This is a genomic window from Roseibium sp. ROS1 (genome assembly GCF_054658215.1).
Genome location: NZ_BAAGIG010000002.1, coordinates 770,225 through 1,231,597, shown reverse-complemented (window position 1 = coordinate 1,231,597; position 461,373 = coordinate 770,225). Strand labels below are relative to the sequence as shown.

General features: G+C 57.4%; 384 protein-coding genes, 5 tRNA genes, 1 pseudogene and 2 riboswitches (2 of these 392 only partly in view). Of the genes and pseudogenes, 186 read left to right on the top strand and 204 right to left on the bottom strand.

Features of this window, described 5'->3' with window-relative positions; all coding sequences use genetic code 11:
* Nucleotides 1–334, top strand: partial view of a hypothetical protein gene (locus ACYQ6M_RS13695; protein WP_055654213.1) — the 3' portion only. It extends 167 nt beyond the left edge of the window; the window shows 334 of its 501 coding nt (coding positions 168–501); the start codon falls outside the window, past its left edge; its stop codon occupies nucleotides 332–334.
* A gap of 216 nt (nucleotides 335–550) precedes the next feature.
* On the opposite strand, the gene ACYQ6M_RS13690 is transcribed toward ACYQ6M_RS13695, so the two are convergent.
* From ACYQ6M_RS13690 to doeA, 3 genes are read right to left on the bottom strand one after another with little or no spacing between them, the layout of a single operon-like run.
* A complete protein-coding gene (locus tag ACYQ6M_RS13690; protein WP_460074323.1) occupies nucleotides 551–1,279 on the bottom strand; it encodes a GntR family transcriptional regulator in 729 nt (242 codons plus the stop codon).
* Entirely contained in the window at nucleotides 1,276–2,451 is a 1,176-nt protein-coding gene (gene argE, locus ACYQ6M_RS13685) for an acetylornithine deacetylase (protein ID WP_460074322.1), read from the bottom strand. Before argE ends, ACYQ6M_RS13690 begins: the two co-directional genes overlap by 4 nt.
* A gap of 7 nt (nucleotides 2,452–2,458) precedes the next feature.
* Nucleotides 2,459–3,643 carry an ectoine hydrolase DoeA gene (doeA, locus tag ACYQ6M_RS13680; protein ID WP_022998683.1) on the bottom strand — a complete coding sequence of 395 codons (1,185 nt, stop codon included), beginning with the start codon at nucleotides 3,641–3,643 and terminating at the stop codon, nucleotides 2,459–2,461.
* Between the two features lie 175 nt (nucleotides 3,644–3,818).
* Between doeA and eutB the strand changes: the two genes are divergently transcribed.
* The 5 genes from eutB to ACYQ6M_RS13655 all read left to right on the top strand — a co-directional run bounded on the left by eutB (nucleotide 3,819) and on the right by ACYQ6M_RS13655 (nucleotide 9,331).
* Complete coding sequence (eutB, locus tag ACYQ6M_RS13675) at nucleotides 3,819–4,826, top strand: hydroxyectoine utilization dehydratase EutB (RefSeq protein ID WP_460074321.1); 1,008 nt, start codon at nucleotides 3,819–3,821, stop codon at nucleotides 4,824–4,826.
* The gene (locus ACYQ6M_RS13670) at nucleotides 4,816–5,811 is read left to right on the top strand and encodes a cyclodeaminase (RefSeq protein ID WP_460074319.1); all 996 of its coding nucleotides are present in this window, start codon (nucleotides 4,816–4,818) and stop codon (nucleotides 5,809–5,811) included. The genes eutB and ACYQ6M_RS13670 overlap by 11 nt, the downstream gene beginning before the upstream one ends.
* Nucleotides 5,812–5,828: 17 nt before the next feature.
* Complete coding sequence (locus tag ACYQ6M_RS13665) at nucleotides 5,829–6,344, top strand: Lrp/AsnC family transcriptional regulator (protein WP_229003888.1); 516 nt, start codon at nucleotides 5,829–5,831, stop codon at nucleotides 6,342–6,344.
* Nucleotides 6,345–6,434: 90 nt separating this feature from the next.
* Nucleotides 6,435–7,931, top strand: coding sequence for an NAD-dependent succinate-semialdehyde dehydrogenase (locus tag ACYQ6M_RS13660; RefSeq protein WP_460074317.1), 1,497 nt, complete (start codon nucleotides 6,435–6,437; stop codon nucleotides 7,929–7,931).
* 32 nt (nucleotides 7,932–7,963) lie between these two features.
* Complete coding sequence (locus tag ACYQ6M_RS13655; RefSeq protein ID WP_460074315.1) at nucleotides 7,964–9,331, top strand: aminotransferase; 1,368 nt, start codon at nucleotides 7,964–7,966, stop codon at nucleotides 9,329–9,331.
* Between the two features lie 76 nt (nucleotides 9,332–9,407).
* Here ACYQ6M_RS13655 and ACYQ6M_RS13650 read toward each other — a convergent pair whose 3' ends face one another.
* Both ACYQ6M_RS13650 and ACYQ6M_RS13645 read right to left on the bottom strand, forming a co-directional pair.
* Nucleotides 9,408–11,624 (bottom strand): peptidase domain-containing ABC transporter, encoded by a 2,217-nt coding sequence (locus tag ACYQ6M_RS13650; RefSeq protein WP_460074314.1) that lies wholly within the window; start codon nucleotides 11,622–11,624, stop codon nucleotides 9,408–9,410.
* On the bottom strand, nucleotides 11,621–13,354 hold the full coding sequence (locus ACYQ6M_RS13645) for a peptidase domain-containing ABC transporter (RefSeq protein WP_460074313.1): 1,734 nt from the start codon (nucleotides 13,352–13,354) through the stop codon (nucleotides 11,621–11,623). The genes ACYQ6M_RS13650 and ACYQ6M_RS13645 overlap by 4 nt, the downstream gene beginning before the upstream one ends.
* Nucleotides 13,355–13,541: 187 nt before the next feature.
* Between ACYQ6M_RS13645 and ACYQ6M_RS13640 the strand changes: the two genes are divergently transcribed.
* On the top strand, nucleotides 13,542–23,723 hold the full coding sequence (locus ACYQ6M_RS13640; protein WP_460074312.1) for a cadherin domain-containing protein: 10,182 nt from the start codon (nucleotides 13,542–13,544) through the stop codon (nucleotides 23,721–23,723).
* Between the two features lie 112 nt (nucleotides 23,724–23,835).
* Here ACYQ6M_RS13640 and ACYQ6M_RS13635 read toward each other — a convergent pair whose 3' ends face one another.
* Nucleotides 23,836–25,155, bottom strand: a complete 1,320-nt coding sequence (locus ACYQ6M_RS13635) for an HlyD family type I secretion periplasmic adaptor subunit (RefSeq protein WP_152510827.1) — start codon at nucleotides 25,153–25,155, stop codon at nucleotides 23,836–23,838.
* Between the two features lie 256 nt (nucleotides 25,156–25,411).
* On the opposite strand from ACYQ6M_RS13635, the gene paaG reads away from it, so the two are divergent.
* Genes paaG through paaK form a run of 3 tightly spaced genes read left to right on the top strand, consistent with a single transcriptional unit; the run spans nucleotide 25,412 to nucleotide 27,993 of the window.
* On the top strand, nucleotides 25,412–26,206 hold the full coding sequence (gene paaG, locus ACYQ6M_RS13630) for a 2-(1,2-epoxy-1,2-dihydrophenyl)acetyl-CoA isomerase PaaG (RefSeq protein WP_460074311.1): 795 nt from the start codon (nucleotides 25,412–25,414) through the stop codon (nucleotides 26,204–26,206).
* Nucleotides 26,207–26,218: 12 nt separating this feature from the next.
* Nucleotides 26,219–26,644: a hydroxyphenylacetyl-CoA thioesterase PaaI gene (gene paaI / locus ACYQ6M_RS13625; RefSeq protein ID WP_152510828.1), complete on the top strand. Its 426-nt coding sequence runs from the start codon at nucleotides 26,219–26,221 to the stop codon at nucleotides 26,642–26,644.
* Nucleotides 26,645–26,682: 38 nt separating this feature from the next.
* On the top strand, nucleotides 26,683–27,993 hold the full coding sequence (gene paaK, locus ACYQ6M_RS13620) for a phenylacetate--CoA ligase PaaK (protein WP_460074310.1): 1,311 nt from the start codon (nucleotides 26,683–26,685) through the stop codon (nucleotides 27,991–27,993).
* A 132-nt stretch (nucleotides 27,994–28,125) separates the two neighbouring features.
* Here the strand turns inward: paaK and paaZ are convergent, their stop codons facing one another.
* The 8 genes from paaZ to ACYQ6M_RS13580 form a co-directional block, all read right to left on the bottom strand.
* Nucleotides 28,126–30,174, bottom strand: coding sequence for a phenylacetic acid degradation bifunctional protein PaaZ (gene paaZ / locus ACYQ6M_RS13615; protein WP_460074309.1), 2,049 nt, complete (start codon nucleotides 30,172–30,174; stop codon nucleotides 28,126–28,128).
* Nucleotides 30,175–30,205: 31 nt separating this feature from the next.
* On the bottom strand, nucleotides 30,206–31,279 hold the full coding sequence (paaE, locus tag ACYQ6M_RS13610) for a 1,2-phenylacetyl-CoA epoxidase subunit PaaE (protein ID WP_077292895.1): 1,074 nt from the start codon (nucleotides 31,277–31,279) through the stop codon (nucleotides 30,206–30,208).
* Between the two features lie 127 nt (nucleotides 31,280–31,406).
* The gene (gene paaD, locus ACYQ6M_RS13605; RefSeq protein ID WP_460074308.1) at nucleotides 31,407–31,919 is read right to left on the bottom strand and encodes a 1,2-phenylacetyl-CoA epoxidase subunit PaaD; all 513 of its coding nucleotides are present in this window, start codon (nucleotides 31,917–31,919) and stop codon (nucleotides 31,407–31,409) included.
* 4 nt (nucleotides 31,920–31,923) lie between these two features.
* Nucleotides 31,924–32,700 (bottom strand): 1,2-phenylacetyl-CoA epoxidase subunit PaaC, encoded by a 777-nt coding sequence (paaC, locus tag ACYQ6M_RS13600; protein WP_460074307.1) that lies wholly within the window; start codon nucleotides 32,698–32,700, stop codon nucleotides 31,924–31,926.
* Nucleotides 32,700–32,984 (bottom strand): 1,2-phenylacetyl-CoA epoxidase subunit PaaB, encoded by a 285-nt coding sequence (gene paaB, locus ACYQ6M_RS13595; protein ID WP_006933303.1) that lies wholly within the window; start codon nucleotides 32,982–32,984, stop codon nucleotides 32,700–32,702. Before paaB ends, paaC begins: the two co-directional genes overlap by 1 nt.
* 16 nt (nucleotides 32,985–33,000) lie before the next feature.
* Entirely contained in the window at nucleotides 33,001–33,483 is a 483-nt protein-coding gene (locus ACYQ6M_RS13590) for a DUF3291 domain-containing protein (RefSeq protein WP_460074306.1), read from the bottom strand.
* 5 nt (nucleotides 33,484–33,488) lie between these two features.
* Nucleotides 33,489–34,481 (bottom strand): 1,2-phenylacetyl-CoA epoxidase subunit PaaA, encoded by a 993-nt coding sequence (gene paaA, locus ACYQ6M_RS13585; protein WP_460074631.1) that lies wholly within the window; start codon nucleotides 34,479–34,481, stop codon nucleotides 33,489–33,491.
* 129 nt (nucleotides 34,482–34,610) lie between these two features.
* Entirely contained in the window at nucleotides 34,611–35,471 is an 861-nt protein-coding gene (locus ACYQ6M_RS13580; protein WP_460074305.1) for a PaaX family transcriptional regulator C-terminal domain-containing protein, read from the bottom strand.
* Nucleotides 35,472–35,627: 156 nt separating this feature from the next.
* Between ACYQ6M_RS13580 and ACYQ6M_RS13575 the strand changes: the two genes are divergently transcribed.
* Nucleotides 35,628–36,773: a zinc ABC transporter substrate-binding protein gene (locus ACYQ6M_RS13575; RefSeq protein ID WP_460074304.1), complete on the top strand. Its 1,146-nt coding sequence runs from the start codon at nucleotides 35,628–35,630 to the stop codon at nucleotides 36,771–36,773.
* 80 nt (nucleotides 36,774–36,853) lie between these two features.
* On the opposite strand, the gene ACYQ6M_RS13570 is transcribed toward ACYQ6M_RS13575, so the two are convergent.
* Nucleotides 36,854–38,743, bottom strand: a complete 1,890-nt coding sequence (locus ACYQ6M_RS13570) for a L,D-transpeptidase family protein (protein WP_460074303.1) — start codon at nucleotides 38,741–38,743, stop codon at nucleotides 36,854–36,856.
* Nucleotides 38,744–39,274: 531 nt separating this feature from the next.
* On the opposite strand from ACYQ6M_RS13570, the gene ACYQ6M_RS13565 reads away from it, so the two are divergent.
* Nucleotides 39,275–39,751 (top strand): hypothetical protein, encoded by a 477-nt coding sequence (locus ACYQ6M_RS13565; RefSeq protein WP_460074302.1) that lies wholly within the window; start codon nucleotides 39,275–39,277, stop codon nucleotides 39,749–39,751.
* Nucleotides 39,752–39,812: 61 nt separating this feature from the next.
* Here the strand turns inward: ACYQ6M_RS13565 and ACYQ6M_RS13560 are convergent, their stop codons facing one another.
* On the bottom strand, nucleotides 39,813–40,379 hold the full coding sequence (locus ACYQ6M_RS13560; RefSeq protein ID WP_460074301.1) for a single-stranded DNA-binding protein: 567 nt from the start codon (nucleotides 40,377–40,379) through the stop codon (nucleotides 39,813–39,815).
* Between the two features lie 584 nt (nucleotides 40,380–40,963).
* Here ACYQ6M_RS13560 and uvrA point away from each other — a divergent pair.
* From uvrA to trmFO, 4 genes are all read left to right on the top strand, one after another.
* On the top strand, nucleotides 40,964–43,894 hold the full coding sequence (uvrA, locus tag ACYQ6M_RS13555; RefSeq protein WP_022998707.1) for an excinuclease ABC subunit UvrA: 2,931 nt from the start codon (nucleotides 40,964–40,966) through the stop codon (nucleotides 43,892–43,894).
* 244 nt (nucleotides 43,895–44,138) lie between these two features.
* A complete protein-coding gene (locus tag ACYQ6M_RS13550) occupies nucleotides 44,139–44,288 on the top strand; it encodes a DUF1127 domain-containing protein (RefSeq protein ID WP_006933294.1) in 150 nt (49 codons plus the stop codon).
* Between the two features lie 831 nt (nucleotides 44,289–45,119).
* Nucleotides 45,120–45,269 carry a DUF1127 domain-containing protein gene (locus ACYQ6M_RS13545; RefSeq protein ID WP_006933293.1) on the top strand — a complete coding sequence of 50 codons (150 nt, stop codon included), beginning with the start codon at nucleotides 45,120–45,122 and terminating at the stop codon, nucleotides 45,267–45,269.
* Between the two features lie 293 nt (nucleotides 45,270–45,562).
* Nucleotides 45,563–46,981 (top strand): methylenetetrahydrofolate--tRNA-(uracil(54)-C(5))-methyltransferase (FADH(2)-oxidizing) TrmFO, encoded by a 1,419-nt coding sequence (gene trmFO / locus ACYQ6M_RS13540; RefSeq protein ID WP_460074300.1) that lies wholly within the window; start codon nucleotides 45,563–45,565, stop codon nucleotides 46,979–46,981.
* Nucleotides 46,982–47,110: 129 nt separating this feature from the next.
* Here trmFO and ACYQ6M_RS13535 read toward each other — a convergent pair whose 3' ends face one another.
* The 5 genes from ACYQ6M_RS13535 to yajC all read right to left on the bottom strand — a co-directional run bounded on the left by ACYQ6M_RS13535 (nucleotide 47,111) and on the right by yajC (nucleotide 51,360).
* A complete protein-coding gene (locus ACYQ6M_RS13535; protein WP_460074299.1) occupies nucleotides 47,111–47,962 on the bottom strand; it encodes a phytoene/squalene synthase family protein in 852 nt (283 codons plus the stop codon).
* Between the two features lie 25 nt (nucleotides 47,963–47,987).
* Nucleotides 47,988–48,365 (bottom strand): Mth938-like domain-containing protein, encoded by a 378-nt coding sequence (locus ACYQ6M_RS13530; protein ID WP_201030402.1) that lies wholly within the window; start codon nucleotides 48,363–48,365, stop codon nucleotides 47,988–47,990.
* Nucleotides 48,366–48,375: 10 nt separating this feature from the next.
* Nucleotides 48,376–49,326, bottom strand: coding sequence for a protein translocase subunit SecF (secF, locus tag ACYQ6M_RS13525; RefSeq protein ID WP_062488805.1), 951 nt, complete (start codon nucleotides 49,324–49,326; stop codon nucleotides 48,376–48,378).
* 16 nt (nucleotides 49,327–49,342) lie between these two features.
* Nucleotides 49,343–50,953 carry a protein translocase subunit SecD gene (gene secD / locus ACYQ6M_RS13520; RefSeq protein ID WP_022998713.1) on the bottom strand — a complete coding sequence of 537 codons (1,611 nt, stop codon included), beginning with the start codon at nucleotides 50,951–50,953 and terminating at the stop codon, nucleotides 49,343–49,345.
* Between the two features lie 71 nt (nucleotides 50,954–51,024).
* Complete coding sequence (gene yajC / locus ACYQ6M_RS13515; protein WP_022998714.1) at nucleotides 51,025–51,360, bottom strand: preprotein translocase subunit YajC; 336 nt, start codon at nucleotides 51,358–51,360, stop codon at nucleotides 51,025–51,027.
* A gap of 243 nt (nucleotides 51,361–51,603) precedes the next feature.
* Between yajC and ACYQ6M_RS13510 the strand changes: the two genes are divergently transcribed.
* Nucleotides 51,604–52,476 (top strand): ATP-binding protein, encoded by an 873-nt coding sequence (locus ACYQ6M_RS13510; protein WP_022998715.1) that lies wholly within the window; start codon nucleotides 51,604–51,606, stop codon nucleotides 52,474–52,476.
* A 119-nt stretch (nucleotides 52,477–52,595) separates the two neighbouring features.
* Here ACYQ6M_RS13510 and ACYQ6M_RS13505 read toward each other — a convergent pair whose 3' ends face one another.
* The 11 genes from ACYQ6M_RS13505 to nagZ all read right to left on the bottom strand — a co-directional run bounded on the left by ACYQ6M_RS13505 (nucleotide 52,596) and on the right by nagZ (nucleotide 62,591).
* The gene (locus ACYQ6M_RS13505) at nucleotides 52,596–54,026 is read right to left on the bottom strand and encodes a peptidoglycan DD-metalloendopeptidase family protein (RefSeq protein ID WP_460074298.1); all 1,431 of its coding nucleotides are present in this window, start codon (nucleotides 54,024–54,026) and stop codon (nucleotides 52,596–52,598) included.
* 227 nt (nucleotides 54,027–54,253) lie between these two features.
* Nucleotides 54,254–54,946, bottom strand: coding sequence for a protein-L-isoaspartate(D-aspartate) O-methyltransferase (locus ACYQ6M_RS13500; protein ID WP_460074297.1), 693 nt, complete (start codon nucleotides 54,944–54,946; stop codon nucleotides 54,254–54,256).
* Between the two features lie 20 nt (nucleotides 54,947–54,966).
* On the bottom strand, nucleotides 54,967–55,725 hold the full coding sequence (gene surE / locus ACYQ6M_RS13495) for a 5'/3'-nucleotidase SurE (protein WP_460074296.1): 759 nt from the start codon (nucleotides 55,723–55,725) through the stop codon (nucleotides 54,967–54,969).
* Between the two features lie 189 nt (nucleotides 55,726–55,914).
* Complete coding sequence (gene serS, locus ACYQ6M_RS13490) at nucleotides 55,915–57,195, bottom strand: serine--tRNA ligase (protein WP_460074295.1); 1,281 nt, start codon at nucleotides 57,193–57,195, stop codon at nucleotides 55,915–55,917.
* Between the two features lie 71 nt (nucleotides 57,196–57,266).
* A complete protein-coding gene (gene tatC, locus ACYQ6M_RS13485; protein WP_022998720.1) occupies nucleotides 57,267–58,067 on the bottom strand; it encodes a twin-arginine translocase subunit TatC in 801 nt (266 codons plus the stop codon).
* Nucleotides 58,064–58,492, bottom strand: coding sequence for a Sec-independent protein translocase protein TatB (gene tatB, locus ACYQ6M_RS13480; protein ID WP_460074294.1), 429 nt, complete (start codon nucleotides 58,490–58,492; stop codon nucleotides 58,064–58,066). Before tatB ends, tatC begins: the two co-directional genes overlap by 4 nt.
* Before the next feature lie 41 nt (nucleotides 58,493–58,533).
* Nucleotides 58,534–58,758, bottom strand: coding sequence for a twin-arginine translocase TatA/TatE family subunit (locus ACYQ6M_RS13475; protein ID WP_460074293.1), 225 nt, complete (start codon nucleotides 58,756–58,758; stop codon nucleotides 58,534–58,536).
* Nucleotides 58,759–58,884: 126 nt separating this feature from the next.
* Entirely contained in the window at nucleotides 58,885–60,024 is a 1,140-nt protein-coding gene (locus ACYQ6M_RS13470; protein ID WP_055654167.1) for an ABC transporter ATP-binding protein, read from the bottom strand.
* Nucleotides 60,024–60,731, bottom strand: a complete 708-nt coding sequence (gene scpB / locus ACYQ6M_RS13465) for an SMC-Scp complex subunit ScpB (protein ID WP_460074292.1) — start codon at nucleotides 60,729–60,731, stop codon at nucleotides 60,024–60,026. The genes ACYQ6M_RS13470 and scpB overlap by 1 nt, the downstream gene beginning before the upstream one ends.
* On the bottom strand, nucleotides 60,721–61,560 hold the full coding sequence (locus ACYQ6M_RS13460) for a segregation and condensation protein A (RefSeq protein WP_022998725.1): 840 nt from the start codon (nucleotides 61,558–61,560) through the stop codon (nucleotides 60,721–60,723). The genes scpB and ACYQ6M_RS13460 overlap by 11 nt, the downstream gene beginning before the upstream one ends.
* 11 nt (nucleotides 61,561–61,571) lie before the next feature.
* Nucleotides 61,572–62,591, bottom strand: coding sequence for a beta-N-acetylhexosaminidase (nagZ, locus tag ACYQ6M_RS13455; protein WP_152506586.1), 1,020 nt, complete (start codon nucleotides 62,589–62,591; stop codon nucleotides 61,572–61,574).
* A gap of 117 nt (nucleotides 62,592–62,708) precedes the next feature.
* Between nagZ and ACYQ6M_RS13450 the strand changes: the two genes are divergently transcribed.
* Nucleotides 62,709–63,722: an alpha/beta hydrolase gene (locus ACYQ6M_RS13450; RefSeq protein WP_152506587.1), complete on the top strand. Its 1,014-nt coding sequence runs from the start codon at nucleotides 62,709–62,711 to the stop codon at nucleotides 63,720–63,722.
* An 18-nt stretch (nucleotides 63,723–63,740) separates the two neighbouring features.
* Here the strand turns inward: ACYQ6M_RS13450 and ACYQ6M_RS13445 are convergent, their stop codons facing one another.
* A complete protein-coding gene (locus tag ACYQ6M_RS13445; protein WP_152506588.1) occupies nucleotides 63,741–64,664 on the bottom strand; it encodes a DMT family transporter in 924 nt (307 codons plus the stop codon).
* Between the two features lie 132 nt (nucleotides 64,665–64,796).
* Between ACYQ6M_RS13445 and ACYQ6M_RS13440 the strand changes: the two genes are divergently transcribed.
* The gene (locus ACYQ6M_RS13440; protein ID WP_460074291.1) at nucleotides 64,797–65,714 is read left to right on the top strand and encodes a LysR family transcriptional regulator; all 918 of its coding nucleotides are present in this window, start codon (nucleotides 64,797–64,799) and stop codon (nucleotides 65,712–65,714) included.
* Between the two features lie 56 nt (nucleotides 65,715–65,770).
* Here the strand turns inward: ACYQ6M_RS13440 and ACYQ6M_RS13435 are convergent, their stop codons facing one another.
* The 3 genes from ACYQ6M_RS13435 to ACYQ6M_RS13425 form a co-directional block, all read right to left on the bottom strand.
* Nucleotides 65,771–68,167 (bottom strand): SPOR domain-containing protein, encoded by a 2,397-nt coding sequence (locus tag ACYQ6M_RS13435; protein ID WP_460074290.1) that lies wholly within the window; start codon nucleotides 68,165–68,167, stop codon nucleotides 65,771–65,773.
* 208 nt (nucleotides 68,168–68,375) lie between these two features.
* A complete protein-coding gene (gene argS, locus ACYQ6M_RS13430) occupies nucleotides 68,376–70,145 on the bottom strand; it encodes an arginine--tRNA ligase (RefSeq protein ID WP_460074289.1) in 1,770 nt (589 codons plus the stop codon).
* 97 nt (nucleotides 70,146–70,242) lie between these two features.
* Entirely contained in the window at nucleotides 70,243–71,460 is a 1,218-nt protein-coding gene (locus ACYQ6M_RS13425) for a deoxyguanosinetriphosphate triphosphohydrolase (RefSeq protein ID WP_228868234.1), read from the bottom strand.
* A gap of 154 nt (nucleotides 71,461–71,614) precedes the next feature.
* Here ACYQ6M_RS13425 and erpA point away from each other — a divergent pair, with 154 nt between their 5' ends.
* Together erpA and xth are read left to right on the top strand one after the other, a co-directional pair.
* Entirely contained in the window at nucleotides 71,615–71,956 is a 342-nt protein-coding gene (gene erpA / locus ACYQ6M_RS13420; RefSeq protein WP_022998733.1) for an iron-sulfur cluster insertion protein ErpA, read from the top strand.
* 67 nt (nucleotides 71,957–72,023) lie between these two features.
* Nucleotides 72,024–72,806: an exodeoxyribonuclease III gene (gene xth, locus ACYQ6M_RS13415; protein ID WP_460074288.1), complete on the top strand. Its 783-nt coding sequence runs from the start codon at nucleotides 72,024–72,026 to the stop codon at nucleotides 72,804–72,806.
* A 654-nt stretch (nucleotides 72,807–73,460) separates the two neighbouring features.
* On the opposite strand, the gene ACYQ6M_RS13410 is transcribed toward xth, so the two are convergent.
* Complete coding sequence (locus tag ACYQ6M_RS13410; RefSeq protein ID WP_173013998.1) at nucleotides 73,461–74,318, bottom strand: tetratricopeptide repeat protein; 858 nt, start codon at nucleotides 74,316–74,318, stop codon at nucleotides 73,461–73,463.
* A 587-nt stretch (nucleotides 74,319–74,905) separates the two neighbouring features.
* Between ACYQ6M_RS13410 and parE the strand changes: the two genes are divergently transcribed.
* The 4 genes from parE to ACYQ6M_RS13390 all read left to right on the top strand — a co-directional run bounded on the left by parE (nucleotide 74,906) and on the right by ACYQ6M_RS13390 (nucleotide 80,712).
* Nucleotides 74,906–76,951, top strand: coding sequence for a DNA topoisomerase IV subunit B (gene parE, locus ACYQ6M_RS13405; protein ID WP_055654149.1), 2,046 nt, complete (start codon nucleotides 74,906–74,908; stop codon nucleotides 76,949–76,951).
* A 99-nt stretch (nucleotides 76,952–77,050) separates the two neighbouring features.
* Nucleotides 77,051–77,779, top strand: coding sequence for a sulfotransferase family 2 domain-containing protein (locus ACYQ6M_RS13400; RefSeq protein WP_139314249.1), 729 nt, complete (start codon nucleotides 77,051–77,053; stop codon nucleotides 77,777–77,779).
* Between the two features lie 299 nt (nucleotides 77,780–78,078).
* Nucleotides 78,079–79,527, top strand: a complete 1,449-nt coding sequence (locus tag ACYQ6M_RS13395; protein WP_055654145.1) for a DEAD/DEAH box helicase — start codon at nucleotides 78,079–78,081, stop codon at nucleotides 79,525–79,527.
* A gap of 123 nt (nucleotides 79,528–79,650) precedes the next feature.
* Nucleotides 79,651–80,712 (top strand): GGDEF domain-containing protein, encoded by a 1,062-nt coding sequence (locus ACYQ6M_RS13390; RefSeq protein ID WP_022998740.1) that lies wholly within the window; start codon nucleotides 79,651–79,653, stop codon nucleotides 80,710–80,712.
* 75 nt (nucleotides 80,713–80,787) lie between these two features.
* Here the strand turns inward: ACYQ6M_RS13390 and tenA are convergent, their stop codons facing one another.
* The 8 genes from tenA to ACYQ6M_RS13350 all read right to left on the bottom strand — a co-directional run bounded on the left by tenA (nucleotide 80,788) and on the right by ACYQ6M_RS13350 (nucleotide 88,534).
* On the bottom strand, nucleotides 80,788–81,450 hold the full coding sequence (gene tenA, locus ACYQ6M_RS13385; protein WP_447238041.1) for a thiaminase II: 663 nt from the start codon (nucleotides 81,448–81,450) through the stop codon (nucleotides 80,788–80,790).
* A 32-nt stretch (nucleotides 81,451–81,482) separates the two neighbouring features.
* On the bottom strand, nucleotides 81,483–81,860 hold the full coding sequence (gene sufA / locus ACYQ6M_RS13380) for a Fe-S cluster assembly scaffold SufA (protein ID WP_022998742.1): 378 nt from the start codon (nucleotides 81,858–81,860) through the stop codon (nucleotides 81,483–81,485).
* Between the two features lie 73 nt (nucleotides 81,861–81,933).
* Nucleotides 81,934–82,329: an SUF system Fe-S cluster assembly protein gene (locus ACYQ6M_RS13375; protein WP_006933232.1), complete on the bottom strand. Its 396-nt coding sequence runs from the start codon at nucleotides 82,327–82,329 to the stop codon at nucleotides 81,934–81,936.
* A gap of 11 nt (nucleotides 82,330–82,340) precedes the next feature.
* On the bottom strand, nucleotides 82,341–83,597 hold the full coding sequence (locus ACYQ6M_RS13370) for a cysteine desulfurase (protein WP_447238040.1): 1,257 nt from the start codon (nucleotides 83,595–83,597) through the stop codon (nucleotides 82,341–82,343).
* Between the two features lie 35 nt (nucleotides 83,598–83,632).
* Entirely contained in the window at nucleotides 83,633–84,952 is a 1,320-nt protein-coding gene (locus tag ACYQ6M_RS13365; RefSeq protein ID WP_460074287.1) for a SufB/SufD family protein, read from the bottom strand.
* Between the two features lie 14 nt (nucleotides 84,953–84,966).
* Nucleotides 84,967–85,722, bottom strand: coding sequence for a Fe-S cluster assembly ATPase SufC (sufC, locus tag ACYQ6M_RS13360; RefSeq protein ID WP_460074286.1), 756 nt, complete (start codon nucleotides 85,720–85,722; stop codon nucleotides 84,967–84,969).
* Between the two features lie 66 nt (nucleotides 85,723–85,788).
* Nucleotides 85,789–87,261 carry a Fe-S cluster assembly protein SufB gene (gene sufB, locus ACYQ6M_RS13355; RefSeq protein ID WP_031268546.1) on the bottom strand — a complete coding sequence of 491 codons (1,473 nt, stop codon included), beginning with the start codon at nucleotides 87,259–87,261 and terminating at the stop codon, nucleotides 85,789–85,791.
* A gap of 103 nt (nucleotides 87,262–87,364) precedes the next feature.
* Nucleotides 87,365–88,534: a cysteine desulfurase family protein gene (locus ACYQ6M_RS13350; RefSeq protein WP_460074285.1), complete on the bottom strand. Its 1,170-nt coding sequence runs from the start codon at nucleotides 88,532–88,534 to the stop codon at nucleotides 87,365–87,367.
* 300 nt (nucleotides 88,535–88,834) lie between these two features.
* Here ACYQ6M_RS13350 and ACYQ6M_RS13345 point away from each other — a divergent pair, with 300 nt between their 5' ends.
* From ACYQ6M_RS13345 to ACYQ6M_RS13335, 3 genes are all read left to right on the top strand, one after another.
* Nucleotides 88,835–89,503 carry an alpha/beta hydrolase gene (locus ACYQ6M_RS13345; RefSeq protein WP_022998747.1) on the top strand — a complete coding sequence of 223 codons (669 nt, stop codon included), beginning with the start codon at nucleotides 88,835–88,837 and terminating at the stop codon, nucleotides 89,501–89,503.
* Between the two features lie 60 nt (nucleotides 89,504–89,563).
* Nucleotides 89,564–90,040 (top strand): N-acetyltransferase family protein, encoded by a 477-nt coding sequence (locus tag ACYQ6M_RS13340; RefSeq protein WP_460074284.1) that lies wholly within the window; start codon nucleotides 89,564–89,566, stop codon nucleotides 90,038–90,040.
* Between the two features lie 97 nt (nucleotides 90,041–90,137).
* Nucleotides 90,138–90,929 (top strand): GNAT family N-acetyltransferase, encoded by a 792-nt coding sequence (locus ACYQ6M_RS13335; protein WP_460074282.1) that lies wholly within the window; start codon nucleotides 90,138–90,140, stop codon nucleotides 90,927–90,929.
* Between the two features lie 27 nt (nucleotides 90,930–90,956).
* Here the strand turns inward: ACYQ6M_RS13335 and ACYQ6M_RS13330 are convergent, their stop codons facing one another.
* Together ACYQ6M_RS13330 and ACYQ6M_RS13325 are read right to left on the bottom strand one after the other, a co-directional pair.
* A complete protein-coding gene (locus tag ACYQ6M_RS13330) occupies nucleotides 90,957–91,505 on the bottom strand; it encodes a DUF2155 domain-containing protein (protein ID WP_022998750.1) in 549 nt (182 codons plus the stop codon).
* A gap of 111 nt (nucleotides 91,506–91,616) precedes the next feature.
* On the bottom strand, nucleotides 91,617–94,547 hold the full coding sequence (locus tag ACYQ6M_RS13325; protein ID WP_460074281.1) for a valine--tRNA ligase: 2,931 nt from the start codon (nucleotides 94,545–94,547) through the stop codon (nucleotides 91,617–91,619).
* Between the two features lie 183 nt (nucleotides 94,548–94,730).
* Between ACYQ6M_RS13325 and ACYQ6M_RS13320 the strand changes: the two genes are divergently transcribed.
* Nucleotides 94,731–95,159, top strand: coding sequence for a DUF1284 domain-containing protein (locus ACYQ6M_RS13320; RefSeq protein ID WP_460074280.1), 429 nt, complete (start codon nucleotides 94,731–94,733; stop codon nucleotides 95,157–95,159).
* A gap of 20 nt (nucleotides 95,160–95,179) precedes the next feature.
* On the opposite strand, the gene ACYQ6M_RS13315 is transcribed toward ACYQ6M_RS13320, so the two are convergent.
* The 3 genes from ACYQ6M_RS13315 to ACYQ6M_RS13305 form a co-directional block, all read right to left on the bottom strand.
* On the bottom strand, nucleotides 95,180–95,923 hold the full coding sequence (locus ACYQ6M_RS13315) for a PopZ family protein (protein WP_022998753.1): 744 nt from the start codon (nucleotides 95,921–95,923) through the stop codon (nucleotides 95,180–95,182).
* Between the two features lie 284 nt (nucleotides 95,924–96,207).
* Entirely contained in the window at nucleotides 96,208–97,599 is a 1,392-nt protein-coding gene (locus ACYQ6M_RS13310) for a TolC family outer membrane protein (RefSeq protein WP_228148040.1), read from the bottom strand.
* Nucleotides 97,600–97,809: 210 nt separating this feature from the next.
* Nucleotides 97,810–98,472, bottom strand: coding sequence for a protein-L-isoaspartate O-methyltransferase family protein (locus tag ACYQ6M_RS13305; protein ID WP_460074279.1), 663 nt, complete (start codon nucleotides 98,470–98,472; stop codon nucleotides 97,810–97,812).
* Between the two features lie 250 nt (nucleotides 98,473–98,722).
* Here ACYQ6M_RS13305 and ACYQ6M_RS13300 point away from each other — a divergent pair.
* The 3 genes from ACYQ6M_RS13300 to ACYQ6M_RS13290 all read left to right on the top strand — a co-directional run bounded on the left by ACYQ6M_RS13300 (nucleotide 98,723) and on the right by ACYQ6M_RS13290 (nucleotide 100,578).
* Nucleotides 98,723–98,796: transfer RNA gene (locus tag ACYQ6M_RS13300), tRNA-Cys, on the top strand.
* Between the two features lie 187 nt (nucleotides 98,797–98,983).
* Nucleotides 98,984–99,349 carry a hypothetical protein gene (locus tag ACYQ6M_RS13295; protein ID WP_022998757.1) on the top strand — a complete coding sequence of 122 codons (366 nt, stop codon included), beginning with the start codon at nucleotides 98,984–98,986 and terminating at the stop codon, nucleotides 99,347–99,349.
* A 98-nt stretch (nucleotides 99,350–99,447) separates the two neighbouring features.
* Nucleotides 99,448–100,578 carry a carboxylate-amine ligase gene (locus tag ACYQ6M_RS13290; RefSeq protein WP_460074278.1) on the top strand — a complete coding sequence of 377 codons (1,131 nt, stop codon included), beginning with the start codon at nucleotides 99,448–99,450 and terminating at the stop codon, nucleotides 100,576–100,578.
* A 32-nt stretch (nucleotides 100,579–100,610) separates the two neighbouring features.
* On the opposite strand, the gene ACYQ6M_RS13285 is transcribed toward ACYQ6M_RS13290, so the two are convergent.
* Nucleotides 100,611–100,853 carry a hypothetical protein gene (locus ACYQ6M_RS13285; protein ID WP_031268556.1) on the bottom strand — a complete coding sequence of 81 codons (243 nt, stop codon included), beginning with the start codon at nucleotides 100,851–100,853 and terminating at the stop codon, nucleotides 100,611–100,613.
* A 325-nt stretch (nucleotides 100,854–101,178) separates the two neighbouring features.
* Between ACYQ6M_RS13285 and cobD the strand changes: the two genes are divergently transcribed.
* Both cobD and cbiB read left to right on the top strand, forming a co-directional pair.
* Nucleotides 101,179–102,180 carry a threonine-phosphate decarboxylase CobD gene (gene cobD / locus ACYQ6M_RS13280; protein ID WP_022998760.1) on the top strand — a complete coding sequence of 334 codons (1,002 nt, stop codon included), beginning with the start codon at nucleotides 101,179–101,181 and terminating at the stop codon, nucleotides 102,178–102,180.
* A gap of 9 nt (nucleotides 102,181–102,189) precedes the next feature.
* Complete coding sequence (gene cbiB, locus ACYQ6M_RS13275; RefSeq protein WP_075283009.1) at nucleotides 102,190–103,167, top strand: adenosylcobinamide-phosphate synthase CbiB; 978 nt, start codon at nucleotides 102,190–102,192, stop codon at nucleotides 103,165–103,167.
* 10 nt (nucleotides 103,168–103,177) lie between these two features.
* On the opposite strand, the gene ACYQ6M_RS13270 is transcribed toward cbiB, so the two are convergent.
* From ACYQ6M_RS13270 to cobU, 6 genes are read right to left on the bottom strand one after another with little or no spacing between them, the layout of a single operon-like run.
* On the bottom strand, nucleotides 103,178–104,659 hold the full coding sequence (locus ACYQ6M_RS13270) for a cobyric acid synthase (protein ID WP_460074277.1): 1,482 nt from the start codon (nucleotides 104,657–104,659) through the stop codon (nucleotides 103,178–103,180).
* A 6-nt stretch (nucleotides 104,660–104,665) separates the two neighbouring features.
* A complete protein-coding gene (locus ACYQ6M_RS13265) occupies nucleotides 104,666–104,965 on the bottom strand; it encodes a YrhK family protein (protein ID WP_460074276.1) in 300 nt (99 codons plus the stop codon).
* 50 nt (nucleotides 104,966–105,015) lie between these two features.
* On the bottom strand, nucleotides 105,016–105,654 hold the full coding sequence (gene cobO, locus ACYQ6M_RS13260) for a cob(I)yrinic acid a,c-diamide adenosyltransferase (protein WP_353653750.1): 639 nt from the start codon (nucleotides 105,652–105,654) through the stop codon (nucleotides 105,016–105,018).
* Entirely contained in the window at nucleotides 105,651–109,409 is a 3,759-nt protein-coding gene (gene cobN, locus ACYQ6M_RS13255) for a cobaltochelatase subunit CobN (protein ID WP_460074275.1), read from the bottom strand. The genes cobO and cobN overlap by 4 nt, the downstream gene beginning before the upstream one ends.
* Before the next feature lie 34 nt (nucleotides 109,410–109,443).
* Nucleotides 109,444–110,556, bottom strand: a complete 1,113-nt coding sequence (gene cobW, locus ACYQ6M_RS13250; RefSeq protein ID WP_460074274.1) for a cobalamin biosynthesis protein CobW — start codon at nucleotides 110,554–110,556, stop codon at nucleotides 109,444–109,446.
* On the bottom strand, nucleotides 110,553–111,104 hold the full coding sequence (gene cobU, locus ACYQ6M_RS13245) for a bifunctional adenosylcobinamide kinase/adenosylcobinamide-phosphate guanylyltransferase (RefSeq protein WP_460074273.1): 552 nt from the start codon (nucleotides 111,102–111,104) through the stop codon (nucleotides 110,553–110,555). Before cobU ends, cobW begins: the two co-directional genes overlap by 4 nt.
* A 33-nt stretch (nucleotides 111,105–111,137) precedes the next feature.
* Nucleotides 111,138–111,355, bottom strand: a riboswitch (cobalamin riboswitch).
* Nucleotides 111,356–111,689: 334 nt separating this feature from the next.
* On the opposite strand from cobU, the gene ACYQ6M_RS13240 reads away from it, so the two are divergent.
* Nucleotides 111,690–111,765 (top strand) — tRNA-Asn (locus tag ACYQ6M_RS13240).
* 365 nt (nucleotides 111,766–112,130) lie between these two features.
* Nucleotides 112,131–113,039: a cupin-like domain-containing protein gene (locus ACYQ6M_RS13235; RefSeq protein WP_460074272.1), complete on the top strand. Its 909-nt coding sequence runs from the start codon at nucleotides 112,131–112,133 to the stop codon at nucleotides 113,037–113,039.
* 66 nt (nucleotides 113,040–113,105) lie between these two features.
* On the opposite strand, the gene nagA is transcribed toward ACYQ6M_RS13235, so the two are convergent.
* The 3 genes from nagA to ACYQ6M_RS13220 are packed head-to-tail and all read right to left on the bottom strand — an operon-like array spanning nucleotide 113,106 to nucleotide 116,064.
* Entirely contained in the window at nucleotides 113,106–114,260 is a 1,155-nt protein-coding gene (nagA, locus tag ACYQ6M_RS13230) for an N-acetylglucosamine-6-phosphate deacetylase (protein ID WP_370197813.1), read from the bottom strand.
* Nucleotides 114,257–115,297, bottom strand: coding sequence for an SIS domain-containing protein (locus tag ACYQ6M_RS13225; RefSeq protein ID WP_460074270.1), 1,041 nt, complete (start codon nucleotides 115,295–115,297; stop codon nucleotides 114,257–114,259). The genes nagA and ACYQ6M_RS13225 overlap by 4 nt, the downstream gene beginning before the upstream one ends.
* Before the next feature lie 5 nt (nucleotides 115,298–115,302).
* Nucleotides 115,303–116,064, bottom strand: coding sequence for a GntR family transcriptional regulator (locus tag ACYQ6M_RS13220; RefSeq protein WP_075283015.1), 762 nt, complete (start codon nucleotides 116,062–116,064; stop codon nucleotides 115,303–115,305).
* A gap of 205 nt (nucleotides 116,065–116,269) precedes the next feature.
* Between ACYQ6M_RS13220 and ACYQ6M_RS13215 the strand changes: the two genes are divergently transcribed.
* The 8 genes from ACYQ6M_RS13215 (at nucleotide 116,270) to ACYQ6M_RS13180 (ending at nucleotide 124,410) form a co-directional block, all read left to right on the top strand.
* On the top strand, nucleotides 116,270–117,151 hold the full coding sequence (locus ACYQ6M_RS13215) for an N-acetylmuramic acid 6-phosphate etherase (RefSeq protein WP_228868266.1): 882 nt from the start codon (nucleotides 116,270–116,272) through the stop codon (nucleotides 117,149–117,151).
* A 254-nt stretch (nucleotides 117,152–117,405) separates the two neighbouring features.
* Nucleotides 117,406–118,317 carry an ROK family protein gene (locus ACYQ6M_RS13210; protein WP_460074267.1) on the top strand — a complete coding sequence of 304 codons (912 nt, stop codon included), beginning with the start codon at nucleotides 117,406–117,408 and terminating at the stop codon, nucleotides 118,315–118,317.
* On the top strand, nucleotides 118,314–119,060 hold the full coding sequence (locus tag ACYQ6M_RS13205; RefSeq protein ID WP_460074265.1) for a copper homeostasis protein CutC: 747 nt from the start codon (nucleotides 118,314–118,316) through the stop codon (nucleotides 119,058–119,060). Before ACYQ6M_RS13210 ends, ACYQ6M_RS13205 begins: the two co-directional genes overlap by 4 nt.
* The gene (locus ACYQ6M_RS13200) at nucleotides 119,057–120,226 is read left to right on the top strand and encodes a Gfo/Idh/MocA family protein (RefSeq protein ID WP_055654106.1); all 1,170 of its coding nucleotides are present in this window, start codon (nucleotides 119,057–119,059) and stop codon (nucleotides 120,224–120,226) included. The genes ACYQ6M_RS13205 and ACYQ6M_RS13200 overlap by 4 nt, the downstream gene beginning before the upstream one ends.
* Nucleotides 120,227–120,234: 8 nt before the next feature.
* The gene (locus ACYQ6M_RS13195) at nucleotides 120,235–121,131 is read left to right on the top strand and encodes a carbohydrate ABC transporter permease (protein WP_460074263.1); all 897 of its coding nucleotides are present in this window, start codon (nucleotides 120,235–120,237) and stop codon (nucleotides 121,129–121,131) included.
* On the top strand, nucleotides 121,121–121,963 hold the full coding sequence (locus ACYQ6M_RS13190) for a carbohydrate ABC transporter permease (RefSeq protein ID WP_022998786.1): 843 nt from the start codon (nucleotides 121,121–121,123) through the stop codon (nucleotides 121,961–121,963). Before ACYQ6M_RS13195 ends, ACYQ6M_RS13190 begins: the two co-directional genes overlap by 11 nt.
* 35 nt (nucleotides 121,964–121,998) lie before the next feature.
* Entirely contained in the window at nucleotides 121,999–123,210 is a 1,212-nt protein-coding gene (locus tag ACYQ6M_RS13185; RefSeq protein WP_031268566.1) for an ABC transporter substrate-binding protein, read from the top strand.
* 72 nt (nucleotides 123,211–123,282) lie between these two features.
* Nucleotides 123,283–124,410 (top strand): ABC transporter ATP-binding protein, encoded by a 1,128-nt coding sequence (locus tag ACYQ6M_RS13180; protein ID WP_460074260.1) that lies wholly within the window; start codon nucleotides 123,283–123,285, stop codon nucleotides 124,408–124,410.
* A 91-nt stretch (nucleotides 124,411–124,501) separates the two neighbouring features.
* Here ACYQ6M_RS13180 and ACYQ6M_RS13175 read toward each other — a convergent pair whose 3' ends face one another.
* The 3 genes from ACYQ6M_RS13175 to ACYQ6M_RS13165 are packed head-to-tail and all read right to left on the bottom strand — an operon-like array spanning nucleotide 124,502 to nucleotide 127,614.
* On the bottom strand, nucleotides 124,502–125,569 hold the full coding sequence (locus ACYQ6M_RS13175) for a D-TA family PLP-dependent enzyme (protein WP_460074258.1): 1,068 nt from the start codon (nucleotides 125,567–125,569) through the stop codon (nucleotides 124,502–124,504).
* Nucleotides 125,570–125,572: 3 nt separating this feature from the next.
* Nucleotides 125,573–127,090: a M81 family metallopeptidase gene (locus ACYQ6M_RS13170; protein WP_460074256.1), complete on the bottom strand. Its 1,518-nt coding sequence runs from the start codon at nucleotides 127,088–127,090 to the stop codon at nucleotides 125,573–125,575.
* Nucleotides 127,091–127,092: 2 nt separating this feature from the next.
* Nucleotides 127,093–127,614 carry a hypothetical protein gene (locus ACYQ6M_RS13165; RefSeq protein WP_460074254.1) on the bottom strand — a complete coding sequence of 174 codons (522 nt, stop codon included), beginning with the start codon at nucleotides 127,612–127,614 and terminating at the stop codon, nucleotides 127,093–127,095.
* Nucleotides 127,615–127,701: 87 nt separating this feature from the next.
* On the opposite strand from ACYQ6M_RS13165, the gene ACYQ6M_RS13160 reads away from it, so the two are divergent.
* The 9 genes from ACYQ6M_RS13160 (at nucleotide 127,702) to ACYQ6M_RS13120 (ending at nucleotide 138,324) form a co-directional block, all read left to right on the top strand.
* On the top strand, nucleotides 127,702–128,088 hold the full coding sequence (locus ACYQ6M_RS13160) for a RidA family protein (protein WP_460074253.1): 387 nt from the start codon (nucleotides 127,702–127,704) through the stop codon (nucleotides 128,086–128,088).
* A gap of 4 nt (nucleotides 128,089–128,092) precedes the next feature.
* Nucleotides 128,093–128,959 (top strand): MurR/RpiR family transcriptional regulator, encoded by an 867-nt coding sequence (locus ACYQ6M_RS13155; protein WP_022998793.1) that lies wholly within the window; start codon nucleotides 128,093–128,095, stop codon nucleotides 128,957–128,959.
* Nucleotides 128,952–129,752, top strand: coding sequence for an SDR family oxidoreductase (locus tag ACYQ6M_RS13150; RefSeq protein WP_031268572.1), 801 nt, complete (start codon nucleotides 128,952–128,954; stop codon nucleotides 129,750–129,752). Before ACYQ6M_RS13155 ends, ACYQ6M_RS13150 begins: the two co-directional genes overlap by 8 nt.
* 3 nt (nucleotides 129,753–129,755) lie before the next feature.
* On the top strand, nucleotides 129,756–131,666 hold the full coding sequence (locus ACYQ6M_RS13145) for a beta-N-acetylhexosaminidase (RefSeq protein ID WP_460074251.1): 1,911 nt from the start codon (nucleotides 129,756–129,758) through the stop codon (nucleotides 131,664–131,666).
* Between the two features lie 20 nt (nucleotides 131,667–131,686).
* Nucleotides 131,687–133,123, top strand: coding sequence for a M81 family metallopeptidase (locus tag ACYQ6M_RS13140; protein WP_460074250.1), 1,437 nt, complete (start codon nucleotides 131,687–131,689; stop codon nucleotides 133,121–133,123).
* A gap of 911 nt (nucleotides 133,124–134,034) precedes the next feature.
* On the top strand, nucleotides 134,035–134,634 hold the full coding sequence (locus tag ACYQ6M_RS13135; RefSeq protein ID WP_022998797.1) for a hypothetical protein: 600 nt from the start codon (nucleotides 134,035–134,037) through the stop codon (nucleotides 134,632–134,634).
* A gap of 294 nt (nucleotides 134,635–134,928) precedes the next feature.
* Entirely contained in the window at nucleotides 134,929–136,227 is a 1,299-nt protein-coding gene (locus ACYQ6M_RS13130) for an NAD(P)/FAD-dependent oxidoreductase (RefSeq protein WP_075283021.1), read from the top strand.
* Nucleotides 136,224–137,075 (top strand): DUF1365 domain-containing protein, encoded by an 852-nt coding sequence (locus ACYQ6M_RS13125; RefSeq protein WP_460074248.1) that lies wholly within the window; start codon nucleotides 136,224–136,226, stop codon nucleotides 137,073–137,075. Before ACYQ6M_RS13130 ends, ACYQ6M_RS13125 begins: the two co-directional genes overlap by 4 nt.
* 19 nt (nucleotides 137,076–137,094) lie before the next feature.
* Nucleotides 137,095–138,324, top strand: a complete 1,230-nt coding sequence (locus tag ACYQ6M_RS13120) for an SAM-dependent methyltransferase (protein ID WP_022998800.1) — start codon at nucleotides 137,095–137,097, stop codon at nucleotides 138,322–138,324.
* 39 nt (nucleotides 138,325–138,363) lie between these two features.
* Here ACYQ6M_RS13120 and ACYQ6M_RS13115 read toward each other — a convergent pair whose 3' ends face one another.
* The gene (locus ACYQ6M_RS13115; protein WP_370197825.1) at nucleotides 138,364–139,170 is read right to left on the bottom strand and encodes an SDR family NAD(P)-dependent oxidoreductase; all 807 of its coding nucleotides are present in this window, start codon (nucleotides 139,168–139,170) and stop codon (nucleotides 138,364–138,366) included.
* A gap of 58 nt (nucleotides 139,171–139,228) precedes the next feature.
* A complete protein-coding gene (locus ACYQ6M_RS13110) occupies nucleotides 139,229–139,885 on the bottom strand; it encodes a ChrR family anti-sigma-E factor (protein ID WP_062488847.1) in 657 nt (218 codons plus the stop codon).
* A 314-nt stretch (nucleotides 139,886–140,199) separates the two neighbouring features.
* Here ACYQ6M_RS13110 and ACYQ6M_RS13105 point away from each other — a divergent pair, with 314 nt between their 5' ends.
* From ACYQ6M_RS13105 to ACYQ6M_RS13095, 3 genes are all read left to right on the top strand, one after another.
* A complete protein-coding gene (locus ACYQ6M_RS13105) occupies nucleotides 140,200–141,234 on the top strand; it encodes a cysteine synthase A (RefSeq protein ID WP_062488848.1) in 1,035 nt (344 codons plus the stop codon).
* 24 nt (nucleotides 141,235–141,258) lie between these two features.
* Nucleotides 141,259–142,773: a cardiolipin synthase gene (cls, locus tag ACYQ6M_RS13100; protein ID WP_168686917.1), complete on the top strand. Its 1,515-nt coding sequence runs from the start codon at nucleotides 141,259–141,261 to the stop codon at nucleotides 142,771–142,773.
* 183 nt (nucleotides 142,774–142,956) lie between these two features.
* A complete protein-coding gene (locus ACYQ6M_RS13095) occupies nucleotides 142,957–143,601 on the top strand; it encodes a LysE family translocator (RefSeq protein WP_075283025.1) in 645 nt (214 codons plus the stop codon).
* 53 nt (nucleotides 143,602–143,654) lie between these two features.
* Here the strand turns inward: ACYQ6M_RS13095 and ACYQ6M_RS13090 are convergent, their stop codons facing one another.
* Complete coding sequence (locus ACYQ6M_RS13090; protein ID WP_460074244.1) at nucleotides 143,655–144,716, bottom strand: helix-turn-helix domain-containing protein; 1,062 nt, start codon at nucleotides 144,714–144,716, stop codon at nucleotides 143,655–143,657.
* A 92-nt stretch (nucleotides 144,717–144,808) separates the two neighbouring features.
* Between ACYQ6M_RS13090 and ACYQ6M_RS13085 the strand changes: the two genes are divergently transcribed.
* From ACYQ6M_RS13085 to sseA, 4 genes are all read left to right on the top strand, one after another.
* Nucleotides 144,809–145,234: a hypothetical protein gene (locus ACYQ6M_RS13085; RefSeq protein WP_139314165.1), complete on the top strand. Its 426-nt coding sequence runs from the start codon at nucleotides 144,809–144,811 to the stop codon at nucleotides 145,232–145,234.
* A 145-nt stretch (nucleotides 145,235–145,379) separates the two neighbouring features.
* Nucleotides 145,380–146,096, top strand: a complete 717-nt coding sequence (locus ACYQ6M_RS13080; protein ID WP_460074242.1) for an alanyl-tRNA editing protein — start codon at nucleotides 145,380–145,382, stop codon at nucleotides 146,094–146,096.
* A 22-nt stretch (nucleotides 146,097–146,118) separates the two neighbouring features.
* Nucleotides 146,119–146,592, top strand: coding sequence for a GFA family protein (locus tag ACYQ6M_RS13075; RefSeq protein WP_460074241.1), 474 nt, complete (start codon nucleotides 146,119–146,121; stop codon nucleotides 146,590–146,592).
* A gap of 9 nt (nucleotides 146,593–146,601) precedes the next feature.
* Nucleotides 146,602–147,447 carry a 3-mercaptopyruvate sulfurtransferase gene (gene sseA, locus ACYQ6M_RS13070; RefSeq protein WP_062488852.1) on the top strand — a complete coding sequence of 282 codons (846 nt, stop codon included), beginning with the start codon at nucleotides 146,602–146,604 and terminating at the stop codon, nucleotides 147,445–147,447.
* A gap of 20 nt (nucleotides 147,448–147,467) precedes the next feature.
* Here the strand turns inward: sseA and ACYQ6M_RS13065 are convergent, their stop codons facing one another.
* Nucleotides 147,468–148,808 carry a globin-coupled sensor protein gene (locus tag ACYQ6M_RS13065; RefSeq protein WP_206906437.1) on the bottom strand — a complete coding sequence of 447 codons (1,341 nt, stop codon included), beginning with the start codon at nucleotides 148,806–148,808 and terminating at the stop codon, nucleotides 147,468–147,470.
* Nucleotides 148,809–149,074: 266 nt separating this feature from the next.
* Complete coding sequence (locus ACYQ6M_RS13060; RefSeq protein WP_460074239.1) at nucleotides 149,075–149,974, bottom strand: HD domain-containing protein; 900 nt, start codon at nucleotides 149,972–149,974, stop codon at nucleotides 149,075–149,077.
* Here ACYQ6M_RS13060 and ACYQ6M_RS13055 point away from each other — a divergent pair.
* The gene (locus ACYQ6M_RS13055; RefSeq protein ID WP_152506697.1) at nucleotides 149,958–150,590 is read left to right on the top strand and encodes a TetR/AcrR family transcriptional regulator; all 633 of its coding nucleotides are present in this window, start codon (nucleotides 149,958–149,960) and stop codon (nucleotides 150,588–150,590) included. The genes ACYQ6M_RS13060 and ACYQ6M_RS13055 overlap by 17 nt on opposite strands.
* On the opposite strand, the gene ACYQ6M_RS13050 is transcribed toward ACYQ6M_RS13055, so the two are convergent.
* The 5 genes from ACYQ6M_RS13050 to ACYQ6M_RS13030 all read right to left on the bottom strand — a co-directional run bounded on the left by ACYQ6M_RS13050 (nucleotide 150,573) and on the right by ACYQ6M_RS13030 (nucleotide 155,792).
* Entirely contained in the window at nucleotides 150,573–151,274 is a 702-nt protein-coding gene (locus tag ACYQ6M_RS13050) for a TIGR02117 family protein (protein ID WP_460074630.1), read from the bottom strand. The genes ACYQ6M_RS13055 and ACYQ6M_RS13050 overlap by 18 nt on opposite strands.
* A 20-nt stretch (nucleotides 151,275–151,294) precedes the next feature.
* Nucleotides 151,295–152,098 (bottom strand): amino acid ABC transporter ATP-binding protein, encoded by an 804-nt coding sequence (locus ACYQ6M_RS13045; protein ID WP_022998815.1) that lies wholly within the window; start codon nucleotides 152,096–152,098, stop codon nucleotides 151,295–151,297.
* A gap of 69 nt (nucleotides 152,099–152,167) precedes the next feature.
* The gene (locus tag ACYQ6M_RS13040; protein WP_031268584.1) at nucleotides 152,168–153,319 is read right to left on the bottom strand and encodes an amino acid ABC transporter permease; all 1,152 of its coding nucleotides are present in this window, start codon (nucleotides 153,317–153,319) and stop codon (nucleotides 152,168–152,170) included.
* Nucleotides 153,320–153,329: 10 nt separating this feature from the next.
* A complete protein-coding gene (locus ACYQ6M_RS13035; RefSeq protein ID WP_022998817.1) occupies nucleotides 153,330–154,535 on the bottom strand; it encodes an amino acid ABC transporter permease in 1,206 nt (401 codons plus the stop codon).
* 237 nt (nucleotides 154,536–154,772) lie between these two features.
* On the bottom strand, nucleotides 154,773–155,792 hold the full coding sequence (locus ACYQ6M_RS13030) for an amino acid ABC transporter substrate-binding protein (protein ID WP_031268586.1): 1,020 nt from the start codon (nucleotides 155,790–155,792) through the stop codon (nucleotides 154,773–154,775).
* A 468-nt stretch (nucleotides 155,793–156,260) separates the two neighbouring features.
* Between ACYQ6M_RS13030 and metC the strand changes: the two genes are divergently transcribed.
* Nucleotides 156,261–157,439, top strand: a complete 1,179-nt coding sequence (metC, locus tag ACYQ6M_RS13025; RefSeq protein ID WP_460074236.1) for a cystathionine beta-lyase — start codon at nucleotides 156,261–156,263, stop codon at nucleotides 157,437–157,439.
* Nucleotides 157,440–157,467: 28 nt separating this feature from the next.
* Here the strand turns inward: metC and ACYQ6M_RS13020 are convergent, their stop codons facing one another.
* From ACYQ6M_RS13020 to ACYQ6M_RS13005, 4 genes are all read right to left on the bottom strand, one after another.
* Nucleotides 157,468–157,782: a lipid-A-disaccharide synthase N-terminal domain-containing protein gene (locus tag ACYQ6M_RS13020; protein WP_022998819.1), complete on the bottom strand. Its 315-nt coding sequence runs from the start codon at nucleotides 157,780–157,782 to the stop codon at nucleotides 157,468–157,470.
* 64 nt (nucleotides 157,783–157,846) lie between these two features.
* Nucleotides 157,847–158,608, bottom strand: coding sequence for a glycosyltransferase family 2 protein (locus tag ACYQ6M_RS13015; protein ID WP_460074233.1), 762 nt, complete (start codon nucleotides 158,606–158,608; stop codon nucleotides 157,847–157,849).
* A complete protein-coding gene (locus ACYQ6M_RS13010) occupies nucleotides 158,605–159,516 on the bottom strand; it encodes a phosphatase PAP2 family protein (RefSeq protein WP_062488857.1) in 912 nt (303 codons plus the stop codon). Before ACYQ6M_RS13010 ends, ACYQ6M_RS13015 begins: the two co-directional genes overlap by 4 nt.
* Entirely contained in the window at nucleotides 159,500–161,317 is a 1,818-nt protein-coding gene (locus ACYQ6M_RS13005; RefSeq protein ID WP_460074232.1) for an ArnT family glycosyltransferase, read from the bottom strand. Before ACYQ6M_RS13005 ends, ACYQ6M_RS13010 begins: the two co-directional genes overlap by 17 nt.
* Nucleotides 161,318–161,511: 194 nt before the next feature.
* Between ACYQ6M_RS13005 and ACYQ6M_RS13000 the strand changes: the two genes are divergently transcribed.
* Together ACYQ6M_RS13000 and ACYQ6M_RS12995 are read left to right on the top strand one after the other, a co-directional pair.
* Complete coding sequence (locus tag ACYQ6M_RS13000; protein WP_460074231.1) at nucleotides 161,512–162,348, top strand: phosphodiesterase; 837 nt, start codon at nucleotides 161,512–161,514, stop codon at nucleotides 162,346–162,348.
* Nucleotides 162,348–162,896, top strand: coding sequence for a CAP domain-containing protein (locus ACYQ6M_RS12995; protein ID WP_022998824.1), 549 nt, complete (start codon nucleotides 162,348–162,350; stop codon nucleotides 162,894–162,896). Before ACYQ6M_RS13000 ends, ACYQ6M_RS12995 begins: the two co-directional genes overlap by 1 nt.
* A 151-nt stretch (nucleotides 162,897–163,047) precedes the next feature.
* Here ACYQ6M_RS12995 and ACYQ6M_RS12990 read toward each other — a convergent pair whose 3' ends face one another.
* Nucleotides 163,048–164,421 (bottom strand): YcaO-like family protein, encoded by a 1,374-nt coding sequence (locus ACYQ6M_RS12990; RefSeq protein ID WP_460074229.1) that lies wholly within the window; start codon nucleotides 164,419–164,421, stop codon nucleotides 163,048–163,050.
* A 284-nt stretch (nucleotides 164,422–164,705) separates the two neighbouring features.
* Here ACYQ6M_RS12990 and ACYQ6M_RS12985 point away from each other — a divergent pair, with 284 nt between their 5' ends.
* Nucleotides 164,706–164,996 (top strand): hypothetical protein, encoded by a 291-nt coding sequence (locus ACYQ6M_RS12985; RefSeq protein WP_460074228.1) that lies wholly within the window; start codon nucleotides 164,706–164,708, stop codon nucleotides 164,994–164,996.
* A 189-nt stretch (nucleotides 164,997–165,185) separates the two neighbouring features.
* Nucleotides 165,186–165,467 (top strand): hypothetical protein, encoded by a 282-nt coding sequence (locus ACYQ6M_RS12980; protein WP_460074227.1) that lies wholly within the window; start codon nucleotides 165,186–165,188, stop codon nucleotides 165,465–165,467.
* Between the two features lie 1,330 nt (nucleotides 165,468–166,797).
* Here ACYQ6M_RS12980 and ACYQ6M_RS12975 read toward each other — a convergent pair.
* A pseudogene (locus ACYQ6M_RS12975) lies at nucleotides 166,798–167,139 on the bottom strand (AfsR/SARP family transcriptional regulator); the annotation flags it as partial.
* 498 nt (nucleotides 167,140–167,637) lie between these two features.
* Between ACYQ6M_RS12975 and ACYQ6M_RS12970 the strand changes: the two are divergent.
* Nucleotides 167,638–167,892 (top strand): hypothetical protein, encoded by a 255-nt coding sequence (locus tag ACYQ6M_RS12970; RefSeq protein WP_022998829.1) that lies wholly within the window; start codon nucleotides 167,638–167,640, stop codon nucleotides 167,890–167,892.
* Nucleotides 167,893–168,085: 193 nt separating this feature from the next.
* Here the strand turns inward: ACYQ6M_RS12970 and ACYQ6M_RS12965 are convergent.
* Nucleotides 168,086–168,162: transfer RNA gene (locus ACYQ6M_RS12965), tRNA-Arg, on the bottom strand.
* 236 nt (nucleotides 168,163–168,398) lie between these two features.
* Nucleotides 168,399–168,704 carry an ETC complex I subunit gene (locus ACYQ6M_RS12960; RefSeq protein ID WP_022998830.1) on the bottom strand — a complete coding sequence of 102 codons (306 nt, stop codon included), beginning with the start codon at nucleotides 168,702–168,704 and terminating at the stop codon, nucleotides 168,399–168,401.
* Between the two features lie 348 nt (nucleotides 168,705–169,052).
* On the opposite strand from ACYQ6M_RS12960, the gene ACYQ6M_RS12955 reads away from it, so the two are divergent.
* Both ACYQ6M_RS12955 and ACYQ6M_RS12950 read left to right on the top strand, forming a co-directional pair.
* On the top strand, nucleotides 169,053–169,301 hold the full coding sequence (locus ACYQ6M_RS12955; protein ID WP_055654038.1) for a hypothetical protein: 249 nt from the start codon (nucleotides 169,053–169,055) through the stop codon (nucleotides 169,299–169,301).
* An 87-nt stretch (nucleotides 169,302–169,388) separates the two neighbouring features.
* Nucleotides 169,389–169,895, top strand: a complete 507-nt coding sequence (locus ACYQ6M_RS12950) for a hypothetical protein (protein ID WP_460074226.1) — start codon at nucleotides 169,389–169,391, stop codon at nucleotides 169,893–169,895.
* Here ACYQ6M_RS12950 and ACYQ6M_RS12945 read toward each other — a convergent pair.
* Nucleotides 169,867–170,577, bottom strand: a complete 711-nt coding sequence (locus tag ACYQ6M_RS12945; RefSeq protein WP_055656487.1) for a hypothetical protein — start codon at nucleotides 170,575–170,577, stop codon at nucleotides 169,867–169,869. The genes ACYQ6M_RS12950 and ACYQ6M_RS12945 overlap by 29 nt on opposite strands.
* A 231-nt stretch (nucleotides 170,578–170,808) precedes the next feature.
* A tRNA-Pro gene (locus ACYQ6M_RS12940) sits at nucleotides 170,809–170,885 on the bottom strand.
* Between the two features lie 363 nt (nucleotides 170,886–171,248).
* Here ACYQ6M_RS12940 and ACYQ6M_RS12935 point away from each other — a divergent pair.
* Nucleotides 171,249–171,776: a hypothetical protein gene (locus tag ACYQ6M_RS12935; protein ID WP_206906376.1), complete on the top strand. Its 528-nt coding sequence runs from the start codon at nucleotides 171,249–171,251 to the stop codon at nucleotides 171,774–171,776.
* A 36-nt stretch (nucleotides 171,777–171,812) separates the two neighbouring features.
* Here ACYQ6M_RS12935 and ACYQ6M_RS12930 read toward each other — a convergent pair whose 3' ends face one another.
* The 3 genes from ACYQ6M_RS12930 to ACYQ6M_RS12920 all read right to left on the bottom strand — a co-directional run bounded on the left by ACYQ6M_RS12930 (nucleotide 171,813) and on the right by ACYQ6M_RS12920 (nucleotide 173,965).
* A complete protein-coding gene (locus ACYQ6M_RS12930; protein ID WP_228868425.1) occupies nucleotides 171,813–172,298 on the bottom strand; it encodes a DUF192 domain-containing protein in 486 nt (161 codons plus the stop codon).
* 169 nt (nucleotides 172,299–172,467) lie between these two features.
* Entirely contained in the window at nucleotides 172,468–173,049 is a 582-nt protein-coding gene (locus ACYQ6M_RS12925; RefSeq protein ID WP_022999344.1) for a cold-shock protein, read from the bottom strand.
* 154 nt (nucleotides 173,050–173,203) lie between these two features.
* Nucleotides 173,204–173,965 (bottom strand): SIR2 family NAD-dependent protein deacylase, encoded by a 762-nt coding sequence (locus tag ACYQ6M_RS12920; protein ID WP_460074223.1) that lies wholly within the window; start codon nucleotides 173,963–173,965, stop codon nucleotides 173,204–173,206.
* Nucleotides 173,966–174,019: 54 nt separating this feature from the next.
* On the opposite strand from ACYQ6M_RS12920, the gene ACYQ6M_RS12915 reads away from it, so the two are divergent.
* Together ACYQ6M_RS12915 and ACYQ6M_RS12910 are read left to right on the top strand one after the other, a co-directional pair.
* On the top strand, nucleotides 174,020–174,460 hold the full coding sequence (locus tag ACYQ6M_RS12915) for a VOC family protein (RefSeq protein ID WP_022999346.1): 441 nt from the start codon (nucleotides 174,020–174,022) through the stop codon (nucleotides 174,458–174,460).
* A gap of 125 nt (nucleotides 174,461–174,585) precedes the next feature.
* A tRNA-Glu gene (locus ACYQ6M_RS12910) sits at nucleotides 174,586–174,661 on the top strand.
* A gap of 54 nt (nucleotides 174,662–174,715) precedes the next feature.
* Here the strand turns inward: ACYQ6M_RS12910 and ACYQ6M_RS12905 are convergent.
* On the bottom strand, nucleotides 174,716–175,600 hold the full coding sequence (locus ACYQ6M_RS12905; protein ID WP_460074221.1) for a hypothetical protein: 885 nt from the start codon (nucleotides 175,598–175,600) through the stop codon (nucleotides 174,716–174,718).
* 446 nt (nucleotides 175,601–176,046) lie between these two features.
* Here ACYQ6M_RS12905 and ACYQ6M_RS12900 point away from each other — a divergent pair, with 446 nt between their 5' ends.
* Nucleotides 176,047–177,612 (top strand): caspase family protein, encoded by a 1,566-nt coding sequence (locus ACYQ6M_RS12900; protein ID WP_055654023.1) that lies wholly within the window; start codon nucleotides 176,047–176,049, stop codon nucleotides 177,610–177,612.
* Between the two features lie 129 nt (nucleotides 177,613–177,741).
* Here the strand turns inward: ACYQ6M_RS12900 and ACYQ6M_RS12895 are convergent, their stop codons facing one another.
* The gene (locus ACYQ6M_RS12895; protein WP_055654021.1) at nucleotides 177,742–178,167 is read right to left on the bottom strand and encodes an ExbD/TolR family protein; all 426 of its coding nucleotides are present in this window, start codon (nucleotides 178,165–178,167) and stop codon (nucleotides 177,742–177,744) included.
* Nucleotides 178,168–178,312: 145 nt separating this feature from the next.
* Between ACYQ6M_RS12895 and ACYQ6M_RS12890 the strand changes: the two genes are divergently transcribed.
* The 3 genes from ACYQ6M_RS12890 to ACYQ6M_RS12880 all read left to right on the top strand — a co-directional run bounded on the left by ACYQ6M_RS12890 (nucleotide 178,313) and on the right by ACYQ6M_RS12880 (nucleotide 179,976).
* Nucleotides 178,313–178,771: a DUF1036 domain-containing protein gene (locus ACYQ6M_RS12890; RefSeq protein WP_082444406.1), complete on the top strand. Its 459-nt coding sequence runs from the start codon at nucleotides 178,313–178,315 to the stop codon at nucleotides 178,769–178,771.
* 141 nt (nucleotides 178,772–178,912) lie between these two features.
* Nucleotides 178,913–179,269: a hypothetical protein gene (locus ACYQ6M_RS12885; RefSeq protein ID WP_022999351.1), complete on the top strand. Its 357-nt coding sequence runs from the start codon at nucleotides 178,913–178,915 to the stop codon at nucleotides 179,267–179,269.
* A gap of 35 nt (nucleotides 179,270–179,304) precedes the next feature.
* Complete coding sequence (locus tag ACYQ6M_RS12880; RefSeq protein WP_022999352.1) at nucleotides 179,305–179,976, top strand: MotA/TolQ/ExbB proton channel family protein; 672 nt, start codon at nucleotides 179,305–179,307, stop codon at nucleotides 179,974–179,976.
* Here ACYQ6M_RS12880 and ACYQ6M_RS12875 read toward each other — a convergent pair.
* The 11 genes from ACYQ6M_RS12875 to ACYQ6M_RS12825 are packed head-to-tail and all read right to left on the bottom strand — an operon-like array spanning nucleotide 179,968 to nucleotide 196,528.
* A complete protein-coding gene (locus ACYQ6M_RS12875; RefSeq protein WP_460074217.1) occupies nucleotides 179,968–181,701 on the bottom strand; it encodes a hypothetical protein in 1,734 nt (577 codons plus the stop codon). The two genes, ACYQ6M_RS12880 and ACYQ6M_RS12875, sit on opposite strands and share 9 nt — an antisense overlap.
* Nucleotides 181,698–182,120 (bottom strand): ExbD/TolR family protein, encoded by a 423-nt coding sequence (locus tag ACYQ6M_RS12870; RefSeq protein ID WP_055654016.1) that lies wholly within the window; start codon nucleotides 182,118–182,120, stop codon nucleotides 181,698–181,700. The genes ACYQ6M_RS12875 and ACYQ6M_RS12870 overlap by 4 nt, the downstream gene beginning before the upstream one ends.
* A gap of 39 nt (nucleotides 182,121–182,159) precedes the next feature.
* Nucleotides 182,160–184,139, bottom strand: coding sequence for a serine/threonine protein kinase (locus ACYQ6M_RS12865; protein ID WP_460074215.1), 1,980 nt, complete (start codon nucleotides 184,137–184,139; stop codon nucleotides 182,160–182,162).
* On the bottom strand, nucleotides 184,139–184,903 hold the full coding sequence (locus ACYQ6M_RS12860; protein WP_022999356.1) for a PP2C family protein-serine/threonine phosphatase: 765 nt from the start codon (nucleotides 184,901–184,903) through the stop codon (nucleotides 184,139–184,141). The genes ACYQ6M_RS12865 and ACYQ6M_RS12860 overlap by 1 nt, the downstream gene beginning before the upstream one ends.
* Nucleotides 184,900–185,574, bottom strand: a complete 675-nt coding sequence (gene tagF / locus ACYQ6M_RS12855; protein ID WP_460074212.1) for a type VI secretion system-associated protein TagF — start codon at nucleotides 185,572–185,574, stop codon at nucleotides 184,900–184,902. Before tagF ends, ACYQ6M_RS12860 begins: the two co-directional genes overlap by 4 nt.
* Nucleotide 185,575: 1 nt before the next feature.
* Complete coding sequence (gene tssM, locus ACYQ6M_RS12850) at nucleotides 185,576–189,229, bottom strand: type VI secretion system membrane subunit TssM (protein ID WP_460074210.1); 3,654 nt, start codon at nucleotides 189,227–189,229, stop codon at nucleotides 185,576–185,578.
* 33 nt (nucleotides 189,230–189,262) lie between these two features.
* Complete coding sequence (icmH, locus tag ACYQ6M_RS12845; protein ID WP_460074209.1) at nucleotides 189,263–190,882, bottom strand: type IVB secretion system protein IcmH/DotU; 1,620 nt, start codon at nucleotides 190,880–190,882, stop codon at nucleotides 189,263–189,265.
* Nucleotides 190,882–192,216 (bottom strand): type VI secretion system baseplate subunit TssK, encoded by a 1,335-nt coding sequence (tssK, locus tag ACYQ6M_RS12840; RefSeq protein WP_022999360.1) that lies wholly within the window; start codon nucleotides 192,214–192,216, stop codon nucleotides 190,882–190,884. Before tssK ends, icmH begins: the two co-directional genes overlap by 1 nt.
* Nucleotides 192,217–192,274: 58 nt before the next feature.
* On the bottom strand, nucleotides 192,275–193,996 hold the full coding sequence (gene tagH, locus ACYQ6M_RS12835) for a type VI secretion system-associated FHA domain protein TagH (protein ID WP_460074206.1): 1,722 nt from the start codon (nucleotides 193,994–193,996) through the stop codon (nucleotides 192,275–192,277).
* 21 nt (nucleotides 193,997–194,017) lie between these two features.
* Nucleotides 194,018–194,614, bottom strand: a complete 597-nt coding sequence (locus tag ACYQ6M_RS12830; protein ID WP_145903418.1) for a DUF6931 family protein — start codon at nucleotides 194,612–194,614, stop codon at nucleotides 194,018–194,020.
* Nucleotides 194,615–194,665: 51 nt separating this feature from the next.
* A complete protein-coding gene (locus ACYQ6M_RS12825; protein ID WP_145903415.1) occupies nucleotides 194,666–196,528 on the bottom strand; it encodes a type VI secretion system Vgr family protein in 1,863 nt (620 codons plus the stop codon).
* A gap of 361 nt (nucleotides 196,529–196,889) precedes the next feature.
* Between ACYQ6M_RS12825 and ACYQ6M_RS12820 the strand changes: the two genes are divergently transcribed.
* The 9 genes from ACYQ6M_RS12820 (at nucleotide 196,890) to tssH (ending at nucleotide 209,131) form a co-directional block, all read left to right on the top strand.
* Nucleotides 196,890–197,594 carry an OmpA family protein gene (locus ACYQ6M_RS12820; RefSeq protein WP_209169173.1) on the top strand — a complete coding sequence of 235 codons (705 nt, stop codon included), beginning with the start codon at nucleotides 196,890–196,892 and terminating at the stop codon, nucleotides 197,592–197,594.
* A gap of 116 nt (nucleotides 197,595–197,710) precedes the next feature.
* The gene (locus ACYQ6M_RS12815; protein ID WP_055653998.1) at nucleotides 197,711–198,994 is read left to right on the top strand and encodes a type VI secretion system protein TssA; all 1,284 of its coding nucleotides are present in this window, start codon (nucleotides 197,711–197,713) and stop codon (nucleotides 198,992–198,994) included.
* A gap of 271 nt (nucleotides 198,995–199,265) precedes the next feature.
* Nucleotides 199,266–199,820, top strand: a complete 555-nt coding sequence (gene tssB, locus ACYQ6M_RS12810; protein WP_022999366.1) for a type VI secretion system contractile sheath small subunit — start codon at nucleotides 199,266–199,268, stop codon at nucleotides 199,818–199,820.
* Complete coding sequence (gene tssC, locus ACYQ6M_RS12805; protein ID WP_022999367.1) at nucleotides 199,821–201,344, top strand: type VI secretion system contractile sheath large subunit; 1,524 nt, start codon at nucleotides 199,821–199,823, stop codon at nucleotides 201,342–201,344.
* 204 nt (nucleotides 201,345–201,548) lie between these two features.
* Entirely contained in the window at nucleotides 201,549–202,034 is a 486-nt protein-coding gene (locus tag ACYQ6M_RS12800) for an Hcp family type VI secretion system effector (RefSeq protein WP_022999368.1), read from the top strand.
* Nucleotides 202,035–202,178: 144 nt separating this feature from the next.
* The gene (gene tssE / locus ACYQ6M_RS12795; protein ID WP_022999369.1) at nucleotides 202,179–202,730 is read left to right on the top strand and encodes a type VI secretion system baseplate subunit TssE; all 552 of its coding nucleotides are present in this window, start codon (nucleotides 202,179–202,181) and stop codon (nucleotides 202,728–202,730) included.
* Nucleotides 202,727–204,724, top strand: a complete 1,998-nt coding sequence (gene tssF, locus ACYQ6M_RS12790; RefSeq protein ID WP_022999370.1) for a type VI secretion system baseplate subunit TssF — start codon at nucleotides 202,727–202,729, stop codon at nucleotides 204,722–204,724. Before tssE ends, tssF begins: the two co-directional genes overlap by 4 nt.
* Nucleotides 204,721–206,298: a type VI secretion system baseplate subunit TssG gene (tssG, locus tag ACYQ6M_RS12785; protein ID WP_460074201.1), complete on the top strand. Its 1,578-nt coding sequence runs from the start codon at nucleotides 204,721–204,723 to the stop codon at nucleotides 206,296–206,298. The genes tssF and tssG overlap by 4 nt, the downstream gene beginning before the upstream one ends.
* A gap of 25 nt (nucleotides 206,299–206,323) precedes the next feature.
* Nucleotides 206,324–209,131 (top strand): type VI secretion system ATPase TssH, encoded by a 2,808-nt coding sequence (tssH, locus tag ACYQ6M_RS12780; RefSeq protein ID WP_460074199.1) that lies wholly within the window; start codon nucleotides 206,324–206,326, stop codon nucleotides 209,129–209,131.
* A 91-nt stretch (nucleotides 209,132–209,222) separates the two neighbouring features.
* Here tssH and ACYQ6M_RS12775 read toward each other — a convergent pair whose 3' ends face one another.
* The 7 genes from ACYQ6M_RS12775 to ACYQ6M_RS12745 form a co-directional block, all read right to left on the bottom strand.
* On the bottom strand, nucleotides 209,223–209,519 hold the full coding sequence (locus ACYQ6M_RS12775) for a PAAR domain-containing protein (protein ID WP_031268781.1): 297 nt from the start codon (nucleotides 209,517–209,519) through the stop codon (nucleotides 209,223–209,225).
* Between the two features lie 107 nt (nucleotides 209,520–209,626).
* Nucleotides 209,627–211,444, bottom strand: a complete 1,818-nt coding sequence (locus ACYQ6M_RS12770; RefSeq protein WP_460074198.1) for a M23 family metallopeptidase — start codon at nucleotides 211,442–211,444, stop codon at nucleotides 209,627–209,629.
* A 280-nt stretch (nucleotides 211,445–211,724) separates the two neighbouring features.
* The gene (locus tag ACYQ6M_RS12765; RefSeq protein ID WP_460074197.1) at nucleotides 211,725–213,608 is read right to left on the bottom strand and encodes an adenylate/guanylate cyclase domain-containing protein; all 1,884 of its coding nucleotides are present in this window, start codon (nucleotides 213,606–213,608) and stop codon (nucleotides 211,725–211,727) included.
* Nucleotides 213,609–213,658: 50 nt separating this feature from the next.
* Nucleotides 213,659–214,339 (bottom strand): hypothetical protein, encoded by a 681-nt coding sequence (locus ACYQ6M_RS12760; protein WP_460074196.1) that lies wholly within the window; start codon nucleotides 214,337–214,339, stop codon nucleotides 213,659–213,661.
* Between the two features lie 161 nt (nucleotides 214,340–214,500).
* On the bottom strand, nucleotides 214,501–216,126 hold the full coding sequence (locus ACYQ6M_RS12755) for a caspase family protein (RefSeq protein ID WP_460074195.1): 1,626 nt from the start codon (nucleotides 216,124–216,126) through the stop codon (nucleotides 214,501–214,503).
* 5 nt (nucleotides 216,127–216,131) lie between these two features.
* The gene (locus tag ACYQ6M_RS12750; RefSeq protein WP_460074193.1) at nucleotides 216,132–216,314 is read right to left on the bottom strand and encodes a hypothetical protein; all 183 of its coding nucleotides are present in this window, start codon (nucleotides 216,312–216,314) and stop codon (nucleotides 216,132–216,134) included.
* A gap of 168 nt (nucleotides 216,315–216,482) precedes the next feature.
* Nucleotides 216,483–219,107, bottom strand: a complete 2,625-nt coding sequence (locus ACYQ6M_RS12745; protein ID WP_460074192.1) for a caspase family protein — start codon at nucleotides 219,105–219,107, stop codon at nucleotides 216,483–216,485.
* A 382-nt stretch (nucleotides 219,108–219,489) separates the two neighbouring features.
* On the opposite strand from ACYQ6M_RS12745, the gene ACYQ6M_RS12740 reads away from it, so the two are divergent.
* Nucleotides 219,490–220,341, top strand: a complete 852-nt coding sequence (locus ACYQ6M_RS12740) for a GNAT family N-acetyltransferase (protein ID WP_228868458.1) — start codon at nucleotides 219,490–219,492, stop codon at nucleotides 220,339–220,341.
* Nucleotides 220,342–220,376: 35 nt separating this feature from the next.
* Here ACYQ6M_RS12740 and lhpI read toward each other — a convergent pair whose 3' ends face one another.
* From lhpI to ACYQ6M_RS12705, 7 genes are all read right to left on the bottom strand, one after another.
* Entirely contained in the window at nucleotides 220,377–221,321 is a 945-nt protein-coding gene (gene lhpI, locus ACYQ6M_RS12735; protein WP_460074189.1) for a bifunctional Delta(1)-pyrroline-2-carboxylate/Delta(1)-piperideine-2-carboxylate reductase, read from the bottom strand.
* 102 nt (nucleotides 221,322–221,423) lie between these two features.
* Entirely contained in the window at nucleotides 221,424–222,524 is a 1,101-nt protein-coding gene (locus ACYQ6M_RS12730) for a calcium:cation antiporter (protein WP_228148041.1), read from the bottom strand.
* Between the two features lie 130 nt (nucleotides 222,525–222,654).
* Nucleotides 222,655–223,434: an ABC transporter ATP-binding protein gene (locus ACYQ6M_RS12725; RefSeq protein ID WP_022999384.1), complete on the bottom strand. Its 780-nt coding sequence runs from the start codon at nucleotides 223,432–223,434 to the stop codon at nucleotides 222,655–222,657.
* Nucleotides 223,431–224,186: an ABC transporter ATP-binding protein gene (locus tag ACYQ6M_RS12720; protein ID WP_022999385.1), complete on the bottom strand. Its 756-nt coding sequence runs from the start codon at nucleotides 224,184–224,186 to the stop codon at nucleotides 223,431–223,433. Before ACYQ6M_RS12720 ends, ACYQ6M_RS12725 begins: the two co-directional genes overlap by 4 nt.
* 11 nt (nucleotides 224,187–224,197) lie before the next feature.
* Nucleotides 224,198–225,334, bottom strand: coding sequence for a branched-chain amino acid ABC transporter permease (locus ACYQ6M_RS12715; protein ID WP_075282584.1), 1,137 nt, complete (start codon nucleotides 225,332–225,334; stop codon nucleotides 224,198–224,200).
* 4 nt (nucleotides 225,335–225,338) lie between these two features.
* Nucleotides 225,339–226,367: a branched-chain amino acid ABC transporter permease gene (locus ACYQ6M_RS12710; protein WP_022999387.1), complete on the bottom strand. Its 1,029-nt coding sequence runs from the start codon at nucleotides 226,365–226,367 to the stop codon at nucleotides 225,339–225,341.
* Between the two features lie 89 nt (nucleotides 226,368–226,456).
* Nucleotides 226,457–227,803: a substrate-binding protein gene (locus tag ACYQ6M_RS12705; protein ID WP_168686954.1), complete on the bottom strand. Its 1,347-nt coding sequence runs from the start codon at nucleotides 227,801–227,803 to the stop codon at nucleotides 226,457–226,459.
* 484 nt (nucleotides 227,804–228,287) lie between these two features.
* On the opposite strand from ACYQ6M_RS12705, the gene ACYQ6M_RS12700 reads away from it, so the two are divergent.
* The 5 genes from ACYQ6M_RS12700 (at nucleotide 228,288) to ACYQ6M_RS12680 (ending at nucleotide 234,182) form a co-directional block, all read left to right on the top strand.
* The gene (locus ACYQ6M_RS12700; protein WP_460074184.1) at nucleotides 228,288–228,896 is read left to right on the top strand and encodes a pyridoxamine 5'-phosphate oxidase family protein; all 609 of its coding nucleotides are present in this window, start codon (nucleotides 228,288–228,290) and stop codon (nucleotides 228,894–228,896) included.
* A gap of 225 nt (nucleotides 228,897–229,121) precedes the next feature.
* Nucleotides 229,122–231,164, top strand: a complete 2,043-nt coding sequence (locus ACYQ6M_RS12695; RefSeq protein WP_460074182.1) for a M3 family metallopeptidase — start codon at nucleotides 229,122–229,124, stop codon at nucleotides 231,162–231,164.
* A gap of 63 nt (nucleotides 231,165–231,227) precedes the next feature.
* Nucleotides 231,228–231,623, top strand: coding sequence for a DUF423 domain-containing protein (locus tag ACYQ6M_RS12690; protein ID WP_031268787.1), 396 nt, complete (start codon nucleotides 231,228–231,230; stop codon nucleotides 231,621–231,623).
* A gap of 58 nt (nucleotides 231,624–231,681) precedes the next feature.
* Nucleotides 231,682–233,112 carry a cytochrome P450 gene (locus ACYQ6M_RS12685; protein ID WP_022999392.1) on the top strand — a complete coding sequence of 477 codons (1,431 nt, stop codon included), beginning with the start codon at nucleotides 231,682–231,684 and terminating at the stop codon, nucleotides 233,110–233,112.
* A complete protein-coding gene (locus tag ACYQ6M_RS12680; protein ID WP_460074178.1) occupies nucleotides 233,109–234,182 on the top strand; it encodes a lysophospholipid acyltransferase family protein in 1,074 nt (357 codons plus the stop codon). Before ACYQ6M_RS12685 ends, ACYQ6M_RS12680 begins: the two co-directional genes overlap by 4 nt.
* A gap of 1 nt (nucleotide 234,183) precedes the next feature.
* On the opposite strand, the gene fghA is transcribed toward ACYQ6M_RS12680, so the two are convergent.
* Nucleotides 234,184–235,011, bottom strand: a complete 828-nt coding sequence (gene fghA / locus ACYQ6M_RS12675) for an S-formylglutathione hydrolase (protein WP_152506730.1) — start codon at nucleotides 235,009–235,011, stop codon at nucleotides 234,184–234,186.
* A gap of 151 nt (nucleotides 235,012–235,162) precedes the next feature.
* Nucleotides 235,163–236,275, bottom strand: a complete 1,113-nt coding sequence (locus tag ACYQ6M_RS12670) for an S-(hydroxymethyl)glutathione dehydrogenase/class III alcohol dehydrogenase (RefSeq protein WP_460074175.1) — start codon at nucleotides 236,273–236,275, stop codon at nucleotides 235,163–235,165.
* Between the two features lie 392 nt (nucleotides 236,276–236,667).
* On the opposite strand from ACYQ6M_RS12670, the gene ACYQ6M_RS12665 reads away from it, so the two are divergent.
* The 6 genes from ACYQ6M_RS12665 to ACYQ6M_RS12640 all read left to right on the top strand — a co-directional run bounded on the left by ACYQ6M_RS12665 (nucleotide 236,668) and on the right by ACYQ6M_RS12640 (nucleotide 244,038).
* Nucleotides 236,668–237,921: a sarcosine oxidase subunit beta family protein gene (locus tag ACYQ6M_RS12665; RefSeq protein WP_031268788.1), complete on the top strand. Its 1,254-nt coding sequence runs from the start codon at nucleotides 236,668–236,670 to the stop codon at nucleotides 237,919–237,921.
* Nucleotides 237,922–237,935: 14 nt separating this feature from the next.
* Nucleotides 237,936–238,241: a sarcosine oxidase subunit delta gene (locus ACYQ6M_RS12660; RefSeq protein ID WP_022999397.1), complete on the top strand. Its 306-nt coding sequence runs from the start codon at nucleotides 237,936–237,938 to the stop codon at nucleotides 238,239–238,241.
* Entirely contained in the window at nucleotides 238,238–241,240 is a 3,003-nt protein-coding gene (locus ACYQ6M_RS12655; protein ID WP_460074173.1) for a sarcosine oxidase subunit alpha family protein, read from the top strand. Before ACYQ6M_RS12660 ends, ACYQ6M_RS12655 begins: the two co-directional genes overlap by 4 nt.
* Nucleotides 241,233–241,808, top strand: coding sequence for a sarcosine oxidase subunit gamma (locus tag ACYQ6M_RS12650; protein WP_460074171.1), 576 nt, complete (start codon nucleotides 241,233–241,235; stop codon nucleotides 241,806–241,808). The genes ACYQ6M_RS12655 and ACYQ6M_RS12650 overlap by 8 nt, the downstream gene beginning before the upstream one ends.
* A 79-nt stretch (nucleotides 241,809–241,887) precedes the next feature.
* Nucleotides 241,888–243,249, top strand: a complete 1,362-nt coding sequence (locus ACYQ6M_RS12645) for an HD-GYP domain-containing protein (protein ID WP_460074169.1) — start codon at nucleotides 241,888–241,890, stop codon at nucleotides 243,247–243,249.
* Between the two features lie 72 nt (nucleotides 243,250–243,321).
* Nucleotides 243,322–244,038 carry an endonuclease/exonuclease/phosphatase family protein gene (locus tag ACYQ6M_RS12640; RefSeq protein ID WP_055653958.1) on the top strand — a complete coding sequence of 239 codons (717 nt, stop codon included), beginning with the start codon at nucleotides 243,322–243,324 and terminating at the stop codon, nucleotides 244,036–244,038.
* Between the two features lie 12 nt (nucleotides 244,039–244,050).
* On the opposite strand, the gene ACYQ6M_RS12635 is transcribed toward ACYQ6M_RS12640, so the two are convergent.
* From ACYQ6M_RS12635 to ACYQ6M_RS12580, 12 genes are all read right to left on the bottom strand, one after another.
* Nucleotides 244,051–245,541, bottom strand: a complete 1,491-nt coding sequence (locus tag ACYQ6M_RS12635; protein WP_460074167.1) for an inorganic phosphate transporter — start codon at nucleotides 245,539–245,541, stop codon at nucleotides 244,051–244,053.
* Nucleotides 245,542–245,661: 120 nt separating this feature from the next.
* Nucleotides 245,662–246,147 carry an NUDIX hydrolase gene (locus tag ACYQ6M_RS12630; RefSeq protein ID WP_022999403.1) on the bottom strand — a complete coding sequence of 162 codons (486 nt, stop codon included), beginning with the start codon at nucleotides 246,145–246,147 and terminating at the stop codon, nucleotides 245,662–245,664.
* Between the two features lie 121 nt (nucleotides 246,148–246,268).
* Nucleotides 246,269–247,777 carry an inorganic phosphate transporter gene (locus ACYQ6M_RS12625; protein WP_055653955.1) on the bottom strand — a complete coding sequence of 503 codons (1,509 nt, stop codon included), beginning with the start codon at nucleotides 247,775–247,777 and terminating at the stop codon, nucleotides 246,269–246,271.
* A gap of 32 nt (nucleotides 247,778–247,809) precedes the next feature.
* Nucleotides 247,810–248,295 carry an NUDIX hydrolase gene (locus tag ACYQ6M_RS12620; RefSeq protein WP_022999405.1) on the bottom strand — a complete coding sequence of 162 codons (486 nt, stop codon included), beginning with the start codon at nucleotides 248,293–248,295 and terminating at the stop codon, nucleotides 247,810–247,812.
* A 113-nt stretch (nucleotides 248,296–248,408) separates the two neighbouring features.
* On the bottom strand, nucleotides 248,409–249,299 hold the full coding sequence (locus tag ACYQ6M_RS12615; RefSeq protein ID WP_152510957.1) for a nitrilase-related carbon-nitrogen hydrolase: 891 nt from the start codon (nucleotides 249,297–249,299) through the stop codon (nucleotides 248,409–248,411).
* 118 nt (nucleotides 249,300–249,417) lie between these two features.
* Nucleotides 249,418–249,609 (bottom strand): hypothetical protein, encoded by a 192-nt coding sequence (locus ACYQ6M_RS12610; RefSeq protein ID WP_022999407.1) that lies wholly within the window; start codon nucleotides 249,607–249,609, stop codon nucleotides 249,418–249,420.
* Nucleotides 249,610–249,694: 85 nt separating this feature from the next.
* Nucleotides 249,695–251,512 (bottom strand): single-stranded-DNA-specific exonuclease RecJ, encoded by a 1,818-nt coding sequence (gene recJ / locus ACYQ6M_RS12605; RefSeq protein ID WP_460074163.1) that lies wholly within the window; start codon nucleotides 251,510–251,512, stop codon nucleotides 249,695–249,697.
* A 10-nt stretch (nucleotides 251,513–251,522) separates the two neighbouring features.
* The gene (glpX, locus tag ACYQ6M_RS12600) at nucleotides 251,523–252,518 is read right to left on the bottom strand and encodes a class II fructose-bisphosphatase (protein ID WP_460074161.1); all 996 of its coding nucleotides are present in this window, start codon (nucleotides 252,516–252,518) and stop codon (nucleotides 251,523–251,525) included.
* Nucleotides 252,519–252,569: 51 nt separating this feature from the next.
* Nucleotides 252,570–253,892 carry a homoserine dehydrogenase gene (locus ACYQ6M_RS12595; protein WP_460074159.1) on the bottom strand — a complete coding sequence of 441 codons (1,323 nt, stop codon included), beginning with the start codon at nucleotides 253,890–253,892 and terminating at the stop codon, nucleotides 252,570–252,572.
* Between the two features lie 22 nt (nucleotides 253,893–253,914).
* The gene (locus tag ACYQ6M_RS12590; protein ID WP_022999411.1) at nucleotides 253,915–255,132 is read right to left on the bottom strand and encodes an LL-diaminopimelate aminotransferase; all 1,218 of its coding nucleotides are present in this window, start codon (nucleotides 255,130–255,132) and stop codon (nucleotides 253,915–253,917) included.
* 342 nt (nucleotides 255,133–255,474) lie between these two features.
* Entirely contained in the window at nucleotides 255,475–256,710 is a 1,236-nt protein-coding gene (locus ACYQ6M_RS12585; RefSeq protein WP_460074157.1) for a GGDEF domain-containing protein, read from the bottom strand.
* Between the two features lie 141 nt (nucleotides 256,711–256,851).
* Nucleotides 256,852–257,103 carry a hypothetical protein gene (locus ACYQ6M_RS12580; protein ID WP_152506738.1) on the bottom strand — a complete coding sequence of 84 codons (252 nt, stop codon included), beginning with the start codon at nucleotides 257,101–257,103 and terminating at the stop codon, nucleotides 256,852–256,854.
* 233 nt (nucleotides 257,104–257,336) lie between these two features.
* Here ACYQ6M_RS12580 and ACYQ6M_RS12575 point away from each other — a divergent pair, with 233 nt between their 5' ends.
* Nucleotides 257,337–259,142, top strand: coding sequence for a PHA/PHB synthase family protein (locus ACYQ6M_RS12575; RefSeq protein ID WP_055653945.1), 1,806 nt, complete (start codon nucleotides 257,337–257,339; stop codon nucleotides 259,140–259,142).
* 75 nt (nucleotides 259,143–259,217) lie between these two features.
* Here the strand turns inward: ACYQ6M_RS12575 and ACYQ6M_RS12570 are convergent, their stop codons facing one another.
* Nucleotides 259,218–261,539 carry a sensor domain-containing protein gene (locus ACYQ6M_RS12570; RefSeq protein WP_460074154.1) on the bottom strand — a complete coding sequence of 774 codons (2,322 nt, stop codon included), beginning with the start codon at nucleotides 261,537–261,539 and terminating at the stop codon, nucleotides 259,218–259,220.
* A 327-nt stretch (nucleotides 261,540–261,866) separates the two neighbouring features.
* On the opposite strand from ACYQ6M_RS12570, the gene ACYQ6M_RS12565 reads away from it, so the two are divergent.
* The gene (locus ACYQ6M_RS12565; RefSeq protein WP_152506741.1) at nucleotides 261,867–262,472 is read left to right on the top strand and encodes a DUF6653 family protein; all 606 of its coding nucleotides are present in this window, start codon (nucleotides 261,867–261,869) and stop codon (nucleotides 262,470–262,472) included.
* 35 nt (nucleotides 262,473–262,507) lie between these two features.
* On the opposite strand, the gene ACYQ6M_RS12560 is transcribed toward ACYQ6M_RS12565, so the two are convergent.
* Nucleotides 262,508–263,152 (bottom strand): hypothetical protein, encoded by a 645-nt coding sequence (locus ACYQ6M_RS12560; RefSeq protein ID WP_460074152.1) that lies wholly within the window; start codon nucleotides 263,150–263,152, stop codon nucleotides 262,508–262,510.
* Between the two features lie 18 nt (nucleotides 263,153–263,170).
* Complete coding sequence (gene speB / locus ACYQ6M_RS12555; RefSeq protein ID WP_460074150.1) at nucleotides 263,171–264,133, bottom strand: agmatinase; 963 nt, start codon at nucleotides 264,131–264,133, stop codon at nucleotides 263,171–263,173.
* 286 nt (nucleotides 264,134–264,419) lie between these two features.
* Here speB and ACYQ6M_RS12550 point away from each other — a divergent pair, with 286 nt between their 5' ends.
* The 3 genes from ACYQ6M_RS12550 (at nucleotide 264,420) to guaD (ending at nucleotide 267,134) form a co-directional block, all read left to right on the top strand.
* Complete coding sequence (locus ACYQ6M_RS12550) at nucleotides 264,420–265,367, top strand: cation diffusion facilitator family transporter (protein WP_460074148.1); 948 nt, start codon at nucleotides 264,420–264,422, stop codon at nucleotides 265,365–265,367.
* Between the two features lie 103 nt (nucleotides 265,368–265,470).
* Entirely contained in the window at nucleotides 265,471–265,656 is a 186-nt protein-coding gene (locus ACYQ6M_RS12545) for a hypothetical protein (protein ID WP_077293015.1), read from the top strand.
* 182 nt (nucleotides 265,657–265,838) lie between these two features.
* Entirely contained in the window at nucleotides 265,839–267,134 is a 1,296-nt protein-coding gene (guaD, locus tag ACYQ6M_RS12540) for a guanine deaminase (protein ID WP_460074629.1), read from the top strand.
* 44 nt (nucleotides 267,135–267,178) lie between these two features.
* Here the strand turns inward: guaD and ACYQ6M_RS12535 are convergent, their stop codons facing one another.
* A complete protein-coding gene (locus ACYQ6M_RS12535) occupies nucleotides 267,179–268,402 on the bottom strand; it encodes an MFS transporter (RefSeq protein ID WP_460074146.1) in 1,224 nt (407 codons plus the stop codon).
* A 70-nt stretch (nucleotides 268,403–268,472) separates the two neighbouring features.
* Here ACYQ6M_RS12535 and ACYQ6M_RS12530 point away from each other — a divergent pair, with 70 nt between their 5' ends.
* Nucleotides 268,473–268,919 (top strand): helix-turn-helix domain-containing protein, encoded by a 447-nt coding sequence (locus tag ACYQ6M_RS12530; protein WP_460074144.1) that lies wholly within the window; start codon nucleotides 268,473–268,475, stop codon nucleotides 268,917–268,919.
* An 8-nt stretch (nucleotides 268,920–268,927) separates the two neighbouring features.
* Here ACYQ6M_RS12530 and ACYQ6M_RS12525 read toward each other — a convergent pair whose 3' ends face one another.
* The 3 genes from ACYQ6M_RS12525 to rplM form a co-directional block, all read right to left on the bottom strand.
* Nucleotides 268,928–270,343, bottom strand: coding sequence for an MATE family efflux transporter (locus tag ACYQ6M_RS12525; RefSeq protein WP_460074142.1), 1,416 nt, complete (start codon nucleotides 270,341–270,343; stop codon nucleotides 268,928–268,930).
* Between the two features lie 135 nt (nucleotides 270,344–270,478).
* Nucleotides 270,479–270,955 carry a 30S ribosomal protein S9 gene (rpsI, locus tag ACYQ6M_RS12520; RefSeq protein WP_022999426.1) on the bottom strand — a complete coding sequence of 159 codons (477 nt, stop codon included), beginning with the start codon at nucleotides 270,953–270,955 and terminating at the stop codon, nucleotides 270,479–270,481.
* A gap of 2 nt (nucleotides 270,956–270,957) precedes the next feature.
* Complete coding sequence (gene rplM, locus ACYQ6M_RS12515) at nucleotides 270,958–271,425, bottom strand: 50S ribosomal protein L13 (protein WP_006935155.1); 468 nt, start codon at nucleotides 271,423–271,425, stop codon at nucleotides 270,958–270,960.
* A gap of 326 nt (nucleotides 271,426–271,751) precedes the next feature.
* On the opposite strand from rplM, the gene ACYQ6M_RS12510 reads away from it, so the two are divergent.
* Nucleotides 271,752–272,960 carry a GGDEF domain-containing protein gene (locus tag ACYQ6M_RS12510; RefSeq protein WP_161633222.1) on the top strand — a complete coding sequence of 403 codons (1,209 nt, stop codon included), beginning with the start codon at nucleotides 271,752–271,754 and terminating at the stop codon, nucleotides 272,958–272,960.
* 26 nt (nucleotides 272,961–272,986) lie between these two features.
* Here the strand turns inward: ACYQ6M_RS12510 and ACYQ6M_RS12505 are convergent, their stop codons facing one another.
* Nucleotides 272,987–273,412, bottom strand: a complete 426-nt coding sequence (locus ACYQ6M_RS12505; protein ID WP_022999428.1) for a PaaI family thioesterase — start codon at nucleotides 273,410–273,412, stop codon at nucleotides 272,987–272,989.
* 155 nt (nucleotides 273,413–273,567) lie between these two features.
* Between ACYQ6M_RS12505 and ACYQ6M_RS12500 the strand changes: the two genes are divergently transcribed.
* Nucleotides 273,568–274,566, top strand: coding sequence for a hypothetical protein (locus tag ACYQ6M_RS12500; RefSeq protein ID WP_460074138.1), 999 nt, complete (start codon nucleotides 273,568–273,570; stop codon nucleotides 274,564–274,566).
* A gap of 40 nt (nucleotides 274,567–274,606) precedes the next feature.
* On the opposite strand, the gene ACYQ6M_RS12495 is transcribed toward ACYQ6M_RS12500, so the two are convergent.
* A complete protein-coding gene (locus tag ACYQ6M_RS12495) occupies nucleotides 274,607–275,950 on the bottom strand; it encodes a ferredoxin reductase family protein (RefSeq protein ID WP_460074136.1) in 1,344 nt (447 codons plus the stop codon).
* 230 nt (nucleotides 275,951–276,180) lie between these two features.
* Nucleotides 276,181–277,209, bottom strand: coding sequence for a betaine--homocysteine S-methyltransferase (gene bmt, locus ACYQ6M_RS12490; protein ID WP_460074134.1), 1,029 nt, complete (start codon nucleotides 277,207–277,209; stop codon nucleotides 276,181–276,183).
* 348 nt (nucleotides 277,210–277,557) lie between these two features.
* Here bmt and ACYQ6M_RS12485 point away from each other — a divergent pair, with 348 nt between their 5' ends.
* The 3 genes from ACYQ6M_RS12485 (at nucleotide 277,558) to ACYQ6M_RS12475 (ending at nucleotide 288,460) form a co-directional block, all read left to right on the top strand.
* On the top strand, nucleotides 277,558–279,096 hold the full coding sequence (locus ACYQ6M_RS12485; protein ID WP_022999432.1) for a trimethylamine methyltransferase family protein: 1,539 nt from the start codon (nucleotides 277,558–277,560) through the stop codon (nucleotides 279,094–279,096).
* Nucleotides 279,097–279,467: 371 nt separating this feature from the next.
* A complete protein-coding gene (locus ACYQ6M_RS12480; protein WP_460074132.1) occupies nucleotides 279,468–287,075 on the top strand; it encodes an SDR family NAD(P)-dependent oxidoreductase in 7,608 nt (2,535 codons plus the stop codon).
* Between the two features lie 26 nt (nucleotides 287,076–287,101).
* Complete coding sequence (locus tag ACYQ6M_RS12475) at nucleotides 287,102–288,460, top strand: aminotransferase class I/II-fold pyridoxal phosphate-dependent enzyme (RefSeq protein ID WP_055653918.1); 1,359 nt, start codon at nucleotides 287,102–287,104, stop codon at nucleotides 288,458–288,460.
* A gap of 70 nt (nucleotides 288,461–288,530) precedes the next feature.
* Here ACYQ6M_RS12475 and ACYQ6M_RS12470 read toward each other — a convergent pair whose 3' ends face one another.
* The 5 genes from ACYQ6M_RS12470 to ACYQ6M_RS12450 form a co-directional block, all read right to left on the bottom strand.
* Nucleotides 288,531–289,340, bottom strand: a complete 810-nt coding sequence (locus ACYQ6M_RS12470; RefSeq protein WP_460074130.1) for an SDR family NAD(P)-dependent oxidoreductase — start codon at nucleotides 289,338–289,340, stop codon at nucleotides 288,531–288,533.
* A 20-nt stretch (nucleotides 289,341–289,360) separates the two neighbouring features.
* A complete protein-coding gene (locus ACYQ6M_RS12465) occupies nucleotides 289,361–290,806 on the bottom strand; it encodes a capsular polysaccharide export protein, LipB/KpsS family (RefSeq protein ID WP_460074128.1) in 1,446 nt (481 codons plus the stop codon).
* 290 nt (nucleotides 290,807–291,096) lie between these two features.
* On the bottom strand, nucleotides 291,097–292,419 hold the full coding sequence (locus ACYQ6M_RS12460) for a capsule biosynthesis protein (RefSeq protein WP_460074126.1): 1,323 nt from the start codon (nucleotides 292,417–292,419) through the stop codon (nucleotides 291,097–291,099).
* On the bottom strand, nucleotides 292,403–293,752 hold the full coding sequence (locus tag ACYQ6M_RS12455; protein ID WP_370200754.1) for a capsule biosynthesis protein: 1,350 nt from the start codon (nucleotides 293,750–293,752) through the stop codon (nucleotides 292,403–292,405). Before ACYQ6M_RS12455 ends, ACYQ6M_RS12460 begins: the two co-directional genes overlap by 17 nt.
* Nucleotides 293,753–293,825: 73 nt before the next feature.
* The gene (locus ACYQ6M_RS12450; protein WP_055653909.1) at nucleotides 293,826–294,956 is read right to left on the bottom strand and encodes an SLBB domain-containing protein; all 1,131 of its coding nucleotides are present in this window, start codon (nucleotides 294,954–294,956) and stop codon (nucleotides 293,826–293,828) included.
* Nucleotides 294,957–295,277: 321 nt separating this feature from the next.
* Between ACYQ6M_RS12450 and ACYQ6M_RS12445 the strand changes: the two genes are divergently transcribed.
* From ACYQ6M_RS12445 to ACYQ6M_RS12420, 6 genes are all read left to right on the top strand, one after another.
* Complete coding sequence (locus ACYQ6M_RS12445) at nucleotides 295,278–296,378, top strand: AGE family epimerase/isomerase (protein WP_460074123.1); 1,101 nt, start codon at nucleotides 295,278–295,280, stop codon at nucleotides 296,376–296,378.
* A 136-nt stretch (nucleotides 296,379–296,514) separates the two neighbouring features.
* Nucleotides 296,515–297,426, top strand: coding sequence for a bifunctional methylenetetrahydrofolate dehydrogenase/methenyltetrahydrofolate cyclohydrolase FolD (folD, locus tag ACYQ6M_RS12440; RefSeq protein WP_460074121.1), 912 nt, complete (start codon nucleotides 296,515–296,517; stop codon nucleotides 297,424–297,426).
* 240 nt (nucleotides 297,427–297,666) lie between these two features.
* On the top strand, nucleotides 297,667–299,649 hold the full coding sequence (locus ACYQ6M_RS12435; protein ID WP_460074119.1) for an autotransporter assembly complex protein TamA: 1,983 nt from the start codon (nucleotides 297,667–297,669) through the stop codon (nucleotides 299,647–299,649).
* A 5-nt stretch (nucleotides 299,650–299,654) separates the two neighbouring features.
* Nucleotides 299,655–304,001 (top strand): translocation/assembly module TamB domain-containing protein, encoded by a 4,347-nt coding sequence (locus ACYQ6M_RS12430; RefSeq protein WP_460074116.1) that lies wholly within the window; start codon nucleotides 299,655–299,657, stop codon nucleotides 303,999–304,001.
* A 197-nt stretch (nucleotides 304,002–304,198) separates the two neighbouring features.
* The gene (locus ACYQ6M_RS12425; RefSeq protein ID WP_228148044.1) at nucleotides 304,199–304,570 is read left to right on the top strand and encodes a helix-turn-helix domain-containing protein; all 372 of its coding nucleotides are present in this window, start codon (nucleotides 304,199–304,201) and stop codon (nucleotides 304,568–304,570) included.
* A 426-nt stretch (nucleotides 304,571–304,996) separates the two neighbouring features.
* Nucleotides 304,997–306,454, top strand: a complete 1,458-nt coding sequence (locus ACYQ6M_RS12420) for an NAD-dependent succinate-semialdehyde dehydrogenase (RefSeq protein ID WP_460074113.1) — start codon at nucleotides 304,997–304,999, stop codon at nucleotides 306,452–306,454.
* A gap of 33 nt (nucleotides 306,455–306,487) precedes the next feature.
* Here the strand turns inward: ACYQ6M_RS12420 and ACYQ6M_RS12415 are convergent, their stop codons facing one another.
* The 4 genes from ACYQ6M_RS12415 to ACYQ6M_RS12400 form a co-directional block, all read right to left on the bottom strand.
* Nucleotides 306,488–309,253 carry an EAL domain-containing protein gene (locus tag ACYQ6M_RS12415; protein ID WP_209014805.1) on the bottom strand — a complete coding sequence of 922 codons (2,766 nt, stop codon included), beginning with the start codon at nucleotides 309,251–309,253 and terminating at the stop codon, nucleotides 306,488–306,490.
* Between the two features lie 76 nt (nucleotides 309,254–309,329).
* A complete protein-coding gene (locus ACYQ6M_RS12410; RefSeq protein ID WP_460074111.1) occupies nucleotides 309,330–310,403 on the bottom strand; it encodes a FecR domain-containing protein in 1,074 nt (357 codons plus the stop codon).
* Between the two features lie 336 nt (nucleotides 310,404–310,739).
* A complete protein-coding gene (locus ACYQ6M_RS12405; RefSeq protein WP_460074109.1) occupies nucleotides 310,740–311,843 on the bottom strand; it encodes a FecR domain-containing protein in 1,104 nt (367 codons plus the stop codon).
* Nucleotides 311,844–312,253: 410 nt separating this feature from the next.
* Nucleotides 312,254–312,973 carry a glycerophosphodiester phosphodiesterase family protein gene (locus tag ACYQ6M_RS12400; protein ID WP_062488933.1) on the bottom strand — a complete coding sequence of 240 codons (720 nt, stop codon included), beginning with the start codon at nucleotides 312,971–312,973 and terminating at the stop codon, nucleotides 312,254–312,256.
* 423 nt (nucleotides 312,974–313,396) lie between these two features.
* Here ACYQ6M_RS12400 and ACYQ6M_RS12395 point away from each other — a divergent pair, with 423 nt between their 5' ends.
* The 5 genes from ACYQ6M_RS12395 (at nucleotide 313,397) to ACYQ6M_RS12375 (ending at nucleotide 318,003) form a co-directional block, all read left to right on the top strand.
* Nucleotides 313,397–313,981 carry a YceI family protein gene (locus tag ACYQ6M_RS12395; RefSeq protein ID WP_022999451.1) on the top strand — a complete coding sequence of 195 codons (585 nt, stop codon included), beginning with the start codon at nucleotides 313,397–313,399 and terminating at the stop codon, nucleotides 313,979–313,981.
* A 52-nt stretch (nucleotides 313,982–314,033) separates the two neighbouring features.
* Nucleotides 314,034–314,618: a cytochrome b gene (locus tag ACYQ6M_RS12390; RefSeq protein WP_077293030.1), complete on the top strand. Its 585-nt coding sequence runs from the start codon at nucleotides 314,034–314,036 to the stop codon at nucleotides 314,616–314,618.
* A 23-nt stretch (nucleotides 314,619–314,641) separates the two neighbouring features.
* The gene (locus tag ACYQ6M_RS12385; protein WP_022999453.1) at nucleotides 314,642–315,199 is read left to right on the top strand and encodes a YceI family protein; all 558 of its coding nucleotides are present in this window, start codon (nucleotides 314,642–314,644) and stop codon (nucleotides 315,197–315,199) included.
* A 151-nt stretch (nucleotides 315,200–315,350) separates the two neighbouring features.
* Complete coding sequence (locus ACYQ6M_RS12380) at nucleotides 315,351–316,988, top strand: fumarate hydratase (RefSeq protein ID WP_075283804.1); 1,638 nt, start codon at nucleotides 315,351–315,353, stop codon at nucleotides 316,986–316,988.
* A gap of 421 nt (nucleotides 316,989–317,409) precedes the next feature.
* Nucleotides 317,410–318,003, top strand: a complete 594-nt coding sequence (locus tag ACYQ6M_RS12375; RefSeq protein WP_031268808.1) for a L,D-transpeptidase — start codon at nucleotides 317,410–317,412, stop codon at nucleotides 318,001–318,003.
* A gap of 82 nt (nucleotides 318,004–318,085) precedes the next feature.
* On the opposite strand, the gene ACYQ6M_RS12370 is transcribed toward ACYQ6M_RS12375, so the two are convergent.
* Nucleotides 318,086–318,655 carry a TetR/AcrR family transcriptional regulator gene (locus tag ACYQ6M_RS12370; RefSeq protein WP_460074105.1) on the bottom strand — a complete coding sequence of 190 codons (570 nt, stop codon included), beginning with the start codon at nucleotides 318,653–318,655 and terminating at the stop codon, nucleotides 318,086–318,088.
* Between the two features lie 392 nt (nucleotides 318,656–319,047).
* Here ACYQ6M_RS12370 and ACYQ6M_RS12365 point away from each other — a divergent pair, with 392 nt between their 5' ends.
* Entirely contained in the window at nucleotides 319,048–319,518 is a 471-nt protein-coding gene (locus ACYQ6M_RS12365) for a nuclear transport factor 2 family protein (RefSeq protein ID WP_077293034.1), read from the top strand.
* A 116-nt stretch (nucleotides 319,519–319,634) separates the two neighbouring features.
* Here ACYQ6M_RS12365 and ACYQ6M_RS12360 read toward each other — a convergent pair whose 3' ends face one another.
* The 3 genes from ACYQ6M_RS12360 to ACYQ6M_RS12350 all read right to left on the bottom strand — a co-directional run bounded on the left by ACYQ6M_RS12360 (nucleotide 319,635) and on the right by ACYQ6M_RS12350 (nucleotide 322,413).
* Nucleotides 319,635–320,345 (bottom strand): DNA helicase, encoded by a 711-nt coding sequence (locus ACYQ6M_RS12360; RefSeq protein WP_460074102.1) that lies wholly within the window; start codon nucleotides 320,343–320,345, stop codon nucleotides 319,635–319,637.
* A gap of 187 nt (nucleotides 320,346–320,532) precedes the next feature.
* Nucleotides 320,533–320,901 (bottom strand): gamma-butyrobetaine hydroxylase family protein, encoded by a 369-nt coding sequence (locus ACYQ6M_RS12355; RefSeq protein WP_055656473.1) that lies wholly within the window; start codon nucleotides 320,899–320,901, stop codon nucleotides 320,533–320,535.
* A gap of 75 nt (nucleotides 320,902–320,976) precedes the next feature.
* The gene (locus ACYQ6M_RS12350; protein WP_209169133.1) at nucleotides 320,977–322,413 is read right to left on the bottom strand and encodes a cryptochrome/photolyase family protein; all 1,437 of its coding nucleotides are present in this window, start codon (nucleotides 322,411–322,413) and stop codon (nucleotides 320,977–320,979) included.
* A gap of 402 nt (nucleotides 322,414–322,815) precedes the next feature.
* Here ACYQ6M_RS12350 and moaA point away from each other — a divergent pair, with 402 nt between their 5' ends.
* Nucleotides 322,816–323,805 carry a GTP 3',8-cyclase MoaA gene (gene moaA, locus ACYQ6M_RS12345; protein ID WP_228872803.1) on the top strand — a complete coding sequence of 330 codons (990 nt, stop codon included), beginning with the start codon at nucleotides 322,816–322,818 and terminating at the stop codon, nucleotides 323,803–323,805.
* A 61-nt stretch (nucleotides 323,806–323,866) separates the two neighbouring features.
* Here the strand turns inward: moaA and ACYQ6M_RS12340 are convergent, their stop codons facing one another.
* Both ACYQ6M_RS12340 and ACYQ6M_RS12335 read right to left on the bottom strand, forming a co-directional pair.
* Nucleotides 323,867–325,105: a multidrug effflux MFS transporter gene (locus ACYQ6M_RS12340; protein WP_022999463.1), complete on the bottom strand. Its 1,239-nt coding sequence runs from the start codon at nucleotides 325,103–325,105 to the stop codon at nucleotides 323,867–323,869.
* 356 nt (nucleotides 325,106–325,461) lie between these two features.
* Complete coding sequence (locus tag ACYQ6M_RS12335; protein WP_460074099.1) at nucleotides 325,462–326,616, bottom strand: Mrp/NBP35 family ATP-binding protein; 1,155 nt, start codon at nucleotides 326,614–326,616, stop codon at nucleotides 325,462–325,464.
* Between the two features lie 354 nt (nucleotides 326,617–326,970).
* On the opposite strand from ACYQ6M_RS12335, the gene ACYQ6M_RS12330 reads away from it, so the two are divergent.
* The 8 genes from ACYQ6M_RS12330 (at nucleotide 326,971) to ACYQ6M_RS12295 (ending at nucleotide 333,626) form a co-directional block, all read left to right on the top strand.
* The gene (locus ACYQ6M_RS12330) at nucleotides 326,971–327,651 is read left to right on the top strand and encodes an SDR family oxidoreductase (RefSeq protein WP_370200650.1); all 681 of its coding nucleotides are present in this window, start codon (nucleotides 326,971–326,973) and stop codon (nucleotides 327,649–327,651) included.
* A 26-nt stretch (nucleotides 327,652–327,677) separates the two neighbouring features.
* Complete coding sequence (locus ACYQ6M_RS12325) at nucleotides 327,678–328,268, top strand: GNAT family N-acetyltransferase (protein ID WP_460074097.1); 591 nt, start codon at nucleotides 327,678–327,680, stop codon at nucleotides 328,266–328,268.
* Nucleotides 328,269–328,472: 204 nt separating this feature from the next.
* Nucleotides 328,473–328,931, top strand: coding sequence for a BLUF domain-containing protein (locus ACYQ6M_RS12320; protein WP_152506763.1), 459 nt, complete (start codon nucleotides 328,473–328,475; stop codon nucleotides 328,929–328,931).
* A 137-nt stretch (nucleotides 328,932–329,068) separates the two neighbouring features.
* A complete protein-coding gene (locus ACYQ6M_RS12315; RefSeq protein ID WP_460074094.1) occupies nucleotides 329,069–330,238 on the top strand; it encodes a benzoate/H(+) symporter BenE family transporter in 1,170 nt (389 codons plus the stop codon).
* 67 nt (nucleotides 330,239–330,305) lie between these two features.
* Nucleotides 330,306–331,184 carry a formate dehydrogenase accessory sulfurtransferase FdhD gene (gene fdhD, locus ACYQ6M_RS12310; protein ID WP_228868518.1) on the top strand — a complete coding sequence of 293 codons (879 nt, stop codon included), beginning with the start codon at nucleotides 330,306–330,308 and terminating at the stop codon, nucleotides 331,182–331,184.
* Nucleotides 331,181–331,834, top strand: coding sequence for a molybdenum cofactor guanylyltransferase MobA (gene mobA, locus ACYQ6M_RS12305; RefSeq protein WP_055653869.1), 654 nt, complete (start codon nucleotides 331,181–331,183; stop codon nucleotides 331,832–331,834). Before fdhD ends, mobA begins: the two co-directional genes overlap by 4 nt.
* Complete coding sequence (gene mobB / locus ACYQ6M_RS12300; RefSeq protein WP_022999471.1) at nucleotides 331,831–332,352, top strand: molybdopterin-guanine dinucleotide biosynthesis protein B; 522 nt, start codon at nucleotides 331,831–331,833, stop codon at nucleotides 332,350–332,352. Before mobA ends, mobB begins: the two co-directional genes overlap by 4 nt.
* Nucleotides 332,349–333,626 carry a molybdopterin molybdotransferase MoeA gene (locus tag ACYQ6M_RS12295; RefSeq protein ID WP_460074091.1) on the top strand — a complete coding sequence of 426 codons (1,278 nt, stop codon included), beginning with the start codon at nucleotides 332,349–332,351 and terminating at the stop codon, nucleotides 333,624–333,626. The genes mobB and ACYQ6M_RS12295 overlap by 4 nt, the downstream gene beginning before the upstream one ends.
* A 36-nt stretch (nucleotides 333,627–333,662) precedes the next feature.
* Here ACYQ6M_RS12295 and ACYQ6M_RS12290 read toward each other — a convergent pair whose 3' ends face one another.
* A complete protein-coding gene (locus ACYQ6M_RS12290) occupies nucleotides 333,663–334,658 on the bottom strand; it encodes an MBL fold metallo-hydrolase (protein WP_075283816.1) in 996 nt (331 codons plus the stop codon).
* Nucleotides 334,659–334,835: 177 nt separating this feature from the next.
* Between ACYQ6M_RS12290 and ACYQ6M_RS12285 the strand changes: the two genes are divergently transcribed.
* Nucleotides 334,836–335,738, top strand: a complete 903-nt coding sequence (locus ACYQ6M_RS12285) for a LysR family transcriptional regulator (protein ID WP_460074089.1) — start codon at nucleotides 334,836–334,838, stop codon at nucleotides 335,736–335,738.
* A gap of 118 nt (nucleotides 335,739–335,856) precedes the next feature.
* Here ACYQ6M_RS12285 and ACYQ6M_RS12280 read toward each other — a convergent pair whose 3' ends face one another.
* Nucleotides 335,857–336,498, bottom strand: coding sequence for a glutathione S-transferase family protein (locus tag ACYQ6M_RS12280; protein ID WP_460074087.1), 642 nt, complete (start codon nucleotides 336,496–336,498; stop codon nucleotides 335,857–335,859).
* 186 nt (nucleotides 336,499–336,684) lie between these two features.
* On the opposite strand from ACYQ6M_RS12280, the gene ACYQ6M_RS12275 reads away from it, so the two are divergent.
* From ACYQ6M_RS12275 to ACYQ6M_RS12255, 5 genes are all read left to right on the top strand, one after another.
* The gene (locus ACYQ6M_RS12275; protein WP_460074085.1) at nucleotides 336,685–337,098 is read left to right on the top strand and encodes a hypothetical protein; all 414 of its coding nucleotides are present in this window, start codon (nucleotides 336,685–336,687) and stop codon (nucleotides 337,096–337,098) included.
* Nucleotides 337,099–337,362: 264 nt separating this feature from the next.
* A complete protein-coding gene (locus ACYQ6M_RS12270; RefSeq protein WP_031268815.1) occupies nucleotides 337,363–338,139 on the top strand; it encodes an ABC transporter substrate-binding protein in 777 nt (258 codons plus the stop codon).
* A gap of 129 nt (nucleotides 338,140–338,268) precedes the next feature.
* A complete protein-coding gene (locus ACYQ6M_RS12265; RefSeq protein ID WP_031268816.1) occupies nucleotides 338,269–338,982 on the top strand; it encodes an ABC transporter permease in 714 nt (237 codons plus the stop codon).
* Nucleotides 338,979–339,806, top strand: a complete 828-nt coding sequence (locus ACYQ6M_RS12260) for an ABC transporter permease (RefSeq protein WP_022999479.1) — start codon at nucleotides 338,979–338,981, stop codon at nucleotides 339,804–339,806. Before ACYQ6M_RS12265 ends, ACYQ6M_RS12260 begins: the two co-directional genes overlap by 4 nt.
* A gap of 196 nt (nucleotides 339,807–340,002) precedes the next feature.
* Nucleotides 340,003–341,169, top strand: coding sequence for a trans-sulfuration enzyme family protein (locus ACYQ6M_RS12255; protein ID WP_460074082.1), 1,167 nt, complete (start codon nucleotides 340,003–340,005; stop codon nucleotides 341,167–341,169).
* 12 nt (nucleotides 341,170–341,181) lie between these two features.
* Here ACYQ6M_RS12255 and ACYQ6M_RS12250 read toward each other — a convergent pair whose 3' ends face one another.
* The gene (locus tag ACYQ6M_RS12250; RefSeq protein WP_460074080.1) at nucleotides 341,182–342,072 is read right to left on the bottom strand and encodes a LysR substrate-binding domain-containing protein; all 891 of its coding nucleotides are present in this window, start codon (nucleotides 342,070–342,072) and stop codon (nucleotides 341,182–341,184) included.
* A gap of 100 nt (nucleotides 342,073–342,172) precedes the next feature.
* On the opposite strand from ACYQ6M_RS12250, the gene ACYQ6M_RS12245 reads away from it, so the two are divergent.
* The 3 genes from ACYQ6M_RS12245 to ACYQ6M_RS12235 all read left to right on the top strand — a co-directional run bounded on the left by ACYQ6M_RS12245 (nucleotide 342,173) and on the right by ACYQ6M_RS12235 (nucleotide 344,027).
* Nucleotides 342,173–342,325, top strand: coding sequence for a hypothetical protein (locus tag ACYQ6M_RS12245; protein WP_022999482.1), 153 nt, complete (start codon nucleotides 342,173–342,175; stop codon nucleotides 342,323–342,325).
* Between the two features lie 97 nt (nucleotides 342,326–342,422).
* A complete protein-coding gene (locus ACYQ6M_RS12240; RefSeq protein ID WP_022999483.1) occupies nucleotides 342,423–343,304 on the top strand; it encodes an NAD(P)-dependent oxidoreductase in 882 nt (293 codons plus the stop codon).
* Between the two features lie 12 nt (nucleotides 343,305–343,316).
* Nucleotides 343,317–344,027 carry a DNA alkylation repair protein gene (locus tag ACYQ6M_RS12235; RefSeq protein ID WP_460074078.1) on the top strand — a complete coding sequence of 237 codons (711 nt, stop codon included), beginning with the start codon at nucleotides 343,317–343,319 and terminating at the stop codon, nucleotides 344,025–344,027.
* Between the two features lie 35 nt (nucleotides 344,028–344,062).
* Here the strand turns inward: ACYQ6M_RS12235 and ACYQ6M_RS12230 are convergent, their stop codons facing one another.
* The 4 genes from ACYQ6M_RS12230 to ACYQ6M_RS12215 form a co-directional block, all read right to left on the bottom strand.
* The gene (locus ACYQ6M_RS12230; protein ID WP_460074076.1) at nucleotides 344,063–344,563 is read right to left on the bottom strand and encodes a DUF302 domain-containing protein; all 501 of its coding nucleotides are present in this window, start codon (nucleotides 344,561–344,563) and stop codon (nucleotides 344,063–344,065) included.
* Between the two features lie 99 nt (nucleotides 344,564–344,662).
* Nucleotides 344,663–345,736 carry an FAD-binding oxidoreductase gene (locus ACYQ6M_RS12225; protein ID WP_022999486.1) on the bottom strand — a complete coding sequence of 358 codons (1,074 nt, stop codon included), beginning with the start codon at nucleotides 345,734–345,736 and terminating at the stop codon, nucleotides 344,663–344,665.
* A gap of 4 nt (nucleotides 345,737–345,740) precedes the next feature.
* Entirely contained in the window at nucleotides 345,741–346,976 is a 1,236-nt protein-coding gene (locus ACYQ6M_RS12220; protein WP_031268817.1) for an aromatic ring-hydroxylating oxygenase subunit alpha, read from the bottom strand.
* Nucleotides 346,977–347,124: 148 nt separating this feature from the next.
* Nucleotides 347,125–349,161 (bottom strand): oxidoreductase, encoded by a 2,037-nt coding sequence (locus ACYQ6M_RS12215; RefSeq protein ID WP_460074073.1) that lies wholly within the window; start codon nucleotides 349,159–349,161, stop codon nucleotides 347,125–347,127.
* A gap of 169 nt (nucleotides 349,162–349,330) precedes the next feature.
* Between ACYQ6M_RS12215 and ACYQ6M_RS12210 the strand changes: the two genes are divergently transcribed.
* The 3 genes from ACYQ6M_RS12210 (at nucleotide 349,331) to ACYQ6M_RS12200 (ending at nucleotide 351,379) form a co-directional block, all read left to right on the top strand.
* Complete coding sequence (locus tag ACYQ6M_RS12210; RefSeq protein ID WP_022999489.1) at nucleotides 349,331–349,984, top strand: TetR/AcrR family transcriptional regulator; 654 nt, start codon at nucleotides 349,331–349,333, stop codon at nucleotides 349,982–349,984.
* A 54-nt stretch (nucleotides 349,985–350,038) separates the two neighbouring features.
* Nucleotides 350,039–350,902 (top strand): helix-turn-helix domain-containing protein, encoded by an 864-nt coding sequence (locus ACYQ6M_RS12205; RefSeq protein ID WP_055653846.1) that lies wholly within the window; start codon nucleotides 350,039–350,041, stop codon nucleotides 350,900–350,902.
* A 66-nt stretch (nucleotides 350,903–350,968) separates the two neighbouring features.
* Complete coding sequence (locus tag ACYQ6M_RS12200; protein WP_460074070.1) at nucleotides 350,969–351,379, top strand: VOC family protein; 411 nt, start codon at nucleotides 350,969–350,971, stop codon at nucleotides 351,377–351,379.
* Nucleotides 351,380–351,445: 66 nt separating this feature from the next.
* Here ACYQ6M_RS12200 and ACYQ6M_RS12195 read toward each other — a convergent pair whose 3' ends face one another.
* Both ACYQ6M_RS12195 and ACYQ6M_RS12190 read right to left on the bottom strand, forming a co-directional pair.
* Nucleotides 351,446–351,937, bottom strand: coding sequence for an Lrp/AsnC family transcriptional regulator (locus ACYQ6M_RS12195; protein ID WP_031268819.1), 492 nt, complete (start codon nucleotides 351,935–351,937; stop codon nucleotides 351,446–351,448).
* A gap of 158 nt (nucleotides 351,938–352,095) precedes the next feature.
* A complete protein-coding gene (locus ACYQ6M_RS12190; protein ID WP_460074068.1) occupies nucleotides 352,096–352,740 on the bottom strand; it encodes a uracil-DNA glycosylase family protein in 645 nt (214 codons plus the stop codon).
* Between the two features lie 130 nt (nucleotides 352,741–352,870).
* Between ACYQ6M_RS12190 and ACYQ6M_RS12185 the strand changes: the two genes are divergently transcribed.
* Nucleotides 352,871–354,427: a sensor histidine kinase gene (locus ACYQ6M_RS12185; RefSeq protein WP_460074066.1), complete on the top strand. Its 1,557-nt coding sequence runs from the start codon at nucleotides 352,871–352,873 to the stop codon at nucleotides 354,425–354,427.
* 43 nt (nucleotides 354,428–354,470) lie between these two features.
* Here ACYQ6M_RS12185 and cobT read toward each other — a convergent pair whose 3' ends face one another.
* Complete coding sequence (gene cobT, locus ACYQ6M_RS12180) at nucleotides 354,471–355,496, bottom strand: nicotinate-nucleotide--dimethylbenzimidazole phosphoribosyltransferase (RefSeq protein ID WP_077293057.1); 1,026 nt, start codon at nucleotides 355,494–355,496, stop codon at nucleotides 354,471–354,473.
* A gap of 106 nt (nucleotides 355,497–355,602) precedes the next feature.
* Between cobT and ACYQ6M_RS12175 the strand changes: the two genes are divergently transcribed.
* From ACYQ6M_RS12175 to ACYQ6M_RS12160, 4 genes are all read left to right on the top strand, one after another.
* Nucleotides 355,603–356,475: an adenosylcobinamide-GDP ribazoletransferase gene (locus tag ACYQ6M_RS12175; protein ID WP_460074064.1), complete on the top strand. Its 873-nt coding sequence runs from the start codon at nucleotides 355,603–355,605 to the stop codon at nucleotides 356,473–356,475.
* 79 nt (nucleotides 356,476–356,554) lie between these two features.
* Nucleotides 356,555–357,709 carry an alpha/beta hydrolase gene (locus tag ACYQ6M_RS12170; RefSeq protein ID WP_208992404.1) on the top strand — a complete coding sequence of 385 codons (1,155 nt, stop codon included), beginning with the start codon at nucleotides 356,555–356,557 and terminating at the stop codon, nucleotides 357,707–357,709.
* A gap of 63 nt (nucleotides 357,710–357,772) precedes the next feature.
* On the top strand, nucleotides 357,773–357,964 hold the full coding sequence (locus ACYQ6M_RS12165; RefSeq protein ID WP_081713301.1) for a DUF1289 domain-containing protein: 192 nt from the start codon (nucleotides 357,773–357,775) through the stop codon (nucleotides 357,962–357,964).
* Nucleotides 357,961–358,674 (top strand): retropepsin-like aspartic protease family protein, encoded by a 714-nt coding sequence (locus ACYQ6M_RS12160; RefSeq protein ID WP_062488963.1) that lies wholly within the window; start codon nucleotides 357,961–357,963, stop codon nucleotides 358,672–358,674. The genes ACYQ6M_RS12165 and ACYQ6M_RS12160 overlap by 4 nt, the downstream gene beginning before the upstream one ends.
* Nucleotides 358,675–358,699: 25 nt before the next feature.
* On the opposite strand, the gene dusA is transcribed toward ACYQ6M_RS12160, so the two are convergent.
* The 8 genes from dusA to ACYQ6M_RS12120 form a co-directional block, all read right to left on the bottom strand.
* Nucleotides 358,700–359,701, bottom strand: a complete 1,002-nt coding sequence (gene dusA, locus ACYQ6M_RS12155; RefSeq protein ID WP_460074061.1) for a tRNA dihydrouridine(20/20a) synthase DusA — start codon at nucleotides 359,699–359,701, stop codon at nucleotides 358,700–358,702.
* A 132-nt stretch (nucleotides 359,702–359,833) separates the two neighbouring features.
* Nucleotides 359,834–360,535: a 4'-phosphopantetheinyl transferase family protein gene (locus ACYQ6M_RS12150; protein WP_460074059.1), complete on the bottom strand. Its 702-nt coding sequence runs from the start codon at nucleotides 360,533–360,535 to the stop codon at nucleotides 359,834–359,836.
* A gap of 111 nt (nucleotides 360,536–360,646) precedes the next feature.
* Nucleotides 360,647–362,287, bottom strand: a complete 1,641-nt coding sequence (locus ACYQ6M_RS12145) for a cyclic peptide export ABC transporter (protein WP_460074057.1) — start codon at nucleotides 362,285–362,287, stop codon at nucleotides 360,647–360,649.
* Between the two features lie 46 nt (nucleotides 362,288–362,333).
* A complete protein-coding gene (locus ACYQ6M_RS12140; protein ID WP_022999502.1) occupies nucleotides 362,334–362,543 on the bottom strand; it encodes an MbtH family protein in 210 nt (69 codons plus the stop codon).
* 24 nt (nucleotides 362,544–362,567) lie between these two features.
* A complete protein-coding gene (locus tag ACYQ6M_RS12135; protein WP_055653823.1) occupies nucleotides 362,568–364,118 on the bottom strand; it encodes a 4-hydroxyphenylacetate 3-hydroxylase N-terminal domain-containing protein in 1,551 nt (516 codons plus the stop codon).
* Nucleotides 364,108–377,850 (bottom strand): non-ribosomal peptide synthetase, encoded by a 13,743-nt coding sequence (locus ACYQ6M_RS12130; RefSeq protein ID WP_460074053.1) that lies wholly within the window; start codon nucleotides 377,848–377,850, stop codon nucleotides 364,108–364,110. Before ACYQ6M_RS12130 ends, ACYQ6M_RS12135 begins: the two co-directional genes overlap by 11 nt.
* Nucleotides 377,851–377,920: 70 nt before the next feature.
* Entirely contained in the window at nucleotides 377,921–379,291 is a 1,371-nt protein-coding gene (locus ACYQ6M_RS12125) for an NtaA/DmoA family FMN-dependent monooxygenase (protein WP_460074051.1), read from the bottom strand.
* A 173-nt stretch (nucleotides 379,292–379,464) separates the two neighbouring features.
* Nucleotides 379,465–380,136, bottom strand: a complete 672-nt coding sequence (locus tag ACYQ6M_RS12120; RefSeq protein WP_460074049.1) for a class I SAM-dependent methyltransferase — start codon at nucleotides 380,134–380,136, stop codon at nucleotides 379,465–379,467.
* Between the two features lie 281 nt (nucleotides 380,137–380,417).
* Here ACYQ6M_RS12120 and ACYQ6M_RS12115 point away from each other — a divergent pair, with 281 nt between their 5' ends.
* From ACYQ6M_RS12115 to ACYQ6M_RS12105, 3 genes are all read left to right on the top strand, one after another.
* The gene (locus ACYQ6M_RS12115; protein ID WP_055653814.1) at nucleotides 380,418–381,548 is read left to right on the top strand and encodes a prohibitin family protein; all 1,131 of its coding nucleotides are present in this window, start codon (nucleotides 380,418–380,420) and stop codon (nucleotides 381,546–381,548) included.
* Nucleotides 381,549–381,648: 100 nt separating this feature from the next.
* Nucleotides 381,649–382,227 (top strand): YcjF family protein, encoded by a 579-nt coding sequence (locus ACYQ6M_RS12110; protein ID WP_023004114.1) that lies wholly within the window; start codon nucleotides 381,649–381,651, stop codon nucleotides 382,225–382,227.
* Complete coding sequence (locus tag ACYQ6M_RS12105) at nucleotides 382,227–382,403, top strand: hypothetical protein (RefSeq protein WP_023004113.1); 177 nt, start codon at nucleotides 382,227–382,229, stop codon at nucleotides 382,401–382,403. Before ACYQ6M_RS12110 ends, ACYQ6M_RS12105 begins: the two co-directional genes overlap by 1 nt.
* Before the next feature lie 226 nt (nucleotides 382,404–382,629).
* Here the strand turns inward: ACYQ6M_RS12105 and ACYQ6M_RS12100 are convergent, their stop codons facing one another.
* Together ACYQ6M_RS12100 and ACYQ6M_RS12095 are read right to left on the bottom strand one after the other, a co-directional pair.
* Complete coding sequence (locus tag ACYQ6M_RS12100; RefSeq protein ID WP_460074045.1) at nucleotides 382,630–382,983, bottom strand: cupin domain-containing protein; 354 nt, start codon at nucleotides 382,981–382,983, stop codon at nucleotides 382,630–382,632.
* Between the two features lie 98 nt (nucleotides 382,984–383,081).
* Entirely contained in the window at nucleotides 383,082–383,912 is an 831-nt protein-coding gene (locus ACYQ6M_RS12095; protein WP_460074042.1) for a peptidoglycan-binding domain-containing protein, read from the bottom strand.
* A gap of 222 nt (nucleotides 383,913–384,134) precedes the next feature.
* On the opposite strand from ACYQ6M_RS12095, the gene ACYQ6M_RS12090 reads away from it, so the two are divergent.
* Nucleotides 384,135–385,016, top strand: coding sequence for a DMT family transporter (locus ACYQ6M_RS12090; RefSeq protein WP_062488972.1), 882 nt, complete (start codon nucleotides 384,135–384,137; stop codon nucleotides 385,014–385,016).
* A 42-nt stretch (nucleotides 385,017–385,058) separates the two neighbouring features.
* On the opposite strand, the gene ACYQ6M_RS12085 is transcribed toward ACYQ6M_RS12090, so the two are convergent.
* The 3 genes from ACYQ6M_RS12085 to ACYQ6M_RS12075 are packed head-to-tail and all read right to left on the bottom strand — an operon-like array spanning nucleotide 385,059 to nucleotide 388,179.
* Nucleotides 385,059–386,123 carry a TRAP transporter substrate-binding protein gene (locus ACYQ6M_RS12085; RefSeq protein WP_460074039.1) on the bottom strand — a complete coding sequence of 355 codons (1,065 nt, stop codon included), beginning with the start codon at nucleotides 386,121–386,123 and terminating at the stop codon, nucleotides 385,059–385,061.
* A gap of 20 nt (nucleotides 386,124–386,143) precedes the next feature.
* Complete coding sequence (locus ACYQ6M_RS12080) at nucleotides 386,144–387,709, bottom strand: TRAP transporter large permease (protein WP_460074036.1); 1,566 nt, start codon at nucleotides 387,707–387,709, stop codon at nucleotides 386,144–386,146.
* Nucleotides 387,706–388,179, bottom strand: a complete 474-nt coding sequence (locus ACYQ6M_RS12075; protein ID WP_208984142.1) for a TRAP transporter small permease subunit — start codon at nucleotides 388,177–388,179, stop codon at nucleotides 387,706–387,708. Before ACYQ6M_RS12075 ends, ACYQ6M_RS12080 begins: the two co-directional genes overlap by 4 nt.
* Before the next feature lie 433 nt (nucleotides 388,180–388,612).
* Between ACYQ6M_RS12075 and ACYQ6M_RS12070 the strand changes: the two genes are divergently transcribed.
* Nucleotides 388,613–389,155, top strand: coding sequence for a peroxiredoxin (locus tag ACYQ6M_RS12070; protein WP_055653804.1), 543 nt, complete (start codon nucleotides 388,613–388,615; stop codon nucleotides 389,153–389,155).
* 84 nt (nucleotides 389,156–389,239) lie between these two features.
* On the opposite strand, the gene cydX is transcribed toward ACYQ6M_RS12070, so the two are convergent.
* The 8 genes from cydX to ACYQ6M_RS12030 form a co-directional block, all read right to left on the bottom strand.
* Complete coding sequence (gene cydX, locus ACYQ6M_RS12065; RefSeq protein WP_031270783.1) at nucleotides 389,240–389,359, bottom strand: cytochrome bd-I oxidase subunit CydX; 120 nt, start codon at nucleotides 389,357–389,359, stop codon at nucleotides 389,240–389,242.
* 12 nt (nucleotides 389,360–389,371) lie between these two features.
* Complete coding sequence (gene cydB, locus ACYQ6M_RS12060; protein WP_296600638.1) at nucleotides 389,372–390,529, bottom strand: cytochrome d ubiquinol oxidase subunit II; 1,158 nt, start codon at nucleotides 390,527–390,529, stop codon at nucleotides 389,372–389,374.
* Between the two features lie 6 nt (nucleotides 390,530–390,535).
* Nucleotides 390,536–392,140 (bottom strand): cytochrome ubiquinol oxidase subunit I, encoded by a 1,605-nt coding sequence (locus tag ACYQ6M_RS12055; protein WP_055653799.1) that lies wholly within the window; start codon nucleotides 392,138–392,140, stop codon nucleotides 390,536–390,538.
* 346 nt (nucleotides 392,141–392,486) lie between these two features.
* Nucleotides 392,487–394,193, bottom strand: coding sequence for a thiol reductant ABC exporter subunit CydC (gene cydC / locus ACYQ6M_RS12050; RefSeq protein ID WP_460074030.1), 1,707 nt, complete (start codon nucleotides 394,191–394,193; stop codon nucleotides 392,487–392,489).
* Nucleotides 394,190–395,998 (bottom strand): thiol reductant ABC exporter subunit CydD, encoded by a 1,809-nt coding sequence (gene cydD / locus ACYQ6M_RS12045; protein WP_460074027.1) that lies wholly within the window; start codon nucleotides 395,996–395,998, stop codon nucleotides 394,190–394,192. The genes cydC and cydD overlap by 4 nt, the downstream gene beginning before the upstream one ends.
* 304 nt (nucleotides 395,999–396,302) lie before the next feature.
* A complete protein-coding gene (locus ACYQ6M_RS12040; protein WP_460074024.1) occupies nucleotides 396,303–396,893 on the bottom strand; it encodes a TetR/AcrR family transcriptional regulator in 591 nt (196 codons plus the stop codon).
* 2 nt (nucleotides 396,894–396,895) lie between these two features.
* Complete coding sequence (locus ACYQ6M_RS12035) at nucleotides 396,896–397,339, bottom strand: methyltransferase family protein (RefSeq protein WP_460074022.1); 444 nt, start codon at nucleotides 397,337–397,339, stop codon at nucleotides 396,896–396,898.
* A gap of 122 nt (nucleotides 397,340–397,461) precedes the next feature.
* On the bottom strand, nucleotides 397,462–398,961 hold the full coding sequence (locus tag ACYQ6M_RS12030; RefSeq protein ID WP_077293079.1) for a CoA-acylating methylmalonate-semialdehyde dehydrogenase: 1,500 nt from the start codon (nucleotides 398,959–398,961) through the stop codon (nucleotides 397,462–397,464).
* 340 nt (nucleotides 398,962–399,301) lie between these two features.
* On the opposite strand from ACYQ6M_RS12030, the gene ACYQ6M_RS12025 reads away from it, so the two are divergent.
* Nucleotides 399,302–400,183, top strand: a complete 882-nt coding sequence (locus tag ACYQ6M_RS12025; protein WP_460074019.1) for a LysR family transcriptional regulator — start codon at nucleotides 399,302–399,304, stop codon at nucleotides 400,181–400,183.
* A 27-nt stretch (nucleotides 400,184–400,210) separates the two neighbouring features.
* On the opposite strand, the gene ACYQ6M_RS12020 is transcribed toward ACYQ6M_RS12025, so the two are convergent.
* From ACYQ6M_RS12020 to ACYQ6M_RS12000, 5 genes are all read right to left on the bottom strand, one after another.
* The gene (locus ACYQ6M_RS12020) at nucleotides 400,211–400,816 is read right to left on the bottom strand and encodes a thiamine phosphate synthase (protein WP_460074016.1); all 606 of its coding nucleotides are present in this window, start codon (nucleotides 400,814–400,816) and stop codon (nucleotides 400,211–400,213) included.
* Entirely contained in the window at nucleotides 400,813–401,586 is a 774-nt protein-coding gene (locus ACYQ6M_RS12015) for a thiazole synthase (protein ID WP_460074013.1), read from the bottom strand. Before ACYQ6M_RS12015 ends, ACYQ6M_RS12020 begins: the two co-directional genes overlap by 4 nt.
* Before the next feature lie 5 nt (nucleotides 401,587–401,591).
* Nucleotides 401,592–401,789 carry a sulfur carrier protein ThiS gene (thiS, locus tag ACYQ6M_RS12010; protein ID WP_055653784.1) on the bottom strand — a complete coding sequence of 66 codons (198 nt, stop codon included), beginning with the start codon at nucleotides 401,787–401,789 and terminating at the stop codon, nucleotides 401,592–401,594.
* Nucleotides 401,773–402,750: a glycine oxidase ThiO gene (gene thiO / locus ACYQ6M_RS12005; RefSeq protein ID WP_460074010.1), complete on the bottom strand. Its 978-nt coding sequence runs from the start codon at nucleotides 402,748–402,750 to the stop codon at nucleotides 401,773–401,775. Before thiO ends, thiS begins: the two co-directional genes overlap by 17 nt.
* A gap of 161 nt (nucleotides 402,751–402,911) precedes the next feature.
* Nucleotides 402,912–403,032: riboswitch (TPP riboswitch) on the bottom strand.
* A gap of 47 nt (nucleotides 403,033–403,079) precedes the next feature.
* On the bottom strand, nucleotides 403,080–403,604 hold the full coding sequence (locus ACYQ6M_RS12000) for a P-loop NTPase family protein (RefSeq protein ID WP_460074007.1): 525 nt from the start codon (nucleotides 403,602–403,604) through the stop codon (nucleotides 403,080–403,082).
* A gap of 146 nt (nucleotides 403,605–403,750) precedes the next feature.
* Between ACYQ6M_RS12000 and ACYQ6M_RS11995 the strand changes: the two genes are divergently transcribed.
* Complete coding sequence (locus tag ACYQ6M_RS11995; protein ID WP_460074004.1) at nucleotides 403,751–404,686, top strand: pirin family protein; 936 nt, start codon at nucleotides 403,751–403,753, stop codon at nucleotides 404,684–404,686.
* Here the strand turns inward: ACYQ6M_RS11995 and ACYQ6M_RS11990 are convergent.
* Nucleotides 404,655–405,497: a DUF6030 family protein gene (locus ACYQ6M_RS11990; RefSeq protein WP_296600660.1), complete on the bottom strand. Its 843-nt coding sequence runs from the start codon at nucleotides 405,495–405,497 to the stop codon at nucleotides 404,655–404,657. The two genes, ACYQ6M_RS11995 and ACYQ6M_RS11990, sit on opposite strands and share 32 nt — an antisense overlap.
* Nucleotides 405,498–405,797: 300 nt before the next feature.
* Between ACYQ6M_RS11990 and ACYQ6M_RS11985 the strand changes: the two genes are divergently transcribed.
* Both ACYQ6M_RS11985 and ACYQ6M_RS11980 read left to right on the top strand, forming a co-directional pair.
* Nucleotides 405,798–406,505, top strand: coding sequence for a class II aldolase/adducin family protein (locus ACYQ6M_RS11985; protein ID WP_023004089.1), 708 nt, complete (start codon nucleotides 405,798–405,800; stop codon nucleotides 406,503–406,505).
* A 2-nt stretch (nucleotides 406,506–406,507) separates the two neighbouring features.
* Nucleotides 406,508–407,401: an ROK family protein gene (locus ACYQ6M_RS11980; protein ID WP_023004088.1), complete on the top strand. Its 894-nt coding sequence runs from the start codon at nucleotides 406,508–406,510 to the stop codon at nucleotides 407,399–407,401.
* A gap of 74 nt (nucleotides 407,402–407,475) precedes the next feature.
* Here the strand turns inward: ACYQ6M_RS11980 and ACYQ6M_RS11975 are convergent, their stop codons facing one another.
* A complete protein-coding gene (locus ACYQ6M_RS11975; protein ID WP_460074000.1) occupies nucleotides 407,476–408,477 on the bottom strand; it encodes a DMT family transporter in 1,002 nt (333 codons plus the stop codon).
* 244 nt (nucleotides 408,478–408,721) lie between these two features.
* Here ACYQ6M_RS11975 and ACYQ6M_RS11970 point away from each other — a divergent pair, with 244 nt between their 5' ends.
* Entirely contained in the window at nucleotides 408,722–409,300 is a 579-nt protein-coding gene (locus ACYQ6M_RS11970) for a MarR family winged helix-turn-helix transcriptional regulator (protein WP_460073997.1), read from the top strand.
* 150 nt (nucleotides 409,301–409,450) lie between these two features.
* On the top strand, nucleotides 409,451–410,221 hold the full coding sequence (locus tag ACYQ6M_RS11965) for an FKBP-type peptidyl-prolyl cis-trans isomerase (RefSeq protein ID WP_229003706.1): 771 nt from the start codon (nucleotides 409,451–409,453) through the stop codon (nucleotides 410,219–410,221).
* A gap of 67 nt (nucleotides 410,222–410,288) precedes the next feature.
* On the opposite strand, the gene sthA is transcribed toward ACYQ6M_RS11965, so the two are convergent.
* Nucleotides 410,289–411,689, bottom strand: a complete 1,401-nt coding sequence (sthA, locus tag ACYQ6M_RS11960; protein WP_023004084.1) for a Si-specific NAD(P)(+) transhydrogenase — start codon at nucleotides 411,687–411,689, stop codon at nucleotides 410,289–410,291.
* Between the two features lie 413 nt (nucleotides 411,690–412,102).
* On the opposite strand from sthA, the gene ACYQ6M_RS11955 reads away from it, so the two are divergent.
* From ACYQ6M_RS11955 to ACYQ6M_RS11935, 5 genes are all read left to right on the top strand, one after another.
* On the top strand, nucleotides 412,103–412,954 hold the full coding sequence (locus ACYQ6M_RS11955) for a substrate-binding periplasmic protein (protein WP_460073994.1): 852 nt from the start codon (nucleotides 412,103–412,105) through the stop codon (nucleotides 412,952–412,954).
* Nucleotides 412,955–413,188: 234 nt separating this feature from the next.
* Nucleotides 413,189–415,375 carry an anthranilate synthase component I gene (locus ACYQ6M_RS11950; protein ID WP_075281616.1) on the top strand — a complete coding sequence of 729 codons (2,187 nt, stop codon included), beginning with the start codon at nucleotides 413,189–413,191 and terminating at the stop codon, nucleotides 415,373–415,375.
* Nucleotides 415,376–415,681: 306 nt separating this feature from the next.
* Nucleotides 415,682–416,020, top strand: coding sequence for a hypothetical protein (locus tag ACYQ6M_RS11945; protein ID WP_023004080.1), 339 nt, complete (start codon nucleotides 415,682–415,684; stop codon nucleotides 416,018–416,020).
* Between the two features lie 138 nt (nucleotides 416,021–416,158).
* Nucleotides 416,159–416,683 (top strand): TerB family tellurite resistance protein, encoded by a 525-nt coding sequence (locus ACYQ6M_RS11940; RefSeq protein WP_023004079.1) that lies wholly within the window; start codon nucleotides 416,159–416,161, stop codon nucleotides 416,681–416,683.
* Nucleotides 416,684–416,900: 217 nt separating this feature from the next.
* Nucleotides 416,901–417,836 carry a hypothetical protein gene (locus tag ACYQ6M_RS11935; RefSeq protein ID WP_208992155.1) on the top strand — a complete coding sequence of 312 codons (936 nt, stop codon included), beginning with the start codon at nucleotides 416,901–416,903 and terminating at the stop codon, nucleotides 417,834–417,836.
* A gap of 9 nt (nucleotides 417,837–417,845) precedes the next feature.
* Here ACYQ6M_RS11935 and amt read toward each other — a convergent pair whose 3' ends face one another.
* The 4 genes from amt to ACYQ6M_RS11915 form a co-directional block, all read right to left on the bottom strand.
* The gene (amt, locus tag ACYQ6M_RS11930; protein WP_460073989.1) at nucleotides 417,846–421,040 is read right to left on the bottom strand and encodes an ammonium transporter; all 3,195 of its coding nucleotides are present in this window, start codon (nucleotides 421,038–421,040) and stop codon (nucleotides 417,846–417,848) included.
* A 361-nt stretch (nucleotides 421,041–421,401) separates the two neighbouring features.
* Complete coding sequence (locus ACYQ6M_RS11925; RefSeq protein ID WP_460073986.1) at nucleotides 421,402–422,493, bottom strand: metal-dependent hydrolase; 1,092 nt, start codon at nucleotides 422,491–422,493, stop codon at nucleotides 421,402–421,404.
* 221 nt (nucleotides 422,494–422,714) lie between these two features.
* Nucleotides 422,715–424,559: a dihydroxy-acid dehydratase gene (gene ilvD / locus ACYQ6M_RS11920; RefSeq protein WP_031270774.1), complete on the bottom strand. Its 1,845-nt coding sequence runs from the start codon at nucleotides 424,557–424,559 to the stop codon at nucleotides 422,715–422,717.
* A 201-nt stretch (nucleotides 424,560–424,760) separates the two neighbouring features.
* Nucleotides 424,761–425,732, bottom strand: a complete 972-nt coding sequence (locus ACYQ6M_RS11915; RefSeq protein WP_460073983.1) for an AraC family transcriptional regulator — start codon at nucleotides 425,730–425,732, stop codon at nucleotides 424,761–424,763.
* 137 nt (nucleotides 425,733–425,869) lie between these two features.
* Between ACYQ6M_RS11915 and ACYQ6M_RS11910 the strand changes: the two genes are divergently transcribed.
* Nucleotides 425,870–426,274: a DUF4345 domain-containing protein gene (locus ACYQ6M_RS11910; protein ID WP_023004072.1), complete on the top strand. Its 405-nt coding sequence runs from the start codon at nucleotides 425,870–425,872 to the stop codon at nucleotides 426,272–426,274.
* Nucleotides 426,275–426,366: 92 nt separating this feature from the next.
* On the opposite strand, the gene ACYQ6M_RS11905 is transcribed toward ACYQ6M_RS11910, so the two are convergent.
* The 3 genes from ACYQ6M_RS11905 to ACYQ6M_RS11895 form a co-directional block, all read right to left on the bottom strand.
* Nucleotides 426,367–427,473: an alkene reductase gene (locus tag ACYQ6M_RS11905; protein WP_055653755.1), complete on the bottom strand. Its 1,107-nt coding sequence runs from the start codon at nucleotides 427,471–427,473 to the stop codon at nucleotides 426,367–426,369.
* Between the two features lie 112 nt (nucleotides 427,474–427,585).
* Nucleotides 427,586–428,185 carry a TetR/AcrR family transcriptional regulator gene (locus tag ACYQ6M_RS11900; protein WP_023004070.1) on the bottom strand — a complete coding sequence of 200 codons (600 nt, stop codon included), beginning with the start codon at nucleotides 428,183–428,185 and terminating at the stop codon, nucleotides 427,586–427,588.
* A 103-nt stretch (nucleotides 428,186–428,288) separates the two neighbouring features.
* Nucleotides 428,289–429,488 (bottom strand): ABC transporter substrate-binding protein, encoded by a 1,200-nt coding sequence (locus ACYQ6M_RS11895; protein ID WP_055653752.1) that lies wholly within the window; start codon nucleotides 429,486–429,488, stop codon nucleotides 428,289–428,291.
* A 294-nt stretch (nucleotides 429,489–429,782) separates the two neighbouring features.
* On the opposite strand from ACYQ6M_RS11895, the gene ACYQ6M_RS11890 reads away from it, so the two are divergent.
* From ACYQ6M_RS11890 to ACYQ6M_RS11880, 3 genes are all read left to right on the top strand, one after another.
* Nucleotides 429,783–430,967, top strand: coding sequence for an SH3 domain-containing protein (locus tag ACYQ6M_RS11890; protein ID WP_460073978.1), 1,185 nt, complete (start codon nucleotides 429,783–429,785; stop codon nucleotides 430,965–430,967).
* A 227-nt stretch (nucleotides 430,968–431,194) separates the two neighbouring features.
* Nucleotides 431,195–431,671, top strand: a complete 477-nt coding sequence (locus ACYQ6M_RS11885) for a hypothetical protein (RefSeq protein ID WP_460073975.1) — start codon at nucleotides 431,195–431,197, stop codon at nucleotides 431,669–431,671.
* 143 nt (nucleotides 431,672–431,814) lie between these two features.
* Nucleotides 431,815–433,005 (top strand): lytic murein transglycosylase, encoded by a 1,191-nt coding sequence (locus ACYQ6M_RS11880; RefSeq protein ID WP_077290062.1) that lies wholly within the window; start codon nucleotides 431,815–431,817, stop codon nucleotides 433,003–433,005.
* Nucleotides 433,006–433,122: 117 nt separating this feature from the next.
* Here ACYQ6M_RS11880 and ACYQ6M_RS11875 read toward each other — a convergent pair whose 3' ends face one another.
* The 4 genes from ACYQ6M_RS11875 to ACYQ6M_RS11860 form a co-directional block, all read right to left on the bottom strand.
* Complete coding sequence (locus ACYQ6M_RS11875) at nucleotides 433,123–434,724, bottom strand: arylsulfatase (RefSeq protein WP_460073972.1); 1,602 nt, start codon at nucleotides 434,722–434,724, stop codon at nucleotides 433,123–433,125.
* 221 nt (nucleotides 434,725–434,945) lie between these two features.
* A complete protein-coding gene (locus ACYQ6M_RS11870; RefSeq protein ID WP_460073969.1) occupies nucleotides 434,946–435,494 on the bottom strand; it encodes a cupin domain-containing protein in 549 nt (182 codons plus the stop codon).
* A gap of 130 nt (nucleotides 435,495–435,624) precedes the next feature.
* Complete coding sequence (mdlC, locus tag ACYQ6M_RS11865; protein ID WP_460073967.1) at nucleotides 435,625–437,229, bottom strand: benzoylformate decarboxylase; 1,605 nt, start codon at nucleotides 437,227–437,229, stop codon at nucleotides 435,625–435,627.
* A gap of 144 nt (nucleotides 437,230–437,373) precedes the next feature.
* Entirely contained in the window at nucleotides 437,374–438,078 is a 705-nt protein-coding gene (locus ACYQ6M_RS11860) for a metal-dependent hydrolase (protein ID WP_152506898.1), read from the bottom strand.
* 235 nt (nucleotides 438,079–438,313) lie between these two features.
* On the opposite strand from ACYQ6M_RS11860, the gene ACYQ6M_RS11855 reads away from it, so the two are divergent.
* From ACYQ6M_RS11855 to rpmG, 14 genes are all read left to right on the top strand, one after another.
* A complete protein-coding gene (locus tag ACYQ6M_RS11855) occupies nucleotides 438,314–440,059 on the top strand; it encodes an autotransporter outer membrane beta-barrel domain-containing protein (protein WP_460073963.1) in 1,746 nt (581 codons plus the stop codon).
* Between the two features lie 48 nt (nucleotides 440,060–440,107).
* Entirely contained in the window at nucleotides 440,108–440,596 is a 489-nt protein-coding gene (ruvX, locus tag ACYQ6M_RS11850) for a Holliday junction resolvase RuvX (protein WP_023004059.1), read from the top strand.
* A gap of 61 nt (nucleotides 440,597–440,657) precedes the next feature.
* Nucleotides 440,658–441,584, top strand: a complete 927-nt coding sequence (locus ACYQ6M_RS11845) for an AEC family transporter (RefSeq protein ID WP_023004058.1) — start codon at nucleotides 440,658–440,660, stop codon at nucleotides 441,582–441,584.
* Nucleotides 441,585–442,021: 437 nt separating this feature from the next.
* Nucleotides 442,022–442,978, top strand: a complete 957-nt coding sequence (locus tag ACYQ6M_RS11840) for an aspartate carbamoyltransferase catalytic subunit (RefSeq protein WP_055656461.1) — start codon at nucleotides 442,022–442,024, stop codon at nucleotides 442,976–442,978.
* Between the two features lie 17 nt (nucleotides 442,979–442,995).
* A complete protein-coding gene (locus ACYQ6M_RS11835) occupies nucleotides 442,996–444,297 on the top strand; it encodes a dihydroorotase (protein ID WP_031270764.1) in 1,302 nt (433 codons plus the stop codon).
* Between the two features lie 92 nt (nucleotides 444,298–444,389).
* Nucleotides 444,390–445,169 (top strand): DUF3108 domain-containing protein, encoded by a 780-nt coding sequence (locus ACYQ6M_RS11830; protein ID WP_460073957.1) that lies wholly within the window; start codon nucleotides 444,390–444,392, stop codon nucleotides 445,167–445,169.
* A gap of 114 nt (nucleotides 445,170–445,283) precedes the next feature.
* A complete protein-coding gene (gene plsY, locus ACYQ6M_RS11825) occupies nucleotides 445,284–445,949 on the top strand; it encodes a glycerol-3-phosphate 1-O-acyltransferase PlsY (protein WP_031270763.1) in 666 nt (221 codons plus the stop codon).
* Nucleotides 445,946–447,085, top strand: a complete 1,140-nt coding sequence (dprA, locus tag ACYQ6M_RS11820) for a DNA-processing protein DprA (RefSeq protein WP_077290068.1) — start codon at nucleotides 445,946–445,948, stop codon at nucleotides 447,083–447,085. The genes plsY and dprA overlap by 4 nt, the downstream gene beginning before the upstream one ends.
* Nucleotides 447,086–447,273: 188 nt before the next feature.
* Complete coding sequence (topA, locus tag ACYQ6M_RS11815) at nucleotides 447,274–449,952, top strand: type I DNA topoisomerase (protein WP_460073953.1); 2,679 nt, start codon at nucleotides 447,274–447,276, stop codon at nucleotides 449,950–449,952.
* Nucleotides 449,953–450,014: 62 nt separating this feature from the next.
* Nucleotides 450,015–452,267, top strand: a complete 2,253-nt coding sequence (gene rnr, locus ACYQ6M_RS11810; protein WP_062489011.1) for a ribonuclease R — start codon at nucleotides 450,015–450,017, stop codon at nucleotides 452,265–452,267.
* The gene (locus ACYQ6M_RS11805; RefSeq protein WP_173017394.1) at nucleotides 452,264–452,734 is read left to right on the top strand and encodes a DUF983 domain-containing protein; all 471 of its coding nucleotides are present in this window, start codon (nucleotides 452,264–452,266) and stop codon (nucleotides 452,732–452,734) included. The genes rnr and ACYQ6M_RS11805 overlap by 4 nt, the downstream gene beginning before the upstream one ends.
* Nucleotides 452,731–453,477 (top strand): NUDIX hydrolase, encoded by a 747-nt coding sequence (locus ACYQ6M_RS11800; RefSeq protein ID WP_023004049.1) that lies wholly within the window; start codon nucleotides 452,731–452,733, stop codon nucleotides 453,475–453,477. The genes ACYQ6M_RS11805 and ACYQ6M_RS11800 overlap by 4 nt, the downstream gene beginning before the upstream one ends.
* Before the next feature lie 59 nt (nucleotides 453,478–453,536).
* Nucleotides 453,537–454,058, top strand: coding sequence for an AAA family ATPase (locus ACYQ6M_RS11795; RefSeq protein WP_460073949.1), 522 nt, complete (start codon nucleotides 453,537–453,539; stop codon nucleotides 454,056–454,058).
* A gap of 156 nt (nucleotides 454,059–454,214) precedes the next feature.
* Nucleotides 454,215–454,382, top strand: coding sequence for a 50S ribosomal protein L33 (gene rpmG / locus ACYQ6M_RS11790; protein ID WP_023004047.1), 168 nt, complete (start codon nucleotides 454,215–454,217; stop codon nucleotides 454,380–454,382).
* Between the two features lie 601 nt (nucleotides 454,383–454,983).
* On the opposite strand, the gene ACYQ6M_RS11785 is transcribed toward rpmG, so the two are convergent.
* Nucleotides 454,984–455,355, bottom strand: coding sequence for a response regulator (locus ACYQ6M_RS11785; protein ID WP_006934912.1), 372 nt, complete (start codon nucleotides 455,353–455,355; stop codon nucleotides 454,984–454,986).
* 137 nt (nucleotides 455,356–455,492) lie between these two features.
* Here ACYQ6M_RS11785 and ACYQ6M_RS11780 point away from each other — a divergent pair, with 137 nt between their 5' ends.
* From ACYQ6M_RS11780 to ACYQ6M_RS11770, 3 genes are read left to right on the top strand one after another with little or no spacing between them, the layout of a single operon-like run.
* Nucleotides 455,493–455,792: a DUF3572 domain-containing protein gene (locus ACYQ6M_RS11780; protein ID WP_023004046.1), complete on the top strand. Its 300-nt coding sequence runs from the start codon at nucleotides 455,493–455,495 to the stop codon at nucleotides 455,790–455,792.
* The gene (locus ACYQ6M_RS11775) at nucleotides 455,785–456,477 is read left to right on the top strand and encodes an HAD family hydrolase (protein ID WP_023004045.1); all 693 of its coding nucleotides are present in this window, start codon (nucleotides 455,785–455,787) and stop codon (nucleotides 456,475–456,477) included. The genes ACYQ6M_RS11780 and ACYQ6M_RS11775 overlap by 8 nt, the downstream gene beginning before the upstream one ends.
* 34 nt (nucleotides 456,478–456,511) lie before the next feature.
* Nucleotides 456,512–457,825: a DNA polymerase IV gene (locus ACYQ6M_RS11770; protein WP_460073944.1), complete on the top strand. Its 1,314-nt coding sequence runs from the start codon at nucleotides 456,512–456,514 to the stop codon at nucleotides 457,823–457,825.
* A 42-nt stretch (nucleotides 457,826–457,867) separates the two neighbouring features.
* On the opposite strand, the gene ACYQ6M_RS11765 is transcribed toward ACYQ6M_RS11770, so the two are convergent.
* Entirely contained in the window at nucleotides 457,868–458,740 is an 873-nt protein-coding gene (locus tag ACYQ6M_RS11765) for a cell envelope integrity EipB family protein (protein ID WP_460073941.1), read from the bottom strand.
* A gap of 276 nt (nucleotides 458,741–459,016) precedes the next feature.
* On the opposite strand from ACYQ6M_RS11765, the gene ACYQ6M_RS11760 reads away from it, so the two are divergent.
* From ACYQ6M_RS11760 to ACYQ6M_RS11750, 3 genes are all read left to right on the top strand, one after another.
* Nucleotides 459,017–459,484 carry a RidA family protein gene (locus ACYQ6M_RS11760; RefSeq protein ID WP_023004042.1) on the top strand — a complete coding sequence of 156 codons (468 nt, stop codon included), beginning with the start codon at nucleotides 459,017–459,019 and terminating at the stop codon, nucleotides 459,482–459,484.
* 88 nt (nucleotides 459,485–459,572) lie between these two features.
* A complete protein-coding gene (locus ACYQ6M_RS11755; RefSeq protein ID WP_023004041.1) occupies nucleotides 459,573–460,352 on the top strand; it encodes a glycerophosphodiester phosphodiesterase family protein in 780 nt (259 codons plus the stop codon).
* A 91-nt stretch (nucleotides 460,353–460,443) separates the two neighbouring features.
* Nucleotides 460,444–461,373, top strand: partial view of a GNAT family N-acetyltransferase gene (locus ACYQ6M_RS11750; RefSeq protein WP_023004040.1) — the 5' portion only. 396 nt of this gene lie beyond the right edge of the window; only the first 930 of its 1,326 coding nucleotides appear in the window; the start codon lies at nucleotides 460,444–460,446; its stop codon lies off the right edge, out of view.

The following is a 461,373-nucleotide window of genomic DNA, read 5'->3' as shown; positions in this document are numbered from 1 at the left end:
CTGGCTTGGTGCGGGAGAGCCGACGAAAGACGACGAAGACAATCTGGATCTCGTTTTCAAAATGCCTGAAAGCGACGGGGGCAATTTTTTCGAAATCGTCCTCAGGTCGAACGGTGGCACTTCTTATGGTGGCTGGGCCTGGGGTCAAGATCTGGAAGTAACCGACACAGTGGTTTCCGGTCACAGAGTGCTTGTCGCTCATGCAAACGAACTTAGTGTATTTCTCGAATATTCTCTCGAAAAAGGAAAATACGTTCAACGAAACGTAGAATCCGATTGCAAGATCACGACTTCAACGGTCAGAAAACTGACGAAAATGGCAAAGAGACACTGATTTTTTTAGGAATAACTAGGCACACCGAGCGTATTTGAGGTGAAAACGCCACTTTTGTTTGAGGCTATTGAAAGGATTACCCATTCAAAGAAGTTCGTTCATCTTCTTTGAAAGCCCGGGCCGCTCCCGGAAGCAACTGATTGTATCCCACCACAATCGCTTCCGGGGGCGGTCTTATTCGTTCAACCAACCCCAAAAGCTCCAAGAAGCTCTTGGCTAACCGGCCTTCCGGTCGGTGCTTTGTCGTGTTGCGGTTTTCAGTCGGTTGAACCCCATGGAGAGATGTGCTCGCCTAATCAAGGCTGCGGCCTGAAAGTCTCCAAGGTGCACAGCATTCGAAATTTCCGCGATTTCGCCGCAAAAGATGGCGACCTCTGTTGGCAGGTCCTTCTCATCTATCAAAGTCAGCCAGATGCGACAGGTCTTGTAGAACAGCTTTTCAGAAACTTCGCGCAGCGGCATGTTCAGTGTGAGCTGCAAAAAGGCCTGAAAGAAATCGATATTGAGTCGGGCAAAAACCGCACGATCCGGCGTTGAACTCAATCGCTCCGCCCGAATTTTGAGACTGTTGAATGTGGCTTCCAGTTCAGAATCGAGAGACCGCGGTGCCAACCTGCCGGTCAATTCATTCAGCTCAAGCCTGAGTTCATAGACCTGCGCCAGTTCTTCCAGATCCACTTCAGTCACCAGTGTGCCTACGCCCTGCTGCGACAACAGCAGCCCGTCTGCTTCGAGTATCTGCAGTGCCTTGCGCAATGGCGAGCGACTGACACCGAATTCCGATGCCAATGCCTCTTCACTCAGTTGCGTTCCAGGCGGATAGACAAGCATGCAGATCCGATCTCTCAGAACGGAATACATGATCTGAAACCGTTCCTGAGCGCTTGCAGCCTGGTTCAACAGTTCTGCAACGTCGGCCGTCGCTGTTATGTCCTGATCGGTCATGAGGCCTGTAACAAGGTCCTTTCCAGTCCCGTGAGCATGTCGAGACATTTTTCGAGCTGGTCAACGGCCAGATATTCATCGGGCTTGTGCGCCTGTGCGATGGAGCCCGGGCCACAAACCACAACGGAAAGCCCCAGGGCCTGAAACAACCCGGCCTCGGTGCCAAATGAAACGACATCACACAGGTTCGCGCCAGTGAGCGATGTAACGATGTCCCTTGCTTCGTTTTCCGGCATCACGGCCAGTCCGGCGACTTCTCCTATTATTTCGGTGACAATCTCAGCGTCGGGGTAGACGGACGTCATTTGAGGCAACAGCACGTCCTGGCAATAGGCTTCCAGGGCAGACTTTATCTCGAGTGCGTCCTGCATCCGAACCGGGCGCATTTCCCACTCCACCGCGCAATGCCGAGCAATGACATTGCGTGCAGAGCCGCCGTCTATCCGGCCAACCTGAAGTGTGGTCCATGGCGGTGAGTAGCGCTCGCTGTCCGGACCTGACTTGTCCTTCATGGTTTCTGCCAGTTCCATCATCCTGGTGATGAAAGCGGCGGCGACGTGGATAGCGTTGACCCCCTTGTCCGGTTCGGAGGCATGCCCATCGGTGCCGTGGAACGCTGTCGTATATTCGTAACACCCCTTGTGCCCCTCAATGACCCGCATTTCCGTCGGCTCACCGATAATCGCGATGGAGGGACGAATATCACTGCGCTTCAGTTCCTCAACCAGATGCCTTGCGCCAAAGCAGCCGACTTCCTCATCATAGGTCAAGGCGACATGCAGCGGCCGTTTCAGGTCGAGTAGCGCATAATCCTGCGATTTCGCGAGGACCGCGGCGATATAGCCTTTCATGTCGCAACTGCCTCGCCCGTACAGCAAGCCGCCTTCTTCGCGCATCTGATACGGGTTGCAGGTCCATTCCACGGGATCTGCCGGGACGACGTCCGTGTGCCCTGACAAGACAATTCCGCCGGAGACATTTGGGCCAATTGTTGCGAATAGGTTGGCTTTCTTGCCGGTCGCATCCTTGGAAACCGTCACTTGAGCACCAGCTTCACGAAGCAGGGTCGCGGCAAAGCTGATCAATTCAAGATTGCTGTCTGCCGAAACTGTCGGAAAACCGATCAGGCGATCCAGTATGGAAATCGTCCGGGTCAACAAGTCCGAGCGCATATTCACCTCAGGACTTCACGAACAATCTGCGGGGCCTGTTGCAAAGGCATTCTGCAGGCCCGTTTTCCTTGATGAGGATGCTCTCGGTGATTTCCAGTCCCCAGCCATCCATCCAAAGCCCCGGCATGAAGTGAAAGGTCATGCCGGGCTTCAGAACGGTGTTGTCTTCTTCGCGAATGGAAATCGTGCGTTCGCCCCAATCAGGTGGATAGGAAATGCCGATCGGGTACCCTGCCCGCGCGCCGCGCTCGATCCCCGCTGCCTCAAGAGGCTTCGCCAATGCACGTGCGATGTCACCCGCGGTATTGCCGGCCCTTGCGGTGTCCAGGCCGGCTTCGAGCCCCTCGACCAACGCCTTCTCGGCATCAAGCAGGTACTGTTCCGGCTTGCCAAGGAAAACGGTGCGGCACAACGGGGCATGATAGCGGCGGAAACAGCCGGAAAGTTCGAAAAATGTCGCCTCCCCTTCCTGCATGAAACGTCCGTCCCACGTCAGGTGCGGAGCGGACGCATCCGCGCCACTGGGAAGCAGCGGTACGATAGCCGGGTAGTCCCCCCAGGCGTCGTCCAATCCTCGGATGGCGTCGGCGTAGATCTCTGCAACAAGGTCGGCCTTGCGCATACCCGGCACAACACGCTCCAGGACGCCGTCCATGATTTTCTCGGAAATCCTGGCTGCCTTGCGCATGAACACGAGTTCTTCGTCGGATTTGACCGCCCTCAACCAGTTGACCATGCTTGTGGCGTCGATGAATTCAGCGTTCGGCAACTCACTCTGCAACGTCAGGAACGCCTTGGCCGAGAAGTAGTAGTTCTCAAGTTCAACGCCAATCTTCTTGTTCGCGTACCCCCTCAATTCCAGCAGCCTGGCGAGGTCCTGCATGGGGTGGCGTTCAGACGACTGAATGAAATGATCGGCGTAGGAAGCGACGCGTGCGTCGTCCATCCAGACGGTTCGACGGGCACCATTGGCATCCTGCCTGCGTCCCCACCAGATCGGTTCTTCGTCCAGAAAGACAACGACCCCCTGATGCACATAGAAAGACCATCCGTCATAGCCTGTGGTCCAGGCCATATTGGAAGGGTCCTCGAGAAACAGGACATCTATTCCCCGTTTGGACATGTCGGTACGGACAAGATCGAGACGGCGTTGATACTCGGCACTGCTGAAAGGAAGGTCGTGACCTGGCATGATTGGGCCTCGTCGTTTATTTGTACACAAATAAGAACTCAGCCATTTCAAAAATCAAGAAAATAAACACATCCGAATATCATCGCTTGCACTTTTTGGGTCATTTGTACACAAATGAGAATGTTCCCCCTTGCAGGATCTTCATGATGACCACGAGCGATACCGGAAACAGTCCATGCAACTGACGCTTACGGATATTTTCGAAGCGCGAAGAGCCATCGCCGGGCGAGTGGTAAGGACACCCCTCCTGCCCTCGCGATTCATGACAGAACAAACCGGACAGCCATTTTTCCTGAAGATGGAGACGATGCAGCCAACAGGCGCCTTCAAGTTGCGCGGTGCAACGAATGCGGCCCGCAATTCGCCCGAAGGCACCACGACGCTCACATGCTGTTCGACCGGAAATCATGGCCGCGGTGTTGCCTATGCGGCACGGGAACTTGGATTGAAGGCCGTGATCTGCATGTCATCCCTGGTTCCGCAGACCAAGCTGGATGGCATCAGAGCCCTTGGGGCTGAAACTCGGATCGTCGGCAACAGCCAGGACGATGCCCTTGCCGAGTGCCGTAAGCTGGGTCAGGCAACTGGCGTCTTTGAAATCTCACCGTTCGACGATCCATACGTGATTGCAGGCCAAGGCACCATCGGGCTTGAGATTCTGGAAGATGTTCCAAACCTCGACACCCTTTTGGTTCCCCTGTCGGGAGGCGGGCTTGCCGCGGGTGTCGCGCTTGCCGCAAAATCCATTAACCCACAGGTCCGTGTTGTCGGACTGACCATGGACAGAGGCGCGGCGATGAAGACATCGATCGACGCCGGCCGGCCAGTGGAGGTGCCAGAGGTGGCAAGCCTCGCGGATTCGCTTGGAGGCGGCATAGGCCTCGATAACCGGCTTTCGTTCGCAATGTGCCGGGATCTTCTGGACGAAATCATTCTGGTAACTGAAGGCGAAATCTACCGGGCCATGCAGGCTCTTTATTACGAGGATAGTCATGTCGCGGAAGGCGCTTGCGTAGTTGGCATTGCAGCAATCCTGGCCGGAAAGCTGACCGCGCCAGAAGGTCCGGTCGCAACGATCATTACGGGTCGAAATGTCGACATGGTTCAATTCACAAAGGTCATGACCGGTCAGGACGTTATGCTTGGGGACTATCTGTTGGAGGGAAAACGCTATGGCGCATGAAATCAGGCTGGTGAACGAGGCCGATCTGCGCCGGGCTGTTCATCTTGATCTTGAAGTCATCGACTGCATTGAAAAAGCGTTTGCAAAGCTGGCAACCGGAACAGTCGTGATGCCTCCCGTGCTGTCCATGGCCCTGCCGGAGGTGAATGCGGAAGTTGATGTTAAAACCGCCTACGTGCCAGGTCTCGACGGTTTCGCGATCAAGGTATCTCCCGGCTTTTTCAATAACCCTGCTCTCGGACTTTCAAGTCTCAACGGGTTGATGGTGCTTTTTTCGGCGCAAACCGGTCTGGTTCAGGCTGTCTATCTGGACAATGGTTATCTGACCGACATCCGCACGGCTGCAGCCGGAGCGGTTGCGGCACGCCACCTTGCACCTGCTGTTGTTTCAACGATCGGCATTCTGGGAACCGGCGTTCAGGCCAGGTTGCAGCTGATTGCGGCGGCAAAGGTACGGCCTGCAGAAAGGGCGCTGGTCTGGGGACGAGACCGTGACAAGGCCAGAGCCCTGGCAAAGGATATGTCTGCAGCGCTCGGGATAGACGTGGTCGCAACAGAGGATCGGCAGCAACTGGTAGCCGACAGCCAACTTGTCGTCACCACGACCCCTGCGAAGGAGGCTATCCTGGGCGCGGATTGTCTGCATCCCGGCTTGCATATCACTGCAATGGGATCTGATCAGGAGGACAAGAATGAACTTGCCCCGGAGATCCTGGCTAAGGCCGATGTCCTGGTCTGCGATCGGATAAGCCAATGCGAAAAACTCGGAGAGCTGCGTTCCGCCCTTGCGAACCGCACCTTGCCGAATGTGAGCCGTGTACGTGAACTCGGTGAGATTGTTTCAGGCAAGGCGCAAGGCAGGACTGGTGATGCTGATATCACCGTCTGCGATTTGACCGGCACCGGCGTTCAGGATACGGCCATTGCCACGCTGTCTCTTGGCAAGGTCAAGAAGGCAAATGCGGGCACGATGCTCGTTTCCTGAACCGGCAAGAGACATTGATGCTGAAACTGGACAATCGAGATCTGGAAATCCTGAAGGTACTTGCCGAGGAAGGACGCATTTCCAAAGCGGATCTCGCAAAGCGTATAAATCTTAGCCCGAGCCCATGCTGGAAGCGCCTTGAGAGGCTTGAGGCTGCTGGTATCATCGAGGGATACGGCGCGCGTTTCTCGCTCAAGAATCTCGCGCCTCATGTCACCGTTTTCGTGACGCTTGAATTGGAACATCACCGCGCCGAATATTTTCAGGCCTTTGAGCGGGCAATCCGCAATTGCGATGAAGTCGTTGCCTGCTGGGCGATCGGTGGCGGGCTCGATTATCTGATGCAGACCGTCACGCGTGACATCGACAGCTATCAGCGGTTCATGGATGCCCTGCTGGACCGCGGCCTTGGCGTCGTTCGCTACTTCACTTATGTGGTGACTAAACCGGTGAAACAGAGCGCTGCACCAGCACTCGATATGTTGCTGGCCGGGATGCTTGGAACAGAAACGACTGCTGAAAACTCCGAATAAGAACGAAACTGCTGCCAAGCTTGTCAAGAAAAGGCGTTTCGTTCCCGGGTGCCATTCTAGGCTCTGCTCACCACTTTGGAGAGCAACGCCATGCAGTCCCGAATCCTTGCCGAGACATCCCTTGAAAGCTCGCTTTTTCACCTGATCGACAACCGTCACCTGGTAAAGCACTTCGCCTATGTCGGTGGACGTTGGGCAGCGGCACGTGATGGTGCCGTGTTTCGAGTAACCGATCCGGCGGATGGAAGTCTTCTTGGGGAAGTGACATCTCTTTCCAGCGCCCAATCCGCCGAAGCTATCGATGCCGCCAATGACGCCTTTTCAAGTTGGTCCACCTTGCTGCCTCAGGAAAGGGCATCCTTTCTGTTGGCCTGGCACGACTTGATCTTGGAAAACCGGGAAGATCTCGCTCGTCTGATGACGCGTGAGCAAGGAAAACCACTTTCGGAATCCCGCGGCGAGATCGATTATGCAGCCTCCTTCGTATCGTTTTACGCCGAAGAGGCCAAACGGCCGAATATCGAGAGCATCACTTCCCACTTGCCTGACGCAGAGATGGAAGTCTGGCGGGAACCTGTTGGCGTTGCCGCATTGATCACGCCGTGGAACTTTCCATGCGCGATGATCACGCGAAAAGCAGCTGCCGCACTCGCTGCCGGCTGTACCGTTGTCGTGCACCCTTCACAGGAAACGCCGTATTCCGCACTCGCCCTAGCTGAACTTGCTGACCAGGCAGGGCTTCCGGCAGGTGTTTTCAACGTGCTTCCCGGGAACGCGGAAGACATCGTGAAACCGTGGATGTCAGACCCGCGCGTCAGGGCGGTTTCGTTCACCGGATCGACGGGTATAGGACGGCTTCTTTACTCGCAGGGTGCTCAGACTGTAAAACGACTTGTGCTGGAACTCGGGGGGCACGCCCCCTTCCTCGTGTTTGCAGATGCTGATCTTGACCATGCCGTCGATCAGGCAATCGCCGCAAAATTCGCAACATCCGGTCAGGATTGCCTCGCGGCAAATCGAATTCTGGTTGAAAGACCGGTCTACCAGGCGTTTTGCGAAGCCTTCACCAACCGTGTTGAAGCCTTGTCTGTCGGACCTGGGCTTGAAGATCCTGACATCGGACCGCTGATGCATGAGCGAGCGGTTGCCAAGCAGGAGGAACATGTTCGAGATGCACTGGCACGAGGCGCGCGCCTCCTCACCGGTGGCCACCGTCATGCGGCCGGCCCATTGTTTTATCAGCCGACCGTTCTGGCGGACACTCCCGCTGATGCATCGATTTTCCGGGAAGAAACATTTGGTCCGGTGGCAGCCTTGGCAGCCTTCGATAAGGAGGAGGACGCCATCGCACGGGCAAACGACACCGAATACGGCCTTATCGCCTATCTCCACACGCAGGACCCGCGCCGCATCTACCGTGCAAGCCGCGCGCTTCAATACGGCATGGTTGCCGTCAATCGCACAAAAGTGACCGGCTATCCGATCCCCTTTGGAGGCGTGAAACAATCCGGCCTTGGCCGCGAAGGTGCCCGCTACGGACTGGAGGCCTTCACCGAAATCAAATACGTCTGCCGGGACTGGAGCTGACCTGGCCCAACCAACACTAGAAGGACTTGAATATGCTCAAGAACGACCAACTGGATGCCTGGGACAGAGAGAACTTCTTCCATCCCTCGACCCATCTTGCCCAACATGCGCGCGGAGAGAGCCTTAACCGGATCGTCACCGGTGGCAGCGGCGTCTATATCGAAGACCGTGACGGCACCAAGCTATTGGACGCATTCGCCGGACTTTATTGCGTCAACGTCGGCTATGGCCGTTCCGAAATTGCTGACGCCATTGCGGAGCAGGCTCGTGAACTGGCCTATTACCACGCATACGTCGGCCACGGCACCGAAGCCTCCATCACGCTTGCACAAATGGTGATGGAGCGAGCGCCCGACCACATGTCCAAGGTCTATTTCGGACTGGGCGGATCGGATGCGAACGAAACCAACATCAAGCTGGTCTGGTACTACAACAACATTCTCGGCCGCCCGGAGAAGAAGAAGATCATCTCGCGCTGGCGCGGCTATCACGGCTCGGGCCTGATGACCGGTTCTCTGACGGGCCTCGAGTTGTTTCACAAGAAGTTCGACCTGCCGCTTTCACAGGTTCTGCACACGGTCGCGCCCGACTATTTCCGCAGGGAAGACCTTTCCCAGTCCGAAGCAGAATTTGTTGCCTATTGCGTTGCTGACCTGGAAGCCCTGATCGAACGCGAAGGCGCTGACACCATTGCAGCCTTCATTGGCGAGCCGGCCCTTGGTACGGGCGGGATCGTACCGCCCCCAAGCGGGTACTGGGAGGCCATTCAGGCCGTGCTCAAGAAACACGACATTCTGCTGATCGCAGATGAAGTTGTTTCAGGCTTTGGACGTCTCGGCACGATGTTCGGGTCAGACCACTACGGTATTCAGCCGGATTTCATCACCATCGCTAAAGGCCTGACATCGGCATATGCTCCCCTGTCCGGCTCCATCGTTTCCGACAAGGTCTGGAAGGTGCTGGAGGACGGTACCGACGAATTTGGTCCGATCGGCCATGGGTGGACCTATTCCGCACACCCGATCGGTGCCGCAGCCGGCGTTGCGAACCTCAAGCTTATCGACAGTCTCGGCCTGGTGGCGAATGCCGGATCCGCAGGTAGCTACTTCAAGAATGCACTTACGAATGCGCTCGGAGATCACGCCAACGTTGGCGACATCCGCGGCGAGGGCCTGCTTTGCGCGATCGAATTTGTATCGGACAAGGCCAGCAGAACCTATCTCGATCCGGCAAGCAAAACCGGCCCACAGGTTGCAGCAGCCCTGTTGAAGGAAGGCGTCATCGGCCGGGCGATGCCGCAGGGCGACATCCTGGGGTTCGCCCCTCCCCTGTGCATTTCTGAAGCTGAAATCGACAAGGTTGTTGATGCAACCGTGAAAGCGGTAAAATCCGTCTTCTAAGAAGCGGCACCACCAAATAACAAAGCCCGTCGGAGCAACCCGGCGGGCTTTTTGGTATCTTCGGTAAGAAAGCTGCCTATCCGGCTTTCGCGGTCTGTCCCATGAGTGCCGGTACTACTTGTTCCGGTGGCCCCATCATCGCAATCTGGCCACCTCTGAGCACGACTACCCGGTTGGCCATTTTCATGTGGCTAGGACGCTGGGTGTTGATGAGGATGGTCGCCTTGCCCTTGAGTTCCTCGATCATCGCCATGAATTTCTTGTCGCCCTCGAAATCGAGATGCGTTCCCGGATTGTCGAACAAATAGAGCGGTGCCGCCTTCACGAAGGCACGGGCCAAAACGATGCGTTGCTTCATGTTGTCCGGGATCTGCTTCAGGACCTCGCCATTGAGGCGCGTTTCAAGTCCGTTGAAGTTCTCCTCCAGGTAGGACAGCAAGCCAAGTTTACCGGTAACCTCGATCAGACGTTCGTCGGTAGCGCCCGGATCCGACATCAGCAGGTTCTGTTTTACCGTGCCGTAAAAGAAGTCGAGATCGTCGGGTGCATAGCCAATGGAGGAGCGCCACTCTGCGGTATCCAGCTGGCGCACATCCAGACCATCGAACAGGATGGAACCCACCTGGGGCTGAAACAAGCCGATGACAGCCTGGAACAATGCGGTCTTGCCCGAGCCGCTCGGGCCCGTGATGGCAACGGTTTCGCCTTCCTTCACCGTCAGCTCAAGGCCCTTCAGCGAGGCTTCCGTTGCCCCTGGATACCTTAGGACAAGTGAGGACACTTTCAGATCACCGCGAATGTCACGTGTGATTTTCGGCAAATGCCCCGGCTCGCGCTCGAGCTGCACCTTCATGAGGTTGTTGATCTGTTCGATCACCGTGCGGCTTTGCGCGAGCTGCGTGATGCTGAGGAAAGCCTGGTTCATCGGGTTCAGAACCCGCCAGCTGAGGGCCATTGTGGCAATCAGGGCGCCCAGGCTCATTTCTCCTTCCATGACACGCATTGCCCCGATCCCCAGAACCAGGACACCGCAAATGGTCATCAGCGTCTGCGACAGTGTCTGCAGCACATGCGTGATATGACGTGCATGGATGTTGAGTTTGTTGAAGTTGGTGGAAAGCGCCGAAAATCGCTCCAGCCAGGTATCTTCTACAGAAAGGTTCCTGAGAGCCCGCTGGTTGCGAAAGGTCTCGATCATGAAACTGTTGAGTTTCGATTTCTGCTCGCCAACGGCAGCGACTTCGCGTTGGACCTTCGGCAGGACATAAACGGCCAGCAGCGTGTAGATGGTCAGCAGTGCGAGCGGCGGCAGCGCAACAGGTCCGCCGATCAGGAAGATCGCGACAATGAAGATCAGCGTGAAGGGAATATCGACGATCGCGTTGAACAGCGAACTCTGGAAGATGTCGCGCACGCTGTCGAAATAGCGCAGCCGCATGACCTGAGTGCCGATCGGCGCTTCGGACAGCATCGCATATGGAAGATGCAGGATGCGCTCAAAGGTCTTGTTGCCAACAATCGCATCAACCCGTCCGCCGAGATAGGATTGTAGCCATGTCTTCATTCTGCGCAGCGCAACTTCGCACAGAAGAATGATTCCAACGCCGACCGCCATGGTCAGAAGCACTTCAGTCGATTTTGCTCCCATTGCCTTGTCGTAGATCGCCATGATGAACAACGGCGGTGCAAGAGCGAGAATGTTGAGAACAAAACCGAGGGCCAGAATAGAGATGATACTGGTCCGGAACCGTTTGGATACGGTCGAGAACCAGCTTCTGTTGTTTTGAACCTGCCCCTGTTCCTCTGTGTCTTCGTCGGCGAGATAGATCTCGTTTTTCAGAATATCCGCGGCAGGAACTGAAATTGCCTCTCCCTGACGGCCGGAATAGGCGCGAAACTCACCCGTTCCGGTTTTTCCAACGAGAACCTGAACGTCGTCCCTGGTTACACGCAGACATGGCATCTGTGCATGGGTCAGTTCCCCGGCACTTCCATGAAAAGGTGTCGTCTTGACTGTCAAGCGGCTGAGAACGGTCCGCAAAACCTGGAAAGTTTCAATCCGGTCGAAGTGCGGCAATGCCTCGAACAGAAGCCGGTCATTGCCCTGCCAGCGCATCTCCCGCAAAAGCGGGATCAGGCACCTTTCGGCGGGAGCCGCACCGTCATCAGGAAGTCCTAACCGACTTGTGGCGGTCCCATCGGCTGCCAGTTCGGCCGACAGATCGCGCCACTGGCGGTGTACGGCGTTGTCGGCAGCGTGGACGTCTTCAAGGTTGAATAGCGGTCTGCTCACGCCGGCATCCCCATTTTCTGAGGTGTACCGGTTACGTTCATCGTGCCGAGGTCATGCACGCTGCCGTCCCTGAGTTCGTATTGGTGATCCGCGACTGCCAGCATGGAAGGACGGTGGCTGATGATGATAACCGTCAGATAGCCCTTCAGACGGATCAGCGCATCGACAAGCGCCTTTTCTGCCTGTTGGTCCAGTTGCGCATTAGCCTCGTCCAGGATCAGAATCTTCGGCTCGCCTGCCAATGCCCTTGCAATGCAGATACGCTGCAAGGTAGCTGCGGGAACCTTCCCGCCCAGGTCTGACCCCAGCTGCGTTTCATAACCGCGCGGCAAGAGATGGATTTCCTTTTCAAGCCCGATCAGCTTTGCCGCCATACGCGCATGAGCGATGTCGGATACGGCACCGAACATCGTGATGTTTTCAAGGATCGTGCCGTTGAAGATAGCAGACTGGTTATCGACATAGGCAACGGTCTTGCGTAGCGCATGCTGGTGGAGGCCATCATAATCCTGCCCGCCGATCATGACCTTGCCGGTCGTCGGCGTCATTTCACCGGTCAGCAATTTCATGAGTGTGGACTTGCCGCTGCCGTCCGCACCGCGGAAACCGACGAATTGTCCAGCTTCGATTGTCAGGTTGATGTCCTCGAACACCCGGCGCTGGCTTTCGCCCAATTCGACTGACACGTTGATCAGGTGAATGGAACCGTCGGTATCGACCGTCAAAGGCTCCTGTTGCGCTACCTCCGGCAGCTTGAAGAGCGAATTGACCTGAGCGTAGTCGTGCTTCAGTCGTTGCATGTCTGTCAGTTGGTTGATCGCGCGAAGGAAAGGCTGCACGAACTGACCGGACAAGAGTGTGCTGGCAGCGACACCGCCGACGCTGAAATTGCCATAGATGGCCATCAACGCGCCGCAGATGACCACAAAGATAGTCGTGAGGGTTCCGAAAAGTGCGGACGCATCCCTCGCCTGGCCGGACAAGCGCATATATCTGGAGCTGAGCTCTGCCGTTGCCCGCTGCAATCGCTCGAAGCGGCGCATGATCAGTGCTTCCATCGCCTGGGACTTCACGGTCTTGGCGCCGGACAGTACCTCCAGGATGAAATCGGATTTGCGATCGTCCTGATCTGCCCGGTCGGCGACAACCTGCTGCAGCACCTTGTTTCTGTTGAGGGCAAACAGCATGAAGATGCCCAGCAAGGTGATCGGCACCAGAGCCAGCGGCCCTGCGATGAAGATGAGCGCTGCCAGGAAGATACCCCCCGCAGGCAGGTCGATGGCGAGAAGGCGGTTCTGGTCGCCATAGTGATCTGCAACCGATTGCAACGACCGAAGCTGGTGTACCTGGACGGAAACAGGCGTTTTGGCAAACTGGGAAGGCTCGGCATCAAGCACCCGGCGGAAAAGTTCGGTGTGCGCCTGATGATTGAACCCTGCCCCGAGCCTGCCGACAACCGCGGTACGGGAGACCTTGATGACGGCATCAGCAATTAGAACGACAGTCACCCCGAGGATGAGCACAAGCAGCGTGTCGGTGGAAGCATTTGGCAGAACGCGGTCATAAACCTGAAGAATGGCCAGCGGCATCGCCAGCCCCATGATATTTGCAAAAACGGAAGCAACTACAACGTCGCGCGGCAATCCGGGCGAAGAAATCCAGCGTCCGGACGGAGAATGCCGGATCCTCAGACGAGGCAAAAAGAAAGATGAAAATACCGATTTCAGCATATGCGGGCCAGAGTCGTGTAGCTACTCGCTCAAACTGTGCTGATCGGGTTTAAAAAGCGTTTACCCTACGCCGTGTTTCCCGAATTTTATTAGAACTAAACTTCAGATTCCAAGAGGAATTTTGCGCTTTGTTAAGGACGCCGACGTTCATTGGCATTATCGGAAATTGTGCGGACGTGCGACCGAAATGGCAAGCGACACTCAGAATCGAGACACCCAGGAAAACACCTCGCCAGAGGGTAATACTACGGAAACCAGGACGACCCTGAATTCCGATAGCATCCTGCATTCGGGGCTTCTCGATAATCGAGATGAGCATCTCGACAAGGCGCACGACTATCATCTCGACCAGGACATGGGCGAATCCATGGAACAGGTCAACGCCAACCTGCACCTTGGAAGCGACGAGGAAGAACAACGCTACGTCGAACAGGAAGACCCATCGTCCGGCGCGCAAGGTATCGGGTTTGAGGATGATGGCACGGAGCTTTCTGCGCTTGAAGACAGCGATGCAGTCAATGCATACGCTGAGCAATCTTCCGACAATTCAACTGGCACACAGGACTTTTCAGGGTCGAACAGCGACGATTTGCCGTTGGGTGGCGGTACGTCCGCAAGCATAGCTTCTGCTCTGGATGATGGATCGAACCAGACCTATTCGAATGGCTCTGCAACCAACCCGGGCGACGGCACCTTCAGTAGCCAGAATGGCCGAGTGCAGTCAGGCGCAGGTTTCGATGACGGCAACGACGACCTTGCTGCGGGCATCGTCGCTTCCGATTTGTCTGCGGTCACCGATATCGATGCAACTGAAAACGCCGTTGATGAAAATTCAGCAGTCGGATCTGCAACCGGCATTCGGGCAAGCGCAACCGCCGCAGAAGGGGCCAGCGTAACCTACAGCCTCCTGGACGATGCGGGTGGTCTGTTCTCCATTGATCCCGAGACGGGCATCGTTACGGTAGCCGGTTCGCTCGATGCCGAAACGGCTGGAAGTCACCAGATCATCGTGCTTGCCACCGGATCCGACGGAGCGACGCAAACAGAAACCTTCACGATCAATATCCGTGACGTGAACGAATACGACGTCAGCCCGATCAGCACGGTCGGCGCTGTTGCGAACACAATTTCCGAAGGTGTAGACGGCGGCAGTCAGGCTGGCATCACTGTTGTTGCGACCGACCGGGACGTGAGCGACAGTGTCTCCTACTCCATAGACGACCCGCGCTTCGTCATCGATGACCAGGGTGTGGTCAGCATTGCCGAAGACGCCGTGTTTGACGCTGAAACCGAAGCGACTGTCTCCTTCACTGTGACCGCCACCTCCACCGACGGCTCGCAGTCCACGCAAAGCTTCACATTAAAGGTCGAAGACGAAAACGAATACGCTACGTCTGCAATTCAGGACACAGACACTTCCGCCAACACCATCGCGGAAGATGCTGCGGCTGGTACGCAGGTGGGCGTCACTGCATTCGCCGAAGACAAAGATGTAACGGACACCGTCTCCTACACCGTCGATGATCCCCGTTTCACGGTTGATGAGAATGGCGTCGTTCGAGTTGCGGATGGCGCGAGCTTCGATGCCGAAACCGAAGGTTCCATCGATATCATCGTGACAGCAACCTCGACCGACGGTTCGACCTCGGAAGAGACATTCACGATCGCGGTATCTGACGTCGATGAGTATGACGTCACCGCTGTTACCGATACGGATTCTTCGGCCAACACCATCGCGGAAGATGCGAGCGCGGGCACCCAGGTTGGCGTAACTGCACTGGCGACTGATGCAGATGCCACAGACACTGTCTCCTACTCCGTCGACGACACACGTTTCACTATCGATGAGAACGGCGTGGTTCGGGTTGCTGACGGTGCTAGCTTCGATGCCGAAACCGAAGGTTCCATTGACATCACTGTCACGGCGACCTCTACCGACGGTTCGACCTCGGAAGAGACCTTTACGATATCGGTGTCCGACGTCGATGAATATGATGTCACCGCCGTAACCGACACAGATACATCTGCCAATACAATTGCAGAAGATGCTGCAGCTGGCACGCAGGTGGGCGTCACTGCATTCGCCGAAGACCAGGACATCACCGACACGGTTTCTTATTCGGTTGATAATGCCCGCTTCACGGTTGATGAGAACGGTGTCGTTCGGGTTGCCGACGGCGCGAGCTTCGACGCGGAGACCGAAGGGTCCATCGACATCACTGTTACCGCAACCTCTACCGATGGATCAACTTCGGAAGAGACCTTCACGGTCTCCGTTTCAGACGTTGATGAATATGATATCACCGCAGTGACCGACACAGACACTTCCGCCAACACCATCGCGGAAGATGCTGCGGCTGGTACGCAGGTGGGCGTCACTGCATTTGCCGAAGACAAAGATGTAACGGACACCGTCTCCTATTCCGTGAACGACGCCCGTTTCACCGTTGACGAAACCGGCGTGGTTCGGGTTGCAGACGGCGCAAGCTTCGATGCCGAAACCGAAGGGTCCATCGACATCATTGTGACGGCGACCTCGACCGATGGTTCGACCTCGGAAGAAACCTTCACGATTGCGGTTTCCGACGTCAACGAAAGCGCCGTTTCCGCTGTCACCGACACGGATTCCTCAACCAACACCATCGCCGAAGATGCGAGCGCTGGTACGCAGGTTGGCGTGACTGCCCTGGCAACTGATGCAGACGCCACCGACACGGTTTCTTATTCGATCAACGACACCCGTTTCACCGTTGACGACAATGGTGTGGTTCGGGTTGCGGATGGTGCGAGCTTCGATGCCGAAACCGAAGGCTCCATCGATATCATCGTGACGGCGACCTCCACCGATGGATCAACTTCGGAAGAGACCTTCACGATCTCCGTTTCAGACGTTGATGAATATGATGTCACGGCTGTCACCGACACAGACGCATCTGCCAACACCATTGCAGAAGATGCTGTCGCAGGTACACAGGTTGGTGTCACCGCATTCGCCGAAGACAAGGACATCTCCGACACGGTCTCCTACACCGTCAACGACGCCCGTTTCACGGTGGACGAACACGGCGTGGTTCGGGTTGCCGATGGCGCGAGCTTCGACGCGGAAACCGAAGGGTCCATCAACATCATCGTAACGGCGAGTTCGACTGACGGTTCAACTTCAGAAGAAACCTTCACGATTGCAGTTTCCGACGTCAACGAAAGCGCCGTGTCTGATGTTACCGACACGGATTCTTCGGCCAACACCATCGCGGAAGATGCAAGCGCAGGCACCCAGGTCGGCGTGACTGCACTGGCAACGGATTCAGACGCCACCGACACTGTCTCCTACTCCGTCGACGACGCACGATTCACTATCGATGAAAACGGCGTGGTTCGGGTTGCTGACGGCGCAAGCTTCGATGCCGAAACTGAAGGGTCCATCGACATCATCGTGACGGCGACCTCCACCGACGGCTCGACCTCGGAAGAGACCTTCACGATTGCGGTTTCCGACGTCAACGAAAGCGCCGTGTCCGCTATTACCGATACCGATTCTTCCGACAACACCATCGCGGAAGATGCAAGCGCGGGCACTCAGGTCGGCGTGACCGCCCTGGCAACTGATTCAGACGCCACCGATACCGTCTCTTATGCTGTAAACGACAGCCGCTTTACCATCGACGAAAACGGTGTGGTTCGAGTTGCGGATGGCGCAAGCTTCGACGCCGAAACCGAGGGCTCCATCGACATCATCGTGACGGCGACCTCCACCGATGGATCAACTTCGGAAGAGACCTTCACGATCTCCGTTTCTGACGTTGATGAGTATGACGTCACCGCCGTGACCGACACAGACGCATCTGCCAATTCCATTGCAGAAGATGCTGTCGCTGGCACACAGGTTGGTGTCACCGCATTCGCCGAAGACAAGGACATCACCGACACGGTCTCCTACACCGTCAACGACGCCCGTTTCACGGTGGACGAAAACGGTGTGGTTCGGGTTGCAGATGGCGCGAGCTTCGACGCCGAAACCGAGGGCTCCATCGATATCATCGTCACGGCGACTTCGACTGACGGTTCGACTTCGGAAGAGACCTTCACGATTTCCGTTTCAGACGTCAACGAAAGCGCAGTCTCCGCTGTCACCGACACGGATTCTTCCGACAACACAATTGCAGAAGATGCAAGCGCAGGCACCCAGGTTGGCGTGACGGCCCTGGCAACGGATGCTGACGCCACCGACACTGTCTCCTACTCCGTCGACGACGCACGATTCACTATCGATGAGAACGGCGTGGTTCGGGTTGCTGACGGCGCAAGCTTCGATGCCGAAACTGAAGGGTCCATCGACATCATCGTGACGGCGACCTCGACCGACGGCTCGACCTCGGAAGAGACCTTCACCATCGCGGTGTCTGATGTTGATGAGTTTGACATTTCAGCTGTTACCGATGCCGACACTTCTGCGAACACCGTAGCGGAAGATGCTGTGGCAGGTACCCAGGTTGGTGTGACCGCATTTGCCGAAGACAAGGACGTCACAGATACTGTCTCATACTCGGTGAACGATACGCGCTTCACTGTTGATGACAACGGTGTCGTCCGTGTGGCTGAGGGGGCGAGCTTCGATGCAGAAACCGAAGGTTCTATCGCCATTATCGTGACGGCGACCTCAAGCGATGGATCGAGCTCTAAAGAGACCTTCACAATCGCTGTTTCCGATATCAATGAAAGTGCCATTACTCCCGTAACTGATACGGACGCAGCGGCAAATTCGATTACCGAAGATGCCGCTGCCGGAACGCAGGTTGGTATCACGGTTCTTGCGACCGACAGCGACATCACTGACACGGTATCCTACTCGGTAGACGATAACCGGTTCACGGTGGACGAAAACGGCGTAGTCCGCGTTGCAGATGGTGCTTCTTTCGACTTTGAAAGCGAACCCAACATCACTCTGACGGTGACCGCGACGTCTTCAGACGGCTCCACGTCTTCGGATGCATTCTCGGTTTCAGTAACCGACGTTGCTGAAGACTATCAGCTCGAAGACGGCGGCCAGACCTTCACCGATGTTTCTGTCGCTGAAACCAGCATCACCGGCGGCTCCGGTGACGATACCATTGTGGCACACGCCGACGGTGGCAACGTCGATGGCGCAGATGGCAACGACACGATTTCCGGAAACAATGCTGCCGATACTCTTGCAGGTGGTGCGGGTGACGACACGATCGAAGGTGGCGCCGGGAATGACACGATCTATGGTGAAAATGCACCTGTGTCCGGCACCTGGCACTACCAGGTTTATGACCACAACTTCAGTGGCGATGCCGGCCAGACTGTCGACATCTCCTCAGGCACGCTGATCGACGAGGGAACGACGGATGCGTTCGACCTGGACACAATTGTCCAGGGTGCACGCGGGTCGACTGATAACCCTGAAGATTTTGGTGTCATTCTGACGTCCAACTTCACTGCCACAGATGGCGGCACCTATCGTTTCTCCACCCGCTCGGACGATGGATCCACTATCGAGATCTTCGATGCATATGGCAACCGACTGACGTTCACCAACCAGAACGGTACGCAGACCGACTATCTCGACAATGATTACCACCAATCAGCGACCACCCGCTGGGCGGACGTTGATCTGGAACCAGGTGAGATCTACACCATTGTCGTCAAGGTCTGGGAGAACCAGGGAGAAGAGGTTCTCGATGCAACGGTAACGCCTCCAGGCGGAACGTCAGTAGACCTGTTCACCTCCGATTTTGTCAGTGCGGCCGCGGTTATCCCGGGGGACGACACGCTGACGGGTGGTGCCGGCGACGATATGATCGACGGTGGGCTGGGTACTGACACAGCGGTCTACAGCGGCAATTTCGCTGACTACACCATTACCGAGAACGAAGGCATCTTCACCGTTACGGACAATCGTCCAGGTTCTCCCGATGGTACCGACACCGTCGTGAATGTTGAAAACTTCCGGTTTGCCGATGGCGATGTTCTTTCGGGCGATTTGATCGCGCAGGATATTTCTGCAGTTACCGACAATGACAGCAGCGCAAACACGGTTGCGGAAGACGCTACTGCAGGAACGGCTGTCGGCGTCACCGCGTTCGCTGAAGATGGAAACACGTCTGATACTGTGTCCTACACCGTAGATGACGATCGCTTTGTCGTGGACGAAAACGGCGTTGTCCGGGTTGCGGAAGGGGCCAGCTTCGACGCGGAAACCGAAGGTTCCATCGACATCGTTGTAACCGCCACGTCTTCCGATGGCTCGGCTTCCGAAGAAACATTCACGATTGCCGTGTCCGACGTTAACGAATACGACGTCTCAGCCGTTTCCGACACCGACGCCGCGACGAACACGATTTCCGAAGACGCATCTGCCGGGACACAGGTTGGCATTACAGCACACGCGAGTGACGCGGATATCACCGCGTCTGTGGGCTATTCCGTCGATGACAGCCGCTTTACTGTCGATGCGAATGGCGTCGTCCGTGTTGCCGATGGCGCCAGCTTCGATGCAGAAACCGAAGGATCCATCGACATTGTCGTGACTGCCACCTCCTCTGACGGTTCCACGTCGCAGGAGACCTTCTCGATTGCCGTTTCCGACGTCAACGAGGGCGCCGTTTCAAACGTCACCGATACGGACACCTCTGATAACACGATATCGGAAGCAGCAACTGCCGGCACTCAGGTTGGCATCACGGCCCTGGCAACAGATGCAGATGCCTCTGACACGGTTTCTTACGCCGTTGATGACACGCGCTTCACAATCGATGAAAACGGTGTGGTTCGTGTTGCAGATGGTGCCAGCTTCGACGCAGAGACCGAAGGGTCCATCAACGTTACCGTGACCGCGACGTCTTCTGACGGCTCGACTTCAACGGAAACCTTTACCGTAGCGGTGTCTGATGTCGACGAATTCGACGTTTCCAGCGTGTCTGACGCAGACATCTCGGCAAACACAATCGCAGAAGATGCGGCCGCAGGTACACAGGTTGGTATCACGGCGTCGGCAAGCGATGCCGATGTCTCGGATACGGTTTCCTATGCTGTCAACGACAGCCGCTTCACCGTGGACGAAAACGGCGTGGTTCGGGTAGCGGAAGGTGCGAGCTTTGATGCGGAAACCGAAGGGTCAATCGACATCATCGTGACGGCAACTTCAACCGATGGCTCAACCTCGGAAGAAACCTTCACGATCGCTGTTTCCGACGTCAATGAAGTTGCCGTATCCGCGGTGACCGACATCGATGCGACGGCCAATGGCTTCGCGGAAAATGCCGGAGAAGGCACCACAGTCGGTATTACTGTTCAGGCAACGGACAGTGATGTGACCGACACGGTAACCTATACGGTGTCCGATAACCGGTTCACCGTTGGCGACGATGGCCTGGTAACGGTAGCCGCCGGAGCAACGTTTGACTACGAGAGCGAACCGACCATCAACCTGACGGTGACCGCGACCTCTTCTGACGGCTCCACGTCTCAGGAAACCTTTGCTCTTTCGGTTGCCGACGTCGCTGAAGCCTATCAGATGGCCGAAGGTCAAACGACCTTCACCGACACCGGCGTCGCCGAAACATCCATCACCGGCAACGACAGTGCCGACACGATTACCGCTCATGACGACGGCAGCACCATCTACAGCGGTGCGGGCGACGACACGATCTATGGCGGCGCAGGCAATGACACCATCATGTTCGGCGAAGGCAACGACGTCGTTTACGGCGGTGCGGGCGACGATTTCATCGATGATGAGCGCGGCACCCAGCCGAACACCGGTGACAACTACCTGGATGGCGGCGAAGGTAACGACACCATCTTTGGCGGCAGCGGGAACGACACACTGATCGGCGGCGCAGGCAACGATAGCCTGTCCGGCGAAAATGACGACGATACCCTTCAGGGCGGCTCAGGCAGCGACAAGCTGTACGGCGGCGCCGGAAACGACACGCTCGAAGGTGGGGCTGGCAACGATTATATCGACGGCGGAAGCGGTACAGACACCGCAATCTATTCCGGTAACCGTTCCGACTATACCGTTACCGAAAACGCGAACGGCACCTACACGGTAGTCGACAACCGCTCCGGCTCGCCGGACGGAACCGACACTGTCGTCGGAGTTGAGAACTTCCGCTTCGCGGATGGCGACATTCTTGCGGGCGATCTTGTCGCGAAAGATATTTCTGCGGTTTCGGATACGGACGGTTCTTCCAACAGCATCGCTGAGAATGCAGGCGCTGGCAGCACTGTTGGCGTAACAGCCTTTGCCGACGACTCGAACACCTCAGACAGTGTGACCTATACTGTCGATGACGACCGTTTCACGGTTGACGAAAACGGTGTGGTCACCGTCGCGAGCGGTGCGAGTTTCAACTACGAAACCGAGACGGAAATCACGATCACCGTTACGGCGACTTCCACAGACGGATCGACATCGCAGGATTCCTTCACGCTGGATGTCATGGATGTGGCAGAAGACCTGCAGCTTGCAGACGGCGGCGCCACCTTCACTGACACCGGTGTGTCTGAAACATCGATCAGCGGCGGGTCTGGCAACGACACGATCACGGCCCATGACGACGGTGGCAACCTTTATGGTGGCGCAGGTGATGACACGCTGATTGGTGGCTCAGGCAACGATACGCTGTCCGGTGGAGCGGGTTCCGATACGCTTCAGGGCGGCGATGGCGATGACACGTTGATTGCCGGCGACGGCGCTGCCCCAACAAACGGTGGAACCAATGCGGTTGGCGCCACCTACTCTCTCATCCACCTGGGAACCATGGCGGATGTCGACACGGATGAGAACAACGGCGTCAGCGAGAATGCCTCCAGCCTTCTGGGATCTTATGGCGATGCAGGTACCCCCCTCTACACACAGACGGTGAGAGCAACCGCAAACGACACCAATGGTGACGGAGTACTGGCGGACAACGATTTCAACGGCACGGCAGAGACCCTGACAATCGGTGGCACGAACTATGCTCTCGATTCCCTGCAGACCTTTGATGCGACCGTCACGTTCACGGACGGAACCACCGGAACCATCTCGGCGGTCGTCATTCAGCTCGACAATGGTGATGTCTATCTGGCTCCGGAATACATGTCGAATGCGGATTCCGACCTGCTTTCCAGCAAACCTATCGTTGGAATTTCACTTGATACGCTGACCATCAACGACGCTAGCATGTACGCCAACAGGCTTGACACCGAGTACCAGGTTCCGGGCGACACGCTCGAAGGCGGTGCAGGCAACGATACACTGATTGGCGGTGACGGCGCGGACATGCTTGAAGGCGGCTCCGGCAACGATACCATCGACGGCGGCAAGGGCGCGGATACCGCCATCTATTCCGGTAACTGGGAAGACTACAACATCGTCCAGAACGAAGATGGCAGCTACACGATTTCCGATCTTCGCTCCGGCGCTCCTGACGGTATCGATACGGTGTCCAACGTCGAGAACTTCAGGTTTGCCGACGGAGAAATCCAATCGGAACATCTGATCGATCGCCCAATTAGTGATGTGACCGATTCCAACGCGTCCGCCAACACAATCCACGAACTGGATGGTGCCGGCACACAGGTTGGGATCACCGCCTTTGCCGACGACCCGAACGGCGATGCAGTTACCTACACTCTGAGTGACGACCGCTTCGAGATCGATGCCGACGGCAATGTCACAATTGCAGACCATGCGTTCTTCGACAGCGAGATTGAAAATTCGATCGATCTGACGATCACCGCCACTTCCGCGGATGGATCCCAGTCGAGTGAATCTTTCTCGATTGCCGTTACCGGCGAATATGACGTCACCTACAACGATACTGACGAAAGCAATACCGGCAGCGGTGCAGGCTACGACTATACGTACCACCTTGACGGCGCCGGTGGTGATGACGTTATCGAAGGCGGTTCAAACAACGACAGGATCGAAGGCGGCACCGGCAACGACAACATTTCGGCAGGTGACGGCCGCGACCTTATCTTCGGTGGCGACGGGCACGACAACATCAGTGGTGGCGCTGGAGATGATGTGATCATCGGTGGTCTTGGCAACGACAACCTGAGCGGTGGTGACGGTTCCGACCTGTTCATGTACGGCCTGGGCGACGGCAGTGACACCATCAACGCAGGCATGGGGGCCGGTTGGACTGACGTTATCGATCTGGGTGGTGGTCCAGGGATCACTGCCGCCGGCGAATACGGTACGGACTGGACAGTGACGATCACCAACGGCTCGATCGAGACAACAGATCTTGAAGGCGGCAGGCTCGACCTTTCGCAGGATGCCGACGGCTACATCGACTTTGCAGATGGCAGCCGCGTCAACTTCAACGATGTTGAGGAAATCCGCTGGTAGCTGATGTCACCGGACAGCGGTAACTGACGAAAAGCCCCGCCGGAAACGGCGGGGCTTTTCATTTATCTGCCAGCGACAGAATTCGGAAAATGGGATCTGGAAATGAACCGGCTCAACGTTCGCTGAGCGGATCTCCGATTGCGCGGGTGACCGGCTTCAACATGTACTGGAGCACGGACTTGGACCCTGTGACGATCTTTGCGTCAACGACCATGCCTGGCGAGATTGTTTCAGCGCGCGCACCCTGCCCGATCGTGTTGGTTTTCAGCGGGATCATGGCCTTGAAATAGTAGTTGCCGTATTCGTCCCTGAAACTTGACGCCGAGATGACGGAAACTTCCCCCTTCAAGGTACCTTCGATATTCGGGTCGAAGGTCGTAACGGCGATTTCTGCTTCGTCACCGACATCCACATGGCCTATATCGCGCGGTGAAACACGAACCTCGGCAACAAGATCGCTATCGCTCGGCACAATTTCGGCAACCACATCGCCAGGTGCCAGTACACTGCCCGGACCTTTGAGATAAAGCGCCTTGATGTGCCCGCTAACCGGAGCTCGCACGAACAGTCGGTCGTACCGGTCTTTCTGTTTATCGGCTTCGAAAGTCAGCTCACTGCGCTCCTGCGCAACTCGGCTGCGTTCTACGGCCTGCTCCTCTTCGGCTACGGCAATCGAACGTTCCAGGCTGGCGGTTGCCTCCGTCAACTGTGCTCGAACGCTGCCGCTCATACCGTTCAGTTCGCTCAAAAGGCTCTGGGCATTCTGAAGAGACGACTTGGCTTCCAGAAAGCGCCGCTTGGATGTGTAACCCTGTTCGAAGAGGTTTTCCTGGATCTTGTACTGTTCCTGCTGGATCTCGATCTGGGTTTCCTGCAGGGCTATCCGTTCAAGAATACTGGCTAGCTCCGCCTGCTTTTCGCTCACCCTCGCCTTCAAGGCCTGCTGTTCTTTTTCCAGTGCCAGGCGTTGCGCGTCATAGGCAGCCTGTTGCGCTTCGCTGAAGCCTGCATCGGCGCCTAGTCTCAGACCATTGGCGGCACTGCCAAGACCCGGATTTCCGAGCCTCTGCTCTTCGGTCGCCAGAAACTTCAAGCGGGTCTGGACCTTCTCGAGATCACTCGACGCCGCGGTTTCCTGCAACCGAACGATTGGAGTGCCTATTTCAACCAGTTGGCCTTCCTGAACCAACACTTCTGCAACGATGCCACCTTCCAGGTGACCGACCGTCTGCACCTTGCCTGCCGGAACAATTTCCCCTGTCGCACTGGCGACTTCACGCACCTGTCCGATTGCCGCCCACGCCAGAAAAGCCGCCGCAGTCAGCGATAAAACCTGCAGAACGCGCCGGTACGCGACTGGCGGCGGGCCTTCCTCGAGTTCCAGAGGAATGTCCAACGAAAAATTGTCAGCGGTGGTTTTACGGATAAACATGTTGCCCTAGCGCTGGCCGAAACTGGGCTAACTATTGACGATTAAAGTAAATATCAGCTGAATCGGGCTGACCATATTTTAAGCGCCTTTTCTCACAAGAGTTAAAATCCGGACGTGTTGCCAGTGGCGAACCGACCAAAGTGATTTGGCGTACCGGAAAACTGCATTCTGCCTTTGACCCGAACGGTTCGTCGTGCATTAATGTCACAACATTATCGATTTTCATGCAAAAGGTGTGATGCTTTGGGAGGGGCGCATGACAGACCGTGATACTGTGCTCGCTGAACAGCGGGATGGCTGTCTTTTTCTAACACTCAACAGACCGGACCGGCTCAATGCCTTCAACGAAGCCATGCATCATGCGCTTCGCAAGCATTTGACCACCGCAACGGAAGACAGCTCAATCAGGGCAGTGCTGCTGACCGGGGCCGGCCGCGCTTTCTGCGCTGGTCAGGACCTTTCCGATCGCGACATGCGCGGAGGTGGCGAGGCACCTGATCTCGGCGTAACACTCGAGACACTTTACAATCCCCTGGTTCGGCAAATCAGGGCTCTCAGAAAGCCTGTCATCTGTGCGGTCAACGGCGTTGCCGCGGGTGCAGGCGCCAATGTAGCGCTTGCCTGCGATATCGTCCTCGCCGCCCAGTCTGCCCGTTTCATCCAGGCTTTCTCCAAGATCGGCCTGGTTCCCGATTCGGGCGGCACATGGTTGCTGCCACGCCTGATTGGAGAAGCCCGTGCGAAGGCACTCGCCATGACGGGCGAACCGTTGGGAGCCGAGACAGCTGCCTCCTGGGGCCTCATCTGGAAGGCAGTTCCGGATACGGCCCTCATGACGGAGGCCGGAACGCTGGCAACGCAGCTGGCCGCGGGGGCAACCACCGGCCTTGCGCTTACCAAGGAACTGATACAATCGGCAGCAGACCAGTCACTCGATCGGCAACTGGACGCCGAGCGCGATAGCCAACGTCAGGCAGGACGCACGAATGATTATCGGGAGGGCGTCACCGCTTTCCTTGAAAAGCGGTCCGCCCGATTTACCGGCACTTGAATGAGGCACAGAATGACACCGGATGAATTTGCGCGCGCCTGCGCCGATCGCATGTGGTCGCAGGATACGGCGACACAGCACCTGGATATGAAACTTGAAGATGTACGTGCCGGACATTCGTCGATGGCGATGACGGTTACGAAGGCCATGACCAACGGCCACGGCATTTGCCACGGCGGCTATATCTTCACGCTTGCCGACAGTGCCTTCGCTTTTGCCTGCAACACATACAACCAGGTTACGGTTGCGCAGCATTGCGACATCACGTTTCTGGCACCGGCCCATCTCGGAGACCGCTTGACGGCTACGGCCAGCGAGAAATCGCGTACCGGCCGATCCGGCCTCTACGACGTGACGGTGGCCAACCAGAATGGCACTGTCATTGCCGAATTCCGCGGCAATTCCAGAACGACCAAAGGTACAATCTTGCCGGAATGACGGCGAGCGGCCAGACGGGCTGCTCAAGGGAGGAAAATATGGAAAATCTGGCTCCGCGACCGGGAGATCTTGAGCCTATTGAAACAGCCAGCCGGGACGAATTGTCGGCCCTGCAGCTGAAGAGACTGCAATGGTCCCTCACCCATTCGTATGAAAACGTTCCGCTTTTCAAACAACGCTTCGACGAGAAAGGCGTACACCCTTCCGACCTGAAGACCCTCTCGGACCTGTCGAAATTTCCGTTTACGACCAAGAGCGATCTCCGGGACAATTATCCGTTCGGTTTGTTCGCTGTCCCGCGCGACAAGATCGCACGCGTACACGCCTCCTCGGGCACGACCGGCAAACCGACGGTGGTTGGCTACACAGCCAACGATATCGACATGTGGGCCGGTCTCGTCGCCCGCTCCATTCGAGCCTCTGGCGGCCGATCGGGTGACATCATCCATGTTGCTTATGGCTACGGTCTCTTCACCGGCGGACTGGGTGCCCATTACGGCGCAGAAAAACTAGGCTGCACGGTTGTACCGGTCTCCGGTGGCATGACGGAACGCCAGGTGACACTTATCCAGGACTTCAAACCGCGCATCATCATGGTGACGCCGTCCTACCTGCTGTCCATTCTGGATGAATTCCGGCGGCAAGGCATCGATCCTCGGGAAACGTCGCTTGCGACGGGGATCTTTGGCGCCGAACCCTGGACCAACGCAATGCGCAAGGAAATCGAAGACGCGTTCGACATGCATGCCGTCGACATCTACGGCTTGTCGGAAGTGCTTGGACCAGGCGTTGCCAACGAATGCGTTGAGACGAAGGACGGTCTCCACATCTGGGAAGACCACTTCTACCCGGAAATCATTGATCCGATGACCGGCGACGTTCTGCCGGACGGCGAAATTGGAGAGCTGGTCTTCACCACGCTTACCAAGGAAGGCCTGCCAATGGTCCGCTACCGCACGCGCGACCTGACCAGGCTGCTGCCCGGCACGGCCCGGTCCATGCGGCGAATGGAAAAGATCACCGGCCGATCTGACGACATGATCATTCTGCGCGGCGTCAACGTATTCCCGACTCAGATCGAAGAACAGATCCTGAAATGCGAAGGCCTGTCGCCGCATTTCCAGATAGAGCTCTCCCGTTCCGACCGCCTGGACGTCATGACAGTGCACGTCGAAGCCCTGCCGACAGCAGCAACAAGTGCCGCACGTCAGGCATCTGCGAAGGAACTCTCGCATCACATCAAGAGCGTGGTCGGCGTATCCGCAAGGATCGATGTTGCCGAGCCCGGCAAAGTGGAACGTTCCGCCGGCAAGGCAAAGCGGGTCGTCGACAACAGACCCAAGGAATAAGGGAACACGCAGGCCAGGCGTTCGGAGGACGTTTCTCCAAGACATCAAAATCAGCCGGTCCTTTCCAGACCTTTCGCCAAAGAAAAAGGCCACCTGATCAGGTGGCCTTTTTCATTTGGATATGTGGTCGGCTTACGCAGACATCGGCCATTCCTTGGCGACCAATGTCAGAACGTCGTACTGGGCAACAGCTTCATCATTCTGGTTGGTCACAAGACAATCCCACCGCACTTCGCCATAGTCTGCTGAAATACGCGGCGAAATCTCCTTGGCGGTCAACTGAACCTTGAGTGCATCACCTGCGTTCACCGGCGTCATGAAACGCAGATTATCAACGCCGTAATTCGCCAGCACCGGACCTTCATCAGGATCGACGAACAGACCGGCGGCGAAGGAAACAATCAGATAGCCATGTGCCACGCGGCCTTCGAAGAACGGGTTCCGTTTCGCAGCGGCTTCATCCATATGCGCATAGAAGGTGTCGCCGGTGAACTTGGCAAAATGCTCGATATCTTCCAGGGAAACTTCCCGTGCCCCGGTGTTCAGCTGATCGCCGATCTTGAGGTCGGCCAATGACTTGCGGAACGGGTGCCGGCTGTCTTCCTGACCTGGTGCACCGGAAATCCAGCGGCCGGTCACTGCGCCCAGCAAGGCGGGCGTTCCCTGGACCGCCGTTCGTTGCATGTAATGTTTGACCGAGCGCAGGCCGCCAAGTTCTTCGCCGCCACCTGCCCGGCCCGGTCCGCCGTGCACAAGCATGGGCAAGGGAGAACCATGTCCGGTTGAAGACTTTGCACTCTTCCGATTGCCGATCATGACGCGTCCATGGAAAGGCGCCATGCCGAGAACGGCTTCCTCGGCAACCAAGGGGTCGTTTGTAAACAGCGAGGCAACAAGAGAACCCTTGCCCTTGTGGGTGAGTTCGACCGCTTCCTCCAGCTCGTCGTAGGGCATCAATGTCGCAACCGGTCCGAACGCTTCGACCGAGTGAACGGCTTCTGCGCTCATCGGGTTGGCGCAATGCAAAAGTACAGGAGCCGCGAACGCGCCCGTTGCGGGGCTTGAGCCGTCAAGATCGGAAACGATCTCAGCTTCCACCTTCAGATCACTTACGCGCGCAAGAACTTCCTCCCGCTGACCGGCTGAAGCGAGTGGCCCCATCGACACCGCTTCGTCTCGCGGATCTCCGATCACGGCCTTCCCAAGCCTCTTGCCGAGCGCATCAACAACCGCATCGGACAATTTACGCGGCACGATGACCCGGCGGATCGCAGTGCACTTCTGCCCTGCCTTCACGGTCATTTCCCGGGCAACTTCCTTGACGAAGAGGTCAAATTCGGGATCTTCAGGGCTGACATCGGGCCCCAGAACTGCAGAATTGAGGCTGTCGGCCTCCATGGAGAAGCGAACGGAATTCTGCACGATTGCCGGGTTCCGACGCAGCATTTGTCCGGTGGCGGCGGATCCGGTGAAGGTAACAACATCCTGTCCCGTGACATGGTCGATCAGATCTCCGGCCGACCCGCAAAGAAGCTGAAGCGAGCCTTCAGGTAGAATGCCGGTCGCCAGAATGTGGCGAACCATCAGCTCGGTCAGATAAGCAGTCTGGCTGGCAGGCTTGACCAGGCAAGGTACGCCCGCGATCAGGGCGGGGGCGATCTTTTCCAGCATTCCCCAGCAGGGGAAGTTGAAGGCGTTGATATGAACGGCAATACCGCGCAGTGGTGTCAGCACATGCTGCCCTGAAAAACTATTGTCCCGCGACAGTGGCTCCACTGCACCTTCGACGAACACCCGGGTGTTCGGCATCTCGCGACGGGCCTTGGAGGAATAGGCGAACATGGTGCCAATGCCGCCTTCAATATCGATCCAGCTGTCCTTGCGCGTTGCCCCGGTGGCAAAACTCTCCTGGTAGAAGATTTCCTTTTGCTCGGTCAGCGCCTGCGCCAGGGTTTTCAGCATCAAGGCGCGCTCGTGGTAGGTCATCTTGCGCAAGGCCTTGCCACCGGTGTCACGCCCCCAGGCAAGGGCCTCGCCAAGGTCCAGACCGGATGCGTCAATCGCGGCGACAGGCGCACCGGTTGCGGCGTCAAGCAGCGGCTTTCCCTCGGCCTTGCCTTGCCTCCAGCTGCCAGCGAGATAGCTTTCCAAAACGCGGACTTTTTGCGGATGAACGGTCATATCGAATTCCAGTTCTTGAAACGGAATGGTCTCAGGCGTCGTAAGTCACGACGAGGCGTTTGCTCAGCGGCCGCGACTGGCATGTCAGAACGTAGCCATCCCGAATTTCGTCGTCTTCCAGAGCATGATTGGCCGCCATTTCGACCTCACCTTCCAGCACCTTGCCGCGACATGTGGAACACACGCCTGCACAGCAGGAATATGGTGCATCGATGTTGTGACGATGCGCTGCTTCCAGAATGGTCTCGCCCGGTTCCATGTGGATTTCCCGCGTGGTGCCGTCGATGGTCAACCGAAGATCGGCCTCCTTCGCTGAACCATCGATGACCTCCGGCCGCAGCCGGGCCGGCAAACGCCCCGGCTGGTCGGACTTGAACAGTTCCTGCCGTATCTTGTCCGCCGCGACACCGCGCGCTTCCAGGCTGCCACGAACGGTTTCCATCATTCCGTGAGGGCCGCAAAGAAAAGCAATATCAATGTCCTGAGGATCTATCAGCGTATCGAAGAGATCGTTCAGCTTCTGCTCATCGACGCGGCCGGAAAACAGCTCGGTGTCCTGCGCATCGCTTTTGAGAATGTGGATCACTTGCAGGCGACCGAGATACCGGTTTTTCAGATCCTCCAGTTCCTCTCGGAACATGATCGAGGATATCTGCCGGTTGGCATAGACCAGTGTGAATTGAGAATTCGGCTCGCGGGCCAGTACTGTCTTCAGGATCGACAGGATCGGCGTGATGCCAGACCCGCCGGCGAAACCGACATAAAAACGCGCGAGATCCGGTTCGATCGGGGCGTTGAAGCTGCCGAGTGGCGGCATGGCCTCGACCATGTCTCCCGGCCGCATGCTTTCATGCGCCCAGCAGGAAAAAGCCCCTCCGTCGACGCGCTTGATCCCGACCTTCAGGGCACCGTCTTCGGTCCCGGCGCAGATTGAGTAGCAACGACGCACCTCGTGTCCGTCGAAGTCACGCCGGAAGGTCAGATATTGCCCCTGCTCGAAACGGAACAGATCCTGTTCCTCCGATTGCGGCTGAAGGGTCACAACGACCGAATCTCTCGTATCCGGCGTTACGTCAGTCACTGTCAGCGCATGAAACCGCGACATGCATGTCCTCCCGAAACATGATCTACTGCACCCTGCCTATATCGGCAAAAACGGATGCCAAAAAACTCAGGACGGCCAATGGAAGCATTTCACCTTCCCTGGCGACCCGACTAATTGCAGTGCCCTCTCAGTGGCACTTGAAGTAATCGAATGGCTCCAGGCACGACCGGCAGCGATAAGCCGCCTTGCAGGGCGTAGAGCCAAACTGGCTGACCTTTTCCGTGTTTTCCGAACCACAGCGAGGGCAAGCGACCTGAAAGCTCCCCTGACCTGTCAGCCGCGCGACCCTTCCGGCTGCCGAACCGTCCGAGCGGGTTCCGTCTACCGGCGGTGCAATGCCGTAGGCACGCAATTTCGCCCGGCCCTCCTGCGTCAGCCAATCGGTCGTCCACGGCGGGCTGAGCTGCTGCTCAAGACGCACATTGGAAACGCCGCATTCCAACAACTTGGTTTCGATGTCCAGATTGATCACCGCAGTTGCCGGGCAGCCGCTGTAGGTCGGCGTGACGGTTACAACGAGCGTTTCGTCTTGCCAGGAGACATCACGAATGACGCCCAGGTCCGTCAGGGACAGAACCGGAATTTCCGGATCAGGGATCTCGGAAAGCCATTGCCAGACCGTGTCCATGGAAACTGGCATTGGATCACCAGGTTGCGCCGGGATAGGCCCGCTGCAGGAACTGCATTTCTGCCAGCATGTGCCCCAGGTGTTCGGAATGACGACCAGTCAAGCCGCCCATATGAGCGAAGTCGCTTTCCGGAAGGGTAAGCGTAGCCTCATCCAGAACAGCTTCGACTGTTTCTTTCCATTCCGATTTCAGGGAGGCGGCATCTGGAACAAGCCCAGCTTCCGCCATCGCGGTGTCGATGGCATCACTGGCGAACATTTCACCAGTGTAGGACCACAACGCATCAAGAGCCTGCTGCATGCGGCGATGGCTCTCTTCAGTACCATCTCCTAGACGGATCACGAGGTCTGCGGATCTGTCGAGATGGTAGGCAACCTCCTTGCCAGCCTTCGCTGCAATGGCAGCGATCCGCTCGTCCTTCGAGCTTTTCAGGGCCTCGAGCAACGGCACCTGATAGGCATCGATCAGGAACTGTCTCATCAACGTCTGGCCAAAATCACCATTTGGCTGCTCGGCCAGCAGGAAGTTGCGAAAGTCCCAGGCGTCCCGAAGGTAAGCCAGCTCATTTTCGCCGCGTCCCTTACCTTCAATTTCGCCGGCAAGCCCCAGCCACATGCGCGCCTGTCCAATTAGATCGAGCGCGACATTGGCGAGTGCGATATCTTCTTCCAGAACAGGAGAATGTCCGCACCATTCCGAAACGCGGTGCCCCAGAACAAGCGCGGTATCGCCTCTGCGCAGCAGCCATTCGAAGAGAGTGTCGCGTGCGACTAGTTCGTCTTTTCTGGTCATCACATTTTTCCGACTTCATCCGGAATGTCGTAAAAACTTGGATGACGATAGATCTTGTCCATCGACGGCTCGAACAAGGCATCCTTCGCGCCCGGATCAGAAGCAGTGATCTGTGCCGACGGCACGACCCAGATCGAAACGCCTTCCTTGCGGCGCGTATAGACGTCGCGCGCATTCTTGATTGCCATTTCAGCGTCCGGTGCATGCAGTGACCCTACATGGCGATGATTGAGACCATGCTGGCCGCGAATAAAGACCTCCCAGAGGGGCCATTCCTTTTTCATGATTTCCTCCGAAATGTCAGGCTGCAGAACTTGAGCATCGTGCCGACCGCCACAGATTGGCGTCTTTCACATGCTCCCAGCCGAAGGCAAGATCCGTTGACCCGTGCTCATTCAGATAGTCTAGCTTCTGCCAGGCCTCTTCGAGCGTTGGCACATGGCCAGCGGCGACCGGCCACATGACAAAATGCATTCGCTCCATCACTTCAAACCATTCCGCCCTTCGGTCGTAGATGCGTTTGTGAACGGTCTTGAACACGAAGTTTTCCAGAGACCCGACGTCCGTCCATAGCGAAAGGTTCGGGATGACCAACGGGTCGCTTTCGCGCGTCATGGAAACCGCGTTGCCGGCCTCATCCTTCAAGCGCCAGACAAAACCGTTGCTGCGTTCGGCGGCGGCGTTTACCCGGTTCAGATTGTTGACGAAATCGGCAATCCGCGGATCGTTGATATCGTAACGGAGCCGAGCCACATTCAATTCGGCCAGATGAGTTTCGGTCATGGCGCTTACTCGGCCGCGGTTCTGGCAGCGACCCGCTTGTCAGCATGCGCCATCAACCCGTCACGCACCCAGGCACCATCTTCCCATGCCGTCACCCGGGCTTCCATGCGTTCCCGGTTGCATGGACCATTGCCCTTGAGAACTTCGAAAAACTCGCTCCAGTCCGGTTCGGAAAAATCGTAACCGCCCTTTTCCTCGTTCCACCTGAGGTTCTCGTCAGGCACTGTCAGCCCGAGATACTCAGCCTGGGGAACGGTCTGATCGACAAACTTCTGACGCAGCTCGTCGTTGGTGTTGATCTTGATCTTCCAGGCCATCGACTGGGCGGAATGGACAGAGTCCTTGTCGGACGGACCGAACATCATCAACGACGGATACCAGAACCTGTTCAAGGCATCCTGCGCCATGCGGCGCTGCGCTTCCGACCCCTTCGCCATCTTCATCATGATGTCGTAGCCTTGGCGCTGGTGGAAGCTTTCTTCCTTGCAGATACGGATCATCGCCCGCGAGTACGGGCCGAAGGACGTCCGCTGCAACGGCACCTGGTTCATGATTGCCGCGCCGTCCACCAACCATCCGACAGCACCGATATCGGCCCACGTCAGGGTTGGGTAATTGAAGATCGAGGAATATTTCATTTTGCCGGCATGGAGCAGCTCGATCAACTCGTCCCGGCTGACGCCGAGGGTTTCAGCCGCACAGTAGAGGTAAAGGCCATGGCCTGCCTCATCCTGAACCTTGGCGAGCAGGATCGCCTTGCGCTCAAGTGTAGGCGCACGAGTTATCCAATTGCCTTCCGGCAACTGGCCGACAATTTCCGAATGAGCATGCTGACCGATCTGACGGATCAGGGTCTTGCGATAGCCTTCCGGCATCCAGTCCGTGGGTTCGATTTTCTCACCACGGTCAATGCGTTCCTGAAAGGCTCTTTCCTCGTCCGTCATCTCCGCGAGAGAGAGAACTTTGGTCGAGTCGGCTTTTACCATCTGGGCATACATGACGCCTCCTTTCGTCATGTTGAATTTCCAAAAGGATACCTCACAACACATCACAGAAAAAGCATGAAATTAATTATTTTTGTGATGTTTTGTCGCCTGTTTCAGATGATTGCCGAAACTTCCTATAATTCAATCTGTTAGGGAAAGTGACCGCATGCGTTCCTGCACCGCATCCGGTGTGGCCGGTAGTGGACCGTCCTGATTCAACAGGTTCCGACCGATGTAACTGTCGGCTGCCGGAGAAAGGCCAGCGTAGAGCGCGGCGAACAACGAACGCGCTTCGTATCCGGCCCAGTCTGTCGGCAGGACCGAGCGTGGCAGGCGGGGATCCCGCAGGCGAATGCCGCGATAGGCATGCACCAATGCCAGTCGGAACAACAGTGCTGAGGCGGGTGCAACACCATCTGCGATCAGGTTCTGCATGGGTTTGAAGTGGGAGACAAAGCCTGTGTAGTCCCGAGCCAGCAGCTCCAGTCCGAAGGAGGAAGCAGCTATTTTTTCCAGTTCACCTGATTTCAGGTTCAAAGCCGACGCGCGAAACGCGGTGCCAAGGATGGGGCGTCCCGGTCTGTCGGCGCCGATGTAGACATTCCCCTCAAGTGACGCGAAACCAAACCGCATCAGAACGGCCTGATCCGCGGCTTCCGTACAACGGGTCAACAGCCAGCCACAATCCGGATCCTCGGGGCCATAGAACAAGTCTGCCGCCAGGTGATATTCCTCCCGGGCATCCGGTGTCAGGGCATAAAAGCTTCGCCTGCCTTCCCGCTCACCTTTCAACTGACCTTTTGAAACCAGACGAGACACCGCTGTCCTGACAAGCGATTCATTAACGCTGAAGCCGGCGCAAAGGCTGATCAGGTCTCCCATCCAAAGCACACCGCCACGCGGTTCAACGATGTCGCCGTAGATGGTCACGATCAGCTGCGCAGCCTTGGGCGGAAAGGGCCGCAGGAAAATGTCAGCAAGTATTTCGGTTCCGGTATGCATGAAGCTTCTGATCCGTCAGCATTTTTCTAAAGCTTATCTGTACGGCGGCTGCAAACCAAGATGTTCACGGATGCTCTCGACAACATTCCGGCGAAAGCGGACTTGAAAACCTGATTTTTGAACGTTATAAAATTACATCATCCTGAAGGCCTACCTATGCCCCTCACCTTCTCCGCCATCAAGAACAGCGCCTGCAGGTCACTTTATCTGACGGCTCCCGCCGCAGCAGCACTAGTGACCCTGACAGTGAATGCGCACGCCGACGCCCCCAGTGTCGTCACGTCCATCAAACCGATCCATTCCATCGCGTCGGCTGTTATGGAAGGTGTCGGGACGCCCTATGTCCTTGTCGACGGCGCCTCCTCTCCTCATGGCTACGCGCTGAAACCGTCGCAGGCGTTTCTACTTCAGGGAGCCGATGTGGTGTTCTGGGTTGGGCCAGAACTGGCTCCCTCGCTCAAGAAGCCGATCGAAACCATGGCCAAGAATGCTGTAACGGTCGAACTGATCGATGCGTCTGGGATTCATCAACTCGACATCCGCGAAGGTGCCAGCTTCGACGCCCATGATCACGATCACGACGATGGGCACAGTGGTGAAGAGCATGCGCATGATCATGCAGAAGAAGATGACCACGACCACGCTGGCGGCGAACATGAGCACGAAGAGGGCGAACATGAACATGCTGGCCACGAACATGATGACGACAACAGCCACGCCGAAGCCCATGACCACTCGGGTCACGACCACGACGCAGAGCATCAGCACGCGGCACACGGGGCTGTCGATCCGCATATCTGGCTGAACCCGGAAAATGGCATAGAGATCGCAAAAATCATGGCAGATACCCTGGCGAAACAGGATCCTGCCAACGCCGAAATCTATAAAAAGAATGCAGCGGCTTTTTCCAAGCGGATCGCGTCACTCGATCAGGACATTTCCGCTGAACTGGCTCCGTTTGCAGACAAAAAGTTCATCGTCTTCCACGATGCCTATCATCATTTCGAACATCACTATGAAATCGAGGCCAGTGGATCGGTTACCGTTTCTCCGGAAGCTCTGGCGAGTGCAGACCGAATTCAGGAAATCCAGGGCAAGATCAGGGACCTCGGCGTAAGCTGCGTTTTTCAGGAACCGCAATTTGACGCAAAGCTTGTTTCGGTTGTTCTGGAAGGCAGCAGCGCTCGGTCAGGTACGCTTGACCCGCTGGGCACCGATCTTGAAAATGGCCCGGACCTTTATCCGCAACTTCTGAAGGGGCTCTCAAGCTCTCTGAAGGATTGCCTCGGCGGCGCCTCCTGATATTGCCTCTTCGAGAGGGAAAACAAAAAAGCCGCCGGAGGTCACCCCTTCGGCGGCTTTTGTTGTTCTGCTATCCCAGATCAGGACGTTCTGACTTTTTCCCGCTCTGCTTCGGTTTTCTCGATGGCCTTCAACAGATGCATGTCCCTGTCGTAGACGTCGGTATAGAAGGCAACCGTCCCGTCCAGCTCAGGCCATGCCGTGAAATAGGACACATAAACCGGAATATCACCGGTCACCTGTTCTTGCTGGTTCTGACCGCCCGAAATACGCGAGCTCACGTAATCCTTGGATTTGCCGAGAACCGCAGCGGCCATGGCCTTGGGATCCTGCAGACGGATGCAGCCATGGCTGTATGCTCGCATATCCTTGTTGAAGAGGTTCTTTGACGGCGTATCGTGCATGTAGATGTGATGCCTGTTCGGGAACAGGATCTTGACTTCGCCAAGCGCGTTCGAGCTGCCCGGATACTGGCGGACGTTGACCGATTGCTGTTTGGAAGCAACCGCGTACCAGTCGACTGCAGAAGACGAAACCTGCCGGCCGCCTGGTGTCGTTACTTCATAACCGGCGCGGTCGAGATAGCTCGGGTCGTTTGCCAGTTTCGGCAGCATTTCATTGACAATGATCGAATACGGCACGCCCCAATAGGGATTGTATTCAACGATTTCGATCTTGTCGTAGAAGAAGTTGGTCTGATTGGACTTCTTGCCGACAACCACCCGCATGCTCAATGGAGCTTCGTCAGGCGCGGTATAGGTCGCGGTGAAGGCAGCCTGGTTGATGAAAACCTTGCGTTCGCCGAGCTCTTCGGGAAGCCAGCGGCTGCGCTCCATGGCCAGTTCGACTTTGGCGATTTTCGCCGCGTTGGTTTCGCCGACCATCGCGTTGATGGTGTTCTTGCCGATGATACCATCCGGCGTGAGCTTGGCTTCCTTCTGGAAAGCCTTCACCAGCTCAACGAGTTCCGGAGAATAAAGTTCAGCGCCATCATAGGCAGTCAGCGTCTCTTCATGAGCCGACTTGAGTTCCTCCGAGCCGTTCTTGGCGATCGCGGCGACGATGTTCTTCATTTCCGGGCTGGATTTGCCAGCCTTCAGGAGTGTGCCGGGCGCGATGACGATCTGGTCGGCGTCTTCATCTTCTGCTCGCAAGCGGGCTAACTCTTCGGTCAGCTTGCGAAAATGTTCACTCTGAGGCTGCGCTTTGGCAACTGCTGTTTCGGCATTGGCCGCTGCCTTGAATCCTTCCAGGGCTGCAACGAGATCGACTTCATGCCTCGGCAGATCGTGATATTCGGAAATCCGGTTCGGATCGACACGTCCGCGCCTGGAATCCAGAACATATGTCAGAACGGCTGCACTCATCTCCATCTCGAACCGCATCGTGGCGGCATCGAGTGCCTCACCTTCAAGACCTTCAGTTACGGGAAGATCGACGACATAGTCTTCCGGATTCAGCGCAAATTTGCCTGTTTCAGCGAGACTACTGCGGACCGCGATTGCCTTTTCTGTCGGCTTACCGTCTTTCACCCAGACGAAATCGGGATGCTCACGATAGAATGAAATGACTGCAGAACCCACTTCCGGAAGGACGGTGAGCGACATGTCTTTCAATGCCGGACGCGCCGTGTCGAATGCGGTCAGAACGACCGGAGCCTGTGGCAGGCTATCGCTTTCGGTGCTCGGGGCATCCGTCGTTTCAACGGGCTGGACATCAGGCTTCACCTCGGCAGACTTGATCTCCGACAGTTCAGCCAGCGAAACCTTCTTCCAGCTGTCGGCCGAGTAATTGAGGTAGCGCGGCGCAGAGACCTTTGCGGTAACGACCTTCTTGCTAAGATCCTTTTGGCGCTCACGCTCCTGCTGCCGGCGATGCGCTTCCGGATTGAACAGACGCTGGAACAACCCCTGCGCGGAAGCAGGCTCAACCGAGACCAGGTTAAAACCGGAAAAAAGCACCGTCGCCATCAAGCCAGCCCTGAGGGACGTCCCCAGGACGGAACGTTTCGGTTTTTTCCTGGTACATTCGCTCAGTGCCATTGCATTCGCTCGCATTGTCTAAACCCGCTTATTTTAAATCTTTTCGAACCTGACGCCTTGCCCAAGTCACCAGGGTTTTATTGCTTCCCTGCAAGGATCGAAGGCTGTTCGGCATATCCGCCGTGGATGTTCTACATCCGAGCGTGATATGGCAACGCAGTTACCGTGCAACCGGGCCCCGCGACCCGATTCCCGGAAACTGCGCCCGTAAACCGTTTGATACTATAACAGGGTTCATCAGATGGTTAAGGGGCGCCGTCCTACACAGGTTTGAAATCAGCCGACTGTGACGATTTTGCCTCGTTGCTGACAGTACAGCTGCCCACCATCACGGTGCCAGAAACGGCAGAACTGCGGCTGTTTGGAAAAACAACCTGGCGTGATTGGCATCACGCCGCCTTCTTCGTCAAAGGGGTATCTACGGCTTCACGAGTACGTGAGACATTACCGGAGAGCCAAATGCCGTTTCAATTCAATGTTGGTGACCATTCGTCACCGATCTGGAAATACACAAGTTTCAACTCTTCCCAGTATTCAAAGCTGAAATGGGCCAGAAACAAGCTTTTCAAGATGGTCAAGAACAACCCGGGATGTAATGCCTATTTCCGGACGCTGCCCAAGGGGCGAAGCTTGTCGGACATGATCAACGACAGCTCGATTTGGGTGAATTACGGACCGACCATTTCGCCGCTACATGGGGAAATCCACGTTCCTTCAGGGGAAATCGCGGTTGGTGACCGGGCCTTTAAAATGGGCAGGTGGATGGTGCTGGCCACCATCATTCATGAATTCGCGCATCACAACGGCGCCCCGATTACGGGTGGCGACACACGCGCAGAAGAAGCCGTCTATCACTGCGGTCTCGGCAGTGCGAAGGAATATTACGACGGCGTTGATGACCCGACCACGCCTTACGACCCGAACGTCGGCGGTTGATCAACATAACCTGGTGCGCGGCCCCAAAGCATGGGACCGCACCCGGTAGGGCAGAAAAAGATCAGAACGGAATTTCGTCGTCCATAGGGCCGCCACCGCCACCGGACGGACCGCCGTAACCGCCACCGCTGCTGGAACCGCCGCCATAGCCACCACCGAAATTCCCGCCGGAACCGGAACCGGAACTGGAACCGCCGCCGCCGAAGCCACCTCCGCCGCCGCCTTGTGAGTCATTTCCGTAATCGGGAAGACCGCCGGATGCACCGCCACCTTCGCCGCGGCCGTCAAGCATGGTCAGGTTGGAGTTGAAGCCCTGCAGCACGATCTCGGTGGAGTACCGGTCCTGACCGGACTGATCCTGCCATTTGCGGGTCTGAAGCTGGCCTTCGAGATAAACCTTTGATCCCTTGCGCAGATATTGTTCCGCAACTTTGCAAAGACCGTCGTTGAAGATCACGACGCGGTGCCACTCCGTCTTTTCACGACGCTCACCGGTGTTGCGGTCGCGCCAGGATTCCGACGTCGCAATCCGGAGATTGGCGATCGGGCGGCCATCCTGCGTACGGCGGATTTCCGGGTCTGCTCCCAGATTGCCGACCAAAATTACTTTGTTGACGCTGCCCGCCATACTGAACTCCTGTTTGTTTTTCGTTGACCCCGCCGACGATGTTCGTGTGCTTCTCCGGCACGTGTCGATAAACGGTCAACGTTGCAAGCTTTGCTGCTAGAAACCAGAACCCTAACGGCACGCCAACAGCTTCGCCGCTATTTTCGCCAGGCTTCACTCATTTTCCACAAGGCAACTCACAAACTGCTGCCTGGTTCATCCGCCTAAAATTCGAGCAAAGTCGACAGACACAATCCTTGATTGCACCAAGTTACAATTTGCTCCACTTTTGTTCCAATCAAGCCCCGATTTTTCTGTCAGGACATTATCTCATGAACTGCGAGGTTTCGGTCACCTATTTCTGCTCGGTTCCTGACGCGGCAATCGTTAATGTACTTGTTTTGTTCTTATCATTTCTGTAAAAGCGATTCAATCAGGCATCGCATCGACGAGTGCCTCTGGCACGATAATGAAAATGCCTCACTGGAAGCTCCGCCCGAAACTGCTATATCGGGGCAAACAGACATCATCGGCAATGGACCATCTTAGCGTATGCGAGAGCAACAATCGTCTTTGGGCGACGCATGCGGTCAGGAAGAACGACAATGAAGACAGCCAAGGGATCGCAGTCGGAAGAAGCCTGGAAGGCGGACCCAACACGGGTCATCAGCATCCGTGGCGCACGAGAGCATAATCTCAAGGGCGTCGACCTGGACCTGCCCCGCGACAAGTTGATTGTCATGACCGGCCTGTCTGGCTCAGGCAAGTCGTCACTCGCCTTCGACACCATATATGCAGAAGGACAGCGGCGGTACGTGGAAAGCCTGTCCGCCTACGCGCGTCAGTTCCTGGAAATGATGCAGAAACCGGACGTCGACCAGATCGACGGACTGTCGCCGGCAATCTCCATCGAACAGAAGACCACGTCCCGCAATCCGCGCTCCACAGTTGGAACGGTTACGGAAATCTACGATTACATGCGCCTTTTGTTTGCGCGTGTCGGCGTTCCCTATTCCCCTGCTACCGGTCTGCCGATCGAAAGCCAGACCGTCAGCCAGATGGTCGATCGCATTCTTGAGCTGGAAGAAGGTGCCCGCCTCTACCTGCTCGCGCCGATGGTTCGCGGCCGCAAGGGCGAGTACCGCAAGGAACTTGCCGAGCTGATGAAGAAGGGTTTCCAGCGCGTCAAGATCGACGGAACCTTCCATGAGATTTCCGAGGCCCCTGCCCTCGACAAGAAATTCAAGCACGATATCGACGTCGTCGTAGACCGTATCGTCGTGCGTGACGATATCTCCGGTCGGCTTGCCGATTCACTGGAAACGGCGCTGAAACTTGCCGATGGCATTGCAATTGCCGAATTTGCCGACAAGACCGACGAGAACGGCAACCCGGAACGGCTGATCTTTTCCGAAAAATTTGCCTGCCCTGTATCCGGCTTCACCATTCCGGAGATCGAGCCGCGTCTGTTCTCGTTCAACAATCCCTTCGGTGCCTGCCCCACTTGTGATGGCCTTGGAACGACACTCGCTTTTGAAGAAGACCTGGTTGTTCCTGACCACTCGCTATCCTTGCGCGAAGGAGCTGTCCTGCCGTGGGCGAAGACAGGGTCGACATCACCTTATTATGCCCAGACGCTGGAAGCACTCTGCAGTCATTTCAAGGTGTCCATGGCAACGCCCTGGAAGGATCTTCCTTCGGAAGTGCGCGAGGCAATCCTTCATGGAACTGGCAATGCGAAGATTGAATTCGTCTATGATGACGGCGTCCGCAGCTACCGGACAGAGAAGACCTTTGAAGGTGTAATCGGCAATATCGAACGGCGGTGGCGCGAGACGGAATCCACCTGGGTTCGCGAGGAACTGGCAAGGTTTCAATCCGATCATGCCTGCCCGGCTTGCAGCGGGTTCCGTCTGAAGCCGGAAGCGCTTGCCGTCAAGATCGCCGGCAGGCATATCGGTCAGATCACCGAACATTCCATTCGCGATGCAAGCCTCTGGTTTGAAGCCCTGCCGGAGCAACTGAACGACAAACAGAGCGAAATCGCAGGCCGCATCCTGAAGGAAATTCGCGAGCGGCTGAAGTTCCTGAATGACGTTGGCCTTGAATATCTCACCTTGTCCCGCTCTTCCGGAACACTGTCAGGTGGCGAAAGCCAGCGTATCCGCCTCGCCTCGCAGATCGGCTCGGGGCTGACAGGAGTTCTCTATGTACTGGATGAGCCGTCCATCGGCCTTCATCAGCGCGACAACGCCCGTCTTCTGGAAACGCTGAAACACCTGCGCGATCTCGGCAATACGGTGATTGTGGTCGAGCATGATGAAGACGCGGTGCTGACTGCCGATTACGTTGTCGACGTCGGACCTGGAGCAGGCGTCCATGGTGGGCAGATCGTCGCCAAGGGCACTCCCTCCGAAATCATGGCCAATCCCAATTCGTTGACGGGGCAGTACCTGTCTGGATCCATGATGGTTTCGCGCAACGACGAGCGCAGAAAAATCAACAAGAAGCGGAAGATCTCCGTTCGCGGCGCCCGCGGCAACAATCTGAAGGACATTGACGTCGACGTGCCGCTCAGCACGTTTACCTGTGTCACCGGTGTGTCGGGTGGCGGCAAGTCCACGTTCCTGATCGATACGCTCTACAAGGCCGCAGCTCGTCGCCTCAATGGCGCGCGGGACAACCCTGCCCCGCACGATCGCATCGAAGGCCTGGAAGTGCTCGACAAGGTCATCGACATCGATCAGTCACCGATCGGCCGGACCCCCAGATCCAACCCGGCGACCTACACCGGTGCCTTTACCCCGATCCGTGAATGGTTCGCCGGCATGCCTGAAGCCAAGGCCAGAGGCTATCAGCCCGGCCGGTTCTCCTTCAACGTCAAGGGAGGCCGCTGCGAAGCCTGTCAGGGCGACGGCGTCATAAAGATCGAAATGCACTTTCTGCCGGATGTGTACGTCACTTGCGACGTATGCAAAGGCAAACGGTACAATCGGGAAACGCTCGAGGTCGAGTTCAAGGGCAAGTCGATTGCCGACGTGCTCGACATGACCGTGGATGAAGCCGCCGTGTTCTTCTCCGCAGTACCCGCCGTGCGCGACAAGATGGAGACTCTGGCGCGTGTCGGTCTCGGCTACATCAAGGTCGGCCAGCAGGCGACCACGCTCTCAGGTGGTGAAGCGCAGCGCGTAAAGCTTGCGAAGGAACTCTCCAAGCGCTCGACGGGGCGTACGCTGTACATTCTGGACGAACCCACGACAGGCCTGCATTTTCACGATGTCGCAAAACTGCTGGAAGTGCTTCACGAACTGGTCGACCAGGGCAACACCGTACTGGTGATCGAGCACAATCTTGAAGTCATCAAGACGGCAGACTGGATTATCGATCTGGGACCGGAAGGAGGCGACGGTGGCGGCACGGTGGTTGCTACCGGGCGGCCTGAAGACGTTGCCGAGGTTTCGGAAAGCTACACGGGTCAATTCCTGCAGGAACTGCTGCAGCGACGTCCGCAACGGGCACACGACGCTGCGGAATAGGTCTTAACCAGTCTCCAGTTACGTGACGACAGGCATGTGTGCACCGCACACATGCCTTTTTCATTTGTATTTCCGCATGTTCCACGAATCATCTCGAATCTGCCTGCGCAGGCTTTGCTGCATTGCATCAAACGCATGTCAGGCATGCAGAGATGGCACTTCTTTTATTTCGAGTGGTGAAATATATCATTGGACAACAACGGCGCGGAACGCACACGCGTTTCGATAATTAAGGAATAAGAAGATGTTTGACACCGTGCGCCAAAAGTACAGCAACTGGGTGAGCTACCGCCGTGCGGTTGACGAATTGTCCCGCCTTTCGGCTCGTGAGCTTGCCGACCTCGGCATCTGCCGCAGCGACATCAAATTTGTCGCACGTCGTCAGATTGGCTGAATGAAATAAAGAGATCGCGTCCCTAGGCATCCTCCTCCCAGCCGACGGGCGTGTGACACGCAGGGCATCCTCCTCCCAGCCCTGTCACGTCGAAACGTCGCCCGCCAGCACCTCCTCCCGCTGGCGGGCGTTCGTTTTTCTGGCGTCCTGATTTCCTCCCATCCCTGTCTGGTCAGGCAAGAGATCCCTCAAAATTCTGACACTCCAACGCCAAGTGCGATATCTGGATGTGCTCAACTGTCTCCAGGTCGATGTCTCTGCTCTTGCGGCGACAGCTCGCTCATTCCTCCAAGCGAAGCGCTCCCTGTGAGAACGCCCAAGCGATGCGAGTCAGCACAAAATAGGTATTCACAAGCTGGGTCGTTACCCGGGCCGGGGACGCATTCGGATAATTTGATGTCTTCGCTTGTTGCGATGCCATGTTTTCGATTGGGCTGGTAGATCGACAACCTGTCTTGTGAACTCAACCGTCTTCACCGTCTATCGCCGCCTGCCTTCCGTCATCGCAGATCACCCGTGCGTACCAGGTCAGTCTAAAGTTTTCAGGCGATACCAAATGACGGGCTGATCCGTAGAAAGGAACCCTCCCGACTGCATTTTCATTTCGCACCTGCGAACACTCAAATCATGACAGCTATGCGAAGCATGCGGGTCGTTTTGCCATTTCAACCCCATTAAGGCTTTTTTAATCTGCATTTTTTGCATATCAGCTTCGCGATTTCCCCTCTACCTCGCACTGCACAAAACACCTATCTTCCAGCCTGTAAGAGATGAACGGGCCAGACGCCGATCCGCGGTGCCATGGCCATGAGATAGCGAAAGGCCTAAACCATGATCGATACTGTTGTTCGCAAATTCAATAACTGGAAACGCTTCCGTCAGACCTATGACGAGCTGTCCAACCTGTCCAACCGCGAACTGGACGACCTGGGCATTGCCCGCTCCGACATCGCTCGCTACGCGCGCATGTCTGCGAAATAACAAAGCTTCGCGGTCAGAAGGTATCCTCCTCCCAACCTGATGACCGCATCTTCCGCGCTCCATGCGTGGAACTCCAAAAGCGCCTGCCGGTACCTCCTCCCACCGGCGGGCGTTTTTTTGTTTTGTCGGCAATCATATCGTTGCCCGACATCAGACCATTCCGTCACATCGATATGGCGCACATTGCGGTTGCCCGACTTTGCCTGTAATCAGGGCGGCAAAGCAATTGTCCGGATCCACCTTGCCGCAAGTCGGTGACGAAAGGCGGCCGGAACAAGTCCCAGGGACACAAAATGACCCCCATCCATATCATCGGCGGCGGCCTTGCCGGTTCAGAGGCTGCCTGGCAAATCGCACAAGCCGGATTGCCCGTCGTCCTCCACGAAATGCGCCCCGTCCGCAAAACGGATGCTCATCAGACCGAAGGTCTTGCCGAACTGGTCTGCTCGAACTCTTTTCGTTCTGACGATTCCGAGCAAAACGCCGTTGGCCTGATACATCATGAACTGCGTCAGCTCGGTTCGCTCATCATGTCTTGCGCTGACGCTCATCAGGTACCTGCCGGCAGTGCACTTGCCGTGGATCGGGACGGATTCTCCAACGCTGTAACGACCGCACTTCAAAATCATCCAAATGTGACGATCTCGCGTGAGGAAGTCGCAGGTCTGCCCCCCTCTGACTGGGAAAAGGTCATCATTGCAACGGGACCGCTGACGTCACCGGCTCTCTCGGCGGCAATCCTGGAAAAAAGCGGGGAAGATGCTCTTGCATTCTTCGACGCTATTGCACCGATCGTCCACTTCGAAAGTGTTGATCTTTCCAAGGCCTGGTTCCAGTCCCGCTATGACAAGGTGGGGCCTGGCGGCACTGGCAAGGACTATCTCAACTGCCCGCTGGACAAGGTGCAATACGAAGCATTTATCGATGCGCTTCTTGAAGGTGAAACAGCGGACTTCAAGGAATGGGAAGAAAACACGCCCTACTTTGATGGCTGCCTGCCAATTGAAGTCATGGCTGCCCGCGGCCGCGAAACACTTCGGCATGGCCCGATGAAGCCCATGGGACTGACCAACGCGCATAATCCGCAAGTGAAGGCCTACGCGGTTGTGCAACTGCGTCAGGACAATGCACTCGGCACGCTCTACAACATGGTCGGTTTCCAGACAAAGCTGAAATACGGTGCCCAGGCCGACATTTTCCGCATGATTCCAGGCCTTGAAAACGCACAATTTGCCCGTCTTGGCGGACTTCACCGCAATACCTTCCTGAACTCTCCTAAGGTTCTAGATGGAACCTTACGGCTCAAAGCCGATCCTCGGCTGCGGTTTGCCGGTCAGATCACCGGCTGTGAAGGCTATGTGGAATCGGCGAGCGTCGGCTGCCTTGCCGGACTGTTTGCAGTCCTTGAAGCCCGCGGTCAGGAGATCGTCCCACCACCTGCGACGACTGCCATGGGTGCGCTGCACGGTCATATTACCGGCGGACACATCACACGGGACGACGGTGCCGGCAAACCGGGCTCCTTTCAGCCGATGAATGTCAATTTCGGCCTGTTCCCCGAAGTGGACGCACCAAACAAGGATGAAAACGGCAAGCGACTGAAAGGCAAGGACAAGACCCGTGCCAAGAAACTTGCGATGACCAATCGGGCGAAGACCGACTTCTCGGACTGGCAGGCCAAGTTGGACCTTGTGAAACAGGCTGCAGAGTAATCAGTACCGATTGGCCCAATGATCAGGCATGTGCGGCCGGATCGAATGCATTTTTCATGATTTTTAAACAGGTGCTTTTTCTCGCGGGAAAGCGCCTGTTTGCGTGTCTGGAAATCAGCCCATACGGGATCAGATGGCCTTCAGTACATTCCCGGACGCTCGCCAGAGTATCCATTGCCGCCTGAGTTGAGACATCTCCGCGACCTGCTTCAACGGGTCCAGGTCTTCCCGTTCCAGTTTTTTCAGGAATGGCTCCACAAGAACCAGTGGCAGGTAGGCTGTCTGACAGGCGGTTGGTACATCCTTCGACGCCTGACGCACACGGCCGAGGTGATGGCGGACATGGCCGCGCATTTCAGCAAGCACTGCCCGAAGTTCAGCCGTCGTTTCGCCTCGAAACACTGACTGGACATCAAGGTTGTGCCGGTCACAGACGTCCTTCGGCAAATACATCTGCTGCCGCGATGCATGCCATGGAAGTGCGCGCATCAAACCGGTCAGCGCATACGCCACGCCGGCGTGCCCTGCGGCCGTTGCCGTGCTTGCCTCCTTGCCATCATTCAAGACAAGGCAAGCCAGCTGGATCACACCAGAAACGGTTTCACCAGCGTAACCTTCCAGATCGTTGAGACTTGGCATCTGGTCGTTGTAGAGGTCAAAGACCCTTGCCTCCGCCATTGCCACAAGGCTTTCTTTCGGCAATTCGTATCGGTCGATCGTCTGCAACAAGGCATTGGCAACCGGATTGGACGCAACAGCTCCATGTTCCGTGCCTTCGAGCAGGTCTCGCCACCATTGAAGCCGAACTTCACCAGGAAGCGGTTCCGACACCAGTTCTCGAATGCGGGAAATCTCGGCGCTGTAGGCATAGAGCGCCATCAGGCCATTGCGATGGGTTTCTGGTGCCAACAACGCACTGAGATAGCGGTCCTTGTCAAATTGACGAACCACATCGGCAGCATGGTCAAAATCGGTCGTCATAGAGCCCGATAGCCTTTGAGGTGCTTCAGTCGACAGCGATCAGTGCAGCTGCGACAGCCCGGTCTTCCGACAGAAGCACGTTGAAGGTCCGAAGCGCGGCACCTGTCGACATCGGGTCGGACAATATGCCCGCCTCCCGAAACAGCGTTTTCAGCTCTGCCGGCAAAGGTCGAAGTTCCTTGCCGGTTCCGACCAGAAGCACTTCAATGTCCGCCTGTTCCTCCAGAACCTTCTGAAAGGCTTCAGGAGTAAAGGCGGACGCATCGGTAACGTCCCAGCCGTAGATTCCGCTCGGAACGCATAACAAGGATCCGCGATGAGACATCCCGGCAAACCGGAAGCCGCCGTTGCCATAAGCTTCGAGCGGCGCCCGACCGGGAAAATGCGCATCGCGGATTTCCATCGTACCGTCCCTAAGCCGACGCTTTCGCCTTTGGATCCTTTTCGCCATCGTCGTCCTTCGGAGACATGGCCTCCGCACGAAGATTGAACAGGATCAGGAAAGGTGCCGCCAGGAAGATCGACGAATAGGTGCCGATCACGATACCGAAGATCATTGCCAGGGTGAACGACTGGATGACCTCACCGCCGAAGATGTAAAGCGCGAAAAGCGCCAGCAGCGTCGTGAGAGACGTCATGGTCGTACGAGACAGCGTCTCGTTGATCGACATGTCGAGCACTTCCGTCAATGGCCGCTTCTTGTATTTGCGCAGGTTCTCGCGAATACGGTCATAAACGACCACGGTATCGTTGAGTGAGTAACCGATGATGGTCAGAACGGCCGCGATACTGGACAACGAGAAATCAAGCTGCAGCAGGACGAACAGGCCAATGGTTATGACCACGTCGTTGGCCGTTGTCAGAATGGCCCCAACCGCAAACTGCCACTCGAAGCGGAACCAGATGTAGAACAGGATCGCCAGCAACGAGGCGGCAACCGCGATTGCCCCTGCCTGAGCCAGCTCACCCGAAACACGCGGGCCCACAACTTCGACGCGGCGGAAATCCACTTCCTGACCTTCGAAAATGGTTCGCACCTTGCCGATAACGGCCTGCTGAGCAAGCTCGCCACCAGGCTGTTCTTCAACACGGATCAAAATGTCGTCCGACCCGCCGAATTCCTGTACCTGGACATCCCCAAGGTTCAGGGAAGACAGATCGGAACGGATCGAGGCGACATCGGCCGGACCATCGGTCTTGATTTCGATGATGGTACCGCCCTTGAAGTCGATGCCGTAGTTTAGCCCAACGGTGAAGAAGGCGGCAATGGAGGCGATCACCAGTACGATTGACAGCGGAAAGCTGACTTTCCGCAGCCACATGAATTTGATTTTGGTGTTGTCCGGAACAATTCTCAGCAACATTTGAAAGTCTCCCGGATCAAATCGGCAATTTCGACGGACGGCGGTGGCGGAGCCAAAGGGCTACCAGCAACCGGCTGAACGTGAATGCCGAGAACACTGTGGTGAAGATACCGATGGCCAATGTCACGGCGAAGCCCTTGACCGGACCCGAGCCGAGCTGGAACAGGATCACGGCGGCGATCAGGGTCGTGATGTTGGCATCCAGGATCGTACCGAGGGCACGGCTGAAGCCTGCATCCACCGCAGAAATGACAGATCTCCCTGCCCTTGCTTCTTCGCGAATACGCTCGAAGATCAGAACGTTCGCATCCACCGCCATACCGATCGTCAAAACGATACCTGCAATGCCAGGCAAGGTCAGTGTTGCCTGCAACATTGTCAGAGCACCGAAGATCAGGAAGATGTTCACCATCAGAGCAAGGTCGGCAATGATGCCGAAGCGGCCATAGGCCAGGATCATGAAGACGATCACCAGACCGCCGCCGATGATAGACGCCAACTTGCCTGCTTCAATGGAGTCAGCGCCGAGGCCTGGGCCGATAGAGCGTTCCTCGATGACGGTCAGCTTGGCCGGCAATGCACCGGCGCGTAACAGCACGGCAAGATCGTTGGCGCCCTCCAGCGTGAAGCTGCCGGAAATCTGACCTGAACCACCGGTGATCGGCTCGCGGATAACCGGCGCGGAAATGACTTCATTGTCAAGCACGATTGCGAACGGACGGTTGACGTTCTGCTGCGTGATCTGGGCGAACTTGCGCGCGCCGGACTGATTGAAGCGGAAGTTCACAACCGGCTCGTTGTTGCGCTGGTCGAAACTGACCTGAGCATCGACAAGGTCTTCGCCCGACAGGAGCGGCGCTTCCTCGAGAAGATAAGGAATGGGCGGATCATCAACCGAAGTCATGATGACGGTGCCCGCAGGCGGACGGTTCTGAAGCGCCTGTTCGCCGGACATGGACGTATCGACCATGTGGAAAGTGAGCTGCGCCGTCTGGCCGACAAGATCTTTCAAGCGTTCCGGATCATCTTCACCCGGCGCTTCGACCAGAATCCGGTCGGCGCCCTGGCGCTGGATGCTGGGTTCCGTAGTCCCCAGTTCATCAACACGACGCCGGATGACCTCGATGGATTGCTGGACGATATTCGTCATGCGATCCTCAAGGCCACGCTCGGAATAGGAAAATCGAACCAGACCGTCTTCCGTCACGGTCATGTCAAACTCATTGACCGCCTGACCGCCAAAAACACTGGAGGCCAGCGGGTTGACGAGTGGTTGCAGACGCTCTTCCGCATCGGCCAACCGGGTCAGATCGCGAATACGAACCTGAGCGGCGTCTCCCTGAACTCCGAGCCCCGTATACCCGATGCGCGGATCTTCGCGCAGGGTTGACCGGATATCGCCGACCAGCGCCTTCATGCGCTTCTGGACGTAATCCTGCTTGTCGATTTCATAAAGCAGATAAGCACCGCCCTGAAGGTCGAGACCGAGAACCATCTGGTTCTTCGGCAGGAAGTCCGGCCAGCTTTCAAGTTGTTTTTGGGAGAAGAAATTCGGCAGCGTGGTCAGGATGCCAGCGGCAACCACAAGCACGATCAGCGCGATTTTCCAGCGTGCGAAATAGAGCATGGTCAAGCCTTAAATGCAGCCAGGCCGATCTGAACCGGCCCGGCGGTATCATCGAAGCGGCGGGGATCGCGTTACGCGTTTTCCTTGGCCGGTTCGGTTTTGGAGCGCACTTCCTGCACCATGGAACGTACGAGACGAACCTTGACGCCCTCGGAAAGTTCGACCTGCACTTCACCGTCGTCTACGACTTTGGAAACCTTGCCGATCAGGCCACCGGTGGTCACGATGGTGTCACCACGGCGAAGGTTGGCAACCATGTCCTGATGCTTCTTCATGCGCTGACGCTGCGGGCGGATGATCAGGAAATACATGATTGCGAAGATCGCCACGAAAGGCAGGATCTGGATCAAGAAACCGGAAGCGCCTGCCGGACCGGCTGCCTGCGCGTAGGCTGGGGTGATAAACATTCACTTCTCCTAAGTGGCGTTTTTGATGACCACCGACCCCGCTGTCGGGTCTTCGGCAAAAACGCTCTCATTCTGGTGGCGCGGACTATAACTGCGGCGCGCCTCATTTCAAGCTTTGCAAGCAGTTTCCAGCGTACCGGTATGGGAATAACTGACGTTTTCGTGTTTCCCGCACCGTGTTAATCCTGCCATCACTTAATTCAGGGCCTGACATGGGCCTTTTTGACAGGGCTTGCAAGAAGAATGAACGCTGAAAACGACCTCACCGCATTAAATGCAAAACTCGATTCCCTGATCGACCTTATCGCACGTGCGGTGCCGGCCCGTCCCGGCCGCCCGGATTTTTCGGTTGCTGACGCTTTCGTCTGGGCGCCTGATCCAGGTGAATTGCTACCGGTTCAAAAGGTCAATCGCGTCGATATCACGTTGCTTTGTGCGGTTTCCCATGTGCGTGATCTTCTTCTCGACAATACGCGCCGGTTTGCGAAGGGATTACCTGCAAACAACGCATTGCTGTGGGGCGCCAGAGGCATGGGCAAATCCTCACTGGTCAAGGCTGCCCATGCAGCGATCGCCGTCGAGAACGCTTCCGCCGGCTTGAAACTCATTGAAATTCATCGAGAAGACATCGAGTCGCTGCCCAAACTCATGAACCTCATCCGGGACGTTTCCTGCAGGTTCATCGTCTTTTGCGACGACCTGAGTTTCGACAATGACGACACCTCGTACAAGTCGCTCAAAGCCGTTCTTGAGGGCGGGATCGAAGGTCGGCCTGACAACGTCATTTTCTATGCCACTTCGAACCGCCGTCACCTTCTGCCAAGGGACATGATCGAGAACGAACGCTCGACAGCAATAAACCCCGCAGAAGCCGTTGAAGAAAAGGTTTCGCTGTCGGACCGGTTCGGGCTTTGGCTCGGGTTTCACAAGTGCAGCCAGGACGACTACCTGGATATGGTGCGCGGGTATGCCGCACACTTTGACCTGAAGATCGAAGCCGACGAATTGCGGGCAAAAGCGCTGGAATGGGCGACGACGCGCGGCAGCCGGTCGGGCCGTGTCGCCTTTCAGTTCATTCAGGATCTGGCCGGCAGGCTCGGCAAGACGATTTCCTGAAATGACAAAGCCCGGCGCAAGGGCCGGGCTGATTGACAAGATTCACGGTTTTTGGCCACGGATTGCCTTTTCTCATCCGGCGGATCGCAAGGTCCCACCGGATACGAGAATTGTCAGCGTCAGCGTCGCGGCAGGTATTTCAGCGGATCGACGGGCTTGTTGCCCTGGCGCAGTTCGAAATGGAGCTGCGGCTGGTTGACTGACCCAGTCGCGCCCGCTAGCGCAACCACGTCGCCGCGGCGGATCGTATCTCCCCGCTTGACCTTCAACTCGCTGTTATGTGCATAGGCAGAGACCCAGCCGTCATTGTGACGAACGAGGATCAGGTTACCGTAGCCCTTCAGTTCGTTACCTGAATAGATCACAGAGCCGTCGTCAGCAGCATGAACAGGTGTTCCTTCAGGAACAGCAAGATTCACACCCTCGTTCTTGCCACCACCCGGCTTCGCGCCGAAGTCGGAGATGATACGGCCACGAACAGGCCACCGGAACTTGGCATCCGCGCTATCGTCTTCCTGAACCTTGGCAACGACAGTTGGCGTCTTGATCGGTTCTGTGGGCCGGGCTTCCTGCGTGAGAGCGGGCTGTGGCAGCTTGGTTTTCTCTACCGTTCCCGACGGTGCCGCAGCAACGGGCTGCGAAGCGGCGGATGAAGTCTCTGGCTGACGGCGCGGTGTTGGCACGCTCGAGGAAGACGATCCGGACGAAATGGAAGCTGTCGTCAGAGTTTGATCGGATCCACCGGGTTTGCGCCTCGGCAAGGTGCTGACGCGGACAACGTCGACCTTGCCCTGGCTGATATCAGCAAATGTCGGCTGCTGACCGTTCTTCTGATCAGGCCTCGGCATCGTCCCGACAGACGTCGGCACGGAGCCAGTGACAACATTATCGCTTCGTCCAGCTGACGGCAGTTTGACCTTGCCGCTTTCGCCTTCAGTCGTGCTCGTTGAACCGTTTCGTTCAGCGTAAACGTAAGTCGGGATGATGACGCTCTGGCCCGGCTGTACCTTTGCCGGGTCGTCGATGCCATTGACAGCAACAATAGCCTGGATCGGAACGCCATACCGGCGTGCCATGGAATTGATGGAATCACCCTGACGCATTTGCACCCGGGTTCCGCCGGCAGATGTCCACCCTTTCCAGCTCCTCACATTCCCGGCCGATGCCACAGCTTCCGGTGCGGGCTGTGTCGCAACTGGTGCTGTGCGGACAGGTGCAGGACGCTGAGCCGTCGTCACCGGCGCCGGCAACGGCGCAGACTGGACAGATGGTGTTCTGTTCGGGATGGACCCCGTCGTCACCGGCTGGGACGAACTCTGTGGAAGCCCTGCGGCGGTCCCTCCAGGCCCATTCACGATATCCTGGTATGTCGGCTGCTTCTGGCCGCCGTTGAGAATATCCCGCTGATTCTGGGTATTGCCCGTATAATAGGGTGGTTCACCAAATCGCTCGACCGCGCTGGAACATCCCGCGAGAGCAACAGCAACCAGCGACACTGTCGCTACCTTGCCCATCAGATCCCTGCGGAGGGTACGCTTCCGCTTCATCATCGCCTTAACTCTAACCGCTGACTGTGGCTGTTATGGTTAAGAGTAGACGGTAGTAAGGTTTATAAAGGCTAAAGACGGTTGACGCTTTCGCTGAAAAACAACGATTTCTCAGTATTGAAGCAAACCAGAAAGCCAGCAATCGCGCCGATTATAGTAAATTTGAACAGGCAAGTGGTCGAGTAAGCTCAACGAATGCATGGGCCCAAGAATCGGCATGAAACACCGTTCTAGAGCTTCTTGGCGATTCCCGGCTGCAACATGACCGTCCGCACCATCATCAGCGTTTCCGCAGTCACAACACTCTCGGTTTTCTGGAACTTGATCAACGGCTGGGCCTTTTTTGCCTGACCGACCGGCGCGATCAGGATGCCTCCCGGTTTCAGCTGCTGCAGCCAAGGGTCTGGCACTTCTTCCACTGCCGCGTTGACGACAATCCTGTCGTAGGGGCCTTTCTGGCGAAACTCACTCAAACCGTCGGCCTGCCGGGCTTTCACGTTCGTCAGTTTGAGCGCCTCAAAACGTCGTGTTGCCAGATCCGTCAAGGTGGCGAACCTGTCGAGCGTTTCCACCTGGGCGGCCAGATGGGACATAACGGCTGCCTGATAGCCGGAACCGGTCCCTATCTCCAGAACCACGTGACTGGAGTCGATTGCTAGCGCCTGTACCGTGAAGGCAACGATTGAAGGTGCTGAAACGATCTGCCCACATTCGATCGGCAGCATTGCGTCTTCATAGGCAAGACTGTGATGGCGTGCAGACAGGAAAAGGCGCCGGGGGACGCGTTCAATTGCAGCCAGTACGTCCCTCGCCCCGACACCGCGCCGTCGCAGTGCCAGAACCAATGCAGCGCGGGCTTCCGCTTCATCCGGCAAAGCGGACGCCATCGTCCTGTTTTCCTTGCCGGGCAATTGACCGGCCATGAACCGTTCCCCCTCAGGGTTTACCCCAAAGCCTCCGCCAAGTATGTCACCAGGTCGTGGGCTGTCAGATCTATGCGTAGCGGCGAAACGGAAACATATCCATCCGCAATTGCCTGCAGATCGGAATTATCAAGTACGGATTTGCCGCGATCCTGAAAACGCAGCCAGTAATAGGGATAACCACGCCCGTCCGAACGCTCGTCGATGGACAGTCCGCTTTGTTCATGGTGCCCCTGTACGGTAACCTTGATCCCCTTCACGTCCTTGGCGTCACAGGCCGGAAAGTTGACATTCAACAACGTATATTGCGGAAGTTCGAAATCGATAAGCCTGCGGAAGAGCGCTGGTGCGTGGGCTTCAGCGGTCGAATAGTCCGGCTCGGCACGCACATCCCAGTTGTAAGCCTGGGAAACGGCGATCGACCTGATCCCGAGGATGGCTCCTTCCATCGCTCCGGCAACGGTTCCGGAATAGGTCACGTCTTCAGCGAGGTTCTGGCCCCTGTTAATTCCCGACAGCACAAGATCCGGCAAACCGGGAAGCACCTTGCGCACGCCCATGATCACGCAATCGGTTGGCGTCCCTTTCAAGGCGTAGTGCCGGTCATCGAGCTTACGAAGGCGCAGCGGGTCGCTCAGTGTCAGTGAATGGGCAACACCACTCTGGTCGGTTTCAGGAGCGATTACCCAGACATCGTCGGAAAGTGTCCTGGCAATGTTTTCCAGAACCGTCAGCCCGGGAGACTGAATTCCGTCGTCATTGGTGATGAGGATACGCATCTCGATCTTTGCTCCGTTTTCCCAAAAGCTCTTCTGACTTCAGGTCCGAAGAGCCCCAAATGAAGATGGACGGCAAACTTGCGCGGTTGCCGTCCATTGCAATCAAAATTCCGGCGGTATGCTGCGACTGAACGCCGGCGCTCACGATCCAGGCAATGCCGATCAGGCCGCCCTTCCCGCCGGTCCCGCTCAGCCGATCTTTTCCAGACCACCCATGTAAGGTCGCAGAACGTCGGGAACGGTGATCGTGCCATCGCCATTTTGATAGTTTTCCAAAACGGCAATCAATGCCCGCCCAACTGCGATACCCGATCCGTTGAGGGTGTGCACGTGGAGCGGTTGCTTGGAGTCAGTGGGCCGGAACCTTGCATTCATGCGGCGCGCCTGAAAGTCACCGCAAACGGAACAGGACGAAATCTCGCGGTAGGTATCCTGCCCGGGCAGCCAGACCTCGATGTCGTAGGTCTTGCGTGCACCAAAGCCCATGTCGCCGCTGCACAAGGTCATCACCCGGTAATGCAGGCCGAGTTTCTGCAGAACTTTCTCCGCGCAGCCCAACATGCGTTCCAGCTCGTCGAGCGAGTCTTCCGGCTTGGTAACGGAAACGAGTTCGCATTTCTGGAACTGATGCTGGCGCAGCATTCCACGCGTATCACGCCCGGCAGACCCGGCCTCGGAGCGGAAACAATAGGTGAGCGCAGTCACACGAAGCGGCAGTTGATCTTCTGGGAGAATCTCACCGGCAACCAGATTGGTCAGCGGTATTTCGGCCGTCGGGATCAGGTAGTGATCCGTGGTGGTCTTGAAGAGATCTTCCTCGAATTTCGGCAGCTGACCGGTCCCGTAGAGCGGATCGCTATGAACCAGAAGCGGCGGCGAAACCTCGGTGTAGCCGTTTTCCTGGGTGTGCAGGTCAATCATGAACTGGCCAAGAGCGCGTTCCAGCCGGGCAATCTGACCCTTGAGGATCACGAAGCGCGAACCAGACAGCTTGGCCGCAGCGGCAAAGTCCATGCCGCCGAGGTCTTCGCCCAGCTCATAGTGTTCTTTCGGAGCTTCATTGAACGTGAAGACCGGTTTTTCACCGTGCGTCTTCAGAAGCACGTTGCCGGCTTCATCCTCGCCCACAGGAACATCGTCATGCGGCAGATTGGGGATGACGGCCATGGCCGCTTCCAGATCGGCAATGAGCTTACGCTCTTGTTCTTCACCCGACTGAATGAAAGCCTTGATCTGTGCGACTTCGTCAATCAGCTCCTGCGCACGCGCGTCATCGCCCGAGCCCTTGGCCTTGCCGATTTCCTTGGAGGCGGCGTTACGCCGTTCCTGGGCTTCCTGAAGTTTGGTGATATGGGAGCGGCGGGAATCGTCCAGTGCGATCAGCTTGGCTGCGGAAGCTTCATAACCCCGTTTAGCCAAAGCCTGGTCAAAGGTGACTGCGTTTTCCCGTATCCATCTAATATCAAACATCTTCGCTTCCCGAACGACGGTCGTTTCAATCAATTCCGTCTGTCAATCCGGGAAGCGCAGCGTTCAAAGCATCAAGCGGCCGCATCCTCGGCTTCGCGTTGAGCCTCCCTTTCGGCACGCTGGCGTTCCACCAGTTTGACGGACAGAATGGAGACTTCGTAGAGAAGCAGCGTAGGCAGCGCAAGACCGATCTGCGAGATCGGGTCGGGTGGTGTCAAAATTGCAGCAGCAGCAAAGGCACCAACAATCGCATATTTGCGTTTTTGGCGAAGCGTATCGGAGCTCACCAAGCCAGCCCTGCCGAGCAAGGTCAGCACCACCGGCAACTGGAACACCAGGCCGAAGGCGAAGATCAGGATCATGATCAGGCCCAGGTATTCACTCACCTTGGCAAGATGCTGAATAGCAACCTTACCTGTGGCCGCAGCCTGTTCCTGAGACAGGAAGAAGCCCATGGCCATGGGCATGACCAGGAAATAGACGAGACAGGCGCCGATCAGGAACAGAACAGGCGTTGCGACCAGAAACGGCAGGAACGCGCCACGCTCATGCTTGTAGAGCCCGGGCGCCACGAACATGTAGATCTGGCTGGCCACGACAGGAAAAGCCAGAAAGAGCGCGCCGAAAAGCGCGAGCTTCAACTGGGTGAAAAACCATTCCTGCGGCGCGGTGAAGATCATCTCCACCGGGTGGCCCTCTCCTGCAGCACGCAGGTAAGGCACAGTCAGGATGTTGTAGATATCCGTGGCGAAATAGAAGCAGATAACGAACATCACGAGGATCGCACCGATCGACCACATAAGTCGTTGGCGCAGTTCGATCAGATGTTCGATCAGTGGCGCCTTCGAGGCGTCGATTTCGTCCTGGCTCATGCCTTTACATCTTCCGTCACCGGCGCGGTTTTCGACTTTGCCTCGGTTTCAGCCTGGGCTGTTTCCGCAGGAGGCACCTTGTCCGCATTTGCGCTGTCTGCCGGCGGCGACGCCGGTTCGCTGGCTGCCACTTTTGGCTTGTCGGCTTTCTTGGTCGCGTCTTCTTCGATGGATTTTTTCAAATCACCCAACGGATTGAAGTTGGCGGCCGATTCGACCTGCTTCTTCATGTCAGCGATATCGGCCTGTTGTTCGGCCTCACGCAGCGCGTCGTTGAAGGTCGACTGGAACTCACGCGAAAGCTTTCGCATCTTCCCAATCGTCTGGCCAAGTGTGCGCAGCATGCGCGGCAAATCCTTTGGCCCCACGACGATGATCGCCACACAGGCGATCACCAATAGTTCGGTCCACCCGATATCGAACATGAGATGTATCGTCCCTTAAGGAGACGCGATGCAGATTGAGATCAGCTCGCTTTGGTCTGATCTTCGGCGTTCACGGACGATGCCGCTTCGCTGCTCTTGTGGTCGATGGTCTTCGGAGAGTCGGCCACGTCGTCTTCGGCCATGCCCTTCTTGAAGCTTTTGATTCCCTTTGCAACATCACCCATGAGATCGGAAATCTTGCCACGTCCGAACAGCAGAACAACGACCACTGCGATGATCAAGATCTGCCAAATACTAATGCCCATACGCCAAACTCCTGATAATCGGCTTTAAAAGCCCTTAGGCCCTTCTTACAAAAACGGCCCACTCCCTGCAACATGCCAGTCTATTTGATTTCGATCACTTAGACGGAATGATAAGTTGCCCTCCCCTTAGACTTGGGAAGGTGAACGCGGAAAAACAAGCACGTCTTTCGGATCAGTCGTGACGGCGACGTCCATTCCACGCTCCCAGGGACTGCCCGCACGAACCCTTGCCTGAAGGGGATGATTGAGCCCGTCTATTGCAATAGACAACAAATCGACCTCGCCGACGAATCGTTTCGAACGAATTCTGCCGGGAACACCGCACAATCCGGCATTGTTTAAAACAACGCCTTGTGGCCGAACGCAAACATCAACCTTCTGCCCCGGCGACAAACCCTCCGATGACAAGACGCCGACCGGCGTTTCGACACCTGCCGGGGTCACAACACCTTCCAACTGGTTCAGTTCCGAAAAGAACCTGGCGGCAAACAGGTCGACGGGCGCCTTGTAGAGGTCTGCAGCCGTGCCGTGCTGAACCAGGCGGCCCTGGCGCATCAGCGCGATCTTGTCGCCCATGCGCATGGCTTCTTCCGGATCGTGGGTCACAATGATGCAGGTGGCGCGCGTTTCGCGAATAACCGCGAGCGTTTCATCGCGCACATTGTCACGGAGACGTTTGTCGAGCCCCGAGAATGGTTCGTCCATCAGGAGAATGCCGGGCCTGGGAACCAGTGCACGGGCCAGCGCGACACGCTGCTGTTCACCACCGGAAAGCGCGTGAGGATAGTCGGCTGCATAGTCCGCCAGACCGACGCGGCCGAGAGCACTCAGGGCGGCGGTCTGGGCTTCCCGTCTTGGCATGTTGGTCAGGCCGAACATTACATTCGCCAGAATGCTCATATGCGGAAAAAGCGCGTAATCCTGGAACATCAGGCCGACACCGCGCTTTTCGGGAGGCTGAAACAGTTCATCGCCGGCAATTTCCCGGCCGTTGATCAGCACCCTGCCCTTGCTCTGACGCTCAACGCCTGCGGCAATACGCATCAATGTGGTCTTGCCGCAGCCGGAATGACCAAGCAGACAAAGGATCTCGCCCGGTGCGATGGACAGGCTCAGGTCCTGAACCGATGTCACGCCATCATAATCGTGAGACACATTCTCAAAGACCAGACCTGCGGCGATGGTTGCGCCGGCTGTTCCGGGCGCACCCCAGCTCAGCGTATGGCCATTGCCATTGGTTGAAGTCGGCTTTTTGCGATCGGGCATCAGGATCCGGCGGTCTCGTCCGCGTCATCATCGTCAAACAGAGACCCGTCTTCTAGTGGATCCTCATCTTCCGTCAATGCGATATCGTCATTGGGTGTCGGCACAAGGAACGAGGCCGGCACGGCGCTGTCCAGAAGCCCAGCCCCCTTCAGCTCCTCAAGTCCCGGCAAGTCTCGGACATTCTCCAGACCGAAGTGGATCAGGAAATGATCGGTGGTTCCGTAGGTGACCGGACGGCCGGGAGTTCTGCGGCGTCCACGCATTCGTATCCATGTCGTTTCAAGCAGAACATCAAGCGTTCCCTTGGAGGTGGAAACGCCTCGAATTTCTTCAATCTCGGCGCGTGTGACCGGCTGGTGATAGGCGATGATCGCAAGCGTCTCGAGTGCTGCGCGCGACAATTTGCGCTGCTCTTCGACGTTCCGGTGCATCAGATAGGCGAGATCCTCAGCCGTTCGGAAGCACCATTTCCCCGCGACCCTCACCAGATTGACGCCTCTCGAGGCGTAGGTGTTCTGCAACTGCTCGAGAAGGCTCAACACATCCGTGCCTTCAGGCAGACGTAGTGTCAGCTCTTCAAGCGACAGCGGCTCTGACGAGGCGAACAGCAACGCTTCGACCATGCGAAGGCCGGCCGGATCCAGGGGCTTTGATGGAGCGGTTTCCTCGTCGTTTTCCAACTCCAGAAGATCGAAATCAGACGCCATGATCCGGCTCCTTCATGACGGCACGGATATAGACCGGGGAAAAAGGTTCGCCCTGCCGGATTTCGACCTGACCTTCGCGCACCATCTCGAGACTGGCGCTGAAGGTGCTTGCGACAATCGTCGCCCAATCCTTGTTGTCGTAGAGATAATCGCGCAGATAGGCATTCATCGGGGCCCATTCACCAACCCGGCCAACCAGTTTGGTGAGCAGTTCGCGCGCTTCCTGCAGCGACCATACCGTCCTGCGCAACACACGGACGGAGGTTACGGATTGCCTTTGGCGCTGCGTGGCATACGCAGACAGCAGATCATAGATGGAAGCGTCCCAGATGCTCTTGTGTTGCACCGACATGGTTTCAGGTTCACCACGATGGAACACGTCCCGTCCCTGTCTGTTCCGGGTCAGGAGTTTTTCGGAAACCTCCCGCATAGCCTCCAGACGCCGCAAACGGAATGCGAGAGCCGCGGCAAGTTCCTCACCTGTCGGTTCGTCCTCATTCTTCTGCTCAGGCAGCAACAATTTGGACTTCAGGAAGGCAAGCCATGCAGCCATGACCAGATAGTCCGCGGCCAGCTCCAGCCTCATCCTGCGGGCTTCGGCCACGAATTCCAGGTATTGTTCGACGAGTTCGAGAATGGAAATACGCGCAAGATCTACCTTTTGCGTTCGCGCCAGGCCTAACAGGAGGTCGAGCGGGCCTTCGAAACCTTCCACATCGACAACAAGTTGCGGATCGGAACTCGCACGCTCCTCGGGAGTGCTGACAGAACTGAGAAGATCATAGGAACCATCCTGCTGTCTCTTCGAGCTGTTTTCCATTTCCGCCATTGCCGCTCCGGTCAAACGCCCTGCCAGCCGGTCAAGGAGTGAAATTCATCAAAGGCCGCAAGCCTGTCAAATTCCGGATCGGGAACCTGGAAACCGCTCAAGGCCGTCTCGCAACGCCGCCTGGCTTCACCCGAAAGCTCGGGCACCACCTTCGCGACTGCAATCATTTCATCCATATCACCATTGCAGTGCAAAACGATGTCGCACCCTGCCTCAATGATCTTGCCGGACCGATCCTCAAAACTGCCTCCGAGCGCCTTCATGGAAATATCGTCGCTCATCAGACAGCCGTCGAAGCCGATTTCACCCCTGATGATTTCCTGAATGACTTTCGCGCTTTGCGTCCCAGCTGTATTCGGATCGATCCCCTCGTACACAATATGGGCTGTCATCCCCAATGACACGTGAGAAAGGGCCTTGAAGGGCCGGAAATCCACGCTTTCCAAAGAAGAAATGGCCGCATTGACACGCGGCAGCTCAAAATGACTGTCGACACGTGCGCGTCCGTGGCCCGGAATATGTTTGATCACGGGCAACACGCCACCTGCCAAAGCACCTTCCGCCATCGCCTTGCCGAGTATTGCAACGACTTCCGGATCCTGTGAAATCGCCCTGTCTCCGATAGCATCGACAGTTTCAGGGAACCTGACATCCAGACAAGGCAGGCAATCGACCGTTATGCCAACCTGGTTGAGATCATCTGCAATCAGCCGCCCGGCAAGCCAGGCAACTCTTTGTCCTGCTGCAGCGTCCCGGTCGTACAGATCACCGTATGCCTTCGGTGCAGGATACTTTGGCCAATGAGGTGGCTTCAACCGTTGCACCCGGCCACCTTCCTGATCCACCAGAACGGGTGCATCGCTCCGACCTACAGCTTCCCGAAAAGCCGACGTGAGTATCCTGACCTGTTCCGGCGTTTCGATGTTGCGCGCGAACAGGATCAGTCCCCAAGGGTCTTCCTGTTGGAAAAAGTCGATTTCGGAACTTGTCAGGGTCGGTCCGGCACACCCGGATACAAAGGCTTTGGTCATTGATCCGGCTTAGCCGCAGCGCCGGGAGCCGTCAAGAAATGCAAGTGCTGCCTCTTGCACCCTTGTCACTATCTTGCAATCTAGACGACCTTCGTCCCAGATCTGATTGGAGCCCCCATGCGCGCGCGTCTCGACATTCCTGCCGGCACCCTGCACCGTTTTTCCCATAGATCTGAAATCCTTGGACGAAACCGGCTGGGAGATACGGCAACGCGCGAGATCCACGTCTATACCCCGCATGGTCATGACGGCAGCGGCTTGCCGCTTCTGGTGGATATCGTCGGATTTACCGCCGGCGGCCCGGCTCACACAAACTGGAAGAATTTCGGAGAGAACGTACCGGAGCGGCTCGACCGGCTCATCCATGACGGTGCCATGCCACCTGTTGCAGTCGCCTTTCCCGACTGTTTCACGCGTCTTGGCGGGAACCAGTACATAGACAGCGACGCAATGGGCCCCTGGGCAACCTGGCTGACAACCGAAATGCTGGAAGATGTTGAAAATCGCTTCAAGTGCGGCGGCACCGGCAAGCGCGGTATCTTCGGAAAATCCTCAGGCGGCTACGGCGCGATCATTCACGCGATGAAACACTCAGACGTCTGGTCTGCCGCCGCCTGCCATTCCGGTGACATGGCGTTTGATCTTTGTTACCTGCCCGAAATGCCAAGCGCATTGAGGGCAATTGCAAAAGCGGGCTCAATCGAAGCTTTCGTCCGGGATTTTGAAAAGGGTCCGAAATATCCGGGCAACTCACTTCATGACCTGATGACCTTTGCCATGGCTGCGACCTACGATCCGGATCCCGATCCGGAGGTCTTTTGCGGCATCCGGCTGCCTGTCGATCCGGAAACATGCGAACTCATTGAAGAACGCTGGAATGCCTGGCTGAAGTGGGACCCTGTGCATATCGTAGGTCATCACATCGATGCGCTGAAATCCTTGAAGGGGCTATGGATCGAATGCGGCGACGTCGATCAATACAACCTGGTCTATGGTGCGCGCCGCCTGCACAGGAAACTGAGCGAAGCCAGCGTTGACCACGTCTATCAGGAATTCAGCGATAATCATTCCTCAGTGGACTACCGGCTGGATGAGAGCCTGCCGTTTCTGGCAGAAAAGCTCAGTCATTGACCTTCGGCGCCAGGCATCTCAGGAAGCCTGGCGGAACTTTCTGAAAGGGTTCGGCAGGGTCAGAATAGCACCTCCTGCCACAATCAGAACGGCCCCAAAGACAGCAACGCGAGTGGGAATTTCTCCCCAGACTGCAAAACCGAAAACAGCCGACATCACCACTGTGCCGTAATACACGGGGGCAAGTGTTGCCGCCCCTGCTCTTCTGTAGGCGGAAATATTCATGGACTGGCCGACAATTGCCAGTGGACCCATCCAGGCAAAAATCAGCAGATCGCTCCAGGAAACTCCCTCTTTGACGATCAGCCAAAGGACCGGCCCACTCAACAGCACCGCGGCAAAGACATTGACATATGCCAGGATGGTGATGGTGTCCTCGCGCTGGGCAATATAGCGCATGATCAGGGCTTCACAGGCCATGAACACGGCGCCCATGAGCGCTGACATGACGCCAGCCAGTGCAAGCTCGTCATAACCCGCAGCACTTTCCGCAGACCGGACCACGAGATACGCCCCTGCAGCGCACAACACACCTGCGACCCAATGGCGACCGGTGATCACCTCCTTGAGGACAAGACCAGCCAACACGATGGCGATGATACCTTTTGTGAGGCCGATCGCGGTTGCGTCCGCCAAGGGCAGAACACTTGCGGCGTAGATGGAGCAGGCAAGTCCGCCAACACCACAAAACGCTCGCATGAGGTGCAGTTTCCAGAGCGGGCTGACACGTGTGAACACCGGAACACGCTTGACGGCCGCAACACTCACGATCGTTGCAGCTCCCCCAATGAAACGAAGCCAAACCAGCACAGCAACCGGCAACAAACCTCCAGACAGTTTGCCTGCGGCAAATATCGGTGTGAAAGCAGCCATACCGGCAAGTGCAAGCAACAGGGCGAGCAACGTGTTATCCGGGCGGTGATAGACGGAGTTCTGTGACATTCAACGGTTCCAGGTAATTTCAAGAGAGTCTTATCACTGCTCCGGCAGCCAAATCAGTCGTGAAAACCCCATAACGGGTATGCGTATACGCATCACGTTGCTCCTCGCCTTGTATATTGGTATAACCCGCCCATGAACTGGGATGATCTGAAACTGGTTGATGCGGCTGCCCGCATGCGCTCTCTCTCCGGGGCGGCAAAGGCACTGGACATCAGCCAACCGCAACTGAGCCGCCGCCTGAAGAGCTTTGAAGACCGGATAGGCGCAAGACTGTTCGACCGCACGCCGACAGGACTGAAACCGACGGATGCCGGGCTGCGGCTGATCCCACTGGCAGATGACATGCGCAAGAAGGCGGAGGCGGCCGCACGGATCCTGCCCGATCTGTCCGGATCGGCACTGAAGGTTGTTCGTGTCGCCGTGGACGAAGTCCGTGCGCGGGTTCTGACTGACCGGTTTGAACTGCTGACGGGCCTGCTCGACGGTGTTGAGCTTGAACTGATATCAAGCCACCAGCATGTCAATCACCAGTCACGCAGTATTGAGCTGCAGATCCGCAATTGCCTTCCGGAAACCGACACGTTGATTGCACGGAAAATCGGTGAATTGGCCTACGCGGTTTACGGTTCGGCCGATTACGTCGCAGAACACCCTGCCGCCAGAACACCGGACCGTTACAAACTTTGTACGTGGCTTGGCTTTGCTCCAGACGACCTCTGGTATCCCTCGCAGATGCGCTGGCTGGAAACCCGGCTGGCTCAGATGCCGAAACTGCGTTCCAATACCATGACGACTCTCATGAACATGACCGCATCGGGAGCCGGATTGTGTCTCTTGCCGGTTTTCATGGGCGACAGTAATCGTGAGCTCGTCAGACTGACTGAGCCGCTTGCGGAACTCACGAACGTCGAACACATCATCGTTCACCGGGACTTGCGCCGCGAACCCGCCGTGCGTCAGGCCATGGATGCCATCGCCGAGGTCTTCCGTCACATGGGACCGCAGTTGCGCGGCGCCTCTTTGAACGAGCCCGTCGCAGCAGCAGAATAAAACGGCCGGGATTTCCCGACCGTCTCACTTACGCTTTTAAATTTTGTAGTCCGTCGTCATGGCTGTCTGCGAACGAAGCAGTCGCCACCGGCTGCCTGGAGGCTTTCGCACAAGCTTATTGCTTCATCGCGCGACCCGGTCGGGATCCGCGCCCTGTAGAACACACCCCTGTCTTCAACAGTCGCTGCAACGATCACTGCGTTCCGGTTACCCAATACAGCCGGGAACCGCCGTTGCAGTCCAGAGTATGCGTCGCTTGCAGCAGCTTCAGAACGTTGCGACGTTACCTGAACGATATAGGTTCCAGACGGGATGCTGCCGCCGGAGGTGCTGGCAACTGGCGCCGGAGCTGCGGGCGCAGTTGTTGCCGGGGCGGCAGGCTGTTGCGTCAGGTTAAGAGGACTATCGTTCTGCTGCGCCTGCACCGGCGTCGTGACGGCGGCTGGGGCACTGGCAACCTGAACAGGAGCATCCGGCTTCTTGCGAGGCACAACAGACGGCACCGGTGCAGCAGGTTCACTTGCAGTCGGTTCCGGCGCTACGTCAGCACCGGTTACGATTGCCGGTGTATCGGGCTGAGCCGGTTCCGGTGCAGTGGCTGACGGAACTGCAGGCGCGACATCCGCACCGGTCACGACGGGCGACGTGGAAACCACCCGCGAACCGTTTTCGCCGGAAGCCGCATCAGGCTGCGCCGGTGCCGCCGGTTCAGGCTTCGCCGGTGTCGCTACAGCAGGTTCTTCACCTTCAGGAATGATGGTTCCGTCCGGTCGCACGACCACAGTCCTTACCCGTTTCGGAGTTCCGGGAACGAGATCGGCGTCGCCATTGGTGCCTGCAGGTGCCGGCGGCAACTCTGCGGGTTGCGGAGATTCTGTCGGGATAAGCCTGTCTGGTCCGGCTACACCAGTGCCGTCGACCCGATCATAAATAAGCTTGCCGGCCTGATCGTTTGCCGAAGCCTGGCTCTGCTCCGGATATACCTTGAGCGGCTCCTGCAGACCGCTGATGACCGGTGGCGGACCACTGGGTACAGGAACGGCGTCGCTATCGAACAGAAAGAAGCTTGCGCCGCCCAGGACAGCAACGCCAAGCACTCCAGCTGCAACGAACAAGCCTTTCCGGGATTTTTCGCCCGCATGCGGTATCGCGTTGCGTTCGGCTGCCGAGTGGGGCGGCAGGACACCAGCACCGGTAAGGCTTGGATCGCTTTCCTGCATTGCCCGTGCAACCGCATCAAGATCATAGCCTTCCGGCGGTGGCGGCGTTTCGTCGTCTTCCGATTGAGGAACCGCTGCAGCTGCAGCAGGCCAAGCCATATCGTCCAGGTCCGGCTCTGTTGATGGAGTGTCCTGCGACGATGGGTCGATCGAGCCACCAACAGGCTTCCGAGACGTTGGAGCCGGGAAGTCAAGATCGGCAAAAAGGGCGTCAATGCCGGCAGGATCTCCTGCCTGTTCCGGCGCGGCTTCCACCTTTTGCGCCGCCGGTTCGGACTGAACCGGGTTCAGCGCAGCAAAGAAGTCATTCTCGTCAATCTGCGGACGTTGCCCGGTTACCGGCTGCTGGTAGCTGGAGGTTTCGAATACCTCCTCATCTCCAGCAACTGCCTCAACCGGTTCATCGTGTTGCACGCCACCAATCCGGTAGTCGTCCGAGGGACGCGGCGCATCAATTGGCTTCGAAATGCTGGACGCTGCGGTCCCAATGGCGGGAGACACGGACGGCGCGCTCGGTACCTGGGTTGCGCGGGTCAAGCTGTCAGAAACGGCAAAATCCGTTTTGTCGCGGGAGTATGAAGATGCCGTTGGCATCACAGGAATTGAGGGAGTTTGAGGAGCAGCCTCTTCCACCTCGTCTGCATATCCCATATCAGGCGCGCTTGCCGGATGTGTCTCGTCAACGGACTGACGCAAGGCGCCGATCAACTCGTCTTCCAATTCTGCCGTAAGATTCTGTTCGAGATCCATGGCAACGGAAGGTGCGAGATAAGACTTGTCGTTTGCGCCCTCTGGCTCAGCCTGCACTGGGGCAGCCTGCGGCGTGCGAAACTGCACGACATGATCCACCGGAGCATGTGACACGCCAACCGGGGGAGCGACTGGTTGTACAGGTTCCGCGGCCTGCTCCGGCTCGCTCGGCCAAAGCGAAGAAACGTGTGAAGAAGGCGTCACAGGGGCTGTTTGAACCGGCTCTTCCAGCTGGAAAGACTGCTCGAAGCTGGACGGCGGTGTCGCCGCATAGAAATCATTCCTGGAGGCGCTGTATGTTCCTTCAGGTTCTTCCGCAAAGTCCGCGCCAGCAGTGGCTTCAGGCGTATTCGACACCGGACGTAGATTTGAAAACGAAGGTTCGATGCGCGACGGCGCCGGGGTGGATTGTGCAGGCGCATCGCCTGCCACATCGTCCAGCCCCGCAAAATAATCTGTACTACCAACGCGGCCGCTGCTCACATTTGCCCCCGATTGCTTGTTCTTGTGGACAATCCGGGCCAATTCAACCAGCGGATCCTCCGCGGCCGGCCGTTCGCCGCCCGCCTCGTTTTGCGAGGCGCGCAAATCTGATCGCTTTGTTTCGTAGTCTTGTGACATGAGCTTTACGAAAACCGGTCCACTTCAAGTCGCTGGCGAGCCATTTAGTCGTTCCCAGCGGCCATTAAAACTAGCGCATTTCTTCAGGAGCATTCACGCCGAGAATCGTTAGACCTGAAGCGAGCACCAAAGATACTGCACGAACCAAAGCAAGACGCGCTAGGGTTAATTTCAAGTTACCGGCCTGAATAAAACGTAAATGAGGCAATTCGTAGCCTTTATTCCAGTGGCCATGCAAAGAACTAGCGAGTTCATGTAGATAAAACGCAATTCTGTGCGGCTCATGTGTTTCTGCAGCTGCTTCGACCACTTTCGGCCATTCCGCCATCTTGGCGATAAGCTCCTGCTCGCCGATATCATCCAGCAAGGTGAAATCGGCCCCGGCAAGATCATCAACCGCATAGCCGGCTTCCTTGAGTTCATCGGCCGCCTGCCGCAACACCGAACAGCAACGCGCATGGCCGTATTGAACATAGAAGACCGGATTGTCTTTCGATTGTTCCGTAACCTTTTTGAAGTCAAAGTCCAGCGGTGCATCATTCTTGCGGAACAGCATCATGAAGCGAACCGGGTCCGGCCCGACTTCATCCACGACATCGCGCAGTGTGATGAAATCACCGGAGCGTTTGGACATCTTGACCGGTTCGCCGTCACGCATCAGCTTCACAAGCTGGCAGAACCGGACGATAACTTCCGTCTTGCCGTCGGAAATCGCCTTCCCGACTGCCTGAAGGCGTTTGGCGTAACCGCCGTGATCGGCACCAAGCACGTAGATCGTTTCGGAAAAACCCCGTTCGAACTTGTCCTGGAAATAGGCGACGTCGGCAGCGAAATACGTGTAGGAGCCATCGGATTTCTTGAGAGCCCGGTCGGTATCGTCACCAAAGTCGCTTGCGCGAAACAGTGTTTGCTCGCGGTCTTCCCAGTCATCAGGAACCTGACCCTTGGGTGGCGGAAGCGTGCCTTCGTAAATCAGACCCTTGTTCCGGAGAGTTTCGAGCATGTGATCGATCTTCGAACCGTTGCCTGAGCCGCGATCATGCAAGGTTCTTTCGGAATAGAACACCTCGTGTTCCACGCCGAGCGCTGCCAGGTCCTGCCGGATCAACTCGAGCATGGCGGCAATCGCGCGTTCCTTTACCAGCGGCAGCCAGTCGCTTTCTTCCTTGCTTACCAGCGACGGACCGAACTCCGCTTTCAGTTTTTCACCGACAGGCTTCAGGTAGTCTCCCGGATAAAGGCCAGCCGGAATGTCGCCGATGTCCTCGCCAAGTGCCTCGCGGTAACGCAGAAAGGCGCTACGAGCCAGCGTATCGATCTGCGAGCCAGCATCGTTGATGTAATATTCCTTGACCACGTCATTGCCGGCAAATGCCAGAATGTTCGCCAGAGCATCACCCACGACCGCGCCACGGATATGACCGACGTGCATCGGACCTGTCGGGTTCGCGGAAACGTATTCGACATTGACCTTCGGAGCAGGAGAACGTTCCTGGGCTCCGAAGCGGATACCCTGATCCAATACGCTGGCCAGAACCTTGTGCCAGACCCCCTGGGCGACACGCAGGTTGATGAAACCAGGGCCGGCGATCGTCGTCTCGGTAATTTCAGGGTCGGAGTTGAGCTTGGCAACAAGCTGCTCGGCAAGATCGCGCGGCTTCATGCCGAGTGGTTTTGCAAGCACCATTGCAGCATTGGTGGCAAGATCGCCATGTGCCGGATCACGCGGCGCTTCCACGACGACTCGCGAAAGATCCGGCGCCTCTCCATTTGCATCTTTTAAATCAAGGCTTTGGAGAGCGTCTTTGACGCGTAGCGTGAAGTCCGCGAAGATATTCATAGAACACCGGTCTGGTTTTGGTTTTCAAACACAAAGCCCCCGCGCGCTGCGAAGGAAAAGCCTTCGGCGCCACGGGGCTGTAAAGTCGCCTCTGCGCCTACCCCAAATCAGGAGTGTCGTCAAACAGTCTGCGGTGCTCTTCGATGGCGTATCGGTCGGTCATTCCGGCGATATAGTCGCAAACCAGTCGCGCGACTTCCGCTTCACCCAGATTGCCAAGACCACTATTCCATGGTTTCGGCATGAGGTCCGGCTCCGCAAGGAACCTTGTGAACAGGTCCCGCACAACCCGGGCAACCAGCTTTCGAACTGCAAGAACATCTTCATGCCGGTAGACCCGGGCGAACAGGAACCGTTTCACTTCCTTTTCCGCAGCCGTCATGTCCGCAGAGAAACCCACGAGACAACGCCCCGCCATGCGAATCTCCTGGACGCTTTTCGGAGCAACGTCATTCAGATTGCGCACCGCTTCGCGAATGACATCCTCGACCATGCGCGTGATCGATCGCCTGACGATCTCGTGGATACGTCGGCTCTCTTCGAGACCCGGATATTTGCCATCGACCTCGGCAAGGATGTCGGCCAGGAACGGCACATCGCGCATGTCTTCGATCGCGAACAGCCCTGCCCTCAATCCGTCATCGAGATCATGCGCGTCATAGGCAATATCATCGGCGATGGCAGCGGCCTGTGCCTCTGCACCAGGCCAGGTGTGCAACAGGAGGTCCTGTTTCCTGGCATAGTCGCGGATCGCAAACGGCAACTGGCTGTCCTTGAACTTTCCAAGCGGCGCACCGCTGGCATCAATCAGGGGGCCGTTGTGCTTGACCAACCCTTCCAGAGTTTCCCAGGCGAGGTTCAGACCGTCGAATTCGGCATAGCGCTGCTCCAGATGGGTCACGACCCTCAGTGATTGCGCGTTGTGATCGAACCCGCCGAAGGGTGCCATGCACTCATGCATGACGTCTTCGCCTTCATGCCCAAACGGCGTGTGACCGAGATCATGTGACAAGGCCAGGCATTCCGCCAGATCTTCATCAAGCCGCAAAGCGCGCGCCAGCGAGCGCGCGATTTGCGATACCTCGATGGTGTGGGTCAACCGTGTGCGAAAATGGTCACCTTCGTGATAGACGAAAACCTGCGTCTTGTGCTTGAGCCTGCGAAACGCGGAAGAATGAATAATCCTGTCCCGATCCCGCTGGAAGGGTGTCCGCGTCGGGCTGTCAGGCTCGGGGAAAAGCCTTCCCCGGCTTTCCAGAGGGTTTTCCGCGTAGATTGCGCGGGATTGTCCCCCAAATCCGATATCCGCTTTCATCAGTTTCCAGCCATCCTTCACAGAAGCGGTCCGCGTTTGCTGTTGCTCGGGCCGCGGGCAACACATTGACGCGGGCGGTCGCAAAACATACTTATCTGAACAAATCAGGTTTAACGTTCCCGCACATTGCCGGAACTAAGCGAGTCGGTGAAAGATGACCGAAACACTTGAAATTGGCGTAACAGTCAGCGACCGCGCTGCCAAGCGCATTGCATCGATTTTGTCCAAGGAACCGGGCGGCAGCATGCTGCGTGTCAGCGTGGAAGGTGGCGGCTGTTCCGGACTGCAGTACAAATATGACGTGGTCGACAGCCGCGAAGACGACGACCTGGTGATCGAAAAGCCGGGGGCAACGGTTCTGATCGATTCCATTTCCCTTCAATATATGAGCGGATCGGAAATCGATTTCGTCGATGATCTGATTGGCCAGTCTTTTCAGATCAACAACCCGAATGCGGTCGCCGGTTGTGGCTGCGGAACCAGTTTCACGATCTGACACTGTTGCGATACCGCATTGACGCCGGTTGCCCCGGCAGTTTCGAACAATTGAGGCAACCGCGCTCATGAAAATTGCGACCTGGAACATAAACGGCGTCAAGGCACGTATCGACACTGTCCTTGAGTGGCTCAAGGAAGCGTCTCCGGATGTCGCCTGCCTTCAGGAAATCAAGTCCGTCGACGAGAACTTTCCCCGTCAACCGTTTGAAGACCTCGGTTACGTGGTCGAAACGCACGGCCAAAAGGGTTTCAACGGCGTGGCGCTTCTGTCCAAGACGCCGCTGACTGATATTCAGCGCGGCTTGCCGGGAAACGATGCGGACGAACAGGCCCGTTATATTGAAGGCAGTCTGTCGACGGAAAGCGGCCAGGTTCGAATCGGCTGCCTCTATCTTCCCAACGGCAATCCGCTGGGAACAGAAAAGTTTCCGTACAAGCTCGAGTGGATGGACCGCTTGATTGCGCATGCTCAAATGCGTCTTTCAGAGGAAACGCCATTCCTGCTGCTGGGAGACTACAATGTGATCCCCGATCCCGTGGATGCCAAGAACCCGCAGAACTGGCTGGAAGACGCTCTCTTTCAGCCTGAGAGCCGGCAACGCTTCCGTGCCCTCACCCACCTCGGCTTGACCGAAGCAGTCCGGTCCTGCAGCGAAGCGCCGGAAACCTTCACGTTCTGGGACTATCAGGCAGGTGCCTGGCAAAAGAACAATGGCATTCGGATCGATCATATTCTGATGTCGCCGCAGGCGACAGACCGGTTCTCAGGCTGCGGTATAGACAAGCACGTGCGCGGTTGGGAAAAGCCGTCGGATCATGTACCCGTCTGGGTAAAGCTGGCCGCTTGAGACTGAAACTGCCTCCAAAAATCCGACTCCATCGCTGATGCAGACGTGAAGCGCGGTGCGTGCCCGGAAACCGGGCTTGCAGTCGGCTGACGTCATGGTAAGCTTTTTCCATCATGGGATGACGCTCAGCCGACCAACATCCGCGACGGCGACATGCGGAACAGACACACCGGTAACGACTTCGATTGCCGGGCGTTCGGTTTTTACGGTCACCGCCTTGTTGTTTTCCGGACTGATTTTGGGTCTGGTTCTTGGGACAGGCAGCACAGCTCGGGCGCAGGACGTCTCGTGTACCTGCCGATACAAGGGCGTGAAATACGGCGTAGGTGAATCTATCTGCCTGAAGAGCCCATCCGGGCTGCGAATGGCGACATGTGAAATGGTGCTGAACAACACGTCCTGGCAGATCAGCAACGCGCCTTGCCCACTGACCCAAATTCAAAGCCCTGCGATCGATAAATTCACGACCAGTCGTCCGACGACACCAACTCATCCGTCAGGTTGAAGACCCACTCGCAAGATAAAGCTGATTTTCTGCAGCCTTGGCACGCTCCTGCTTCGAACCCGAGCAGAGCTGGCACGGCTTGTGCGAAAGCCATCGAAGACGCACGATCACACCCACATAGTGCTCAGATCGGGCTCTCGAGCTTGAGGTTATTGTGCGGGCAACTGCTGTGCTGTGAGCACGTCCGGGCGATTTTGCTTCAACCATCCGTCAGCCATTGATCTGGCCATCTGCCTGACAGGCTCGGGCGAAACCGCGAAATACTGCTCGTGCATGGAATGGATCCAGCTGGCATCCGTTCCCTTGGCCTGTTCCCGGGCAACGGTCATCCACATCAGGCCGCGAGCTTTTTTCTTGTCCGACGTACCGAGTGCATAGAGCGTTTCACCAAGGCGTGCCTGGGCGCCCACATGACCCTTGAGCGCGGCAAGATTGTACCAACGAACAGCCATGCGGCTGTTGTTTTCCTGGTACATGCGGCCAAGTTCATACTGGGCATCGGCATCGCCGAAATAGGACGCGGCATGCGTGAAGATCTGACGGGCACGTGATTCATTCTTGGGCACAGCGCCGTCGATGCCGTTCAGATAGTAGGAACCGAGCGCAACGAAGGCGCTTGAGACGAAGGGAGCATCCGGTGCATCGGGACGATCTTCACCGTGCTCACGAACGATCTGGCTGTAATATTCGAAGGCTTTGAGGTCGTCTTCCTTGACGCCGTCGCCGGAGGCATACATTTCACCCAGCTTCCAGGCGGCCATGGGCTGACCGTTTTCGGCGGCATACTGCAGCGAACCAAGCGCAGCGGCCTTGTCGCCGGAATAATATTGGCGGGCACCGGCCCGCAGTGCTTCAGACGGGGACAGATCGTTCGGACCGATCGCCCGTGCAGGCGCCGGCTGACCGTCAAAGGCGGCCACAGGCCCTGTCAGGCCGATCAGGATCAACGCACCGAGCACGGTTCCGGCTCTTCCCATGCGTTGAAGCTTTGTGCTGTTCTTAGGCATCCCAGTCACACTATTATCCGTCGGCAACGAAACAGATCCCCGACGGACTTTCTTGTTTTTTGTCCGCGCCAAGCGCATTTTCTGTCTCTTCGGCCCCAAAGCATATGCCAGCAGGACCCACTGTTTCGGAGTGGCCTAAATTGGCCGATCATTTCGTCTTAAGTTGGGCCATACGACGCCGAAATAAGACCATTTCCTGACACTTTTGTCCGGACTGTGAACCACTTCAGGTGTTGAACCCGATCTGGTCGTCCCAGACATTAGCGTAACGGGTGACGGGCAAACATGGCCGAACAGGGGCAACGGTGGCAAACCGGGGCCCTGCAAATGACTCTGTCAGTAACTGTTGCGGAATTGGCACATATTGTGACCGCCCCTCTCCCATTCAAGACCCTTATTTCAACACAGGCGGGTTGATGATGTGTTTCCAGGTCGGATTTTTGGGCCCCTGGCTGTTGAAAACGGGGGCTTTTGGCCAATTACCTTTGCCGTTCTATCTTTGTCCTTCAAACTGAGACATGATTCGGTGTAGGTAACAGCGCTGAGTTTGTAGAAACTGTGACCCAAGACCCATCAGGCGATACGGAATGAGCGCAAAAGACGATCTGTTTGCAGGCAACGCGGCGGTCTCTGCCCCAATGACACAAGATGAGCCCGCCCCAGCTCCGCAAAAGCCGCGTCCCGTTGCGCCTGTCGCGGTCAGCGACGATTATTCAGCGGCCGACATCGAGGTTCTCGAAGGGCTCGAGCCGGTTCGGCGCCGGCCAGGCATGTATATCGGCGGCACTGACGAAAAGGCGTTGCATCACCTCTTTGCCGAAGTGATCGACAACTCCATGGATGAAGCGGTTGCCGGCCATGCGACGTGGATCGACGTTTCGCTTTCCGGTGATGGCTATCTGACGATCACAGACAACGGCCGCGGCATTCCTGTCGACCCTCACCCGAAGTTCAAGGACAAGTCCGCACTCGAAGTGATCATGACGACGCTGCATGCGGGCGGCAAGTTCGACAGCAAGGTCTATGAGACCTCTGGCGGTCTGCACGGTGTCGGCATTTCCGTGGTCAATGCGCTGTCAGAGGAACTGATTGTAGAGGTCGCACGCAGCCGCAAGCTCTATCGCCAGATTTTCCGCCGCGGTCACGCCCAGGGACCTCTCGAGCTGGTTGGCGACACCCAGAACAGACGCGGGACCCAGGTCAGCTTCAAACCAGACGATCAAATCTTCGGCAAAGGCGCCAAATTTGTCCCGGCGCGCCTTTTGAAGATGGCACGGTCCAAGGCCTATCTCTTTGGCGGTGTCGAGATCCGCTGGCACTGCGCACCTGAATTACTGTCTGAAAAGGACGAGACACCGGCCGAGGCCGTGTTTCACTTCCCCGGCGGTCTTCGCGACTTTCTCAACGAGAGACTGACCAAGGAACGCCGTGTCGTCGACGACGTGTTCTTCGGCCGCACCGACAACGCCGGCAAACACGGATCCGTGGAATGGGCAGTGAGCTGGTTTGCCGGCGATGGCTTTGTCAGTTCCTACTGCAACACCGTGCCGACACCGGAAGGCGGAACTCACGAAGCGGGTTTTCGATATGCCCTGCTGCGCGGCCTCAAGGCATATGGCGAACTGACAAACAACAAGAAGGCATCCATCATCACCGGCGATGATGTGATGACATCAGCCGGCGGAATGCTGTCCGTCTTCATCCGTGAGCCCGAATTCGTCGGCCAGACCAAAGACAAACTGGCGACCAACGAAGCCACGCGCATTGCGGAGACGGCTGTCCGAGATGCATTTGACCATTGGCTGACGGCCTCCCCCAACCAGGCAAACAAGCTTCTGGAGTGGGTGATCGATCGCGCGGATGAGCGCTTGCGCCGTCGCCAGGAAAAAGACGTCGCCCGCAAGACAGCCGTGCGCAAGCTGCGCCTTCCGGGCAAACTTGCCGACTGCTCGGCAAACCAGTCCGATGGCACCGAACTCTTCATCGTGGAGGGTGACTCGGCAGGTGGCTCGGCCAAACAGGCGCGCAACCGTTCCAACCAGGCCGTCTTGCCGTTGCGCGGCAAGATCCTGAACGTCGCAAACGCCGGCCGCGACAAACTCGTTGCCAACCAGCAGCTCGCCGATCTCATCCAGGCCCTTGGCTGCGGCACGCGCTCCCAATACCGGGAAAGTGACCTGCGGTACGAGAAGATCGTCATCATGACGGATGCAGACGTCGACGGCGCCCACATTGCATCACTTTTGATTACTTTCTTTTACCGCGAAATGCCGGAGCTAATCCGTGGCGGCCATCTCTTCCTGGCCGTGCCACCACTCTATCGTCTCAGCCAGGGGGGGAAGACCCTCTATGCACGCGACGATGCCCATAAAGACGAATTGATGGACACCGTCTTCAAGGGTAAATCCAAGGTGGAAATCGGCCGTTTCAAGGGTTTGGGTGAAATGTTGCCGGCTCAGTTGAAGGAAACGACGATGGATCCGTCCAAGCGGACCATGCTGAAGGTCGTTGTAGAAGAAGAAGCTGTAACAGACACCAACGACACCGTTGAACGGCTGATGGGCAACAAGCCGGAAGCGCGCTTCCGGTTCATTCAGGACAACGCTGAATTCGCTGAGGATCTTGATATTTAGCCGCAACAGCAGGTATTTTGATCTATATCTTTTTTTGAAGAGGTTGGGCGGGCGTATATTTTTGCCCGTACTGCCTATTTGACCGGTCGGAAACGTAGCATGTTAAACCGGATGTATTCGATACTGGACAGACGGCTTCGCCCCTTGCGAAATCATGTCTTCCTGGCTTTTCCCAAGCACAAGATCGCCTTTGCCCGTATCGCAGAACCTGCTTTTCAACTTCTGCGCCCGGTTCTTCATTGCCTTGCCGGTACCGACAAGCTCAAGGCCCTTTCCGGTTTTGATCTTCGGACCGCCGCCACGGAACGGCTGCTCTTCCACGGGAATGTGGAGTTACTGACAGCACGCGAACTCAAGCGGCGGCATCCCGAAATGAAAGTCGCGGCCTGGGTCCAGGATCCGATGCATCGGTTGGCCTACTGTTATGAGAAAGTCATCCTGAGTGCCGATCCGCTTCCGGCCTATTATGAAGAGCGCCAGTTCAATCAGGACATGACACCTCAGGAGTTCGTGTCACACGTTGCATCGATCTCGGACCTGGAAGCAGACAATCTGTTTCGCAGCCAGACAGCTGCCCTCACCTACAAAGGTATGTTGACGGCCGATCTGATCTTGCAGCTTGAAGATTTCGACCAGTCATTCGCAACTTTTCTTTCGGAAAGCTCTCTCAGGTTCCGCACGAAATCTCCTGTCGCGTATCACGTGGACAATTTTGTCGGCAGGGACACGTTGCTTTCCTTTACCGAAGACAGCCTGGTTCAGCAGCTGCGGCGGCGCTACAAGTCAGACTACGACCTGTTCTACAAACCGGCGGCTCTTTCTGCCTGACGCTGCGCAATTTTACGTAACGAATACCGGCTGAAGCGATACTTTCGGAAACACATACCTTCGTTTGCGCCTGCATTTTGGGCAACGCATACTGATTTTCCAGCCGATTTCATGAACCAACTTGGCTGCACTATTAACTGAGATGGCAAATCGTACTCAGAATTACTCGATTTTCTTGAGATTTTACCTCTCAAGCGCATTGACACCTGAGCGCATGAATGTAGGGTGTGCGCACATTGGCACCGGCGGTTCCCACGGCGCCGCCGATCAACAATCACAACATTCGGGCAAAGCGCTCCATGGCATTTAATACTCTCGGTCTTAGCGAGAAGGTCCTCGCTGCAGTTGAAGCAGCAGGTTATAAGGAACCCACGGCGATCCAGTCGGGAGCCATTCCGCAGGTGCTTGAGCGCCGCGACATCCTTGGCATTGCCCAGACCGGAACCGGCAAGACCGCAAGTTTCACACTGCCCATGCTGACGCTGCTCGAAAAAGGCCGCGCTCGTGCGCGGATGCCGCGTACGCTCATCCTGGAACCGACGCGCGAACTCGCTGCGCAGGTTGAAGAGAATTTCGCCAAATACGGCACCAACCATAAACTCAATGTCGCCCTGCTGATCGGCGGCGTCTCCTTTTCCGACCAGGACAAGAAGCTCGACCGTGGCACAGATGTTCTGATTGCGACGCCTGGCCGTCTGCTTGATCACTTCGAGCGCGGCAAGCTGTTGTTGCAGGGCGTTGAAATCCTCGTCATCGACGAAGCCGATCGTATGCTCGACATGGGCTTCATTCCGGATATCGAGCGGATCTGCAAACTGATCCCGTTCACTCGTCAGACTCTTTTCTTCTCGGCGACGATGCCACCGGAAATCCAGCGTCTGACAGAAACTTTCCTGCAGAACCCGGCCCGTATCGAAGTCGCCCCGACCTCGTCGACGGCTGAAAACGTCGCTCAGTTTCTGAAGGCAGCCGAGTCCAAGGACTACGAAAAGCGCGCAGCCCTGCGCGAACTGCTGGAAGGTGCTGAAGACCTCAAGAATGCGATTGTCTTCTGCAACCGCAAACGGGACGTGACGACGCTATACCGGTCTCTGGAGCGTCATGAATACAACGTCGGCGCTCTCCATGGCGACATGGACCAGCGTACACGCATGATGATGCTGGACAATTTCCGGAAGGGAACGATCAAGCTCCTCGTCGCAAGTGACGTTGCCGCGCGTGGCCTCGATATTCCCGAGGTCAGCCACGTCTTCAACTTCGATGTTCCGAGCAATGCCGAAGACTATGTCCACCGGATCGGCCGGACGGGCCGCGCCGGACGCAAGGGCACAGCCTTCACGCTCGTAACCGGTGAAGACCAGAAATACCTCGATGCCATTCAGACATTGATCAAGAAGGACATCGACTGGCTGGGCGATGCGATCGACTTCGAAGCTGCAGCACAGGAACGCAAGGCACGCCGCAAGGCCGGCAAGCCTTCCAGGAACGCACGGTCGAGCAACGACAACGAGGCTGCAGAACAACCCAAGCCTTCTAATCGTCGCCGGTCGCAGAGCAAGCCACGCGAAGTCGTGGAAGAGCAGATGGAGGAACTCCCGGAAATGCTGAACCCGACACCGGTCTCAAACCTGCCGCAACGGCAGACTGGCAAGCGCTCCAGAAACGATAAACTGGAACCTGCCTTCGGTGCTGGCGTTCACATTCCTGCGTTTCTCCTGCGTGAGCCGCGGCCTAAAAAGGCCTCGTAACGCCGAATTCTCTCCAGGTTTTGCTTTAAGCTTAACGGCTCCTTAAACCTTCCAGCCGAGTTTAAAACCTAGTTCTTGTGTCCGTGTGGGGCGGATTCGCAAGGCATGGGTGAGAGAAACTTGATGGCGGATGAAGACGACCATAAGCGGACTATCCAGTATGGAGAGTCCGCAATCAGTTACATCAAGAAGAATGTGCTGCCAGCCTACCCTCGTTCCTACGAGCTTTGGTACACTTACGCGGCTGGATACAATCAAGGCCTGAACAGGGCCGTCAATGAATCCATAAAATCCAACGGCAGGATCAGCACCGACGAGATGCTGACCCTTTATGGCCGTTTCCTGTCGCCGACACGGCTCGGTGATCGTCTGGATGAAGTTGGCTCCAAGGTTTCCCGGGAAGTTGAAGAACTGGTCGACACGCTAAAGCTGAGTGCCGACGCCACGTCCGATTATGGCACCGCGCTCGAGCAGGCTGGCGAAAAGATCAGGTCGGTTTCCGATCCGGAGAAACTACAGAACTATGTCACACATCTGGTGAAATCGACCCAGAATGCAGTTGCGTCCAACCGCAAGCTGGAGAGCCAGCTGCTTGAGTCCAAGAAACACATTGAGAACCTGCAGTCGTCACTGGAAGCGATCCGCTACGAATCCCTGACGGACGAGCTGACGACACTCAACAATCGCAAGCACTTCGAGAACTCGATTGAACGTGTCATCGATCAATCAAAGGAGAGCGGTCGTGGCTTCTCCTTGCTGATGACCGATATCGATCACTTCAAGAAGTTCAACGACACCTATGGCCACCAGACTGGCGACCAGGTTCTGCGACTTGTCGCACTTGCGGTTAAACAGAACATCAAGGCACAGGACATCGCCTGCCGGTATGGCGGTGAGGAATTTGCGATCATTCTGCCACATGTCGGGCTCGAAGATGCCGCCGAAATTGGCGAGAACATCCGAAATGCGGTGATGTCCAAAGAACTCGTGAAACGTTCAACGGGAGAAAATCTCGGCCGTGTGACCATCTCTGTCGGCATCGCAACCTACGAGAACATCGATACGGTCCATTCCATCGTTTCGCGCGCGGACGAAGCGCTCTACCTTGCAAAAGATGCCGGTCGAAACCTTGTGAAGACTGAAAAGGATCTTGCAGGAGTGGATCAGCGGGAAGACGTTGCCTGATCCAAGGCATCGTCCCCGATCAAGTATCGGGTCTCAAAATCCATCGGAAAAACAGGGGCTGAGCAGAAAACTGTCTCAGTCTTTTGCATTCAGCCCCATCTGCCAGAAATCACTTTCCAGGCGGCAGGCCTTCTCAAATATGGACAGGACCCGCGGATAGCGGTGCTCCGTCAACGTCTGGCCTGCAGTTCCGTCGAGCCAGGCGATAAAGCCCTTTGCGAGTTCCTGATAACCTTCGCTGGCGTATTCCCGGATCCAGCGTGCGTAGGGATTGCCATCGGTGTCGCAACCTTCCGCTGCCAGCCTGGCTCCAATTTCCGCATAACCAATTACGCAAGGTGCAAGAGCTGCCTGGAGGTCCAGGAGATCACCAGCCATACCGGCATCGAGCACAAAGCGCGTGTAAGCCATTGTGGGCGTGTCTTCTGGTGCCTGCTCGATCATGTCACGCTCCATGCCCCAACTGCGGCACATCTCGACATGCAGATCGAGTTCATCATCCAGAATCGCCTTTACCCCGTCCAGTGACTGACGCATGTCGGCGACTGACGGGCTTTTGTAGACGCCAAGCGCATAAGCGCGGGCGAACTGGATGAGAAACAGATAGTCCTGAACCAGGTAGTGCTTGAAACAAGATAGCGGCAGCGTTCCCGCGCCAAGCTGCTGAACAAATGCGTGACGGGTGTAGTCGGACCATTGCGGACCGGCGTCGGCCTTCAGCCGCTCGAAAAGGCTCATGAAAATCTCATCGAATAGATAGAAAGGCGCGATCAGCGTGCCAGGGCATTCAGGTCCGCAGCCTGAAGCGAAACGGATTCCCCACAGCCACAGGCGGACACTTCATTCGGGTTCTTGAAGATGAAGCCTGAACGGAACTTGGTCACTTCGAAGTCCATTTCCGTGCCGAGCAGAAAGAGCACGGCAGAAGGATCCACGAAGAGTTTCGCCCCCTTGTCTTCAACGGCATCATCACCTGGCCGCGCCGCATCCACCATTTCCATGGTGTATTCCATACCGGCACAGCCGCCCTTCTTGATACCGACACGCAAGCCGATCGCATTCTTGTCGGAGTTCTCGACAAGTTCCTTCACGCGCTCGGCGGCGGCGTCAGTCAGGGTCATCACCTGGAATTTAGCGGCGGAAGCCATATGATCCTCGTTCAGTGCAGCAAATGCTAAACCTGATATGGGGTTTCAGCTTATCCGATTAAAGGCTTGAAGCTCAATACCAGTTGAGCGCAACCTTCGCTTCGTCAGACATGCGATCGGGTGTCCAGGGAGGATCGAAGACCATATCGACGTTGACCGGCCCCACCCCGGCGACAGCAGAAACGGCATTTTCCACCCAGCCCGGCATTTCACCTGCCACAGGGCAGCCAGGGGCCGTCAGGGTCATGTCGATGTTGATCGACCTGTCGTCCTCGATATCGACCTTGTAGATCAGGCCAAGCTCATAGATGTCACACGGAATTTCCGGATCGTAGACCGTCTTCAGAGCACCGATGATATCGGTGGTCAGCTGGTCGAGTTCATTTGCCGGAATGGCGCTCTTGGCCGAGACTTCCGTCTGCAACTCTTCGCCGTCCGCGCCGGTATCGATTGTGGTAGCGTTTTCCATGGGGTCCGTCCTTACCCGAAAAAGCTCTGAGCCTTCAACAGGGCTTCATACAGCGCGTCCACTTCCGCACGCGTGTTGTAAAGCCCGAAGCTTGCCCGACATGTAGAGGTCACACCATATCTTGCCAAGAGCGGCTGTGCACAATGGGTCCCTGCCCGCACGGCGACCCCTGCACGGTCGATGATCGTGGCAACGTCGTGTGCGTGGGCGCCCTGCAGTTCGAACGAAACAATTGCGCCCTTGTCCGGCGCATCCCCGAAAATCCGCAGCGAATTGATCTCGCGCAGCTTCCGGTGGGCATAATCCTTCAGATCAGCTTCGTGGCGTGCAATGTTTTCACGGCCTATCGCATCCATATAGTCGAGAGCCGCGCCAAGACCGATTGCCTGCACGATCGGTGGCGTACCGGCCTCAAATCTGTGCGGCGGTTCATTATAGGTAACGAGGTCCTCGGTCACGTCGAGGATCATCTCGCCGCCACCGTTGAAGGGACGCAAGGCTTTCAACCGATCCGGCTTGCCCCACAAGACCCCGATGCCCGACGGCCCATAGACCTTGTGTCCCGTGAAGACATAGTAATCGCAGTCGATGTCCTGAACGTCGACAGGAAGATGTACGGCCGCCTGGCTTCCGTCCACAAGCACCGGGATGCCCCGTTCATGCGCGATCCGGCAAACTTCCTTCACCGGAACGACCGTGCCCAGAACATTCGACATGTGCGTGAGCGCAACCAGTCTTGTCTTGTCCGTCAAGGTATCAGCAAAGGCATCGAGATCGAACGAGCCATCCTCGCGAACATAGACCCATTTCAACTTCGCACCGTGACGCTCCCGATGGAAATGCCAAGGCACGATGTTGGAGTGGTGCTCCATGATCGACAGAACGATTTCACCGCCATCGGCAAAATAGTCGGGCCCGAGGCCATATGACACCAGGTTGATCGCTTCGGTCGTGGACTTGGTGAAAACCACCTCATCGACGGATCCGGCATTCAGGAAACGGCGCACTTTCTCGCGCGCGGCTTCATAATTGTCCGTTGCGGTATTCGACAGGAAATGCAGGCCACGATGAACGTTGGCGTACTCCTCCGAGTAAGCCTTGGTCACCGCATCTATCACCTGCTGGGGTTTCTGGGCGGAAGCACCGTTATCCAGATAGACCAGCGGCTTGCCGTAAACCTCCCGCGACAGGATCGGAAAATCCCGACGGATGGTTTCGACGTCGTAACCGGTGTTGCCGGCTGTTTCTTCTGCGGTCGCGACCGTCATGCGGCGCTGCTCCTTATTCCCGTTCGCTTCAGATGTCAGTGATTGGCAAGCCAGTCACGCACGCGCGCTTCCAGGCCTTCGGTCACATCGTCCTCGCCGTATTCTTCAATCGCTTCGGACAGGAAAGCGAGTACCAGAAGGGTCTTTGCCTCGTCTTCCGGAATGCCACGGGCACGAAGGTAGAAGAGCAGGTCTTCATCTATCTGTCCGCTGGTCGCACCATGAGCACACAATACGTCGTCCGCAAAAATCTCCAGCTCTGGCTTGTTCGCCATTTCCGCATCCTCGGAGAGGAGCAGAGCCTGGGTCATCATCTCGCCATCGGTTTTCTGCGCATGCTGGGCGACGTTGATGCGGCCCTGGTAGACCCCCCTGGCCTCGCCGTCCAGCACGGTCTTGAAGAACTCGCGGCTGTTGCAGTGTGGCACAGCATGATCGACGATCAGCGTCTGATCAGCCAGCGATTTACCGCCAGCCATGGTCACGCCGTAGATTTTCGCTTCCGAATTTTCGCCGGTAAAGTTGATGAATTGCTGGTTGCGCGTGAACTGCGGTCCAGCGATGAAGCCAAGCGATTTCAGCTCGGTTTCAGCGCCAAGCGTTGCGATTGTCGTAAACAGCTGCGCGGCGTCCGTCTTGCCGACGATCAATCGCGTGGCAGCAAGCGCTGCCTTGTCGGCGAGATCGTAGTCAAACACCGTGTTCAGTTCCCCTTCACCGGTATCTCCGACAAAGGTTTCCAGAAGACGTAATTTTGCGCCTTCGCCAAGTTCGATGCGGTTGCGGACGGCCTGCGCGCCCGTGGAAGTCGCCACCTGAACCAGCTCGACCGGCTTGGACACTTCCACGCCCGCCGCGACTGTCATGACGACGCCGCCTTGGAGGAAGGCAGTGTTCAAGGCAACGACACCGTCGGACGGTCCCGTCTTTGGCGACGCAATCAACTGGGTGCCTGTTTCGCCGGCAAGGGCTTCGGCAACACTTGTCAGGGTTACACCTTCGCTGGCGAGGGCTTCGACGTCGGAAAGCGCGGCAAGATAGGAACCGTTGGCGACGACGATACGGTAGCGGTCGAGATCTCCGAAACCGTCCTGTGTCTCGATCAGGCTTCTGGCCGCAGCTTCATCAGCCGATCCTGCGAGCGGGGCTGCTGACTTCATGTAGGCGCGCAGGTCGGAATACTTGTATTCCTCTACACGGCGATGCGGCAGTCCCCGGTCCCGAATCTGGCCGAGCGCCGCTTCGCGCAGAGCCTTGACGGCAACCGAGCCGGCCAAACCGTCTTTCGCGTTGTCGAAACGCTCCAGCAGGTCGCTTTCCGCCTGGGTGTGTTTGATGGGTGCGCTGGCGTTCATATCGCTTTGCTCCCTCAGGCGGCCGTGTCGACGTAGTCGGCGTAACCGTTCTTTTCCAGCTCCAGCGCCAAGTCCTTGTCGCCGGTCTTGACGATGCGGCCCTTGGACAGAACGTGGACGACATCCGGAACGATGTGGTCAAGCAGACGCTGATAGTGGGTGATCACCACCATGGCACGATCCGGACCGCGCAGTTTGTTCACGCCTTCGGAAACGATCCTGAGTGCGTCGATGTCGAGGCCGGAATCGGTCTCGTCGAGCACGCACAGCTTCGGTTCAAGCAAGGACATCTGCAGAATTTCCGCACGCTTCTTCTCGCCACCGGAGAAGCCCACATTAAGCGGGCGCTTCAGCATGTCCATGGACACGTTCAGGTGGCCGGCAGCCTCCTTGACGCGCTTCATGAAGTCCGGGATCGACAGCGTGTCCTCACCGCGTGCCTTGCGCTGTGCGTTCATCGCCGTCTTGAGAAATTCCATGGTGGCAACACCTGGAATCTCGATCGGGTACTGGAACGCCAGGAACAGGCCCGCAGCAGCGCGCTCATCCGGCTCCATCTCAAGGAGGTTTTCTCCGTTGAACAGGATCTCGCCTTCGGTAACCTCGTAGTCGTCCTTGCCGGCCAGGATGTAGGACAGCGTCGACTTGCCGGAACCGTTCGGGCCCATGATGGCGTGTACTTCGCCTGCATTGATGGTCAGATCGATGCCGCGCAGGATCTCTGTTTCGTCTTCCGCAATGCGGGCATGCAGGTTTTTGATCTCAAGCATTGAGATTGTTCCTCGTATTTCGGCGGGCATTCAAGGCCCAAATCAATTCGTAACTTTGCAGGCCCTCTAGCCCACGGATCCTTCCAGGCTGATCGAGATCAGCTTCTGTGCCTCGACGGCGAATTCCATCGGCAGCTGCTGGATGACGTCCTTGACGAAACCGTTGACGATCAGCGCCACGGCTTCTTCTTCGGAAAGGCCGCGCTGCAGGCAATAGAACATCTGGTCGTCCGAGATCTTCGAGGTGGTCGCCTCGTGTTCGAACTGGGCCGAGGCATTCTTGCTCTCGATGTAAGGCACGGTGTGAGCACCGCAGTCCTGGCCAATCAAGAGCGAGTCACACTGGGTGAAGTTGCGCGCATTCGAGGCCTTCCGGTGAGCGGAGACCAGGCCACGATAAGTGTTCTGGGACTTACCTGCGGAAATGCCCTTGGAAATGATCCGGCTGGAAGAGTTCTTGCCCAGATGGATCATCTTGGTGCCGCTGTCGACCTGCTGGTAGCCGTTGGAAACCGCGATCGAATAGAACTCACCACGCGAATTTTCGCCGCGCAGGATGCAGGACGGGTATTTCCAGGTAATCGCTGATCCGGTCTCGACCTGCGTCCAGGAGATCTTGGAATTCTTGCCGCGGCAGTCGCCACGCTTCGTGACGAAATTATAGATGCCGCCCTTGCCGTCCTTGTCGCCCGGGAACCAGTTCTGGACGGTGGAGTATTTGATCTCCGCATCATCCAGGGCCACCAGTTCAACGACAGCGGCATGAAGCTGGTTCTCGTCACGCTGAGGTGCCGTACAGCCTTCCAGGTAGGAGACGTAGGCGCCCTTCTCCGCGATGATCAGCGTACGTTCGAACTGTCCGGTGTTCTGTTCGTTGATACGGAAATAGGTCGACAGTTCCATTGGGCAGCGAACGCCTTCAGGCACATAGACAAAGGATCCGTCCGAAAAGACAGCCGAGTTCAGGGTCGCGTAGTAGTTGTCGGTCACCGGAACGACGGAACCGAGATACTTCTTCACCAGATCCGGATATTCGCGCAGTGCTTCGGAAATGGAGCAGAAGATGACGCCGGCTTTCTTCAGCTCTTCCTTGAACGTGGTCACGACGGAAACGGAATCGAACACAGCGTCGACCGCAACCCGGTTCTTCGGCTCGACACCGGCCAGGATTTCCTGCTCGCGCAGCGGAATACCGAGCTTTTCGTAGGTCGCCAGCAGTTCCGGATCGACTTCGTCCAGGCTTTTCGGGCCTTCGACGGATTTCGGGGACGCCCAGTAATAGAGGTCGTCGAGATCAATCTTCGGGTAGGAAACGCGCGCCCAGGTCGGCTCTTCCATCTGCTGAAAGCGGCGGAGCGCATCAAGGCGCCATTCCGTCATCCATTCCGGCTCGTTCTTTTTAGCCGACAGAAAGCGAACGGTTTCCTCGGATAGGCCTTTGGCGCCTTTTTCCGACTCGATATCGGTCACAAAGCCGTATTTATACTGGTCGACATCGATGGCTTTCACCGTATCGATGGTTTCCTGTACAGCTGGCATGTCTTGCCTCCATTCAACAGGCCTCGTGCCTGCTTTTGTTATTTCCTGCAGGGACCTTGTCACCTGCGCCATGTCTGGCAGCGAAGCTGCCTAAATCTTGTCGTCAAGCCGCCTGATGACGTGCTTGCGGATTGAGCCTGCCGACGATTTTCGGCCACAGCTCAAGGAACCTGTCGATATCGGCGCCGCTGGTATTCCACCCCATGCTGATACGCAAGGCGCAGCGGGCAAGATCTTCCGGAACGCCCATGGCTGTCAGCACATGAGACACGGACACCTTGCCGGAAGAACAGGCTGAACCGGATGAAACCGAGATATGGTCGAGATCGAAGGCGATCAGCGCGGTTTCTGCCGGAATGCCAGGAACGGCAAAGCAACAGGTGTTGGACAGTCTTTCAGCCTTGTCGCCAAAAATAACTGTCGAAGGACAAATCGCGCACAGCCCGGCTTCGAGCTTCGCCTTCATATCGCTCAAATGGCGCGTATCGGCGGATTCTTCAAGAGCGGCCTTGCTGGCAATACCGAAGCCGGCGATTGCCGAAACGTTTTCCGTGCCGCCACGGCGCCAGTTTTCCTGTCCACCACCAACCATCAAAGGCGCAGGAACCCGGGCTGTTGAGCGCACCACAACCGCGCCGATGCCTTGCGGACCACCGAACTTGTGAGCAGACACCGTCAGGACATCTGCCTTCCAGCTTTCCAGATCGATCGGCATCCGGCCGGCAGCCTGAACCGCGTCGACGTGAAAGAAGTGGCCGTGTCTTTCGGCAATGGCACCGATTTCGGCAAGAGGCTGGATGACACCGGTTTCATTGTTGGCGGCCATCACGGAAATGAGGCTTGGCCCGGCGTCCTTGACAGCCAGTTCGAGGGCACCGAGCTCAACACGGCCATCGCTGTCGACAGGTATGACCACCTGATCGGAAACCGCAAAGCGTCCGCCAGTCATCACGGAAGGATGCTCGATAGCGCTCCTGAACAACTTGTCGAGGTAAACGGGCGCTCCCTGGTCCTGCCAGGCCGGTGAAAGCGCCGTCATGTTCGCTTCCGTTCCGCCGGACACAAATGTCACAGCACGGTTCCTGGCGTTGCAAAGACGGGCGACCTGTTCGCGCGCAGTTTCAATGCGTCCACGCGCCTTGCGGCCGTGAGCGTGAACGGAGGATGCGTTGCCTGCATCATTCAGCACCTCGATCATGACCTCACGCGCGGTTTCGCGCAGAGGCGCGCCGGCGTTGTGGTCCAGATAGATCGGGGCTGACTGCTGCTGCATAGCGCCTCTTACGCTTGAACTCGAGTTTCGCAAAGAATCGAATTTCCGCTTTATTATCAGTCACATGTGCGAAAAACCTTGAATTTTTCCGCCATGATGACGATAACTGCCCCCAACCGGTCGAACCGAGCATCGTCTGCCTGTTGAGGGATGGTGCGAACTTTCGAATAATTCTAAACAGGGTTCTAGAAACTCGGAGACAAAGAGTCAAGTTTAGACTTACGGGAAACCACGTATCGTGAGCCCAAATTACCGCGCGATCTTCTTCTGCGCGACAAAATGACAAGGACATAGCGTTTCATGCCTGAGGTGATCTTCAACGGTCCCGCCGGCCGGCTTGAGGGCCGGTTCCATCCCGCCAGAAAACGCAACGCGCCCATTGCTCTGGTTCTGCATCTGCATCCGCAATTCGGCGGCACGATGAACAACCAGATCGTCTACCAGATGTACTACATGTTCGCCCGGCGCGGATTTGCAGTGCTGCGTTTCAACTTCCGCGGCGTCGGCCGTTCGCAAGGCTCCTTCGACCATGGCCAGGGCGAACTGTCCGATGCAGCGGCGGCTCTCGACTGGGTGCAGACCGTTCATACAGACGCCCGCGCCTGCTGGATTGCCGGTTTCTCGTTCGGTGCCTGGATCGGCATGCAGTTGCTGATGCGCCGCCCTGAAGTGGAAGGCTTCATCTCGGTCGCCCCACCAGCAAACCTGCACGACTTCTCTTTCCTGGCCCCCTGCCCGTCCTCCGGCCTGATCATTCATGGTGATAACGACAAGGTCGTTCCGCAGAAGGATGTGCAGACGCTGGTCGACAAGCTGAAAACCCAGAAAGGCATCGTGATCGATCACGAGACCATTCCGGGAGCCAACCATTTCTTCGAAAACGATATGGACGAGCTCATGCAGCGTTGCGGCACATATGTGGATGGGCGGCTTGGGCTGACGCCATCCGATTACGTCGACATCGACTGACACGACACCGAAGCCCGCCACCCGGCGGGCTTTTCATTTGTCCGAACGCCTGCGGTTCTCATGCCCGCCTCAACAGACAGTCTCGTCATCCGCTCGGCAAAGTCCGAAGATTTCCAGGGACTTTGCGCGCTCTATGCCCAACTGATTTCCAACGACATTGCCGCTGATGATGATTTTCGCCTCGAAACTTTTCACCAGATCCTGACGCAACAAGGTGTCGATTTGCTTGTCGGAGAACTGGCAGGCACATTGGTTGCGACCTGCATGCTGATTGTCGTGCCTAATCTGACGCGTGGCTGCGCACCATTCGCCCTTGTTGAAAATGTCGTTACACATGCCGACTGGCGGGGGAGCGGAATTGGAAAGGCACTACTTCGTGCTGCCACCGACAAGGCGTTTTCGGCCGGATGTTTCAAGGTGATGTTGCTGTCGGGTTCAGCCAACAAGGACGCTCATCGGTTCTACGAGAACCTCGGGTTCACCACCTCCAAGACTGGCTTTGAATTACGCGCTCCAGGGTACCCTGCACGCAATTGAGAGCAACCGCCAAGTCCCTGTAACAATTAGCAGACTGGACAGACCGGTATTTGCCTGCCTTGATTTCCCAGATTGAGAACCGGGAGGCGTGAACACGATGGCCGGCTACTTCGGGACGGAACAGCAAATTAAGCTCCAGCAGCGAGCGGAAGAACGTTACGGCTGGACCATGAAGACGCCCGGAGCCTGCTGCAATGTACGCACGCTCGGTACGGACGACCCTGATGCCCTGGGGCTCGACACCATTTTCGAAGTACTGGCAGAAGATGGCGTGTTCGGATTTCGCCTGCTTGAGAAAGCCCGTCAGCCCGACCTGGAAAACGCTCTGACAGAAAACGGCTACCGGCTGGACACTTGGGATGTCTTCGTGGGCGACACAAATGCGATCCGCGACGCAACAAGGCCGACCCTTTCAACCGCCCTTCCAGGCGGCATTCGCGCATTTTCAGAGCTTGACGGCGCAGAGGGTCCGCTGACGCGTTCGTTCCAGGAATTCATGGCAACGGCTGGAATCGCTCCGTTCTCAGGATCGTTCCTGAATGGCGATCATGGTGCGGTTGTTTCCGTCGGCTTGATGGATGACGCAGGTTGCCTTGCTGCTTGTGCCCACGCCTATCTGCCACACAATCATCACAGCCCCTATTACAATTATGCTTGGGGTGGTCTCGTTGCCGTTGCGCCTGAACATCGCGGTAAAGGGCTCGGCACTTACGTCAATGCGCTGATGGCGGACGCAGCACTGACACGACTTTCAGCGACACATGTCTATGAACTGGTAGCGGCAACGAACACAACATCACGCCGAATGGTCGAAGGTTGCGGGCTGTCTTTGTCGCAAGAACTCTATTCCGGGCTCGCGACCAGGGGAGCAGAACGGTTTACGCGATAAGACCCAAAGCCGTTTTCCGACTTTGGCCTACCCCTGGAAGGGTTTCGGACGCGGCACGCCCGGACCAGTATCCAGACCGTCGTCAGGTCCAGCCAATGGGTCTTCGCCCTCTGCAACGGTGCCTTTAATCGGAGGGCCGGCATAATCTTCTGGCGGCGGAACGCTTGAGGCAAGTTTACAATCGGTCAGCCAGATATCGTACACGGGGTGCTCAACCGCGTGGAGGCCCGGGCTGGCTGCAAACATCCAGCCGGAATAGATCCGCCGTACTTCGTTGTTGAGCGTGATTTCATCGACCTGAACAAAACCGGTCGTGAGAGGCGATTCTGTCTGAGGGCGCGTGTGACAGACCCTTGGTGTGACCTGCAGCGCACCGAACTGGACCGTTTCACCAATGTAAACATCGAAGGAGATGATACGTCCGGTGATCTTGTCGAGGCCCGAAAAGACGGCGACCGGGTTTTCGATCTTTTGAGCGTTTGCAGAAACCAGGGGCATGACCATCGCCATCGCCGCGATTCCAAGGCCTGCGCCCAGGCGCTTTACCGCTTTCATCGTGTCAAACTGGTCCGCCATCAGCTTCAATTCGATTCCTCAGGTGCTAAGCATACGTGTGTTCTTTTATGCGGCGCTAGCACCGAATTGCGGCCCGGAAAAGACAAAGCTCGTTCCGGGCCGAGAAATGATCTAGCCGATTTCCGCCAGACGACCGAGCGCCGTCTGGACCTTCTCCAGCTTTTCCTTGGATTCGGCAACTTTTTCGCGTTCGCCGTCAACAACCTCTTCGGGGGCCTTGGCAACGAATGCCGGGTTGGAAAGCTTCTTCTCGATCTTCGAGATCTCTCCTTCCAGCTTGCCGGCTTCCTTCTGAAGTCGGGTCTTTTCTGCACCAAGGTCGATGACCCCGGCGAGTGGCAGACAGACCGTGGCTTCGCCAACAATAATCTGGGCCGCTCCGGAGGGAGCTGCATCAGCCAGGGAAACGGTCTCTGCCCTTGCCAGACGAAGAATGGCAGATTCGTGGGTCTTGAGCCGAGCCTTGGTCTGTTCACTGGCCCCTGTGACGACCACGGAGACCTTCGCACCTGCCGGAATGTTCATTTCCGCGCGAACCGATCTGATTTCGGAAATCAGATCCACGAGCCAGTTGATCTCACCTGCCGCAGCCTCATCGGAAACCTTGGGCTCCGGCCAGGCAGTCAGCATCAGCAAGCCATCATGCGCGTTGCCTTCGTCTCCGAGACGCTCCCACAGTTCTTCCGTAAGGAACGGCATGATCGGATGCAGGACCTTCAGGATTTCGTCCAACGCCCATGCTGCCGTTGCCCGGGTTTCAGCCTTGGCAGCTTCATCATCACCGTTGAAGATCGGCTTTGCGAGTTCCAGGTACCAGTCGCAGAACGTGTTCCAGGTGAACCGATAGGCAGCACCGGATGCATCGTTGAACCGGAAGTCCTCGAGTGCCGCGGTCACCTCGGCGATACAGCGGCTTGCTTCCGTTGCGATCCAACGGTTGAGCGTGTGCTTGGTTGCTGCCGGGTCGAACCCTTCCATCCGGGCACAGCCGTTCATTTCGGCGAACCGGGCAGCGTTCCAGAGTTTGGTGGCAAAGCGCTGACCGCCTTCGGCTGCCTGGTCGGACATCCGAAGCATTCTGCGGGCCTGAACCTCCTGGCTCGCAAGCGCAAACCGGGTGGCATCGGCGCCGAAACGGCCGATCAGATCGAGAGGATCGATCACGTTGCCTGTCGACTTGGACATTTTCTTGCCCTTGCCGTCAACAACGATCGAGTTGAAGTAAACCGTGTGGAACGGCACTTCGTCCATGAAATGAATGCCCTGCATCATCATCCGGGCAACCCAGAAGAAGATGATGTCGAGACCCGTGATGAGCACATCCGTCTTGTAGTAGCGCTCGAGTTCCGGCGTCTTGTGTGGCCAACCAAGCGTCGAAAACGGCCAGAGCGCAGAGGAGAACCACGTGTCCAGGACGTCCTCGTCGCGCGTCAGCGCCTTGCCGCCTGCCATTGCAACGGCCTCTTCCTCGGAATGCGCGCAGTATTCCTTGCCATCTTCATCGTACCAGACAGGGATCTGATGGCCCCACCAGAGCTGGCGGGAAATACACCAGGGCTGAATGTCGTTGAGCCAGTTGAAATAGACCTTGTCGGCGTTGCCGGGAATGAGCTTGGTCGTGCCGTCCTGAACGGCTTTCAGGGCGGGAGCCGCCAGTGTCTTGGCATCGACAAACCATTGGTCCGTCAGCATAGGCTCAATGACGACCTTGGAGCGGTCTCCGAACGGCTGCATGATCTTCTTGGATTCAACCAGCGGCAACCGCTCCGGTGCTTCCGCGCCTTCCTCCAGCGGACGAACGACGGCCCGGCCAAGCGTGTTCCATTCAGGGGCCTGCCCCTTCATCCAGGCAACGTCCGGATGATCCGCCGGCGCCGTAACTGCCAGACCTTCCGCCGTGATCTGTTCAATAACGCGTTTGCGCGCCTCGAACCGGTCAAGTCCGCGCAGATCGTCCGGAACGATGTTGATGAGATCGACCTCTTGAATGGTCATCTCTGCACCATCGATGATTGCCTGGGCCTTGGCAGCCTCTTCGACATAAGGCGCACCATCGGCGCGCATCGCACCCTTGGTGTCCATCAGGCGGTACATCGGGATCTTGTTGCGCTGAGCGACACCATAGTCGTTGAAATCATGTGCACCGGTGATCTTGACCGCCCCCGAGCCGAAATCCGGATCCGGATATTCGTCGGTGATGATCGGGATCAGACGGCGATGTTCCTTCGGCCCGACCGGGATTTCGCAGAGTTTGCCGACAATTGGCTTGTAACGCTCATCGTCCGGATGAACGGCAACGGCACCGTCACCCAGCATGGTTTCCGGCCGCGTCGTGGCAATCGAAATATAGTCACGGGTCTCGCGAAGGGTGATGTTCCCCTCTTCGTCTTTCTCGACGTATTCATAGGTCGCGCCACCGGCCAGCGGGTAGCGGAAGTGCCACATGTGTCCGTCGGTTTCGATGTTCTCGACCTCGAGATCCGAAATGGCTGTCTCCATCTTCGGATCCCAGTTGACGAGCCGCTTGGACTTGTAGATCAGGCCCTCGTTGTAGAGGTCGACAAAAACCTTGCGGACGGCCTCCGACAGGCCTTCGTCCATGGTGAATCGCTCACGTGACCAATCGCATGATGCGCCCAGACGCTTGAGCTGAGCGATAATCGCGCTGCCGACTTCTCCCTTGTAGCGCCACGCACGCTGCACGAATGCCTCGCGGCCGATCTCTGTGCGGCTCGGCTCGTTGCGTTCGGCCATCTGTCTTTCGACAGCGATCTGAAGCGCGATCCCCGCATGGTCGGTGCCCGGCTGCCAAAGGGTGTCAAAGCCCTGCATGCGCTTCCAGCGGATCAGGATGTCCTGAAGCGTGTTGTTGAGAGCATGCCCCATGTGCAGCGAACCGTTTACGTTCGGCGGCGGAATTACGATGGAAAAGGAGGCTGCGCCCTCTTTGGCACCAGCTCCGGCCTTGAAGGCCTCCGCCTTTTCCCAGGTTTCGTAAATCCGCGGCTCAACGCTGGCCGCATCGTAGGTCTTATCCAGCATCAGGGTCACTCAATGGGAGAATGAATTTCGATTTTCGTGAAGCACCGTGTAAATCGGATGCGCTGCCGCAAGTCAACCGCCTATGCGGGGCAAACCTGCTGCTCGGTAGCGCTTTTGATAGGTGAAGTACCGGTCTGCCGATCAGAACTTGGGTTGAATGACGTTTGCTGCGATAAGCGGGTCATGACCGTTTCAATCCGTCCGCACCACCTGCTTTGCATGCTGACCTATCTGGGCAAAGGTTATACGCCGGCCTTTGTCCAAAATTACAGCACAATCGTTCAGCGCCTGAATGAAGGTGAACCCATTGAGCTGGTAGAAGGTCCAGACACCTTGTGCCAGCCAATGTTGGACGAACCGGGGTGCCATTGTCGAAATGAAAGCGTTCGCAACAGGGACCGGACAGCGGCCGCTGATATTGCACTGGTGCTCGGACGCCCTCTTGAAAAGGGCAATTCCATCATTTTGGACCGACAGACCCTGTCTTTTCTGAGGGATGCGTTCTCAAACGGTTCAATCCGCAAGGCTTGCCAAGGCTGCGAATGGCAGAATATGTGCTCAGCGATTGCCAGAAACGAATTCAGGGGATGCCATCTGACACCCCCTGACTGAAATCTTCGGACAAATCCGGCCTAGCGCCGGCGCGTCACGCGCTGAATTTCCTTTTGAACCATCTGCTCGACCATGCCAGGCAGGTTCTGGTCCAGCCATGCCTTCAGCATCGGCCGCAGCATTTCCTTGACCAGCTCCTCAACAGTCTGCGCCTGCGAGCCAACAAACATGTTCGACAGGTTGTCGAATGCCGCGTGAACGGCTTCACCGGTGTTCTGCGATGTCAGAGGGGCATCGTCCGCCACATTCGGCAAATCGTCAGGCACCGGCCGAGCGGCCATCACAGGCTCAGGGTCGAAAACAGGTTCCGGTTCGGGGTCAAATTCAGGAGCAGGTGGAGCCGCGAAGGAAATGTCTCCTTCGTCGCCGTCCAGGTCCTCTGCCATTCCTTCGACAATGTCCATCGCATCATCGTCAGGAATCGCAAGTTCCTCGGTCAGCTCCAGAACGTCTTCGCCTTCGTCTTCTTCGGCATCCGCAGCCATGGCTGCAGCCATGTCATCCGCGTCGTCGTCTTCTACCGGAAGGTCGTCTTCATCATCGTCGCTGCTCATGTCGAACAGCTTGTCGAGATCGTCCTGGGACATTTCGGAGGCATTGCCCATATCGTCCGCCGCCTCTTCTTCTACTGGTGTCTCTACGGGTTCGCTGCTGCCGCTTTCGCCGTCTTCGGCTCCCTGGGAGTCCTCATCGGATATGATTCGGCGGATCGACGCGAGGATTTCCTCCATCGACGGCTCATCAGCCTTCTTCGCCTGCGCCATGACTTCCCCCGTACTTACCGGCTACGCTCAGGAACAGTCTGTTCCATCAAAATGATTCGTTAACCGAAATTATGCGGGTCAATAAGAAACGCGCAAAGTGAACGCGCCCCGAAGCATCGCCTTATCCCCTTTTTAGTCGGGAATTACCGATCAAGGGTGGAATTCGGCAAGGCGTTTCACGTCATCCTTCGTAAATTTGTCAGGATGTTCAGCCGAATAACAAAAGCGGCTGAAGATCTTTCGACCGTCAGCCGCCATCGTGAAGAATATAAGTTACCAGTTTCTTACCGGCCATCCGGCGTGCGCAGACCAAACCACTGGTCCCGCACAGCCTCGTAATGCTGCTTCGGATTGTAGCGGGCAACGTTGAGGCCAAGTGATTCAGCGTCCAACCGGCCAATCGAAGCAACCAGCTGATATCCACTGACAATCCGGTTGCGCTGCGCTGTTACGAGATTGGACTGCTGAATGACCAGTTCGCGCTGAGCGTCAAGAACGTCGAGCGTGGTGCGCTGACCGACGCGCTGCTCTTCAATAACGCCTTCCAGAGCCAGCTGTTGTGCTTCGACGGCGGCCTGGGCTGCAACGATGGAAGCTTCTGCCGCCTGGTAGTTACCCCAGGCGGAAATGACGTTGGCGCGAATCTGATCGCGCGCCACATCCAGCTGCAGACGGGTCTGACCCAGCTCTTCCTTGGCCTGCCGCACACGCGACGACACGCCACCACCCTGGTAGAGCGGAATGCTGACGTTACCGAAGATCTGCGCATTATCGCTGTAGTCGGTCGTTGCAGACGGGTTCCACGATCTGGAAATGCTGCCATCCAAGGTGACGGTCGGCAGAAGTTCGCCTTCGATCGTTTTGGTGTTGAAAATGGCGGCATCGACAAGGTGTTGCGCCTGACGGATCAACGGCTGATGTGTTTCACTCAGCTGCATCGCCTCGTCAATGGACTTGGGAACGTAACGGCTGATTGACGTATCCGCCGACAGGCTGCGTGCCTCAACTCCGATCACCTGACGGTAGATGGCGCGGCTTGTATTCAGGTTGGCCATCGCGGTGTTGAGGCTGGCGCGGGCTTCGGCAGCGCGGGCTTCCGCCTGGCTGACGTCCGTCCGGGTGCCCTCACCTACGTCGAACCGGTCACGTGCGGCTCTTACCTGTTCCTGAAGGAAGGCAAGGTCGCTGCGCTGAAGCGATACCAGAGCCGTATCCCTGATCACATCCACGTAGGACGTTGCCGCATCCAGCAGCGTGTCCTGCTCCGTCGACATCAGGCTTTCACGCTGAGCACGCACGACAGCTTCTGCCTGACGGGTGGAATTGATCGTCCGGAAGCCGCGGAACAGGGTCTGACTGATCGTCAGCGAGATCGACGCATTGTTGCGATAGTCGATCGCCGAGTCGGCCCCGGCTGCGAGGCGTCCGGCCGCTGCGGATGCTGTCACGGTTGGCCGCCAGCCCGTCAGTGCCTGAGGCACATTCTCATCCACACCACGAAGCTGCGCACGCGCCGCGTTCAAGGTGGGATTGTTCGAATAGGCAAGCGCCAGCGATTCTCTGATGGTTTCAGCATCAGCGGGAGACAGGGAGGCACCGGTCAAGGCGGTGGCGGAAACGCCACCCAACAGGCCAATAGCAATGGTCAAAACTTTTAGAGTTGAACGACCAGACACCCCACACTCCTTCCGGGTCAACCTACTTGATCCTGTTGAGTAAACTGATGGGTGTTATTCTTCAACCGTTTGAGAGCGGATAATTGCGAATTTCCGCGAGTGCGGCTTAATGGCAACAAGTTATCGCTGCGTTAAGCCATTTCTCCGCTTTTAAAGCAAAAACCCGCCATCATTCGGCGGGTTTCTGTCAGTCCGGACCAAATTGATCGCTCAGAAAACGAATTCGTCAGCCTTGTCGAAGCCAGGAAGCACGCTAACAGAGGCATTGAAACCGAATCGGCTGCTCACCGCAGAACCCGATTTCTGGAAGAGTTTGGCGACGCCAGCACCACCGCGTCCTTCAATCACCGCCAGACGTCCTGTCGGCTTCAGCTGGTCAGTCAGGGCCTTTGGCAGCACCTCGACGGCTCCGTCCACGAAAATGACGTCGTAAGGGCCTTCGGAAGAATAGCCCGCTGCCAGCGCACCTTCCACGACAACCGCATTTTCGATGCCGAGATCGACCAGAACCTCGGTTGCCGTCTTGGCAAGGTCCGGATTTTCCTCAAGAGCCACGACGGAAGCAGCAAGTTTGGAAACGACTGCAGCGCTGTAACCGGTGCCAGCTCCAATGACCAGAACGACATCGCCTTCCCGGATATCCGCCAGTTGAACCAGCTTTCCGAAAATATGCGGCTTCATCAGCATCCGGCCGGTTTCGACTGCTCCAATCGGCAGATCTTCGTCGATATAGGCAACGGCACGTTTGGATGCGGGAACGAAGCGCTCGCGCGGCACCACTTCCATTGCGTCCAGGATCCGGTGATCGGTCACATCGTTGGTGCGCAGCTGGTTATCCACCATCTTGCGGCGGGACTGATTAAAGTCCGTCATATCGGCCCTCACTTTGACATGCCGGATTACCGGCGCCTCTTGAGAAACGTTCATTAGCGATGCAAAGGCTGCCTGACAAGTATCCGCGCGAGCAGATCCTGCGATGGCACCCGGTTTCTGCGGAAAATAAGCAGCAACTCATGGCTTTCCTCAAATCGATAATCGGCAACGGTGGAAATGTGTACGACGTTGAAAACAGGGCTTGACCAAATCGCGCAACTGTTTGATAAGGCGCGGCACACCACCTAGGGGCCCTGTGGCGGAGTGGTGACGCAGCGGATTGCAAATCCGTGTACACCGGTTCGATTCCGGTCGGGGCCTCCAGACACTTTTTCAGATCATTGCACGTTTTCAGGCGTTCGTTGTCTTGAACGAAGCCGATGCTACATCTTTCCGTTGCGTCATGTTAGCTTCTGTCCAGAAGCCTTGAAAAAGGGGATGTGCCATGAAAACACCAGGTGGAAGTCCGCCAGCGCCAGGCAAACCGGCGCGAGTGATCACGACATCAACCATGAAACGCGTTGAACCGCCCCGGCCGCGCAAGACACCGCAAGCGGTTTCCGCCAGCGACAATACCGCGGCTCTTGTGGAAGCCTTGCGCCAGCGCATCAATGACCTGGAAAACCGAATAGCTGATCTGGAAAGCGTGATTTCGCTACAGAACCAGGATGTCATCATCAGTGCGCCTAAAAGCGTGCTCATCCAGGGCATGGACACTGTCGAGATCTCGGCCGGCAGCAAATTCAAGGTTTCTGCCAGCATGACCGAGACAAGCACACCCATCGCCAGGTTTTCCGGCATTCTTGAGTGCGACATCGTCAAGGCGAACACGGTGATGGGTGCTGCCTATACGCCTGGCGCGGGTAACATCTGGTAGTTTTTGGCAAGGATCCGGGTGTCGATCGTTTCTCAGGTGCTCCATCCGCATTTATGCTGCCTTGACCGAACGCTGTAACAGCACGGAAGCTGCCTAGCATGAAGGAACCGAGTTTCAGCATTGGCGTCGAGGAAGAATATCTCCTCGTCGACAGATCGACCCGCATGTTGGCGAGTTCGCCGCCACCGGAACTGTTCAAGGCCTGCGAAAGCGCCCTCGAAGGACGGGTCAGTCCTGAATTTCTGAAATGTCAGATCGAGGTTGGAACACCGGTTTGCTCCAATCTGCAGGAAGTCCGCACGGAACTCGGTTATTTCCGCAAGACCATTGCGCGCGAGGCGGCAGTGTTCGACCTGGCGCCGATTGCGTCTTCAACCCACCCGTTCGCCGACTGGACAGACCAGCCGCACACAGACAAGGAACGTTACAACGAGATCGCCAGGACCATGCAGCTCGTGGTCAAGCGCATGGTGATCTGCGGAATGCATGTTCATGTCGGTATCGAAGACGAAGAACTGCGCATCGAGCTGTTCAATCAGCTGGCCTATTTCCTGCCGCACCTGCTCGCACTCAGCACTTCATCCCCGTTCTGGCGTGGTCGGAACACCGGCCTGAAGTCCTATCGCCTATCGGTTTTCAACGAAATGCCGCGGACCGGCCTGCCACCCGGATTCGACAGCTATTTCGACTATCGGCACACGGTCGACATTCTCGTTCGCGCCGGTGTCATCGAAGATGCCACCAAGATCTGGTGGGACCTGCGCCCGTCCGACCGGTTTCCGACACTGGAAATGCGCATTACCGATGTCTGCCCGTTGCTTGACGACGCCGTCGCCATAGCGGCGACTTTCAGATGCCTGTGCCGCATGCTTTACCGCTTGCGGCGCGCCAATCAGGGTTGGCGGCAATATTCACGGTTTCTCCTGGCGGAAAACCGCTGGCAGGCACAACGACACGGCACAAATGCACAACTGATCGATTTCGGCCGCAACGAAACGGCAGCCTTTCCGGACATGATCGAGGAACTGATTGAACTCATTCTTCCGGACGCAGTTCATTTTGACTGCGTGTCCGACGTGAACCATTTGAGGGAAATCGCCGTCAGGGGCACCTCCGCAGAACGGCAGCTGGAACTGGCTGGTGATATTCCTGAAGACGGTCACCTGCCCCAGGACACTCTCGACAGGATTGTCGACCAGTTGATTTCCGAGACCCAACGAGGGCTTTGATCAATCCAATCGTGGGTCGGCTCTCGCCACGATCAACCTGGTTGTCTTGGCGGCGTTCCGTGAGCGTCTGTGTGAAAAAACTCGGTCGAACCGGTCAGCACAAAGGCAAACTCGTCGATTTCCTCTATCACCGCAGCGGCAGAGCGTGACAGTCCGGATCTGGGGCGCATGCCGCGCTGCGCCTTGATCAAGGCCTGCCGCGCCAGCGCAAGCTGAGCCAGCAGGGCGTCGCGTTCCACGTCCTGCAATGGTGAATGGTGGCTGGTCTTTGCCATCGAGGCGTCCTTCGGTGCACATTGTTCTTCTTTTGTTCTTTTTTTCTGCACTTTGACGGATCTGTCAATGCGCCCAAAGTTGCGTCGCCTTCGTCCTTACCCGCCTCACTTGCACCCTAATGACAGAAGCGCGGTACCGAACACGGATAAATGTTTGAAAAGGCAGGCAACAGCGCATAACAGCTTTTGGGACAGGACGAACAAAAGCGCAGGACGTTCTTGCGGCAACGCATGTCGGGAACCGTCTGTACTTTTTGTCTCCCTACCGGCTAGATGAGTGACGAAAGGCAGATCGGCCGACCTGCCAACTGCAAGAGGCATTTTCATGGAACACGGCGGGGATTTGACCCTTGCGATTGAGCGCTTTGGCGGAACGCATGACGACTGGCTGGATTTATCAACCGGGATAAATCCATACAGCTATCCCGTGCCTGACGACCTGCCGCTGTCCACCTGGACCAGCCTGCCGGCACGCGGCGCCGAAGAACACCTGATTGCAGCTGCTCGCCAAGCTTATCGCATTCCCGACAATCTCGCTGTCTGTGCAGCGCCTGGAACACAGGTCCTGCTGTCGCTTCTACCGACCATCCTTCCTGAAGGGCCGGTCGTTCTCGCCTCGCCCACCTATACCAGCCACAGGGATGCCTGGACGCGGGAAAGCCGAGCACCTATCGAAGTATCCAGCGTCTACTCCCTGCCCGCTGATGCAAAGATCGTGGTTCTGGTCAATCCGAACAATCCGGACGGACGTCTGATAGATGTCAAAAGCTTGATCGAAATCGCGCGGACACTGAGCGCACGCGGCGGTTATCTGGTGGTGGACGAAGCCTTTGCCGATGTCGTACCGGGCGCGACCTTGCTGCCGCACATCGGAACCGAAAACGTTGTCGTTTTGCGGTCCTTCGGAAAGTTCTTCGGTCTTGCGGGACTGCGGATCGGCTTTCTTGCAGGCGAAAAAACCGCCATTTCCAGAATGTCCGGCCTGCTCGACAGCTGGAGCCTCAGCGGACCGGCACTGGAAATCGGGGCCAGGGCACTGCGTGACAGCACCTGGCAAGATCGGACAACCAGGCAGTTGATCGAAGACATGGCGGACCTGACAGTCGCGCTTTCCGAAGCAGGTCTCAGTGTCTTCGGCGGCACGCCTCTCTATGCGCTTGCCGGTCTGCGCAATCCCAAGGGCCTGCATGAGGCCCTTGCCCGCAGAAGGATCTGGACGCGGATCTTCGACTACGCACCAACCTGGATCCGCTTTGGCCTTCCAGGTGGACCGGAAAATCTCAAACGTCTGACAGACGCTCTTGCAGAAGCGCTAAAAGAGGTCTGACGGACCGGGATGCTGCTTTACGACCACGCTCTCTGGCTGCTTCTCGCCGCGCTGTTGCTGGACGCCCTGATCGGTGATCCCGACTGGATGTGGCAACGCCTGCCGCATCCGGTTGTCTGGATCGGCAAGTTGATCGGCCTGTTCGACCGGCATTTCAACAAAACGGAATTCGCACCGGCGACACGCAAGCTCGGCGGCGTGCTGACACTCCTGGCGTTGCTTGCCAGCGCCGGACTTGCCGGCGTCGTCATTGAGGCCGTTGCGAAGTGGCTGCCATATGGCAGAGTGCTTGAAGCTGTCGTAGCTGCGGTGTTTATCGCCCAAAACAGTCTTTACCGTCACGTGGCAGCCGTGCGGGATGGCCTGTTGAAGGACGGGTTGGAAGGTGGCCGCAAGGCGGTTTCCATGATTGTCGGACGTGACCCGAACCGGCTGGACGAAGCCGGTGTCTCGCGGGCAGCCATCGAATCCTGCGCCGAGAATTATTCCGACGGTATCGTGGCGCCCGTATTCTGGTTCGCCGTGCTCGGCCTGCCTGGATTGATCGTCTACAAGGCGGTGAATACAGCCGACAGCATGATTGGCCACAAGAACGAGGTTTATGCCGACTTCGGCTGGGCGGCTGCCCGTTTCGACGATCTGGTCAATCTGCCCGCCTCGCGCCTGGCAGGGCTGTTTATCGCCCTGTGTGCGCCCTTGTCCCGAGGCTCGGTCCGCAAGAGCATTGCCTGTATTCTGGACGACGCCCGCAAGCACCGCTCGCCAAATGCCGGTTGGCCGGAGGCTGCCATGGCAGGCGCATTGAACCTGGCTCTTGCAGGACCTCGGATCTATCCGGGTTACACCGTCAATGACCGGTATCTGAATGCGAGTGGACGAAAGGATGCGAGGGCAGAAGATATTTCGCGCGCCTTGAGGATCCTCATTGGCTGCTACGCACTCGAGGCGTTGCTGATTGCAGGTCTGGCGCTATTGCTGGCCTTCTAGGTCAGGCGTTTTAAGCCGCGCCGCGTGCGATCTTCAGGATGGCCTCCACGTCGAGGACGCTGTCCAGATGCCCTGCAAGATCATCCAGAATCCTGTCTATGTCCTTGTCATAACTGATGTCTGAGCGCACGCCGAAGGCATTCAGGTATGCCGTCCGGAACGCATCGGCGGTGAACAGGCCGTGAATGTATGTTCCGTACACTCGGCCATCCGCTGAGACCGCACCATCGGACCGACCATCATCAAGGCGCATCATGGGATGGGCACAGTCTGGCCCGGACGTTCGGCCGACATGAATTTCGTAGCCAGAGACAGGGGCTCCGCTGGCAACATGGGTCGCGCGTGCGGCAACGGTCGATTTATCTGCCGTCAGGATGGTCTCGACATCCAGATATCCCAGGCCTTCGACCGTTCCGGGGGATCCCTCGATACCGTCCGGATCCGAGATAACCTTGCCCAGCATCTGATATCCACCGCAGACGCCCAGGATGTGCCCGCCCCGCCGGTGGTGTGCCTTGAGATCTATGTCCCAACCCTGTCTGCGGAAAAAGGCGAGATCACCAACAGTGGACTTGGACCCGGGCAAAAGCACGACATCGGCGTCTCCCGGCAACGGGGTGCCCGGTTGAACAAGCTCAAGCGTAACACCCGGTTCAAGCCGGAGCGGATCCAGGTCGTCGAAGTTGGCGATCCGCGAGATCACGGGAACAACGATCTTGAGCCCCCCGTCACCAAATCCGTCCGCCAGACCGAGCGCATCTTCTGCCGGAAGTTTCGCAGCATCCGCAAACCACGGGACAACACCGACACCTTGCCAACCGGTGCGCTGCTCGATTTCTCGCAAGCCTTCGTCGAACAGGCTCGGGTCTCCCCGAAACCGGTTGATGAAGAAGCCCTTGATGCGCTGCCGTTCGTTTTCTTCCAGCACAGCACACGTTCCGACGACTGATGCAATAACCCCGCCGCGATCTATATCCGCACACAGGATCACCGGCAGATCCGCCGCCTCGGCAAATCCCATGTTGGCGATGTCTCCAGAGCGGAGATTGATTTCCGCAGGGCTTCCTGCTCCCTCGACAATCACCAGATCAACACCTGAGGCGTTTATCGAAAAACTCTCCAGAACCTTCGGTAATAATTCAGCTTTCTGCTTTCCATATTCGCGCGCCCGCATCGTGCCATATCGCTTGCCCTGCACGATTACCTGAGCCCCGGTGTCGGTTTCGGGCTTCAACAGAACGGGGTTCATGTGAACACTCAACGGAACGCGGCAGCCCATGGCCTGAAGCGCCTGGGCCCTGCCGATTTCGCCGCCGTCGGCTGTTACGGCAGCGTTGTTTGACATGTTCTGCGGCTTGAAGGGGCGAACTTTCAGGCCACGGTTGGCAAAGAGACGGCACAGACCGGCGACGATCAGGCTTTTGCCAACATTCGAGCCTGTGCCCTGGACCATGATTGCCGGTACCTTGCCGGCCGCTTTTGTCTCAACCATGCAACGTCAATCATTGCCGAATGGTGCTGCGCCATATGGCCGAAATTCGCTTGGCACCGGAAGATTGGCGAGCCGCAGTTCCAGCATCAAGCGAACCGTCGGCCGAACGGCAAAGAGAACGGATCCGATCACGAACAACCACGTTCCTGCGTACATCAGGCTGTCGTAGAAAAAGAAGACGCTGCCGACAAGAAACGTCAATGCAGCCAGAAATTCGACAACGGTTCGGTAAAGTTCGTATTTCCGGACCGTTTCCACATGCGCCTGCGAGGCCGTGCGAAGACTGTGGTCGAATAGCTTGCTCATCCTCGATCCCCTTTGATTACCTCTGGGTTTCGTGATCCAAGTGCCCGGGTTTAAAACTCGATGCCTTCCTGTGGTTTCACACCAGACCGGAAGGGATGTTTTATCTGGGTCATGTCGGTGACAAGATCTGCAATGTCGATCAGCTCGTCCTTGGCATTGCGCCCCGTGATGACGACATGCACATCGTCCGGTTTTTCGTTCTTCAGGAAATCGACCACTTCGGCGATGTCCAGATAATCGTAGCGCAGAACGATGTTGAGCTCGTCGCACAGGATCAGACGAAATTCACCGGATGTGATCATGTCCTTGGCGGCTTGCCAAGCTTCGTTCGCCGCATCGATATCCCGTTGCCGGTCCTGTGTTTCCCACGTGAACCCCTCACCCATCCGTTTGATCGTGACGAGGTCGGAGAACCGTTCCAGCGCCATGCGCTCACCGGTTTCGATCCGCCCCTTCACGAATTGCACCACGCCCACCTTGTGGCCGTGACCGAGAGAACGGAACACCATCCCGAAACCGGCTGTCGACTTGCCTTTGCCCTTGCCCGTGTGGACGATCAGCAAGCCCTTTTCGATGGTCTTGGTCGCCATGATCTTGTCACGTGCGGCCTTTTTCTTGCGCATCTTCTCGGCATGGCGGGCATTGAGTTCTTCTTCGGTCAGTTCCGGCTTGTCCTTGTCGGCGGTCACGATGCGTCCGTCCCTTCCAGTCTTGTTTTCAAATCATTCAGTGCAGCATGGGTCGAATTGCGCCGCGGCGTCCAGAGGCCGCGTTCAATTGCTTCATGAAAGCGGTCCAGCATTTCGTTGAGACCCGCCGGATTGGCGTCCTTGAGGAAATCCAGAACTTCTTGGTTATCCACGTAGGCATCATACAGCTGGTCAAAATGGTGATCTCCCACGGCCCGGGTGGTCGCGGCAAATGCGAACAGATAGTCGAGCGTCGCAACCATCTCGAACGCGCCCTTGTAGCCATGCCGCATGACACCTGCGATCCATTTCGGGTTTGCCGCACGAGCGCGCACCACGCGGCCGATCTCTTCCGAAAGGGTGCGGACCACCGGACGCTCAGGCCGCGAATGGTCGTTGTGGTAGACCGTCGGTGCTTCGCCTTTCAGTGCTTCGACGGTCGCTGCCAGTCCGCCCTCGAACTGATAATAGTCGTCACTGTCCAGAAGATCGTGTTCGCGGTTGTCCTGATTGTGCAGGACTGCGTCCACGGTTTTCAGCCTCGTTTCGAGATCGTGCCTGGCGACGGAGCCTTCCGCACCGCCACCGTAGGCGTAACCACCCCATGTCAGAAAGGCATCGGCAAAATCCGAACGTTCTTCCCAAAGCTTCTCGTCAATCAGCGCCTGCAGACCAGCACCATAGGCACCCGGTTTTGAGCCAAAGACACGAAACCCGGCCCTGCGTTTGGCTTCGTTCTTGTCCAGGCCTTCAGCCTGAAGCCGTGCACTTTCCGATCGCATTCGTGCGGCAATCGGATTGGCTTCGTCCGGTTCTTCAAGCGCACCGACCGCACGGGCGGCGCTGTCAAAAAGATCCATTTGATGCGGGAAGGCATCACGGAAAAACCCGGAAACCCGCAAGGTAACGTCGACACGCGGTCGTCCAAGCTCTGAAAGCTTCAGAATTTCGAACCCGGTGACACGGCCCGAACCCTGCTCCCACACCGGACGCGCCCCTATAAGCGCCAGCGCCTGGGCAATGTCGTCACCTCCGGTTCGCATGTTGGCAGTGCCCCAACATGTCAGGACCAGCGATTTCGGCCATTCGCCTTCTTCCTGGAAGTATCGTTCCGCAACGAGAGATGCGGATTGCCAGCCGAGCCGCCATGCGGTTTCGGTCGGCACTGCACGTACATCGACGGAGTAGAAGTTCCGGCCAGTGGGCAGCACATCCGGACGCCCACGCGAAGGCGCGCCGGACGGCCCGGGGGCAACGAACCCACCTTCCAATGCCGTCAGCACTGCGCTTGTTTCAGCGTGTCCGGAGCCGGTTACGGCCGGTCGCAGAACTTGGTTTAGATCATCCAGAACAGCAAGGGTCGATTGCCACGCCTCAGGCACTCCGCGATTACCCGCAACGATTTCGCGGGCAAGAAGCTCGATACGTTCAACCGTATCGCCTTGCGATCTCCAGGGAGCCTCCAGAACATTTGCAAGGAGCTCCGGTCGACCCTGCTGCCAGGGGGCAGCGAAATCGCAATCCAGTGGATCAAATCCATCAAAACCGAGGTCCGAAGCGATAGCCCTTTGCAGGCTCTGCTGTTCCGGTCTGTTGCCGCGCGGTACCCTTGCCAACGCAACCAGCAGATCCATCAGAAGATCGCCTTCGGGACTTTCGCCAAGAATATGCAGCCCGTCCCTGATCTGCAGTTCCTTCAGGTCGCACAAGTGAGCGTCGAGGCGCGCAAGGCGGGTTTCCTCGTCCATGGTCTCGGTAATACCGATATCCTTGTCCAGACCATGCCGCGCAGCGGTGTCCAGGATATCCCGCGTCAATGCCTTCAGGCGGCGCGGGTCAACACCGCTCGCCAGATAATACTCATCAAGCAGCGTCTCCAGCTCTTCGGCAACGCCATGGCTCTCCGCCCGGGCCAAAGGCGGTGTCAGGTGATCGACGATGACGGCCGAGGTCCGTCGCTTGGCCTGCGCCCCCTCGCCTGGATCATTGACGATGAACGGGTAGATGTTCGGAATTGGCCCCAGAACGGCTTCCGGGAAACAGCTTTCAGCAAGGGCCAGCGCCTTGCCGGGCAGCCATTCCAGATTGCCGTGTTTGCCGAGGTGAATGACGGCATCGACGGCGAATTGTTCCCGCAGCCAGATGTAGAAGGCAAAATAGTGGTGCGGCGGCACCAATGCCGGATCGTGGTAGGTTTCCTTCGGATCGATGTTGTAGCCACGCGCCGGCTGAATACCGACCACCTGATTGCCGAACCGGTGCAGGGCCACGCGGAAATGGCCATCCGTTACATGAGGATCGTCCGACGGTGCTCCCCAACGATCAACAACTGCTGACCGAACAACATTGGGCAACTGGTCGAATGAGCGCTCGTAGTCCTGAAGCGACAAAGCCTGATATTCGTCCTTGCCTGATCGGCCATCCAGGGCATTGGTTACGCCCGAAGTCAGGATTTCCATCAGATCGGCGGAGCTTGCTGGAACCTTGCCAGCGTCATAGCCCGCGGCGGCCATGGCCTTGAGCAAATGAACGCATGACGCAGGCGTGTCGAGCCCTACGCCGTTGGCAAGACGCCCGTCCCGGTTCGGATAGTTTGCCAGGATAAGGGCCGACTTCTTGGCTGCAGCCGGTTTCCGACCGAGTTTCCCCCAGGCGGCCGCAAGCGCCGCGGTAAACATGATCCGATCCGGAACAGGCGTAAAGGCAACCGGCGTCGACTGGGTGGCCTCATCGAAGACCCCTTCTTCCTTGAAGGAGACAGCACGGGACAAGATCCGGCCGTCAATCTCCGGCAAGACGACATGCATTGCGAGGTCACGTATCGACAAGCCCTGATCGCTGTCTTCCCAGCCCTCTTTGGAGGAAGACGAGAAGACGACCTGCAGCACAGGTTTGCCGGGTCGATCGAGCGGCGTCGGCTGATGGGCTGCTCCGGCCTTCGAGACGGCGAAGGCAGTACCGTTCAACACGACATCAGGCGGTGCCTCATCGAACAGGCTTTCCAGAACGGCGACGGATTCCGCTTCCTTCAGGCTGGAAACATAGATCGGCAGTGCATTTACACCGGCTTTGTCGAGAGCAGCGATCAACGCATCCAGTGGTGCGGTTTGGGCACCTTGCACCAAAGCACGGTAGAAAGTGATCGCTGCAACAGGTCTTTCAGGATCCCGCCAGGAGGCCTTCAGTTGCGCTATATCGGGGGCGACCGTGCCAGCAAGATAGATACCCGCGCGAGGTAGGGGCACCGGATGCGCTGGCTCTTCTCCCTTTCCGATCAGGTGCGCTGCATATCTCAAGGCATTTGCGTAATTCTCTGCGCCGCCTTCCACACAGTATCGCCAGAAGCGATGCACTTCCGCTGGTGATCGGGTGGAGCGAGACGTCAGTTCTTCGTCCCACTTGTCGTCGCCCGGAATAACGATCAGATCGATGCCATTCGCGCGGACTTCTTCTTCAAACCTTTCCAGGCCGTAGCGCCAGTACTCCACTCCACCCAGAATTCGCAGAACGATCAGCCGAGACCCACGGACGGTCTGTTCGGCATAAAGATCGACCGAATAGGGATGCGACAGGGCCATGAGATTGGCGAGCCGCAGGCCTGCCCGGCCTGTTCCAAGCCGTGATTGCGCAGCGGCAAAGCTTCCCAGTTCGGTGTCTGCAGCGGAGAGGAACAGAATGTCGGCTGGAGACTGGCCGAGATCGACCGCGTCCCCACCGTCATCGATCCGGCGCGTCTGGCTGGCGAGAATGTGCATGCTTGGTCTTTATTTCCAGCTTCTATCCAGCGTGTCAGGCAGCAGCCGTCAATTCACCCAGCAGGCCACGAACCGCAGTCAGGTCGAGGCCTTTCAAACCGATTACGACCAATCTGCCGCTGCTCTCGGCGCCGGCGGCGAACCAGGTTTCGACACGCGGTCCGACAGCTTGAACCATTGCAGGTGTAGCCTTGCCCTCGATTTTTACAGCCCCCTTGATGCGCAGGACGCCTTTTTGCGCCATGGCTTCCAGAACCTTTGCCTCTGCATCTTTCAGGCTGGCGAAAGACGAGACTACCAGCACGTGACTTTCAAAATCATCGTGATGGTGATGATCGTGATGATGGTCGTCATGGTGATGATCATGATCATCATCGTGGTCGTGGTCGTGGTCATCATGATGGTGATGATGCTCGTGCCGATCAGCCATATCGTCCTCGGCAGCAGAGCCCCTACCGAGCAGAACTTCAATCGGAAGCGTGCCTTTTTCGGATGTCACCACGTGAACCGCCGGACGAACATCGGCGGCGATCTTCTCATGCACCTGCTTCAAAGCGTCTTCGGAGACGAGATCAGCCTTGTTCAGAACAACGAGGTCTGCGCAACGCAATTGGTCGTGGAAGAGTTCTTCAACAGGACTGTCATGATCAAGAGCCTCGTCGGCGGCACGCTGCGCGGCAAGTGCATCTTCATCAAGTGCGATCCGGCCTTCGGCGAGTGCTGCAGCATCCAGCACCGTGACAACACCATCTACCGTTACCTTCGGCTTGACGCTCGGCCAGGAGAAGGCGCGAACGAGCGGCTGCGGCAGAGCCAGGCCGGAGGTTTCGATAACAATATGCTCCGGCGGATTGTCCCGCGCGAGCAGCATTTCCATGGTTGGCAGGAAATCGTCGGCAACGGTGCAACATATGCAGCCATTGGTAAGCTCAACCACCTCTTCCGCGGCGCAATCGGGATCAGCGCATCCATTCACCAGGGAACCGTCGAAGCCCATGTCCCCAAACTCATTGACAATAAGGGCAATGCGTTTGCCATTGGCGTTGGTAAGCAAATTGCGGATCAGCGTGGTCTTGCCTGCTCCGAGAAACCCAGTGACGATCGTTGCCGGAATTTTTGCGCCCGGCTGCAGGGATGAATTGGTCATAATTTGATATCCGGTTGTGATGTGGGTTTCAAAAGTATCGGCAGGCCCGCAGCAACGAAGACGACCTGTTGGCACCTATGCGCCATATCCTGGTTCAGTCGTCCCTGCACATCGCGGAACGACCTCGACAGACGGTTCTCCGGCACGATCCCCATACCAACTTCGTTGGAAACGAAAACGCACGGCCCCTGAAGACCCTTCAGAACCGCGCAAAGCCGCGCCGTTTCGGCGGGGATGTCCTTGTCTGCAAACAGCAGGTTCGACAGCCACAGGGTCAGGCAGTCAACAAGAACCACCCGGTCTTGCCTGCATTCGTTTTCAAGCACGGCCGCAAGTTCGAGCTGTTCTTCCACGGTGAGCCAGGACGGGCCGCGTTGATCTTTATGAGCGGCGATCCGGCTGGCCATTTCATCGTCGTGGGCAGCACCAGTCGCGACATAGATTTTTTGCAGACCGGTTTCATGGACAAGCTTTTCCGCGAACCGGCTTTTTCCGGAGCGGGCACCGCCGAGGACCAGCGTCGTCCTCTCGCCGTTTGAATGCGTCATTCCTTCTCCCAGCCGTCCGCCCGACAGCGCCATAGGGTTGACAATGTGACGGCCGGTCTCCTGGCTTGCGGCTCAGCGCGGTCTGTACCCCTTCCCGGCCCCATCAGGACGCCAGTGGTTTTCGTACAGCCACTCACCGCTCACAGTTGCGGGGGCAGCTCCGGATCTGGACTTGAAAAAGACCGCACCGGATTCCCGTTTCATCCGGATCAGGCAAGGCCTTTTCCGGAACCGTCGGTTTCTTCCTAAACGTATCTTGAGGCCGACACAAGCAGCAGAAAGTCGCTGACGACTAACCTTGAAAATCGGCCAGGCAGTCAACACGGACGCCTTCTTGCGACAAAGTCAGAAAAAGGCACAGCCGATTTAGCCTGCCCGGGGTGTTCCAATCGTCGCGAAACGTAGGGTTTTCCAAGCTCGACAGAACGCCTAGCCATCTGAAATATATCGAGTTTTCCACACCGAGATCAAAAAAATGACGGCTTGATGAAAAAAACGCCCTCGGGGGCTTGGCAAACGGATCAAGCCTTTGATATACGCATCTCCATCGACGGGGCGGCAACGCGCTGGCCCCGAGCGTGGTGATCCCCAGTAGCTCAGTTGGTAGAGCAAGCGACTGTTAATCGCTGGGTCGCTGGTTCGAGTCCGGCCTGGGGAGCCATCACCACCTCTTCTTAATCCTCCCGAATGCTGCAATTCTGAAGGCTGGGACACCGTTCAGTGTCCGGGTTGATCTTATTCGCGTTTGATCTTGCAACAATCTGCACCGCCTCAAAAAACGACAGCCATTTGATGCGAGCGCGTCTTTCGCAGTAGTAACGTTCCGCACCATCTTCCTAAACAACATTTCCTGGCTACGTTTTTAACGAAGATCGCGCCTCCATTGGCTCTGTGTTGTTGAATAGCGCTTCTTGATAAAGCTCCAGGTTGCTCCTATCGTGATTTCTCCAAAGGGAGCATCATGGAAAATCGCAGCTAAATCCAGCACCCCTGAACCCGCAAATCTTCACATGCGTGGTACCTTTTATGAGCGGCGACAACACACACACCATTGCCACCGTAACCGCAGCACCAGGTTATGCCGAATTTCTTGAAGCCTACTGCGACAAGGAACAGCCCCTGCTGATCAAGGGACTAGCAAAAAACTGGCCCGCGCGGGAAAGGTGGCAATCCGGCCGATTACGAGCAGAACTCCATACGCTGCCAAAGGTCCGCGACAGAGGTGTCTTTTTCGTCAGCCGCTCCCCCGTACTCGAACAAGATATCGAGATGCCGGACTTCCTGAAGGAAATCCTCGCGTCCGATCGGATAATGCAAGATTCCGTTGCCTGGAGGTTCTGGATCAACAGCAGGAACAACCGGACAGAGTTCCACTACGATACCAACGCCGAGAATGTCATCACAGTTCAGGTGAAGGGCCGTAAGGAATGGGTACTGGTTTCGCCCGAAACACCGCTACCGTGCTACCCGTTCACCAACTTCTCTTTACTGAAAGACGAAGAGCGATTGCTGAGGAACAAGCGGTTCTACAAATTCGATCTGGAGGAAGGCGATCTTCTCTATCTGCCTCCCCATTGGTACCACCGGGTGGTTGCCAAGGAAGACGAGAACATCAACATCAATTGGACTTTCACGAAACGCGAAACCTCGGTCATCTCGAAAGAATTCAAGCGTGACATGGAGCGGTGCGGCCTGCTGCATTCATTCAAGAACAGTGATTCCGCGCTGGTTCGGCGCTGTTACGAAACCGCTATCCGCGCCCTTCCAAATGTTGGCGGTATTGGCTGGGGTCTGAAATCGTTCATTTCATCGCCCTATACGCCAAGCCGCGGAGCATTGGTCAACCGCTTCTTCAAGGAATTGCTGCAAATACCGAATACGCTGCTGACACTTCCAAACGTTCGCTCAACGCTGAAAAAGGTCGACAAGACCTAACCGGCGAACGCGCTGCCAATCCCACAAGTTCGGCGCAGTATGTAGACCACCAGCGTATATGCCGGGCTACGTATTCGAGAATTGCTCCCCCGCAATCCATACGCCCTCGACCTCATAGGCTTTGCCAAGCTGCACGAAGTCAGCCGGATAGCCTTCTTCGAAACGACCGAGTGGGCGCCCGAGAACGTCCGCAGGATCACTGGTTGCCATTGCAAGAGCAGCTTCGACCGGAAGCTCGAGTGTGCCGGTGAGAAACTTCAAGGACGCCGGCAAATCTATATCGGCGCCGGCAAGCGTGCCGTCTTCGAGGGTCAATGTGCCATCGCGGCGAAAGATTTCTCGCCCGCCCAGGAAGAAGGACGTAACATCGGTGCCGGTCTGAGACATGGCGTCGGTAACGATAAAGATTCTGCCCGGGCCAGTCTTTGACTTGAGCGCGACCCGCATCGCGACCGGGTCGACATGGACACCATCAGCAATGATGCCCACGTTGAGCGCGCCCAGATCGAGCGCGGCGCCCACAAGGCCGGGTTCGCGGTGTTGCAACGGGCTCATGGCGTTAAAAAGATGGGTGACCATCGAAGCACCCGCTTCAACCGCTGTCTTGCACTGCCGGTATGTGGCTCCGCTGTGGCCAAGACTGACGTGAATTCCCGCATCAGCCAATTCCCGCATCTGTTCTGGCCGCACCGTTTCCGGTGCCACAGTCATGATGAGGCTTGGCAATTCCCGCGCCGCGCGCAGATAAAGCGCCATGTCTTCGCGGTTCAAAGGCCGGATCAGATTCGGGTCATGCGCCCCCTTGCGCCCCGCGAAAAGATGCGGCCCTTCGAGATGCAGACCATGAAACCCCTTCACGCCCCGCGACCATGCGGCAATTGCCAGATCAACGACTTTGCGCGTCACGTCGGGCGTGTCCGTAATCAAAGTCGGTGTCAGGGCTGTTGTCCCGAGGCTGACATGGGCGGCGCAAATACGTTCGATATCGTCGACTGTTTCCGCATCCCCCAGCATCAAGCCACCGCCGCCATTGACCTGCAGATCGATCAATCCCGGTGCGAGAATGCCGTCGCCAAGATCGACAGTCTCTACGCCAACGGGCACCTGATCGGCAGAAAGAAGGCCAGCCACCTTGCCATCTTCGACAAGCAGGGCAGCATTCGCATGGATTTTCTCACCATCGAAAACCCGGCTGCAGAGATAGGCGGTTGTGGAGGTCATACGGTCTGGGTGACTTTCTTCAGGTGCTTGGGAACGTCCGGATTGAAACCGCGCTGCCGTGCAAACCATTCGATGAAGGCGTAGAAAGAAACAATCTGCACCAAGGCGTCGGTCAATGGATGCCCGGTTGCCTGGAACGCCAGCTTTTCCGCCCGTTCCACCTTGTCGGTCGTTGCAAAAACACTTCCGCCCTGGTCCACCATGCGATCCGCAGCCTGGGCTAGCCCCTCTTCGGCTGCATCGCGCACACCAAGCGCCAGGATCGGGTAACCGTTTTCGACGATCGAGACAGGACCGTGCATTACCTCGGCGGACGAATAAGCCTCCGCATGGATCTGGCAGGTTTCCTTAAATTTCAGCGCAGCTTCATTTGCGATAGCCAGACCAGGTCCGCGTCCAATGACATAAAGCGAACCCCGCTGCTCGATCGGCTCGGCAAGCGCGCGCCAGTCCTTGTCGATTGCTTTTTCAAAATGATCCGGCAAGGCAGCCAACGCGTCGAGCAATTCCTTGTCAGCTCCGATTTCCGCCAAAAGCAGCAGGCCCGCCAAGACGGAATTGACGAAGGTCTTGGTCGCTGCGACGCTGCGCTCAGGACCTGCGCAAATATCGATCGCGGCGCTGGAAAGCTTTGCCAGTTCACTTCCCGACGTGTTGGTAAAGCCTACAGTGAAAGCCCCCTGCGCGGTTGCACTTTCCACAACCGAGAGACTGTCCGGGCTGGCGCCGGATTGGGAAATTGCAATCACAAGAGCCTCACCCAGCTTGACCTTGCCACCATAAACCGAAGAAACGGATGGGCCGAGAGATGCCATGGCAAGACCAAGGTAGATCTCCGAGGCATATTTGAGAAACGTCGCAGCGTGGTCAGAAGAACCGCGAGCGACGCTTGCCAGGAACACCGGCGCGCCTGCCTTCTTTGCAATGTCGCGGATCAACGGGTGTCCATCGGCCAACAGACGGCGCGCAGCGTCCGGGATTTCTTCGATTTCCCGGCGCATGTGCGTCGGCGTGGCCATGGTACTTGCTTCAATCATCAGGATTAGTCTTCCGAAATCTGAAGTTCAGCGATGAAGTCATATGCATCGCCGCGGTAAACGGAACGGGTGAATTCGACGACATTTCCGGACGCGAGATAGGACACACGTTCTATTTTCAGCCCGGCAGACCCGGCCGGCACACCGAGAATGTCGGCATCTATAGGCTCAAGATTGCGGGCTGAAATGCGCTGGATAGCGCGAACAGGCTGCAAGCCGGCCGCGCGCAGGATCGCATAAAGAGACGTGGTGACCCGCTCCGGATGAGGCAGGACGCTCTCGGAAAGGGAGGCACGCTCGATTGCCATCGGGGTGCCGTCTGCCTTGCGAAGCCTGTCGACGCGGGCAACGCGCTGACCGGACGTGAGACCGAGCGTGAACATTTCTTCAGGCGAAGCTGGAAACAGTCCGCGGCGCAGCCACTCGCTGCTGGCGGAAAGACCACGGCGTGCCATATCCTCGGAAAAGGACGTCAGGCTGGAAAGGCGCTGTTCAACTTTATGCACCTTGGGCGCAACGAAGGATCCGCTGCCGCGCTTCTGGACAACGACCTGATCCTCAACAAGTCCGGCAACTGCCTTGCGCACCGTCACACGGGACAGATCCGTAATGGAGGCAATCTCGCGTTCAGACGGAAGCGGCTCATTCTCCTTCAGCACGCCGTCGTCAATAGCCTGCTGAATGCGCCGCCGCAGCTGCAGGTATCGGGGACCGCTGGAATTCGCCAACCAGTCACCATTTTCCAGCAAGGAAATGAAGTCAGTCATGAAAAGGGGCGCCTTAGGAGATGAAAATAATACCTTTCAGATACCAATTTAAACTCTATCGAAACCGAAAATCAAGTGTTAAAACAATTTCCGAACCCGCATCACCACCGATGGAGCACCCAACGGAAACGTTCCCGGAGCGTGATTGCCTTGAGAAACTTAATTCCGCGATACGAAACTTGGTGTGCCTCCGAGTTCCTGAACCATGAATTTGCCGACGACCGAAGACCGCGATCCGATTTCCATTGGCCTGTCCAAAAAGTCTGATGAAGACGTCCTGTCGCTGCTGCTGCAACGGCAGAAAGATGCGCTGAATGCCACCGAAACGGCCATTCCGGAGATCGCAAAAGCCGCCGAAGCACTTCAGGCAGTCACTGTTTCAGGTGGAAAAATCGGTTATGCCGGCGCCGGCAGTGCCGGACTGACAGCCCTGGCGGATTGCCTGGAATTGCCGGGAACGTTCGGCTTTCCCGTTGAGCGCATGCGCATGCTCTATGCCGGGGGGGCTGCAAACCTGCTTCACCTTGCCGGCACATATGAGGACGACGAGGAAGCCGGCTTCGCTGACTTTCAAAAATCAGGCCTTGGAGAAGGAGATATCCTGATTGCAGTTTCTGCAAGTGGATCAACTCCTTATACTCTTGGCACGTTCAGAGGTGCACAGTCGGCAGGCACAAAAACCGTTGCATTGGCAAACAATCCTGACACTCCCCTCCTCCGTCAGGCGGATTTTCCGATCTTCCTGAAAACACCTCCTGAAATCATCGCAGGCTCTACACGTCTCGGGGCGGCAAGCGCCCAAAAAGCCGCACTCAACATGATCTCTACATTGGTGGCACTGAGGCTTGGACACGCAGTTCGTGGCCACATGGTCAACCTGGTTGCGGACAATGAAAAACTGCGCCAGCGCGCTTATCGCATCCTTCAGGATCTGACGGGCTGTACGGCAGAAACTGCAGCGGAAAAGCTCCAGCAGGCCCAAGGCAGAGTGAAGGTTGCGGTTCTCATGATTCGAGAAGGCCTCGACGCTGAAAGCGCCGAAATGTCGCTCAACGAACACAGCGGAAACTTGCGTCCTTTCCTTTGACGCGTGCCCGCGCTTCCAACAGACACCTGGCACATTTTCGAACATAATCTCGTCCGCAAACAGCAGGCTGGGCCTTCTCACGGCACTATTGAGCTTGCGCGATGTAGCCGTTGTTTTTGACAGGTGTCAGCCGCCCAATTCCTTGAAAAAATGATGCCAATTTCTTTTTTTGGTTTACTACAAATGCGATTGGTTGCATATTGGTATTATAACTGGACGTTAACAAATATAACCCAGAGGCGTTTGAACAGGCGATGACCACCTGTTTTGATATTGGCGGCTCCTTCATCCGACATGGAGAGCTCCAAGCGGATGGAACCGTTGCGGAAAAAGGCCGGGTAGCGACACCCGGATCTGACTGGCAGGCGTTTGTAGACGCGATTGCCGACTGCTCCGGGCCGGATGGATCTCCTATCTCGATTTCGCTTGCAGGCGCCTTTGATACTCGCAGCGGCATCGCGGATGTGGCCAACATCCCCTGCCTGCATAAACGACCCGTGCAATCGGATCTGGAAACCGCCCTCAAACGTCCTGTCGCCATTACAAATGACGCCAATGCTTTTGCGCTTGCCGAAGCCGTCGATGGCACCGGACGGGGCAAGCCGGTCGTTTTCGGTATTATTCTCGGGTCTGGTGTCGGTGGCGGGCTTGTCGTCAATGGCACGCTTGTTACCGGTTATGGCGGCATCGCGGGTGAATGGGGTCACGGCCCCATCATGGACCCGACAGCTGGCGGCCAGTTGAAAGGTATTGAGCACTATCCCTGCGGCTGCGGCCAGACAGGATGCATCGACGCGGTCTGCTCGGCCCGTGGCATGGAGAAGATCCATCGGTCACTGCATGGGCTGGATCTGGCAAGCAAGGATATTACTGCCGCCTGGCATGCCGGTGATGCAGCAGCCACACAAACGCTCGACGCCTTCACCACTCTGCTTTCGCGTGCGCTTTCCGCTTTCGTCAACACACTTGGTCCGGATGTCATACCGGTGAGTGGTGGCCTTTCGAACGATCTTGTTCTTCTCGACGTGATCGATCGAAAGACACGTGACCTTGTTCTTGCCGACTATAGCGAGCCACTCGTCATCAAAGGCGAATTTGCCGCCAATGGCGGCCTGCATGGTGCCGGCATCGTGGCCCGTACGCTCATCAAGGAGGCGGCCCGGTGACCAGGATCCCCCTCGAGGTATGTGTAGACACCCTCGAAGGCGCCTGGACGGCAGCCGAAAACGGCGCTGACCGAATTGAATTATGCGCAGCTCTGTCCGAAGGCGGCCTGACCCCTTCCCAGGGGTTCATGGTGGCCGCGGCCAGACTACCGGTTCCCGTCTACGCGATGATCCGCCCCCGATCCGGTAATTTTGAGTACTCGGACCTGGAAAAGGCCTTGATGCTGCGCGACATCCACGCGGCTGAAAAAGCAGGTCTTGCGGGAATCGTGATCGGGGCAGTCGACAGCCAGCACAATCTCGATCGAGACTTTCTGGCTGCATCCCTGAACGGCACCAGACTGTCGGCAACTTTGCACCGGGCCATCGACACCGCACGCGACTACGAAAAAGCGATTGAAGACGCGATCACGCTCGGTTTCGAACGCGTGCTGACCTCTGGACAGGCCAGCAAAGCAGAACACGGCCTTTCACTGCTTCAGCAGGCGGTCAATGTCGCTGCAGGGCGGATTTCCATCATGGCAGGATCGGGTGTCACCGCCGCCAATGCGTCCCAAATTCTCAAACGATCCGGCGTGCAGGAACTGCATGCGTCTTGTTCTTCCGTGAAGCCCTTGCTGGAGCGGCAGGACCTGGAAACGCGCCTCGGCTTCGTTTCCGAGGCAGGCATCAAGGACACCGATGGAAACGTCGTCCAGGCACTTCGCCGTGCCATGGACCAATTTACGGAGGCCGCAGCATGAAGACCGGCTATGTCGGACTGGGCGCGAGAATTGCCAATGTCAGCAACTGCCTGCAGGAGGTTTCAGGAGATCTTGATCCCTGCGCTTACGTCGACCCGACACCCGCCGGCCTCAAGCATGTCGAGGCCAAATGCGGGCACAGCCTGACCGCCTACACCGATCTCGACAGGATGATCCGAAAGGAGAAACTAGACCTCCTGATGATCGGGTCCCCCAATTTCATGCACCTCGATCATCTGCGAACCGCGCTCAAATCCGATGTACGCTACATCTTCTGTGAAAAGCCGGTTGTCGTCAGCGAAGAGGAAACCTTCGAACTCCTGTCTCTGATGAAGGAACATGGTGGATCGAAACGTGTCCTTGTCGGACTGGTGCTGCGATATTCGCCGCTCTACACCGAACTTCAGAAAAGTCTCAAGTCCGGCCAGATCGGCAAAGTGGTCTCGATCGAGGCGTCCGAGCATATCGGTCCCTACCACGGTTCCTTCTTCATGCGCGACTGGCGCCGCTATGACCGGAATTCCGGCGGCTTCATGCTGGAGAAGTGCTGCCACGATCTGGATCTCTACCAAGGTGTGACAGGTTGTCGGCCGCGTTTCGTTTCCAGCTTCGGCGGACGCAAGAGTTTTGTTCCGGAGAACCGACCGGATCAGGACCATACCTTTCCGACACCGAAAATCGAAGGCAGGGTCGATCCGTTCACACCACGCTGGGGTGGGGGCAACGCCGACTTCGACAGTGATGGCGACATCATCGACTACCAGACAGCGCTGATCGAATACGAGGACGGCGCGAACCTCTGCTTTCACACCAACATGTATGTACCGGACGAATTCCGGCGCTTTGCCGTCATGGGGACCAAGGGCATGGCGGAAGGAGACTTCATTCGGAATTACTACCGGGTGCATGACGCCCTGACATCCGCCTGCCTGATCGACAAGCCGCAGGTCGTCGATGCCAGTCGGCACGGCCACTATGGCGCCGATGAAGCCATGGCGCGTGACCTCGACCATTACTTCCGCAACGGCGGACATCTGCCGGTCAGCGTTCTGGATGCGCTTGAGGCCGGTCTGACGGCGATCAAGCTGGACGAAGCGCGCCGGACGCGCAGCGTCATCGACCTTGCCGAAACCTGGCAGCAATTCGACAGCTACGGCGTGGCATAGGAGGCACCATGGCGCACTCGCGAAAGAAGACCGACTATTTTCCTTATCTGCTTCTGGTGCCGGCGTCCCTCGTCATGCTGGCTATCGTCGCCTATCCGCTTTTTGAAACATTCCGGCTTTCCTTCACCAACACGAGCATGAGCCCGAACTACGAATACGTAGGGCTGGAAAACTACGAGAAGCTCATGTCACGCCGCTTTCCGGAAGTGATTGCGCGCACCTTCTACTGGATGGCTCTCTCTGTAGCGCTGAAAATGCTGATCGGAACCCTGGGAGCCGTGCTTCTCAACGCGATGGTGCCGGGTCGCACCCTGTTTCGCGTGCTGGTCATGCCGCCGTGGGTGATCCCGATTGCCATTGGCGTCTTCATCTGGGGATGGATGTACAACGGTCAGTTCGGAATGATTTCCGGAATGGCCCAACGGCTCGGCATTCTGAGCGGGCCGTTCGAATTCCTCGCCTACAAGAACTCCGCCTTCATGTCGACCATCGTGACGGACGTGTGGATCGGTGTTCCAATGGTGACGCTTTATCTGCTGGCCGCCATGCAGTCCATTTCGAAGGACCTTTATGAAGCGGCCTGGGTGGACGGGGCCTCTCGGCTCTACAGGTTCCGCCGCATTACCTTGCCACTGATCATTCCCTCGATCGCGACGATGGCGCTTCTGTCGGCCATCGCCACCTTCAACTCCTTCGACATCATCTGGATCCTGACAGAAGGCGGTCCGCGCGGCGCAACCACCACGATGATCATCGACACCTACAAGACCGCGATCAGCCGCTTCAAATACGGCGAAGGCGCCGCCAGAACGGTGATGATCGTGGTGTTCCTGGGCTCGTTCATGCTGGTCTATTTCATGCTGCTGTCGCGCCTTGCCAATAGGAGCCCGCACAATGCTGCATAAGTATCGCTGGTACGAATATGTGCTGATCTATCTCGGTCTCGCGGTGTTTCTGACCTTCGTCCTGGCTCCCTTCGTCGAAGCCTTCGTGGTGTCGCTGAGGCCGCTCAGCAGCCTGTTTTCGATCCCCTACAAGTTCATCACCGACAAGATGAGCTTCGATGCCTACATCACCATGTGGCAGAACGTGCCGCTGTTGTGGGTCTACATGCTCAACTCGTTCTTCATCGCCACGGTGGTGACGGTCCTCGGCCTGTTCTGCATCATCCCGGCTGCCTATGCCTTCGCCCGGTTCGAGTTTCCAGCGCGAAACTCGCTGCTCGGCATCTTCATAGCGGTGAACATGTTCTCCGGTGCCGTACTGATCATTCCGCTGTTCAAGCTGATGCAGCAATACGGGCTGCTGAACACCTATTTCGCGATGATTGCGCCTGGAACGGCCTTCGTCATTCCGACCGGTATCTGGCTTCTGCGCTCCTATCTGATCCGGATCCCCAAGGAGCTTGAGGAAGCAGCCTGGGTGGATGGCGCCGGCAAGATCTACACGCTCTGGCGCGTGATCATTCCCGTGGCGTTGCCGGGCATCGTGGTGGTCACGATCACCGCTTTCATCACCGCTTATGCGCAGCAATTCATCTATGCGCTGACCTTCAACTCCGTGAACGAACTGAACCCGCTTCCTGTGGGGCTGTTCCAGTTCTTCGGACGCCAGACCGTGGTCTGGAACGAACTCATGGCCGCCAGCCTCGTGGGCATCCTCCCTGTGCTGTTCGTCTATGTGTTCCTGCAACGTTTCATCGTCGCCGGTCTCACGGCAGGCGCTGTCAAAGAATAACAAAAAGAAGAAACCAACCAGAAAAGGGAAAACAGATGACACTTAAATCAGTGCTATTGGGAGGGGTCTTCGCGCTCTCTCTCGTCGGAGCCTCCCAGGCAGAAGACAAGGTCATTCACATGATCAACTGCGGCGACAACACCGGCGCCGGAATTCCGCTGCAGGATGAGTTGATCAAGGGTTGGGAAGGCGAAAATCCGGGCTACAAGGTCCAGCTCGAGTTCGTTCCCTGGGGCCAGTGCCAGGAAAAATCCACGACGCTCGCGTCCGCCGGGAACCCGCCGGCTGTTGCCTACATGGGCTCGCGCACGCTGAAGCAGCTCGCGGCGAATGACCTGATCATTCCGGTCAACATGACAGAAGAAGAAAAGGCCACCTACGCGGCCCCGATCCTGGCAACGATCACTGCCAACGGTCAGCAGTGGGGTCTGCCGCGCGCCTTCTCCACCAAGGCACTCTACTGGAACAAGGATCTCTACGAGGCTGCAGGCCTGGATCCGGATACGCCGCCGAAGACCTGGGACGAAATGTACGATTTCGCCAAGGCTATCAAGGACAAGACCGACTCTGACGGTTTCGGCCTCGCGGCCGCGTCCTTCGACAACACCATGCACCAGTTCATGAACTACGTTTATACGAACGGTGGTCAGGTCATCAACGAAGACGGCGAAATCGTCTTCAATTCCCCGAACAACGTTGAAGCCCTCGCCTTCTACGGCAAGATGGCCGAAGTCTCGCAGCCGGGCCCGATCGCCTATGACCGCGCGAAGCTGCGTCCGCTGTTCTCCGAAGGTAAAATCGGCATGTTCATCTCCGGTCCGTGGGAGCGCACCCGCGTGACCGACGTGAACTGGGGTGTCGCACCGATCCCGGTCGGTCCGTCCGGCACTCCGGGCACTTTGCTGATCACCGACTCCCTGGCCGTTTTCAAGGGGTCCGGCGTTGAAGAACAGGCGCTTTCGCTCGCAAAGCTTCTGACCAACCCGGAGAACCAGATGGCCTTCGAATTGGCTGAAGGGTTCACGCCGCTGCGCGATCTGCCGGAAGTGCGTGCGCTGGTTGAGAAGGACCCGACCTGGTCTGCTTTCCTCGATGCGATCCCGACCGGTGGTCCGGAGCCGTTCGTCACCGATTACGTCGGCCTTCAGGATTCGATCAACGAAGCCGTTCAGGGTGTTGTCCTTGGTGAAGTCGATCCGGCTGAAGCCGTCGAAATCGCCGCGGAACAGCTTGAGGAATTCAAGTAACACCTTGAGCACTGTCCGGGCCCCCTCTCCCACTTTCGGGGGCCCGGTCACCTCTTCAAAAAAGGAATGACCATGGGCGAGTTGCAACTGCGCGACGTACGCAAAAGCTATGGCCATATGGAAGTCATCAAGGGTGTCAATCTTGATGTGGACCATGGCGAATTCATTGTTTTTGTCGGTCCGTCCGGATGCGGAAAATCGACCTTGCTGCGCATGATTGCAGGGTTGGAGGAAATCACGGGCGGCGATATCACGATCGAGAACAAGGTCGTCAACGATCTGCCGCCGGTCAAACGCGGCATCGCCATGGTATTTCAGTCGTATGCGCTCTATCCGCATATGTCTGTCTACGAGAACATCGCCTTCCCCTTGCGCGTCGAACGCCTTTCCAAGGACAAGGTGGAGGAGAAGGTTCAAGCCGCTGCCGGCATTCTTCAACTGAAGGAAAGACTGCAGCACAAACCGGGCGAGCTCTCCGGCGGGCAACGCCAGCGCGTCGCCATCGGCAGGGCCATCGTGCGCGAGCCTTCCGTTTTCCTGTTCGATGAACCCCTGTCCAATCTGGATGCGGCACTACGAGCGGAAATGCGTGTTGAACTTGCCAAGCTGCACACGGAACTTGACGCGACCATGATCTACGTCACCCACGACCAGGTTGAAGCCATGACCATGGCGGACCGGATCGTGGTGCTGGATCACGGTATCATCTCCCAGGTCGGTTCGCCGCTGGAGCTTTATCACAAACCGCAGAACACCTTCGTTGCCGGCTTTATCGGCAACCCCAAAATGAACTTCATCGAGGTGTCCGGAAAAAGTTCCGGTCCTGAAGGCGTTGTCGTCACCTTGCCATCAGGCAAGGACCTGACAGTCAAGGTAGATGCCGCGGAAGAGGTTGCAGGAAAGAGCCTTACCCTCGCCATTCGCCCGGAACATCTGACACTAGGCGCTGCCGATGCCTCCATAGAGATTGTTCCGACCGTCGTTGAACATCTCGGCATTCACACCGTCACCTACAGCACGGTTGCCGGTGCCAAGTCCACCTTCTGCAGCGTCTTGCCCGGATCCGCTCCGGCGAAAGTTGGTGTGCCGGTTTCCATGGGACTGAAGGGTGTGGATTGCCACCTGTTCGACGGTAACGGAAACGCTTTTGACCGCCAGCTTTCGCTTGAAGAACTGGATGCTGCGGACATGCATATCTGACACTTGGCATCAGATAGCCCGAATGAAAACGGCCGCCCCGAAAGGCGGCCGTTTGAAATTTCGGGAAACGGCGGGCAAGTCGTCTGGAGGACTAGACGACTTGCCCACGGGCGGCGACCGTCTCGATGCGGGTCACCACGCCGTCTCTGTGAAACACCAGGCGGTCGAACAGGTTTGAAACGACGCACGTATGGTTTGGAATGATCCGGACCCGTTCTCCGATCTGCGGTTTTTTGCCAGACTTCGTCAGGTCGACGACGGCATGCTCCTCGCTGAGCGCGGCAATGGATGCCTCCGGATAATCGATCAACAGGCCGTGGTCGGAAAAACCCAACAAATCGGACGTCAACGCTTTCGATCCCGCATCCAGAACCGCCCGGTTTTCGGTCGGCCGGGAGACGACTGTGGCCAGCACATGCATGGCGCAATCGTCAAAATCGCACATACCGGCGCGCACCATCGAGCGGTCGTTGAAGATATACGTTCCGGCGCGATGCTCCGTCGCACTAGGCACAAGATCACTGTCGAACAGGCTCGGTGAACCTCCATGCGAGACGACGGGGCACTCAAGACCTGCCTGTTTCAGAAGTGACAGTGTTTCAGAAAAAAAAGCTTCAACCGCCGTTTCGGAGGATGCCTTCGGATAGGTCAGCAGACCATGGAATACCAGTCCGGGCGATGCATCGATGCGCTTGGCCAGCGCGACCGAAGCATCCGGATTTTGCACGCCGTTGCGTCCGGCCCCTGTATCGCATTCGACCAGAACCTTCAGCGGCTGATCCCCGGAAAACGCACTCGCCAGACCGTCGACGACAACTTCATTGTCGGCAACAACCTGCAGATCCACCTTGGTATTCAACAACTTCAACCTGTCGAGCCGCGATTTGCCGAGCATATTGAAGGTGATCAGGATATCGGTGAAGCCTGCGTCGGCGAACACTTCCGCTTCGCTTATTTTCTGGCAGTTGATACCGCGTGCGCCATAGGCCTGCTGCAATGCGGCCAGCGCCGGGATCTTGTGTGTCTTGATATGAGGCCGGAAGTTCCGGCCAATACGGTCGAAATACTCCTGTGCAACCTTGATGTTAGTCTCCATGACCGTTTCATCGATCACGGCGACAGGGGTCAGAAGATCCTGCACTGACAGCCCGACACTCATCGCTTAGCCTCCCTTGCTGCCGGCAGTGCCGGCACTGGTATCGGTTTCATGCCCGCTCGCAGTAACTGCCTCGTTGATAGGCCAGATATCCGTCGGCGCTTTCTTATAGGGGGTTACCCTCGGGTCGTTGGGATAGGGACGTCCGGCGGCGCAATAGAGGATCAACGGACTGATGCGGGCAAACGATTGATGAAAATGGTTCGTCGACTTGACCACCAGGATCTTCCTTTTGGTCGGATCGATACCGAAGTTGGAAAACAGGCTCGTGTCGAAGCATTGGGCGCGGGTCGAATTCAGGATCACTTCGATTCCGCCAATCCGGATCAGACTTGCGTCACCGATGGGAACGATGCTCTGGCCAAAAAACTGCTCTGCATTCCGGATGTTGCGGAGAATTTCAACTTCGGCGTCGATCGGGTCACCGGTTTCCGGTGCTGATTTCGCTCCGAACCGCAGCATCATGCGAGCCCCCTCGCCCGCTGCGTGACAGAGCTGGACTGCTACCGGGTCCCAGATTGAGCCGAAGGCAATATTCTCGAGCTTACCGGCAATGGCTTCTGCAAGCAGAACGGTCGCATCCCCGGCCGTTCCCCCACCGGGATTGTCCCACATGTCCGCGATCGTGACCGGACCTCCTTCACAGGACAATGCCTTGGCGTAGGCTTCGGCCGGAGTAAGTTCAGCACTTCGCACCTTGCCGCGCAGCTTGAACAGGGCCTCTCCAAGGTCACGGGCAACTTCGGACCCAAGCGCCGGATCGTTGTTTGTCACTGCCAGCAACTTGGTCCCCATTTCGGGGACGTCGCCCGCCATGAAGCCGTGGATGACCGAGAGAGACAAAAGGCCCGGCGTTTCCTGCTCCCGGCGGATCATGTCATCGACAAACCGGCGCATAGGCTCGGATGTTGTCGGGAAGACGTCAATCATCTTGGGATCGTAAACGCTCATTACAGGTTTGACTTCGCCTGCAACCGCTTGCCCAGCAATACGCCATGCATCCTCGGCCCGATCGACAAAATCGATGTGGGGAAATTCCTTGAAGGCGATGAGCGCGTCAGCCGCGGCAACACGTTTTGCAGTCAGATGACTGTGCGGGTCAAACGTTGCAATAACAGGGACATCCGGGCCGACCACGGATCGAATTCGGCTCAGTAGATCCCCTTCCGGATCATCATACCCGTCAGCCACCATCGCACCATGCAGGCCAATGACGACAACGTCGAAAAGTCCACCTGCCACGATCTGATCCAGGATTTCGTCACGCAAGCCTTCAAAGGTCTGCCGCGAAACCAATCCGGCCGGATCTGCCCACGCCGCGGTACCTTCAACCAGTTCCCAGTCGTTTTCACAGGCAAACCGGCGCCCCACGGTGACGACGGCAGAACACAGGGTCGGAGTTTCCGGATGCTGCCCCGGCCTTGCCAGCAGCGACGCCCTGAATGCGTTGATATCAATCCGGATCGGTGAAAACGTGTTGGTTTCTGTTGCCAGAGCTGCCGTAAAAGCGCGGGGCTTCGTCATGATCAGGACGCGGCTCCGAGAGGATTGGGCAAATATCCGGCAAAGCCGCAGATCTTCCAGCGCCCCTCCCTTCGGACACAGAAATAGAGCGTCTGCCACAACAAGCGGTCCTCGCCACCATCTGCTTTCCGAATGCGGCCGTCGAATTTCTTGTGCGCGATCGCCCGGTTTCCGTTGATGTCAATCTCGGTCAGGCGGGTAGCGTCGAAAATGGCGGCACGCGCGTCTTCGGTAAATTCCGTCGCTCTGAAAATTTCCGCCTGGCTCAACCAGCGTTCCCTGTAGGAGCCGAGATCCGGAAACCCGAGTCTCCAGTCGTCGGGATTAGGTACCTTTCCGCCGTCTACTCCAAAAAAGGCTGGTTCGTCGAAATCATCGGCCACCTGCTCCCAGTCTGCTGCGACGAAGGCATTGATGTCCCGCATGACAAGCATGTCCCAGATCTCGGAGCGATCTTCGTCTTTTCCTGCAAATGGATTTGTCTGGCTGTCTGGAAGGGCCTGCATATCGGAAACCATTTTCATTTTGACGGTTGATTTTTGAAAAATATAAGGGTGAAATAAAACCAATGTCAAACCACTATGTAAATCATTTTCATTTTGGAGCCAAATATGTCTATCAAGCGCTATGGTGCTGAAAAATCAGGTGCCGGCGGCCAGAATCTGCCCTTTGCTCGAGCCGTTGAAGCTGACGGCTGGCTTTATGTCTCCGGCCAGGTGCCGATGAAGGATGGTGAGATTGTCGGCACGGGGATTGTCGAACAGACCCACCTGACCATCAAGAATGTTATCGCGATCCTGGAAGAGGCCGGGTACGACCTTGAACATGTTGTCCGCGTCGGTGTCTGGCTCGATGATCCGCGCGATTTCTGGTCGTTTAACGGAGTCTATAAAAGCTATTTCGGTGAACACCCACCGGCACGCGCCTGTGTCCAGTCAACCATGATGGTGGACTGCAAGGTCGAGATTGATTGCGTCGCTTACAAGAAGCCGGCCTGACCCCATGCGGGATATCCTGTCCGTTCTGCAACAGATCGAGCCGGAGCTGTCCAAGTCGGAACGGATCCTGGCTGCATTGTTGCGCAACGATGCCGAGTTCATCGTCAATGCCGGCATTACGGATGTTGCTGAACGGGCAGGTATTTCGCCGCCGACCGTTACCCGTTTTTGCCGTCGGCTTGGCTGCGAGAGTTACACCGCTTTCAAGGTGCAGGTTGCCCAGGTCACCTTCGCCGGAACCAGGTACCTGACCGCTAATGCGGCTTCTGACGCGCCGCGCGATATTGCTGACAGTCTTCTGGCTCAGTTTCAGGATGCAGCGACCAGTACGCGCAAAGCGTTGGACATGGAGTCGGTGCTTGCAGCTGCAGATGCGATCTCGACCGCCAATCTGCTGGCAGCGTTCGGTGCGGGCGGGACATCCTCGATGATTTCGGACGAAATGCAGAACCGGTTTTTCCGCCTGGGTCTGCGTACGGTGAGCGTGACGGATCATGCCATGCAGCTGATGCAGGCAGCCACCATGAGGACCGGCGATGTCATCATTGCGTCGTCTGTCTCTGGCCGGAACCTGCAAATGGCACGTGCGCTGGAGGCAGCGAAGACCTACGGGGCAATCGTAATCGCCCTCACCCGCCCGGGTCGGCCCGTCGCCGATCTGGCCGATATCACGATTGCCATCGACCTGCCCGAAGGTGACAACATCCTGCGGCCAAGTACCAGCCGCTATGCCTTCCTGTTTGTGACAGATCTCTTGGCAACGCTTGTCGCCATGCGGCGGGGCGACGAGGCTCGAGAAAACCTCAGACGCGTCAAATACCAGCTCAGCAACACGCGCGATCCGGATGACAAGGAAGCCCTCGGTGACTGATCAAACTCCGAAACCCGTTGCGGTGGTAACGGGCGCAGCCGGCGACATCGGCATGGCCATTGCTGCGCAGCTGTCAGCAACCCACATCATCGCCGCTGTCGACATCGACATGATTGCCCTCGAAGGCGCGGTGGAAAGTCTTGAAAACCACGGTGCTGATATTGCTGCGATCCAATGCGACCTGACCAAGGCTGACGACCTAGCCCGGCTTGCCAAGGAAGCTGCCAGACTGGGGCAGGTCAATACAATCATCAACAACGCGGGCGCCGCTGCGGCACTTACGTTGCATCAGATGACTGCCGAAACGCTGTCCAGGGATCTCGCCCTCAATCTGGAGGCCGCGCTCAACTGCTTCAAGGCCTTTGAACAAGCCTTGATTTCAAGCGGTGCCGGCAACGTGGTCAATATTGCCTCTGTCAACGGACTTTCTGTCTTCGGTCACCCAGCCTACAGCGCTGCAAAGGCCGGCCTGATCCATGCAACAAGGTCCATCGCCGTCGAATATGGGAAGTATGGCATCAGATCGAATGCCATCGCGCCTGGCACTGTTAAGACCCAGGCCTGGAAAATACGGCAGGCTGCCAATCCGGACGTCTTTGACGAGGCCCTGTCCTGGTATCCGTTCAAATCCCTGCCAGAACCGAACGACATTGCCTCGGCCGTTTCATTCCTGATCAGTCCGGCGGCGCGTTGCATCACGGGTGTTTGCCTGCCTGTCGACAGTGGGCTCACTGCCGGGTCACCTGCCCTTGCCCGAACCTTCACTCAATCTCCCGATTTCGACGGATTTTAAGTCATGACCAAGTTTGTGCTCGACTGTTTCTACCGCCCTGCGGAGGATCTTGCTGCGTCTCGTCAGGAGTTTGCACTGACCAATACAAGCTCCAGGCCCCTGAAGGATTTCACGCTGGCCTACACGGCGGTCAACCGGGCCACGGCAAATGCCAAGCTTGAAAACGCGGCGAGTTTCAGCCGGATTGCGAATTTTCACGAAATCACGCCAAACACTGGCGAAACGATCGAACCAGGCGAAACCTGGACCTTTGCCATCACCGGCCTGGCGAACGTGGCAAGACACCGGCTTGATGGTCCTAAGTCCGCCTATGTCAGCACCGGTGGCAGCGTCATCGAGGTGCTGTGCAATGATCTTGAAGCGCCGGAAGAGCTGGACAGCGGAGAACGCCGCAGCATGCCGGCTGGGCACCTTTCTGAACCGCTGCATATCGTTCCCTGGCCCCAGAAAGTGGAAATAACGGCCTTTGCGGACGACAAGACAAGCTTTCTTGTTGCCCAGGGCTCTGCAGAGGAAAAGGCGGCGGCGGCAAAGATCAACGCGCTCGCAACAAGGCTTTTTCCAGGAGCGCCACATCCTTTCCGTTTTACTCAGTCGCATCATCAAATCGCGATTGAGTTCCAGCAGGACGATAGCCTTGCAGCTGACGGTTACCGGCTCGAATTTGCCCAAGCGAAAGCAGTCTTGCACTACAGCGGCCCCGTCGGCCGTGACTATGGCCTGACGGTACTCGCCCAGATGGCCTACGGCACCTATGAGGCACCCGGTACATTCAAGTATCCTGCACAGGGCGTGATTGAAGACGCCCCAAGGTTTTCCTGGCGTGGAACGCATCTGGATGTGTCACGACATTTCCGTGGCCCCAAAGACATCATGCGCCTGCTCGACATTCTCGCCTGGGGTCGGATGAACGTCTTCCAATGGCATCTGACAGACGATGAAGGCTGGCGACTTGAAATCAAGGCCTATCCCGAACTGACCGTGGGCGGCGCGCGGCGTGGCCCTGGGTGCCAACAGGTGCCCCAGCTTGGCTTTGCCGCTGAAGTCTACGAAGGGGCCTATTCGCAGGACGAGGTTCGCGAGATTGTCGCCCATGCCACCAGCCTGAACATAGATATCCTGCCGGAAATCGATGTTCCGGGGCATTCGACCGCCGTTTTGAAGACCTACCCGCGCTTCACCGATCAGGCGGAGACCCCGGAGAGCTACCATTCCATTCAGGGCTATCCGAACAACGCGCTTAACCCGGCGATGGATGAAACCTACGAGTTTCTGGAAAAGGTCTTTGCGGAAGTTGCAAGCCTGTTTCCGTTCGACTTCATCCATATCGGCGGCGACGAAGTCGACGTCAATTCATGGCTTGCCTCGCCGAAGACCCAACGCCTCATGGAGGAAAAGGGTCTTGCGGATACAATGGAAGTGCAAGCCTATTTCATGGGCCGCGTGCGCGACATCCTGAGAAAACTCAACCGGAAACTTGCCGGCTGGGACGAAGTCTCACACGGTGGTGGCATCGACCCGGATGGCGTGCTTCTGATGGCCTGGCAAAGACAGGAAGTCACCAAGGACCTGATCGATCAGGGCTACGATGTCATCTGCACCCCGGGACAGCACTATTACATGGATATGGTCCAGGCGTCCGGTTGGCATGAGCCGGGTGCGGGTTGGGCCGGCGTTTCGACACCGGAAGACTGTTATGGCTATGAAGCAGCTGCCGGTCTCAGCACCGGCAGTGAAGCGCGCCTCAAGGGGGTGCAGGCCTGCATCTGGTGCGAGCACATGACTGACAACGTCATCTTCAACCATATGGTCTTTCCGCGGCTTTATGCGGTCGCTGAAGCCGGTTGGACCGATCCCGCCAGCAAGGCCTGGCTGCGATTTGCAGCACAGGCCCCCTTCTTCCCCCAGCTTTGAATGCGTGACGAGGCAGGAAGATGAAAATTGCAGTTGGCGGCATTCATACCGAATGCAGTACCTATTCACCGGTCCAGCAAACCGCATCAGACTTCACGGTCACCCGTGGCAAGGACTTGCTGGCACAGGCAGGCGTCGACGGCGGCAGATTTCCTGACGTCACCTTTTGTCCATTGTTTCACGCCAGATCCATTCCGGGCGGACCGGTGTCTGCGGATTGCTATGCGAGCTTCAAGTCTGCCTTTCTTGCCGAACTTGAAGCCGAGAAGCCATGCGACGGTGTTCTCTTGATTATGCATGGCGCCATGCATGTGATCGGTCTGAGCGATGCGGAAGGGGACTGGATCTCTGCCGTTCGCCAACTTGTCGGGCCGCAAGTGCCAATCGCTGTCAGTTACGATCTGCACGGCAATGTCACTCAAACCATTGTCGATCAGATCGACATCTTCTGTGCTTATCGCACTGCCCCTCATATCGACGTGACCGAAACCCACCGACGTGCCGCGGCAAATCTTGTCGATCAATTAGGTAGCGGTCCCAAGAGGTATGTGGCCTGGGCTCCCGTGCCGGTTCTCCTGCCCGGGGAACGAACCAGCACGGAAGACGAACCGGCAAAATCGCTTTATGCAAGGTTGCCGGAGTTCGATCAGAGATCCGGGGTGACCGATGCCAATCTGATGGTGGGATATGTCTGGGCTGATACGGCAAGAGCCACCGCGGCTGCCGTGGTAACGGGAACAGACCTGGATGCCATTCAACAGGCGGCTTCCGAAATTGCTGCGCAGTACTGGTCCGCAAGGCAAGACTTCGAGTTTGGTGTCCCCGCGAAGCCGCTCGAACTGTGCCTGGGCGATGCTGCAACAGAAAGCTCGTCTCCCCTCATCCTTGCCGACAGTGGCGACAATCCGACAGGTGGTGGTGTTGGTGACAGATCCGATGTCCTGGCAGCCTGGTTGGAGCGAGGCTTGACTGGTGGTGTATTTGCAGGGATCGCTGATCCGGTTGCGGTCGATAAACTCTGGCCATTGCCAGAGGGCTCTTCGTCCCGCCTCACAATTGGTGGTGCCCTGGGCAGCGATTGCAAGGTCGTTAGCACGGAAGCTGTCTTGCTGTCTAAACTAGGCAGAGAACAGGATCATAATCGGGAAGTGTTGACCAGGATCGCAGGTAATTTGGTGATCCTGACGGAACGCAGACGCCCCTTCCATCAACTGGAGGATTTTCGGCGTTTTGCCATTGAACCATCCACTGCAAGGTTCTTGATCGTGAAATCCGGATACCTGTCACCAGAGCTGGCCCCAATCGCCAATCCCGCCCGTATGGCCCTCACGGATGGTGCGGTTAACCAGGACATTGAGGCGCTCACAAACCAACACCGCCCTGTGCCGAGCTACCCTTTTCAGCGGACCTTCGATTGGAACCCGGTTACAAGTCTATCTCGCAGGGCGTCCTCTTGAGTATTGCGCGCTCTTTCGAGCGGCATGAGTAACTGACGAATCCAGCCGACTAAAAGGGATGCATTGCTTACCAAGCGCGTCCTGAACGCACGGAAAATTGGCATTTTGCTTGCAAATACAAGCACTCGCAAAGTTTTATTTCTATTATTTTCAGTACCGAATTTAAAATCGGTCATTCGCCTGCATTTGCATTTCTCAAAACAATCATAGTCTTACATGGGATCTTGAGCTCAGCAGCGCGCGCTCAAACACACCAATTGTAATTTTTACCAAGGTTGAATGTGAATGGTCGGTCAGTATCAATTTATGGGACGATCGAAACCCAGCCTTCAGGACCTGCCCCGATCTGCAGATCCAACGGCAAACTAAAACGGCCTGATTGCTGCAAGGATTTGATCTGTAGGGAGATTTGCACGTACCCCATCAACTGTGCCGATCCCATAAAGCTCCGCCGGACCTCTGCCGGTGGAGCTTTTTAATTGGAGCTTTTGTCAGGCAGTTACTTCTAGCCGCGTTGAGCAACCCAGCTTTCTGACCTTGAGTTCGAGGCAAGTGCACAGGCGATAGCGGAAACCGATCAAAATCATCGAAAAACATCGACAAAATTACCACAGTCAACAAACTTACTCTACGTTCATTGTTAGTTATGACGATGGCTTTGCGTTCACGAACTGGTGATTGGCCTTGAACTTCGTAGTCCAACCCACATTTATTACCGAAATATAACTGAAAAAGCCCGGATTTGTGATCTTTGTTACACGCATTCGGGAGATTGTGGTGCGATAATGGCAAAATCGTGACCGCACGAACGGGGCGCAAAAGCGCGGAAGACCTGAAAAGTCCTACAATGGACCTCCGTTTACAGACCCCACGCGCGGTAAATTAAGTTGTATTAGCCTTGGGAGGCGTACATGCAACGGAATACCAGAGCAGGAACTCTTGCGCTTGGCCTCATCCTTGCCTTGGCGGGAAGCGCTGCTGCGGCCCCATTGCCTCAGGAAACGATAACGTTGCCTGAGGATCGTTTGGCGGTCACAGTCGCGTCAGCGTCACAGGATCAGGCCGATCCGCTGGAAAGTGAGCTCACGATATGGGTGGGCGAAATCGAGCTTGAAGGCCGGAAAACGATCTGGGTAGAACTGATCGATTCCTTCGGCGAAGTTATCTATGACAGTGAAGTGAACACCAACGAAACCCATCTGCTTCCAGATGGCCGGGCCGTTGTCGTTCGCGCCATGGATCAGGATACGGTTGTCGCCGGCAAGGATGAATCAAGACTGGTCAATGAAGGCACCCTTACGGTCACACGTCGTGTGGTCAATGAAGGTGTTGATGCGACCACAATTGAACTTATCGAAACCGGCCAGCAACCCTCGCAGAAACGCGGCACCATGCTGCAGGTCGCAGATTTTGGCGAATTGGTATGGCAGAAGGTCGTTGCCTTCTTCGATGCCGCACGCACACGCGTCGAAATCGCATGGAACTGGATTGTCGACACGATCCAGGCCTGAGGCTTGTTTTGGCGCAATTGCCTTGCAGACTTGCGACACGCCATTCGCTTGCCCGGCCTTTTTGCCGGGCAGCGGCGATGCGCGTGTGAGCTTTTCCGCTCTTCCGAGGTCGCAAAACCTCGGATGGCGTTGGCTGAAGTCGCGCCAATCGTTTTGCGTCAAAAATAATCCATAAAATTCATCGTCCTATGTGATCCGCCCTTCAAGGCGAGGCGTAACCGCTGCACATCAACTGGAAAACTTGGCGTCCGACCAGGTTTCCCGCGGTAACACCGACGCCCCGAAGGATATGATATGCGGATTGCCGTAATCGGCTCCGGAATTTCCGGAAACAGTGCAGCCTGGGCCCTTAATGATCTTCATGACGTTGTTCTCTACGAGCGGCGCGAACGGCCAGGTGGTCACAGCGCCACGGCGGATATCGACTATGATGGCGCCCGGATTTCGGTGGACACCGGTTTCATCGTCTACAACGAGCTCAACTACCCGAATTTTACTGCGCTGCTTGACCATCTGGGGGTCGCCAACGAGATAAGCGACATGAGTTTTGCCTTGTCGGCGGACAACGGCAAGCTTGAATGGTCAGGCCATTCTCTGAACGCGGTCTTCGCACAACGGCGTAATCTGGTCTCACCGCGGTTCCTGCGCATGTTGCGGGATATCTTCCGCTTCAATGGCAAAGCCGTTGAAGATCTGAAGGCCGGACGCCTCAGCGGGCAAACGCTCGGTGGCTACCTGGAGCGTGAACACTACTCTTCCGGTTTCATAAACGACTATCTGCTGGCGATGGGCGCTGCCATCTGGTCGACGCCGATCAACGAAATGCGGGACTATCCTGCGGAAAGCTTCGTGGCTTTCTTTGAAAATCATCGCCTGCTTTCATTCGATCGGCCGCTGTGGCGTACCATTTCCGGTGGCAGCCGCAACTACGTGGAAAAGCTGCTGGCGCCGCTTCAGGGAAAGATCAGGCTTGGCAAGCCGGTCACAGAAGTTCTTCGGCAAAACGGTCAGGTCATCGTGCGCGACGCATCCGGCCACCAGGACGTCTTCGATCATGTGATCCTTGCCAGCCACACGGACCAGACCCTTGCCATGTTGGGTGATCCCTCACCACAGGAGCGCGATATTCTTGGATCCATCCGGTATCGTCCAAACGAGGTTTACCTTCACCGTGACGAGGCCCTGATGCCGAAACGCAAAAACGTCTGGGCTTCCTGGAATTACATGTCCGATCGCGAAGCCGGCGAAACACGGGACGTAACCGTCAGCTATTGGATGAACCGGTTGCAGAACTTCGATCACTCCAAACCGGTCTTCGTTACATTGAACCCCTATGCACCACCTCAGGAAGACAAGACCTTCGCAAAGTATGTTTATGATCATCCCCAGTTTGATGCCATGGCTCAGCAGGCCAAGAACCGGCTTGGGGAAATTCAAGGCGTGAACAACACATGGTATTGTGGTGCGTGGCGCGGTCACGGCTTCCACGAAGATGGACTTTCGTCCGGACTTGATGTTGCCCGTTCACTCGGTGCCCGGCTGCCATGGGAAAAAGACGTGGCTGGCGATACCTATCTGGAGGCTGCCGAATGAAGGCAAGGCCGAGCAATTGTATGCATGACAATGGACCGCCCCCTGATCTGGCGGCATCCCTGTTCATGGGCTCGGTCATGCATCACCGCATGAAACCCCGTGAGCACAGGTTTTCCTATAAGGTCTTTTCCGTGCTGCTCGATCTGGATCGGCTTGAAGAAGCTGCGCAGTCCAGCCTGTTCTTCTCCGTCAACCGGTTCAATTTGCTGTCGTTTCATCAGAAGGACCATGGCCCAAGGGACGGGTCTGATTTGCGGCTCCATGTCGACCGATTGCTCGCCAAGGAAGGACTAGAGGCACCCGCTCGGGTCCTGCTGCTCGCATATCCGCGGATGCTGGGGTACGGCTTCAACCCTCTCAGCGTTTATTATGCTTATGACCGGTCGAACCAACTGATTGCGCTCGTTTACGAGGTGCGCAACACATTTGGCGGTATCCACACCTACGTCGCACCTGTCAAAACCGGCCAGTGCAGTGATGCAGGCATACGCCAGGATCAGAAGAAGCTGTTCTACGTGTCGCCCTTCGTCAGCATGGAACAACACTATTTCTTCCGCATGATGCCGCCGGGAAAAACCGTCCGCGTTCGCATTCTGGAAAAGGATTGCGAAGGCCCGCTTTTGTCGGCGACATTTTCCGGCACACAACGCCCCCTGTCCAACGGCTCGATTCTGCAGGCCTGCCTTCAGGTGCCGCTGCTGACGTTCAAGGTCATCAGCGCCATCCATTGGGAAGCCTTTAAAATTTGGCGCAAGCGTGTACCATTTCACGCTCGACCCGCAGAAGATGCAGGGAATGACGGGTTGCCTGGGCAAACAGGTTCTGTCTTGCCAGTTTCAAACAACTGACGTTTCAAGAGGTTCTGCTATGAGTGAGCCGATTGTTCTGACCAAGGAAAACTTCCGCGCGGAGTTGAAGGGTACTCCACGCCTCGCCAAAATGGCGGCCGGCCTTGCCCTCAAAATCCGCTACGGGTCTCTTGAAGTTCAATTTCCAGACGGTCGAAGGTTCCATATCAAAGGGCAGGAAGATGGCCCACACGGTGTTCTCAAGATCCATAACTGGGCGTTTTTCCGGATGGTCGTCCAAGCAGGCGACGTTGGTGTCGGAGAAGCCTTCATGGCGGGGTACTGGTCGTCGCCCGACGTGACCACATTTCTGGAAGTCTTCTGCATAAACCAGGAATCGACGCTGGAAGCCCTCCAGGGGAAGCCGTTTACACGTTTTCTGATGTCGGTACGCCACTGGCTGAACTCCAACACCAAACGCGGGTCGAAGCGCAACATCTCGGCGCACTATGATCTCGGAAATGCATTTTACCGGGAGTGGCTCGACCCTTCGATGACCTATTCCTCGGCGATCTACAGCAACGAAACCAACAATCTGGAACAGGCCCAAACCGAGAAATATGCTTCTCTGGTACGGCAGACGGGCATTACTCCCGATCACAAGGTTCTGGAAATCGGGTGTGGCTGGGGCGGTTTTGCCGAATATGTCGCAAAATCGGTTGGTGCCAACGTGCGAGCATTGACCATCTCGCAGGAACAATTCGATTACGCGCGCGAGCGGATCTACAAGGCCGGCCTCAACGACAAGGTTGAAGTGGTCTTCCAGGACTATCGCGACGAAAATGGCGTATTCGACAGGATAGCCTCCATCGAAATGTTCGAGGCCGTCGGTGAAAAATACTGGCCGACCTACTTCCGCCAATTGTCGAAGTGCCTCAAGCCGGGTGGCAAGGCGGGCCTGCAGATCATCACGATCCAGGACAAGATGTTCGAGGACTATCGCAGAGGCACAGACTTCATCCAGCGTTATATCTTTCCAGGTGGAATGCTGCCCCCGCCCGGTCGTCTGGCGGAAATCGGCAAGTCACTGGGCCTGGACCTTATGGATCAGAAGATCTTCGGCCAGGACTATGCGAGAACGCTTGCAGAATGGCGGCAGAGCTTCCGACAAGCCTGGCCAAGGATCAGTCCGCTGGGTTTTGACGAGCGCTTCAAGCGCCTCTGGGAGTTCTACCTGCATTATTGCGAGGCAGGCTTCCGGTCCGGCAATATCGATGTTCGCCAGATGGTCTACGTCAAATCTGCCTGACAAGGCACTGATCTTGAAGACACATTTCAAAGGCCGGGATCACCCGGCCTTTTTCTTGTTCCAACCCGTGGACCGGGCGACTAGCGCGAAGTAGGCACTGTACGGCAACCAGCGCAAGAGCTTCAGTTGCCGAACAAATTTACGCGGAAATGCAATCTCGAAACGGGCAGGATGGGACAGGCCTTTCCTGATTTCCTCGACAGCCCCTTCCGGAGACATCAGATAAGGCATCGGAAACGGATTGGACTTTGTTGCCGGCGTATCGACAAAACCGGGACTGATGATCTGAATTCGGATCCCCGCAAGGTCCAGATCAAATTTCAAGGATTCAACAAGGTTGATCAACCCCGCCTTGGTGGCACCGTATGCAGCTGACGTCGGCAGACCGCCATAACCTGCCACAGACGACACCACTGCGATCTGCCCCCTGCCCGCCGCCTTCATGGCTGTGATTGCGGGCAGAAGCACATTAACCGTCCCCATGAGGTTCACATCAAAGCTTTTGCGAAAGGCGTCTGCATCGGCATCGAGGCCATCCTGCGGCAGATAAATGCCCGCATTAGCCACGAGCAGGCTCAAACCGCCGAAGTCCTGCCGAATTTTTTTCACGTGTTCGGCCATGAGGTCCGTCTTCGTGACATCCCCGGGCAGCGCATGAATTGAACCGGCAAGCGCCCTGGACTGGTTCTCCAGCTCCGCCAATTCCTGCTCCGAGCGGGCAGTTACAATGACCTTCCAGCCCGAACGGGCGAGGTCAAGTGCAAGCTCCCGGCCGATACCGGAACTTGCTCCCGTGATCCAGGCGCAACCGTGATCAGCTTGGGCAACATAATTCGTCTTGGGCAATTCATTCTCCCGGTTCGTTTGCCTCTTTACGCAAACAGACCGGGTGTCGGATTGAATTTTAGCGGATAAAGGGTGCGAACCAGCGGCCAACAGGGCCGGTCAACTGCAGGCGTCCTGCCGTCACCGCGAAGCAAATGCAGTCTTCACCTTCGTCAGCTATAGGTTTGTGGTCCACATCGCCATCGGCAAAGGCAACGTCACCAGCCACATAGTGGCCGTCTTCGTCCTTGAACCCGCCCGTCAATACGAGCGTAAGCTCAGTGCCGTGGTGCGTATGGGACGGCATTGCTCTACCTGCCCGCACCCAAAGGAGACTGCTTGCGCAGCCGTCAATTTCACCGAACTTGCATTCCTTGACGCCTGGAAGAAGCGTTTTCCAGGGGAGCTGATCCATCGAGGAACCGATAATCGACTGCAGCGATTCGGGAACCGCCGGTCCGCCTTTCTCAGACAGTTCGGCGGCAGGCGCGTTATCGTTCAGGTCATCAACGGCGCCACTGAATATCGATCCGAGAAATTCGTCCCGATTGGAAATGGAGACCGGTTCGGCATCTTCCAGCTCAAAGCCGGCAAGAGTTTCAAGGGAGCTTACATATGACCTGTTGCAGTCGCTCATTTCGAGATGAGCACCGACCAATGCCTGCGCCGGATAGGTCAAGGTCCCGGCCGCATATCCGGCCAGTAACTCGTCCATTCCGGTCACGTTTTTTTCCATTACCGCTCTCATTTGGCTTTAGAATCCCAAGTTGCCTTACCGGCGATACGACAGGCAACAAAAATCGGATCAACAATTACACCAGAATTGTTAGAAATAGAATTTCAGTGAGCTGATTTCACGGAACAACTGATGGCGTGTTTTTGACACCAGAGGGAAAAAGGAACCTGATTGGCCTCAGGTGCTGGCATTCCCCATTTGAAGCCTTACATTGCGACCTTGATCAAGGCCCTTCAGACCTTTAGCGTCCGGGGCTTATCAGATTTCATCTGGCCGGTCAGCGCCACCGGACCAGATCAGCCGGGAAAGAATAAATGTCTGTGTCCGCTTCTGTTGTCGATGCGATCGGTAACACGCCCCTCATCCGTCTGAAAGCTCTGTCCGAGGAAACGGGTTGCGAAATTCTCGGCAAGGCCGAGTTCATGAACCCCGGTCAATCGGTCAAGGACCGCCCTGCCCGGCAGATGATTCTTGAAGCCGAAGCCCGCGGTGATCTCAAGCCCGGTGGTGTGATTGTCGAGGGTACGGCCGGAAACACCGGTATCGGACTGGCGCTGGTAGCCAGTGCGCGCGGTTACCGGACCGTGATCGTTATCCCGGAAACGCAAAGCCAGGAAAAGAAGGACATGTTGCGCCTGTGTGGTGCTGAACTTGTCGAAGTTCCGGCCAAGCCTTTTTCCGACCCCAACAATTACCAGCACGTCGCCCGCCGTCTTGCAGAAGAGATGGCACGGACTGAACCTAATGGCGTTATCTTTGCCGATCAGTGGAACAACCTCGATAACCGCAAGGCTCATTTCGTAACCACAGGTCCTGAAATCATGGCCCAAACGGGTGGCCGTGTTGACGGTTTCATCTGTGCGGTTGGTTCCGGCGGCACGCTGGCTGGCGTTTCAACCTATCTTCAGGAAAACAAGCCGGGTGTCGTCATCGGCTGCGCCGACCCGCGTGGCGCTGCGATGCAATCGCTGTTCACCACCGGCAAGGCTGTCGCCTCCGAAGGTGGATCGGTTTCCGAAGGCATCGGCCTTGGCCGCAGCACCGCGATTGTCGGCGATCTTAAAATCGATCACGCCTACACAATTCCAGACGAAGAAGCCTTGCCGCTGGTGTTCGATCTCGCAGAAAAGGAAGGGCTACTGCTGGGTGGGTCGACCGCTATCAATCTGGCCGGCGCCCGGCGCCTCGCACGCGAGCTTGGACCAGGCAAGACGATCGTCACGATTCTGTGCGACCACGGCACCCGCTACCAGTCCAAACTCTACAATCCGGACTTCCTCAGATCAAAGAATTTGCCGGTTCCGGAGTGGCTGGAGCGAAAAGTCACGATCCAGCCACCCTTCGCCTGATCGATTGACACCGGGGGGCATTACATGAGTTCAGCGGATCAAGCATTGGCGCAAGGCGGTGACGCGGCCGAAGCGGTGATCCGTGATGCCGTCACAGATGCCGGCGTTCTGGATGTCATGGCAAACAATCTCGGACTGGTCGCAGCATTTGTCGCGATCATGTACGTGACGGCAGGCATCTGCGCCGTTCGCGAAGTAATGAATTCAAGAACTTCCCAGGGGTCCGTCGCATGGCTGCTGTCCCTGTTTTTTCTGCCTTATCTCACGGTGCCACTCTATTTCGTGTTCGGCTGGCGATCCTTTTCCGACTACGAGAAGATTCAAGCGACCCTTGGCCGGGCAGAACGGGCAAGGCGAGCAGACGAACTTGGCCTGACCGATCACGAGGAAACCAGAGACTGGCCGGTTCTTTCCCGCGTTGCCGGGGTTCCCTTCATGGCCGGCAACAAGGCAGACCTTCTTATCGATGGCGATGCGACGTTCACAGCCATCAAGAATGATATCGCAAAGGCCAGAAACGTCATATTCTTCCAGTTCTTCGCCATCCATGACGACGAACTGGGACGTGACATGGCCGACGCCCTGATCGCCCGTGCCAAGGATGGCATAACGGTCTATTTCCTCTACGACGATGTCGGCAGCCATTCTCTGTCAAAAGACTATCTGACCCGCTTGAAGAGCGCCGGCGTCAAGGTTTGCGGTTTCAACGAAAACCACAAGTTCCTGCGACTGCTTGGACCGATGCGTCTCAACTATCGCAATCATCGCAAGCTAGTCGTGATCGACTACCGCGTCACATTTGTCGGCGGGCACAATGTTGCGGACCAGTATGTCGGCCGGGACAACTGGTTTGGCCACTGGCGCGACACCCATGTCCGTGTCGAAGGGCCCGCAGCCGTTGCTTGCGCGCTCTCCTTTGTCGAAGACTGGCTCTGGGCGAGCGGTGAGCGTATCGAACTGCCTCAGGTTGGCGAAATTCCGATGCCTGGTGACGAAGCCGTTCTGGTGATGCCGACAGGGCCTGCAGACAAGCTGGAAGAATGCGCACTGGCTTTTGTCGAAACGGCAGCCCGGGCACGAAAGCGGCTATGGATCACCACACCGTACCTGGTGCCGTCTCTCGACATCCAGACAGCGCTTTGCTCGGCAGCAATGCGCGGTGTGGACGTACGCGTTCTGATGCCGGAAAAACGTGATCACTGGACTGTATGGCTCGCAAGCCACGCCTACGAGGACACCCTGGTGCAGCGCGGGGTGAAGGTTTACCGCTATATCGACGGTTTTCTGCACCAGAAGGTTACGCTGATGGACGACGAACTCGTTTCCATCGGCACGGTCAACTTCGACAACAGATCATTCCAGATCAATTTTGAACTGACCCTCTGGTTCACCCATCCGCGCATGATCGACAACGTCGAAAGCATGCTGGAGACCGATTTCCAGAACTCCCGCCTGACCTGGCCGGACGCGTTCCAGTCCCGCAGTTATGTTTTTCGTGTCCTGGCTCAAGGCGCCAGGTTGCTGTCTCCTATTCTTTGATCGGTGTTCGGGACATATTCAGTCCCTGACTGCGCGGCCATGCAGAGCGCCTCGTGCAGCTTACAGGCAATATCCAGCGCCTGTTTTGTGAAATCGAACGAAGAGCGCCCCCTTCCGGGCTGGTGCCGTCGAGGCGAATGATTTAAACTTCTATCAGACCAACTCCTCCGGCATCTGCAAACCATGGCTTACATACCCGACTACGCGACCCTGCTTGCCTTCACGGCCGCAGCACTAGTGCTGACCGTTACGCCAGGACCCGACATGACACTGTTCATGAGCAAGACGCTGACACAAGGCCGGCGCGCCGGCCTTGCTGCTGTGTTTGGGGCAACCTGTGGGCTGATCCTGCACACCGTGCTTGCCGCGATCGGTGTTTCTGCCCTGCTTTCAGCGTCGGCACTTGCATTTACAGTGCTGAAGATCGTCGGCGCCGCCTATCTGATTTATCTCGCAGTACAGGCCGTCAGGAACGGGTCCAGCCTTGCGCTGGAAGCAGCCTCCGTGAAGAGGCAACCTATTCACCGGGTCTGGTTACAGGCACTTGGGATCAACATCCTCAATCCCAAGATCGTCTTGTTCTTCGTGACCTTCCTGCCTCAGTTTGTCAGCGCGGCGGATCCGAACGCGACAGGAAAACTGATGTTCCTCGGCTTTTATTTCGTCGTTCTGGGAATGCCCATCTGCGCTGCGATGGTTCTGGGAGCCAGTGCGTTTGCCCGTTTCCTGAAGTCCTCGCCGAAGTTCATGCGAGCCTTCGACTGGGCTTTTGCCGGCATTATGGGCACCTTCGCCCTGAAGCTTCTGGTGGCCAAGGCAAACAGCTGAACCGGTTCCTTTGGCTGCCGGTGACCCGTGGTGACTGAGCGTCCAAAACCAGTCTAGCGTGCCAGCAGTTCCCTCAGACCGGCGGGGGTAACTTGGGCCATCTTGCGAAAATCCCGGCTCATATGGTGGCGGTCCGAATAGGACGCCTGGTAGGCAATCTCATCGAGACAGCAGTCGCCCGACGCCATCATACGCGTCGCCTTTCGCAGACGGACGAAACGAGCGAGCCTGGCGTAGCCCAACCCCGCCTCCGATAGCCGCCGGGACAGACTTCTCGGCGACAAACCAAGTCCCGCCGCTGTTGACGACAAGCCAGGATGCTCCCCCACTGAAAGTTCGAGAACGCCGACGACCCGCGCAAGAAGTCGGTTCGTACCCGGCCCCTGCGGCTTGTTCAGCAGGTGGCGAAAAGACAGGCTTGAAGCAGAAGACATCATTCTGATTTCGGATTTGAACCCGGAAGTTTCTTCTGCAGGAATAATCAGGATATCGCTGTCGAAGTCCAAGTTGCCTTCGACGAAATTGCCAAACCGATAAATCGGACGGGAAGCACTGCCGCGGCTAACCGACCAAATGTCCTGAATATGTATCCCTGCGCTTTCAAGCGTTCCGGTCACGACACCGGCCAGCATTGCCGGTCCGAATGGTTTCTGGTTCGCGGGACGTACCTTGTAGGGTGACAAGACCAGTGAATTGCGCTGGACGGAAGAAATAAAATCCTTTCCTTGACCGTTCTCGTGAAACCGAAAGGACGCCTGCAGTGCCAGGACACCCGACCATCTGTTCACCAGGTCAGGCATGCTCGGCGCACTCGTGAGGAGATGACTGATCACATCGAAACCGGCTGGGCGACCTAGAGCACGCGCCAGATTGAAAACCGCTCCGCATCCTCGTGAAGCGTAGAGCATTCCGATACGCGACAGCGGATCCCTCGCCTCAGTGCCCTGCAAAACGGAATTCCCATAAATTGCGGGAAACCGTGCCTCGGCCTGCTTCGCAAAATGCCTCAACCACCAGTTCCAATACGCCGAATAGGCTTCTCCGAGCGGCTCGTTGACACGCACGTTCTCCGCACCTTGTTGCGGCTCAATGGAAATTTTGGCGTCGATATTCACAGGTCTTCTTTCGACCGTGCTGCAGGATGAAGTGTGCCCTGGAACGAAACCAAGGGTTTAGCGCAAATGCAAGCATCGAAATCGAGGGGAACATGCGCAACTTGAAATCTCAGCTACGACTTCTTGCACTGACGTCGCTGGCAACACTGACGGGCAGCTTTTACGCACTGGCTGATCCGGCCAACCTGACGGCAGACGAGATCAACGACATGATGTCGGGAAACTCCATCCATGGTTTCTTTCCCGACGGCGTGACGGAGTACAAGCAGAACAACCACGCCGACGGCTTCGCCGTTGTCGTGGTCAAGGGCGACAAGATCCGGAACATTCCGTGGGAAGCCGTCGAAATTAACGGGACTGGTCAATATTGCGAAGACTGGAGCGGCGATGGCTGGGGCAAACTCTGTTTCACGGTGACGCGCGAAAACCCGGCCAAGCCGATCTTCACAAATGCAAAAGGCAAGGCAAACGCACAGAACTGGTCAGAAGGTTTTGTGGATCTGAATTTCGCCGACTGAACTTGGTCCACATCATTGTTATCGCCCGCGGTCCGGCCGGATTGCGGGCGTTTGTTTTTCATGACCCCGGTTTCCTGCAAATAGGGCCTTGCACCGCATGCTGTTCGTTGGTCAATTCGACGCTATTCGTTTCAGGGAGTTCCGGATGACCACGCCTTTGTTTCGCGACGATGCCTATCTCAGAACATGTGAAGCCGAAGTGACCGGCATCAACGAGCGTGGCGGCATCGTGCTTGATAGATCGGTTTTTTACGCGACCGGTGGCGGTCAACCGGGCGACAGCGGCACATTGGAGCTGGAAGACGGCACGAAGATCGACATTGCCACCACGGTCTATGATGACGACAAGAAAACCATCGTCCATGTCCCTTCAGAAGGACAACACCTGCCTGCCGCCGGCACAAAAGTGACCGCCCATTTGGACTGGGCGAGACGGTACCGGTTGATGCGCATGCATACTGCCTTGCATCTATTGTCCGTGGCCCTGCCCTTTCCCGTTACAGGTGGTCAAATCGGGGATCCCGAAGGACGGCTTGATTTTGATATGGGCGAAGACACAATCGACCGGGATGCGCTTCTGGAGAAGCTCAATGCGCTGGCTTCTGGTGATCACGAAGTAACCACCCAATGGATCACAGACGAAGAACTCGATGCCAACCCGGGTCTGGTCAAGACCATGTCCGTCAAGCCGCCACGCGGGTCTGGCAGGGTAAGACTGGTCAGGATCGGCGATGATGTGGACTTGCAGCCTTGCGGCGGTACCCATGTAACGAGAACCTCTGAAATCGGCCTGCTTGAACTTGGCAAGATCGAAAAGAAGGGCAAGCAGAACAGGCGCGTCCGGATCCGCCTGACCGACTGACAATCAAACGGGGGAAATTGAAATGAAACTGTCAGGTGGCTGCCGGTGTGGAGCTGTTTCCTTCGAAGTGGAAAGCAGAACCCCATACCCCTACATGCGCTGTTACTGTTCCATCTGCCGTAAGACAGGTGGCAGCGGCGGTTATGCAGTCAATCTGATGGGAGACGCCGGCAGCCTTGAGGTATCGGGTGCGGAGACGAAGTCGGTCTACAACGCTGTCATTAATGGAAAGACCAGTCCTGCGGAACGCCATTTCTGCAAGGCTTGCGGATCTCACCTGTGGCTTTGGGATCCGCGTTGGCCCGAACTGGTGCATCCACATGCAGGAGCGGTCGATAGCCCCTTGCCAACACCGCCAGAGATTGTCCATATCATGCTGGCGTTCAAGCCTGACTGGATCGATGTGCCGAGCGGTCCCGGACACGTTCATTTCCAGAACTATCCGGACCTCTCCATCGAGGACTGGCACAAGTCCAAAGGCTTGCTGGAGACCTAAGGAGCCGTAATGACCGACCATCCCCTCGTATCGACCCAATGGCTGGACGATCATCTCTCCTCGCCTGATCTGATTGTCATCAATGCCTGGATGCCGCCGGTCACGCATCCAGATGCTCCGCCTGTCTATCCGAACGCGCACATTCCGGGTGCCGTCTTCTTTGACGTCAACGAGGTCTGTGACAAGACCAGCGATCTGCCTCACATGCTGCCAGCTCCACATGTGTTTTCGTCAACCATGCGGAAGATGGGGATAGGCGACGGTCAGACACTGGTGGTCTACGATGATTTTGGTTTCTATTCCGCGCCACGCGTCTGGTGGACGCTTCGCAGCATGGGCGCCGAACGAGTTTATGTTCTGGATGGTGGTTTTCCGAAGTGGCGGGCAGAAGGCCGTGCTTTTGACGACGATACGCCCCGCAGAGTTCAAAGCCACTTCTCGTCCCGTCTGAACCACGGTGCCGTTGCCGACCTCGACCAGATCCGCTCCACCATTGCAAATGGTTCACGGCAAATACTGGATGCAAGGTCTGCCGAACGATTTGCCGGAGAAGCGCCAGAGCCGCGTGCCGGACTGAAGTCGGGTCACATGCCGACCGCGCTCAACCTGCCCTTCACCCAGCTCATCGCGGAAGACGGCACATTCTTGCAGAAGGAAGACCTGGCAAAGGCTTTTCAGGATGCTGGAGTGGATCTCGACAAGCCCGTCACGACCTCTTGCGGTTCCGGTGTCACAGCGGCAATCCTGACGCTTGGCCTTACCGTGCTCGGTGCTCGGGATCTTGCGCTTTACGATGGTTCCTGGGCGGAATGGGGAAGCCGGGACGACACGGACGTCGTCACCGGCCCAGCTTGAGAGATCAGATAGCGCCTTGATCAGGTCCCAGTCTGTAAAGTTTCAAAGAAATCCCGGATCTCATCCGAGATCGAACTGGTGCTTGAAGACATTCTGCTGGATGCAGCCAACAGACTGTCGGCCGCCTGATCGGTTGCGGTGATTGCCTGTTCGACACCGCCAATGTTCTCATCAAGGGTCTGCGTTCCCGAAGCGACCGTCTGGATGCTGTGGGAAATTTCCTGCGTTGCAGCACCCTGCTCTTCAATCGCAGCTGCTATCGACGACGTCATTTCGTCAAGTTGCTTGACCACTTCGGAAATCGACTGGATGGAGGCCACGGCATTGTCCGTCGAACTTTGAATTTCGGTGACTTGCTGACTGATTTCCTCGGTGGCCTTTGCAGTCTGTTCTGCGAGGGTTTTCACTTCGCTTGCAACCACCGCAAAGCCTTTGCCGGCATCACCGGCACGGGCAGCCTCGATCGTGGCGTTCAGAGCCAGCAAATTGGTTTGTTCGGCAATCGCCTGAATGAGACCGATCACATCACCGATTTTCTGGGCTGCACCTGCCAGGCTCGCCACCTGAAGGCTTGATTGTTCTGTGCCGCCCGCCGCCTGGCTGGCAATTCGGGACGCACCGGAGATCTGCTTCGAAATTTCCTGGATAGAACTGGACAGCTCTTCCGTTGCAGAGGCTACGGTCTGGACGCTGACGCTGGAATCTTTTGAGACATGACCGGCGTTCTCGACCTGGCTTCTCGCGGTCTGCGATACACTCGTCAAATGCTCGGCTTCACCCGCAACGCTGCGAGCACCGGCCTCAACGTCGGCCAGCGGTTGCTTGACGCTGCTCTGGAACTTTTCGATAGCCTTGTTCAACCGTTCCGTCTGCGCTGCACGCTCCAGAAGAAGTTCTTCTTCGTAGGTTGATATGGCAAGGTCCATGTCAAGGAAGACGGCCGCCGTGACATCGTTCAACAAGACGGCAAGGTTTTGAAAAGACCGTCTGTATTTACGGGTCAGATGGGCATGCAGATGGCGCAGGACATAAAGATACCCGGCAATGTACCAACGCGGTTCCAGCCCGATGCGGCAATGCACATGACCGATCTGGTTGATACTCTGCTGGTAGCTCTGGTCAAAGCCCGACGTGAACAGCTTCTTCCAATGGCCCTTTTGAGCTGAAACAAGTCGGGGCTGATGCGAGCCGACGAGCGCAGCCAGATTTGGCTGGGTGTTGATGTGAACGTAAAAACCCGCCAGCACATCGTCCAACACGGGCTCGATTACCGGCCAGAGCTTTCTGAGATTTTCGATTGTCGAGTGGTCAATCTGGGCGAATTTCAAACGGGCTTGGAAGTCGTATTCCTGATCGCTCATGGCAGGTCACCTTGATAAAAACTGACCCTACGTGACCCGACAATTCTAAATAAACCATAAATTGTATTTTTACGTACGACATAGTGACAATGGCGCGTTGAGCCACAACGAAAACGGAATAGGAATAATTACCAATCCTTAGATTTTTGGCCGTTTTTTAGGCAATAAAAACGCCACACTCGATTCTTCCGGATGAGAGCGATAAACACAACCTGAAAACGCAGACAGAGATACTTTGGTCGTATTCCGGTTGTCCAAAACAAGGATCACTCACCCGGCTGGGGTCTTGCCTTCATCCCCTCCGGTTTCTTGCGTGAAGGCTCCAGACTGATCAGAAAGTCGGCACGTGTTCCGGCAAGATGATGGCCAGGCCAGATTTCCAGAGCATCGTTCAATTTCCCTTTCGGGTATCGAGCGAAGATGTCCTTGCGAACGTTCTGCGCGATCCTGCGCTGCCCCATTCCGAACACGTCACACATTGCTCCACGCGAAATAAGATGTGCTTCTGCACCATATCTTCTGGCAGACACATACCCGTTAAGGTGCAGTCCGATGGCATCGGCAATCCGATGTACCTTTGCCCGGTCATGTCCCTGGCCCACAAGGTGGTGCTGGCAGCGTTCCGCGCCATGGACCACGAAACAGCAATCCCGCGGCTCACTGGTCCGGCCTGACGCCAGGCCTACGTCATGCAATATGGCTGCACAGAAGAGGATTTCCTTGTCGACAGTGAGCTTACGATAGCCACCTAGCAACAGGCCAAAGTAATAGGTGCGCCAACTGTGCCGCATCAGGTCCAAATTCTGGACTTCGTCGGCAAAGTCCAACGCATCCCGGACCAATGCGGTCTCCGGTGGCTGCAGTCCTTCAAGGTCTGCACCGAAGGTGTTGATCAGGCCCAGTTTTTCTCTGAAAGCATCCAGCGCTTCAAGCATCCCCATACGGCCAAGATTTGTAAGCACCTTCAGCTTTTCAGTTCTTGTCAGTCGCCCATTGCTGAACTGACCAGACCTTCGTCCCCAAGCCACCGTCCCCATGTCTGCAGTGTTTTCCGGCATCTCCCAAAACGTCTCCATTGATTGCTCCATTTTTATGTACCGTATCGCATAAAAATAGACATGTCGATATTTATGTGCGAATTGGTAAAAAATGAAAGCCGAAAGCAAACGCGGCCGTCCGCGCAAATTCGATGAAGACATCACGCTCGACCGCATCATGCTGGTGTTCTGGCAGCACGGCTATGCCGCTACCAGTCTCGACCAGATAGCAGAAGCAACTGGCCTGAACAGACCCAGCCTCTACGCCGCATTCGGCAGTAAGAAAGACATGTATCTGAAGGTGATTTCACGGTTCGCGGACCAGATGCAGGCCCACCTGAAGGCGGCAGGACAGACAGAAACAGGGCTGAAACCCAGGCTCAAGGCCATCTTGACCGCTGCTATCGATCTTTATTGCGGCAGGTCGACATTTGGTGATGCGGCCTATGGTTGCCTGGCCATCTCCACGCTGACGACTGAAGCTGCTGACGATCCTGACTTCAGATCAATGCTGGCGCATGTCGTTGAGCGAATGGATCGAGGGTTCGCCGGTCTGATTTACGCGGAGATGAAAGACTCGGTTCCGGAAGCAAGCGTCCAGTTCGCCGCCCAGCATCTGTCTTTGATGCTGCACGGTCTTTCGGTTCGCGCCCGCGCTGGGGAATCTCGCGATATCCTGGTGGAACTGGCAGAGGCTGCTGTTGACCGGCTTGTACCGGACCCTGCTTCAGCGCCCGTTATGTAGATCCAGCGACCAGTCAAGCGTCAGGGGCAGCGGCGTCCACATGCCGGTCTTCACCCCTGCCCGCCTCAACATGTCGGCCGTCCAGGTGTTGCAGCCCATCATCGCGTTGAAGCCGCCAACTGCCGGAAAGAAAATGTCGTGTGCGTCGTACGCCACTCCGGGAATTGCCGTCGGAGGCGTTGTGCCATCTGACTGGAAACTGGTCCTGATATCATTGACCAGTTCCTCAAATTCCAGCTGGCTCAGTTCAACTACGCGGACGCTTTCCTGCTCAAGCGGAATATCGCCGGTGCGACGGACATGCATGACCGAGGCATCCCAGGTCAACGCGTCTATTACCGGACCCGGTTTCAAATCGCCCCACGTTGGCGTTTCGATATAGAAGGACCGCCCACCCCAGCCGAAAGCAATCCAGAAAACACCCGGATAATCCAGCTCCAGCCCGCCATCCGATACGAATCCGAACGCCTCCAGCACGTCCGGATCGGCCGGGAGGGCGATATCAGTATGGATGGGATTGTTGAGTATCAGAATACGCCGTTTATCTGCTGAACTTTGCGCAGCTTCCATAACCGGCCTGGAATCGAACAAAGGCCTCGGAACGAGTGCTCCGAGGCCCAGTGCTACAACAGCAGTGAAGACAACAAGGCAAATTCCAATCAGGAACCTGCGCAGCAGTTTCATCATCCGTAGTCTTTAGCCGATCAGTGGTGCAGGATCTGGCTCAAGAAAAGCTTGGTACGTTCATGCTGCGGATTGGTGAAGAACTCTTCCGGCTCGTTCTGCTCCACGATCTGCCCCGCATCCATGAAGATAACGCGGTTTGCAACCTTGCGGGCAAAGCCCATTTCGTGAGTGACGCACAGCATGGTCATGCCTTCTTCGGCAAGTCCGACCATCACGTCCAGAACTTCCTTGATCATTTCCGGATCGAGCGCCGAGGTCGGCTCATCGAACAGCATGATTTTCGGGTTCATGCACAAAGACCGTGCAATAGCAACGCGCTGCTGCTGACCACCGGACAGCTGCCCCGGATATTTGTTGGCCTGCTCCGGGATCTTGACGCGCTCGAGATAGTGCATCGCGATGTCTTCGGCTTCCTTCTTGGGCATCTTGCGAACCCAGATCGGAGCCAGAGTGCAGTTTTCCAGGATCGTCAGATGCGGGAACAGGTTGAAGTGCTGGAAGCACATGCCGACTTCGCGGCGGATTTCGTCGATCTTTTTCAGATCGTCCGTCAACTCGATGCCATCAACAAGGATCTGTCCCGCCTGATGTTCTTCCAGACGGTTGATACAACGGATCATCGTGGATTTGCCGGAACCTGACGGTCCGCAGATAACGATACGTTCGCCGCGCATGACCTTCAGGTTGATGTCGCGCAGAACGTGGAAATCCCCGTACCACTTGTTCATGTTCTTGATTTCAATAGCCACGTCCGTATCGGAGATGGTCATTCTGGAACGATCGGCTGCGAGTTCCTCGTCGCGTACAGCGTTTTCAGACATAGTTTTTAACTCCAAGAGTGTCCTGTGGCCGGGGCGCTGCGGTTCATCGCGCGCCCCGGAAGCGGTTTGCTAGCGTTTGTGTCCTGTATGAAGCTTCTTCTCCATGAAGATGGAGTAGCGCGACATGCCGAAGCAGAAGGTCCAGAACACCACTGCAGCGAACAGGTAACCCGTGTGACCGGTGCTGGGCGTCGACCATGTCGGATCCGTGAAGGACGACTGGATCTGGCCGAGAAGGTCGAACATGCCGACGATCAGAACCAGAGTCGTATCCTTGAACAATCCGATGAAGGTGTTGACGATCCCGGGGATCACGAGCTTCAGAGCCTGCGGCAAAATGATGAGATACATCATCGGCCAGAACCGGAGCCCGAGCGCCATGGCACCTTCATATTGTCCCTTCGGAATGGCTTGCAGGCCACCACGGACCACTTCTGCCATATAGGCGGCAGAGAACAGGGTCACGCCGATCAGAACGCGCAGCAGCTTGTCGAAGGTCACGCCTTCCGGCAGGAACAACGGCAGCATCACCGACGACATGAACAGAACCGTGATCAGCGGAACACCGCGCCAGAACTCGATGAAGATAACCGAGACAAGCTTGATGATCGGCATTCTTGATCGACGTCCAAGCGCCAGCGCGATACCTAGCGGTAGCGAGGCCACAATACCCGTGACCGCGATGACAAGCGTAACAAGCAAACCGCCCCAAACCGCTGTTTCAACGATCGGCAGGATAACCGCATCTCCGATGACCAGGCCGGTCAGCAGGAAGTATGCGATGATCGGGAAGACGACCAGAAACAGGATTGCGTTGATTTTCTTGAACGGCGCGCTGGGGATTGCCAGCGGTACGAGCAACACCGCGAACAGGAAATAGACGATGTTCACCCGCCAGATTTCCTCGGTCGGATACCGGCCATAGATGAACTGCGGGAAGTATGCTTCCACGTAAGCCCAGCAGGCACCGCTATGGCCGCCATCCTGCGGCAGACATGCTTCGCGATTGTCGCCGCTCCAGACAGCATCGATAAATGCGAACTGGATCAAAGGCGCGATAAGTGAGTAGGCGATCAGAATGCCGATTACAGTCAGAACGGTGTTGCCGATGGACGAAAACAGGTTCTGACGCATCCAGCCGATGACGCCAGTGGTCGAGATCGGCGCCGGCAGTCGCGGCGCCTCCTCGGTTCTGATTTGGAACATATCAGTGTTAGCCATTTTGCGCTCCTTACCGTTCCACGAGCGCCATGCGCTGGTTGTACCAGTTCATGAAGGCCGATGTGATGAGGCTGAGCGACAGATAGACAACCATCCAGATACCGATGATTTCAATCGCCTGGCCGGTCTGGTTGAGCACCGTTCCACCCATCGAGACGAGGTCCGGATAGGCAATGGCAACTGCCAGTGAAGAATTCTTGGTAAGGTTCAGGTACTGACTCGTCAGCGGCGGAATGATCACGCGCATCGCTTGGGGAATGACCACCAGTCTCAACGTCGGTCCGTTCCTCAGGCCAAGAGCATGCGCTGCTTCGGTCTGACCATGGCTCACCGCCTGAATACCGGCACGTACGATCTCTGCGATGAACGATGCGGTATAGATTGCCAGGGCTGCGGTAAGAGCCAGGAACTCAGGAATAATATTGAGCCCGACATTGAGTTCGAACCCCTGACGCAGGATTGGCCCGGTTTCGACGAAGTTCGGATGTTCAAGAGTGATCGGCATGCCGGTTGCAAAGTACGTCAGCAAAGGCAGGCCAATAATAAATCCGACCCCCGTCAGGAATGACGGGAACGGTTGCCCTGTGGCCTCCTGACGCTTGCGCGCCCAACGTGCCACGAGGAACGCTGCTGCTATCCCGATCAGGAACGCATAGCCGATCCATTCCGATCCAGTCCCCATGATGGGTTTGGGAAGCCGAAGACCGCCAATATTCAGGTGGAATGTGTCGAACAACGACCATTTTTCACGCTTGCCGGGGATCGATCGCAGCACCGCGAAGTACCAGAAAAAGATCTGCAGCAGCAGCGGGATATTACGGACCAGCTCGACGTAGCAATACGCCAGACGGCTGATGACCCAGTTGTTCGACAAGCGGGCGATACCGATGATGAACCCAAAGATCGTGGCGAAAAAGATACCTACGCCCGCCACAAGCAGAGTGTTCAGGAAGCCGACATAGATCGCTCTTCCGTAACTTGATGTCTCAGAGTAGGAAACCAGTGACTGGTTGGTTCCAAACCCGGCTGTATTTTCTAGAAAGCTCCAACCGGAGGCGATGTTCTGCCTCTCCAGGTTGGCTATCGTGTTCGAAACGATGACATATCCCAAAGTCACCAGCGCGACGACCAGCAGCAGCTGGTAAAAGATGCCGCGCGCTTTGGGATCGTTCAACAGCGAAGCACGCGCCGGCGCCCCCGCCGAGTCCTGCTCCATTACTGACATAGAACCTCGCCCAAGTTTTCACGAAAGAGCCCGGCACGCAGCCTCTCCTCAATCGTGTCTGACCTGCTTCCCTGGCCGAACTTCGTCGGCACTCCCCTATCGACGGAAGCAGTCTGTTCCCCCACGCGGTTGCCGGGTATGTTGTCCGGTTTTTATTGCGTGGAATTTATTGAGGGTTCCGGCAGAACAACCGCCGGAACCCCTTCAATCCTCAATCAAAGAAGAGGATTAGCGGACCGGCGGTGCGTACATGAAGCCGCCGTCGTTCCACAGAGCGTTTACGCCACGGGAGATGCCGAGCGGAGTGTCCGGACCAACGTTGGCGTTGAAGGACTCTTCGTAGTTACCGACGTTTTTGATGATCGCATAAGCCCAGTCGTTCGGCAGGCCGATAGCTTCACCAAATGCGCCCTCAACGCCCAGAAGACGCTTGATGGACGGGTTGTCGGAAGACTTCATCTCGTCAACGTTTTCAGAGGTCACGCCGAGCTCTTCTGCGTTGAGCATCGCGTTCAGCGTCCACTTTGCAATGTTGAACCACTCATCGTCGCCCTGACGGACAACCGGACCCAGAGGCTCCTTGGAGATGATTTCCGGCAGGACCATGTGGTCGCCCGGGTTGGTCAGCTTCAGGCGCTGTGCGTACAGGCCGGATGCGTCAGTGGTGTAAACGTCGCAACGGCCGGCGTCGTATGCAGCCACAACTTCGTCGGCCTTTTCGAAGGCGACGATTTCGTACGGCATGTTGTTGGCGCGGAAGTAGTCGGCAACGTTAAGCTCAGTGGTCGTACCGGTGTTGGTGCAGACCGAAGCGCCGGACAGTTCCAGTGCGGAAGTCACGCCCAGGTCCTTGCGAACCATGAAGCCCTGACCGTCATAGTAGTTCACACCAGCAAAGTTCAGACCCAGCTGGGTGTCGCGGGACATGGTCCAGGTGGTGTTACGGGACAGAACATCAACTTCGCCGGACTGAAGCGCGGTGAAACGCTCTTTTGCGGACAGCGGAGTGTATTTCACAGCGGACGCATCGCCGAACACTGCTGCAGCCATAGCGCGGCAGTAGTCAACGTCGATACCGGTCCAGTTCCCCTGAGCATCCGGGTTCGAGAAACCCGGCAGACCCTGGCTCACACCACACTGAATGAAGCCCTTTGCCTTGACGTCTTCCAGCGTCGTTGCACCAGCAGCCGTCGTCGCGGCGACTCCCATAGCAGCGCCGATTACGAGCGGAAGGAATTTATTGGACATGGATATGCAGCCTTTATTTGTTACCCACTTTTATTATGCCGGGTTTGTTCGAAAGACATCTTCTCCGTCTCTTGTAACCGGACGGATGCCAGCCTTGACGGCTGCTTCCTCCAGATATCTTTCGTCCCACCCAACGGTTCCATACGATGGCATTTAGCTGTTCGGGTCAAGTACTTGCTGCAGATATCTCGTCAAATTTCTCGAGCTATCCGCCATTTGCCATCAGGTTGGATGCACAAACAGCGAACATGTCTAAATCGAATTCATTCAATGCCTAAAAAGGGTTCAATGCATTTAGCGGAGACCTTGCGAAGGTTAACGCTAATCGAAAAATTCTCCACACAAAGACCCGCGCACAACACGTGAAATGGCGGTTGCGACCATGACGCGAATGACTAAAGTGAGCGCTCGGCGCTCGGCAGTTCAATGTCGCGCCGCCTCTCGCAAAACACACACCCAAGAGCCTTCATGTCTTCCACCAATTCCAAGCCGCCGTTGAGGCAGGATACCAAACTGGCGCATGCTGGGCGTGACCCGCTTGCATTTCACGGTTTCGTCAATCCGCCTGTCGTGCATGCTTCGACTGTTCTCTACCCCGACACCAAAACCATGGTGACGGGTGCCCAGACCTATTCCTACGCCCGTAGAGGCAACCCGACCACGAACTCCCTTGAAGATGCCATGAAGGAGATCGAAGGGGCAGCCGGGGTCAAGATCGCGAATTCGGGTTTGAATGCCATTGCATTGGCCATCCTGTCCTGCGTGAAATCCGGTGACCACATCCTGATTGTCGATACGGCTTACGGACCGACCCGCCATTTCGCCGACACTGTTCTGCCAGGCATCGGGGTTTCCGTGACCTTCTACGATCCGAAGATCGGCGCCGACATCAAGACGCTGTTCCAGGAAAACACGACAGCCGTGTTCACCGAAGCACCCGGCTCCCTCACTTTCGAGATGCAGGATGTTCCGGCGATTGCCGCCGAGGCCCGTGCCATCGGCGCAACCGTTCTGATGGACAATACCTGGGCGAGCCCGGTTTACTGCCAGCCACTATCCATGGGGGTCGATCTGTCGATCCAGGCGGGCACCAAATATCTTGTCGGACACTCCGACGCCATGCTCGGTACGGTCGCTGCCAGCGAACGCGCCTGGGCAAAACTGGATGCGTTCTGCGGTGCCATGGGGTGTCACGTCGCGCCGGATGACATCTACCTCGGCCTGCGGGGTCTCAGAACTCTGTCCGTGCGCCTTGAACGGCACCAGCGCAACACGCTGGCCGTGCTTGGCTGGCTTAAGGACCAGCCCAACATCGATCGCATCCGCTATCCGGGCCTTGAATCGGATCCTGGTCATGCTCTCTGGAAACGAGATTTTTCGGGAGCCTCAGGCCTGTGCGCCTTCGACTTCAGTGAAAGCACGACACAGGAACAGGCCTACGCCTTCCTGGATGCGCTCACGCTTTATGGTCTTGGCTATTCGTGGGGTGGTTTTGAAAGCCTTGCCATTCCGGTTCGCCTCAAGGGCAGCCGCACGGCAACCACGGTAAACCTGGATCGCCAGTCGGTTCGCCTCCACATCGGCCTGGAAGACCCGGAAGATCTGATTGCCGATCTGGATCAGGCATTGACGAAGGCATTCGGCTGACAGACTGTCGAGCGAAGGGCGGAACGGCTCAGATCGTAGGGTCGTTCCGCTTTTCCTTGAAGATCAGCCACAGGTTCCGGAAATAGATTAGCAGACCCAGTCCCTGACCGGCGATGAAGACCGGATCCTGTCGTTGAATGGCATAGATCAGCAGCAGCGACCCACCCGCAACGGAAAAGAACCAGAAAGCGACCGGCACGATTGAGCGGCCGACGCGCTCGGATGCGATCCATTGAATGACGAAGCGCATCATGAACATGGCCTGGGCGAAGAAACCCAGAATGATCCAGAAGTCCAATTGCGCGATGAAAACCGCATGGATCCATTCGTATAGAGCGCTCATGTCTCAGGTCCAGTCAGTGTTTTTGAAAGGTCGGCGGGCTTCTCCACCCGGATTGGGGCATTAATCAGGTCAGTGGCCGAACATCCGGAATTTTTTTACGGCGGCGGCGCAGCCACCACACTCCGAACAGATCCAGCACACCGACCAGCGCCCTGTCAAAGATCCCGTATTTAGACGTTCCATGGCGCCGCTGCCGGTCCTGAACGTCGATATGGGTGACACCGTAACCCTCGCGGATAACGAGTGCGGGCAAGAACCGGTGCCAACTGTCGAAGTACGGCAGTTGCAGGAACACTTCCCGGCGCAGGGCCTTCAGGCCGCAACCGCTGTCGCGAGTGTTATCCCGCAGGATCGCGCCGCGCAGCTTGTTGGCAAACTTCGACGCATAGCGCTTGGCCAGGCTGGCCTTGCGGCCAAGCCTTTGCCCGGCGGCAAGAGCAACTGCCGGGCCGGCAGCGTCGAGAGCGTCCAGAAGCGCCGGAATATAGGCGGGGTTGTTTTCGCCATCGCCGTCTATGGTCGCGACGACGTCGCCCCTCGCATTCAAAAGACCAGTACGCACCGCGCAGCTCTGGCCACAGGACTTCTCGTGCCTGACCGGCCGCAGCCAGTCATGGGTTGCCGCGTAATCCTGCAACACGATATCCGTACCGTCGGACGAGCCATCGTCGATGACGATGACCTCGAAACGCCTGCCCTGCAATGCTGCCTCGATTTCATCCAGCAGGATGGGCAGGTTTTCCGCTTCGTCCTTCGCGGGAACCACGACCGTGACGGCGAGCGCGCCCTTGCTGGCCGCAACAGCTTCCAGATAGCTTTTTGTCATGCGCTTGTCCGTTCTGTCGTGTCTGCCGCAGGGGCCTCGGCTTCCACACGGTCAGCGCCTCGCTGGCCGCGCAGAACCTGCCAGACAGCCCGCACACAGGCCTTGGCAGACAGGACATTCATGTTGGGTACAATCTTTCCGGAGGAAGACAGGTGAAAGCCGATCCGCCGCCGGGCCATGGCACGAACCGTGAAAAAGGTGAACGTCATCCCCAATAGCGTGCCTGCGATGACGTCGCTGGGGTAATGCGCCCCGACCATGACGCGGCTGAACGCAAGCCAGAAGCCCGCAACAATGATCAGCCACCGGTAGGCCGGGAAAATAAAGGCCAGCGCAGTTGCAAGCGCAGCGACAGTGGTCGAGTGACCAGAGGGGAAACTGGTGAAGGTGCCGTCGAAGGCCAAAAAGTCGAAGCGGACCGGACCAACTTCCTCATAAAGCTTGGGACGCGCCCGGCCGAGCGACCACTTGAATGCAATGGCCAGAAGCCCCGTCGCGGCGACTGAATAAAAGATGAAGGCCGCATAAGTGAACACTGCGCCGATTGCCATGCGCAGGCGGAATGCGTAGCGCCCGGCATCCAGCGCCAGCAGAAACAAGCAGCATAGACCGGTAGAAACGAGGATCCAGTCAGCCTTGCCGATATCGGTAAAGGTTCGGAAGGCGGCCCGGTATTCGCCCGGGAGGGAGCGCAACCACGGATAGGTCGGAACATCGAACGCAACGACTGCAATGCCAACCGTCAACAAGAGGACTGCAAGGATATCCTGCGGCCGCTGCCCGGGCGGAAGCGGATCCCTATTGTGGCGCGCACGTTCCCTGCGACCGGAAAACAGTATTGCAGCCCGCCGAGAATTCCCGCGCATGCGCGCCAGAACATGCCAGACAAATTTACTGCTGTTGCTCATTGCCGTCTTCTGAAACCGTCGTCGGCACGGACTTCTCATAAAGCCCGATATCGACATCGTCCCCGCCATTGATATTGAGGCCGTCTACCCTTTTTACAGCCTCCGGCACAAGACCAATCTCCTTTGCGGCGGCCAAAAACGCGGCTTCTTCCCGGTTTTCTATTGCCGCGATACGGCAGGTAGCTGGATTCGCGGCTTCATCGGCAGCAAGAAAGGCGGCGGCATCCTGCGCCGAAACGATCTTTGTCGTCGTGCCTTCCAGGAATATGAAACTTGGTTCGTGAAAACCGGTGGTCACGACCAGACGGTTCGACTTGTCTGCGCAACCGGGGATTTCGTCCATGGCCGCGACAAGGCGCGGACTGACCCAGATCGGCGTAAGAGCTGGGCCGACAAAGCCCCAAAACCCGATGCTGACGCAGATCGCGGTCAGACAGATGGCGGGGAAAGCATAGAGTGCCGGTCCTCGCAGAACCCGGGATGCTGCCGCAATCGCAAAAACAGCTCCCACTGCAAGCAGAACGGCTCCGGGAGGTGACGGCCAGACACCCAGGGCAAAAGGACCGGCAAACGCGGCGACGGCCAACCCCAACGCAGGCACCGCCAGCAACACTGCCGCTACCCAACGCAGCCACGTTCTCGTCGTGGCGCCAGCCCCCTCCATCAGCGCAGCAGCAACAGGTAGCGCGAGCGCAGGCAGCAGCGGCATTGTGTAATGCGGAAGCTTCGTTGCAACCAGTTCGAACACGATCCAGCTTGGGACGAACCAGGCAACGGCAAACGTCACCAGCGGACTTTTTCGTTCATGCCAGATGAGCGGCAAGGCAATCAGGAAGAATGCAGGCAAAGGCCAGAATATGCCGAACATCGCCCCGAGATGGGTAAGCGGGGGTGCTCCATGACCTTCCTGACCCTGCCCGACCTTGCCAAGGAGGTCCTTGCCGATGGCTTCAGTGAAGAACGTTCCGTCCGTCGCGATCCAGATTGCCACAAACCAGGGCGAGACGAGCAGCACGAACCACAGCAGACCCGCGATTGGCGCCGTTCCCTTGAACCATGCAGCTTTCCGTTTCATGGCCATGAGGCCAACAACCGTAAGGCCAATCACCATGGGTCCAACCGGCCCCTTGATGAGGACACTGCCCGCAAGTGCAGTCCAGAACAGGAACCCAAGACCCCATAGCCGTTTGTCCGGATCCTTCAACCAGATCCGCGCCAGGGCACCTTGCGCTATTATGATCATTGCAAACAGCGCGGCATCAGTTTTTGCCAGTCGCGCCTCGACGCCGACAATGATCGCCAGCGCCACGAAACCTGCCGCCAACAGCGCACCGGCAGGCCCCATGAATGCCCGTGCAAGCCAGAAGGTTGCCAGAACGCTGATTATCGAGGCTATGACGGAAGGCAGTCGATAAGCCCAAAGCGGAGCGTCCGCCCCCTGCCCTGTCAGCTTTACGGCAGCTGCCTGAAGCCAATAGATCCCGACTGGCTTTTTGTGTCGTGCCTGATCCTGAAAACGAATGTCGATGTAATCGTTCGTTTCCAGCATCTGCTTGGTTGCCTGGGTAAAGCGCGGTTCGTCCCTGTCCAGGGGAGGTACCGTCCATTGACCTGGTACGAACAAGGCAAGCGACAGGAGCAACAGAAGGAACGGGGCAGTGATGTCGTGGCCGAAGATATGCAACCAGACCGGTTTTCGAACCGGGGCAGCCGACGGTCTGTCCACGTTGTCCTTGCGGTCGGATTTCTCGGTTGCCTTGCCTGCCGCCTCGGGCTTCTGATCGTCGCGCGTGTCCGACATCAACTTTCTTGTCCAGTTCCTGCGTCCGGTGTCCTGCGCCCGGTGTCCTGCGTCTGGGCGGTCGCCCCAGACCGCCCGTTTCTGAACGCTTCTCCTACATGAGCTTTTCAAAAAGGGAAACTAGTGCTTGCCCTCTTCGAACGCACGGTTATCGTCCGGGCAGATGATCCACCTGACGAGTCACAAGGTTTTCCATGACATTGATTGCTCATATGACGGACCTGCATTTGCGTCCGCGAGGTTTGCCCTGCTATCGCGTTTCGGACACCAATATGCTCGCCGAGCGCGCGATCAAGTCGCTGCAGAGTCTCACGCCGAAACCTGATGCTCTCGTTATAACCGGCGATATAACCGACAGAAACGATCCAAGGGAATACGCGCTCGCCCGCTCCATCCTCTCGCGCGTCGACATGCCTGTCTATCTTGTGCCCGGGAACCACGACGGCACAGAAGTCATGCGCCGCGAGCTCGGCAGCTTTCCGGGTCTTTCAGGCAGCCTTGAAGACAAGATCTGCTATACGGCGGACATCGGCGATATCCGCCTGATTGCGCTGGACACTCATATTCCGGGTGATCCGCGTGGTCGGCTCGGTCAGGCACAGCTTGACTGGCTCGACAGCCGGCTGCGCGAAAGCGCCAAGACAACGCTGATCGCCCTCCACCACCCGCCTGCACTTTCCGGGATCCGACACATGGACGACATCGGACTTGTGGATGCCGATGCGCTTGCAGAAGTTGTTTCGCCACACCGGCATGTTGCGCGCTTCCTGTGTGGTCATCTTCACCGTCCTATCATCGCGAGCTTTGCCGGAAAGGTGATGACGCTTGCTCCCAGCACCGGTCACCAGGTCGTCCTCGACCTGACGGAAGACGGCCCTGCCATGTTCAACTTCGAACCCGCAGCCTATTTTCTCCACTATCATTCGCTGAAAACCGGAGTGGTGTCACATATGGCCTACGTGGAAGCGTATCCTGGCCCGTACCATTTCTTCGCCGACGAAGGCGTCGTCTGGCCGGGAGATGAAACCTGATGTCCGTAATCGCCCTGCCCAAACGCTTCTTGGCGCTGTTGCTGCTTGGCCTTTTCGCGGCCTCCCTCAGCGCCTGCGGCGCCTTGCCGGGAAAAAGCGACCTTGAAGACAAGACAGTGCTGACAGACCAGCCGGTCGACAAGGCGCAGATGCTGTCGATGATAAACGCCTACCGGCAACAAAAAGGCTTGCCCGCTTTGCGCCACGACCCGGAACTGGATGTCGTTTCCCAAAAGATGGCACGCCATATCGCCGAGCGCGACAGTATGGACACCTGGGCTCACAGTGCCTTCGGTCTGTCACAACGGCTCGACAAGGCAGGATACGCAAATTACGCAGGCGCGGAAAACCTGGGTGCGGGATACGCTGATCTGGCAGCAGCCTTCCGTGGCTGGCAAGGCTCAGAAGGCCACAACAAGAACCTTCTCAACCCCTACGTGACACGGGTAGGTATTGCCAGAACAAACCGCAACAATGGCAAATGGCGCAATTTCTGGGTGATGACACTGTCCCGCCCCTATGCGGACGGCCGACCGACCGTCCGATAACAAGGCACCTGGAAAAAGGGCGGAGCCAAGCTCCGCCAAAAGGCTTCTTCCAGAGATCGAATGACCCAGTTGTCATCCGGACGCCTCGCAAACAAAACATGAATGCACGGCTCATATTTTATTAAGGCCGGCGCATCAGCCTGTCAATCGTTCAAAAGGGAAATGGTCGGGCGGCAAATTCGGCTTCGGACGCAGGAATGTCTCGCAAACCACGCTCTACAACCCCGTCGAACAACCTTTTTTTGCCGAACCTTGGCTCCCAACTGCAAAGCTCGGGGGACAACAGCTTGATGCAGGGAATTGCAAGGTCTTGGCGGGTCGCATCAAACTCCCAAAGGCTGATCTCGCGGTCGAAACAGCCCTGAAGCAGGCTTTCAAAAGTTGAGGTCTTCTCCAGAACCTCAGGACGCGTGGCAACCGCACCCTGCAACGGCAGATCTTCGAAAATCACGCGCTCTCTGGCATACGCCAGCTGCCTGGGTAGAGACCTCAGCGCTTCTTTTGTGCCGTGACTGGCGGGATAGGATTTGTCCATCAGAGAGAGCGCGTTTTCCGATTGCAACATTTCCTGAATTGCACTGGTGCAGGCCTGTGCGGTGTCCCAACCGGCGGATGATCCAAACGCACTCCCCCGGCCGTAAACGTCATGAGAGACACAAATCACCACCTGGACCGGCAGGTCCGTGTCGACGTGCAAGAGCTCCCATTCCCGCGGCTGGTCATCGAGATATTGGACCAGATCAGGAGGGAGCATTTCCCTCACATAGCCTTCAGGTAGAGAAGTTATCCCCAGGCGGTTGTACCAGGCCTGCGCAACTGCATCACGCTCTACAAGCTCAAGAAGCGCGCGCGCGCGCGCTCCCTCAAGGTCATGCCAGACAGCGCATCCTACGCTCGAAGCAAAGGGCAAACGTAAGCCCGTAGCCTCATCGGCTTCGTTAAACAAAATTCCCAAACTAAGGCACTGCGCCTCTTCATCAGTCTGCAGATTCCGCAACCGGACACGCCTGTCTGAAAGAGATGACCAGTCTGAAGAGTTGACGCGTGAAAGATCCCGCCCGAGACGGAGCCTGCCGAGAGCGACACTTGCCTGGGCTTCACTCAATCCAAGCAATCGACCAAAATCTACCTGCGGTTGTTTTTTGTCGTAAGCGAACACCCTATTGTCACTAATCCCGATACTACAAAGGGTTAGCCTTTCGGAAAGCTCTCCAATACAACTAATAGCTGCAATTGATGCGATATCCCCCTGTCCACCGGCAGGAATTGGTGCCCCCACAGCTGGTACTTCTTTTGCATCAGTTTCAGGCGACTTGAGCAACCCGGTGCAAAAATGCACCGGGCATCCGGGGCGTGTCATCGGGACCAGTCTTGGGGAGAATGACGAAAGCAGCTTCAGGAAAAGACGAAGGTCCGGCTCCAGCAAGCGCACACGATCTCCCTCAACGCCCGGCTCCACCGCTATCAGGCCCAAACGCGACAGGTCCGCAAGTACGTCGTCCGCAAATCCACTTTCAACGATCATAGAAGAGACACCGCCGCCAACAGTGAGGATGCGGGACGGCTGCTTATGTTTTGATATGGCAATTTACTTCGCCTCACCCTGCAATTGCACACAACGTAGATTAACAAAACTGCCATTGAGCGAGTTCATTCCCTCGTTCTACATTATATTCGAAAGCAGTCGATCAGTAGTAAACAATCTCAATACATAACTATTTACTAAAGTTTGACCGAATTTCAAAAAGCCAGGTGACCATCCCACCACCAGGCAGGACACATTGCAACTCAACCTATCGGAGGCTCATAATGCACGCTGACACAACTTCCCGGACTGAACTGGAAATTGGCGCGAAACTTGGCGCGATCATTCAGAACACCACAGCACGTGAGCGGCTGGTTGCCAACCCGGCTGAAGTCCTGGCTGAAGTTGGCATCGACTCCGATGCCGCAATCTTCGCCGACACTGCTGACCTCGTCCATCTCGTGATTCCTGCACAAATCGACGCTGAACGCGTTGCAGCTGGCGATGAAAGCTATTTCGAAGAACTCGGTAAAGCTGCGCTCGGGACATGCTTTTACGACGACCTGCCGGAATAACTTTTTCTGGGCGACACGTTCCCAAACCCGACAAAATCGTCGTGCGGCGTTTCATTTGGCATTGCCAGATCCGCCGCAGACACACTTCCATTCCCTTCAGACAATTATGGTCGGTTGTTGGATGGTTTGCGAACACCTCAATAGATCTTTGAGTTGGACTATTCTGAATTGACAGGAAGGTGGAAAGCCATGGCGAGATTTCCATATTACAGGAGAAACACAGCAGACCTAGGACGCCTTTTGGCTAAGGCGAATTTAAATCCAGATTTTGCAGAAAAGCTAAAAAGCGACCCCCGATCTGTGCTGGCAGAACTCGGATTGCCTACCCAAACAACAGAATTGATCGACTTCAAGGTTGTTGACGAGCGTGATTGCTACAAAGCTCGTGTTCTGCCGTTCAAACTCAATCCAGCTAAGCTGTCCTCTGCGGATGTCTCATATGTCACTAGTGTTGCGAAACTCTTGAGCTAGGTTAATCTGGCTTGTTGAACAACACCCTTTGGACCAACTGAGCGCCCCGATCAAAATTTGCCCGAACACGCGCATCCTGGAAAAAATTGATGCGCTGGCGCCACTGCTCAGGTTGAACATTAAGGTTATCGTTAGGCAACAAGAAATGATTTCGTTTCTCGTTGAAGCTCTCCAGAATATTGATTGCCTCACCTTCTCTTCCTGAGCAAACAAGTGCTGCTACGCGTGTCGTCAGGCAACCAAGACTGCTTCCCGTACCCCGTTCAATTTGAACGATGGCGTTTTCGTAGTCCTCAGCAGCAAAAAAGATATTTGCAAGGTATTCGTAGAACACCCTGGGTACGAAAGAGAACAAGCGGAACGCGCGCTCGGCCGTTTCGCGGGCTTCGTTGACATCTCCCGAAAGTGCAAGTCCTTCTGCCACCGACATGAGGTTAGCGGGATCGGAAGAGCTGAGGCGACCCGCGTTTTGGAAGGCGCGTTTTGCTTCTTCAGGCATATTGGAAAGAATTAAGGACCAGCCGTAAACTCGCTGATTCACAGCTTGCCAAGGATCCAGTACGATTGCACGCTCTGCCATATCAAGCAGACTGCTCATTCCCTCTGAAGACGTTCTGTCATTAAGGGGATAATGCAACTCTTGCTTCATGATTATTGATGCCTTCCCGGCATAAATCATGGAGAAGGTTTTATTCGTCTGCTCCAGCTCGTTCAGCAGACGCATAGCTTTTTCATCGGATTGCGGCGTAAAATCCCAAAGTAGAGCCTCGGCCTGACACCAACGCGCGAATGCCGACGTATTGGCAGGGTTCCTCAAGCGACCTGTAGCGTGACCATGAATTCGACCGACAATCTGACTAGCTGCAGGGACGATGCCTTCCCAAAGCGTCAGGTCAACAATCTCATTAAAGACAATCTGCCCGTTTGTACGATCTTCGAATTGTACAACAATTTTTCCAGAACGTTCGTCATGCCTGAACCGAAGCAGATAAGCCCCCAATTCATGACCTTCGACAAGGGTTGGCTTCGGGGTATTCTCGTCGCCGAAATATTCGGATTCAAATAAATCGAATGATCTAAAGGACGATAGGCCTGACACGATTTCTTCTCTGAGGTGAACTGCGTCGCTCAGTCCTTTCTTCAGGAGCGATGAAGATACAATCGAAATTTCAGGCAGCCTTACAACTTCGTCGCTGTTTGAAAGTCCTCCCCCGATTGGACCTAATGCTTCCTGGCGCTTGAAGAGCTCTTCCCCAGTAGCCTCAACCTCGACCTCGCTAAGCAGTTTCCGAGTCTCGTCATCAGGCTCAGCGTCCAGATGAAGGTGCATTTCCCGTTCGCATGACCGGAATTGCTGTTCGGCACGTTCTCGCTGTCCCAGCTTCATGTAGAGACGAATAAGAACGCGATGGGCCGCTTCAAACGCGGGATCGAGTTTCAGGACAAAACGCGCCCCGGCCTCTGCCTGCACACCCCCGTCTTCCGTGGATATCCTGTTCAGATGCTTGAAGGCGGCGCTGATGAGTTCTGAGCGCACCCGTTCACGCTCGACCGTCAGCCACTCGGAAAATTCAGAATCGATATCGTCGTAGCCGGTCAGGAACTCGCCGCGCCACAGTTCCCCCGCCTTGCGGAAATCAGCTGCCTGCCCACGTTCCAGAAGCGTATTCATGGCCATGAGATCAGACGCAAACGCCGATGGGTCGAGTTGAATGTGACCTGGCGCTGAGCGCACTACATCGATGCCGGCCGTTTCCTCGGCGCTCTTCAACTGGCGCAATGCCTGACGCAAGGATTGCATTGCCTTGTGGCGGTCTGTCCCGCTCCAAAGCAAATCCGCCAGTGCTTCCCGGGGCGACGCCATACCGCTCATGCGGCTCAGATAGCCCATGATCGCCAGAGCCTTGCGGGTCTTGACCGCCACAGGTTCCTGGTCGCTATCAAGGAGCAAAGGCCGCCCAAGGCATGCAAAGCAGGACGCGATTGCCATCAATTCCCCGTAATTGAAATGCACGCTTCAGCCGTCGCCTTCGCGCAACCGCGAATATCACGCAACCTGAAACACAACAGCACCTTATCACGCTCATTTCACGCTGCAACAGCATGCTTTAATCGGATGGTCACAGCAGCGACGCTGCAATCGGCAAATCAAATACTGGTGGGTAGTAAAATGTCTAAGACCGTTAGCAAATCGGACCGCACTGAACTCGAGCAGGAGCCTGCAATCGAGGCGATCAAGCGCATGATCCGCTACACGAAAAAAGAATCGGACAAGGACGGCCGTACGTTCTGTTCCTATTTCCTGGATATGGCTCTTCAGTCCCTGGAAGATGGTTCCGAGGACGTGGACATGATCCTGAAAACAAAGATCACGCCGCTCATGGTTGGCCAGAAGGTGGAATCGGGAAAGTCCGAGACGCTCTGACCTTCAGGCGAATCGCGGTCTAGAAACACCGCCGTGCTCCTATATTGCAGGGGCCGGCGGTTTTTGTTTTTTGCAGGCTTTTTCCAAGTACTTCACTTGAACGTCCAGTTAGGGACATCTGCACGGCAGGAAGCCTTTCCACGCAAGGCAGAGGCATCGAAGCTCAGGTTTTTTTTCAAAAAAATGAAGGAGATGGCGACTCCGGCAGGATTCGAACCTGCGACCATTCGCTTAGAAGGCGAGTGCTCTATCCAGCTGAGCTACGGAGCCAATTTCTCAGGAACGCAAGCCGTTCCCAGATGAGACCATCAGGCAGTATCTCTGAGGCCTGCCAGACGTTCATGCAAACTTGGATCGAGACCAAACGTCCGGAGGCAACCCGATCCGGCGATCGCCTCCACTGCCCTAATGCGTCAAAAACCCGGCTCGTGTCGATTCGAAATCGGCGCTTTCAACAGACAATCCGATCTCTTGCCGAACAGGTCAGAGGAGCCGAACGTTCTTGTTCAGTGGGTCCAGGGCGCAGACCGGTTGAATTTGAAATTGTCCGCATAGGCAGACCCGCGCACCTTGCGCTCCTGGGCTTTCTCAACCCTGTGCGGAATGCCATGGCGCTTCGCATATGCGACAGCTTCTTCTGAAGTCTCGAAATAGAGCCGGATTTGCTGCTTCATGTCGGAAGACGACGTGTAACCCATCAAAGGTTCGACGGACTTGGCGACCTCCGGCTCGTAATCCAGCACCCATCTCTGGGTTTTCGCCTTGCCTGACTGCATGGCGGTTTTCGCCGGACGGTAGATACGCGCAACCATGTGACAGTGCCCTCAAGTCTGAATATGTGAGATGCAATTCCTTACAGCAGCTTTTTCCCGCCTTTGCCGCCGGTGTCAACACCGATATTGGCCGCAACCCGCAATCTTCGGTTCGGCGACGACTCATTTAACAGCACAAGTATGTATTAACGGTGTTGGTGGAGAGGCGATTTATGACATTCACGTAACATGACATGGAGGCGCAACTCATGCTATTAACTACCCTAACGTGAACTTGTCTGGAAGACGCCGATTTTCGGAACGCAGTGCAGGTTCAAAAAGTACAGAATCGCAGGGCCGGACAGCCTGAAAGGGCCGATCCAAAGATCAAAACGATAAGGCTTTGACATGCATTACGAATTTCTGAAAAGACTGGAAGGCTATGTTCCAGAACATGTTCGGCCGGTCACCAGAGCACCGGAAAAAATTGCGCCGGTCGAACTGAAAGCGGCGATCGACGACGCCAATCTCACTGAAATGTGGGACATGATCCTGACGCTGGACTATTCGGTATCCGACCCCACCGATCTGTCACCGGAAAAACGCGACGAATTCCTGAATGTCATGTCGCTGTTGTTGAAAGCCTTCGACCGGTAGAAATGGTTATTGGCAAACGGCCAAACATGTGTGATGTCCCTGGTCGATTTTTGCCGGATGGAACAAATCAAAACATGAGAGAGGACCGTGCTAACACGCCCTGATACTCATTTTTCGGAACTCGGCACACAGGCCATTGAAAAAGGGCTTGCCGACCCGGCTGTGTCTGCGTTCTACGACAGCATCATGTCGACCGATGCGGTTCAGATCCAGCAATGCCTGAAACCGTTCCTGCCTCATTTGAGCCTTTGCTCGGACAAGATGCCCGGAAACGCTCCTCCTCCGATCTTCTATGTCGGTAAGGAAAGTGGGCAGCGACACCTGTTCGGCGAAGACTGGGCAAGCCCAGCGACACCCGTCTGCGGTCTACGCACACCTGATCCGGACCTGGAGAAGGCTTCGGCGGAAGGTTATCGCAAGGCTTTGGAAGGCACGCCTTATTACGGCTACGCCCACACGAAAATTCAGGTCAATGGCGAACTCTATGAAGTTGCGTTCGAGCGGTTGATCGTCGCCGTGCGACCTTCGTTGCAATCCGATCTTCGCTTCTGCGCCTACCTGGGCGTCATTCAGGATCTTCAGCGGACGTCCTGAGGATAAGTTTTACAAGGCCGTGTAGATCGCTTCTGGTGGCATAGACCAGCCAGTCATCCGGCCTGATATGTCCAGGCGCAATCTCCCAATGCGTTCCGCGTGGCACGAACCTGCGGTAACCGACCCGGATGCCGAAGCCTTTTTCTGCGCTTTTTGCGGCCATCAGGCCATAGAGATAGTCCGGCGACCACTTCAATAGTGAGAGCAGAAACCCCAACTGGGTCAAGGGCTCGGCAAGGCCCTGCCCCCGGATGTCCCGTCTCAGCCAGAGATTGCCGTGATAAACGATACGCCCGCGCATGAAATAGGCGTCATGCGCGTGCTCTGTCCCGAAGCGAACCTGAGGGTTTGGATCGACAAAGATCCTGCGTTGTTGCTGATGCCAGTGCTCGGCAAGGCTCCTGTCTTTCAGGTCTTCCACCTTTGCAGCTTGCACAGACACGACGTTACCATGACTGTTGACGGCCCCTACCCAGAACGCGGTCGTCCCGTGCAGGTCGAAAAACCGCGGTGAAAAATCTTCCATCAGGTATTTGTCTTCGGTGCTCCGGACGGTCTTTTCGAAAAGCGCAAAATCCGCGCTTTCCTTCAGAGAAAGCCCGGCCTTTTCAATTCTGGACTGCAGCACGGCTATCGCCGCCGATACATCCAGCGTCGCCTGGTCGTCAGGATCCGGTATCATCAGCCCCATCCGGCGCCGCCTGCATGCCGTCGCAAGCGACGTCACTCCCACAGGCATTGGAAACGCCCGTCCGACCAGTCTGTTATGCGGCGATAAGTTGCACAAGACGCCTGCGTAGCTTGGCCCTAGTTATCCCGGCCTTTAGGCACGGAACCACAGCAAGCGCATGGATTTGCATTGCAAAGTCCCAGGTCACGCGTACCGCATCACATCGATTTTCAGGAGAATGAATGGTCGGGGCAGCAAGATTCGAACTTGCGACCCTCTGGTCCCAAACCAGATGCGCTACCAGGCTGCGCTATACCCCGAACAGTTAATGCGCTCGGATTTATAGGCCACAGACTCTATCGTCAAGCTAGAACAAACCAAGAATATCCGAGTTTTGTGGGCAAAACCTGACAAACATGTCCCGTACTTTGTTCTCAGTTTGCACACAAAAGCAAAACGGCACGCCCGATGACCGTGAACGAGCCTCGTAAACGCGACGGCCAAGGCATCGTGCCGTCACGGTCTTTGAAATTGCAAACTGAACTTCAGTATATTTGCTTGATCAACCAGATTACTGGCGGCATTCTCCCGCATGAAAAGTATCCAAGCAATTGAATCAAATACCAAAACGTTTCCATCAGCCAAATTACAATTTTTGATATTGATTTCAGGAAAAGAAATAGATGATCACCAAAGATGACTTCACAAAGGCATTAAAAGATTTCGGTGGATCCGAGTCCCAGAAAATACTTCAGGATCCACAAGCATACCAAGCTACCTTTGACCTGCTGATCACCGTCGCAGAAGATTCGTCAATCTTCCAAAAAAAGCTGTCGATCGCGAATACAGCAGCGGGTGTAGCCAATATGGCCGTTGGACACTCCTCTGCCGACCGTCGGACAAAGAATGCCGTTCGCGCGGGATCCTTTGCTTTGAGCCAATTCCAGCAGACAGCGAATCTAGCAAGTGTCACCAGGTTATCGCCAGGAGCCGCGATGGTTGCTGTCAGTGCCACAGTCGTCAACAAGACAGGTATTATCGTGTCCTTTGCGGGCGGGGACAAAAAGAAGGCTCAGTGCATCGGTGCGGTGATGGAGCTTTCTGCTTCCGCGGTAATCACCGCCGTGTCTGCACCAACGGGTGTCCTGCTGGTCCTGTCGGTCGCCAGTCTGGCCGCCTCATCGGTCAACGCATATAATTCATGTTTTTAGAATTTTCGGGCAGGCAGGAATAGGGGCAATTCGGTTTCATTCCAGCTGCATGGACGGGCTGCTGACCTTGTCTCCGGCCGAAATTTCGAGTTTTTCCGCCAGACCGGCGTTTATTTCGAACACGTACTTCGCCGGACCAAGCGAGGGAATGACGTCTTCGGAAAAAGGCGTGGTGTTGTCGGCGATGCTGACGATGGAACCCTTCGCGTCGATGAAAATGATGTCGAGCGGCAGTGGCGTGTTTTTCATCCAGAAGTAACGGTCGCCCTCCCCTTCGAAGAGGAACAGCATGCCGCGTTCCGCCGGCATCTCTTTGCGGAACATCAATCCCATCGACCGTTGCCGGTCCGTTGCCGCAACCTCCGCCTTGAACTGGTGTTCCTTGTCTCCAGATCGAATGACGAGGTCTTCCACCGGCAGGTTCAGCTGCGGGTCCTGCGCCAGCGCCTGCCCTGGCGAACCCGCGAGCGAAATCCAGAGTGTTGCGGCAAAAAGCGAGAGGCACAGAAAGAAAGGACGCATTCTGAAAACTTCCTGAAAGACCCGGCAGAACCGGTTTGGGAGACTGGCAGTCAAAGGCAAGGCCGGAATATCACTTCCCGTTTGCCGAAGAAGATTGCCTGAAGGTCGACAAACAAAAAGGCCGGAACATGTCCGGCCGAGTCAATGTGCAGAATGACGGAAAGTGGGGTCAGTGAGAGGCAGGTATATGGGTGCCTGTCCCGACCGGCCGGATTTCAGCGGCCATGCGGCCTTTCGGGCCTTCGCCGAAGCGCACCAGCACATCCTGGCCGGGACGCAATTCAGTGATGCCGAAGCGTCGCAGCGTCTCCATGTGGATGAAGATGTCTTCTGAACCTTCACCCTGGGTCAGAAACCCGAAGCCCTTGACGCGGTTGAACCATTTCACGGTCGCTTTTTCAAAACCGCTTTCGGGGACAACCTGAACATGGGTGCGCGACGGTGGCAGCTGTGACGGGTGGGTCGCTGTGCTTTCGTCCATCGACAGGATGCGGAAGGCCTGAAGACCGCGCGGTCGGTCGAGTACTTCGCAAACAACCCGCGCGCCTTCATAAGCAGTCTGGTACCCGTCTCGCCTGAGGCAGGTGACGTGCAAAAGGATATCACCGTCGCCGTCGTCCGGGACGATGAAGCCATATCCTTTCCCGACGTCGAACCACTTAATCGTTCCGGCAATCTCGAGAACATCGACGGCGACTTCGTCCGTCAATGTTTCGAGTGCGCGGGGCTCCCGTGCGGTTTTAACCCCCATAGCCATTTGTCCCGTCTCTGGTCCGCATCATTAAGCTGAAGGCAAAATTCGACTCACCAGCCAGCTGATTCCTAACAAAAGGATAACATTGTGCTTTCTGGCGAGAAGGGAAATTGTCGGACTAACCACAGACCATTTACGGAAATCAGGCCGGTTATTCGCCAAATCTCGCAAATGTTTGAGCTAAAGGTGTTCGAATGACTGTTGACGCGTAAGAATCGAGCGGCGTTTCCTGGCCGTTTAGAATCACCAGTTCAGCACCGCCACGAACAGCGATGGCCGGCAGTTGTGCGGCTGGATGCACAACAAGTGACGAGCCCAACACCAGAAACAGATCGCAAGCAGCAGCAGCCTCCGCTGCCCGCTCCAGTTCCAATTCCGGCATCTGCTGCCCGAAACTTATGACCGCCGCCTTCAACAGTCCGTTGCAATCTGAACATCTCGGACTTTGCCCGGCGTCAACAATCGGCCTCTGAGCTTCCAGTTCAGCCCGCGCCCCGCAGGAAAGACAGGTTGCGAATGTGGAATTGCCATGGATCTCGACAAGCAGGTCTTCCGGAAACCCAGCTCGCTGGTGCAGGCTATCGACATTTTGTGTGATGAGGCAATGAAGCTTGCCGGCCTGCGCCAGGCTCGTCATGGCCCGGTGCGCTGCATTCGGCTCCGCTCTTGCGAAATAGTCCATCATTTCGAACCGGCGGCCCCAGTCTTCCAGGCGACTATCCTCATCGGCGACAAAGTCCTGGTATTGAACAGGCTGACGTTTGGACCATATCCCGCCAGGTGAACGGAAATCCGGAATTCCGGAGTCCGTCGATATCCCCGCCCCGGTCAGGGCAACGATCTGCCGGTAGGAACCTTCCTTGAACTGTGCCACAAAGCGCTGAGCTTCGGGCAAGGTATCAATGCACTTCATCGGCCGGTCCGGTGCCCGTTTGGAAAATCCCTCGATTGAGGAAAAGGATAGGACATGCGTTATTTGCACACGATGGTCCGCGTGACCAACATTGAAGACTCACTTGATTTTTATTGCAACAAGATGGGCATGACGGAAGTCCGTCGCTACGAAAACGAAAAAGGCCGGTTCACCCTGATCTTCCTCGCCGGATCCGATGATGTCGAAGCCGGAAAGGCAAACGCTGCGCCGCTTCTGGAGCTGACCTACAATTGGGATCCGGAAACCTACACCGGCGGCCGCAACTTCGGCCATCTCGCCTATGAGGTCGATAACATCTACGAATTCTGCGAGAACCTGCAGAACAAAGGTGTCACCATCAACCGTCCTCCACGTGACGGCCGCATGGCCTTCGTCCGTTCGCCGGACAACATCTCCTTCGAGCTGCTTCAAAAGGGTGAAGCGCTTGAAATCAAAGAACCCTGGGCCTCCATGCCCAATACCGGCGAATGGTAAAACCGGACAGTTTTCAACAGGCGCAGGCCCGGGATTCCGGGCTTGCAAAAAATTGTCGCAAAGGCTCTTGCGGGCTGCTCCAATCCCGCCTATAAGCCTCCCCACGACGCAGCCGCGTCGACCGCGCGCCCATCGTCTAGCGGTCTAGGACGCCGCCCTTTCACGGCGGAAACACGGGTTCGAGTCCCGTTGGGCGTGCCAACTTCTTCCCTTCCGGTTCAGAAGCAGGCACCTGGCATTCGCGTAAGCTACTGGTCAAAGTGCACCTGGCGATACGTAACTGCCTTTTATATCCAAGGCAGGTTCGTCCTTGCGGAACAAAGTCCGCCCCGGAAATTCCTTCTTGTAGAATGCTTCGATATCTGCGGCTGCAGGGCCGGCATACTCTATCCGTCCGCTCGGGAAGAATATGTCCAGGTCGTCATCCTTGTGCTCCGTCGCATATGTTTCCTGCGAACCGTGCAAGACCATGGCAATGCCGAGCCGGTTGTTGACGAAATGCTGCACGTCAAAAAACTTTGGCGAGCGCGTGTGCTTCTGACCCAGGCGATCCTCTCTGACGCGGATCAGCTGGTCAGGTGCGTCCATATCGACAATGCCGTAGAGATCGAAGTCTCCGTGCACACACTTGGCCGCGGTGATAAGCGAACTGGACGAGAACTTCACACAGCCGAAATAGGGGTCTTCTGGATTGCGTTCGACGAAATAAACGCCTCCACGCGGAATGTAGGTCAGTTTCCGTTGCTGTTCGAAGGTTGCCATTTCAGGTCGCAACTGTTTTTGAAATTCCCTCCATTCCTCGATCACCTTTGCCATCTTGCTCGCCTTGAAGGCCTTTTCGCCAACGATTTTTGGATCGACTACCAGGCCCGCAAAGTTCTTGCGCTGCGCGTCCGGACACTTGCTTCCGACGGGCTTAACATCGAAATCCGCAGTCTTGGCCTTGCAATCCAGGCGCTTGGGCGCGGCGTAGGGTTCGCCAACGTGCTCAAGGGATGCAGTGTTTGTCCGTCGTACCAGAATCGCAACGTTGTAGAGCCGGGCTGCGGACTGAAATACGCCGACATGCTTGGCTCTCATATGTTTGAGAATATCTGCTCTTCCGGCCATAATGTGTTCTCCGCTGAGTGCAGGCTTCAATCGGGCCTGCGAAAACGCGCATTTGCAATGAAACCAGATTACCAGACAGTCTCCCAAACTCGGTGATTCAAGTCACAAAGCGTTTTTTCAGGTCGAAAAACCCGGTCCGTTTTCAAGTTGTGGCCGGCAAAAAATCCGCCACCACCTTCCCTAACGTCCTTTCGTGTTAACGTAACTCAAAAAATGGCAGCAACTGTCTGTTGAAAAGTGGTTTTTGGAAAAAGGATTGGCTATAGTCTGCAACTGATTTTAGTGGGGTCATCAACGGACCGTTGCGGTCCGGATTCAGTTGGTTGCAGGGACAGCTTCTTCTATTTGACGTTCCTGTGACGCGTATTACAGAAACATAGTGCCATCCGGGGTACCTGTTCCTCTCAAGAGGACAAAGACCTCGTGTAAAGATCGGTTCAACCGACAGGCAACCATGATCTACGAGAGGACAGGATATGTTCAAACGAATGATCGCCGTGCTGGCAATAATTCTCGCAGGGACGGCTCCGGCACTGGCTAAGCGCGTTGCCCTCGTACTCGGCAACGGCGCTTACGAGCACACAGTACAACTTCCTAATCCGGCAAATGACGCCGAGCAGATGGCCGCCAAACTCAAGGCCCTCGGCTTCGAAGTCGTCGCCGGCCAGGACCAGACTTATGGTGAAATGCGCAGATCCGTCATGGATTTTGCGAAAAAGGCATATGGCGCGGATATCGCCATTCTCTTCTACGCCGGCCACGGCCTTCAGGTCGCCGGTCAGAATCATCTGGTACCTATCGACGCCACGATCGAGGATGAAACCTCGCTCGACTTTGAAACCATTACCGTCGATTTCATCATGCGCCAGATGTCCAAGGACGTGAAGGTACAGATGGTGTTCCTGGATGCCTGCCGCGACAATCCGCTGGCCCGCACCCTCGCACGCCGCATGGGACCGAGCCGCTCCGGCAGCATTGGTGCAGGTCTTGCTGAAATCAAGATTCAGGAAACCGGCGGCGAAGGCTCCGTGATCGCATTCGCGACCAGCCCGGGAGATGTTGCCCTGGACGGAGACGGTGCGAACTCGCCCTTCACCTCTGCGTTGATCAGACATATCGACACGCCGAACGCTTCCATCCAGACCGTCATGACTCGCGTTACCGGTGAAGTCTATGAAGAGACGGAAAAGAAACAGCGCCCGTGGGTGAATGCATCTCTGATCGGCGAAGTGTTCCTGAACAAGCAGGCCGCACCGGCCGCGACGACCACTGTTGCCTCCCTTGGCGACACCGCGACGTCCGCTCCGCAGCAGCCGGTTGTCAACAATGCAGCAACGACCTCCCCCAGCCAGTCGGCAATTGCATGGGAACGTGAGAAGCTCATCTGGGAAACTGCCAAGTCCAGCAACACCGTTGCTGACTACAAGGCTTACCTGGATGCCTACCCTTCAGGCCTCTTCGCGGACTTTGCGCGCAATTCCATCAAGCGGCTCGAAGCCGGCAGCCAGGTTGCTTCGGTCAATCCGACCGTCGTCCCGGGTGCAGCAACGGCTCCTGCCGCCAGCACCACGGGCGTTGTGGCGACCCTGCCGGACCCGCAAAAGGCCGTTCCGGGTAACGAGGCGACCGAAGCTTCACTCGGCTGGAACCGTACTGCCCGCCGCGAAGTTCAGACCCGTCTGAACCTGGCTGGTCAGGATGTCGGCCGCCCGGATGGTGCCTTCGGTCCGAAGACCCGCGCCGGTGTAAGTGCATGGCAGGCTGCCAACGGCATCGTCGCCACGGGTTACTTCACCGCCGCCCAATACGCCTTGCTGACTGCACAGACGGCGACGCAGTATTCGGTCTACCAGGCTGAAGTAAACCGCAAGCAGCAGGCTGCCGCGAGTGCCTCTCGCAGTGCGACTTCCACGCGCCGCACCAACAACACCACCACTCGCCGTGCGAACAACAACAACAATGGTGGTGGCATCAACCCGGCCGGAGCCGCTTTCATCGGTGGCGTTGTGGGTGGCATCATCGGCGGTGCAATCGGTCGCTGATCAACCGACCTGTAGTCACATGCCAAACCAGAACGGCCCGGTCTTGAAAACCGGGCCGTTTTTGTAGCCACAGATGAGGTTTTGCGCACGAACGGTTCGTTTGCATTGCAGGAACGCCTTGTGTTCCTGTCAATCGAGATGCAGCCGAACGCTTGTCAACTTTGAGGTTCGGGCTTCGTCCAAAATCCGCACGACCTGCTGAAAATCGGTTCCCTTGCCAGGTAAAAGAACAGCGTCCCTGGCACCAGCTTCTGCCAACCGGTTCAGCTCCTCTGCCAATCCCGCAAGTGGTAGTTCATTCCCGTTGACAGTCACGGCAGACAGATCTTCACCGGGAACAGACTTCACAACGATCAGGACTGCGGGAACGCTGGCGTTCGATTGTGCCTCTGCCCCCCCTGCCGGCGCACCGCCACCAAGCGCAACTTCCAGCGGCCGCCAGACACCAAATGTGGAAGACAAAAGAAAGAACATGATCAGAATGAAGATCACATCGATCAGAGGTGTCAGCGGAATGCGCTTTCGCCTTGCAAGCGGTGTTTCGATGGAGATCATGGCTCAGGCCATCCCGGGTCTTCAGGTCATTCCGAAAATCGAGTTTCGCCGAAATACCACTTCAGCTCAATCGACTTTCCTAAATTGACCGCGGGTTCGCAATTCCTTAGCGTATTTAGCAGGTTGGCAAACTGGAAACACGAGCATGAAAACGGACCGCGACAGCGGCAAGGTTAGGCAAAGACGCCGGATCGGGTTACGCGGGATCGCGTTATTCGGGGCGGTGGCGTTGTCTGGAATTTTGTCGACCTCTGCTGCCCATGCAGGCCTGCGTGTTTGCAACGGGTCCGTTGATCTCGTGAACGTCGCGATCGGCTATGAAACCGACGAAGGCATGCGGACTGAAGGCTGGTGGACAATCACTGCCAACGCCTGCAGCCAGGTGCTGCAGGAACCTCTCGAGAAAGCACGCTACTATCTGCACGTGGCAGACGGTTTTGGCGAAAGCCGTCTTGGAGGCGATATCACGCTTTGTATTCGCGAGGAAAAATTCGTTCTTTTCGATGGCGATCAGTGCTGGCAACGCGGGCTGATCGAAGCAGATTTCTTTCAGGTCGAAACCGAGGGAAAACAGGATTGGACGGTCCTATTGTCTTACGATTAGGGACAGCAAAGACCGGCATTCACAACCCTTGCCAACATTCATTGACGCATTAACCGGGGGAACAAGATGCGGATATTGGTTCAAAGAGTTTTTATAGCGATTGCAGTTGCCATTTTGGCGGCACCCGCACAGGCACAGCAAGTGACGGGTAAAATCAGCCTCGAACTCAACCAGTTGCAACCGACAGCGGACGGCGGCTGCCGCCTTTCGATCATCGCGACCAATGGCCTTGAACGCCCCATGGACAAGCTCGGCCTGGAAATGGTTGCCTTCAACAAGGACGGCCTGGTGGATCAGTTTCTGCGTCTTCAGTTCTCCCGCATATCCGCCGGTAAAACCAAGATCCTGCAATTCGACCTTGCCGGTAAGGCATGCGACAGCCTTTCGCGGCTTCACATCAACGACGTCATGAATTGTGTGCCTTCCAGCATTACCGATGTCTATTGCCCGGATCTGCTGGACCTGAGCAATCGTACACCCATCGAATTCGGCGATTGACCCTACCCTTGAACGTCTGATGGAGCGTCTTTCGCATGGTCGAGACATCTTCCTCCCTTCTGGAGCTTGGCGGGCCCGTCGTGCTCATCCTGCTCGCGATTTCCGTTGCAGCGCTTGCAGTCATCCTCGCCAAGACCGTTCAATTCTCCACGGCCCGTGTTGGCCGTCACGGACTTGTTCGTCAGGCTGTCACGCAATGGCGAAGTGGTGAACGCACCAAAGCCGCGCAAAACCTTTTGAAGGACAGGTCCTTGTCGGGTGCACTTGTGCGCAGCGCCATGGATGCCATCCAGATGCTGGATCAGCAGCCCCTGTCCTCTCAAGTGCGCGACATCAGGGAAGAACGACTACGTGAGGAAATTTCTGCCAGGGCTGCCGACCGTCTCTTCGGCCTCGCCAGTTGGCTGAAGGCACTTGATCTGGTGACGCAGATTTCGCCCTTGCTCGGCCTGTTCGGCACGGTTCTCGGGATGATCGAAACGTTCCAGACCCTTCAGGAATCGGGTGCGTCCGCCAATCCTGCCACGCTTGCCGGTGGCATCTGGGTAGCGCTCCTGACAACTGCCTGCGGCCTTGCCGTTGCAATGCCGGTATCCATTGCCGTCACCTGGTTCGAAACGAGGCTGGAAAAGGAACGGGCTGCGCTGGAAGTCCTCCTCACCGGCGTCTTCACTGCTGGTGCTTCATCATCGCAACCTTCAGCGTGACACCTTGAACGCCGTCAGCGAATAAACCCCAGGCTCTGCCAGTATCTCGGCCACCCGGTCGGCAGGAAGCCGTCCGAATCGAGCAGGCTGCCGCTCTGAAGGGCGGTTCCAGATTGCGAGCACGAGCGCTGTCTCGTCGCTCTTGTCGCTGGCAATCATCGTCACCGGTACCTTGAAGCGCCAGCCGCCTGCCGTCTGACTGTTCGATGCAGGCAGAAGAAACTCCCGGCCATCATGGATCTGCCCGGCATCATCGATCAGGTACAGTTCAGGTGGCCCCTTGCCGCTGAGATCCAGTCCCGACTGTTCCGCGCTTGCGATCCGCTCGATCGGCAAGTCACGCTGAATCACTCCTGAAACAGGAGTTCCGCTGCGCACGACCGTCCGGTCCAATTCGACCAGACCGGCAGCTTCAATGCCTTCAGAAACGCCAAGGGCATCCAGCAAGGCGCATTGCCTGCGCGTCACCAGTCGGACTTCGATCTTTGCCTCGAAACCCTGATCCGCCTTGAAGCGCTGATCGAAGATAGCGAAAGGCGCTATGCCTGCGCCAAAGGCCGTAACTTCCGCGGTATCCGCACCAGCTGCAAGAACAGACATATGTGTGCATTCACCGAACTTGTAACCGGCAACATAGTCCGACACCTTTGCCAGTGGATCTATGGAAGCAACTGCGACGGGCGGCACGTTTTCTGTCAACTCCCCCTGTGGCTGTGTTGCGGGGACCGTTGAAGAGACCGGGGCATTGGGCGCTAGCTCGGGCGTTTCCGCTTCCGTGGGCTGCAGGGCAGCAACCTGTTGTTCCGCTGGCAATACCGCATCCACCTCCGCAGTAACCACCGGATCGACAGTAACGCTGGTATCGGGCGCAACAATGCCCGGGCTTTCGACAGAAGGCTGCGTTTGTGGAACAAAGGCCTCAGACACGACTTCGTTGCCAGTGGGTTCGGCAGGTGTCTGATCGACTGCGAGCGGAGCCAGAACAGGACTTTCCTGCACAGCCGAAACGATTGTCTGCGTCTCACCTGCGGCGGCAACCTCACCGATATCCGTTGCAACCGCGACCGAATGCACCACTTCCACCGTGTCAGGGACTTCGGCACCGGAAAGAGTGACTTCAGATCCGGCAACAACGCTTGGCGCGACGGGCGTCACAGCGACAACCGCATCCGGTACAGGCGTGGCTGCGACAACGGTGGAGGCAGTTTGCGGAACAACAGAAGGCTGAGTCGCCTGAAGCTGCTCCGGTGGCGTTGCGGTGACCGGGTTTGTTTCGACAGGGCTGACTTCTTGCGCTTCAATGATAGGCGTGTCGTCGGAAAGCGATTGATCCAGAACGGTTACCGGCACGGCTTCAACCAGTGTATTGACTGGGCTTTCGGTGACCACCGGCTCAGACAATACCGGCTCCAGAATCTCCGCAGTCTCGGAATTGACAACCGTTTCCACTGGCACAGAAGTCTCGACGGGCAAGGGAGTGTCCGGTTCGAGCGGTTGTGTGATTTCAGTTTCGACACTTGCCAGATCTTCAAATGGCAGACCACCACTTTCCAGGATCACTTCGGTCTCGACCGGTGGCAAGGGGGCTTCTTCCGTCCAAGGCAACGCTGGCAGGCCGTAGATCAGCGCGGAAACATGCAACGCAACCGAAACGCCCAGAACAGCCGGCCAGACATACCCCGGGATATCCCATTGCCGGTCCTGGTTATAGGCGACAACGGTCAAGGTGCACCTGCCTCAACAGTCATCAGTGTCAGGCGTTTCACACCGCCAGCTTTCAATCTGTCGGCAAGCGCAGAAACGGCTTCCATTCTGGTTCGCTTGTCGACCTGAACCACCATGTGGGGCCTGTCGGATTGCCGAGCTTCAAGAAATGGGCCCAGATCGTCGTAAGCCAAAACTTCACCGTCGAACCAGACAGTCCCTGCCCTGTCCAGCACAAGACTGCCTTCCAGTTTGCCGCTGCCATCGTTCTGTTGCGTTTCCGCCCAGTCGAACCCTTCAGGCAAAGGTGGCCGAAGCGTTCCGGATACCAGTAGAAACAGCAGCAGCAGGAACACCACGTTGATCAATGCAAGGGAGCTGTCCGCACGCCGGTGCGGTTTCAGCTCCTGCAAATGGATCGGTTTGGTGTAGCGTTTCATGGTTGGCCAGAATATCCGCTGCGCCAGGTCTCTTCCCGGTCAGGGCACCACTTTGACCGTGGTTGCCGTTGCCCGCAAGACCGGACCATCCTGCATCAGCTTTTCGAAATAGTCTTCCGGATCGTTTTCGCGGCGCTCAGAAAGCGTCTTGGTTATGTCCGGGCCCACCATGGCAATGATCAGGCCGGTTTCTTCAGTAGACGTTTTCAAGGTCAGCGGCACAACGAAACCGGCGCCCCGGTCGTCCGTCTGCAGATATGGGGACAGATTGACCGTCTCCCCCTTGCTGTTGACGAATATAAGCCCGAGCCCGCCCGTTGATGGTTCATAACCGGAAATTCGGCCAGCCATGTTGCTGCCGTTCGGCACGACCGTCCGCTGCATGTCGAGACGCAATTCGGTCTTGGCGTTTCCCTGTGGTGTTCCTCTCAGAAAAGCTATCGCCGGACATTGCGCATCGCTCACCAGGTTGACCTGGATCTTCGCTTCAAACCCCTGAGACTGGGTGAAATCGCTGTCGAAACTGATGAATGGCGGCGTCCTGGAAGCAAATCCCTCAATCTCTGCGGAACGGCTCGCGATCTCTATCGGTTGCAGATACATGCAATCGCCCGCCTGGTAACTGCTCACGAAATTCCGGATCCGGTCTTCGGGGGTCACGTTTTCAGGCGTCTCTTGCGGATCGGTTGCCACCGGTGGCCGGGTAACGGTTTCGGTCGGTTCCGGTTTCGTGTCGACGGTCTCCTCTGGAGGCTTGGTCGGAATTGTCGGCACGGTGTTGTCCGGCGTCGTCGGCGCCTGCGTTTCCGGCGTTTGTGTTGACGGCGACTGAAGTGCAGTTGTTTGCGTTTCAGTTGGCTGCTGGAACACTGGTTGCTGCGTTGCCGGTTGCTGGGTCGTTGGCGTCTGCGTTTGTTGTGTCACATTCGTCTGCTGAGACGGTGCGTCCGGCGCATTCGGTCGTGGCGGTGCTACGAGCACAGGTTTCTGGTCCTGCTCGGGCACGGATTGACCGACCAGGAAATAGACACCCCCGGCACCGACACCGGCGAAACCGAGCAGCGACAAGGCAACCAGAATGCGCTTGCCCCAGTTTGCTTGAGGCGGCGGTTGATCCAGTGCGGATTGTTCCGGCGGTGGCGCAGAAGACGGCCGAATGATCGTGCGGTCCTGGTCCTGCCGCCCCATCGGAGCACCTAGCGTCCAGTCCGCAATCTCCTTCATGCTGGCCGGACGGTTTGCCGGGTCGGGCTGTAACATGGCCTCCAGCAACGGACGGAAACGATTGTCGATACCTTCCAAGGGAGGCGTCTGCCGTCGTTTGTCGACGATCTGCACCTGCGTGCCGCCCATGTCGATCTGTTTGCCGGTCAGGGCTTCCGCAATGACCAGGCCAAGCGAATAAATGTCACTGCGCGCAGTCACCTTGGCATCGAAAATGCCGACCTGTTCTGGCGAAACATAATTGACCTTGCCTGCAAAGCCGTCACCGATAATGGTCGGCCCGCCTGTGTTTGCCCGCGAAATACCAAAATCGATGATTTTGGCCTGCGCGACATCTCCGTTCTGGAGAATGACGTTGTCCGGCGAAAGATCCCGGTGGATCACTTCCCGGTCGTGAACCGCCTGCAGGGCTTCAGCCAGACGCTTGATCAACCGTGCCACCGCCTCCGGTTCCAGCGGACCGGATTCAAGGCGCGTGCTCAATGACGGGCCACTGACGAACTCCATCGCCAGGTAATAAATTCCGAGCGTAGGTTCTTTCGCGAACACGTAGTACTGGGTCAGTGCATCGTGTTTGAGTTTGCGAAGGATCTTTGCTTCCCGCTTGAACAGATCCAGGATCATCGGGTCGCGCGAGAAGGTCGCGAGAAGGACCTTGACGGCAACCGGATCCCCGCTTTCCACGTCCCTTGCCTTGTAAACCGTCCCGATACCGCCATCGGCAATATGTTCTTCAATCTCATAGAGATTGTTGAGCCGGGTTCCGGCTGGTAGCAGGTGGGCACCAACGTTCATCAGTTGCGAACTCCTTCGCGCGCAGACATTGCATCGATATCGACAATCACGACAGTCACGTTATCCGAGCCGCCCTCTTCGAGCGCTCCATTGATAAGACATTGTGCCGTCGGCTTCGGCGCGCCGTTCATCAGGAAAGTACCAATCACACTATCGTCCAGATGTCCGGTCAAGCCATCCGAACACAGAAGAAACCGATCGCCCTGACGCAGATTTCCGGAAACCAGTTCAAGTTCAAGCTCGATCCCGGATCCGATCGCCCTGGTGATGACATGCCTGCGGGCGAACGTCCTTGCTTCTTCAGGCGTCAGCACGTTCTGGTCCACCAGTTCCTGCGCCTCGGTATGATCTGTCGTCAATTGTTCAAGACGGCCATTGCGCAGACGGTAGACACGGCTGTCGCCTGCCCAAAGGCACGCAAAGTTTGATCCGGAAATCAGAAGCGCGGCGATCGTTGTGCCCATGGCGGCACCGTTCGCCTTGGCCGCGGCCTGTTCGATCCGGTCCTTTGCGGTAATCAACCTGCTTTCGAACTGCTCCAGAAGGTCTTCCGCACTGCGCGGTTGCGCGATACTGGCAAGGGCCTCACGCACGAGACTGGACGCCATCGCACCGTCATGCATGCCTCCCGCTCCGTCCATCACTGCGAAAACGCCCTTGCCCTCGTCAACGTAGAACGTGTCCTCATTGTGTTGCCGAACCCGGCCAACATGGGTCAGTCCAATCGCAAAGCCACGCATAGAGGCTTCCATTTGTTCGATCATGTTCGATGATCCTCCGGATGAAATCGCCCATGACTATTCCCTGCCACGTCCTGTCGAGCTTCCGAACCGGCGTAGGATTCCGGAAGCAGCAGCCATTGAAAGGCGCTTGCGTCCGGCAGGCCTGCACACGAAAACTCAAAACCCACTTCTCCTGCACGGCACCAGAATTCGGATGACAGAACATCCGTTCCTGGCATCGTCGGTAATTCGGCATCCCTGCCCTTCTTGCCGCTTGCCTCCACCGCAAGTGGCGTTTCCAGACTTGCGACAGCCTGTTGAAAGTCTTCCAGGCTGGCATCTTCCTGCAAGGTGTCACGCAAGATTATCTCGGCACGGTCGTACCAGGTCTCTTCCGGCCGACCATTCTGCGTTTCCAGTCGGATGTCGCAGGCAAGTGTCAATGGAAAGGTCCGGCCGACCTTGTCGACATTCGGCATGAAAGCACCGGCGACGGCCTGAAAAGGTTCGTCGCCCTCTGAAGTGTGCAATAGCCAGAATCGCCACACCGGCATTGTCATGAAGGCTTCCTCCCACCTCGCGCCCAGATCCAGACGGGATTGAGCGAGTCCGGTCATCAGGAAGGCCTCCCAGCTTTTCAGAAAGCCGGCAGGGCACTGCCCGATGACAAAATCCGCTCTTGCCGGCAGTTTGCCGAAATAACCGGTTCCCATTCTAGAAGCTCGTAGGGCAACTGAAATCGCCGACTGCCGACAGGAAGAACGGGTTCGGATTCGTTCTAAGCGTCACCGTGAAGGAAACCTGTCTGCCGCCAAGCGTTTCGCGCACGACGAACTTGTTCTGTCCGGAACTGACCCTGTTATCGCGAACGAAGCGATAGAAGGCCCAATCTCCATGGATTTCACGACGAGATCTGTAGCCAGGCACTTCCGGCTGAATCACCAGTACAACGCGCGGAGTAGCCGTGTTGCTGGGCCAATCAAAGTTGGCCGGCAACGGTTCGATTTCCGCGTTGAAGCCGGGACCACGCGTCACCAGTACGAGATTGCCGTTCACTTCCAGGCTGGCCGCGTCAGCCTGCTGAGACAGGGCGCGCGGAACCACCTGAAGTCCGACGGACGGAAACGCGTTTCCTGTCGGGAAGAAGGCCTGCTTGATCAGGTCTGCACGTTCGAACTGCCGAAGCGTTGCGTTCGACAGACGGTCCGCCTGAGAAACCTCAGGCTTCCAGTTCCAGGGGCGCGTCGAGGTATCGACAAGCGGCTTCAGGTTTTCATCGAAAAACCGCTGCATGATTCCTGTCGGTGCGAACAGTTTGGCAAATTCCGTCATCGGCACTTCGGAGCGACCGTTTTCAAACGGGTAGTTCCGGGCGACGATCCTGCGGCATTCACCAACAACCTGGGTGCTCAGCTTCTCATTCAGCTGCGTGATCGAGGTTTCCTTGAACTCCTCGTCAAATTCCTTCGCAGCCTGGATAATCAGTTTATCGAAAGGCGGCGGGAACCGCGTCGCGTTGCTTCTCAGCAGAGACGCCTGAATTTGCACGTTGGAATTTGCAGTTTCGCTCTGCAGCGGGTTGTTGGCCACGATCAGAAGGTTATCGAGGATGTTCTTGAAATTCAGCAGCAAGGCATCGATCTTGCGGCTGTTCTCGCCTTCCACAAGTACATGGTAAGGACGGAAGTGATCCTCGATCGCCTTGCCCGGAATAATGGTTGGACCTCCGCTACCAGCGGCAGTTCCAAGCGCATTGGACAAACCTCCCGGCGCGATTGCCTGAAGTCCGGCTTCAAGGCCGATACGTTTCAATCCACCGGACGAATCCAGCACGTAGCGCTGGAAGATCTTCTGTGCAGCGTCAGTGCCGGCATCTTGCGCGTTGCCACCTGTCAGGTTTCCGGCAAGGCCTTCACTCGACAGATCCTGGGTGAGCAGGGTTTCGCGCCGAATGCTCTCAAGAAGCTGCACGACGGGTGATGTTGGTGCCGAGACGGCCTGAAGCGTCGTGTAAAGCGGCTTGTCGTTGCGCATCGACTTGAATTTCAAGTTGCCGAGCGCCTCTTCCCAGGCTTCGATGAAATCCTTGGTGTAAAGCGCCAGGATCTCGCCGGGAAGCGACTGATATTGGTCGGAAAAGGCATCGGCTTCCCCGACATCCCCAAACACCCACTTGTCCCGTTCCAGTTCTTCACGAATGCCGGCAAGGTTCGGCAGAACGGAAAGGTGGAAGCCCGGATAGGTGAAGAACTTGTCGACCGCGACCGTGTCCAACGTGTCGCCATTCTCCGTTTCGAAAACGGTCTCCATGTCGGAGCCGCCACGTTGTTCCGCAATCCAGTCTTCGCTGGCAAGACCCTTGGCACGAGACTTGAGAAGCGCATACCCACGCTCGGCCAGGCTGACACGTCCGAGCTCTCGCTGGACCTCGGCAACCAGAATGCCGTCCAGCTGATCGGTCAGGACGTTGCCACCGAAATCGAGATCGAGCATCGCGGCAACGTGGTTGTTGAGCTCGTTGCGCAAGATCTCGCCCTGAGGTCCAGGGAAGCTTTGCAGGAAGTCGGCACGGAACGAATTCTTGATCTGCTCCTTGTCGATCTCCGGCGCATCCCCCGCCACCATGCGGTACAGCTTTGCCAGATTGTAGAGCGTATCGACGTCCTGTCCGCCCGGACCGGTGCGATTGTCGAGCACCTCGGTCATCTGCTCTTCGATCCTCAAGAGCAAACGCGGTCGCAACAACCTTTCAAGACCACTTCTGTAGGACGTCACGCCAGCTGCTTCCAGACGGTCGCGCTGGCTGAGGCCGAACTGTTCCATGACAGGCGTTGGCGTATCGCGGCTGTCGTAACCGGCCGGCAATCCCCGCAACATCGACAGGATGTAGGCGGTATCCGCCAGATTGTCGTCACGTACAACCCGCTCCGCCAGAACGGTTTCGCCGTTTACGCGCACCGTGTCCACAGCCTTGGCGGTTTCGTCAATCAAGGCCTTGTTGTTGAGATAACTGATCCCCCACAAGCTGCCGAGGCCCAGGGTCACGAGAGCAATGGCTGCGTAAGCCGCAATGCGGGTTGCGGTCGCAACTCTGACGGCCTGCCGGTTATGGGTTACCCAGCCGGCTTCTCCGATAATCACCTTGGAAAGAAGATCACGCAGGAAGTAGCTCTTGCCCTGACCGGATAGAGCGGCCGCCTGATAGGCTGTCCCGAAGGCCTGGCTCATTGAGCCGATGACCCTGTCGATTGCCGTGCCTTTTTGGGTGCCGGAGGTAAAATAGAAACCGCGCAGAACAGCATTCGGATAATATCGGCTCGGTTCGAAAATCACATTGAGGAAACCGGTCAGACGGTCCTTCAGAGCAGCGACCTGTGTCGGGAAGCCATAGAGCATCAGCCGGGCGCGCGGATCCGGTTCTTCCTGAAGACGGTCCGCCATTTCCTCGTTGAGACGCTCCACCAGAAGATCAAACTCGGCGGGCGCTTCCGACACCATGTTCTTGGTTTTTTCGCGTGTCTGAAAGGTCGCTCCCCAGACCAGGTTGCGACGGGTTTCGGGATAGGAGCCGAAAAACTCCATGAAGCCCGCAACCGTGTCTGCCTTGGTGAAGATCACATAGACCGGGAAATCGATTTTCAAGGTCTTGTAAAGTTCGATCAAGCGCGTGCGGATCGCATCGGAATGCTGTTTCAACTCATCGTCAGACAGCGTCATCAGGTCTTCAAGACTGATCGACACCATGACGCCGTTGATCGGCTGACGCGGACGGGCCTTGCGCAGAATATTGAGGAACCCGTGCCAGGCTTCGCGGTCATGCTCTTCGTCGGAATCCTGCGTTGTGTAACGCCCTGCCGTATCGATCAGCACAGCCGTTTCAGCAAACCACCAGTCGCAATACCGGGTTCCGCCGAGGCCCTCCAGCTTCTGGGCCTCTCCCTTTGCGCGCGAACCGGCAAACTTCAAACCGGAGTGCATCAAAGCCGTGGTCTTGCCGGCGCCCGGAGGGCCGATCATCAGGTACCAGGGCAAGTCGTAAAGATAGGTGCGCGCGTTTCCGCTGGACGTCTTGAGCGTCTTCAGAGCGTCCTTCATGCGCTCCGACATGATCTGCAAGTCGGCATCACTTGCCTTGGGTTGCAGGATCTCACTCTCGAGTTCCCGGTTGGCCTTGACGCGCTTGTAGATCCGGTAGCCGGTCCAGCCGCCAACGGTCAGAAGGACAAGCGCAACCAGCGACAACCTTACCCAGAGAGGTTCGAAGGGCCTCACACCGGCGATCGACAGGAACGGCCCGCCAAACCAGATCAGACCGATCAGGGCGAGTATGCCGATGACGATTGCCGTTATTCCGAGCCAGAATTTCATAGATACAGCCTTGTTCTGCGGTTGCCCCGGATATCAGTTGTTTATCACCAGCCCTTTGGCCGGTGGTTTCAGGAAGACTTCCACACGTCTGTTGAGCGCCTTGCCTTCCCTGCTTGTATTGGGAGCGATCGGCTCGTCGGCGCCACGTCCTTCCACCTGCACCCGCCCTGGTGTCTGGAGGACTGATTCCATGACGGCAGCAACTGCCTTTGCCCTTTCAACGGACAGGTGCCAGTTGGTCGGGAACCGCGGATTATTGCGGATCGGGTCGCTGTCCGTATGGCCGACGACCAGAATTTCACCTTCCACCTGGTCGAGGGTCTGGCTGACCTGCTCGACAAGAAGCTGGAATTCAGGGCGCAGCGTGGCAGCTGCGACGTCGAACTGCGCGCGCATGCGCAACATGATCGCCGGTCCCGCCTGCGAAATTTCCAGGCCATCGATACCTGCCAGCTGTGCGGAGACAGTATCGATTGCCGCATCTTCCGGCGGTGGTGGCGCGGGTGGCGGTTTGGGTTGGTAGCCTTCGCGCGCCAGTTCAATCGGGCCTGACGGGTAAAGCGCACTTGCGCGTCCAGCGACAACTTCGCTTCCGCTCGACAGAAGAAGCATCAAGGTGACGTAGCCCCCAAGAAGCAATGCGCCTGCAACGGCCGCGATCGACCAGATCGGCACCGAGAACCCTGCCCGCTTTTGCAGGAGTTCCAAGCCGCGCCAATGGGGAGAGAGATCGTCTCCAGGCCGCGGGCGAACACGACGCAGAATTTCATGCAGGTCGCGTCGTTCGCGCTCAAGGCCCTGCTGGCCACCCTGGATCGCACGGTACTTGCCGTAAAAGCCGAGTGACAGACAGGAATGCATGACCTCCAGAACACCGTAGTTCCGACCGGGATCCTGCTTTGCCTTCTCCAGTAGCTGATAGAACTCGACACCGCCGGTTGCCTGACCGAAGAACTGGGTCAGCATGGAGTATTGCGTCCATTGGTGACGTCCGGCAGACGGCAAGTTCTGGACAATATCGTCTGATGTCGCACAGAGTGCATAGGCGGCGGAACGGATCTGGTCGTCCGTGATTCCGGCGCTCCGCAATTCTTTCTCGAACGTCTTGATGGCGCTGTAGACATCGCGCATCAACTGGTCGAACTGGGCGTCCGTCATTGTCAGGTGAAGACGGCCCAAAAGCAGAAGCAACGGGGCTGCCGCACGAGAAATCGGATTTCGATTGGCAACGCGGATCTGGTTGATGTCCGGCATATGCGCCAGTTTACCGGCACCTTGTGCAGGTGCGGCCGCCGGCTGTGGCGCAGCGCCTTGCGGTGCCTGGTAACCGCCTGGCGGGGTTCTGAGATCCGGTGCCTGCTGTTGGCCATACTCATACCCGGCTGGCGTTGGAGCGTAAGGATCACGTCCTCCGCCGCCTCCCCCGCTTTGCCACGGATCCGAGCCACCGGAAGGCGGATTGTGTGGCGGTGGCGGAGCTGCCTGTCCAGGAGGCGCCTGACCGGGAACCTGTTGTGGCGGCGGCGCAGGTTGCTGAGGCGGCTGCCCGGGTTGTCCTGGCTGGCCTTCGCTCCATCGCCCGCCCGGATTGGGCATTACAATTGTCTTTCCCTTGCGTTTGGAAACGCCAAAGGGATCGTCATTGTCCGACATCAGCGGCCCTCCCGGACGGCATAGAACTCAAGCTGCAGATCCGGCCAGTTGCCGGAGAATTGCAGCCCGATCGCCGAGTCCTGGCTAAATTCGCGCCAAAGCGGGGTCGTCTTGTCCAGCCTGAAGTAGACACGGTCCGTGAGAGCCCGGATCTGTGCCGGTGGTACCGGCATGTGGATCAGCGGAATACCCGGCAGGTTGGAGTAGACGATCTGGCGCATCTGACCGAAGGGGCCAACCTTGAAGAGCCTTGGAAACTCGTTCTGAATTTCCGTCAAAGGCCTGCGGGCAGCCACTTCGATGACAAAGCCCGCCTGCGAGAACAGGTTGCGATCGACAATGGTCGACTTGAACGCATTCGGCGCCAGCTGTTCCAGAGGCAAGCGGATTGCCCGCCGGTCGTAGCCAGCCGACAGGAACGCCTGTATGTCGGCCAGGACAGGCTTGAAGATATCATGCAGCTTGTCGTGGTCATAAACGGGATAGTTGCGCGCTCGGCGCTCTTCCGTTGCGAACGTTGCAAGCTCCCCCGCCAGCTGCAGGAACAGTATGTACAGCCGCTCCGGATGCACATAAGCCGATTTGCGCAGGTGCATCAGCAAAGGATAAGTGCGGTTGAGCAGCTGCAACGTCAGATAATCGAAATTCTGCAATCCGCCCCCGGCGGACGTATCGGCGGCGTAACGCGCCAGTTCGCTCAGTTTGCGCTCCACCCAGCCAATGACGGAGTCAATCCAGCCGGTGATGACAGGATGCACATGACAGGCAAGTACCGGCGGCGCAAAGGAACCATCGGTTATGACAATGCGATCCTTGATTTCCGTGATACGGGCGACCGGCAGGCAGACCTGACCGGGATGTGGTGTCGAGCGAATCGAATACTGCAGGCGCGGATGCGCAACATCGATCTCCTCCTCCTGGCGGATGGTGGAGGTGGAATCGATGATCGTCTCCCTGCCCTGAATATATCTCGTGGCGGCATCGTCGCGGCCATTGGCGACTTCCACCGCATTGACGGTCGTCTCGGGAATTCCCAGCCAGACGATTTGTCCTGCCGCGTCCTCCGGAACGTCGATTGCAGGCGGCGGTGTGCCGTCGGCCGGGAAGTTGAACACCGTTCCGTCGGAGAATATGCCTCGGCCATAGCGAAGCGCGAACCGGCATTGCTGTCCTACGTCCTGATCTATTTCCAGCTCGGAAAAGCCCCAGGGATAGGGAGAGGCAAAACGGACCCGTTCGTCCAGCATATGCTCCGCGTACCGGTCGCTCTGCTGGAGATGATGAGGCCGCAGAAACAAGCCTTCGGTCCATGCAACCTTGCTATACCACGACATAAAGGTACTGCTCCCTTAACACTTTCGCGCCTTCGCGCTCTTAAAACTGGCAAAGGTCTTAATTCATCAGTCCGGAGCTCTGCTCCGGATCGTCACTGCTCAATTCTTCATAACCTTCGGTAAAGTATTGCGTGAAAAGCCCGACCACGCCATCGTCGTACGAACCGGACAAGGAACTCCAGCGTTCCTCGATCCGCTCCCATAGCTTGGCCTTCTGGTTACCGAATGTACTCTTGGCGACCTGGCCTTCTGCTTCGATCGCCTTGGGGGAAAGCTTTTCTTCAAATCTTCCTGCAGCTTTCTGCATGGCTGCATAGGTCCAGACATGATGTTTCTGGATGTCCTTGAAAGCAGCCTGCATGGCCTTTGAAATCGGCAAATACCCGTTTTCTTCCGCTCCTGGAGCCAGCATCGTCTGCAATGCCATTTGCGGTGTCGGCGAAAACTTCAGGGCATTGTTCCCGCTACGCATGATCAGCGTGCGATTGGCGTTCCGGGTCATGGCTTTCACCTGACTGCGTGCCTGCAAAAGACCCATCAAGTCGCCGGTGATGCCTTGCAATATGGCGCCGACTTCCCTGGCAAATTCTTCCGGATCGCGGCCGGCTAGCGTTGCAGCCGGGATACCGGCTCCTTCGGCGAAGGCCTTGATGAAATCAACATTGGCCGCCGGAATATTAGCCGGCTCAACATCAACCTTTGCAACCGCCGCTGTGTCTGCCTTCGCTGGTTCTTGCGGGGCAACAACAGGCATGGCCGCAGGTGCAGCTTGCTCCACTGGAGCCGGTTGTTCAGGCTGTGGTTCCTGGACCGTTGCCGGCTGTGTTTCCTCTGCCTCTGGCGCGCTCCAGACAGGCGCTTCGGGAAACGGCGACGCTGTGGGCTCTCCTGCAGGTGGCGGAGCAGATTCGGCCGCCGGTTGCTGGGTTGGTGCCTCTGGTTGAAGATCCGGCATCTGGAAAAGCGGCTCAGCACTTTCCTGCGCCGGGTTTTCAGACAGCGCCGGAAACGGAGATTGCGCTTCAGGTTCCGGAAATCCAAAAAGCGGCTCTGCGGGTGCGGCTCCGGCAGATTGAAGATGCGGTTGCTGGGCAAGATGATCCAGCGGGTCTGCTTGGGCCGGTCGAGGCGCTTCCCGTTCGCCGATGTGCGCATTCGGATCGTACAGCGAAGGATCCGCCGTACCCCAGCCGTGTCCTTGCTGGCTCCAGACATCATCTGCCGGCGTGCCTATGCCTGGATTGGAGGAAGGCGGAGCGTGTCGCCCTTCCATGCCCGCTCCCGGTGTAGCCCAGGGCCCACCCTGATTTTCCATTGGGTAATGACCAGGAGCCGCGCCCGCCGGTCCTGGTCCCGTAGGCCAGGAGGAGCCACCACCGGACATAGACGAGGTTTGAGGTGCGTCCCAAGGCTGCGGAGCAGCGGGAGCGACTGGTGCTGCGGACATGGCCGGCTGCCCGGATACGGCTTCCAGCGATACGACAATGATGTAATCGCCAATCATCAGCCGATCGCCGGAGCGCAGCACATGTGCCTTGTCCATGCGGGTCTGGCTGCCATTAAGGAAAGTGCCGTTTGTCGAATAGTCGTAAAGAACGAAATTCCCGCTTTCAAAGCGCACTTCGCAATGTTTGCCGGAAATCACCCGCTGGGGATCGGGCAGACTCCAGTCCAGATGCTCGTGCCGACCAATGTCGAAGCCTCGGTCGGCACAGCTGTAGGACAGCTGACCGCCGGTCTCCAACCGGTCAACATTTTCAATCTGGAGCGTTATGCGCATTCCCACATTTCCTCTTTGCGCTTAGGTAAAGGCTGACGAAGAGCTGCCGACAGTCACCGCGGGCATCATCCCACCTCCGGCGAAGGACAGCCCGGCAGACAGGCAAGATTTCAGAGCCTCATCCCGTTTGGCAGGCTCAAGTGTTCCAAGCGCAATCAACACAGCTGTATTCACGGCCTTGGCCGTTAGGTCGTCAGGCATGTCCACCCGGTGCTCGGGGCTGGGCGAAAGGGATCCGCCAGACCAGCCTGCAGCAAGACCGATCCAGACGGACGCGCTGTCCTTCTTGGCGGCCTCAGCCGCAGCGTGAACCGCAACACGGGCATCTTCATCCCCCTCGCGGACCCAGGTCTCGCTGAGTTTAAGAACCTGCCGGTCATCCTCGTTCTTGGCCTGATCCAGACCGGCAACGCAATTCATGCCCCACCAGACCGATTCCCGTTTCGGCAGGATATGAGCGAAATAGGCAATCGCCGACAGCGGTGCCTCGCTTTTCTGCAATTCCAGAGCATAGGCGTCCGGAGCGATATCCGTGGCCGGTTCGCTTACCGTTTCCGACAACTCCGGAAAAGTTTCAAATACCTGTCTAGCCTTTGTAAAGCGGATACGTGATCCCATCTGCTCTACTCCGTTTTTTCTCTTGGCCGCATTCGTTCAAGAACCGCAGCATCAATTGATCAGTACAAGGCCGCCCTTGAGTTTCAGCAACGCACTGCCTGTCACATTGGTCATTGTACCCTTGGCGTTGAGCATGCCCGAAGCCACGATATCGATTTTCACCGACTCGATCTTGATCGAGGCAGGCGTCATGGTGATTTTGCTGGCGCCGCAGATAAACTCGATCTTCGTTCCGGCAGTTACCTTCCAGTTCATTCCGATATCTTCGGTCGTGTTTCGGCCAACCGATTCCGTTCGGTCAACGTCGATCTGGGTCTCGCGGCAGTTTTTGACATGCAGCATTTCGTTATTCTCGATAACGGTCTCCATGTCCTTTTGGGCATGAACCCCAACAAGCTCATTCCCTTTGGTGTCATCGAGCACGAACTCGTTGTAACCGCCGCCGCCTACCGTTGAATCCGACTTGATGCCGGCTTTGTTTTTCTCGCCTGGCAGAGAATAAGGCGGCATGTTTTCCGCATTGTAGACTGTGCCGACGATGATCGGTTGATCCGGATCGCCTTCCAGGAACTGAACAATCACTTCCTGGCCGACACGCGGGATATAGATGCCGCCCCAGTTCTTGCCTGACCACACTTGCGCCACACGAACCCGCCGAGACGCAGTCTTGTCGCGGTCCCAGTGAAAGGCGACCAGGATCTGACCGTATTCGTCCACATCGATTTCGCCTTGCCCCACGACTTTTGCCGTTTGCGGGCCTGGTATTCGCGGTTTGCGGGTGATGGCCGGTGTGCGGTACGTTATACTGGCAGGCAGAACGTCATATGTCCCGGTATAGGCTTCTCCCTGGGCCCCACCACCACCGGATCGATATGCCTCGGTGATGATCCGATGGCTTGCACGCACGATCAGGTGCTCCGCGTTCTGCGGACTGTGTGGATGTTTGACTAACGCGAACAGCCCTCCTGCAAAGAACCGCGGCACTTCGCCGGCTGCTTCAATTCGCTTGTCCGCAGCCTGTTCGGCTTCCATACGAATCTTGCTGAAAGTGCTGCCCTTGTCTTTTTCGGTGTACCTTCCCGGATAGTCATAATTTTCCAGAGACCCGGCTCGATATTGAGTACCTGCATCACGCTCTGCTTCCAGCAGAGCACTCGGTTTCTCGAAATCATAATCATTGACTGCAAACTTGCCGGTCCGAAACTTGCGCGTCGGAATCCAATGGTAAAGATGCTCCGTATTCCTTTGACTGTCGCCGCCAAGCGCAATGTAGGGAATGGAGCTGTCACCCACGATCGGGCTGTAGGACGATTTGGCGTCCGCCAGAATCATGACGTGCTTGCCGTCCTTGTGCTCGAAGAAATAGGAAATTCCGAATTCTTCCATCAACCGGCAGCAGAAATCGTAATCCGATTCCCTGTACTGGACGCAGTAATGAATCGGATCATAGGCCTCAGTCAGCTTATCCTGGAAATCGGCGAAGTCATGCTCCCCCAGGACTTGCTTAATGATGTCAGGCGCGGACATGTCCTTGAAAATTCGACAATTTGAATTCTTGGTGAGCAGCCAGAACCACGGGCGTAGCGTCAATTTGTAGATGTAATAGGAATCGCGATAGCCCATCCATTTCGCATCGGTCAGAAGACCGTCGAAATGCCGCGTATCACCATTGTTGGTGACAACCTTCACCGTCATGGAAGTCGCTATGGCCTGGTCGAAATTCAGATCCTCTTTCTGACTCAGAACCTCAAGCCTGATCTCAAAATCTTCGCTGAGCCCCTCGTCGCACTCGATGGTGACAACGGAAAGCTCATCCTTGCCAAAGACCGATGTCAGCTCGGCCATTCGGTTAGCTTGTTTAAGTTGTCCTTCGGCCACGAAAGATCTCCTCGGAAATAACGCGGTTTTCTGCAAAAAGGCAGCCTGGCGGCTACCACGTTTCAGACACTAAGGCGTTTCCGGCAAAAATAGTGTGCTCAAGAACACACTTGATGCAAATACTTTGAACTTCAAACTCTTTTGTGAAGGAGGAGGCACTTGCCCCTTCCCCAACTGCGGCTAAAAAACACCGCCTGCTGCTTTTAAATACCAACCCTGCTCACCGACGTCACCCCAACAGCTCTCCTCTTGCTTATTGCCGATAAAACGACATACTGACATCAAATCGCACTTTAGTGACTTTCGCCACACTATTATTCTTATCCATATGGCACGATCCATTTCGAAGCCCAAAGCGACATCGCTTTTGAACACTCCACAAGGGAGGATTGAAATCGTGACCCCTACTGTATTTTCGCTCGACCGGAACAATGCCGCTCGGACCGGCCTTCGCCGCGCCCTCCTGGCTGCTTCCGTTTCTCTTGCCATTGCCTTGCCGGCACTTGGAGCCGCTCCGGCATTTGCCCAGGACGCCACTTATTCGGCCGATGAAGTCAGCAAGCACTTCAAGCAACTGAAAACGCGTTCACTGAAGCCGGCTGGCGGAACGCGAGCTCTTTGCATCGGTACTCGCGACGAATGTAATCCGAACGCCAAACCGGAGGAAGGCGGCCAGGTCGCAGTCTCCCAGGACGGCGCAAAGACCGAAGGTGGTGAAACGGAACAGACCCTTGTGGTCGATCCGGAAACCAACGCCATCGACGCTGCCTTCAACCTGCTGGTTTCGTTCGAATATGCCTCGGCCAAGCTCAGCACGTCCGCACAGGCCAACCTTCGTGAGTTTGCCAAGGGCATCAATGATCCCGACTTGGCCAAAGCCACATTCGTGATCGAAGGCCATACCGACGGAATTGGCTCGACCAACTACAACCAGCGTCTTTCCGAAGACCGTGCGCAGGCGGTTACGCAGTATCTGGTCAACCTCGGCGTCAGCCGGGACCGGCTGAAAACTGTTGCCTACGGCGAATCCCGGCCGAAGGTTGCGGATGTCAACGATCCGGCAAACCGCCGCGTTGAAAGCAAGCTGGTACTCGAGCAGTAATAATTCACACATCAGACATGCCGGACCGGAACTTTTCCCGGTCCGGGTCTCCTGAACAATAACCGGGACCGATCCCGGACATACCACCGGAATGCATACCGGGCTGGGGAGCACGAATGAATTTCGATCCGGAAACCTACGGCACTGAAGTAGCGCCGGGTGCTGGCTGCGGGCCGGACCTCTACGATACCGAACCCGCCTTTGCCGCACTTCTGGATTCGTGTGAGGAATTGCTGCCGGAGCGATTCAGCGAATTCGACCGATCCGAGATCGACTTTACCGACCTCTTCAAGCAGATGGACGGCTTCCTGAAGCAGTCCAGAGACTTGAGACTGCTTGTCATTCTCGCGCAGTTCGGTCTGCTGAGCGGTCAAGTCCATACGTTTGCGAACTCGATTCGCATCATTCGCAAACTGTTGGAGAACCATTGGGACGACGTCCATCCAAGCGATGCCGACTTCGGCCACATGGAACGAATCGGAGCGCTCGAATCCCTCAACAACAGGCCCACGGTCGTTCTTCCGCTGGAAGCAGCGCCCCTGCTCAAAACCAGACGGACAGGGCCCATCAGCTATCGCGCCATCCAGATTGCGGCCGGCGATGCCACGGCACGTCCGGATGAGCATACAATCTCACTTGGTGCGATTGAGGCTGCACTGACATCGGGTGAACTCGAGCAGGATGCGATTGACGAGATCCTCAAGGACCTTGGAGACCTGCCGGACGAACTTCAGACCATAGCCGAGCTGTGCACCGAAAAGCTCAAGGAGAGCGGTGCGAAAGCAGCTCCTCCCAATTATGAGGCCTTGTCCACTCTCCTGAAGGAGATGAATGCCGAACTGAACAAGCGGCTCGGACGCCTCTCCCCTGAAGAGATGGAGGTCTCTTCGTCTGAAGATACTGCAGCAGAGGCGGCAGCAGGCGACACGTCGCAGGCGTCTCAATCAGAAATCAAGAATGCCGCCCAGGCAAAACTGATTCTGGATGCTGTCGAAGACTATTTCGCCAGCCGCGAACCGTCACATCCGGCACTGTTTCTGGTGCGTGAGGCTCGCGGCCTCGTCGGCAAGTCCTACCTGGATGCCTTGAAAATACTGATGCCGCGCAGGTTCGACGACGTAGCGCTGATTCTGGGTGCGAGCGGGTTACAGCTTTCCAACGACCGACTCATCGACCTGAACGACGGTGGTGACCGGGAACTGGGCGAAATTGATGATTTCGCAGTGATGGTGATCGAAAGCCGAAGTGACGCCATGAAGGGTATTGCGGCGGTCAAGGGTTACTATTCTTCCAATGAACCCACCAGCCCGATCCCCCTTTTGCTGGACGAGGCGCAGAATATGAGTTCCGGTTCATTCACCGGTCTTCTCAACCTCTTCCTGAGGCCGGAGGAGGACTGATTCAACTGCCATTACAACCCCTATGTTACCTAGGGTTTTCAGCTTCTTACTTGACACCAATGGCCAACGGGTCCTCAATATTTCGAGAAAAAAATAAACCATCGATCATGTGACCGTGATCACTTCCCGTTCCCCAGAAACGCAGTACATAGATATCAACGAAACGCAGCGCCGACCTAAGTACAGCAATTAGCAAACAAGAGTTACGCGCTAGTATTTGACTAAAATTGACCTTTTTTCTTCTGGGTCATGAAAATGAAAGGCAAGTACAATGGCATCGAACAGCGGGCAAGGCTTTATCAAGCGCAACAGACCTCCGCGGGTCCACATTTTCTATGAAGATCCGTTTGACGCGGAACAGAAGGTGGAACTGCCATTCGTCATGGGCATCATGGCCGATCTTTCCGGCGACAACCCTGGCGTGGAAAAAGCCGATATCGATGACCGCAAGTTCCTCGACATCGACATGGACAACTTTTCCAAACGCATGGAAGCAATTGAACCTGGCACCTCCTTCACCGTGAAGGACAAGCTGTCCGGCGAAGAAAACTCCAAAATGAGCGTCCAGCTGCGTTTCAAGAGCATGGACGACTTCACCCCGGGACGCGTTGCCGAACAGGTTCCGGCACTCAAGAAGCTGCTCGATGCACGCCGCAGCCTGGCTGCATTGCGCACCATGATGGACGGACGTGTCCAGGCGATCTCCCAGCTTGAGGAGCTGACCCGGGACCCGGCCCTGATGCAGGCACTTGCTCAGAAAATCGAAGCCGACAAGGCATCGTCCGCCGACAAGCAGGCAGACGGCGACGGCACGGAGGAGGCATAAATGAGCAGCACCGATACCAGCGCCCAGGCAAGTGGCGCAGCAGCCGGCGAAGTTGCGGTTGAGAAGAGCCCCGAGGAGTTCGCCTCGATCCTGAAACAGAATTTCCGGATCAAGAACGAAAACGATACGGCCAATCAGCTGGTTGACAACGCCATGTCGACCTTCCTCGCCGAAGCCCTGTCCGATCAGGCGCTTATCAAGGAAGACGTCTACGACACGATCGATGAGATGATCGCAAAGCTGGACGAAAAACTGACGGCTCAGGTGAACGAGATCATTCACGCCGAGGAGTTCCAGACACTTGAGAGTGCCTGGCGCGGGATCGATTACCTCGTGCACCAGTCTGAAACCGACGCATCGCTCAAGCTTCAGTTCCTGAACATCTCCAAGAAAGAACTTGCAGGCGTGTTCAAGAGCTACCGCGGCGCCAAGTGGGATCAGAGCCCGCTGTTCAAGCAGATCTATGAAGCTGAATTCGGCCAGTTGGGTGGTCAGCCCTACGGCTGTCTCGTGGGTGACTATGAGTTCTCCTACGACCCGCAGGACATCACCGTGCTGCGCGGCATGGCAAAGATCGCTTCGGCAGCCCATGCACCGTTCCTGGCAGCGGCCAATCCGCAACTGATGCAGATGGACAGCTGGACGGAACTGCCGGCCAAGCGTGATCTGTCCAAGATCTTCGATACGGAGATCCATGCCCAGTGGCGGACGCTGCGGGAATCCGAGGACTCCCGTTACCTTGGTCTGACAATGCCCCGCGTGCTGGCTCGCCAGCCCTACGGTGCGAAGTCCGACCCGGTGGAAGAATTCGCCTTCGAAGAAGAGTTCGGCGAAGACAGCCACGAGAATTACGCCTGGATGAGCTCGGCTTATGCCATGGCAACCAACGTCAACCGTGCCTACAAGGAATTCGGTTGGACTGTGCGCATCCGCGGCGTCGAAAGCGGTGGTCTGGTGGAAAACCTGCCGACCCACGTCTTTGAAACCGACGATGGCGGTGTGGACCAGAAGTGCCCTGCGGAAATCGCGATTTCCGACCGGCGCGAACACGAGATCTCCCGTCTGGGCCTGATCCCGCTGATCCACCGCAAGAATACGGACCAGGCAGCCTTCCTTGGAGCTCAGTCCGTCTTCAAACCGCGCCAGTTCTCCGGACCGGACGGCAAGGATGCAACGGCATCGGACAACCTGTCTGCCCGCCTGCCCTACATGTTCGCGACCACTCGTTTCGCCCACTACCTGAAAGTGATGGTGCGCAACAAGATCGGTTCGACCAAGGAATCGGCGCAGCTGCAGCGTTGGCTGAATGACTGGATCATGGACTACGTCGATGGTGATCCGGACAACTCGACCGAGGAAACCAAAGCGCGCAAGCCGCTGCGGGAAGCCAAGGTCACTATCGTGCCCGACGAGGAAAACCCCGGATATTACCGGGCCCAGTTCTTCCTTCGTCCGCACTATCAGCTGGAAGGCATGGACATCGGCATGAGCCTGGCGTCCCGCATTCCGCAAGACGGTAATTGATTTCACAAATTGCCGGCGGGGCGGCAGCCTGCCCCCCGGCATGCATCCCACGGGATGCAGCCCGGTTTTCCCGGGCGGAGGTACAAACAAGGTGCGCAAGCGCCTAGGGGTTTGGACCGCGAGGTCCGAGGTAGTTGTCAGGAATAGCAGAGTTTGAGCCAGGAACATTTACCTGGCCCTCAACAACCAAGAGGATCTATTAAAATGGCCGTCGATTTTTATCTGGAACTTGAAGGTATCAAAGGCGAAGCACAGGACAAGACCCATAAGGACAAGATTGACGTCCTTTCCTGGTCCTGGGGCGCTTCCCAGTCCGGCACCACCCACATGGGTTCGGGCTCCGGCTCCGGCAAGGCACACTTCCAGGATCTGAGCATCACCAAGTTCGTCGACAAATCCACCCCTGTGCTTCTGCAGCACGTGTCGACCGGCAAGCATATCACCAAAGGCACTCTCTTTGTTCGCAAAGCTGCCGGTGATAACCCGCTGGAATACATCAAGCTCGAAATGAAGGACATTATCGTGACCAACGTTTCGACCGGCGGCAGTGGCTCCGACGATCGCATCACGGAGAGCGTCACGCTGAACTTCGGTGAGTACAAGTACATCTACACCGAACAGAAGCCGGACGGCTCCAAGGGCGCAGCCCCTGAGTTTGCCTGGGACATTGCAGCAAACGAAAAGAAATAAGGCTTCGGCCTGCAGGGCTGCCGCGCTTCGGCGCGGCAGCCTTCTTTGGTTTGGACCGGCGATGCAGACTTTCAACTTTCGAAGCGGCACCGCCACGGTCACACTTAGGAATTTCCGGGGCAGCAGTCAGCGTGGGCTTGGCCGATGGCTAAATCAAATGTGAAAATGCACTCCCCGCTGATGTGGGCCTTCCGTGCAATGGACGACCCAGACTACAAGGCCGCTCAGGACAGGCAAAAAGAAGCACAGAACGGCGCCAACCTCAGGTCCGGTCGGCGGCTTTCCAGATCCTACGGTGTCTCTGAACACACGCTGCTTTCCGAAGTCCGGCAAGATCTGCAGGCGCTTCTCAATACGGTCAACCTCAATTCCACTCAGGACCTTTCCGATTTTCCGGAAGTTGAGAGCTCGATCATCAATTACGGATTGCCAGACCTTTCTGTCCATATTGTTGACAGCGTTCGCATTGATCGACTTGCCGAAGACATCCGACAGGCCCTCATCCATTTCGAACCGCGCATGGACCCGCGCACGCTCAAGGTCGAGCGGGACGACAAGGTCGAAAGCGATACCTTCAAGGTAAGATTTCTCATCAAGGCAGAAATACGCTGCGATCCGATCCGGGTCGCGAGTGAATTCGTAGCCGACGTCGACCCTGCTTTCGGCCGTATCAAAATCATCGGGGCAACTGCATGAACCGGGAATTTCTCGACCTCTATAATCAGGAACTCACCTACCTGCGAGAACAAGGGGCGTCATTCGCGGAGGCCTATCCTGCTGTAGCAGAACGCCTGGGTGGGCTTCTGGAAGACCGTTCCGACCCCATGCTGTCCGGATTGCTTGAAGGTACTGCCTTCCTGTCAGCTCGCGTGCAGCTGAAAATGAAGCATGAGTTCGCCGAATTCACTTCCAACCTGTTCGAACAACTATATCCAACCGCGCTGGCGCCCATTCCCTCTCTGGTACTTGCCCGCGTTACGCCGAAATATGGCGACGCGAATTTGCGCAACGGCATAAAGGTCGATCGCCATGCTCCCATGGAGGCCGTCTTCCGTGAACGCCAGGGAGAGGTTCGCTGCAGGTTCACTCTCACCTCTCCTATTACGTTGACGCCCCTGGAGCTGACAGCTGCAAAGTACCTGAGTTCAGCTGCGCAGGTCTCCGGTCTCGGTGCGGAGATGGCTGAAGACAGACGCACGCGCGCAGGTCTGTCCATCACGTTCACACACCGCATGTCCGAGGATCCGGAAAACGAGGTTTCAGCCGAAGAAGCCTTGAAGAAACCAGAATACCAGGTGGCCGGCTGTCGGATCGATTCACTTCCCGTCCGATTGATCGGACCTCTGGATCTGGCTGCGAAGGTCTATGAACAGATCTTCGGACATACAATCGCGCTCTACATCCGTACCGAAGACGCCTTCGGTCAGGCCAGCCTGCAGCGCCTGCCCGTCGATGCCATCGAGCAGCTGGGTTTCGATGAAGAAGATTCCCTCTTGCACAACGACTTGCGCCTGTTCACCGGCTTTGATCACTTGCGCGACTATTTCAACTTTCCGCGCAGCTTCCTCGGGTTCCGTCTGACGGGACTGCGCCGTTACCTGGATAGGGTCAAGGCAAAAGCATTCGATCTGGTCTTCGTGTTCGATGAAGCAGAAAACCGGTTGCCTGCTCACGTTGAACGCAAGATTTTCGCGCTTCACTCAGCACCGGCCGTCAACTTGTTCGAAAGGCAGACTGACCGGGTGCCGATCAAGAAAGGGCAGCACGAGTTTGCTGTCATCACGGACCGGACACGGCCACTGGATTATGAAGTGCATGCCGTCACTGAAGTTTCCGCCCACTTCTCAGGAGGCGAGAAACGACCGGTTGAGCCGCTCTACAGCGTTGCACCAGACACTGAAAAAGCCGGTCACGAGTGGTTTTATACCATTCGTCGTTTGCCGCGACGCCAGTCGTCTTCCGAAATCCGGCGCATGCAGCCGAGCCACTACATAGGTACAGAAACCTTCATCTCTATCTCAAGCGGAGCGCAGGCTGCCGCCCTGCTGCAAACCGGCAAGAAACGTCTTTCGGAACTATCACTGAAGGTATTGGCATCCAACCGATCGCTTGCCGCAGATCTCCCCGTGGGAACCAACCCGGACAAGTCCGAGATTGGGGATTTTCGCATACTGGAGGATATCGGCCTCAAGGTAGATTGTGTCGCCGGACCGACGTCCCCGAGGCCACCGCTTCTTTCCTACAATGAAAGGCTGGGCGAACAGGGCCACGCTGGCGCCATTGCCTGGCGGCTCATTAACATTCTGGCCTTGAACCATACCGGCCTTGTACACGATGCGGCAGGTCAGGACGGTCGGTCTTTCCGCGATGTGCTGAGCGTGTTCGCGCCACTTTCCGACAGTTCAGCAGACCGGCAGGCCCAGTCTGTTCGGTCGGTTTCGACAAGGCCAGTTGTGCGCCGCCTGCAACAGAAGTCCGGCACAGGTGTCGCCAGGGGGCTCGAAATCACGATCACGCTCGATGACAAGGCTTTTGAAGGGGCGAGTGCCTTTCTGATGGGGGCTGTCCTCGACCGGTTTGTCGCCGAATACGCCTCCATCAATCACTTCACGCAGTGTGTGATCGCAACGACAGAGCGCGGCGTTATCATGAAGTGGCCTCCGCGGATCGGCGCGAAAGGAATTCTATGAGCGGTCCGGCAGACAAGGATCTGACGAAAACCCGTGTTGCACGGGACAAGACCGTTGTGCCTTCATCCTCCCGGAAGGCCCCGGCATGGCCGACCAAAGAGGAGACGGAGACGGCAGTCAAAACTGATCAGAAGGCCGACGCTGACGATATCTGGACCGTAAAACCGCAGGACAACAACACACCTGCGGACGAGGCAGAAGCGTCCGCCATCAAGTCGCCCGCGATTGAATCTGCCGCGATCACATCGCCAGAACACGCCGCTCCCTCACCTGCCGACACACAACCAGAAACGCCTGCCCCACAAATCGATCCTCCAGCTGAGACCCCTGCCGAGGTTACGGAAGAGGTGATTGAAACGCAGGCCGAAGAGACTGCGTCTGATCCAACAGCTGAGGACGCAGTACCGGAAAGCCCGCGTATCGAGGTGCCGGTCCAGCAGCAATACGCGTCGTTGCTTGCAGCCCTTGGGGACCGCATCGAGAAGCATCCAGGTGGACATGATCTGCTGGCAGTGCTGAGAATGCTCGAAGGCCAGACCGCTCCGGGAATATCAGAAAGCGGAATTAAGCCGAAGAACGCCGATGAGCCCGCTCCACCCAGGATCGGCAAGAGCCGGCGCATGATGGAAGACATCGTTCGCTTCGGTCAGGACCCGTCCAGCGAATTCGCCACGTCGACCATTGAGCGTGCGACAAAGGACGGTGACGGCGGCCTGGTCTTGCTGGAACGCTTCCTTGGTTTGCTTGGACCGCAAGGCGCTCTGCCATCCGCCTATACCGACGAAGCGATCATGCGCGGACTCAGAGGCGATGACAGTTTTCCAAGATTCCTTGACCTATTCAACAACCGCTTCGTGCAGTTGTTCTACCGCGCGTGGGCCGATGCCAGACCGATCGTTCAACATGACCGTCCAGACGACGACCGGTTTCTCGCCTATCTCGGGTCGGCGATCGGCATCGGCACCCCGTTTTACCGGGACCTCGACAGGATCGACGATCGGCTCAAGCTGCTCTATGCGGGCCTTATGGCCCCCAAGACAAAGAGCGCCGCTCGTCTGAAGGCCCTCATCACGGGCGTTTTCGATGTCCGGGTAGAGATTGATCAATGTGTCGGGACGTGGCTGCATCTGGACAAGGACGATCAGCTCAAGCTTGGAGGTTTCGGGCCAGGCGGAGCCGGGCAACTTGGCGCCGACACGATCGTTGGATCCAAGGTCTATAGTGTGAGTGACAAGATCCGGATCAGGATTTTCACGAGCAGTCTGGAGGAATATCGGCAGTTTCTCCCGCCAACCCGGGCAAGACCCAATCCCTGGACAGAGAAGCTTTTCGACCTCATCGATTTTTATCTGGGTCTGGAAATTGAATATGAAATTGAACTTGCGCTGCCGAAGAGATGCGCATCCGCTGTCCGGATGGATGCCAACAACTCCGCAACGCTTGGACATATCGGCTGGCTGAAGCCTGCCGCTTCCGGCCCCGACGACGATACTGACCTGGAGGCCGAAGAAGAAGAAATGCTTACCGACACCCGTTTCCGGCCTGTGCGTCGCCACACCACAGTCTACCAATAGGTCTCAAGTCTGAAGGACCGATATTATGAATGACATTACGGTTGAAAAAGTTGTCAACAAGACCAACTCAACTGCCTACGACAGCCTGGACAAGGCCATGAGGCTTACGAAGGATGCCGGCCACCGGCATCTCGAGCTGGTCCACTGGTTTTACTATCTGATCCGCAACGAAAATTCTGATGTATTTCATATTCTGCGGCATTTCGACGTCGATCTCGGCACCCTGGACAAGGACCTGCAGGCCGCGCTTGCAGAGTTCAAGATCAACCAGACCGAACTTCCGTCCATGTCCAAGCCTTTCCGCGAAGCGCTGGAAGGAGCCTGGTTCGTTGGCACGCTGACATACGGCGACTACAAAATCCGCACGGCCTATGTCCTTCTTTTCATGCTTGGCGAAGAGAGCACCCGCACGCAGCTTTTCCAGCTGTCCAAGGCTCTCAACAAGCTCAAGCACGATGAAATCGCGAACAACCTTGACGCCATCGCCGGATCATCCGGTGAAGTGCGGGCGAGGCCCATCGACGGTTCAAGTCCAGCCTCCGGTAGCGCAGCAGGCGAACCGGGCGCAGAGCCGCTCGCGGCAGGAGGCCCCGGGGAAGATGCACTCAGTCAGTTCACTGTAGATTTCACAGCTCGTGCGCGGGCAAAGGAATTCGATCCGATCGTCGGCCGCGACGAAGAAATCCGGCAAGTCATCGACGTTCTGATGCGCCGCCGCCAGAACAACCCGATCCTGACCGGCGAAGCCGGCGTCGGCAAAACGGCTATCGTCGAGGGCTTTGCGCAGAAAATCGTTGCCGGTGATGTTCCGCCCGCGCTCCTGGGCACCCGCCTTTGTGCGCTGGATCTCGGCTTGCTTCAGGCCGGCGCGTCGATGAAAGGCGAATTCGAGAAACGTTTGCGCGCGGTCATTGATGCCGTCCATGGTTCCATCGTGCCGACGATCCTGTTTATTGATGAAGCCCATACGTTGATCGGAGCCGGCGGCGCTGCCGGAACGGGCGATGCGGCTAACCTTCTGAAGCCTGCCCTTGCCCGCGGCACACTCAGGACCGTCGCGGCTACGACGTGGTCGGAATACCGCCAGCATTTTGAAAAAGACCCGGCCCTGACACGGCGCTTCCAGCCCGTGCAGGTTGACGAACCGGATGAGGAAAAGTGCTTTGCCATGGTGCGCGGCCTGCTTGGCCCGATGGAAGATCATCACCAGGTTCGCATCCTTGATAGCGCTGTGCGGTCAGCGGTATCTTTGTCACATCGCTACATTCCAGCACGCCAGCTGCCGGACAAGGCGGTCAGCGTTCTCGACACCGCCTCGGCACGTGTCAACATCTCGCAAGCAGCACAGCCAGCCCGGTTGCTGGACCTGGTTGCCCGAAAAGGTTTTCTGGAGACAGAGAAAAAGGCCCTGACCAACGATGCCGAACTGGGCCTGGAGCATCAGGAACAGCTCGAGGCACTGTCCAACGCGATTACGGAAACCGAAAGCGACATTGAGACTGTCCGCAATCAGTGGGAAAACGAGCGGAAACTGGTAGCCGGAATCCGGCGTTTGAATGCCGCTCTTGCAAAGCTTCGCGGTGTTGATCCTGCGCCTCATCCGGAAAGCGAGGCAATCGAAGATCCGCAGCACGACAAGCCCGCTCTAGTTCCGATCGACGAGATCGAGCTTGAACTTGACGTCGACCTGACCAACGAAGACGCCATTCGCGAAGCGCTCCAGGCGATGCGCACGGAGCTTTCCGAAATCCCCGAAGACGATCGCATGGTCTATGCCTATGTCGACGATGAGGCCGTCGCCAGCATCATTTCCGACTGGACCGGCATTCCGGTCGGGCGGATGGTGCAGGACGAAATGCAGACGATCCTGTCGCTGACCGACAGCCTCAACAAACGCGTGATCGGTCAGGCCCATGGTCTGGCAATGATCTCGAAGCGCATCGAGACCAGCCGCGCCCAGTTGGGCAATCCGGACAAGCCAATCGGCGTGTTCATGCTGTGCGGCCCCTCCGGTGTTGGTAAAACCGAAACCGCCCTGGCCCTTGCCGAGACCCTTTATGGTGGTGAGGAAAGCCTGATCACCATCAATATGTCCGAATTCCAGGAAGCACATTCCGTTTCCGGTCTCAAAGGCGCTCCTCCGGGATATGTAGGTTATGGCGAAGGCGGCCGGTTGACCGAAGCCGTGCGGCGTAAGCCTTACTCGGTCGTCCTTCTGGACGAAGTCGAAAAGGCTCATCCGGATGTTCACGAAATCTTCTTCCAGGTGTTCGACAAGGGTTGGATGGAAGACGGCATGGGTCGCAAGATCGACTTCCGCAACACGTTGATACTGCTGACGTCGAATGTTGGCACTGACATCATCATGAATGCTGCAAGTCACATGCTGGACGCGCCGGTTTCCAGTAATCCGGACCTCGCGGCAACCGACCCGAACGCGCCGGATCCGGAGAAGCTCGCGGAAACCTTGAGACCGGCATTGCTCGACGTGTTCCCGCCAGCCCTGCTCGGCCGTATCGTGACCATCCCCTACTATCCGCTGTCACCATCCATGCTCGGGTTCATCGTCCGGCTTCAGCTCAACCGTATTGTCAAACGGGTCAAGCAGAACCGGGATGCCGTGCTGAGTTATGGCGACGACGTGGTGAGCCATATCGTTTCACTCTGCCGCGACCCGGACAGCGGTGGCCGCATGATCGACAACATCCTGACCAACGACCTTCTGCCGAAGCTGTCACGTGCGTTCCTCACGGCGCAAATGAACGGCGAAGAACTGAAGTGTGTGACCTTGAAAGCGACGGAAACCGGTATCGAAATCGAGCCGGCCAGCTGACATCAACCAACAAAAACGCCGGACAGGTTCTCCCACCTGTCCGGCGTTTCGATTCCGCCCGGAAATCTGCCTGATTGTCGCTGGTCCTGACTCAGCCCCCGATAAGAACGGTAAATTCCCCTGTCGTGATCGCGCCGCCCTTGGCTGTTGGATCGCCAATGCGGGCCGCGGGCAAACTTCCGATAAGAACAGTCAGCGACCCCATGATAATGGGGTCGACATTTGCCGGCGGAGGGCCGACACACACGCAAAGGTCCGTCATTCTCGCAGCAGGACGCTTGCCGATCAGGACATTGATCTTGCATGGCGGCGCAATTGGCAACCCCGGCGGAACGGGTGTCATCGGGCACATATGAAAATCGCCCAGGCGGGCAGCTGGTCTGGTCATGGCAGCCTCGTGCGTTGTTACACTCTTGCCAGAATGAACGTTCCTGCGACAAATACTGGGACCTGGATCACAGTCTGGCGTATTTCAGCGCTTCCGCAAGTCCTGTTTCACTGCACGCTCAAAATGTCGGCAATCACCGTCCGGTATTCCTGCAGATCCTTGCCCCCGACAGATTGCGGTGCTTCCGCTCCCGTCTCCATTTCAAAGGCCAGCGGGTCTGTCGGCTCTCCCCTGTGCCTGATTTCGAAATGAAGGTGCGGTCCGGTGGAAAGCCCCGTAGTTCCGACGTAACCAATCAGATCACCTGCCTGAACCACAGACCCAAGCTGGATGCCATCGGCGTATTCATGCATATGCGCGTAGCGGCTGGTAATTCCGTCCTTGTGGGTGAGTTCAATGAAATTGCCATACCCGCCTCGCACATCGCGATAGGTGACCTTTCCTGAAAAGGCCGCGTGGATCGCGGTTCCCGTGGGGGCCGCCCAATCGACACCGGCATGCAGGCGTTCCGTTTTCTTGATCGGATGAAATCTCATGCCGAACTTCGATGTCAGAACACCTTTGACCGGGACAAGCATGGCGCCGGACAAACTGACCTTGCCGCCTTCGTTCACACAGGCAAAACCGCGATTACCGGGAGCTTTCAGCACGTAGCAGCGAACTGACCAGTCGTCCCCGCGCCGAACACCGGCAAAGAGCACCCTGCCACCGCCACGCTTCTCGTCTCGAGCACTGTCCGTGAATACCAGAGTAACTCTCTCATCTGGTTTGATTGACCGCTTCAGGTCGGTCATGGGCGCCAAATATGCGATTGCCTCGCCCACGATAGAAGCGGGCACGGCATTGCGGACTGCAGTGGCATAAACACCGTCGATCAAGCGATGCGAGTTGGCAGGTTGAGTTGCCTCCTCACCCGCGATCTTCTGTTCCACGATCGTCTTGCCAAACCAGGGATCGGCGCCGGCTACATACCCGTCCCCGTCTCTCCCAACCGAATAGGCGGCTGTACCGATATACCCTTCCCGGCCGTAGATCGAAATCTGGACAGGCCGATAGTAGTCGCCAATCCGGCCTACCTTGTTCGGCATACGAACACCACGCACCGCGATCTTGTCGCCCGCGATCAAATCGCTTTTGTCAAAGTTCTCCTTGACGAATTCCACCAGTGAATCCAGGACTTCCTCGTCGAACCCTTTGCCTTTCAGGAAATCCTTGAGCGGAGCCGCTTTTGCTACCTCCTCGCGTACTTCGACCCGGCTGGGCCCCTGACCGATGGGACGCTCGGTAAGATAGAGGTTCAACGTGTCAGTTGACGGCTTCAGAAACACCGGCAAATCGGGAGACCCATCGTCCGCGGGCTGCGCATCTTCTTCAACGACTATGCCCTCGGCCTCATCCCCGCCCCCGAAATTGCCGAACTGAAAGTCCGCCTCACTACCCGGTGCGCGTATAACAAGGTTGCCGTCATCGTCCAGCATTTGGCTGTCCAGCACGTATGCGGCAACAGACGGTACCGACGCAGCACCGTCCCCGATCGCAGCGGCTGGCACTGGACGCTCCGACAAGTCTATCCGCCGATTGGCGGCACCATCCTTCAAAAGGACCGGGTCGCCCGCCAACGGAATGACTGCAGAAAGGGCCATGTCGAAAAACGGATCGGCCGGAACATCGAGATCCTCCTCGTTGGTCAACGCAGTGTCATCAACATCCTGTTCCAGGCCTTGATTATTGGCGACGGCTTCGTCCGGATCTTGCTGCGGAGCATTTTCTGGAGAGGCGCTGTCCGACACCGCTTCGGCGATCTCCTGTAACCCGATTTCCTCGGGGGGGGACAGGGATATCGCGCCGGAGGAGATCAGATGGGCAATGCCGCCAGCAGCACCGCCCAGCACCAGGAACCCGATGGCCATTGCAGCATAAAGCACAATGGGTGACCGTTTCGGAGCCGCCCCCTTGGCCGGCGCAGCTCCTGGCTTTGGTGGTGGTGTAGCGGTAGGGCCAGCTTGTGGCGCCTTTTGCGACGGACGGATCACGGTCCTGTCAAACTCTGGGCGATGAGCACCCGGATTTTGGTTGTCAGGCCATTGGACCATTGTGAGACCTTAAGCGCAGCGTCGCAGCTGCTCAGGCTGCCGAAAATCAATATCCCGATCATGCCGGATGATTGGGAAAGATGCAAAAAATGCTGTGTTTGAAAGCGCTTCGTCAGGAGCGCGGAAACGTGACCAGCTTGCTCGTGTCCTGTTCCTGCCGCGCGATCGTCCGTTTTTCTTCCGGCTCCATGTACATTTCAGGTAGATCCAGAGTGTAAACAGTGATGTCGGAACTGAGACCACGCAATTGTCCTTTCCAGATCTCAGCAACCGGATAGGACGAAGGCAGTTTCTCGGCGACCGATTGACTGACTGCGAGACGAACCTTGTGGTCCTTGGCAACGGATTCGACCCGGCTTGCCGTGTTGACGGTGGTACCCATGACGGTGAAGGAACGGCGATGTTCACCACCGATGTCGCCCACCAGAACCGGTCCGGCGTTAAGGGCTATGCGCAGGTCCAGCGGTGGTTGTCCGGTAATTTCGCGCAATCTGTCTAGCAGATTTATGATTTCTGTTGCGGCATCGACGGCCGATTTTTCGGGATGCTCGACCGTATTGGGTGCGTTCCAGACCGCCATGATCGCATCGCCGATATACTTGTCGATATACCCTTGGTGAGCGGTGATCACCTGTCCGATCCTGTCGAAACAGGAATTGACCACGCGCACCACATCCTTATCGGCGAGTTTTTCCGACATCTTGGTGAAGCCGACGATATCGATGAAGGCCACGACGACATGCCGGGTTTCCCCACCAAGCGCCGGCAATTGTTCGGAACTCGCCATCAGCTTGATGACATCCGGGGCAAGGTAGTGACCGAAGAGCCTTACCAGAGACCTCTGCCGGCGCTGCAGGATGCCGACCTTCCCGACAGCCGCGATGATTGTCGCGGTGACGAAGGCAACCGGAGCAACGCCTGGCGAAGGAAACATGCCGAGCTCCATACTGCCAAGGCTCACGCCCAGTCCGCAAAGCACTCCGCCGACAGCCACAACAGGTAAGACGACCAGCGGAAGCGACAGACCTGCGAGCGCGCCAACCACGGCAAAGATGACCGCAAATGCGGGGACGAGACCAGCGGGAGGCTCGGTCACGATCCTTCCGGCGATAGGCGAGCCGATGAAATCGGCCAGTACAAATACACCGGCGGTTTGCGGCTGTACGCGTGGTCGCCCGCTTGGCCCCGTTTCTGCCAGCTGTTCTGGCAGATGAGGCAGGAAACGGTCTGAAAAAAGATGTTCGTCTTCATAGGGCAACAGCCCGCCGAACAGTACGATGCGGCCTTCTGCAAAACGGGCAAGCTCCTGCCTGCCCTCTTCACTTTCCAGAAGCTGCAGAACGTCGATAAGCGAAAGATACGGAACGGACGTCGCGAGGCGGGCGGATGGCACCGGAATGTAGGTTTCGGCGACCTCGACACCTGCGATACCCAAAAGCGCATCGATTAGATGTGGCGAAGCGGTGAGAGGTGAATGCGGCTCGTGTCGTCGCACCACACCGTCGCTGTCAGTTGAAACGATAACCGACCTGACACCGCCCTCACCGGCTGCAGCGGAAAACATGCGTTGAGGTACGCCTATTTCGGTGTGAGCAATGAACACCTTGCCGCGGTTCTGATAGAGGAACCGCTGAAATGCCAGGTCAAAACCTTTCAATCTGGCTTCGCCGGTGCTGGGATCCACAAAGCCGTCCGCACTATAGGCAAATACAAAGTCATAGCCCAGCGCCACCGCGCCGGCATTCAGCATGGCTTGTCCGGCCTCTGCCAGAACCGGGGTCATCAGAACCCGCGGTATTGGTGCCAACCGGTCGGAGTTAAGCGCTTTTTGATCAAGGCCGACCACGACAACAGGTGCAGGACCTGCCTGCTCCTTGTTGTCCATGAGGGCCTTGATCTGGAACAGGCGGTCTGTCACCCACCCTTCCCAGATGGCCTTTTGAGCGGATAAACCGATGGCGATCCCAGCCCCTACCGCAACGAGTGCGATGAGCAAGATGAGCTGTTTTCGTCCAATGGCTGCGTCCGCGAACCGGCCGCCAAATATCATTTCACGATGACGACAGCGGTTTTCCGTCCAACCTGGACCGGGTCGATAGTGATCGTGCGCATGACGACACCATAGTCTGGCGCCTTGCCTTGCAGGAACAGCTCAACCTCAACGGCCTCGTCTTCCGGCTCACGGTTCGGCATGTCGGTCAGAATATTGTCGAGCATATCGAAGCGCTTGGGTTCACCGCCCCCAAAGGAAACAAACACCGTGTCGTATTGATCGCGCAGCTTGTTGTCGAACCGCAGCATCAATGACGCAGCTTTCTTGTTTTCCAGTGTAAGGCCACGCAGCGTGACGGTCAGACCTTTGTCAGCCTTTTCGCTGTCGGTTCCGCTGTCTGCCTGCAAGCAGTTACCCGCTCTCAGAACTTTCTGTTCAGAACCTTCTGCGGTGTATCCCTCGGAAGATACCTTGAGCACACCGGCCTGAATCCTGACTTCCTGACACGCGGAATAGTCCAGCAGGTCAACATGTCCGGTAGCGCCGAGATCGACTACGTCACCAGGCATAAGCTCGGTAAACGCGGACACATCAACACCTTCCGACTTGTCCAGCACCAGCGCAATCGGATCCGCTACTGCAGATCCGGCGGACAGCGCAAACATCAGACCCGCGAGAGCACTCGTGGCCTGCAAACTTCGCCTTGAACAGGCATGCTTCAAAATCCGTTTCATGAAGGGCTCCTGATTCCCTGGTCATTCCAAATACGCCCGGCCTTTTCGACGCAGCCCAGCGCTGACTATGGTTCGATATTACCAGAGGATGGCGAAATGAGTGTGGCCATGGTCACAAAAATTCTTTTCAAGCGCAACAAGATAGAAGGAGACCTCGCGTGTCAGCCGGCGGGCTCCGTGTAGACACCGGCAATACCCACGGCATCTGCATACTGGCCAATCAACTCAAGCAATTTTGGTGTCAGCTCGGCGCTCAGAGGTTTGCCATCGAGTGCAGCCAATACGCCGACCAATTGAGGCATCGGTTTGGCCGCCCGTACCATAACGATATGGTCCGCACCGAACGGCAGGGCAGCCCTCAAGTTCAACACGTAAGGCTTGGCTGCCTGAACCGTGGTGTCCTTGCCAAGCGGGTCTGCCTTCTTGTTGGGGGCAAGCAGACGAAGCGTGCCGTCTGCTTCCAGTGCAAACACGGCCATATTGCCTGCCTGGTCCGATTTAAGACCAACCTTGAATGCATCTCCTTCGGGGATATGCCCGACTGACGGCTGGAGTGTTCCTTCAATAGGCTGGCGCTCACGCGACAAGGCATAAAGATCGGTCAGAAAACCCCATTTGGTCACGACATCGGAAAACCGGTCGATGTTGGTCGCCTTGCCGCGCAGCACCACGTCGCCAAATTTGGTCAGGACGTCGCCTTCTTCCACATCCCAGAACAGATCCGCGGTCCCATCTTCAACGACCTTCAGGCGGCCCTCCTGTTTGCCGGCCAGCTGCTGCAATACCGGTGTGGCAGCATTGGTGCTCGCAGACAGGGTCAGGACGCCGTTTTCATGTGCGAATATCTGCTCGTTGACACGCGGCAGGACAGCGGCGCGGCTGTCACCGCTCATGGTCAGGCTGGGCGACTGGCGTCCCTCCGTTGCGACCCGTACGGTTTCCTTGAGAAACAGGCTGAGCTCATCCATGGAGATACCGCCATCGCGATCCAGATCCGCCCTTCCCTCGACACCGCGCGCAAAGGCCCAGCTCAACGCACCGCGTGGTTCACCGGCAATCAAAAGCTCCGGGATGACCTGTCCATCGACAGTAGCGCCTACGTAGATAACGTTGGGAAGGTCCTGGACGTCGCCTGTCTGCTGGGCGTTTCCGGCCAGCATGGGCGGAAGAGGTTGAGAGCGAAGGGCGTCGTTCTCGAACGGGGGTAAACCAACCAGCCGCGTCCCCAGCCGCGTGATACGCGGGTCCACGGATCGGGTCATTGTGCCCGAGTGGCAGCTATCTGCCAGAACCAGAACACTGCGTCCACCGGCAGCCCGGAGCATTGCGGCGATGTCATCGTCTCGCAGTCTCTCGCCATTACCCGGAGCTGCAATATCGAAACCGGCCAGAAGGAAGACTTCGTCCATGCCGTCTTCTTCCGAACCCTTTACCCACTCGGGCTCCTGTGCCCCATGCCCAGCATAGGACAAAACAAGAACATCATCAGCGTCCGCGCGGGAAATGAGATCCTGCCACGACGAAAGGATTGCCTGCCTTGACGCATCGGCATCGTATAGCGTGGTCAGGTCGGTAACACCGGCAGCTGTCAGTGTTTCGGCGATGTCTCGCGCATCATTGACCGCCCCCTTCAAGGGAGAAACGTGCTGATAGGCGTCGACGCCCACAACGAGTGCTCGCCACTGTCCGGCTTCCGCTGTCGAGCCAAAGCTCACTGCGATAAGAAACAGGCCGCACATTCTGGCCCAGAAATATCGTCCGGACGCCAGGCCAAATGGAACATTCATCGGTGTTACCTTTTCTGTGCGAAGTTAGCCCCAGCTACCGCCGCCGCCGCCACTTGGGCCGCCGCCACCACCGCCGCCACTTCCGCCGCCGCTGTTGCCACCGCCTCCACTATTTCCGCCGCCGCTATTTCCGCCACCGCTATTGCCGTTGTTGCGGTCTTGAGCGCTAGGATCGTTGATCGGATCATAGGCAGGTCTCGAAGCCCTATTGGTCGTCGGGCTCGTGGTCGCAGGCTGCCTGACACCTTGCGGGGCCGGGTTTTGCTGTGTTTGGCATCCTGCCACCATCAGCGTCAGCAGTCCTGTGACTGGCAATAAGTACAAGAACGATTTCATCTGAATATCTCCCTCAACGATTAAAACAGATCATATCTGGGACGGTTCTGTTCCCACTGATGCTTTACCAGTGCAATCAGGGCCTCATCGCCTTCGGAAGGCGCCCGTCCAGAGGCTTCAAAGAAGTCGGCCAGGGCTTCACGGGTTTTCCGTCCCGGCTGCCCGTCAACCGGTCCTGGATCGAAACCGAGATCGGTCAGGGTCTGTTGCAACACCTTTGCCTTGAGGTTTTTCCGCGCATCGCCGAGAGCGGTCTTTGCCTGCTCGGCAGCCTGCGAAGACGGTTCAACAGCCACAGCCATGGCAAGCATGCGAACACGGTCCTGGCCTGCGGCATCGCCATCTTGCTGGCCAAGCATCCACGCGGTGTTGAATGCACCCCAGGGATCTCCGCGCTGGGCACTTTCACGGAACCAGCGAGTTGCCTCTTCCGCGTTTTGCTCAACACCCTGGCCATTGTAGTAAAGCAGTCCGATGGCCGTGCCGGCGGCAGGGTGCCCGCCTTCATGTGCTTTCATGAACCAGCCAAGAGCTGCTTCATAGTCCTGCGGCACACCTTTGCCGTCGCGGTACAGCGTCCCCATGTTCAGGTAGCCATAAATGTCGTTCCGCGATGCCGAGCGATTGTAGTAATAAACGGCGCGGTCGATGTTTTCTTCCACGTGTTGGCCATTCAGGTAGAAGCCACCAATGGCATTGAACGAGAACGTGTGGCCTGCCTCCACCGACTGCAGCAGTTTGTCCAGGCCGTCCTTTTCATTCTGGGCCGTGCCTTCGCCCTTGATCTCGGCCATACCAAGCGAATGCAGAGCATAGGCGTCTCCCCGCTCCGCTGCCTTGCGGTACAGGTCGACAGCCTTCTCGCGGTCACGATCGATCCCGGCACCCAGGAAATACATGCGTCCCAGCACCTGGCCGGCACGAACATGTCCCATCTGGTAGGCCTGTTCAAAGTAACCGACTGCCTGTTGCAGGTTACCGGCGGCAAATGCTCCACGACCGCGCTGAAAGACGAACCGGCCGATCTCCGGGTAGGCAGCCATCGCTTCGGCGCAGGCCGTATCCACAGCCGCCGCATCCAGATCGTTGGCGAGCCTTCCTTCCGTAACCGCCTGCAAATCGAAAGGCTGGGTTGCCAGGCGATCGCACTGCGTTACACGGGGTTGAACAATCTGCGTGATGGTTCTGGTGGGCGTTCCTTCGACAGCCGGCAATTCCAGAGCAAATTTCCGCGCTTCACTTTCACTGCCGATCTGCGGACGGACGGTCAATGTCGCGAGCGCAGAAACAGGAAAACGGTCGCCGGCCTGCAGCAAGCGGTTATCGGAAGCAAGCTGCAGGTCCGTATCGACAGAGACAACCTTCAGCCAATCGCTTGTTGCCGGCAGATCCTCGACAGGCGCATCCGGATAGACGTTTACGGGGCCGGTGCCGATATCAGCTTCTACCGCTCCCTTCGAGGCCGTGTTGCCCAGCCATGACAGGAGAGCTTCAAGCCGCTTCGTGCGGTTTTCCTCCACCTGCTCGTTTTGCACCGGCACTTCGGCCTGTGCGACCGTAATTGAGGCGATCGCGGATGCAGAACCACCCCATTGGTCCTCTACCTCGTAGGAGATCAGCTCCACGTCGCCGGGTTGGGAACCTTCCGGAAAGAACTCGAGACTGGCAAGCTCTGCCGCATCTATCACGTCCCCCTCAGCAACGGCCCGACCTCCCGGCAGCTTCAAGGTACCTTTTTCAGGTAGCAAGGTGAGCTTCGCCTTCAGCGTACCACCTTCTGGCTGAACCGGTTCGGGGATGCTGATCGGGACGGATTCAGCCGATGCAGATACACTGACCCTGTGATGGGCAGTCACGATCGGAGCCGGTTTGGGCGGTACGAAATAGAAGCTGGTGACGAGCGTTGAATCCTCATAAGGGATCTGCTGGCCGCCGGTCTTGCGAACCACGTCATCGCGAACCTTGGTCATCAGGTCCTTGATCTCGAGCGCCGGATCAAGAGCATTTTCGACCACAGAAGAGGTGAACGGGCTCATCGGCCCCTTGCCGTCGTAGGCAACCTGACCAGGACGCGTGGCATAGGAGATGAATGTACCGAGCTTGTTCGGAATCCGGCGCAGCCCTCTGGTCTTTCCGAGCGAATATTCTTCCTCGCCCCAAAACAGGCTTGCGATTTCGAACGGGTTGTCCCGACAGGCATCAAGCATGACGATCTGCAGGCTGGAAGCGGCCTTCATGTAGTCCAGCAGATGGGACACCTTGAGGCTTTCGAATTCCAGGTCGTATTGAGAGGACAGTTTGGCGTCGACAGGAAGAATGAAATTGGATTCGCCAACCTGAAGCGCATGACCGGAATAGTAGAACAGCGCCGTGTCGCCGTCGTTCAGTTCCCGCAGGAACCGGCGTACGACCTGTTCCAGATCCTTCTTGTTGAGGTCCGTGCCGATCGTCACATCAAAATCAGCCTCCCGAAGGATCCTGGCGATTTCCGTCGTGTCCGTAACGGGATTTTCCAGCGGGGTCACATACTGGTATTCCTGGTTGCCGATGACCAGCGCAACCCTGCGCCCGTCCTCGGTCTGTGCCATCGCCTGGGCGGAAGGCAATGCAAGAGCAGCACCCACCGGCAGGCTCAGAAGGCCCATCCTGACAGCTTTCCTCAACCTGCCAACAGGCTTGGTGGAGGTCATAGATTTGCCAACTCGTGTGGCAAGAGGTCGATAATCCCGATTCTGCATAACGTCCTCAGCGCTTAAATCCGCGTGTAACTATCGCGCTAGAGCTGCTGCCTGTCTGTGATGGAACTCACACGGAGGCACTTCCGGCTCCAAAGCGTCCGGCGCCCCCGTCGATCTAATACCCTTAGGGAAAGTGATGCACACTTGTGGTTCCGACGCAAGGGAGACAGCATCAGCAAGCGTCAGCTGTTCAGGCAATGCCCAAGGAATGCGGCCTCAGGCAAGTGTTTCTTTTCATTTCGAGTCATCCTACGCTGCTGCAAAAGCCTGCAAATGCTCGGGAGGTCAGATGACAGACGCGTTCAGGATTCGCCAGCTGAAGGAAAGTGAGATTCACATCCCACTCGAATTGGCGATGGAGGAAGGTTGGAACCCCGGGATTGAAGACGGCCCAGCATTCTTCACGGCCGATCCGAACGGGTATTTTGCCGGCGAAATAGACGGAAAGTTGATCAACGTTATTTCGGCAGTCCGCTACGGAGATACATTCGGCTTCATCGGGCTCTATATCTGCAAGCCTGAATTCCGGACCATGGGATACGGCCACCGGATCTGGGACCACGCGATGGCATATCTGGGGTCTCGGGTCATCGGTCTGGATGCGGTAAATGAGCAGACCGCAAGTTATGCCCAGCACGGGTTCAAGTCGGTCTACCGGAACATCCGGCATGCCGGCATCGCAATGTGCGATACGCCCATGGATCCGCGCCTTGCGCCACTTGGTCATGGCCTTTTTCCCGGCATACGTGATTATGACCAGCGCTTCTTTCCGGCTGAACGTACGCAATTCCTGAAGACCTGGGCCGCCCCCATGCTGGAAACACGCCGCGGCTTTGCCTTTGTCGAAGATGGTCATGTCAGGGGCTACGGCATTATCCGCCAGTGCCATGAAGGCTACAAGATCGGGCCCCTTTTCGCGGATGAACCGGAAATTGCCGATACCTTGTTCCGCACACTTGCCGGTCAGGTCAAAGGGCAGACCATTATCCTCGACACGCCCGAACCCAATGCGGCAGCATTGCTGATGGCGGAAAAATACGAGCTGTCACCGGAATTCGAAACCTTCCGCATGTATCGCGGCCTGGCACCCGATCTGCCTTTGGACCAGCTCTACGGCATCACAACGTTCGAATTGGGCTGAGGCGGCAGACCGCCCCGCGCCCTGTGTGTTTCCAATCAATGCTCGACTGACTGGTACGCAAGAATGGCGCCGGCAAGGTCTTCCAGCGCTGCCCCCACCGACTTGAACATGGTGATGGCTTCTTCACTCTGCCGGCCGGGATGTTCGCCTCGGCAAAGCTCATAAAGATCTGCTTTGATTTCGCCTGGCGACAATACCCCGGCTTTGATCGGCTGAACGATATCTCCACCTTCGGAAAGGCACCCATCGCGGGTGTCCACGAAGATCTCTGCCCGCTTCACAAGATCGTCATCACTCTCGCGCATGCTGGGCTTGAAGGCCCCCACAAGATCCACATGCGTTCCCGGCTTCAACAAGGCACCCTTGATCAAGGGTTCGGAAGAGAGAGTTGCGGCACTGACGATATCCGCTTCCCCAAGCGCTTCCTTCAAACTTGTTGCTGACTTCAGTTTCACCGGGAACTGGTCGGCAAGCGAGCGCACGACTTCTTCCGTCTTTTCCCTGGACCGCCCCCAGATGGTGACTTCGTCAATGGAACGAACGGCCATATGCGCGGCGATCAGATTGGGAGCAAGGCGCCCGGTGCCGAGTACCAGCAGGTGCCGCGCGTCGGAGCGAGCCAGGTAGCTGGCCGCAAGTGCGGAGGCCGCTGCGGTGCGCCTGGCTGTCAATTCGCCACCGTCGATAAGCGCGAGCATCTCTCCGGTTCGTGCATCCGACAAAAGGTATTGCGCAGAAATTGCGGGAAGATTACGCTCCGAATTGCCTGGAACCACATTGACCACCTTTACGCCCGCATATCCGCCCGGCACCCAGGCCGGCATCAGCAACACAGTCGCATCGGGCTCACCGGGTATTTCCATGTCATGATGGTGGCGGGTTGGCATCACGCAGCCAGACCGGAACATCTTTGCCAAAGCGTCTATCAGATCAGGATGTGGCAATGCATCGCGGGTCTGGTCTTCGGTCAAAAGCAACATGTTGGGCCAATCTGTTAAGTGTTAACTTTATTGATACAAATCATATTCCCCGGAGCAGTCCAAGCATTTGCTCGGACGAAAAACTCCAGGAGAGCGTAATTTTCAGGACAAATCGAAGATCATCATTACGTAGGCGGCGAACAGTGCCAGATGAACCGCGCCCTGGAGATAGTTCGTCGCCCTGCTGCCAAACGTCAACAGGCTTATGAACAGGGTCAGCACGAGCATGATGATGTCGGCAGGTTCCAGGCCGAGTTCAATCTTGAGTCCTGTCACCCAACTTACGAGAAGAACGGCTGGCACTGTCAGACCAATGGTCGCCACTGCAGATCCAAGGCAGATATTTACAGCGCGCTGAAGCTTGTTATCACGTGCAGCCTGCAAAGCGCTGAGCCCCTCGGGCATCAGCACAAGTGCCGCAACAATGAACCCGCTCAAGGCCAGCGGTGCTCCCAGCCCCTCGATACCGAATTCCACATAGAGTGCGAGCTTCTTCGACAGGAGGATGATCGGAAGAAGTGCCCCGAACAGGCCAATGATGTGAAACGGCATCGACCGAACGACTACGCCATGATGCCCTTCATCATGGCCGTCGTCGTCGGGCTGACGAAAGATATCGCTGTGCGTTACCGTCTGGATCGCCAGAAACACGCCATACAGCAGCAGGCACATGACGACATCGAACGCTGACTGTAGCGGAGACAGCTCTCCGCCAGGAGCCGAGTGGGTGATGCGCGGCAACACGAGCGCAAAGATTGCCAGAGGCACAAGCACCGACAGGAACGCATTCGCGCCTTGCAGATTATAGGTCTGGTTCTTGTGGCGCAGGCCGCCTGCCAAAAGACACAGGCCAACCAGCCCGTTCAGGACAATCATCACGACCGAGAACATCGTGTTGCGTGCCATCGTCGGAATGGCGTCGCCCGACAGCATGATCGCAACAATCAGCGCAACTTCGATCCCGATGACCGCCAGGGTCAGGATCAAGGTACCGAAGGGTTCGCCAAGCAGGGTTGCCAGGCATTCCGCGTGCCGGACAACCGAAAAGGCGCACCACATAACCGTGACGAATATGACTGCCAGTAGCAACAGCGACGGGACAATCCCGATCGTTTCCGGTTTCAAGGCATCACCCGCGAAGGTGAAGGCGGCAAAGACCGCAAATCCAGTGAAGCTCGGCAATTCCGATTTGAGGCTGGTCACAAAGAAACCCGAAAAAAATGAAAACAGTCTGGACAGACTATAGGCCGCCGCCGCCGCCTTCAACCAATGCCGGCAGACAAAAAAGGCCGGCGCTTGGCACCGGCCTTCCACTTCTGAAATGTCCGCAGGGTCAGATCGCCAGGTATTCCTGACGCAGCTGCGGATTGTCGAGGACTTCCTGTGCCGATCCGTCGAACACGACCTCTCCCATGTCCAGAATGACCGCCCTGTCAGCAAGGTGAAGCGCCGCGATTGCGTTCTGTTCAACAATGATGGTCGTGATGCCGAGATCCTTCACGCCTTCGAGGATGCGCTCGATCTCCTGAACGATCACCGGTGCGAGGCCTTCATAGGGCTCGTCCAGCAACAGCAGTTTGATGTCGCGCGCGAGGATACGTGCAACAGCCAGCATCTGCTGTTCGCCGCCGGACATGGTGATGGCGTCCTGCGACCGTCGTTCGGCCAACCTCGGGAAATGCTCGTAGATACGCTCGATCGACCATCCGACCGGCTCGGCAATCTGCGAAAGCTCCAGGTTCTCCTGAACCGTCAGTCCTGGAATGATGCGTCTGTCTTCCGGAACGAGGCCTACGCCCTGGCGGGCTGCCTGAAAGCTCTTCATGGTGTGAAGCGGCTTGTGATCGAGCCACACCTCGCCATGTTTCAGCTGCGGATCCTCCATCCGGGCGATTGCGCGCAACGTCGATGTCTTGCCTGCGCCATTGCGGCCCAGAAGTGCCAGGATCTCGCCCTCACGAATGTCAAAACTGACACCCTGAACGATATAGCTTTCGCCGTAATAGGCATGCAGGTCCCACGCAGAGAAAAATGCGGGGGCGCCGCCTTGAGATTTGCGCGGCGGGACGCCGGGAGCGGACCGGCCGCTGAACTGATCGTCAAGTAGGGTCACAGATGCGCTCCTCCGAGATAAGCTTCCTGTACGCGCGGGTCGCCCTTGATCTCTTCGGGCTTGCCTTCCGCGATGATCGTTCCCTGTGCGAGCACGGTGACCTTGTCGGCAAGCGAGAACACGACATGCATGTCATGTTCGATGACCACCTTGGTGATACCGCGTCCGGCAATCCGTTTCAGAAGATCGATCGTGTTGTTGGTATCGGCGCGGGACATGCCCGCGGTCGGTTCATCGAGAAGCAGCAGCTTCGGATCCTGCGAGAGGCACATGGCCAGCTCGAGCCGGCGCTTGTCACCACGTGACAGGGAACCGGAAATAACGTCTTTTTTCTCCGCCAGGCCGACGTCCTCCAGCATGTGAAGTGCCTTGTCCTGGATTTCCGCATCCCTATCGAGCCGCTTGAACGGACGCAGTGAGAACTGTCCGTCGCGCTTTGCCATGGTGGGGATAATGACGTTTTCCAGCAGGGTGAGTTCTGCGAAAATTTCAGGGGTCTGGAACACCCGAGAAACGCCGACCTGATTGATCTCGTAGGGCTTCATGCCTGTGAGCGAGATATCACCGAACTTCACCGTGCCGGTATCCGGGATCAACCGGCCGATCATGCAATTCAGGAAGGTCGACTTACCCGCTCCGTTAGGCCCGATGATCGCGTGAACAGTGCCCTGCTCCACCGAGAAGTTGACATTGTTGAGGGCTCTCAGACCGCCGAACGACTTGTTGACGCCCTCTACACGTAGGATTTCCATATTCTTGTTCCTTACTCTGCAGGGGCAGTTGCACGGTTCGGTTCGGACTTGCCGGATGACCGCTTGAACAGCTTACCGATCCGGGACACGCCTTCCATGATGCCACCAGGCAGGAAGATAACGATCAGCATGAAGAGAACACCGAGCGTAAGATGCCAGCCTTCACCGACGAACAGGCCGGCAACGGAGATGACGGGGCCTTCGATAAAGTCCGGAAGGAAACCGAAAATCTCATGCAGGGTCTGCTCGTTGAAGGCAGAGAAGATGTTCTCGAAATACTTGATCAGCGCCGCACCGAAGATCGGGCCGAGCAAGGTGCCTGCGCCGCCGAGAATGGTCATGAGAACGACCTCTCCAGATGCAGTCCATTGCATGCGCTCAGCACCTGCCAGCGGATCGGTGATGCACATCAAAGCACCGGCCAGACCTGCATACATGCCCGAGATCACGAACGCCGCCAGTGTGTAGGGACGCGGATTGAGGCCGGTGTAGGTCATACGGTTCTGGTTGGTCTTGACGGCGCGCAACATGATGCCGAAAGGCGACCGGAAGATCCGCTGAGCAACGAAGAAGCCGATCAGAAGGATGACCGCACAGAAGTAGAACCCGCCCCACCCGGTCATTTCAATGCCGAACAGGTTCGCGATCAGTGGGCCTTCCTGACCACCATTGCCATCGAACAGACGCGGGTCGCTGCGCAAAACACGCAAGCCGGTCTCCCCGTTGGTGATTGGCGTCAGAACCGAATAGGCCAGGTTATATGACATCTGAGCGAAAGCGAGCGTCAGGATCGAGAAATAGATGCCCGACCGGCGCAGCGACACATAGCCGATGGCAAGTGCGAAGATGCCGGAGGCGATGATTGCCATGATTACGGCGGGGATCGGGTTCATGCCAAGCAGCTTGAACGTCCAGACTGCGGTGTAGGAACCGACACCCAGAAACGCGGCATGGCCGAATGACAGGTATCCAGTCAGACCGAACAGAATGTTGAAACCGGTCGCAAAGAGACCAAAGATTGCAAACTTCTGCAGAAGGTCGGGATAACCGGCACCAATCGGCTCGAGCCAGATCGGCATCGTAAGCACCGCGACAGCAAAGATCGCAAAGAAGATGTAGTCGCGTGCAGGAGATGTTTTTGTAGACATTTTTTTAGTTCTCCATGACGCCCTTGCGGCCCATCAGCCCGCGCGGACGCACGAGAAGGATGACCACAGCAACGAGATAGATGATGATCTGGTCGATGCCTGGAAGAATGGCCTTGATTTCATTCATCGATGCGAAGGACTGCAGGATGCCGAGCAGGAAACCTGCCGCGACGGCTCCAGGCAGCGACCCCATGCCGCCAACAACGACCACGACGAAGCTGAGCACGAGGAAGTCCATGCCCATGTGATAGTCGGGTGGCAGGATCGGCGTGTACATGACCCCGGCAAGACCGGCGACCACTGCGGCGATCGCGAAAACGATGGTGAAACGGCGCTCGATGTTGATGCCCAGCAGCCCGACCGTATGACGGTCTGCCATGCCGGCCCGAACAACCATGCCGAAGGTGGTGAATTGCAGGAAGGCGAAGACGGCTGCGATGATGGCGCCTGCGAAGGCAAGGTAGACCATGCGCCAGTACGGATAGACGATCACGCCAGGATCCAAGCCGAGGGCAGCTCCGATGTCGGCTGCTCCGCGTACGGCATCTGGCGCGGTTTGCGGGATCGGGTTGGCGCCGAAGATCGACTTGATGATTTCCTGAAGAACGATAGCGAGGCCGAAGGTGACGAGGATCTGATCGGCGTGCGCCCGGTTGTAGAAGTGCTTGATCAGGCCACGTTCCATGATGAAACCGAAAAGCAGCATGACCGGAATGGCAAGCAGGATGGAAACCGGCACCGAATAGTTGAGCACCCAGTGACCGAAGTCTCCGAGGTATGCCTCGATGTAGGGTGTACGGATTTCGAGGGGAGTTCCCCACGCCGTCGTCTTGGTCGGATCCGTCGTCACGATCTCCAGGCTGAGAAGCTTGTTGAACGACACCGCGCAGAACGCACCCAGCATGAACAAGGCACCATGCGCGAAGTTGACGACCCCAAGGGTCCCGAAAATCAGGGTCAGTCCCAAGGCGATCAGCGCGTAGGCTCCGCCCTTGTCCAACCCGTTCAGCAGTTGAAGAATAATCACATCCATGGTCTTGCCGCTATTTGCTGCGTCACTTGCGTCCTGATAAGCAGCAGCCGCCGGCGGAGATCCTCCGGCGGCTGCCGACGTTCAAGAGCTTATGCGCCGTTGTTGCACGCGCCGAGTTCGCCACCCAGCAAGTCTGCCGGGTATTCGACCTGCGAACGCGGAGTGACTTCCACCACTTCGAGAAGGTCGAACTGGGAGCTCGGGTTTTCTTTACCCTTCACGACCAGAACGTCCTTGAAGCACTGGTGGTCTTCTGCGCGATAGAGGGTCGGACCGTTGCCCATGCCGTCGAATTCGAAGCCTTCGAGAGCTGCGGCAATCGCGCAAGGATCGAACGTGCCTGCCCGCTGTGCGGCATCTGCATAAAGCAGGGTCTGGACGTAGCAGGTGTGCGCAGCCTGGCTCGGCGGGAAGCCGTATTCCTGGCCGAAGGACTTCACGAAAGCCTTGGAGCCTTCGTCCTGCAGCGACCAGTGCCAGTTGGTGGACCCGAAGATGCCCTTAACGTTTTCACCGGCACCCTGTGCCATCAGGCGAGAATACAGCGGAACAACGATTACGAAGTCCTTGCCGTTGACCTGCTTGTCGCGCAGACCGAACTGAACAGCCTGGGTCAGGGAGTTCACCATGTCCTTGCCATAGTGGTTCAGAACAAGAACGTCAGCACCGGAGTTCAGAACCGGCGTGATGTACTGCGAGAAGTCACCAGCGCCAAGCGGCGTACGAACAGCAGCTGTCGTCTCCCAGCCCATGCCTTCGGTGTACTTCTTGATGGATTCTTCCTGAGACCAGCCCCAGGTGTAGTCGGCGGTAAGGTGATAGGCCTTGCGATCGGTGCCGTAGTTGTTCTTCAGAACCGGAGCCAGCGCAGCGCCGGACATTTCGGTGTTGAAGAAGTGACGGAAACCGTTCTTGCGCTTGTCCTTGCCGGTGGTGTCGTTGGAGTGGGTCAGACCCGCCATGAAGATGACGCCGGCTTCCTGGCAGAGCGACTGCACGGCGATCGCCACACCGGAGGACGAACCACCGGTAATCATGATAGCGCCGTCTTTTTCGATCATGCGCTTTGCGGATGCACGGGCTGCATCAGACTTGGTCTGCGTGTCACCGGTCACGAAGGCGACCTTCTTGCCGTTGACGCCGTTGCCCTTGAGTTCCTTCGACGAGAAGGTGTTCAACAAACCGCCGTCGCCTTCACCGTTCAGGTGCTTGACGGCAAGCTGATAGGCGCGCAGTTCGTCTGCCCCTTCGTCGGCATATGCGCCGGTCTGCGGAACGTTGAAGCCCAGAACGACTTCAGCGCCTGTCGGTTCGTTGAGATAACCGGCAGACCATGCGCGGCTGGTGAAAATGGTCGGCGTTGCCAATGCGGCACCGCCCAATGCGCCAGCGCGCAAAATGGAACGACGATTGAGGGGTTTACGAATTAAGCTCATACTTTCCTCCCAGAAAGGCGTCGCGTACCCACCTCGGGCACGCCTGCAATAGCTGTACAGCTGCAAGCAATTCCGGCTTGTTCCCCGTCCGGGATCCCGGCTCCTCCGCACCAAAACTGCAAGCTGCAATGACTGTAAAAAAATCATCTGCAAAACAGCAATACGACTATCGGATCGCTCACCCACACCAACTCATTATACTTTCGAAGTAATCACGGCTAATCTTCGAATTTCCTCGCGATTTTTATTGCATTGCGTCATTTTGTTTCTTTTTTATTTTCAGCCACTTACTTCTCACGCATACCGCAACGCGAAGTTACCTTGACGTAAAGGTTCAAAAATCCGGAATTTCAAAGCGTTAGACCAAAGTGCAAGATCGGACGGAGCTCAAAGGACGTCCGCGGCGAAATTGACGGAGACGGATACGGGCGGATAAGCTGCGGTTCTCGCCTTCGTCCCCGTACACCCGCCCGGAATCATTTCAATGAACATCCTCACTTCCCTTGAGGACCTTCACGCACACTACGGTACTGCCGGAGAAGCGTCCTTGATCAAGGAAATCGATCATCTGAGCCCCGCGTATCGCAGGATTGTCGAGGCTTCCAACTTCTGCACACTTGCAACCTGTGGACCAGAAGGGCTCGACTGCTCTCCGCGCGGCGACGACGGCATGGTTGTCAGGATACAGGATGACCAGACGCTGCTGATGCCCGACCGGCGGGGCAACAACAGGATCGACTCGCTGTGCAATATTGTTCGCGACCCGCGTGTCTCACTCATGTTCATGATTCCCGGCTGGAACAACGTTCTGAGGATCAACGGCAAGGCAGTACTTTCCGTCGAGCAGGACCTTATTGCCAGCTTCGAGAAAGAGGGGCATTTGCCTCGTTCGGTGATCGTGGTCACGATCGGTTCGGTCTACTTCCAGTGCGCGCGCGCCATCATGCGTGCCGGCCTCTGGGAAACCGAGAACAGGACCGGCAAGGGCGACTTGCCGTCACCAGGTGAAATCATGAAGGAAATCAAGGCAAGTTTCGATGGTGAAACCTATGACCGCGAATGGCCGGAGCGTGCCAAGACTTCGATGTGGTAAGCGGTCTCCAATTGATGCCAATGACATCGAAAGACCGTTACAAAGCATCATGAGGCAAGCGATTGCCGTTGCCTTCCTTGCCCGCCGAACAGAAACACCGGTTGCCATATCGCGTTCTGCGGCCTGACCGGCTTCAAGGCGCTATTTAGCCGCAGAGTGCTTGGAACCGATCCCAATCTGCGCCATATGTCGCTGACATCCTTCAAGATACCTTCCGAGGCACAAATGACCGTCAATCCGCTTCTTTCCGACTGGACCACGCCGTTCGACCTGCCTCCCTTCGAGACGATCTCTCCCGAGCATTTCGAGGAAGCATTCGACGCCGCCATGGCGGAAGCCAAGGCGGACACTGACAGGATCGCCGATCAGGAGGTGGCGCCGACTTTTGAAAACACGATTGTTGCCCTGGAGACGTCAGGAAAGACGCTCACCAAGGTTGCAAGGACGTTTTTCAACCTGACCGGTGCCCATACCAATGAGTCCCTGCAAAAGATCGAGCGCGACGTGGCGCCGAAGCTTGCCAAACATTCCTCGGAAATGCTGCTGAATTCCAAGCTTTACGGCCGGATTGCTGCATTGTGGGAACAAAGGGATTCGCTTGAACTCAATTCCGAAGACGCGCGCGTGCTCGAACGGTATCAGAAAATGTTCCAGCGGGCCGGTGCTGGCCTTGACGATGCCGGCAAGGCGCGGATGGCTGACATTTCGCAAAGACTTGCCACGCTCGGCACCAGCTTTTCCCAGAACGTACTCAAGGATGAGTCGGATTATCAGCTTGTTCTGGAAACCGAGGAAGACCGTGCCGGCCTGCCTGACTTCCTGCTGACGTCGGCTGCCGAAGCTGCAAACGAACGAGGGCTTGACGGAAAGCACGTCATCACGCTTTCCCGTTCCTCGATTGAACCTTTCCTTCAATTTTCCACGAACCGGCGTTTGCGTGAAGAAGCCTTCAAGGCATGGTCCGCCCGGGGAGAAAACGGCGGCCAGACAGACAACCGGGCAATCATCAGCGAAACCCTCAAACTGCGGGACGAGAAAGCCCGGATGCTCGGCTTCAAGAACTTTGCGGAGTTCAAGCTCGACGACACGATGGCCAAGACGCCTGACAACGTCAGAGGCCTGCTTGTGAAGGTCTGGGAACCGGCGGTCGCTCAGGCGCGGGAAGAAGAAGCCAAGCTGGCGGACATGGCGCGCAATGCCGGCGAAAACCATTCTATCGAGGCCTGGGACTGGCGCTTTTATTCCGAAAAGGTCCGCAAGGCCGAACACGATCTGGATGAAACGGAGCTGAAGCCTTACCTGCAGCTTGAAAACATCATCCAGGCTGCCTTTGACACGGCAACACGTCTCTTCGGGCTTACTTTCAAAGAACTCAAGGACATGCCGGTCTACCATCCGGATGTCCGGGTGTTTGAAGTTCTCGACAAGGATGGCAATCACGTCGGTCTCTTTCTGGGAGACTATTTCGCACGGTCGTCAAAAAGATCCGGTGCCTGGATGAGTGCATTCCGGTCGCAACACAGGCTAGAAGGCGACGTAACGCCGATCATCGTCAATGTGATGAATTTCTCCAAAGGTGCCAAGGGTGAAGCCACACTGCTGACGTTCGATGATGCCCGGACCCTGTTCCACGAGTTTGGCCATGGCCTGCACGGTCTTCTTTCGAATGTGACCTACCCCATGATTTCGGGCACCAGCGTCTCGCGTGACTTCGTCGAGTTGCCCTCTCAGCTGTATGAGCACTGGTTGTCTCAACCCGAAGTGCTTTCAAAATACGCCGTTCACTACAAGACCGGCGAACCGATGCCCGAGGCGCTTCTCGACAAGCTGCTTGCTGCCGCCAATTTCAATCAGGGATTTGCGACGGTAGAGTATACGGCTTCCGCACTGATCGATCTCGAACTCCATCAATTGGAAGATCCGGCAGAACTAGATGTTGCAGCCTTCGAAATGGAAGAACTCGGCAAGATCGGCATGCCGCAAGCCATCACGATGCGTCATCGTATCCCGCATTTCCAGCATGTCTTTTCGGGCGACGGCTACGCGGCTGGATATTACAGCTACATGTGGTCGGAAGTGATGGATGCGGATGCGTTTGAGGCATTTGAAGAGAAGGGCAACGTATTTGATCCGGAAACGGCTGGAAAACTGTTGACCTACATCTACTCAGCCGGTGGCCGGCAGGACCCGGAAGCCGCGTATCTTGCATTCCGGGGGCGTGCGCCACGGATCGATGCTCTTCTTGAAAAGCGCGGCTTTGCTGCCTGATCCGACCCCTTCTCCAGGCCTGCCGGCTAACGCCGGCAGGTCAAACGTTTCCAGGACAACCGGATGACCCACATGCAGCCTCAGGCGACCCCGACCGCTCCTCTTCTCAGAACGGGCATGGCCATGGCCGGTGTCTCAGGTGCAGCCGGCGTCGTAAGTCTGGCATTGTCCGCGCACGCCAGCGCGTCAAGCCTGATCGAAACCGCTGCACACATGCTTTTGTTTCACGCGCCTGTGTTCCTGGGCATCGGCCTTCTCGCCCAATTGCGGAGAGTGCCGCTCCTTCCCGTCGTTTTGATATTCCTTGCCGCAGGACTGTCCCTGTTCTGTGGTGACCTGTTGATGCGGGCTTTTCTGGAAAGGCGCCTGTTTGCGATGTCGGCGCCAATCGGCGGCATGATGGTGATCCTCGGATGGCTGATGCTCGCGCTCTGTGCTTTACGTGTTCGGCCCAAGTGACTAAAAGCCATCTGACAGGTTATTCCGGTAAAACCAGAACCAATTCGGATTATTTTTAGTGACTGTTTCCGCACAAATTTCAGGCGACACCCAAAAGGCCGAACCGACAGCCACCAAGGCCGAAGACTTCGTGCCGCCCTACCCGTTCCGCTATGAAAAGATGCCGCCGGTCTGGAGCCTGATCGGCATGGCCAAGCGCAATTTTCTATCTATTTGGGGCGTTGATGATTTTCAAAGCCGCCTCAGAAGCAAAAAGATCTTCACTCGTGAACTGGTGATCTGCAACCGGCCAGACGTGGTTCGTGAAGCGTTCCAGACCAATCACGAGGTCTTGCAGCGCAAAAGCCCGCAAATGCGTCATGCCTTGCAGCCTCTTCTCGGCGACGGTCTTTTTATCAGTGATACCGAAACCTGGGCGAAACGCCGCAAGGTGGTAGCACCGATCATACACGGCTCGCGCGTCAAAGGATTCGCGCCGATCATGATCGAAACCATCGAGGAACAGCGAGCCGACTGGGCATCGCAGGGCGAAGGCGCTGAGGTCGATGCGCTCGCCGATATGGCACACCTGACAGCAGAGATCATTTGCCGGACCATTTTTGGGCGCCAGCTGGGCAAGGATCATGCTGCCGAAGTCGTTCAGGGTTTTTCGGATTATCAGCGCCATATCGACCAGGTCGACATCCTCTCCCTCTTCGGACTGCCCGAATGGCTGCCACGTTTTCGTGGTCGTGCGATTAAGAAACCTGTCGAGCGCATCATGACGGTGCTCGACAAGATCATCGCCAACTACGAAGCGCAGAAGGAAAAAGGCGAAGCATCCGTCATTGGCGGTTTGCTGGAAGCGAGAGACGAGAACGGCGAACCACTGAGCCGTGAGGCAATCATCAGTGAAGCTGCCGTGATTTTCATGGCCGGCCATGAAACAACCGCCAACACACTGGCCTGGGCCTGGTTCCTGCTGTCCCAATGCGACAAGAGCAGGGCAAAATTGCAGGCCGAACTCGACACGGTCCTCGCCGGCCGGTCACCGACATTCCAGGACGTTCCCAACCTGCCCTACACCAAGGCTGTCATCGAGGAAACCTTGCGGCTGTATCCGCCGGTCCCTATCCTTGCGCGAGAGGCAATGGCCGACACAAGCATCGGCGGCAAGTCAGTGCCAAAAGGTTCGCTGGTCATGGTGGTGCCATGGCTTATGCATCGCAATCCGGTGCTATGGTCGAAACCGGACGTTTTTGATCCCGGCCGTTTTCTCAATCCAAAATCGAAGAAACCCAATAAATACGGGTATGTCCCGTTCAGCATCGGCCCGCGCATTTGCGCCGGACTGCAATTCGGCATGACAGAAGCAATTCTCAGCCTGGCCATTCTCGCCCAGGATTTCGAACTGAAGCTGAAAGACGGTACGGACGTCCAGCCAGTAGCGCGGTTGACCTTGCGCCCTGGTGAAAACCTGCCAATGACACTGCACCCGCGCCATTCATGACCAAACAGACGCGGCTGGAAGATATTCCCTTCGCTGAAACTCTTGCAGTAGAGCCCGCCGCTCCTCGTCTACGGGATCTCTTTTCTCAACAGGAGGCAGAGCGGGAGGCAGCTCGGCTTCACTGGTTCGTTCATGTCAAGGACGGTGTCCTGAACACCCTTTTTCATCGTTCGCTGAAACTGTGCCCACCAGCATTCGCATCGGGTTTCGGCAATCTGCTCGTGCCGGTAATGCGTTGGTCATATCGAGACAAACTGTTTCCGCAGCGCATCAGCCGTAATTTTGAAACGCTGACCGTCAACCGCTGGAACACCGACAAGGGCCAGAAAGCGGGACTGAAACGATGGTGGCACAACATCGGCCGAACGATGTCCGAGTTCTGCATCGTCAACAAGTTATGGAAAAGTGCTCGTATTGAAGTTGAAGGGTTGGAACATCTGAAAGCGGCGCAGGCCAAAGGCGCACCAGTGATCTTCACATCCATGCATCTTGGCACCTGGGAAGCACTTTTCGTGGCGATACACGAGGGGCTCGCCGGACCGAGCATCGGTCCATTTCAACCGGAACCAAACCGGTTCAAGAACCGCATTGTTCATGCCATCCGCAAGGAGCGAAACCAGTATCTTTTCCCGCCGGGGCAAAGAAGCGCGTATCGGCTGCACCGGTTGATGAACAACGGACAGTATTCCATGACCATTTTCGTGGACGAAGTTCGCGACAAGCAGGTCCATCTGCCCAGTTTCGGTCGACCATTGCCGAAAAAAGGAAATGCTATCGTCGCAGTGAAGATCGCCAATTCCTGCGGCGGCACAATTATCCCGACATATCTTGTGCGACTGGGACCGGCCCGTTTCAGGATGGTCATTCTGCCGCCTCTGGAAAGACCGGAAGAAACCACCGGCTATGATCTACACGAAGCAGTCCGGGTCATGAACGATGTGTTCGAACCGATCGTGCTCGAACACATCGAAGAATGGTACATGTTGGGCGAATTGAGGTTGCCCAGAAAATTCGCCCAAAGCGCCTACGCGAAAGCCTTGAGCGAAAAGAACCAAGCCCGAAAGTGGTAGATTATCCCTTCAGTCGCTCGGCATGCCAGGCAACGTGGTCGCGCGCGAACGTTGACACGAAATAATAGGAATGGTCGTAGCCTGCCTGCAAGCGGTAGGTGTGAGCCGTCTTCGTTTCGGTCAATGCATCGATGAGTGCAGCGGGTTTGAGCAGTTCGTAGAATTGATCGCCTGCACCCTGATCAATAAGAACATCACCGGCCCAGCCCTTTTCCTTGACCAGAACCGTCGCGTCATGCGCTGTCCAGAGTGTCTCATCAGCTCCGAGATAGGCCCCAAGCTGTTTGCGGCCCCAGTCGGAAGCCGTGGGGTTTGCGATCGGCGCAAAGGCTGACAACGACTGGTAATGCCCGGGATATTTCATTGCCAGCGTCAACGCGCCGTGCCCGCCCATGGAATGCCCGGTGATCCCGTGATGCACGGAAACTGGGAAGTTCTCGGTCACCAGATCGCGCAATTCGCTGGCAATGTAGGTCTCCATCTGGAAATGCGGCGCCCATGGAATCTCTGTCGCGTTGACATAGAATCCCGCCCCCTGCCCCAGATCATAAGCCTCATCATTGGCAACGCCCTCGCCACGCGGGCTGGTGTCCGGAAAGACGACGGCAATACCAAACTCTGCTGCATGGGCCTGCAGCCCGGCTTTGGTCATGGCGTTTTCATGGGTGCAGGTCAGACCCGACAAATACCAAAGACATGGCACGGGGCCGTCCTTGGCCTGCGGCGGAATGTAGACCGCAAAAGTCATTTCACAACCACAGGCTTCCGACATGTGGCTATAGACACCTTGGGTGCCGCCAAAGGACTTGTTTTCGGAAAGGGTTTTCATTGTCAGTCAATTCCAATCTCTGAATAGCCGCCTATCCAAAAGGACTTCTCCGGCCTTGCCTTGCCAGACCGGAGAGACGCAGCATGCGCGTCCCCACTTTCGCAGGGACGACGCCTTGGCAATATGTCGGCGAGTTACGCCTGACGTTCGATCAGTAAACCACCACAGAGCGGATCGATTCACCGGAGTGCATCAGATCGAAACCCTTGTTGATGTCTTCGAGAGGCATCGTGTGGGTGATCATCGGATCGATCTCGATCTTGCCGTCCATGTACCAGTCAACGATCTTCGGAACGTCCGTGCGGCCACGCGCGCCACCAAATGCGGTGCCTTTCCAGACGCGGCCGGTCACAAGCTGGAACGGACGGGTCGAGATCTCAGCACCAGCCGGAGCAACACCGATGATGATGCTCTCGCCCCAGCCCTTGTGGGCTGATTCAAGCGCCGTACGCATGACATTCACGTTGCCGGTCGCATCGAAGGTATAGTCGGCCCCACCTTTGGTGAGGTTCACAAGATACGGAACAAGGTCGCCCTCTACTTCACTCGGATTGACGAAATCGGTCATGCCGAAACGCTCGGCCATCTCTTTCTTTTCCGGGTTCAGGTCAACGCCGACAATCTGGTCGGCACCAGCAAGACGCAGACCCTGGAGAACGTTCAGACCGATGCCGCCGAGGCCGAAGACAATCGCACGCGAACCGATTTCCACCTTTGCGGTGTTGATCACCGCACCGATGCCGGTCGTGACACCACAGCCGATGTAGCAGACCTTGTCGAATGGCGCGTCCGGACGGATCTTCGCCAGAGCGATTTCCGGTACGACCGTGTAGTTGGAGAACGTCGATGTGCCCATGTAGTGCAGGATCGGGTCACCATCGAGGGTCGAGAATCGGGACGAGCCGTCCGGCATCAGGCCCTGCCCCTGTGTCGCGCGGATCGACTGGCAGAGGTTTGTTTTCGGATTGAGGCAATATTCGCAGGTCCGGCACTCCGGCGTGTAGAGCGGAATGACATGGTCGCCCGGCTTCAGGGTAGTCACACCCGGGCCAACCTCGACAACGACACCTGCCCCTTCGTGACCCAGAATCGCGGGAAACAGACCTTCCGGATCCGCACCTGACAGGGTGAATTCATCGGTATGGCAGATGCCGGTTGCCTTGATTTCCACCAGCACTTCAAAAGCGCGCGGGCCTTCAAGCCTTACAGTGGTGACTTCAAGCGGTTTTCCGGCCCCAACGGCCACAGCGGCGCGAACTTCCATGAAGGATCTCCTGATGTGTGTTTCCCGGGGAGAGTTAACGTCCATATCTGCAAATGCAAGAACCGATGCGGCATCCGCTGTCGGGATTGCGCTATTCGATGAAATCTACCCCGCCCGACACCTTGCAGGAAGCGCTGAAATCCATTGTTTCTCCGAGGGTTTGGTTAGTCTGGCACAATTCATCGCAGGCCGTAAGACACCCATGTCGCATTCAGACAAGCATGCGACTGAAACCTTATACGCAACCTCGACCCCAATCGCGAATATGCCTCCCAATGGACGAGACTCCGGCCGTGTCGCTAAAGTCGTCGTTCAATTGCGTATTGACCCTGACGGCCGGCCGAGCGGATTTATCCGATTTGCTTGCCGGCAACGTGCGGAGCCGCTGCTTCATGAAGCGATATTCCTTTCTGGAACTGGCGAAAAACGCCTTTTCCGCGCACCAGAACTGGGGCCGCCAGTGGCGCGCTCCGGAACCCAAGGCCGAATATGACGTCGTGATTGTTGGCGCCGGCGGGCACGGTCTGGCAACTGCCTATTACCTTGCCAAGGAACACGGCATCCGCAACGTCGCGGTCATCGAAAAAGGTTGGCTCGGCGGTGGCAACACCGGTCGCAATACGACCATCGTGCGTTCCAACTATCTGTGGGAGGAAAGCGCCGGGCTCTACAATCACGCAATGGGCTTGTGGCAGAACCTGTCCCAGGAACTGAACTACAACGTCATGTATTCTGCACGTGGCGTGATGATGCTCGCGCACACGGTTCACGACGTTCAGGTGGCACAACGCCATATTCACGCCAACCGTCTGGCAGGCGTTCAAAATGAGTGGCTGACGCCGGAAGAGGCAAAGGAATATTGCCCGCCTCTGAACATTTCAAAGAACATCCGTTATCCGGTCATGGGCGCAGCCTTGCAGCGCGTCGGCGGCACCGCCCGTCACGATGCGGTCGCCTGGGGCTATGCCCGCGGTGCCGATGCCCTGGGTGTCGACATTATCCAGAACTGCGCCGTCACCGGCATCCGCCGCGGCCAGAATGGGGCCGTCGAGGGTGTGGAAACGGTCAAAGGTTTCATCAAGGCCAAGAAGGTCGGTGTCGTCGCAGCCGGTCACACGTCTGTCGTCATGGACATGGCCGGCGTCCGGCTGCCGCTGGAATCCTTCCCCCTGCAGGCACTGGTCTCCGAACCCGTGAAACCCGCCTTCCCGTGCGTGGTCATGTCAAACACGATCCATGCCTACATTTCGCAGTCCGACAAGGGTGAGCTTGTGATCGGTGCGGGCACTGACCAGTTCGTGTCCTATTCGCAGGCTGGCGGCATTCACATCACCAACCACACAATCGACGCGATCTGCGAACTTTTCCCGCATTTCCGGCGCATGCGCATGCTTCGCAACTGGGGTGGTATCGTCGACACGACGCCTGACCGTTCGCCCATCCTGTCGAAAACCCCGGTTCAGGGGCTCTACGTCAACTGTGGCTGGGGCACAGGCGGCTTCAAGGCGACACCCGGATCCGGCCATGTCTTCGCGCATACGATTGCCAAGGATGAGCCGCACCCGATCAACGCACCTTTCACCATCGACCGGTTCCGGACCGGCCGCCTCATCGACGAAGCCGCTGCAGCGGCCGTGGCCCACTAGGGGAGATCACAAGAATGCTGCTGATTTATTGCCCCTACTGCCATGTCGAGCGTGCAGAAACGGAATTTGCCTGCCGCGGTGAAGCCCATATCGCCCGACCGGCCGATCCGAGCCAGGCCACGGACGAGGACTGGGTGGAGTTTTTGTATATGCGCGACAATACCAAGGGTGTAGCCGCCGAGCGCTGGCGCCATATCCACGGCTGCGGACGGTTCTTCAACGCTGTCCGCGATACCGTCAGCGACAAGTTCCTGAAAATCTACAAGACCGGCGAACCGAAACCGGATCTTGAAGCGCTTGCCAAGGAGGCCGGCAAATGAGCCAGCCATTCCGTACTGAAAAAGGCGGCCGGATCGACCGCGCCGAGCAACTCACCTTCACCTTTGACGGCGAGGAAATGCAAGGCCACAAGGGCGATACCCTTGCCTCCGCGCTGCTTGCCAATGGTGTTCACCTGGTCGGTCGTTCGTTCAAGTATCACCGTCCGCGCGGCATTCTGACTGCCGGTTCGGAAGAACCGAACGCGCTGGTCGGGGTTTACCGCAACGGCGATCAGACGCCGAACCTGCGCGCTACACAGGTTGAGCTCTATCAGGGCCTTGAAGCCGTTTCACAGAACCGTTTTCCCTCGCTCGGGTTTGACATCGGCGCCGTGAACGATCTGCTTTCGCCGCTGTTTCCGGCCGGGTTCTACTACAAGACCTTCATGTGGCCGCATGCCTTCTGGGACAAGGTCTACGAGCCGATCATCCGTTCGGCGGCCGGCCTCGGCAAACCGCCGAAAAACCCGGATCACGACTTCTACGGTAACATTTACGCCCACTGCGACGTTCTTGTCGTCGGCTCCGGGCCAACCGGACTTGCAGCGGCTCTGGCTGCGGCAGAGACCGGTGCGAAGGTGATGCTGGTCGACGAGCAGGCTGAATTCGGCGGTTCGCTGCTTTCTGAAGTCAGCGCAAGCATCGACGGAAAGGATCCTGCGGAGTTCGTTTCGGAAACCATCGCCAAGCTTGCCGCGATGGACAATGTCACACTCCTGCCGCGCACAACGGCCTTCGGTTATTTTGCGCATAACTTCATTTCGCTGGCAGAGCGCATCACCGAACATTTGCCCAACCCGGATCCCAAACTGCCGCGTGAACGACTGTGGCAGGTGCGCGCCAAGGAAGTGGTGATTGCAGCCGGTGCGATAGAACGTCCGATGGTGTTTCCGGAGAATGACCGACCGGGCATTCTGCTTGCGGAAGCTGGAAGAACCTACCTCAACCGCTATGGCGTCAAAGTCGGCCACAAGGTTCTGGTGGCAACAGCCTGCGACAGTGCGTGGCAGGCAGCATTCGACCTTGCAGACCATGGTGTCGACGTTGCCGCCATCGTGGACATGCGCGAAACGCCGCCTGAAAGCCTGGTTGCAATCGCGGAAGCCAGGGGCATTCGTGTCGAGGCAGGATGCGTTGTAACAGGAACTCTCGGTCGCAAGCGTGTCAAAGGCGCCTTGCTCGGCCGGATGATGACATCGGGACAGGTTGCCTCCGGTGGCCAGATTGCGTGCGATGCGCTTTTGATGTCCGGCGGCTGGACTCCGACCGTCAGCCTGTATTCCCAGTCCCGCGGCAAGGTCGTCTGGGACGCGGACAAGGGGGCCTATGTTCCCGGTATTTCCGTTCAGAAGGAACGTTCGGCAGGCGGCTCCAAAGGCCTCTACGGCCTGCAGGCAACGCTTCACGACGGCTATGCGGCCGGTGAAGAAGCAGCCAGGGCTGCAACCGGCAAGTCCGCCAAGGTGACCTATGTCACGGCAACAGGTGGAGAAGCCGGATCAGGCGGCATCCTCGGCGCCCTGCCCCACGATCGGAACGCTTCACGGGTCAAGGCGTTCGTCGATTATCAGAACGACGTTACCGCCAAGGACGTCAAGCTGGCCGTACGCGAAGGCATGCAGTCCATCGAGCATATCAAGCGCTATACCACCACCGGCATGGCCACCGACCAGGGTCGTCTTTCGAACATGAACGCCCTGGAGATCGCATCAGGGGCCTTGCAGAAGCCGGTAACGGATGTCGGGCTCACCACATTCCGCCAGCCCTACACTCCAACGACATTCGGTCTCTTTGCCGGTGTATCGCGTGGCGACTTCTTCGACCCGGTTCGCAAGACACCTTCCCATGACTGGGTGGTGGAGAACGGCGGCGTCTATGAGGACGTTGGCCAGTGGAAGCGCACTTGGTACTTCCCGAAGAACGGTGAAGACATGCATGCGGCGGTTGCTCGCGAATGCAAGACCGTCCGCGAAAGTGTCGGGCTGTTCGATGCCTCCACGCTCGGCAAGATCGAAATTGTCGGACCGGATGCGGCCGAATTCCTGGAGCGGATGTACACCAACCCGTGGAAGAAGCTGGCGCCCGGCCGCTGCCGCTATGGCCTGCTGCTCAACGACGCCGGTTTCATCACCGACGATGGAGTTATCGGACGCCTTGCGGAAGACCGTTTCCATGTAACCACCACGACAGGCGGCGCGCCGAGCGTGTTTGCGACCATGGAAGACTACCTGCAAACAGAATGGCCGGATCTCGATGTCTGGATCACGTCGACCACCGAACAGTTTGCGGTCGCCGCGGTTCAGGGACCGAAGGCTCGGGAGGTGATTGCGCCCTTTATTGAAGGTGTCGATCTTTCCGCCGATGCCTTCCCGCACATGAGCGTGAAGGAAGCGACCTTCTGCGGCGTTCCCTGCCGGCTTTTCCGGATTTCCTTCACCGGTGAACTCGGCTTCGAAATCAACGTTCCCCGCCGTCATGGCAAGATGATGTGGGAAACGCTCGCCAAGGAAATCGAGAAGCACAACGGCACCGTATACGGAACGGAATCCATGCACGTTTTGCGTGCCGAGAAGGGTTACATCATCGTCGGTCAGGACACGGACGGTACCGTTACCCCGCAGGATGCCGGCATGAGCTGGGCGATCGGCAAGAACAAGTTCGACTTCGTCGGCAAGCGTGGCCTGGCCCGTACTGACCTTGTTGCAGACGGTCGGAAGCAATTCGTGGGCCTTCTGACGAAGGACCCGAAAGTGAAGCTGGAAGAAGGTGCCCAGATCACGACTGCCGAGAACCCCGCGACCGGCACGCCTGCGGAAGGTCATGTCACCTCGTCCTACTACAGTCCGGCGCTCGACCGTACGATTGCCCTCGCGATCGTGAAGAACGGCCACTCGCTGGAAGGCAAAACGCTCTATGTGCCGATGCCGACCGGAAGCATTCAGGTCGAGGTGACGAGCACGGTGTTCTATGACAAGGAAGGAGCACGGATCAATGTCTGAACTTCTGGCAAGCGATCTGATCACGCCGGACGCGGGTGAAACACCGCTTCTGAGCCTACCGTCGGTCTCCATCCTGAAAGCCGCGCCCATGACGCGACTTTCCCTGCGTTGCCGTGAAGCTGCGCAAAAGGACGCCGGCACGGCATTTGGCGCCTCACTGCCGCTTTCTCCCTTGTCGAACTCCACTTCCGCCAAGCGGGCAGCGCTCTGGATGGGGCCGGACGAGTGGACATTGCTTGCACCTGAAGAAGACCTCAGGGCGGTGTTCGACGGCATCGAGGAAAAGCTCTCAACGCATCCTCATGCCCTGGTTGATATCTCTGACCGATCGGAAGCGATCATCGTCAGTGGCGACAAGGCTGCCTGGTTGCTCAATACCGGTGTCTTCATCGATTTCTCGCTTGAGGTCTTTCCGGTCGGCACTGTGACAAGGACGCTGTTTCACAAATTGCCAGTGATGATCTGGCGGACAGGTGCGGACACCTTTGTGGTGGAAGCCTGGGTTTCCTTCATGGACTACGTGGCAGGTCTGCTTGTCCAATCGGCTACAGAGCTGGAAGCAGCCTGACCGGGGTCGGTGAAAACACCTGATTTTAACGAAGCTTTGCGAGCCTTGCGGAACACATCGTTGCGCGAGGCTCGCTTTTATGTCCGAACAGGTTTCCAGAAAACTCCGGCTGGCGGAGCTGCTCGGCGCACTCAGCCACGCATTGGACATCACTGAAGGCCAGCCGCGCGGGCACTGCGTTCGCTGTTGCTGGATCGGCATTCATATCGGACGGCAAGTCGGGCTGACAGAAGAGCAACTCAGCGATCTCTATTACACGCTGCTTTTGAAGGACCTTGGCTGTTCAAGCAATGCAGCGAGAATCTGCGAGCTTTATCTCACCGACGACCTGACCTTCAAACACGACTTCAAGACGATCAGCGACAGCCTGCCTGCGGCCCTGCGTTTCGTGCTTTCTCACACCGGGTTGAAGCACGGCTTTGCAGAACGTGTGCGCGCCATCGTCAACATTCTTCAAAATGGCGGCGACATTGCAAACGAGATGATCGAAACACGCTGCACACGCGGCGGCGACATTGCCCGCCAGATGCATTTCTCGGAAACTGTCGTATCCGGAATTTACAGTCTGGATGAACATTGGGACGGCAAAGGACGGCCGCACGGCATTGTGGGCTCCACCATCCCGGTATTTTCCCAGATCGCCTTGCTGGCACAGGTCATGGATGTCTTTCAGATCAATGCAGGCGTACAGGGGGCCTTGCAGGAATTGAAGGAACGGGCCGGCAGCTGGTTCGACCCCGCCTTGGTGGCCGCAGCAGAAACCGTCGCAAGTAGTCCCCAGTTCTGGAACGCCTTGAAATCGGACAACCTCGACAAGATCGTCTACGGCCTCGAGCCCGCGCAGAACATTCGTTTTGCAGATGAGGAGCAGCTCGACGACATAGCCCACGGCTTTGCGCTCGTGATCGACTCCAAAAGTCCCTACACCGCCGGACACAGCGAGCGCGTAACGCTTTACACCGACATGATCGCAGAAGAGTTGGGTTACGGAATGCGTGACCGGCAGCTGCTGAGACGGGCGGCTCTCCTGCACGACATCGGCAAACTCGGCGTCAGCAACTCAGTCCTCGACAAGCCCGGAAAGCTCGATGACCTGGAGTGGGAACAAATCCGCATGCATCCCGTTTACTCCGACGAGATCCTCTCCAGGATCGATACGTTCAAGGACCTGTCGCCGATCGCGAGGGGGCATCATGAAAAACTGGACGGCCGCGGATATCCGGACGGGCTGACCACAAGCAGGATTTCGATGGAAACGCGCATTGTCACGACGGCGGATATTTTCGACGCATTGACCGCAGAACGGCCTTATCGTGGACCGATGCCGTTGCCCAAGGCACTCGGCATCATGGAAAGCGAAGCCGGCACAGCCCTGGATGCAAAATGTCTTGCTGCGCTCAAACGGGCGACGGAGCGCATGGAGCAGACCAAGGCTGCCTAAATTGGTCGCAAAGGCGGCCAAATCAACCTATTCCCCTTGCAACTTTTAACGTGAGGCCTTCACTCTGCGCCCATGCTGAAAATCGGTTCTTACAACATACAAAAATCAATAGGCGTCGATGCGCGCAGGCGGCCTGACCGGACACTCAAGGTTATCCAGGAACTGGACTGCGACATCCTAGCCTTGCAGGAAGCAGACAAGCGCTTCGGACCACGGGAAAGTACTCTCGACAGAGACACGATTCTTCAGGAAACGGATTACCGCCCCGTTCCGTTCGCGACGGGCGACAAGAGCCTGGGCTGGCACGGCAACGCTATTCTTGTTCGAAACTCGATCGGAATTCTCGACCATCGCCGGCTAGATCTGCCGACGCTGGAACCACGTGGTGCGGTTGCTGTCGACCTTGAAGTTGCCGGTGAAAAAATCCGTGTGGCAGCCATGCACCTGAGCCTGATCGGTCACTTTCGTAAAAAGCAGATAACCTCGCTGATGCATCAGCTGCATGAGCATCTGGATTACCTGCCGACAGTGTTGATCGGAGACCTGAACGAATGGCGAGACACGGCGGGCAGCATCAAGCTGTTTGAAGAACGCTATGAGGTGACGACGCCGGGACGGAGCTTTCCCAGTCCCCTTCCCGTCGGCAGCCTGGACCGGATCATAACCAGCCCGGAATTCGTCGTCAGGCAGGCTGGCGTCCATAAATCGAAGACGGCACGCGTTGCTTCGGACCATTTGCCGGTCTGGGCCAACCTCACCCTGGAGCCGGCCGGACATCTACCCGGTTAGAAATCGCCTTTATCAGGCAATCAGCTTGACCATGACGAAGTAAAGCCCGGCGGACAGGACGGCAGCAGCCGGAACGGTGACGACCCAGGCGGCGACGATGGTCATGAAATGCGCCCGGCGTACCAAGTGACGGCGTGCCTGCTCCTCGCGATTGCGGACAGGTCGTACCACGTTGCCATTGCCTTGTTTCTGGTTCACGAAATCCAGGCGGCGCTTTGAGCGTTCCGTATACCACTCCCGGAAGAACCCAACACCGAAGACAGCTCCCACGGCGATGTGCGTGGAACTCACGGGCAATCCGAAACCCGAGGCAACAATCACCGTGATGGCAGCTGACAGCGAAACGCAGTAGGCCCGCATCGGATTGAGCTTGGTAATCTGTTGGCCGACCATTTCGATCAGGCGCGGGCCAAACAACAAAAGACCGAATGAAATGCCGAAAGCACCGACTGCCATGACCCAGAGCGGAATGCTCACCTTGGCTGCGACGTCTCCGAGTTCCGCCGTGTGAACGATGGCGGCAAGTGGTCCCACAGCATTTGCAACGTCGTTGGCTCCGTGGGCGAAGGACAGAAGAGCCGCCGAACAGACAAGTGGCACGGAAAACAAGATGCGGAGAGACTGGTTGCGGTTTTCCAGCCCTTCAGACTGACGCCTGATCAACGGTCGCACGATCGCCCAGACCGCAAGCCCGACAATAACCCCAAGCAACAATGACATCGGCATATCGATATGCACGATCTTCTTCAGGCCCTTGAGAGCCAGATAGCTGGCAAAGGTTCCCGACATGACACCGATCAGAACCGGAACCCATTTGCGGGCAGCGGCGATTTTGTCGTCCTGATAGATGATGAAAGTCTTGATGAAGGCCAGGAAACCTGCAGCAACCAGACCGCCGAGGAACGGCGAGATGACCCAGCTTGCTGCGATACCGCCCATTGTCGCCCAATTGACCGCGCTGAAGCCTGCCGCCGCAATGCCAGCTCCCATGACGCCACCAACGATGGAATGCGTTGTCGAAACCGGCGCACCGATCCAGGTGGCAAGGTTGATCCAGAGTGCGGAGGACACCAGAGCCGCCATCATAGCTGCCATGAAGACATTGGCATCGGCCACCGAAGCGGGATCAATGATGCCCTTGGAGATGGTGCTGACGACGTCCCCACCTGCGATCAGGGCCCCTGCACTTTCAAAGACGGCCGCAATGATCAGCGCCGTCAGCAACGTCATGGCCCGCGAACCGACGGCGGGGCCAACATTGTTGGCAACATCGTTGGCACCAATATTGAGTGCCATATAGGCGCCGATGGCTGCCGCAGCGACGATGATGACCGTTCCCGGTGCTCCCGACATGGAGGCACCGGCGCCAAGGGCACACAAGACAATAAAGACCAGCGCGATGCCCGGCGCAATCAAGCCACGTCCAAGAGACCCGGCGGCCTCTTCCATGTAGCTCAGCTTGTCGAGATCCTTGTCGAGGGTCGGCTTTTTCAAATTCGGCATGGGCGTTCCAGTCGGGAAGTCCTTTGAAGGCAAGTCTTGCAAGCCAAGCGTCATCTGGCGCCTGCCTTAAACAATCGTCCGAAAAGGTCAACCAAAACGGCCCTCATTGGCCAAAATTTCTTAGTTGGGTAAATTTTCCAGTTTGCGAAGCACCTTCACGAGGCCCGGATCGCCGGCAAGCCGCATGGCTTCCTGTATCGGAAGCCACCGGACGTCGCGCTCGTCCTTGTCTGGAAAACTGCTTGTCGTGCTTTCCACGTCGACAAGGAACACAAGAACTTCCGTCCTGAGCTGCAAGCCGCCTTCGCCACCTTTGTGTGACTGAAAGCTGGCAAAGGGCTTCTTCTGCGCATTTCCGATAACGCCTGCCTCTTCGAAAGCCTCTACCGCTGCGGTGTGGTGTGCTTTCAACGACATGATCGGCCAGCCTTTGGGAAGAATCCAGCGATGCGTGGATTTGGTCGTCACAAGCAGGACTTCCCGCTCCCCGTCACGCAAACGATGGCACAACGCTGCGATCTGCAATCTCGAAGGGCGCCTGAACAACAGAAGCAGGTTCTGAAACCAGGAAGTCCGGGTGTCGATTGCTGAATAAAGCTGCGCCATGGTGCCCTTTCCGAAATGTTGGTGACACTTGGAAGATAAGGCCGGAACTCGGGCTTGTCCAGAAAATGCGCACTGTGTGCTGCTTGTTATCCGTCAAACTTGTTAGGTTAGAACGGAATTCTCATGAGAGGACGAGCTTGAGCGCCGTGAATAGGCCGGCGGCCAGCAAGGCAGAGGCGGGAACAGTGACAACCCAGGCTGCGATGATGGTGATCAGGCTTGATCGACGCACCAGGAGGCGTCTGCGACGCTCTTCCCTGTTTTTCATCATCTTGCGCGGTTTCATGACCCCGCCTTCCGCAACATACTTGTTGCGATACCATTCCCGGTAAAAACCCACACCGAACAGCGCACCAACCGCGATATGGGTGGACGATACCGGCAGCCCCGCACCAGAAGCCGTCAGCACGGTCGCGGCGGTTGCCAGGGTGATGCAAAAGGCACGTACGGGACTAAGTTTGGTGATCTTCTTGCCGACAACAGTGACGAGCCGTCTTCCGAACAGCAAAAGGCCGGCGGAGATCCCGCATGCGCCGACTGCGCTCACCCAGATCGGCACTTCGGGATTGAGCGCCCCCAGATACCAAAATACGAGATCCGGAAAATCATTCGATTGGCTGAGAACGATGGCTGCCAGCGGCCCGATGGCGTTTGCAACGTCGTTGGCACCATGGGCAAATGACAGCAAACCTGCCGCGACCATAAGCGGTACTGCAAACAGGTTGCGCAAGGCGCGCGCACTGTTTTCCAGCGTAAGCGTTTGAGCGTGGATTACCCGGCAATAGATCCGCCAGACAACGAAGCCGACGGTGAGCGACAGCACGATCGCAAGCCATTCAGGAACAGAGATGAGCCGATCGGACGTTTTCAGCAGAATGTAGCCGGTGAAGGTCGCCCCCATGAGGCCCAGCAGTATCGGCAACCAATATCTGGCAGCTTTCAGCCGGTCCGGCGTATAGACGACCCTTGAATTGATAAAGGCCATGATCCCGGCCCCAACAAGACCGCCGAGCACCGGAGACAGAACCCAGGAAGCAGCAATTGTCGAAATGGTTGTCCAGTTTATGGCTGCAAAGCCGCTTGCCGCGATCCCGGCGCCGACAACACCGCCAATGATCGAATGGGTGGTCGAAACAGGTGCGCCGATCACAGTCGCGAAATTGATCCACAAAGCTGAAGCTGCCATGGCCGTCAGCATTGCCAGCATGAATTCCGAACTGTTTCGGACATCGCTGGGGCTCAAGATATCGCCGGAAACGGTCGAGACGACATCCGCTCCGGCAAGCAATGCGCCCGCGCTTTCGCAGACGGCCGCAATCAGCAAGGCGCCGGTGAGGCTGACGACACGCGCGCCCACGGCGGGACCGACATTGTTGGCAACGTCGTTGGCGCCGATATTGAGCGCCATGTAGCCGCCAATTGCACTGGCGGCCACAAGGATGAGCATGTTGGAGAAACCGCTGGAAGACACCTGGAATGCGGCAACGCAGGCGCAGATCACCAGGAACACCAGGGCAAGACCCGGTCCGACAAGACGCCGGCCCATAGCCTCCGCCGCCTCACTGACAAAGCTGATCTTGTCGAGATCCTTGTCCAGAGCCTTCTTTTTCAGGTCCTTGTTGGTGAGCACCCGAACACGCCTCGCTATCCCTCAGGAAATGTCTAGCAAATTTGCGATTTGTGCTGCCGCAAAAACCGTCTCAACGCCGGCTCTTCGGCGGCCTCGATTGCCTTCGAGAAGGGCAGCCAGACCCTTTTGCGTTGCCCGAGTTCAGGAAAGTCTTTCAACTGTTTTTCAAAACGGATCTTGAAGACAATCACCTTGGTGCGGATCTTCAATCCGTCCGCAAGGCCCTTGTAGGACCGGAAGCTGCCAATGGCCCGCGGGTCGGCCGTGCCGACAATTCCCGCTTCCTCATAGGCTTCGATCAACGCCGTTTCAAATGCGGGCTTGTCCTTTTCAGGCCAGCCTTTCGGCAAGATCAAGCGGCCGGTCTCGCGGGTCGAGACCAGGAGAATTTCAGGCTCCGCCTCGCCCGGACGCACACAAAGAGCCGCGATCTGCAGACGGAGCGGTTTGACAAACAAACCTGCAATTCCGTGCAGCCACGATGCATCCCGCGCTGTCAGTGCCTTAGCGAATCCCATCTCCACACCTGTTGTTCTGGAACAGCAGGTGTATAGAGAGTTCCCTTAGGGACGTCTAGAGAAAAGTGCACTCGGTGCGCGCACATTTTTATTACAAATATTACAAGTCCGCTTCAGGCCGCCGAAACGGAAACGTGATCGGCAGTCCAGGCTCCCGGCCAAACTTCCGCCTTGCCGGACTTCAGGTCGCGAAGTTCGTTGAGGGGGACCGAAACGACAAGGAACGGTTCTTCTCCATTGCTTCCGGAGGTCGCGGCTACCTCTGCGGCAACACCTGTAAAACCGAATTCCTCTTCACACGGCAGATACAGCGCCGCCCCGGAAACGTTGGTGTCGTTCTGCGTCGTGCCCTTTGATGTGCCGACAAGACCGCAAACGGCGACCGCGCACATGAGCTCAACCGCACGTGCCTTGGCACAGCCGAAGACACGGTGATAGCCGGAGAGTTTTTCCGTCATTGAAGGCACTAGCAGAAGATCGAGATCCAGCTTCGCCAGCAGGCTGCTGAGCGCCGGCATTTCGACATCCAGACAGATCAGGATCGCCATCTTCAATCCGTCGAGCTCGAACGTCTTCAGATCAGCTCCAGGCACCAGATGCCAGATCTCCGGATCCTGCTCGAACGGTGTAAGGCACAATTTGTCCTGACGGATCTCGCGCCCGTCGGCTGTCAGTAGAACGGCTGTGTTGGTGAAACCCGCAGGTGCCTGAACAGGCATCGATCCAGCCAACAGCGACACGCCATACCTGGCAGGTAGCGGCGCAAGTATCGCGAGCAAGTCGGTGCCCACGTCCGCCAGGAACGCCATTTCCTGTTCAGGCGGCAGGCCTTCGGGTTTGAACGCCAGGCAGCATTCCACAAGGTATTCAGGAAGCATCAGGAGCTTTGCGCCCTCTCCCGCGGCGCGCTGCATTCCTTCTTCGATCTGTGCAGCAAAAGCTGCCACCGAAGCTGGAGCGCGGCTCAGGTTAAAGGACCAAAGTGCAATGGGATAATCTGTCATGGTGCCCGACGTCTCGATAAACTAAGACGCAAGACTTAAAGGCAGCACGCAGAGCGTTTCAAGCCCTTGTCGGCCTTTCGTTCACCGGAACGTGGCTCCTCCGGTATTTCCGGAAGGTTCAGTCGATGAACAGTCCGAGAAATGCTACCAGGACCATCAGAAATCCTGTTCCGACAAGGGCTGCTTTCGGCTCTTGCGGCAGGGCGGTGAGTTTTGCTGAACGTCTGACTTCCCGAATCCCTTTCAGGGCCCGGTCCGTACGCCTGTCTATTTCTTCGAAATAGGGCGAAAGCTCATTCTGAGCACGCATGCCTGATCCTCACGATTCCTTCGTGGGTTCAAACCTTATGCCCGGAGACTTAGCGTTTGGTTAATTCACGTTTACCTGCGCCGCATCAAAGGCGGGTTTTCTGCGGATCCGCGACATCGAGGATGCGCAGTTGCACCTTGGGTGTCCCCTGCCAGGTGTCGATTGACAGCGTACCTGCCACATGCAGCGACTGTCCCCGGCCCTGCAAAAGCATCTGACCGTGCGGTTTGTCGTCCGCCTTGAAGCAGATTGCCTTTAACGCAGTCCCGTCACCAGAAGTGATCGAGGCTCGGACATGTCCCTTACCGACCACATCGGCGAAGGAAATCCGGTGGGCGGGAAAGGCAAACACCGGTTCAGCATGACCGGCACCATAGGGCCCCGCCTTTTCCAGCAATTCCAGAAGATCGAGATTTGCGCCCGTTGCCGTCAGCGCGGCGTCAATCTTCAATTCCCGGTTCGCACTTGCCGCCTCGACGTCGTCCTTCAGCACATCGTTGAAAAACGCTTCCAGGTCGGCGGTCTTCTCCCGCAGAACCGTAAGCCCTGCCGCCATGGCGTGCCCACCACCCTTTTCGAGCAAACCTTCGTCAACCGCTCTGCGAACGGCCTTGCCAAGGTCAACACCGGGGATGGAGCGCCCTGAACCAGTCCCCTTGCCGGTTTCATCAAAGGCGACCGCAAAGGAGGGCCTGCGGTGAGCCTCCTTGAGCCGAGAGGCAATCAGGCCAACAATCCCGGGGTGCCAATCGTCGGAACCGGTCAGGAGAACCGCCGGATCACGTGCCTGGATCGCCATTGCGGCTTCTGCACCGGCCTGTTCCAGCATCACTGCTTCCATGGACTGACGTTCGGTATTGAGCTGGTCCAGCCGCTCGGCGATTGCCCGTGCTTCGTGCGGGTCTTCCGTCGTCAGAAGGCGCGCGCCCAGTGCAGCGTCGCCAATACGTCCTCCCGCGTTGATCCGCGGGCCTATCAAGAAACCCAGATGATAAGGCGCCGGCTTTCCGCTCACGCGCGCTGTGTCCGCAAGCGCAGTCAGCCCGTAATTGCGGCGTTGGTGCATCACCGCAAGGCCACGTGTCACATAGGCCCTGTTCAGACCCTGCAACGGAACGACGTCGCACACGGTACCAAGCGCCACCAGATCGAGCAGCGCCATGAGATCCGGCTCCTGCCTGCCCTGGAAAACCCCGCGGCGTCGCAACTCGCGGTTCAGGCCGACAAGAAACAGGAACGTGACGCCGACAGCTGCCAGATGCCCCTGCCCCGACAGATCATCCTGCCGGTTCGGGTTGACGAGCGCCGCAACCGCCGGAAGCGTTTCGCCAACCTGGTGGTGATCGATGACCACGACGTCGAGATCGAGTTGCCGGGCAGTTTCAAAAGCTTCAAACGATGTGCTGCCGCAATCGAGCGTCACCAGCAGATCAGCTCCGCCATGGCGAAGATGTTCGATGGCCGGACCATTCGGCCCGTATCCTTCGATGATTCGATCCGGAATATGGATCACAGGGTCAAGGCCGAGCCACTGCAGGTATTTGGCGAATATCGCCGAGGATGTCGCCCCGTCGACATCGTAGTCGCCGAAGATCGCAATCTTTCGACCAGCCTGGACGGCATCCGCGACCCTTGCCACGGCGGCGTCCATATCGACTAGACCGGAAGGATCCGGCATCAGCAGCTTGAGTGACGGTTCCAGGAAGCCGGTTGCCTCGTCGGCCTGAACGCCGCGCGCAGCCATGACACGCGCCAGCACGTCCGGCAGTCCGTGAACCTGCGAAATCGCCATCGCGGTTCGCAGGTCAGCGCCACTCAGGCGCTCGCGCCAGGCGTTGTAGTTTGCGGAACGGGCGACCCCAAGTACGAGCCGCCTGTCGTCTTCCCCGGATTGTCCCAGCATTCAGCGGTACTTAGTCCAGATGAAACTTCTCAAGATCCGTGTGCTGGGCCTTGATGTAGCGCACCGTCCCAGTGGAGGACCGCATGACAACGGTGTGCGTGGTGATGTGATGACGGCCGAAGCGGACGCCCTGCAGGAAGTTGCCGTCGGTTACACCCGTTGCGGCAAAAAGCACGTCCGGCCCGGCCATTTCTTCAAGCGTGTACTTCTTCTTGATGTCCTCGATGCCCATGCGATGCGCACGCTCGACCTGCTCGTCGCGCGTGATCACAAGACGAGACTGCATCTGGCCACCGATACAACGAAGAGCGGCAGCTGCAAGCACACCTTCCGGGGCACCGCCGATACCTGCGTAGATATCGATGCCGGTTTCGTCCGGATCGGTCGTGTGAATAACGCCGGCGACGTCACCATCTCCGATCAGGCGGATTGCAGCACCGGTCGCCCGGATTTCTTCAATCAGGCGGGCGTGGCGCGGACGGTCGAGCACGCAGGCGGTGACTTCACTGACCTTGACGCCTTTTTCCTTGGCAACAGCAGCAATATTTTCGGCAATCGGTGCGTCCAGATCGATCAATCCGGCCTTGTAACCCGGCCCGATGGCAATCTTGTCCATATAGCTGTCCGGAGCGTTCAGAAGATCGCCCGCCGGCGCCAATGCGATAACCGCCAGGGAGTTCGGCAGGTTCTTGGCGCAGATGGTCGTGCCTTCCAGCGGGTCGAGAGCGATGTCGACTTTCGGTCCCTGCTTCGTGCCGACGTTTTCACCGATGTAGAGCATCGGAGCTTCGTCGCGCTCCCCCTCACCGATAACCACGGTACCGTCGACAGGCAGGCGGTTCAGTTCGCGCCGCATTGCGTCCACTGCCGCCTGGTCCGCGGCCATCTCGTCGCCGTGACCGCGCAACCGGGCTGCCGACACAGCCGCTCTTTCACTGACGCGGGCCAGCTCGAGCGTCAGAATACGGTCCAGGCCGCTCGACGGTTGTTTATCAGTATTGGACATCAACATCTCCAGTCTCTCCCTCCGCAGGACGCCTCGGCGGGCACTCACTCGTCAGTTCAGTTTTTCAATGCGGATCATCTGAGGCTGTTCGGAAACTACCCCCTTGGACATGATCACGTCCAATGCCTCTTTGATTGCAACTTCAGTCGTTTCATACGTGATGAGGATGACAGGTTGAGGCAGGTCCGCATCAAATTTCACAGGAACGTCCTTATTTGCATGACGTTTCTGGACAATCGATTCCAGTGAAATGCCGGCATCGCCCATGCATCTGGCGATTTCGGCGAAAGCACCCGGCCGATCGAATACGGACAGGCGAATGTAATATCCGCCTTCATGAAGCCGCATGCGGGCACGTTGATAGCTGTTAAGCTCTGCAGCGGGCATGCCAAGAACAGGCGTTTCGTCGCCCCGGGCAATATCGGCGAGATCGGCCACGACGGATGACGCCGTCGCATTGCCGCCGGCACCCGGTCCGACGAGCACGATTTCACCAACGAAGTCACCGTCGACAGCCACAGCATTCAGGACGCCGTCGATCCGAGCAATCGCAGAGGACTTCGGCACCATGGTCGCATGAACACGTTGCTCGATGCCCGTATCGGTGCGTTGGGCAACGCCCAGCAGCTTGATGCGAAAGCCGAGTTCGTCCGCAGCCTGAATATCGGCGGTCGTGATCGAGGTGATGCCCTCGACGTAGATGTCGTCGCTCGAGATTTCCGTGCCAAAGGCAAGACTGGTGAGGATGGCAAGCTTGTGGGCGGTGTCGTTGCCTTCGATGTCGAAGGTCGGATCCGCCTCCGCATAGCCGAGGCGCTGTGCATCCGACAGACAATCCTGAAAGCTGATGCCTTCTGCCTCCATTCGGGTCAGTATGTAATTGCAGGTGCCGTTCAGGATACCGTAGATGCGGCTGATGTCGTTGCTGGCCATGGATTCGCGCAGCGTCTTGACGATCGGAATGCCTCCGGCAACGGCTGCCTCGTAGTTGAGGCAGGCGTCGTTGGCCTCCGCCAGCACTGCCAGCTCAACGCCATGGCGCGCAAGCAGCGCCTTGTTTGCTGTCACGACATGAATGCCACGCGCCAGAGCAGCACGCACGCTTTCCTCAGCGGGGCCGTTGTCGCCGCCGATCAGTTCGACAAAAATATCGACATCTGCCGTCCGGGCCATTTCCACCGGATCGGTGAACCATTCGAATGCCGAGACATCGATGCCCCGATCACGGGTCCGATCACGTGCACTGACCGCTGTCACGGTCACTGCTCGCCCGGTTTTCGTTGCAATCTGTCCGCCGTGTTTTGAAAGGAGCTGCACCACGGCCGCCCCCACGGTGCCAAGGCCAGCGATGCCTACCTTCAATGCGTCTGCCATACGGAAATGAGTCCAGTTCTTATCAACCTTTGGTCCCGAGCGGGATGACGTTGTGCAGCTTTTGATCCGCAGTTTCAAGGAAGCGGCGGATATTTCTGGCTGCCTGACGCAGTCTTTGTTCGTTTTCCACCAGTCCGATGCGGACGTACTCGTCTCCGTGTTCACCGAAACCGATACCTGGTGCGACGGCAACTTCCGCCTTTTCCAGTAGCAGCTTGGAGTATTCCAGACTGCCGAGCGCCCGGAACTTTTCGGGGATCGGTGCCCAGCAGAACATGCTGGCTTCCGGTGCCGGAATATCCCAGCCGGCCCTGCCGAAACTGTCGACCACCACATCGCGGCGCTTCTTGTAGATTTCGCGGGTTTCACGGATGCAGTCATCCGATCCGTTCAGGGCCGCGGTTGCTGCAACCTGAATGGGAGTGAAGGCGCCGTAATCGAGATAGGATTTCACTCGCGACAACGCAGCAATCAGCCGCTCGTTGCCGACAGCAAAGCCCATGCGCCAACCCGGCATGGAGAAGGTCTTCGAAAGTGATGTGAATTCGACGGTGACATCCATGGCACCCGGCACCTGCAGAACCGACGGCGGCGGTGTCGCACCGAAATAGATTTCGGAGTAAGCCAGGTCAGACAGGATGAAGATGTTGTGCTTGCGAGCGAATGCGACCACGTCCTTGTAGAAGTCGAGATCCGCGCAATAGGACGTCGGGTTTGCCGGGTAGCAAAGAATGATTGCGATCGGCTTCGGCACGGAATGGATCACCGCGCGTTCAAGCGCATCGAAGAACGCCGGGCCCGGTTCCGCCGGAATGTTGCGGATCGAGGCGCCAGCCATCAAGAAGCCGAAGGTGTGAATCGGATAGCTGGGATTGGGGCTCAGAATCACATCCCCGGGTGCGGAGATGGCCTGCGCCATGTTGGCGAAGCCTTCCTTGGAGCCGAGTGTCGCGATCACCTGCGTATCGGGATCCAGTTTCACGCCAAACCGGCGACCGTAGTAAGCCGCTTGTGCCTTGCGCAGGCCTCCGATGCCCTTGGATGCGGAATAACGGTGCGTGCGTGGGTCCTGCACGACTTCAGTCAGCTTGTCGACAATGTGCTTCGGTGTCGGCAGGTCAGGGTTGCCCATGCCAAGATCGATAATGTCCGCCCCCGCCGCGCGCGCCTTCGCCTTCAAACGGTTCACCTGTTCGAACACATACGGCGGCAGCCGCTTGATCTTATGGAATTCCTCCATGACGCGAATCCTTGCGAGTTGACAGTATCAGCTGCGCTCCCTTGCCGGGCGCGGCGACGGCGCAGCGGGGCTCTTTTAGCAGTCCGGATAAAAATACGCACCCGTCTTTGCGTCGCTAGCCGACTAAATTTGTAGCGTTTTTTAGAACATGATTGCTTTGGCAGTAGTCCTCGTCTGCCCGAGCTCCACTAACGGCTTAAATGTCCTACAAATCGCGGTGTGCAGGAGCAAAAATCTGGCGAGGAATGAATGGCAAGGGAGCAGTAAGCGGACCGCCCTCCGAAGCCGGATGCATCAATCCATTGTGCCGGGCGCGTCGCGACAATCAAAGAAAGGAAGAGATCAGGCCGCCTTTTTCCGAAGCACGGAAAAACCGGTTCTTTTTGCGTCCTTGATAAGCCGGCCATTGGGCGCAAGATCCATCGTGACGATTTGTGCGCGGCCCTGTTTCTTTGCCCTGTGCAGGCCACCTTCAGCAGCTTCCATCGCACGCTCCAGCGGCGTCGAAACGCTGGCACTGACCAGACCGACGCTCGCGGTCACCATCAACCGGCCGCCAGACGCTTCCTGACATTCCAGCCCGAAACGCCTGCAGATTCTCTGAGCAGTCAAATGGGCGAGTTCCTTGTTGCCCTCCGGCAGGAACACGGCGAATCCGGCGCCGCCTACCCGCCCTGAAATGGCGTTTTCGACAAGCGTATCCTTCAAGATGCGCGCGAATAGCTGCAGGAGCGCATCTCCCATCGCCTGACCGAAACGCTCGTTCACCGATTTGAACTGGTCCATGTCAAACAGGATGAGGCTGTAAATGCCCTTTGGGGAGGAGTTCGAAGCGATCCAGTCCTCGGCATCGTTGAGAAACGCCCGGCGGTTCGGCAGAGCTGTCAGGTCGTCCTGAAGAGCCTGCTCCCTGAAACCGTGCAAGGATCGTTCGATGACCATGGAAGCCGGCAGGACGATCGTCATGATGATCGAAAACAGAACGGTGATCAGGTAGGTGCTCATGAACCCTTCCGTGAACGTCGACTGGAAGGACGGGAACAGCAGTATGTTCTGGTGAAAGGTAAACCACATGAACCCCGCGGTTTCGACCAGCGTTGTCATGCCAAGCATACGTGCTGAATAGAGTTTCTCCCGATTTTCGAAGAACGCCATCCAAACGACCCAGAGACCACTCAGGATGAGCACCGACTGAACATAATTCACCCGGGTGAGGAAGTTGTCCTGAAATTCGGGAAACTGGCATAGAACGAGCCAGGCCAACGCTATCGTTGCGAACACCCAGACATGACCGCTGCGGCCCAGGAACACGGCGAAGCCGCTTCGCCTCAGGCCGGTCCCGAGAATGACCAGGAAATTAGCGGCAACGATACTGAAAAGGTCCGGAATTGTCCCGCGAAATGCAAGGAGAACCGTCCCGCAAGCCGCCAGAAACATTCCTGCAGACCACAGGGCGAGGCTTCTCGAACAGGCAACGCTCCGCCCGGGCCAGAACATGTAAAAAAGGAACAGGATGACGCTACCGGCAAACTCGGCAATCATAATGCAGGTAAACAGTGTCGGTGTATCGAGCGTCATGAAAACAAAGGCCTTGCGATCAAGGCTTGCAGCCTAGACCGCCAGTCGTAAAGGAAAGATTTAATCCGTATATTTATCAATATTTTATCTTCTTTAGCCACCTCACATCATCCGCATATGTATTGGGCATCGTCCCCTGCGTCACTCAGACGCAAGTGTTTCCAGATAGGCCTGCGTCTCTTGCCTCTCCTTCGGATTGATGAGGCCGGAAGACTCGCCGGGATTGACGATTGCACCATAGCCTTTCGGTGCCGGGACGTTGCCTCTCCCCTGCCCGGGCTCGGTTTTCAGCGCATCAAGCAAGGGTGTCCCTGGCCCGACAGCGCATGCCGACAATCCAAAGGCGAGAAGCAGGCACCCACCCAGTGCCAGCACGTTCCGCATGCAGCTCAACCGATCCTCCACCACTTTGTTTCCTCGTCCATCCGATCGTCACAAATTTCCACTAGCCAGAGGGCCTGAACGTGGATTGAAATCCAATCGACGGAGACGTTACCTTGTGTCATAAATAGCCGATAGTTCAAAATATCGGCGAAAAAATAACAAGATAACGCGATTGAACAACAAGGGCTCACAGGCCTTTCGTGGGCTGAATGGGGCAAGACAACCGGAGGAAATCCCTGCCTATGGCTGATGACCGCGACCATCCCATGTTGCAGTATATCATCAACAACCCGGAAGCCTTTGCACAGAATCTTGCAAAGACGCTCGAGCAGGCAGGCAAGGCACTGGCGGCCTATATCGAGCCCCGGGAACAGGGCAAGATCACCCACGATTCGACCGACGAGCTGACCGGTGTCGTAAAGACCCTCGCTCAGGTTGGCGAATACTGGGCGTCCGATCCGCAGCGCGCCGTCGAGGCCCAGTCGCGCTTGTGGAGTGGCTATATCGATCTCTGGAATTCCTCGCTGAAACGGATGATGGGCGAACCGTCTACACCGGCGATCGAAACTCCGGCACGTGACAAGCGCTTTGCCGATCCGGACTGGGAAAAAAACCAGTTCTTCGATTTCATCAAGCAGCTCTACCTGATCACCAGCAAATGGGCGGAGGACATGGTCCACGACGCCCAGGGACTGGATGAGCACACACGCCACAAGGCCGAATTCTACGTCACCCAGATCGCCAACGCCGTCTCCCCGTCCAATTTCGTGCTTACAAACCCCGAGCTGTTACGTCTGACACTGGAAAGCAACGGCGAAAACCTGGTCAAGGGCATGCGGCACCTGGTCGAGGATCTGAAAACCGGCAAGGGCGAGCTGAAGATCCGCCAGACCGACCCGACAAAATTCAAGCTCGGCGAGAACCTCGGCACCACGCCGGGCAAGGTGATCTCGCAGAACGACGTCTGCCAGGTAATCCAGTATTCGCCATCTACCGACGAGGTCCTGAAGCGTCCTCTCCTGATCGTTCCGCCGTGGATCAACAAGTTCTACATTCTCGACCTCAATCCGGAAAAATCCTTCATCAAGTGGGCGGTGGACCAGGGCCACACGGTGTTTGTCATTTCCTGGGTCAACCCGGACGAACGCCAGGCTCAAAAGAGCTTCGAGCATTATATGAAGGAAGGCATCCTCAATACGCTCGACGTCATCAAGCGGGCAACGCGCCAGGAAGAGGTCAATTCCATCGGTTACTGCGTCGGCGGCACATTGCTGGCGGTAACGCTTGCCTATATGGCAAAGATCGGCGACGACCGCATCAAGACCGCGACCTTCTTCACCACACAGGTCGACTTCACTTTCGCGGGTGACCTGAAGGTGTTCGTCGATGAAGAACAGATCTCGGTTCTTGAAAAGAGGATGGCCGAGCACGGCTACCTGGACGGCTCCAAGATGTCGTCCGCCTTCAACATGCTGCGCTCCAACGATCTGATCTGGTCCTATGTGGTCAACAACTACCTGAAGGGCCAGGACCCCTTCCCGTTTGACCTGCTCTACTGGAACTCGGATTCCACGCGCATGCCCGCCGCGAACCATTCGTTCTATCTGCGCAACTGTTATCTGGACAACAAGCTGTCCAAGGGCGAAATGGAAATCGCGGGCGAGCACCTGGATCTCTCCAAGGTGACCATTCCGATCTTCAACCTGGCAACGCGTGAAGACCACATCGCACCGCCGAAATCGGTCTTTCTAGGGTCAGGCTGTTTTGGTGGCCCCGTCGATTATGTGCTGGCCGGTTCCGGGCATATTGCCGGTGTGGTCAACCCGCCTGCAAAGAAGAAATACCAGTTCTGGACAGGCGCGGAGGCCAAGGGAACGCTGGAGAACTGGCTCAAGAATGCCGAGGAACACCCTGGGTCCTGGTGGCCTTACTGGGATCAGTGGATCCGTTCGCATGACGACGCCAAGGTCAAGGCCCGCAAACCGGGTGCGAACCGGGTCAAGATCCTTGAGGATGCGCCCGGCTCTTATGTGATGACCAAGGTGTAACGTGCTGCGCCAGGACACATCCCCGCGAGCTCCATTCTCCCGGCGCTGACTACGGCTGTTTCCGAAGCGTATATCTCAACCGAAATGTGCGTCCAGAGGCGTCAATGTCATGGCCAGCAGCTTGCCGAACTTGCGGGCGGCCATCGGACGGCCGAAATGATAGCCTTGGACGACTTCACAACGGCAGCTGGCAAGAAAAGCCTGCTGCTTTGCGGTTTCCACGCCCTCAGCCACGACACAAAGCCCAAGTTCCCGCCCGAGGGAAATGATGGCCTTTGCGATACACCGGTCGCTTTCGTCGAAATCCAGATCACTGATGAAGCTGCGGTCGATCTTGAGCCTTGTCAGCGGAAAGCTTTTCAGCGCGGCGAGACTTGAATACCCGGTGCCGAAATCATCTATGGCGAGCTTCACGCCCAGCCGGCGGAAATCGTCCATCAGTCCAACGGCCTGATCCGCATTCTTGATCAGCAGGCTTTCGGTCAGCTCCAGCTCAAGGTAGGTCGCGGCAAGTCCGGTTTCCTCGAGTGCATCGCGAACATCCGAAATCAAACCGTCGTCCCGGAACTGACGGGCGGAAACATTGACGCCAACCGTAATCGGCATCAGGCCACTTTCCTGCCATTCCTTGTTCTGCCGGCAGGCTTCGCGTGTCACCCATCTGCCCAGAGGCACGATCAGGCCACTTTCTTCCGCCAGGGTGATGAACTCGCCCGGCATCATGCGACCAAGTGCCGGATGTTGCCAGCGCACCAGCGCTTCCGCACCGACGATACGGCCGCTAACCAGATTGTATTGCGGCTGGTATTCCAGGAAAAACTCGCCGTTCTCGATGCCGGTCCGCATTTCCTCCAGAAGTGTCAGCTTGTTGACCGAACGTTCCGGACGGGTCTGCTCATAGACCTTGAAGCTGTCACGTCCTGCGGACTTTGCTTCGAACATCGCCTTGTCGGCATTCCGTAAAAGCTGTGCTGCACTGTCTGCATCCTGCGGATAACACGCAGCACCAATGCTGCAAGTAACATGGAACGACAGGTCATCGATGTGGATCGTTTTGGTGATCTCGTCCCGCAGCCTTGCCATGAATTCGTTGAGGGCGGCTTTCTCTGCCGTGTCACGGTCGACAATCAGGACAAATTCGTCCCCCCCGAAGCGGATGGCCTGATGTGCACCATCGTGGACGGACATGATCCGTTCCGCGACGATCATCAGCACCTGGTCGCCTATCGCATGTCCGAAGCTGTCGTTGACGAACTTGAAATTGTCGAGATCAACAAAAACGACGGCAACAGGCACGCCGGTCCTATCACTTTCGGACACCTTTTCTTCCAGCTTGGTCTTGAACTCCTGCCGATTGGGCAGGCCTGTCAGGACGTCATGATTGGCCAGATAGCGGATCTTGCGTTCGGCTCGGTCACGCTCGACCGCTACGGACGCAAGCCGGGCAGCTTCCAGTGCAAGCTTCAGCTCATGATCCGTCGGGCTGCGCGTCGACTTGGTGTAGAGCCCAAACGTGCCCAGAACCTTGCTGTCCTTGCCGAAAAACGGCACCGACCAGCATGACCGCAATTCGAAAGGAGCAACAAGGTCGCGTACATCCTCCCACAGTCGGTCCTTCTGGATATCTTCGACGATGACACTCTCGCGCCGGAACACAGCGGTCCCGCATGAACCCATTTTCGGGCTCACAGGTATACCGTCGGTGATGTCCAGGTATTCTTGCGGCAGGTTGGGACCGACAGTCGCCAGGAGATGCTCGCCTGTGTCATCCACAAGCATGATCGACCCCATCACTCCATCGAGCTGGTCTTCAATGGTCAACACGAGTGTCGTCAACACCTCGTTCACGGGTCTGCCCGCAGCAATTTCCTGAAGGACCTTGTTCTGCCCCTGCTGCAGCAGTAACGCCCGTTTGCGCTCGGTGATGTCCCGCGAGAGGCCAACAATGCCGACCACTTCACCCTTGCTGTTTGTGACCGGGTACTTGGACGAAGAGAACCACTTCCGCTTGCCGTTCGACAGAATTGACGGCTCCTCGAAATCGATACGCGGAATATTCGATGCCATGATCTCCTGCTCGATGGCATGGAACTTGGACCCGGTCTCCTCCGGATGCAGTTCCAGATCGGTCTTGCCGATCAATTGCGAAGCATCATCGAGGCCGACATCAAGCGCGACCTGCAAGTTCGCCATGACGAAGCGCGAGCTGCGGTCCTTCACATAGAGATAATCGGAAACCTCGTTAAGCAGTGTATGAAGCCAGTCGCCGCTGAGGCGAAGTTCGTCACTTCTTGACAGCTTCGTGATGTGGTTAAGCCGATCCAGCTCGGAGGCCAGGGACGAGACTATTTCGCTATTTTCCGCGTCCCCTTCGTCCTGGCTTGTTTGTAAGACCATGCTCCAGTCCAATTGATTGAATTTATCACTCTCAAGTATTTGGCCATCTTTGCCGATTTCAAACTAAAAAACAATGAACTGAACAGAATGCAGGCCTTTTTACTCATTAGTGTTTTATTATTCATCGAACGAACTAGCCCATACGGGCAAACACATTGAAACTACACCAAAATCTCCAGGAGATATCGATTCAAATACTTAGTGATACCGATCTCTGACCTAGGTACTTTTCACGATCTTTACTGTTGCTTGCGACAGAATGTTGTTTGCCAAGTCCCCGTTTCGCCGGGTAAGATTGCCGGATATCCGAAAGGCTGGCTTCTGCATATGCAAACCACGCAACGTCACCCGAGCCCCCTTGCCCGTCCGGCATTGAAAGATGCCAATGGCCTGAGAGCTCCCGTTCTTCTGCCCAAAGCAGCGACCGGCAAGCCAGCGCCTGCGCTGGCAACTTTCATGAAGATACTCGCACCTGGCATGTTGACCGGTGCCTTGTGGACGCAAGCCTGGCTTGGTGTCTGGGGTGCACTTCTGCTCGCTTTTGCGGTACTGGCAGGCGTGATCGCTGTCCCCAGGCTTGTTGGGGAAACCGGCAAGGCCTCCAGTTGGGCCAAACGCGTGAGCTTTGGAGAAAAGATCTGGCTCAACAGATTGTTCCTCCCCGTTCCCGCCACCGACAGTGCCCGGATTACAACGCTTTATCTCGTTTTCTGGATGGGTGGGCTGATCGCGTTGCTCGGCGGCTTCCTGTCATCGCCAATCCTGTCGCTGACAGGTCTGGCCGTTGCGTATGCAGCCCAATTCGTCAGCTTCGGCAAGTTGATCCAGCTTTACCAGACCATGAAGGACAAAACCCCGCTCTACCGGTTCTGGACTGCTGTTCCGCACAACGACAACCTTCCCGGGAAGGCAGCGCGCAGCAAACACGGCTGATTTCCTTTGCGTGTCGTCCTGAAGCGGGTCGCTGTTCAGTCGGCTGTGCTCAACTCCAGGCTCACAATGGCGACCAGACCAAGTGCGGCAAGCGCAACTTGCTGCTCCTGACCCGCGATCTTGCTGCGCAAATCCGCCTGGTGAATGTCGAGCACCCAATCCCTGCCCGTCACGAATCTCTTCAAACCTGACAGCAAACCGGCTTTCTTGCCTTCTGCCTGATCCCGATGTTTGCGGACCAACGTCCCCGCTGGATTGCCGTCTGCCAACAGCACCAGAGCTTCCGTGTCGCCACCAAGCATCGTGCGGACGGTTTGTTTGGCGACACTGTCAGGATTGGCGAGGCTGAACGGAACATTGCCTCCTGGGACCTCCAGTTGCCAGCCCTGCTTCAAAGGTCCTCGTCCCCCGATTTGTCCGATGCTGACGTCCGCATCGGTCCTCAGTTCCCAGCTGCCAGTACCGGACCTGGACCTGCACTCGAGTGCCCAGGCAGTCTGTGGGCCGATGCGGATGCTTGTGACGCCTCTCATGTGCGGCTTGTCCAGTTCGAACACCATGGCAGGTGCTTCCTCGAGACTTTGTCCGGTGCCAAACACCTTGAACTGCCTGGCGACACCGGGCGGCAACGGCATGCTGCCCGGCGTTTTGACAAATCGGAAGCTAAGGTTCGTTTCCATGTTGCCCCTGTTCTGGCCTCAGCCTGCCTGTTTCCGCTTTTCAGCAAGCAGGCCAATGTAGGTCAGCGCGACGCTAGCGCCGGCAATCGAGGTGATATCGGCATGGTCGTAAGCCGGTGCAACTTCGACGACATCACCGCCGACGAAGTTCAATGACCCCAGCCCACGCAGGACCGACAATGCCTCGCGAGAGGACAGGCCACCGGAAACAGGCGTACCGGTACCGGGAGCAAACGCCGGGTCAAGGCAATCGATGTCGAATGTCATATAGGCCGGGCCATTGCCCACCCGGGCCTTGATCCTGTCGATCACGCCGCCGATACCCAATTCGTCCATCTCATAGCCATGAATGATTTCCAGCCCGCAGGTTTCGGGAGCATGGGTACGGATGCCGATCTGGATTGAACGGTCTGGGTCGACAAGGCCTTCTCGCACGGCGCGTCCGGTGAAGGTGCCGTGGTCGATCCGGTCGCCTTCGTCGTTCCAGGTGTCCTGATGGGCATCGAATTGCACCAGGGCGAGCGGGCCATGTTTGGCCACATGCGCCTTGAGAAGCGGATAGGTGACGAAATGATCGCCACCGATGGAAAACAGATGCGCTCCGGAAGCCAGAATATCAGAGGCCTGAGACTGGATGTGTCCGGGAATATCAGCGTTGCGGCCATAGTCGAAAACACAGTCGCCGTAGTCCACGCAGGCAAGAACCTCGAAAGGGTCCATTTCGAACGGATATTGCGGGTCACCGTCAAAAATGGCGGATGCGCGACGCACCCCCTGAGGACCGAACCGAGCCCCCGGACGGTTGGAAACAGAGGCATCAAACGGGATGCCCCAAACCGCCAGGTCAATCCCGGTCAGATCGCGGCTGTAGCGGCGGCGCATGAAGGACAGCGCGCCTGCATAGGTCGGTTCATGCGAACCGCCCTTGACCGATTTACCCAGAAATGCGTTGTCGGTTTCCCGCGGCAATTCTGCTGACATGACAATTTCCTTGAAGTCTGGTGTGGCAGGATTTTTGCGCCGCTCCGGATCAAGCGGCACGGACTGCCGGGTGTGTCATTTACCGGACACCCGAGGACGGTCTTTCAGGTTTTACCAGTGATGGATCGCCCCGCCAATCCCGAGCCGCAAGGCCCGCTACAGAGTGCTGAACCAGAACTTGTCCCCCATCTCTTTGGTGCTGTTCCTGTTCCGCTTCTTGTCAACCGTGGGGATATGTCGAAAGATCGGGTCGCCTACCTCTCCCTGCAAAGGAAGGATCACAGCCATGAGCGACAGCGGCCATCACGACCATGCCGGCGGCGGTGCGCACGGCCATTCTCACGACCATGATCATGGTCTAGGGCACGACCATGATCACACCCCTGAAGTGACGGACAAGAACGCGCGCGCTGTTGCGTGGGCAGGTCTTTTGATTGCTGCCTTCATGTTTGCAGAGCTGATCGGTGGCTGGCTTTCAGGGTCTCTGGCGCTGATGGCAGACGCCGTCCACATGGTTACAGATGCCGCATCACTGGGTTTGGCCTGGTGGGCCTTTCAGCAATCCAAGAAACCTGCAGATGCCCGGCTAACATATGGCCGCGACCGGTTGCCGGTGCTGATTGCCTTCGCCAATTCCATATTCCTGCTGGTGGTGACAGGCTGGATCTGCGTGGAAGCTGCCGGGCGTTTCATGGAGCCGGAGACCGTTCTTGCAGGCCCGATGTTCATCATTGCCGTAATCGGCCTTCTGGTGAATATCGGCGCCTTTTTCATTCTGCAGCGTGGCGGTGACGGATCGCTCAACATGCGCTCTGCGATCCTGCACGTGCTCGGCGATCTTCTCGGCTCCGTTGCGGCCATCGCGGCCGCTATCGTCATCTATTTCACGGGTTGGTATCCGATTGACCCGATCCTGTCGGTTTTCGTCGCTGTGCTGATTGTTCGTTCTGCGGTCGCGGTAATGCGCCAGTCCGCGCATATCCTGCTGGAAGGTGCACCGGCAGACATCGACAGGGATACCCTGAAAACCGATCTGTTGCATGAAGTCCCTGGCCTCGCCGACGTTTATCACATCCATCTCTGGTCGCTGGCCGAAGGCAAGGTGAATGCCACCATGCATGCCATCTTGAAACCGGAAGACAGTCCGGATGCCGTTTTGCAGCAAATCCGAGAGCGGTTGAAGACAAGGCATGGCATCGGCCACGTGACGATCGAGGTAACTGAAGGCTCCTGAGCCTCTGAGATTTCTGAGGACACCCTTCCCGATCATTGCCGCTGTTTTGACGTCCCCAACCGTTTACGCGAGATTATCTCTTGCCGGTTAGCCTGAAGTCAGAATGGCGGGCTATGACAGAAATTCGGCGCAGGACCCGGCACCAACGGCCTGGAACGCCAGAAACGAAAACACCGCACCTCCGGAAGGTGCGGCCACCATTTTCACGTTTTATGCCTGTCTTGCCATTCTCGCCACACTGGCAGCCCTGGGTGGAGCGCTATTTTCCCTGACTGGATCCGGGCAATAAAGTCGGCTTGCCTCACACACATATTTTGTCCTCCGGATTATTTCCCATCTTTCTTCGGATTGCGCGGCGATCCACGGGATACCGACACGGGACCGTTGTCGCCTTGCGCCTCCAGGACTAAAACGAGGAACAAACTGGCAATTGCCGGTCCATCTCCATGAGGAATTCCTGCCGTGGCAGACATGACCCCGAAGATCCTGCGCGGCAGGCTGCTTTCTTTCTCCACCGCCCCCAAAGGGCCGGATGACACGGACGCTTACAGCTATATCGAGGACGGTGCCCTTCTGCTTCGTGGCGACAAGATTGCTGCTTGCGGCAAGTTTGCGGACGTTGCTGCTTCCGCAGATGAAGGAACGGCCATCATCGATCATCGGCCACATCTGATCCTGCCCGGCTTCATCGATACCCATATCCATTTCCCCCAAGCACAGGTGATTGCGTCCTGGGCGGACCAACTGCTGGACTGGCTGAACGACTATACGTTCCCGGCAGAAATGAAGTTTGCGGACAAGGCTCATGGGGAACGGATCGCCAAGGCCTTTTATGACGCGCTGGTTGCCCACGGCACCACCACGGCCTCCGCCTATTGTTCCAGCCACCCCGCCTCGGTCGACGCCTATTTCGAAGAGGCGGAACGGCGCGGCATGTTGATGCTGGGTGGCAAGACGATGATGGACAGGAACGCGCCTGCCGATCTTTGCGACACCGCTCAAAGCGCCTATGACGACAGCAAGGCTTTGCTGAAAAAATGGAATGGACGCGGACGGGCGCATTATGTCGTCACCCCGCGCTTTGCAATCACGTCGACACCCGGGCAGCTTGAAGCTGCCGGAACATTGTTGAGGGAATATCCGGACTGCCATTTGCAGACCCACATCAACGAAAATCACAACGAAATCGCCTACACGCTGGAACTCTACCCGGAAGCGGCAGACTATCTTGGCGTTTACGAAGGGTTTGGCCTGCTCGGCCGCAAGACCTTGCTCGGTCACTGCATCCATATGAACGACCGGGAACTGGGTGTCATGCGGGAAACCGGCTCCGTTGCCGTTTTCTGTCCGACGTCAAACCTGTTCCTTGGCAGTGGTCTCTTCAACAAGGCCGGGCTGGAGAAGGCTGGCGTTCGCACGGCCATCGCCACCGACGTTGGCGGTGGCACAAACTATTCCATGCTGCGCACGCTCGACGAAGGCTACAAGGTTCTGCAGCTCCAGCGCCAGCGCCTCCACCCACTCGCCTGTTTCCACTGGATAACGCTCGGCAACGCCGAAGCGCTTTCACTGCAAGACAGGATCGGCACACTGGAGCCGGGCACCGACGCAGACCTGGTCGTGCTCGATGCGCGCGCAACGCAACCTATGGCCTTGCGAATGGAGACTGCAGAAAGTCTGTCGGAAGAGCTTTTCGTGCTGCAAACCCTTGGCGATGATCGTGCTGTCGTTGAAACCTATGCAGCGGGTAAAGCCTTGAAGTCCTGACACCTTGGCCGGGGCACACCTAAATGCCCCGGCTATTGGCCGCCTCAGCCAGCGTGCCTTGGCCTGAACGGGCGAAACAGCAACAAGCTGAACCCCGTAGCGGCAAACAGGACCAACGCCAGCGCCGTTCCCCGGTAGACAGTGGCAAAACCGAAGTCCTGAATGGGCATTGTCAGGACTAGCGGCGAAACGACCTGGCCCAGAAACATTGCTGTCGTCACGATGCCCGAAACACTGCCACGCCGTTCTTCCGGTGCGACTTGCAACGCAAGCAGCAGAAACGACGGCTGCACGAGAGAATAACCCGCCCCGACCAGCGCAGCACCGCCGAGGATGAGCGGCCAGAGAGCGTCTATCGAAAGAATGGCGAACCCCAGCCCCATCAACACAAAGCCGATGCCGAAAGACGCAGACAGGCCGACAAGGGAGCTGATCCTTTTGTAGGCAATCGCAACCAGGCCTCCGGTCAGTGTCAATGCACCTAGCCCCATTGCCGTTCCAGAAGCGCTATCGATGCCGTTTTCATCCAGATAATACGGCAACTGGCTGGGCATCAGGAAAAAGAACATAACGGTGACCATGGTCAGCAGGCCAACAGCCAGTGCGGGAACAAGCCATCCTTTTTGCGGGGCAAGGTCTGCATTTGCGGCTGTGCTGGCCGCACTCTCGCGCCGAGTGTTTCTTTCCTGTTGCAGGATCGGCAGCAACAGCGGCACCAGCAGAACAGGCAACATATAGACCAGGAACGGCAAACGTGGAGACAGGCCTGCAAGCCAACCGGCAAAGCCGATGAACAGGAAGCCACTGAAATTGATCGCCGCCGTCTGCCATCCCATAAAGGCACTTCGGCGCTGACCGGAAAACAGGTCCCCAACCAGCGCAACCTGCGCAGTCATGGTCATGGCGACCGCAACACCCAGCAAAAGACGACTCACTAGGATCGACTGCAGGTCCGGCAGGTAGGCTCCAGCGCTGCCGGCAAAGGCAAAAAGAAGAACGCCAGCCAGCAGCAGCGGACCTCTTCCGAACCTGTCTGCCGCCAGCCCGGCGAACGGTGCGATCAGAACAACGGACAGCGACGGCGCCGAGACCAGGAAGCGGGTCAGATAGGCCGCCGCGGGTTCATCCGGAAAACTTGCCTCGAGCGCCGGAAGCGCCGGGCTGATGGTCGCATTTGCCATGATTTTCAAGGTTGCCGTCATCAGCAGCGCGATTGCTGCTGTTTCCAGCCAGAGCGGTCGACCTGTTGATCGAGGTTGAGAAGACATAATGGTTTTTCCTTGCCTTTTGAAAGCCAGGAGCACAGCCTACAAATTCAAGTCGACTTGAGGTCAATAGATGAAATTAATGGATATTTCCGAAGTGTCGAAGCAAACGGGCATCGCTGCATCGGCCATTCGCCACTACGAGGAAAAGGGTTTGATCACGTCCGTCGGCCGCCGGGGGCTGAAGCGCCTGTTCGGACCGGAAGTGCTGGACCAGCTTGCCCTGATCACGCTTGGCAAGACGGGCGGCTTTTCGCTGGAAGAGATCAAGTCAATGTTCGGCTCCGACGGCCGCCCCGCCCTCTCGCGGCCCAGCCTTCACATGAGAGCAGATGAACTCGACAGGCAAATCCACACGCTGGAAGCACTTCGCGACATGATCCGTCACGTCGCCGACTGTCCTGCACCGTCACACATGGAATGCCCGAAGTTCCAGCAGCTGATCCGTATCAGTGGTCGAAGAAGCCGAAGTGAGCGTGTCACACACAAGTTGCCTCCGGTCAAACCGGGTCGAATGTGATTGACCGGCTACCTTCTTGAGAAGAACAGGATAACCTGACGCGCCTGACGCTGAAAGAGCCCCGGTTCTCTCGGTTTCTCATGATGCTCCTCGACGGAGCGAATGACACCACGCACGATGAGGATGGCAGCGACACCGAAAAAGACGCCTCCGGCTGCCTGACCGATCAGGACACCAGGCGCCCCATAAAGCGCTCCCCCGATCCAGACGAAGGGAATCGTACCGACCGTGTGCCTTCCCCAGTTGAGCATGGTTGAATAGAACGGCCGGCCCAGATTGTTGAAGCAGGCGTTCGCAACAAAGATGGCGCCGTTGAAAAAGAAGGCCAGCGCCAAGGGACCGCAGAAAAGGAAAATCAGGGTCAGAGCAACACCTTCGGCCTCGAACAGATGCGCGATCGGTTCACGAAGCATGAACAGGACCAACGCGGCCAGGCCGACCACAAGTGCCGTAAACAGAAGCGCTTCGCGCAGCGTGTCACGCACCCGGTCGAACCGTCCCGCCCCATAGTTCTGCCCTACGATGGGGCCCACGGCTCCGGACAGCGCAAAGATGGTTGCAAAGGCCAGAGGCGACATTCTCGCGACAACCGCCATGCCTGCGACGGCCTCTTCACCGAATTCGGCCATTGACCGGGTTACCCAGGCCTGCCCCACCGGTGTTGCGAGTTGGGTGAGAATTGCTGGACAGGCAATCGCGGCAATTGGCGACATGTCCCTGAAAAGAGCCTTCGGGCGCGGCAATGTCAGGCCGCCGTGGTAGCGGAAGATCGGTACCAGCGCGAATACGGCAATGGCGACGCGGGATGCTGCGCTGGCTATTGCTGCCCCTGTCAGTTCCAGGTCGAAGCCGAAGATCAAAATCGGATCAAGCACTGCATTCACCAGCCCGCCGACAATGGTCGACATCATCGCCCACCGGGCATCGCCATGCGCTCTCAGCACGGCTCCGCCTGCCATGCCGAGCAATAAAAGAGGCAACGTCGGAACGATGATTGCCAGGTAATGTACCGCGAGATCATGGGTCTGACCGGTTGCGCCGATCAACGTGACAAGCGGCCCCAGAGAAACCCAGACGGCCAGTGCAAAGACCGCGCTGAAAAGGAACCCCGCCGTAAGAGCGTTGGAAGCCTGTTGCCTTGCCTCCTCTTTGTCCCCCGCCCCCAGTGCCCTGGCCACCAGCGCACCGGCGGCAATGGCAACACCGATGTTGAAGGAGGTGGTGAAGAAAAGGATCGCGCCGGCGTATCCGACTGCCGCCGCCAGTTCCGCCTTGCCCAGCATGGAAATGAAGATCATGTCGACAAAGTCGACAGCAAAGATCGCCATCAGACCGATAGACGCGGTCAGGGACATCACGGTCACATGGCGAAACAGACTTCCAGACAGAAATTTTGCCTGGGTTGCAGTTGCCTGATCTTTCACATTCGAACTCAGCGGATTGTCCTCCTCATGGGTGGCTGCAAACGTGCCAAAGCCCTAGCAGGCATTGATGCCAACAAAAAACCCGCCGGATCGCTCCGGCGGGTTTTTCGAACTGGTAACTTCCAGATCCAGCGATTAACGCTTGGAGAACTGGAACGACCGGCGTGCCTTGCGCTTACCGAACTTCTTACGTTCAACAACGCGGCTGTCGCGGGTCAGGAAGCCGTTCTTCTTCAGAACCGCACGCAGTTCCGGCTCATAGTGGGTCAGAGCCTTGGACAGGCCGTGACGCACAGCGCCAGCCTGACCGGAAAGACCACCACCGGTAACCGTTGCGATAACGTCGTACTGGCCTGCACGGTCGGTCAGCATGATCGGCTGCTGAAGGATCATCTGAAGAACCGGGCGAGCAAAATACTCGGTGTAGTCCTTCTTGTTGATCACGATCTTGCCGGTGCCCGGCTTGATCCAGACGCGGGCAATAGCGTCTTTACGCTTGCCGGTTGCATATGCACGGCCATTGGCGTCCAGCTTCTGGACATGGACCGGAGCTTCGGGGGCAGCGGTTTCGACCGCACCGCCCAGTTCTTCCAGGGATTGCAGCTCAGCCATCGTTAAGCCCTCTTGCCGTCATTCTTTGCGTTGAGGCCCTTGACGTCGACGAGTTCCGGCGACTGAGCTTCATGCGGGTGGGTCGGACCAGCGTAGACCTTGAGGTTCTTCAGCTGCTTGTTGGACAGAGGACCGCCCGGCATCATGCGCTGAACGGCCTTTTCCAGGACGCGCTCCGGGAAACGACCTTCGAGGATTGCACGTGCGGTGCGCTCCTTGATGCCGCCCGGGTGGCCGGTGTGCCAGTAGTACTTCTTGTTGTCGTACTTGCGGCCGGTGAACACAACCTTGTCGGCATTGATGACGATGACGTTGTCACCGGTGTCAATGTGAGGCGTGAAGGTCGGCAGATGCTTGCCACGCAGGTGATTGGCGATGAATGCGGCGAGACGGCCGACAACCATTCCTTCTGCGTCGATCAAGATCCACTTTTTCTCGACCTCAGCCGGCTTGGCAGAGAAGGTCTTCATGAGATTGATCCGTACTGGTCGGTTAAAGAAAAGGCCCGCGCGGCCTGTAACAAGCCAGCGAACGGACCGAAATTTCGTTCGGGGGCGCTTATACGCTCACGCAGAATAAGCGTCAAGCACGATATTTTCACCGCCCCTCTAAATTCTTTATATTTTTCAATAACTTAAAAAAACGGTATTATAATACCGTAAATTAGACCCGGCAAACGCGCGCCAAATACGGCTGGTTAAGGCGAAACCCCTGAAATTCTGTAGTCGATTTTACGCCAGCTTAAAGCTGAACCGCCATGATGGGCGGCAAAGAACCAAACTTAAAAGCTGTGCACATGACGTTTGCCAAAGTCAGGACGACACTGACGAAACCCCTGAGTGCCGCCATTCTTGCCGGCCTGATCCTGCTTGCCGGTATCGCTTCGGCGGTGCACTTTCTGCTGGACTGGCAGGTTCACAGATCGATAACGCAAAATGCCGAAGTCAAGGCCATGAAATGGTCTGAACATTTCTTCCGCACCATTCCGAATGCAGAAAAGATGTTCAACACCGATACCGTTGTGCCCGAGGACCTTGCTCGATTGGCCGATTCCTTTGCGATGATCGACACCATACACTTCGAGCTATTCGATGCCGAGGGTCACCGGACATTCCTTTCGACAGATGGACGCGTTGAAGAAAACACATCTTTCAGCCAGACCGCACTGGAAACCTTCCAGACCGGAGTACCTCAATTCTTCCTCCATCACGACGACACAGAGGAAGAAAACGAACAGCACGAAGCCATAATAGAATCCTATGTGCCAGCCGTGACGCCTGACGGCCGACTGCTGGGCACGATAGAAGTCTACGTCGACGTCGGCCCGCTGAATGATGCGCTTGAAGATGCATTTCAACAAATCAGCTGGGTGCTGATCATCGGAACGACCGTACTGCTCGCGATACCTGCTTCTGCCTACGTTTATCGAACGAACCAGCTCAGGAAAAAAGACCAGCGGCTTCTGGATCTTACGAGATACGACCAGTTGACCGGTGTATTTAACCGGAACTCCATTTCAGAAATCCTGAAGGAGAAATTCGCGACACCAGCCAGTTCGGCGGGCTTGGGTGTCCTTTTCGTCGACGTCGACTTCTTCAAGCAAGTCAACGACCAGTTCGGCCATGTGTGCGGTGACCGCCTGTTGAAACATATTGCCGGCATTCTTCAAGCCAGTACGCGTAACAAGGACGACATTGTCGGCCGGTTCGGCGGCGACGAATTCGTGGTCATCGCTTCCAACATATCGCAGGAAAATTTTCGCAAACTCTATGGTCGTGTCATGGAAGGGGCAAAAGCACCCTGTGTCTATGAAGACAAGTCGTATGTTCCAAGCCTGAGCGTCGGGGCCTATCTGACCACAGATCAGGACACCGAAAAAACCGCCATCCACCGGGCGGATCTGGCGGTTTACGCTGCCAAGAGACGTGGACGCGGACAGGTCGTCGAATACACGACCGACCTGGAAGACTTGTTTGCGCAGGATGACGGCAGGCAATCAGCCTGACATCGAGGCCGCCAGTCCGGATACTATCAGCGGGGAGGAACGGAATAGGTCGCCGTGGCATGAGCCACGAGTTCTTCCTGTCCCTCACCTGCAATTTCGCAATCGACAACGGCAAGACGCTTGCCGAGTTTCAACAGGCGGCACGTGGCGAGAAGATCTCCCGCCTCAGGTTTCCGCAGAAAGTTGATGTTGAGATTTGTGGTCACGGCAAGCGCAACCGGGCCAATATGAGCCAGGATCACGACGTAAGCGGCCAGGTCGGCAAGCGCCATCATGGAAGGACCGGAGACTGTGCCCCCCGGGCGCAGGTGCAGCTCGTTGGCGGAAAGGCGCAGGACCGCTTTCCCGGGTGAGACGCTGTCGATCGCATAAACACGACCACCTGCATGGATTTGCGGAAATTCCTTGTCCAGCATTTCCATGATTTCGGTCTCAGTCATAACCGGTGTCATGTAGCCTCCCCTACCACTTTCTTTTTCAATCCATAATCTGATTTCATCTTACGTTCACGTCAATTCGTTTCTTGGGCAAAAGCGGATCCAGACACACAAGGGCCTCACTTCAGTCCTCTGTCAGGTTTTCGTTTTTGAATAGTGAGGGTCTTCAATTGATCAGACTGATTGCAGCCTTGCGCAAAGTATTTTCCGCTCGCAGCCTTCGCCCCTTGCCATCGCTTGTAGCGGCTGCCTCGATAATGACGTTCCCCGGTATCGCCCTGGCCGACGTCAAACATTACCTCTACACCAGTGCAGGTGCGTTTTCCGAGACACGTGAGCTATTGCACAATCCAGCGATTTCCGGCGTTCAGATCCTCTACAACTGGCGAATGCTGGAACCGGAAAAAGGTCGTTATGACTTTTCCGCAATCGAGCGGGACCTCGCTGTAGCCCAAAAAATCGACAAGGCGTTTTTTCTCCAACTTCAGGACCGCTTCTTCTGGGAAGGTGCTCGCTTTGTGCCGGACTATTTGCTGAAGGATCCGCTCTATGCAGGCGGCCTTGCCCGGCAGGTGGATGACAGTGAAGCCGAAACCCCGACACCAGAAGGCTGGGTAGCCGTTCAATGGAATGAAGCGGTTCGCTCCCGTTACCAGGCTCTATTGACCGCCCTTGCGGACCAGTTCGATGGCCGCATCGAAGGCCTCAACCTGCCGGAAAGCTCGATCGACGTTGACAGACGCAAGGACGAGACGGGCTTCAGTTGCGACGCCTATTTCAAAGCGACATTGGAAAACATGGTCCATGCGCGCAAAGCGTTCCAGGCGTCCCATGTCGTTCAATACGTCAACTTCTGGCCATGCGAGTGGGAAAACAGTGAAGGCTACATGCAGCGCAGTTTCGAAAAGGCAGCCGAACTCGGAATCGGTCTGGGCGGTCCCGATATCGTTCCGCATCGAAAGGCCCAGATGAAGAACTCCTACCCCTTCTTTCACCAATTCCAGGACAAATTGCCGGTCATAGCAATGGCGATCCAGGAGCCCACTTTGGAGTACATCAATCCGGAAACGGACAAGACCTTTACCCGATCGGAATTTATCAAGTTTGCAACCGACTATCTTGGCGTTGACATCATCTTCTGGAGTGCGTCAGCCCCCTGGCTGCAATAAGCCCTTCCCGCACGAAGCGGGCTATCGCAGGTCGGAGGCCCTATTCTGCTGGCTGTGTCTTTTCGGCGCGGCGTTTTTCGATGGCGTAAATTCCCCGATCCCAAAGCCAGACCGCCAGTCTGCCCAGGCCAATACCGGTTCGCATCTGAAACTCCTCGAAGTGAAACCGGCTGGCTCGCAAGCCTTTCAGCACGAGACTGCTCTTCAGTGTCTTGCGAAGGGGCGCAGGCCCGCAAAAGAAGACATGGGCATTGCGCAGATCGCCCTTCAGGTCTTCGACAATCCGTTCGGGCGTCAGCCTGACGCCTTCAAGCGAATTGACGATCATCAGCTCAAGCTTGCCGGTTTCTTCGGCCAAATGCTGAAGGTCAGCCACATATGGAATGTCGCCACGCTCGCGCACACAATAGTAGAGCTTTATCGGCCCGCTCTCCCGGTGTTTCAGCGTCTGCGCAAACGCAAGGAAGGGAGTTATTCCGACACCGGCGGCAATCCAGACCTGAGGATCCCGTCCGGACGGCATCGAGAAATTGCCATAAGGACCGGAAACCGTAGCCTCCATGCCTACCTTCAGCTCGCGGTACAGGCGGCTGGTGTAGTCGCCAAGATCCTTTATCGTGAAACGCAGCGACCTGTCATCGCGTGGCGCGGCACTGAGTGTAAACGGATGTTCCTCCGTCAAGCCTCCTCCCGTTACCGAAAGGAAGGCGAACTGTCCGGCCACATGTTTCAGCCCTCGCCCCCTGGGCTCCAGGAGCACTTCCGTCAGGCCATTGATGTGACGAACGGAGGCAACCTTGTAGGCGTGGCCACGTGGTGCCAACGGCCGCAGAACAGACATCCAGACATAGGAAACAAGGCCGAGCACACAGAACGCAGAAACGTAAAGCCCGAGCGGGTCCGCGTTCGCAAACGGCTTTTCAATGACGAAGTAATGGAATGCTCCCATGAAAAAGAAGACGCCGATCAGCCGGTGGCTCCACTTCCACAAGTGGTAGGGAATGAAGCTGATGACGGATGCCAGCACCAGGATCAGAAGACCGTAAAGGCTAACCTCACCTATGTCTTCAGCAACGTCGGCCAGAGGCCCGCCACGCAAAACGTCCATATCCGCATCAATGATGTCGTGCAGTCCCAGGCCAACCATCGCGATGATGCCGAGCCATTTGTGCAAAACGTAGATCCGGTCGAGCGGCCCGAACACCAGTTCCAGCCCCGGTATGCGCGTCGCCAGAAATTGGTTGATCCCCATCACGATCAATGCAGCGGTTCCAAGATACTGGCTGAAAAGCGCCACCGGATCTCGCGATGCAGCCAACGGGGCGAACCAGAAAAGAGGGATCAGGGCAGCCAGAGCAATCAGTGCAAGTCCAACAGGGCGCAAAACATGTGTCCGTTTCTGGCTTCAGGCTCGAAGCGGTTCCGTTAGCTTGCGGATCGGACGGCGCGCAGTTCCTGCTCATGCATCATCGCGACTTGCCGACCTTCCGCAAAACGGTCGGGATGCGTTAGAGGGCTTACGTGACAGCTGCAACACTGTTGCAGGACTTTCGACGAAAAAAGGCGCCTATTGGCGCCTTTTTAAAACCCTGACTTGTGGCTTGAGCGCAAGATCTAGCTGCGCCCGCGACCCCTGCGCCGACCGGAGCCCGAACCGTCGTTTTCTGCGCGGGCGGCATCAGCTTCCTTGTTCGGAGGCGAAACAAGCGGACCGATTTCGGCAATCACCTCGTTCAGTGTCGGCCGGGCACCCGCCTGGTGGGCATCCAAGGCTGCGCGCATTGCAGCCAGATGGATCGGCGACGTACCGCAGCAACCACCAACAATACGCGCACCGGCATCAAGGGCCATATGTGCGTATTTTGCCATCAGCTCCGGCGTTCCGGTGTAGACCACTTCATCGCCCTTGATCTGAGGGATGCCGCAGTTGGCTTTCGCCACGATTATCGCATCAGGATAGGCTTCGGTGATGTCCATGATCGCTGCCAGCAGATCCGACGCACCGACACCGCAATTGGACCCGATCGCGACGGGCGTGCAGGCAAACTGGCTCTGAAGGTCGCCAAGCCCTTTGGGGGAAAGACCCATCATCGTCTTGCCGGCTGTATCGAAACTGGCAGTAATAACCAATGGCAAGTCGAAATTCTGCGCTGCTTCAGCGGCGGCCTTCATTTCTTCGACGGCTGACATGGTTTCGACCCACAAAATGTCGGCACCACCTTCAACAAGGCCTTCCATCTGCTCCTTGAAGGCTGCAACACCCTCTTCATAGCTGAGTGCGCCAAGGGGTTGGAAAAGTTCGCCGGTCGGTCCGACGGAACCTCCGATCAGAACCGTCCGTCCGGAAGCTTCGGCCACATCGCGTGCCAGCTTGACGGCGGCAATGTTGAGTTCCCTGACGCGCCCCTCCGCCTTGTGCAACTTCAACCGATGACGATTGCAGCCGAAGGTATTGGTCAGAATGATGTCGGATCCCGCATCGACAAACGACTTGTGAAGCGCAGTGATCTTTTCCGGTTCATCCGTGTTCCATAATTCCGGAGCGTCACCGGAAACGAGACCCATTTCGAACAGGTTCGTTCCGGTTGCACCATCGGCAAGCAACGCCCCCTTCTGGGCAAGGAGCTCTTCCAGCTTGGACATTCAGCAGTCTTTCGTCTTGTTGGTGTCGTCTTCGCCCGTTTTCAGGCCTGTTTCTGCAATAGCAGACCGCACCGGGAAATCCATGTGCGCAAATTATCTTCTACGAAGCCCTGGCCTGCGCGGTTAGGCGTAAAGGCGGTATTTCTGTACGGCAAGGTGACCTCGACCTTCGCTTGGTCGCCAATTCCGAAACCACTTTTCACTGTGCGAAGTCAATGGACTTTCCGGCGAAAATGAAGCAACAAAGCGCCATGACGCTTTTACGGTATTGTGCGACGGTTATGGAGCCGGGTTGTCAGGGCTCCTGATAAAGACTACGCGCAACCAAAATCATCTTGGGAGCATAAGATGTCAGACGCCGCCCCATCTGGCCGTCGAGGAAGAAGCGCCCGCCGCGAGCGCCGGCAAGCCGGACCTGCCGGCCTGGCCATTCCCTACATTTCGCGCAACATTCCGAACTTCGACATTTTGAGCGATGAAGGCGCGGAACGGATCGAAGCCAATACCGACCGCATTCTCGCTGAAATCGGCCTTGAATTCCGTGACGACCCCGAAGTTATCGGTATCTGGAAAGAAGCCGGTGCGGAAGTCGACGGCGAACGTGTCCGCTTTCCAAAGGGCATGCTTCAGGAGCTGGTAAAGACGGCCCCTTCCCAATTTACCCAGCATGCCCGCAACCCTGCGCGCAACGTTGAAATCGGCGGCAACAATCTTGTCTTTGCTCCGGTCTACGGCCCCCCTTTCGTCACCGATCTCGACAAGGGCCGGCGGTACGGCACGATCGAGGACTTCCGCAACTTCGTGAAGCTCGCCTACATGTCACCGTGGATGCATCATTCCGGCGGCACCGTCTGTGAGCCTGTCGACCTTCCGGTCAACAAGCGGCACTTCGATATGGTCTATTCCCATATCAAATATTCCGACAAGCCGTTCATGGGGTCGGTCACCGCACCGGAACGCGCCGAAGATTCCGTGAAGATGGCGCAGATCACCTTCGGTGAGGACTTCGTCGATCAGAACTGCGTCATGATCCAGCTGATCAACGCCAATTCGCCTCTGGTTTTCGACGCCACCATGCTTGGTGCTCTCAAGGTTTACGCCAAGCACAATCAGGCTTGTATCGTTTCGCCGTTTATCCTGGCAGGTGCCATGAGCCCGGTAACCGTTGCCGGTACGCTGTCGCAAGTGCTGGCCGAGGCTCTGGCCGGCTGTGCCCTGACCCAGTTGATTCGTCCGGGTGCTCCGGTCGTTTTCGGTGCCTTCGTCAGTTCGATCTCCATGCAGTCCGGTGCCCCGACTTTCGGCAGCCCGGAAGGCTCCCTGCTTCTCAACGGGGCAGCAAAACTCGCCCGCAGGCTCAACCTGCCGTTCCGTTCAGGTGGCTCCTTCACCGCATCCAAGAGCCCGGATGCGCAATCTGCGCAGGAATCCGCGCAGACCATTCTGGCCACCTTGCAATCAGGTGTGAATTTCTGCCTTCACGCAGCCGGCTGGCTGGAAGGCGGATTGTGCTCTTCCTACGAAAAGTTCGTCATGGATGCCGACCAGCTCGGCATGATGCATGTACTTGCCAAGGGCATCGAAATCTCTGATGAAACTCTGGCGATGGACGCGCTTCAGGAAGTCGGTCCCGGTGGCCATTTCCTCGGCGCTGCGCACACGCAGCGCAATTTCGAGAGCGCGTTCTTCAGGTCCTCGATCGCCGACAATAACTCCTACGAGCAATGGCTCGCAGACGGGCAACTGGATGCCGCACAACGTGCCAATGCCCGCTGGAAGGAACAATTGGCGGGTTACACGGGCCCCGAACTTGACCCGGGCATCGACGAGGCGCTGCTGGCTTTCATGACCGAACGCAAGGCGTCTTTCCCGGACAGCAACGTCTGATCCGCAGCCGAACACCAAAAAAAGCGCCCCGCCCTCGTGCGGGGCGTTTGTTTTTCAAGAGATTTTCAAAATCTGTTCTTGCAACGCATCGACGCTTCTTAACAACACTCAGAAGAAATACGATTTTTTATGTATCTAGCCTTTTCCAGCATTTCTCCATGGGATAAAGGTTGCCAAACCCTGCGTTTGCAAGGTAGCTGGAAACGCTGTTTGGCATGGGATAAGCTTACGCATGGTAGCACTGGGACTGGGTCGCGCCGGTCTGCGATTTATCTCGAGGGAGCATGCGGAAATGACTGTTTATAAACTGTAAGTTTTCTTATGAAAATCAATAGCTTGACTGTACCCAACTAATAAAAACAGGTTGTTCTGTGGCGTCGCTTACATCAAATATCGATATTCTTGGTTATTCTACCCGCCTTCCCGGCGCCAACGATTCTGCCGAATTCTGGTCATTGTTGAAAAACGGCGAATGCGCAGTTACGTCTGTCTCCAAAGACCGCTGGCCCCTGGCCCGCTTCGGACACCCGGTCCAAAGCACGTCTGGAAAGACCTACACCTGGGCTGCCGGGCAGCTGGATGATGTGTGGGGTTTTGACCCCTCTTTTTTTGGTGTCTCTCCGCGGGAAGCCGTGCAGATGGATCCGCAGCAGCGGCTGCTGCTGCAACTGGTCTGGGAAGCTCTGGAACACGCCAATATCCGCCCCAGTGACCTGGCCGGCTCGAACACCGGCGTTTATGTAGGTGCGTCGTCTCTCGATTACCACCATCGCTTCCTGGTCGATCCGGCCATGGCCGACATGCAGTTCATGACCGGCAACACGCTGTCGATCGTTTCCAACCGCATTTCCTACATTTACGACCTCAGAGGCCCGAGCTTCACGGTCGACACCGCCTGCTCCTCTTCCATCGTCGCATTGCACGAAGCGGTTTCCGCCATCGAGTCCGGCCAGATCGATACCGCGATCGTCTGCGGCGTCAGCCTTCTGCTCAGCCCGTTTGCCTTTGTCGGCTTCTCCCGCGCCACAATGCTGTCGCCGACAGGCCTCTGCCAGGCATTCGACGCCAATGGCGATGGGTACGTGCGCTCCGAAGGCGGCGCAGTAGTCGTTCTGCGTGCTGCGCGTGCTGGCATTCCGGAAGGTGCAAAGAGCCACGGCAAACTGCTTGCAACCGGCATCAATGCCGACGGTCGCACTGTCGGCCTGTCGCTTCCGTCCCCGTATGCACAAGCAGACCTTCTGCGAGAAATTTACGAAGGCCTTGAAATCAACCCCACGGATCTTGCCTTCGTCGAGGCCCACGGCACCGGTACGCGCGTTGGCGACCCTGCAGAAGCGGATGCGCTTGGCAAGGTTATCGGCCAGAAACGCGACAAGGCGCTGCCCATCGGGTCCGTCAAGACCAACGTCGGTCACCTTGAACCTGTTTCCGGTCTGGTCGGACTTCTGAAATCGGTAATGGCGCTGCGAGAAGACCTCCTGCCGCAGTCGCTGCACTTCAGAAATCCGAACCCGGATATTCCGTTTGACGAGCTGAACCTCAGGGTTGCCGGTGAAGCCGTTTCCCTGGAGCGCAATGGCACCCGCAGACTTGCAGGGGTCAATTCCTTCGGTTTCGGTGGCACGAACGCTCACGCCGTCATAGGCGATCCCGATCCCGAAACCGCAGAAGCTTCGACAGCACCGGTTGACGCGCCGCTGGTCATCAGTGCCCGGTCCAAGGAAGCCCTGCAGCAACTTGCCGGCAAGTTCGCCGAACGTCTCGACAACGAGGCGGATGAAACAGCCGGTAATGTGATTGCCTCAAGTGCCCACGGTCGCGATCTGCTTTCAGAGCGTCTTGTTGTTCTCGGCAAGACCAAGGCGGAAAAACTCGACGCGCTGCGTTCATTCGCAGAAAGCGGTGATGAAAACGCAGATGTCGTGTCTGGCAGCGTCATCAAGTCGAACGCGAAGGTCGGGTTTGTCTTTTCCGGAAACGGGTCTCAATGGGCTGGTATGGGCCAGGAAGCCTACCAGGCCGACACGCCATTCCGGACCGCATTTGACAAGGTCGACAAGATCTTCATGGGTTTGAGCGGTTGGTCGCTCGTCACAACGCTTTTTGCAGAAGACCTTGAAGCCGATCTTGAGCGCTCCGAAATCGCGCAGCCGCTTCTGTTTGCAATTCAGGTCGGCATTGTGGAATCACTGCGCCAGCGCGGCATTACTGCTGCCGGGACCGCAGGTCATTCGGTCGGTGAAGTTGCCGCAGCCTGGTGTGCAGGCGCCCTGAACCTCGAACAAGCAGTCCGCGTCATCCGTGCCCGTTCCAGCGAACAGGAAGTCGTCAGGGATCTCGGGTCCATGGCTGCCTTGCTTCTGCCGGCAGATCAGGCAGTTGCCGCCATCGCGGAAAGCGGACTGCCGAGACTTGAACTCGCTGCCGACAACAGCCCGCGAAGCGTCACAATTTCCGGCGACAGCGAAAGCCTGGATGCTTTTGCGAAGTTTGCCCGCAAGAAAAAGTGGGCCATGCGGCGCCTGAACCTGGCGTATCCGTTCCACAGCGCTCTGGTTGACCCGATCGAAAAGCCTCTGCTTGCTGCATTGGATGGTCTTGCGCCCACAGACGTGTCGCTTCCATTCTATTCGACGGTTACACCGGATGAACGCGATGTCCGCGTTGATGCCGAATACTGGTGGCACAACGTTCGTCAGCCAGTCCGGTTTGCTGCCGCCATGGAAAACATGGCAGCAGATGATTTCTCTGTCCTGATCGAGATCGGTCCCAAGCCTGTTCTCGGCACCTATGTGAACGACGTCCTGCGGGCCAAAGGCAAGAAGGCCAAGGTTCTTGAAACGCTCAAGGAACCTTCCAAGAAAGCAGCTGCCGCAGCAGGCAATCCGCTTGACAGGATTGCCGCATCCGTTGTGGCGCATGGTGGCCAGACCGACCTGATCCGATTTGTCGGCGAACGCCCAGGTCATCTGGTTCCGCTCCCGTCCTACCCCTGGCAGAACTCCGAGTATCGCCCGGAAAACAGCCCTGAACGCGTCGATTTCATGTTCGGTCAAACCTGGCCGCTGCTGGGATACCGTCTGCGTCAGGACACTGCGGAGTGGTTCAACCACATCGACAGCGGTTCCCTGCCCTTCCTGCAGGATCACAAGGTCGAAGAAAGCATAGTCTATCCGGCCGCGGGCTATATCGAGATGAGCCTGCGCGCAGCGCTCCGGTGGAGCCGGAGCGACCAGATCGAATTGCGCGACTTCGACATTCTTCGTCCGTTGGTGATCGAAGGCGATGAAGTCTGGGAAACCCAGGTCCGTATCTCGCCTGACGATCATGTGGTCGAGATCCTGTCGCGACCGCGCCTGTCCGACAACGACTGGTCCTTGAATGCCCGGGGAACATTCCTGACGCCTTCAACGACTTCCAGGACCCCATGGGCGAAACCCGGCGACAGCGTTCTGTCGGAACTCGATCACGAAACGCTTTACACGGTCACCAAGAGCTTTGGCCTGAATTACGGTCCAGCTTTCCGCCGTGCCGATAAAGTGGTCAAGCACTCGAATACCAGCGCGACCGTTACGCTGTTGCCGCAGGACGAGAGCCTCGCGGATTACTCGTTCTCGCTCTGCCCGACTTTGGTGGATGCCGGTTTCCATGGCCTGTTTGCGCTCCTGGATGGTGTCGAGGATGTTCCGCAAAACACATCCTTCCTGCCGATCCGACTTGGCACCTTGCGTCTTCTGGCACCGGAAACCCTGCCGGCTTCCGTGCGTATCGAAGTCACAAAGGCGTCTCCGCGCTCGATCGAAGCAAGCTTCGAGTTCCTGGATGCCGAAGGCCTGACGATCGCCCGCTTGACCAAGACCCGGTTCAAGGCTGTTACTCTTGGACAGGACACGCGTCCCGACGATCTAGTCTACCGCCAAATTGCGACGCTTCTTCCTGCGCAGGACCGTATCTCGCCGCTTCAGGAAACCTTCGAAGGGTTGCCTTCATTGGCAGGCAATCTGGACCTTCTGGGCGCCGACGACCAGGAACTCGACGACAGCCGTGTTCTGATCGAAGCGCTGGGTCGCACGATTGCGCACAAGACTCTTTTCGATCTTTTCGCAGATCGGAAAATTGAACTGGCGTCGCTTGTCGCGGCCGGCGATCTGCATGAAACGGCAGTGCCGCTTGCAGCAAGTCTCTTTGGCTGGCTGGCCGAGAGCGGGCTGTGCACGGAAAGTGACGAAGGTTTTGAACTCACGGACCCGTCTGGCAATCCAGATGCATCGGCGCTTCTGCAAGCCCTGACCGATGGCGGCGGCGAACATATCGCCGAGGCAGCATTGCTGGCACGACTTTGGACGGGTTTGTCCGATATCCTGAAGTTCGGCCTTCAGGAAGCTTCCGGCAAGGAATATTCTTCCAGCCTGTTCGACGCCTACCGCTCCTCCTCTCCTGGCAAGCGGGCCCTGTCGTCGGCCCTGCAGTCTGGTGTGCAAAGCCTGATTTCCAGCTGGCCAAGTGACCAGGCACTAAGGGTCCTTCTGGTTGGGGCAAACGGTGGCCTCGCTGCGGCGATCGATGCTGCGCTTGATCCCACCTACATGGCGCTGACCGTAACAGATGCAACGTCCTCCGCAGTTGGCAGGGGCGAGCGTTTGTGGCAGGGCAGTTCGGCGACCGAGTTTGTTGAACCAGGCGAGGCATCCTTTAACTTCGACCGGCATTTCGACATCGTGCTGTTCGATACTTCTCTTGCGGAAATCGATGCCGACACGCTGAAGCGTTTTACGAAATCCATCGTTCCAGGCGGGCTGGTGCTCGGCGCAGAACCGCTGCCTCATCCGCTCACCGACCTAATCATGGGCGTCGGCTCGTCCTGGTGGGACGAAGGCGCAACTGCCGAGTTCCCGATTTCCAGGCAACAGGCAGACTGGACCAAGACGCTGGAAGCTGCCGGTTTGGCCGAGGTCCAGACCGTACCGCTGAAGAGCACTTTGATTGAAGCCGATCTCCTGTGCGCGCGTGCGGGTGATCGCGCTGAGGAAGCATCGGACACCGACGAAGAAGCACCGGAAGCTGAAGCCGAGAAGAAAAAATATCTTCTCCTGACCAGCTCAGAGGGTGCATCACACCGTCTCGCCGAAGGTCTGAAGGCTTGCCTGACCCGAAAAGGGCACACAGCCACCCTTCTTGTTCCGGGTGAAGTTACCGAACAGCTCGGCGACGACATCTGGAGTGTTGCGCTTGGCGACAAAGTTGATGCCCAGGTGGCCGACGAAGCGCTCAACGCGCTTGTTGCCGCACATAACGGCCGGGTCGTTCACCTGCTCGGTGCATATGCTGCCCCGGCCGACGCTCTCGCATCTGTTGATAGTCGTGCCTTCAGCCTGATGACACTTCTCAAGGCGTTGGGACCAAACGGCGGCGAGTTCACGGTTCTGGCACCAGCCGGCGCGCAGGATATAGCCGGTGGCAAGCCAGCCGCTCCCGAGCAAGCCGGGATCTGGGCGTTTGGCCGTGTGGTCATGAACGAATACCCGGACGCGAACCTGAAGCTGATCGACGTCTCACCGGATCTGGAGCCAGGGATAGCTGCTGCACGTGTGGCCGACGAAATCCTGGTAGCCAATTGCGAGCGGGAAATCGTTCTCGACAGCAAAACCCGTTCCGGTATCCGCCTTGTAAAAGGTGGCGTCCTATCAAGCGTCACGTTGCCGGAAGGCGCCAAACCCGCCATGCGGCTGGATATCCTGCGCCAAGGCTCCCTGGACCAGCTCTCCTGGCACGCCGTTGAGCGCAAGCCGCTTGAAGGCAAGGACGTGGAAATCGCCGTTGAAGCCAGCGGTCTCAATTTCCGCGATGTCATGTGGGCACTTGGCCTGTTGCCGGAAGAAGCTCTCGAAGATGGCTTTGCCGGACCGACACTCGGCATGGAGTGCTGTGGTCATGTTGTGGGCTGTGGTCCGGACGTGACCCGCTTCCGACCGGGTGACAAGGTCATCACCTTCGCCCCGGCCTGCTTTGCATCTCATGTCACGGTCGACGAAAGTGGCTGTGCGCCGATGCCGAGCACGGTTTCAGCGGAAGAAGCTGCGACGATACCGGTCACCTTCCTCACTGCCTATTATGCCCTTGTGCATCTGGCGGCGCTCTCTGAAGGGGAAACGGTCCTGATCCACGGAGGCGCCGGTGGCGTCGGCCTGGCCGCCTTGCAGATTGCCAAGTGGCGCGGTGCGAAAATCATTGCGACTGCAGGGTCCGAAGACAAGCGCAACACCCTGAAGCTGCTCGGGGCAGATGTTGTTCTGGACTCCAGAAGTCTGGCTTTCGTTGACGCCGTCATGGAAGAAACTGCCGGCGAAGGCGTTGATGTTGTTCTCAATTCGCTGTTCGGCGAAGCCATGGAACGCAGCATTGAGGTTCTGAAACCGTTCGGCCGTTTCCTGGAACTGGGCAAACGCGACTACTACGGCAACACCCGGATCGGCCTGCGTCCGTTCCGTCAGAACCTGACTTACTTCGGCATCGATGCCGACCAGCTTCTGACCCGTCAGCCAAAGCTGGCCGTCGACCTGTTCGTCAAGCTTGTCGAGCTATTCGAAGCGGGCACGCTACGTCCCTTGCCGCATCGCCTGTTCGAAGCCGCAGATGTGGTCGACGCCTTCCGACTGATGCAGCAGGCGGGCCATATCGGCAAGATCGTGATCCGCCCGCCCGCAGTTCCCGAAAACGTGCCGACCAAGCGCGAGATCTCGTTTGACGGTGAGGCTGTTTACGTCGTTGCCGGTGGTTTCGGCGGCTTCGGTGCAGCATTGCTCCACCGCCTTGCCGATCACGGTGCCAAGTCGCTTGCGGTTCTCAGCCGCCGGGGCGCTTCAAGTGAAGATGCCCAGGAGGTTCTCGCGCAACTGACCAAGCGCGGCATCTCGATCAAGGGTTATGCCTGCGACATCACCAGCGAAGCAGCGGTCAAGAAGGCGCTTGCAGAGATCCGGGCTGAAGGACATCAGATCAAAGGCGTGTTCCACACGGCGATGGTGCTGAATGACGTGCTGATCGCCAACATGGATCATGACGGCCTGACAAAAGTGCTGGCGCCCAAGGTCCGCGGCGCGGAACTGCTTGACAAACTGACATCCGACGATCCGCTCGATCATTTCGTGCTGTATTCCTCGGCCACGACCCTTGTCGGCAACCCTGGTCAGGCCAACTACGTCGCCGCCAACGGCTACCTGGAAGGTCTTGCACGCAAACGCCGGGCCGAAGGCCGGCCGGGCCTTGCTGTCGCCTGGGGTGCAATCTCTGACGCCGGGTATCTGGCCCGCAACGAAGATGTCAACGAGATGCTGTCCCGCAAGCTCGGACGCCATGCCCTGACTGCCAAGGAAGCGCTCGACGGGCTCATGGCCCTTATGGTGCAGCCTTCGCAGGAAGACGTTGGCCTTGCGGCGCTTGGATATGCGCGTATCGACTGGCAGGCGGCACGCAAGGATCTGGCACTGGTCGGCACACCTCTGATCGGTCTGCTTGGCCTTGGTGACGAGGACGAAACCGGCGCAGACGGAGCGATCGACCTTGCAGCCATGCTGGAAGGCATGGATCAGGTCACTGCCGCACAGACTGTTGCCAAGCTTCTGGCCGCCGAAATCGGCAAAATCCTGCGGATTGCACCTGAAGAGATCGATCCGCACAAGCCGCTGTCGGACATCGGCATGGATTCCCTGATGGCTCTCGAGCTGCGCATGAGTGCGGAACGGCAGCTGGGGATCGACATTCCATTGATGTCTCTCGCAAACGGAGCGACGTTGATCGACCTGTCCAGCCGTGTTGCAAACCGGGTTCTGGGCGAAGAAAATGCCTCCGGAATTTCGGATGAAACGCAGCAGCTCGCCAGCTTGCATGTGGATGACCAGCGTCAGGAAACGGAAGATCTTTCCGACATTGCTGCCGAAGTTGAGAACAAGAGCCGCGAACTTGGTTCCTTCCTGTAAGCGGCATCATAAAAGGATTGACTGGTATGGGCGCTGATGATCGCGCCAAGCTGATGGACAGCTTGAAAGCCAACCGCCGTTCTGCGCGTGGACGGGCGACGTCTTCGTCGGCACGTCCACAAGCGGCAGCCCCGAAGCGCAAGGTCTATGACTTCAAGGAGCTGCCGCAGGTCAAGCAGTTGCAGATGCACAGAGCTGCGGCAGACATGATGGGGATCGAAAATCCGTTTTTCCGACCTCACGACGGGCTGGCAGCGGGTACGAGCGTCATCAACGGCAGCAACTACGACAATTTCGCTTCTTACAACTACCTCGGCCTGAACGGGCACCCCAAGGTCAACGAGGCCGCAAAGGCCTATGTCGACAAATTCGGCACGAGCGTTTCCGCAAGCCGTATTGTTGCCGGCGAGCGCCCTTTCCACGCAGAACTGGAAGCAGCGCTGGCGAGGATCCACGGTGTGGAATCGTCGATCGTCATGGTGTCCGGTCATGCCACCAACGTCACGACGATCGGCCATTTGGTCCACAAGGGTGATCTGGTCCTGACAGACTCTTTCGTGCACAACTCGATTGCCGAAGGTGTTCGCCTGTCCGGCGCGACCCGCATGAACTTCCCTCATGATGATCTTGATGCTCTGGAAAAGATGCTCGCAGATCATCGGCACAAGTTCGACAAGGTGCTTGTTGTTGTGGAAGGTCTCTATTCGATGGATGGAGATTTCCCGGACCTGAAGCGGGTCGTGAAGCTCAAACAGGCTTATGACGCCTGGCTGATGGTCGACGAAGCACATTCCATCGGTGTCCTCGGCAAGACCGGCAAGGGCATCGCCGAGCATTTCGGGATAGACCCGACTGAAGTCGAGATCTGGATGGGGACGCTGTCCAAGACCTTCTCATCCTGCGGTGGCTATATCGCCGGATCCAAGGTCCTGTGCGACTACCTCAAAGTGTCTGCGCCGGGTTTCGTGTTTTCCGTTGGACTTTCCGCCGCGCTCGCGGGCGCTGCCATTGCGTCTGCCGAACTGCTCGAGCAGGAACCTGAGCGAGTCGCAAAGCTTCAGAAGAACGGAGCACTCTTTCTGGAGCTCGCGAAGGAAGCCGGACTGAACACTGGCCCCAGTGCCGGCTACGCGGTGGTTCCGGTCATTGTCGGCGATTCTGCAAGTGCCGCAACACTTTCCAATCGTTTGCTCGCAAAGGGAATCAATGCCCTGCCGATCATTTTCCCGGCCGTGCCTGAAAAATCAGCGCGCATTCGGTTCTTCATTACGAGCGAACATACCGAAGACCAGATTCGGCGTGCTGTAGAGACAACGGCTTCCGAACTCGACGCCATGCGCGCGGACGGAACTGCCGTCGACAGGCTTATCAAGGCTACGCGCTAACAGATTTGGGCACTATGCCTCCCGCAATTGCCGGACACGGATATGCTGTCGTGTCCGGATCAGTGGAAGCCTACCTGTCAGAGTTCTCTCGATAACGCGGATCCTGATCAATCGTCACATCAAAACCGCCCATGAAGAGATCGCCGATTTTCGTCGGCAACAGATTCTGAAGGCGAATACCCCAGGCCAGCAAAAACGGAAACGCATAGAACGGCTTGCGACGGTCGATGGCCCGTCGCATCAATGTGGCTGCTTTTGAAGCCGGCATTTCGAATGGTTTGGCACCGTTGTGGCGCGCAGACATCGGTGAAGTGATGAACCCCGGACAGATGATCGTCACGGATATGCCGAAGGGCTTCAACCAACCGCGAAGGGAATGCCCGTAGGCAATGAGTGCCGCCTTCGTGGCGCTGTAGCTCGGCATATCCGGCAAGGCACGCATTCCGGCCAGAGACGAGATAAGCACCAGTTGCCCACACCGGCGTTTTTGCATGTTGTCGATGAGGCCCGTGAGAGTGTTGACCACGCCTCGATAGTTCACATCGATCTGCCGATCGCTGTCGGCATTCGTTTCGCGCGTTCGGTTGGGACCGAGCCCGGCAGTCACACCAGCATTTGCAATGACCAGTTCTACAGGATGCCGTGCATCCAGATCACTGAGGTAGCCATGCAGTGCTTCGCGATCACGAATATCGATGGCACTGATTTCACCGTCAGCGCCAAGCTCGTGAATTTCCTTCAGCAAAGCTTCCAGCCGCGCCTCGTCCCGGGCAATGAGGGCGAAATAGATCCCAGGACCAGCGTATTCACGAGCAAGCGCCTGCCCAATGCCGCCGCTGGCACCGGTCAACACGATGACCTTTTGTGTTTCGCCTGCCATTCTTGCCTCTCCCATGAGGGTTAGATTCCAAGTTTTCTGCCTAGCCAGGACGCGTGCCGCTTGATCGCAGTCACCAGAAGGTGCCGCTTGTCTGTCCGTTGCTCCGCAAGCCGCGCAACCAGAAACTCCGGTGAGCATGGCAACAAGGAAACCGGGTCAATTGTGCGGGCATACTTCACGAGAGCCAGATAGACCAGCTCCGGCAAGGTGCGGCTTGTGCCCCTGCCTTCAATCCGGGTCAAATCCTCACAAAGGCCCCAGCCGGCATAAAAGGGCGCTCCATGGACACACACCTTCTTGCCCCGTAGCAAAGCTTCGAACCCCGATAACGAAGAAAAAGTCTCGACGCCATCGACTGCCTCTATGAGGTCGATGATATTCGCATCTTCGGCAATTTCATCGGCGTATTCCAGCGCGGTTTCACGGGGCACCTTGCCTTTGCGCAAACCGGTCTCAACATCGGGATGTGGCTTGAAAACCAGGAACGCCTCGGGATGGCGGGCACGGGCGAGGCGAAGCAGATCAAGATTCACGTTCGGTGTGTTGGCGCAATCGATTGTCGCAGATCTGGATTTTCTGATTGCCGCATCGTCCGCAACCTGCCCCGGTACAAGGATCTTTTCCTTGTTGGCCGGATAGGCAAATGAACGCGTCTTGCCGAAATTGTATTTGGAGACCCTGGCGCGGATGATCAGGTCGATCAAAGTTTCGCCCCGTTCTCGTTCTGCCGGTGAAAGCTCGTACTCTTTCAGTAGAACTTCAAGCCGGCTGGGCCGAGACGGGTCGTAGTAGATGCCGAGGTCATCGACCGCAAGCATAGCCCCTCTTGCAAGGCCTGCACCAAGACCGACGGAGCGCAAGAAACCGTCTTCTATGCGCGACAACTGAATCCCGTTTTGTATGCAGATCTGCTCGAACGCGGGATCGGTGCGCCCCGCCCAGGAATATATCCGCCCGCCGTCACTCCGTGCGGCTGAGACCGCATCCTGTTGGGTTTCGTGAAACGTGACCGCCCCGCCTTTTCCGGAAAAGGTGGCGTTGATCGAAGGATGGTTCCAATACTGCGCGCCGTAACAATGGCCGGGCATGGCGTTGTCCTGCCACTGCTCCTGCATAAGCGAGTGGATCTCCAGCGCATCACCTGGGTGCAGAAGATCGCCTGTATAAGGTGAGAACCAGGCAGTCCGGCAAGACAGTATCCAGTTCAGCAGATCGTCGATGGCTATCTGCTCAAGAGCGGCCCTGTTTTTGAGCTCGGTCCAGAACAAGGCGCCCTCTTGCTGGACTTCGTCTCCGGCCAAAAGTCTCTGAAGTGAAAGACCTTCGGCTCCAATGACCTCTGTTTCGCCCGCCGCGGAACTGGAGAGCAACTGCTCACGCCAAGTGCCTGCAAAATCGCAAACCGACGCAATGTTTAGGCCGTGTGTGACGAACTGCCGGATTAGCGTGTCACAGGCGACGCTCATCAAAGAGCGTTCTTTCAGCTCAGTGCGGCTCACTGGCAAAAGAATTAAGCTGGAGGGCAGCCGCCGGGCTTGTGCAGGGGTTGGTCCTTCCAGGACCAGAAGAAGGCTACCTATGGCAGGCTTCATTCTGCTGAACGCATTGGCGTTTTTCAGCCAAACTGCCTGATATGGACTGGTATCTGAACTCTCAAGGATCCCGCCCTCGATAGCCGCTTGAAGACGGGTTTCCAAAGGCCGAAGCTCCGGGTCGACAATCTTCAACGCCGATTTATGCCCCTTCAGCCAGCCGATCACAACGGCACTCCGAGCGCACGTGCCCTGGCGAGCCTGGGAGGAGGATCGACATAGGCTCCGAAGGCGTTCAAGTCTCTATTGGCAATCTTTTCGGCAATGTTTTTCGCCGCAACTGCGACACCTTCCGAATTGTGGATCGACCCTCGTACCTGCGTGGAAGCTGCCAGTGCTTGAACGTAAGTGAGGAGAAGGTCACGATCCGGCTGATCCGGATTATTCCAGAAACTCGCCAGATCACCCTGGTGGGTCAGGCCGGCAATATCGTAGTGGGCCGGCACCAGCGTCTTCACCGGCACGCCAGCTTGCAAGGCTTCCAGCCCAGCAGTGGAATTCAGCGTCACGACCCCGAGCGCCTGCTCGAACGGCTTTGCAAGGCCGCCGCCATCGAGAAAATGCACCCTGTGCTGCAAGCCGAAGCGGTCTGCAAGTTGATCTGCAACACCCGGCCAGTCTTCGAAGCCGACATCGAGAGGGTGGCTCTTCAGGACCAGGTGAACGTCGTCATCTGCCACTTCGGCCAAGGAGCGGAAAACGACCTCCAGAACCTCTTCAAAACTGCGGAATGGAGAATGTCTGCGCAACTGGAAATCTCCCTCCAGCTGCAATGGCAGCACGTAATAGCGAACTGCCTTCTCCTGCAATTCCGCAAGCTGGCGTTCTGCTGCCCTGTTCCTCCGCTTTTCCTTCAACAGCCTAACTGCTCCGCGCAGATATTCAGCGACCGGGGAATAGATCGTGTGCCGCTGATAGGCAGGATAGAGCGGCTTCAGGAAGACATTCGTCAGGTTATAAACCACGTCAGGCGCTGTCTGGAGCCAGAAGCTGGAGGGATAACGCGGGGAGAGATCCACCGGCCCTGCAGTCTCGGCTATACGCCTTATCGCAGCCGGGTCGGAAGGAAAGTGACTGAGCGTAGACAAACCGGTTCGCTCCAGCGTCATCCAGCCGGGCCGCAATGCCCCAAGTTCTGTCACGGCAACATAAACGCCTAACTGGACTGCCTTTTCGACAGCAAGGCGATGGTAAAGGCGCTGATCCCCATGAAGAACGAGATCTGTAATCTCGTGTTTGCGCAGATAGTCTTCTATGTAGGCCGGCCATTCGGATGGCTGCCCCTTGAAACTGATACAGCCCTTTCCGTGCCAATGTAGCCAGTCACCAGCGCAGAAATTGATCCGGTGAACATCAAACCCGAGGGCTTTGAGGCAATCACCCGTTTGCTTGTAGAGCGAAGATAACGGTCCCTGCAGAAATAAGACCCGTCTTACGACGTTTGGGCGAGCTTCCGTTGCCAGAGACGGCTCAACCGCGCCAGACATGTGTCCACCGTTCAGTTTTGCCGCGCCGTTCCAGTTGTTCGGAGAAGGTCGTCGCGATCCCTCTCGCCTGCGCCTTTTGCAAACGAGGCGGCATTTCACAGAAGGCTTGCGGCAAATTAACCGTGTCCGCAATCATCCGTTCCGCCATCATGTCGGCAGCGGCCTCTCTGCCTTCCTTGGTGTAGAAACATCCCTTGACCTGAATGGACGCGGCAAGCAATCGCTCAAGCGCATCCAGCAGATCCTGATCGGGCATCGTCGGGTTGCGCCAGAAATCATCAAGAGGGTTCTGGCAGGTCAGCCCCGCGATATCATAAAGTGCGATGCCGAGAACCTTCGTGGGGCAATTTGCCCTGAGGGCATGCAGACCGGTGGTGCTGTTTATCGTCAAAGAGCCTGCTGCGTGTTCCAGTAGCCGGTTCAGGTTGCCACCATCCACCAGAACCACACGCTTCTTGACCCGGTATTTCTTGGCGAGCGTCCGCAGGATTCGCCCCCAAGGCTCCATGCCATTGTCCAGAGGGTGGACTTTAAAGACAAGGCGCGCTGCGGCAGGTGCGTTTTCTGCAAACGACTTGATGACCTCCTCCGCAGCATCGGCAATATGGTCGTACTGAGAGTTATAGCGCAGCTGATAGTCGCTCTGAAGCTGAAGGGGAAAGACGTAGTATGGCAGGCCAGTCGCAATAATGTCGTCAATCACGTGGTGGGCGTGCCTGTTGCGGCTTTTGGCGAGCGAGAATCGCGGAATATTGCTCAGGTAGTCGATCAGCGGATGATAGAGCTTGTCACGGACATACCTGGGATATGACAACGCGAAGATCACGTTGGACATATTGTAGGTTACCTCGTTCACCGCTTCGTTGATGAACGGGTACTTGTAGAGTGCCTGCCGGTCGATATCTGGAAGGCTGCTGCCTACCTTCATGATGAGTTCCGGATCATCCGGAAACCGGGAGTGCGCCGACATTCCGCAATGCTCGAGCGTTATCCAGTCAGGACGCAGATAGCCGTTCTCAAAGGTCAGACACGTTATGCCGAGTTCCGCTCCCACTTCCGCCGCTGCAACATGATAAGGCACACGATCCGCGTAATAGACGATGTGGGTAATCTTCTGGTCGAGACAGTAGGCTCGAAGCCATTCGGGCCAGTTTCGCAAGGAACCACGATAGGATGTACATCTGCGGTCGTGCCAACCGATCCAGTCGCCGGCACACAGGTTCACACGGCGTGTGGACGCCCCTGCTTTTTCAAGGCTGTCGGCAATTGTTCGCGCAAAAACGCCAGGCGGCCCTTGCAGAAACAGCACCACCATTGAACTGACTGAAACCATGCAATCTGCCAACCTACCGGCTTTAACGGCCCACCATGTTTATCTGAGCCGTTAAATCTTCTTACGGCAACTGTTATTCTGTGAGGTTACTTACCACAGAGTAGTTGCTGATGAGCGGTGCGATGATTTGCAGGAACTTGCCAAGCTCAGCAGTCGGATGGTTCGAAACGAACAGGATGTCCTTGTCCCGCATTTCGAATTTCTGCGACATGAAAAAGCCCTTCGGATCGCGAAGGCTCAGTTTATATACAAGTGGAACGCTCTGCGAGCCCGTCAATTTGTCCGCGAGAAGAGGCTTGAGCTTTCGCACAAGCGCAGCATCTTCGAAGCGGAACAGGAACACACCGTTTGCATCCGCGCGATCATCCCGCAAACCACCCACCGTCGCCAGGGCCTCGGCCATTGTGACGGTTTTCGTCCTGAACGGAACGAGCTGGTTTGCCTTGAGGGCACCAAAAGCAGAGAAAGTACGCGGGCGATGCGACAGAAGAATGTTGTCGTTCGGCGCGATCAGAACGTTGTTTTCCGGATAGTCGATCAGATCTTCCAGACGCGTGGTACCGGCGCGATTGCCGCGCTTCAGCGTAACCACGGTCTCATAGGTCGCGTCGCGCGCGCCACCTGCCTGCGCAACGAGGTCAAGCAGGCGAGTATTTCGCAGCGGCAGCGGATAAACGCCCGGCTTGGCGACATCGCCGACGACAACCGCGGTTGAGCTCAGCTTGTCTCGGAGAGAAATCAGAACCTGCGGCTCAACGGCCTTGCCAACGAGTTTCTGCTGCACCGATTGGCGCAAGCCCTCAATGCTGAGGCCTGCTGCCCGTATACGGCCAGCGTACGGCACGAAGATATAGCCGCTCTCGTCAACAACGGACGGAATGTTGCTCGACCCGCCACCGCCACTGCTGAACAGGCCGTCTGGCGACGCTTCCCAGATAGTGACATTCAGCGTGTCACCAACGCCGAGGAGCGTTGAAGACCCGCCACTTCCAACTCCGTGGAACTGGTTGGCGAAAGCAAGTGGGCGGTAATTCTTGATGGTGTCAATGTTGGACGGTTCGACAACGACGACGGTGTAATCACCCGTCTGCGCGCTGGTTTCGACATCTTGCGACGAAATATTTATCGCAGCCGGGCCCTCGCCCGGCAGGGCGGAGCATCCAAACAGAACTCCGGCAGCCGCCAATACTGACAAAAAACGCATTAGTACCCAATCCACCCAAATTGCTGCCAAGTCTGGTAACACCCTCTTGCAAGGTTGTCCAAGACGCATCGCAGCTTTCCCCGGGAGAAACCTCCCAGCTGTGACTTTGCTGTAACACTACACCGTCTTTTCCTAGTGAATTGATAAATTTCCAATTTATCGTCTTCTGTTCGGCATGTGAGCGTCGATAATCGAATTCAGCGTCAGAGCTTCCAACATCTGTCTTCGGGGTATCTTATGACCGCCAGCAACCGGCATAACGACATTAAAAACATTAAAATTCTCTCGTCAGAATTAACAATCTGGCTGCGGGATTCGGCCTTGCCGCTCTGGTCAACTGCCGGTATCGACTCGCAAACAAAAACCAGTCTTGACGTTATCGACCTCAATACTGGTGCCGGCCTTCCTGTCACGCGGCGCGCGCGGGTCGTGAGCAGGCAGATCTATTCCTTTCTGGAAGGCAAGAAGCTCGGGTGGACGGGACCAGCCGAGGAATTAGCGGCCGAACTTTATGGCTGGTACACCAGCACTTTCCTGATGCCGGACGGACACTACGCCTCTTGTGTTGACATGAATAACACAGTCACAGACACGAGTTTCGACCTCTACAATCAGTCTTTTTCCCTCTTTGGCTTCGCCAAGCTGGCAGCGGATCTTCCCGCCTGTAAAACCAGCGCAAGCGAACACGCCGACAAGCTGCTGGACCATCTGATGACGGCCTATCGTCATCCGGATGCAGGATTTCAAGAAGCCTCTCCCGCGAAGGTGCCGCTTTGCTCCAATCCGCACATGCACATGTTCGAAGCGTGCCTCGCATGGGAAAAAGTCTCCTCAGATTCTGCCTGGGCAGACCTTGCCGATGAAATCGCCGAACTTGCCCTGACGCGATTCATCGACCCGGTTTCAGGCGGGCTTCGAGAATTCTTCAACAGCGACTGGACCCCGTTTGATGGTGACAAGGGCCGTGTCATGGAGCCCGGTCACCAGTTCGAATGGGCGTGGCTCCTGACAAGATGGGGGCAATCGAGAATGGATGCGGGCGCCCTGATTGCTGCGCGGCGCCTCTATGACATTGCATGGACCTACGGCATAGATGAAAGCCGCGGCGTCGCCTTCATGGCCTTGAACGACGATTTTTCCGTCCGTGACCCCATGGCACGCCTGTGGGGACAGACGGAATGGATCAAGGCCGCCGTCGCTCTGGCAGAAGTTTCAACCGGCGCAGAAAGGGACGCCTACCTGGCGGATATTCCGGAAGCCGTCCAGGCACTGAAGGTCTATTTTGCAGATGTCCCCGCCGGTTTGTGGCGAGACAAGCTCTCTCCCGACGGAACCTTCGTCGATGAACCTGCACCGGCAAGTTCGCTCTATCACATCGTTTGCGCCATCTCGGAACTTCACGATTTCGCAGAATCACTTTGACCGGGCCGTCGGCGTCAAAAAGGCGCGCATGGCGAAACCAGAGCAGTAAAAGACGCATTCGGCCTTTTTCATTTCGATACAGAGCTCTATAGCTTGTCGCCGGTTTAAGAAGACGTGCGACCAATGAGGAGGCCGAATGCCCAAGGCTCAGATCATCGATGGCAAGGCTATCGCGGAAAGTGTCAGGCAAGAAATCACCAACCGGGCAGCCAAGCTGCTGGAAACCAGCGGCAAACGCCCCGGTCTGGCGGTCGTCCTGGTGGGTGAGGATCCTGCCAGCCAGGTCTACGTACGCAATAAGGACAAGGCCGCCGAAGCCTGCGGTTTTCACTCCGTGAAACACACGCTCGCTGCCGACACCAGCGAGGACGCTGTGCTGGCACTTGTCGACCAGCTCAACAACGACCCTGATATTCACGGAATTCTGGTGCAGCTGCCTTTGCCGGGACATATCGACGAGAGCAAGGTGCTGCGCCTCATCCGCCCGGAAAAGGACGTCGACGGTTTCCATCCTGTCAATGTTGGACTGCTGACTGCCGGAGAACGGGACAGTGCGCTGGTGCCTTGCACACCTGCCGGTAGCCTGGTGCTGTTGAAGCGCACACTCGGCGACACGCTGTCGGGTCTCAACGCAGTCGTGGTGGGCCGATCCAACATCGTCGGCAAACCCATGGCGAGCCTTCTGCTTCAGGAAAGCTGCACTGTCACGATCGCTCACAGCCGCACAAGAGACCTGCCGGACGTCGTGCGCTCCGCGGACATTGTCGTCGCGGCGGTCGGTCGGCCGGAGATGATCAAGGGCGATTGGATCAAACCGGGCGCGACCGTTATCGATGTCGGCATCAACCGAATTCCGGCTCCGGACCTGGGTGAAGGCAAAGCTCGCCTGGTTGGCGATGTGAACTTTGCAGAAGCAGTAGAGGTTGCAGGTGCCATAACACCGGTTCCCGGCGGCGTTGGTCCAATGACGATTGCAATGCTGATGGTCAATACCTTGACGGCTGCTCGCCGTCTGCTTGACCTTCCGGCGGAAGAAGCACTTTTTTGAGTAATAGCCGGCCGGCACGAACGCGCGCGCAAGAATATTTTCGCGCGTTCTTGCGACACATTCACTAAAGTCTTGTGCCACCTTCTCTCTTGAACTCGTTCCGGCGCCATGGTCTATCGTGTTTGTATTCGCTTAACCATGGCCCTTTAAGGTGCGTAACGTAGGGGCTGCAAACGCAGATGGTTGAATTGCGCTGTTATCAGATGCAATTCGGCTGACCAATTAAACAGGCGGCAGTGAGTGAAGGGTCTACCGTCTTGCAAGTCCGGCACGTTCGCCGGCAGGCGTTTCAACGCATTTTCCTCATTGGCAGCCTGGTTGGCTGGCGGTGTTTCTTTTGTTGCCTTGCGCCCGGCTGGCGCTGGGTTGGCCTGTGCCCTTCTTCTTGCAGCTCCCCTTCCCGCAAATTCCTTTGAAATATTCGGCTGGAAGTTTTTCGAATCGGCGGAAGACGAAGCCAACGCTGTTCCCGATCCCCTGCCCTACGAGGCAGACCTGACCATCTCCAATGGTGCGGATGATCTCACCAAGGAATTGAAAGACGCCTCGCTGCTGGTACAGCAACAGGAAAAGCCTCCCTCCGGCGAGGCAGGCCTGCTCGCACGCTCTCTTTCTGATCGCGAACGGCTGATCGCCCAGCTTTATGCCGATGGCCGCTACGGTGGAACTGTCGATATCACGCTTGCAGGCATTCCGCTTGAAACCGCTCTTGAACAAAGTGATTTGCCTGACGCTCGGCCGGTGAAGGTTGAGATCCTGGTCAATCCGGGGCCGGTCTTCACCTTCAGCAATATCGACGTTTCGTCCCAGGACGGTGATCTGTCCACCGACCCGTCCTTCTGGGGCCTCGCGAAAGGCGAGGTCGCTGCTTCCGGCAAGATCCTGACGGCGGAAAAGCGCATGATCGCGCTTCTGCGCGATCGCGGTTATCCGAAGGCGCGGATCGCTGAACGCCGGATAACGGCGGACCATAGCACCAACACCCTCGCCGTGGCGCTGATCGCCGATGCCGGCCATCAGGCACGTTTCGGCCCGGTCTCGGTCAAAGGTACGGAAGTCACTGACCCGGATTTCGTCGTCCAGCAGGCAATGCTTCCGGTCGGAGGCGTCTATTCGCCTGAAGACCTGGCCCGTGCACGCAAACGGCTCAACGAACTCGGCATCTTCTCGTCCATCCGGCTCGTGGAAGGCGAAATCGAAGGGCCAGACGGCACCATGCCGGTCACCATCGAGGTGAGCGAACGCAAGCGCCACGTGATCGGTGCCGGTGCTTCCTGGTCCAGTACCGAGGGCTTTGGTGTCGAATCCTATTGGCGCAGAAGAAATCTCTTCGGCCGGGGCGAATTGCTCTCTGTTGAAGGGTCCGTTGGCAGGATCGGCAACGAGAGCGTCCTCGACATGGAGTACTCGGCGCGGATCGCCTTTGAAAAGCCAGGCGTTTTCGGCCCGCTTACCAGCTTTTCGACCAGCCTGCAGGCACGTCAGGAACATCCCGACGCCTACAAGAGCCGGTCGATTACCTATGACGCCTATCTCAACAGGGAATTTTCCGAGCAGCTGAAAGGCCGCGCGGGAGCCGAGGTCTTTTACGCCAATGAAGAAGACGCCTTCGGCGATGGCGACTATCTGCTGGTTGGACTGCCGGCGGACCTGACCTTCGACAACCGTGATGACAAGCTCAATCCTTCCAAGGGGATTTTCGCTGCCCTGTTTGCAGAGCCCGCTTACGATACCCTGAACAGCAACGCGATGGGGTTCATCAAAGGCACTGTTTCCAGTTACTATGCGCTCGATCAGGCCAAGCGTTTCATTCTTGCGGGCCGCGTCTCCACAGGGTCGATCCTGGCGCCGTCCGTGGAATCGGTTCCAGCCAGCCGGCGGTTCATCGCCGGTGGTGGCGGGTCCATCCGTGGCTACGCCTATCGCAACGTCGGTCCACGCAAGGATGGTGAAGTTACCGGTGGACGCTCAATTATCGAGCTTTCCGGTGAAGTTCGCGTCATGGTGACCGAAACTATTGGAATCGTTGGATTTGTTGATGCAGGTAATGCATACGAAGACAGCATTCCTGATTTTTCCGAGAGCCTGAAGGTGGGCGTTGGCGCTGGTCTGCGCTACTTTACTCCAATAGGCCCGCTTCGAGTCGATGCTGCGGTGCCGCTGGATCCGGGACAGGATGACCCGGACTTCGCCCTTTATGTAGGTTTGAGCCAGGCGTTCTAACGCAGATGCGTTTTCTGAAACTTTCCTTGCGAATCTTCGGATTCCTGATCGCGGTTGCGATTGCTGTTCCCGTCCTCGCCCTTTGTGCCCTGCAAGTGCCGGCGGGCCGCACCTTTGTGTCCAGCGTCGTCAGCACTCTTGCCTCGTCCGACAATCAGACCATCACGATCGAAGATTTGTACATCAGCTTTGGGCTGAAGGCTGAAGTCGGCAAGGTCTCCCTGGCCGACAAGGAAGGAACCTGGCTGAACGTCGAGAACATTGCCGCCGACTGGCATCCCATGCGGCTCCTTGCCGGCAATCTCGATGTTTCTTCTCTCACCGCATCCCGGATAGATCTGGAAAGAACACCTGTCCAGCCACCGGCTGAAGAGGTGGCAGTGACCGAGGAGAGCAGCTCATCGGGCGGTGTATCGCTGCCATTTAACGTCACTCTCGAACGTCTGGGCCTTGACGAAATCAACCTCGGTGCTCCCCTGCTGGGTGTACCTGTCTCCCTGACGGCCGCAGGATCGGGCTCTTTCGCGCTCGACCCGGCGCTTGTCACTGCCGATCTCGACCTGCACCGGATCGACGGCATAGAAGCCGGTCTTGTGGCCAAGGCACAGTTTGAACCCGCCGCCGAAACGCTTGCCTTCGATATTGAAGTGTCCGAACCGCGTGGGGGCCTTGCCGCACGGCTTCTTGAAGTTCCCGACCTGCCCGCGCTGGATCTGTCCCTCAAAGGTGATGGTCCCCTGACCGACTGGGCAGCCAACCTGAGTGTGGCTCTCGATGGCAGGACCACCGTCACCGGTTCGGCAAAAATCGAGGAAAATGCATCCGAACGACATCTGGCCTTCGATCTGGACGGTGATCTCGCGCCGCTTGCACCTCCCGCGGCGCAAGCCTTTCTGCTCGGAACGACAACTGCCAAAGGAGCTGCCAGGTTCTCTACGGAGTTCGCCCCTCTTTCGGCCAACCTGACCTTGAAAACACAAACACTTTCTCTGGAAGCAAAGGCCGATCTTGAGAACGATGCCGTCAACGCCACGGCGGATCTTGCCGTAAGTGCCGGGAATGACGCGCTGATTGCGCTCGACCTTGGCGAGAGGCGCATTGCCTTCGGTCCTTTGACCGGAACGGTACGTGTTTCCGGACAACGCTCCGCGGTCGACTGGCAAACCAAGATTGACCTGAAGTCACTGCAGACAACGGAAGCCAGGATTGGAGCCATCACGCTGTCGTCCTTCGGAAATGGAGCAGATCTCTCCGAAGGAACGCTGACGTCACCCTTCTCGTTGTCGCTCGCCATTGACAGGCTGGAAGGCATTACCCCGCAAACAGAGCCTTTGACCGGTTCGCTTGAATTGAAGGCTACGGGCGCCGTGAACGGCGCAACCCAATCGGCCGAGATCAAGGATCTGACCCTTTCAACCGCTGTCGCCTCGCTCGCTCTGTCGGACACGAACCTGTCAGCCGACGCTGTCAATGGATCGGGCAGGCTTTCGCTTGCCGACCTTTCCCGTCTGTCGGGCCTGGCAGGCCGCGATCTGGCCGGTGCTTTGAACGGAACATTTTCGCTGGATCTTGATCCAAGCCAACTGTCAGGCACGATCACCAGCGCTCTCGTCACCAGGGATGTCGGGACGGCAATTCCTCAGGCCGACGCGCTTCTTGAAGGTGAAACACGCATCGACGTGTCTGTCGATCTTCAAGGCGTGGACGATATTTACGTCACCAGTCTCGCTGTTTCGAACAAGGCGCTGGATGCGAAAGGGAATGCCCGTTACCGGCAGAACGAACTGAGTTCCAGCCTGACGACCAGCCTTGCCGATCTCGCAAAGGTCGATCCGCAACTTGCCGGCTCGGTAGAACTCGAAGCGAGCACGGAAGGTCCGATCGACGCGCTTGAAGTGCAGGCGGTTGCCTCTTCAAAGCAGATCATGCTTGCAGGCACACCGCTGGATGACTTGAAACTTTCTGCAGAGGCAACGGCCAATCCCGCCGCGCCTACAGCCAAGGTTACCAGCAGTGCCAGCCTGAATGGCCAACCCATTGCCGTTGATGTCGAGCTTACCAGCAAAGACGGTGGGGCGAGTGTCAGCCCGCTTTCCGTCAAACTGGCCGGCAACACCGTGACCGGTGAACTTTCTCTGGTAGATCTCGACAAGCCTGTTGAAACGCTCAAGGGCACGTTGAACATCGATGCTCCGGACCTTGCCTCGCTCTCTCCGCTCCTTCTGACGGAAATCGCCGGGCGCGTTCAAGGCACAGTGACAGCCAATCCGGAAACGCGGCAACTCGCACTCGACATTTCCGGAAGCGATATCAGCGTGCCGGCAGTCAGTCTCGGCAGCGTGAAGCTCAAGGCCAATCTTACTGCCCCATATGAGCCGGAAACCGTCACTGCGGACATTCAGCTGTCAGACATCCTGACAGATGCGACCCCGGTTCATGCGGTGAGCCTTCAGGCCCAGCCTCAAAATGGCGGCACCGCAATCACGGCGGACGTCAAGCTGGACAAGAACGGCAAGGATGGCGTGACGCTTGCAGCGCAGGTAAACGAACCGGAAGCTGGCTCCTACGTCGTCGCCCTGTCCGAGCTTGCCATGCGATATCAGGGTATCGCCAGCCAGTTGAAGCAGCCGACAACCATTTCCTATGCGGCCGGTGAAGCGACGATCGAACCACTGGAGCTTCAGCTTGGCAATGGCTCGCTTGCCGTGTCCGGCAAGGCCGGCGAGACGCTTGACCTGAACGCCAACCTGACATCCATTCCGCTCAATCTTGCCAACGCCTTTGTCCCCTCGCTTGGTCTCGGCGGTGCTCTTTCCGGGAAAGTATCTGCCTCAGGCAGCTCATCGGCTCCCGAAGCGACCTGGTCGATCTCCGGAACAGGTCTGACGGCTAACGAGTTGCGAAACAACGGTCTGGCCGCGCTCAGTCTGTCGACCTCAGGCACATTGAAGAACAACCGGATCGACCAGACGACCAAGGTCAGCGATCCGAATGGACTGAACCTCACGGCTGCGGGAACGGTCGGGCTGCAGAAACCCAATCCGATTGCTCTTACCCTGAATGGCAACGTGCCGACTGCGGCTCTCAGACGCCCCATGATCGAGGCAGGTTTGCGCGGTGAAGGCACAATCGCCCTGAGCGGCAATGTCGGCGGTTCGGCAGCAGCCCCCACTTACCAGATCACCGCCACGCCCAACGGTTTGAAGATCACCAGCCTGTCGACAGGTATCACTGTTCAGAACATTCGCGGCACGGCTTCTGTCAGCCAGAACGAAGCGTCGCTGAACGGCATTGCCGGTGACCTTGCGACGGGCGGCTCCATGTCTGCGTCAGGCACTGTTGGCATGAAGGACGGATTTCCGGCGGATCTCAGCCTGAAACTGGACAATGGGCGCTACGTCGATCCTGGCCTGGTGACTGCGGAAGTGGATGCGGATCTCAAGGTTTCCGGTCCGCTTGCTTCTACCAGCGCATCTGCCCTTATCAGCGGTCAGGTATCGATCAATAAGGCGGACGTCTCAATTCCCGAGTATCTGCCCGGTGCGATACCTCCCGTTGATGTTCGGCATATCAATGCTTCCAAGGCGATCCAGCAGCAGGTTGCAGAACTTGGCGGCGAAGTCTCCCAAACACAGACCCAGCAAAAGACCTTCCCGCCGCGTCTGGACATCGTCCTGTCCGCACCGGGACGGATCTTCATTCGCGGGCGTGGTCTTGATGCGGAACTACAGGGCAATCTCAAGATCGTCGGCACAACGGCCTCGCCGCAGGCAATCGGTGCTTTCGGACTGAAGCGTGGCCAGCTCGACATTCTCACACGCCGCCTGATCTTCTCTCGCGGCAACGCCACTTTCGAGGGCTCACTGACGCCTGTCCTCGACTTTGCGGCAACGACAGTCGTGAGCGACACCACCATCACCGTTACCGTGAGCGGCGAGGCAGACGATCCCCAGATCGCGTTCTCCTCGTCTCCCGAACTTCCGCAAGATGAAGTTCTGGCACTGCTTCTGTTCGGCAAGAGCGTCGGCAACCTGTCGCCCACACAGGTGGCACGGCTTGCGGCGGCCATAGCCACCCTCACCGGGGGCAGCGACAACGGACCTCTTGCCACGATCCGGAAGTCTCTGGGCCTGGATGCCATCGACATCAACACGGACGGGGACAACGGCCCTTCGGTCGCTGTCGGAAAATACATCAATGACAACATCTACGTCGGCGTTGAACAAGGCACGGGTACCGGTTCCAGCAGGGTGAAGGTCGACATTGACCTGGACCGCGGACTGAAGGTCCGTGGTGAAGTCGGTGCGGACGGATCTTCTAAGGCCGGTATCTTTTTTGAACGCGAGTATTGAGCCCACTCCCGTTCCCGGCAAATCTGACAGGGGCGAAGCGTGTAGCCGCCGCTGGAAACCGCGATTGCGACAAATTGCCTGCCAACGGTTGCGGTGCACTCGCGTCTCGTGCGAGTGTGCCCGCCATGACCAAACAATTTATGAGAAATACTCCGTCCCATCCGGAGGAAACCGTTTTTTCGGTGACGGAGACAGCCGTGAATGACGGGGGTGCAATCATGTCGGTGAACAGCAGTGACTACACTCTGGGTGAACGGATCTGCAAGGCGCGCGATGCCTCCAATCTTTCGACCGCCCAGCTTGCACGTCGGCTGGGCATCAAGACATCCACCCTGCAGAGCTGGGAAAGTGACCGGTCCGAGCCGCGTTCCAACAAACTCGTTTTGCTTGCCGGTATCTTGAATGTAAGCCCGACGTGGCTGCTGGTTGGCCGGGGTACACCGCCGGTTTCGGAAAGCAGCACGACCTCCGATCTCGACAGCATGCGTGTTGCCCTCGACAGGGTTCAACGCCAGGCTCAGGCACTTGCCGACGAGATTGCCACGCTACAGGATCGTCTTGAAGGCTGATCCATTTCGCTGAATGACCAATCTTCTTGCAACGGCCGCCAATAAAAAGGTGGCCGTTTTCAAGCGCTTGATTTGCTTGACTCAAAATTCTGCAAAGCAATGGGACTGGTGTCCTTCGGCGCAGGCGTTTAGTGCATCATCCGCATCCCCGCCCCTCTTGGGTCGCCAGACCGTGGCCTGACTGCTTGTTTGTCTGCCTACTATTTTCCGGCACAGTACGCTTGGCCGGGAAAAGCGCTTGCCAGACCTCGCGCCTCCCCCCTATCTCTAGGTCAACGATTTCCTGGCCGGAATCGAGCGAAGGCCCGAAAGCTGGACCCTCCAGCCTTTCTGGCTCCGCTCCTCGCGTTCGTCAGAATGCACTCACTGCCGGGCGATCCGTCAGACCACCAGCGTCTGCCCCTCTCACGGTTCAGGAAACTACCCATGTCATTGAATGCAGCACTCTTGAAGGAAAAAGTGTTTATCGGCGGAGCATGGAGCGATGCGGACAGCGGACAGACCGTCGCCGTAACCAACCCTGCGACCGGAGAGACGATCGGAACCGTTCCCTTCTGCGGGCGTCCTGAAACCGCAAGGGCGATTGCGGCTGCCGACGCCGCGCTTCCCGCCTGGAAAGCGTTGACGGCAGAGGCGCGGGCCAACCATATGCACGCTCTCTGCGATGCCATCATGGCCGACCTGGACGACCTGGCCGCCCTCCTGACCACGGAAATGGGCAAGCCGCTTGCTGAAGCCAAAGGCGAAATTGCGCTTGGTGTGAAATACATCCGTTTCTTTGCCGAGGAAGGCAAACGGGTTTATGGCGACACCATCCCCTCGCCCTGGGCAGACCGCCGCATTCTGGTGACCAAGGAACCTGTCGGGGTCGTCGGCTCGATCACTCCCTGGAATTTTCCGAATTCGATGATTGCCCGCAAGCTTGGCGCAGCCCTGGCCTCCGGCTGCACAATGGTGATGAAGCCTGCCGAATTCACCCCTTATTCAGCGCTGGTCTACGGCGTGATGGCTGAAAAATCCGGTCTTCCCAAGGGCGTGATCAACATCATCACAGGTGACGCTCCGGCGATTGGCGAGGAGATGTGCGAGAACCCCGTCCTGCGGAAACTGACGTTCACCGGTTCAACCCGTGTCGGCAAGCTGCTGGCCGGGAATGCTGGCCGCAACATGAAGAAGATCTCCATGGAGCTCGGCGGCAACGCGCCCTTTATCGTTTTCGACGATGCCGACCTCGACAAGGCCGTCGAAGGAGCAATTGCCAGCAAGTTTCGCAACTCCGGGCAGACCTGTGTCTGTGCCAACAGGCTCTATGTGCAGGCAGGCGTCTACGACGCTTTTGCCCAGAAGCTGAAGGACGCGATGGTAGCGCAGCTCAAGGTCGGCAACGGTCTTGAAGCCGGAACGACCCAAGGCCCGCTGATCAACGAAGCTGCGGTCGAAAAGGTCGCCGATCACGTGCAGGATGCGCTGTCCAAGGGTGGTGAATTGATTGCAGGCGGACACCGCCCCAACGGCCCGGGAACGTTTTTCGAGCCGACACTGATCACCAAGGCGACGTCCGAGATGAAAGTGGCACGCGAAGAAACCTTTGGCCCGCTTGCCGTTCTGTTCAAGTTCGACACCGAAGAAGAAGCGGTGCGACTTGCCAATGACACCGAATTCGGCCTCGCCTGTTACTTCTATACCAAGGATCTTGGTCGCACCTTCCGCGTCATGGAACAGCTTCAGTATGGTCTTGTCGGGGTCAACGAAGGTGTCATCACGACAGAGGTTGCCCCCTTTGGCGGCGTCAAGGACAGCGGCATGGGCAACGAAGGCTCGAAGTACGGTCTGGATGATTATCTGAACGTGAAATATAGCTGCATCGGCGGCCTCGGCATGTAATTGCCTTGCGTCCCGGCCCGACGCCGGGACGCATTACGCTGCGTTGAGCAGTGTCGACTGGAGATTGGCGGAACTCATGGGGCGCCCGAAAAGGTAGCCCTGACCGCACTTGCAGCCCAGTTCGCGAAGCCGCTCAGCCTGTTCAACGGTTTCGATACCCTCGACGATGACGGACATTCCATAGCCCTTCGCCATATGCAGAACTGCCTCGATTACGGAGATGTCCTGTTTGCTGGCGATCGACTGGCGAACAAATGTCTTGTCGAGCTTGATCTTCGAGAACGGATACTTGGGCAGGTAGCCGAGTGAAGAATAGCCGGTCCCGAAGTCGTCCAGTGAGAAGCTGCAGCCGAACGCCCGCATTTCTTCCATGGCAAACTTCAGGTCGAGCGTTTCATCGATGAACAGGGATTCCGTGATCTCGAGATCCAGGCGGTCCGAAGGGAAGCCGGTTCGTTGCAGCGCCTCGCCGACAGTGGCAACAAGATTGCCGCGGCTGAACTGTATGGCTGACACATTGATGGACAGACGGAGGTGGCTCGACCAGGTCAGCGCTTCCTTCATTCCCCTGTTCAATGCCCAGGCACCCAATTCCACGATGTAACCGTTCTCCTCAGCAATCGGAACAAACTCGGCGGGTGAGATCGGTCCCAGTTCCCGATGGTCCCATCGCAGCAAGGCTTCAACACCGAAGATCGACCGGTCGGCCAGATTGGTGAGTGGCTGATAGACCATGTGCAGCTCGTCGCGGACGATAGCCTTGAAGAGTTCCGTCTCCAGTTGGCGCCGGCGCTGTAGCGCTGCGTCCATCTCCGGCAGAAAACGCAGGACCGGCGACCGGTTGTTTCGCCGGACTTTGGCAAGGGCATTGCCGGATTTCTTCAAAAGATGCTCGGGTGTCATGTCTCCGCTGGTAACGATGTACCCGAACTTGAGCTGCACCGAGATCCTGGCGCCTTCGATCTTGTAGTCCTCGCCGATCACTTCCTGGAGTGACTCGATCAGCGCCAGATCCTGATCCGGCTCACAGCGAAATACGCCTGCAAAAACATCTGCTGTAATGGCTGCCCATGTCGTGCGAGCGGAAAGATGGCTTTTCAGACGCATCGCGACCGTTTCACGAAGCTGGTCACCGTAGGAAAATCCGAGCGAAGCAACGATCTGATCGAAATTGGCAATCGCGAACTGAACCAGACAGACCTCCTGGCCCGTGCCGCGAGCCAGCTTAAGCGTTGCAGCAACTTCTTCTTCAAAACCGTTCCGGTTGAAAAGCCCGGTGCTTGGATCGAACCGTGCGAGATAAGCAAGGCGTTCCGCGGATTCCTTTTCTTCGGTCACATCCCGACATGTCAGACAGGCGACCGCTTCGGTTTCCATATCGCGCAGTTTCTTCGATTTCGCGATCGTGCGTTCAGAGCGCGTGACGACATATTCGATAAACCGGCGTCTTCCGTCGTCAAGGCGCATGTCCAGAATCTTGGCCACCGGCTGACGGTTTCCAGGGTCGGCAAGAACTGACAAAGCTTCTTCAACCAGCTCCAGCGGCAGTACATTCCTGGCAGGCTTACCGACAAGAGCATCGCTTTGGAACAATGAGCGGGCCATTTGGCTTGCAGCGGAGACACGACCGTCATTCTGAACGACAACGATTGCATCAAAGCTGTCGTCGAAGACAAGTCCGAGCATACGCTCGCTGTTGCGGCGTCTGACGTTGGCGATGTGTGAGAGAAGCTTGTGAAAGCCCAGTTCCCGCAAGACGATACTTGCGGCTGCCAACAGCAGAATGAGATGCGAGCTTGCGGTCGGCACAAGGACGGGAGCCGACTTCTGGATGGCAATGGCACCAATTTCAAACATGATCGCGCAGAGCGCAAGAATGCTAATCTTGAGGGCCCAGCCTTCAATTTTCGTCAAAAGCAGAGCGAAGAAGACGAGAAGTGCCCACAGGACCGCAATCCCCTCACCCCTGACTTCCATTGCCCTGTTCTGCAACAGCGTTTCGGCCCCGAGTGCCTGAATTATACTTCCCGGCAAGACATCGTAGACGGGAACAGGAAACAGGTCTCGAAGCTCCTGCGCACTTGCACCGACGATCACCTTCTTGTCCAGAAACAGACCTGGGGCCGCTGACTTGTTCAGGACATCAACAAGCGATACCCGCTCCATCTGTTCCAGTGAGATGCTGTAATCAATGCCGAAACTTCCGGCTGCGTCTCCGGTGTACTCGCCCAGGAGAGCCGCGGCAGAGATCTCCGAATTCCCATTGATCTCGAAACCGTACAGATTTCGCCAGATGCGGCTGTCGGTTTCCATCGGAACCATGACGACGACCGGCCAGGCTACATTCAGAAACTGTTCGATCGGCTGGTTGACGACTTGCCCGGCATCCTGTTCAGCCGAAGCGGCTTGCAGGAACGTGGCAAGGCTGACGTTCCCGGCGCGCTCGATCGCGGCTGCAAACAGCGTGTCATCTTCAGGATTGGAAGTTGAGCTGAAATCGATGTCGAATACGATGTCGCGGGCGCCCGCTTCAGCCAGATGATCTGTCAGGTCGGCATAAAGACGGCGCGGCAATGGCCATACGCCAAGTTCATTCAGGCTTCTGGCATCGATATCCACGACCACGATGTCGCCGGAGACCGGTCTTTCGATCGTATGGAAACGAAACTCCCAGAGAAACCGATCGAACGCCGTGGTCAGGGCAACCGTGCGCAGAACAGCCACGGCGGCGATCACGCCGACCACGATCAAGACCGCGCTCGCTATCCGTTTCCGCTGTTCAGAGCTTCCGATCAGCACACCCACCGCCCACTTTCTCAGTCCGCACTTCAGGTGTCAGAGGCAAAGCCTTGCACCTGCGGTATCCTGATTACCGTCAGTTCTTGTTTTTTCCGTTTCCGTTTCCGGAATTGCCTTTGCCGTTTCCGCCGGCATTGTTGTTGCCGCTCCCGGAATTGCCATTGCCTGAGTTTCCGTTGCCGGAATTCCCGTTACCATTGCCACCGGAATTGCCGTTACCGTTGCCGCCGGAATTGTTGTTACCGCTTCCGGAATTACCATTTCCGTTGCCACCGGAATTCCCGTTGCCGTTACCACCGGAATTGCCGTTACCGTTACCACCGGAATTCCCGTTGCCATTGCCTCCGGAATTGCCGTTACCGTTGCCACCGGAATTACCGTTTCCGTTGCCACCGGATTTCCCGTTGCCGTTGCCATTGCCGCCGAAATTGTTGTTGCCTTTGCCGGCATTCCCGTTCGAGTTCGCCGATTTCGCTTCTGCTGCATTTGATGGCACGTTTTTCACGGCCGGTGTTTCAAATGCAGGCGCGCGCTTGGCTCCAGGTTTTACGGTCGGTTTGGTACGACCGCTCACAGACAAGCCAACCCGGTTTGACGGTGCACTGGCTGCAGCCTGACCGGCTGTCAGGTCCACCCTGTCGCCGGAGGCGAAATCTTCCACAGCGACAACGCCTCGTTCGACGGAAACGCGAGCCTGCTTGCCCTGGACATTGACCTCAAATCGCGTACCTTTCACCACAGCGGCAAAAAACGGGGTTTCGACGGTGAAATGCGGCTGCTGCCGTTTTTCAACATCGACCTCGATCGTCCCCTTTCTCTGCAGCAGTGTGGTCTTTGCTCCATTGCTGCGAAATGCCGACATGGCAAAGGTGGTGTTCGGCCCAACGGCGATGGTTTCGCTGCCTCTGCCTATGAGAGCGCGGGCACCTGCCCTGGTTCCGATGGTGTAGCCTTTTTCAAACACCATGCCCTTTTTGACACGGAAAGCTTCCACGCCAGGCGCAACGAAATAAACGATGCCGGACACACGTTTGACAACCCAGTCCGAAGCATTCGCAGTAGCAGGAAGCAGAACCAGAGCTGCAAGCAAGAGGACCCGCAGAAGTGATCCTGCTTTCCGCTCGACTGAATACATAGCGTCTTTTTTCATCTTGCTCTTCAACACGTTACGACTGACTGTCAATGCCGTGCGCAGAACCCACGGACAGGTTTATTGAGTTCTACACATCCTGTGTAGCATTTCAGCGTTTAACCCAACGTGAAGACAGGCGGAAAATATTGCCTATGCTCGTCACTAGTTGCGATAAACGACTACTTCAAAACAGAAAGGAGCTAGGTAATCTTCCGTAAAATACGGAGTTACCCAGCCCGATCTCCACGACTTGTATCCGCCAATACGGATTGCTTGTCGTCATATTCCTGGAACGTCTTCAGCAGCAGCGAGACTTAATATCCCGAGCGATACCTTTTCGCAGACGGAGTGGCGTTACCGACCCTTGCCATTTCCGTTGCCACCGGAATTGCCATTGCCGTTGCCACCGGAATTGCCATTGCCGTTGCCGCCGGAATTGCCGTTGCCGTTGCCACCGGAATTGCCGTTGCCATTGCCGCCGGAATTGCCGTTGCCGTTGCCACCGGAATTGCCGTTGCCATTGCCGCCGGAATTGCCGTTTCCGTTGCCACCGGAATTACCGTTTCCGTTGCCGCCGGAATTACCGTTTCCGTTGCCGCCGGAATTACCGTTTCCGTTGCCACCGGAGTTGCCATTCCCGTTGCCACCGGAGTTGCCGTTGCCATTGCCACCGGAGTTGCCATTGCCGTTGTTCCCCGAGCGGGAATCTCCAGCATTGCCCCGGTTGCCGCCATTGGCAGCTCTTGCTTCAGCTTTGGTAGCTGGCACGTTCTTCACGACGCGTGTTTCGAATGAAGGAGCCCGTTTGGGGCCAGAACGCACCGCAGGCTTGTTCTTTCCGCTGACGGATAAACCGGCGCGGCGCGAAGGGTTGGTGGCGGCCGCCTGACCGGCGCCTACGTCGGCACGATCTCCGGATGCAAAGTCATGAACACCGACAACGCCCCGCCCCACATTGACCGACGCAGTCCTGTTGCCGACCTTGACCCTGAACTGAGTTCCTTTGACAACAGCGGCAAGGAAAGGGGTTTCCACTTTGAAATGCCGATACCACCGGCGCTTTACGTCCACATCTACCTGACCAAGGTCCTGGTAGACGACCATTCGCTTGATCAGCACGCCCTTCGGCTCAAGCGTCACAACAGAATTTGGAGAAACAACGAATGTTTCTTCACCCCGATTGATGACTACACGCCCACCGCCGGTCTTGATCTTCCATCCCTTGCGCACCGTCATGCCACGCTTGACGGCAAAGGTCTCGCCGGCACGGGTTTGCACCATGACCCGGCCGCTGACGCGTTCGACCGACCAGTGCCACGGCGTGCCACCTGTCTCCGCGTCTTGCGACAATGCCTCTTGAGAAAACCAGAAGGCCATAAGGGCAGCCAGCAGAAGCGACGCTGCCAACCGCATCCGGAGATCCCAGAACTGTCCAACGTCATCAGCTTTTGCTGCCATGCAACTGGCCTGACCTGAGCAATTGACGTTTATTTTGTTGGACATGGGAGCCCTCTCTTGGCCCAGCTTCGGAAGCTCGGCAAGCTATTCCGCCCCCGTTAACAAGACTTGAATTATAATGGGAAACCTTTTTATTTCATTCTTTTAGTAAAAATTGTTCTATCATCTAACGTTTCCAACTTTTTCCCATATTAGATAAAATTTTAATATTAAAACTATTTAAGATTGTGTTTTTGGATAACTAGAGAAAAATCACAATCATAGATACCTGCGATCCCTGATCGAAATGGCGTATGACGCTCAAAATATTTTTTCAATCATTCCAAAACAAAACGGCCAGGAACCCGTAAGTTCCCGGCCACGCCAGTCAATGATTTCCGTCTGAATGCGAGTTGCATCACGCCGAAGCGTCAGACGGTTGCCAAAAGCTCTTTTTCCACGGACTTGAAAATTTCGACCTGGTCGATGTTCATTTGTTCGACGCCGCAGCGCACGGCTTTCTCGAAAACGGCTCGTTCAGACCCGGCGTAGAACATCTGCGTAATCAATCCGGCCTGCTTTGCCTCGTTTATGAGATTCTCTTCCAGGTCATCCTCATGGAATTCCAGTATATGCGCACCCTGGGCAACGGCGCGCTCGACCGAACCAACGTGAGCGTAAAGAACCATGCGCCGCAGGTCCGGTACCTTTGCACGGGCTTCAGCGCGGATTGCCTGATCGAACGAAAACGTCCAGGCGTCACTCAGCATGCCGCGGACTGCCAGCATGTCGCGAATTTCCGCAGGGTCGCCTTCCTTGATCTCAACATAGGTGCCAATACGGCCCTTGCAGGTATCTAGAAACGTGTCCAGCCTTGGAACACGTTCGCCCTTGAAGGTCTCCTTGAACCAGTTCCCTGCATCAAGAAGGTCAATTTCGTCGGAAGTCATATCCGAAATTCGGCCACTTCCATCCGTCGTCCGGTCAACAGTTGCATCGTGCATCACGTAGAGGATGCCATCCCTGGACGGCCGAACATCCAACTCGACAACTTCGGCGCCAAGCGCAATTGCTCCCTCGAGCGAGGCAATCGTGTTTTCCGGAGCCTGAAGGCTGGCTCCGCGGTGGCACACAACGACGGCTTGTTTCACGGTTAGGTCTCCTGTGTCTCCAGAGTGATATCCGGAGCTTGGATAGGGCTGGCAAACGGCCACTCTAGAGGGAAGTCGATGAAACAGGTGCCTGAAATTCTTGATGAAATGATGACACTGCAACTTCCCTCGAAATTTCAGTTGCTTACCGGTCGCAACAACCCATAATTGAATGACTGGACAATTCACCTCAGGCTCGGAACTCTATCGCGATTCTCCCCCAATACTGCAGGGTCGACTTTCTATCCCCCTGACGCTTGAAAATCTTTCCAAAGCCACACAGTTAACGGTGAAGAAATCAACTGAATTATTGTTCAGCATTTACGAACAGTCAGTCAAATTGCACCGCACAATTTTCTTCCTATGTTCCAGTCTGCAGCGTTCATGAGCGAACGCTTCTGGTAACATCTATGAGGTTTGATCATGATCCGTCTCGCAGCTTCTGCGCTTGCCCTTTCCCTCGTCGCAGGCACCGCCCTTGCCGAACCGGTGGCCTACGACTTCGACAAGTCCCACGCCAACCTGGCTTTCTCCTATAACCACCTTGGCTACTCCACGACCGAAGGCCGTTTCGGCGAATGGGAAGGCACGCTGCTGATCGACAAGGACACACCTGCAAATTCCTCCATCGAATTCACGATCGACGTCGGCAGCCTCGACACGTTCTGGGCAGAGCGCAACGCGCACTTCCTGAGCGCGGACTTCTTTGACGCTGAAAAATTCCCGAAGGCGACCTTCAAGAGCACCAAGGTCGAAAAGACCGGCGACAACCAGCTGGAAGTGACCGGCGACCTGACCATCAAGGACATCACCAAGCCGGTGACCCTGACCGTTGATGTCACTGCACTTGGTGAGCACCCGATGGCGAAGAAGGAAGCTGCCGGTTTTGCCGTTTCCACAGTTCTGAAGCGTTCCGACTATGGAATGGACATGTATGTTCCCTATGTAGGTGACGACATTACCGTGACCTTCCATTCCGAAGCGCTCAAGTCCGACGCGACCAACTAAGTGAACACCCTCGGAGGCCGGACAGACCGGCCTCCGTTTTCCAGGAGCCGCCATGCTGCGCAACACTTCAACCGGGTATGGAAGAATCGCCATTGCGTTCCATTGGACGATGGCAGTCTTGATCATCGGCATGCTTGGCCTCGGCCTCTACATGCACCAACTTCCCCCGACCGAACAGGCAACCTTTGAGCTCTATCAGTTGCACAAGTCGATCGGCTTTGTGGTTCTGACGCTTGCCGTGCTCCGTCTTGTCTGGCGCCTTCTCAATCCTTCGCCGAAACTGCCTGACAACATGCACCCGCTGGAAAAGGCCGGGGCGCATCTGGGACATGTCGGCCTGTACGCGCTTCTGTTTGCACTGCCACTGACCGGCTGGTTCATGGTGTCGGCCTCGCCGTGGGGCATTCCGACCATCCTGTTCAACACCTGGCCAGTGCCGCATCTGCCGGTTCCAGGTGTGCTTGGTTCGCAGGAACAGGCGGAAACCTTCTTCAAGCTGCTGCATGAATACGGCGCCTATCTGCTGATTGCGCTGATTGCCGTCCATGTCGCAGCTGCGCTGAAACACCACTTCATCGCCCGCGACGCCACGTTGAAACGCATGATTTCAACCGCACCCGCCAAGGCCGATAGCTGACAACACGAACTGGAAATCCGCAGATGACATTGAAGCATTTTACATATGCCGTTGCAGTCCTGTCGGCGACGACCTTCACCGCACCGGCGTTTGCCGACACCTGGAAAGTCGATCCGGACAAGAGCAAGCTCGGCTTTGAAGTCAAACAGGGCGGCGGCACGCTGACTGGCGTCTTCGCGTCGTGGGAAGCAGACATCGATTTTGATCCTGCGGCCCCTGAAACCGCCAAGATCAGCGCTGAAATCAAACCCATGAGCGCCACCACCGGCAACGCCCAGTTCGATGGCACCCTGCCTGGCAAGGACTGGTTCAACGCCGGGGACTTCCCGACGGCCGAATTCACGTCCGACACTGTCGAGCTTGTCGAAGGCAACAGCTACCGGGCACAGGGCACGCTCTCCATCAAGGGAATTTCCCAGCCGGTCGAGATGGATTTCACCCTGGACATCGCGGGCGACACCGCCACAGCTAAGGGGACGGCCATCGTCAACAGGCTCGACTATCAGCTTGGCAGCGGCGTCGGCACCGACACGGTCGGAGATATCGTCACCGTTACCCTGGATCTTACGGCGATCCGCTGACATCGCGTTCGGCAAACAAGACTTCCGGCTCCGACCATTTGATCAGGCTGCGGCACTTGGCGTCCGCAGCCTTTTTGCCGTATGAGAACAGCACTCAACGTTCCAGCGCTTCCCGATGTGACGGGAAGCAGCCAGATCAGGAAAGCCTCCTATGAACGCTCCGCTCACACCTCCAGCTTATCAGCACAGCGCCCTTTTCCCTCAGGGAGAAGACAAGACCCCGTATCGGAAATTGACGTCGGACCACGTCAAGACAGCCGAGTTCAACGGCGAAGAGGTACTGGTTGTCGAAGCTGAAGGTCTACGCCTTCTTGCCGAAGAGGCCTTCAAGGACATCAACCATTTCCTGCGTCCAGGCCACCTGGAACAGCTGAAGAAGATCCTGGAAGATCCGGAAGCGACCGAGAACGACAAATTCGTTGCGTTTGACCTCCTGAAAAACGCGAACATCGCCTCCCACGGTGTTCTGCCGATGTGCCAGGACACGGGCACCGCAATCATCATGGGCAAGAAGGGCCGCCGGGTCTGGACCGACGGGTCGGACGAAGCGGCACTCGGCGAAGGTTCCCGGGACGCCTATTTCAAGAAGAACCTGCGGTATTCCCAGCTCGCGCCGATTTCGATGTTCGAGGAAAAGAACACGAGCAACAACATGCCGGCACAGATCGAGCTCTATGCCGAAGGTGAAGATGCCTACAAGTTCCTGTTCATGGCCAAGGGTGGCGGTTCGGCCAACAAGACCTTCCTGTTCCAGGGCACGCCATCCCTGCTGACCCATGACCGGCTGGTGGAATTCCTCAAGGAAAAGATCCTCACGCTCGGCACCGCGGCCTGCCCGCCCTATCACCTTGCGATCGTCATCGGCGGCACGTCTGCGGAAATGAACCTCAAGACAGCAAAACTGGCTTCGGCCCGCTATCTTGACGGCCTGCCGACGCAAGGGTCGGAACTCGGACATGCCTTCCGTGACCTCGAGCTGGAAGCCGAGATCCACAAACTGACCCAGGCAACCGGCGTCGGTGCCCAGTTCGGCGGCAAGTATTTCTGCCACGATGTGCGTGTCATCCGCCTGCCGCGTCACGGCGCGTCCTTGCCAATCGGCCTCGCCGTGTCCTGCTCTGCGGACCGGCAGGCCGTCGGCAAGATCACGAAAGACGGGATTTTCCTGGAACAGCTCGAGATGCACCCGGAAAAATACCTGCCGGAGGTCACCGACGACCACCTGTCCGACAATGTGGTGAAAGTCGACCTGACCCGGCCGATGTCCGAAATCCTGGGCGAACTTTCCAAACACCCGATCAAGACCCGGTTGTCGCTTTCCGGACCGCTGATCGTTGCCCGCGACCTTGCCCATTCCAAGCTGCGTGACCGGCTGGAAAGCGGCGAGCCCCTGCCCGACTATTTCAAGAACCATCCGATCTATTACGCTGGCCCGGCCAAGACACCGGAGGGAATGCCTTCAGGTTCGTTCGGTCCGACAACCGCAGGACGCATGGACGCTTATGTCGATCAGTTCCAGGCAGCCGGCGGCTCCATGGTCATGCTGGCCAAAGGCAACCGTTCCGCTCAGGTGCGCCGCGCCTGCCAGGCTCATGGCGGGTTTTATCTCGGCTCCATCGGCGGTCCGGCCGCTCGCCTTGCGCAAGATTGTATCAAGAAGGTGGAAGTGGTCGAGTTCGAGGAACTGGGCATGGAAGCCGTCTGGAGAATCGAAGTCGAGGATTTCCCGGCCTTTATCGTCATTGATGACAAGGGCAACGACTTCTTCAAGGAATTGAACCTCGGCTGAACGCGGCTTCAGCTGAAAACACCAGACCCGCGGCTTTTGCCGCGGGTTCTTTTTTGTCTGTCGACACACCAACAACAGTAACCACGCGCCGTTTTGGCGCGATTTGGATCGCGGTCATACGATTCGGAATTGGGCGCGGAATCGCCCAATCCGGATCAAAGATAGCTGACGATTTATGCCAAGGCGGGCAAATTCCACAATCTCAGCGAGCGAATGCGTCTTCATCGCGTTTTTCACGAAAAATCCGTTGCAATTTCAGCACAGACGCAGGACATGGTCGGTGGTCACATCAACGTGAGATTTTCCCGAACGCCGTTTTGCGACATAATAATTAAGAGTGCGGCAAGGACATTTTCGTAACGTCACTTTGATTGAGAATCGCATCGTTGAGGCACCAGCCCGATGCTGATGGGGGATCGGAATGAAGAAACTTTTATTTGTAATGGTTGCGGTTCTGGCGGGCGCTTTTGCGCTGACCGCTCAGGCAGCTCCGCGATATGGCTACTTTGACCACAGCACGAACACCTGGGTCACTCCGAAATATCACCCGGGCGGCCCGTCCCCGGTCAAACGCAAGCGCGTGAAATATGATGGCCCGTACCCTGCAGGCACGATCGTCATCGATACCTCCGAGCGTCGTCTTTATCATGTCCTGCCTGGTGGCAAGGCCATGAAGTACGGCGTCGGCGTTGGCAAGGATGGCTTCCAGTGGGCCGGCACGCACCGTATCACCCGCAAGGCTGAATGGCCGAGCTGGACCCCGCCTGCACAGATGCGTGCTCGTGAACGTGCGAAAGGCCGTATCCTTCCGGCTTACATGCCGGGTGGACCGAACAACCCGATGGGTGCTCGCGCGATGTACATCGGCTCGACCCTCTACCGCATTCACGGCACGACTGAGCCGTGGACCATCGGTTCGGCTGTCTCTTCCGGCTGTATCCGCCTAGCAAATGAAGACGTGATCCACCTCTACAACAGCGTGACTGTTGGTTCGAAGGTCATCGTGAAGCGCTAAACTGCGGCACCAATTACCAAGAAATAAAGCCGGGCCCTGCCCGGCTTTTTTATTTGATGCTCACTTCTAAATCCCAGCTTGATCAATTTTCCGGGATGTGGGCATCGATCAGCACCGCTGCCGCGTTCTTTGCCGCACCTGACGGATCCGGGTCGAACCCCATCTGAGCGGCTACGATTGCCCCTTCCTTGAGAAGGAGGATCTGTCGTGCCAGCAGATCCGCCTCGCGAGCCCCCGCCTTTTCCGCAAGACTCCTGAGTGCCGACAGAAGCAGGCGCTTGTGTTCGGTGGACTGGGCATATGCAGGGTGTACGGGGTCCTGAAACTCAGCCGATGCCTTGATGAACATACATCCCTTGAAACCGGGTTCTTCGAACCACTCTTTCAGAATATCAAAAACTGCGAGAAGCTTTTGCCTTGGCGAAAGATCGCGTTCATCCAACCTGCGCAGGAACCAGTTCCGGAAAGTCTCGTCCCGGTATCTCAACACCGCCAGGATCAGATCATCCTTGGTTCTGAAATGCTTGAACATCGTCGTCTTGGAGATGCCTGTTTCAGCAACAAGCGTATCCATGCCGGTCGCATGGAAACCGTCTCTGTAAAAGACAGCCAGAGACTTGCGTACCAGTTCATCGCGTTTGCTTGGTCGCATGAGCTTCCTTTCTGTACTAACTTGTAAATAGTCAAACATCAGCGATCGTTCAAGATACCCAAAATAGGTGCTACCCAAACAGCCGAAACACGACCTCCTCACGTTTTAATGATCTCAGGCACGAAGTTAGCGCCTTGCCATCATGTACAGATCGGTACATATATAACTCGTAACTGAACAGATCGGTACACATTTATCTGTTTAACACTGCGAGGCAAACCCATGTTCTCACCAAGACCTGCATATCCGCGCGGCTTCTATCTCTTCGGCGCACTTGTTGCCGGGGTACTTGTGATCACATCAGCCTTGACCCCGGCCCCCCAGCCGCTGGACGCCCGCCTTCATGCGGGGTTGGCCTCGTCTCCTCAAATTCAGACTCTGGAGCTAGCGCGATGACAGAACAGCGCCCCCCGCTGCCGCCTTTTACCCTTGAGACCGCCCGCCAGAAGGTGCGTGCTGCGGAAGACGGCTGGAACAGCCGGAACCCGGAGAAGGTCTCGCTAGCCTATACACCGGACACCATTTGGCGGAACCGGTCGGACTTTCCGGTTGGGCGGGAGCAAGTGGTGGAATTCCTCACCAGCAAATGGCAGAGGGAACAGGAGTACCGCCTGATCAAGGAACTGTGGACCTTTGCCGGCAACCGGATTGCGGTTCGCTTTGCCTACGAATGGCACGATGCGGCCGGACAATGGTACCGCTCCTACGGCAACGAGAATTGGGAGTTCGCACCCAATGGACTGATGCATCGCCGATTTGCCAGCATCAATGATCTCGCCATTTCCACGAATGATCGCAAGATGCACTGGCCTCAGGGCCCGCGTCCGGCAGACCATCCTGGCCTGAGTGAACTCGGACTTTAGCCAGCCACAACTCTAACTAGCCCGCGAAAGCCCGGAACGTTTAAAGACGTTCAAGCAACCGGTGCCCTGCGTTCAGCAGGACACCGGCAGGTGATCCAAAAGACCGGAAGGGCAGCTCAATGTCCGGACAGCATCATCTCGCCGTCGTGCAGGAAACAGCCCTTGTCGAAGTGCGATAGATCGACAGGATTGGTCGTGCGGATATCGGAGAACCCAGGCAGTGACCGGATCTCGGGATCAAAGCTTCTGTGGACCTGCGACAGGAAGACGAGCGTGATACGCTGCTTGTTTGCAAATTGTCTCAGCTCCTCGATCTGCGCACCGAGCGGTGGCTGCGAGCGATGCTGGTCCATGACCTGAAGATAATCGATGACGGCAATGGAGCCCGGCACAGCGTCAGCCAGCGTCTCTTCAATATTCTCGGCGCAGACGTTGTCGGAAAGCCTAATCCGGAACGATCCCGATTTTTCCGGATCGCGGTATCCGCTGGCGGATAGCTTCATACGAACATCGCGATAAGAACATTCTGACGAAAAGAACACGGACGTTCGACCGGCCTTGGCCGCTTCTGCAAGCAACTCGAGCCCCAGCACTGTTTTGCCGTGCCCCGGCCGTGCACCAAGGATGACCATATCGCCGGGTTCAAGCGCTGACAAAAGCCTGACCGACGGGCCTTGGTCGCGTACCGCAGACGCGAGATGGCTCCAGCTTCTGAAACCTTCGCGAACAGCAATTGCGTCCAATGCGCGGCTCAACGCGATGGATTTGTTGCGGGCGAGTGTTCGGGCTTCACGCTTCAGGCGGAAAACGGGTGCAGTGAGTTTCATGGTGCGACCTCCAGATCGCGTGCATCAGCCGCAGTCCCTCCTTATGCGAACGCACGATCGTCTGGTTGCCAGTATGAAACGACCCTGCAGTTCGGCTGCTGCTCCTGATGGAGGGGGATGGCTTGGGTCGAGCCACGCCCTTTATAGCTGATTCCAGCTGGCTTCAGCCAGCCCGGCCTGCTCTCAATCAACGATCCCGTGTCAGGCCCTTGTCCGCCAGTTCCTGCAGGTAGACACCCCAGTGTGCTTCCGGATCTCTGCCTAGCTCGAGGAAATACGTCCAGGTAAAAATCCCGGAGTTATGCATGTCGTCAAAATGGATACGGACAGCATAGTTGCCGACAGGTTCGATCTTCATGATCTCGACGTTGCGTTTGCCGGGCACGGTCTGCTTCTGGGAAGGATTGTGGCCCTTCACTTCCGCCGAAGGTGAACACACCCGGAGATATTCGGCAGACAATTCGTGCCGCTCACCCGTGTTGAAAGCAACAGTCAGGCTCTTCTTGTCTTTCGATACGCGTAGTTCCGTCGGCCAGGGAGCAGTCGGGTCGGTCATCTCCGGGTCCTTTGATTCCACCCGGCACACGTCGCCGGGACTTGCGCGCGGACGATACCGGTAGCACCGGCACCGTCAAGCGGCGTCTTGTCCCGCCTGCTTCACCGCTTCATAGCCGTCAAGCGCTGCCTTGCGTGCCTTGGCATGGTCGACCAGCGGTTTCGGATAGGTCTCGCCAAGCGTGATACCGGCCTTTTTCAGGGTTTCGGCCGGAGCATCAAACGGCGCAAAGAGATAGTGCGTGTCCAGATCGCGCAGCTCTGGAACCCATTTGCGGATATACACACCTTCCGGATCGAATTTTTCTCCCTGGGTAATCGGGTTGAAGACCCGAAAATAGGGAGCAGCATCAGCGCCTGATCCTGCGACCCACTGCCAGCTTGCGGAATTGTTGGCAAGGTCCGCATCCACCAGCGTGTCCCGAAACCAGGCCTCGCCATGGTGCCAATGAATACGCAGATGCTTGATCAGGAAACTCGCCACGATCATGCGCACCCGGTTGTGCATGTATCCGGTTTGCCAGAGTTCGCGCATGCCGGCGTCGACAATCGGATATCCCGTTTGTCCTTTCTGCCACTTCTCCAACGCGTCGCCCGGCTCCTGCCAGGGATAGGAATCAAAGGTTGAACGCCAGTTGTCCGACGGCAATTTCGGAAAATGGTAGAGCAAGTGGTACGCAAATTCCCGCCAGGCAATCTCGGACAGGAATTTCATACCGTCACCGGCAACCGACGATTTCCGGTCCATTACCTTCTGCGTTGCATGCCAGATCTGTCGGGGTGAGATTTCGCCGAAGTGGAGATGCGGCGACAAGCGCGACACATTCGGAAGATCCGGGCGATTGCGCAATGTGCCATAGCCCTTCAAGCCTTCCTCGAAGAAGCCGTCCAGCCGCTCCGCAGCACCGGCTTCACCGGGCTGCCAGCAATCCTCCCATCCCTTTGCCCAGTTAGGCTTCGTGGGCAAGAGGTCAAAGCTCTCAAGCGTTTCACCGCCATCGTAGTCCGCAAATTCCAGCTTCTCCGGTGCTGGCAAGGCGTCATCGATGGTCTTTTGCTGAGCTGCCTTCCAGAACGGCGAATACACCTTGAAGGGGCCGCCGGATTTTGTCTCCAGTTCCCAGGGTTCGAACAAGAGGGACGCCTTGAAGCTTTTGACCTCAAACCCGTCTTCTTTCAGCACCTTCTTGAGATCGGTGTCCCGCTCGATTGCATGTGGTTCGTAGCATCGATTCCAGAAGACGGCCTCGGCCTCGACTTCCTTTGCAAGCTGTGGGATCAGGTGTCTCGCGCTCCCCCGCAGGAAGATCAGACCCGGCAGATCCGCCTTCAAGGACGCCAGGCTGTGATGCAGCCACCAGAGGCTTGCCCCGCCAAGCGGGTGCGTTTCACCGGCCTGCTCTGATGGTTCAAGGATGAAGACCGGAAGGACACGTCCCTTGCGGGCCGCCTCGAACAGGGCCGGATTGTCTTTAATGCGCAAATCCTGTCGAAACCAAACAAGTGTTGTCATGCTGCTCCTGCCGCTTGCTACAGCTCAGATACGCCGCAAAACACAATCGGATCAATGGTGTGCTGGATTTTTTGGCTCCAATACCGGGCGAGCGGCAAGTAAAGTGGAGCTCCTAGGATTGTGACCGGACCAAGCACTCGTCAGAACGCTTTTCGATGCAGGTTCCTGGTCGCGCAGGCGAGTGAATTCCGGCATCTTTCCAATTGATTTGACAAGAGTACACTCACGAGTTTACCTGATGCCGTAAACCGGACATTTGCAGTCCGGTTTCAATTGATCTTGCCCGCATCGACGCCATATGATCTGGATAAGATAAAAATCGAGGGAGAGCGAAACGTGACAGACGGCAAGATTGTGGTCCCGGCACAAGCGGCAATCGGAAAAGCGGAATCACATGGTCCGATGATCGACCCGTTCGGCCGCGCCGTCACCTACCTTCGCGTCTCCGTGACTGATCGTTGCGATTTCCGTTGCGTGTATTGCATGGCGGAAGACATGACCTTCCTGCCCAAACGCGAAGTGCTCAGCCTTGAAGAGCTCGACCGCCTGTGCACTGCCTTCATCGAAAAAGGCGTCCGTAAACTGCGCCTGACCGGCGGTGAGCCGCTGGTCCGCAAGAATATCATGAGCCTTATCCGCAGCCTTGGCCGGCATCTGGACAGTGGCGCTCTGGAAGAGTTGACCCTGACCACCAACGGCTCGCAGCTCGCCCGCTACGCGCAGGAACTCTACGATTGCGGCGTGCGCCGGATCAATGTGTCGATCGATACGCTCGATCCGCAGAAATTCAAGGCAGTCACCCGCTGGGGCGACCTTGGCAAGGTCATGGACGGAATCCGCGCAGCGACTGCCGCAGGCCTCCAGATCAAGATCAATATGGTTGCTCTCAAGGACGTCAACGAGCATGAGATCGTGACGATGCTTGAGTGGTGTCATGAGCACGGTCATGACCTGACCCTGATCGAGACCATGCCACTTGGCGAGATCGACGGCGACCGCACGGACCAGTATCTGCCGCTCTCGACCGTGCGTGCGCGCCTGGGCGAGAAGTTCACATTGACGGACATCCCCTACAAGACCGGCGGACCTGCCCGGTATGTGACTATCGCGGAAACCGGTGGTCGTCTCGGCTTCATCACGCCGATGACGCATAACTTCTGTGAAAGCTGCAACCGGGTGCGCGTCACCTGCACCGGCCAGCTATACATGTGCCTTGGTCAGGAAGACATGTCGGATCTTCGCGCGCCTCTGCGCGCTTCGGAAGGGAACGACCTTCTGAACGATGCGATTGATGAGGCCATCGGACGGAAGCCAAAAGGGCATGATTTCGTGATTGACCGGAACCGCAACCAGCCTGCAGTTTCCCGGCACATGAGCGTCACCGGCGGTTAAACAGCCAAAACTTCAACTACCCAGGCAGCAGCAAGTTCAGCGACCTTGAAAGCCGGCAAAACTATTCTGCCGGAACGAGGTCGGCGCGCGTGGTGTAGAACCTGATGCAGACGGTCGCGATCAGGCTGCACCCGATGCCCAGTCCCATCATCAGGATCATGCCCCAGGGCGAAGAGGCCAGCAGACCATCGGCATACAGCGAGGCGACGATGGAACCGGCCAGTGCGCCCATGGCGACCTGAAGTGAGGCCGTCAGGCCGGAAGCAGCTCCCGTCAACTCCGGCCGTACACTGACAGCACCGGACAAGGCACTTGGCAGGCAAACCCCATTGCCGAGACCAAGAAGGAACATCGGCAGGAAGAGGCTGGGTGCGCTCAACGCTCCGAAATAGGCAAACCCGGAGATTATCGCCACGCAGACAACGCCGATGAGAGTGCCGGACAGTATCATCCGAAACAGGCCAACTCGCTCGGCAAACCGGCCGGAGATGAAGTTTCCAGCGATATAACCGAGCGCCACGAACATGAAGTAGAACCCCATTTCCTGCGCACTCAGGGACAGGAGATCGGCGGCAATAAAGGGAGCCCCTCCCAGATAGGCGAAGTAGGCAAGCGCGTTGGACGCCGCTGTCAGACTGTAGCTCCAGTAGAGCGGCTCACGGCAGAGGGTCGCGTAGGATTTCAGGATCTGCCGCCCACCGGCCGCTTTTCGGTTCAGGTGCGTTTCAGGCAGAAGCGCAATGCTTGCCCACAGAACCGCCACTCCGAACATCAGCAGCAGCACAAACCCGCCCTGCCAGCCATAGTATTGATCCAGAATTCCGCCGATTGCTGGTGCCACTGTCGGCATCACCGCCATGCCCATGGTGACATAGCCGATCATGCTGGCCGCCTGCTTGGGGCTGTAGAGATCACGCAGGATCGCACGGCCAAGGACCATTCCCGTACAGCCACCGGCTGCCTGAAGAACCCGGGCGGCGATCAAGGCTTCGATTGTTTGTGCAAACAGACAGAACACGCTGCCGATTACGAACAAAGCCATGCCGAGAATGATTACCGGCCGGCGGCCGAACTGATCCGACAAGGGTCCCCAGAACAACTGGGAAACCGCAACCGCGATGAAATAAGCGGACATCGAGAGCTGGATCTCGCCCGCAGTTGCGGAAAAGACCACCATCATTCCTGCCAGGGACGGCAAGTATATCTGCATGGCAAGCGGGCTGACCGATGAAATCGCTACAAGCACCGCCAGGGATGGTTTGGCATCGGTGCTGGAAGTCTGAGTTCGGCTTGTGAGCATGCCCGGGAAGGAACCTTTTGGTTTTCACCCTCGCGGGCGATATATTCAGGTTCGAATATATATTGGCCGCGTGATCCGGACGTGAAAACCTGAATTGTTACAGGCCCAACATCGAAAGACGGCAGAAACCGCTAATGTTTCTCCTCATTGGCTTTGAAATTGTTTCAACTTTGCAAGCTTGACCCGAGCCTTCGCAACGGGTGGAAACTGCTGCATTTCACGGATAAATCTGCGATCGCCGCCACCAGTCCTGCAGCCAGCTAAACCCGGACGAAAAAAGGCCACAGCTCTCGCCGTGGCCAAAACTTGTCTCGTCGCCTAATCAGGAATTACCCAGGGATCGGCCCTGCCCTGTATCAATCGAAGACGATGTTGGGGGCCGCTCGTGTGGGTTCCGCGCTCTCCCGATCAATGCTGTCGAGTACCTTGGCGGCAATGTCCTTGTAGATGCCTGCGACCGAGCCTTCAGGATCGGACACCACCACCGGTGTTCCGGCATCGGAGGTTTCACGGATCTTCATCGTCAAGGGAATTTCGCCCAGGAACGGAACCTTCAGCCGGTCCGCTTCCGCGCGCGCTCCGCCATGGCCGAAGATATCATGGCGACCACCGCAATCGGGGCACTGGAAGTAGCTCATGTTCTCGACAATCCCCAGCACGGGAACATCGACACGCTTGAACATGTTGAGGCCCTTGCGGGCATCGATCAGGGCAAGGTCCTGCGGTGTCGACACGATCACGGCTCCGGCCAGCGGCACTTGCTGGGCCATGGTGAGCTGGGCGTCGCCGGTTCCCGGAGGCATGTCGACCACAAGGACGTCAAGTTCGCCCCAGGCCACTTCGCGCAGCATCTGGGTAAGCGCGGAAATAACCATCGGCCCACGCCAGATCATTGGCGTTTCCTCTTCCACCATGAAGCCCATGGACATCACCTTGATGCCATAGCCTTCCATTGGCTTGAGCATCCTGCCCGACAAAGCTTCCGGCCTGCCGGAAACATTGAACAGCCGCGGCACCGAAGGACCGTAGATATCGGCATCCAGGACGCCGACCTTCTTGCCGAGGGAGGCCATCGCCAACGCAAGGTTCGCCGTAGTGGTGGATTTGCCAACACCGCCCTTGCCGGACGCAACCGCGACAATGTGCTTGATGCCCGGCACGCCCGGTTTTGCAGGCGCCTGCTCTTCCGCAGGTCGCCGAGGCTGTTGGGGGGCTGGTTTGGGAGCTGATTGTGGTGCCGCATTGCGAGCGCCGCCCGCCGCCCGTTCGGCAGTCAGCGCGACCATCACGGTTTCGACGCCATCCACTTCCTTGACCACCTTTTCAGCGGCCTGGCGCAGAGGCTCAAGCTCCTGTGCGCGTTCTGCAGGAACGGTGATGGAAAAAACAACACGGCCATCGGAAACAAAAACGTCCGAGACAAGGCCCAACGAGACGATATCGCCTTCAAGGTCTGGTCCCTTGATCTGCCTCAGTCGTTCCATGACTGCGCTTTTTATGGTGTCGGTCATCTTTCGGTCCTGTTTCGTACACCGGCCACTGTGTTCAACCGGCTATTTCCGGTGCGAACTCTAGTTCGCCGCTCCTTTCAGGCAACCTGCCAAAATGAAGCACGGCGCGTTCCGGTTTCAGACCGCGAGTCATAGAAGGGGTGAAAATCCGACACAAGCCCTGCGCAGTTGAAAGCCGCAAGCTTCAGAAGCTTTCATAACCATGGAATTGGCCATGGTTGCTGCTGGATCTCACGATTGTTACCCCTCCTCAAAGGGAGACAATGTTTTCGTTGAACCGCCAGACGGCCCGGTTAATTTGTTACGGTCCTACACAGCGTCCTTCCCAAGACATTCCAGCTTCAGGAATTTGACATGCCAACCTGCCTTATCACCGCAGCCAATCGCGGGATCGGTTATGAACTTGCCCGCGCAGCACTGGACAGTGGCTGGACCGTTTACGGCTCCGTCCGCACGCAGCAGTCCGCTGACGAGACAGCGGAACGGCTCGGCAAAGATTTTCATCCGCTGGTTTTCGATGTGAGAGACCATGCCGCCGTTCGCGCGGTCGCCGGTGACCTCGACACCCCGCTGAACCTTTTGATCAACAACGCGGGCATCATCACTCCGGAACGTCAAAGCGCACTGGATATGGATTTCGAGGGTTTTGCCGATACCCTGGCTGTCAACACCCTTGCACCTTTGGCGGTCTCGCAAGCTTTCCTGCCCCATTTGCGCCGGTCTGGATCCGGTCGAATCCTGACCATCTCCAGCCAGATGGCCTGGATGGGATACCGGAAGTCGGACACCCTCGCCTACCGCGCCTCCAAGGCGGCAGTAAACAAGGTTATGCAGGGGCTGGCGACCGATCTGGAACCGGAAGGCATTCCGGTCGCGCTGATAGATCCGGGCTGGGTGCGTACAGACATGGGTGGCCAGCTGGCAGACAATGACCCGGTGGATGTGGCGCGGGGCGTTCTGAAGATTGCCGGTTCCCTGTCTGTTACCGATACCGGAAAGTTCTTCAAATGGAGCGGTGAAGAGCGCCCGTTCTGACGTGCCAATTCGACTGGAGACACATGATGGCCTGGCCTCTCCCCGTAACCCTGAAGGGCAGTACCGGCACACTTGCGCCCTTGAGCCTATCCCACGCCGCCGACCTGGCTGAAGCTGCCGCCGACGGCGAACTGTGGAAGCTTTGGTACACCAGCGTCCCGAATCCGGATGCCGTTCGGGTGGAAATTGAAAGACGGCTGTCGCTTCAGGAAGCCGGCTCAATGCTTCCTTTCGCCGTGTTGACGCCAACTGGCAAGGCCGTTGGCATGACCACCTATATGAACATCGATGCGGCCAACAAGCGCGTCGAAATCGGTTCGACCTGGTATCGCAAGGCGGTGCAGCGCACTCGCCTCAACACGGAATGCAAACGCATGCTGCTGGCACATGCATTTGAGGAACTGGACTGCATCGCGGTCGAATTCCGGACGCACTTCATGAATCACCAAAGCCGCGCCGCCATCGAAAGGCTAGGTGCCAAACTTGATGGTGTGCTGCGATCCCACCAGCGCTCGCCCAACGGAGCGCTCAGGGATACGGCGGTTTATTCGATTCTTCCTCACGAGTGGCCTGCCGTAAGAGCCAGTCTGGATTTCAAGCTCGAAGCTGGTGCCTGACCTCCTTATCCACACAAAGATGTGCGCACGTTGTTTTGCACAGTTTTCTTGTTCTGTTCACCGGGCTGCAAAGCACACTTTTGCGGAGGACTTGGCAACGCTTCGGTAACACGAAAAGCTCTTCTTCGTATTTGACTCAAATTTTAAGCAAATGTGAGGAATTGAAGCGCAGGCTGGTTTCATCGGCAAAAGGATGGACACGCCATGGAACTTTACCGCGCCTGCTACCGAAGCAAGATCAACTGGGGCAAGATGCGTCTGCCCCTGCCCGACGAAATCGACAAGACGTTGCTGCGTATTCGGCGGATCAACAGAAAGGCCGGCGTAACCGGTGCGCTTCTGCTGGTCGATCAGCACATCATCCAGGTTCTGGAAGGCCTGACCGGCCCGGTGCTTGATACCGTCTATTGCGTGATGAACGATCCGCGTCTTGAAGCCATCGAGGGCATCATTCACGAACCGGCGGATTTCCGGCTGTTCCCGAATTCGCTGATGTTCTTCCGGGATCTGACCGATGGCCTGGCCGCTTCCAAGCACGACGTGCTGCGCCCCCTGCTTGACCATCCTGCCGACGTAACGCGGGAAGAAGCCTACCGGGCGTTCGGACATTTCGCGCAGGAACTTCAGGAAGGCCGCCTGACCAACGACATGTTGATGATCTGAGCCACTCCGGGTTTTCTGCCGCGGAGCCCCAGCTCATCTCATGTTTCGCAAAATTATCCGGTTCGTGGCCGCAAGGTCCTAGTCCGATTGCCAGGCATGCCGATATTGTGCGCCCTTGTTAACTGGGGGATTGCATCATGTCAGGCAGGTTCGCCGGCCTTCAGCCGGCATCAGCCGGCTTTCTTGCCGCCATTGTCGGCTTTGCAAGTTCATTCGCTATCGTCATTCAAGGGCTGACAGCAGCCGGCGCTTCCCCAGCCGAAGCAACCAGCGGCCTGATGGCGCTATCCATTTCCATGGGCCTTTGCGCGATCGTTGCCTCGCTCGCCACGAAGATCCCCGTTAGCATCGCGTGGTCGACACCCGGTGCCGCGCTCCTTGCGACAGCAGGCCCGCTCGAAGGAGGCTTTTCGGCAGCCGTTGGTGCTTTTCTGGTCTGTGGCGCGCTTATCGTACTCGCGGGCCTGATCAAGCCTTTCGGACGGGCGGTCGCAGCCATTCCGGCACCACTTGCCAACGCGATGCTGGCAGGGGTCCTGTTCGGACTGTGCCTTGCGCCGGTAAGAGCCGTCGCAGAACTGCCTTACAGCGCACTAGCCATCATTGCCGTCTGGGCGATTGCCCTGCGCTTTTTCAGGCTCTTCGCGGTTCCCCTTGCCATGGTCATGACATTCGCGATCGGCCTTTCGAGCAGCGGCCCGATCGACCTGAGCAACGTCCAGCCGATCACCGAACCAGTCTGGATCGCACCCTCGTTTTCACTGGAAGCATTGATCAGTATTGCGCTGCCGCTCTTCATCGTGACGATGGCGTCCCAGAACATCCCGGGTGTGGCTGTGCTGTCCGCCTATGGATACCACCCCAAAAGCGGACCGCTTTTCACTCTGTCCGGCGTCTTCAGTATGCTGTCCGCCCCATTTGGCGGACATGCGGTCAACCTTGCCGCCATCACGGCAGCAATGTGCGCAGGTGAAGATGCGCACAAGGATCCGGCAAAGCGTTACTGGGCGGCCGTGACCGCAGGTGCGGTCTATGTCCTGTTCGGCCTATTCGCAGGGCTGGTGATGGCCTTTGTCGCGGCCACGCCGACTATCCTGATCGAAGCCGTTGCGGGATTGGCCCTGCTGGGGGCTTTTGCCTTTTCCATCAGCGAGGCCACAAAGGATCCCGCTGACAGGGACAGTGCCATCATTACCTTCATGGTGACGGCTTCCGGGGTTAGTTTCCTGGGTGTTTCGGGTGCATTCTGGGGACTGCTGGCCGGCGGTGCCTTCATGGCACTTTCGCGAACCAAAACGGCAAAGTAACACCTTGCCCCGCGGCAATCGCGTCCCATAGTGTTGAGACAATCGAAGCAAATGGAGTCGTTTGCCTGTGTCAGGCTCATATGTGCTGCAACCCGACCCGGAAGATTCGCGTCTTTCGACGTCCGTAACCGGTATCGATCAGGACGGACAGCCGGTCGAAACGCGTGTCGTGACGGAAAAACCCCTGACCCTCTACCTGAATTCTCAGGAAGTGGTCACCATGATGACCATTGGCGATCATCCGGACCTTCTCGCCGTCGGTTATCTGAAAAACCAGAACATGCTGGCCGAGGACGATGTCATCACCGGCATCGACCATGACGACGATCTGGATGTTGTGGTGGTTCGCACCGAGCGCGAAACCAATTTCGAGGAAAAGCTGAAGAAGAAGGTGCGCACCTCCGGCTGCGCCCAGGGCACGGTCTTCGGCGATGTCATGGACGGCTTCGATACCGTTCAACTCGACGAGGACGCCCGTCTCAACACTTCCTGGCTCTATGCGCTGACCAAAACCATCAACACAACACCTTCCCTCTATCTCGAGGCGGGGGCGATCCATGGCTGTGTTCTGTGCCAGGAAGACCGTGCGCTGGTCTACATGGAAGATGTCGGCCGCCACAATGCGGTCGACAAGATCGCAGGTTGGATGGTCCTGAACGACATCCCCGCGCACGACAAGATCTTCTATACCACTGGCAGACTGACCTCCGAAATGGTCATCAAGACCGTGATGATGGGCATTCCGATCCTCGTGTCACGCTCGGGGTTTACCGCCTGGGGCGTCGAACTCGCACGCAAGGCCGGCCTTACGCTGATCGGCCGCGCACGCGGCAAGCGGTTCGTTGCCTTGTCCGGTCACGACAGAATCGTGTTCGACATGTCCGCAAGCGACGTGGAAGACGAGCCGGATACGGCCCGCCGAAAAGGGAGCGTCCCGGCAGAATGACCAGACACAAGAAGACCCTTGAGAGCAGCAAGGTGCTTGGTTGCGTACTTGCCGGCGGCCAATCCCGCAGAATGGGCGGCGGCGACAAAAGCCTGATGGATCTTGGTGGCAAGACGATGCTTGATATGATCCTCGCCCGTCTGAAACCACAGCTGCACGATATAATCCTGAACGCCAATGGTGACCCAGACCGGTTTGCGCGCTTTCAGCTGCCTGTTGCCGCTGATCCGGTAGGCGATTTCGCAGGACCGCTGGCAGGTGTCCTGGCCGGCATGACTTATGCTCACAACGAACGACCGGATATCAGCCATGTGATTTCGGTAGCCGGTGACACGCCGTTTTTCCCTACCAGCCTTGTCAGCCGGTTCTGTGCTGCAGTCCCCGGTGACAGACCGGTCATTGCCCTCGCCTCCTCTGCGGACAAGCTCCACCCTGTCTTCGGCCTCTGGCCTGTCAGCCTGAAAGCGGATCTCGAGGATTGGCTGCAATCCGGCAAGACAGGCAAGGTGCTTGCCTTTGTCGACTGTTACGACAGTGTCGAAGTCGCCTTCGATGCGGATCCCGACAGCGGGTTGGACCCCTTCTTCAATGCCAACAAACCTGATGACCTTTCGACCGTCAGAGACGCGCTGAGCTTACATTCCAGATGACCACCACCCCTGTATTCGGCATCACCGGCTGGAAGAATTCCGGCAAGACACAACTCGTGGCGAGCCTCGTGGCCGAGTTCACCGCGCGGGGCCTGAAGGTTTCGACCGTAAAGCATGCACATCACGGCTTCGATATCGACAAGCCGGGCACCGACAGTTTCCGGCACCGCGAAGCAGGTGCAGTGGAAGTTGCACTGGTGTCCGGACGCCGTTGGGCCTTGATGCATGAACTGAAAGAGGAAGACGAGCCGCCGTTGGAAGACGTCCTTGAGCGGCTTGCTCCCTGCGACCTGATCCTGATCGAAGGCTACAAGAGCGAACCCCATCCGAAGATCGAGGCACGCAGAACCGAGGCAAGCGAACGCGGTCCCCTTGCCGTTTCCGATCCGAATATTCTGGCCATCGCAACCGATCACGATTTGCCGGACGAGGTGTTGCCGGTGTTTCATCTGGACGACATTGCCGCCATGGCGAATTTCATCGAGACCCATCTCGGGCTGAAAAGGTCGACAACATGACCGGCAAACAGCTTCTGGATGACTGCTTCCTGCACGACAAGGACCGCCTGCGCCACCACGAGGCGCTGGAGATCCTGAAACAGCGGCTGTATTGCATTGCCGAGACCGAAACCGTGCCCCTGCAGGATGCCGCCGAACGCATCCTTGCAGATACGGTGACCGCTCCCCGCAACGTGCCACTGGCCGACAATTCGGCCGTTGACGGTTACGCCTTCCGCAACGCCGATTTCGAGGAAGCCGGAGGTTTCTTCCGTCTGGAACAGAGGATAGCTGCAGGGCACACGAGCAACGCCGATCTTGGCCCATGGGCAGCAGCCCGGATCTTTACTGGAGCGGTGATGCCACCCGGTGCGGATACGGTCGCCATGCAGGAAGATTGTGAAACGCACCAGCAGGATGGGCAGGACTTCGTGATCGTGCCGCAAGGCCTGAAAACGGGTGCCAACCGCCGTAAGGCGGGAGAAGACGTGGCGGAGGGAACGACGCTGCTGAGCCCCGGTCAGCGCTTGCGCCCGCAAGATATCGCGGCAATCGCGTCCACCGGACAGGCAGACGTTTCCGTTTGCCGGAAACTGAAGGTGGCCCTAGTGTCGACAGGCGACGAGCTGCGCCGGCCCGGCGACCTCATCACGCTCGGAGACGTTTACGATTCCAACCACTTTCTGCTGCGCAGCCTGTGCGCAACGCTGCCTGTGGAGATCGATGACCTGGGCATTCTGAAAGATGACGCCGACGCCCTTGAAGAGGTGCTTTCGACGGCAGCAGACAGCCATGACGTGATCCTGACCACCGGCGGAGCAAGCCGCGGCGAGGAAGATCACATGCTCAAGGTTCTGGACAAGATCGGGAAACGCCATATGTGGCAGCTTGCTATCAAGCCTGGCCGCCCGATGATGTTCGGAAATATCGGATCCTGCGTTGTCCTCGGACTGCCGGGAAACCCGGTTGCCGCGATGGTCTGTTTTCTGCTTTACGCACGGCCGGTCTTCAGCGTTCTTGGCGGAGGTGCCTTTCTGGAACCGCAGGCCTTTCAGGTTCCGGCAGCCTTCGAAGTTCCCAAGAAAAAGCCGGACCGCCGAGAGTTCTACCGTGCTTATCTGAAGCCTCGTCCAGACGGATCACTTGCAGCGCATAAATTCCAGCGCGACGGCTCCGGCCTGATCACTGGCCTGCGCGAAGCCGACGGTCTTATCGAAATACCTGAAGACGTGACCTCGATCCGCAAGGGTGAGCCGGTGTCATTCCTGCCCTTCTCCGGGTTCGGACTGCGCTGACCCGGCAGCATTGCCGGGCCAGAAAGAGTTTCTTCGTTAGTAGGCGTAGGGCCAGTTGGCCGGGACGAAGCGATAACCCTCGCCGTCCTTTGCAACACGGCCCATACCGGGAAACGGAATATGCGCGCCTGCAAAGAACAACTTGTCGGCGGCGGCCTGGTCCAGGAATGTCTTGCGTGTCGACACTGCCTGCCCGGGATCAATGTCGAACCCGATACCCCAGTCCGGCCGGTTGAACTGATAGACGGCCATATGGACGATATCGCCCGCAATCACGAGGGTTTCGCCGTTGCTGTCGAACAGATAGCCGGTATGCCCAGGCGTGTGCCCCGGAAGAGCCATCGGCCGGATGCCGGACAGGATTTCCTTGTCGCCGGAAATCAGGGTCTGGCTGTCCTTGTAGGCATCGGCAGCCTTGCGTGCACCGAGGAAGAAGGGTTTGAACTGCTCGGGAGCGCCGTTCATTGCTGCATCATCGAACCAGAAGGCCTTGTCCACCTCCGGGAGGATCAGTTCCGCATTCTTGAACACCTTGTTGCCGTCACCATCGATCACGCCGAAGAGGTGGTCCGGATGCATGTGGGTGATCAACAGCGCGTCCACCTGATCGGGCGATACACCTGCGGCTGCCAAGGCATCCGGCAGACGCCCCATGGTCGGGCCCAGAGCATCCGCAGTGCCGGCATCGACAAGGATCAGCCGGTCACCGGTGTTGACGAGGTAGGCATTGACGGGAATACGCAACGCCTCACCTTCAACCATGGCTGCATCTCTCAGGCGCTGCCCTTCTGATGCGTCGTAGCCGATCACCAGTTCCGGCGTGACATCGAGATACCCGTCGAGCAAGGCGGTGATTTCAAGATCGCCGACCTTGTAGCGGAGTGCACCTGCCATCGGCTTTCCGGCCTGATCGACAGCGGCCTCTGCGGGTGCGGACAGAAAAGTGACACCACCGGCAGCGGCAAGCGCCCCTGCCCCGGCAGCCGCACCGAGCAGCGAACGTCTGGAAACGGAAATCTGTGAAGTGGTCATAATTGGCCTCCCGGCTCGACCTGATGGAAAACTTTGACGCTCGAACCGTTGGATCGGTCCGGCAGTCCTAAAAGTGTTTCATTGGCTTTGTTTTTAAAGCGGCCAATATCTTATATTACTCATAACCCGTGCTTATGTATGAGGTCGCTCCTCACTCGCTCTCCAACTGGGGCCGCCATGGACAAGCTTTCCTCCCTTTCCGGCTTTGTGCAGGCTGTCAATCTCGGCAGCTTCTCAGCAGCTGCAAAACTTCTCGGCATCTCCCAACCTGCGGTCAGCCAGCAGGTTCGGGCGCTTGAAGACGATCTGGGCATCAGACTGCTGAACCGGACCACACGTCAACTCAGCCTGACGGAAGCCGGGGAACGCTATTATGCCTATGCAAGGGATATTCTGGAGCGCCTCGATGAGGCCGACCGCTCGGTTCAGAGCGAGGAGGCCCAGATGTCCGGCCCACTATCGGTGGGGCTGCCTCTTGGTTTCGCGGAAACCATCCTTTCGGACTTCCTGATCCGCTTCAAGAAGGATCACCCCGGCATCTTGCTGGATGTGTCGTTGTCCGACCAGTTTGTCGATGTCATCCAGCAACGGCTCGATGTGGCAATCCGCATGGGCGAGATCGAGGATGACCGGCTGATTGTTCGAAGGCTCGGGCTTGCTCAGCGCTGCCTGGTGGCATCACCAGACTATCTGGATAAACGTGGACGCCCTGTCCATCCCGACGAGCTGCCCGATCACGATTACTTGCTTTACAAGAACATCGCGACCGGGAACCGGGTTCCGTTCATCAGTCCGATCGGTGAAAAGCTGTCTATCAAGATCACGCCGACAATGCTGGTCAACAACTCTTCGACCCTGCGCCGTGCCGCACTCGCCGGTCTCGGAATTGCGCTCTCCAATCGCTGGCTTATCGAGCCGTACCTGCGAACGGGAGACCTGGAAGTGGTGCTGCCACAATGGCAATACCCGCCGCACCCGGTCCATGCGGTCTATCCTTCCAATCGGTTCATTCCGCTGAAAGTGCGCCGGTTTGTCGACAGCCTTTACAGCTTTTTCGAAGACGAAGGCGCATTCCAGTAAGCCGGCAAGTCTGCTTCAGGCAGTAGTGATTTTCAGCAACATGAGGACACTGCCTTGGCCAGCAACGCGGTTACGGCCTGATGGCCGCCCGGCGGCTGGCGCCGGGCTGACAGGAACCTCACTCGGTATCGACGACCCAGGTCTCCTTGAGTGCGGCCTCTTCCCAGACTTTCCAGGCCTCGGTTGCCTTCATGGCTTCGCTGTATTTGCTCACCACAGGGTCGTTGGATAGCTGGAAGGTCTCGAAACGGCTGACGACGGGTGCATACATGGCGTCGGCAATCGTGAAATCGCCAAACAGGAAAGGACCGCCTGATGATGCCAGGCATTCTTTCCAGACGGTCACGATGCGGTTGACCTCCCCCTTAACCGCGTCGCTGACGGCTTTTGCCGCTACCGGGCGCTGCATGTTCATGGAACATTCACTGCGAAGAGCGGTAAAACCGGAATGCATCTCCGCCGAGATGGACCGTGCCCAGGCGCGTTTGGCCTTGTCCTTTGGCCACAGGCCTTTGTCCGGAAAGCAGTCGGCGACATATTCCAGGATCGCCAGGCTGTCCCACACCGTCAGGGTACCATCCTTGAGAACCGGTACTTTTCTGCTTGGTGAAAATGCCGCGAATTCCGGATTTCCATTCTCGAAATCGAAAGGAACCAGGGTCTCCCGGAATGGAATATCCTTGTGCCTGAGAGCGATCCACGGCCTGAAAGACCAGGAAGAGTAGTTCTTGTTTCCGATGAAAAGTTCGTAGTCCGACATTGCTGGGCCCTTTTCCGAAACCCGGCAGAAATAACCATGTGTCACCGGGTAGTCTTTTCCTAGGAAGTTCGGCTTCCAGCTTCAAATTCAATAAGTTCATGAGATTCATCAGGGTTTTTAATATCCCCTCTCGGCACAATTTTTGCTTGCATATTTGACAATGCCTGCAGCCAGAAAGAGGATCTGATGACATCTGCTCTGCCGCCCACGCCTTCCGTGTCACCGCAATCCGCCAAGGCGCCCCAAAAGCAGCCAAGCGAAACCGAAAGCCGGTTTCTGCAATTCCGCAGCATTCTTGCGGAACAATATGCAAAGTGGCGTGAACTGCCTGAAGAAGAGCGAATTCGGCACAAGTATCTTGAAGATCACGGGCTGACCGAACTCGGTCTGGACAACCTTTCCCCCAGAAACAGGGCTGTTCACGAAGAAAAGATCGCCGAATTGACAAAGCAGCCGGTTGTTTCGCCGACCCCCTATCGTGGGGCAGATGCAGGGGATGCGCTTTCCCGCCCGGTGATTACCCTGCAATCCGTTCTCGACGTTCACGACGCTTCCCGGGAAGCTGAAGCAGCAGAGGCAACAGCCGACTCAAAAGCCTGATTTCTGCCCTTCGGCCGACATTTGGTTCAGGGTGGCATGCTTCTACAGCACGAAGAAAAGGCCTCAGGGAACAGTCAGGTTTCCACAATGACTTGACGCTTCCCCAACGACATGCCGGAAAAATTGAAAATTCGGCGAAATCACGCTGTGTTTTTTTCGTAGGCATGCTTGAAATTTGAACCGAAGTGTATGGAATAGAGCGCTCGGGCAAGAAGGCGGGACGAACCCGCTTGCGCCGCGAAGAAGATATTAGGGGAACAAAATATGCGTGTATTGCGTATGGCTGCGGCCGCAGTAGCAGTACTGGCTGCCGTGAGTGGCGCTGAGGCGAAAGACTGGTCAAAGGTGCGTATCGGCACCGAAGGCGCTTATCCTCCGTTCAACTCCCTGACCGCAGACGGCCAGCTGATAGGTTTCGACATCGATATTGCCAAGGCACTCTGCGAAGAAATGAAAGTCGAGTGCGAATTTGTTACCCAGGACTGGGACGGCATGATCCCCGCCCTGCAGGCTGGCAAGTTCGACGCCGTGATCGCTTCCATGTCGATCACCGAAGAGCGCAAGGAAAAGGTCGACTTCACCAACAAGTACTACAACACCCCGCCGGCAATTGCCGTGCCGAAGGATTCCGCTCTGACCGGTACGTCGGATGAAGACCTCAAGGGTGTCGCACTTGGTGCACAGTCCTCCACCACCCACTCCAACTATGCCGAAGAAAAGCTGCCGTCCGCAGACCTGAAGCTTTATCCGACGCCGGATGAATACAAGCTCGACGTTGCCAGCGGCCGTGTCGATGCCGTCATTGACGACGTTGTGGTTCTGTCCGATTGGCTGGCGACCGATGACGGTGCCTGCTGCAAGCTGCTGGGCACCCTGACGCCGGATCCGGTGATCAACGGTGAAGGCGCCGGCATTGCCATCCGCAAGGACGACGGCGAGTTGAAGGAAATGTTCAACAAGGCCATCGAAGGCATCCTGGCGAACGGCAAGTACAAGGAAATCAACGACAAGTACTTCACGTTCGACGTTTACGGCGGCTGATTGGCCTCCAGTTGATCGCATTCCGGTGCAGCGCGCCCAGTGCGCTGCACCACCTGCAGGGAAAAATCCCGCAGTACGGCCGGAGGGGCGGCCGGAATAACAACGACAAACAGAAAGAAGCGCCGGCTTATGAATGAAGCTTTGACGCTACTCTCCTTCGGACCAGAGGGTTGGGGAGACGAAATTGCCTGGGGCGTGGTTGTAACCGTCTGCCTGGCAATAGTGACTTTGCCGTTCGGATTGTTTCTGGGATTTCTGATTGCGCTTGCGAAAAAGTCATCGGAACCCAGCTTGCGCCTGGCGGCCAATATCTACACCACTCTTTTCCGGGGCTTGCCGGAACTGCTGACCTTGTTCCTGGTCTACTTCGGCCTACAGATCGCGATACAGGTCTTGCTGAAGATGGCCGGTTTCGACTTCTATTTTGAAGTCAATTCGTTTGTCGCCGGTGTCATCGCACTGTCCTTCGTCTTTTCTTCCTACGCTTCCGAAGCGTTTCTTTCCGCCTTTCGCGGGATCCCGCAGGGACAATACGAAGGCGGATATGCGCTTGGACTGTCGAAAGGCAAAACCCTTCGACTGGTGGTACTGCCGCAATTGATCCGGCTCGCACTGCCCGCACTTGGAAACAGCTGGCTCGTCCTTCTCAAGGACACCTCGCTCGTTTCGGTGGTCGGCTTGTCTGACGTCATGCGCCAGTCCGGGATCGCCGCAAGGGTGACCAAGGAACCCTTCATGTTCTTTGGCATCGCCTGCCTGATCTACCTTGTCCTGGCAATGATATCGTCCACCGGTCTCGTGCGTATCGAGCGCTGGAGCAAACGCGGAGATACGGCACGATGATCTCCGCAAACCCCGCCACAGGCCTGAAACGGCCGCCCGCACCGCCCCGGGGCTGGACCAAGACGCGAATTCTCGGCCATGTCCTCATGGCGCTCTGGATCGTCTCCGGTGCCTGGCTGCTCTACTATCTGGCGATAAACGTCGCCAGTCCTTTCGTGCTGAAGTATTGGCCCGAGTACCTCAGCGGTTTTCTGGTTACCCTTCAGATCGTCGGCCTGTCGTTGCTGATAGGTGCGGTGCTGAGCGTGCCCATCGCAGCTGCACGGGCGTCGAAATGGTGGCTTTTATCGAAGCCTGCCTATTGCTTCGTCTATTTCTTCCGCGGCACACCGCTGCTGGCACAGACCTTCCTCGTCTACTATGGCGCAGGCACCTTTCAGGCACAGCTGGAGGCAGTCGGCCTGTGGGGTCTTTTCCGGGAAGCCTGGTTCTGCGTGATCTTCGCGTTTTCACTGAACACCTCCGCGTATCAGGCCGAGATCCTGCGCGGTGCCATTCAAAACGTGCCCAGAGGTCAGTGGGAAGGGGCTGCTGCTCTCGGCCTCAACAAGCAGATTACCTTCTTCAAGATCATCCTGCCGCAGGCACTGATCGTTGCCCTGCGGCCCTATGGCAACGAGATCATTCTCATGCTCAAGGGTTCCGCCATTGCGGCAATCGTGACGGTGTTCGATCTGTTTGGAGAAACCAGACGGGCCTACTCGAGATCGTATGATTTCCAGGCCTACATCTGGGCAGCGGTGATCTATCTGTTCCTGGTAGAGATGCTGCGCCGCCTGTGGGACAAAATCGAAGCACGCCTGACGCGGCACCTGATACGCTGAGCAGACTTTCAGCGTTCGAATTAATTGGGCCGGATTTTCCAAGTTCCGGCCCTTTTTCTGTTACCTGTCCCGCGTTCGCCTTCTCGATATGCCTTTGGAGGCAAGTCGGCACCGCTCTCCCAAATGGATTGATTTCATTTGATTATCGAAGCGGACGGCGATAACCCGAAGGGACCCCCATTCACGGAGCTCTCCCATGCCGAAAACGCCCTCCATTGCCCATGGCCTACACCTCGACAGCCTGCTGGCCCATGGTGGTGGCGGTTTTGATGCGGCAACAGGCGCCATCGTGCCGCCGATACAGACTGCTACCACATTCGTGCGTGACGAAACCTATGAGCTGGTCAACCCGGGTCATATCTACAGCCGTGACGACAATGCGCTTTTCAAGAAGACCGAAAAACTGATCGCCGCTCTTGAAGGGGGAGAAGACAGCCGGCTGTTTGCATCCGGCATGGCTGCTGTCGCCGCCGTCGCCCGCATCGTCAAGCCAGGCGGCACACTGCTTGCCCAGTCCGGCATTTACTGGGGGACCACGTTGTTCCTGCGCAAGATGTGTGCACGCAATAATATTGCCCTCGTAGAAGCTGATGCAAGCGACCTTCAGTCCTTCCAGGACGAGATAGCCGTCACTCGCCCGGACCTTGTCTGGCTTGAAGTGCCCAGCAATCCGTTCTTGAAGGTCGCCGACATCAAGAACATCGCCAACCAGTGCAAACAGGCGGACGCCCTGCTTGCCGTCGATGCGACCGCCGCAACACCACTGATCCTCAAGCCTCTGTCGCTCGGAGCGGATCTGGTGATGCATTCGGCGACCAAGGCCCTCAACGGTCATTCAGACCTTCTGGGTGGCGTCGTCACAACCGACTACGCGGGCAGCGAAGCCTGGGCGTTTCTGACCGAGGAACGCAAGTTGGCCGGCGCCGTGCTCGGTTCGTTCGAAACCTGGCTTTTGCTCCGGGGCCTCAGGACACTTGCCTTGCGTGTGGAGCGCATGAACAGATCGGCACAGGTTTTCGCGGAACACTTCGAAAAACACCCGAAAGTGGAAGCCGTGCTTTATCCCGGCGTCAAGAGCCACCCTCATCACGAACTTGCAAAAAGCCAGATGATCGGCGGTTTTGGCTCGCTCATGTCCATACAGGTCAAGGGCGACAAAACGGCCGCCCTGAATGTCACCGGTGCGCTTGACCTGTTCCAGCGAGCAACCTCCCTCGGCGGCACCGAGAGTCTTGTCGAGCATCGTTTCACCATCGAGGGCGAAGGCTCCGGCATTCCGGAGAACCTGTTGCGGCTGTCCATCGGCATCGAGCATTGCGACGACCTGATTGCGGACATGGAGCAGGCCCTCACTGCAATCTGACGTCTGCCCAGGCTAATCGGCGAGCTGTTCGGCGCGCATAGCCCTGAGCCAGCTCATGAAGGCCTTGAGTGGTGGACGGTTGACACCGGGGCGGGTCACCAGATGGTATCCCGTCCCCGGATAAACGCCGTCTTCAAATAGGACCCTGAGGTTACCCGCCTCGATTTCAGGCTCGACAAAGGTCTTGGCGGTGGCCGAAATACCATCGCCCCGCCGCAACCCTTCCAGCACCATATAGCCTGGCAAATGGGTGATGTTGAGCTTGCCCTTGGGCACGACGCCCTGGCGCTCCAGCCAGATGGTCAATTCGTTGGTGCCGTATTCCTGCAACCAGGGAAACTCCAGAAGATCTTCAGGGCTTTCGATCTTCTTGTCTCCGATCAGGCAATTGGCACCGATCACCGCAAAATTCGTCGGGATGAACAGTTCCGATTCATGCCCTGTCCAGTTGCCCTTGCCGAAACGGATCGCCAGGTCGACGCCGCCAGGTCTGAGTTCAACCACTTCGGCCGTCGGATTGAGCATCAGTTCGATGTCGGGATGCTTGTGCCGGAAATCGCTGATCCGCGGCATCAGCCAACTTATGGCAAAGGACGGCGTCATGGTGATGTTGAGCGGACGGACCAGATCTTCCCGCGTCAAGTCATCGACTGTCTCCCTGATGATTTCAAAGCCTTCGCTCAGACCTTCAAAGAGCTGCTTGCCTTCAGGGGTCAATGCAATGCCCCTGCCCTCACGGACAATCAGTTTCAACCCCAGAAACTGCTCCAGAGCCTTGACCTGTTGACTGACGGCCGCGTGAGTGACGTTCAATTCTCTTCCCGCGGCCGAGAGACTGCAGGTCTCGGCAACGGCAGTAAAGGTTCTCAGACTGTTCAGGGATGGGAGAGATCGCCAATCCATATGTAATTTCACCTTACATTTTGAAAATCTTCCTGACTGGCGTTAGCAGCCGAAAACAGCCACATTACTCTCACACAACGCAGCGAGAGGATGTAAGCATATGTTTGATATTTACGCACGTAGCTTCCTGGAAGCAACCCGGTTCTCCAGCAACACCCGTCCGGATCCGCGCACCCAGCGGCACCTGGACGCCCAGTCGGCGAAGCGGGAACGTCATTTGCGGCTCTGGCAGCGCGGGCCCTATTGGATCTAAGCTGACAGCACGAGGCAAATGGCCTAAAACCATGATGAACCAGTTCAATTAAAGGCCCGGCTCGTACCGGGCCTTCGCATGCGAAGGGAGCGTCGTCATGGCAAAGGTTGCATTTATCGGTCTGGGCGTCATGGGATATCCGATGGCCGGATACCTGAAAACCAAGGGTGGGCACGACGTCACGGTCTATAACCGCACGACTGCTAAGGCCGAGAAATGGGCTGCCGAATATGGCGGCAACTTCGCCAAGACCCCGAAGGAAGCAGCTGAAGGTTGCGACTTCGTCTTTTCCTGCGTCGGAAACGACGATGATCTGCGCTCCGTCACGACCGGCGAAGATGGTGCCTTTCATGGATTAAAGGAAGGCGCGATTTTTGTCGACAACACCACCGCGTCTGCCGAAGTTGCCCGTGAACTTTATGCAGCGGCCAAGGACAAGGGCTGCGGCTTCATCGATGCTCCGGTTTCCGGTGGCCAGGCAGGTGCCGAAAACGGCGTCCTGACAGTAATGTGCGGCGGAGATCAGGATGCTTTCGACAAGGCCAAGCCGGTCATCGAATGCTTCGCAAAATTCGTCGGTCTGATGGGAGAAAGCGGCGCAGGGCAATTGACCAAGATGGTCAACCAGATCTGCATTGCCGGCCTGGTGCAGGGCCTTTCCGAAGCCATCCACTTTGCCAAGAAAGCGGATCTCGACGTCGCAAAGGTCATCTCCGCAATCAAGGGCGGGGCTGCCCAATCCTGGCAGATGGAAAACCGGTGGGAGACCATGAATGCCGGCAAGTTCGACTATGGCTTTGCGGTCGACTGGATGCGCAAGGACCTCGGCATCTGCCTGAAGACCGCAAATGATACCGGTGCCCGCCTGCCTGTTACGGCGCTGGTCGATCAGTTCTATGCCGAAGTTCAGGCCATGGGTGGCAAACGTTGGGATACGTCCAGCCTGATTGCCCGCCTGGAAAACGCCGACAAGTCATAAACGGGCACCCATATGCCCCAGGTCCCGGACACGACCTTCACGCTTGAAAACGTATTGAACGATCTGCGTGAAGCGGGAACAGAGCCGAACCGTGCTGGAATGGCGCGGTTCGGCATCGAAACAGATCGGGCCTTCGGCGTTCCACTCTCTGTGCTGCGTCCGTTGGCCAGATCCATAGGCCCGTCCCCGGACCTTGCACAGGAACTCTGGGCCAGCGGCTTTCACGAAGCGCGGCTCTTGGCAATCCTTCTGACCCCACCCAGGCACCTGGCACCCGAGCTTGCCCTTCAATGGCTGAACGACATCAATTCCTGGGATCTGTGCGATCAGCTCATGAATGTTCTTGCCCGGCGTGCCGGTTCAAATGAACTGGTTCCGGCACTTGCCGCAGACGAACGCGAATTTGTCCGGCGGGCCGCCTTTGCACTGATCGCCTGGCGCACCGTCCACGCCAAGACAGCGCCCGAAACCGAGTTTCTGGACTACTTTCCCTTGATCCGCGCTGCTGCCACGGACGAGCGAAACTTTGTCTGGAAAGCGGTGCACTGGGCCCTCCGCCAAATCGGCAAACGCTCCTTGCCTCTGCATGGTGCCGCTCTCGCGATTGCCGAAGACCTGGCAGCATCCGAAAACCGGACAGCCCGCAAGGTCGGCAATGCGGCTGCCCGGGAGCTTTCGTCCGAGAAGGTTCTGAACCGCCTCAACAAGGCTGCAGACATCTAGTCAAATGTTGCTGTCGATCAGTTACGGACGACCACTTACTGACCTGCAGCTTCCTTGGCAATAGCATCCAGCAAGGCATTCACTTCGCCGATAGCCGCCTTGGATTCCTCAGAGCCTGTTTCGCCGAGGTGACGATATCCGACCGTTACGGTGCCAGGCTGGTCCGGAGTTTCGTAGACGAATACCGAATAGGGGCAATAGGCGATGTTCGCAGCGTCAGCCTCCATCACCTTGCGCGAGAGATTGGCCGAGCAGAACAACATGGCCTGCGCCTTGACGAAGATCTGCTTCTGACCACCGACATCTTGTGATGTGCGATCCAGCATGTCGCCTATGTGCGAGACGTAATCGATGACCAGGCCATGATTGACGATGGCATTTTCAAGATCGAAACGCACATCATCAAAGGCCGCTGAAACCTGGTAGGCGGTAACGCCTTCCGGAATTGACTGGGCGCTGGCGGCTCCGGTGCCGCAAACTCCGAGGCCCACAAAAGCAATTGCGATCCGAAACGGCTTCCTGAAACTTTCAAACATGCGACGTCCTCCCGAGCATGAAGACCAGAATACTCCGCTCTTCATGCCCGCGCCATTGATACATCGCAAATTTTGAATATTTCCTCGACTATCTCCGGCTTAGATATCGACCTCGACTGTACCGATCGGATTGGAGCAACACGCCAGAATGAAACCGGCCTCGATATCTTCATCGCTGATGCCGCCGGAGTGGACCATGTGAACTTCACCGGAAAGTTTCTTCACCTTGCAGGTGCCACACACACCGAACGTACAGCCCGACGGGATATTGAGCCCTGCATCCTTTGCAACGGCCAGAACCGTGTCGGTTTCCGAACACCAGGAAGACACCTTGGAGTTGGCAAAGACGATCTGGGCCTGCACGTCGTCCTGAGGTACGACATCATCGAACTCTGTCAGTTCAGCCTTGGTTTCTGCGGGCGCCTGGAAGCTTTCCTGGAAATAGTTTTCCATGTTGAAACCGAGCGAGTTCAAAATCTCGCGCACGGATTCCATGAAGCCTTCGGGGCCGCAGCAATAGACTTCGCGCTCCAGATAGTCGTTGCACATCAGGCCCAGCATCAGCTGGTTGAAGTGCCCGCGGTAACCGGTCCAGACCTCGTAAGGATCGCTCTTCGTGACGACGAAGTGCAGTTGCAAACCGTTGACGCGGCTCGCCATGTACTCAAGCCGCTTGCGGAAGATCAGATCAACAGGCCGCGTTGCGCACTGGATGAAACAAATGTCCGGATCCTCACCGCGCTCGAAGAGCGTCGTCGCCATCGACATCATGGGCGTAACGCCGGAGCCGGCTGAAATGAACAGGTACTTGTTGTCCGGATTGCGCGGCAGATGGAACAGCCCAGCCGGTCCATAAGCCTTGATCTGCATGCCGGGAACAAGGTTCTCCAGCATCCATTTCGTACCGACGCTGTCCTGCTGGACCTTTACCGTTACGGAGATATAGGCGTTGGTCACCGGCGAAGAGGAAATCGTATAGGTGCGTTGAACGTTTCCGCCAGGCACCGGGAGATCGAGCGTGATGAACTGGCCGGCCCGATAGACGAAAGTCGCGCCTGATGGCGGACGGAAGGTGAAGGTTTTCACCCCCGGCGCCTCGGGCAGAACACTCACGCATTCCAGAACTTCACTGTCGGACCAGACCGGCGTATCGCGTCCGGGCATCGGAATCATCGTACTACTCCGCCGCGACACGGAAACGGCCCATCAGACCGTTTTCCAGGGTTCGGGCGTACCAGTCGACGAACTGGATAACGCCGCTTTCCTGAGCCGGAGAATACGGCCCCGGTTCATAGGCCGGCGACTTGATCCCGATCTGGTTTTCCTCAACGATCTGACGATCCTCATCGTTGGTGTGGACCCAGACTTCCGTCAGCCGCTTGAGGTCGTAGTCGACCCCTTCCTGAGCGTCCTTGTGCACCAGCCAGGTGGTTGTCACCTCGGTTTCCATGGGACTGATCGGCAGAACGCGGAATGTCAGCACCTGGTCGGACAGGAAGTGGTTCCAGGTGTTCGGATAATGGAAGAACAGGCAAGACCCCGCGTTGTCGAAGGGCACGGACCCGATACGCTTGGAAACGGCTGCCTTGCCATCCATGGTGTAGCTGACCGCATCTCCCAGGAACGGAATGCGCACGAAACGCCATTGCTCGGACGGCGAAATCAGGAACCTGGACGGAAGCCCTGCGCCTTCGCAACGTTCCACATGCGCCTTGCCGACGTTGGAAGAGGTTGAATCGTCACCACCGACGAGGTTGGGATCGTCCGGGAATGTCCGGCATAGCGACGGATGCGACCCGGAGCAGTGATAGCACTCGCGGTTGTTCTCCAGAACAAGCTTCCAGTTGCCCTGCTCGACGATGGTCGACTGGTGGGCAACCTTGAGGTTGGAAAGGTCGTGCGGGCCGAGATAGCGTTCAGCCTGCTTTTCCAGTTCCGTGGTGTCGGGAGCAACGGCAGCAAGGCAGATGAACACCATGCCTGAAACGGTCACGCAGTGTACGGTCTTCAGTCCATGGTTTTCCGGCTTGAACTCCGGCCCCATTTCGCGCGCCCACAGAAGCTTGCCGTCGAGTTCGTAGGTCCACTGGTGGTACGGACAGACGAGCTTGGGCGCCGAACCTTTGGATGCTGCACAAATACGGCTGCCGCGGTGACGGCAGGAATTGTGGAATGAGCGAATGACACCGTCGGCTCCACGCACGATGATGATGTTGTAATCACCGATCTGAAGCGTGACGTAATTTCCCGACTTCGGCAGCTCGGCTGACGGAATGGCGAAAATCCATTCCTTCTGCCAGATGTTCTTCAGGTCCGCCTGGTAGACGTCGGCATCGGTGTAGAAGGCCTGGGGCAAAGAATACCCGGCTCGTCGGCCCATCAGAAGTGATAGAATTTCCGCATCGCTGAACATGGTGACACATCCTCTTTGGCCGAGTCTCCCGGCCTGTCCTTGCCGGGAACGTTAGGCCCACCCGACCCCACCGCCGTAGCGCAAAAGCGTCATTTGGTTATCCATGTAAGACGCTGCCCAAATTTTCCGCGTGCGGTGCAGCATCACGTCAAATGTCCTTGACCAAACGTAACGCATCATAGATTGCCGCATGGGTGTTGCGAGCCGCAACCGCATCGCCGATGCGGAAAAGCGCGAATGTGCCATCCAGGTTGGCCTCGAGAGGCTGCGGGCGGCCAAAAATCAACGCTTCCTGCTGAACTGCACCAAGGTTTTTCGACATCGGCTTCAGCTCGAAATAGAGTTCGTCCATCGGTATTGTACCGTGATTGACGACGATTTGGTCGAATTCCCGCTCTTCCGTGTGGCTGGAATAGTCTGTTCCAACGACAGCGGTGATCAAGTTCCCGGAACGCTTTGCGGCTTTCAGGCGGTAGGTGACCGTGAAGCGAACGTCCTTGTCCTGCAGCGATCGCATGTAAGGCACCAGGTTCATTGCCATGACATCCGGGGCGAAGGACCTGTCCGGCGTCATGATCTCCACGTGAGCGCCGGATTTTGCGATCATCTCGGCCGCCTGAAGTGCGGGATGATCACCGGCATCGTCGTAGACGAGAACACGTTTGCCCGGTTTGACGTCGCCAGCAATGATATCCCAGGCAGAGACAACAAGATCATTGCCTTCGCTCAGGACTTCCGTATGCGGCAAGCCTCCTGTTGCGACGATCACCACATCCGGGTTTTCTCCCGTGATATCTTCTGCTTCTGCAAAAGTGTTGAAACGGAACTTCACGTCTTTCGCCAGGCACTGGTCCATTCGCCAGTCGATTATGGAGATCATTTCACGCCTGCGCTCGGATTGCGCTGTCAGCCGGACCTGACCACCGGCATGTGGCGCTGCCTCGAACACGATCACATCGTGCCCCCGTTCGCCTGCAACGCGCGCCGCTTCCATGCCGGCGGGCCCTGCGCCAACGACGACCACCTTCTTTTTCGTGTCCGCGACCGGGATCTCGTGGGGCATGGTCAATTCCCGACCGGTTGCCGGGTTGTGGATGCAAAGTGCATCACCAGCCTGATAGATGCGGTCGAGACAATAGGTTGCTCCCACACAGGGGCGGATATCCCCTTCCCGCTTTTCGGCAATTTTCCTGACCATCATAGGGTCGGCCATATGTGCCCGCGTCATGCCGACCATGTCCAGAAGCCCTTCGGCGATCGCATGGCGCGCTGTTGCGACATCGGGGATCTTGGCTGCATGGAAGGTCGGCATGCCGACTTCCTTCTTGATGCGGCCGGCGAAATCCAGATGCGGGGCGTTTCGCATGCCCTGAACGGGAATCACGTCGGTGAGCCCCGGATCAGTGTCGATGTGGCCCCGAATGACATTGAGGAAGTCGACCTGTCCCGTAGCCTTCAGGCGACGGGCAATTTCAAGACCTTCGTCTTCCGTGATGCCTCCGTCCAAATCCTCGTCCGCGGTAAAACGGATGCCCAGAATGAAGTCGTCACCAACCCTCTGCCGAACCGCCTCGATGACTTGGAGTGAAAAGCGCATCCGGTTTTCCAGTGAACCACCGTACGGCCCATCCAGCGTGTTGGTGACCGGCGACCAGAACTGGTCCATCAGGTGACCGTAGGCCTGCAGCTCTATGCCATCCATCCCGCCGGCCTTCATGCGTTCCGCCGCGTCGGCATAGTCCGCTATGATGCGGGCGATGTCCCACTCTTCGACCTGCTTGGGAAAGGCCCGGTGCGCTGCTTCACGTTCATGGCTGGACGAAACCGCAGGTAACCAGTCCCCCTTGTTCCAGTGTGTTCGGCGACCAAGATGGGTCAGCTGGATCATCACCGCACAATCGTGTTCGTGGCAGGCATCCGTAAGCCGCTTGATCCACGGCACGACTTCGTCCTTGTAGGCAAGGATATTGTTGAAGACGGGCGGCGAGTTGCGAGAGACGGCCGCGGAGCCGGCGGTCATGGTCAGTGCGACACCGGCCTTTGCCCGAACCTCGTGATAGGCGCGATACCGGTCCTTCGGCATGCCATCCTCAGGATAGGCAGGTTCGTGCGACGTGATCATGATCCGGTTTTTCAGCGTCAAATGTTTCAGCTGATAGGGCTGCAACAACGGATCTTTCGACATCTCTTTCCTCTCCGGGCATTCCACCGCGTCACGGATTTCCTCAGGTTTGCAAAGATTAAGTCCCACCGATCATCTTTGGAAAGTCTGAAAAGCGACATAAGTGTCGCTTTTGTCGACATTAGTGTCAATTTTGATTGCCGGCAGGCCGGTGCTTTGTTATCGCAAGCACATGAGCGACCTATTGATCGAAAAAACGTCCGGTTGGCGCGGCACACGTGAAATCTGGATCGAAGCTGCCTACCAGGCGCTGATTGAACATGGCATTGATGCCGTCAAGGTGATGCCCCTGGCCGACAGGCTCGGTCTGTCGCGGACCAGTTTCTACGGCCATTTCTCAGACCGGAACGACCTGCTCGATGCCTTGATCACCCAGTGGCAAACGAAAAACACCGGCAATCTGGTCAAACGGACCGAGGATTACGCGGAGACAATCACCGAGGCGATCCTGAACCTTTTCGATTTGTGGCTACTGCCGGAGCTGTTCGATTCCCGGCTGGAATTTGCGATGCGCAACTGGGCACATGCGGATCCGGACCTGACGCCCATGCTGGAAGAAGCCGACCGGGTGCGGATCGAGGCTTTTACGGCGATGTTCGAACGTTTTGGCTATGAACACGCCTCGGCCGACGTGAGAGCCAACACCATGTATCTGACGCAGATCGGCTATATCTCCATCGTCAAGGATCGGCCGAGCGAGCCGCTTGGCCCCAGGCTTCAGCGCATGCCCCACTACATCGAGATCTTTACCGGGAAAACCGTATCCGATGCCGAATTCGCCAGATTTCGCGCGCGCCATCCGCTGGGTCCCGGTAAGACTGAATGATTATGGGTGACCACGACCCGAGTTGATCCTATCCTGCCCCGACAAGGAAGGATCATGACCACCTCGCAAGATGCCTCACCGCCCTCCTCCTCGGTTCCCCCCGGCATTGATGCCGGTTTCTGGCGCCGGACAGCACCGCCGGACTTGCGCAGCCTTTTCACCGACATCATCGGCTACGAAGAGCGAAACCCGCAGACGAACAGGCAGGTTGAAACCGCCTCGCTGACCATTCCGCTCATCCTGAGTTTCGGCGATCCGTTTGAAATCGCGCTCGGTCAGCATCCAACCGCTGAAAACGAGCGTCCCACTTTTCTGGCCGGGCTCAGCAGTTCTCCGGTTTTCATTCAGTCAAATGGCCGTGCCAAATGCCTGCAGATCAACTTTACTCCGATCGGTGCCCGTCATTTTTTCCGATTCCCAATGGACCTGCTGACGGACCAGATGTTGCCGTTTGCCGATGTCGCGGAACCGGAACTGGCTGAATTTGTCCGCCGGATCGAGGATCTGACAAGCTGGAATGCGCGGCTTGATCATGCCCTTGCCTACGTCATCAAACGCCTACGGCAAGACACCCTCCAACGAACGCCGGCGGACCATGTGTTGCGACGGCTACTTGAAACAGGAGGCCAGGTCTCAGTCACATCTTTGGCTAAGGAGATTGGCTGGAGCCGAAAGCACCTGGCACAAAAATTTCGGAAGGATATCGGCCTTCGACCCAAGACGGTTGCCCGGGTGATCCGCTTCGGCAAGGTGCTCAAACATGCACAGAACTGCTGCGACATCGACTGGGCCGGGTTGGCGGTCGATTGTGGTTACGCAGATCAGTCCCATCTCATTCGGGACTTTTCCGAGTTTTCCGGTCAGTCACCGGAAGCCTGGCGCGCACGGCTGCTGAATGGCACTGCCAACACCTGGTAGGTAACAAAACTTCAATCCCGCAAAATCGCGAAGAGCTATCACCTCCTTCATCAAAGGAGGTACGACATGTCTCATGAAGCAAGCAGAATTTATCCCGTTTTCCGGTTCGGCAATGCCAATGCCATGATCAAGTGGCTCGCAGATTCATTCGGGTTTGTCGAACACGAAGTGCACCGGGACGACCACGGCACTGTGGTGCATGCAGAGCTGGCTTTCGGATCAGCCATGATCATGGTCGGTCAGGCCCGCGACGACGCTTTTGCAAAGATCATCGGGCATCCGGATGGCCCTTGCGGCAAGGCAATCTACCTGGCGGTGGAGAATGCCGACAAACTGTTCGACCGCGCCACTGCGGCTGGGGCGACAATCCTGGAGGGGTTGACGAACCGGGACTACGGCAGCCGGGAACTCATTTGCCAGGATCCGGAAGGAAACATCTGGAGCATCGGCACCTATTGGCCCAAAACGTCCACGTGAACCAACCAGAAGACCGAATGAACCTGAGGGGTTCGCTGGCCGGAACGGATCGTGTTGCCGGCCAGTTCACTTGTCCCGGTCGGGTTTAGGCTTTTCCGGTGCCACATAGCTGAGCGGCAAGGCCGTGGTGTTCTTGATCTGCTCCATGGCGAAGGTGGTCGAGACATCCGAAATGTCGATCCGGGAAATCAGCTTCTTGTAAAAGGCGTCATAGGCCTCGATGTCCGGCACGGCGACACGCAGCAGATAGTCGACCTGACCTGCCATCCTGTAGAATTCGACCACTTCGGGAAACTCCCGGATGACATCGGCGAATTTCTTCAGCCAGTCTTCGGAGTGCTGGCTCGTGGTAATGGCGACGAAGGCCGTTACCTTCGCATTGACCTTTGCCGGGTCCAGCAAGGCGACGCGGCCGGTGATGACCCCGTCTTCTTCCATTTTCTGAATGCGCCGCCAGCACGGCGTGGTCGACAGCCCCACCCTGCGGCCGATTTCAGCCACCGGAACGGTACAATCTTCCTGGAGAATGGACAGGATGCGACGGTCGATACGATCAATCATGAATTCAAGATCCGGCCAGGAGCAACAGAGATTCCCGACCGCGCAGACCGCAACATGTTGGGAAATCATTTTCATTGAAGATAAAAACTCGTAACTGAGTTTCAATGAAAATGTCAATTCTCACCGAAATGAGAATTATTTTCGAATTCCAGCAATTAGGGCACCATTGTAAGGCGCTGAACCTCACCTCTAAGAACTGGCAGCAGCTCGGTTTCAAACCACGGGTTCTTTCTCAGCCACGCATTGTTGCGCCAGGAAGGATGCGGCAACGGCAGGACCGCCGGTTTGCCGTCCATCTGCCGAGCGAAATGGTGACGCCAGTTCGACACTGTCTCGGTAAGGGATTTCTGCCGGTTTGACCCGAGATGATAGGCTTGGGCGTATTGGCCGATAACCAGCACCAGTTCGATCTGCGGCATGGCGGCAAACAAGCGGTCATGCCAGGCCTTGCGGCATTCGGTGCGCGGCGGCAGATCGCCCCCTTTTGCGTCCAGTCCAGGAAAACAAAACCCCATCGGCACGATGGCCAGTTTACCGGCGTCGTAGAAAATATCCTCGTCGATGCCCATCCAGTTTCTCAACCGGTCACCCGAGGGATCGGTGAACGGTCTGCCGCTCTGGTGAACGCGTGTGCCTGGCGCTTGTCCGCAGACACAAAGCCTTGCTGTTCCAGACACTTGCAGAACTGGTCTGGGCTCATGCGGTAACGCCGACTTTTCAGGGTTCTCGACGCAGATCCGGCACGACCGAACGTCAGCCGCGAGTCTGTCGAGTGTTTTCGAATTCGTCTTTTCTGACAATGAGTTGCACCTTGGCACAGCCTGTTAACACTTCCCTTACCACGATCTTGAGGACGATCTTAAGGAATGGTGAGTCAGGTTGAATAAACACGCGGCAGCGCGATAACAAAATCAAAACTTTGGGCAGCAAATGGCATCGGTTGCGTCAGAAACCGGCGACGACAAAGTCACCATCAACGAACAGCGCGCCAAGCGTCGTCGTGAGATGGCGCGCTCGGCCAACGATGTGCGCAGCCGCCTTGGTACGCCTGAAAACTGGTACACGTCTTTCGATCTGGAACGGCAGCATCTGTTTGCCGACACCCGCATCAACGCTGCCTACGCGGTCCCCCTTCTCGCCCTGATCGTTGCCGCGATCTCCGTTCTGTGGATCAACCCTCTCTTCATCGGCGCCTGGTTTACGGCGACGCTTTGCACCCACTTCATGATGGTGATCACCAGCCATTCCTACGAGAAGGCTCCGTCCGACCAGAAAGCCCGCATCTACTGGCGGCGCAGGTTCGCCTTTGGTGACTTCGTCTACGGCTGCAGCTGGGCCAGCTTCTTTCTGCTGCCCCAGACCAGCGAATCCGGCGACGGATTTGTCATCTTTCATTTCGCGACGCTGCTGATCGTGGTTGCCATGAACACGATGCAGTCGGCCACCCTGCCGAAATGCCTGCTTGCCAGCACCTTGCCCATGACACTGATCGTCACCGCGAGCTTCCTGCAGCAGGTGAACCCGATCCACTATACGCTCGCCGCCATGGCGATCGGCGCGCAGGGCTTCTTCCTGATCCTGGGCAACCAGCTTCTGAAGAACGCCAACACGATGCTGGAATACCGGGCCGACAAGGATCACCTGATCGCCGAGCTGGAAACTGCGAACGCGATGTCGGACGAAGCGCGCCGCCGCGCAGAGGCTGCCAACCTTGCCAAGTCCCGCTTCCTGGCCACGATGAGCCATGAACTGCGGACACCGCTCAACGCCATCCTCGGATTTTCCGAAATCATGAAGGATGAAGTGCTCGGCAAGATGCACAACAAGAACTACCAGTCCTATGCCGAAGACATTCACGGCTCGGGACAACACCTGCTCAACCTGATCAACGAAATTCTCGACCTGTCCCGCATCGAGGCCGGTCGGCACGAATTGCATGAGGAACCGATCTTCCTGGACGATATCGTCGAGGAATGCGGGACCATGATGAAGGTTCGGGCAAAGGCCAAGACGATTTCGCTTCACCACACCCACGAGCCGGACTTGCCGCGCGTTTGGGCGGACGAGCGAGCCCTGCGTCAGGTGGTGCTCAACCTCCTGTCCAACGCCGTGAAGTTCACACCGGTGAACGGTGAGGTCTGGATCAAGGTCGGACCAACGTCAGATGGCGGACAATACGTCTCGATAAAGGATACGGGCCCCGGTATTCCGGAAGACGAAATTCCGACCGTACTGGAAGCTTTCGGTCAGGGGTCTCATGCCATCAAGACGGCAGAACCGGGGACCGGTCTTGGCCTGTCCATCGTCCAGGCGCTGATCAACATGCACGATGGCAAGTTCTCGCTGAAGTCCAGGCCCGGCGAAGGCACGGAGGTGATCGTCACCCTGCCGAGAGCCAGGATCATGAACTATTCGCCGGATGTCATCTGGGTGGACCCGAACGACAAGGACAGCGGCGTACCGTCCGGCAAGGCAAGATCGGCCTGAGCCGCATCAGCGGTTTCAGGCCGCTTCAATTTCAGAAAGAGCTTCAGTCGTCTTTTTCGGACACACCAGCGTCTGCGAAGGTGGCCATGCCGGAGTGCATTTCGGCGGCGGCCTTGGCAATACCTGCAGCGAGTGCAGCACCGGAGCCTTCACCCAGACGCATGCCAAAATCGAGCAGCGCATCCTTGCCCATGTGCTCGAGCACCTTCGCATGGGCCTGCTCTGCCGAAACATGGGCGAAGAGGCAGTGGTCGAGACCGGCCGGGTCCATCGCATAGACAACAGCAGCAGCAGCCGTCGTGACAAAGCCATCGACAATCACCGGAACGCGCTGCAGGCGTGCGGCAATGATGAGGCCGGTCATGGCTGCAATCTCGCGGCCACCGATGCGACGCAGGATTTCCAGCGGATCGCGTTCGCCGTTCAGTCGAGCAACTGCTTTTTCGACAGCATCGCGTTTGCGGGCAAGGCCCTCGTCGTCAACGCCGGTACCGCGCCCGATCCAGTCTTCAGCCTTGCCGCCGAACAGCGCATTGATAACCGCAGCAGCGACTGTGGTGTTGCCGATCCCCATTTCGCCAAGACAGATCAGGTCAATCCCGCCGGCAAGCGCTTCCATGCCGTATGCCATGGTCGCAGCGCAATTGGCTTCGTCCATCGCGTCTTCCCGCGTGATGCTGGGGGTCGGCATGTCGACCGCCAGGTCGAACACCTTCAGGCCGATGTCATAAGCGCGGCAGATCTGGTTGATTGCAGCACCGCCAGCCGCGAAGTTCTCGACCATCTGCCGGTTGACCGCACTTGGAAACGCGGACACGCCTTCATCCGCAACCCCATGGGCGGTCGCGAAGATGCCGACCATCGGCCGCGTGATCTTCGGCGGTGCCTTGCCGGACCAGGCAGCCAGCCATTCGGCAATTTCTTCAAGCCTTCCGAGCGAACCGGCAGGTTTGGTCAACTCCGCATCCCGGGCCTTCACCTTCGCGAGCGCATCCTCGTCCGGCCCCGGCATGGATTTCACCAGATTGCGGATATCGTCAAAGGGCAGCGCGGTCTCGGAGAGGGACATGTTCTTTTGGTTCCGGTTGTTCGCGGCCGTCGAGTGGCCACTTGGTCTCGCTTAGCCGCTGTTCTATAACTTCGCCCGGTAAAAACTCAAGCACGGGACCGGCCTGATGAGCTCTGAAACCGACCAAGAGCCTGATTCACAGGTTGAAACGCGGTCCAGGAAAACCCGGGATCAACACCAGGTCTGGCTGCACGAGGGCAAGGCACTCGCCGCGGACACTGCAGCTTGCGTACGATTCTTCTCCCGGCTGTCGCTGCCTGCAGTCAACACCGAAGACGACCCGATGTCCCCTCCGGACTTTGTTCGGATCGCCCGTGCAGCGCCTCTGGCAGGCGCAATCATTGCCCTGCCCGCGGCCGGCGTCGGTGTTGCGCTCGGTTTCACCCAACTGCCGCTTCTGGCCGTTGCGGTTCTCCTGACCGCGGTTCTTGCGGCAACGACCGGAGCGCTTCACGAAGATGGCTTGAGCGACGTAGCCGACGGCTTCTTCGGCGGTGCAACCCGCGAAAGACGGCTCGACATCATGAAGGACAGCCGCATCGGAGCCTTTGGGGCTCTCGCCCTGATGATCTCGGTACTCCTGCGCGCCGTCCTGCTTGCAGCGCTTTGGCAAAAATTCGGACCGGCTGATGCGGCGCTGCTTTTTCTGGCGGGAGAAGCCCTCAGCCGGATGCTGCTTGTCTGGCAGTGGCAATGCCTGCCATCTGCAAGACCTGAAGGGCTCGGCGCTCGCTTTGGAAAACCTTCCCGGTCAACCGTGCAACAAGCTTTTCTTGTGACGTCGCCCGTGATGCTGCCTGCGTTCTTCCTGCTCTCCCTGCCGGCCTTGCTGATGGCCCTTGTCATCGCCATCGTCGCGGCACATGCGACCGGTCGGCTTGCCGTGGCCAAGATTGGCGGAGCCACTGGCGATGTTTTAGGCGCAGTTCAACAACTCACTGGTCTTGGCTTTCTTGCAGGGATGCTTATGGTGCCGTGAGTAGCGGATAGAGGCCTTGGTGGCGGGAATAGCTCACATGTCAGTATCGGGCAATTCAGTTAGACGAGAAGCAACAGGTTTGCGCGCAGCAACCCTGTTGATCGTTTTTGCCATCTTGTCCGCCTGTTCCGGAAGGCCGGAAGTCGGAGCGCTCGCGCTCAACGAAGACCCGGTCGTTGGTGCCAGGGTAAATGATATCCTGATCGTCACCACCCGCCAGCGGGACGACCGCCCCGACACCTATTTCAGCGGTGAACGTTCAGCCGCGGTCAATTACGCGGAAGCCTCGATTTCGGTACCGCCTTCTCACAAACCGGGCCAGATCGAGTGGCCCGAAAGTCTGCCGGGTAACCCCAAGACCGACTTTGTTGCTCGCAAGGCCGACTACATTGCCGACAAGGCCGCCTTCCGGCGTTCCGTCAACGCCAGGCTTGCCAGTTTGCCGCGTGGCGAACGCGACATAATGCTGTTCATTCACGGCTACAACACGCGCTTTCCGGAAGGGCTTTACCGGTTCGCGCAGATTGTCAACGACAGTCAGTTCCAGGGCGTCCCGGTTCTGTTTACCTGGGCCTCACGCGGCAAGCTTCAGGATTACGTCTACGACCTCAACAGCGCCGCGATTGCTCGTGGAGCCCTTGAAGAAACGCTTGTGGAACTTGCCAAGACCAATGCCGACAACATCACCATTCTCGCCCACTCCATGGGCAATTGGCTGTTGATGGAAACCGCGGTACAGGCACGACCGGAAAACCGCCGGCTTGTCGCAAAGCATGTCAACGACATCATTCTGGCGGCGCCCGACATCGATATCGACCTCTTCAAGACCCAGCTCAAGCGAATTGGCCCGATGCCCCGACCATTTACCGTTATCGTTTCGCGTGACGACAAGGCCCTGCGCATCTCGCGCACCATCGCAGGCGGCAAGGAACGTGTCGGGGCTTTCTCCAACGATCAGGAACTGGCGGAACTCGGTGCTGTCGTTATCGATGTGACCGAGCTTGAATCGCTGGACAGCACGAACCATTCGAAATTTGCACAGCTTGCACAGCTGCAGCCTGACTTGCGCAAGGCACTCGGCAGCTCCGCACTCGGGTCCGGTGCCGACCACAACCGTGGCGCCAATCTTGGCGATGACCTGGGGTCCTTTGTGGGCACGACGGCACAGGCAGCAGTTACCTTGCCGATCAAGGTCATCACCGCGCCGTTCACCTATGCGTCAGGCGGCTATTGATCCGGTCATTATTCGCTGTTTTCCGCCCAATACAGTCTTGGCAACGCCACAATCTGCGGCCATATGCGCTTCATGAAGTCACCTTGTATCAACATCTGCCAGATCGACGCCAAATCAGGCCTTTGCACAGGCTGTCTGCGCACTCTTGACGAAATCGCGTCCTGGGCGAGTTACAGTGAGGCCAAGCGCAACCAGATCCTCGCAGAATTGGCGAACCGACCTCAGCCGACCACTGAGCCCGGAGTGCGCGGATGAACAATCCCAGAAACTACCGCGGCCTGATGGTCGTCATTCTGGTGCTGGTCATGGCAGTTGCCGCTTTCTATGCGTTTTTTGGTGACCCGACCGACCCGGCGAATGTCAACTTCGATGACACTGGCCCCCGGGTTGTTGCCCTTTCCGCACTCGCCTTCGTTTTTCTGGCCAGTTTCCTGTTCGGCCAGCCGAAAGCCCGCGAAATCCTGCATGGCACGGTTTTCTGGGGTGGGTTCTGTGCCCTGCTCGTTGTCGGCTATGTCTACAAGGCGGAACTGGTTCAGGCGGGTTACCGCGTTCTTGGGGCACTGGCACCCGGACTTGCCGTGACCCAGCCCGACGGCACCATTCTGATTGTCCGCGATGCTGGCGGGCATTTTGTACTGGATGGACGCATCAACGGTGCTCGAGCAGAGTTTCTGCTTGATACAGGTGCCAGTGCCGTTGTCCTGACCTATGAAGACGCGTTGCGTGCCGGCTACCGGCCGCAAGACCTGACATTTTCAGTACCGGTTTCCACCGCCAACGGCCGTGCACTGGTCGCGCCGGTAAAGATCGACACGATCACCATCGGCGATCACACGCTGCGCAACATCCGCGGTTTCGTCGGGCGCCAGGGGACGCTCGATTCCAGCCTTTTCGGCATGACCGCACTTGATCATCTGCGCAGTTGGCGCATCGAAGGCGACAAGCTGATCATGACGCCTTGAGCGGATCGGGAACTGCGCGATAATCCTACTCGGCTGCCGCCAGTTCGGCTCCTGCAGGACTGACCGCTGCAAGCGCCTTTTCGACCACTTCCAGACCAGCACCGGGCTTGATCGCCTCCACTGTCAGAATGCGCCGCCAGGACCTCGCCCCAGGACGCCCGTGGAACAAGCCCAGCATGTGCCGCGTCATATGTGCCAGTTTTACGCCCTTGCCCAATTGCTCTTCCAGATAAGCCATATGCGCCTTCACTGCATCCCATGGCGAGACGTCCGATCCGCTGGCGCCATAGAGCCGCCGGTCGACCTCTCCCATGATCTGCGGAGTGTGATAGGCAGCGCGGCCAAACATCAGGCCATCCAGGGCCTCCAGGAACGGCTCCGCCTGGTCCAGCGTCTGCAAGCCACCGTTGAGGCCGATGAACCTGTCCGGCAGACGCCGCTTCAGGCGCAGAACCCGCTCATAGTCGAGCGGCGGAATGTCCCTGTTTTCCTTTGGGCTGAGCCCCTTGAGCCAGGCCTTGCGCGCGTGCACCCACAAGGCATCTGCGCCCGCAGCAAAAACGGCATCCGCCATGGCGTCAAGCGCCGCTTCAGGGTCCTGTTCGTCGACACCGATCCGGCATTTCACGGTTACGGGAATATCGACGGCGGCCTTCATAGCTTCGACACATGCCGCCACCAATGCCGGTTCTTCCATCAGGCACGCGCCGAAGCGGCCGGACTGAACCCGGTCGGACGGGCAACCCACGTTGATATTGACCTCGTCATAGCCAAAATCGGCAACGATCCGCGCAGCTTCCACCATGTCCTTCGGATCGGATCCGCCCAACTGACAGGCAACCGGGTGCTCAATATCGGAAAAGCCTAGCAGATGCTGCCGGTCGCCATGGATCACCGCACCAGTCGTCACCATCTCCGTATAGAGCAGCGCATGCCGCGTCAGTTGCCGGTGAAACGCGCGGCAGTGGCGATCCGTCCACTCCATCATGGGGGCGATGGAAAACTTATGCTCTTGATACTGTTGCATTTTTCTTCAACTGCAAGGAACTGGCTCCGGACGTCCACCGTCCAGGCTGGACACGCCGCGAGGTGCGTTATCCAAGCTTGTTCTCATGTCGATCGACTTTAGTAGACGCGAAATAACAAATTTCGCGGCTTTTCAAAAGCTCCGCTTTTCACAAAGGGTAATTTCAACGTCCCTAGCGTCTATTCCGCCAAAGACCGCCAGCGCGACACGCCAGTGCCCTGGACGCCGGCTGATCTGGAAGGAACTGGCCGGACGGCGGAGGTCGGGCGGCGCAGAAATTGCGATGTCCCGATCGTCAGCCAAGGTAAAGCTGACGGTGGTCAGATCGGCTGTAATGCCCAGGCCAACAGCTTTCAGATACGCCTCTTTCAGCGTCCAGAAATCCAGAAATCTGGAGGTCTTGTGAGCTCCTTCAACCTTCGCCAGCTCTTGTCTTTCTCCGGGTGAACAAACGTCGCGCATCAACATGTCTACTTCGACCGCGCGCTGATCCGTTTCCGCATCAATGCCGATCACGCCTTCCCTTGTCACAGCGCACGCAACCAGGCCACGTGTATGCGTCAGGCTGAAGTCGAGTTCCGACCGACCAGCGACTGCCGGCTTTCCCGTAGCCATTGGCGCGAACTGCCAGTCGCGCGGTGCCGTACCGGGTTCCAGATCACTCAGGGTTTTCCGCAGCAACGCATGTGCAAGCGCGTAGTCCTTCCGGTCCTGATCGAAATGAAACGCATGAAACCGCTGTAGTTCATCCTCCGAGAGAATTTCCAGCGCAGATTCAAGATCCTCGGAGCTGCAGCCGGTCGTCTCCAGAATGATCGCCTTGGTGCCTGGCAAGTTAACTCCCGGAACTCTGGAGATGGTAATCGGAGGGCAGACTGTTTCACCCTGTTGAGAAGTGACCTGGACACTGGCCAGGCCCTACCGTCAAGACCTCAGCCGAAGGTTTCAGACCGTGGCATCAGCCGGACTGGACACCTTGCTGATCCTGCCTTCTTCCATCCAGACGATCTTGTCTGCAACATCGAAATACCGGTCGTCATGCGTGATCGCGATGACGGTGCGGCCCTCTTTCTTCAGTTTCATCAGGAAATCTGTATAGAACCAGCGCCGATACTCCGGATCCTGATCGGCGGCCCATTCGTCAAAGAGGTAGACATCCCTGTCTTCCAGCAGGGCAACGACCATGGCGAGCCGCTTTCTCTGGCCGGTGGACAGGCTCGTCGTGCTGAACCTGTTGTTCCGGTAGTGAACCTTCTCGTCCAGTTTCATGTCTTCCAGCAGGTCGTAAAGCTTCTGCTCGTCCGTCAGATCCACACCATAAAGCCGGTCGAAGAGGTGGAAATCGGAAAAGATGACCGAAAACAGGCTGCGATACCGGTCGATGTTTTCAGGTTTGACGACCTTGTCGTCCCATGACAGATGACCGCCATCCGGCTCATAGAGACCTGTCAGGATCTTCGCGAGAGTCGACTTGCCGCTGCCGTTGCCACCAACGATGAAGACCATTTCGCCCGATGCAATTTCCAGGTCACAAGGCCCGATCGAAAACGGGCGGTCGCCATCTTCGCTGTGATAGGTGTAGGCAATCTTCTTCAGGGATATACCTTTGGAAAGCCTTGCCTGCCGCACTTCGCTGCGCTCATCCATGGCTTCGCTGTGTTTTTCCAGAAGCTCTCTCAATTCCTCGATATTGGACACAGCCAGATTGGCACGCGAAACCACCGGCAACATGCGGATGATCGAAGTGATTGCGCCGCTGGCAAAGACGATCACCGTGACAATCTTGCCCGGGATCGAGAGGTCCGACACATAAAACGGTATCGCAAAGACCAGCGTTCCCATGAGCGTATAGAAGAAGACATCACTGACAGACTGGCCATAGTTGAAGGAGCGGCCTGATTCCACCCGTAGATCCTCGACCTGCTCTGATCGCGGAATGATGTAGTTGTGGAAGAGATCGTCGCTGCGCTGCGCGTTCAGTTTCACTTCCTTGAAGCCGCTGAGAATGTTCTCGAAGCTGTTGTGAAAGGCCTGTTCGCTCAGGCTTGCCTGGCGCATCAGTTCCTCCGCATCGCGGTAGCTCTTGCGATAGAAGAAGATGGCGCCGGCCAGAAACGCCAGGGTGACGATAAAGGCAAGCGGCGAAAGATAGCAGATATAGAGCGCCGACATGACCAGCTGCATGACAAAATAGATCAGACCGACAAGCGCTGGCGCCGTTTCCTCGATTGTCTGATGGTCACGACCAACTGCTGCCCGGATACGGGTCAGGCCGATTTCTTCTACGGTTGCGAGGTTCAGACTGCGGACTTGCGCGGTCACCCGGATCCGCAAGCGACACAGATAATCGGCGATGATCGCGGTTGCCATGTTGAGGGCGCGATTCATCGTGAAGAGAACGGTCGCGCAGCCAAGCACGAAGAGACCGAGATACTGCCACTGCAGACCGGTGTTCTGCTGATAGTTCGTCACCGCGTTGATGACGGCAATGATCAACCCCATGACCAGCCCGGGCACCAGGGAAAGCAGCAGGAAGGTGCGTTTGCTGTCGCCCGCTTCACGATACAAGAGACGAAAGAAATTCATCGAAGACCAGGCGCTCCAGGTGGATCATCACCGTTTGAGAAATATGTCAGTTCAGGGCAGCATCCCGAAGGCTTTTCGGGCGGATGTCGGTCCAGTTGGCGTTGACATAGTCCACGCAGTCCTGCCGCTTGCCGGGGCCGAAGACCGACCGCCAGCCATCGGGAATCGGCACGAATTCGGGCCAGAGAGAATGCTGTTCCTCGTCATTCACCAGCACATGGAAAATGCCGTCCGGATCGTCGAATGGATTTGTCATCGCCGTCTCTCCCAACCTTGCGCGTCAGTCTTTCCACGCCGTGTTGCACCAGCCGAATTCATCATAATCATCAAGGCACTGGTCAACAAGCGACAGCATTTGGTCCATTGAACCGTCGCGCCGTGCGATTGCAGGAAGCTGAAGTTTCACCTCTTCATGATTGCCGGCATAATTGCGCTCGTAAAGCTCGTGACGCCCTGCAAATTCCGAGCCCGTGGCATCCCACAGCAGCTTCATCAGCTTGATACGGTCCTTGTAGCCAACGCCGTTGGAGCCGCGCACGTACCGTTCCAGATAACCGTCGATTTCAGGGTTCTGGAAATCCTTTGCGGAAGACGGCAGATAGATAAGCGCGGACGCGACGATCTTCTGGACAATCTCCTTCACACGACCGTAGGCATCGGGCGCCAGCGCGCGATAGGCCTGCGCGGCCGATAGTCCAGGCAGGAAAGCGCCGTCTGCAAAGGCTTCTGGTGTCCGGGCCATTGCATCCGACAACGACCAGAACAGGTGACGCAGGGCGATCACCTCCCCTTGCAGAACCTGATTTCCGCGAAACTCGTCACCACTGGTGATGTGCAACGCCCTGGTCAGCAGACCGGCGAGAAAGTCCAGCTTCACCGCAAACCGGGTGCATCCGTGGAAACAGGTGCCTTGCAGGTAGCCCGTGTCCATCAGGAAGTCGATCGGCTTGTGTGCAGGCCCATAGACCAGCACGTTCTCCCAGGGCACGAAAACGTTGTCGAGAACGAGAATGGCGTCGTTTTCGTCGAAGCGGGAAGACAGCGGACTGTCGAACGGCGTCGAGGATTGGCTCGCCGCATATTCGTAGGAGTTCCGGCAGATCAGCTTGATGCCCGGCGTCGACATGTCGAGAAAGAACATGAAAGCCGTAGGCGGTTCGTTGGTTTCCGAGACCGCGTGGTGGCTGAGAAAGTTGTAGTGGGTCAGTGCTGCCGAAGTCGCGACAACCTTTGCACCTGAAAGATAAAGCCCCGCGTCTGTTTCCTTGACAACGTGAACCAGGATGTCTTTTGCATCGCTGAAAGGCTTCGCCCGGTCAATCGGCGGATTGGCCACAGCATGGTTCATGAAATAGGTGCGCTGCTGAGCCAGATGATACCAGCAACGCGCGTTGTCTGCGAAAGGCCCATAATAGGCCGCGTTGGCGTCCAGCGTGTTGACGATCGCTGCCTTGTAGTCCGGTGAGCGCCCCATCCAGCCGTAGCTCAGCTTCGCCCATTCCGCGATCGCCTTCTGTTGACCGAGCAGGTCCTCTGCCGATCTGGCCACCTTGAAATATCGGTGTGTGTAACCGGTTGGATCGGCATCGGCAGGTGCGGTCAGGACATTGGTGCCGCTATCGTGATCCTGATGCAGGGCATCGTAAAGCCGTGCCAGGGAACGTACCGAGTTGCGAAAGGCAGGATGACCCGTCAGATCGGTCACCCGCTCTCCATTGAAATAGACACAGCGCTGGTCCTGGAGACTGTCGATGAACTCCGCGCCGGTCATGGGTATCGCGCGCTGTACAGCGTGTTCAGGTTCCACGGGATTGAGGATATCAACCGACATTCTTTAGTCTCCCTTCCGCAACGGCCTGCCTGAACGGCTGATCGCCAAGGTTCATCAAAGCATTCAGCCCCTCGCCGATTTCGCAAAGGGCCTGCTGCGATGTCATTTCATGGTGTGTACAGTCGAGTGCGTGCGCCTCGAATTGTCCGCTTGTCCGGTTTTCCCAGGGATCGGCCTCAACACCCAGCATACGCTTCGTATCGTTCGAAGCGTAATGCACCAGGGGGCAGTTTAACGTCTTGGGCCGATAGCCATGTGCGAGCAGCGCGTTGTTTCGGGCGATCCGCAGCATGTTGTTGAAGTCGACTGAGCTGAGGTCTGCCAGAGGATGGGCACTGTCTTCCAGAAATCTCCGGACATCCTCAAAGGTAATGTCTTCGGGTACTCGTCCATGCGGATCGAAGCCAATCATTTCAAGGAACGCACCGCGTGCTCCACTATCTGAAAGATCCGGCAACGGGTCTCCTTCGTGCATAGGATAACTGTCCAGAAGCATCAGGAACTCGACGTCTCTGCCGCTTTCTTCCAAAAGACGTGCCATTTCGAAGGCAGCCAGCCCTCCGAACGACCAACCAAGCAACCGAACCGGGCCCGTGCTGGCCACCTTGTTGACACTTGCGACGTAATCGGCCGCCATTTGGTTCAGAGTTGAAGGCAAATCGGCCTTGCCGACGTAGCCGCGCGCCTGAAGGGCGATGATCGGGACATCGGCTGGCAGGACGGAAGCAAGACCGGCATACGTCCAACCAAGACCGAAGCCCGGATGAACGCAGAATAGTGGCGCCTGACATCCTGCCCGCCGGATCTGCAGCACCGGCTCCAGCAAACCGGTCTTGCGACCTTGCCGGAGCGACAGCAGACCGCGCACCGTCGGTGTTTCGAAAATATCTCGAAGGCTGACGTCCAGGCCCATGCGTTCCTTCATCAGTGCCTTCAGGCGTGCGGCGAGCAGCGAATGCCCCCCCATATCAAAGAAACTGTCTTCCGGTCCCGGCACTACGCCGGGCAGCAGTTCAGCGAAGAGATTGCACAACAACGTTTCCTGGAGTGTTGCCGGACTTGTTTCTCCCTGTTTCCAGACAGGATCCGGCAACGCCAGACGGTTCAGCTTTCCATTTGGTGTCAGCGGCAATTCCGGGAGTACGATAAAAGCGCCAGGCACCATGTAGTCAGGCAGGTTTCGCTGGAGCACGGAACGAAGCTCTTCAGTTTTGAGTTCAGCCCCTTCTTTCGGAACAACATAGGCAACGAGCGAAGAACCTCGCGCTCCATCCGGCCGGTCCAAGACCACCGCTTGCGCAATGTTCGTCATCGATGCGATGGTCGCCTCGATCTCGCCAAGCTCGATACGATGGCCTCGGATCTTGACCTGGCTGTCGCTGCGTCCCAGGAACACAAGCTCACCGTTGCGTCTGCGATAGACCGTGTCCCCGGTCCGGTACATGCGCGCTCCATGGCCTGCAAACGGATCGGCAACAAAGCGTTCGCTCGTCAGGTCCGAACGCCCGTGATAGCCACGTGCGAGCCCAAGCCCGCCGATGTAGAGTTCGCCGGAAATACCGTCGGCGACAGGCTGAAAAGTCTCATCAAGTACGTAGACCTGCGAGTTCCACAAAGGTTGCCCGATAGACGGAATGCCTGAACTTTCAGGGCGAACAGATGCGCTCACAGACCAGATCGTTGTCTCGGTCGGGCCATAGACATTCGTCACCGGCCCTGCGGCTTGCAGCTGCGACGCTAGTCCGCCGTCCAGAGCCTCACCGCCCACAAGAACCTGCAAACGCGGCAGTGGACCAACCTCCAGAAGCGACCGCCAGAGTGATGGCGTTGCCTGCATGACCGTTGGTTTTTCCTGCTCGATCCAGTCATGGAGACGGTCCGCTTCGCGCTGGTTGCCCTCGAACAGCACTACGCCAGCACCAACCAGCAGCGGGCCGTAGAGCTCAAGCCCGGCAATGTCGAACCCAATCGTGGTCGCGCTGAGCACCTTGTCCTGCGGCAGAAGGCGAAGCTCGGTACTCAGGCAACACAGAAGGTTCTTGAGCCCCTCGCGGGTAACGACGACACCTTTCGGCTTACCGGTCGAGCCGGACGTATAGATGACGTAGGCCGGGTGCGCGGGATCAATCGGCTGTTTCCGGTCGGCATCGGTCGGGGTCGAAGCGGACATCTTGGCCAGCTCGGACCCGGTCGCCTCGGCATCCAGCAGCAGAAGCGCCGATGTCGGCGCACCGTCCGTCAAGGCGGCTGCCGTTGCCGTCTCGGAGATCACAAGACGCGGCGCGGCATCGTCCAGCATCATCGCAATGCGGGCTGCCGGATAGTCCGGATCTAGCGGCAGATAGGCGGCGCCCGTTTTCAGCACCGCCAGCAGCGCCACGATCATGTCCGGGTTTCTCGGCAAGGCAATCGCGACCCGGTCCTCAGCACCAATGCCGCGCCGGATCAGAAGATGCGCCAGCCGGTTGGCCCGCGCCTCAAGCTCGGCATAGGTCAGCCGCTCCGTGCTGCCGATAACCGCTTCCCGCGTTCCAAACCGGGAAGCCGTTGCAGATACAAGCTCCGTCAGATCCCCTTCCGGCAAGGCGTGCCGTGTTGCGTTCCACCGGTCCTGCACAGCCTTTCTTTCGGAAGCCGGCAGCATCTCGAGAGATCCGAGCGGCGCTTCCGGGCGAGAGGCCATCTGCGCCAGTACATTGCACAACTGCCCCAGGAGACTGCGGCCAAGGTCTACGCCGATCCGTTCTTCCCGGCAATCCAGCCGCAGCAGCAGCCGTTTGCCCGGAACAACCATCAGGCTCAAAGGATAGTGGGTCTGGTCATGCACCTCGACACCGCTGATCCGCAGGCCATCCGGCGAAGCCTCATGGGTCTCGTCGCTGAAGGGATAGTTCTCGAACACCACCAGCGTGTCGAACAGGTCTCCAAGTCCCGCTTCTGCCTGGATCTCCGGCAGCCCCAGATGCTGGTGCGGCAGAAGTGCGGCCTGACGGGACTGCAGCTCCTTCAGGAAGCTGCTGACGGATGTTGCCGGAACAGGCTTTGCCCTTACCGGCACGGTGTTGATGAAGAGACCCGCCATGGTTTCGACGCCGGTGATCTCGGCTGGCCGGCCGGAGACCGTCGTGCCGAAGACCAGATCATCCCGCCCACAGATGCGGCCAAGCACGACCGACCAGGCGCCCTGGAGCACCGTGTTCAAGGTGATGTCCAGCGTGCGGGCCAGGCCTTCCAATGACCGGGATGCGTCCTCGCTCAGGAGATCGTTAAAGCGCAGCACCGCACTGCCTTCAGCAGACGAGGAGTCGGAGGACGTGTTTGCAGACTGGCCATAGACAGAGGCCGCCAGCCGGGTCGGTTCCTCCAGACCGGACAGAGCTTCTTGCCAGGCCGCTTTCGCAGCCGTCTTGTCCTGCTGCTGCAGCCAGCCGAGATACCGGTCAAACGGCGTTACTGGCGGCAGACCCCCTGCCCCGCCGGCTTCGTAAATCTCCTTCAGCTCCCGCATCAGCACCGGCAGCGACCAGCCGTCGAGAAGAATGTGGTGATTGGTCAACACCAGCCAGGCACCACCGTCCGGGCGTTTTACGAGGCAGACACGCAGCAATGGACCTTGAGCAAGGTCGAAACGGATCTTCCTGTCTTCCAGGAGAAACCGCTCCAGCTCTGCTTCCGGATCTGCGTCCTCTGACAAGTCCACCTGCTTAAGTGGCAGCTCGACCTTCGACAGGACCACCTGAACGGGATCGCTCAGGCCTTCGTGGCAGAAGACTGCCCGCAGGGGAGCGTGCCGGGCAACGAGAGCCTGAAGGCTCGCCTCAAGACGCTGCACATCCACCGGGCCATCGAAGCTGACCACCGTCTGCACCTTGTAGGCGTCCTCCCCCGTCTCAGCGTCCATCAAGGCGTGAAACAGCAAACCCGACTGAAGACCCGTCAACGGCCACACCGTCGATAGCAAACCGCCATAGCGTTCAACAAGCAAGTCGACATCGGCCTGGGAAACAGCAGCCAGCGGGAAATCCGAAGGCGACTGACCACCGGCTTTAGACCAGTTGCCGTGTGCTGCCAGCCGGATCAGAGCTTCTTCCCAGAGTGTCTTGAATTCAGCGGTCTCTTTTTCCGATAGATGTCTGCTGGCAAACCCGAACTCGGTGTGGAGGCAAAAGCCCTTTTCCTCTTCGATCGCCTGACAATCGATGGAAAGCATGTGAGCAAGCGGTGTTGCCGGATCGAAACCGCCGCGCATTCCACCAAAGAACGGCGCCGCGCTCCAAGCACCACCAGCGCTCGCTGGAAAACGACCGAGATAGTTGAAGGCGATCTGCGCCTTGTTTTCGCTCGCAAGTTTGGCGGAGGACTCCTTGTTGAGATACCGCAGCATTCCATAACCAAGGCCATGATCGGGACGTGCGGAGGTTTGCTCCTTGATCTCGATGATGAGCTGCTTGAGGTCCGCGTCGGAGATACCGGAAATTCCATTGCCTGCCTTCGTGACCTCCAGCCGTGCCGGAAAGACGCTAGTGAACCAGCCGACAGTTCGGCTGAGGTCGGCGTCTCCAATCGCTTCGCGTCCATGCCCTTCGACGTCACACAGGATTGGACCACCCGGTTTTCCGGACCTGGAAGTTTTGAAAGCCCCAACGGCAAGGCCAAGTGCCGCCAGAAGCACATCCTGCGGTCCGCAGCTGTAAAGAGCAGGCAGTCGGGTCAGGATCTGCTCGGTTTCCTCAGCGCTCAGAAGGCTAGCAAGAGAGTTCAACGTTTGAACCGTATCCAGCCTGCGATCCAGATCACCTTCCAGAAAGCGCTCAGTGTCGGATGAAAGAAGCGCGCTCCAGTACCCCTCTTCAGATGCGCGCGCATCGGAGGCCGCATCGGCTTGCAGCAGCCTGCTCCACCCTGGGAAAGAAGTGCTTTCAGGTTCCAGGCTGATCGGGCGGTCGGCCGACCAATCGTCCCAAGCTGTCCGAAGATCGTCGCTCAGGATGCGCCAGGAGACACCATCGATCACCAGGTGGTGCGCCACAAGCAGAAGCAGACCCGGCTCCATGTGGCCACAGTCAAACCAGATCGCACTGAACACCTTGCCTCGGGAAAGAGACAAGGCCTCAACTGCGGCGGCATGCTGTTCTTCCAGAAGATCTTTCAGCCCGTTTTCGTTTTCGACCTCACTCAGGCTGATGTGCTTTATAGGGAAAACGTCAGTGAACTCGGCAATCGGACCAATCTTCATCGCCGGCGTAGTCTTGTTCGCTCGAGCCCGCAGCATCCCGTGTCGCTGGACGATTGCCCCTAGTGCAGCTTGCAGGAATTCGGCATTTGCCCCCTTCGGAAGCATCAGACAGGTCGACTGGAAAAAGCCGTCGACGGGACCACCCAGTTCTGCAAACCAGCGCAGGATTGGCGTCGGCAAAACGGTATCTGGCTCAAACTCATTCAGTTCATTGACTTCCGGTCCTTCAAGCGTCCTTGCCACGCTCGCAAGCTTTGCAACCGTCTTGTGATCGAAAACGTCTTTCGGTGTTGCCTTGAGACCCTTTCGACGCAACAGTCCAACAAGCCGGATTGCCGATATGCTGTCGCCGCCGAGACCGAAGAAGCTTTCGTCGAGCGCGGGAGGTGAAATGCCGAGCGTTTCGGCAAAAGCGGCGGCTACCGCCTGTTCTGCCGGAGACTGCCGTCTTGTTTCTTCAGCTCTTTGCGGGCGGCTCGGTGCCGGCAGGGCCTTCCTGTCGATCTTGCCGTTCGGAAGCCTTGGCAAGTAGGGCAAGAGGTCTATCTGTGCCGGAACCATATAATCCGGCAGTCGGTCGGCGCAGTAGCGCTGCAGCTCTTCTGCACTTGGATCCGATCTTTCCTGCCCGATCACATAGGCAACAAGCCTCGAAGCGCCCTTCCGGTCGCTGTAGACGCTCACGAGACATTGGGCGACATCGCTGCGTTCCAGAAGCACACGTTCGATTTCACCCGGCTCGATACGTCGCCCCCGGATCTTGACCTGCGCATCACTGCGGCCCAGGAAAAAGAGGTTGCCGTCTTCCGCACGATAGACGAGATCCCCCGTTCGGTACATTCGCCGTCCGGCACCGGCGAACGGGTCGGCGACAAATCTGGAAGAGGTCAGATCCGCCAGGTTCTGATAGCCCCGTGCAAGACCGACACCGCCGATGTAAAGTTCTCCAGCCACACCGTTCGGGACGGGCTGAAGCGTTTGATCAAGTACGTAGAGGCTGGAATTCCAGATCGGCAACCCGATGGGCGCGATATCGACTTCCTGAACAGGTGTCAGCGGCAAGCTCATGGAACCGCACACGGTCACTTCTGTGGGGCCGTAAGCATTGACGAGGCAACAACGGTCAGACCATCGGCGAACTTCCGGCACGCTGATGGCTTCACCGGCCGTTACCAGCACACGACCTTCGGGAAGATCTGTCGTCGACATCACGCTCAAGAGGCTCGGCGACAACGTGATATGCGTTACCCGTTGCGCATACATGAATGTCTTCAAGGCTGCGGGATCTGTGAAAGCCTGTCTTGGCCAGATCACAAGAGCCGCACCGGAGACCAGTGCCGTGGCGATTTCCGAAAAGGCTGCGTCGAAACTGAAGGATGCGAACTGCGCGACCCGAGACTGTTCCGAAATCGCAAACCGTTCGATCTGGGCATAGGCGAGATTTGAAAGCCCCTCGCGTGTAACAACGACACCTTTCGGCTTACCGGTCGAGCCGGACGTGTAGATGACGTAGGCCGGGTGCGCGGGATCAATCGGCTGTTTCCGGTCGGCATCGGTCAGGGCCGAAGCGCACATCGCAGCCAGCTCGACACCGGTCGCCTCGGCATCCAGCAGCAGAAGCGACGATGTCGGCACACCGTCCGTCAAGGCGGCTGCCGTTGCTGTCTCGGAGATCACAAGACGCGGCGCGGCATCGTCCAGCATCATCGCAATGCGGGCTGCCGGATAGTCCGGATCTAGCGGCAGATAGGCGGCGCCCGTTTTCAGCACCGCCAGCAGCGCCACGATCATGTCCGGGTTTCTCGGCAAGGCAATCGCGACCCGGTCCTCAGCACCAATGCCGCGCCGGATCAGAAGATGCGCCAGCCGGTTGGCCCGCGCCTCAAGCTCGGCATAGGTCAGCCGCTCCGTGCTGCCGATAACCGCTTCCCGCGTTCCAAACCGGGAAGCCGTTGCAGATACAAGCTCCGTCAGATCCCCTTCCGGCAAGGCGTGCCGTGTTGCGTTCCACCGGTCCTGCACAGCCTTTCTTTCGGAAGCCGGCAGCATCTCGAGAGATCCGAGCGGCGCTTCCGGGCGAGAGGCCATCTGCGCCAGTACATTGCACAACTGCCCCAGGAGACTGCGGCCAAGGTCTACGCCGATCCGTTCTTCCCGGCAATCCAGCCGCAGCAGCAGCCGTTTGCCCGGAACAACCATCAGGCTCAAAGGATAGTGGGTCTGGTCATGCACCTCGACACCGCTGATCCGCAGGCCATCCGGCGAAGCCTCATGGGTCTCGTCGCTGAAGGGATAGTTCTCGAACACCACCAGCGTGTCGAACAGGTCTCCAAGTCCCGCTTCTGCCTGGATCTCCGGCAGCCCCAGATGCTGGTGCGGCAGAAGTGCGGCCTGACGGGACTGCAGCTCCTTCAGGAAGCTGCTGACGGATGTTGCCGGAACAGGCTTTGCCCTTACCGGCACGGTGTTGATGAAGAGACCCGCCATGGTTTCGACGCCGGTGATCTCGGCTGGCCGGCCGGAGACCGTCGTGCCGAAGACCAGATCATCCCGCCCACAGATGCGGCCAAGCACGACCGACCAGGCGCCCTGGAGCACCGTGTTCAAGGTGATGTCCAGCGTGCGGGCCAGGCCTTCCAATGACCGGGATGCGTCCTCGCTCAGGAGATCGTTAAAGCGCAGCACCGCACTGCCTTCAGCAGACGAGGAGTCGGAGGACGTGTTTGCAGACTGGCCATAGACAGAGGCCGCCAGCCGGGTCGGTTCCTCCAGACCGGACAGAGCTTCTTGCCAGGCCGCTTTCGCAGCCGTCTTGTCCTGCTGCTGCAGCCAGCCGAGATACCGGTCAAACGGCGTTACTGGCGGCAGACCCCCTGCCCCGCCGGCTTCGTAAATCTCCTTCAGCTCCCGCATCAGCACCGGCAGCGACCAGCCGTCGAGAAGAATGTGGTGATTGGTCAACACCAGCCAGGCACCACCGTCCGGGCGTTTTACGAGGCAGACACGCAGCAATGGACCTTGAGCAAGGTCGAAACGGATCTTCCTGTCTTCCAGGAGAAACCGCTCCAGCTCTGCTTCCGGATCTGCGTCCTCTGACAAGTCCACCTGCTTAAGTGGCAGCTCGACCTTCGACAGGACCACCTGAACGGGATCGCTCAGGCCTTCGTGGCAGAAGACTGCCCGCAGGGGAGCGTGCCGGGCAACGAGAGCCTGAAGGCTCGCCTCAAGACGCTGCGCATCCACCAGGCCATCGAGGCTGACCACCGTCTGCACCTTGTAGGCGTCCTCGCCCGTCTCAGCGTCCATCAAGGCGTGAAACAGCAAACCAGACTGAAGGCCCGTCAACGGCCACACCGTCGATAGCAAACCGCCGTAGCGGCTGCTGACAATGCTCAGATCTTCGTCGCTGATCCATCCTGACTTGAGATCAGTTCCGATCTCCGGCAATTGCTGCCTTTGCGCAACCGTTGCCAGCTCTGCAGGGGTCTTGTTGCTGAAGACATCCCTTGCCGAAAACACCAGCCCTGCTCGCCGTGCTCGGCTGACCAGTTGAATGGAGAGAATACTGTCGCCGCCAAGTGCGAAGAAGTTGTCGGCAGGCCCTACGGTTCCCAGACCCAGAACATCAGCAAACAATGCGCAGATATCGGTCTCGGTTTGCCCCGCAGGTACCTTCGCTCCATCGCCGTGAATTTCAGGCGCAGGCAGGCGCTTGATGTCCAACTTGCCATTGGTCGTGAAAGGAAGTTGTTCCAGAAGAACAAAATGGGCTGGCACCATGAATGCAGGGAGTGTCTCGGCAAGCCTTTTTCGTAAGCCTGCAAGATCTGGTTCTCCTGTCCCCGTACCAACCACATAGGCAACGAGTTTCTTTTCCCCGGGCCTGTCTTCACGCACGATCACCGTGCACTGGCCTATGTCCGACTGCCTCCCGATAGCGTTTTCGACTTCCTGCGGCTCGATACGGAAGCCATTGATCTTGACCTGGTGATCGGCACGTCCGACGAAGGTCAGCAAGCCGTCGCTGCGCCAGCGCACCAGATCCCCGGTCCGATACATTCTGCTGCCTGCGGGCCCCGCGGGATCGGCAACGAAGCGCTCGGCCGTCAGACCAGTCCGGTCGAGATAGCCAAGCGTCAGGCAGGCACCGGCCAGGTAAAGCTCGCCCACCATGCCGATACCGACAGGTTGCAGGCGGTCATCCAGAATTCGGACGCTACAATTGTCACGCGGCAACCCGATGGGTACCTTGTGCGCGGATTTCTCCAGCGTGTGCATTGCATGCCAGGTCACGAAGGTCGTGCCCTCTGCCGGGCCATAGCCATTGACGAACCGCGTACCAGGCGAAGCTGCCGTTGCCCGGCGCAAGGCTTCTGCGGAAGCCGCCTCACCACCTATCAGCACTGACCTCAAAGGCTTGAATGCTTCGGGTTTTTCACCTGCAATGATGTTGAAAAGACGTGTCGTGATGCAGGCTGCAGACACCTTGTGCTCTTCGACCAGCCGCGCAATCGTTTCAGCATCGAGAATGCCAGGCGGCGCGACGAAAAGCTCCTGCCCCAACATGAGCGGTGTCCAGATTTCATAGGTCGAAGCGTCAAATGCATAGGGCGAATGCAGCAAGACCCGCTCATGGGAGCCTTCCGGCCGGCATCCGTCGAGCGCGAGGGCCTGAATATTGCGGTGGCTGATCGCGATCCCCTTCGGCCTGCCTGTGGAGCCGGAGGTGAAGAGAACGCAGGCGATCTGTCCATTGGTGATATTCGGTAAGGTCTCCTTTCCCGCCGCCACTTGCAGGTGGCTGAAAGGAACGCAGGGTGCATCATTGAAGCTGACTGATATCGCGTCTTCACTGTCAGTCAGCACGAGGTGGGCCCGGGTGTCGGCAACGAGTTGTTGAAGCCGGTTGGCAGGATCGTTCCTGTTCAAGGGAACATATGCCCCACCTGCCTTCACGATCGCGAGCGTTGCGACGACAAGATCAATGGAACGGTCCATCAGGACCGCGACCCGTGCCCCAGGTGCAACGCCCCGGCGGAGGAGGTTTTGCGCAACGCGGTCCGACAATGCATCGAGTTCGGCGTAGGAAAGCGTGCGGGTCTGGCTGGAGAGAGCGACCTTCTCGCCCTTTTCCCTGGCCAGCAGACGAAACCGCTCGGGCAAAGACATTTCGATCGCAGCTTTTTCGACCCGCTCGCCTTCGCACAAGGTGACAAGGCGTGACGCTTCGTCGGGATCGACAATCATGAGGTGGTCGATCCGTTTGTCCGGATTTTCCACGGCTGCGCGAAGTAGATCGATGAAACGCCGGGAAATATTGCCCGCAACCTCCCGATCCAGGAGATCTGTCCGGAATTCGATCCGCCCATCGATACCGCCTGCGCCTCCGACCTCGTCGCGATGAGCAGTCAGGTCGAAGGAAAGATCGAACTTTGAGGCTTCGACAGGCACGTCTTCAACCTCGCAGGTCAACCCCGGCAAGGTAAGAACAGTCGCTCCTGCCATATCGAGCGCCAGAACGGTCTGGAACACCGGATGAAAGGACAGGTCCCTGCGTGGAGCAACCTTGTCGACCACGAGCTCAAACGGCACGTCCCGGCGGGAATAGGCGGCAAGGTTCCGCTGACGCGTATCGGCCAATAATTCGCGAAAGGTCGGTCTGCAGGAAAGATCGCTCCGGAGCGCCAGCATGTTGACGAAGAGGCCTATGGTTTCTTCGAAAGTGCTGTCCGGGCGGCCATCGACAGGCGTTCCGATGACGATGTCGTCCCCAGCGCCGAGCCGCGCCAAGGTCGCAGCCATCGCAGCCTGCAGTACCATGAACAGGCTGGTCCGAGTTTCCAATGCCAGTCGCTCAAGCTTGCAATGAAGCTTTGGCGGGATTGCCACGGCTACTCCGTCGCCTTGCCAATAGGTATTCTTTCGTTGCCCTTCGGCACAGGGCAGATCAACACAATCCGGAGCGCCTGCGAGGTCTTCGCGTGCTTCGGCAAGACGAGCGGCAAGTTCCTGTTCTGCTGCCCCGGACAGCCGGGTATGCTGCCAACTTGCGAAGTCGGCATATTGGATTGCAGGCTTTTTCCAGACAGGTTCCTTGCCGCTCATTCTCGCCGCAAAGGCCGTCTCGAAGTCGGCAAGCAATGGGCGCAGGGCGCCACCGTCAATCGCGATATGATGCATGACAATCTGCATCATGCATTGCGGTTCAGGACCGAAATTTTCGTCCGTAACGATCGACACTGTCACCGGCAGGTCCTTGCACAGATCGAACGGCCTGGAAGACTGACGGGAGAGTTCTGACCGGCCTTCAGCTACTGGTACTGAAACAATCCGGATGACATCTTCCGAAACGAAACCCGTACGGATGTCCTGATACGGCTCTCCGGCCCCGTCTTGCGGATAAACGGTCCGCAAGACCTCGTGCCTCTCGATAACGTCTGTCCAGGCTTGCCCAAGAACGGACGGGTCGACGGCACCGGAAAGCCGGAAGCGGTAGACCAGATTGTAGGAAGTATCTTCCGGGTGAAGCCGCTGCAGGAACCAGAGACGCTTTTGAGCAGAAGACAGCGGAACCTTGTCGGGTTGCGCAACGGATTTCAGTTTCAGGGAACATGGTTTCGCTGCCCCTATCAGACAGGCAAGCGCAGCCGGTGTCGGCGCGTCGAAAATCTCGCTAGGAGCGATCTGCACACCAAATCGGTCTCTCAGTCGATAAGCAAGACGCGCGGCCAGCAGTGAATGCCCACCCAGGAGAAAGAAATTATCCTGTACTGAAACCGAGTGGACGCCGAGCAGCTCTGTAAATGCCTCACAGATTGCGGTTTCAAGGTCGCTCTGCGTTCCGCTTGCGCTCCGCCCAGCCGTCCGCACCGGATCCGGCAACGCTGCCCTGTCCAACTTGCCATTGGGTGTGAGCGGAAGTGCATCGAGAGCCATGATCGCCGACGGCAGAAAGGCTGGAGGGAGAGCTTCTGCCAAGGCGGCCATAAGCCTTGCGATATCCCTGTCGGCTCCCACTTCCCAGACAACATAGGCAGCAAGATAGACGTCCGTGTCGTCACGTCGCTTCGCAACGACAGCCGAACTGGCAACCTCCGGAAATCTGTCCAGGGCTGCTGCGACCTCTCCCGGTTCGACACGAACGCCGCGTATCTTCACCTGATGGTCGGAACGCCCCAGATATTCGTAACCACCGTCAGGCATTCGCCGCGCAACGTCGCCTGTTCTGTAAAGCAAGGCACCAGCGGGTCCGAACGGCGAAGCTATGAAGCGTTCTGCTGTTTTGTCCGGTTGGCGATGATATCCAAGCGCAAGACCTGTGCCGGTTATGTAGAGTTCACCGGTCTCTCCGTCGGAGACAGGCTGAAGCAGATCGTCGAGCAGGTAGACGACTGTTTCCCGTATAGGGTTGCCGATGGCAATTTTCCTGTCTGCATCACATCGCGCCCAGAGGCTGTCCCCCGCAGCTTCTGAGGCACCGTAGAAGTTGAACAAGCGGGCGTCTGGCAGTTTCTCGCAGAATTTTTGCAGGAGACTTGATGGTAGAGGCTCGCCACTCGTGACCCAGGTCCGGCAGCCCTTCAAGTCTGGCAAACAGTCGTCCTCGAGAAGACTTGCCAGCAGGCTCGGCACAACGGTCAACCGCGTGACGGCAAACGCCGCCACCGTCTCTGCCAGTCGCCTCGGGTCAGCGGAAACATTTCCACCTTCGAGGACGACCGCACAGCCATTGCACAAGGCGCCCAACAGCTCGGTCGACCCGTCAATGAAGTTCAAGGAGGTCTTGAACAACGTCCGCTCACCCGGCGCGAAGGGCAAGGCTTCCGATATCCAGGCCAGCCTGTTGGCAAGAGCGGCCTGGCGTCCCAGCACGCCCTTGGGCCGCCCGGTGGAACCGGACGTATAGACCAGATAGGCAGGATCATGGCCCGTCAGCTGGCGAACAAGATCACCACCCACAGGAGCGGTATCAGGCTGTCCGGCGATATCCCGGCTCAGCGAACCGTTTCCAAGAAAGACCGCCCGTGCTGTCTGACCAGCCGCCTCAACGACGCCGGTGACCGGTTGCTCCGCCAGGATCAGATCCGGTTCTGCGTCTTGAAGCATGTCAATCAGACGCTGTCGAGGATAGGCTGGATCAAGCGGCATGTAGCACGCACCGGTCTTGATCACCCCCAGCAGGCTTACAACGAGATCCGGCCCGGCAGCACAGCCGAGTGCCACGATCTTGCCAGGCCCGATACCCCGGCCTATGAGGTACCACGCGACACGGTTCGCCTTCCGGTCCAGTTCCTCGAAGGTCAGAACCATATCCGGCAGTATCAGTGCCGTGTCACCAGGTCTCGACTGCACCTGCCTGGCAAAAAGTGCGCGAACAGAAGCGGTCTCATTGTCCAATGCTGCTTCCAACGGCAAACGGCTGGCATCCGGACGCGCAATGCTGCCTGAAGCAGCCTTTGCCCTTGCTGTCTGGAAACCACTTTCGCGGGATGTCATTGAGATCAACTCCGTCGAAGAATTGCCGTTTCTGTTTTGCGCGTCCGGCGGAAACCGAATTGGAATATCGTCAGCCTTGCAGCCCGAGGCGCTGCCTGAGTGTCAAAGGTTCGTGCCCCGCCGGCCGTATGTGCCCTCGTTGGCGGAGAATTGGCACGACAGACCGTGAAAACTCGTCAAAGCTTCCGGGAAAGTGGGTCGGGGTAATCACGAAGCCATCGCAAGCGCCGCTTGTAAAATAGCTCTCAAGCTGATCGGCCACCTGTTCCGGCGTTCCGACAAGACGCGGCGTCGAGGTGCTGCGTGCCATCCGAATGGCGATGTCATGAAGCGTCCAGAGCCTTCCCCTGTCCTCTTCCCGGATCCTCTCCAACCATGGGAATGCGGCTCCACCATCGACAGCCGCCTTGTTTGGCGACTTGCCGGCGCTTTCCAACACTTCGTCGATTGGCGTATCAGGATCGAACCCTGTCGCGTCGACGCCGATCATGCCCGACAGAAAGGCGATGGCGACATCCGGATGGATCAGCTCGTCCAGATATTCGGCCCGCGCTTTTGCAATGGCTTCGGTTTCACCGATCACAGGCTGCACCGCCGTCAGCAGGAATATCTTCTCCGGGTCGCGCCCCATCTCTGCAGCCCGGCGGCGAACATCGGCACGCAGTTCCGACATGCCCTCGGCATCTGCCTGAATGGCGAAAACGACATCAACCCACTTGGCGGAAAAATCACGACCCCGCGGAGAAACGCCGACACTCATCAGGATCGGTTCACCGTCCGGTCCCGCGGGAAGTGACAAGGGACCTCGAAGTTTGAAGCGTTCGCCTTCGTGATCAATGGGATGGATCTTGCCGGTGTCCGCGTAAAGCCCGGACGCCTTGTCGCTTACCAGCGCGTCCGGTTCCCAGGACTTCCAGAGCTTGCGGCAGATCTCCAGGATCTCTTCCGCCCTGTCATAGGCTTCGGGAGAAATGAGCTTTGGGAAATGACCGAAATTGTGCCCGTTGCTCGGACCAGCGGAGGTTACGACATTCCACGAGATCCGGCCCCTGCTGAAATGGTCCAGCGTACTGAGCGTACGGGCCAGATGATAAGGTTCCATGTAGGTCGTCGAAAGCGTGACCGTAAAACCGAGCGACTTCGTTACCGAGGCCATGAGGGAAACCAGCAGGTTCGGGTCATGGCGGATGGCACCAACCGCTCCATACTTCAAGAAGGTTTCGTAGTTGTCGTTCAGTCCGGTTGTCACGCTGAGCGATTCTGGAATGAATGCGAGATCGAACCCGCCCCGTTCCAACGTGACCGCCGTATCCTTGAAGAGATCGGGATCACAGAAATCCGTTTCGCTGTACGGGTGGCGCCACATGCCGGCGAAATGGCTTCCAGGCACCAGAATATACCCGGCCAGAAACATATGACGATTTGCAACACCAGAACTCAAATCACCCCCCAGGACCGGTTTTAAGCAAAGTAATCGATCGTTTAAATTAGCTACCTACTCACTTTTCATTCTCATGACCTAACGGCAATAAAAAACAATTCACGAATTTTTCGCAGAAGATAAGTTAATTTTTATTCACATTCGTCGTTCAACATATCTCTTTTCGACGTTTACTAAATTTTTCGAAAAACCCTCAGGGTGTTGCCGTAAAAGACCCTTGGTATTTCGAGACTCTCGACCAGTTCAAAGCCCGCAGCCCTTACCTGCTTCTCAACTTCTGCGGTTTTCACCTGCTTGACCCATTCACCGGAAAAAATCAGGTCATCGATATTGTGGGCCAGGCGGCGCCAGAAAGGTGCTTCGACCATATCCTTGAAAAGGAACACTCCTGCGGGACCGACCCGTTTGATCGCCTCTTCAACAGCCGTCTTCCGTTCAGGTTCGGCAACATGGTGCAGCACGTCGACCATGGTCACCACATCGAAGCAGTCCTCCGGCAGCTCCGCGAAGCTGCCAATTCGCAGGAAGGATACGTCCGCTGAGTGCCCCGTTCTCCCCGCTGCCTTGCGGGCCGAGGCAAGAGCGCCTTCGTGGACATCGCAGCCGGTTGCTTCGCTTATCCTTCCGGATGCCAGCAGAATCGCCAGCAACGCGCCATTACCGCAGCCTACATCCAGAACCTTTGCATTTGCTGGAACATGCCGCTCCATCTCTTCGAATGGGCAGACGTAGGGCCTGGCGGAGATCAGCTTGCGCAAGAGCCTTGGCTCATAATCGTAAAGGTCGAAAAGGAACCGGCTAAGGTCCTTGCGATCGAAACTGAATGACCCTGTGCTGGCTGACACTCACCACTCCCATAGTCTGTTTCGATCTTGGTTTCACAAACCGTGAAATTAACCATACGTTGTAGTGACGCAACGCTACACAACACAACTTAAGCAAATTCTTTGGCTCTTGCCTAGCTCAAGAAACACGCTTGCCACAGAGTTGTTTTCTTGCAACTGTGCTGCAATTGACGCAGACAAGACTGCTCGGAAAGCATTGAGAGTTCTTGTTTTTATGCGTTTCTTGGCCGCTAGGTCACCTTAACGAGCTGCGGAGCCGTTTCAATTCCTGGGAGCGCTGAATGAGCGTTGCGGAAGACGACGTCGAAGTTGGTAAGCCGAAAAAGAAGCCGCGCAAGATCCACAGGATGAGCCGGACCGACAAGGCCATCGCCTATCTGCTGCTGCTCGGTTTCGTCTCGATTGTCTTGTGGCCGCTGACGTTCTTTGTCATCGGGCCGGGTGAAGTCGGCGTCCTGTTCAGAACCCTCACCGTCGGCACCGAAACCAGGTTTGTTTATCCCGAAGGCATCAACATCAAATGGCCGTGGAACCGCATCTACCGGTACGAAGTCCGCATCCAGAAACAGGATGAAACGGTCCACGGCCTGGCAGCGGACGGCTTGCGCATCACATCCGATATTTCGGTTCTGTATTACCCGAAGGCGGATAATGCCGGCAAACTGCACCGGGCGATCGGGCCGGAATACGCCGACCGTTTCGTCCGCCCGACCGCCGTGGAAGCGGTTCGCTCGGTGATCGGCAAATACGACCCTCATGAGCTTTATCAGGTCGACATGACGCGCCTCGAAAAGGAAGTCATGGAGACCATTGAAGCCAACAATCAGGATCTCATCGTCTTCGACCAGGTTATCATTCGCCGGATCGAACTGCCGAAGGAAATCAATCAGGCGATTTCACGTAAGCTGACCGAGGAACAGAACGCCCTCGCCTATGAATACGTGCTGGAGCAGGCCCGCAAGGAAGCGGAACGCAAGCGGATCGACGCCATCGGCTACCAGACATTCTACTCGATTGTTGCAGATGCCCTGACGCCGCAACTGCTGACCTGGCGCGGAATTGAAGCGACCGTCGAACTGTCCAAGTCCAACAACAGCAAGATCGTGATCGTCGGTGGCGGGAAAGATCAGCTTCCGCTCATCCTGGGCAGCGACATTGCAAACCAGCCGAATTTACCAGCGCCCGCTCCGGTTAATCCGCAGCGCTACCGACTGCCTGATTTTGATAACCTGCCACAGCTTTTCCCGAACGCTCCTACAGCAGAGGCAGATACATCTCAGGATCAGGAGACACAGCTGAGGCCTGACGAAAATTCGAACGGCGACAGTACATCAAGCGAAAGCACGACGTCAGGTGAGACCGCGCCTGCTTCGTATGATCAAAACACGGAAAAGCCGCAAACTGACAATTGATACCGCGCTGATTGTAAGATTGAAATCGGACCGCACTCAAGCTACGCTCACGTAGAGTAAGCAGCGGGGAGCTGCGACGCTGAAGGAAGGAAACTGTGAAATGACAACGAAGTCCACTCGCACAAGTTCCGCAAAATCAGAAGCTGAGGACACTGTTGATGCAGCTGAAAAGCTGGCAGACGGCAAGGCTCAGACCGAAAGTGCTCCGCTGACCCCGGAAGAACGCACGCTGGCAGCCGAAAAGATCATTCGGGACCATGTCATCGTCGGTACAGGTACCGGCCTCATTCCAGTTCCGATCTTCGATCTCGTCGCCGCAATCGGAACGCAGCTCAACCTCATCCGCAAGCTGGCAGCCGTCTATGACGTGCCATTCTCGGAAAATCGCGCAAGAACTGCAGTAACCACGCTTCTGGGAAGTCTCGGCGGTGTCGGTGCGGGAACCTTTATCGCCACCAGCTTCATGAAAACCATTCCCGTGCTCGGCACTGCGCTCGGTATCGTCGGATCAGGCGCAACGCTTGGTGCCTTCACCTTTGCCGTCGGCAAGGTGTTCCAGCAGCATTTTGAAACCGGTGGAGATTTCCTGAGTTTCGACGCGGCTGCCTACAAGGAGCATTTCAAGAAGATGGTGAAGAAGGGCGAAGACATCGCGGAAGAGAAGTCGGAAGCCGCCTGATGTTTGTCGCACCACTGGTCATCTATCTGCTCTTGTGTGTCCTGGTCGGTTACCGCGGTCGGGACACACGGCTTGGTTCCTTCGGCTGCTTCCTGGCAAGCGTGGTGCTGACACCCGTTCTGGTGTTCGTCATCCTTTTGCTGACAGAACCTGCCGGTTTTCAGTCGCAGAAGTAATCTGACCGAAAAATGCAAACCGGGTAACACCGTTCCCGGTTTCTCTTCAGCTGCGTCAAAAGCCTCATCAGGTTGCGAGCAGCACGATGCTGTTGAGGTACCCCAAACAATAGCGCTGCAATCTACCCTGACCTTACCGAACTCCGAGAGGTCAGGGTACGTGCTCATATGCGTTCGCGGCTAATCCTGAAAAGTCACGTTGCTCAGCTCCTGGAATGCCCGATCGTCAAGACGGCAGGCGGATCACAAAAAGCTTGCGAGTGGTTTCAAGGACTTCCCAGGTTCCGGAGAAACCGGGCTGCAGGACAAAGCTGTCTCCGGGGCCAATTTCCCGGGTGATGCCGTCCTTGTCGGTCAGCACCGACCTGCCGGAAAGGATCGAACAGAACTCCCATTCGTCATAAGAGATTTTCCAGGCTCCCGGTGTTGCTTCCCATACGCCCGAGAACAGGGTCTCGTTGTCCGTCGTTTCAACCAACCAGGTGGTAAACTTAGGATCGCCCGCAATAACCTTTTCCGGTGCTGGCGCATCTTGTTCGGGAACGATGTCGTCTAGATTGAACGGCAGGAAGGCGTGCATGCGGGTCTCTCTGTCAAAGATGGATCAGTTTGAACTGCCGGATGCTAGCCTCCGGTAACGATGCTGACCAGATGACCTTGGCCTTCAATTATCCTGCATCACGCCCGCAACAGCCGAATGTTGCGCCGCATCTGCTGAATCTGTTCGAAACTCAGCACAAAGGGCGTGGTCCGGGGCAGCGTCGCCAGGATATTCTGCTTGTGCGCCACATGCTCGCTCACACCCCGTGGACTGTCGCGCAGATTATGGGCGACCTCATGGGCAAGTGTGCTGGCATCCGCGTTCTTCTTGATTCGGGTAACAGCACCCGTGTGGTTGGCCTTGGACAGGGCCAGATCCGTGTCAGGATTGAAGCGACGGATGTAGAACACCATGATTTCATTCGGACGGATCCTGACGGACGTATGCGCCTCGGCAAGTTCCTTCATCCGGGCAAACAAGAGGCCATGCTGCGAAAACTCCGTCTCCTCGGCAGCGGTCAATGCCAGCGACTGGATGGAAGTAACCTCGAAGTTGATACCGTAATGTCCGTAAAGCTCCTTCGCAGTCGTTTCCGCAGTTGCCACCGGAGCATCTGGCGTCACCACGACAAAGATGTGCACCCGAACCTTGTGAGTGAAGGACGCGAGCGCCCGGTCCAGCTTGGCCATGGTATTTCGTCCGACGGCCCCGTCGTCCTTGATCGGGGCTCCACCATGCGTTGAACGCTGGAACTCCTTGACCTTTTGCACGGTTTCACTGCCGTAGACCCCATCCGGACTGAGCCCCGTTCCACCAACGGATTTTGGCATGGGAAACCCCAGGTCAATCAACCCGAACTGAACCAGATGCACTCCATGACCGCTCGACCCGCTGCCGAGCCAAGGGCTGTTGGTGGACGCTGCGGTGAGCTGCGGCACGTTGCGGAAATAGGGAGACGTCAATGCCATGGGATGGGGCTTCCGGACAGTGGACCTGGGAACATCGAAAACAATCGATGATTGCATCTTACCGCAAAACACTATCGCCCCGAAACGAATTACGTAGCGGCATCAGCAATTTCCGTATTCCAGTTTCTCCTGGTGTCCGGACAGGCCTGATTTCGTGAAATCGTGCCTTGCCGCCCTGCCTGCCCCGATGCTTCACTGCGCCAAAACCAGGGAGACAAGGGAATGGAAACGGCCATGACCGGCGGTCGCAATCAGGTGACCACCGGAATCGGAATGATGTGTGCAGGTGTCGTGTGCCTATGCCTCAACGACGCCATTGCCAAAACACTGACGGCTGATTACAGCCCCATCCAGATCCTGTTTCTGCGCAATTTGATCGCGCTTCCGATTGCGGTTCTGATCGCACTGAAAATGGGTGGAAGATCTGCCTTGATCTCGCACCGCCCGGCAGCCCATCTTCTGCGCGGAGTGTTGTGGCTCTGCGCCGCCACGCTGTTTTTCACCGGGCTGAGCCTTCTTGGCCTCGCCGAAGCAACAGCGCTGATTTTTGTCATGCCTGTTTTTGTGACAGCGCTTTCCGCCCTGGTCTTGCGAGAGCAAGTGGGCTGGCGTCGATGGACGGCAGTGCTCGTGGGATTTCTGGGCGTTCTGGTGGTTGTCCGTCCGGGTTCAGGCACTTTCCAGGCAGCATCGCTCCTCCCAATCGCAACGGCTTTCTTCTATGCCGCGCTCATGCTCAGCGCCCGCCTTGTCGACCCGCGCGAGAGTGTCTGGACCCTGATGCTTTATCTGGTGGGGGCCGGCGCAATCATGAGTGCCCTTGCGATGCCCTTCGTCTGGGTGCAGCCACGCGCGGAGGACATCTGGCTGTTTCTTGGCATCGCGCTATTCGGCACGGCCGGTATCACCCTGATGACACAGGCCTTCCGCTTTGCCCCGGCGGCCGTTGTCGCGCCATTCGATTATACCGCGCTCTTGTGGGCGACCCTGCTCGGCTGGCTCTTGTGGGGTGAAATTCCCGACATTGCGACTTATGTCGGTGCCGCGATCATCATCGCGAGCGGCATCGCCATCGTCCTGCGCGAAAGGCAGCTGGAAACCTGAAGCCCCGCCGGTGGCCCATGCCACCGGCAGGATCAACTCAGCTTACATGCGCTGGGTGAAAGTGGTTGCCTTCACCAGTGCCGCGTAGTCCTTGGCAAGCTCGAGGAACGCGTCATAGCTTTTCTGCACTTCGGCAAACTTCGGATTGGCGGCAGCGTTTTCCGCCATCACTTCCGCAACAGCCGTCTTTAGCGCAGCCAGGACATCATCCGGGAAGTTGGCAAATGTAACGCCGTCTTCCTTCAGTTTCTTCATGGAAACCGCGTTGTAATAATCGAACTGTGCGGTGGTCTCGACGGAAGCCGCTTCCGCAGCATAGGCGATGATTGCCTGAAGGTTCGCCGGCAAGCTGTCGTAGGCCTCCTTGTTGACGACGATTTCCAGCGCGGCTGACGGCTCGTGGAAGGCCGGAACATAGCAGTAGTTGGCAACCTTCTGCAGGCCGAATGCCTGGTCCAGCATGGGACCAACCCACTCGGCCGCATCGATGGCGCCGGACTGGAAGGCCGGGAAGATTTCCGGAGGCGGCAGCAGGACAGCGTTGACGCCGAGCTTGCGCATGGCTTCACCGCCCAGACCGGCAATGCGCATATTGAGGCCGGCAAGATCGTTGAGGCTTTCCACCGGGTTCTTGAACCAGCCGGCCGCCTGCACGCCCGAACTGCCGGAATAAAACGGCTTGAGGCCGCGTTCTTCATAAAGGCTGTCCCACAGGTCCTGTCCGCCGCCATAGCGAAGCCAGGCGGTTGTTTCGACCGCGGTCATGCCGAAAGGAACTGCAGAGAAGAAGTGCATGGCGGTGTTCTTGGACGCGGCATAATAAGGCGTCGAATGACCGATCTCGGCAGTGCCCTGCTCCACGGCATCTTCAACACCGAACGGCGGTACGAGCTCACCACTGGAATAGACCTTGAAAGTCAGCTGTCCATCGGACATTGCAGCCACGCGGTCGGCAAAGGCTGTCACGTTGGTGCCGACACCCGGCGCCTTCGCCGGAAAGGAGGTCGGCAGCTTCCATTCGATCTTGCCTTGCGCAATTGCCGGTGCTGCCAGCAGGCTGGCAGGTGCGGCGACGGCACCAGCCTTCAGAAAATCACGTCTTTTCATGCTTGTGTCTCCCTCGAAGTTCAAAACAGGACGTCCGGCAACAGGGTTGCCAGAGCCGGAAAGGCGGCGACCAGACCGAGCGCCAGAAGCTGGATGGCGACAAACGGGATCACCGAAACATAAATGTCAGAAGTGCGGATATCCGCCGGTGCAACCGATCGAAAATAGAAAAGCGCAAACCCGAATGGTGGCGTCAAGAACGAAGTTTGCAGGTTAAGCGCAATCAGGACCGCAAACCAGACCGGGCTTATGTCGCTTTGCAGGATAATCGGCCCGACAATCGGAACAACAATGAAAATGATCTCCACGAATTCCAGAATGAATCCGAGCAGGAAGATCACCAGCATTGTCAGCAACAACATGCCATAAGCGCCGCCCGGCAAGGCGTGCAGCAACTCGGCCACATGTTCATCACCGTTGAACCCTCGGAACACGAGCGACAGGATGCTGGCAGCAATCACGATGCCGAAGATCATTCCGGTGATGGTGACGGTTTCCCGCAGCGCGGGCACGAGTACGCCTCCCCGGATCAGAGAAGCTGCTGCGATGGCCAGCATGACAAGGGCAGCGGCCGTCATAACGACGGAGACGATCGTCAGTGTCGTCCAGCTGATCCGGCCTCCTTCAAACTCCAGACCGAACAGACCGAGCCTGCGCAGGATCAACAGCAGAATAGAAAAGGCAGCGCAGGCCATGGCAACACGCGCCACCTTGCCGTCGCTTCCTGCAGCCGCGATCAGGACAGCCCCTGCGACACCGACACTTGCGGCTTCCGTTGGCGTTGCAATGCCAATCAGGATGCTGCCGAGCACGGCGATGATCAACCCGAGCGTGGGCGCGATATCCCGGAATAACTCCCGGCCTGACACGCGAGGCTTTGGTGTCGGGGTCTTAGCTTCCTGTCCTTTCGGAGAGGCCCGGCGCAGTCGCAGCAGGACGTATGCCGCATATAGCGCGACGAGGAGCAGCCCCGGGATCAGCGCACCGGCAAAGAGATCCCCCACCGTGACCGGGTCGGGCGCGAAGTTGCCGGCTTCCTGCTGCGCTTCGAAGTAGGCATTGGATACCTGATCTCCCAGGAGGATCAGAACGATCGACGGCGGAATGATCTGACCGAGCGTGCCGCTGGCGCAAATGAGGCCACTGCTCATGTGCTTGTTCACGCCCGCGGCCAACAGAGCCGGGAGTGTGATCGTGCCCAGCATGACGATGGTTGCCCCGATGATACCTGTCGAGGCGGCAATGAGTGCGCTCACCAGAACCACAGAAAGCGCCAGAGCGGACTGCTGCCCGCCCATTGCGGCCGTCAAGCTCTGCAACATCCGCTCTGCCTGGCGCGACTTTTCAAGAAGCAACCCCATCAGCACGAAAAGCGGCACCGCCAACAGGAGCGGATTTGTCATCACGCCATAAACGCGCTGGGGAACAGCCTGGAAGAACACGAGGTCAAAATGCCCGGTGGCGGCGGCGACCAGCGCGACAATCGTCGGTGCGCCGGCGATTGCAAGCAGGACCGGCACGCCGGAAAGAATACAGGCAAATACGGAAAGGGCCAGAATGATGAGCCAGATGATATCGGCAGTCATGAAAATTTCCGTCGCATCGCGCCAAATAGCTTTTGAAGAATGTAGATCACCACCAGCGCAGGCAGGATCACCAGACAGGTCTTGACCAGAAACAGGCCGGGCAGACCGCCGGTTTCCGGAGAGCCTTCCAATATCGCCCAGGAGCTTTTGACGAGCGGGAATGCCGTCCAGAGCATGATCGCAAATACCGGCAGCGCGAGCAGGAGGTCTCCAAGCCAGTCGATACGCCGGTTTGTCCGCTCGCTCCAGTTCTGGCGAAATACATCGACCCGCACGTGCTTGTCTGCATCGAAGGAAACGGCGACAGAAAGGGCCACGAGGGCTGCAAAAGCGTAGTTGACCGCGTCCTGGATTTCCAGAAGACCGAAGCCAAGCAGATAGCGCATGAGCACCATGGCCAGCTGGCCGAAAAAGACGATCGCGGCAAACCCCATGCAAAGCATGTGTACCGCCCGAAAGACCCTACGCATTCATCACTCTTGCTGCTGGAAGTCGCATTTCGCTCTGGTCACGGCGTCAAGACCCGACCTTCTGGAGCCTCCTCCTCAGCCCCGCATTGCGCCAAAGGCGAACCGCACGGGACGTGGTCAGCTTAATGACCGAAATTGAGCGTGTATACAATGATTTGAGTGCTTTTTCCGGAAAAGGCGGACCACCCACAGAAGTCCGCCAACCGTGCCCCTGGAATTGCCGACCAGCGGCATATCGCCTCGATTGAGTGCTTCGCACAGGCTTCTTGTCTATTGCGGAGCAAAATGGATTGCGGCATTGCAGCAAATGGGCTAGGCCGAACTTCTCCTCCACTTTCAGGGCGCTTGTGCCCTGCCCGGTTCTCCTCCCGCGGGCAAGGCACGATTTCGGCGCTCTGGACAGTTTGCAACCATTCAATTTCTGGAGTTTGCGATGCTCAGCAAAAAAGTTCCGTTCGTTACCTTCCGCACCCGCGTCCGTGATGAATCCATTGAAGGTCCGAACCCGTTCCGCTGGGAAGACAAGACCAGCGACGACTACTTCAAGGGCAAGAAGGTCGTTCTGTTTTCGCTTCCAGGCGCATTCACTCCGACCTGCTCCACCTATCAGCTTCCGGATTTCGAAAAGCTGTTTGAAGAGTTCAAGGCTGAAGGCGTTGATGAAATCTACTGCATCTCCGTCAACGACGCTTTCGTGATGAATGCCTGGGCAAAGGCCCAGGGCGTCGAAAACGTCAAGGTTATTCCGGATGGATCCGGCGAGTTCACCCGCAAGATGGGCATGCTGGTTGCCAAGGACAATCTCGGGTTCGGCATGCGCTCCTGGCGCTATGGTGCGGTCATCAATGACGGCATCGTCGAGCAGTGGTTCGAAGAAGAAGGCTTCTCCGACAACTGCGAAAGCGATCCTTACGGCGTTTCCTCGCCGCAGAACATCCTGGAAAAGCTGCGCGCTGCAAAAGTGCAGGCCGCCTGATCCACCAGGAACTGGTCCAGCAAAAAGCCCCGGAGCAATCCGGGGCTTTTTCATTTTCCAACACGATTTCCAGAAAAGCCGGAACTACTTGCGGCCTTCCAGACGGCGGCGTTCGTCCTCCGACCTCAGCTCCAGCCACATCGCGTTCAGGATCGCCATGGCGCAGGCCAAAGGCATTCCGAGGACCCAGGCAAAATACCACATGTTGCAGTCTCCTCAGTAAGCGCTGTGGTTGTCACGTTCGATGGTTTCTTCATCCACCTTGCCCCACAGGACCTTGTACACCCAAGCGGTGTAGACAAGGATGATCGGCAGGAAGATGAGCGTCGCCACCAGCATGTTGAACAAGGTCCGGTGGCTGGAAGATGCGTCCCAAACCGTCAGGCTGGCTTCGGGCTGTATCGATGATGGCAGGATGAACGGGAACATCGAGACACCGACTGTCGAGATGATCCCGAAAATCGCCAGCTTCGAGAAGAGGAAGATCGGCATTTCGAAACGTGTCTGCAAAAGCACGAGCGTTCCGAACAGGCCAAGGAACCCGAGACCGGGGGCCAGCCAGAGGATGGGGTGGACTGTGTAGTTGTACATCCACGCCCCACCTTCGGTGATCGCCTGCTTTGCCAGTGGATTGGCCGCCATGTTCGGATCGACTTCGGATGTAATGCGGAAACCTTCCACATAGCCGCTGGCAACGAGATACCCGCCTAGAGCGAACAGAGCGATGCTGAGGCCTGCCGTTACCGTGCCGAACCGCCGGGCGCGCGCAGCAATATCACCTGACGCCCGCATCACCAGCCAGACAGACCCGTGCGTGACGAGCATCGTCACCGACAACAGCCCGCACAGCAGTGAGAACGGCGAGAACAGAGCGAAGAACGACCCTTCGTATGTCATGCGCAGATCGTTATCGAGCGAGAACGGGACCCCGAGCAACACATTGCCGACGGCAACACCGAAGACAAGCGCCGGCACGAAAGACCCCGTGAACAGTGCCCAGTCCCAGGCGTTGCGCCAGGAGGGATCCGGCCGCTTGGACCGATACTTGAAGGCCACCGGCCTCAGGATCATCGCGGCCAGTACCACGAACATCGCCAGATAGAACCCCGAGAAGCTGATGGCATAGAGTGGCGGCCAGGCAGCAAAGATCGCCCCGCCCCCCAGGATGAACCAAACCTGGTTTCCTTCCCAGGTCGGGCCGATGGTGTTGATGACGACACGCCGTTCGATATCTGTCTCGGCAACAAAGGGCAGCATCGCGCCCACACCCATGTCGAAACCATCCATCACGGCAAAGCCGATCAGAAGGACGCCGAGCAGCAGCCACCAGATCATCTTCAGGATGGAGTAGTCGATCATTTCATAGAGGATCATTTTCGATTACTCCGCTGGTACAGAGGCTGCGGCCGGGACCGGCTGCTTTGGCGCGGCTGGAACTGCATCCGGGTTCTCGCCGTCTTCAGGGCCGATCTTGATGTATTTGATCATCAGCGTGATCTCGATCACCAGAAGCGTGCTGTAGAGTGCAACAAAGCCGGCAAGCGTCAGCAGGACCTCGGTCACGCTAAGGCTCGAGACACCGGCAGAGGTCGGCAACATACTTTCGATGATCCAGGGCTGACGGCCATACTCGGCGACGAACCAGCCCATTTCGCAGGCGATCCACGGCAACGGGATCGACCAGACTGCGACATGCAGCAGCCAACGACGCTTTTCTCTGAGAACGTCCAGCCGTCCGGACGACGAATAGTAGAAGAATACCGTGGTCATCAGGATGAAGAAGAAGCCGCACGCCACCATGATCCGGAAGGAATAGAACATCGGCATGACTTCCGGCACGGTGGACCAGGCGGCAGCGTCCACCTGAGCGGTGGTCGCTTCCATCGGATTGTCCGTGAACGGCAGCAGCAAATAGGCGTACCCAAGCGAGTTCTCGTTCTGCAGGAAGGTCTCGCGGACATCCGCACTTGCATTTGCCGGATCCTGCCGGATTTTCTGCAGCGCATCCCAGGCTATGGCACCCTGCCGGATGCGGTCCTTTGTCCGCTCAACCAGATCCTTGATGCCGGGAATGATCGTGTCGAGGGAACGCGTTGCGATCAGGCCCATGACATAGGGAACTTCGATGGCAAAGACGTTCTCCCGCTTCTCCATATCCGCCCAGGCAATCACGTTGAACGAGGCCGGAGCCGGCTCGGTCTCCCACATGGCTTCGATCGTCGCCAGTTTCATCTTCTGGTTCAGGTTGGCCTCATAGCCGCTTTCATCCCCAAGAACGACAACCGAAAGTGCAGATGCAAAGCCGAAGGCGGACGCGATGGCCATGGATCGTTTGGCGATCGGAATATGACGGCCTTTCAGCATGTACCAGGCAGAGATACCCAGAACGAACATGGATGCGGTGACGTAACCTGCAGACACAGTGTGCACAAACTTGGCCTGGGCCACCGGATTGAACAGCACTTCATAGAAACTGGTGACTTCCATGCGCATGGTGTCGGGGTTGAATGCGGACCCGACAGGGTGTTGCATCCAGCCGTTGGCGATCAGGATCCAGAGTGCCGACAGGTTTGTTCCAATCGCGACGGCCCAGGTGGCTGCCAGATGCTGGCGCTTGGAAAGCCTGTCCCAGCCGAAGAAGAACAGCCCAACGAATGTGGCTTCCAGAAAGAAAGCCATCAGGCCCTCGATCGCCAGAGGCGCACCAAAGACATCGCCGACATACTGACTAAAGTAGGCCCAGTTCATGCCGAACTGGAACTCCATCGTCAGACCGGTAGCGACCCCCAGGACGAAGTTGATCCCGAACAACGTGCCCCAGAACTTGACCATGCGTTTCCAGACCTCTCGGCCGGTCATCACATAGACTGTTTCCATGGTGGCCAGCAGGATTGACAGGCCGATGGTCAAAGGCACAAACAGGAAGTGGTAGAGCGCTGTCATGGCAAATTGCAGCCGGGACAGGTCAACGACGTTCAGTTCCATCGTATTCCCCCTTTACGGACCGGAGAGGCCCGAGCATTTCGGCAGTCGTGTCAAAGGTTCTATCGAACCGCAACAGGCACGTCTGCACATCAGGACGATCGACGGGTAAATGCCCTGTCGGAGGAGACCGGGCCTGTGTCGATCTTGATTGAAAACCCGGTTTTCGTCCCGATCCGGCAACGGCAATCAACTTCACAGTGAATGCGGATTGCGGCCGCCAATCCCGTCAATGAACCGGCTTGGAAAACGAGTCTTCCTATGGCCTGATCGTGGCCCACCGCCCCCCCAAGGTCAATGCGACAGTTAGGTCGCGGCAACCTCAAGATGCGGAAAACTGCGGGAGAACTCATTGAAATTCGGAAAGAATTATTTCCGGCGACCGAATGCCGCTGCCGCATGGTGCCGTCAGATCCAGCACGCGGTCTGCCCGCTCCAACTCCTGTCGACGGTGCGCAATCATCAGCACAGCCGCATCGCCGCGGTAGGACAAAAACCGGTCCAGAACATCCGCAGCGGTTGCAGCGTCCAGTCCCTCGGTCATCTCGTCCAGAACAAACAGGGCCGGCCGCGTCAGAAAGGCACGCGCCAGGGCAAGACGCCTCTGCTCTCCACCGGACAGTCCGAGTCCCCCCTCACCGAGAATGGTCTGCAGGCCTTCCGGATTTTCAGAAATACGTTCAGCAAGCGCCGCTTGTTCAAGCGCACGCCAAAGTTCCGTGTCGCCAGCATCCGGGTTTGCAACACGCAGGTTCTCGGCAACGGTCTCGTTGAAGAGATAGGCCTTTTGCCCAATGACGGTAACCTTGCGGCGTAGCTCTTTCTCGCAGATACGGTCGATTTCAAGCCCACCCAGAAGTATCTTCCCCTGCCCTGGCTTTCGTAACCGAGCGGCCAATGCCCCAATCGTCGATTTGCCGCAACCGCTGCGCCCTGCCAATGCGAGAATTTCGCCCTGATCGAGGTGAAAGGAGAGCCCCTCCAGAACGCTTCTGTCAGCACCGGGATAGCCAAAACTGACGTCCGCAAAAGCGAGCGCCGGCACGGCGCCTTGGCGTCCAGTCTCTGGTACGGAAAGGCTCTGCGAAGGTTCGACCTCATCGGGGCGACGCATCAAGTGCATGATCCGACCAGCTGCCAACGCGACGCGAGGCAGTCTGGAAAGGCCGGGCAAGCTCATCGAAAATATTTCCGGAAGCCCCATCACCACCAGTATCAGACCGACGCTGAAAGCCGCCGTCAGCGCGCCATTCCCGACTTCGTGCAGACAGACAAGAAGCATGACGGCAAGAAACAGCTGTCCAAGGAGCGTGGAACTCGCTGTCAGCTTACTGGTACGGTGATCCTCAACCTCCTGGGCTTCCGCCAATCGCGTGTCGGCGACAAGGACCGAGTCGGCCGCCGCTTCCAGACCGCCGTAAATCGCAAGATCCCGCCGGCCTGCTGCCAGATCCGCAGCTCGAAGCCGCATGGCATCCAGCGCCGCGTCAGAGCGGCGGGCGGTTTTGGTGTCGGACCGAGCAAAGGTCCAGACCGCGAGCCCGAGCCAGGCCAAAACGAAGACTGCACCGGTAAGCAACAAAAGCGGCGATACGCTGCTCCAGACCAGAAGCAACGAGACAGCAACAACCAGCGACAGCACCAGAGGAACTACCAGACGCAAATAAACCGTATCGAGGACAGCAACGTCGAGTGTCAGACGATTGAGCAGCAATCCGGATCGCTGACCGTCGTTTGTCTTAGGTGCCATCGCCGCAAACAGCCGGTTTCTGAACCCGGTCAGAAACCGAAACGTGGCGTCATGTGTCAGGACCCTTTCACCGTAACGGCCGGCGGTACGGACAATCGCAAAAGCGCGAATGAGCGCGCTTGGCGCAAAAATGTTCAAGAACGCGCCACTCAAACCCGCAATAGCCGCGGCGGTGATGAACCAGCCGGAAACGCCAAGCAGAAGAAGCCCGGCAGCCGCAGGCAGTAATGCCACGAGAATGCCAAGCCAGAAATGAAAGCTGTCGTACCGGTGCTGGGTGCGAATGATATGCCAGACAGACCTCACGCGAACACCTCCCCTTCGGCGAGGATGCCGAGCGCCTTCAGGTCAATCCGCCGCGAGGCGATTTTTCGAAGGGCCGGGTCGTGTGTGGCGATCACGGCGGTCCGGCCATCGCAAAGTTTCCGCAATCCCTCGATGACATCTGCTGCCGTTTCTTCATCCAGCGAGGCTGTCGGTTCGTCCGCCAGCAGCAGGACAGCATCCTTGCGCATTGCCGCCCTCGCGAGAGCCACCCGCCGGATCTCCCCAACCGAGAGGCCGAAACCGTCTTCTCCCAAAGGTGTTTCCAGACCACGAGGCAGGCGCTGGACGAGCGCTTCGGCCCCGGCAAGGCTAAGGGCTTGCCAGAGATCGTTCTCCGTAACCGCTGCAGATGTATCAACAGCTCTCAGGAGGTTGGCCTTGAGACTGCCGTGGAACAGCCTGGGCGACTGGCCGAGCCATATAACCTTTCGACGTAGTAACGGTGCAATCGCGGTTGCAGCAAGGTCGTTCACCTGAATTTCGCCAGAATCAGGCTGCTGGAAGCCCAGTATCCCGTCAATCAGTGTGGTCTTGCCGCTGCCGCTCGGCCCTTCGACCAAAAGCGTTTCATCCGGCTCAATCCTCAGATCGAACTCCTTGAAAACACAGCGCTCATCATGGGAAATGCCGACAGACCTGAACTGAATAGCGGGCGGGCCTGAAAGTGAAATGGAACCGACCGGCTCGTCTGATCGTTCAGCGCGCTTAGGGTTTCCGGGGGTGTCCTGCGACGGGAAAAGTGTCGCCAGCTTCTTCCGCGCGGCAAGTCCGCCTGCCCTGTCATGATAGGCTGCCGCGTAGGCACGCAAGGGGGCAAAGAACTCCGGTGCGAGCAGCAGAATGAACAGGCCCTGCGCAAAGGTCAGGGGCTCGCCCCAGGTTCCAGCCTGGATTTCACCCAGTAGCGAGAACCCCACATAGACCGCGCAGAAGGCTATTCCGAGTGCGGAAAAGAGTTCCAGAACGGTTGAGGAGAGAAATGCGATCTTCAGGACGCGCATGGTGCCGGTTCTGAACCGTTCGCCCGCGTCAGCGATTTGCCGCTGGGTACGCTCGATTGCGCCAAACAAGGTCAGTGTTTCCAGACCCCTGATCCTGTCCAGCAGACTGCCGCTCAGCCGCACCAGTTCTTCCTGTTGCGTCTCGCTCGCAGCCTTGGCACGCATACCAATCAACGCCATGAAAACAGGAATGAGCGGCCCGCAGACAACCAGGATCAGCGCGCCGACCCAACTGAACACGGCAGTGGCGGCAACGATCCCGAGAGGCACAAGACGAAGCCGAACCTTCTGAGGTTCGAAATTCCGATAGTACGGTCCGAGCAGGTCGACCTGTTCGGTAACATGGGCGGCAAAGGCACCGGAAGATGGGAATTCTGCAGACGGCGACGTTCTGGCGGCAACGGAAAGCAGCTCTGCACGTGCCCTGCTCTGGATTGCACGGGCAGTTTGCCGGGCAACCGTTCCGGCTCGGTTTTGCAGAAACACTCTCAACACAGCAACCAGTGCGATGCCGGCGGCAGCCTGGAAGGCCAAGCTTGTCAGATCGCCTTCGATAACCTGGCCGTCATCCGCGGCGGAAAACATCATGGGGAGAGATCCGAGCGCCCAGGAAATCAATCCGGCCTGTGCAATCCACAGCAGATCGGATACGGCCAGAAGCCGACCAGCCCGTTTCAGGCTGCGGCTTTCTCCTTTGTCCGGCCAGCCGAAAGCAGCTGCTGCTCCGCTGTCCTGCCCCTCACCCTCAAGCACCGTCCCGATCTTTTCCCTTTTTATTGTCATCAGCCGTTTAGTGTCGCCCCGCCCGCTCAAATTCAAGAGGCAGATTGCCACGGTGGCAATGGGAATGCCATGCAAGGGCGACCGGTATCGGCGCAGTACTGCGCCAGCAGATGCCTATTTTCTTTCACCGGATGCACAATCCTGACAAGAGGTTTTCAGGACGCTTGTGAGATCTTCGTTCATGAAATTATCTCCTGAAACTCCAGAAGACAGCTTTGTGCAGGCCTTGTTTCCAACAAATGCCCGAAAAAGGCAGCTGCTGTGTCCAACAGCCAGTGCCCTTAGCGGAGGTTCGCGGTGACAGCTATCGCACGAGACGATGTTCCAATTCGGAAAGCACCGCGGCGAGAACCGCTTCGGCGCGTTCTTCCGTGCACGTTGGCCTAAGGCGGGCAATCAGAAACGGGTCCCTGAACAGTTGCGTTGCGTCTTCAACCAATTCGCACGCCCTTTTCAGTTCGCGTCCTTCAAATACGGCGCCGAGGATCCCTTCCAGCATTTTCCGTAATCTGCTCACATGCATGGTGACAGGTTCGGGATGCTCTCCAGCCAGAGTAAGATAGGCCCGGAACAGGTCCGGATCGTCGTCAAACCTTTCTGACTTGATTACGAGCTGCCCCCTGACAAAAGCCGCCAATTTCGATTGCCAGCTTTCCGCTGCTGATATTTCCACCTGAAGCGCAACTTCCACGTCTGCGAACCAGCGTTCCGCCAAGCCTGCCATGAGAGCCGCCTTGTTGGGAAAAAACCGGTAGACATTCGATTGCGACATCCGACAATCGGCCGCCAGATCAGTCACGGAAAAACGCGGAGAACCTTGCCGCCGCAAGCGGTGTTCCGCAGCCTGCAGCAGGCTCTCCCGGATTTCGGTGTTTTCAACCTTCGGTCTTGCCATTTCTAAAGCCAGCACCTCACACTTTTTCTGTAGTCCAGGTAAGGCTGGCCAAACGTCTTCTCGGCTTTCCGCTCCTCAATCGGGATATACCAAAACTGCGCGGCCAGAAAAAAGACGATTGCGAAAAGGACGTTCAATGCTTCGTTGGTGCAGACAGCAACCCCGAGCAGCACCCACAAAAACCCAAGATACATCGGATTGCGCGAAAGCGCGTAGATGCCGGAGGTGACCAAGCGGGTTGGCTGCCGGAACGTATGGATTTCCGTTTCTTGCGAAAGGAACGTGCCATGCCCCTTTTTGAGGAAAAACAATCCCAGAGCAACGACTGCCAAACCAGCCCACTGGAACGGTGCAGGAAGCATGGGCGAACCGGGACACAAGACCGTAACCGGGACCATCAACAACAGGAACAGGCCGAAGAGAACAGGCGGAATTATCTGAGGCATGAGAGGTCTCCACACGCATGTAATAATAAATAATAAAATTTATCTTTTATCATTTTACAAGACAAAAAAGAGGCGCTCCAGGCGAAACCGGGAGCGCCAGACCGGACTTGCTCCGGGAGGAATTACTTCATCGTCGGGATCACGAACTCGGCCCCGTCCTTCAGACCTGACGGCCAGCGGGAGGTCACGGTCTTGGTGCGGGTGTAGAACTTGAACCCGTCCGGACCATGCTGGTTGAGATCGCCGAAGCCGGACTTCTTCCAGCCGCCGAAGGTGTGGTAGGCGAGCGGTACCGGGATCGGCACGTTGATGCCAACCATGCCGATGTTGATGCGGGACGCGAAGTCGCGGGCGGTGTCGCCGTCACGGGTGAAGATCGCAGTGCCGTTGCCGTATTCGTGGCTGAGCGGCAGATCGAGAGCTTCTTCGTAGGTCTCTGCGCGAACCACGGACAGGACCGGACCGAAGATTTCGGTCTTGTAGATGTCCATGTCCTTGGTGACGTTGTCGAACAGACAGCCGCCCATGAAGAAGCCGTTCTCATAGCCCTGCATGGAGAAATCGCGGCCATCGACAACCAGCTTCGCACCTTCCTTGATGCCCTGGTCGACGAGCCCCTTGACGCGGGCAAGCGCTTCCTTGGTCACCAGCGGACCGAAGTCGACGTCGTTGCCGGCCGTGTACGGCCCGATCTTCAGTGCTTCCACCTTCGGCGCAAGCTTCTCGATCAGTGCGTTTGCGGTGCTTTCGCCAACCGGCACGGCAACAGAAACAGCCATGCAACGCTCGCCTGCCGCACCGTAACCGGCACCGATCAGAGCATCGGCTGCCTGATCAAGGTCCGCATCCGGCATGATGATCATGTGGTTCTTTGCGCCACCGAAACACTGGGCGCGTTTGCCGGATGCAGTTGCACGGGCATAAACATACTGGGCAATCGGCGTGGAACCGACGAAGCCGACAGCCTGGATGGTTTCATCGTCCAGGATTGCATCGACCGCGCTCTTGTCGCCGTTGACGACGTTCAGAACACCTTCCGGCAGACCGGCTTCGATCATCAGTTCAGCAAGCATGATCGGCACGGACGGATCGCGTTCGGACGGCTTCAGAATGAAGGCGTTGCCACAAGCGATCGCCGGGCAGAATTTCCACATCGGGATCATGGCCGGGAAGTTGAACGGCGTGATGCCGGCAACGACGCCAAGCGGCTGGCGCATGGAGTACATGTCGATGCCAGGACCGGCGCCTTCGGTGAATTCACCCTTCAGGAGATGCGGCGCACCAATGCAGAACTCGGCGACTTCCAGACCGCGGATAACGTCGCCCTTGGCGTCCGGAATCGTTTTGCCGTGTTCGCGGGAAAGAGCTTCTGCCAGCTTGTCCATGTCGCGGTTGAGAAGATCTACGAACTTCATCATCACGCGAGCGCGACGCTGCGGATTGGTGGCAGCCCAGGCAGGCTGTGCGGCAGCAGCATTGGCAATTGCCGCGTCCATCTCGGCCTGGCTGGCCAGGGCGACCTGCGCCTCGACTTCACCGGTTGCCGGGTTGTAGACGTCTGCAAAGCGGCCGGAGGTTCCCTCCACGTGCTTGCCGCCGATAAAATGACCGATCTTCCGCATGTCGCGTTTCTCCCAATATGTCCTGACACCAGCCAAAAGGATTTTGGGCGAGCGTCCGAGATGATGTCTTTTTGACTTTTATTTTTGCCACAAACAAGAGCCAGATTTCCGGACCCGTTGTGCGTTTTTTGAAGTTATGCAATAAAACGCCACGAAGCGTTTGAGACAAACGATAGGTCCAATCCCCCTCGGTTGTCATCTCGGCTGAAACTTTACCAAAAGCGGTGTGCAGCAGGGCGTGATCTCACCAACATGAACGCGGTGGCATCGTGCCTGGTATCTGACATCAGCTGAAAAAAACAAATCGGAGCGGGCTGGTCATCGCGGAAAGCAAATCGACATGAACTGGGACGACATCCGCATCTTTCTCGCGATCGCTCGAACAGGACAAATCCTGGCGGCAGCACGCCGCCTGGGCCTCAACCACGCCACGGTGGCGCGCAGGCTCACGAGCCTTGAAGACAGCATCGGCACACGCCTCTTCGACAGATCAACATCCGGCTGCCTTCTGACGGAAGCCGGCAGCCGCTTCTTTGACCGGGCAGAACGGATCGAAGCCGAGGCGGTGGCAGCGGAAGCCGACCTGACAAACAATACGCCGGAAATTTCCGGAACCGTTCGCATCGGTGCGCCCGATGGTTTCGGTGTCGCGTATCTTGCGCCCCGGCTTGGCAAGCTCACGGAAAAACATCCCGGACTGACTGTGCAGCTCGTTCCCGTACCCCGCTCCTTCTCGCTCTCCCGCCGTGAAGCTGATATCGCCGTGACAATAGACAGGCCGGAAACAGGCAGGCTGGTTGCCGGCAAGCTCGTCGACTATTCGCTCGGCCTTTATGCGTCAAAAACCTATCTGAAAAGCCGGGGAACACCTGCCTCCGCAAGCAATCTGATCGACCACGATCTTATTGGCTACGTGGAAGACCTGCTCTACTCGCCATCGCTGAACTATGGCACAGAGATCCTGAAAGACTGGACCGCGCGATTTGAAATCGCCTCCGCACTCGGCCAGACCGAAGCAGTCAGGTCCGGCGCCGGTATCGGCATCCTTCACGATTTTATCGCGCGCGATGATACCGATCTGATCGCCGTTCTCCCGGAGATAAAGCTTCACCGGGCCTACTGGATGGTGACACATGAAAGTTCGCGCCCTCTCCGCCATGTCGCCGCGGCACAGGATTTTCTGCGCGATCAAGTCGCGCGCGACAAGGCGATATTCGGTTAGCCAGGCCGAAGGCGAAACGCGCTCCACCTACCGCCAGGGATCTGTCGCCATTATCCATTCCCTGGTGCGCGCTTCCGGATCGGCATTCCGGGTGATGTCGGTGACAACGGCTGCGATATCTGCGCCGTTCTCGAACACACCCGGCAGACGCTCCGGATTGAGACCGCCAATAGCAACAAGCGGCAATTCGCCGATCTGCCGCTTCCACCGTCCGACCTTTTCAACGCCTTGGGGCGCCCATTTCATTTCTTTCAGGATCGTTGGATAGACAGGCCCCAGCGCGACATAATCGGGCTCGACAGAAAGAGCGATTTCCAGTTCCTCACCGTCATGGGTCGAAACGCCGAGTTTCAGACCGGCCTTGCGAATGGCCGCCACATCGGCGTCAGCAAGGTCTTCCTGACCAAGGTGGACAAAGTCGCAGTCCAGCTCAATCGCGAGCTGCCAATAGTCGTTCACGACAAGTTGGCAGCCGTGCTTTTCGCAAGCGCTCTTGGATGCTGCGATTTCCTTGCGCAGGACTTCGTCGCTCGCGTCCTTGATGCGCAGTTGAACCATTTTGACGCCAAGCGGAACCAGCCGCTCGATCCAGTCGGAACTGTCGACGATGAGGTAAAAGGGATCGAGCTTCATTCAAACACCGCCATTCCGAGAACCGGGGTAGAAGGAACCGCCATGTCGCGAGGTTCCAGGGGTTGGGCTTCATAGGCCAGGCGACCGGCCTCAATTGCAACTGCAAAGGCTTTAGCCATTGCGACAGGGTCTCCGGCCTTTGCCACAGCCGTATTCAGCAGCACCGCATCGAAACCGAGTTCCAGAACAGCGGTCGCATGGGACGGTCTGCCAAGACCGGCATCCACAACAAGTGGGATGCCTTTGAAGTGACTGCGATAGGCACGAAGGGCATCCGGATTGACCGGCCCCTTCGCCGAACCGATTGGCGCACACCAGGGCATCAGCACCTGGCACCCCGCCTCAAGCAACCGTTCGCCGACGACAATATCGTCCGTCGCATAGGGAAACACCTTGAAGCCGTCATCGCTCAGGATACGTGCGGCTTCCACGAGGCCAAAGACATCCGGCTGCAGGCTGTCGTGATGACCGATCACTTCCAGCTTGATCCAGTCGGTTCCAAAAAGGTCGCGTGCCATTTTTGCGGTGGTGACGGCTTCCTTCACCGAATGACATCCGGCAGTGTTGGGCAGCACCTTGACGTTCAGTTCCCGGATCAGGTCCCAGAACCGGCCGCCTCCGCCACTTCCTGCCGTTTCGCGCCGAAGGGACACCGTCAGAATTTCAGCCCCAGATACCTTCACCGCGTCCGACAGAATTTGGGGTGATGGGTACTGGGCAGTTCCAAGCAGGAAACGCGACGCAACGCTTTCGCCGTAAACTTCAAACATAGGCGTCATCCTCCCTGCATCGGCGACAGGATCTCGATACGGTCGCCAGCTTGAAGGAAGCAATCGCTTCGTTCTTCAGCACAAACCAGATCGCCGTTGCGTGCCGTTGCAAGAAACTCATGGTCATAGGCAAGTTCGTCCAGAAGCGCAGCCAGCGTCGCGCTGACAACTTCCTGAGGTTCGCCGTTAATGGTTAGCTTCAAGGGACTTCTCCTGAAGGTGTTGCACGATCCTGCCTGCCGCCTCCATGGCAAAATGCGGAGCAAGCAGGAAGCCGTGCCGGTAGAATCCGTTCATTGACAACGTGTTGCCGGTAAACGTGAGACGAGGAAGATTGTTCGGATATGCCGGGCGAAGGCCCACCCCGGTTTCGATGATCTTTGCCTCGGCAAATCCCGGATGCAGGCTGTAGGCGGCATTTAGAAGTTCCATGGTGGACCGAACGCTGACCGCTCCCTGGTCACCGCTTTCGATCATGGTTGCCCCGACCATGAAGACACTGTTGTCACGAGGCACGACATAGACCGGGATGCGCGGGTGCAGAAAACGCACCGGCCGCGAGAGGGAGACATCCGGCGCGTGGAGAATCAGCATTTCACCGCGTACGGGACGCAAATGCGGATCCGGCGAGGCCATGCCGGTACAATCGGCGACAAGATCGGTCGCCGCGGTGAAGTGCTGCGCCTCTAACCTCACCTTTGCACCGCTTTCAGACACCTTTGCCCGCAATGCCGTGAGGGCTCGCCGCGGATCGAGATAGGCTTCCCCGGCAAAATGGAGCCCCTTTGCAAATCGGCCTGCGAGGTCTGGCTCGAGTGCGCCCAGCGCGTCAGCATCGAGCCAGGCAAAGCCGCTGGTTCGAGAAGCAAAGCGACTTAACTCGCCGGTATCGCGCGGCGCGGCAACAACCAGCGTGCCATTGTGCCGGACCTGTCCCGGCAGGACCTTGCTCCACCAGCCAATGGAGGCTTGCCCGAGCCGCAGAACATCTTCCTCGGCACTTTCCCGCTCGCACCATGGCGCCAACATGCCGCCTGCGAGCCAGGAGGCACTGGCGGTGAGATCCTTGTGTTTTTCCAGCAGCTCCACCCGCACACCGCGCGAGACAAGCTCATGTGCCAGTGCCAGACCGGCGACACCCGCCCCTTTGATACCGACCTTCATTCCGCCTCACCTGCCAGGGTGGACGTCAGTCGTTCGACATCACGGAATGTTTGATAGCCCGCTTGCATTCAACGGATCTCCGCAAGGACCGGAAAAGGTCCCGCATTTCGGACATTCGGCTTGGAAAGGTGGCCGGGTTGGAGCATTGCCGTGGCGAACGCAGCTGGCCGAGAACACCTTCCCTTCGCCAGCATGACCTGGATCAGGTTCGTCGGGTCCCTGCACTGCGCAAGTGCGCCAGCAGTATCTCAGCCTCTTCTGGAGGCACCCCGGGTGAGCCCCTGTTGTGCCGCCCGTCAGGCGCACCTGTCAAGAGACAGGATGAGCCTTCATCCTTGTTGCCAGGGTCGCGCCAGAAAGTCGTCGATTTCGGCAAGGGTGCTGAACCGATAGACTTTCAGATGGTCCGGAGGTTCGCGGTAGATGCGCTCCAGTTTGGCTCTGGCGGAGTGTCTCGTTCGCCAGATGAACCTCAGGAATTCAACAGTTTGCCAGTTGAACTGCTCCGGGCAGCCCTCGGCCAGATCCGGACGGCTTTGCCCATTGTATTTCACCGACCGTTTCAGCACTCGAAATATGCGGCGCGTTACCGGGACATCGAGCCAGATGAAAGTGTCGGCACGTTCGATACGTTCCGCATAGGTGCTTGAATGACCACCCTCGAAGATCCACACATCCTTCAGATGGACCTCATGCGTCAGCCGGTCTTTCTCTTCCCGCGTCCGCTCGTTCCAACCGGAGCGGTAGTGGATCTTGTCCATATGAAAGACCGGTAGTCCGGTTTTCCGCCCAAGGGCAACGGCAAGCGTGCTTTTACCCGAGCCCGGGCCGCCAACGATCATCACGCGTTTCATGTCGCACCAAACAAAAGCAAGGAAGGGCCGGTCGTTATACAGATTGTGCAGGGGATGAAAACCCGAAACAGACTGTTCAATGGACACTTCGGCTTCGCTGGCCCTATCTAGTTTGCAAGACAGAATGTTCTTTGATGGAGAGGCAGATGAGCTGGTTGAATTGCCCTGATCCCGTACCGGGAAATGCTGCAAGCTGTGACCCGATTGAAACGATCTTCGTACCGCGGACATCCGACCTCGGCGGATTTTCGGTAAGACGTGCCTTGCCCTCCGCCAGGCGGCGGATGGTTGGCCCGTTCATCTTCTTCGACCAGATGGGCCCGGCAGAGCTTTTGGTCGGCGGCGGTATCGACGTGCGCCCGCATCCTCACATCGGGTTGGCGACAGTTACCTATCTCTTCGAAGGAGAGATGTATCATCGTGACAGCCTTGGAACGGAGATTGCGATTGCCCCCGGTGCTCTGAACTGGATGAGCGCAGGCAAGGGCATCGTGCATTCCGAACGTGAGAGGCCGGAACGCCTGCAGGAAAAACGTCCCCTGTTTGGCCTGCAGAGCTGGGTGGCCCTGCCTAAACACCTGGAAGAGACCGACCCGACCTTCCAGCACCACGGCACCGAAGAACAGCCGGAATTTGCCGACAAGGGCGCTTCAGTCAAACTTATCGCGGGCGAGCTTTATGGCCACAAGGCACCGGTGAAGACAGCGTCCGACATGTTCTATGCCGATATCACGCTGGAACCGGGAGCGAAGATCCCGCTGGATGCCGGGTGGGAAGAGCGCGGCCTTTACACGGTCTCGGGCCAGATCACCATCGCCGGCCAGAATTTCGATCCGGCCCAGCTGCTGGTGTTCAAACCGAGTGATCATCTGGTGATCGAAAACACGTCTCCCGTGCCGGCTCGTTTCGTAGTGCTTGGCGGCGAACCGATGGACGGCCGGCGTTATATCTGGTGGAACTTTGTGTCTTCATCGAAAGAGCGCATCGAGCAGGCCAAGGAAGACTGGCGTCTTGGCCGTTTCGATACGGTACCCGGCGATGCGGAAGAGTTCATTCCCTTGCCTGACCGTCCGGGGCCCTGACACTCCAGCCGCTTTCCAGTGGCGGTGCTTTTTCAAACCTGTCGGCGGGCCGGATAAGGTCCGGCTCGCCAAAGTCCAGAATGATGTTGAGCCGTTGGCTTGCCAGCGGGTCCCCCGTCAGATTTGGATCTTCCGGCGAAACCGACAGCCGCACGCCCCGGTGTGTCGTCTCCAGTTGCCTGAACCCGGAAACCGCCTCGCGAAACACTTCCGGAACCGTCCAGCCATACCGAAGCGAGAGGGCGTCGATCACCAGCCAGACCGCATCAAGGCCGATCTGCATCTGGCGCGGATCCTCCACCACCAGCTTCAGCCGCAGATAATCGATGCTTTTTTCCGATGGGCCGCGCAGCAGAAAGAAAAGGGTTGTCGAGCCGTAGTCGACGCTGGGTGTGGTCAAGGGCACCAGGTCGGATGCACATTGCCAGCGGCCTTCACTGAAAGGTGCCCGGCTCCAGCCGGGATTTCCGAGCCCCAAAGACCGTAATTCGTCGCATAGCTGATCCGGCTGGCCCAGGAAGCTGCGTTTCAGTTCCGCGGACAGTTCCGGTTCCGGAGCCAGCAGCACCTGCTTGGCCGGAGTCTGCAGGGAAGAAAGCGGATCAGGCATCAAGGGGGCGGTTGCAACGCTTTCCTCACTCCCTTGCCCGGCAAGGTGCAGGAACAGGCCGCCAACGGCGAAACCGGCAGCCAGCAACGCCAGGGTTCCCCAGATGTAGTACGGCGTCACCTGAGCACGTTTACGAGATCTGGACGCGCGGGTTGGCAGGCCGGGCTTCCTGGGCTCGCCTCCTTCAGACAGAGTTTCCATGTCCGGCTCGGCCCAGCGCGGGCCCTTGGAACGGTGCCCCGGCCTCGACCTGGATTGCGCTCCCCTACCCGTCCGGTCTGCCGACATTGCAGCCGATCCAAGCAAATGCCTGAGCTTGTCTGCGAAACCTGCCATTCAGTCCCTTAACACCGCGATCCTCAACCGAGTGGTCAAGGGCACGGGATTTATCAAACCAATACCTTGAAAAGGCAACCGGATACCTGTCATGTAAGCGCCGCTTCCACGGTCGCGCAGCCAAACGTAACGCTCGCACCCGAACCAGAACCAAAGAGGCCCCGAATGCCCACCTTTCCAGGTGACACACCTGACCTGCGCCGTGCGATCATCGAGACAGCCCGTGCCTTGCCTCGTCTCGGACTGACCAAAGGCACCTCAGGAAATGTCAGTGCACGCACCGAATCCGGTTTTTTGGTGACGCCGTCGGGAACGCCTTACGAAAATCTGACTGAAGACAAGATTGTCGCGCTGGACTGGGAGGGCTGCTACCGCGGCGAGACACTACCGTCTTCCGAATGGCGGATGCATCTTGACTTCTATCTGGCGAAGCCGGATTGCGGCGCGGTGGTGCATTGCCATAGTCCTCGCGCGACCGCCCTGTCCTGCCACCGGCGCGGTATTCCTGCATTTCACTATATGGTGGCGCTTGCCGGTGGCGACCGTATCGAATGCGCCCATTACGCCACCTTCGGCACCCGCGGATTGTCCGAGGCAATGATTTCAGCACTTGGCGACAGAAACGCCTGCCTGCTTGCAAATCATGGGCAGATCGCCGGTGGAGCAACCTTGCAGAAGGCGCTGTCGACCGCGGAAGGCGTGGAAGATCTGGCAGACCAGTATCTATCAGCCCTGATCCTGGGTGAACCTGTGATACTGGATGCGGAAGAAATGACCGTAATCTTGAAAAAATTCAAAACCTACGGAAAACAAACAAGCGAACTTGAAGACGGCCAGACAGCTGCCTTCGAACTGCCAAGACGGATGGACTGAAAATGCGGCTGGGAATTGACTGGGGTGGAACCAAGATCGAAATCATCGCTCTTTCCAACGAGGGCGAGGAACTGTTCCGGCAACGGGTCGACACCCCCAGGGACGACTATGAAGGTTGTCTGGAAGCAGTCCGTTTTCTGGTCGAGGCGGCCGAAAAGGCAACCGGACAGACGGGAACGCTCGGTCTTGGAATTCCCGGTTCGCTTTCCCCCAAGACAGGTCTGGTCAAGAACGCCAATTCCACCTGGATGAACGGCAAGCCCCTGGACCAGGACCTGCAGAGGGTTCTTGGCCGCCCGGTTCGTATCCAGAATGACGCAAACTGTCTGGCTGTTTCCGAAGCGACCGATGGCGCAGGTGCTGGAGCGCATATCGTTCACGCTATCATCATCGGCACAGGCAGCGGCTCGGGCATTGCCATCGACGCGAAAGCCCATCTTGGTGCCAACGGCATCGGTGGCGAATGGGGAGCGATCACCGTGCCCTGGCTAAAGCCGGAGGAGTATCCGGGTCCCGACAGCTGGATCGGCCACAAGGGCGCCATCGATCGCTGGTGTTCGGGAACGGGTTTTCAACTCGACTACAAGGACAGGACCGGAACGCTGCTGAAAGGCCATGAGATCATGGCGCTGAAACGCTCCGGCGACGTGGTGGCAACTGCCGTCTACGAGGCTTATGTCAGCCGTCTTGCCCGTGCGCTTGCAATGTCGGCTAATCTGCTCGATCCGGACGTATTCGTCCTGGGTGGCGGCATGTCGAATATCGACGAGCTTTATGCCGACCTTCCGCCCGCGATGACGCCTTACATTTTCTCCGATACCTTCGAGACACCGATCCGCAAGGCTATGCATGGCGACAGCTCTGGTGTGCGGGGAGCTGCCTGGCTCTGGGGGTGAGAAATCACCTGGAACCCAAAGACGACAAACCGATCCCGCGAGCGGCGGGATCGGTTCTTAGGGGTATGGCAAGACTAGCCTGACTTTTTCGCTCCAGCGCCGCGCCCTTTGCTGACGAGCACAATCCCTGCCCCGACAGCTGCGACGGCCGCCAGTTTCGCCATGTTTGGCACTTCACCAAAGGCGAGATATCCGAGGCCAAGACCAATCACCGCGGCAACGGAACCTATCTGGCTGAGATAGACAGGCCCGGCTGTGTGCTGCAGGCGGAAATACAGCCCGTACTGAAAAGCGAATATCGTTATTTGGGCTGCCAGCAGGCCAGTGGCCTCCAGTGACCAGGTGCCGGGCACAACCGGGATACCGGCCATGGCAGTAAATAGTCCGAGCGCTGCGAACCCGACCAGCATCATGCCGAGAGCAAGATTGACCGGTCGCGCGCCTGCTGGCCACTTCACCGTGCGAAAAATGTTACCGGAAGCCAGGAATACAGGGATCGTCAGAGCAAACATCGCCCACCAGGAAGCATCCACGGAAAGCTGACGTCCAGACGCCGCCAGCAAGATGCCGCCAGCCAGACCGAACAGAACGCCAACCCCACGCAGAACCTGAAACTTCTCCAGGCGCAACAGAACAGCAAATCCATAAGTCAGAACCAGCGGAAAAGCGTAGCTCAGGGAGACAAACCCCGCCCCGACCTTTGGCGCAGCAACCACTGCGATCATGTTCGGGGCAATGAACAGGAGACCGCTAACCAGCAGGTAGAAGGCAAACTGGCCCCTGCTGACACCTGTGTCCCCTTTGGCGGCGATACTTCCTCCGGACGCAATCCTGCTAATAACGAACAAACCCGCAGCACCGCCAAGGATGGACCACTGCAACAGGGCCAAAGGATGCCACCCGGTCATGGGGGCGGCCTTGGCAATCACCGTGGATACGGCGAGAAAACCACCGACAATCAACAACAGCACCAACGGCTGATCCAAAGGACTTTCACGCCTCTCGCCTGACAGAGAAGCTTGTTGCTGCAGGGAAGCCGAACTTGCGGATGTTCCTAATCTGGTCGTGTCCACCATGGGACTGTCCTTCCTCACAATTTGGCGCTGGCTTGATGCTGCACCGTTGCCAGAACAGATAACGCATTTTATCTTGATTTCAAGATACTTAATTTCAAGATTCTTGACATCAGTTGACAGAACCACCCGAAACAGCGAGTATCGGAACAACAAAAACAGTCGATATGTCAGCTAGTTACGCAACCTCTTGTTCCCTTGTAAAAAAGTGCGTCATCTGACTGGAAATGATCTGGAGTTTCCGACCATGACCACCCGGTCAAGCGACACCAAGAAGCCATCGGATCACCTGTTCGGAGATCCGGAAGACCTGCTAATCGACCGTGCGGAGCGCGCGCGCAGGCAATGGCAAAGGGAAATACCCGAGATCGCGGAGCAGTTGTCGCCAATGGTTCTGCTTGGTCGATTGAACGAAGCATCTCAGGTTATGGGCCGCGACTATCTTGCCCCTGCCTACGCGGATATCGGACTGAAGACGGGTGAATTCGATGTTCTGGCGACCCTCGTGCGGTCCGGACCACCCTACAAGCTGACACCGACGGAATTGTACCGGACCACGATGATGAGCTCGGGCGGCATGACGGCCCGGGTCGATAAACTGGAGAAAGCAGGTCTGGTTGAACGCTGCCCGCATCCGGATGACAGGCGGGCACTCACCGTTTGCCTGACCCCAAAGGGACTGGACCTGATCAAGGGGCAAATGCCCGACTACATTGCAAAACAGCAGCAGGCGGTGAGCGGGTTAAGCGAAAAAGAACAACAGCAATTGTCGGACCTACTGGAAAAGCTCATTCGCTCCGTCAACGATCCTCTTGGCAAGTCCTGACTGGTGCATACGCTAGCCAGGCGCCTCTGGTCTGGAAACCACAAGCCGCCCCGGACTTGTGACTTACCGTCACTGTGATCGAAACCCGGATTGTTTTCCTGTCCCAGATGACCAATTCTTGTCCGTAACAACACACCGGGACCACACATCATGCTCAAATGGGTTACGCGCATTCTCGCCATCATGCTTTTCGTCCTGCCGGCACAGGCACAGGCACAGGAAGAGCTGCAGATCCGGGATATTGAAAAAGGTACCGGCGAAGAAGCGAACGTCGGTGAAACGGTGGTGGTGCACTACACCGGCTGGCTGATGGACGGAACGAAGTTCGACTCCAGCGTCGACCGAGGCACACCATTTTCGTTCACGCTGGGTGAGCGGCGCGTTATTCCCGGTTGGGAAAAAGGCGTCGAAGGCATGCAGGTCGGCGGCAAGCGCGAGCTGATCATTCCGCCGGACATGGCTTACGGGTCCCAAGGCGCAGGCGGGATCATTCCACCGGATGCAACATTGAAATTCGAAATCGAACTGCTTGAGGTCAAGGCCAAGAAATTCTCCGATATCGACAACGGCACCCTGAAGGCAAAGCTCGCCTCGGGCACCACGGTCATTGATATCCGGCGTCCTGACGAGTGGAAGCAAACCGGCGTCATTCCGGGCAGCCATCTGGTTACGTTCTTCAATGACAGTGGCCAGGTGAACCCTGCCTTCGGCAGCGAACTTCAGAAGTTGATTTCCGGCCCCTCGGACGAAGTGGTGTTAATCTGCCAGACAGGGCAACGAAGCCAGGCTCTGTCAGAATATCTCGCCGGACAGGCCGGCTTCACCAACGTGGTCAACGTCGAAAAGGGAATTGCACACTGGATCGAAGATGGCGGCGAAGTCACTCAGGCAGCCTTGCCGGAGAATTGCTGGCTCTGCTGAGTTCGGATCGTCCGCCTTATTCCAGTTGATCTGCAAGAGCTCGTCTGACAAGGCCGCCACCGCTGGTTCAGTGATCCAGTGGCGGCATACGGTTCCAGGCATCGAGCGCGGCGATCTTGTAGGCCTCGGCCAGCGTCGGGTAATTGAAGGTGTTTTCGACGAAATACTCCAGCGTACCACGCAGATTGAGCACGGCCTGGCCGATGTGAACCAGTTCGGTCGCGCCCTCGCCCACAATATGACATCCCAGAAGCCGGCGGGTCTTGAGCGAGAAGATCATCTTCAGCATGCCGGTATCAAGACCCATGATGTGGCCGCGTGAGGTTTCGCGGAAACGGGCAACGCCGCACTCGTAGGGAATGCCGCGTTCCTTGATCTCCTCCTCGGTCATGCCGACGGTCGAAATTTCCGGAACCGCATAGATGCCATAGGGAAAATACTCTGGCGGATCGTAGGCCTTTTCTCCCAAGGCCTGGCAGGCTGCGATGCGCCCCTGCTCCATGGATGTCGAGGCAAGGCTCGGAAAACCGATGACATCTCCAGCCGCATAGATATGCGGCACGTCGGTCTGGAAAGTCATCGGATCGACCTTCAGACGACCACGGTGGTCCACTTCCAGGCCGCAGCTTTGCAGGTTCAGGTTCGGGGTCGCGCCCATGCGCCCTGCCGCAAACAGGATGACGTTGGACCGGACACTACGTCCGCCTTCCAGCGTGATTTCACATTCTGCGGGACCATGTTTTTCGATCTTCTGGACCTTTGCCCCGAAACGCAGCGCAATTCCGCGATCTCGGAGCTGATGCGTGAAATCGGCAACGAGCTCCTTGTCCAGGAAGTCGAGCATCGTTTCGCGCGGCTCGATCAGCGTCACGTGTACATCGAGTGCGGAAAATATCGAGGCATATTCGACACCGATAACACCTGCGCCGATGACAGCGACCGACCGGGGCAATTCGCCAAGCTCGAGGATCTCGTCGCTGTCGAGAACATACTCGCCATCAAAGGGAACATAGTCGGGGCGGAAGGGCTTGGTGCCGACGGCGATGATGAACTTGTCCGAGGTGATGAAATGAACTTCCCCGGCATCGCCCTCCACTTCGATCTTGTGTGGCTCGATGAACCTTGCCTCGCCCCGGATCGTATCGACCTTGTTTCGGGCAAACTGGTGCTCCAGAACCTCGACCTCGTGATTGAGGGTGATGTGCAACCGCGCACGAAGGTCCGCAGCCGTCAGGTCTTCCTTCACCCGGTAGGAGCGACCGTAGAAGCCTCGTTCGCGCCATCCGGTCAGGTTGAGCACGGTCTCACGCAAAGTCTTGGAAGGAATGGTCCCGGTGTGCACCGAAACGCCGCCGACCCGCCGTCCGCGTTCCACCACCAGAACATTATAGCCGAATTTTGCCGCCTGAATCGCCGCCCGGCGCCCGGCCGGTCCGCTGCCGATCACAACCAGATCGTAGTGTTCCATGTGCCCCTCACTGCCAGTTTTCTGTCAGCCACTCGGCCTCCGTTCGTGCGGAGGCACCTTGTTGAAAATCGCTGCACTGCAAAAACAGCATCTTGGCGGAAGGGTCAAGAAGGCAAGCAGAAAATGAAGGTTTTCCGAGAGCTTTGGTGGAGAAGCCGGTCCTGACCAGAACTTGTATCCAGGTTGCAAGACAAACACGGTCGGTCGTCTATATACTCGCCATCGATGAGATTCTCGGTCTCTGCCGAGCCATTCCCCTCACATTTCATGCGACCTTTCAGGAAGCTGAAGTTCGAGAGCGAAACGTAAATATGAAGGACCTTCACGACAGCCAGGCGTGAACGGGTTTCCCAACACTGAAAGGGTCGACCACCGAAATGGGATCATCGCCTTCCCAGACGGCGTGCCGGGCAATGGCATTGCTTGAACGTATTACAGTCAGGCTGCCGCATGCGTTGGTTCTATTCAGTGCGATGCTGCTGTCGCCGATCGATAACGCGAAGGCGGAACAATCCGGCCAATGCCCGATGCATGAAGAGATCGTTCTTGCAGCGGAAGATGCCTTTTTTCCCTATTCAGGCCTTCATGAGGGAGAGCTACGCGGATTTGCAGTGGATCTAGTAACCGCCGCCTTGAGCGCAAAACACTGCGACGTCACGCTTCACGTCATGCCGTACAACAGGTGCATACGCGAGGTTGCGCAGGGCAGACAGCTTGGCTGCTTCGACACCACCGGCTCGGATGAAAACAAGCGCAATTTCATTTTTCACCAGACACCGCTCTTTTTCGGAAAGATCCTGGTTTACAGCCATCCGGACAACACGGCGAAATTTCATCCCGATTTCTTGAAAGACAAGACCTTCTCCGTGGTCAGAGGGTACACCTACACCGACGCCTTCGATGCCGACGAGACGATCTCGAAGGTTGAAGTGGATTCCGATCTGCAGACACTTGCGCTCGTAGCGAAGAGGCGAACCGACTACGCCGTCGCTTACGAAAAGGTCGCCGACTTTCACATCAGCAACAGTCAGGATCTCATTTCCCCAGCCCCCAAGGCTGTCCACGAACTCGCAAGGTTCGGTCTCTTCGTGTCGTTTTCCAAATTGACGCCCGAGCGCTCAAGCGCGGTAGCAACCCTTCTCGATGAGGGACTGCACGCCATACAGGAGAATGGGACTTATGATGATATCGATGCAGCCTGGGACGAATGGCTGAAGCACGGTCTGAAGGATGGGCGCCCCGCGCCGCACTGGAAAAGCCGGTAAAACGTCAGGTAGTCTTTTTTCATTGCCATCCAGAAGCGTATAATCTATCCCTCTTGCCATGAACATGAACCTGAAAGCAGCTTGGTGGTGGCGTCGCGCGAAATAGGCGGCCAGCGATCAGTCATGCTCTGAAGGGATCGAGTATCAAACCAAAGGCCGCCGCGGGACACCGCTGGCGGCCTTGGTTCTTTATAAGGCTGTCACAAAGGCAGCCACCAGAACGGGACCAGAGACATGCCGGTGCTGGCAGACCAGACCTATGAAACCGATTGCGGGATCACCATCCTGCGCACATCGCGCCCTTCCGACTACGAAACCGGAACGTCGGAATGGATCGACCGGCTGGATGCCGAGATGGGGGCGGTCCTTTCCTCCTCCTATGAATATCCCGGACGGTATACTCGCTGGGACATGGCGCTGGTGAACCCGCCCCTGGTGATGGAAGCAACGGACAGAAACGTCGAGATCCGTGCTCTGAACGACCGCGGCGGCCTGCTGCTGCCGGCGATTGCCGAGGTGCTGAAAAAACATGACGATGTGGACACGTTCAATGCCGACACCGGCAAGATCCAGCTAACGGTCAAGCGGCCCGACCGGTTGTTCAACGAGGAAGAACGCTCACGCCAGCCGTCTACCTTTTCGATCATCCGTGCCCTGAAGGACATGTTCGCCTGTGGCGATGACCAGCTCGGGCTTTACGGCGCCTTCGGCTATGACGTTGCCTTTCAGTTCGAGCCCATCGAACAGAAGCTCGACCGACCGGACGACCAGCGCGACGTCGTCCTGTTTCTGCCGGATGAGATCCTGATCGTCGATCACCACGGCAAACGCGCCTACGTGCTGGAATATGACTTTGTTGTCGGTGGTCGTACCACCAAGGGCATGGAGCGAACGGGAGCCAAGCAGCAGTATACGCCGGCGAACCGCGACCCTGGCCGCGGCGATCATGAACCTGGCGAATACGCAAAGCTTGTCGAAAAGGCCAAGGACTACTTCCGCCGGGGTGATCTGTTCGAGACCGTGCCCGGCCAGACCTTCTACGAGCCCTGCGCCAATCCACCGTCCGCCGTTTCGCGGCGCCTCGCCCAGATCAACCCTTCCCCCTATTCATTCTTCTTCAATCTCGGCAACCAGGAATATCTCGTCGGCGCTTCGCCGGAAATGTACGTGCGGGTCACCGGTGGTCGCCGGGTGGAAACCTGCCCGATTTCCGGAACGATCCGGCGCGGCAAGAACGCCATTGAAGACGAAGCCCAAATCCGCAAGCTGCTGAACTCTGCCAAGGACGAAGCGGAACTGACCATGTGTTCCGATGTCGACCGCAACGACAAGAGCCGCGTCTGCGTTCCCGGCTCCGTTCGGGTGATCGGGCGGCGGCAGATCGAGATGTACTCCCGCCTGATCCATACGGTGGACCACATAGAAGGCATCCTGCGCGAAGACATGGATGCGCTCGATGCTTTCCTCTCCCACACTTGGGCGGTAACCGTGACAGGTGCACCCAAACGCTGGGCCATGCAGTTTATCGAAGACCACGAAAAGTCCCCACGCGCCTGGTATGGCGGCGCAATTGGTGCCGTGCTCTTCAATGGAGACATGAACACCGGCCTGACGTTGCGCACCGTGCGCATCAAGGATGGCACAGCCCAAATCCGTGCCGGCGCGACCCTGCTGTACGACAGTGTTCCGGAAGACGAGGAAGCGGAAACCGAACTGAAGGCGGAAGCCATGCGGGCAGCCGTTCGCGAGGCCGGTCTTGCCGTCAACGCGCAGGAAAAGCGCGAGGATCGGAAACCCGGCAAAGGTATGAAGATCCTGCTGGTCGATCACGAAGACAGTTTCGTGCACACGCTTGCCAACTATTTCCGCCAGACCGGCGCAGATGTCGTTACCTACCGAACCCCGGTGGCAGACCACGTCTTTCACGACGTCAATCCGGATCTGGTGGTCCTGTCTCCCGGCCCAGGCAATCCCAAGGACTTCGACTGTGCCGCCACCATCGGCCGGGCTCGCGCGCGCGCCTTGCCCATCTTCGGTGTCTGCCTCGGGCTGCAGGCGCTCTCCGAATACTTCGGGGCGGAACTGGGCCAGCTTGACGTACCGATGCACGGCAAGCCATCGCCGATTTCCGTTTCCGGAAACTCGTTGCTGTTTGAAGGCCTCAACGCCCCGGTGGTCGTCGGCCGCTACCACTCGCTTTACGCCAAACGGGAAACGGTGCCGGCAGATATCCGCGTGACTGCGGAAACCGACGACGGGATCGTGATGGCGATAGAACACGAGAAAGAAGCGATCGCGGCGGTGCAATTCCATCCGGAGTCGATCATGTCTCTGGATCAGGATGCCGGCCACAAGATAATAGAAAACGTGGTTACACGCCTTGTTGCGTCAAAAGACCAACAGGTGGCTGCAGCTTCCTGATTTGCGAGCGCCAGGACAATGTCAGCCCTCTCCATACGTTGAACTCACGAACGGCGCCGTTGATGGCGCCGTTTCACTTTTTCCATTCAACGTCTTGTTTCTCAATACCGTTTACCCACGCGCGCGAATGGTGCCGGCCCATTTCGTTCCTGAAACTTGGTGTTCCACATCTGAAAATTTCGTGACTGAAAAATCAGGAACGATACCGGGTGTCATTGCATTTTCTCCCCGACCGCCTCAACGGCACGGACCTCAAGTCAGGTTTCAGCGAGTTGCAGGTGTCTCACGAAGCAAAGGAGAAAACCAATGCTTACCCTTAAGAAGACAATCGTTCCGCTCATGAGCGCATTCATCGCCTCCACGGCAATGGTCAGCTTCGCACAGGCGGAAGACCCTTGCGGCAGCGACGGAAGCGGCGACAAGCCAATCGTTGCATGTCCTGAAGCAAACGCAGCAGCTGCGGCTGACGCACCGGTTGATGCCCCCAAAGCAATGGTGGGCGATCTTGACGGCGACGAACCGTTGACCGCCGAACAGCAGGTTGAAGGCCGTGTTGAAAACCACGCTTCAACCAAAATGGACCTGGACGGCAATCAGGCAACCAACCAGCCGCTCATGGACAAGACCGACGGCAACGATTCCTAATTGAGCCGTCGAAAAACAGTCGCGCCGAACCGGCGCGGCTTTTTTTTCTTTCAACTCCCGGCACCCTCGTGATTTTTGTCACGATTTTTCCCGCAACCTGAGGTAAAGCTGACGCAGTTTTTTTGAAGGAGATTTTCCTTGCATATTCTGCTTGCAGCTCTTGGCATTTTAGCCGCTGGCGCTTTTTGGATCTATCGAGTTCGCAGGGTTGCCGACAACACCAGGGTGGTGCTTGATGCTGCTCAAGACATCAAGGCAGCCGCGCGGCGTTTCGGTTTCAGGACACGAGCAAACCAACACCCGGCGGAAGGTGTCGATGACCCTCGTGTTTCGGCTGCAGCTCTCCTGGTCCTTGTCGCCGAAACCGATGGCGGCATTTCCAGAGCCGAACAGGATATGATCCTGGAACAGCTTCAGTCGGTGTTTGCAATGCCTGCCGGTGAAGTGGAGGAACTGTTCCAGTTTGCCAAATGGCTCGCCAACCAGAGCAGCAATCCGGACGACATGATCCGGCGCCTCATCAAACGTACGGTAAATCTTGGCGGTCGCGACACTCTGCCAGATTTGATCCGCATGGTCAGTGCGGTGGGAAAGGCCGACACCGGAACCCTTACAGACGACACCCAACAAGTGATCGAGCGCCTCAAACAACTGAATGCCTGAGATCTAATTTTACGTTACGTAACTTTTGTATCGAAAGATAAGTTCTGCATCTTCGTTTCGCATGTTTCAGCATGATTTGAAGACTGCTTTGCCAAAAGAAAGTTGATTAACAGATTACAACAGAGTTCTATAGATATACGCAGTCTGGTTTATTCAGCCTTCACTGTTGAAAAGTATAAATACCAAATCCTGTCAAAACAGGTTTCAGGGAGACATGATGGCCGTAAGCGTACCAGAGGCAAGGACACGCCGGGTTCGGTCGTGGGGTGACGCATGCCGCCGCCTCGTGGCGGCAGCCATTCTGATGTTTCCCTTTTATGGTCAACCTTCCGCAGCCGAAGACGGCGCGTCGTTGAAGAACCACATCCTTGGTCTTGGAACCTGCCCTCCCTGGAACCCGCAATCGGTCGAAATCTGCCGTTACAGCGTGGACAAGGTGATGTCCTCACTGGCCCCAAGGCTCGACGCCGGGCCTGACCGGCAACACTTGCTTGTCAACGAAGGCGCCAGTGCTGCGGCTCTCAAACTCAAGGCAACCGAACTTGCGAACAAGCTGGGACCTGAAGACCGGCTGGTGATCTATGCCAACTTGCCACTTGGTGTTGTCGAGCAAACCGGCACTGGTGACCAAACCAACTATGCGCTGGAGCTCTGGGCCAGCGCCAAGCCCGAGACAACGCTTCAGGCGATCAGCGACGGAACCTGGATGTCTGCTTCCGCGTTTGCGGCACTGATCCACGCTATTCCTGCTGGTGAAGTCATTTTGATACTCGACACCAACAATCCTCAGGCGTTCGACCTTGGCCTTCTTGAACATCATTCGGTCGATAACAAGAACAGGCCGGAAGCATTGGTCATTTCCTCTGGTCCAGGCCAGTCAGCCAATTATTCCGCAGACCGCACGATATCTCTGTTCGGAAAGCATCTGGCTGTCGCGTTGCACGCTGGCGAAGGCACGCTTCAAGACATCGTGACGACGGCTGTCAACGGCACCCGGCAGGCGGCCATTCCCATCTGCGCGGAACTCAAGGAAAAGCGCGGCGAGACAACCGAACCGCAGCCCGACTGCACCCAGGTGCCGGAAATACACGATCCCGATGCCCTGCTGAACAGGACCGTGCTTCTGCCACTGTCGGAATCCAACGTGAACTGAAGCAGGCGTCTAGCTGGCCAGATTCTTCTGGTTGGCCGCTTCAAACACTTGCAGCCCGCCGAACTTCAGCCGATCGAGCGCCTCACTCACTTCTTCCGGGATACTCCGGACAAGTTTGGACGTCGGTGCGGGCATTCCGATCAGATAACCCTGAGCTTCGTGGCATCCGCGCTGTGCCAACAGGCAGAGCTTTTCCGTGTCTTCCACGCCTTCGGCGACGACGCGCATCTTGAGAGCCTTGCCGAGCCTGACCACCGTTTCGATGATCGCCAATGAACCGTAATTGCGCTGTGCTTCGGAAACGAAGGACCGGTCGATCTTGATGCAATCGAAGGGAAAGCGGCTCAGGTAGCTGAGGGACGAATAACCGACGCCGAAATCGTCCAGCGCTATTTTCACCCCGATTTCCTTCAGGCGCGTCAGCACCGCCAATGCTCTGGCGTCGTCTTCAATCAGGGTGTTTTCTGTGATTTCCAGTTCGATCCGCCCTGCCGGAACACCTGACGTTTCGATGGCTCTGCGAACGTCATCGACAAAATCCCGATCACGGAACTGAACCGGGCTGACGTTGATGCTGATGCTGGCAGTCGTAATTGTCGAGGAGGCTATCCTCAAGGCTTCAGCCAACACATATTTGCCGATCGGAACGATCTGGCCCGAAGCCTCCGCGACTGGAATGAACTCGGCAGGACTGACAAGCCCACGCTCGGGATGGTTCCAGCGGATGAGCGCTTCATAGCTGACGATACGCGCGGATGCCAGGCACATGCGCGGCTGGAAAAACAACTCGAATTCGCCCGCCGAGAGTGCCGTATTCATGTCCTTTTCCAAGGCCCTGCGCTGGCGGACTTCATCCCCCATGCCCGGCTGGAAGACACAATAGGTATGCCGTCCGCCGTTCTTGGCATTGTAAAGCGCGATGTCGGCATTGGAGATGACCTGGTCTTCGGCGTCGTATCCGGTCATCAGCGCAACACCGATGCTTGCTCCCGGTTTCAGTATTAGCCCGTCGCCACAGTCGATCGGCTCCGACAGGGACTTGACCAGACGCATGGCCATATCCTCTGCCTGATTGGCGAATTGGATGCCGTTCTGGATGATCGCAAACTCATCGCCGCCGAGGCGTGAGACGGTATCGCCGTGGCGGCACGAGTGGCGCAAACGCTCTGCGGTGACTCTGATGACGATGTCACCGACCGGGTGACCGTGCAGATCGTTGATATCCTTGAAGCGGTCCAGATCGATGATCAGAAGGGCTGCCGACATACCATGCTGCTTGCACTTGCCGATGGTCTGTTTGAGCTCGGCATTGAAGACGGCGCGATTGGGCAGGTCCGTCAACGGATCGTGCTGGGCAAGGTGCAGGATCTGTGCCTCAGCCTTCTTGCGCTCCCTCAGGTCAACCAGAGCGGAGACGCGGGTCGGAATGCCGCGATAGGAAATGACACGGGTGCGGATCTCGACGGGCACACGCTCACCAGAGCGGTTGATCAGAGTGACTTCCCTCGGTTCCTTTTCCGCCTTGACCAGATGCTCCTCGAGCGTGCCGGCGAGTTCATTGTCGACAAACTCGTATAGTCCGCGCATCTCGAGTTCGTCGATCGGATAGCCGATGAGATCCTCGAAGGTCTTGTTACCGTCCAGGATCCGTCCGTCGACCGAAATGACGATTGCATCGAATGTGGCGTTGGCAAGGGCCGACAGGCGTTCAGCCTCTTCGCGCGTCCGCTTGGCATCTGCGGCACGATTGTGAGCCTGTTCCTCGTTCTGAACGGTATCCATGAGCGCATTGAACAGACGCGTCAGGCGCTCTGAATCATCGCCCTTGGCAACTTCCAGCCTCATCGAGAGGTCCGCCTTGCCGGCAATCAGGCGATCAAGGGCATCTTCCACATGTCCGATACCAAGCCGCGTGCCGTGCTCCGCCTCGTTGAGGCCAAGATCCTCGCTTGCAAGGTCGAGCCGGATCGGCTGCATCTTGTTCAAGACGGACAGCACGAGCCAACCGGACCCGAAACTCCAGACAAAGCAGGCAAGCGCTCCGGTGAACTGGACCAGAAACTGCGGTAGATGAGCTCCCAGCGGCAACTGGTCTGCTGGTGCCAGAAGCGCCAGGCCCAGCGTACCGGCAACGCCTGAAAATCCGTGTACGCTGATTGCACCGACGGGATCGTCAATCTTCAGGACACGTTCCAGAAGGACCGCACCGAGAATGGCAACGGCACCACCGGCAGCGCCGATCACCAGTGCACCGACCGGGGCCAGAAGATGGCAACCGGCAGTGACGGCAACCAGGCCACCCAATAGCCCCGAGATCGAGTTTTCCGGCAGAATGACCTTGTCTTTCTGACGGCCAAGAAGATACCCCGCCCCGGTGCCAGCCGCGGCGGCAAGAACGGTGTTGGCAAGTATCATCGGCACATGCCAGGAGGCGGCAAGTGTGGAGCCGCCGTTGAAGCCAAGCCAGCCGACAAAAAGGATCAACGCACCAGACGTTGCAAGAACGGAACTGTGGCCCTGAATGCGATAGGCCCGCCCGTCGGCTCCGAAGCGGCCGGATCTCGGCCCCAGGATCACACAGGCAGCCAGCGCGATCCACGCGCCCGTGCCATGGACCACCGTTGACCCGGCGAAATCGACAAAGCCGATGTTGGCGAGCATTGCCGTGGCATCTGAAAACAGCGCCTGTCCCCAGGCCCAATGCGCAAACACAGGGTAGATCAGCCCGGCGGTCAGCACGGAACACCAGATGTACGCCGAAAGGCGCATGCGTTCAGCCACCGCACCTGAAATGATTGTTGCCGCCGTACCGCAGAACATGACCTGGAAGGCGAAGATGGTCAGGCCCCAGGGGTCAAGCTCCGAAAGACCGAACAGCCGCGTGTCAAATCCCGCAAACCAGCTTCCGCCGGCGCCGAATGCCAGCGAAAAGCCAAAGACCGCAAAGATCAGAACGGAGACGGCGAGATCGAGAAGGTTCTTCTGGGCAACGTTGATCGAGTTCTTGGAACGGACGAGGCCAGCTTCCAGCAACATGAAGCCAACTTGCATCAACAAAACCAGCCCGGCTGCAAACAGCACCCAGACCATGTCCAGGCTCTTCTGGAAAGTCGCCAGCTCCATTGTCTGCGCGGCCATTGCCGGTCCCGCCACCAGAATACCGGCACCGCAGAGAACGGATCTAGTGTATGCCGCCCGGCTCATGATGTATTTGCCCCACTGTTCGAAAACATGGGCATGATTTCGCCGAGAGGTTAATTCTGTCTTGCTAATTTTGTCAGGTCTTTTACTGCAAAATGGATGCCCAATTCTTCAGCAGACCCGCCAAAATTCCAATGAACAAAAATATCAATTTAAGCAATTGAAATAATTGATCAAATCCCCCTCAATCACGCCGGCTCCAACGACGTGCCGGGTATATTCCATCAAAAAACATGCTCAAAATTAAAGCAGCTAACAATCTGTAAAAACTGAAGAATTTCTGTTGCCACTTGCCGACAGGCGGCTCTACATCAACTCACACAAGCGGATTGCAGGGGCATCTGTTTCAACGACCCTGCAGTATCTAACCGGAAGTCTCACCAGCAAGCGCACATGCCTGCCCGGCAATGGCCTCACCAGTTCCTGCAACAGCTGCCTCCGCCTGGCGCACCGCTACCATACCCTTGAGCCGGGCAGTCAGCCACGTCCAGTCTTGAGGATCCACCCTCACCTCTCCCGTTGCACTTCGTGGAGGGATCTCCCGGAAGCCATCGTCCTGGGCCTCGGCAATCGCAAAGCGGAAAACATAGTTCGGGGTCATGCCCATGCGCAGATCGGAAATGACGAGTTTTCCGTCGTCCAGTTCGGCCCTGTAGTAGCCACGGCTGAACCAGCCCAGTTTCCGGAAGGCTTGCGTATCTTCAACGCAGGCAACGAGTTCCGGGTGTCGCGGATGGGTATAGATCTCCGGTTTCCCACCCTCGTCCAGAAGCGAATAATACAGATTGTCGTAGCGGTCTTCCTGAAGGCCGATAACCTTCCAGACGAGAATGTTGAAGGGAGCGGCAATTGCAAAAACCTTGTCCGGAAGAATGCCTTCCTGCCTGAACAGATCCTGCGCCTTCTGCTCGACATGACGCTGAAGGACGACGCTCAGGCCAAGATATCCGGTCGAAACCACCAGCGCAGCCGTCATCCAGGCCTGAAAGCGTCGTGTCCAGTTTTTCCTGAACAGAGCCCAGATCACGACGGCCAGAAGAGGCAGGGTATAGAGCGGATCAATAATAAACACCGACCCGACGCCGACGGGATCCGGATAAAAAGGCCAGAACAGCCGCGTGCCGTAGACCGTCATTGCATCAATGCCTGCATGGGTGGCAAGACACAGGAAGACAGTGAGCCAGGTCAGCCAGCGGCAGTCCCTCAAGCCCTTGAACAGCCTTATGAGCCCCTCGCCCAACAACGGCGCTGCCAATGCATGTACAAAGACCGAGTGTGTCCAGCCGCGATGGTAGACGAAACTGTCGATTGGATCGTCATAGGGGATCAGGACATCCAGGTCCGGCAACGTCCCGAGGACCCCGCCGATAAGAGCAGCCTTTCTGGGGCCAAGTTTTTTGCCAAGGAGTGCTGTGGAGACGGTTGCGCCGAGAACAAACTGGGTAAGAGAATCCATCTACTGCCTTGGATCTGAACCGGAAGATAAGCCGGATATGTGCGGCGGAAGCATACAAATGACAAGGGTTTGGGACGAATTGATTTCCCGAACCACCAACAAGCCTTCAGGCTGAAGCGATTGTCTTGCCTTGTCATAACCTTGAAATGACAAACGCCCCGCGGCCTATCGGGCGCAGGGCGTTGCAGTTTCGGTATGCCGAATTTCAGTTCAGCTCGTCGTCAGTCGACAACCCGGAAGGCGCCCTTGGAAGCGCTGGTGGTCAGTTTGGCGTAGGCGCGAAGTGCCGTTGAAACCTTGCGCTTGCGGATCTCGACCGGCTTCCAGGCCTGATCGCCCTTTGCTTCCATTGCAGCGCGGCGTTCGGCAAAGACTGAATCCGGCAGATCGACCTTCAAAACACGGTTCGGAATATCGATCACGATAGGATCGCCTTCCTCGACCAGTCCGATAGCGCCGCCTTCGGCAGCTTCCGGCGAAATGTGGCCAATGGACAGGCCCGAAGAACCACCCGAGAAACGGCCATCGGTAATCAACGCGCAGGCTTTGCCGAGTCCCTTGGATTTCAGGTAGCTGGTCGGATAGAGCATTTCCTGCATGCCCGGACCACCGCGCGGACCTTCGTAGCGGATCAGCACCACGTCGCCTTCCTTGACCTTGTTGGTCAGGATCGCGGAGACGGCACTGTCCTGGCTCTCGAAGATCCGAGCCGGACCGGAGAACTTCAGGATGCTTTCGTCAACGCCGGCGGTCTTCACCACACAGCCGTCCTCGGCAATGTTGCCGTAAAGCACGGCGAGACCGCCGTCCTTGCTGTAGGCGTGCTCAGCTTCGCGGATGACACCGGCCTTGCGGTCGATGTCGAGATCGTCCCAGCGACGCTCCTGGCTGAAGGCAACCTGTGTCGGCACCCCGCCCGGCGCTGCCCGGAAGAAATTGTGCACGCTCTCGGAATTCGTCTGGCGAATATCCCAACGCGAAAGAGCTTCCTTCATCGTTGCGGAATGGACGGTCGGAAGGTCCGTGTGCAGCAACCCTGCCCGGTCCAGTTCGCCGAGAATACCCATGATTCCGCCCGCCCGGTGGACGTCTTCCATGTGGATGTTTTCGACCGCGGGCGCGACCTTGCAGAGCACCGGAACCTGTTTCGACAGACGATCGATGTCATCGATCGTGAAGCCGATTTCGCCTTCATGGGACGCGGCCAGAAGGTGCAGGATCGTGTTGGTGGATCCACCCATGGAGATATCGAGGCTCATGGCGTTCTCGAACGCCTTGAAGTTCGCAATGTTCCGCGGCAGCACGCTTTCGTCGTCCTGCTCGTAGTAGCGTTTAGCAAGATCGACGATCAGATGCCCTGCTTCCACGAAAAGCCGTTCGCGATCTGCGTGGGTTGCCAGCGTCGAACCGTTGCCCGGCAAGGCCAGGCCAAGGGCTTCCGTCAAGCAGTTCATGGAGTTCGCCGTGAACATGCCCGAGCAGGATCCGCATGTCGGGCAGGCATTCTGTTCCATTGTCAGAACGTCTGCATCGGACATCCGGTCGTCGGCAGCGGCAATCATTGCGTCGATCAGGTCGACAGACTTGGCAACGCCATTTTCTAGCACCACCTTGCCGGCTTCCATCGGCCCGCCGGAAACGAAGACAACCGGAATGTTGAGCCGCATGGCAGCGTTCAGCATGCCCGGGGTAATCTTGTCGCAGTTGGATATACAGACCAGCGCATCCGCGCAATGGCCGTTGACCATGTATTCAACCGCATCGGAAATCACTTCGCGCGAGGGCAGCGAATAGAGCATGCCATCGTGACCCATGGCGATACCGTCATCGACCGCGATGGTGTTGAATTCCTTGGCGACACCGCCAGCCTTTTCCACTTCTCGGGCAACCAGCTGGCCAAGGTCCTTCAGATGGACGTGGCCCGGCACAAATTGTGTGAAGGAGTTGGCGATGGCGATGATCGGCTTGCCGAAGTCGTCGTCCTTCATGCCGGTCGCGCGCCAAAGGCCGCGCGCACCAGCCATGTTGCGGCCGTGAGTGGATGTTCTGGAACGATACGGGGGCATTTTCATTTCTCCCTACGTGTGCAGGCCTTTGTCCCTCCGGCGCGACGTGCTGCCGGAGCGGATCAGGTTTCCGCGCCCGATTTAGCTCTGATATGGGTTTGACAGGTTTTTTTGCCGAACGAAAGGCCGGAATGGGAAAAAAGAGTACGCTCCGGTACGGTTACCAGTCACAGCCGTGGCCGATGCTGAAATCACTCCGGTTTATTGCCTTCGATATGCCCCCGGCGACGTCCCGACAATTCTTTTGAAGGCCCTTGCAAATGCTGCTTCGGACTCGTAGCCGAGCCCAATGGCAATCTCCGCCAGTGTACGCTTTCCTTCCCTCAGATCCATTCGTGCCAATTGCATGCGCCAACGCAGGACATACTGCATGGCACCTTCCCCGGTCAGTTGCTTGAAGCGCGCGGCAAACGCGGAACGTGACATACCAGCCCTTTCCGCCAACCTGGCAATGGTCCAGCCTTCCTGCGGAGCCCGGTGAAAGGCCTGCAGGGCCCGCCCGATCTTCGGATCGCGCAAGGCTGCCAGCCAACCTGTTTCAAGCGCCTCGTTGCTCTGCAGCCACGCCCGGATCGCCTGTACGACGAGAATATCCGTCAGGCGTGTCAGCACCGTTTCTCCGCCAGGCTGCGGATTGCGCGCCTCTTCTGCCAGGTATTTCAACGTGCTGTAGATCCATGGGCCGGCGTGCTGAGCGAAGGTGTCCAATCGTATGACCGGGGGCAACAGCTGCTGCAGTCTTTCAGCAGCCGCGTGGTCGAGCTTCAACACACCACAGGTCATCCGGGTGACGGCCCCGCCCCCACCAAAAATCATGGTTTCGTAGGACGGGCTGTGGCGGATGGCAGGAATGTCGAACAGAGGCGTAGCGACAGCTTCGGCATCACTACTCATGACAACCGGTTTGCCATGCGGCAACAGCACAAGCTGCCCGGCGGTCAAGGAAATGGTCTCGCAGTGCTCCGTCTGCAGCAAACAACTCCCCTCGGTCACCACCAGAAGAACCATCTGCCCACCCATGTCCGGAACATCAATCGCCCAGGGAGCTGACAGTTCGGGATTGCAGTAGAAGGTTCCCGTGAGCCTTAGAAGATGCAACACATCGCCAAGCGGGGCAAAATCCAGCGAAGGCGAGGATTGGTCAGCTTGCAAGACCGGGCTCGGCAAGGACATCAGGAACTCCCTCTTGAACGCTGGTCACCAACCCAGAAATCTGGACGATCTGCAAGTTTTCTTATTCTTTATATCATAGATCATCTGGCGCTCGTATCAGATCCTGGCTTCCAGTTCAAACGAACCGGAGACAGCCAATGAACACCCTGAGCAAAAAAGCCGCCCTCGCCCTGTCCGCCCTGACCTTTCTGGTGATCGGCTCCCTGATCGTCTTTGCGCCGGAGCTTCTGTTTTCTTCAAACGGAATAACCCTCAATCCTTCCGCGGCGATGATGAGCGAGGTTCGCTCACCCGGCGTCCTCATCTTGCTGGCGTGTTTCGCCGCTTCGATGGGTCTTTTCTATCGTTCGTGGGAGACAATCGGATTGCTGGTGTCCGCCGCCTTGCTGCTTGGCTATGGCACAGGCCGGCTTGTCAGCCTGGCCCTCGACGGCATGCCCCCTGCACCACTTGTCGCCGCTGCCGCAGTGGAGTTGGGACTTGGCTGCTGGTGTGCCGCTCACCTGCTTGCCAGCAGGGAAAATACCCCTTTGCACGCATAAAAAGAAAGCCGGTGCGGGTCGAAACCCTGCACCGGCTATCCTTCAGACCGCCCCGGAGGGGGTGGATGTCGGGCGGCCCGAAACCTTCTGGATTACTCCGCCGCGACAGACGCTTCTGCCAAGGTGGGATAATCCGTGTAGCCTTTTTCGCTGCCGCCATAGAGCGTATCGGTATCCAGCGCGTTCAGCGGAGCATTCTTCTCAAGCCTCTCGACCAGATCCGGATTGGAAATGAACGGACGGCCGAACGCGACCAGATCGACTGCGCCTGTTTCCACTGCCTCGATTGCGGAAGCACGGTCGTAACCGTTGTTGCCCATATGGGCGCCGTCGAAGAGTGCGTAGAGAGCTGACAGATCGCCACCGTCCGGGATATCGCGCGGACCACCGGTCTGGCCTTCAACCAGATGCAGGTAGGCAAGACCATAGCCGTTGAGCAATTTGATCGCGTGCGAGAAGGTCGCTTGCGGATTGCTGTCGGCAATATCGTTGGCGCTGGAGAACGGGCTCAGCCTGATGCCGACCCGGTCACCACCCAGCACACCAACAACGGCATCCATGACTTCCTTCAGGAAGCGGGTCCGGTTCTCGATGGATCCGCCGTAGGCATCGTCACGCTTGTTGGAGCCGTCGCGCAGGAACTGGTCGATCAGATAACCGTTGGCAGCATGCACCTCGACACCGTCAAAGCCAGCTTTCTTCGCGTTTTCGGCGGCTTTTCTATAGTCCTCGACAATGCCCGGGATCTCGCTGGCGTCCAACGCACGCGGTGTTGGCGTATCGACGAATTGCGTCCCGTCAAACGTCTTGGACTTGGCAGCAATTGCAGAAGGAGCCACCGGATCAGCGCCACCTGGCTGGAGAACCGGATGCGAAATACGGCCGACATGCCAGAGCTGAATGACAATCTTGCCACCTTTTGCATGAACCGCATCGGTGACCTTCTTCCAGCCCGCGACTTGCGCATCTGAATAGATGCCCGGCGTCCATGCATATCCCTTGCCCTGCGGCGAGATCTGCGAGGCCTCGGTGATGATCAATCCCGCTCCGGCACGCTGATCGTAATATTTCACTGTCAGATCATGCGGTGCATCGTCTTCGTGCCGGGCCCGGTTGCGGGTCAACGGCGCCATCACGATACGGTTCTTCAGTTCGATTGCCCCTGCCTTTGCGGGCGAAAACAGTTTTGCTTCTGACATGTTCTTCTTTCCTTTTGAAGTTTGTCTGCTTCACTATTTCTGGACTAAACAGTCCAATATTATGCGCACAACTCCGTGGTTCTTCATGAACGCTTCCACACCGCCTGGGCGATTATGGCATCAGGACGGTCCTTGCCTGCTTCAGGGTTCTGGCAATCCGCTCTGCCGGAACGCCAGCCTTGCGCAGCGCCAGGGTTCCAATGGCAAGCGATGAATAGGCGCTCGCCCTATCCCGGACAGCATCCGGGTTGTCCGGGTCGATCGCCCTGGCAAAGAGGTCTTCGATGTTTTCCAGGTGACGACGGCCAATCTCGGCAACCTTGTCGTCATGGGGTGCAAGTTCGGTGATGCAATTGACCAGAAGGCAGCCCCTTGGGCCCCCTTTCGGATCGGACAAAGCCTGCATCATTGCGTCCACCGCGTCATCTTCAGCGGTTTCGGCAACTTCTTTCAGGCCACGGATTCCGTTTTTGGAATAATGCTCCAGCGCTCGCAGAAACAGCGTCTGCTTGCAGCCGAAAGTGGCGTAGAAGCTGGAACGGCTAAGCCCCATTGCCTTGGTGAGATCGTCCAGAGACGTCGCTTCGAAGCCCTTCTGCCAGAAAACATGCATGGCCGCCTCAAGCGCCGCGGCTTCATCGAAGCTGCGCGGCCTGCCCGGACCTGCCGTGCGTTTTTCCGAGCCGGAAATATGGACCTCTGCGTTTCTCATGCCTCTGATATGGACTACGCAGTCCAGAATGCAAGAGGAGCAAGTCTGATTTCTGGACCGATCGTTTCAGATCATCCCGATACCTGGTCTGTGCAGGATAAAATTACATACGGCACGAACCGGCATAGGCATCGCCGACATCGTCGAAGACCCGGGCAACGGCTTCCATCTCATAGAGCTTGCTGGTGCGCCGGACCCCTTCCACAATATAGAAATCCTGAATGGGAAACTGGTTGGAATTGAAGCGGAAGTCGCCTCGAACGCTTTCAAAGGGAGCTGCACTGATAGCCGAGATCAACGCTTCCTGGTCCTTGATGCCCCCGGTCAGTTCCAGGGCAAAATGGATCAGCTTGGCAGCATCATAGCCTTGCGCAGCGTAGACCGAGGGCTCGTACTTGTATGCCTTGCTGAACTCCCGCACGAACCTCTTGTTGGCCGGATTATCAAGGTTGGGCGCCCAATGAGATGCGCTGTAAAGTCCCTCAGCCATCTCCGCCGTATAGGGTAGCGTGACGGCATTGACCGTGTCGGACGAGAGGAACGGTACAATACCCTTCAGCCCGGAAGTGTGGAACTGTTTCACCAGTTCCACACCCATGCCACCAGGCATGAAGGTGAAAATCGCATCCGGTTCTATTTCCTCGATCTGCTTGAATTCATCCGAGAAATCGGTCTGACCCAGTTTCGGGAACAATTCGCGGGCGATCTGTCCCTTGAAATGGCGGCGGAATGCGGCAACGGCATCCCGGGCAGCTTCATAGTCAGGAGCGATCGTGACGACGTCCTGATACCCTTTGAGGCTGGCGTAACGCCCCATCGTCTCGTGGACCTGATCGTCCTGTGACGCAGTTGAGAAGAAGTAACGGCTGCAATTGCGCCCGGCGATCGGCGCAGGCCCGGAATGCGTTCCGATAAACAAGGTCTTCGACCGCACGATAGGATCGTGCACGGCAAGCATCACCTTGGAGAAATTGACTCCGACAATGAGATCGACGCCATTTTCCTCGATCAGTTTCGTTGCCTGTTCCAGCGCATTGTCCGGATCCAGCTTGTCATCGACCACGATTACATTGGTGGGCAAGCCTCCAAGCGCGCCATTGGATTGCTCGACGGCCAGCATGAAACCGTCGCGCATGTGTTCACCGTAGACGGCCGCCGGGCCGGACAGTGTCGCCAACAGACCGATCTTCAATTCCTGCACATCCTGCGCGGCCGCCGAGTGGCACGTGAGCGCCATTCCAGCAGCAACGCCCGCCGCCAATCCGACCGTTCGAGAGATGAGGTGAGAGATCCAGCGCGTCATGATCTTTTTGCCTGTCGTTTCTGGCTTCGCCTTTCGCCCTGCCCGGGCGAAATGCCTGCCGTTCATTCTACCGGCAGGCCGTTTGCGCGCAGTTTGTCAGAGACAGGTTAGGCTTTTGCAAACGCACATCCATTTGGCCCCGCAAGACCACAGACCCGTCACATTTCATGCAAAATTCCCTACTGCCGCCGCAATCCGGCCTGCGTGCCGACGCATTAACGAAGATTAATGTTCCGGTACCCAGATATGGCAATCGCTCCGAGCGTGCCCGAACCGCAAAACCAGGAGGGCCACATGTATTCCGTCACCGCGCCAGCCAACACTTGCGACTTCCCCGAAGGCCACGATCCGGACAATGCACCTCAAAAGAACGAGCTGAAGCTCGTCGTTCCCAACGATCCGTCCAAGGACGATGAAGTCCCTCTTAGCGAAACCGAAGTTCACACAGTGGCGGCAGACACAGGTTCTGACGCCAGCACACTTGCCGCCAAGATCCTGCAGATGCATGCAACCGCCGACGAACTGAAACCGACAGCCTCCCGCCGCCCAACGCTGACAGGTGCAACGGACGAAGCCGGCTTCGATATGCCAGGCGTGTTGCGCACTCCGGTACGAGGATCCCGGAATATCGGTCTTCAGCCTGAACAAGTCCCCGCACCTGCAGCCGTTTCCAAAGCGGCAGCCAATTTCCGGCATGGTCCGAGTTTCAGAACACTGCTGGCCAGTACACTTGTGATTGTCGGCGTCGGCGCAGGAGCAATCTATTTGAGCCTGAGCGACCTGCTGGCCGGCAAAGAGGCAGACAGCCGCACGGTCCAGACCCAGCAGATCAATACCGAACCGACGATCGAGAGCCTGATTGCCGGCGCAGATTCCGAATACCAGGGCAGGACGGATCTGACCGCAACACCGACCGCGAGCGCAGAGCAGGTAAAGTCGGCCAAGGACCGTATCCGCGAGGTATTCGCCTCAAGGTCGATTGCGTCCACTGCACCTGAAGACCATTCCAACCCGCTGGGTCATGACACCAACAAGGTTGCAGACGACAAGATCCAGTCGCGACTTGCTCCAGCTCAGCCCGCCCCCGTCAGAACCAATAGCCAATCGGCACGCGGTACCACCAACACCCTCGTTGCCAGCGCTGCTGCAGCAGTGCAGGAGACCGACGAAAATCCGGTATCGGATGCATCGCTGCTGGAAGCTGGCATTCCGGCCCTCACGGCACCTGACACCAACACTGCATCCGCCTCTACTCCGGAAACCAGCGCCGCTGCGTCGGACTTTCCTCTTTCGGCAAAAATCAAGTCATCGGTGAACCTCCGTGAAGCGCAGAACAAGGATGCGACGGTTCTGGCCGTCATCCCGGCTGGAGCCGAGGTTCGTTTCAACACGTGCGGCAACTGGTGGTGTGGCGTTCAGTATGACGGCAAGACCGGCTACGTAGGTGAAAGTTTTCTGGAACCCCAGCAGCAGCCATGAGTAAAACCTGCATTTGCCAGGTAGAGCCTTGTTAAGTGTCGAAGCGTAATATCCCGTCGATTTAAGTTTGCCCTGCGGACCGCGGGGACAATTGCATCGACGGGCGCAATCAGCAGCGCCTGTGTCGATAGCTCTCGATATGTCGCAACACTCTTCCGGCCGGTCTCGGCATTTGGATTGTTGCGCTTTCGCGGTGCATGTCAGGCACTGCAGACAGGAGACGGACCATGGCAAACCGTGCAGCCCTCAGCCTCAGCGCTTCCCTTCTCGTCGGTTTCTCGGCCGCAATCACGCAAGCTCAGGCGGACGGAACCGATTGCACAGTCTATGCGACCGACTATGCCAACGCCCGTATGGGCAGCGGTGATGTCGTTGGAGATGCTGTTTCCGGCGGCATGGCCGGAGCGGTTGTTGGCGGCGAATGGCGCGGGGCATCGGGCGCTTATCGTGGCGCCCGCGCCGGTGCAGCACTTGGCGTCCTGAACAACATGGGCTCAATGCCCGGTGGCTGGCAGGCCCTTTACGACATGGCCTACCAGATGTGCCAGCAGCAGACCTCCGGGGTAAACGCCCCCTATTACCAGCCCCCCAGCGTTGGAACTTCTTCCTCCGACTGTCGTTCCTCGGCCAGCGTCAACGCGCCGCTGAAAAGATCCCCGAACGGCGGCATCATGGTCGGCTCTGATTTCGGCAATTGCCGCTAGCACCGCAGCTTGCCGCCAAAGACTTGGTGGAAGAGCCTTCAGCTCGCCCTGCCGACGGGTTGACGTTACAGGCGAAGCACAGTCAACTATGGCCGATTTTTAAAGGCTCCGGCCTGCCTTTGCGCCCAACGACAGGATTTTTCATGACACTCCGCTTCTCCCCGAAAATCGCTGCGACCGCCCTCGCCGGTTTCTGGCTCGCCACCGCGCCTGCTCAGGCGCAACAGTGTGGCGGCGACTTCCGGCAGTTCCTTGCAGGCGTGAAACAGGAAGCGATTGCCAAGGGCCTTTCCGCGAATGCGGCAGACCAGACCCTGGCGGGTGCGCAGGTCGACCGCAAGGTGCTGTCGCGTGATCGGGCGCAGGGTGTCTTCAAGATGACCTTCCTGGACTTTTCCAAGCGGGTCATCTCCGGCTACCGGATGAAAAACGGCGCCGCGAACATGAAGAAATACGCGAGCGTGTTCCAGCGCACCGAATCCGAATATGGCGTTCCGGCACCTGTCATTACCGCTTTCTGGGCGCTTGAAACGGATTTCGGCGCGGTTCAGGGCGATTTCAACACCGTCAACGCACTGGCCACGCTTGCTCATGATTGCCGCCGCCCGGAACTGTTCCGGCCGCAACTGATCGCTGCCATCGAGATGGTCCAGCACGGTGATCTTGACCCGCGCAGCACCACCGGCGCCTGGGCAGGTGAGATCGGCATGGTTCAGATGCTGCCGGAAGACATCATCAAGTTCGGCCGCGACGGCGATGGTGACGGGCACGTGAAGCTGAAGGAAAGTGCCGCCGATGCCATTCTGACCGCCGGCGCCTTCATCCAGCATCTGGGCTGGCGCCGCGGCGAACCCTGGCTGCAGGAGGTCAAGGTACCGCAGAACCTCAACTGGGCTGAAAGCGGGCTCGACAAGACCAAGACCGGTGCCCAGTGGGCTGCACTAGGCGTACAGCCGCGCTGGGGTCAGATTTCCGGCAACCTGCCCGCTTCGCTGCTCCTGCCTCAGGGCCGCAAGGGGCCGGCATTCCTCGCCTATCCAAATTACAACATCTATCTGGAATGGAACCAGTCGTTCGTCTACACGACCACTGCCGCCTATTTCGCGACAAGGCTCGCCGGCGCACCGGTCTACACGGAAGGCAACCCGGACCTTGGCCTGGACGACGCCCAGATGAAGCAGCTCCAGTCGAAGCTATCCAGCATGGGATATGACGTCGGCAAGATCGACGGCATCCTCGGCTCCGGCACTCGAAATGCCGTGCAACAGGTGCAGCAGAAGCTTGGCATGCCGGCCGATGCCTGGCCGACACCTGAACTGTTGAACCGTCTCTGAGGTTTAAAGTCAGAAGACCGCTATTTTCTGCGGTTCTGGACGACACATTGGCAAATGCGTAAAAAGCCCGGAGCCTTGCGAAGCTCCGGGCTTTATTATTGTAGTGACGCGTTTAACTCAGTTGCTGCCGCTCATGCCGGCTTTCAACTTCTCCTCGATCGATGACAGATTGAAGGATCCAGGTGTCTGGCTTGGCGGATAGTCCTGCATGGTCTGCAGGAACCTTGAGGCCAGTGCCTGGATCGGAACGATCACGAACGCACGGTCCAGCAACCAGTCGAAATAGATATTCGCATTGTGCTGGGCCTTTTCGAAAGGATCCCGGCGCAGGTTGAAGACGGCGGGCACACGCAGTTCGGTGAAGGGCTCCTGCCAGACGCCGAAGGCCTGACCGCGGTTTTCCAGGAACACGACCTTCCAGTCGTCATACCGGGCCGCAACCACCTGACCATCGTCATTCACGTACCAGAACTCATGACGCGGCGATGAATCGGTCTCGCCTTTCAAATAGGCGTTGAGGTCGTAACCATCGATGTAGTTGCGGTAAGTCCGTCCACCGAGTTCAACACCTTCAAGAAGCTGTTCCTTGATATCCGAAGCCCCTGCAATCGCGGCGAAGGTCGGCAGCCAGTCTTCATGGGCAACGATACCGTTCAGCGTCACGTTTTCCTGGAAGACGCCGGGCCAGCGAACAAAGGTCGGCACACGGTAAGCGCCTTCCCAGTTGGAATTCTTTTCGCTCCGGAACGGCGTCGTGCCGGCATCCGGCCAGGTGTTGAAATGCGGGCCGTTGTCAGTCGAATACATCACCACCGTGTTATCGGCGATGCCGAGTTCGTCCAACAGGTCCAGCAGCTCGCCGACATGCATGTCATGCTCGACCATGCCGTCGTGATAGGTATCCCCGCTCGGACCGGCAATCCCTGTGTGCTCCTCCTTCACATGTGTGCGGAAATGCATGCGGGTTCCGTTCCACCAGACAAAGAAGGGAACGCCCTCTTCCACCGCTTCGCGGATAAAACGCTTGGCTTCGGCGAGCGACTCCTCATCGACGGTTTCCATGCGCTTCTTCGTAAGTGGACCAGTGTCCTCGATCTTCTGCGTTCCATCTGCATTGGCCCAGGTATGAAGCACACCGCGCGGACCGAACTGTTCACGGAAGGTCTTGCCGTTCGCCAGAACCATGTCCCCCGGATAGTCCCGGTTTTCCGGCTCTTCTTCAGCATTCAGATGATAGAGATTGCCGAAGAACTCATCGAAACCGTGGTTTGTCGGCAGATGTTCGTCCAGGTCACCTTGGTGGTTCTTGCCGAATTGGCCGGTCTTGTAACCTTGTGCCTTCAGAACGGTCGCCATGGTGACGTCGGTTTCCTGCCAGCCTTGCTCTGCTCCCGGCAGGCCAACCTTGGTCATGCCTGTGCGCACAGGCACATTGCCCCCGATAAAGGCGGCGCGGCCAGCCGTACAGCTTTGCTGGGCATAATAGTCGGTAAAGGCAACGCCTTCCTGTGCGATCCGGTCAATGTTGGGTGTGCGGTAGCCCATCATGCCACGGTTGTTGTGGCTGATATTCCAGGTGCCGATATCGTCCCCCCAAATAGCGAGAATATTCGGCTTCTGCACCTCCTGCGCCAGACTTGTCTGGGACGTTACGGCAAAAGCTGCCGCGAGTCCGAGAACCACCGCGCTCAAACGCGGCAACGTGCGAAAATAGCTCATGAAAACTCCCACCTGAATGGTTGCTTAGACTGCGCCCCCAGATTGCAGACGCGTTTTGCATCATCCGGCAGACCGTCTTCACTTACCTTAGGTCAGCTTTTGGATCTGACAAGCGATTTTCGATATTTTACAGAAAGTTCGCATTCCCGAGTGTATCGGAAATCGAAAAGTGTCCATTCAATCAATGGGTGTATAGGACGGTTAGGCGAGATTTCTCTCCCCTATTCGACCTTGTTCTTGTTTGCACCTGGCTTGTCCTCGGCGACCGTTGCCACACCGTCATCCCCGAGCAGGAAAACAGCCAGGATCTTGGCCGGCCCTTCACCGGTGTTCTGACCTTTGTGGGTGACATCCATTGCTTCCAGAAGACCGTCGCCGGCACGGTAGACCTTCTTGCCAAGTTCCTCGTAAGTGACGGTAATCTCGCCTTCCAGAATGTAGGCAAACAGCGGCGCATGATGCTGGTGCCACTGTGTCTCCTCGCCCGGCTCCATGGTGATCTCGATGGCCTTTATCGAGGGGTTCGATTGCGGAAAGGCGACCTTTTCACCGGCAACTGTCGTATCTCCGGAAAACACGTCCCGCACCGTCGCATAAGGCGTTTGAGCAGCAGCTTCTTCATCCTGCGCGGCTTTGGACCCCGGCTTGGCATGCGGCTTGGAAGGCGCGGGCTTGCCGTCAGGCGTGATCGACTTGTCCGCCGACAAGACTGGCGTCGCACAAAGGGCGCCGCTCAGTACCGCAATGAAAGCAAAGCTGGACAGCTTCATGATGAATCCCCGGTTTGATTTTTTTCTCGGCGTTTCGGGCCCTCAGCAGGGCAACTCGACCGCCGACATGTGATCGCATTGTGCACGACCTTCCGTGGCACAACAAGATTTTCACAATGACTTGAACCGTTTATCCAAGCAACGATCTGAGCTTGGGTGATATTTCCACCTCGATCACCGTCGTCCCCCTGTGCGCAAGCGCTGCGAAAAGAGATGCCCTGAATTCGTCAGCGGTTTTCACCTTCGCGGTCTTTGCGCCGTATCCACGCCCAAGTGCCTCGATATCAAGCCCGGGAAGATCAAGCCCCGGAACGTTCGGCGTTTCCTCCAGGATCGCGAACTCCTTCAGGATCGCATATTGACTGTTGCGCATGGCAACGAAGACCACATGCGCCTCCTCCTGCACGCCGGTGTAGATGCTCTGCACCGAATACTGGAACGAGCCGTCGCCGATCACGGCGATTACGGGCCTGTTGCGTCCGCTCGTTTCCTCGGCAATCGCAAGACCGACAGCGGCCGGCATGTCCCAGCCGAGACCTCCGGATGCAAAGGTGTAGAACGTGTCCGGCTTGTCGATCGGAATTTGCCGCTCCAGCTCTATGACGTTGGATGGAGATTCCTCTACCAGCACGAAATCTGACGGCGCAGCCTCCCGGATCAAGCTGTAGACTGCATCCGGCGTCAGTGGCAGAGCCGAGTAGTCGGGTACCGGCGCCGGATCCTTTTTGTAGGGATTGGGCTTTTCCTCACGTCGATCCAGCTGAGGCAGGATTGCCTGAAGGAAAAGCCTGCTGTCCGAGACGAGACTGTCTCCAACCGGTGCCTTGGCCGCCATGTCCGGATCGTCGGTGATTTGCAGCAGCTTTGTTCCTGCCGGAAGGTAGTCTCCCGCGACATATGGATAGTAGCGGAAGACCGGAGCTCCGACGGTGATGACCAGGTCGTGCCCCTCTAGCCGCTTGCAGATGGGGCCGATGGCCGAAGGCAATGTGCCGGCATGGAGCCGATGACTTTCCGGAAATGGCGTGCGTTCCGCGAAAGGAGCCGTCAGAACCGGGGCAGACAGCGCTTCTGCGAACGCGATCCCTTCGTCCCAGGCTTCTGACCGGGCAATATCCGAGCCGTAGACCAGAACCGGAGTTTTTGCTGCGTTGATACGCTCCGCGAAATCCTTGATTCTGGCCGGGTCGGCGGCCGAGCGCAGAGAGACGGAGCGGACTTCTGCAGGTCCTTCCATTTCCTTGTCCCAGTCATCCAGCGGGAGAGACAGAAACACCGGCCCGCTCGGCTGCTGGACGGCTGCCGCGTAGGCACGCATGAAGGCGGCCGGCACGTCCTGGGCCCTTGCCGGCTCATAACTCCACTTTACCCATGGCTGGGGCAAAAGCGTCGCATTGATGTTGGTAAGAAGCGGCTCGAGCAGCAGCATGTCTCGGGTCTGCTGTCCGGCGGTCAGAATGAGTGGTGTCTTGTTCTGGTAGGCGGTCAGGATGCAGCCCATCGCGTTACCGAGGCCTGCACCTGTATGGACATTCACAATGACAGGTTTGCGCAGACCCTGCGCCAGGCCGTCAGCGATGCCGACGACGCTGGCTTCCTGCAGAGAAAGAACGTAGCGGAAGTCGTCCGGAAAATTCTTCAGAAAGGTTTCTTCAGTGGACCCGGGATTGCCGACGATAGTTGTCAAACCGAGTTTGCGAAGCAGATCGAAGGTAACGTCTTTTACAGTCGGCATAATATCCTCCGCCTGACGCTGGAACCCAAGCTCCCAGCGTCACAAAACAAGAAAACCACCCTTACTTCTTAAATTTCCCGGAAAAAGACTAAACCTCTACCTCCAAGGGAGACAAGCAAAGATTGCTTCCCTCGACTGAACCCGTCAGACGTCAATCGGTTCACCGGGTTTTGGCTTTGCCACCTTGTCGCGATCGCCGCCCATTGCCTCAAGGAACGTATCCGCCGTCTGGTCGATGATCGGGAACGAGCCGTAGTGGCAGGGAATGATCGTATCGAAGTTGAAGAACCGGGTGCAGGCGAGCGCTGCCGACTTGCCGCCCATCGTGAAGCGATCACCGATTGGAACAAGCCCGATCTTCGGCTGGTAGATCTCGTCGATCAGGGCCATGTCGGAGAAGATGTCGGTATCTCCCAGGTGATAGAGCGTCTTTTCTCCAGGAGCTTCGATGATGACACCATGTGGATTGCCCAGATAGATGGCCTCACCGCCAGCCTGGAAGGACGAAGAGTGATCGGCACGTGTCAGCGCGACGCTGAACGGGCCGACGTTCACCTTGCCGCCGGAATTCATGGGGCTGATATTCTCGATCCCCTGCCGGTTGGCCCACATGCAGATTTCGAAATTGGAGGTCAGCTGCGCTCCGGTTTTTTTCAGGATGTCGACGGCGTCACCGATGTGATCGTTGTGTCCATGGGTCAGGATGACATGCGTTACGCCATCTGCTGCCTGATCGACTGACAGGGTCTCCGGGAAAGACGGATTTCCGGTAAAGAACGGATCGAAAAGGATGGATGCGCCTTCAATCTCGATCTTGAAAGCGGAGTGGCCATACCAGGTCAGTTTCATCGCAGTCTCCTAATTCCAGGACAGGTTGCCCGGACCCTATCAGTGACAGACTGCTCGCAACAAGCTGAATGCGTTCTATGTGCCCTGCAGGGCACGGTCTTGTTATCGATAATTTTGACAGTGCACCTGTGCAATTATGGCAACGCCTCGATTATTTCAACAACCAGAGCTAGCTTCCCCTATTCCTTCAACGCAAGATGACGTTGGGGATTCGCGAGACTTTGGAGCTATGCCGATGCGATTGCGTTCGAAACGTGCCTGGCTGGAAGTCATCTGCCCGGCAGTTCTGCTCTTGAGCAGCCTTTCGACATCCGCCCTAGCCGCCAATTGCAAGAACGATGGCGGCCTGCTTTTTCTGGGAACCAACAAGTCTGACAGCCGCTCAATCTGGGTTTCAGGCACGGTTGCCGGCGACTACCGACTGGATGCCGCCCAGGGTAATCAGACCGTCGACACATGGTCCCGCTCCAGCACCGGCCTGCATCTATCCACTTCTCCAGTTGTTTCGAACGGGAACGGCGGCACGCACAAGCTTTATGGTGTCGACGGCGGGTCCGATTGTCTTATCGACACTCAGAACCAGAAACGCGACTTTCAGCTTCCCGACAACATCAAGCCCCCTAGCCTGGTAAAGCCTCCAATCAGCAGGCTGTTTCCGAATTTCGGACGACCGGTTCCACCGATCGCGGTCGTGCCTCCAAGCGGAGTGATGCCAGGTTTGCCGGGCCCCATTTCGCCGCCTTCAAGCGGGATCACGCCACCAGTTGGAGGATTGCCGCCTGCTGGCTTTAATCTTGGCCGTCCCGGCACGGCTGCACCGCCTATTGGCACCGTGCCTTCTGGTGTGCTGCCGAGTGCACCAGGGGGTGTTACCCCGCCTATTGGAACGCTTCCCCCGTCTGGTGGAGGCACAGGCGCACCGGGCACCGTCACGCCACCAATCGGAACCCTGCCGCCCAGCAGCCGCAATCCAAATCAACCCGCCCTTCCGGCTGGCTTTGTGCCGGTCAGGCGCGCTGATGGTCAGGTCATCAGTTACTGCGTCGATCCAAGATCAGCCGAGGAGACACAGACCGCCAATGCACAGGCGTTCTGCACCCGGGAACAACTGCTGGCCGCCGGCCGTCTGCAGCAGCAGGACGAAGTTCCAATCACACCTGGCCGGGATCTGATCGAACCGACACTCTGGAATGCCTGGAGCACGGTAACCGGGGTCTACAGCGACGACCGTCGTTTCGGCAGGGACTTTCAGACACTCAGCGGGACCGCGGCATTCGGTGCCGACCGCAAGCTGACAGAAGATATCGTCGGCGGTGTTTCCGTGACCTTTGAAACCACCGACACCGACGGTTTCAATTCCAACCTGACAATCGACACCCAGGGATTTGAGATCGGCCCCTATGTTGCCGCACGAATTTCACAGCACTGGGCCGTTGATGGCTCGCTGAGCTATGGCTTTTCAAACAGTCAGTCGGATATCTCGGTGTTGAGCGGCGAATACAACACCCATGAACTCGGCGCGACTTTCAGTGTTCACGGTCAGTATGCGTTGAGCGAGATCCAGGTACGCCCCAAGGCGACCGTGACCTTCAACCGCGTGTTTTCCGATGGGTACGATCTGAACGGGACGATCCTCAACCGGGCTGTAAGCGTTCCCATCTCGGGCAATGCCGCCTCTCTGGGTACAATTGAACTGACGACCGAATTCAGCCGTCAATTCACCTTGCAGGACGGGCTTCTGATCCAGCCCTATGTGGAAGCAGGCGCGGTTTACGAATATTTGCGACCGAACGACGGCAAGATACTCGATGATGAATTGAACTTTGTCACCGCATCGGCCTGGAGCTTTACGCTGCGCGGCGGGGCGACTGCCCTGATTGCGGAGAACGTGACGCTTGATGCAAAGGGAGGCTATCTCAGCCTGGGCCAGAACGGGCTGGACGTTTGGGAAGGGCAACTTCGTGTTGCCATCGGGTTCTGAGTGAAAATCGAACTGGCGTTTTCCATGGCTCGCTGGTAAAGCCGCCGAATGGCAAATGACCCCGCACTTTCCCTGGAAGACTTCATGGCCGCCGTGCCCGACCGCACCCGGCTGATCGGCTTGGATCTTGGCACCAAGACCATTGGTCTGGCGCTTTCAGATCTCGGCCGTGGCATCGCCTCTCCCATGGAAACGATCCGGCGCAAGAAGTTCACCCTGGATGCGGAACAACTCCTGGCCATCTGCGCCAAGCAGGGCGTCGGCGGCATGGTGCTCGGTCTGCCGCTCAATATGGATGGCTCCGAAGGCCCCCGCGTCCAGGCGACCCGCGCTTTCGTGAGAAACCTCTCGCAAAAAACGGACCTGCCGATCACCTATTGGGACGAGCGGCTGTCGACGGCGGCCGTGACGCGCACGCTGCTGGAAGCCGATACGAGCCGTGCGAAACGGGCCGACGTGGTCGACAAGATGGCCGCTGCCTACATCCTGCAGGGCTTTCTGGACCGACTCGGCTTTATGGGCTTAGATAACGGCTGATCCCACCGCTGCCGGGTACAGGCCCTTGTTTCAAGGCCTGTCGAACGCGAAAGCCGAACACATGCTGACCACACTTGCCGCCCTGATGCCGGTCATCCTCGTGATTGCCTCCGGCTACCTGATCGCCCGCACCGGACTGATTACCGGCGAGCAATGGCGTGGTGTCGAACGGCTTGCCTATTATGTCCTGTTTCCGGCGGTGTTGTTCCGCACGATCTCGCAAGCGGATTTCGCCAGTTTTCCGACGCTCAACATGGGTGGTGCCCTGCTCGCCTCCATCTTGTCCATGGCGCTGCTTCTGCTTCTGGCACGCACGACCATCGAGCGTGCCTGGGGTATCGCCGCGCCGCGTTTTACCTCCATTTTCCAGGGAACCTTGCGCTGGAACGCCATGATCGCGCTCGCGATTGCCGACAATGTGGTCGGTGAAACAGGGCTGGCCATGCTTGCGGTCGCAATGGTGTTCATGATCCCCTTGCTCAATGTTGCCAGCATCCTGGTGCTGTCGCATTACGCAAGCGGAACGTCACCAAGTGGCGCCAAGATCCTGAAAGACCTGTTCACCAATCCCTTCATCCTCTCGATCGGCGCAGGCGGCATCATGAACGCGGGTGGCATCTCCCTGCCTTTCGTGGTCGACGATACCCTGGAGATTTTCTCCAGGGCCGCGCTCCCCATCGGCATCATCTGCGTCGGAGCCGGGCTGGACCTCGGCTCACTCCGCAGACCGGGACCGGCACTCGCCCTCGGCACCTTTTTGCGTCCGATATTCATGCCGTTGCTTGCCTTTGGCTTTGCCAGTCTTTTCGGCGTTACCGGCCCCGCATTGGTCGTGGTCATCATTGCCAGTTCAGTGCCCTGTGCCAGCAACTCCTACCTGCTCGCCCGCCAGATGGGCGGCGACGCGAAGCTGATGGCCGAGATCATCACGCTTCAGACCCTGGCAGCGACCCTGACGATCCCGCTGGCCCTGCTGCTGGTCACTTGATCGGGCCCTTTGGCAGTAGAAGCTCGCCCAGTTGCGCAAAATCGTGCCCGTCATCAATTCGCTTTAGACCGGCACAGTTGCCAAGCCATGTGCAACGCCTGGCAGAAACTGAAAGTTGTCTATAATTTCCAAGAACTTGTCAGCTGTTCCCAACCAGGGTGACTGCAAGCTGCAAGCGGATGGAAGCTGCAGGTTCTTTGCGACTATTGCGGCAGTATTCTCGTTGAGATTCGGTCGTGATCTTGAGTGGAACACAATAGATTCAATCTTTTGGCGGTGCCTGCGCGTGCCGCAGTTGAAACTTCTCCCGTCTATCGCCGCGCACGCAGCCATATTTTGTCCAGCCGATCAAATATTTAGCAGCTATGTGGACAGCGGGCATGATGTGATTTCCTGACTTGTCGAACCGGGCGTTCCTCCTTATAGGAATGGTCTCGATGACCGCGAGCAACACCCATCGAGACAGCCCTTATCCCCATCGTCATTTGCTGGGCATAGAGGGCCTTCACCCCCACGAAATTCTGGGCCTTCTGGACCGGGCGGAAGAAGCCGTAGAGGTTTCCCGCCAGATCAGCAAACGACGGCTGGTCTTGCAGGGACGAACCCAGATCAACCTCTTTTTCGAGAACTCAACCCGCACCCAAAGTTCTTTTGAACTGGCCGGAAAACGGCTCGGGGCGGATGTGATGAACATGGCAGTGTCCCAGTCGTCTGTGAAAAAGGGCGAGACGCTGATCGATACGGCGGCAACGCTGAACGCCATGCACCCCGACCTTCTGGTGGTTCGCCACCACGCGGCCGGTGCGGTGCATCTTCTGGCGCGCAAGGTCGGCTGCTCCGTGGTCAATGCCGGCGACGGCCCGCATGAACACCCGACACAGGCCCTGCTCGACGCTCTTACAATCCGGCGACACAAGGGAAAGATCGCGCGGTTGACCGTGGCCATCTGCGGTGACATCGCCCATTCTCGCGTTGCCCGGTCCAATATCATTCTTTTGAACGCGCTCGGAGCGCGCGTCCGTGTTGTTGCCCCCACCACCCTCTTGCCGTCCGGCATCGCCAAGATGGGCGTCGAGGTCTTCACCAGCATGAAGGAAGGTCTCGAGGGTGCCGACATCGTCATGATGCTGCGCCTGCAGCGCGAGCGCATGAACGGTGCCTTCATTCCATCTGTAAGGGAATATTACCGCTACTACGGACTGGACGCGGAAAAGCTCGCCTATGCCAAGGAAGACGCCCTTGTCATGCATCCCGGGCCGATGAACCGCGGTGTCGAGATCGATGCCTCGATTGCCGATGGCGCCCAAAGCCTTATTCGCGAACAGGTGGAAATGGGCGTTGCCGTGCGCATGGCCGTGCTTGAAGCCCTTGCCGCCAATCTGCCGAACAACTGATCCAGGGGACAAGACACGTGGCTTACGACACACCCAAACCTCTGGTTCTCTCAAACGCCAGAGTGATTGACCCGGCACGCGGCCTGGATGCTCCAGGTTCCGTCATCATCGCGGACGGCACCATTCTCGCCGCCGGGCCGGAAGCTGCCAACCAGGGCTCTCCCTACGGTGCGGAAATTATCGACTGCAAGGGCGCGATCGCCTGTCCGGGCCTGATCGACTTCTGCGTCTCCGTCGGGGAACCGGGTGCAGAGCACCGGGAAACGCTCGCCAGTGCCTCCCAGGCTGCCGCAAGCGGCGGCGTGACGACAATTTGCACAATGCCCGATACGGATCCGGTCATTGATGATCCCGCGCTGGTCGATTTCATCCTGCGCCGGGCGCGTGACACGGCCATCGTCAACGTGTTGCCACTGGCCGCCTTGACCAAGGGCCTCAAGGGCGAGGAAATGGCCGAAATCGGCTTGCTGAAGGAAGCAGGAGCCGTTGCCTTCACCAACGGCCACAAGTCGGTAAAGAACGCTCAAGTGATGCGTCGCATGATGACCTATGCCCGCGATTTCGACGCGCTGGTCATCCACCACACGGAAGACCCGGACCTCGCCGGCGGGGTCATGAACGCCGGCCTGAACGCCAGTTGGAAAGGTCTTTCCGGTGTGCCGCGTGAAGCGGAAATCATCATGCTGGAGCGAGACCTGCGCCTGGTTGCCATGTCCAAGGGCAAGTACCACGCAAACCTCATTTCCACCTCTGACAGCGCAGACGTGGTTCGAGCAGGCAAGGCGAAAGGGCTGGACATCACCGCCGGGGTGTCGATCAATCACCTGACCCACAATGAAAACGACATCGGCGCCTATCGGACGTTCTTCAAGATGTCGCCCCCACTGCGCGATGAAGACGACCGGCAAGCGATGATCGCGGCTGTTGCCGACGGCACCATCGACATCATCTGCTCCAATCATGACCCGCAGGACGTGGAAACCAAACGTCATCCTTGGGCGGAAGCAGAAGACGGCGCAATCGGCCTTGAAACCCTTCTGGCGGCCGCCTTGCGGCTTTATCATTCCGAGCAGGTCGACCTTGTCACCCTGCTTGGCGCCATGACCTGTCGCCCGGCGGACCGGCTGGGACTGGAAACCGGACGCCTTTCCAAAGGGGCTCCGGCGGATGTGACAGTGTTCGATCCCGAGCGTCCCTGGGTCCTGGAAAAAAGTACCATCAAGTCACGTTCGAAAAATTCTCCCTTCGAGGATGCACGGTTCTCGGGGCGGGTGCTGCGCACGGTTGTCGGTGGTAAAACGGTTTTCAGCCACACCTGAACAAGCCCTTGTTTCCGTTCCAACGCTGATCCTGTTCGCGCCACAATTCTCCCTGAATCTGGCGCGAACGGAACTTCCAACGGAACATGCTGATGCGCCTGATCGCACTTGCCTTTCTGATACCCGCGCTGTTTACCGGCAGCGCTTCGGCGGCTGACCTCTACATTAAGTACAAGCTTTACGCCCTTGGGCTGCCTATCGGCTCCGGCGTCATGTCACTGGATGTCGACAGCAAGTCCTATTCCGTCAGCGCCAACGGCCAGACCGCCGCCTTCGGACGGCTGGTGTCTGACGGCAAAGGCACAGTTGAAGTCGCTGGAACCGCAGAAAAACTCGACCTGGAGCCAGCCCGCTACGCTCTTGATCTCAAGAGTGAAGACGAGACCGGAACCATCACCATGCGGATGCGCAAGGGCAGTATCGACGCTATCGAAGTTCGGCCGCCGCAGGATCGGATGAAGGAACGGGTCAAGGTAACCGCCGAGCATCTTAAGAGTGTTCTCGATCCCCTGACCGCCGCCGTGCTTCCGGCCCCGCAGGGCCTTGCAAAGGAGAGCTGCAACAGGACATTGCGCATCTTCGACGGCAAGGAACGTTACGACGTTCACCTGCAGTACAAATCCCGCAAGGCCACCAGAACGTCTGATGGCCGGTTCAAGGGCGACGTCATAGTCTGCGGTGTCCGTTACGAACCCATTTCCGGCCACCGGCCGAAGCGCAAGTCGATCCAGCAACTCGCGGCAAACAAGTCCATGGAAGTCTGGCTCGCACCAGTTGGTGACAAGCCGTATCTCGTCCCGCTCCGGGCCAGTATTTCCCTTCCGTTCGGGTCGCTGCTGGTGGAAGCGGAAAAATACAAGCTCTCGGAATAGACCCCGCGCTATTTCCCTGCAAAGACACTCTTTTCTCAGTTGCCGGACTTGATCCGGGCTGCCATGCAGTTACATTGCGATGGCTATTTATTATGCACGTCATTGGAGTATCGCGTGCCAGAACCGATCAGCTGGGCCTTTGCCTGGCCTTACTATCTCGCCGCCCTCGCCTTCGGCTATCTGCTCGGTTCGATTCCCTTCGGCCTGCTGTTCACGCGCATGGCCGGACTTGGAGACATCCGCCAAATCGGCTCGGGCAATATCGGCACCACCAACGTTCTGCGCACCGGCCGCAAATCTCTTGCAGCTGCCACGTTGCTGGGGGATGGATTGAAGGGCACCGTTGCCGTTCTGATCGTCAATCACTTCTACGGCCAGGAAATGGCTCTTATCGCCGGCCTTGGGGCGTTTCTCGGGCATCTCTTCCCGGTGTGGCTGAAGTTCAAGGGCGGCAAGGGTGTTGCAACCTACCTCGGCATTCTGCTTGGCCTCTATTGGCCGATGTTCCTGCTCGCGGCTGGCATCTGGATCGGTATGGCCTTTCTGTTCCGTTATTCGTCTCTGTCCGCACTGACGGCTACCCTGCTGACCCCGATCGTGCTCTATCTCGTTTTCCATCAGGTCCAGATAGCTCAGATGTTCGTCTTGCTGTCGGTGCTGCTATGGGCCAAGCATCACGAAAACATTGGGCGGCTTCTGCGTGGGGAAGAAAGCAAGATCGGCTCGAAATCCAAACCGGCGGCCAATGCTTCGTCTCCGCCCGGCGATGAAAGCGCGTGAACCGCGTCTCAGAAAATATAACTCCCGGCAACCTCTCCGAGGCGGAACGTCTGGCGTGGCTTCGACTAATACGATCGGAAAACGTCGGTCCCGTTACATTCGCGGAACTTCTGAAACACGCTGGCTCCGCTCAACGAGCGCTGGAGCTGCTTCCCGATCTTGCAAGGCGCGGCGGCAAGGCAAGCCGGATTTGTCCGCTTGAAGACGCTGAAGCCGAGCTGGACGCCCATGGGCGGATCGGGGCCCGTTTGATTGGCCTGCATGAACCCGACTATCCGCAACATCTTCGACATATCGACGGTCCGCCTCCGCTTCTGTCCGTCAAGGGCGGCACCTCCGCGCTGACCCGGGAGCGGATGATTGCGATCGTCGGTGCCCGTAACGCTTCACTCTCGGGCAGAAAACTTGCGACACGGTTTGCACAGGGGCTTGGAGCAGAAGGCTTTTCAATCGTGTCCGGCCTCGCCCGCGGGATCGATGCTGCCGCCCATGAAGCCTCACTACAAACAGGTACCATTGCCGTGTTTGCGGGAGGCATCAATGTGCTCTACCCGCCGGAACACGACAGGTTGCTTGCTGCCGTTCTCGACACAGGAGGCGCCGTCATCAGCGAGATGCCTCTTGGCTGGAAACCCCGCAGCCGGGATTTTCCCCGGCGCAACCGGCTGATTTCAGGCCTGTCTCTGGGGGTCATCGTTATCGAAGCCGCCAAGGCCTCCGGCTCTCTTCATACCGCTCGTTATGCTCTTGAGCAGAACAGGGACATCTTCGCTGTACCGGGTTCCCCCCTGGATCCGCGTTCGGAAGGTGCCAACGGCTTGATCCGGCAGGGTGCGGCACTTGTCTCGACCGCCGACGATGTGCTGGAAGGTCTTGGTGGTCGACTGGCACCAACCCTTCCCTTTGGCAGGCAGTTCCGCGAAGAGAGCGAAACCGCCCCTCTTTCCCGCTCCGAACCGGACGGAAAGCTGCGTGACCGCGTCCTTGCGGCGCTTGGTCCAACCCCGGTGGACATGGATGAATTGATACGCTTTGCGGATGGTGATGCGAGGTCGGTTCATGTCGTGCTGCTGGAACTCGAACTTGCCGGGCGCCTCGAAAGACACCGCGGCAACAAAATCTCCGCTTTGATGTAAGGGGCCGTTTTTCCTTGAATCTCAGTGGATAACCCGTATCTGGACCGAACCGCTTGACCCGGAAGGATCAAAGGTCCATTTGACAGGCGGCGCTTGATCCTTGATCGTCTGCGCCACTGAATTAGCACTCAGATCACCTTCTCCACCGGGCGGGGGCTCCGTATCCGGCAAAAATATTTTGGGTAAGAATGAACGTCGTCATTGTCGAATCGCCGGCGAAAGCCAAGACGATCAACAAATATCTCGGTTCCGACTATACGGTGCTGGCTTCCTACGGCCATGTGCGAGATCTGCCCGCCAAGGACGGCTCGGTGCTGCCGGACGACAATTTCGCCATGAGCTGGCAAGTGGATGCGAAGGCGCAGAAACGGCTGAGCGAGATCGCCAATGCGGTCAAGGATGCCGACCGCCTCATTCTCGCGACTGACCCCGACCGCGAAGGGGAAGCAATTTCGTGGCACGTTCTGGAAGTGCTGCAAAAGAAGAAGGTGCTGAAGGACAAGCAGGTCGAGCGCGTGGTTTTCAACGCGATCACCAAGAAGGCGATCCTGGAAGCGATGGACAATCCGCGCCAGCTGGATACCCCGCTGGTCGATGCCTATCTCGCTCGCCGAGCACTGGATTACCTGGTCGGTTTCACCCTGTCTCCGGTCCTGTGGCGCAAGCTGCCCGGTGCCCGTTCCGCCGGGCGCGTGCAGTCTGTTGCATTGCGGCTGATCTGCGACCGGGAAATGGAAATCGAAACCTTCAAGCCGCAGGAATACTGGTCGATCTTCGCCAACATGAAGACACCGACCGGGGACATGTTCCAGGCTGGCGTGACCGGTTTCGACGGCAAGAAAATCGGCCGTCTCGACATCAACAACGAAGCGGAAGCCACCGCGATCAAGACCATGCTGGAAAGCGCCAGCTTCAAGGTCGACAGCGTGGCTTCCAAACCTGCGAAGCGCAATCCGGCGGCGCCGTTCACCACCTCCACCCTGCAGCAGGAAGCCTCACGCAAACTCGGGTTTTCCGCATCGCGCACCATGCAGGTGGCGCAGAAGCTTTATGAGGGCATTTCAATCGGTGGCGAGACTTCCGGTCTCATCACCTACATGCGTACCGACGGCGTTCAGATTGCCGGCGAAGCGATCGCTGCCGCCCGCTCCGTAATCGCCAAGGATTTCGGTGACAATTACGTCCCGGCAAGCCCGCGCGTCTATACCTCCAAGGCAAAGAACGCCCAGGAAGCACACGAAGCGATCCGACCAACGGACCTTTCGCGTCGCCCAAAGGATGTCGCCAGGTTCCTGGATCCGGACCAGGCCAAGCTTTATGAGCTGGTGTGGAAACGGACCATGGCTTCTCAGATGGAGTCGGCCGTTCTGGAACGGACCACCATTGAGATTCTCGCCGACGGTTCCGGTAAACGCGCCAATCTGCGTGCCACTGGCTCCGTCGTCCGCTTCGACGGTTTTCTCGCGCTTTACCAGGAAGGCCGGGATGACGAGGAAGACGAGAACTCCAAGCGCCTGCCGGCGGTCGATGAAGGTGCCGCGCTGACGGCTGCCTCTGTCGACGGGACCGCACAAGCCATCGAAGCCTCGCAGCATTTCACGACACCGCCGCCGCGCTACACCGAAGCGAGCCTGGTCAAGAAGATGGAAGAGCTTGGCATCGGCCGGCCGTCCACCTATGCCTCGACGCTTCAGACCCTGCGCGACCGTGACTATGTCGAACTCGACAAGAAGCAGCTTGTTCCGATGGACAAGGGCCGCATTGTTACCGCGTTCCTGGAAAGCTTCTTCCAGCGCTATGTCGAATTCGACTTCACAGCGAGCCTGGAAGAACAGCTCGACAAGATTTCCGCAGGCGAGCTTTCCTGGCTCGACGTGCTGCGTGATTTCTGGACCGGGTTCTCCGGCGCGGTCGATGAAATCAAGGACCTGCGCGTTGCCCACGTCATCGACGCGCTGAACGAACTGCTCGGGCCGCATATCTTCCCGCCGAAGGAAGATGGCACCGATCCGCGCAAGTGCCCGTCCTGCGACACAGGTCAGCTATCGCTCAAGGTCAGCCGCTGGGGCGCTTTCATCGGCTGCTCCAACTATCCCGAGTGCGGCTTTACACGGCAGCTCGGCAAGCCGAGCGGTGAAGACGGCGAAGGTGACGACGGCCCGAAGGTTCTCGGCACCGATCCGGAAACCGGTCTTGACGTTTCCCTGCGCAACGGCCGCTTCGGCCCCTATGTTCAGCTGGGCGAAGAAGCTAAGCCGAAGCGAGCCTCCCTGCCCCGTGGCTGGTCCGCACCGGATATGGATCTGGAAAAGGCGCTGCAGCTTCTGTCGCTGCCACGCGAGGTGGGGCCACACCCGGAAGACGGCAAGATGATCTCGGCCGGTATCGGTCGCTACGGGCCGTTCGTGCTGCATGAAGGCACCTATGCCAACCTGTCCACGCCAGACGAAGTGTTCTCCGTCGGCATCAACCGTGCTGTTGATGCGCTGGCGCAGAAACGCGCCAAGGGGGGGGGCCGCGGCGGTGCAGCGGCAACGCCGCTGAAGGAGCTTGGCGAGCATCCGTCCGAAGGTGGCCCGATCAATGTCTATGACGGGCGCTATGGGCCTTACGTCAAGCACGGCAAGATCAACGCCACGCTACCGAAGGACACCGACCCCAAGGCCGTGACGATGGAACAGGCGCTGGAGCTGATCGCGGCAAAGGCCTCCAAGGGCGGCACCAAGAAGAAGGCGGCTGCCAAGAAACCTGCTGCGAAGAAAACAGCAACCAAAAAGACGACCACCAAGAAGACGACGGCAAAGTCATCCGCAAAGGCAAAGGTCGATGCGTCGTCCGAAGAGGTGCCCTGGGATGATGCGAGTTGAGCGCAAAACGGATTAACACGCGCAAGCACACCAATCGAAAACACGCCAAGGTTCCGGGTGAAATGCCATCACGCGAGGATATTCTCGCGTTTGTTGCAGATAACCCCGGGCGTGCGGGCAAGCGCGAGATTGCCCGTCATTTCGGTATTATCGGCGGGGCCCGCATCCATCTGAAAAAGATGTTGAAGGACCTGACCGACGACGGCCTGATGGAAAAGCGCAACAAGCGCATGATCCGTCCTGGCGATCTGCCGCCGGTTTTCGTGGCCAATCTCATTGCACGCGACCGGGACGGTGAGCTGATTGCGACCCCTGTCGACTGGGACGACGAGGCTGGCACTCCGCCGAAAATTCTGGTGCTGACCGGCAAGACCAAGGCGACGCAACCTGGCCTGGGTGACCGCGCACTCGTGCGCCTGACCGAAGCTGAGAGCGGCCCCGAAACAGAACATGTTGCCCGCGTCATCCGCGTTTTGGAAAAGCGTCAGGGTGCAATCCTCGGAATTCTGCGGAAGCGTGACGGCACCCGCCCGCCCTATCTCGAACCGATTGACCGCAAGCAGCGGGAACTCGACATTGATCCGCGTGACCTCAAGGACTCAGAGGACGGAGATCTTGTCAGCGTTCAGGTGACGCGCTCCGGCCGCTACGGCCATCCCGTCGCGTCGGTGGTTGAGCGCTTCGGCTCGATGAATTCGGAAAAGGCGGTTTCGGAGATCGCCCTGCAATCGCATGGCATTCCGCATGTCTTTCCGGCAGCTGTAGAAGCGCAGGCCGAGAGCGCAAAGCCGGTGGAGAAACTCGGCAAGCGCGAGGACTGGCGGCAGGTGCCGCTGATCACCATCGACCCGCCCGACGCAAAAGACCACGACGACGCCGTCTACGCCGAAGCGGACGAGGACCCTTCCAACGAAGGCGGCTATATTTGCTATGTGGCGATTGCGGATGTCGCATACTACGTCACCCCCGGCTCTCCGATGGACCGGGAAGCGAACCTGCGCGGCAACTCGGTCTATTTTCCCGACCGGGTGATCCCGATGCTGCCGGAGCGAATTTCCAACCAGCTCTGCTCGCTCCGGGAAAAGGAAGACAAGCCGGCGCTTGGCGTGCGAATGGTGTTCGACAAGACCGGACGCAAGACCGGGCACACCTTTCACAGGGTGCTGATGCGTTCGGCGGCAAAACTCTCCTATCTGCAGGCCCAGAAGGCGATTGACGGCACGACAGACGAGAAGACCGAAACCTTGCTCGACGGCGTCCTGAAGCCGCTATGGGCCGCTTACGCCGTGCTGAAGAAGGGACGCGAGGCGCGCGAACCGCTGGAACTCGATCTGCCGGAACGCAAGATCAAGCTGAAACCGGATGGAACTGTCGATCATGTCTATGTTCCGGAGCGTCTGGACGCCCACAAGCTGATCGAAGAATTCATGATCCAGGCGAACGTGGCAGCCGCCGAAACGCTGGAGCAGAAGAAAACGCCCCTGCTCTACCGGATCCACGATGCCTCGACCCCGGAAAAGCTGGAAAGCCTGAAAGACTTTCTGTCGACGATCAACATCAAGCTGCCGTCCTCCGGTGGTCTCCGCCCCTCCGCCTTCAACGGCATACTTGCCAAGGTGAAGGACACGCCGCAGGCCAATCTCGTCAACGAGGTGGTCTTGCGCAGCCAGGCCCAGGCAGAATACGCCCCGCAGAACATCGGCCATTTCGGCTTGAACCTGCGGCGATACGCGCATTTCACCTCACCGATCCGCCGGTATGCCGATCTGATCGTGCACCGTGGGCTGATATCCGCGCTCGGGCTTGGCAAGGATGGCTTGCCGGAAGGTATCGAGACGAAGCTTGAGGCCATCGGCGCTGAAATCTCGGCCGCTGAACGGCGGGCAATGCTTGCCGAACGCGACACCATCGACCGTCTGATTGCCCTTTGGATGAGCGACCAGATCGGCGCGAGTTTTCAGGGCAGAATTGCAGGGGTGGTCAAGTCCGGCATGTTTGTTCGCCTGTCCGACACAGGTGCCGACGGTTTCGTACCGGCCTCCACAATCGGCCTCGATTATTATCGCTATGACGAAGGGTCGCACGCCCTGATAGGTGACAAAACCGGCGAGACCTACCAACTTGGCGATCAAGTGGAGGTCCGGCTGGTGGAAGCAGCCCCCTTTGCCGGTGCACTGACATTCGAGCTGCTGAGCCACGGCAGCATTGCCGGCAAACGCATCCGGAAAGCCGCGCCGAAGGTGCGGCGTGGACCGCCGAAGGGCGGACGCAGCAAGGCCTCACCGAAGAAACAGGGTCGAAGGAGATCTTCGTGACGGTCCGGTATGAACTGCACGACAAACTGGAATCGCCGGAAACAGCATCCGAAAAACCGCGGCGCAATGTTCTTCAGGCCATGCTGCGCGGTGCCGGCAACCGGTGCATGAACTGCGGAAAAGGCAAGGTGTTCGATGGCTTCCTTCAGCCACACTATGCCTGCTCTGTCTGCGGTGAGGAGTTCCATCACCATCGCGCGGACGACGCCCCGCCCTATTTCACAATCACCATTGTCGGCCACATTATCGTTCCCGGCCTTCTGGCCGTGGAAGTGTTGTGGCATCCCGCGTTGTGGATCCATATGTCGCTCTGGGTGCCGCTGACGCTGATCCTGTCGCTGTCGCTTCTGCGACCGATCAAAGGCGCGCTGATCGGTCTGCAGTGGGCGCTCTACATGCATGGTTTTGACCCGGATGCGGAAGACGACACGCCTCCCATTCCGGTGCCTTCCGAAAGGGTTACATGAGCGGTTCGTTCGAAAAGCAGCTGGCAAAAGACGAAAAAGCCGGAAACTATCCGTATATCCGTCCCAAGGATGCCGCAACGCTGCTCATTCTAGACCGCGACGATCGGGGTTCCGTGAAGCTGCTGATGGGCCGTCGTCACATGCGCCATGCCTTCATGCCGGGAAAATTCGTGTTCCCTGGTGGCAGAGTGGATGTCTCCGATTCCCGTGTGACCGACGTGCTTCCCTATCATCCGGACGTCGAGGCAAAGCTTACGCAGGACCTGAAGAACGCCAAGTCTGCCGCGCGCGTTCGTGCGCTGGCCCTGGCCGCCATTCGGGAAACCTATGAAGAGGCCGGGCTGTTTATCGGCCGTCAGGCACACAACAACCACCTGCACCTTGGTACCGGCTTCGAGGCATTTGCCGAGCGCGGCATACAGCCCGACCTGAGCGGCCTTCGGATGATTGCGAGGGCCATCACCCCACCGCAACGCCCGCGACGCTTCGACACCCGTTTTCTGGCCGTCTGGGCGGACGCCATTGCCGACAGGTTGCCCGATGGAACCGGCCCGTCCGGCGAACTGGAAGACTGTGCCTGGCTGACTTTCGAAGAGGCGAGGCAGAAGGATCTGCCGATGATCACCAACAAGATCCTGACCGACCTGGAAGACAGGCTGGCGAAAGACCCTGAGCTTTCGCCGACGACGCCTGTCCCCTACTATTTCTTTCGCAAGGGCGGTTTCGTGAAGCAGGAGCTCTGAAGTTACCTGTACCTGGCGGATTGCCGGCCGTTGCAACACACAAAGGTGTGTCCAGGCTTATGCCTTTCCTGATTGCCCTTTCCGGTTTACCCGGCGTCGGCAAGTCGACGATAGCAAAGGATCTGAGCGGGCGGCTGCCCGCATTTCTTTTGCGTGTGGATGCGGTTGAAGCTGCCCTCAAACGCAGTGTCTTGAACATTCATCCGGCTGAAGACGCGGGTTACCTCGCCCTTGCTGCTATCGCTGCCGGAAACCTGGAACTTGGTCACAACGTCGTTGCCGATACGGTCAACCCGGTTGCCGAATCCAGGCAATTGTGGAGGGAGACCGCTCAATCAACCGGCGCGACACTGCTCAATGTCGAGATTGTCTGCTCGGATGAGCGCGAACACCGCAAGCGCGTTGAAAGCAGGGAAACCGAGATTGACGGACTGACCCTGCCCCGGTGGTCTGAGGTACGAAGTCATGAATACGAACCGTGGACGGAACCATGTCTCCAGCTGGATAGTTCCAGCCTGAGCGTGGGCCAATCGGTTGATACGATAACGAAGGCTTTGACAGCACTGCGGCAGAATGGCTGACATGGTCCGAAAAGGCGGCTGAACCATAGCAAGTGCTTGACTTTCGCGCTGCGATGAGTAGTTTGCGCGCTGATTTCAGACATTGGGGCAGATTCATCGCCAGCCATCTGGCCGCAAGAACTCTTTGCCCGACAACAGAGAACAGGATCCAAGGCCATGGCCAAGGCGACAACAATCAAGATCAAGCTCCTCTCCACGGCTGACACCGGCTTCTTCTATGTCACCAAGAAGAACTCCCGTACGATGACCGAGAAGATGGTCAAAAAGAAATACGACCCGGTTGCCAAGAAGCACGTCGAGTTCAAGGAAACCAAGATCAAGTAAGATCTGGTTCCTGATTATTTTTAAAGAACCCGCCGGAAACGGCGGGTTTTTTCATGCGTGGCCGAATGTGATTTTGAAATTTTGTCGGCGCAGGCCAGCGTCGTGAAACCTGTTTCCACAAATGATTATTGTGCGGACGCAGAGGCACGACGACGCAGCTTCAGCATTGCTGCTGGTGCTGCTTCTTGATTTTCGGTTGAAAGATTAGTGGTCGGCGGGAACACGGCATTCGAGGAGGCCACTCATCGGCCGGTTCCCTGCCGACCTGCCCCACGGACCCAGGAGATGCGGCGGACCTGAGCACTCCGAGGGGAAACTGTATTGCCCGTTTTGACGCTACGGCATTCTTTACCACGTCATTGAGGCGATCAGGAAAAACACTAATCTGCGGTCACACTACCTGAATGTTGCCTGATTGCAATATTTTCCGCAAAATATGCACAGAAACAATGCCGTTTTAGTAAATCCGTAACCTTAATATGAAGAGCGCGTGAACGCGAGGTTTTGCGATTCGCAGGAATTGGTTGCACGCAGCCATGCCAAACAACCGTGAAACCTTGCAGAAATCTTTATCCGCCGCAGTTCTACCGGCGGCGGCCCGTTACGCTTCGCCGAGATATGCCCGAACTGTTTCCAGGAATTTCGCTACGGAGATCGGCTTGGATATGTAAGCTTCGCACCCGCCCTGCCGGATACGCTCCTCATCGCCCTTCATCGCGAAAGCGGTCACGGCGATAACCGGGATGGAAGCGATATCCTCGTCTTCCTTGATCCATTTCGTGACTTCCAACCCCGACACTTCCGGCAGCTGAATATCCATCAGGATCAGATCGGGATGATGCTCACGGGCCAACTGCAAGGCTTCGATGCCGGTCCGGGTCTGCAATGTATTATAGCCGTGCGCTTCGAGCAGATCATGAAACAGCTTCATGTTCAGCTCGTTGTCTTCGACGATCAACACGGATTTTGCCATATGTCCGGCCCTTTACCCGGCCTCTTGCCGGTCCCATTTTATCTTCGCAGCACATTTTAGTCCGCGGTAGAACCCTTCCCCGGTCCGCATTAAATTTCTTCTAACCCGGAATCGTTTCAGAAAGGCAAAAAAACACAATGAAAAATATACAGAGCAAGTCATTGTCCGTTGAAGAAGCACAAGGAATTGCTACTGAAGCTCTTCTCCAGCTCAGTCGTGACCCGGAACAGATCGGCAGGTTTCTTGCTTTTTCTGGAATTGGACCGGAAATGATTCGAGAAGCGGCGGGAGAACCGGGGTTTCTTGCCGGTGTGCTCGAGTTCTACATGATGGATGAAGCGCTGCTGCTTGCCTTTTGTGAAAATGCCGGGATACGGCCAACGATGATGGCCGCTGCACGCTACGCAATTGCCGGCGGAGACGAAGACCATGCCTGAACCGACGCAGGTGCTGCCCGAGGTTCTTGCGCAGATCCAGGCACTGCCGTTTTCGAACCGGCCTTTGATCATCTGCGATGTAGATGAAGTGATTTTGCATCTGATCGCTCATCTGGAAGACTATCTTCACGCTCGCGACCTGGCTTTCCTGAAGTACGAGTACAGGCTGACTGGCAATATTGGTCGGCGGGACAACGGTGAACCTCTGTCGTCCGACGACGTTCGCAGACTGCTTCTGGAGTTCTTCGACGAGGTCAGCCATCGTCAGGACATGGTCCCCGGTGCAGGCGATGCGCTCAATGCACTTGCACAGCAATGGGACGTTATCCTGCTGACCAATCTGCCCGGAGGTCACAACAAGCCAGTGCGGGAAAAGCTGCTCACCGGGCTCGGTATCACCTTTCCGTTGCTGACGAATTCCGGTCCCAAAGGTGGTGCGGTTGCAGCTCTGTCTCGTGGACGTCCGGAGCCGGTTGTCTTCATTGACGACAGTCCGACCAACCATACCTCCGTGAACGCGACCCTGCCGTCTGCTGTCCAGATACAGTTCATCGCAGACGCCAGATTTCTGCAGACCACTGAAAAGGCAGGTTACATCGATCTGTTGAGCAGCGATTGGCAGGAGACGGCCGCCTTTATCGGAGCTATTCTGCAGGGCTCGAACCGAAACCAGCAGAGCGGCTGATTGCCCATCCGCACCGCAGCCGATTGCCAACGCCGTGTCCCAACCCGTTCCGCCCTTACGTGCCCTTTGCCGAGACTGCGGTGCACGCCTCGCCCCGTCCGCAGCCAGGTGCACCCGCTGCGGGAGCCCGAGGCTGGTCAAGCATCCGGAACTCGACACGCTGGCCATTGCCCACATTGATTGCGACGCCTTTTATGCCTCGATCGAAAAACGCGACAATCCGGAGCTGCAGGACCAGCCGGTAATCGTTGGCGGAGGTCAGCGCGGGGTGGTTTCCACATGCTGCTACATCGCCCGCATTTACGGTGTGCGGTCCGCAATGCCCATGTTCAAGGCGCTTGAGGCTTGCCCGCAAGCGATCGTGATCAAGCCTGACATGGCCAAATACGCGAGTGTCGGCAAGGAGATCCGTGAACGCATGCGTGCGCTCACGCCCCTGGTGGAGCCTTTGTCCATCGACGAAGCCTTTCTTGATCTGACGGGCACCGAACGCCTGCACAAGAAGTCTCCGGCGGAAACACTCGCCGGCTTCATACGCGACATGGAAGCCGATATCGGCATATCGGCGTCTGTCGGCCTTGCCCCCAACAAGTTTCTGGCAAAACTTGCGTCCGATCTCGAAAAGCCGCGTGGTTTCTCCGTCATCGGCGCGGCGGAAGCTGAAGACGTGCTGGCGGCCATGCCTGTGGGCCGTATCTGGGGTGTCGGCAAGGTGTTCCAGCAGAAACTGGAGAGGGACGGCATTCGGACAATCGGACAGCTGCAGGAAATGGAAGCGACGGATCTCGCCCGCCGATACGGCACCATCGGCCTGCGTCTGGCCCGCCTTTCGCATGGAGACGACAGCCGTGAAGTCACTCCTGAACGGGGTGCAAAAAGCGTTTCTGCGGAAACCACCTTCTTCACCGACATCTCGAGTTTCGATACCCTGCGTCCCATTCTCAGAAACCTGGCCGAGAAAGTGTCTGCGAGGCTCAAGACGGCGGAACTCTCAGGACGCGGAGTGACCTTGAAACTGAAAACCGCCGACTTCAAGACGATCACCCGCGCCAGGCATTTTTCCGATCCGACCCAATTGGCCGACAAGATCTACGCCGCGGGTGAAAATCTTCTTCAGATCGAAGCCGATGGCCGACGTTTCCGGCTTATCGGCATCGGGGTCAGCGATCTGGAAAATGCGGACCGAGCCGATCCGAGAGACCTGCTCGACCAGTCGGCCGAACGACGGAAGAATGCGGAACTGGCCGTGGATCGCCTTCGGGACAAGTTCGGAACGTCAGCTGTCGAACTCGGCCTCACGCACGCAGCACGCGCGGCGAAGGAAGCCAAGAAGCAGGGTGACAAGTAGTCCGCCTGTCACCCGATTATTTCAAGAAGCGGTCTTGCCCGGTTACTGCTGCGGGCACTCGGTCTCATCGTAAAGCTCCAGCGATGCCATCTTGCCTTGGATGGTGAAATCGCCGTAGTCGAGCTTCAGGTGTCCGCTGATGCCGTTTTCATACAGCCAGAATGACAGCTGATAGACTGGCAGAAGTTCTCCACTTGCGTCTTCGGCACTCGGGTCGAAGTAGGCGACGGTAACGGGCCAGTAGCCCTTGCCGGACAGCGGTGCATCCACGTGGTCAGCATCGGTTTTTGCGTCGTTGACGGCTTTGGCACCGATCACCGTCGTCGTGGCATAAACCTTTTCTCCGGTTTCGGCGCCGTCATAGATGTCGGCTGCAACAAAATGGATGCCCGCCTCGGCCGACTTCATGATGGTCAGAAGATGCTCCGTCGGAAACAGCACTTCCCGGCCAATCTCCAGCGATTTTTCCGAAGGTTCCTTCAGTTCGACAGTACGTGCTTTCTTTCCGCTCCGTGCCGTTCCACGGGTCGCTTCGACCAGTTTCTGATCGACAAAGGTCTTGGAGAGGAACTGGTAGCTCTCGGCGCGTGGCTCTTCGAAGGAAGTCGTCTGCAGATCAGTGATCTGTGAACCACCGTCGGTATTCTGGAACTCGGTGACAAAGCGGAAGTTTACGCTGTAGCCCTCGCAGGCGCTTCCGGAGAAATCGTAGACCATGCGTCCGTTGAGGCCCGCGATCCCGGCTTGCTCCTCGCTGTCTCCCAGGTTCATGTCGTAAACGGCGCGATGGGGCACGAGTTTAAAGCCGACAGTGCCGCTCGCATCGGCGTCGGTCACGCCAGACACCGCAAAAGCTGCGGCGGCCAAAACGATCGCACCAACGGTCGAGGACACTGACTTCGGAACGCATTGCATCAAAAAAACCTCATTCTCGTCCTGGTGGAAACGCCACCTGGACCGGTTCCACACATTATGCGGCAAACTGCACATTCCGCCACCGCGAATGTGCAGCCATGCCCCAAGCCCCGCTGGCCTGTTATTTCACAAATCGTCCTTCTCAAGTGGTGACCGTGGCAATCGAAACCAAGCTCCTCCACAGTTTCCTTTTACCGTACACACCCCATTTTGACCTTGTCACCTGTGACGAATTACGCCAAGACACGCCGAAAGCTCTCAAACTTGGAGACCCCCATGAGCAGCGCGATCGAAGCCCGGCTGAACGAACTTGGCATCACCCTTCCGGAAGCGGCGGCACCTGCGGCCAACTATGTGCCTTTCCTGCAGACCGGCAATCAGCTGTTCGTTTCCGGCCAGTTGCCGATGGCAGGCGGCAAGCTTCAGATCTCCGGCAAGCTGGGTGACGGTCTGGGCATCGACGAAGGCAAGGCCGCTGCCAAGCTGTGCGCCATCAACCTGCTTGCCCAGGCTAAGGCTGCCACCGGAAATCTCGACAAGGTTGCCCGACTGGTGAAGATCGTCGGCTTCGTGAACTCCACGGCCGAATTCGTCGACCAGCCGCAGGTCATCAACGGCGCTTCCGACTTCCTGGTAGAGGCGATGGGCGAAAAGGGCCGCCATGCGCGCTCCGCCGTCAGCGCCGCGTCCCTGCCCTTCGGTGCTGCTGTCGAGATCGAAGCGATTTTCGAAATCGAAGACTGACTGATTGCGGGGAGCCTGGCCTCCCCCACTCTCTTCCCGAAGCCACACCGGCCGGTGAGGCATTTTCCTTCCTGACGAGCCCCCCGCCATGACACCGGAACTCGAAGCCATCTTCGCCCGCCCGATCGCCCATCGGGGTTATCACGATGCCGACAACGGCGTCATCGAGAATACGCCTACCGCAATTCAGCATGCGATCGACAAGAATTTCGCGATCGAGGTGGATGTTCAGGAAACGGCAGACGGCGAAGCTCTGGTGTTTCATGACTACACGCTGGAGCGCCTTGCGGAGGGAACCGGCAGGGTTATCGATCTGGCCGCATCCGAGCTCACCAGCATTCACATGAAGACCGGCACAGACAAGCTCTGGCTCCTGAAGGACCTGTTCGATCTTGTCGACGGCCGCGTCCCGCTGGTGGTCGAGATCAAGTCGTTGATGCGCCGTGATGCGCAAATGGACTTTGTCCGGCACGTGACGGACCAGGTGGCGGGCTATAAGGGCCCTGCATGCATCAAGTCATTCGATCCGGACATGTTGTCCATAGCAAAGGCACGCAACGCCTCGGTGCTGCGCGGTATCGTCGCCGACGGCGCCGAGCCCGGTCCTGACTATGCCCGCTACAGCCGTGTCGACCGGTTCATCCTGCGCCACATCCTGCATGCACCGCGCACGCGCCCGCATTTCATTTCCTACGGTGTCAAGGACCTGCCAAAGGCCGGACCCAGTCTGCTGCGCTCTGTGTTCAAGGTGCCACTGATGTCCTGGACGGTGAGGACCACCGAACAACGTGAAAAGGCCGATCGCTACGCAGACCAGATCGTTTTCGAGGGCTTTGACCCGGACAGGAGCGCAGCCCGTTCCCTGTAGAAATAACCATTACACGACATCAACCTCTTGCACTGCAAAATGCCAGCGCTACATCAAGAGTATGGTTTCAATCTTTGGTTTCTTCTGACGCATGACCTCCTCCCGGTCCACGGACGGCAACTCCCCGGCTACAGATGACGGCGGACAGACAGCGACCTTGCGAATCCTGTCTTCCTTGAAGGATGTCACTGCCTCCAACTGGGATCAGGTGGCCAATCCAGGCTGGCAGCTTTCCGGACGGGGGCTCTTGAAGAAAGACCCGAAATGCGAGGCGCTGGCAGAGCTTTCCGGGGCACTTGGCGGCAGTTCCGAATTTGCCGGTGAGGACATCGATTTCAACCCGTTTCTGTCCCACGCTTTTCTGGAGGCTCTGGAGGCTTCCGGATGTGCAACGGAAGCGACAGGCTGGCTGCCCAGACACATGGTGCTGGAAGATAGCGGCGGCGAGGTCCTCGGTGCCGTGCCGGCTTATCTCAAGAGCCATTCGCAAGGCGAATATGTGTTCGACCACGGTTGGGCCGACGCCTTCTACCGTGCAGGCGGTGACTATTATCCGAAACTTCAGATCAGCGTGCCCTTCACGCCGGCAACCGGACGCCGGTTTCTGACAGGTGCCGGTGTCAACCGTGAAGCGGGCCTGCAAGCGCTTGCCGCCGGTCTGGTACAGGTGTGTCAGCGTTCCGGGGCTTCATCCGTGCATGCCACTTTCCTGACCAAACCGGAATGGGACAGTCTGGGTGAACTAGGATATCTGCAACGGACCGATCAGCAGTTTCACTGGGAAAACCACGGTTACGACAATTTCGACGGCTTTCTGGCAGATCTGGCGTCGCGCAAGCGCAAGGCCGTCAAGAAAGAGCGGCGCGAAGCCCTGAGCGCAGAGGGCATTGAGGTGGAATGGGTTACCGGGTCCGATCTGACCGAGGCCCATTGGGACGCCTTCTACAAATTCTACATGGACACGGGTTCACGGAAGTGGGGCCGCCCCTATCTGAACAGAAAATTCTATTCGCTGATCAAT

Bases quoted from the DNA above. Each gene is read 5' to 3' on its own strand.
- ACYQ6M_RS12550 (WP_460074148.1), top strand. From the start codon at position 264,420: ATGAGCGACAGCGGCCATCACGACCATGCCGGCGGCGGTGCGCACGGC.
- ACYQ6M_RS11950 (WP_075281616.1), top strand. From the start codon at position 413,189: ATGCCGGTGCTGGCAGACCAGACCTATGAAACCGATTGCGGGATCACC.
- ACYQ6M_RS12040 (WP_460074024.1), bottom strand. From the start codon at position 396,893: ATGGCAAGACCGAAGGTTGAAAACACCGAAATCCGGGAGAGCCTGCTG.
- ACYQ6M_RS13645 (WP_460074313.1), bottom strand. From the start codon at position 13,354: ATGCTGAAATCGGTATTTTCATCTTTCTTTTTGCCTCGTCTGAGGATC.
- ACYQ6M_RS13105 (WP_062488848.1), top strand. From the start codon at position 140,200: ATGTCTGTGTCCGCTTCTGTTGTCGATGCGATCGGTAACACGCCCCTC.
- ACYQ6M_RS13400 (WP_139314249.1), top strand. From the start codon at position 77,051: ATGTTAAACCGGATGTATTCGATACTGGACAGACGGCTTCGCCCCTTG.
- ACYQ6M_RS12225 (WP_022999486.1), bottom strand. From the start codon at position 345,736: ATGATTCCGATGCCCGGACGCGATACGCCGGTCTGGTCCGACAGTGAA.
- ACYQ6M_RS12665 (WP_031268788.1), top strand. From the start codon at position 236,668: ATGAAGCGATATTCCTTTCTGGAACTGGCGAAAAACGCCTTTTCCGCG.
- ACYQ6M_RS12575 (WP_055653945.1), top strand. From the start codon at position 257,337: ATGGCTGATGACCGCGACCATCCCATGTTGCAGTATATCATCAACAAC.
- ACYQ6M_RS12860 (WP_022999356.1), bottom strand. From the start codon at position 184,903: ATGATCGAACAAATGGAAGCCTCTATGCGTGGCTTTGCGATTGGACTG.
- ACYQ6M_RS11855 (WP_460073963.1), top strand. From the start codon at position 438,314: ATGCGATTGCGTTCGAAACGTGCCTGGCTGGAAGTCATCTGCCCGGCA.
- nagA (WP_370197813.1), bottom strand. From the start codon at position 114,260: ATGACCTCCACAACCGCCTATCTCTGCAGCCGGGTTTTCGATGGTGAG.
- ACYQ6M_RS12610 (WP_022999407.1), bottom strand. From the start codon at position 249,609: ATGCGTGCTCAGAATGAGCTTTCGCCCTATTTCGAAGAAATAGACAGG.
- ACYQ6M_RS11880 (WP_077290062.1), top strand. From the start codon at position 431,815: ATGACACTCCGCTTCTCCCCGAAAATCGCTGCGACCGCCCTCGCCGGT.
- icmH (WP_460074209.1), bottom strand. From the start codon at position 190,882: ATGTCGGACAATGACGATCCCTTTGGCGTTTCCAAACGCAAGGGAAAG.
- ACYQ6M_RS12295 (WP_460074091.1), top strand. From the start codon at position 332,349: ATGACCGGCAAACAGCTTCTGGATGACTGCTTCCTGCACGACAAGGAC.
- ACYQ6M_RS11875 (WP_460073972.1), bottom strand. From the start codon at position 434,724: ATGAGCTATTTTCGCACGTTGCCGCGTTTGAGCGCGGTGGTTCTCGGA.
- ACYQ6M_RS13640 (WP_460074312.1), top strand. From the start codon at position 13,542: ATGGCAAGCGACACTCAGAATCGAGACACCCAGGAAAACACCTCGCCA.
- cobT (WP_077293057.1), bottom strand. From the start codon at position 355,496: ATGTCCCTCTCCGAGACCGCGCTGCCCTTTGACGATATCCGCAATCTG.
- scpB (WP_460074292.1), bottom strand. From the start codon at position 60,731: ATGGCGTCTGATTTCGATCTTCTGGAGTTGGAAAACGACGAGGAAACC.
- ACYQ6M_RS12145 (WP_460074057.1), bottom strand. From the start codon at position 362,287: ATGAATTTCTTTCGTCTCTTGTATCGTGAAGCGGGCGACAGCAAACGC.
- ACYQ6M_RS13655 (WP_460074315.1), top strand. From the start codon at position 7,964: ATGCTCAAGAACGACCAACTGGATGCCTGGGACAGAGAGAACTTCTTC.
- ACYQ6M_RS12995 (WP_022998824.1), top strand. From the start codon at position 162,348: ATGTCCGTAATCGCCCTGCCCAAACGCTTCTTGGCGCTGTTGCTGCTT.
- ACYQ6M_RS11995 (WP_460074004.1), top strand. From the start codon at position 403,751: ATGAGCTGGTTGAATTGCCCTGATCCCGTACCGGGAAATGCTGCAAGC.
- ACYQ6M_RS13350 (WP_460074285.1), bottom strand. From the start codon at position 88,534: ATGCAGCAGCAGTCAGCCCCGATCTATCTGGACCACAACGCCGGCGCG.
- ACYQ6M_RS13440 (WP_460074291.1), top strand. From the start codon at position 64,797: ATGAACTGGGATGATCTGAAACTGGTTGATGCGGCTGCCCGCATGCGC.
- ACYQ6M_RS12205 (WP_055653846.1), top strand. From the start codon at position 350,039: ATGACCACCTCGCAAGATGCCTCACCGCCCTCCTCCTCGGTTCCCCCC.
- ACYQ6M_RS12090 (WP_062488972.1), top strand. From the start codon at position 384,135: ATGGAAACGGCCATGACCGGCGGTCGCAATCAGGTGACCACCGGAATC.
- ACYQ6M_RS13170 (WP_460074256.1), bottom strand. From the start codon at position 127,090: ATGACGAAGCCCCGCGCTTTTACGGCAGCTCTGGCAACAGAAACCAAC.
- ACYQ6M_RS11765 (WP_460073941.1), bottom strand. From the start codon at position 458,740: ATGCAATGCGTTCCGAAGTCAGTGTCCTCGACCGTTGGTGCGATCGTT.
- ACYQ6M_RS13005 (WP_460074232.1), bottom strand. From the start codon at position 161,317: ATGTCGGACACGCGCGACGATCAGAAGCCCGAGGCGGCAGGCAAGGCA.
- ACYQ6M_RS12535 (WP_460074146.1), bottom strand. From the start codon at position 268,402: ATGTCTTCTCAACCTCGATCAACAGGTCGACCGCTCTGGCTGGAAACA.
- ACYQ6M_RS13190 (WP_022998786.1), top strand. From the start codon at position 121,121: ATGCTGCATAAGTATCGCTGGTACGAATATGTGCTGATCTATCTCGGT.
- ACYQ6M_RS12870 (WP_055654016.1), bottom strand. From the start codon at position 182,120: ATGAAACGCTACACCAAACCGATCCATTTGCAGGAGCTGAAACCGCAC.
- ACYQ6M_RS13135 (WP_022998797.1), top strand. From the start codon at position 134,035: ATGCAACGGAATACCAGAGCAGGAACTCTTGCGCTTGGCCTCATCCTT.
- tssK (WP_022999360.1), bottom strand. From the start codon at position 192,216: ATGTCGTGGTATAGCAAGGTTGCATGGACCGAAGGCTTGTTTCTGCGG.
- ACYQ6M_RS13690 (WP_460074323.1), bottom strand. From the start codon at position 1,279: ATGACCGATCAGGACATAACAGCGACGGCCGACGTTGCAGAACTGTTG.
- ACYQ6M_RS13210 (WP_460074267.1), top strand. From the start codon at position 117,406: ATGACCACCTGTTTTGATATTGGCGGCTCCTTCATCCGACATGGAGAG.
- ACYQ6M_RS12370 (WP_460074105.1), bottom strand. From the start codon at position 318,655: ATGCGACCAAGCAAACGCGATGAACTGGTACGCAAGTCTCTGGCTGTC.
- ACYQ6M_RS11860 (WP_152506898.1), bottom strand. From the start codon at position 438,078: ATGAAACTGACCTGGTATGGCCACTCCGCTTTCAAGATCGAGATTGAA.
- ACYQ6M_RS12565 (WP_152506741.1), top strand. From the start codon at position 261,867: ATGCAAACCACGCAACGTCACCCGAGCCCCCTTGCCCGTCCGGCATTG.
- thiO (WP_460074010.1), bottom strand. From the start codon at position 402,750: ATGAAGGTCGGTATCAAAGGGGCGGGTGTCGCCGGTCTGGCACTGGCA.
- ACYQ6M_RS13010 (WP_062488857.1), bottom strand. From the start codon at position 159,516: ATGAGCAACAGCAGTAAATTTGTCTGGCATGTTCTGGCGCGCATGCGC.
- ACYQ6M_RS12615 (WP_152510957.1), bottom strand. From the start codon at position 249,299: ATGACAGATTATCCCATTGCACTTTGGTCCTTTAACCTGAGCCGCGCT.
- tssH (WP_460074199.1), top strand. From the start codon at position 206,324: ATGAATGACATTACGGTTGAAAAAGTTGTCAACAAGACCAACTCAACT.
- ACYQ6M_RS13000 (WP_460074231.1), top strand. From the start codon at position 161,512: ATGACATTGATTGCTCATATGACGGACCTGCATTTGCGTCCGCGAGGT.
- ACYQ6M_RS11780 (WP_023004046.1), top strand. From the start codon at position 455,493: ATGAAAAATATACAGAGCAAGTCATTGTCCGTTGAAGAAGCACAAGGA.
- ACYQ6M_RS12405 (WP_460074109.1), bottom strand. From the start codon at position 311,843: ATGGCAGCAAAAGCTGATGACGTTGGACAGTTCTGGGATCTCCGGATG.
- ACYQ6M_RS11975 (WP_460074000.1), bottom strand. From the start codon at position 408,477: ATGGTGGACACGACCAGATTAGGAACATCCGCAAGTTCGGCTTCCCTG.
- mobA (WP_055653869.1), top strand. From the start codon at position 331,181: ATGACCAGACACAAGAAGACCCTTGAGAGCAGCAAGGTGCTTGGTTGC.
- ACYQ6M_RS12680 (WP_460074178.1), top strand. From the start codon at position 233,109: ATGACCAAACAGACGCGGCTGGAAGATATTCCCTTCGCTGAAACTCTT.
- ACYQ6M_RS13295 (WP_022998757.1), top strand. From the start codon at position 98,984: ATGAAACGCGTTGAACCGCCCCGGCCGCGCAAGACACCGCAAGCGGTT.
- ACYQ6M_RS13320 (WP_460074280.1), top strand. From the start codon at position 94,731: ATGACCGTTTCAATCCGTCCGCACCACCTGCTTTGCATGCTGACCTAT.
- cydD (WP_460074027.1), bottom strand. From the start codon at position 395,998: ATGACAATAAAAAGGGAAAAGATCGGGACGGTGCTTGAGGGTGAGGGG.
- ACYQ6M_RS11760 (WP_023004042.1), top strand. From the start codon at position 459,017: ATGAGCAGCGCGATCGAAGCCCGGCTGAACGAACTTGGCATCACCCTT.
- ACYQ6M_RS11870 (WP_460073969.1), bottom strand. From the start codon at position 435,494: ATGAAGCTGTCCAGCTTTGCTTTCATTGCGGTACTGAGCGGCGCCCTT.
- ACYQ6M_RS13110 (WP_062488847.1), bottom strand. From the start codon at position 139,885: ATGGAAAAAAACGTGACCGGAATGGACGAGTTACTGGCCGGATATGCG.
- ACYQ6M_RS12710 (WP_022999387.1), bottom strand. From the start codon at position 226,367: ATGGATGTGATTATTCTTCAACTGCTGAACGGGTTGGACAAGGGCGGA.
- ACYQ6M_RS12900 (WP_055654023.1), top strand. From the start codon at position 176,047: ATGTTCAAACGAATGATCGCCGTGCTGGCAATAATTCTCGCAGGGACG.
- ACYQ6M_RS11795 (WP_460073949.1), top strand. From the start codon at position 453,537: ATGCCTTTCCTGATTGCCCTTTCCGGTTTACCCGGCGTCGGCAAGTCG.
- tagH (WP_460074206.1), bottom strand. From the start codon at position 193,996: ATGCGCATAACGCTCCAGATTGAAAATGTTGACCGGTTGGAGACCGGC.
- ACYQ6M_RS13425 (WP_228868234.1), bottom strand. From the start codon at position 71,460: ATGAAAGCGGATATCGGATTTGGGGGACAATCCCGCGCAATCTACGCG.
- ACYQ6M_RS12750 (WP_460074193.1), bottom strand. From the start codon at position 216,314: ATGATCCGATCAACGATCCTAGCGCTCAAGACCGCAACAACGGCAATA.
- paaG (WP_460074311.1), top strand. From the start codon at position 25,412: ATGACAGACCGTGATACTGTGCTCGCTGAACAGCGGGATGGCTGTCTT.
- ACYQ6M_RS12015 (WP_460074013.1), bottom strand. From the start codon at position 401,586: ATGTTTGAAGTTTACGGCGAAAGCGTTGCGTCGCGTTTCCTGCTTGGA.
- ACYQ6M_RS13445 (WP_152506588.1), bottom strand. From the start codon at position 64,664: ATGTCACAGAACTCCGTCTATCACCGCCCGGATAACACGTTGCTCGCC.
- ACYQ6M_RS12645 (WP_460074169.1), top strand. From the start codon at position 241,888: ATGTCCGAACAGGTTTCCAGAAAACTCCGGCTGGCGGAGCTGCTCGGC.
- ACYQ6M_RS12700 (WP_460074184.1), top strand. From the start codon at position 228,288: ATGAACATCCTCACTTCCCTTGAGGACCTTCACGCACACTACGGTACT.
- ACYQ6M_RS12560 (WP_460074152.1), bottom strand. From the start codon at position 263,152: ATGGAAACGAACCTTAGCTTCCGATTTGTCAAAACGCCGGGCAGCATG.
- ACYQ6M_RS12420 (WP_460074113.1), top strand. From the start codon at position 304,997: ATGTCATTGAATGCAGCACTCTTGAAGGAAAAAGTGTTTATCGGCGGA.
- cobW (WP_460074274.1), bottom strand. From the start codon at position 110,556: ATGACCAATTCATCCCTGCAGCCGGGCGCAAAAATTCCGGCAACGATC.
- guaD (WP_460074629.1), top strand. From the start codon at position 265,839: ATGACCCCGAAGATCCTGCGCGGCAGGCTGCTTTCTTTCTCCACCGCC.
- ACYQ6M_RS13335 (WP_460074282.1), top strand. From the start codon at position 90,138: ATGGCCGGCTACTTCGGGACGGAACAGCAAATTAAGCTCCAGCAGCGA.
- tssC (WP_022999367.1), top strand. From the start codon at position 199,821: ATGAGCAGCACCGATACCAGCGCCCAGGCAAGTGGCGCAGCAGCCGGC.
- ACYQ6M_RS12985 (WP_460074228.1), top strand. From the start codon at position 164,706: ATGCACGCTGACACAACTTCCCGGACTGAACTGGAAATTGGCGCGAAA.
- ACYQ6M_RS12230 (WP_460074076.1), bottom strand. From the start codon at position 344,563: ATGTTTGAAAGTTTCAGGAAGCCGTTTCGGATCGCAATTGCTTTTGTG.
- ACYQ6M_RS13500 (WP_460074297.1), bottom strand. From the start codon at position 54,946: ATGGCCGGTCAATTGCCCGGCAAGGAAAACAGGACGATGGCGTCCGCT.
- ACYQ6M_RS13030 (WP_031268586.1), bottom strand. From the start codon at position 155,792: ATGTCCAATAAATTCCTTCCGCTCGTAATCGGCGCTGCTATGGGAGTC.
- eutB (WP_460074321.1), top strand. From the start codon at position 3,819: ATGCAACTGACGCTTACGGATATTTTCGAAGCGCGAAGAGCCATCGCC.
- ACYQ6M_RS12760 (WP_460074196.1), bottom strand. From the start codon at position 214,339: ATGAAACGGATTTTGAAGCATGCCTGTTCAAGGCGAAGTTTGCAGGCC.
- ACYQ6M_RS13075 (WP_460074241.1), top strand. From the start codon at position 146,119: ATGAAACTGTCAGGTGGCTGCCGGTGTGGAGCTGTTTCCTTCGAAGTG.
- tenA (WP_447238041.1), bottom strand. From the start codon at position 81,450: ATGAGCCTTTTCGAGCGGCTGAAGGCCGACGCCGGTCCGCAATGGTCC.
- cobU (WP_460074273.1), bottom strand. From the start codon at position 111,104: ATGACGCATTCAAACGGCGAGAGGACGACGCTGGTCCTCGGCGGTGCC.
- ruvX (WP_023004059.1), top strand. From the start codon at position 440,108: ATGGCAAATGACCCCGCACTTTCCCTGGAAGACTTCATGGCCGCCGTG.
- ACYQ6M_RS12595 (WP_460074159.1), bottom strand. From the start codon at position 253,892: ATGGCAGACGCATTGAAGGTAGGCATCGCTGGCCTTGGCACCGTGGGG.
- cls (WP_168686917.1), top strand. From the start codon at position 141,259: ATGAGTTCAGCGGATCAAGCATTGGCGCAAGGCGGTGACGCGGCCGAA.
- ACYQ6M_RS12620 (WP_022999405.1), bottom strand. From the start codon at position 248,295: ATGGGATTCGCTAAGGCACTGACAGCGCGGGATGCATCGTGGCTGCAC.
- paaD (WP_460074308.1), bottom strand. From the start codon at position 31,919: ATGCCAGTTTCCATGGACACGGTCTGGCAATGGCTTTCCGAGATCCCT.
- ACYQ6M_RS12265 (WP_031268816.1), top strand. From the start codon at position 338,269: ATGAATGAAGCTTTGACGCTACTCTCCTTCGGACCAGAGGGTTGGGGA.
- ilvD (WP_031270774.1), bottom strand. From the start codon at position 424,559: ATGCCCCCGTATCGTTCCAGAACATCCACTCACGGCCGCAACATGGCT.
- ACYQ6M_RS11845 (WP_023004058.1), top strand. From the start codon at position 440,658: ATGCTGACCACACTTGCCGCCCTGATGCCGGTCATCCTCGTGATTGCC.
- ACYQ6M_RS13395 (WP_055654145.1), top strand. From the start codon at position 78,079: ATGGCATTTAATACTCTCGGTCTTAGCGAGAAGGTCCTCGCTGCAGTT.
- ACYQ6M_RS13535 (WP_460074299.1), bottom strand. From the start codon at position 47,962: ATGACGACCGATTTTGACCATGCTGCCGATGTGGTTCGTCAATTTGAC.
- ACYQ6M_RS13225 (WP_460074270.1), bottom strand. From the start codon at position 115,297: ATGATTGAAGCAAGTACCATGGCCACGCCGACGCACATGCGCCGGGAA.
- ACYQ6M_RS13065 (WP_206906437.1), bottom strand. From the start codon at position 148,808: ATGAGCGATCAGGAATACGACTTCCAAGCCCGTTTGAAATTCGCCCAG.
- topA (WP_460073953.1), top strand. From the start codon at position 447,274: ATGAACGTCGTCATTGTCGAATCGCCGGCGAAAGCCAAGACGATCAAC.
- ACYQ6M_RS13670 (WP_460074319.1), top strand. From the start codon at position 4,816: ATGGCGCATGAAATCAGGCTGGTGAACGAGGCCGATCTGCGCCGGGCT.
- sufC (WP_460074286.1), bottom strand. From the start codon at position 85,722: ATGCTTGAGATCAAAAACCTGCATGCCCGCATTGCGGAAGACGAAACA.
- ACYQ6M_RS12755 (WP_460074195.1), bottom strand. From the start codon at position 216,126: ATGAATGTTCCATTTGGCCTGGCGTCCGGACGATATTTCTGGGCCAGA.
- cobN (WP_460074275.1), bottom strand. From the start codon at position 109,409: ATGCACATTCTCGCCAGCCAGACGCGCCGGATCGATGACGGTGGGGAC.
- ACYQ6M_RS13175 (WP_460074258.1), bottom strand. From the start codon at position 125,569: ATGAGTGTCGGGCTGTCAGTGCAGGATCTTCTGACCCCTGTCGCCGTG.
- ACYQ6M_RS13130 (WP_075283021.1), top strand. From the start codon at position 134,929: ATGCGGATTGCCGTAATCGGCTCCGGAATTTCCGGAAACAGTGCAGCC.
- ACYQ6M_RS13345 (WP_022998747.1), top strand. From the start codon at position 88,835: ATGCCTGAGGTGATCTTCAACGGTCCCGCCGGCCGGCTTGAGGGCCGG.
- ACYQ6M_RS13045 (WP_022998815.1), bottom strand. From the start codon at position 152,098: ATGTCTGAAAACGCTGTACGCGACGAGGAACTCGCAGCCGATCGTTCC.
- ACYQ6M_RS13085 (WP_139314165.1), top strand. From the start codon at position 144,809: ATGCGCAACTTGAAATCTCAGCTACGACTTCTTGCACTGACGTCGCTG.
- ACYQ6M_RS11890 (WP_460073978.1), top strand. From the start codon at position 429,783: ATGTATTCCGTCACCGCGCCAGCCAACACTTGCGACTTCCCCGAAGGC.
- ACYQ6M_RS12670 (WP_460074175.1), bottom strand. From the start codon at position 236,275: ATGGAAGTTCGCGCCGCTGTGGCCGTTGGGGCCGGAAAACCGCTTGAA.
- rpsI (WP_022999426.1), bottom strand. From the start codon at position 270,955: ATGGCTGAGCTGCAATCCCTGGAAGAACTGGGCGGTGCGGTCGAAACC.
- ACYQ6M_RS13570 (WP_460074303.1), bottom strand. From the start codon at position 38,743: ATGGCGACGGTGCTTTTTTCCGGTTTTAACCTGGTCTCGGTTGAGCCT.
- paaB (WP_006933303.1), bottom strand. From the start codon at position 32,984: ATGAAAAAGGAATGGCCCCTCTGGGAGGTCTTTATTCGCGGCCAGCAT.
- ACYQ6M_RS12385 (WP_022999453.1), top strand. From the start codon at position 314,642: ATGACATTGAAGCATTTTACATATGCCGTTGCAGTCCTGTCGGCGACG.
- ACYQ6M_RS13015 (WP_460074233.1), bottom strand. From the start codon at position 158,608: ATGACAAAAAGCTATCTGGAAGCTGTTGCGGCCAGCAAGGGCGCGCTC.
- cydB (WP_296600638.1), bottom strand. From the start codon at position 390,529: ATGATCCTCTATGAAATGATCGACTACTCCATCCTGAAGATGATCTGG.
- ACYQ6M_RS13315 (WP_022998753.1), bottom strand. From the start codon at position 95,923: ATGGCGCAGGCGAAGAAGGCTGATGAGCCGTCGATGGAGGAAATCCTC.
- ACYQ6M_RS11800 (WP_023004049.1), top strand. From the start codon at position 452,731: ATGAGCGGTTCGTTCGAAAAGCAGCTGGCAAAAGACGAAAAAGCCGGA.
- ACYQ6M_RS12275 (WP_460074085.1), top strand. From the start codon at position 336,685: ATGACATCTGCTCTGCCGCCCACGCCTTCCGTGTCACCGCAATCCGCC.
- ACYQ6M_RS12030 (WP_077293079.1), bottom strand. From the start codon at position 398,961: ATGCGGAAGATCGGTCATTTTATCGGCGGCAAGCACGTGGAGGGAACC.
- dusA (WP_460074061.1), bottom strand. From the start codon at position 359,701: ATGCAACAGTATCAAGAGCATAAGTTTTCCATCGCCCCCATGATGGAG.
- ACYQ6M_RS12325 (WP_460074097.1), top strand. From the start codon at position 327,678: ATGGCCTGGCCTCTCCCCGTAACCCTGAAGGGCAGTACCGGCACACTT.
- ACYQ6M_RS11945 (WP_023004080.1), top strand. From the start codon at position 415,682: ATGCTTACCCTTAAGAAGACAATCGTTCCGCTCATGAGCGCATTCATC.
- ACYQ6M_RS11900 (WP_023004070.1), bottom strand. From the start codon at position 428,185: ATGAGAAACGCAGAGGTCCATATTTCCGGCTCGGAAAAACGCACGGCA.
- ACYQ6M_RS13545 (WP_006933293.1), top strand. From the start codon at position 45,120: ATGATCGATACTGTTGTTCGCAAATTCAATAACTGGAAACGCTTCCGT.
- ACYQ6M_RS11965 (WP_229003706.1), top strand. From the start codon at position 409,451: ATGCTCAAATGGGTTACGCGCATTCTCGCCATCATGCTTTTCGTCCTG.
- ACYQ6M_RS13220 (WP_075283015.1), bottom strand. From the start codon at position 116,064: ATGACTGACTTCATTTCCTTGCTGGAAAATGGTGACTGGTTGGCGAAT.
- ACYQ6M_RS13505 (WP_460074298.1), bottom strand. From the start codon at position 54,026: ATGATGAAGCGGAAGCGTACCCTCCGCAGGGATCTGATGGGCAAGGTA.
- ACYQ6M_RS12990 (WP_460074229.1), bottom strand. From the start codon at position 164,421: ATGATCGTTGAAAGTGGATTTGCGGACGACGTACTTGCGGACCTGTCG.
- paaI (WP_152510828.1), top strand. From the start codon at position 26,219: ATGACACCGGATGAATTTGCGCGCGCCTGCGCCGATCGCATGTGGTCG.
- ACYQ6M_RS13120 (WP_022998800.1), top strand. From the start codon at position 137,095: ATGAGTGAGCCGATTGTTCTGACCAAGGAAAACTTCCGCGCGGAGTTG.
- ACYQ6M_RS12375 (WP_031268808.1), top strand. From the start codon at position 317,410: ATGAAGAAACTTTTATTTGTAATGGTTGCGGTTCTGGCGGGCGCTTTT.
- ACYQ6M_RS13145 (WP_460074251.1), top strand. From the start codon at position 129,756: ATGACCAAGTTTGTGCTCGACTGTTTCTACCGCCCTGCGGAGGATCTT.
- ACYQ6M_RS12250 (WP_460074080.1), bottom strand. From the start codon at position 342,072: ATGGATTGGCGATCTCTCCCATCCCTGAACAGTCTGAGAACCTTTACT.
- ACYQ6M_RS13305 (WP_460074279.1), bottom strand. From the start codon at position 98,472: ATGACGGACTTTAATCAGTCCCGCCGCAAGATGGTGGATAACCAGCTG.
- cobD (WP_022998760.1), top strand. From the start codon at position 101,179: ATGGAACACGGCGGGGATTTGACCCTTGCGATTGAGCGCTTTGGCGGA.
- cydX (WP_031270783.1), bottom strand. From the start codon at position 389,359: ATGTGGTATTTTGCCTGGGTCCTCGGAATGCCTTTGGCCTGCGCCATG.
- ACYQ6M_RS13460 (WP_022998725.1), bottom strand. From the start codon at position 61,560: ATGGCGGAAATGGAAAACAGCTCGAAGAGACAGCAGGATGGTTCCTAT.
- ACYQ6M_RS12315 (WP_460074094.1), top strand. From the start codon at position 329,069: ATGTCAGGCAGGTTCGCCGGCCTTCAGCCGGCATCAGCCGGCTTTCTT.
- tssB (WP_022999366.1), top strand. From the start codon at position 199,266: ATGGCATCGAACAGCGGGCAAGGCTTTATCAAGCGCAACAGACCTCCG.
- ACYQ6M_RS12690 (WP_031268787.1), top strand. From the start codon at position 231,228: ATGACCCACATGCAGCCTCAGGCGACCCCGACCGCTCCTCTTCTCAGA.
- ACYQ6M_RS12590 (WP_022999411.1), bottom strand. From the start codon at position 255,132: ATGGAGGAATTCCATAAGATCAAGCGGCTGCCGCCGTATGTGTTCGAA.
- moaA (WP_228872803.1), top strand. From the start codon at position 322,816: ATGATCGACCCGTTCGGCCGCGCCGTCACCTACCTTCGCGTCTCCGTG.
- ACYQ6M_RS13040 (WP_031268584.1), bottom strand. From the start codon at position 153,319: ATGGCTAACACTGATATGTTCCAAATCAGAACCGAGGAGGCGCCGCGA.
- tssM (WP_460074210.1), bottom strand. From the start codon at position 189,229: ATGAAATTCTGGCTCGGAATAACGGCAATCGTCATCGGCATACTCGCC.
- ACYQ6M_RS12460 (WP_460074126.1), bottom strand. From the start codon at position 292,419: ATGTCTGGCGCGGTTGAGCCGTCTCTGGCAACGGAAGCTCGCCCAAAC.
- bmt (WP_460074134.1), bottom strand. From the start codon at position 277,209: ATGTCCAAGCTGGAAGAGCTCCTTGCCCAGAAGGGGGCGTTGCTTGCC.
- ACYQ6M_RS13580 (WP_460074305.1), bottom strand. From the start codon at position 35,471: ATGCATACCGGAACCGAAATACTTGCTGACATTTTCCTGCGGCCCTTT.
- ACYQ6M_RS13180 (WP_460074260.1), top strand. From the start codon at position 123,283: ATGGGCGAGTTGCAACTGCGCGACGTACGCAAAAGCTATGGCCATATG.
- ACYQ6M_RS12935 (WP_206906376.1), top strand. From the start codon at position 171,249: ATGATCACCAAAGATGACTTCACAAAGGCATTAAAAGATTTCGGTGGA.
- ACYQ6M_RS12280 (WP_460074087.1), bottom strand. From the start codon at position 336,498: ATGTCGGACTACGAACTTTTCATCGGAAACAAGAACTACTCTTCCTGG.
- paaC (WP_460074307.1), bottom strand. From the start codon at position 32,700: ATGACCAGAAAAGACGAACTAGTCGCACGCGACACTCTCTTCGAATGG.
- ACYQ6M_RS12070 (WP_055653804.1), top strand. From the start codon at position 388,613: ATGCTCAGCAAAAAAGTTCCGTTCGTTACCTTCCGCACCCGCGTCCGT.
- ACYQ6M_RS12270 (WP_031268815.1), top strand. From the start codon at position 337,363: ATGCGTGTATTGCGTATGGCTGCGGCCGCAGTAGCAGTACTGGCTGCC.
- xth (WP_460074288.1), top strand. From the start codon at position 72,024: ATGAAAATTGCGACCTGGAACATAAACGGCGTCAAGGCACGTATCGAC.
- ACYQ6M_RS12075 (WP_208984142.1), bottom strand. From the start codon at position 388,179: ATGCGTAGGGTCTTTCGGGCGGTACACATGCTTTGCATGGGGTTTGCC.
- ACYQ6M_RS12660 (WP_022999397.1), top strand. From the start codon at position 237,936: ATGCTGCTGATTTATTGCCCCTACTGCCATGTCGAGCGTGCAGAAACG.
- ACYQ6M_RS12335 (WP_460074099.1), bottom strand. From the start codon at position 326,616: ATGACCGACACCATAAAAAGCGCAGTCATGGAACGACTGAGGCAGATC.
- ACYQ6M_RS12340 (WP_022999463.1), bottom strand. From the start codon at position 325,105: ATGCTCACAAGCCGAACTCAGACTTCCAGCACCGATGCCAAACCATCC.
- ACYQ6M_RS12925 (WP_022999344.1), bottom strand. From the start codon at position 173,049: ATGGGGGTTAAAACCGCACGGGAGCCCCGCGCACTCGAAACATTGACG.
- folD (WP_460074121.1), top strand. From the start codon at position 296,515: ATGCCCAAGGCTCAGATCATCGATGGCAAGGCTATCGCGGAAAGTGTC.
- ACYQ6M_RS12545 (WP_077293015.1), top strand. From the start codon at position 265,471: ATGGCGGGCTATGACAGAAATTCGGCGCAGGACCCGGCACCAACGGCC.
- rplM (WP_006935155.1), bottom strand. From the start codon at position 271,425: ATGAAGACCTTCTCTGCCAAGCCGGCTGAGGTCGAGAAAAAGTGGATC.
- ACYQ6M_RS12485 (WP_022999432.1), top strand. From the start codon at position 277,558: ATGTCAGACGCCGCCCCATCTGGCCGTCGAGGAAGAAGCGCCCGCCGC.
- ACYQ6M_RS13020 (WP_022998819.1), bottom strand. From the start codon at position 157,782: ATGAGCGCTCTATACGAATGGATCCATGCGGTTTTCATCGCGCAATTG.
- ACYQ6M_RS11895 (WP_055653752.1), bottom strand. From the start codon at position 429,488: ATGACGCGCTGGATCTCTCACCTCATCTCTCGAACGGTCGGATTGGCG.
- cbiB (WP_075283009.1), top strand. From the start codon at position 102,190: ATGCTGCTTTACGACCACGCTCTCTGGCTGCTTCTCGCCGCGCTGTTG.
- tagF (WP_460074212.1), bottom strand. From the start codon at position 185,574: ATGGGAACCGGTTATTTCGGCAAACTGCCGGCAAGAGCGGATTTTGTC.
- ACYQ6M_RS12630 (WP_022999403.1), bottom strand. From the start codon at position 246,147: ATGGCGCAGCTTTATTCAGCAATCGACACCCGGACTTCCTGGTTTCAG.
- serS (WP_460074295.1), bottom strand. From the start codon at position 57,195: ATGTTTGATATTAGATGGATACGGGAAAACGCAGTCACCTTTGACCAG.
- ACYQ6M_RS12920 (WP_460074223.1), bottom strand. From the start codon at position 173,965: ATGAAGTGCATTGATACCTTGCCCGAAGCTCAGCGCTTTGTGGCACAG.
- ACYQ6M_RS12695 (WP_460074182.1), top strand. From the start codon at position 229,122: ATGACCGTCAATCCGCTTCTTTCCGACTGGACCACGCCGTTCGACCTG.
- ACYQ6M_RS11905 (WP_055653755.1), bottom strand. From the start codon at position 427,473: ATGTCAGAAGCAAAACTGTTTTCGCCCGCAAAGGCAGGGGCAATCGAA.
- ACYQ6M_RS13235 (WP_460074272.1), top strand. From the start codon at position 112,131: ATGAGCGGCGACAACACACACACCATTGCCACCGTAACCGCAGCACCA.
- ACYQ6M_RS12715 (WP_075282584.1), bottom strand. From the start codon at position 225,334: ATGTCTACAAAAACATCTCCTGCACGCGACTACATCTTCTTTGCGATC.
- ACYQ6M_RS11910 (WP_023004072.1), top strand. From the start codon at position 425,870: ATGAACACCCTGAGCAAAAAAGCCGCCCTCGCCCTGTCCGCCCTGACC.
- ACYQ6M_RS13165 (WP_460074254.1), bottom strand. From the start codon at position 127,614: ATGAAAATGGTTTCCGATATGCAGGCCCTTCCAGACAGCCAGACAAAT.
- ACYQ6M_RS13410 (WP_173013998.1), bottom strand. From the start codon at position 74,318: ATGCCTAAGAACAGCACAAAGCTTCAACGCATGGGAAGAGCCGGAACC.
- nagZ (WP_152506586.1), bottom strand. From the start codon at position 62,591: ATGACCAAAGCCTTTGTATCCGGGTGTGCCGGACCGACCCTGACAAGT.
- ACYQ6M_RS12915 (WP_022999346.1), top strand. From the start codon at position 174,020: ATGCGTTATTTGCACACGATGGTCCGCGTGACCAACATTGAAGACTCA.
- ACYQ6M_RS11980 (WP_023004088.1), top strand. From the start codon at position 406,508: ATGCGGCTGGGAATTGACTGGGGTGGAACCAAGATCGAAATCATCGCT.
- ACYQ6M_RS11935 (WP_208992155.1), top strand. From the start codon at position 416,901: ATGGCCGTAAGCGTACCAGAGGCAAGGACACGCCGGGTTCGGTCGTGG.
- ACYQ6M_RS12800 (WP_022999368.1), top strand. From the start codon at position 201,549: ATGGCCGTCGATTTTTATCTGGAACTTGAAGGTATCAAAGGCGAAGCA.
- ACYQ6M_RS12200 (WP_460074070.1), top strand. From the start codon at position 350,969: ATGTCTCATGAAGCAAGCAGAATTTATCCCGTTTTCCGGTTCGGCAAT.
- ACYQ6M_RS11915 (WP_460073983.1), bottom strand. From the start codon at position 425,732: ATGTCCTTGCCGAGCCCGGTCTTGCAAGCTGACCAATCCTCGCCTTCG.
- ACYQ6M_RS11885 (WP_460073975.1), top strand. From the start codon at position 431,195: ATGGCAAACCGTGCAGCCCTCAGCCTCAGCGCTTCCCTTCTCGTCGGT.
- ACYQ6M_RS12210 (WP_022999489.1), top strand. From the start codon at position 349,331: ATGAGCGACCTATTGATCGAAAAAACGTCCGGTTGGCGCGGCACACGT.
- ACYQ6M_RS12240 (WP_022999483.1), top strand. From the start codon at position 342,423: ATGGCAAAGGTTGCATTTATCGGTCTGGGCGTCATGGGATATCCGATG.
- ACYQ6M_RS12815 (WP_055653998.1), top strand. From the start codon at position 197,711: ATGAATTTCGATCCGGAAACCTACGGCACTGAAGTAGCGCCGGGTGCT.
- ACYQ6M_RS13470 (WP_055654167.1), bottom strand. From the start codon at position 60,024: ATGCCCGATCGCAAAAAGCCGACTTCAACCAATGGCAATGGCCATACG.
- ACYQ6M_RS13375 (WP_006933232.1), bottom strand. From the start codon at position 82,329: ATGGAAAACGCTACCACAATCGATACCGGCGCGGACGGCGAAGAGTTG.
- ACYQ6M_RS13140 (WP_460074250.1), top strand. From the start codon at position 131,687: ATGAAAATTGCAGTTGGCGGCATTCATACCGAATGCAGTACCTATTCA.
- erpA (WP_022998733.1), top strand. From the start codon at position 71,615: ATGACCGAAACACTTGAAATTGGCGTAACAGTCAGCGACCGCGCTGCC.
- ACYQ6M_RS13325 (WP_460074281.1), bottom strand. From the start codon at position 94,547: ATGCTGGATAAGACCTACGATGCGGCCAGCGTTGAGCCGCGGATTTAC.
- ACYQ6M_RS12895 (WP_055654021.1), bottom strand. From the start codon at position 178,167: ATGATCTCCATCGAAACACCGCTTGCAAGGCGAAAGCGCATTCCGCTG.
- ACYQ6M_RS12380 (WP_075283804.1), top strand. From the start codon at position 315,351: ATGAACGCTCCGCTCACACCTCCAGCTTATCAGCACAGCGCCCTTTTC.
- ACYQ6M_RS12235 (WP_460074078.1), top strand. From the start codon at position 343,317: ATGCCCCAGGTCCCGGACACGACCTTCACGCTTGAAAACGTATTGAAC.
- ACYQ6M_RS13510 (WP_022998715.1), top strand. From the start codon at position 51,604: ATGAACGCTGAAAACGACCTCACCGCATTAAATGCAAAACTCGATTCC.
- ACYQ6M_RS11985 (WP_023004089.1), top strand. From the start codon at position 405,798: ATGCCCACCTTTCCAGGTGACACACCTGACCTGCGCCGTGCGATCATC.
- ACYQ6M_RS13080 (WP_460074242.1), top strand. From the start codon at position 145,380: ATGACCACGCCTTTGTTTCGCGACGATGCCTATCTCAGAACATGTGAA.
- ACYQ6M_RS13370 (WP_447238040.1), bottom strand. From the start codon at position 83,597: ATGACGGTCGCGACCGCAGAAGAAACAGCCGGCAACACCGGTTACGAC.
- trmFO (WP_460074300.1), top strand. From the start codon at position 45,563: ATGACCCCCATCCATATCATCGGCGGCGGCCTTGCCGGTTCAGAGGCT.
- speB (WP_460074150.1), bottom strand. From the start codon at position 264,133: ATGTCAGCAGAATTGCCGCGGGAAACCGACAACGCATTTCTGGGTAAA.
- ACYQ6M_RS12720 (WP_022999385.1), bottom strand. From the start codon at position 224,186: ATGGAAATCCTACGTGTAGAGGGCGTCAACAAGTCGTTCGGCGGTCTG.
- ACYQ6M_RS13265 (WP_460074276.1), bottom strand. From the start codon at position 104,965: ATGAGCAAGCTATTCGACCACAGTCTTCGCACGGCCTCGCAGGCGCAT.
- ACYQ6M_RS11755 (WP_023004041.1), top strand. From the start codon at position 459,573: ATGACACCGGAACTCGAAGCCATCTTCGCCCGCCCGATCGCCCATCGG.
- ACYQ6M_RS13330 (WP_022998750.1), bottom strand. From the start codon at position 91,505: ATGGCGGACCAGTTTGACACGATGAAAGCGGTAAAGCGCCTGGGCGCA.
- ACYQ6M_RS13285 (WP_031268556.1), bottom strand. From the start codon at position 100,853: ATGGCAAAGACCAGCCACCATTCACCATTGCAGGACGTGGAACGCGAC.
- ACYQ6M_RS12475 (WP_055653918.1), top strand. From the start codon at position 287,102: ATGGGCGCTGATGATCGCGCCAAGCTGATGGACAGCTTGAAAGCCAAC.
- fghA (WP_152506730.1), bottom strand. From the start codon at position 235,011: ATGAAAACCCTTTCCGAAAACAAGTCCTTTGGCGGCACCCAAGGTGTC.
- ACYQ6M_RS13575 (WP_460074304.1), top strand. From the start codon at position 35,628: ATGCCCCTCACCTTCTCCGCCATCAAGAACAGCGCCTGCAGGTCACTT.
- rnr (WP_062489011.1), top strand. From the start codon at position 450,015: ATGCCATCACGCGAGGATATTCTCGCGTTTGTTGCAGATAACCCCGGG.
- ACYQ6M_RS12035 (WP_460074022.1), bottom strand. From the start codon at position 397,339: ATGCCTCAGATAATTCCGCCTGTTCTCTTCGGCCTGTTCCTGTTGTTG.
- ACYQ6M_RS13565 (WP_460074302.1), top strand. From the start codon at position 39,275: ATGCCGTTTCAATTCAATGTTGGTGACCATTCGTCACCGATCTGGAAA.
- ACYQ6M_RS13340 (WP_460074284.1), top strand. From the start codon at position 89,564: ATGCCCGCCTCAACAGACAGTCTCGTCATCCGCTCGGCAAAGTCCGAA.
- ACYQ6M_RS11925 (WP_460073986.1), bottom strand. From the start codon at position 422,493: ATGGATTCTCTTACCCAGTTTGTTCTCGGCGCAACCGTCTCCACAGCA.
- ACYQ6M_RS12570 (WP_460074154.1), bottom strand. From the start codon at position 261,539: ATGGTCTTACAAACAAGCCAGGACGAAGGGGACGCGGAAAATAGCGAA.
- ACYQ6M_RS11785 (WP_006934912.1), bottom strand. From the start codon at position 455,355: ATGGCAAAATCCGTGTTGATCGTCGAAGACAACGAGCTGAACATGAAG.
- ACYQ6M_RS12955 (WP_055654038.1), top strand. From the start codon at position 169,053: ATGCATTACGAATTTCTGAAAAGACTGGAAGGCTATGTTCCAGAACAT.
- tatB (WP_460074294.1), bottom strand. From the start codon at position 58,492: ATGTTCGATATCGGGTGGACCGAACTATTGGTGATCGCCTGTGTGGCG.
- lhpI (WP_460074189.1), bottom strand. From the start codon at position 221,321: ATGTTGCTTTTGACCGAAGACCAGACCCGCGATGCATTGCCACATCCT.
- mdlC (WP_460073967.1), bottom strand. From the start codon at position 437,229: ATGCCGACTGTAAAAGACGTTACCTTCGATCTGCTTCGCAAACTCGGT.
- ACYQ6M_RS12215 (WP_460074073.1), bottom strand. From the start codon at position 349,161: ATGTCGAAAGATCCGTTGTTGCAGCCCTATCAGCTGAAACATTTGACG.
- ACYQ6M_RS12365 (WP_077293034.1), top strand. From the start codon at position 319,048: ATGACAGAACAGCGCCCCCCGCTGCCGCCTTTTACCCTTGAGACCGCC.
- ACYQ6M_RS11840 (WP_055656461.1), top strand. From the start codon at position 442,022: ATGACCGCGAGCAACACCCATCGAGACAGCCCTTATCCCCATCGTCAT.
- ACYQ6M_RS12360 (WP_460074102.1), bottom strand. From the start codon at position 320,345: ATGAAACTCACTGCACCCGTTTTCCGCCTGAAGCGTGAAGCCCGAACA.
- ACYQ6M_RS12165 (WP_081713301.1), top strand. From the start codon at position 357,773: ATGCGCTTCATGAAGTCACCTTGTATCAACATCTGCCAGATCGACGCC.
- ACYQ6M_RS12080 (WP_460074036.1), bottom strand. From the start codon at position 387,709: ATGACTGCCGATATCATCTGGCTCATCATTCTGGCCCTTTCCGTATTT.
- paaE (WP_077292895.1), bottom strand. From the start codon at position 31,279: ATGTCGCGGTTTCATGCGCTGACAGTGACTGACGTAACGCCGGATACG.
- rpmG (WP_023004047.1), top strand. From the start codon at position 454,215: ATGGCCAAGGCGACAACAATCAAGATCAAGCTCCTCTCCACGGCTGAC.
- ACYQ6M_RS12655 (WP_460074173.1), top strand. From the start codon at position 238,238: ATGAGCCAGCCATTCCGTACTGAAAAAGGCGGCCGGATCGACCGCGCC.
- surE (WP_460074296.1), bottom strand. From the start codon at position 55,725: ATGCGTATCCTCATCACCAATGACGACGGAATTCAGTCTCCCGGGCTG.
- ACYQ6M_RS13270 (WP_460074277.1), bottom strand. From the start codon at position 104,659: ATGGTTGAGACAAAAGCGGCCGGCAAGGTACCGGCAATCATGGTCCAG.
- ACYQ6M_RS12705 (WP_168686954.1), bottom strand. From the start codon at position 227,803: ATGAGCTTAATTCGTAAACCCCTCAATCGTCGTTCCATTTTGCGCGCT.
- ACYQ6M_RS13050 (WP_460074630.1), bottom strand. From the start codon at position 151,274: ATGAAACTGCTGCGCAGGTTCCTGATTGGAATTTGCCTTGTTGTCTTC.
- ACYQ6M_RS13155 (WP_022998793.1), top strand. From the start codon at position 128,093: ATGCGGGATATCCTGTCCGTTCTGCAACAGATCGAGCCGGAGCTGTCC.
- ACYQ6M_RS12395 (WP_022999451.1), top strand. From the start codon at position 313,397: ATGATCCGTCTCGCAGCTTCTGCGCTTGCCCTTTCCCTCGTCGCAGGC.
- ACYQ6M_RS13200 (WP_055654106.1), top strand. From the start codon at position 119,057: ATGAAGACCGGCTATGTCGGACTGGGCGCGAGAATTGCCAATGTCAGC.
- ACYQ6M_RS12740 (WP_228868458.1), top strand. From the start codon at position 219,490: ATGACAGACGCGTTCAGGATTCGCCAGCTGAAGGAAAGTGAGATTCAC.
- ACYQ6M_RS13590 (WP_460074306.1), bottom strand. From the start codon at position 33,483: ATGACCGAAACTCATCTGGCCGAATTGAATGTGGCTCGGCTCCGTTAC.
- ACYQ6M_RS12930 (WP_228868425.1), bottom strand. From the start codon at position 172,298: ATGCGTCCTTTCTTTCTGTGCCTCTCGCTTTTTGCCGCAACACTCTGG.
- parE (WP_055654149.1), top strand. From the start codon at position 74,906: ATGAGCGCAAAAGACGATCTGTTTGCAGGCAACGCGGCGGTCTCTGCC.
- ACYQ6M_RS12055 (WP_055653799.1), bottom strand. From the start codon at position 392,140: ATGGAACTGAACGTCGTTGACCTGTCCCGGCTGCAATTTGCCATGACA.
- ACYQ6M_RS11990 (WP_296600660.1), bottom strand. From the start codon at position 405,497: ATGGAAACTCTGTCTGAAGGAGGCGAGCCCAGGAAGCCCGGCCTGCCA.
- ACYQ6M_RS13635 (WP_152510827.1), bottom strand. From the start codon at position 25,155: ATGTTTATCCGTAAAACCACCGCTGACAATTTTTCGTTGGACATTCCT.
- ACYQ6M_RS12465 (WP_460074128.1), bottom strand. From the start codon at position 290,806: ATGAGCGTCGCCTGTGACACGCTAATCCGGCAGTTCGTCACACACGGC.
- ACYQ6M_RS13215 (WP_228868266.1), top strand. From the start codon at position 116,270: ATGAATTTGCCGACGACCGAAGACCGCGATCCGATTTCCATTGGCCTG.
- tssG (WP_460074201.1), top strand. From the start codon at position 204,721: ATGAGCGGTCCGGCAGACAAGGATCTGACGAAAACCCGTGTTGCACGG.
- ACYQ6M_RS11830 (WP_460073957.1), top strand. From the start codon at position 444,390: ATGCGCCTGATCGCACTTGCCTTTCTGATACCCGCGCTGTTTACCGGC.
- mobB (WP_022999471.1), top strand. From the start codon at position 331,831: ATGACCACCACCCCTGTATTCGGCATCACCGGCTGGAAGAATTCCGGC.
- argS (WP_460074289.1), bottom strand. From the start codon at position 70,145: ATGAATATCTTCGCGGACTTCACGCTACGCGTCAAAGACGCTCTCCAA.
- ACYQ6M_RS12640 (WP_055653958.1), top strand. From the start codon at position 243,322: ATGCTGAAAATCGGTTCTTACAACATACAAAAATCAATAGGCGTCGAT.
- ACYQ6M_RS12980 (WP_460074227.1), top strand. From the start codon at position 165,186: ATGGCGAGATTTCCATATTACAGGAGAAACACAGCAGACCTAGGACGC.
- ACYQ6M_RS11970 (WP_460073997.1), top strand. From the start codon at position 408,722: ATGACCACCCGGTCAAGCGACACCAAGAAGCCATCGGATCACCTGTTC.
- ACYQ6M_RS13550 (WP_006933294.1), top strand. From the start codon at position 44,139: ATGTTTGACACCGTGCGCCAAAAGTACAGCAACTGGGTGAGCTACCGC.
- ACYQ6M_RS12455 (WP_370200754.1), bottom strand. From the start codon at position 293,752: ATGGTTTCAGTCAGTTCAATGGTGGTGCTGTTTCTGCAAGGGCCGCCT.
- uvrA (WP_022998707.1), top strand. From the start codon at position 40,964: ATGAAGACAGCCAAGGGATCGCAGTCGGAAGAAGCCTGGAAGGCGGAC.
- ACYQ6M_RS12745 (WP_460074192.1), bottom strand. From the start codon at position 219,107: ATGGGCCTTCTGAGCCTGCCGGTGGGTGCTGCTCTTGCATTGCCTTCC.
- ACYQ6M_RS12085 (WP_460074039.1), bottom strand. From the start codon at position 386,123: ATGAAAAGACGTGATTTTCTGAAGGCTGGTGCCGTCGCCGCACCTGCC.
- sseA (WP_062488852.1), top strand. From the start codon at position 146,602: ATGACCGACCATCCCCTCGTATCGACCCAATGGCTGGACGATCATCTC.
- glpX (WP_460074161.1), bottom strand. From the start codon at position 252,518: ATGTCCAATACTGATAAACAACCGTCGAGCGGCCTGGACCGTATTCTG.
- tssF (WP_022999370.1), top strand. From the start codon at position 202,727: ATGAACCGGGAATTTCTCGACCTCTATAATCAGGAACTCACCTACCTG.
- ACYQ6M_RS12220 (WP_031268817.1), bottom strand. From the start codon at position 346,976: ATGTTCAGCGATGCGGAAATTCTATCACTTCTGATGGGCCGACGAGCC.
- ACYQ6M_RS12470 (WP_460074130.1), bottom strand. From the start codon at position 289,340: ATGGCAGGCGAAACACAAAAGGTCATCGTGTTGACCGGTGCCAGCGGC.
- argE (WP_460074322.1), bottom strand. From the start codon at position 2,451: ATGCGCTCGGACTTGTTGACCCGGACGATTTCCATACTGGATCGCCTG.
- ACYQ6M_RS12530 (WP_460074144.1), top strand. From the start codon at position 268,473: ATGAAATTAATGGATATTTCCGAAGTGTCGAAGCAAACGGGCATCGCT.
- ACYQ6M_RS12960 (WP_022998830.1), bottom strand. From the start codon at position 168,704: ATGGTTGCGCGTATCTACCGTCCGGCGAAAACCGCCATGCAGTCAGGC.
- ACYQ6M_RS13365 (WP_460074287.1), bottom strand. From the start codon at position 84,952: ATGAACGCCAGCGCACCCATCAAACACACCCAGGCGGAAAGCGACCTG.
- ACYQ6M_RS13095 (WP_075283025.1), top strand. From the start codon at position 142,957: ATGGCTTACATACCCGACTACGCGACCCTGCTTGCCTTCACGGCCGCA.
- ACYQ6M_RS13125 (WP_460074248.1), top strand. From the start codon at position 136,224: ATGAAGGCAAGGCCGAGCAATTGTATGCATGACAATGGACCGCCCCCT.
- metC (WP_460074236.1), top strand. From the start codon at position 156,261: ATGTCTTCCACCAATTCCAAGCCGCCGTTGAGGCAGGATACCAAACTG.
- ACYQ6M_RS12100 (WP_460074045.1), bottom strand. From the start codon at position 382,983: ATGCACGCCTTCCTGCCGTTCAATCTAGACGACATCGTTCCCGAACAA.
- ACYQ6M_RS12350 (WP_209169133.1), bottom strand. From the start codon at position 322,413: ATGACAACACTTGTTTGGTTTCGACAGGATTTGCGCATTAAAGACAAT.
- paaK (WP_460074310.1), top strand. From the start codon at position 26,683: ATGGAAAATCTGGCTCCGCGACCGGGAGATCTTGAGCCTATTGAAACA.
- doeA (WP_022998683.1), bottom strand. From the start codon at position 3,643: ATGCCAGGTCACGACCTTCCTTTCAGCAGTGCCGAGTATCAACGCCGT.
- ACYQ6M_RS12245 (WP_022999482.1), top strand. From the start codon at position 342,173: ATGTTTGATATTTACGCACGTAGCTTCCTGGAAGCAACCCGGTTCTCC.
- ACYQ6M_RS13185 (WP_031268566.1), top strand. From the start codon at position 121,999: ATGACACTTAAATCAGTGCTATTGGGAGGGGTCTTCGCGCTCTCTCTC.
- ACYQ6M_RS11955 (WP_460073994.1), top strand. From the start codon at position 412,103: ATGGCATTGCTTGAACGTATTACAGTCAGGCTGCCGCATGCGTTGGTT.
- ACYQ6M_RS12430 (WP_460074116.1), top strand. From the start codon at position 299,655: ATGCGTTTTCTGAAACTTTCCTTGCGAATCTTCGGATTCCTGATCGCG.
- ACYQ6M_RS13475 (WP_460074293.1), bottom strand. From the start codon at position 58,758: ATGGGCATTAGTATTTGGCAGATCTTGATCATCGCAGTGGTCGTTGTT.
- ACYQ6M_RS12945 (WP_055656487.1), bottom strand. From the start codon at position 170,577: ATGATACCGGATCCTGACGACCAGGCGACGCTGGATGTATCGGCGGCG.
- ACYQ6M_RS13390 (WP_022998740.1), top strand. From the start codon at position 79,651: ATGGCGGATGAAGACGACCATAAGCGGACTATCCAGTATGGAGAGTCC.
- ACYQ6M_RS12880 (WP_022999352.1), top strand. From the start codon at position 179,305: ATGGTCGAGACATCTTCCTCCCTTCTGGAGCTTGGCGGGCCCGTCGTG.
- ACYQ6M_RS12505 (WP_022999428.1), bottom strand. From the start codon at position 273,412: ATGACACCGGTTATGACTGAGACCGAAATCATGGAAATGCTGGACAAG.
- ACYQ6M_RS12290 (WP_075283816.1), bottom strand. From the start codon at position 334,658: ATGACCACTTCACAGATTTCCGTTTCCAGACGTTCGCTGCTCGGTGCG.
- ACYQ6M_RS12285 (WP_460074089.1), top strand. From the start codon at position 334,836: ATGGACAAGCTTTCCTCCCTTTCCGGCTTTGTGCAGGCTGTCAATCTC.
- secD (WP_022998713.1), bottom strand. From the start codon at position 50,953: ATGCTCTATTTCGCACGCTGGAAAATCGCGCTGATCGTGCTTGTGGTT.
- sufB (WP_031268546.1), bottom strand. From the start codon at position 87,261: ATGCCAGCTGTACAGGAAACCATCGATACGGTGAAAGCCATCGATGTC.
- ACYQ6M_RS13160 (WP_460074253.1), top strand. From the start codon at position 127,702: ATGTCTATCAAGCGCTATGGTGCTGAAAAATCAGGTGCCGGCGGCCAG.
- ACYQ6M_RS12130 (WP_460074053.1), bottom strand. From the start codon at position 377,850: ATGACATCCCGCGAAAGTGGTTTCCAGACAGCAAGGGCAAAGGCTGCT.
- ACYQ6M_RS12775 (WP_031268781.1), bottom strand. From the start codon at position 209,519: ATGACCAGACCAGCTGCCCGCCTGGGCGATTTTCATATGTGCCCGATG.
- ACYQ6M_RS12160 (WP_062488963.1), top strand. From the start codon at position 357,961: ATGAACAATCCCAGAAACTACCGCGGCCTGATGGTCGTCATTCTGGTG.
- ACYQ6M_RS13195 (WP_460074263.1), top strand. From the start codon at position 120,235: ATGGCGCACTCGCGAAAGAAGACCGACTATTTTCCTTATCTGCTTCTG.
- yajC (WP_022998714.1), bottom strand. From the start codon at position 51,360: ATGTTTATCACCCCAGCCTACGCGCAGGCAGCCGGTCCGGCAGGCGCT.
- ACYQ6M_RS12865 (WP_460074215.1), bottom strand. From the start codon at position 184,139: ATGAACGTTGGTGCCCACCTGCTACCAGCCGGAACCCGGCTCAACAAT.
- ACYQ6M_RS12110 (WP_023004114.1), top strand. From the start codon at position 381,649: ATGACAACGAAGTCCACTCGCACAAGTTCCGCAAAATCAGAAGCTGAG.
- ACYQ6M_RS12000 (WP_460074007.1), bottom strand. From the start codon at position 403,604: ATGAAACGCGTGATGATCGTTGGCGGCCCGGGCTCGGGTAAAAGCACG.
- ACYQ6M_RS13660 (WP_460074317.1), top strand. From the start codon at position 6,435: ATGCAGTCCCGAATCCTTGCCGAGACATCCCTTGAAAGCTCGCTTTTT.
- sufA (WP_022998742.1), bottom strand. From the start codon at position 81,860: ATGGCTTCCGCCGCTAAATTCCAGGTGATGACCCTGACTGACGCCGCC.
- ACYQ6M_RS12390 (WP_077293030.1), top strand. From the start codon at position 314,034: ATGCTGCGCAACACTTCAACCGGGTATGGAAGAATCGCCATTGCGTTC.
- recJ (WP_460074163.1), bottom strand. From the start codon at position 251,512: ATGCTGGGACAATCCGGGGAAGACGACAGGCGGCTCGTACTTGGGGTC.
- ACYQ6M_RS12025 (WP_460074019.1), top strand. From the start codon at position 399,302: ATGAACTGGGACGACATCCGCATCTTTCTCGCGATCGCTCGAACAGGA.
- amt (WP_460073989.1), bottom strand. From the start codon at position 421,040: ATGAGCCGGGCGGCATACACTAGATCCGTTCTCTGCGGTGCCGGTATT.
- ACYQ6M_RS13055 (WP_152506697.1), top strand. From the start codon at position 149,958: ATGAAAGCCGAAAGCAAACGCGGCCGTCCGCGCAAATTCGATGAAGAC.
- paaA (WP_460074631.1), bottom strand. From the start codon at position 34,481: ATGTATGCCCAGATGGTAAAAGCCGACTCGACCAAAGTTCTCTCTCTC.
- ACYQ6M_RS13530 (WP_201030402.1), bottom strand. From the start codon at position 48,365: ATGGAAATCCGCGATGCGCATTTTCCCGGTCGGGCGCCGCTCGAAGCT.
- ACYQ6M_RS12185 (WP_460074066.1), top strand. From the start codon at position 352,871: ATGGCATCGGTTGCGTCAGAAACCGGCGACGACAAAGTCACCATCAAC.
- tssE (WP_022999369.1), top strand. From the start codon at position 202,179: ATGGCTAAATCAAATGTGAAAATGCACTCCCCGCTGATGTGGGCCTTC.
- ACYQ6M_RS12095 (WP_460074042.1), bottom strand. From the start codon at position 383,912: ATGGCATTGACGTCTCCCTATTTCCGCAACGTGCCGCAGCTCACCGCA.
- ACYQ6M_RS12330 (WP_370200650.1), top strand. From the start codon at position 326,971: ATGCCAACCTGCCTTATCACCGCAGCCAATCGCGGGATCGGTTATGAA.
- secF (WP_062488805.1), bottom strand. From the start codon at position 49,326: ATGTTGCTGAGAATTGTTCCGGACAACACCAAAATCAAATTCATGTGG.
- ACYQ6M_RS13665 (WP_229003888.1), top strand. From the start codon at position 5,829: ATGCTGAAACTGGACAATCGAGATCTGGAAATCCTGAAGGTACTTGCC.
- ACYQ6M_RS12450 (WP_055653909.1), bottom strand. From the start codon at position 294,956: ATGCGTTTTTTGTCAGTATTGGCGGCTGCCGGAGTTCTGTTTGGATGC.
- ACYQ6M_RS12140 (WP_022999502.1), bottom strand. From the start codon at position 362,543: ATGACAAATCCATTCGACGATCCGGACGGCATTTTCCATGTGCTGGTG.
- ACYQ6M_RS12175 (WP_460074064.1), top strand. From the start codon at position 355,603: ATGAGCTCTGAAACCGACCAAGAGCCTGATTCACAGGTTGAAACGCGG.
- ACYQ6M_RS13290 (WP_460074278.1), top strand. From the start codon at position 99,448: ATGAAGGAACCGAGTTTCAGCATTGGCGTCGAGGAAGAATATCTCCTC.
- ACYQ6M_RS12650 (WP_460074171.1), top strand. From the start codon at position 241,233: ATGTCTGAACTTCTGGCAAGCGATCTGATCACGCCGGACGCGGGTGAA.
- ACYQ6M_RS13035 (WP_022998817.1), bottom strand. From the start codon at position 154,535: ATGGAGCAGGACTCGGCGGGGGCGCCGGCGCGTGCTTCGCTGTTGAAC.
- ACYQ6M_RS12970 (WP_022998829.1), top strand. From the start codon at position 167,638: ATGTCTAAGACCGTTAGCAAATCGGACCGCACTGAACTCGAGCAGGAG.
- ACYQ6M_RS12135 (WP_055653823.1), bottom strand. From the start codon at position 364,118: ATGTCGGTTGATATCCTCAATCCCGTGGAACCTGAACACGCTGTACAG.
- ACYQ6M_RS12510 (WP_161633222.1), top strand. From the start codon at position 271,752: ATGACGTTTGCCAAAGTCAGGACGACACTGACGAAACCCCTGAGTGCC.
- ACYQ6M_RS12410 (WP_460074111.1), bottom strand. From the start codon at position 310,403: ATGAAAAAAGACGCTATGTATTCAGTCGAGCGGAAAGCAGGATCACTT.
- ACYQ6M_RS12105 (WP_023004113.1), top strand. From the start codon at position 382,227: ATGTTTGTCGCACCACTGGTCATCTATCTGCTCTTGTGTGTCCTGGTC.
- ACYQ6M_RS12320 (WP_152506763.1), top strand. From the start codon at position 328,473: ATGGAACTTTACCGCGCCTGCTACCGAAGCAAGATCAACTGGGGCAAG.
- sthA (WP_023004084.1), bottom strand. From the start codon at position 411,689: ATGGAACACTACGATCTGGTTGTGATCGGCAGCGGACCGGCCGGGCGC.
- ACYQ6M_RS12020 (WP_460074016.1), bottom strand. From the start codon at position 400,816: ATGAAGCTCGATCCCTTTTACCTCATCGTCGACAGTTCCGACTGGATC.
- ACYQ6M_RS12830 (WP_145903418.1), bottom strand. From the start codon at position 194,614: ATGGGATCACGTATCCGCTTTACAAAGGCTAGACAGGTATTTGAAACT.
- ACYQ6M_RS12635 (WP_460074167.1), bottom strand. From the start codon at position 245,541: ATGCCGAATTTGAAAAAGCCGACCCTCGACAAGGATCTCGACAAGCTG.
- ACYQ6M_RS12255 (WP_460074082.1), top strand. From the start codon at position 340,003: ATGCCGAAAACGCCCTCCATTGCCCATGGCCTACACCTCGACAGCCTG.
- ACYQ6M_RS12115 (WP_055653814.1), top strand. From the start codon at position 380,418: ATGAGCGTTGCGGAAGACGACGTCGAAGTTGGTAAGCCGAAAAAGAAG.
- ACYQ6M_RS13450 (WP_152506587.1), top strand. From the start codon at position 62,709: ATGCGCGCGCGTCTCGACATTCCTGCCGGCACCCTGCACCGTTTTTCC.
- ACYQ6M_RS11775 (WP_023004045.1), top strand. From the start codon at position 455,785: ATGCCTGAACCGACGCAGGTGCTGCCCGAGGTTCTTGCGCAGATCCAG.
- tatC (WP_022998720.1), bottom strand. From the start codon at position 58,067: ATGAGCCAGGACGAAATCGACGCCTCGAAGGCGCCACTGATCGAACAT.
- ACYQ6M_RS12260 (WP_022999479.1), top strand. From the start codon at position 338,979: ATGATCTCCGCAAACCCCGCCACAGGCCTGAAACGGCCGCCCGCACCG.
- ACYQ6M_RS12585 (WP_460074157.1), bottom strand. From the start codon at position 256,710: ATGACGCTCGATACACCGACACTGTTTACCTGCATTATGATTGCCGAG.
- ACYQ6M_RS13560 (WP_460074301.1), bottom strand. From the start codon at position 40,379: ATGGCGGGCAGCGTCAACAAAGTAATTTTGGTCGGCAATCTGGGAGCA.
- ACYQ6M_RS12355 (WP_055656473.1), bottom strand. From the start codon at position 320,901: ATGACCGACCCGACTGCTCCCTGGCCGACGGAACTACGCGTATCGAAA.
- ACYQ6M_RS12890 (WP_082444406.1), top strand. From the start codon at position 178,313: ATGAAAACGGACCGCGACAGCGGCAAGGTTAGGCAAAGACGCCGGATC.
- paaZ (WP_460074309.1), bottom strand. From the start codon at position 30,174: ATGACCGTTCATCCGCAAAAAGTCCGCGTTTTGGAAAGCTATCTCGCT.